Genomic DNA, 390,125 nt, shown 5'->3' on the forward strand with positions numbered 1-390,125 from the left:
TGCCACTAACTGACGCCATTCAACTCACTAAGTCTAGTTTTGGTATCTTAGAACCTGAAAATGGGACTCCAGTTGCTAAAGACCAGATTGATCTAGTGGTGGTCCCGGGACTTGGTTTTACCAATTCGGGCGAACGACTCGGCTTTGGTGGGGGCTATTACGATCGCTTCCTAGCAGATTATCAAGGTAAGACTGTGACTGTTGCATTTGATGCACAAGTCTTTAAAACACCAAAATGGCGGGTTTATGATCACGATATTTTGGTACAACACGTCATAACAAGTCACTAAGGGGGCAATGTATGCAACAAGTTAAACGGTGGTTAGCAGGGCCTTACATGACAGTTGGTTTGATCATCATCATGGTATTAGTCTATGGTGCCGAGACAGTTGCCGGTGGTGCCAGTAATTCAAACGTCCTAATTGAATTTGGTGCAAAGGTTAACGTTTTGATTCAAGATGGTCAGTGGTGGCGGTTTATTACACCGGTTTTCCTACACGCCGGCTTTGAACATCTGCTACTGAATATGGTGACGCTATACTTTTTAGGTTATCAAATCGAAGCAATCTTTGGGCACTGGCGTTTCTTGGGGATTTTCCTGCTATCAGGTATTGGCGGTAACTTTGCTAGTTTTGCCTTTAATCCCAACGCCATTTCCGCTGGTTCAAGTACGGCCATTTTTGGCCTCTTTGGTGCCTTTTTGATGCTTGGTGAATCATTTTGGGAAAACCCCTATATTCGCCAAATGACCAAGACGTTTTTACTGTTTATCGCGATGAACTTAGTCTTTGGTTTTCTGTCAACTGGTATCGACTTGGCAGGCCATATCGGTGGGCTTATCATCGGTTTTCTGGCCGGATACATTGTCGGTGTCCCGAAAATAGGTCAAATCAGTTTCATAAAACGAATTTTTTCTGTAATCGTTACCATTCTGATGATTATTGGGCTATACTATTATGGCATTACGTTGTAAAATAATAGAAGATTGTGTGAGGAATTGGAGGATGTCGAAATGAAAACGCTCTATGATGTACAACAATTGCTAAAACAGTTCGGCGTCTACGTCTACGTGGGCAAGCGATTATGGGATATTGAAGTGATGGCGTTAGAGTTGGATCATTTGCATGACGCTAACTTGATTGACCATGCGACGTTCGCACACGCAAAACTCGTTTTAACACACGAACACCGTCTCGAAGAAGCACGTGAGAACACGAAATAAGTCTGGAGGAACAAAGTTCATGGCAAAGAGTTTGATTGGTATTGATTTAGGTGGTACAACCACGAAGATCGCATTCGTATCACGCGAAGGTGAGATCATGCAAAAGTGGAGTATCCCAACCGATGTTAGCGATGAAGGTAAGCATATCGTACCTAACATCATTGCATCACTTAAAAAAACAATGACGGATTCAGGTTACACTAAGGATCAATTTATGGGTATCGGCATGGGTACACCAGGTGCCGTTGATATTGAAGCCGGTACGGTGATTGGGGCCTTCAACCTGAACTGGAAAACGACGCAACACGTTCGCGATCAGATTCAAGCTGAACTTGGTCTTCAATTAGTGCTCGAAAACGACGCTAACGTTGCTGCTCTTGGTGAATTTTGGAAGGGTGCCGGTGAAAAAGATCAGGATGTTATTTTTGTAACGTTGGGTACTGGCGTTGGCGGTGGTGTTATCGCTGGCGGTCAATTGCTCCACGGAATCAATGGCGGTGCCGGTGAACTTGGGCACATTACTGTGCAACCTAACGGATATCAATGTACTTGTGGCAAGCGCGGTTGTCTTGAACAGTACTCTTCTGCTACTGGTATCGTGCACGTTGCACGTGACATGGCCGTTGAATTTACTGGTAAGTCACGTTTGAAGGAATTATTCGATAACCACGAAGAAGTGACTTCAAAGATGGTCGTTTACCTAGCAGATAATGGTGATATCTTGGCTAACCGGATCGTTGATCGTGTTTCGTTCTACCTTGGTTTAGCATTGGCTAACAGTGCTAACATTTTGAACCCAGCCAACATCATCATTGGCGGCGGTGTATCAGCAGCCGGTAACACGCTCTTACAACCAACTACGCGTTACTTCCAAGAAAACACCTTCCCAGCCGTTCGTGATTCAACTCGGCTTAAACTTGCACAACTTGGCAACGATGCAGGGGCCATTGGTGCTTCATCATTAGCTTTAAGATTTGAAAATGCACGTGCCTAATTAATTTTCCGTTTGAAAGGACGATACACATGGCAATTGTAGCAATGTCAACTATGACACTTTACACTATCATCTTGTTGATTTTACTGGTTGTGTTTGCGCTTTGGCGTCTCTATGGCGTCTACCAACGCAATCAAGCCGCTAAATTAATTGATGAGAAAACCTTCAAGGAAGGAATGCGCAAGGCCCAAGTCATCGACGTTCGTGAAAAGCGTGATTTTGACGCTGGCCACATTCTAGGTGCCCGCAACATTCCGTATTCAACAATGCGTTCATTTTACCAACAGATTCGTAAGGACCTTCCCGTTTATCTTTATGATCAAGGTAAAGAAATGAGTGCCCGTGCCGCAATTCTATTAAAGAAAAACGGTTACGAAGATATCTACATCCTCAAAACTGGTTATGCCCGTTGGGATGGTAAGACCAAAAAAGCGAGCGTTTAATTGATACGTATCAAATTAAGAGCGTCGCATCAAAAAGCAGCTAGGACATATTAGTCCTAGCTGCTTTATTCATACCTGTTTTAATGATGTGCTGAACGACTCTTACGAGCAGCGCGCTTTCGGTTGTCTTCTAAGCGTTCTTCTTCGTCTTCGATTGGTTCAACCACTTTTTTCTTAAATGAAAGTGCTGCGCCGGCAACTGCGCCAATCGTAGCAACTGTACCAAATAAAAATCCCTTTACAAAATGCTTCATTGTACAAGGCCCCCTAACAGGTTAAAATATGATTTGTTAACTACATTATGCAGGTTTTAACGTTAAATATCCAGTAAATTAAAAAATATCATGGAGTGATGAAATTGAAAAAAGTGCTGGCGATCATCGGACCAACCGCAGTGGGCAAAACGGCACTGTCATTACAACTCGCCAAGCAGTTTAATGGTGAAATTATCTCAGGTGACTCAATGCAAGTCTACCGTGGCTTGGATATTGGCACAGCCAAGATTTTACCAGACGAACGGGCAGGTATTCCGCATTACTTGATTGACATCCGAGACGTCAATCAACGGTATTCAGTGGCTGACTTTGTTGCTGAAGCAACCCAACTAATCTCTGAGATTACCAATCGCGGTGGCTTGCCAATTATTGTTGGCGGTACCGGTTTTTATCTGAAGGCGCTACTTTACCAGATGAATTTGGGTGGTGATCATTACGATGAAACTGAAAATAATCGGCAAAAGTGGCATCAATTTGCGACTGAACAAGGGCAAACGGCATTATGGCAACGCTTAAATGAATTGGACCCAGCTGCAGCTCAAAATATTCCGGTGAGCAATGAGCGTCGCGTCGTGCGAGCATTGGAAGTCTACGAGCGCACCGGGACGCGTTTTTCAGAGCAGCAAACCGAGTTATTGCCACGGTATGACGCTTACGTCGTTGGCTTAAATACCGACCGTGCCGTTTTATATGAACGAATCAATCAGCGAGTGGATTTAATGATGCACACGGGTCTGCTTGACGAGGCTCGGCAGTTATATGCTCAAGGCGGGAGGCAGTGGCAATCTGGCAAGGGCATCGGTTACCGAGAACTATTTGAATACTTTGACGGTCAACTGACCCAGGCGGCCGCTGTCGATAAAATTAAACTGGATACCAGACACTATGCGAAACGACAACTCACTTGGTTCAGGCATCAAATTCCAGTACACTGGTACGATTTAATTGAAGATCAGCAGGCTCAAAAACAAATTGGTACAGACATTTTGACCTGGCTTAAAAATTGATGTAATAAAATATAACATGAGTCCTTGACAGCTCTTTCGATAGTGGTATGATGTAACCATGCAAGAGGGAGGTGAGTGCAATGACAGAGAAGGAACTACAACGTTCTAAGTCAGTACTACCAATTGGTACGGTAATGCGTTTGACTGAGTTAACCGCTCGACAGATTCGCTATTATGAAGAACAGGGTCTTGTAATTCCGCAGCGGACAGATGGTAATCGGCGAATGTATTCATTGAATGATATTGATCAGTTGCTTGAAATCAAGGATTATTTGAATGATGGGATTAACATGGCTGGAATTAAAGCCATCTATGCGCAAAAGGAAAAGCGGGCTGCTGAACGTAAGAGTGATTCGCTGACGGATAGTGATGTCAGGCGGATATTGCACGATGAATTTCTTAACATTAGTGGTTTCGAACGTCATTCGGCAACTTCATTGCATTCGCAACGACCACTTGAATAACCTAATTTTTGACCACTGTTGATTTCAATAATCTTTCGAGGAGCGATTTTATGCCAAAACACGATTACACCAAAGACGATATTCGTCAAATGGCGCAGGATGAAGATGTTCAGTTTTTACGATTAATGTTTACTGATTTATTTGGGACAATCAAAAACGTTGAAGTTCCAATTTCTCAACTCGAGAAATTGCTGGACAACAAGTTGATGTTTGATGGGTCTTCAATCGACGGTTTCGTTCGCATTGAAGAAAGTGACATGTATCTTTACCCAGACCTCTCAACTTGGATGATCTTTCCTTGGAGTAGCGATCGTGGCAAAATTGCACGGATTATCTGTGAAGTTTATACGCCAGACCACAAACCATTTCCTGGCGACCCTCGAAACAACTTAATTCGCGTTTTGAATGATATGCGTGAGGCTGGTTTTACCGACTTTAACATCGGACCAGAACCAGAATTCTTCCTATTTAAGATGGATGAAAACGGCAAACCAACTACGACCTTGAATGACCAAGGTTCATACTTTGATATGGCCCCAATGGACTTAGGTGAAAATTGCCGTCGTGAAATCGTCTTAACTCTTGAAGAAATGGGCTTCGATGTCGAAGCTGCTCATCACGAAGTTGCACCAGGCCAACATGAAATTGACTTTAAGTATGCTGACGCCTTACAAGCTGCTGACAACATCCAAACCTTTAAGTTAGTTGTTAAGACCGTTGCTCGTAAGTTCGGTCTGTATGCGACCTTCATGCCAAAACCACTGGCTGGCATCAACGGTTCAGGGATGCACTTGAACATGTCATTATTCCATAAGGACGGTAACGCCTTTTACGATGAGAAGGGTAAACTGCAACTTTCCCAAGATGCTTACTACTTCTTAGGCGGTTTATTGAAACACGCTCGTAGCTTTACTGCTATTTGCAACCCAACCGTTAATTCATATAAGCGCTTGGTTCCTGGCTATGAAGCACCAGTATACGTTGCTTGGTCAGGTTCAAACCGGTCACCACTCGTTCGTGTGCCTAATTCTCGTGGTCTTTCAACTCGGTTGGAAGTGAGAAGTGTTGACCCAGCAGCTAACCCATACCTGGCTATCGCTGCAGTGCTTGAAGCCGGTCTTGATGGCTTAAAGAACAAAATTGTGCCAGAGGAGAGTGTTGATCGTAACATTTACCGCATGGATGCGGAAGAACGTAACGAGAGTCACATCACCAATTTACCTGACACTTTACACAATGCTTTGAAAGATTTAGCAGCCGATGACGTCATGAAGAAGGCCTTAGGACCACACTTGTACCCAAGCTTCCTTGAAGCTAAGAACATGGAGTACGATGCATACCGTACTCAAGTATCTAAGTGGGAACGTGATCAATACCTCGAATTATACTAAATCGAATAAAATGATGATTAAATGAAATAAAAGTTGGCCCTTTCTGAGAGAGGGTCAACTTTTTTAACGATATTTTAGCTCAAAACCTTTATTATTCAGTGACTTTCATTTAAGATTAAACTAGTTACATACTGTGAGAATAAGTAAATGAGGGATAATATGCAAAGTAATAGTGAGGAACCACGCCAAGAAATTACACCGGGCCAAGCCCAGTTAGATTCATCAATCACTCAAAAAATTAATTATTTGGAAACACTTCAACGTGCGCTTCACGACCGTGACGACCGTCAAATTTATGAATTAATTGACAAAACGCGTTATGACCGTGAAGTTAAAAAATCACGCGCAACAACTCAAACGCAAGAGTTGGCAGATTTGGTCGCCAATGATCATCAGCAATTAAGTCATTATTTGAGTCAGAATTTAATTGAATATTTGGGCCAAACATACCCATTTTTCTACTATGATGAGGTTCAAGACGGCGAATTTGACATCTACTTTGGTAACTGGTGGGACCGTCGCTTGTTTGGCCAACTTGATGTGTTAAACGTGGCGTTTAACTTTGATGAAACTGAATATAATAAGTTGAAACGCACGTTTGAATTATCAGCAATGAACCAACGTTACAACACTGATCATATCGCTGAGATTACATCAAAGAGTGCCGAACTTCAGAAGTTGATCGATCAGCAAGATGAACGTGATCATCAAAAAGATCAATTACGCGACCAACTTAAAGAAGTTAGTCAAAAGAGTACGTTGCCTTGGGATTCCGGAAAAGTTAAGGAAGAACGTCAGTCGATTGTTGATCAACTTTCTAATTTAGCCGATCAAGATGAAGCTTCAATGAATGCTAACAAACAAATCAAGGAAAACGATGAACAAATCTTAGGTCTTTCAAAGGAAGACACCATTTTGAATTATGAAAAACAAAGTATCCAACAAACCTTTGAAGACTTTTCACACTTTGAATCACATAACCAAAGTTTGTACACCGATTACTTGAACAGTTTAATCGGCAGAGGGCAGGTGAGCGCTGATGATTAACGAGAATGACCCATCGACATTAAGTACCAGTGGTCGTTTATTGTCATACAATGATGCGGTTAAAGAGGGATTGGCAACTGGTCAAGCGTTTACGGCGCTTATGGACCAACTGATCAACACGAAGGATCCGGCTACATTAGTTGAAGCTGCCCAAGAGTTATCTGTATTTGTTTTAGACAGCGATTATGTGACATTCCCACATCAATATAATGCCGCTGATTACTACTTGATTTTTATGAGCCGGTTGCTTGAATTACATGATCAAGGTGCAGCGGTTACCTTACAATCACATGAAGGCGACCAACACCTAACCCAGCAACTCACTGCACTAGGTGATTTAGGGGTATTTGCCTTTCGTTCAGCTAACGACTCGACTGGTGGTGTTTACTATCAAGACCAAGTTACTGGCGAAGTTTTATTTTATCTCAACCTCAAACGTCAGTTAATGCGGATGAATAGTAGTGCCATTACCAAGTTATTTGTTGAAACTTACCTTGATAAATTAGAGGATGAACATATTTTAGCTGCGACTGATTTATTGATTGCGTTCGGTCAATCGCTTAAAGAAGACTTTGGCTTCGACGTTGATTTTAATCTACTCGATACGAGCAACAGCGAATTTTATGCCTTCACTACCAGTGATTTATCAGGTGAAATTGTCGATAAGCTCTTCGTGGCAGCTGCTTCAGAAAACTACATGCTTAAACATGCCCAGGATGGCGCAATTCTAGAATTATCGCCAGAAGTAACGATGAAAATTGTCAGTCATAACACCACTGGGGCCGCTGCATGGGGGATTCTTATCCAAGACAAGGCCCAACAAGTCTCCTGGTTTAAAGTGTTGTTGGCTTATCCATTCTTACGTCAGTGGTATCTCGATAATTTGGATGATCTCCAAATTCGCTCTGATAGTTTAGTTTTCTAGAAAATAGGAGCTTTTAAATGTCATTAAATCTCGCAAACATGTTGCAAACCTCGATTCAATTTCGCAATCAGTTTAATTACGAACATCAGGTAGCAGTCCGACCTGAAGAGGGACTGCGGATGGACTATGTCAGTTTAAACGTCGCCTTAGCTGAGTTGGCCTCGTCAATGGGTTGGTATCGACTCGGTGAGTCAGTGCCAGAAGTTGACCAAGCGACACTGCTAAAGCAGTATATTGACGTGCTGAACCATGTTTTCTGGGTTGCGGCAAGGCAAACTTGGTCACATCTTATCGTTCTTGACGATGAGAAACTGAAAGCTTTAGTTGCTAAACGGCCTGCCAAGAGTTTGAGTCAGCAATTTTTGGCAACACAGCACTTCTTGGATCAATCATTGTTTGAACGCCAACAAGCAGCTTTTGAACACGCCTGGCACCTCATTTTAAAACTAGGATTGGTTGATCTTCATTTTGATCAAGATCAAATCGAGACCACCTATCTGACGACATTTAAACCAAAAGCATAAAAAAACAACTTCTATCACTGGCCTAGTCCTGCGATGGAAGTTGTTTTTTGTTTTAACTCAAGTGAAGCAATTTCGCAAATAATTGCATATATCCCCGTTTTGGGGTGGCGACGAAGTGTTTTGAGTTAGCATGTTGACGACTAGCGCTTTGGTGCAATTCCCAAGCGCCAGCAATCAAAAATAAAACGATAATGAATGAAATAAAGTTCATCGCAATCCCTCCAAAATAAAAAGATTTCAATTACGTTACAGTTATATTATCGTTTTATGACTTACAAAATGCAAGTAAATAATTGGTAAAGTTTAATTTTTTTGACATTTTTCATGTAATGAACAACTAAATAATCATGGTAAACAAGTGATATTAAAGAATTAGTTTCTATATACAATAAGTGATTTATCAGCCTAGAGCGGCTCTGAAATCTACTTGCTGGATGCTCGAAAAAGCCGGATTTTAACTAATCTAATTTTAATGTACTAATCTAATGCTTGATAGGGTTTAAGTTTAGTTCAGAGAATAAAATCGATTTTGATCATATCGGCATAATTTCTTATTTTGAAAGCAACTGAAATATTCAATTGTTCAAGCAAATTATGAAGTCTGAACTACCAACCGAACATACAATCTTGCCAAAGAAACCAAAAGAGATTATGGATTCCTATATTTCGAAATCCATAATCTCTTGTATTTTTCTGGGACCTGAGCGATTTATGTCCCATACGTTAAAAACAATATGTAGCAAGAGGGGTTCGAACCCTCGACCTACGGTTTAGAAGACCGTTGCTCTATCCAGCTGAGCTATTGCTACAAAATACGAAATAACATGTATAATTATAAATTAAATGGGTAATCAAGTCAACGTGATTTGCTGAATCGTCACGTTTCATTTCATGAGCTGAACGGGATTCACCTCTTTACAAACTTGAATATGACAATCATTTGGCAAGCTGATGGCGTCAATTCTTTGAATTTAGTGAAATAATCACAATTATTTTAAAAGTTTGTGCGAAATTGGCTGTTTACAATTGAAATCATAAAATTTCACTGATAAAATATGTATAAGTTCGTTATAACAATTGGGTGTGCCTTACGGAGGAGTCATACCAAATTGTTGAGGTAGTTAACGAACTTGGCAATAGGCATTTTAATATCTTTAATCGTTAATGACGGGGGACGTCAACAACGATTAAAAAAGGATGGGGACGCGATGAGTAGAAAAATCGAAATGACCGGTAAACAATACGGTCGTTTAACTGTCATTCGCCAAAAAGGTCAGGACGCCAAAAACGCCGATTTACTTTGGGAGTGTCAGTGCAGTTGTGGTAATGTTGTGGTCGTTGACGGTTCTAGACTACGTGGTGGCTACGTTCGAAGTTGTGGCTGCCTGAGACGTGAACTAGCACGGCAACGTTATGTCAATAATAAGGATTTTACAAAGAACATGGGTAATGCCAAGAATCTCAGAAATGAGGACGGCATCATGGTTTCTTCGTTGAAGGAATCACCACGTAACACTTCTGGTGTCGTCGGTGTTTCTTATGATAAGGCAACCGATCGTTGGTTAGCACGTTTGATGTACCAAGGCAAGTACGTTTTACTGAAGAGTTTCGAGACGAAGTCCGAAGCTGTTGCAGCCCGGAAACAAGCTGAAACGATTTACTGGCATCGAACTAGTCAAGTTAACGAAAACGAATTACAAGTCAATTAGTTGAATCAAGATAACCATCAAAAAGCTGGTGAATGCGTTAACTGCATTCACCAGCTTTTTAGATTAATCAAGTTTTAAAATCGAAGTTCTCGTATGATGATGCGGTAAGTGCTTTTCAGGATCGGTATCTCTCAAGTAATCAATTTCTTGAACTAGAATACGAGCGATAGACCGTTTGACCGTCTCATCGTTAAGTGCGGTCGCAATGGCGGTCGCAAACTGCTTATTACTCTCTGCTGAAAAATCCTTGGTGGCTGACGCTGAGTTGAGTGCCCGCAGAACTGTACTGGTTGCAATTTGGGCTGTGTGATCATCAAACTTGTGGTCTGTCATCGTTATCACCCCATTCTTGATTTACTTTAATTATACGGCAATTTTTTGAAGAAACTGTGCATAATGCTTGAATTCAAGAGGGGTGTGCGGCTAGTCGATGAACTTTACGGCTGTGCCATAAGCAGCAACGGATTGCATGTCTTCACCAATGGAACCAGAATCAAAGCGCATCATGACCACGGCATCCGCACCGAGCTCACTGGCGTTTTGCCGCAGCCGATCGATGGCCACGTCACGCGCCTCAATCATCATTTTAGTGTAGTCTTTGATTTCGCCACCAACTAAATTTTTTAAGCCAGCGCCGATATTTCTCACGATATTTTTAGATTGAGTCGTCAAACCAAAAACTTCCCCGATAATCTCGTATTGACGGCCAGGAATATTTTCCGTGGTTGACACCAAGATTGTTGACATAATAGTTGCCCTCCTACAAGCATTTTGAATACCTTTATTTTAGCATAGATTCCAATTCTCAGTAGTAAATTTTTACCACCTCGCCGGCATTGATTCGCTGCGGTTGGCGTCCGTCTTGCTCTAGCACAATCAACTGACCAGTATCGTCGACGTCAGTGACTTCACCACTGATTGTTTGTTGGCCAAGTTTTACTTCGACCTGTCGATTCATCAATAGCATGTGTTGCCGGTAGCGGGGAAGAAATCGTCCTTGATCGAATTGACGACTCTCAATGAGTAATTCACGGATCAAACGGCATAAGAACGCCTGTCGTTCCTGCGATGAGGGCTGTTTCGCAAGTAAGTTACCGGCAATACCGGCAAGTTCAGCTGGCAAATCTTGGTGAAGGTTGATGCCAACACCAATGATGAGTGTCTGATTGGCGCCACGTTCAACCAAAATTCCGGCAATTTTTTGATAGGCCAGATTGTAGATGTCGTTGACCCACTTGATCTGCACCTCTTGGTTAAAGATTGCGCCAATTGCGTCATAAACGCCCATGGCTAAGCTGGTTGTTAAGAGGCCAATTTGCTCAGTCTCGATTTGAAAGTCTGGCATCATCAAGGTGACGTACAAGCCACCATCCTGACTTGCAAAAGGGCGTGAGTAGCGACCGACACCATTGGTTTGTTGGTCACTCACAATCACGTGAGGGGCGTTTAATTTCATTTGATTACACAGTGACTTGGCGTACTGGTTCGTTGACCCAATTGTGTCGAAGTGTTGGAGTGTTATTGGTTGTTGGACCTCTGCCGCAAGTTGGTCATTAAGTGCTGAATCCGTTTGCCAAAATACGGTATTTTTGTCCAAAAAGTTTAATTTTTCTGATAATTGACGGTGATGTGTTTCAGTCAAATTAAATAGTGGCAAGGGCGCTTGTTGTTTAAGTTTTTGCAGGAGATTATTTGAATTCATCAGCTTCATCCTTTTTATTTCTAAAATAATCATACGCGTCCATTTTATATTTTCAAGTAGATGCTTTGATAGTCGAACTACTAATTGAAAGATTAAAATTACTTGAAAAAGCAATTTATATGTCGGGGTTGACAAAAAAGGCGATTTTAGAATATGATACTGCCATCAAATACTTTGATGTTTGAAATAGTTTTGAAGGAGGTGCTTGCTGTCACATGCTATTAACTTCTCAAGAGATTCAAAAGCTAATTCCCAACCGCTTTCCGATTTTTTACATGGATGGTGTGACTGAATTAGTTGCTGGTGAATCCATCACGGCCATAAAAAACGTTACGGCTGATGAAAGTTTTGTCAACGGATATCGACCAGGAGAATATGTAATGCCATCAGCACTAATTGTCGAATCATTAGCGCAGGCTGCATCCATTTTAATCCTGAAGTCACCAGCCTTCGCACATAAAACCGCGTATTTAGGTGGTATCTCAAAAGCCGAGTTTTTAAAAGATGTTCACGCATCTGATCAACTCCAGCTGAAAGTTCAAATGAAAAAGCAACGCGATAACATGGGTGTCGTTTCCTGTGAGGCTGTGGTGAAAGACGAAACCGTTTTAACCGCTGAGCTGATGTTTATTGTGTCGCCTGAAGCGGAGGCAGATTGACGAACAGGTATGCCACTGCTATTATTTTGATATTGGAACTATTTGATAATCGAAGTAGGTGGTGAGTACATGGACTTTACAACGGCAAGACGGCTTAATCAATTATTGACATCAGTTTATGGTGATATTTTGCGGGTTGAAGAATTGGCGCTTCGTAAAAGTCAATTTAAAGATATTTCAATCAAGGAAGTTCATGCCATTGATGCAATATCAATGTATGAACATAAGACAACTTCCCAAGTGGCACGCGAATTGCGAATTACACCTGGCACGTTGACGACCATGGTGAATCATCTCGTCCGCAAAGACTATGTCATGCGTCTACGAAGTGACGATGATCGCCGTTTCGTTCGCTTAGGTCTTACTCGACGTGGCCGCCTGATTTATCGTGCACACGAATCGTTTCATCGTCACATGGTTGAAAGCTTTGCCGGCGATATGAACGATGAACAGCTTCACTTTATCGAAAAAGCCTTATTAAATTTACAAGCATTTCTTGAATTTGCTGATCCTACAGCTAAAAAGTGAGGCCCGACGAATGACGAGTATTAGAATTGTTCAAAGCGCCCACGAAGTTCCGGAAAAAATCATTCAAAATGATGATTTAACGGCTTATATGGACACTTCTGACGAATGGATTCGGACCCGGACAGGTATTTTACAGCGTCACGTGTCAACTGGACAAACCACCGCTGATTTAAGTACCTCGGTTGCCAAAAAAATATTGGCACAGTCTGATTGGCAGGCTGAAGATTTAGATTTCATCATTGTTGCCACGATGTCGCCAGATTATATGACGCCCGCTACAGCAGCAATCGTTCAGAGTCGCATCGGTGCGAAAAACGCCTTTGCCTTTGATTTGAACGCTGCTTGTTCCGGCTTTATTTATGGCTTACGAGTTGCTGGTGATTTACTTCACGGCAACTGTCGTAAGGGACTGCTGATTGGTAGTGAAGTCTTATCCAAACTGGTCGATTGGCACGAACGATCAACCGCCGTGTTGTTTGGTGATGGCGCTGGTGGTGTTTTGTTAGAACATGCGCCAGACAGCGATTCCGAATTCATTGCATCTGACTTAAAAACAATTGGCGAACTTGGTGATCGGTTAACTGCTGGTTACCAACCAGTTAATTCACCGTTTACCAATGACCCCGCTGATCCGCACAAACGTTATTTTGAAATGGACGGTCGTGCGGTCTATAAGTTTGCAACCCATGATGTTCCTGATTCAATTGAACGCGCGTTGAAGCAAGCTCGATTATTAGTTAATGACGTTGACTATTTTGTTTTGCACCAAGCTAATCAACGAATCATCAATCAAATTGCCAAACGGTTGGGACAACCCACCGATAAATTTTTATCAAACGTTGCCAACTACGGCAATACATCCGCCGCTAGCGTTCCAATGCTACTTGACGAAGCCATCCAAGCAGGTACGATCAAACGTGGTCAAACCATTGCCTTAAGTGGCTTTGGTGGCGGGTTAACGGTTGGCACACAAATTATTAAATTTTAATTCTATTATTTTAAAGGAGAAACAATATTATGACTAAAGACGAAATTTTTTCAAAGGTACAAGCAATTATCGTGGATCAAACTGGTGAAGACGCTGAAAAGGTCACTTTAACGACTAACATCAAGCAAGATTTAGACGCTGATAGTTTAGATATTTTCGAAGTGATCAACGAAATTGAAGATGAATTTGACATCAAGATTGAAACCGAAGATGGCATCGAAACGGTTGCTGACTTAGTTGGATTTGTTGAAAAGCAATTAGCTAAGGAGCAAGGATAATCACCATGCAATTAGATCCATTCATGCAGTCATTGGGACTTAAGTATCCCATTTTCCAAGGTGGAATGGCTTGGGTGGCAGATGGTCGCCTGGCTGCTGCAGTCTCGAACGCCGGTGGACTAGGTATCATTGGTGCTGGTCACGCTTCAGGTGAAGTGGTGCAACATGAAATTGAAGTGGCTAAATCTTTGACCGATCGACCATTTGGTGTCAATGTGATGCTACTTTCACCACACGTTCAAGATGTTGTCGACGTTATCTTGCGTGAGCAAAAAAACATTACCGTGGTGACGACTGGCGCTGGCGATCCATCTCGATATTTACCAGACTTCAAAGCCGCTAATATCAAGGTCATTCCAGTTGTCGGCTCCGTTGCTTTAGCCAAACGAATGGCCAGAGTTGGTGCTGATGCGGTCGTCGCAGAAGGTATGGAGTCTGGTGGTCATATTGGCAAGCTGACCACCATGGCCTTGGTGCCACAAGTAGTCGACGCTATTGATATCCCAGTTATTGCTGCTGGTGGAATTGCTGATGGTCGTGGCTTTGCTGCGGCCTTTATGCTAGGGGCGATTGGTGTTCAAATGGGCACGCGGTTCTTAGTGGCTACCGAATCAAAAATTCACCCAGATTACAAACAGGCTGTTTTAAAAGCAAAAGATATTGATACTGTCATTACCGGTGAGTATGCTGGCCATCCAGCTCGTGTGCTTAAAAATCCAATGGCCAAGCGCTTTATGCGACTTGAAAAACAAGAGGCAGCAAAGGCTGAACCTGATTTTAGTGAAGTTGAACAAATCGGTAATGGTAGCTTACGTGACGCCGTATTAACTGGTGATCCCAAAACAGGCGCATATATGGCCGGTCAAGTTGCCGGTATGGTCAAAACCAAACAACCAGCAGCCGATATCTTAGCAGATGTTTACACACAAGCAATGCAATTGATGGGTGGGAAATAATTTGAAAATTGGTTTACTTTTTAGCGGCCAAGGCGCACAAAAAACGGGGATGGGTCAAACACTTTATACTCAAAACTCAGTGTATCGATCAGTTATCGACCAAGCCAGCGAAACGTTAGAACTTGATCTACCACACTTGTATTTCGATGCTGATGCAGAATCAACACTCAATGAGACACAGTATACGCAACCAGCTATTGTGGCAATGAGCTTGGCCATTTTCGAAACCGTTAAAGCGCAGCTACCAGAAATCGCCGGTGGCATTGGCCTGAGTTTGGGAGAGTATAGTGCGCTCGCGGCCAGTGGCTATTTATCAGTTGATGAAGCGCTTCGGTTAGTTAAAACACGTGGCGCATTAATGCAACGCGCTAGTGATCTCAAACCCAGCAAGATGGTCGCGGTTATGAATACACCAGTATCGCTTATCGAAGAGGCCTGTACCGCTGGTTCTTCTGAGGGCACGGTAGCAATTGCCAACATCAACACACCCAAACAAGTTGTGATTGGTGGGGATGTTACGGCCGTTGATGCCGCCATGGCGTTTCTAACTGCGCACGACGTTTCTAGAACCGTAACGTTGAACGTGAGTGGTGCCTTTCATACACCATTGATGAAGCCCGCCCAAGCTAAACTAAATCAAGCCTTAGCAACCGTCAACTGGCAATCGGGACAGTTTCCAGTCATCAGTACGACGACGGGCCAGGCCTTTAAGCCTGAAACGCTGACCACGACTTTAACTGATCAGTTGATTTCACCGACCCGTTTCGTGACAGCAATTGAATCGCTCGGTCAACAAGTAGATGCTGTGATTGAATTAGGGCCAGGTAAAACGTTAATGAGTTTCGCTCGGAAGACGGTTAAGGGCATTGATTATTATCATATTGAAGATATTGACACATTAACCGAAACAATCTCGAAATTAAGGGGTGAATAACTTGGATCTTTCTCAAAAAACCGTTCTTGTAACTGGCAGCACCCAAGGCATTGGGTTAGCTGTTGCTCAAGCATTTGCCAAAAAGGGCGCCACAATCATTTTGAACGGTCGTCATGCAGCACCTGCTGATGCGATTGAAAGCATTAAGGCCTTTAACGTTGACTGTTATGATATCTCAGCAGATATTACTGACGAAAAAGCGGTTGCTGCGTTGATCAGTTCGATTTATGAAGTCACCGATCACTTGGACGTTGTCGTCAATAATGCTGGTATCGTGAAGGATACATTATTAAATCGAATGTCTGAGGCCGATTTTAGTGCGGTGGTCAACACAAACCTAACTGGGACTTTCAACGTTATTCACGCTTGCCTGCGACCCATGTACAAACAACGCAGTGGCGTATTTATCAACATGGCCAGTGTCATTGGGCTTACCGGCAATATCGGTCAGGCAAATTACGCAGCCAGCAAGGCCGGCATTATCGGCTTGACCAAGTCTGTGGCAAAGGAAGCCGCCATGCGGGGCATTCGTTGTAACGCCATTGCACCTGGCATGATTGATACGGCTATGACACAACAATTAGCTGATAAAGTCAAAGACGGTATTTTAACTCAAATTCCGTTGAAACGTTTTGGCTCAACCGATGAAGTCGCACAAGCGGCAGTTTTTCTTGCAGAAAATGAGTATATCACTGGTCAAACCATCACCGTTGATGGTGGCTTGACCATGCAATAAATAAGGAGCGATTTTATGACTAGAGTTGTCATCACAGGAATGGGCGCCCTCACACCAATTGGTAATAGCGTTTCTGAATTTCAAACTGGTTTAGCTGCATCAAAAGTCGGTTTTAACCAAATCAGTCACTTTGATGCGACAGAAACTGGCATTACTTTAGCTGGCGAATTAAGCGACTTTGACCCGTTAAAACGGTTAAGTAAAAAGGACTTGCGTCGAATGGACGCCTTTAGTCAATACGCCATGTATGCGACTGCTGAAGCTGTAGAACAGGCCGGAATTGACGAAACCAATACCGAACCGGAATCAATGGGTGTCATTTACGGCTCTGGTATCGGTGGGTTAACTACCATTCAAGAACAAGTGACTAAAATGGTTGAAAAGGGGCCACAGCGGGTTTCACCAATGTTCGTCCCAACTGCCATCTCTAACATGGCGTCAGGTAACATGGCCATTCGCTACCACGCCAAAAACATTTGTACAACGATCGTTACGGCGTGTGCCTCTGGTACCAACGCCATTGGTGAGGCCTTTCGTCAAATCAAAGAGGGTCGCGCACAAGTTATGCTAACCGGTGGCTCTGAAGCTTCGGTTAATGAAATCGGCATTGCCGGTTTTGCTGCCCTATCAACGTTATCAACTGCAACTGATCCAGCAAAAGCATCATTACCATTCGATGCCAATCGGCTTGGTTTTGTGATGGGTGAAGGTGCAGGTACTTTGGTCCTTGAATCATTAGAACACGCCCAAGCACGGGGCGCTAAAATTTTGGGTGAAGTTGTGGGTTACGGTGCGACTTCAGATGCTTATCATATGACCTCGCCAGATCCTGAAGGTACCCAAGCAGCCCGTGCGATGCAAAACGCCATTACCGAAGCTGACATCACACCCGCACAGGTCGGTTACGTCAACGCTCATGGTACCGCTACGATGGGCAATGACAGTGCCGAATCACTTGCAATCAATAAGGTATTTGGTGCAGACAGTGACGTCTTAGTATCCAGTACCAAATCAATGACTGGCCACTTACTCGGTGCTGCTGGTGCAATTGAAGCTGTCGCAACACTTGGTGCACTACAGACCGGTGAATTGCCTGAAAATGTCGGGGTCACTGAACAAGATCCTGCATGTCAGGTTAACCTGGTGAATGCTGAAAACCGTCATGCCGATGTTGAGTATGCCATTAGTAATTCATTTGGCTTTGGGGGTCATAACGCCGTCTTGGCATTTAGAAAGTGGGCGGACTAATGAATCTGGAAGATATTCAAGCCATTATTAAACAGATTAATCAAAGCGATATTCGCGAGATTGATCTGAATTATCAAGATATTCACTTATACCTGAATAAAAATAAAACCAGTCGTCCAACTACTGAAGTTACCAATGAAAAAGCAGTAACATCGCAAGCGACACCAGCGCCAGCTTCACCAAAACCAACTGAGAAAGTTGTTGATTTACCCGTAACAGCGCCTAAATCAGCTGAACAAGCAATCAAAGCACCGTTAGTTGGTGTCATTTATTTACAATCTGCCCCTGACAAACCCGCCTATAAAAAGGTTGGTGACCACGTCGAAGTCGGAGATGTGGTTTGTGTTATCGAGGCCATGAAAATGATGACTGAAATCAAAAGCAAGGTTGCAGGAACGATTACTGAAATTTTAGTCGAAAATGAAGAAGTGGTGGAATTTGATCAACCACTCTTTACAGTCGCACAATGAGGTGAATGAATTTGTCAGAAGAAACGACGCATCAATTAGATATTGTTGAAATTCAAAAGATTTTGCCACACCGGTACCCAATGTTACTGATTGATCGGGTTTTAGATTATGTACCCGGTGAAAAAGTGGTTGCCAAGAAAAATGTTTCAGTTAACGAGGCCTTTTTCCAAGGACATTTTCCTGGCAATCCAGTTATGCCTGGCGTCTTAATTGTAGAAGCAATGGCTCAAGCAGGGGCGATTGCACTTTTGACCGTACCAGAATTTAAGGGTAAAACTGCTTACTTTGGCGGTATGAACAAAGTGAAATTCCGTCAAATGGTTAAACCAGGGGATACCTTACGTTTAGAAGTCACACTAGATAAAATTCGCGGAAATGCCGGTTTGGGTCACGGAGTTGCTTATGTTGATGACCACAAAGTGTGCTCTGGAGACCTAACCTTCATGATTGGGTAGGTGAGAACGTGTTTAAAAAAGTTTTAATTGCAAATCGCGGTGAAATTGCGGTTCGAATTATTCGCGCGCTGCGTGAACTCAATGTAAAATCAGTTGCTATCTATTCAACAGCTGATGCTGATGCTCAGTACGTTAAACTCGCTGATGAAGCGATTTGTGTTGGCGGGCCACAACCAGCTGACTCTTATTTAAACATGCAAAATATCGTTAGTGCCGCTGTTTTAACCGGTGCGGAAGCCATTCATCCAGGCTATGGCTTTTTGTCCGAAAATGCTGATTTTGCAGAGCTTTGCGAAACCTGTCACATTACGTTTATCGGACCGAAGTTTGAAACAATTGCTTTGATGGGTAATAAGGCCAATGCCCGAATTCAGATGCAGTCCGGCAATGTGCCAGTCGTTCCAGGGAGCAACGGTTTTCTTGCAGATGAGGCGGACGCACTGTCGGTAGCTGAATCAGTTGGCTACCCGGTCATGCTTAAGGCTGCTGCCGGTGGCGGTGGCAAGGGCATTCGGCGGGTGACCTCTGCAAACGAATTAAGTGCTGCCTATCAAGCGGCCACGAAAGAAGCCCAATTATCGTTCGGTGACCAACGGATGTACCTTGAAAAAATTGTGTCGCCCGCAAAACACATCGAAGTTCAAGTTTTTGCAGATCAAGTTGGTCATGTTGTTGCCTTTCCTGAACGTGATTGTTCACTACAACGCAAACAACAAAAGGTCTTGGAATTAAGTCCGTGTCCAATTATGACAAGTGAAGAACGCGCAACTGTTGAACAAATTGCGGTTCAAGCAGCCAAGACAATTGGTTACCAAAATACAGGCACGATTGAATTCTTGATGGACGAAAACCATCAATTTTATTTCATGGAAATGAATACCCGAATTCAGGTTGAACACCCGATTACTGAGGCAGTAACTGGCATCGATTTAGTCAAAGAGCAAGTCCGGGTGGCTGCTGGTTTACCATTATCATTCGAACAAGCTGATGTTCAAATTCATGGGTTTGCCGTAGAGGCACGGGTAAACGCTGAAGATCCATCGTTGGACTTTATGCCACAAGCGGGGCGGGTGAAACAACTAAAACTACCAGGTGGGCCCGGCATCCGTGTCGATAGTGGTATTCACAGCGGCGATTTAATTTCGCCATTCTATGATTCGATGGTGGTCAAACTCATTGCGCACGCTGATACTTACGCTGAAGCACTGGCAAAACTATCGGAAGCTTTAACTGAGTTCGAGTTGGACGGGATTGCATCAAGCCAATCTTTCTTATTAGCACTATTGGCGGATGCAACGGTTCAGGCTGGTACTGCGACCACGAATTATGTGACTGATCAATTTATGCCGAACTTTATGGCACAAGTTACTCAGGAGGTGTCATAATTGTCATTCAGTGATCACGTTAAACGTTTTTCATCCCGCTCCGTTTCAATGTTAAAGCAGTACGAAGCACAGGTGCCCAATGGTATTTGGATGATTTGTCCGCGCTGTAAAGCCAGCTTTTACTACAAAAAAGCCGGTCAATATCGTGTCTGTCCTGAGTGTGGCTATGGCTTTCGGGTTTCAGCCCACCGTCGTTTGAAAATGATCACCAAGCATTTTGATGAATGGGACACCGATATTGCAACTGAAGATCCGCTGGATTTTCCCGATTACGATCGAAAAATTAAAAAGGCGCAAAGTGCGACCCATCTTAAAGATGGTGTCTTAACTGGATTAGCTCAAATTGACGGCCAATCAGTTGCACTTGGTATCATGGACCCACTTTTTATTATGGGTAGCCTCGGAACTGCGAATGGGGAACGAATCACTCGCTTATTTGAGCGAGCGACTGCTCAAGGTTTACCAGTTGTATTATTGACGGCCTCGGGTGGTGCACGGATGCAAGAGGGTATCTATTCGCTGATGCAGATGGCCAAAATCTCTCAAGCGGTCAATGATCATCGGGATGCTCATCTAGCTTACATCGCGGTTATCATGGACCCTACAACAGGCGGTGTCACGGCAAGCTTTGCTAGCCAGGCAGATATTACACTTGCAGAACCTAAGGCCTTATTAGGCTTTACTGGTAAACGAGTCATCGAACAAACCATTAATAAACAACTGCCGGATGATTTTCAAAGTGCCGAAAATAGTTTTAAGCGCGGCTTTATTGATGAAATCGTACCCAGAGATCAGCTTGGTAACCGGCTCAGTCAATTGCTCCGGATTTTAACGGCGCAGAAATGGGGGGATGACTAATGGCAACTGCTACTGATATCGTCACTGCAGCTCGAAGTGATCAAAAAGCGAATAGCTACGAACTGATTGAAACACTTTTTGAGGACTTTTTTGAAATGCACGGTGATCAAACTGATGGTGATGATGCCGCAATCATTGCTGGTTTAGCACGATTAGGTGAGCACCCAGTCGCCGTCATTGCAACTCAAAAAGGAATCACTTTGGAAGAACGAATGGCCAGTCATTTTGGCAGTCCTGAACCGGCTGGCTACCGTAAGGCGCTACGAGTCATGAAGACGGCCGATCAATTAAACTTTCCTATTATAACGTTGATCAATACACCCGGTGCCTATCCAGGTGCAGATGCCGAAGCTGCCGGTCAGGGCCAAATGATTGCCAAAAACATTGCTGAAATGCTAAAACTGAGGGTCCCGATTCTAACACTGATTATCGGCGAGGCGGGATCTGGCGGTGCTTTGGCGTTAGCTTGCTCTGACCAAATTTGGATGTTTGAAAATAGTATGTATTCAATCCTATCTCCTGAAGGGTTTGCTTCAATTATGTGGAAGGATGCTCATCTCGCTGACAAGGCAGCGGATTTGATGCGCTTAACACCTGAGTGGTTACTGAAGCAACATGCCATTCACCGCATCATTCCTGAGGTTATGTTATCGGATGGTTCACTCAAAACAGCATTAGAAACTGAACTCACAGCGCTTGCTAAACAAGACGTTAATCAACGACTTGCCCAACGAGCAGCTTTTTTCAGAAAATTTTAGTGGTTTGTTAACTTAGTGGTTGACGAATCACTTTATTTTTTGTAAAATATTATTTGTTGTATTTGTGGACTTCCACAGCTGCAACCGCACGAGCCAAGTCTTAAGTCTGGTAACAGCGCTTGTTCTCGGCGAGTCTGAGTGAAAAAACAAAAGGAGGTGCACATACATGTACGCAATTATCGTAACTGGCGGTAAGCAATACCGCGTTCAACAAGGCGAAGCCGTTTACGTTGAAAAGCTTAATGCTAAGGCTGGCGACAAGGTCACTTTTGACCAAGTTGTTTTCGTTGGTGGTGATTCAACTAAGGTTGGTACGCCATTAGTTTCAGGTGCTTCTGTAACTGGAACTGTTGAAAAGCAAGGCCAAGAAAAGAAGGTTGTTACCTTCAAGTACAAGCCTAAGAAGGGTCAACACACTAAGGTTGGTCATCGTCAACCTTATACCAAGGTTGTTATCGACGCAATCAACGCTTAATTTTTGTGGGTGACCAATCATGATTCAAGCAGCATTTGATTATGATAACGCTGATCGAATCATCGGGTTTAAGCTTACCGGCCACGCTGATAGTGCACCATACGGTAGCGATATTGTATGTTCCGCCGTCTCAGCCTTATCAATTAGTACGGTTAACGGTCTTTCGACTGTAGCCTCAATTGAACCGGTCGTAGTTTCCAAGCCCGACGAAGGTGGCTTCTTAAGTGTTAGAATGCCACCGGTTGATGACTATATTCAAGATCGAATTAGTCAAGCGTTATTACAAAGTTTCCAAAATGGACTTTTAGATGTTGAAAAACAATATTCGGAGTATCTTCGAATTAACTAATGTATGGAGGTGAAACTCATGCTAGAAATGAATTTACAATTCTTCTCTCACCATAAAGGGGGCGGTTCTACTGCCAACGGTCGTGATTCTGCCGGACGTCGTCTCGGTACGAAGGTTGCTGATGGTTCAACTGTAACCAGTGGTTCAATCCTTTATCGTCAACGCGGTACGCACATCTATCCAGGTGTTAACGTTGCTCGTGGTAACGATGATACTTTGTTCTCAAAGGTTGACGGTGTCGTTCGCTTCGAACGTAAGGGTCGCGATAAGCGTCAAGTTTCCGTTTATCCTGTGACAGAAGCCGCAGCTAGATAAGACTTTAAAAAGACCCGTCATGGGTCTTTTTTATTTGAATTGATTTAGGAGAGTGATTAAATTGGATCGGATTGAAAAATTACGCGCTCAGTTTAATGATCTTCGAATTGATGCCTTTTTAGTGACTGACCCGGTTAATCAACAGTATCTAACCGATTTTGACGGTGAGGGCGTGATTCTCGTTACAACTGATCAGACCACCATTATCACTGATGAACGTTTTAAAACGTTATTAGAACAGCAAGCCGGTCCGTATCAGGTCATCATCACCCGAGACTATCTTGGGCAAGCCGCTAAAGAGGTTGAACGCCAGGGTGTGACTGTTTTGGGTTTCGAGGACACTATTAGCTTCCATGATTACGACCAATTGGACGAGTTGATGCCTTCAGATATTGTGCCAATGTCAACGCTCATTGAACGACAACGAGAGATCAAGTCAGCCAGTGAACTCGAACAAATTCAGTTATCCGCCCAGTTAGCTTTAAAGGGGTTCGAGCAGTTGTTGCCCTTTATTCAACCAGGTATCAGCGAATTAGCCGTTGCAAATCGTTTGGATAGCATTATGCGCCAGTTAGGTGCAACTAAGGCTAGTTTTGATACCATTGTTGCCAGTGGTGCGAGAGCCGCGTTACCACACGGCGCTGCCACGTCGCGGATTCTACGGTCTGGCGAATTGGTGACGATTGATTTCGGCTATTTTGTCAATGGCTATACCTCTGACGTTACCCGAACGATTGCGCTAGGCCAACCAGACAAACGACTACGCGAAATCTACAATGTTGTGAAAGCCGCGCAAGGTTTAATTATTGATGCGATTGCGCCTGCCGTTTCTGGACAAGAACTTGATCAAATTGGGCGAGATTACATCACCCACGCTGGCTACGGCGCCTATTTTAACCACGGTACTGGGCACGGTATTGGCTTAGCCATTCATGAAGGCCCTGCTATTTCAACCCGCTCAACTGATTTGTTAGTGCCGAATCAAGTCATTACAATTGAACCCGGTATTTATTTACCCGAACTTGGTGGTGTTCGAATCGAAGACGATGTGCTTGTGACTGAGGATTCACACCAAATTTTAACTGCTTCTAACACTGACCTGATTGTGCTATAAATATTTGAGGCTTTGCTTGCAATTTAAGGTACTTAGTTGGTATCATTAAAAGGAATTATTTAGGAGGAACACGACATGGCTATTTCTACAGCAGATTTTAAAAACGGTTTAACAATTGAGGTTGACGGTGCAATTTGGCGGATCGTTGAATTCCAGCACGTTAAGCCTGGTAAGGGTGGCGCTTTCGTCCGCTCAAAATTAAAGAACTTACGGACAGGCGCTGTTCAAGAAAAGACCTTCCGTGCCGGTGCTAAGATGGAACAAGCACCAATCAATACGCGTAAGATGCAGTATTTATACGCTGATGGTGATTCACGTGTCTTCATGGATACAGATAACTTCGAACAAGTTGCTGTGCCTGACGATGCCATCAAAGATGAATTACTCTACTTACAAGAAAACATGGAAGTAAGCTTGGTTCAATATGGTAGCGAAACACTCGGTATTGAAGTGCCTAACACCGTTGTTTTAACGGTTACGGCTACTGAACCAGGAATCAAAGGCAACACTGCTTCTGGCGGTTCTAAGCCAGCCACAATGGACACTGGCTTAGTCGTACAGGTTCCATTCTTTGTCAACGAAGGCGACAAACTTTCAATCAACACGCAGGATGGTTCATACATTTCTCGTGCCTAGCAACTGACTTTTCGAAACGGAGGCTTGAAATTGGCTGAAGATACAAACATTGTTTTAAAAGCAACCGAGCCGACTTTGGGTAAGATTGAAGTTGCACCACAGGTTCTTGAGATTATTGCCGGTATTGCTGCTAGTAACGCTGAAGGGGTTGCTAGAATGCGCGGTTCATTAGCGAACAGCGTCAATGAATTATTCGGCAAAAAAGAACGTGGCAAAGGCGTTAAGCTATCTCTCAATGACGATGCGCTTAACGTTGACGTCTACGCCTACTTAAACTACGGTGTATCCGTTCCTAAGGTTGCTTTAGCAATCCAAGAGCAGGTCAAGCAACAGTTATTGTTTATGACCGATTTACAAGTAAACGAGGTCAACGTTCATATCGAAGGCGTTATTCCTGAGAAGACGACTCAAGCTGTAGATCCCGATAATTTATTCGGTGACGATGACGATGAAAGTGAAAATGGTGAGGACAAGTGACAGAAGAATTAACGAGACATCAGATCCGCACCCGAGCATTTCAGACGCTTTTTGCAATGAATGCTAACCCCGAAGCCGATCGTCAGGTAATTTATCAGCAATTGTTAAGCGATCAAGACGGCGAAACTGCTGAAGTGCCAGCGTATTTAGAGGAATTGGTAACTGGTGTCTTGGCCAACCAAGAAGCGCTGGACAATCAGATCAAGCAATATTTAACCACGGGCTGGACTTTACCCCGCATTGCTAAAACCGATTTGGTGATCTTACGAATTGCATTTTATGAATTGGATTATCAATCTGATATTCCAAAACGGGTAGCAGTTAACGAAGCCCTTGAACTTGCTAAACAGTTTAGCGATGATCGTTCAAGACGCTTTATTAACGGCGTACTCTCGCATGAAATTGAAACTGACGCTTAGGCGTCCTGAGTATTAAGCGCCAACGATTGAATTTGAGTTAGAACTCGAGTTTAATCGTTGGCGTTTTTTATGGCTGAATAACCTAATTTCTTTAACTTGGTGGTTTAAGTTCTCCAGTCAACTCACTGAACACGGTAAAATGTGATAAAATGATAGCCAGTAGTTTTTAAATAAAATCCGCAACGATGCGAATTAGATCGTGAGAGTGAAGACATGGCAGAATTAATTGATGGCAAACAACTCGCAAAAAAGCTGAACGCTGAGACTAAGGTGGCTGTGGATGAATTAAAAGCCTCAGGCATCACGCCCAAGTTAGTCGTGATCATTGTCGGTGGTGACGGCGCAAGTGAAATTTACGTGCGCAATAAGCATCGTAAGGCTGAACAATTAGGCATCATTTCAGAAGTAACCCGTCTGTCAGCCACCATCAGTCAAGCCGAACTCCTTGAAGTTATTGAAACGTACAATCAAGATGATAGTGTTCACGGGATTTTGGTGCAATCACCACTCCCGTCACATATTGACGAGCCAACCATCACCAGAGCGATAACCCCTACAAAAGACGTTGATGGCTTCAACCCGGTCAACGTTGGTAAGTTGTACACACATTCAGCACTCAATTTCCCAGTTTCTTGCACGCCTAAGGGCATTATGACGATGCTAAAGGCTTATCATGTGCCAACCGCTGGTAAAAACGCCGTGATTGTTGGCCGTTCCAACATCGTTGGTCGGCCCATGGCCGCCCTGCTGTTAAACGCCAGTGCCACCGTCACCGTTGTGCATAGTCAAACTAAGGATATGAAAGCCTATACGCGAGAAGCCGATATCTTAGTCGTCGCGACTGGTATCCCGCATTTAATCACCGGTGCTGACATTAAGCCGGGTGCCACCGTCATTGACGTCGGCATGGATCGTGATGAAGAGGGCCATCTGACTGGTGATGTCGAGTTTGAAAGTGCCAACCAGGTAGCTGGTAAATTAACCCCAGTCCCTGGTGGAGTCGGTCCAATGACAATCGCTACATTAATGCAACAAACCGTCGAATTAGCAAAATGGAGTGAGTAATGTGAAACCGAGCGATTATTTAACTGTCAGTGCGCTGACAACTTACATCAAGCGTAAATTTGACGTTGATCCTTATTTAGGAAAAGTATATTTAACTGGTGAAATTTCGAATTTTCGTTTACGAAAAAACGCTCATCAATATTTTAGTATCAAAGATGACCACGCCAAGATTAGTGCAATTATGTTTAAATCAGCCTTCGCCAAAATTAAATTTACGCCTGAAGAGGGGATGAAGGTCCTCGTTGTCGGCAGAATTTCATTGTACGAAGCAAGTGGTAGCTATCAGATTTACGTTGAACGAATGGAACCAGATGGCGTTGGCCAATTTTATCAAGCCTACGAACAACTCAAACAAAAATTGGCCGCTGAAGGTGTCTTTTCAGCGCCGAAAAAAACGTTACCGCGATTTCCTAAACGAATTGCGGTCGTGACCAGTCCGAGTGGTGCGGTTATTCGAGATATCATCACAACGACTCGAAGACGCTATCCCATCGCTCAAATTGTCTTGTTTCCGGCCTTAGTTCAAGGTAATGAGGCGGCAGGTGATATTGTCCGCCAAATTGAACGTGTGAACCGACTAGGTAACTTTGATACGTTAATTATCGGTCGGGGCGGTGGATCGATTGAGGACTTGTGGCCTTTCAATGAGGAAGCTGTTGCCCGTGCAATTTTCGATAGCCGGATTCCAATCATTTCGTCAGTTGGTCACGAAACGGATACAACAATTGCCGATCTGGTTGCCGATGTCCGGGCTGCCACTCCGACCGCCGCAGCTGAACTGGCGGTGCCGGTTCTCAGCGACGTATTGTTGCAAATCAACCAGGACCGAGTCAGACTCTTGAACGCATTTCAACACGAATTATCTTTATATGATGAACGTCTAAAAAAATTACAAAATACCTATGTCTTCCAGCAACCGGAACGCCTATATGAAGGCTATAGTCAAAAAGTCGACCAGCTCTCCAACCAACTTGAACAGACGATGACGCACCGAATTAGTCTAGTTCAGACCCAATTATCGGCAACCAGCCAACGCTTAATGAGTGCAAGTCCAGCCACTCAAATTAATCAATATCGCCAAAACCGATTAGACCTAGTTGCCCGATTAAACAGGGGGGTTCAGCAAAACTTTGTTCAACAACGGCAACGAGTAGCTGAACTTGCCCAGTCACTAGACTATCTCAGTCCCTTAAAAATTATGGGTCGTGGTTACAGTTACGTGACCGCTAACGACCAGGTCATTTCGAAGGTAACACAGGTACAACCAGGTGATAGCGTTGTGATGCACTTGACAGACGGCCAAGCGACCGCAAAAATTGATACAATTCAACCAAACAAAAAGGACTGATTGTGATGAGTGAAAAACCAACTTTTGAAGAGAACCTGAATCAATTAGAGCAAATTGTCACTGAGTTAGAGAAGGGCAACGTGCCCCTCGAACAAGCCCTGGCCCAATTCAAACAGGGTGTGGCGCTCAGTCATGACCTACAAGTTAAACTAACCGAGGCCGAAAAAACACTGGCTGAGATGATGAACGATGACGACCAGGCCGTCCCGTTTGAAGCGCCTGAGGGGCAGAAAAATGACTAACGGATCGCTCTTCGAACTACAGCAATTTGAAACTAAATATGTGCCTCAAATCAACGGCACGCTCGCCGCACTAACACAACAGTGGGTTGATCAACCAATCTTGAGAGACGCCATGGCGTACTCGGTTAACGCGGGTGGTAAACGACTTCGCCCACTTTTAACTTTGGCAGTTTTAACAACCTACCAACAAGCATTAAGCGATGGTCAGCTTATGGCGGCCAGTGCCCTCGAACTCCTCCACACGTATTCATTGATCCATGATGATTTACCAGCCATGGATAACGATGATTTAAGGCGTGGCGTTGCCACTAACCACATTAAGTTTGGGGCTGGGATGGCCACATTAGCTGGCGATGGTCTTCTCACACTTGCTTTTCAATGGCTCAGTGAGGCTGAATTGCCCGGTGCACAACGTTTGGCACTGATTCAGGGGTTGAGTCAAGCGGCCGGGCCCGCTGGTATGGTTGCTGGCCAAGCCCAAGACATTTCTAGTGAACACCAGCAGTTGACGCTACCTCAATTGGCTAAATTACACCGTCAAAAAACCGGTGCGCTGCTTCACTACGCGGTCCAAGCTGGCTGCATTATGGGTGAGGTAAGCGACGAAGAGCAGGCATTGCTACTTGAATTTGCTGACCAATTTGGCTTAGCTTATCAAATTTATGACGATTTACTTGATGTCACGGCCACGACTGAACAACTAGGTAAGAAAACCCACAAGGATGCGCAAGAAGCCAAGAATACTTATCCTGGTTTACTGGGTGTGGCGGGAACCAAGACGCGCTTACAACAAGTAATCAACGCTGCGTTATCAGCGCTATCGCAGCTTGAGCAAGTCAGCCAACGTGACGTTAGCTTACTCGCTTCATTTTGTCGTTACTTTAAAATTTAAAAAAACAGTGAGGCACTCAATATCATGGAAAAACAACGCGTTGATGTTTTACTCGTCATGCAAGGTTTGTTCGATTCGCGCGAACAAGCTAAGCGGGCCGTCATGGCCGGCGAAGTGCTAGGCGATAACGAAGAACGCCTAGACAAGCCAGGGGTTAAAATTCCCGTGGATACAGATTTGCACATTAAAGGCAAACCGTTACCATATGTCAGTCGTGGTGGGCTTAAATTAGCGAAAGCGTTAGATGTTTTCAACATTGACGTGACTGATCGAACCGTTTTAGACATCGGGTCTTCAACTGGTGGTTTTACCGACGTCATGCTTCAAAACGGCGCTAAATTGTCTTATGCGCTTGATGTCGGGAGCAATCAACTGGTTTGGCAACTGCGACAAGATCCACGAGTCGTGGTAATGGAACACACTAATTTCCGTTATAGCAAACTTGCTGATTTCACACAGGGACAACCAACCTTCTCTTCAATCGATGTGTCCTTTATTTCGCTCAGCTTGATTTTACCGCCTTTAAAGCAAATCTTGGCTGAAAATGGCGAGGTGGTAGCGCTCATCAAACCCCAATTTGAAGCGGGACGAGAACACGTTGGCAAACACGGCATCGTTAAATCGCCTGCTGTGCATGAAGCGGTCATTAATAAAATTCTAAACTTAGCCATCACAACTGGTTTTAGCCCGTTACATTTAGACTTTTCGCCGATTACAGGTGGTGAAGGCAATATTGAATTTTTAGTGCATTTAAAATCTGCTGAAGTGCCAGAAATTGCATCTAATATTGATGTTAAAGCAACCGTTGAAGCAGCTCATCGAATACTCAATGCATAAAAATCGCAAATTACTTTTAAAATCATCAGCTTAGCGGTATGATGTATTTAAACTAATTTATCGATTGGAGATGGTGACGTGAAGAAGCAAGACCGACAGCGTTTGATTCGTCAGCTATTAAGTTCACAAGATATTGAACGACAGGAGGACTTTGTCCGCCTACTGGAGGAACAAAATATTCACGTGACTCAGGCGACCATTTCTCGAGATATTAAAGAAATGCAGCTTGTTAAAGTGCCCGCCGCAACTGGTGGCTACCGCTATAACATGCCAATTCAAAAAAAACTTGATACCAAAAAGAAATTAAAACGAACGCTTCAAGATGCTTACGTTAATATCAGTGTTCAAGACAAAGCCGCCTTTTTAAAGGTTTTGCCGGGTAATGGTCCGGCAGTTTCCTCGCTGATTGACCAAATGAAGTATGACTTTGTTTTTGGGACGATTGGCGACGACCAAACTGTTCTTGCAATTTGTGTAGACGAAGCGGGTGCACAACAGCTTCAGGCCACTATCAATGACCTACTTAACTGAGACACGAGTTAGATCCAACAGCGATGTTGTATCTAGCTCGTTTTTGAATTTTCGGGTATAATTGACTGGTTAAATGATCAGACAATTTATACTGATCAGGAGAAATCTTGCCAACTGTCTGATAGGAGGAAACGCATTGCTGCAAGAACTTTCAATAAAAAATTTCGCGATTATTGCTCAGCTTGACGTTGAATTTGAGAACGGCATGACGGTCCTCACTGGTGAAACTGGTGCAGGTAAATCAATTATTATTGATGCGGTTGGCTTGTTAGCTGGCGGCCGGGGCTCACAACATTTTGTTCGAACTGGTGCAGATAAAGCGGTGATTCAAGGTGCCTTCGTATTCCCACCAGACGGACAAACTTACCACCGGTTAGATGACCTGGGTATTGATCACGATGATGGTACGGTTATTTTACAACGAGAGATTTATCGTAACGGTCGCAACATCTGTCGCGTAAACGGGATGCTGGTTAATACCAATACCCTCAAAACACTAGGTGAGACCATTGTTGATATCCACGGCCAAAACGAACATCAAGAATTAATGCAACCAGACAAGCACTTACGCTTACTCGATGAATTTGGTGGCGCCAAGCTCAAGGCTTTGAAAACCAACTACGAGAGCACCTATACGGACTACCAACACCTCCATCATGCTATGGTTTCGAGAAATACCCATCAAAAAGAATGGGCACAACGGCTTGACATGCTGCGGTTTCAAGTTAAGGAAATTGAAGATGCACAACTTGAACCAGACGAAGAGACCAACCTTAGTCAACAACGAGACCGGTTAATGAATTATCAAAAAATTAATACGGCTCTCCAAGAAGGAATGTCGGCGTTAAATGGCGATGAAGAGCTCACTGGCGCACTCGATCTCAGCGGCCAGGCCATGAACGCGCTTGCCGGTATTGCCGACTTGGACCCAGAATTCGAGCAACTTCACGAATCTCTCCAAACCGCTTATTACGCCTTACAGGATGCGGCGGGTGATTTATCCAAACAAGCTGATCTACTCGAGTGGGATGATAACCGGTTGGATGAAATTGAACAGCGGTTAAATGTCATTCATCAATTAAAACGAAAATATGGCGATTCTGAGCAACAAATCTTGAATTACTTGGATACCATCAAACAGGAACTGGCTGATATGGAAGTTACTGAAATGGACGCTGGCGACTTAGAAGGTCAATTGACCCAAAAGGTAGCCGAACTCACTAAATTGGGCACTCAGTTGACTACCGAACGTAAACGAGTTGCTCAAAAGCTTGAAACAGCAATTAAACATGAACTCAGCGACCTTTACATGGCTAAGACGGTCTTTCAAGTTCACTTTAATGCCACCAATGATCAGCAATTTTTCGCAACCGGCATGGACGACGTTGAGTTTTACATTCAACCCAATCCGGGTGAAGAGATTCGACCTTTAGCCAAAATTGCCTCAGGTGGTGAGCTATCACGCTTGATGTTGGCCCTTAAGACCATCTTTTCCAAGTCCCAAGGCGTAACCAGTATTATCTTTGACGAAGTCGACACTGGGGTTTCTGGGCGGGTCGCACAAGCCATCGCTGAAAAAATTAGCGGCATTGCCAGTGATTCGCAGGTTCTTTGTATCACGCATCTGCCACAAGTGGCTGCCATGAGTGATCACCATTACTTCATCGCCAAGCAAGTAAAAGGCGATCGAACTGAAACCCACATTAAAAAGCTGACGCAACCCGCACGCGTTAAGGAGTTAGCTCGGATGCTGGCAGGTACAACCATCACTGAATTGACGTTAGAACACGCTCAAGAGCTACTTGAAATGGCTGCCCACCAAAAAAGGCACCAAGTAACTGAGTGACAGTCGTTAACGTTTAATATTGACCAGCGTAATAAAGCGCCCAAGAATCAAAATCGATTCTTGGGCGCTTTATCCTGATATGACGTACAATCTTAAACGTTAATAATGTTAATAGGGAAGATAGTCAACCCGTTCAACGAAGTTAATCTGATTCAAATGCGCTAACTGGGTTAACTTTTGGTGAGGTGCCGAAACCAAGTAGGTGTCCTTAGGTCCCTTAGACAGGTAACCTGACATCGTTGGTGCATCCTGACCAGCCAGGTGAAGTTTAACGTGATAGTGACGAGACATTGCTTGGGTCAAAAAGTAATCTAATTGAGCTAACGGCATGTGTGACGGCAAGGTATCAAGTTCTAAGAATTGACGGTAACGGTCATTTAATTGCGACGAAATCTTTTTAATTGCGGACACTTGGTTTGACATTTTTAATCACCTCGAACATTTGTTTGCATAGCCTATTATACGAACCTATGTTTGTTTTTGCAAGCAAAAATCATCCGTTCTAGAAATTTTATCATTAAATCCCAGCTAAACCCTTGTCAAACCGCGGTTATCCGTGCAATAATGGACTTTATTATCACGCTGAAAATTAGATAAGGGGATTTCCGTAATGACAAAAAGAGGCATGTTGATTGTGTTATCTGGTCCTTCCGGTGTCGGTAAAGGAACCGTCCGTAAGGCACTTTTTGACGAACCAGATACAGACTTTCAGTACTCGATTTCGATGACCACACGCCAACCACGTGAAGGTGAAAAAGATGGCGTCGACTATTTTTTTGTTTCAAAAGAACAATTTGAAGAAAACATCAAAAATGGTGAAATGCTTGAGTACGCAAAGTACGTTGACAACTACTACGGTACGCCACTGAATTATGTGAACAAGACGCTGGACTCCGGCAAGGACGTTTTTTTGGAGATCGAAGTTAACGGCGCCATGCAAGTCAGAGCTAATTGTCCTGATGCCGTATTTGTCTTCTTGACCCCACCTGATTTAATGGAATTAAAACACCGCTTGATCAATCGCGGCACTGAAGAACTCGACGTCATTAACGCCCGAATCAAAAAGGCCGTTTCTGAGATCAAAATGATGCGCAACTATGATTATGCGGTGGTCAACGACGAAGTTGAAAACGCCGTTGCCAGCATTAGAACGATTATTCGTTCTGAACGACTACGCGTTACCCGTGTGATGCCAGATTATGAACAAATGTTAGAAGGAGACGATTAATCATGTTACTATACCCATCTGTTGATAAATTACTTGAACGTGTTGATTCTCGGTACTCACTCATTATGCTTGCTAGTAAGCGGGCTCACGAATTAGACGCTGGCGCCAAGCCACTGTTGGAGCACTATGATTCACCTAAAACCATTGGCCGCGCATTAGAAGAAATTGTGGCTGGTAAAGTCATTATTGATCCTGACGAAGACGATTTAGATTAATTAAATCAGCTAACAGACGAACACCGCTGTTTTAACACCTAGTGAGGGGTTGAAGCGGCGGTTTTTGTTTGTGCAAGCCCCATACGACTCTGTTACAATAAATAAAAAGTATCTAGGAGGTAACTCATGAGTAAAGATCAACACGTCGCACTGTATGTGACGGGCAGCATTGCTGCGTATAAGGCCTTGGCACTGACTCGGTTGCTCATTAAAAGTGGTGCTTCGGTGCGTGTTGTGATGACTAAAGCGGCTGAAGCGTTCGTAACGCCGTTAAGTTTTCAAGTCTTATCAAAGAAGCCAGTGTTAACTGATATCTTTGCGGGTGAGGATGCCAAGTCTGTGGATCACATTGAGCTAGCTGACTGGACTGATTTGGCCGTTGTGGCACCGGCGAGCGCAGATATCATCGCCAAATTGGCCAATGGACTCGCTGACGATATGGCTAGCTTGAGTCTAATGGCTACCACGGCACCAAAACTAATTGTCCCAGCTATGAATCAACACATGTTAGATAATCCGGCAACCAAACGTAACTTAGCGACTCTTCAACAAGATGGCGTGCATGTGATGGCCCCTGATGAAGGTTTTTTGGCAGAGGGCTACTCTGGACGCGGTCGGATGCCGGAACCAGAGTCCATCATGACAAGCATCAAACAACTGTTGCAGCCAACCACCCCGCTGACTGGCAAAAAGGTCCTTGTAACCGCTGGTGGCACGCGGGAACGAATTGATCCTGTACGGTTTATTACCAACGACTCCTCAGGTAAGATGGGTTATGCAATCGCACGTGAGTTGCAACAACGTGGGGCACAGGTCACGTTAATTTCCGCACCAACGAAACTGGATGTGCCAGCTGGAGTGAAACTAGTGCAAGTATTATCCACCGAAGATTTGGCGGAAGCAGTGACCTCTGCTTTTCCATCCGCTGACATTTTAGTCATGGCAGCGGCAGTCGCTGACTTCAAACCACTGGTGAGTGCTGACCAAAAAATTAAGAAAACGGCTGACAATGATGAATTGGTTTTGAAGCTCACTAAAACCACCGATATCTTAAAAACTGTGGCAAAGTTAAAGCAACCACAACAAATCACCGTTGGCTTTGCGGCTGAAACCCAGCACTTGATCGATAACGCCACCAAAAAATTGACCAATAAACAACTAGACCTGCTGGTAGCAAACGATGTTTCCAAACCAGGGGTCGGCTTTAACGGCGATACCAATCAAGTCACAATTCTACAAGCGGATCATGCACCGATTAAAACCGCTTTGGCGAACAAGGCAACAATTGCCAAACAAGTGGTGGATCAAATTAGCCAACGCATACAAAAAGAGGGATAGCATGACGCAAATTGCATTGGTGATTGTGGATGTACCAACCATGCAAACCAATACGCCATATTCGTATCTAATACCAACAACATTACAACATCAGTTACAGCCTGGGATGCGAATCACCGTGCCATTTGGTCGGGGTGATCGTCGCGTTCAGGGTTTCGTATGGGCAATTCAAGAAGCAACCGCCGATACACAACTGGATGATTTAAAAACCATTGATAGTGTGATGGACCTCACACCGGTTATTAATGCCGAATTAATGTCTTTGGCTGACTGGTTAGCTCAAACTACCTATGCGTTCACGATTACATGCTTACAAACCATGTTACCAAATGTCTTGAAAGCTAAATATGAAAAGTGGGTCACCCCGTTACCAACTTTATCGACTGAAAAACGACAAGCTGTGTTTGGAAATCAAACCCGTCTGTTATGGGACGACCATTTATCCACCGAACAACTTCACGACTTACTTCAATTAAGTCGGCAACACGATATCGAAATCAGCTATGCGGTTAAAAATCAGGCTCGCGTCAAAACTGTGACAATGGTCCAGGCTAATGAGACACCTGAAGCCTTAGCAACTGCTAAAGCCGGTCTACGCAAGACCGCAACCAAACAGGCCAGCTTACTCGATTATTTAATCAGCCACGATGCGCCCATCAAACAACGCGATTTGGAGCAGCAGCTTAACGTGTCTGCTAGCATCCTCAAAACCGCAGAGCAAAATGGTTGGGTCAAACGCACGGCCCAAGAAGTTTACCGAGATCCTTTCCAATCAGCTGTTATCAAAACCAAGCCGTTAACTCTTAACGCTGACCAAGAACGCGCTGTGTCAGCGATTACAAGTGCGACCAATCAGCAAGATGCAAAAACCTTCTTGCTTGAGGGTGTCACCGGGAGTGGCAAGACTGAAGTCTACTTACAGGCAATTGCCAACACACTAGAACATGGTAAAAACGCGTTGATGTTAGTCCCAGAAATTTCCTTAACACCACAAATCGTGGGTCGGGTTCGAGGGCGTTTTGGTAAGCAAGTTGCCGTTTTACACAGTGGCCTATCGGTTGGTGAACGATTTGATGAATGGCGCCGGATCAATCGCGGAGAGGCTCGCGTTGTTGTTGGCGCCCGCTCAGCTGTTTTTGCACCATTGAATAACCTAGGTGTTATTATCGTTGATGAGGAACACGAAGCAAGTTATAAACAAGACGACAATCCGCGTTATCATGCACGTGACGTTGCGATTTGGCGCAGTCACTATCATTCATGTCCGGTGGTGCTTGGGAGTGCTACGCCATCGTTAGAAAGTCGTGCTCGAGCCCAAAAACAGGTGTACCAATTACTGAATTTGCCGCATCGTGTCAACCATCAACAACTACCGGATGTGTCAATCATCGATATGACTGAAGAGTTACGCCATCACAAAGAAAGCAATTTTTCCAGTGAACTACTAAGTGCCATCACGACTCGACTTAACCGAGGGGAACAATCTTTATTGATGCTCAACCGGCGTGGCTATTCATCGTTTGTAATGTGTCGCGACTGCGGTTTCGTCGTACCGTGTCCCAATTGTGATATTTCGTTAACCCTTCATATGGACACCAAAACTATGAAATGTCATTACTGTGGTCATGAAGAGCCAATTCCACGGGTTTGCCCAAACTGCCGTGGTCACCATATTCGTTACTATGGCACGGGGACTCAAAAGGTAGAAGCTGAACTGCACGAACTCTTACCAGACGCGCGCATCATTCGAATGGATGTTGATACGACACGCAGAAAAGGGGCCCACGAACGGTTATTAAAGCAGTTTGGTGACCATCAAGCCGATATCTTACTTGGTACTCAGATGATTGCTAAGGGGCTTGATTTTCCTGATGTGACGCTGGTTGGTGTTTTAAACGCTGATACCTCGCTGGGTCTGCCAGACTTTCGCGCCAGTGAGCGAACCTTTCAATTACTGACCCAAGTCAGCGGACGAGCAGGTCGGGCGGACAAACCAGGACAAGTCTTTATCCAGACCTACAATCCTGATCATTACGCGATCCAACTGGCCAAACGCCAAGACTACGAACAATTCTTTGTCAAAGAAATGCGACTTCGACACCGCGGCAATTACCCACCTTATTTTTATGCCGTGAAGCTCACCGCAAGTGACCTTGATGAACGGAAGGCGGCAACAGCAATGATCAGCATCGTTCGTCAGTTGAAGGCCACTTTAAGTGCCAACGTGATTATCCTTGGCCCAACCCCGGGCGCCGTTGCTCGAATCAACAACCGTTATTATTATCAACTCGTCATCAAATATAAACACGAACCTGCGCTCAATCAGGCACTTTTTACCATTTTGGGTCAGGCTCAAAAACAAAGTCGTGGTGGTTTACAAATCGCAATCGATCGCAACCCCATGAGTTTTATGTAATTAACAAAGGAGAACAACATGACATCAATTGTATTTATGGGGACACCCGCATTTTCAGCCCCGATTTTAGAAGCTTTGATTTCACATGGTTATGATGTTAAAGCCGTAGTGACTCAGCCGGATCGCCCAGTGGGTCGTAAGCACGTCTTAACAGCGTCACCCGTCAAAGAAGTTGCGCTAGCCCACAATATCGAGGTCCTTCAACCCGAAAAAATTGGTGGCAGTGACGAAATGGCAAGAGTGATCGAACTAGCCCCAGACTTTATTGTCACGGCCGCATTTGGTCAATTTTTACCAACTAAATTGCTGGCCGCTGCAAAAACGGCCGCCATTAACGTTCACGCATCATTATTGCCTAAATATCGTGGCGGTGCACCCGTTCACTATGCAGTTATGAACGATGACGCTAAAACCGGCGTATCAATTATTTACATGATTAAAAAAATGGATGCTGGTGACATCATCAGTCAGCGTGACATCCCAATCGAAAAAACCGATGATGTGGGTTCAATGTTTGATAAACTCAGTTTACTAGGCCGGGATTTGTTAATCGACACACTACCACACTTGATCGATGGCACTGCCACCGCAACCCCACAGAACGAAGCTGACGTGACTTTTTCACCAACCATCAAGTCGGATGAAGAACGCGTTGATTTCACATTACCGGTTAACCTAGTTGACGCTAAGATTCGAGGCCTGCGTCCATTTCCAACTTCGTTTGTTGTGCTAAATGGCGTTCGCACTAAGTTGTGGGATGTGACCGTGCTGCCTGAAACAACTACGCTGTCGCCTGGAAAAGTTGCCCGTCACGGTAAACATGATCTTGTTTTATCAACAGGAGAGGGTGGCTTGTTACAAATTAACCGACTGCAACCTGCAGGCAAGCCTCAACAAAGTATTACAGACTTTCTAAACGGCACGGATGACGCCCTTGAAGTTGGCGAACAGGTGATTGAACTATGAGTAATCTTGATAATAACCCCCGCTCAATGGCGGTCACCGCACTCACGCGGGTTTCAAATGGCGCATATTCAAATTTGCAACTCAACCAACTGATTGACCAGTCTGATATCTCGCCACGTGATGCTGGCTTGTTGACGACCATCGTTTACGGTGTGATTCAACACCGCATGACCATTGACTATCAACTTAAACCGTTCATTAAGCATCCCCAAAAGGTTGCCCCTTGGGTTAACATCTTGCTTCAAACCGCTGTTTACCAAATGCAGTATTTAGAGCGGGTACCAAAGCGTGCAATTTTTAACGAAACCATCCAAATTGCAAAGCAACGAGGTCACGAAGGTATTCGTCGCTTTGTCACCGGTGTTTTACACCAGATGGATCGGGTTGGCTTACCTGATCTCGATGAGATTACTGACCCGCTTGAACGACAGGCCATCACATATTCAATGCCTAAATGGTTGATTGAAAGTTTGACGAATCAGTTAGGTGCGGCCAAAACCCAATCGATTTTAGCTAGCATCAATCAACCCGCCAATCAATCCGTTCGGGTCGCCACAGATCAAATTAGTTTATTAGAGGCACAACAGGCGTTACGAGACGAAGGTTATGATTTTGAAGCTAGTCAAGTTGCGGCTGACGGACTCGTTTTAAAGGGCAAACCAGCCAACCAAGCAACACTATTTAAAAACGGCCAACTGACCATCCAAGATGAAAGTGCCATGTTGCCTGCTGAAAGTATGGCTTTACAGCCTAATATGATGGTCCTTGATGCTTGCGCCGCGCCAGGTGGTAAAACGGTCCAGCTGGCTGGTCAACTCTCAGCAGCTTCGCGTGGTCAGGTAGTGGCGTTGGACATTCATGAACATAAGGTTAAGTTAATTAAACAAAACGCCAAACGGATGCACGTTAATGACCGGGTCGTTGCCCAGGCACTTGACGCGCGCAAAGTCGGGGACGTGTTTGAAGACGAAACCTTTGACGCAATTCTAGTTGATGCGCCTTGTTCCGGAATCGGCCTGATTCGCCGGAAACCAGAGATTCGTTACGAGAAACAATTAACAGACGTGCAGGCGTTGGCCAAAATTCAATTGTCGATTTTGGATGCAGTTGCCAAAAAAGTAAAAATAAACGGTATAATAACTTACAGCACGTGTACCATTTTGAACCAAGAAAATCGTGACGTGGTGAAGGCCTTTTTAGCGCAACATCCAGACTTTGAGTCAGTGCGCGTTAACACTAAACATGACTTAAAGGGTTCACGCACGACAGATTATTTAGAAATTTATCCCGATGACTACGATTCAGATGGTTTTTTCGTTAGTCAATTTAAGCGGGTACGTTAGTGGAGGCTAGCCATGCAAATTGCTTATCAAACAGCCATAGGAAAACGTCGCACTGATAATGAGGACAGTGCCGGCGTATTTACCAACCAATCAGGTGTCAAGTTAACCTTGATTGCTGATGGAATCGGTGGCAATCAAGGTGGCGATGTGGCCTCACAAATGGCCGTTGCACACCTTGGTCATGCGTTTGAGAGTACCTCAGCTGACGACATTGACGAAATCAAAACCTGGCTTTCTGCTCAAATTTCCGTTGAAAACCAAGATATTCGTCAACGTTCACAGCAATATGCAGATCTAAGCGGCATGGGGACGACCATTGTCTTGGCAGTTGTTTTTGAGCAAATGGCATTGATTGGCAACATTGGGGATAGTCGCGGGTATTTACTGCGTGACGGCCACTTCTCACAGATTACTGAAGATCACTCCTTGGTTAATGAATTGATCAAACGTGGTGAACTGTCGAAACAGGCCGCCAGAGTGCACCCGCAAAAAAACGTCATTACTCGCTCATTGGGCATTGAAGAAGATGTTAAGATCGACCTGCACTATTTAACGTTGGCTCAAAACGACGTATTGCTGTTGTGTTCGGATGGTTTAACCGATATGTTGAGTGACAGCCAAATTCAAAGTGTCTTGGAAGAGGCCACAACGCCTGCCAAGAAGTGTGATCGGTTGATTGAACTCGCCAACAATGCTGGCGGTTTAGACAACATTACCGTAGTTATCATCGATGGTGGATCGGAGGTGGCTGAATAATGCGACCAAATTACGTATTAGGCGGGCGTTATCGCATCACCCAATCACTTGGTGAAGGCGGTATGGCCAACGTCTATTTAGCCCACGATTTAATTTTGGATCGTGATGTTTCAGTCAAGTTGCTTCGGTTGGATCTACGTGACGACCCACACACCATCAAGCGATTCCAGCGTGAGGGATTGGCGGCCACCGAACTGGTTAACCCAAACATTGTGAGCGTTTATGATGTTGGTGAAGAAAATGGCATGCAATATTTGGTCATGGAATACGTTAAGGGGATGGACCTGAAGGCTTACATTCAACAACATTTCCCAATTCCGTACCAAGAAGTCATTAACATCATGTCACAGGTCCTATCAGCTGTCCAAGTTGCTCATGAACACAACATCATTCACCGTGACTTAAAGCCACAAAACATCTTGATCGATGAAAATGGCGTTGCCAAAATCACTGATTTTGGGATTGCTGTGGCAATGTCAGAAAATTCATTGACGCAAACTAACACCGTGTTGGGTTCGGTCCACTATCTATCACCTGAACAAGCACGTGGCGACATGGCCACTAAAAAATCCGATATTTACTCATTAGGCATCATTCTTTACGAGCTGTTAACCGGAACGGTACCATTCAAGGGTGAAACGGCCGTCTCAATCGCAATCAAACACTTTCAGTCCGAAATTCCATCGGTGCGTGAATTTGATCCGCGCATTCCACAGGCACTTGAAAACGTCGTGTTACAAGCGACTTCTAAACATCCCGAGGATCGTTACGAATCAGTTGAGGCGATGGCCACGGACCTTGAAACCGCACTTTCGCCGAGACGAGCTTCCGAACCTAAATTCGTCCCTGACAATGCAGTCGAAGAGGGCGAGACCAAGGTTCTCGATAAGCAGGCACTCCAGTCAACACTTAATCAAGCGACTACGGATCAAAAATCGACGGAGAAAACTTCGAAACCGAAACGTCGTCGCAAACATCGGTGGCTTCGGTGGCTGACAGCGATACTGATTGCATTACTGCTAGTTGGTGGTTTGGCATTTTGGCTCGGACGACCTAAAACCGTTTCGATGCCAGACGTCAGTGGCTTGACCCTGACCCAAGCTGAACAAAAACTAACTGCTCAAAATTTGGATCCAGGTACGGTCACCAAACGAAGTAGTAATCAAATCAAGAAAAATCATGTGATTGCCACCAATCCCAAGGCACTGGCCAAAGTGAAGCAAAACACTAAAGTCAAACTATACGTTAGCAGTGGTCCAAAGCTCATTACCATTGGTAACTACGTCGGTCAGTCATACACGCGGGCGGCAGCGGTCTTAAAGGCAAAAGGGGTTACCGTCAAACGTCAAAATCAATCCTCGAGTGAAGTTGCTATTGGGACCGTCATGCAACAGAGTGCGACCGTTGGCCAACGGATCAACCCGAAGAAAACGACCGTGACGTTAACGGTTTCGGCCGGTCAACGTGAACTTACGCTTGCAGATTTGGTCGGTAAGACTAAAACGCAAATTCAAAGTTATGCTAGCCGTGAATCCCTCAATGTCTCGTTCAATTACAAATACGCCGACAATAAAAAGGGGACTGCAATCAGTCAGTCGCCGGCTGCCGGTAGTATTTTAACTGAAGGTTCAACGATTTCTGTGACGCTATCACGTGGTAAAAAACCAGCTACGGATACAACGCCTAAGGTTGAGGACTTTAACGTCAGTGTTAACATTCCGTTTGATGCAACGAGTTCGTCATCGACCTCCAGCAGTGATGATACAAGTAGTGCCTCGACCAGTAGTTCGGATGTGAACACCATCCAAATCTACGTCAGGGATCAAGATCATGATTACAGTACCGTGTATAAGCAATTAACCATCGCTCAGGACACGCAAGTCACGATTCCATTCGCTGTGGAGTCCGGTAAAAGTGGTGGCTATAAGATCGTTCGAGATGGCAAAGTAATTCTGTCGGATAATAACGTCACCAAAAATTCTCACTAATAATTACTGCATTTTAAAACCAGTTCGTTTACAATGAGTAAAGGAACTGGTTTTTTGACTAAATTGTTTGAAAGGTGGCGGTGATGTGGCGGAAGGCCAAATTCGACAATCGCTAAGTGGATTTTACGATGTGATGACAACTTCGGGACGACTAGTGCGTACTCGAGCACGAGGCAACTTTCGAAGTCGCAAAATTACCCCTTTGGTGGGTGATCAAGTTGTCATTGACGCACCAAATGATCACGAAGGCTATATCTTAGAGGTGAAACCACGCCGTAATCAACTGGTTAGACCACCAGTTGCTAACGTCGACCAGGCGATCGTTGCCACAGCTGTACGTGAACCGGTTTTTTCAACTAACTTACTCGATCGCCAATTGCTGGCGCTTGAGATTGCTAAGATCGAACCCGTGGTGTATCTCACCAAGACTGACTTATTAACCGCTGAAGAACAACCAGAATTTGTCCAACTGGCGGCTGATTATCGTCAAATTGGCTACCAGGTCATTTATGACCCAGTTGCTTTTTCACAAACGGCCATCACGGCGTTAGATGAATTGTTAGAAGACAAAGTGAGTGTCATCATGGGTCAGACCGGTGCTGGTAAGTCAACGCTGTTAAACCACGTTGCCCCAGACCTTGATTTAGCAACTGGCGAGATTTCGGCGGCGTTAAACCGAGGTAAGCATACAACTAGGCGCGTTTCGCTACTCGAAGTTGCAGGTGGCTTAATTGCCGATACACCGGGATTTTCTTCTTATGATGCCTTTGATTTGGATGCCCGTTCACTTGGCCAGTACTTCCGGGAATTTCGTAGAGCGGCCGTTAATTGCCGCTTTCGTGGCTGCGTTCACGTTAACGAACCGGGTTGCGCTGTTAAAGCAATGGTCGAATCTGGTGAGATTCGTCAAAGCCGTTACGAAAATTACTTGCTACTGTATCAAGCATTAAAAAATCAAAAACCAAATTACCGAAAATGAGAGAAATGAGGGACTTTTTATGAAAATCGCACCTTCAATTTTAAGTGCAGATTATGTAAATCTTCAAAGAGATATCGAAGTTGTGGACAAGGCTGGTGCTGAATACCTTCACATTGATGTGATGGATGGTTCATTCGTTCCAGCGTTATCATACGGACCAGGTTGGGTGAAGGCTATCCGACCAATTACTAACATGACGCTCGATGTTCACTTAATGGTGCAAAACCCAGAACGTTACGTGGAATTGTTTGCCGAAAACGGTGCCGATATCATCGGTGTGCACGTTGAAGCAACAGCTCATATCCACCGCGCATTACAGTTGATCAAAAACGCTGGTGCCAAGGCTGAAGTTGTGATTAACCCAGGTACCCCCGTTGAAGCAATCAAGCCCGTATTATACATGGTTGACCAAGTGTTAGTCATGACGGTTAACCCTGGTTTTGGTGGCCAAAAGTTCCTGCCAGAAACCTTGAAAAAAATCAAACAACTTGACCAACTTAAACAAACTGAAGGTTATGACTTCGATATTGAAGTTGATGGTGGGGTCAAAGCTAACACAATCAAAGATTGCCAAGAAGCAGGCGCAACCGTTGCTGTTGCCGGTTCTTACGTCTTTGATGCTGAAGATCCAGCTGCTATGGTTCAAACCTTAAAGGATGCGACGAAATAAATGACACACCTTAACTTGCTGGTTGGTGGACCGACCAGTGAATGGCCTGATCAGTTAACCGCGGGCAAGGTTAGTGGTGATTGGATCGGCGTCGATCGTGGGACATTAAGATTACTCTCAATGGGCATCACACCCTTAGTTGCAATTGGCGACTTTGACTCGCTTTCAGCTTCAGAATTAACGCAAGTGAAGTCGTCGGTTTCAGATATTCGCCAAGCCATTCCAGAAAAAGATGAAACCGATACCGAATTGGCAATCACTGTTGCACTAAAGGAGTACCAGTACGATCGGTTAGATATCTATGGTGCTACTGGTGGCCGTTTGGATCACTTTTTAGCTAACTTATGGTTAGTCTTAAAACCACGGTATCGACAATTCGCACCGCAAATTCGGTTCATCGATCGGGCAAATACGATTACTTTTTATCTTCCAGGGGAATATGCGCTCAAAAAAGAGGCTGATAAAAAATATCTGGCATTCGTGCCACTTGAAAAAGTCGATCAACTGAACTTAATTGACGAAAAATACACGCTTAAAGATGAGGATGTGCCTTATCCCATCTCGTATGCTAGTAATGAATTTGTCGGTCAGGTCGGTCATTTTTCATTTAAATCTGGTCTACTTGCCGTGATTCAGAGTCGTGATAATTAAACGAAGACAACAAAAAACTGTTGGTGATCAAATGATCGCCAACAGTTTTTTGGTTGAAAGATATTTTAAAAATGAATCTTAGTCACAAAAAAAGCTTGGCACAGCGCCAAACTTTTTAAACTAAACTCGAGTCACTTTACCTGACTTCAAAGTCCGAGCTGACAACCAAACCTTCTTAGGCTTGCCGTCCACTAAAATCGTAACTTTTTGCAAGTTTGGCTTCCATGAACGCCGTGATGAGTTCAAGGCGTGAGAACGCTTGTTACCGAAACGGGTGCGCTTGCCGTTAATGAAATCTTTTGCCATGGTAACTACCTCCTTTTAGACTTATCTAAAAAACGTTGCTTTTTAGCTCACTAAAACAATTTATCATACCCATATCCGGAAATCAATAGTTTTCTTTCAAGTAATTTTACTTGACAGCGAAAAAGTTGATTAATATGATAACGGTACTGGCATATTTGTGGTAAGATGAATTATCGTGAAGACTAGGATGCAAGGAGGCTGTACTTGATGGCCGTAAAAATTAAAACACAACATGGCTTAATTGATATTGATAACGACGTCATCGCAACAGTTGTTGGTGGCGCTGCTACTGATTCTTATGGTGTCGTGGGAATGGCAAGTAAGAATCAAATTCGCGACAATGTGAACGATATTTTAAAACGTGATAATTACGCAAAGGGCGTCGTTGTTCGTCAAGAGGACAACGGGGTGGCCGTTGACGTAAACATCATCGTGAGCTATGGCACCAAAATTTCCGAGGTGTCACGCACTGTCCAATCAAAAGTAAAATATAATTTAGAAACGATGCTTGGGATCACCGCTAACGCTGTAAACGTTACTGTTCAAGGTGTCCAAGTACTGAGTGAGTAGAAGCGGAGGATAAAGTTGTTGCAAACGAAGAAAATAACGAATCATGAATTCATCAAGATGATTGAGGCGGCTTCGGCCTTTCTTGATCAGAATGCGGAATTCATCAATTCATTAAATGTGTTCCCAGTACCCGATGGTGATACCGGGACCAACATGAGTTTGTCGTTGGATAGCGGCTTAAAGTACGTGAATGAGTCAACCAGTACTGAAGTTGGCGATTTGGCCCAATCTTTAGCAAAGGGATTATTAATGGGCGCCCGTGGTAACTCGGGTGTTATTTTGTCGCAGATTTTTAGAGGCTTTTCAAAGGACGTTGCTGGCAAAGCTGAGCTGAGTGCGACTGACCTCGCTGATGCGTTTGCTGCCGGAGCCCAAACGGCCTATAAAGCCGTTATGAAGCCAACTGAAGGTACCATTCTAACGGTGATCCGTGAAGCTGCCAAAGCAGCGCGCAAGACCGCTGCTAGAGATGATGATATCGTCGCGGTGTTGGACGCAACTTACGAAGCGGCTGACGCTGCACTGCAAACTACACCGGATTTATTACCCGTTTTAAAGCAGGTTGGCGTGGTCGATTCCGGTGGCCAAGGGTTAACGTTTGTTCTACAAGCATTTGACGATGTTTTAAATGGTCGTGAGATTACGGCTAAGGCTGCTCATCAACCTAATTCATCTGAAATGGATGAAATGATCGACGCCGAACACCATCGAAGTGTGCAGGGTAAGTTGAATCCCGATGACATTGTGTACGGTTATTGTACCGAAATCATGGTCCGAATCGGCAAGGGTAAGCAGGTTGATCGTGAGTTTGATTACGATACTTTCTACCAATATTTAGCTGATTTGGGCGATTCACTCTTAGTTGTCAATGACGACGAAATTGTGAAAGTTCACGTGCATACTGAACATCCGGGTAAAGTCATGGCGTGGGGACAAGAATTCGGTGATTTAGCTAAAGTTAAAGTGGACAATATGCGGCTTCAACAAGAAACCATCATTGAACACGATGATGAAACCGCTCAAGCTGATACGGCAACAGAGCCCGTTGAAGCACCAGAAACTGCAATTATTACCATCGCCGCTGGCAAAGGGATGCAATCTCTGTTTGAGAGCCTAGGTGCGACGACCGTGATTGCTGGGGGACAAACTATGAACCCTAGTACGCAAGATATCGTGGATGCCATTCAGGCAAGTCACGCTAAACAGGCCATTGTTTTGCCTAACAACGGCAACATTTTCTTAGCCGCCGAACAGGCAGTTAAGGTCGTTGATATTCCGACTGTGATCGTCCACAGTCGTTCAATTTCACAAGGTATGACGGCCATGCTGGGCTTTGAACCGGATCATTCCTTAACTGAGAATCAAAGTGCTATGGAGGATAACTTGAGTACCGTAAAGGGCGGCGAAGTCACACATGCTGTCCGTGACACCCAAGTCGACGGCTTTGATATCAAAGAAGGTAACTTCATGGGTATCATTGATGGCAAAATCGCTGTTGTAACTGACGATACTGAAGAAGCTGCCATCCAGATGGTCAACAAAATGCTGACTGACGATAGTGAGATCGTCACGATTATTTACGGTGAGGATACTACGAAGGCCGTTGCTGAACGTGTTCAAGCGGCTGTTGAGGAACTGGATGACGAACTCGAAGTGGAAGTCCACGAGGGTGATCAGCCAGTATATCCGTTCATCATCAGTGTCGAATAATTTTTATTTAAGATAAGCGCACAAACAAAGTGGCGGTTCAAGTGAACCGGCACTTTGTTTATCCGTAGGGTGAAAGGGGGCAGTTTTGTGGCACTAACAGATTCAGTTACGGTTTTACCGGGTGTTGGTCCAAAACGTGAAAGCGCACTGGCCGATTTAGGCATCACAACGATTGAATCATTACTGACCCACTTTCCGTTTCGATATCAAGATTTACGGGTAAAGGCGCTCAATGAGATTGCTGACCAAGAACAGGTCACGCTCAAGGGGATTGTGGCAGCACCACCGACACTTGCGCGATTTGGTCGCAAGAAAAGCCGGTTGAATTTCCGATTGTTGATTGATCAAGACGTTATTCCCGTAACTTTTTTTAACCAGCCATGGCTGAAAGATAGTATTGAGGTAGAAGCACCAGTCATGATATATGGTCGCTTTGACGCTGCTCGTAAGCAACTCAATGGCATCAAAATCTTGGGTAACGGTAAAGCTGATCCAATGGCATCCGTTTATCCATCAAACGCCGGTATCCGTCAAAAAACTATTCAACAATTGGTAACGGCCGCTTGGGAACAATATCATGACCAAATTCAGAATCTTATCCCAGCCCCCATCATGCGGCATTATCGGCTACTTGATCGTGCGCAAATGATTCACGATATGCACTTTCCAAAGACACTTAATGCTGCACAAGCTGCAAGAAGAACAGCCAAGTTTGAAGAATTTTTTCGCTTTCAAATGCAGTTACAGCTACTCAAAAGACATGATCAAACGCAAGCGGGGACAGCCATCAACTTCGATAATTCGAAATTACAGGCGTTTATCCAAACGTTACCGTATGAGTTGACCGACGCTCAAAAGCGGGTCGTCAACGAAATTTGTGCAGATATGAAACGGCCACATCGGATGAATCGTTTGTTACAGGGTGATGTTGGGAGTGGTAAGACGGTTGTAGCAGCCATTTGTATGTACGCAGCCATTACAGCCGGCTTTCAAGCAGCTTTGATGGCGCCCACTGAAATATTAGCGGAACAACATGCCAATAACTTGCAGGCACTGTTTCAAGACTTACCAGTCAACATTGTTTTGTTAACAGGTTCCACCAAAACAGCAGCCAGAAAACAACTCCTACCACGACTGGCTGACGGTGAAGTTAATTTGATTGTTGGCACCCATGCGTTGATTCAAGATGGGGTTGATTATCATAAACTTGGCCTTGTGATTGTCGATGAACAACACCGCTTTGGTGTTGCTCAAAGACAAGCGCTGCGGCAGAAGGGGGATCAACCCGATGTCCTCGCAATGACGGCCACACCAATTCCACGAACCCTCGCCATCACCAGTTACGGCGAAATGGATATTTCCATCATCGACGAGCTACCCGCAGGTCGAAAACCGATTGCGACCAGATGGATTAAAAACGCTCAGATTGATTCCGCTGTGCAATTCGTTTTAAGCGAACTTGCGGCTGGACATCAAGCCTACGTTGTAACACCTTTGATTGAAGAATCAGAGGCGGTTGATATGAAAAACGCTCAGGCCATCTACGAGCGCTTTTCTGCCTACTTCGCACCACATTATCAGGTCGGGCTCTTACACGGCCGCATGAAAAACGACGAGAAAGACAACGTAATGTCGGCTTTCAAGGACAACCAATACCAGGTGCTAGTGGCCACCACCGTGATTGAAGTTGGGGTCGATGTCAAAAACGCGACAGTAATGATGATTTATGATGCTGACCACTTTGGCTTAGCCCAGTTACATCAACTCCGGGGCCGGGTCGGTCGATCAGATCAGCAATCCTACTGTCTTTTGATTGCTGACCCTAAGAATAAAAACGGTGTGGATCGTATGCGCGTCATGACCGAAACTAATGATGGATTTGTGGTCTCCCAAAAAGACCTTGAGTTACGTGGGGCTGGCGACGTTTTTGGGAAAAAGCAATCAGGCTTACCCGAATTCAAAGTTGGCGATCCAATCGCTGACATTACAATGTTAAGCGTGGCGCAAGATGAGGCCAAAAAATTAACCGAAACACCGCACTGGCAACAAGATCCGGATAACGCGTCACTTGTGGCGTATTTAAAACAGGCAGAATCAAACGCCTATATGTTTGACTGATTCAGACAACAGGAAGGATGAATAACTTGAAAATTGCAGTAGACGCAATGGGCGGCGATTACGCCCCAAAAGAAATCGTAGCCGGCATTGAACTTGCCCGTGACCGCTACCCCGAAATCGAATTTGATCTTTACGGTCAAATTGATCAGGTAAAACCATTTTTAAACGAAACGACTCGGATCAATCTTGTACAAGCTGATGAAGTGATTGCCATGGAAGACGAACCCGTTCGTGCAATTCGGCGAAAGAAACAATCTAGTATTGTTTTGGCCGCTCAAGCCGTCCGGGACGGTGAAGCGGACGCATTCTTCTCTGCTGGTAACACCGGCGCAATTTTAGCGGCTGGCTTATTAATTATTGGCCGAATCAAGGGCATTGATCGTCCTGGTTTAACCACGACTTTACCAGTCATTAATAACGATCACCAGGATCAATTCTTAATGATGGATGTCGGCGCCAATGCTGATACCAAGCCGTTTAATCTGTATCAATACGCTATCTTAGGGAAGTACTACGCGCAAACAGTGATGGGTGTTAAGAATCCACGAATTGGGCTGCTCAACAACGGGACTGAAGCTGACAAAGGGGACTTAACCCACAAAGCCGTGCATGAAGCCCTCGCTCAAGCAACTGACCTGAACTTTATTGGTAACGTTGAGTCACGTGAACTACTAAACGGCGTCGCTGACGTGGTGGTGACTGATGGCTTTACAGGTAATGCCGTGTTGAAAAACACTGAAGGCACCGCATTATCCATGTTGAAACTTATCAAGAACACGATTATGGCCGGTGGTATCAGTAGTAAACTTGGTGCGGCGCTATTAAAACCAACGTTTAAAGAAATTCAGACCAAAATGGACTATTCAAAGTACGGCGGTGCGGTATTATTGGGTGTGAAGGCCCCGGTCATTAAGACCCATGGTTCAACCAAAGCGATTACGGTGGCAAACACCATTGGTCAAATCAAAGCGATGCTTGAAAATCAGATTGTCGATGACGTGGTTACCTACTTCAGCGATCACAGTGATGATATGGCAGCCGCCAAAGAAGCGATGCAAAAGTAATCAACTGGAACCTGATTTCTGCTATTGCTTTAAACCAGCAGTATGCGCTACACTAACAATGAACTAAATTGAGTGAGGTAAACTATGTCAAAAGAAGAAGTTTTCAACCAAATTGCAGACATTATCGCCGATCGTTTTCAGGTTAATCGGGATACAATCACCCGCGACCTGAACTTTAAGACTGACCTTGATGCTGATTCAATCGATTTCGTAGAGTTTGTTTTAGAGCTTGAAGATACCTTCAGTGCTGAGATTTCAGACGAAGCAGCTGAAAACCTAAACACTGTTGGTGAAGCTGTTGACTACATTGTTGCTAACGGTAAATAACTAAACGTCAACAATTAATTGGCATGAAAAGGGTTGCGGTGAAACGGTTTGTTTTGTCACAACCCTTTTGCCTGTATAAAAAGGAGCGCTAGGTGTTTTGATTAAAGGATTAGACGACTTATTAAAGTCGCAATTTAACATTGTTATTTCAGATAAGAGTTTACTTGATGAGGCGTTCACGCAAGCGTCGTACGTCAACGAACACCCCCATCAAAATCTAAAGTTTTATGAGCGGATCGAATTTTTAGGCGATGCCGTCATGCAACTGGTTGTTTCAGAGTATATTTATCGCAGATATCCCAAATTACCCCAAGGCCGTTTAACACGCTTGCGAGCAGCCATGGTCAACGAAGATAGTTTTGCGAGCTTTGCACGAGAATGTCACTTTGATCAGTACATCCGACTAGGAAAGGGTGAAGAAAAAGCCCATGCTCGTGAACGAGATTCGCTGCTTTGTGATATCTTTGAGTCATTTATTGGTGCGTTGTACCTTGATCAAGGTGTGGAACCCGTGAGAGCCTTTGCCGCTCAAGTTATTTTTCCAAAACTTGATGAGGGTCGGTTTGATGAATTTTTCGACCACAAAACCGAGTTGCAAGAAGTGGCCCAACAACACGGTCCAGTTGCCATCGATTACGAACTACTTTCTGAAGATGGTCCGGAAAATGACCGAGCGTTTAAGGTGGCCGTCAAAATCGACGGTGAAACCCTTGGCGTTGGCGTCGGTCATTCCAAGAAAAATGCCGAGCAATCGGCGGCGCGACAAGCATTAGTCAAGTTAAACCAAGACCATGCTTAATTTCGAACGAATGGGGAATCAAAATGAAACTAAAATCGCTAGAGATTAGTGGTTTCAAGTCGTTTGCGGACGATACCAAAATCGAATTTGAAGATGGTGTTACTGGCATCGTCGGACCTAACGGGAGTGGCAAAAGCAACGTTAGTGAAGCAATTCGGTGGGTGCTGGGGGAGCAATCTGCCAAAAATTTGCGTGGTAGTCGCATGCCGGATGTTATTTTTGCTGGCTCTTCAGACCGCAAACCATTGAACCGGGCATTAGTCACGATGATTTTAGATAACTCAGATCATTATTTAAAATCTGATTATACTGAAATCAACGTCACTCGCAAATTATTTCGTAATGGTGAAAGTGTCTATCAGTTAAACGGTCAGGACTGTCGCCTAAAAGACATTTTGAATTTATTTATGGATTCTGGGATTGGCGATAACGCCTTTTCGATGATCTCTCAAGGGCGAGTTGAGGCCATTTTTAACAGTAAACCTGAAGATCGCCGCTTCATCGTAGAAGAGTTGATTGGTGTTTCTAAGTATCGCTTAGGCAAAGAAAAGGCGCAACGTGAATTAGACCAAACAGCTGGCTATCTGGATCGCGTTAACGATCTCATGACTGAGTTGGGTGGTCAAATTGAGCCATTAGCACAGCAAAGTGCCTTGGCACAAGAATACGTCACCCAAAAAAAACAGTTCGATGAACTCGACCAAACTCGGTTGGTACTTGAAATCGACAGTGTCCAACACAAACTTAAGCAAGAACAGTTGGCTTTAAAAACCAAACAACAACGCGTCGCTGAAACAAGGCAGCAATTAACCAAGCAGGCGCAGGCGTTGTCTGAGGCCAGACAAAAGGCAACTACCTTAACTGATCAAAAAGACGCCACCAACGCCGAACTACTCCAGATCACCTCTGCAAAACAGCAAACAGTCGGGGCCCAAGCTGTCGATTCTGAACGTCAAAAACATCAGTTAGAAACGCTGACTGAACTGAAGCAACGGCTAACCACCACGCTTGACTCGATTAAACAAATCACCAAAACGGCTGACCAATCAACAACCCAATTGAGCGATTTAAATCAGCAACTCAAAACTGCTCAAAAACAAGCCAATCAGCTTAAACAACAGTTAGCCGACCTGGATGAATCGAAGCTAGCCGCAGAACAAGATCGACTGCAGGCAGAATACATTGATCAACTTCAACAGTTAACCTCTTTGCATAACCAAAAACAATATCTGGAAAAGAATCAACAACGTGTTACGTCTGAAAGCGAACAGGCTGATCAACGGCTTCACGATTTGAAACAGCAGCTGAAAACCCAACAAACTAAACTGCGCGAAGCTGAGGAAACCTTGTCAGCAATTCAAACGAAGTACGATACGCAACAGCAAGATTACCAGACCCGGCAGACAGCGCACCAAACTCGTCAACAACAGTTAGACCAACTTAATCAACAATGGTTGTCAGCCCTCGAAGTGAGTCAACAAGCAAAGGCCCGACTCAAGAGCTTATCTGAATTAGCACAAAACTACACCGGCTTTTACCAAGGCACTCGTGCCGTTTTAAAAGCTAAAACTAAACTGAGTGGTATTATCGATCCGGTGGCAACTTTGCTACAGGTACCAGACAACTATACGAAAGCAGTCGAAGCCGCAATTGGTGGCGCACAGCAATATGTGGTCGTTGAAGATGAAGCAGCCGGAAAAGCAGCTATTCGCTATCTGACTCAAAACCGATTGGGTCGAACGACGTTTTTGCCACTCACAACGATCCGAGTGAATCGCGCCAACGCGGCAACCCTTGCTGATTGTCAGCAGCAAGCTGGTTTCCTAGGTCTCGGTGCTGATCTCGTGCAGGTAAGTCAAGCCCGAATGCGACCGCTGTTAGATCACCTTTTAGGGACTGTTTTGTTTGCCGATCAACTTGACCACGCTGTTGAGATTGCCAAACGAATTCACCACCGTTATCGCGTCATTACACTTGCGGGTGAAGTGATTGCCACCAGTGGTGCCATGAGTGGTGGCCGTGACCAACGTGAACGACGTGGCATGTTGTCACAACAACAAGAGCTCAAAAAATTACAACAATCGGTCGGGGTCATGACTGAACAATTATCAGCTAAACAAACCCAACTGACCACCTTAAAACAGCAGCAAGCTGCTGATGACCTTGACCAAGAACATCAGCAGTTACTGGCGTTAACTGAGCAACATCAACAGGCGACTAACGAGGTGACCTTTAATCAGGAGCGCGTGGCCGCCCTTGAAAAGCAAATCAAAATTCATCAGACTCAGTGGGCACTTGACCACGATGATGAAGATTTTGACACCGCGCTGGCAACTAACATCGCAGATACGTCAACTGCCAACGCTCAGCTAGAAGCACTGAAGTCCCAAATGAATACTTTAAAAAAACAACAGGCCCAGCGTTCTGAATCCACCCAACAAATCAGTGGTCAATATCAGGATCAACGCGCTAAAGTGGCCACCATGCACGTTGAAGTCAAACAACTAGAAAAAGAACTTCATGAGCAACAGACTCAAGTTGAATCGCTTTCACAACAACGAGATCAACTGACTACACGCATTGCAACCATCACTGAACAACAATCTGAGATTGGCCAATCAACGCAAACCCATGAGCAGAATTTGGCCGAGTTAAGTGCGAAAGAAAAACAATTAACTGAGCAACTCGCACAACTTAATCAAGATTTGGATCAAGCGAGTGCTCAGCAAGCGGAATTAGAACGCTCAAATTCACTTGCCCAGCAAACGCTTGCTGATGAACAGCGTGAAACTCAGCAACTGGAGCTAACTGCTGCCAAACTAAGTACCCAGCTCGAACATGCACACACGACACTATCTGAAAACTACCATGTGGGTCTCGACTACGCACGTGCTCACCAGGTCGATTTGCCGTTAACTAAGATCCAACAAAAGCTGAAGTTACTCAAACGTGGGTTAGATGATTTAGGAAAAGTCAACGTTGCCTCAATTGAGGAATATGATCGGGTTAAAACGCGGTATGATTTTTTAAGTCAACAACGTGACGATCTAAGTGCTTCGAAAACCAATTTGTTAGATACGATGAATGAGATGGATCAGCAGGTGATTACTCGTTTTGAGGGCACGTTTAAGCGCCTTAACCAGCATTTTCAAAGTACATTTGTAAAAATGTTTGGCGGTGGTCAAGCAAAATTAGTACTGACCGATCCAGAACACTTATTGACGACCGGCATCGAAATCATGGCCGAACCACCTGGCAAACGGCTTCAAAGCATGCGATTACTTTCAGGTGGTGAACGAGCACTTACCGCAATTACGCTCTTATTTGCGGTGTTACAAGTTCAACCGGCGCCATTTTGCGTGCTTGATGAAGCTGAAGCTGCCTTGGATCCAGCCAATACTGGTCGATTTGCAAGCTATCTCAATCATTTTGAAGACGACACCCAGTTTATTGTGATTACCCATCGTAAAGAAACGATGGTGCAAGCTGATCGCCTTTACGGCATTACGATGCAAGAATCTGGGGTTTCAAAACTGGTTTCAGTTGATTTAAACAAAGTGCCTGCCCAAAGTTAAACTAAAAAAGGATGTGATTTCGTGGGATTATTTGATTTTTTTAAAAAACGATCAAAAGCGGAACAACAACCGCAAGAACCAACCTCAACAACCGTCGAGTCCGAAGCTGACGTCCTCGTTTCATCGGAACAAACATCGGCCAGTGACACGGATTCAATCACCACGTCAACCTCGATGTCGACGTCATCACAATCGCAAGAATCTAGTGATACCGTTACCGAACCGACTTCGACGACAGAAAAGATGACAGTTGTAGCGTCTACTTCGTCTTCTCTGTCACAGTCAACGTCTTTGGTTGAATCGGCGCAATCATTAACTAACGCATCTGTTGCAACTGATGAAACAGATCAAACTCGTTCAACAACTGAAGCACAAGTGTCTGCTCCAGAATCTGAATCACTGGACCATAGCCTCGATGAAGACAGTTCTACAAGTACAGCCAATCATGATGCAACCGTAAATTCTGAATCGGCAACGTCAGCGACGCAGACCGACGAGGCACGTTACGATAAGGGCCTTGAAAAATCACGTCACACGTTCGGTGAACGCTTGAATCATTTACTGGCCAACTTCCGGTCTGTGGATGAAGACTTTTTCGACGAATTAGAAGAAACCCTGATTGGTGCTGATGTCGGTTACGATATGGCGATGCAAATCAGTGATCAATTACGTGAAGAAGTCAAATTGCAAAACGTTAAAAAGTCAAAAGATGTCAAAAACGTTGTTGTGCAAAAATTAATTGAACTTTATGATGCTGCCGGTGCCGATGAGCACACGGGCTTAAAAATGGCAGAACAGGGGCCGACCGTCATTTTATTCGTCGGTGTCAATGGGGTCGGTAAGACCACGACCATCGGCAAAATGGCTAATCGATTCAAGCAGGAAGGCCAAAAAGTGTTATTGGCAGCTGCGGATACTTTCCGGGCTGGTGCCATTCAACAACTGAATGTCTGGGCTGAACGAGACGGTGTCGACATCGTCAAAAAGCCTGAACAAAGTGACCCTTCTGCGGTCGTTTTTGATGCCTTAAAGAAGGCTAAGGCTGAGAACTACGACATTTTATTTGTCGACACAGCTGGCCGGCTACAAAACAAGGCCAACCTCATGAACGAATTGGCCAAAATGAAACGGGTGATTACCCGCGAGGTACCAGATGCACCACACGAAGTACTACTTGTGTTGGATGCTACTACCGGTCAAAATGCTTTAAATCAAGCCAAATTATTTAAGGATACCACCGATGTTTCTGGCATCGTCCTGACGAAACTGGATGGTACTGCGCGTGGTGGGATCGTCTTAGCGATTCGTAACGAATTACATCTACCCGTTAAGTACGTTGGGTTAGGTGAACAAGTGGATGATTTGCGACCATTTGTACCAAGTGAATTTATTTACGGTCTCTTTAAGGGACTCATTGACGTTGATTAACCGATTTTTGCATGACTAAACTGCTCGCGACGGCGGGCAGTTTTTTGCTGGTTACGAAATTTGGCATTCAATTGACGTGTAACACCGTTTCGTCACTTTTAATCTAGGTGAAGTTATTTCGTCTGCAATCGATAATGAATTTAACAATTTTTAACCCCAACCCTAGTTGTTAGCGTCAGATTTGTTATAATGATTAGGCTAGGTCTTTGAAAAACAGGAGGAATGTTGCTTGGAAATTGAAAAAAATTATCGGGTGAACTCACTATTTGCCTTTTATCAACCGTTACTCACTAAAAAGCAAAATGACTACATGCAACTGTACTACGGTGACGATTATTCACTTGGTGAGATCGCCGAAAATTTTGAAGTCAGTCGCCAAGCTGTCTATGATAATATCCGCCGAACCGAAAACATTTTAGAGACCTACGAACAAAAATTACATCTGTTACAAGAATTCACCGATCGGAACCAATTGGCCGATCAGATTCAACAGTACGTAGCAGATAACTATCCAAAAGATCAAAAACTCAACCAACTGGTCAGCCAACTTGAATCAGTCGAAGAAGAATGAAAGCTAGGTGCATATTACAATGGCATTTGAAGGATTAACAGAGCGTTTACAAAACGCCATGAAAAAACTACGCGGTAAGGGGAAAGTTTCCGAAGCTGATTTACGTGACACGATGCGCGAAATTCGCCTAGCGTTACTTGAAGCCGATGTTAACTTTACCGTCGTCAAAGATTTTGTTAAAACCGTTCGGGATCGCGCCGTTGGTGCAAAGGTGTTAGAGGGTTTGAATCCCGCTCAACAAATCGTTAAGATTGTTGATGAAGAATTAACTAAGATGATGGGTGAAACCGCGACACCACTCAACAAATCACCCAAAATTCCAACCATTATTATGATGGTCGGTCTTCAAGGTGCTGGTAAAACGACCACTGCTGGTAAGTTAGCCAACCATCTGAAAACCGAAGAGAACGCTCGACCATTAATGATTGCAGCTGACGTCTACCGACCAGCCGCCATTGATCAATTAGTAACGGTTGGTCAGCAAATCGACGTCCCTGTTTTTGAAATGGGGACTGATACGGATCCCGTTGAAATTGTGCGTCAAGGGTTGGCACAAGCCCAAGCCAACCACAACGATTACGTCTTTATTGATACTGCTGGTCGTCTTCAAATTGATGAACAGTTGATGGACGAACTTGCCCGTATCAAGGCACTGGCTAACCCAACCGAAATCATGTTGGTTGTCGATGCTATGACTGGTCAAAACGCGGTGGCCACAGCCGAAGGGTTTAACGATAAACTTGATGTCACTGGCGTTATCTTAACCAAGCTAGATGGTGATACCCGTGGTGGGGCCGCTTTATCAATTCGTGCAGTCACTGGCAAACCAATTAAGTTTGTTGGTGAAGGCGAGAAGATGTCTGATTTAGACGTTTTCCATCCGGACCGAATGGCTTCTCGAATTCTCGGTATGGGCGACATGCTTTCCTTGATTGAGAAGACTCAAAAGGACTATGATGAAAAACAAGCGCAGGAACTGGCCGATAAAATGCGCGAAAATTCATTTGATTTCAACGATTTCTTAGATCAAATGGAACAAATTCAAAAAATGGGGCCAATGGATCAATTAATGAAGATGATTCCTGGCATGGCGAATAATCCCGCAATGGCCAATGCATCTATGGATCCAAAGGATATGGCCCACATCAAAGCCGTTATCTATTCCATGACGGAACAGGAACGAACGGATCCAGACGTCTTAAATCCTTCAAGACGCCGACGGATTGCGTTAGGTTCTGGTCGTCCTTTCCAAGAAGTTAACCGGATGATCAAGCAGTTTAACCAGATGAAAAAGATGATGAATCAAGTATCCAAGGGAAACTTCTCTGGCATGGAAGGCCTGATGAATAACGCTGGCATGGGTGGTGCCCTTGGTGGTAAGATGGGCCAAATGGCAATGAAATCCATGTCACGTCGGATTAAAAAGAACAAAAAGCGCCGCAACAATTTAAAACGACGCCGTAAATAAATTAGTTGATGGAGTCGGGGGCTGAATACCCTGACTCTTTTTTGAAAGGCAGGCAACACGATGCTCTCATTTCAAAACTTGTTAACAGCCATTCCAGTGGTCATTGCAGCGGGTAACGTACCAGCAATCGTTGGTGAGGCCGGTATTGGCAAATCAGCGTTAGTTAGCCAAGTTGCTAACCAGATGGACGCCAAATTATTCACAACGGTCGTCAGCTTATCAGAGAAAGGTGACTTGGCGATTCCAGTGCCACCAATGTCGTCAGCGTCATTTATTAAAACCTCTAAATTTGGCGAATTGGCTGATATTAAGTACGGTTATACGCACACCTTAATTGAGATTATTCAGTGGGCGGAATCACACCCCAATCAAGCGATTATTTGGTTTCTAGACGAATTTAATCGTGGGACACAAGCGGTTCAAAGTGAACTCATGAACCTCGTTTTACAACGCCAAATCAATAGCCTGAGATTACCCAGCCAGGTGCACCTCGTACTTGCAGAAAATCCGGATGTTACCATGGCTGGTTTTGAACAAAGTGATTACGGGGTCACGATTGGGGACGCCGCAATTAACGATCGGACGGTTCGATTGGTCATGAAGGTCGACGCAACGGATTGGTTAAATTGGGCGGCAACTGACGGTCATATCATGCCAAGTGTTCAGCGGTTCATTGCCGAAAATCCCAGTCAGCTGTCTCCAAATGACCACGATTCAGATTTGTACCCAACGCCACGCGCTTGGGCCAGAGTGTCCGCTAATTTAAACCAGTTAGCAAAATTACCGCAGGCTCAACAACAAGCACTGCGGTTGGATTTACTGCAAGGTGACCTGGGCGTTACCGTGGCTTTAAGTTTTGAGCAATTCTTAAGACAACATCAACTGGGATTATCTGCCAGTGATATCTTTGGCCAGAAGCAATTAACACCCGAAACCCGCCAACTTTTTAAAGCTGCGTCGATTGATCAACAACAAACCATTATGGCTGAAATCATTCAGCAAGCTGACCGCTACCCGCTGACTGATCCAGCAAACGCAACTTGCTTTAACCAATTATTAGCTTTGATGCCATCAGATGCACAATACGCAGTGGCGCTCAAGTTGGCGGAAGCCCCAAAATTATTGGAACAACTCTATGAAACTGCCCAACAACTTGATGCAGTAAAACAGCTGTACGAGACGCTAACCCAGATTGGGTTGCAAAACCGGCCCTGACTGGAGGCACCCAAAATGACAACTTTAACGCAGATGCTGATTGAACTAAAACAGACTTCAAACTCAACATCAGCAGCTACCACTATGCAACGGTTGTTTCAGTCGCTCGCACAGCGATTATTAACGAGTCAACGCTTTTATGGGGAGCTTTTTCTACGACTGCCAAAGCAACTCGACGTCACACAAGCTGCTGCAATTGCCATCGACACCAAGCCCCAACTCTGCTTGAATATCAATCCACAGCAATTGGCAGTAAGCATTCAAACCGATGACCAATTATTGGCCTTAGTGACGCACGTGATCGGTCACTTAGCCTGGCAGCACCCAGCCCGCTACGAATCAAAGGGAAATCAGCGCTTAGTTCAAGTGGCAACAGATATCGTCGTTAATGCCGAATTACCTCAGCTATTCCCAGAGGCCATCACTCGGCAGCGCGTTAATTTTAACTTAGGTTTACACTTACCGGCAGGTTTGAGCTCGACTGAATACCTAAGCCGATTGGCAGTGGCTTTAAAAACTGATAAAAATGGCGAAACCAAAGCTAAACTACAACGCTTAATCTCATCATCACCTGAAAGTCACGGCGGTTGGCACGGCTTAACTGACACAGCACGAAATGAACTTTCGACCGCTTTAGCCAGTGCATGGCACCAAACGCCACGTGGCCAACGGGGGACCGTGCCAGTGCAACTGCAACGTCTATTGAATGAACAACCAACTCAGCTTTCTTTTGATTGGCGCCAGCTTGTGATGCTTGGTTTGAACGGACCCCTTAAACGCACACAACCGGCCTTTAACCGATTCAATCGACGGCAACCTTACCGACTGGAGCTACCTGGTCAAACGCACGTTACAACACGACAACTATACGTTTTTGTGGATGAGTCTGGCTCAATGACGGATACGGAAGTCGCACAGCTCCTTAATCAACTCCAACAACTCCTCAAACGCTATCAAGAATCAATCATCGTGATACCATTTGATGCCACCGTGCACACCGACCAGCGTCAACGTATACACACCGGCGCACAGCTAAACCTCAACCGCGCGGCAGGTGGTGGCACCGCGTACCAGCCGATTTTTGATTGGCTGGCTGAACAGAGGCTGCAAGACCAACAAGCGGTTGTTTTAATTTTAACGGACGGCCACGGTGAATCGAATCGCATTAATAACCATGGCTTTACTAACGTCATCTGGGGTCTCATTACTTCGCCAGCAGAACTTTCGGTCACCCAGCCAATCGGTAAAGTGACAACGGTTTACCTATGAAATAGGAGTGAGTGCCTATGTTAACACCGAGTCAACTAAGAGCTTTAATTCAACAAACTCAAACCTTTCAACGGGCGAATGCGCTAGACAATGACGACTGGTCATCCATCGATCGTGCCACACAATTTGGCCGCCAACTGATTCAAATCGAAGATCTTCAATTTATGATTGCGTTAGCGTCAAAGATGACCACCACGCCAAAGCTAGTACCCACTGAATATAGCAGTGTGATTCAGTTTATTAATTTACACGGGAACGATTTATCAGCAGGGAGTAAACAATGGCTATTGCGCCTTTTCACTGATTAAATCGGCCTAGCATAACTAGCCGCCATCAGGCAGTTGAAGTGGCCAAAATCACGCTAGTTGAGTGCGAGAGGCACCCATTTATAATTACTTTTAGGGTGTAAAGAAAAAAACCTTTACAACCCCTTTAATAACTGGTATATTATTTATCGTTGAAAGAATTACAGGAGGTGTCATACATGTCAGTAAAGATTCGTTTAAAGCGAATGGGTTCAAAGAAGCGTCCATTCTACCGTATCGTTGTTGCGGACTCACGCAGTCCTCGTGACGGTCGTTTTATCGAAAAAGTTGGGACTTACAACCCACTTGTTGAACCAGCCGAAGTTAAGCTTGAAGAAGAGAGCATCTTAAACTGGTTGAACAACGGTGCCCAACCATCAGATACTGTTCGGAACTTGCTTTCAAACGCAGGTATCATGAAGAAGTATCACGAAGCTAAGTTTTCAAAAAAGTAGTGATCAGTCATGACCGACTTTAAAAAATTAATTACCACGATTGTGACACCATTAGTCGAACATCCTGAGGCCATTGAGATTGAACGCGTTGAAACTGATCGGTTTTACGAGTATCACTTAACGGTTGCGGGTGACGATGTTGGTCGTGTGATTGGCAAACGGGGGCATGTTGCTTCTGCCATTCGGACAATCGTTTATAGCGTACGAGTTAATGACTCTAAGCGTGTTCGACTTGTCATCAATGACGAGTCAAAAGCTCCCAGGTGAGATAACTTCTCGGGAGCTTTTTTTATGAGCAAAATTCGCATTGACACGAAAGGCGGCAACGATATGTACTATAAAGTTGGTACCATTGTAAACACCCACGGCATTCGCGGTGAACTGCGCGTTGTGGCAACCACCGATTTTCCGCAAGAGCGGTTTAAAAAGGGCAGTCAACTTGCTGTGTTTAAAACTGAGGCCGACCAAACGCCAATTGAGACCATTAAAATTGCTAGTGCTCGCCAACACAAGGGTTTTATTTTAATAACCCTAGATGGCTACTCAGACATTAACGAGGTTCTGAAATTTAAAGGGCTAGTCCTGAAGGTCGATGAGTCAAACCTATCCGATAACGATCTCGACGATGGTCAGTACTATTACCACCAAATCATTGGCTTAAACGTCGTGACTGAAGATGGCGAACAGATTGGTGAGATCAAAGAAATCATGGCGCCTGGTGCTAACGATATTTGGGTGGTAAAACGACCTCACCAAGATGATTTACTGTTACCAGTGATTGACCAAGTCGTCAAACAAGTCGATTTAGAAAATAACCAAGTGATCGTGACCTTAATGGAAGGACTAGATTAATGCGAATTGATGTCTTAAGTCTGTTTCCCAGTATGTTCGGTCCCATGCACGATTCAATCGTCGGTAAGGCGCTTGAACGAGATGAGCTTGAACTTGAAGTAACCGATTTTCGTCAGTATTCGACTGATAAGCACGGTAACGTTGATGATTATCCGTTCGGTGGTGGGGCCGGTATGCTCCTACAGGCTCAGCCCATTTTTGATGCAATGGCTGCAACCCAAGCTAAGGCAACTGCATCGGGACACGAAAAGGGCCGGGTTATTTTAATGGATCCAGCAGGGGTGCCGTTTACCCAACGAGTCGCTGAAGATTTCGCCAAAGAGGATCATCTTACTTTCATTTGTGGGCATTACGAAGGTTATGATGAACGGATTCGCAGCTTGGTGACGGATGAAGTTTCAATGGGTGATTATATCCTGACCGGTGGCGAATTACCCGCAATGGTGATGATTGATGCCATTTCACGTTTATTGCCAGGCGTATTGGGCAACCAAGAATCGGCGCCTGGTGACTCATTTTCAACTGGCTTGCTGGAATATCCACAGTACACGCGACCAGCTGATTTTCGGGGAATGAAAGTGCCCGATGTATTGATTAGCGGCAATCATCAAAAAATCGATGACTGGCGAGAAATGCAGTCGTTGAAACGGACCCTCTTACGGCGTCCCGACTTACTAGACCAGTTAACACTAACCGGTGATCAAAAACGACTGCTGAGAGACATTCAGATTGAACTTGATGAGTCGGATAATCAGTAGTCACTCGTTAATCGATTAAAAAATAACTTTACTCAGCCAACATAATATGATATTGTATTAACTGGCTGTTTAAGCCAAACTAACAATATTCCGCTGTCGAGTTCGAGAATGAATGTTGATTGAAGGAGAGAATCATATGCGTCAGAATGACTTAATTGCAAAGATCAACCAAGATCAATTACGTACCGATATTCCTAACTTCCGTGCCGGTGACACCATCCGTGTTCACGCCAAGGTTGTTGAAGGTACTCGTGAACGTATCCAATTGTTTGAAGGTGTCGTTATCAAGCGTCGCGGTACTGGCATCCAAGCAATGTACACTGTTCGTAAGATTACTAACGGTGTTGGTGTTGAACGGACTTTCCCAGTTCACTCACCACGTGTTGCTAAAGTAGAAGTTATTCGCTTCGGTCGTGTCCGTCGTGCTAAGCTTTACTACTTACGTGCATTGCATGGTAAGGCAGCTCGTATTCCAGAAGCTCGTCGTCCTCGTAAGTAGGCCTCAGTTCTGGTTACTAAAAACGCTCAAGCTGGCCATTGGCTAACTTGAGCGTTTTTATGTGTCATCACAAATCGATGCAAATTATAGATTCAAATCTTGATGGTAACTTAACGGTGAGAAGGCCGTTGCCTTAGTAATGAGTTTGGCCGTCAAGTCGCGATAACGATCCAGGGCAGTTTGTGCAAGCTGATTACTCTGTTGATCAAGTAGAGTCGTCAGCTCAATACCAGATAAGTGTTGCGCCAAGCGATCGGTTTTGATGACGGCTGCACCAAATTGCTGCGTTAGTTCTTTTTGAACGGTCTTAAGGTCATCACCAAATTCAGCGTAGTGTCCATCAACCATCACGCCAGCTTGTTTGAAAGCCCAGTAGGCACTATCAGTTGAATAGGTCTGTTCACCGCGCTGATAGTCCGCAGGCGTCGTTTGGATACCAGCGTAAAATGGGACGTAGACACTCTGAGCTGCAACACCCATCGCTAACCAGTGAATCCCTGATAACTCAGGTTGATTATACTGACGCAACTGTAAAACATGAGATTCTTGCGTGGTGGCGAGACTCACCGGCCGGAATCGTTTCTTATCAGCCTCATCACCAGTACCAATTGGGTCATACGGGGTTTCTTGAAAATGAGAACTCAAAAACCGTTGGGCATCTTCTACGGCAAGTAGCTTTTCAGCACGTCTAGTGAAGGGCATCTGATGATCGTTAGTAACCTGATTCGTGCTTGGGTTAAACATTTTTTGACCGTACCAAACCCGTGGTAAATTATAATAAGCGTCCATTTGGTTATTGGTGCCAAAAATCTCACGGAAATTAAACCCAGTTCGGTTAGGATTCAATGCGTTATCGGTAACAAATTGCTGAATTTGTGGATGCCACATAAAGTGATCTGGGTCATCAAAGTCAATCTCTTGAATCGCCATCTGGTTGGCAATCACTGCATATTGGTCGTCTGGAATTCGTTGCGCAACCCAATAGTGACCAGAACCGGTCTCAAGGTACCAGGCCTCGTTCTTGTCAGCAAATAAAATGCCGTTGGATTCGGAAGTGCCGTAGTGCGCAACAATGTTACCCAAGCGTTGCACACCTTCTCGGGCAGTTTTGATATAGGGCAAAGTCACCGTAATCATGGCTTCCTCGCCGATGCCGTCTTTAACGAGCGGATCAGCGGCAAGTACACGATTATTGGCATAGGTACTCTCAGTGGCGCTCATCGCCACACCGTAACGATTGATGCCATCCTCTTCAAATAACCCAAATTTATCGGTCCATTCAGGTGTTGCCGTGTATTTGGCAGCGTTGGTCGGCAACGGCATTTTAAAACCGTTATCCTTTGATTCAAAAGTAGCATCAGGCGTCACAGCATCCGGGTGAACCACAAAGTGCTTGGGCCAAGCAGGGCGAGAGTCCTCATTGCGGCCGATCATGACAGAGCCGTCAACTGAAGCATCCTTGCCAATTAAGATACTTGTGCAGGCTGAATACGGGTTTGTTAACATTTAAATCCCTCCAATTGTTGTCGTATTGCTGTCATTCTAGCACGATTGAATGAGAAGTTGATGGTTTTGGTGTGAATTCGCTGAAATTACGGCTTCACGGCTCGTTAAACCGCTAAAAATATGATTAAATAGTGATTGAAATCAGTTTCCAAATGCTAATTTCGTCATAACAAGGTGGCAGTCAGATCACTGTAATCCATCCTTCAAAACAATGACTAAATGTCTCTATGACATCACTAAAACTCAAAAACAAATAAAGGACGTGACAGTTTGCAAACAATTATCGCCAAAAAAGATTTCGCACTCAAATGTGTCCTCATCGTGGGCTCAGCTCTAATTAGTGCCGTGGCACTTAACTTCTTCTTAATTCCAGGCAATATTTTTAGTGCTGGTATCAACGGTATTTCACAAATTTTAGCTATTTTAAGCCGCCATTGGTTTCACCTTAAAATCAACACTGGTTGGTTAATTTTACTGTTTAACGTGCCAATCGGCCTTTTGGGCTGGTGGAAAATTGGCCGTGGGTTCACCATCTACAGTTTTTTGACTTCTTTACTGACTTCACTATTAGCCATTGTGCTGCCAATTCAGTCACTATCTAATAATCCACTGCTCAGCGCATTGTTTGGCGGCATTTTAACTGGTGTTGGTGTGGCCTATCCGTTAAAATACGGTTTCTCGACCGGCGGCATGGACATTATTGCGGTGATTCTTGAAAAAACGACGGGGAAAACGATTGGAACGCTGATGATGGTCATCAACTTGATTATTGTTTTGATTGCCGGAACCTTAGTCGGGTGGGAAAATGCGATGTACACGATCATCTCGCTGTATGGCATGTCACGAGTAGTCGATGCTATCCATACCAGACATCAGAAGTTGACTGCCTTTATTGTCACCACTAAAACGGATGAAGTGGTTGCTGCATTGAATAATAGCCTCATTCGCGGTGTGACGATCATGCCAGCGGAAGGTGCCTATAAACGCCGTCCTGGCGCAGTCCTGATGGTTGTAATTTCCAGGTACGAATTATATGATCTCGAACACGTGGTCAAAACCGTTGATCCAGATTGTTTCGTCAACTTAGTCAGCACCGTTGATATTGAAGGGAATTTCTACGACGAGACGGAACAACTGAAGGTCAAACAAGGACAAAACTAAGGGGCGATTGAGTGATTGTTCATCACTACCCATAATTGGTAATTTGTCGCTCATGGTAGTCTGGACTTGCGATAACCAATCAAAACGGTTATACTTTTACCAATCTAAACAAGGGAGGCACTCACATGCCAATCGTACACATCGACCTTATTGAAGGCCGCTCACAGGAGCAACTTAAGAACTTAGTTAAGGACGTTACCGATGCCGTTTCTAAGAATACTGGTGCCCCAGAAGAACACGTTCACGTTATCTTAAGCGAAATGGCTAAGAATCGTTATAGTGTTGGTGGTATCCTTAAAAGTGACGAGAAGTAACTCGTTTCGGGTTAAACGTTTTAGACGTTGACCCTTTTTTTGAGCTAACGATTGGAAGCGGTTCCAGGGCCGATATTAATGGTTTTTTAACACTTAGTGGTTGGCTTAATGTGACTTCTTCGGTATACTGTAAAAAGAATAAATAAACTCGAGAACGAATATGATTGGGGACTTTACGATGAATGACGAGCAGTACATAATGGCGATTGACGAAGGTACGACGAGTGCACGTGCAATTCTATTTAATCAAAGTGGTCAGATTGTGGGTCAAGCACAACGCGAATTTACGCAGTTTTTCCCAAAACCTGGCTGGGTGGAGCACGACGCAAATGAAATTTGGAGTGCCGTCCAATCCGTTATCTCAGATGCAGTGATCAACGCGAAAGTACCGCCTTACAAGGTTCGTGGAATTGGCATAACTAACCAACGTGAAACCACGATTGTGTGGGACAAGGTAACTGGTGAACCAGTCTTTCACGCTGTGGTTTGGCAATCCAAACAGACCAGCGATATCGCTAACCGTTTAAAGGACGAAGGTTACGCTGACTTGATTCATCAAAAAACCGGTTTAGTGATTGATTCATATTTTTCAGCCACAAAAATTATGTGGATTTTGGAAAACGTTCCCGGTGTCCGTGAACGTGCCGAAAAGGGTGAATTACTGTTTGGCACGATTGATACCTGGATCCTTTGGAAGTTAACGGGCGGTCACGTCCATGCGACTGACTATAGTAATGCTTCTCGAACCATGTTATTTAACATTCACGACTTAAAGTGGGACCAAGAGATTTTAGATTTACTGAACATCCCGGCCAGCTTACTGCCTGAGGTTCACCCATCATCATACACATACGGCTATACCGCTGGATTTACATTCTTTGGTATCCAAGTGCCCATCGCGGGGATTGCTGGGGACCAACAATCAGCGCTATTTGGTCAAACTGCCTTTGAAAAAGGGTCTGTTAAAAACACCTATGGCACTGGCGCATTTATTATCATGAACACTGGTGATCAACCAACACTCTCTGATAAGGGACTCCTAACTACGATTGCTTATGGCATTAATGGTGAAGTGACCTATGCCTTAGAAGGCAGTATCTTCGTAGCTGGTTCAGCAGTTCAGTGGTTGCGCGATGGCATGCGACTCTTCAAACACGCTTCTGAGTCAGAACAAATGGCCGTCGATGCCAAAACCACCAATGACGTTTACGTGGTGCCAGCCTTTACTGGGCTCGGTGCACCGTATTGGGATCAAGACGTCCGTGGCGCGGTATTCGGCCTGACTCGAGGCACCACTCGTGAGCAGTTCATCCGGGCAACCCTGGAAGCTATTGCTTACCAAACTCGAGACGTGGTTGATACCATGACTTCTGATACTGGGATGGCGATTCAAACGCTGAGCGTTGATGGTGGGGCTGCTAACAACGACTTTTTGATGCAATTCCAGGCCGATATTTTAAACACGCATATCCAACGGGCTGCAATTGCTGAAACCACTGCGCTTGGTGCTGCTTACTTAGCAGGTTTGGCAGTTGGCTTCTGGAAAGATATGGCAGAAATCAAACAACTCCATCAACTTGGTGAAGGTTTTGACCCGAAGTTCGATGATGCCAAAAGAGAAACCTGCTATTCTGGGTGGCAAGCGGCCGTTAAGGCAACTCAGTTATTTAAACCTAAGCAACAACTTTAATTGCCCCAATTCGATCAAACAAGCGCAAAAAGGTCTGAATTTTCAACGTTGAAAATTCAGACCTTTTTATTTGAGTTATTCGAATAAACTTTTTTGATGATGCTTCTATCGATGATTTCGAGCCGTAGCCGGATAAAGCTCGGCGACCGATACGCGGGATGTTTTAACTGAATTGAGTCGCTTGACCGGCTGTTGATGGGAACTGAAGTGGTGTCTCAAACCAAGTATTAACAAAATACCTGCAATATCAACTAGGGTTAACAAACCGAAGCCAATCAGCAACCACTTTGTGACGGTTAGAATCAAGGTCATGATTAATCCCTACTTTCTCTCATTTGAATGTTTTCATTATCCCAAACAAAAGTTATGATTCCACTAAGCGAATGCAAATTTTTAGTAAAGATTAACTCACATTTCCGGACTTTCAATAGGTAAAATAGCCTTTGAAACCGCGCCAAGTTTGGCGAACTTGTTGACTTTGATTCTGATAGTACCGCGCATTTCCGGTCCTTGGTGCTGGTTTAAACTGCCGTTTCAATTGCTGTGATAATTCACTCAATGACAACCGCTGTGGATTTGTACCGTCACCGAATAACCGGTATCGCCAGTTAGACCGGTGACCGGATTGATCGTGCCACCCAAATCGCAATCGGATCAACTCTCGTTTTGATGGATTGATGGCTAACAAATCCCAGGCGCCAAGTTGCTTCGTATCAACTAAATTAGTCTTGCGACGATCTGCGATATCACTAGTAGTCGTAATCCAATTGATGCCATCTTGTTTCGACCAATCATCAACATGGGTGTGACCAGACATGACGGCGATAACTTGGCGGCGGTGGTCAACAATTGTGCGATAAAGGCTAGCATAATCACCTTGTTGATTATTAACAAACCAGTCATAAGTCCAAAAGGGTGTTACCGCTTGACGGGCGTTATCCGACCGAATGGTTGCATGACTAAAAATCAATACTTGTTGGTCTTCACCAAGGGCGTTAAGTGTTCTAGCCAACCACTTCACCTGAGCTTGCGCAAAGCGCGAGCGACTATGGCGAATATTTTGTAAAATACCGGTCCAATGAATACCAGTAGGTTGATCATCAAAATCACGCTTAAAATAGCCGTTTTCAGCCTCATCCGGAATATCAAAGGCATTTAACACAATGAGATGAACACGCTTGCCAGCAAGGCTTAAATGGCCGTAGAATTCATTGTGAACGTCAGATTCTGATGTGATGATGGAGTGCCGTAGGTTTTGCAGGATATGAGTCGTCATCACCTGTTCGGTACGGTAGCCATTAACGTAGCGCGCAAAGCCCGAATTATCATCGTGGTTGCCAAGGCTCACCATTAAAGGGACTTGCGAATGGGTATCCAGCGCGTTCAGGGCGTCACCCATATCCAAGATACTACGGGCTAGGGTTTGATTGCCGTCAATCAAATCGCCATTCATAATCATCGCGTCAAGCTGATTGTCAACCGCAAACTGCCGGAAATTGCGCAGATCCGTGTAAGTTTGACGGGTTGTTGAAGATTGGCTGGCATCAAAGTGAGTATCCGTCATCAGACCAATGACCACCGTCTCCGGTTGTCGAATTCGACCTAATACGGTAGCTAATTGTCTGGACTGGGCTTTTAATGCACTTTGGCGTCGATGGGCATTAACTAAACCAGTTTGATTGGTATATTGCCACGGTTCAGTAAGACGTGTCACTAATTTGGAACCCGTTATCTCTACGCCGTAATAGTGGCGATGGTGTGGATAAAGGGTCACGAACGGGACATAAACTGATTGCTGATTAAAATTGATTCGAAGCCAACCCCGGTGCCGTGTCCGGCATTTGCCAGTGTACTTCACAATCGTACCCTTATCTAGCTGACCGACCACCGGTGCGGCTAAATCTGGTGCTGTGTACGCGATCACTTCGCGTTTGGTAAATTGAAATACGCCGTTGAGCTGGTAACAACGCGTTGCTTCATCAAAACGAACAGATTGACTGGTCGGGGATAGAAGAACACCAAACCGGTGCTTTTGACGATTGTCTGCGTATGGTAAGTAACCATCCGCAGTAACTAAGTAATCAATCTGTTGATTAGAGACAATCTTGCGATAGACAATTTGTTCACCGGCTGTCAGTATTTTCGTCGGCGAAGCCAATGCTGACCAGTTAGCTGACGTTCTAAAAGAGAGGGGTTGAGCAGCCACAAATGACCGTGTTGCTGGTTGTATTGCTGGATAGTTTGGTTTGCTCGTTTCCATCAATGTCGGATGCTGATTGACGTTTGGTGACCGCCAAACTGGATTAGAATCCATCCCCCATAATTGACCAGCACGTCTAGCCACCGGTAAATAACTGATAGCCCCATTTTTGATGATGATTAACCAAAAGCGACCATCGCTTTTGAGCTTTCCCTGGTAGGAAACAAGGTGACCACGCCGATAACTTTGAATCCTTTGGGCACCCTGGTTAGCACTCTTGCGACTGACTAATAGGTGAATCGGCCAGAATTGGCCACTTTGCCAGACTGGTTGCCCGTCCAGCATTTGATCATCAAAATCGGTGGATCGAACTTTTCGAGTCATGTCATCACTTCCGTTGTCTAGATTAAGACCATATTGGCTGACTAAAACGTATGGTATAATCATGTATGGCACAACCCATACTTGTCAACCTTTGTGCATCTTTTTTTAACCAAAGTAACCAAACTTTTAAGAGGGAGTTTTTGACATGCAGCCAACTCTAGCATATACAATTCAAGGGCTTCAAACCAAGTCCCCAGTAACGGCTTTTTGTTTTGACCAACAAATTGCCTATATTGCTCAAACCGTTGATTCTGCCACAATTCTAACTAAATGCGGTCTTGATGCCCAAACTAAAACTGCACAAGCAGCTTCAAACGCACAAATCACGATTCCTAACTTAATCAACGTGAATAGTCTTGACCTGCTTCACCAGGGTCAAGCACTCATTTTCATCATGACTGGTTGGATCATCAGTGAGCAAGACGAGTCGACCCAACCCGTCACAGCGCGCGTTACGCTTAACGATGCACTTGAACAGCCAGATATTCAAATTAGCCAACTCACTGATTTAACCGCTGCCAATATTACCGGCACGCCGATGCCACAACCGGTTAGCAAGGCGATGTCCGCCTTATCAAGTAATGGCAAAGAACTCGCCATTATCACGATTGACCGCGATCTGAACTTACAAGCCAGCGTGTACAATGTCAAAAAGCTGAATACTTTATTTGATACGTTGTCAGAACATCAACACACGCAAATTAGCGCTGCAGATCTGCGTGTCATCGCAACGGTTTATCAATCATTTAAGCCCAGTCAATCACAACTTGATCGTGAGCAGATCAATCAACTCATCAGCATTGGCTTTTCAAACGGCCGCGCACTATATGCCACCCAGCAATCTGCCGATGATGCTGCGATTGGGAAAGGCTTTTGGGGATTAAAAAATGGCTTCCATCATCAAGCACTGGACGGCCAATCAGATAAGCTCACTGGCGTTCAATTAAAGGGCGATAATGTCTATTACCTGAATAATCCGGCGGGCAATGCGCCACAAATTAACCAAATTGCCAAAGCAGTTTGGGATGACTAACACTTGCCTTCATTGCAAGTGTGATTCTGGGGTGATCTCAGCATGTGCACTTATTTTATCAACGCAGGTTCATTTTAAAAGAGGTCGGTGCATCAAGTCATAACATAAAGCTATGACTGGTGCACCGACCTCTTATTCATGATGGTTTTTTAATAGTCGCTGGCAAACCAAAATCACTCTGCCGAGATGCTGCGAGTCTACTCAGCTAGCTTTAACACATGTGCCAAGTAATTCGCCATTCCATCCTGGTCATTAGTTAGAGTTGTCACATCATCAGCTAACGATTTGAGCTTAGGCGTGGCGTTTTTCATGGCGACACCAAGGCCAGCATAATCGATCATTTCATCATCATTGTGCTCATCACCAAAAGCAATAACATCTGCCCGTTTAATGTGATAATAGTGGGCTAAACGCTCCACGCCGACCGCTTTTTGAACCCCTTTGGTGCCAATTTCAAGAACACTATTTGGGCCACCCCAGGGTGCAACATCAACTTGTTGACCAAATTGTGACTCAATGTAACGCTGTAACTGCTTTTGATTGGCACGAGCTACCGCAATGGTCATACTAGTCGGGTTTTGAGTCAGGGAAGTGGGGCTTAATTGTTCATCATGGGTTAGTACCGCCGGGAAAAAACCGACCTGGGTCGGCTGAGTCTGATGCGCTAAAAATAAATGCTTACCTTCAGCGGCAATCATTTGAATATTAAACTCGCGCTGCTTGGTCAGTAGATCAAGTACGATGCCACGATCAAAGGTGTACTGATACTCTTTTGACCACTGGTGATGTGGTACATGGCCTAAACTCCCATTAAAATTGATCATTGGCGTAGTCAACCCCAATTGATCATAAAAGTTTTGGGACAGACGGTTGGGTCTCCCAGTTACAATGGTAACAATGTGGCCGGCATTGACAGCTGCCTTAATGGTTTTAATCGTTTTGTGGGTTAAAACGGCTTGATTATTAAGCGTTGTACCATCCAAATCTAACGCAATTAACTTTTGATTCAACATGTCACGTCCGTTCTTTATCAAAATTAATATCGTCTAATTTACCACATTTTCAAGTCACGGAGCAAGTTGCTTCGTTGACCGACCGACAGCAAACAGGTATACTTTTCCAGTGAATCATTTTCAAGAGAAAGGGCGTTTAGATGGGACTACCAGAAGCATTTATAACCAAATATGAACACTTGCTCGGTGATGAAGCCGATGCATTTTTTAAGAGTTTTGATCAACCCAGTACCGGTGGCTTTCGCGTCAACCCCATGCGCACAACACCTTCAGACTTAGATTTAAGTGATCCGGTGCCATACAGTCAGTGGGGGTACTATGGCAAGGTAGCAGGTCATTCACTCGATCATCAAAGTGGTGCCGTTTACAGTCAAGAACCTAGTGCCATGTTTGTGGGTGAAGTTGCTGCCCCCAAACCTGGGCAACGGGTCTTGGACTTATGTGCCTCTCCAGGTGGTAAATCAACTCATCTGGGTAGCTTTTTGCAGGGGAGCGGTTTATTAGTCAGTAACGAAATCATGGGTAAGCGGGCCAAAGTTCTCGCCGAAAATACTGAACGTTTTGGGCTAACTAATACGTTGGTCTTAAATGAAGACCCAACCAGCATTGCAAAAACTTTCCCCGTTTATTTCGACCAAGTGTTGGTTGACGCACCGTGCTCTGGCGAAGGAATGTTTCGTAAAGACCCAGATGCAATGTCTTACTGGACCCCAGATTATCCAATTGCCTGCGCCAACCGGCAAAGAGAAATCCTCTCTGAAGCGGTCAAAGTCTTAAAACCAGGCGGTGAATTAATCTATTCCACTTGCACGTTTGCACCCGAAGAAGACGAGCAGATGATTGCTTGGCTACTTGCAACTTATCCAGCCTTTGAAATCGTGCCCATTGCTAAAACTGCTGGCATTATTGACGGCAAGCCAGAGTGGGCGGATGGCAATCCTGAATTGGCCGGAACTGCCCGCTTATTTCCACACTTAATGCGCGGCGAAGGTCACTTTGTTGCCAAATTACGACTTAAGACAGCCATTGGCACGACTAAAAAAGAACGACTCCAAAAGGGAAATTTAAGCCGAGATCAGCAACAATTATTCAGTGACTTTGCTGATGAATACCTGACAATCGCACCCGATAAACGACAGTTACTCACTTTTGGTGATCAATTATACTTGATGCCGGAAAATATTCCGTCACTTCAAAAGCTAAAAGTTGTTCGACCTGGCCTGCATCTTGGAACCTTCAAAAAGAATCGGTTTGAGCCAAGTTATGCCTTGGCACTTGCATTACCAACATTCAAGTTCGAACTAACTATTTCCGAAGACGATTGGCAAAAAGTCGTCCATGGCGATACGATTACTGTTGATGAGCTGCCCATTCAAAAAGGGTGGGTGCGGTTAATTTGCAAACAACAACCGGTAGCTTTTGGTAAAGTCGTTGGTCGCACGATTAAAAATTTCTTCCCCAAAGGGCTCCGCTTTAATGTACACTAATTAATTCTTTGCACTTCACCACAATACGTAAAACAAAAAGCGTTTGACTAAACCACTGATTAAATTCAGTGTGTTAGTCAAACGCTTTTTGGTTGAATTAGTGTTAAATTGTATATAACATTCATTTTAATTGTATAACACAATAACTTATTAATCGGCTATCAACAGACTTCACGCTACGTTAAGGAAATAAAGCGTTGTTCAGCAAAGGAGGCAAGTTCAGGTGAAAAAACTAAGGATTGCTTTCGTAAATCCTGGAGCGTCTTACTACCAGTTAACAGCATCAATAGTTTAAAATCACCCAACCAATCGGTTAACCACGCCAAAGTTGCCTCATAGTCGGTACTAATCAGGTGGTGTAAAATTTCACCTGCCATGCCGACATAATCCGCACCCAGTGCCAGCGCTTTGATTGCATCTAATGGTGTTTTGATACCACCGCTCGCAAAGATTTGGGGGCGTGACGCTAACTTGCGCATTTCGAGTAAGGCTTCCACCGTGGTCAAGCCCCATTCGCTAAGATAATTCATTTCTTTTTGTGACCGCCGAAAATTCTCAATTTGAGCGAAACTCGTTCCGCCACGACCGCTTAGATCAATGTACTCAACGCCAATTGCCATTAACTTTTGGACGGTTTTAGCTGTCATGCCAAAACCGACTTCTTTAATCACAACCGGTACGTTAAGCTTCGCAACAATTTCAGCCAGCTGATCAAGCCAGTAGAAATCGCGATCACCTTCAGGCATGATGATTTCTTGGGCAACGTTGATGTGCAATTGAAGGGCATCTGCATGAATCATCTCAACAACCCGTTTTGCATCTTCAAAACTATGCCCAGCACCAACATTAGCAAAAATAAGCCCATCTGGATCAAATTGTCTTACTACTTCGAAACTAGCAGTCTGATCTGGCTCTTTAAGTGCCACACTTTGTGACCCAACCGCCATTGGTAGGTTTGTTTGGGTGGCCAGTTGGGCCAGTTGGGCGTTTAGTTGGCCGGTTCTTGGGCTACCGCCAGTCATGGCCTCAATGAGCACCGGAAAGGGCATTGATTTACCATTAAACCGGGTGGTGGCATCAACGTCACTCAAAGCCATTTCTGGCAGGCTTTGATGAAGAATACGAACTTGATCAAAACTTGAGTTTGATTCAGTCTGGTAGAATTTTTCTGCTAACGAGACGTGCTCGTCTTTTCGGTGTGATTGTTTGGAAGTCATAACTACTCCTCCACGTGATGAACGTTGAAATTAAGTGGTGTGATCTGATTTTCGGCCCATTTTTGAATCACTTCTGAGACGTGTTTGTGAGCATCAATGATTGCAATCCCACAATCACCGCCACCAGCACCTGATGTTTTCGCGACGCCACCAAAATCTTGGGCAATTTCACAAAGTTTCTTGAGTAATGGCGTTTCAATATGTGCGTGCGTAAACTGGTCGAGTTGATTTAGCAATTGGCGATTAATTGTAATCTCAGCCTGAATTGCAGCCAAGTTCTGATCCCGAAAACCTTTAATCATTCGTTTCAGACAAGCTTTACTGTTAATCAAAAAATCTTGGTAGGCCCGTTGCTGTTTGGCTTTATTAAGTGCCACGCGGTCAACGAGGTGTGAAGTGGAAGCCGGTGAACCCGTCCAACCAACCATTAATTTTAAATTGGTCGGTGGGGTGAGCAATTCCACGTCCAAACCGGGCCAATCCATTGAGAGGAGTTGAGCGAAAGTATAGTTCTTTTGCGCTAATTTTAACCATTCACGGTCAAAGGAGTGGTAGGCAATCCAACCACCATAAACGCTAGCAGCAATGTCACCTAGCGAGCCGTTACCCTGAACACTGAAATGCGCGATTGCAGCTAGTTTAAACAACTTGTCGTGGGTTACCGGTAATTCGTAAAATTTGCAGAGGGCCTTAATGGTCGCAACCGTCACGGCGGCTGATGAGCCTAAACCGTACTTGCGCCCATCTTGACTATCTAAATCACTTTCGACGGTGAGGTGATAAACGCCCAATGGTTTCTCAAGCGTTTTGGCATAATCCTCGGTTACCTTAATAGCGGATAAGATGTAGTGGAACGGGTTATCACGGTTATCGAAAACCATTTCACCATCTTCGCGACGCCAATAAATGGAATTTTCTTGATATTGGGCAGAAACAATACTCCCAATTTGATCTGCGGCCTCGATTGATACCGTTACAAACTGATCTAATGCCACAATAATCGCCGGAAATCCCGCTTCAACTACCGCATATTCACCAGCGATATAAAGTTTTCCTGGCGCCTTAACTGAAATCAAAACATCATGTCCTTTCACGAAATGACCACGTGGCCATTTTGATACCTTACTAGTTCATCTTTATTTATTAATCGTAATACCTGGTCCGGGGTGCGTAACTCGGACATTTGCCGTGCCGAACACGGCTTGTAGTGCTTTTGCGATTTGATCTGCATCGGAATTGCGACAAATCACTTTAACGTTAGGTCCAGCGTCCATTGTAAAGTAACACTGCAAGCCTTGCAATCGTAACTCACGAACAAGCTGCATGGTTTTGAGGCTGTCAGCGTTAAAATAGGTAAAACTAGGATCAGCACTTAAGGTCAGCGCATGCATCCGCATTGCATTTTGCTCTGCAGTATGGCCCAGCGTTTCAAAATCACGTTCGGTGATAGCTTTTTGCACCGTTTCAAAATCAACGCGACTCGTCTCAACCCAAGCGGGGTAAAACGGACTTGTATTAACTGAAAGCCGCATACCTTCTCGACTAGAAATCGACTTCTTTTTAGTTGTTAAGATTACAGCGACGATTGCGATATCCCAATCTGGCGTTTCATCAATCGGGTAACCATAAGAAGTTTCGTCATCATGACCTTGTTGCCAGGCCGCAAAACCACCAAAAATCGAACGAGTTGCCGATCCTGAACCCAACCGGGCCAGGCGGGAAAGTGCTCGCCGGTCAAGTTGTAACCCGGCTGCTGTACTGGCAGCACCAGCAAGGGCCGCAAAGCCCGATGCAGAGGAGGCCAGCCCAGCCGCGGTTGGCACGTGGTTCTGCGTCACAATCTGAGCATAACTTTTAATGCCCGCCATCTGGCGAACATGGTCCATAAAATGGCTGATCTTAGTGACCTGACCGGCTTTAAGCCGTTGGTCGTCAAAGGTCACTTGATCGGCATCGAGTGCATCGTCAAATAACACACTGGTGGTTGAGTAGAACTCATCTAAGGTAATGGATAAACTGGCATTTTGTGGAATGATTAATGTCTCATCAAGTTTGCCCCAGTATTTAACAAGTGCAATATTAGTATGTGCTTTTGCAGTGACAGGTTTTTTAGCTACGCCCATTAGTTATTTTCCTCGCTTATAAAGGGTTGAACCCATGATTGTGTGGCACCAGCTGCAGCTAATGCTTGCCGGATGTGAGCTGCCGAAGATTCAGTTGGTGCCAGGCAGATCATGCAACCACCCATGCCGCCACCGGTTAATTTAGCCCCTAAGGCGCCATTTTTCTTGGCAACCTGAATGAGCAGATCTAAACGTTCATGGCTCACGCCGAGCTTGACTAAATTAGCTTGTGCCTGATCAAAGATTTGGCCCAACTCACTCAGCTGATTGGTGGTAAGTGCCGTCCGTGCCGCAACCGTTAAGTTGCCAAGTGTGCGAATCGCTTGATTTGCCAGTTGCGGATCTGACTTTCTGAGTGCCGCCACTTTTTTCACAGCCTCACCGGTTTGACCATGCACGCCAGTATCAGCAATGACTAAATAACCGGTAAGATGAAATGGCATTGGCGCCGGTTGCTCTCCCTTTACCAGCCAAACTGGATTATCAGCACTGGCGGTCGCTACGTCTAATCCACTCGGGTTACCGTGAATCATCCGCTCTGAAATATTGGCATCTTCTAAAAGTTGTGCGTGGTTTAATGACCGTTCCGCAAACCCGTAAACCGCCCGAATAATGGCCACCGCGGTTGCAGCGCTGGAGCCCATGCCACGCTCGGCCGGTAAGTGACTTTCAATGACCAGCTCAAAACTTTGAGTGGCTAAATCAAAACGAGTCAGTAGGGTATCAATCAGGTAATTAATACCTTGCAGCGTGTCTGGTGCAACTTGTCTTACGCCAGTAAAGTAGCGACTCATTAATCGCTGCTGACTATCATGAGTCGGGGTGATCACGACGCGCTCTCGCACTGCCGGTAAAGGTAGCGCAATTGCTGGCTGATGATACACAACGCTATGCTCGCCGATTAGAATAATCTTAGCGTGACTTGTACCGCTGGCTTTGACAACCAAAAAAAGCACTCCCTTCATTCATTTATATATTAGTTTGAATCCTTAATTTTTTACAAACACAAGATATCATACGCCAATTAAATATTAGAAACAAGAAATTATCCGCCTTCGACCACTCAACGTACTGATTTTAAACGTTTATTAAGATAATGTCTGACTAATAACCAAAGCATGACCATTTATCGATTCAAATTTAGTCCCAGCAGATTTTTCAAAATGATTCGACTTGTAGTATGATATTGACAGAAGAATTTAGAGATTTGGTGAATTTAATGGATGCAAATACTATTTATGCTGTTGTTGATATTGAAACAACTGGTACCAACGTCGCAGAGGGCGATCGAATGATTCAGTTCGGTTGCGTGCTGGTTCAAAATGGGAAAATCGTGAATCACTTTAATACGGATGTTAATCCACAAAGTGCCATTCCCCAATCCATTCAAGCACTCACCGGTATTAGCGACAAGCAAGTTAAACGCGCACCACTTTTTGACGACGTGGCAGGAACCATTTACAGCTTACTGAGCGATACGGTTTTTGTTGCGCATAACGTCAATTTTGACTTTCCCTTCGTCAACGCTGAACTTGAGCGCGTGGGGTATCCCGCGTTATCAATTCAAGCGATTGATACGGTTACTTTAAGTCAGATCCTGTTGCCGACAGTCCCAAGCTATCGGCTGCACGACTTAACACACTACCTTAATATTACACATGATCACCCACATTCAGCTGATGACGATGCGCTAGTAACTGGTGAATTGCTAATCGTCTTATTTAAGCGGATGTTGGCACTGCCCATTATAACGTTACAGCAAATGGTGGCCGAAAATGCCGATTTACCGCAAGACACAGCAGAAGTTTTCAAGTGGGGCCTGCAAGCTGTTAGACAAAGGCCCAAGAGCTTACCAGCTGATCTGCACGTTACGAATGGTATCGCGTTACGACAGACGAACATCTTAACAACAACTGATGAGCGTAGTTACACCTTCCCACGCACCAAAAAAAATAAACTCAAACATTTCCCCAAGCACTTTGAATGGCGCGCTGATCAGGCTAAAATGATGAACCTGATCTATCGCCAATACACTGATGCAGAAACTGTTAATCAACCTCTGATTGTCGAGGCCCCAACTGGGACCGGCAAAACCTTGGGATACGTCTTACCAATGGCTTATTTGGCGCAGCGATACCGCAAACAGGTCGTAATTGCGACCGATACGGTACTCTTACAAAACCAGTTGATGGATCAAACCATGCCATTACTCAAAAAAATGCTACCGTTTGAAACGCATGCGGTGGTGGTCAAGGGGAATCACCATTACCTTGACTTGGCAAGATTTAAAGTCTCACTGACTCAACCAGATCACTCTAAACAAACGCAACTCATCAAGTTACGTTTATTAGTTTGGCTGACCCAAACGACAACTGGTGATTTGGACGAACTTCACTTTAGAAATGAACCACCATACCTGAGCGTTGTTTATCACCGTGGTCTAACTGATTTATCTAAAACTGATCCATTTTACGAAGACGACTTTTTGAGACGACTTTATCAACGATTGCCACAAGTTCAGTTTGTGGTCGTTAACCACGCCTTTTTGATTCAACACGCTGCTACCTTAGGTCAAGCACTCAAGCAACCATACTTAGTTGTAGATGAAGCGCAACACCTTGCCGATTATGCCTTAACCACTCAGCGTCAAAAATTTGATTTTCAAATTGGTTTAGCGACAAGTCGGCGGCTGCTCAATGAACTTGATCCCGAAAACTTAGAGAGCCTTACCGCAACCATCAAGGTGGCACCGTTGACGGATCGGCTTCAAACCGTTTTTCGTTGGGTCATTGAATTTGAACGTCAACTCAATGCACTGAGTGACCATTTGATTTCGCAGTTCAGAGATCAATTTGGTAAGCCATTCAGTTCTCCGTACAAAGAAATCATTATTACAGAAGCTGACTGGCAACAATTTCTGAGCCAACGCAAAGGCTTACTTGAACAACTCGATATTTTAGCGGCCAAGTTGCAGACCGAACTCACCGACTTAACGAACCTGTTTTATCAACAGTCGACTCGCTGGCTCAAAAGTGATGAAGAACGTTTCATGCGGTTTAGCCAAACTGTCAGTGCGTTACTCGATGCCTGGCAAACGCTCACCCAAATTCGCCAGGCGCCCCAAAAAGAGCAGCAGGGGGCCGGCAGTTATCTCTATTGGCTCACCGTAAGTAACGATTTGACCCACATCATGGTGGCCTCGAATTTAATGACGGTGACGGGGTACCTGTCCACTCAAGTCTATCAACATTTTCAAGCACCAACTTTTACTGGTGCCACGTTATTTTCTTCCAACCGCTCACAGTATCTTTACGACCAGCTGGACCTTGATCGAACCAAAATTAAGATGCGACGTTTAAAATCCGATTTCAATTTTGAAGAACAAGCGAAACTCTACATCAGTACAGATGCACCTGATATTAGCGACACAGGGGCATATAATCAGTACTTGGCAAACACGATTTTACAAACCATTCGCCGGGTAAACCGACCAACGCTGATTTTATTCAATTCACTGGCAGCAATTGATGCTGTGTATGCCAAGCTAACTGATGCGATCAACCCACAGCAACGGTTAATTTTAGCTCAGGGTAATTCAGGGTCAAAGGAAAAGCTCATTAAGCGGTTTATGGATGAAGACAATGCAGTACTCCTTGGTGCCGCTAGTTTCTGGGAAGGTATCGATCTGCCGCAAGAAAAACTCCAGCTGTTGATTATTGCCAGGTTACCTTTTGATTCACCAGAACAATTGGAAACCAAGGCGCAATATACCAGGATGAAAGCTGCCGGGAAAAATCCGTTTTACAACCTCTCGTTACCAAAAGCCACGTTACGGCTGCGACAGGGTGTGGGCCGCTTGATCAGAACTCGTGAAGATTACGGGGTCGTTTTAGTCCTCGACAGCCGTTTGGCCACCAAGCATTATGGCCAAACCATGGTCAAATCACTACCAGATAGTTTACCCACCATGAGTAGCGGTTTCCCAAAGTTACTCAAAGATATGACAAATTTTTTTAAAAAACACCAAACCAACCACCAAGAGTCGTAAGAGTTTGCTATAATTATTGCCAGTGACATCTGAAAAAGGAAGTGTTCAACTAATATGAGAAGGGAACATTCAAGTCACCGTCGAATGAGTCATCGTGTCTTGCTCACGATTCTTAGTTTTGTGGTGGTCTTGATCATTGCAACTTTGTGGGGTGTTCACCATGCTACTTATCCCATTACAAATGCCAAAGCGCAGTCCGTTAAAATCGCAAAGAAGTATGCCGGTCTCAAGACGACGTCCGGATTTTACTGGACTAACTTGAATACCACGTATTACACCGTTGCGGGTACGAATCAGCAGCAACAAGCAGTTTACATCATCGTGCCACAAAAGGGCGGCCACGTCCGGGTGCTACAACAAAAGGCGGGGTTGTCACGGAATGAAGCGCTTAGCCAAATTTGGTCCAAGCAAAGCCCTAAAAAAGTGCTATCGGCTGCCTTAAGCGTGTTTAACAATCAGCCTGCTTGGATCGTGAGTTATATGAATCAAAAAGGGCAACTCTGTTATGAGACGCTCAGCTTTAAGTCGGGTAAAGTACTACAGTCAATCGAGAATATTTAACCGGTCAAGGAGGCCATGGATATGAAAATCTCACAACGTAGTCAACAATTGCAACCTTCAGCAACCATGAAAATTTCAGCGCAAGCCAAGCAAATGATTGCTGAAGGCTTAGACGTGATTAACTTAGGCATCGGCGAACCAGATTTTGAAACGCCTAAAAACATCGAAGAGGCTGCCATTGCTGCCATTAATGATGGCAAAGCCAGCTTCTACACGCCGGCTGCTGGTTTGGCTGATTTAAGAACTTCAGTGGCTAAAAGAACGGCTGCTGATTATGGCTTAACCGATTTATCGGCTAAAAACGTTGCGATTACCACTGGCGCCAAAATGGCCCTTTATGCCACTTTCCAAACCATCCTTGATCCCGGTGACGAGGTTTTGTTACCTGAACCTTACTGGGTGAGTTATGCTGAACAGATTAAGTTAGCTGGTGGGGTACCAGTTCCGGTACCCGTTGGTGAAACTTTTAAGGCAACGACGAAAGATTTGGCTGCAAAATTAACCGACCGGACAGTTGCGTTCTTACTAAATAGCCCAGAGAACCCAACTGGTGTCATTTACGACCGCGAAGAACTGTCAGCCTTAAATGACTGGACTAAGGCTCATGATTTAATGGTGATCACGGATGACATTTATGGTCAACTGACTTATAACGGCGCTACCTTTACCTCAATTGCGCAACTGAGTGATCACTTGGATCCACGGATTGTGATTATCACTGGTGCAAGTAAAACTTATTCCATGACCGGCTGGCGCATGGGCTATGCGATTGCTGATGCAAGCTTAATTAGTAAAATCAGCGCGTTTCTCTCTCATGCAACCGGTAATCCAACTGCAGTTAGTCAATATGCTTTGTTGGAAGCCTTAGCTGGCGAACAAGGCCAAGTCGAATTGATGCGCGAAGCCTTCGAAGACCGCCTCAACACGATTTACCCACTACTCACAGAGATTCCAGGCTTTAGCTTACCTGTCAAACCACAGGGCGCCTTTTATTTATTCCCTGACGTGAGCGAGGCGTTAAAACTGTCTGGTATCAAAACGACGGGAGAACTTGTCAGTCGGTTGTTAAATGAAGCTCACGTCGCGTTAGTCGATGGCACTGCATTTGGGGTTCAAAATCACGTTCGAATTAGTTACGCAACTGATTTAGCATCATTAAAAACAGCTATGGCTAGAATCAAGGATTTCATGTTACAATTTAAAGACTAATCATTTAATTGGGGGTTACATTGTGCAACAGATTAACATCATCGATGCTAAAGACCACGTTGACGAAAAAGTAAAACTCGGCGTCTGGTTAACAAATAAACGGTCTAGTGGGAAGATTGCCTTCTTACAACTCCGGGACGGGACCGCTTTTTTCCAAGGCGTCGTCCTTAAAAATAACGTGTCAGAAGAAACTTTTGAACTGGCAAAGGAACTCAAACAAGAAACCAGTATGTGGGTCACTGGTGTTATTCACGAAGACAGTCGTTCAAAGTTCGGCTACGAATTAGCGATTGAATCAATCGAGGTCATTGGTGAGAGCCATGATTACCCAATCACACCTAAGGAACATGGTGTTGATTACTTGATGGATCACCGCCACCTTTGGCTTCGTTCTTCACGGCCTCACGCTACCATGGTTATCCGAAACGAGATTATTCGGGCTACCTATGAATTTTACAATCAAGAAGGTTTTGTTAAAATCGATGCACCAATCTTAACTGGTAGTGCACCCGAAGGCACGACGGACTTGTTCCATACGGAATACTTCGATCGTGATGCTTACTTGTCACAATCAGGTCAACTTTACGAAGAAGCTGGCGCAATGGCATTTGATAAGGTCTTCTCCTTTGGCCCAACTTTCCGAGCTGAAAAATCCAAAACCCGTCGTCATTTAATCGAGTTTTGGATGATTGAACCTGAAATGGCCTTTATGCATCAAGAAGAGAGTCTCGAGATTCAAGAAAAGTACATTGCCTTTCTGGTTCAAAATGTCATTGACCACTGTGCTGATGCACTTGAAACACTCGGCCGTGATATCGACACCTTGAAGCAATACACCAAATTACCTTATCCTCGAATCAGTTATGATGAAGCCATTGAACTGTTGAAAGAAAACGATTTTGACGTTGAATGGGGTGTTGACTTCGGTTCACCAGAAGAAACTTTCTTGGCCGATCATTTCAGCCAACCAGTGTTCGTCTTGAACTATCCGAAAGCCATCAAGCCATTCTACATGAAGCCACACCCAACCCGTGAGGACGTCGTGATTTGTGCCGATTTATTGGCACCTGAAGGCTACGGCGAAATTATCGGTGGTTCTGAACGGGCAACCGATTATGACTATCTATACGATCAAATTGTCAAAGCTGGCTTAGATCCAAAGGAATACAGCTGGTACTTAGACCTTCGGCGGTATGGTAGTGTACCTCATTCAGGTTTCGGCCTCGGTCTTGAACGAGCCGTCACTTGGATTACTGGTGAGGACCACGTTCGTGAGGCAATCCCATTCCCACGTCTGCTTAACCGAATTTACCCGTAAACGACAATTTAAAAACGAATCGACAAAACTTCTCCAATCCTCAACAGAGCGATGGGGAAGTTTCTTGTCTTCATTGAATTGTTTATATTTTGTTCAAGAAGGGAGACCGTGACGATGGATGAATTTGCTAAGGCCTTATTTAAATCTGGGATTACTTCCGTGCCAACCTTGTTACTCCAGCATTACCGAGAAATTGGGATGACCAACACCGAATTTTTGATTTATCTGCAAATCAAAAGCTTTAGTGACCGTGGTGTCAGCTTTCCGGCGACCGAAGTACTTGCCAAGTCGGTTGGTGTTTCAGACAACGAACTTTTTCAAACCCTGCATACCATGATTGCAAAGCATTTAATGCAGATCAATACTGTTCAGCAAAAGGGGCAGCTTGCAAAAGACGCGTATGATTTCAGTCAACTTTACGAAAAATTGTCAACTTATGTTAGCCAACGGCAACAGCAGCGAGTGGATCAGCAAATTGACACGGATCGTGACGCTATTTTTCAACAGATTGAAGAGGAATTCGGCCGACCACTTTCACCGATTGAACTTCAAAGTATCTCAAAGTGGCTAGACGAAGACCACTACTCAGCCAGTTTAATTCAATTGGCATTAAAAGAGACCGTTTTAAATCAAGTTTATAGTCTCAAATATATGGATCGCATTTTACTTAGCTGGGAGAAAAAACACATTACAACGCCTCAGCAGGTCCAACAAGAACGAGAAAATCGCCAAAAAAAACAAGCACCGCAACCAACCCGTTCGAATGGCAATGCACCGTTACCTAAAATTCCAACGTTTAAAATTGACGATAATCGATCTTAATATTGGTCAACACAAAAAAGTGTTCGAACCTCCATCAATGAATGGAAGTTCGAACACTTTTTTTATGACAGATTCATGAATCATTAAACTAAATTACTGACTGGACTTAGTGGCTGAAGAGGACGCCGTAGTGGTACTGCTACTCTTCGTTTCTGTTGAGCTAGCAGAAGTTGCATCACTGCCGCTACCGCTGCCACTGTCACCGCCAGTGGGTTTTTGTTCCGATGACACACTGGAACTTTCAGTTGAACTCGATGATTCAGATGACGAGTTGGTCGTTGCTTCGTTACTGTTTGATGAATCATTAGCATTGGTACTGTTACTGTACGAACTGCTATTGCCATTAGTTGCAGTTGTGCTATCACCAGGATAACCAGAGACATAATATTCTGTTGTCCCGTTTTTCTTGGTTGCAACAACGTCAGATGGGGCAGTCCAGTCAGTATTACTTGCTGATTGTTGAACGTAACTCATTTCAGACCGATATATTTCTTGTGCAATCTTAGTTTGCTCTTGCGTTATATAATGACCCGTCTGGAATTGTTTATCATATCCCGTCCAAATCGAGAGGGAATAGTTCTTAGTATAACCTGTAAACCAAGAATCCATCGCTGCACTAGATGGAACGGATGAAGCATAATCATCCGGATAAGCAGTGGTACCAGTCTTACCGGCTTGGTAGAGGCCGGAAATATTAGCTGCGGTACCCGAACCGTTGGTACTGGTCATCACGCCTTTGAGCATGTTGGTAATCATAAAGGCCGTTGCAGGAGACATTGCCTTCACACCATTACTGCTGTATGAATGTGACTTACCATCAGCCGTTACAACTCGATTTAACAAGTGTGGCTTGTAGTAAGTACCACCATTGGCAAATGCCGCGTAGGCCGCTGCTTCTTGCTCGGTTGAGATGTAAACGCCAATCCCATTTTGAAGGGTGAGCTTATTACTAAAACTCATCCCGAGGTTACTCATGAACTTAGTTGCCTTACTAATTCCAACTGCGTCCAGGGTCCGAACAGCTGGGATATTTCGAGATTCTACCAACGCTTTACGCATGGTGATCGTGCCTTCGTGTTGGTTATCAAAGTCATTTAACTCACGCGTGGTGCCAGGATAGTAATACGTCGTATCTTGAACCGGTTGGTAAGTTGGGTACTTCAGATACTCAATTGCAGGACCATAATCCATGATTGGCTTTGCGGTCGAACCACTTGACCGGTCAGTTTGAACAGCTCGGTTCAAACCGAAGCTGACATTACCAGTCTTTCGACCACCTAACATGGCAACGACTTTCCCATTATTGGGGTTCACCATCGTTGCACCAACTTGAAATTTATTACTTGGGTAAGCAACGTAATTGCTACTATTAGCAATGCTATATAAATGCTTTTGGGCTGACATATCAAGGTTCGTGTAAACCCGCAGACCATCCGTATTGGTATTATAGCCATCTGCGGTTAACTCTGAGTAAACCTGCTTAAGATATGAATCAATATATTTTTGATTGGTTAAGTTAATCGTGCTAACCGGATGGGTTTTAGCTAGTCCAGATTTAACGCTAGTTGCTTTAGCAGTTGCGGCTTGGGCCGAAGTGATCTGTTTGTTTTGAACCATGGCACTGAGCACTTGATCTCGCCGATATTTCGCGTACTTTGGGTGGTGAATCGGATCATAATCAGTTGGGCTCTGTGGCATTCCGGCTAACATAGCTAATTGTTGCAAGGACAAATGTGACAGCGACTTACCGTAGTAATAGTGGGCCGCCGTTTGCATGCCATACACGCCATTTCCCATGTAAACCTTGTTAATGTAAAATTCCAAAATTTGTTGTTTGCTGTACTTTTGTTCAACCTTGATGGCCAACCAAGCTTCTTGGGCTTTACGCTTCAAAGTTTGATCAGACTTGGCCGTTGAAAAGACTGAGAGTTTAACTAACTGTTGGGTCAACGTACTCCCACCTTGAAGACCAAGTGACGAACCGGTAAAGTTGGCAAACGCAGCGCCCATAATTCGAATGGGGTCCACCCCGTGATGCTTGTAGAAACGGCGGTCTTCAATGGAAACCACGGCCGATTTCAAAGTTGACGGAATATTTTTAGATTTCACATAATCGCGGTTTTGTGCACCCAAACGAGAAATCACGTTATTCTTATTGTCATAAACCTTCGTTGAGGTATCGCTTTCGAGTGAAGATTGTGTGATGTTTGGTGCCCCCTGAGCATAGTAGAAGAAGATACCAGCGCCCAGTAAAATCGCAGCGAGAAAAAGTCCTAAGAACCAAGTGAAGATGCGACGGAAATAATGATGTTGTCGTGGACTTTTTCGCCGTGCGGAACGTGTCTGAGGATCAGATTGATTGCTTGACATAGATAGACTCCTTTGATTAAGGCGTTAAATAAGTTGATCAACAGCGTCAAGATACGCGATTAATGGATTAAGTTGATACTTGACTGAAATCGCTCGTTGTTGAAAAACGGACATTGGAATGGACTTGCGACCATTCGCGGTGTTTTGTTGATCCCAATATGAAATCAAATCGCTCGCCTTTAGTAGGTAGAGTTGATCAAGGCTAACGAACTTAATTAACCCAAAACAAATTCCGCCTTGCTTTAAACATTGACGCATGTGGTCTACTTGATGCTGATGGAAATTGTCTAAGGGAAACCGGGTTGTTTCCTTAGTCTCCTTGGCATCAAAATCGATATACCGGCCACGATAAATCCCGTTATAGTCGGTTGTTGAGGCTTGACGAAAATAGGCTTCCCGAATCACGGCCGCACTACGTTTAGGGTAGTCGACTTTTACAATTTGAATTGGTGTCGGTTTCTTATGAATGACTGCTATATCATGTGCGAGATAATATTGATTGCTTTCGTTAATTTCTTGTTCAAGCGTCATACCGCGACCACCATGAGTGGTCACCCGTGATTTGATGGTTGGTCCACCAGCTATATCAGAAGGTTGATACCGCATTCCGTTGGGATAATGGATTGTCATTGGCTGGATCATCTCTTTTCTATAGTAAAGTGTTGAAAAAAAGTGTTTACCCAGTTAGTGTTATTATACCAAGTTGGCACACGAATAAAAACTGGGAATCTTCACAGAACACTCATGGTTGAAATGATACCACAAAAAGGAGGGACGTAAACATGCAACGTGTATGGATCACTGGTTATCGTGCATTTGAATTAGGTGTTTGGTCTGATAAAGAACCAAAATTTAAAGTTATTTCATACGCCTTAGAACGGCTCCTTAAACAAGCACTAGAAGAGGGGCTGACCTGGGTGATCACAGGCGGTCAAATGGGTATTGAACAGTGGGCCGCCCAAACGGCCCTTAAACTCAAGGCGGATTATCCGGAACTCAAAGTGGCCATGATGACACCTTTTACCGACTTTGGTAGCCAGTGGAAGGACGAAAACCGAACTAACTTGAGTCTCTTAACCAGCCAGGTTGATTTTACGGCAAGTGTGAGTGATCACGGTTACAGCTCACCGCAACAATTAAGAAATTACCAAGAATTCATGTTATCTCATACCGATGGTGCTATTTTAGTATACGATGTAGACAACGAAGGCAAATCGCGGTACGATTATGATGCGCTGATGAAGTGGCAAGAACAGCATGCTGATTATGCTGTTACAATTGTTGACTTTGATCAATTGCAGGAATTTTCGTATGAATTTGAAGAAAATTCAAAAAGGGGTTTCAATTCAAACTAAAATTTGGTAACATCTTAAATGTTGGTGTTCAACAAATGATGAGGTGTATTTAAATGGCAACCATTAATTTTAATCCTAAAGACATCTTACAAAAAGAATTTCGGCAAAAGATGCGGGGCTATGATCCTGCTGATGTTGATAGCTTTTTGGACAATGTTATTAAGGACTACGAAACGTTTACGAAGGAGAATCAGCACCTCCAAGACGAGAATGAACGTTTACGTGCAAAGGTCGATGAACTAACGAAACAACTTTCCGTTGGTGGTCCAACCGTCGCGCAACCTAGCCAACCGGCTAATAACGTGACCAACATGGACATTTTAAAACGACTTTCTAATCTAGAACGTCACGTCTTTGGTTCTCAATTAGACAGTGGTGCGAATGCATCTCACCGTCTTTAAACAATGTGATAGTAACTTGTAAATTTCGGGTAATCGCGGTCGGCTTATGTCGGCTGAGGAAAGTCCATGCTCGCACAAGCTGCGATGCTTGTAGTGTTCGTGCTCGGTGAAAAAATAAGCCGGGGGACTTCGCAAGAAGTTACGGCGGGAGAACGCGCTAAGGTTTCGGCTACGCGTTAATATCCCTGAAAAGTGCCACAGCGACGATGACGTATTCGGAAACGGGTGCGGTGGAACGTTGGTAAACCCCTCGAGCGGGCAACCCAAACTACGGTAGGGGCGCTTCACTTCTGGAATTGAACTAAAAGTGGGGGGAGAGTTTTACTCTCGAGATAGATGATTACCGCTTACCTGAGCTGTCCCTGACACTTAGGTAAGTACGGAACATGGCTTATAGAAATTTACAGTTCAGGATTGGTGAGAGGTGACTCTCACCTTTTTTTTGCAATTAAACTGGGGTGTCCGTTTCACGACATCTAATTTAAAACCGTTTCAGTCAATAGAAAGAGGCAAACAATGGCTAAATATCAATTATACGCTGCAACAGCAAGTGGGCTTGAAGCACTCGCTGGTCAAGAATTACGTGATTTAGGTTATGACGTTCAGGTTGAAAATGGCCGGATCTTATTTGAAGGTGACATGACGGATATTTTAAAGGCCAATTTGTGGTTACGAACCGCCGATCGAATCAAAATCATTTTAAAAACCTTTAAAGCCACCACCTTTGATGATATTTTCGACACCATCAGTGCTATGGATTGGGATCAGTGGTTACCCATGGATGCCAAATTCCCAGTCAATGGGCGCTCAAAAAACTCCAAGCTCTTTAGTGTCCCAGATATTCAGGCTGTGACCAAAAAGGCCATCGTGAGTGAAATGGCAGCAGCTTACCATCGTAAATCACGTTTTCCAGAAACTGGCGCTTTGTTCTCCCTTGAAATTGCATTGAACAAGGACGTGGCCACTTTAACGCTTGATACAACGGGCGACAGTTTATTCAAACGAGGCTATCGTCAAGAAAAAGGGGCTGCACCGCTAAAGGAAAACTTTGCAGCAGCGTTAATACAACTCACTAACTGGCACACTGATATGCCTTTCATTGACCCCATGTGTGGTTCAGGCACCTTGCCAATCGAAGCCGCTTTAATGGCTCACAACGTGGCACCAGGCATTAACCGCCACTTTTCGTGTGAAGCATGGCATCCTGATAACTTAAAACAATCCGAAGCGCTTAAAGCAGAGGCTAAGACGCACCAGATCGACGGTGAGTTTGACATTAGTGGCTTTGATATTGACGGGAGTATGATCGATATCGCTAAACTAAATGCAAATGGTGCTGGCGTACTGCATGACATTAACTTCAAACAAATTGCCGTCAAGGATTTTACAACTGATAAGCGTGACGGTGTCATCATCGTGAACCCACCTTACGGGAAACGAATGGGTGATCAAAAGAGCGTCCGTAAACTTTACGAACAGATGGGACAAGTCTTCAAGCCTTTAACCAGCTGGTCAAAGTATTTCTTAACTGCTGACCTACAATTTGAGACATTTTATGGTGAAAAGGCCACTAAGCGCAGAAAACTCTATAACGGGGCATTGAGAACCGATTATTTCCAGTACTGGGCATCAAACCGTTAATTCGTATTACCAAAAACAATTTAATGATCGATTTAAGACACGTATTTCAGTTAAATGGAAATGCGTGTTTTTTTACCAAAAATACTCAAAATAATGTGTCTAGTTCCATTTTCATGTTCTAAAACCTAACATGAAGATGATGATCATCAAAATTTATTTCAAGTTAAACGGCCGAAACCAGGCCTTGTTTACAAGTCAACACCATCTAAAAAGTCGCCTTACATCACATAAATATTGCTAGTACAGACTTTAAAGACGTGTTAGAATTCGTAACATAAATTAAAGAGAGAAGTGGATGCAATGAGTCTGGTTAACGTTTCTTTCATGGTGCTTGCAAGTATTTTAGTCTTATTCATGACGCCCGGTTTAGCTTTCTTCTATGGCGGTCTGGTTTCTAAACGTAACGTGGTCAACACAATGTTGTCGGTCTTCGTCATGACCGGTGTCGCCATCATGTTATGGGTGGTGATTGGCTATTCATTATCATTCGTGGGCGATCACGGTGGGGTCATCGGTAATCTATCTCATCCGTTCATGAGCCACCTTAATCTGAACGCCCTTACCGCCACTAAGATTCCAGTTGGCCTGTATTCACTTTTCCAAATGATGTTTGCGATTATCACGCCAGCACTCTTCGTTGGTGCAGTCGTTGGTCGAATCCGGTTTAAATTTCTACTGCTCTTTTTAGTTGCTTGGTCCATTTTAGTGTACTATCCGATGGTGCACTTAGTCTGGAGTCCGAATGGATTACTCGCCAAAATTGGCACGGTTGACTTTGCGGGTGGGACAGTTGTTCATATTAACGCCGGGGTGACCGCCTTTGTCCTGTCGGCCTTTCTCGGCAAACGAATTAAATTTGGTGACATACCACATACTCACTACAACTTACCGTGGGTGCTGTTGGGAACAACCATTTTATGGATTGGCTGGTATGGTTTTAACGCCGGTTCAGCTCTGGGTGTCAATAACGTGGCGATTCAAGCAACCATCACCACCACGGTTGCTACAGCCACCGCCATGGTGACCTGGTTATTCTTAGATATGTCTCTAAAAGGCAAGCCAACGTTGGTGGGGGTTTGTACCGGGACACTTTGCGGTCTAGTTGGCATCACCCCTGCTGCTGGTTTTGTCACCATTAGTGGTGCATTTTGGATCGGCATGATTGCCACCTTTGGGAGTTATTATTTTGTAACAGTTTTGAAAGATCGAATCGGTGTGGATGACGCACTGGATGCTTTTGGCTGTCATGGTGTGAGCGGGATTATTGGTAGCATCGCAACCGGACTCTTTGCAACCCGGTCAGTCAACAGTAGTTTATCAACTAACGGTTTATTCTACGGTGGCGGATTTCATCTATTTGGTATTCAAGTGGCCGCAACAGTTGTAACCATTTGCTTCGTAACGATCATGGGCATCGTGATCATCAAAGGCTTACAACTTATCATGCCAATGCGGGTCGACAGTGTTGAAGAAAAGTTGGGCCTAGACAAGGGTGAACATGGCGAAGAAGCCGATTACGCCATTGATTTGAGTGAAGATGTTGCTCGAACACAAAGTGATCTGAGTCTATACGCAACTGAGTTTAAAGGTCAAACGGCACATTTGCGTCACTGATCTGACTCACCATCCGGTATAATGTAAGTATTAAATCGGATGATGGAGTGATAATGATGAGCCTAAAGCGAACCGAACCAGTTGAACTTGTGAATATGTGCATGATTTACAACCCCGATACGAATGAAGTCCTCGTTGAAGACAAAACGGACGTTGCTTGGAAATTCGGTCACACCTTTCCTGGTGGTCACGTTGAAGTTAATGAGCCTTTGGCCGATGCCATGATTCGTGAAGTGTATGAAGAAACAGGCCTCAAGATTAGTCATCTTGAGGCCTGCGGTACCGTGGAATGGTTTGATAAAACTGAAGGTTACCGAAAAATCGGCTTTTTATACCGGACGTCACATTTCAGTGGGAATTTGATTCAAGGCAACGAAGGACAGCTTACTTGGCTGCCAATTACTGACTTAACCGTTGAAAATACGGCAGAGAGTTTTATGGAGATGCTCGCCATTTTCACCCAAGCAATGGCCATTTCGGCCACGTCATCAACCATGAACGGACCATTAACGTTAACTGCCAACGAACATGACGATTAGAAGGTCCCAGACTGAGTGTGCAATAATGCCCGGCCAAAGGGACCGACTTTTTAAGAATAACCAGCCAAATAGGTAACCAAGTAAGCCGACGGTAATCAGCTGACTCACGATGGTCATCAAACTGAGTGCAGGATAGGTCGTGAGATAACGGGGCAGGTGAATCAAAGCAAATAGCACGGCTTGGATAACAAGCGCCATTTGCTGATTGTCTACGAGTGGCCGAATTCGATTCAAAAAATAGCCCCGGAAAAGCGTTTCTTCGCAAATTCCCACCACCAAAAAGTCCTGGCCTAATTTTTCCGGTGTAAAAGTTGATTGAATTTGTAGTTGCTGTTTTTGAATCAAGGTCACGCCTAAAACATAGACCAACATTAACCCAAGCGTGATATAAAGTGGCGAAAAACGCCAATTAACCTTAAACGGTTGCTGCACCGCGAGCGCCTCTGGTTTAGTTCGGCGAATGAGCACGAGCCCAACCACCAACCAGCCCACTAATTTAACACTGTCTATGATGATTTCTTGCGTCCAGCCAGTTGATAAGTTGTTGACTGGCACGTTAATAAACACTTGGATGATGAACCAAAATAAAAAGAAGTAGCCATATTGATACAGTAGTTGACGGCCCTGACGTTGATGAATCATGAATTTCCTCCTTACATTTCGCTGTTATTTAGTTTAGCACGTTGCACCAATCCGATGGTTAAGTTGACAATAAATTAAAAAAAAGTCATTTTTTACTTTACTAACAAAAAGTAAGCTGATATACTATTTTTTGTAAACAAATTGAAAACAACTTTACTGGAGGATTTTTACACATGAAAGAAGAACTTTTAAACTTAGCGAAACAACGTCGCTCAATCTACGCTTTAGGCCGCAATGTAACCACCAGCGAAGAAGAATTAGCTACACTAATCAAAGAAAACATTAAGTGGGTCCCAACCCCATTTAACAACCAAACAACTCGTGCCGTTATTTTATTCGGTGACAAGCACGAACAACTCTGGGACATCGTTGGCAAGCGTTTGAAGTCAGAAGTACCAACTGAAGAAGCTTACCAAAAGACCCTTCAAAAGATCAACGGCTTTAAGTCAGCTTTTGGAACGGTGCTCTTCTACACTGATATGGACATCGTTCACCAATTTGAAAACGACTTTGCATTGTACGCTGACAACTTTGCTGATTGGGCTGAACAAGCACAAGGTAACGCACAATTTGCCGTTTGGACTAGCTTAGCTGAAAACGGCATTGGTGCTAACCTGCAACATTACAACCCACTGATCGATGACCTCGTGAAGGATGCCTTCAACATTCCAGATAGCTGGAAGTTACGTGCACAATTAGACTTTGGTTCGATTGAAGCACCAGCCGGCGAAAAGGAATTTATGGACGACAATGATCGTTTTAAAGTTCTCAAGTAATTTAAACTTAAAAGCAGTTGCCGCTTGATGGCAACTGCTTTTTTACATATTCATACAATAATCGTCCTTCAAACCTTTAAAGAAATCATCATTTCAGTTTGAAAACTGGCCAACAGCTGACCGTGATAGTATGCTAGAATTAATTGAAATCAATTTGTTTAAGGAGAGGTAATGAGATGAAGAGAAAAATCGCAATTATTGGTGGCGGTATTGTTGGTGCAAGTGCAGCCTACTATTTAAGTCAGTTACCAGGCGGTGATCAACTTAGCGTCACGTTGTACGATGATGGCGTAGGCCAAGCCACTAAGGCGGCCGCAGGGATTATTTCACCGTGGCTCTCAAAACGACGCAACCAGCAATGGTATCAGCTAGCTAAAGACGGTGCAACCACGCTGATGACACTTGCCAGAAAAGCCAATCTATCGACGGATATCTATCATCAAACCGGTACCATCGTGACCCGGACGAATGAAAAGGACCTAAAAGATCTTTATGAACTAGCTCAAACACGACGCCATGAGGCACCCGACATGGGCGAAGTCGAATTACTAACCGCTCAAGAAGTTCAAAAACGGTTACCATTGCTAACCAATCCACAACCAGGCATCTTCGTCAGTGGTGGTGCTCGGATCGACGGTGAGGCCTTCATTTCAGAATTACTCACCCAAGCGCAACGCGTTAACCTGACTGTTAAACAAGAACGCGTCACACTGGACGCCACTGGAAATATTTTAGCGTCAGCTGGCACGCAACGATTTGATAATGTAATTCTAGCTGCCGGTGCCTGGCTAAAAGATTTAATTGAACCACTTGGCTTGACTGCGGATGTCCGTCCTCAAAAAGGCCAGCTAATCGAGCTTATTGTGCCAGATTATCCAACCCAAGAAAATATGCCAGTTTTAATGCCAGAAGGCGAACGTGATTTCATTCCGTTTGGCCACGGTAAGTTAATTGTGGGCGCAACCCATGATGATGAAGGTCAATTTGACCTCAACATTACCCAAGAAGCGACCGATGACTTACTGAAGAGTGCCCAACACTTTGATCAGTCGCTGACCCGAGATCATCTGGTTCAAAGCAAAGTGGGTACTCGAGCATACACGCCGGACTTCTCACCATTCTTTGGTCGATTAACCAGTCACCCGCACTTATTAGTTGCCAGTGGCTTAGGCGCTTCTGGTTTAACAACCGGGCCACTGATTGGTCGTTTATTAGCCGGAACACTACTCTATGGTGGCACACCGGACTGGTCAAATTACGAAAAAAACCTCAGCCATTATATTCACTAACCCATGTGAAGGGCTTGTTGCGCGAGGTGATGGGCACCCTGGTTCTGTTTTTCGGGCACCCACTGTGTCACAACGATTGCGAAGCGTTGATGAAGTGCCAGCAATTCATCAACCTGGGCTTGATAGTGTTTCGCATAGTGCTTTAGCAGACTATCTGCTACGATTTTAGAATCGGTAAAGTATCGCACCGTGGTTTGAGAAGCAGTGTCACCTAACAGTGTCATTAATGCTTTAAACCCAGCCAAGGCAGCCGCAAATTCCGCTTGATGGTTATCACCATTTGGCAAAACCTGCTTCAACTGTTGTTGTTTACCGTCATGAATAATTAAAATACCGGCGGCACTTCGACCCGAATCGGTCTCAGTGGCTGCATCCGTATACAAAGTAAACATCTTATCCAACCTTTCGAAATGGGGTATTCTCATCATAAAACAAAAGCGACAATTTTTATACCAACCTGGACCACTCAGCAGTGTCATTTTATGGAGCTGGACGTTCAGTCTACTATTCTTGAGCCTCATTTTGGCGCTAGAATTGCCAACTAACTTACAGTGGATTCCGTATGTACTAGGAGCACTCTTTTTAATTTTCAGCTGGGCACAAGTTCACTTTCGACACATTTATCTGGAAAATGATACCATTCGGGTTAGCCGGGTCATTAACCATCGTTGGGTCGACATTCATTTAAAGGATGTTCAAAACGTGCATGTCTCCAAATACCGCTTGGGTTTTGTGTATGGCGGCAAAATTTATCAGTTTTTGCTACCGGTTAACTCCGTCATTGAATTGAATAACATTATTGAAGAAACACAACGTTAACTTAGGAGGGCCAAATTGAACGATATTGAAATTTCACAGGCTGCGACAACCGCGCCAATTACAGAAATTGCACAAACTTTAGGTCTAACACCAGATCAAATTGAGCCATACGGTAACAACAAGGCCAAAATTAAATTACCGGTGACTGGTGATACAAAGAATTCCAAACTTATTTTAGTGACGTCTATCAACCCCACACCAGCTGGTGAGGGTAAGTCGACGGTCACAGTTGGTCTAGGTGACGCTTTAAAACGCCAGGGTAAAAAAGTGGCGATTGCGTTACGTGAGCCTTCTCTAGGACCCGTCATGGGAATGAAGGGTGGTGCAACCGGTGGCGGATATGCACAAGTGATTCCGATGGAAGATATTAACCTGCACTTCACTGGTGACATGCACGCCCTCACTGAGGCTCATGATACATTGTCAGCTCTAATTGATAATCATATTCAGCAGGGCAACGCACTCAATATCGATCCGCGCCAAATTATCTGGAAACGCGTGCTGGACATTAACGACCGTGCGCTTCGTCAAACTGTGATTGGTTTAGGTGGCCGTACCTCAGGCGTTCCTCGACAAGACGGGTTTGATATCACAGTGGCCAGCGAATTAATGGCGATTTTATGCTTGAGTAAGGATCTAGCTGACTTGAAAGCCCGAATCAACCGCATTGTAATTGGTTACAATTATGATAAGGAACCTGTGACCGTTGCTGATTTAAAGGTCGCCGGCGCAATTACATTACTACTCAAAGACGCCATTAAACCGAATTTGGTTCAAACCTTGGAACACACGCCTGCCATTATTCATGGTGGCCCGTTTGCCAATATTGCCCATGGCTGTAACTCAGTACTAGCCACCCAAACTGCACTCAAATTGGCAGATTATGTCGTCACAGAAGGCGGCTTTGGTGCCGATCTTGGTGGTGAGAAGTTCATGGATATCAAGACCCCCGTGCTGGGCAAAACGCCAGATGCCGTGGTGGTAGTGGCAACTGTCCGGGCCTTAAAATACAATGGTGGTGTCGCTAAAACTGATTTGGAAGCTGAAAACCTCGACGCCTTAGCCAAGGGATCTGCCAACTTGAGCCGACACGTTCAAAGCATGCAACACTATGGTGTACCCGTTATCGTTGCAGTTAACCGCTTTACGTCTGATACCGATGCTGAAATCAAACAACTGTTAGACTTTATCCACGATACACTGCACGTGCCCGCTTACGATACCACGGTCTGGGCCAACGGTGGTGGGGGCGCACTTAGTCTAGCTGACGCTGTCGTATCTGCGACAGCCAAATCGCAGGCGTTCAACCCACTCTACCAGCCTGAAGATGACCTAATGACCAAAATGACAGCGATTGTGCAAAATATCTATGGTGGCAAAGACGTCGAACTAGAACCCAAAGCCAAGCGTCAACTTAAGACGTTTGCAAAATACGGCTGGGACAAGTTACCCGTCTGCATGGCAAAAACCCAGTATTCATTGTCGGATAACGCAAAATTGTTAGGTGCGCCAACTGACTTTACAATTCATGTCCGGGAATTCGTGCCAAAACTTGGTGCTGGGTTCATCGTTGCCATGACGGGAAATGTTTTGACCATGCCAGGGTTACCAAAACATCCGGCAGCCTTAGATATGGATATTACCGCTGATGGTAAAATTACTGGTTTATTTTAAAATTCAGATGATAAGCACATTGCTGACCGCTACTGGTTGGCAATGTGTTTTTATTTTCAACGAAATCATGAAAAGGTTGTGGCCCTAGCCTGCCTAACTTGCATAAATTTGCTATAATAGACTGATATTGAAACGACGTGAGTGCGAGTTGATCAGTCAGGCTAACTGAGGGTATTTCGACCCACAGATTGTTAACTCAAACCTACAAAATTAGTCGTCAACAAATGGGACCGTTACTGACTGGTATCGCCCACACCAAAGGGGTTTGTAATTTGTTAATTGGAGTATCAACAGTATTTATCATTCTTTTATTCATCCTAGATCAGTGGATCAAACATACCGTCGTTGCCACCATCGCACTAGGCGGTACACATACCGTGGTGAGTGGTTTACTGTCACTGACCTATATTCGCAATGACGGTGCTGCCTGGAGTATGCTTGCCGGACAACAATGGCTATTTATCATCATCTCGCTAGCAGCTTTGGTCGTGATGATCTGGTTTTTCATTCATTATCGCCATAATTGGCAGTACGAACTCGGCATTGCTTTCATGATTGCCGGGACGTTAGGCAACTTTTATGATCGATTGGTCAACGGCTTTGTTGTCGATATGTTCCAACTCGATTTTATCAACTTTCCCATTTTTAACTTTGCCGATAGTTGCCTCACAATTGGCGTAATTTGGATCATGATTGTGTTGTTTTTGGAAGATCAAGGTGAAAAACATGCCTGAAACGTTAACCTTTACCATCAAAACTGAAACTGGTCGCCTGGATAAGGTTTTAAGCCAGTTGATGCCTGATGAGAGTCGTTCGCAAATCAAACAGGCCATCGAAAATCAATTAGTTTTAGTCAATCAACAAACGGCTAAGCCCAAGTACCAAGTCTTGCCTGGCGATAAAATTGTCATGACGATTCCAGATCCCGTTGCATTGGATTTAGAACCCGAAAATATTCCACTAGATATTGTCTATGAAGACGATGACGTCATCGTCGTCAACAAACCAGCCGGCATGGTGGTTCATCCATCACCAGGACACCCGAATCACACATTGGTGAATGCGTTACTTTACCATTCACCACTTTCAACGATCAATGGCACCTTTCGTCCAGGCATCGTTCACCGAATTGACAAAGATACGTCCGGTTTACTCATGGTCGCTAAGAACGATCACGCCCACCAGAGCTTAGCCTTGCAACTCAAAAATAAGACAAACCTCCGAGAATACATTGCGTTGGTCCATGGCGTCATCAAGCAAGATACCGGTGTAATTGATGCACCACTAGGCCGTTCACCAAAGGACCGTAAACGCCAAGCCATTGTTGCCGATGGTCGCCACGCCGTCACACATTATCGAGTACTTGAGCGCTACTTGAATTACACGTTGATTTCGTGTTGGTTAGAGACCGGCCGCACCCACCAGATTCGAGTCCACATGAAATCCATTGGGCATCCCTTAGCAGGTGATCCACTGTATGGGCCACGTAAAACCATTGCCGGTTCGGGACAATTCTTGCATGCTAAAAAACTGGGGTTCAAACATCCCGTTAGCGGTAAGCAACTCGTCTTTGAAGCGCCGTTACCAGATGATTTTAAAAAAGTCATCAATCGACTCAGGCGGCAAACACCCGGATTTCAAGTAACCCATACGCAATCCCCAGACGAAGATTGACAAACCGGTCATTCTTGCATATTCTGAAATGAGCGTATCTGGTTTATTTATAAAATAATAATATTTCCAAAATTAAATCAATTAGGAGGCCACTCATGGCAAAAGTAGTTGTAGATGCAATGGCAATGCAGCGGGCACTCACCCGAATCACTTATGAAATTATCGAACACAATAAAGGTATCGACGGGCTTGTAATTTTGGGTATCAAAACCCGGGGGATATACTTGGCCGAACGGATTGCTAACCGTTTAAAACAGCTTGAAAATGCTACGGTGCCAGTTGGTGAATTAGACGTGACCAAATATCGAGACGATATTGAACACGATAGTACCGAAAACGACCCGAAAGTCACTGTTTCAAAAATTGATTTCCCAATTACTGATAAAAAAGTCATTTTGGTGGACGATGTGCTCTACACTGGCCGTACGATTCGAGCCGCTATGAGTGCCATTATGGACTTAGGTCGCCCACAACAAATTAATTTAGCTGTGTTAGTTGATCGGGGCCACCGCGAACTGCCAATTCGAGCTGATTTTGTGGGCAAAAACATTCCGAGTTCTCAACACGAACGCATTAAAGTATCCGTTTCAGAGATTGATGGTCAAGACAGTGTTGAAATTATCGATCGGTAAAACAACCGTTAAATTTGTAACAAAGATTGGTGGGATCCTAAGATGGCACAACGCTTTTTAATATTGGAAGATGGCTCAGCCTATCCAGGAATCGGTTTTGGCGCTGGCGCAACCACCACTGGCGAAATTGTCTTTAATACAAGTATGTTGGGTTATCAAGAAATTATCACGAATCAGATTTACCATAATCAACTGATTGTCTTTTCACAACCAATCGTTGGTAGTATTGGTATTGCTCATGATGGTTACGAATCGATTTTACCCACAACCAAGGGCGTTGTGGTCCGGGATGTGACAGCAATCTCGAAAAATCGGCAACGCTCATTGTCATTGGATAAATTTCTTAAACAACATAATATCCCGGGTATCAGTGGCATCGATACCCGTCATTTAATTCGCAAATTACAACAAACTGGTACGATCAAGGGTAGCATTGTTGATGTAGCTGATGACCATGCGTTTGATCAGTTGCACGCCACGGTTTTGACGAACCAACAAGTTGCACAAGTTGCAACACCCAGACCGTACCCGAACCCCAATCAGGGCTACAACGTGGTTGTGATTGATTTTGGCCTCAAACATGGTATTTTACGACAACTTTCCAAACGCGACTGCAATGTGACTGTCTTACCTTGGCAGGCAACCGCGCAAGACATTATTAACCTTGACCCCGATGGCGTTATTTTATCAACTGGTCCTGGTTCACCGTTAGATTTACCGCAAAGCGTTCTTGAGATGATTCAAACCATCCAACAACGCATGCCACTGTTTGCGATTGGTTTGGGGCACGAACTTTTTGCCCTCGCAAATGGTTCGGAAGTCAGCCCGTTAAAACTGGCACATCATGGTGCTAACCATCCAATTCGAAAAATTATTACCAACGAAATTATTTACGCCATGGAAGGTCAAGAATTCGTTGTAAATCCAGACTCAGTCAACCGTGATCGTTTGATTACAACCTACGTTGACTTGATCGATGGGAGTATCCAAGGGCTGCGTCACCGGGATTATCCGGCCTTTTCGGTTCAGTTTTTCCCAGATGGCGCGCCTGGTCCCAATGATTCCGTTGATCTGTTTGACGAATTCATGGAAATCATGGGAACTCGGGAGTGATTAGATGGATAATACAATTCAAAAGATTTTAATCATTGGCGGTGGACCAACGGAGGTCGGCCACGAAACCGAACTTGATGCCGCATGTTTGCAGGTAATCCAAGCCTTCAAAAAGCTAGGTATTCGGCCGCTGCTCATCGATAACAACCCATTTTCAGCTGCGTTAGAGAGCGTTCAGCCAACCAACATGTTTATTCAAGCCATAACGGTCGAAAACGTCCAACGAATTATTGAACGTGAACAACCGGACGCCATTTTACCAACGGTTGGTGGGGTATTGGCCATCAGCGTGATCCAAGAACTACAGGAAAATGGCGTTCTGGCTGATAATGGCGTTCAAACTTTGGGGATTCCAAGTGATGCGTTAATGGATATTAATAATCCAGACCGGTTAAACCGCATTTTAAGCGAAGCGGGGGCCCCGGTGATTGCGACCGAAACCGTTGGAACACTTGACGAGGCCGTCAACGTTGCCGCCCAAATTGGTTATCCAGTCATTGTAAAACCAATCGCACCACGCATTGACACGAACCGAATCCTTTGCGATAACGAGGCGGAATTAATTAGTGCCGTCACGCGCGGTTTTGCGTGGTCGCGCTTCAAACAGTGCGTGATTGAACAGAGCATTGTTGGGTACAAAGAAGTTGAATTAGTATCCATTCGCGACGTCATGGGCACCCAAGTGCTGGTGGCTGGTTTAGAAAATATCGACCCAATTGGCATTCACTCTGGTGACTCCATGGTCGTAACACCAACGTTAACTTTAAGTAACGCCGAATACCAAGAGTTACGGGATGCAGCGTTTGCGATTAACAATCAATTTAACTTTACCGGAGTTGTTCATACCCATTTCGCACTGCACGCTAGTCAAGATCGGTTTTACGTGACTAAAGTAACGCCGTATAACGATCGGGGCACTTCACTGGCTGCGGTTGCAACTGGCTATCCCATTGCGTACGTTGCGGCCAACCTTTATTTGAATCAAAAAATCACCGATGTTCGTTTACCTGAAATCTATCACTTTAAACAAACTGCGCTTTTGGAGCCTAGTTTAGATCACGTGGTGGTCCGGATTCCCATCTGGCCATTCGAAGACATTCCAAATGCCGATCAACATCTGGGAACCGTAATGAAATCGGTTGGCTCAACAATTGGTGTTGGTCGAAGTATGGAAGAAGCGATTTTAAAAGCGTTACGATCATCTCAATTCAGCCCCCAGGATGAATTGCCTTCAATGAGTGACTTAAGCGACACACAGATCATCTCTCAGCTGATTCATCCGTTATCTAGTCGCATTTTAGTTTTGATTGAAGCACTGCGCCGCGGGTACCAGGTTGATGAATTAAACGAACTGACCAAAATAGATCCGTTCTACTTCGTGAAACTCAATCACATCTTAACCATTGAAGAACAGATCCGCCAGCAACCAATGGACGTGACAGCACTTCAGCAGGGTCGTTATTACGGTTTTGGCGATGGCATGATTGCTCGAATTTGGCATACTGACATCGACACCGTTAGAGCGCTAGGACAAAGCAATCACATTCTACCGACCTACAAGGGGATTGAACCATCAGCGGGTGAGTTGTTACACTCACCAACTAGTTATTACAGTACTTTTGAATTTGAAAACGAGAGTGAGCAAATCTCGGATCAATCAGTCCTAGTCCTTGGTCGAGGAGGGAATCAGCTAGGTCCTAATGCTTCAGCAGATTACTTCACGACTGAAATGCTCAAACAACTGCGAAAATCTGGCTATAAGACCATTATCATGAACACTAATCCCAATGCTGGATCTCTGAGTGCAACTGCCTCTGACAAACAAATCATTGATCCCGTTCAATTGGGCGATATCATGAACGTGATTGAGATTGAACACCCTGTGAAGATTTTTGTACCGGGTAATCGACACTATCTTACTCGCGAACTTAGAAATCGGCACTACCCAGTTTCGGTACTGCCACCTGATCAAGAAAAACGAACACACCTCGAAACGAATCACGCAGAAATTGGGTTAGATTTATTCGTTACGCCCGGACACATCGTTCCAATCCTCGTGAGTGACCTGCAATCTGATCAGGGGTTAGCAACAACCCTTGACCAAATTACGCTAATGCGTGCTCCAGCTTCCATCGATGAAACACAACTGAATCGGTTATTAGCCCACGCTAAGGAGTATCTTGCAGAACACAAACGAACTGGTATGGTTCAATTGTTATATACAAACGATACAACTAACCAACTTCAGTTTGCGGGAATTCGGCCAACCCGGTTAACCACCATCGCCTATTTAAACAAAGTGACTGGCATTAACTGGGTTCGGATGCTGGTTCGTCAGGCACTCGGCGAAATTCGCGAAGATTTGATTGCAACCTTGCCCGTAGACATTCATTCAACGCGTCGTTCCCAGGTTCGTGGTACTTTTCCATTCAAACAATTACAACTTCCTGATCAACTTGGGCTAACAACTCAAGAAGTAGGGGCTCGTATCAGTTTTGAAAGCTTACCAGAACTGATCGATGAACCAGATAACAAATAAAATGACACAATTAAAAAGGTGATTCAGCGCTCATGACGCGCATTGAATCACCTTTTGTTGTGCCACGGTTGCACTGACACCGAATTGTTCTCAATTTACGATTAGTTGGCTAACGATTCAACAAATTGTCGGTCTGGCGTGACATACAAGGTCTTTTGGCCCTCATAAATGACGTAACCGGGTTTGGTCCCGTTAGGTTTTCGAATCTTCTTGACTTGGACATAATCGACTGGCACCGAGCTTGACTGGCGGGCTTTAGAGTAAAAAGCGGCAATGTTGGCGGCTTCCAGCAGTGTGTCATCGCTAGGCGTCGAATCATGAATAATGACGTGAGAGCCTGGCATATTTTTAACGTGTAACCAAATATCAGTTTTAGCAGCACTATGCAACGTTAACTTTTCATTCTGCAAGTTATTTTTACCTACTTCAATTTTGGTCCCATCAGTCGCAGTGAAGACTTCTGGCTTTGAGACCGGTTGGCGTTTCTTTTTGCCTGAACGTTGATTGTGTTCATGGTCGCGAAGGTAGCCGCCTTGTTGCAATTCTAGTTTGATATCGGTTAGATCCTTAGGCGCTGCCAATTCGATTTGGGCACTCACGTTGTCCAAATACGCAATTTCCGCGTTGGTCTTAGCCATTTGATCAGTCACGTAACTGACGGACGCCTTCATTTTATTATACTTTTTAAAATATTTTTGGGCGTTTTGAGAAGGGCTGATTTGGTTGGAAAGACTAATTTTAAGGGGTTGATTGTCGTCATAGAAATTGGGCAACGTGATACTGGTCATCCCACGGGTAACTTGTGACAGGTAAGTCGTCAGCAATTCACCCTTAATTCGGTACTCATCAGCACCCGCTGCGGACTTAAGCGTTGCTTCTAACTTCTTTAACTTAGTGCGATTCTTTTTGAGTTCATTGCGAACAACGTGAATTAACGTGCTGCCTTGTTGTTGAACACGATCACGTTCAGCGCGGTCTTGGTAATAAAAATCGAGCATACCACTCAACTGTTTAAAAGAACGGCTCACAGCGTCATCCACATCCTGAGGGTAAGGAATGGCACTAAACGCGGTTTTGCCAGTATCAAACGTGACTAGCGTTGGTTGAGGTGCGTCAAATTGCTTGAAAAAGTTAATAAAATTAGTGGTGGCATCACCTGGTTCGTGCAAGTATCGGGCCAAGGCCATTGCCGTATCCTGACCTAGTCCCTGATAATGCTGACGCAACGTCTGCGCCAAGACATCCTCGTTTGGATAGTCCTTCACCAAGGTTGCAACTTGCTCATCTCCATCAGTAACGGTAAACGGGTCAATTAGTTCCTGTTGCGGTGGGTTAATGTAATGACTTCCCGGTAGCAGAGTCCGATACCGATTTTGGTCAGAACCGACGTGTTTAATAGTATCCAAAATCGTCATAGTCGATAAATCAACCAAAATGACGTTACTATGGCGCGCCATAATCTCGATGATCAACCGCAAGGACACTTGATCACCAAGTTCATTGCGACTGGTAAAATCAAGGTGAACCACCCGATCATTTGCAGCCTGGTTCACACTCGTCAAAATCGCACCGCTAAGATACTTTCGCATCATCATGGTAAAATTAGTTGGTGTGACAGGATTAACGTAGGGGATCGCCGTGATTTGAATTCGGGCAAACGTTGGGTTAGCCGATAATAACAATGGCATGCTCGTCCGATTAGCTCGGATGGTTAAAACCACCTCATTATTATAGGGTTGATTAATTTTAGAGACCCGGCCGCCAACAAGCTGTTGCGTTAATTCTCCAACCATGGCGTGGGTAAAAGTGCCATCAAATGACATGGTCTCACTTCCTTCGTTCTTTTATACGCAATTTCTAGTATACCGGTGTCTCAAACCTGAGTAAAGGATTGCGTGCTAGGCATAAATCTTAAAAAGCTGTATAATACAAACAAATGCTGCAAAGGGGGCACTTGCTTTGGCCGATATTTTAGATAACTTAAGTTTGGCTGCTAAGTCACTGCAAACCCAAATCACCAAGGTCACAAAGCAAAACCACGTGACCATCGCAGAGTGGAAACTGCTGCGCCAAATCGATCAACAGGTGATCACACAGGATGCAATGGCTGAAGCGTTACAATTAGATACTTCAACACTTAGTCGACAATTAAAGAACCTGACCACTAAAGAAATGGTCACTAAAACGGCAGTCGGTCGGGATCGCCGCCAACTCGAATATGCTTTATCGCCGTTGGGACAGACGACCCTCACCCAAGTGGACGCTGGTTATGATGCCTTGGTGGATGCCGTCTTTCACTACTGGCCAGATGAAGAACAGCAAATGATGAAAATTATGCTCAATCGTTTAAACCGAAGCTTAGAGCGTGCTAATGGTCGTTTAGATGAGTAATCAGGCGTGCTTGCCTACAACGTAGTAAACCTGTTACAATGTAACTCAGACAATTTTGACAAGTAATTCAAAAAATGAAAAAAGAAACGGGTGTTAACCATGAAAATAGCTGTCGTCACTGATAGTACCAGCTATTTGTCAGCAGAAGACATTGAACGCTATCAGATTCACGTAGTTCCAATTCCAGTGATTATCGACGGTCGTTCCTATAATGAAGGTGTGGATATTACCACCGACGAATTTTGGGAAAAGTTACGGCACTCGAAGTCATTTCCAAGTACCTCTCAACCACCACTGGGGGAAATGATCGCCCTTTATCAACAACTGGGGGATGAAGGCTACGATACCATTATCAGTATTCACCTGGCCAGCACGATTTCGGGGTTCGTCAATTCATTACGTCAAGTTAACGAGCACCTGACTAATACTAAGGTGGTTGTTTACGACTCTCAGATCACAGTTAAATTAATGGGGTACTTAGCCATCGAGGCTGCCAAGCTGGCGGCTAAGGGTGAAGACATTGACACGATTATTGATCGTTTGGATGCAGTCCGGGCAACCATTGACGAAGTTTTTGTGGTGGACGATCTTCAAAACTTGGTTCGAGGCGGCCGTTTATCAAACGCCAGTGCCTTTATCGGCAGTATCTTAAAAATCAAACCACTCTTAACCTTTGACGATCAAAGTCACGAAATTGTGGCATTCGAAAAAGTCCGTTCTCGGAAAAAGGCCTTACTTCGAGTAGAAGACATATTCGCCGAAGCTGTTAAACAAGCAGACTATCCGTTGCGGGCACTCGTCATTGAAGGTAATGATCCAGAAGGTGGCGCCAATTGGGTCAAGCAAGTTGAAACCAAGTTCCCACAAATTCCAGTCGAATTAAGTTATTTTGGCCCAGTGATTGGGACCCATCTCGGCGAAAAGTCACTGGCATTAGCCTGGATGATTGATACTGATAAAGCTTAATCATTGCAATTATTTAATTCATTTGAAATGAATTCACATGTTTCCTTTTAAAAGAACACCAAACTGCCAATTTTTGACAGTTCGGTGTTCTTTTTCGTCTCTTTTTGCTATCGTTTCACCAGTTTGAATCAGGATTTTTTAGGGTTCTTGAAACCGTTCCCATACCAGTGGGCGCAACGGTTTAATTTTGGTCAAAGTTCGCTTAAATGACCATGTTGTTTTACTTACCAAGGATTATAATGAACTTAGGTAGCTGAATGTTGAATCATACTGATAGGAGGCAATATCATGGTAAAGACAAAAGCAATTATGATTGGTGCAGGGCTGGCAAACATGGCCGCTGCTGTTTATCTGATCCAAGAAGCACACTGGCAGGGTGACAAAATCACCTTTTACGCGATTGATGACCATGGTTCAAATGACGGGGACGAGGCTGTTCACGCCAAGGATGATTATTGGAATCAAAACCATCCAACTGAAAATCATCTGGGCTTCATCGCTAGAGGTGGCCGAATGCTTAATTACCGAACCTACGTTGATTTAATGGACTTGTTAGGCCGGATTCCCTCAGCTACCGAAACTGGCATGACTGCGGCCGAAGATACCCATGAATTTGATGCGAAGCACCGGACTTTCGATAAAGCGCGCTTACTAGAAGGTGGCAAAGGCATCATCAACGGTGGTAAACTCGGTCTCAACAATAAGGATCGCGCACTGTTAACCAAGTTGATCATGATGCCAGATGACCAAGAAGAGCGGTTAGACAACGTCACAATTGCCGAATACTTTAAAGATGATCCTCACATGTTCCAGACTAACTTCTGGTATATGTGGGAAACCACCTTTGCCTTTCGCATTCAAAGTTCTGGGCAAGAACTACGACGCTATATGCATCAAATGATCTATGAATTTACTCAAATTGAACACTTAGTTGGTGTTAATCGGACCCGGTATAACCAATTTGAGAGTATTATGCTACCGCTCATTAACTATCTTAAACAACAGGGGTGCACCTTTATTCTCAATCGACGAGTGACTGATTGGCACTTTAAACAAACACCACTTCAAGACGAAATTACGGTAACCGGTCTGGTCATGACCAACACTTTGACTGACGAGGAAGAAACTGTTGATGTGGATGAACAAACGGCCGTCATGTTCACTAATGGCTCCATTACTGATTCAGCAACAATTGGTGACTTGACAACACCAGCCGCTGAGAACATGGACTATGGTGCAGCTTCCAGTCTATGGAAGAAAGCCACTGAACACTTTTATAACCTAGGCAATCCAGACAAATTCTTTGCTGATCGAAATGCCAGTGAATGGGTCAGCTTTACGTTAACGACCAAAAACCATTTGTTACTCAATGAAATTACTCGAATAACGACGCAAGTACCCGGCAATGCCTTGAATTCATTTCTTTCAACGCAACCCATTACCGCTTTAGGCCAAAAAGACGTCAACATGTCGATCGTCGTTCATCATCAACCACACTTTACCACCCAAAAACCGAATGAAACGGTTATTTGGGGCTACTTCCTCTACCCACGACGGAAAGGGGAATTCGTGGAGAAACCCTACATTGAAATGAACGGTCGCGAAATGGCTGAAGAACTCATCGGTCAACTCTCAAAGGTTGATCCAGGTCCTGGAAACATTATGACTAAAAAAACAGCCATCATGGACAGTATTATTAACAATATCCCATGCTACATGCCGTATGCGTCCGCACTCTTTAACAACCGCGCAAAATCAGATCGGCCAAAGGTAATTCCGGACCACAGCACTAACTTAGCCTTTACTGGTGAGTTTGCCGAACAACCTTATCAAATGGTCTTCACTGAACAAAGTGCTGTCCGTTCAGGCGAAATTGCGGCTTATCACTTCACCGGCATACCAGCAAGTAAACTCGTTAAAAATCCGCGTTACGATAAAGACCTTAAAACGTTAGCTAAGGCAACCAAAAAGTTATTCTCTTAATCAAAGCGTTTACACTTTTTAAAAAGAGTGGCATACTGAGCCTAATCAAATGAAAAGTGGGGTATCAAAATGAAAGTCATTAACGTTGAATTAACCGTTAAACCTGGTGAGCAAGCTGCTTATGAGGCCTTTATCAACAAGTTGGTTACCGGTTCTCGGAGTGAAGCAGGTAACTTGAGTTACAATCACTTCAAAAAATTGGGCAGCGAGACCGAATACGAAATCATCGAGCACTGGCAAGATGCTGACGCAGTGTCTTTCCATAACGAAACCCCGCATTTTAAGGCCTTTCTGGATGGCGTCGGTGCCTTTTTGACCAAGGATCCGGTTATCATCCGAATGGATTATGAAGCCTAAATCCAAGTTCAATTAAAGCAAAAGTGACAAACAAATAAAGCAGCGTTAAGTTCTCAGTCCAATGGCTGAAAATTTAACGCTGCTTTGTTTTGTGACCGACAATGCTTGTCAATCGATGGTCACTCTTCATGATCGTGTAGCTGGTTCAAAGCCGAACGCTGTTGCGTATCAATAATATGAGTGTAAAGGCCAGTTGCGCTCGTCGAACTTTGCCCCAACTGAGTCGCAACCAAGTGTTCATTTTTGGTCTCAAGGTATAATTTTGAGGCTAATGTATGCCGAAGTTTATGTGGCGTAATGCGCACATGGTTGAAAGCCATCGAATATTTAGCAACCAGCAATTCAACGGTGGCAGAGGTAATACGACGTGGCTGTTGCGTGCCTTTCGTCAAAAATAAGGCTGGCGTATCACGGGTTGTCTGGTATCGACCTGCACGAATTTCCACATATTCAGCAAGGTAGGGCAAAACCCATTTAGCAATAGGAACCGCATCCCACTTACCACCTTTGCGACGGACCGTCACGCTGGCTGCCTTCAAGCTGAGTTGATCCACGTCCATGTTGACTAATTCGGATACTCGAATACCAGTACCAAGCATTAACGCGTTGATGGCCACATCCCGTTCACGATCACGCTGATAATACCGTAATTTACGCGGGTCCAATTGTTTTCCGTACTCATTTTGAATGAAGTTCAAATAACTGACATCTTGTTCACCCAACATTAATTTTTCCTTGATGTGGCTTGCACGAGTGGCGTAGGTTTCGCTATCTTGAACTAAGGCCACTTTTTTCATCACATTGCGGTAAAAATAGGGTTCACCATCCGCTGTTTCAGCTTCAGTGGTTAAAAAACGAAATAGGGCTGAGAGCGCGTTTAATGAACGATTAACGGTTCGGTGGGATAAAACACCATTGGGATGACTTGCGGTTTGTTTACCGCGGTTTAACAAGTAGGCCTTGTACAACTCCATATCCTGTTTTTTAAACGTTGCCAGGTCATCTAGGCTAATCTGCTTAACGGTCTTGGCCTGAGTCAGATTGGTATCAATCATCCAGATAAAGAAACGGTGGAATTCGTTTAAATACTGATATAGCGTTGCTGGAGAAAGGGGCACGCTTGATTTGGTTAAATAGTAATCAGCCACGTATTCAGGTAGCTGCTGGACCATTTTTTCATTATGACTCACATAATCTGCTTGATTCAAAATATTCCTCCTCAATGATTGTAGCCAGACGCCAACCGAGTTGACCTACTCAACTTGTTTAGACCAATGACCGGCAATCATTCATCGGTCAAACTGATAAACAAACGAGGCGTACGGATGCTGAGTGCCACCATAAACTAGCGGATACGGCGCTAATCGATCATTTAACGTTTGGGTCAACAGCAGTGACTGTGGTCGATTGAGTAGATTCTTAAGCTGAATTTGGTAATTGCCCACCGGCAACACGTGATTAATGACTAAAGCGCTTGGCATTCGAGTGAAGCGATAATGTCGGTGGGTCTTTAAGTTAACGAGCTGGCCACTAAACAATAGATCTGGCGCCAATGAAACACTAGCAGAACGGGCTAAATGATTCAATCGAATTTCTTGGGTGAGCGTCCCATTTGCTTCAATCGGTGTCCGTTTTGCGTCAAATTGCAATGATAATTGACTTTGTTGCGTGGCAACCGGGCTTTGTGGCATCCGTTGCAGATTTCCCGCACCAACACCAACAAATACCGCTAGCAATCCGACAACGCTCCAACCAACGCGTTTGGCAGTCATTGAACGCTTCACAAACAAGTCATTTAAATTGGCCGTTGCTAAGCTTGGTAAAGCACACAGGATGCCCAGGATAGGTAACATCACCTGACCATACCGACTTTCGGTTTCCCACAGCAAGGTATGAAAGGCGAGGTACCCAAGCGCCGTTAATATGGTCAGGGTGATTCGTGGATCAACGGTCGGAATCGTAGCTCGGTTTCGCCAAAGACGCAGGCACCGAATTAACGTCTCGGTATAAAGTAAAATGAATCCGATTCGCATGATGAGCGAGCCCAGCAACGATAGGGTCGGCCCCATTTTTTGATACCATCCCGGCGCTTGAATAAAACCACCAGTGTACGCCTGTTGCATAAAGGAAACGTTCAACAAAATACTAGCTTTTTCAACCCAGCGTCCCAAAATACCTGCTGGACCCAACGACTTCAAGCGAGCCGGGAGTGCTTTTTTAAGATAGGCCTGTTTTTGGGTCTTACCTTTGATCTGACTCAGTTTTTGAACATCTTCAAAATTGTAACGGCCAGCATATTTGGGATTATAACTCATCCAAATCCAGTGGGTGGTCGGAAAGGCTTCGGCGTTATTTGGCTGAAAATGACTTACTTGACTTAAACCGTGTGCCGATGGAACTGCTAAAGCAAAACCAACCGCAATCAAGATAAAGGGTGTCTTCAGTTGATTTAAAGCAATCCGGTTTCGAAATGCCAGCCAAATCGTCACTAACAACACCGCAACCAGTAACACAATTAAATTGGGTTTAACCACTTCACCCAACGTGATGACAACCACTAAGCCAAACGCTGCCAACCACTTTTTGAGTCGGCCAAAATGTTGCCAGCCAATCACGATGTTAAAGGTGAGTGCTAAACAAATTAAGGTTGGTAAATCGGAATAAAAAACTTGTAAGTAATAAGTGTAGGCAAATGGGCTAACTAGAAAGAACATCCCCGCTAAAATAACCGCGCCGTGTCGATGACTCAATCGGAGTAACGCGCGCAGCATAATCACAATAAAACCATCCAGCAAAATCAGTGATAGCAAATGCACACTGTTGTTGGTCGTCATGTGCAACCAGCTGGTAGCTTTAAGCCAACCTGCCAAAATAACGGTCAAAGACACATTGTTTGGAAATCGCTGGAAATAGATTGAATCATTCCAAGTCAAATTGCCGCGACTCAACTGCTCAGCTTGAACGATTGTCCGAAACGGATCGTGATAGACCGTTGCTGGGGTGACCCACAACACCGCTATCTGGATGATCACGATTAACGCCACCATTGCCACCAACAACCAGTTCACAGTTTTATCAGATAAACGTTCTGCCCAGTTCAGGTAGTATGGTTTTAACTGCCACACCACAATGCAGCCAATCACAACCACAGCTGTCATTTTAAAATTGAAGGGTACAACTAGGTTCGAAACAATCCCAATCCCCATTGCAATGGCCAAAATCAGGCCTAATATTGCCGTAATGCTACTATGTCTACTCATCCTTAACTTCATCAAAACTTCCCCTTGTTTTCATAATAATCGATTTCTTAACGCCTATTCGGTTGAGCGCTGAACTTTGGATGAGTTGAAGTAGTACGCGCCTAACTTAACACAGGCCAACCAAAACAACGCCAAACAACTGCCACCCAAAACGTCCGTTGGGTAGTGTACAAATAGATAAATCCGATCAAAGCCAATCATCCCAAACCAAATCAGACTGACTAACCCAACGACTAACTGCCATTCTTGATTTCTCAGTAGGGGTACCACGTAAAAGAGGACGATCAATACCATCATTAAGGTACTGGTTGTATGCCCGCTGGGAAAACTAAAACCACCCTGAGCCACCAATTTACCAAGTGGTCGACTTCGCTGAAAAAAGTGTTTACCCAGATAGGTCAGTAAATTAATGCCTAACTCTAGCCAAATCAGTTGTCCCACTTCCAATCGATGCCCGATAAACCAAAGACCAACACCAATCACGACACAAATCAGCAGATTGATCACCGGTGTCCCCCAGAACGCCAGGTGGGCAAACCAAGTTGTGCGGTGAACCGTTCGAACATTTTCAGCAAGTTGTTGAAGCGGCTGATCAAGCATGTGCAACCAGGCTGCATTCGTCGCAACCCCGATGCTAAGCACGAGAAAGCCAGCAAGTGATACCAAGCATAATCCCCACCAGCCAGTATATTTTTTAGACTGTTGCGCCATTCAAATCAATTCCTTTATTAGTATTATGAACCATCGTACTTTAATTTTATTAAAAATGAAGACATTAATAAAGTGACCATTCCTGAAACTAATCTTAGAATTTCTCAGAATTAAAATTGTATCCTTATTCAAATTCGGCTTTTGATAAGAACAACCCCGTTTAGCACAGGATAGGGCCGCTCAGTTCTATCAAACAAAAATCGCGTTAAATCTGAGAATTTCACAGGTATTTTTGCCATAAAATGCGTATGATATGTATAGTAGACTAAACTTTATGATGTAATTGGAGTGATCACACATGACCCATTCACTATTAATTGTTGAGGATGAAGAAGGCCTCACAGATTATTTAAAAACTGAATTACAATTTGAAGACTATCAAATTTATACGGCAAGTGACGGCCAACAAGCGCTCTCTGCTTTTGAAAATTTGCGGGGACAATTGGATGTTATTTTGCTTGATTGGATGCTGCCAAAACTCGACGGACTTGGCGTGTTGCGTCGAATTCGTAAAACTAGCGACATTCCGGTCATCATGATGACTGCCAGAGACTATGTTGGCGATAAAGTTGCCGGTTTAGATACGGGGGCGGATGATTACATCACCAAACCGTTTGAAATTGAAGAATTACTCGCCCGATTACGCGTGATATTAAGACACAAAAAAACTACCACGAATCGTGATCAGGACCATAACTATCGGATTGGCGACTTGATGTTAAACACGAAGCTTAGACAGGTCACCCGTGACAATCAAATTATTCAATTAACACAACGCGAATACGAGCTGTTACTAACCCTCATGCAGCATTCGGGAGAAACCATGTCTCGTGACGACCTCTTAAACACCGTGTGGGGGATCGACTTTGACGGTCAGTCCAACGTGGTTGACGTTTACATCCGTTATCTCCGCAATAAAATCGACCGCGATTTTGAGGCCTCTTTGATTCACACTGTCCGTGGTATCGGCTACGTTTTATCCGCGAACTACCAAAGCTAAGGGGGCATTTAAGTGAAAAACGCCCGGATTGAAACAACATCCAAAGCGATTCAGCGTCGTTTTTTTAGCCTGTTTATTGTTTTTGCGGTCCTACTTGGCATCTCAATTGTGTCAGTCGTTGGCTTTCAGCTGGTTCGTCAATCTGAACAGCAATCCATTCAACTTCTGAGCAGTTTAAAACGGTCAATTATTGATGATCGACCTGATTGGAATCAGTGGCGCAAAAACAGTACGATTAACACCGCCAACACTTACGTAAAAGTGTATAATTCAAAAATTGGCACGGCACCTGATACTTTTTATTCCAAAGGGACCAAGCGATTTTTAAGTAAACGAAGCTATCAATTACCAATTTTTTCAGCAGTCCGTTACGTCAGCGATTATGGTCTAGTTTACTATCGGTCAGGTTCTCGATTAGGCATTCAATCTCAAATTTGGTTGAGTTTGAATGGCGTTGTCACCATTTTGATTTCCGTTTTGATTGTCACGGCGATTTTAATGTTGTTTGGTATCACACTTGGTGGCTATTTTATTACCTTGAGTGCCAAACAAATTACTCAGCCACTAGCTAACCTGAGTAAAGCAGCGCAGGCTGAAAGTGCGCGCTCGGCTGATTACGCTAATCCGTTGCCAGCACCACAAACGCCCGTTGAGGTTGCACAATTAGCCAATAGCTTTAACACGTTATTGGGTGCCGTGAATGATAAAAATAAGCAAGAAAAGACCTTTGTTTCAAACGCCGCGCATGAATTGAGAACGCCCATTGCAGTCATCTTGGGTCATAGTAAGCTCATTCAGCGACGGGGACAAGACCACCCAGAAATCGTGACGAAATCGGTCAACTTTATCACGGATGAAGCGACTCGGATGCAGCAGCTGGTCAATCAGCTACTCATCTTATCTCGCGCTGATCGCGCAACCAGTGAACGAACCTACATTAACCTATCAAACTTGGTTTTTGAATCCGTTGAAGAACAACGAGCCCTGTTAATTCAAAAAATCAGTGTCACCGGTGCTTCGGCCGCAACCGTACTTGCCAACGCCGATAACGTCCAACAAATTTTGCGAACCTTACTGGACAATGCTGGCAAATACTCCCCCAAGGATAGTTTAATTCGGGTTCATTTAGAGCAAACGCCAGCCGATGTCACGGTAACCGTCGTTAATGCTGGTCCTCAAATTTCAACTGAAGATCAGGCCCACTTATTTGATCGCTTTTATCGAGGGAGTTATGCTCGCGATTCCAGAATTGAAGGCACCGGTCTCGGTTTGGCGATTGCTAAGCAGCTGGCCAACCTGAATCAGATTAAACTCACTGTTGCCAATGCAGTCCCAAGTGGCACGCAATTTAGTTTAACGTTCAAAAATCCACAACCGACATCAACTCATATTGACCGTGAAACGCCCCTAAAAGAACTTAACTGAGATTTTCTCAGAGAGTTCTTTTTTTTTACCGATTTAAGTATGATTAGGTTTCTCCTATACTGAAACCATCAATTCGCTAAGAGGGGTTCCTTAAAATGAAAACTATCTCAATTGTTGTCCCATGCTATAACGAACAAGACGCGATTCCCATTTTTTACAGTAAGGTCGAAAGCATCCTGAATCAATTTAGTACGGATGAAAGCGAAGTCTACCACTGGGAATACTGGTTTATTAACGATGGTTCAACTGATCAAACTATTGATCAACTCAAAATTTTACACGCTCAAGCACCGGATCAAGTCCACTTTGTTGATTTTTCGCGTAATTTTGGCAAAGAGGCGGCCCTTAAAGCCGGCTTGGACCAAGTGAGTGGTGACTATATCGCCGTAATGGACGTTGACTTGCAAGATCCACCTGAGTTGTTACCCAAGATGGTCCGATTACTCAACACCACTGATAACGATATCATCGCCACCAGACGCTCAGATCGAAAAGGTGAACCAGTACTGCGTTCATGGTTATCAAACCGATTTTACGGGCTGATCAACCGAATTTCACAGGTTAAAATGCAGTCTGGGGTTCGTGACTACCGTTTAATGCGTCGTTCAGTAGTTCAAGCGGTCCGCTCACTGCCAGAATATAACCGTTTTTCCAAGGGCATCTTCAGCTGGGTAGGTTTCAAAACCCAGTACTTGGAATTCGCCAACCAACCACGAGTGGCCGGCGAGACGCACTGGTCGATGAAACAACTGATCAGCTACTCCTTTGAAGGTATTCTTGATTTTTCGGAAGCACCTCTAAACTTGGCCTCATGGGGTGGGCTTGGCTCTTGCGCTTTGGCCATTATTGGACTGATTATCGTTATCTTCCGCAAACTCGTCTACGGTAACCCAACAATGGGTTGGCCATCACTGGTCTGCATTATTTTACTCGTTGGTGGCATTCAACTCTTCAGCCTTGGCATCATTGGCAAATATATTAGTAAGATTTACCTGGAAACCAAGCACCGACCACAATATCTTATCAAAGAAAAGAGGTAGCCAAATGTCCACCACGTTTAATCAGAAGCTTAAACCAGCTAACTGGCGCCGTGTGAGTTTAGATTGGGGTCTGTTCTTAATACTCGCAATTGCAATCAAACTCAATCTAACCAGCGGCCTCGATCAAAGTTTTACTCACCTAATTACTGCTTTTCAAAGCAGTAGTCGTACGACAATTTTTAATTGGCTCACTTGGAGTGGGTCACCAATCATAACACTTGCCGGCTGTTTGTTACTGGCGTTAGTTTATATTTTGAGGGAACAACTGTTACAAGCTGCCATTATCTTATTGACCATTGTCAGTGGCGATGGCTTCGCCTGGCTATTTAAGATGTTAATTCAACGGCCACGACCACTAGCAACCGAAACCATCAGTCAGGGATTTAGTTTTCCAAGTGCGCACATGGTTGGCGCAATTATTTTGGTCAGTCTACTTTGTCACTACTGGCATCCAGCTAATCACCGATACCGTGTCCTTCAAGTTTTGATTGGCTTTAGTTGGGTGGCTTTAGTCGGCTTGTCCCGCATCTATTTACAAGCCCACTTTGCGACGGATGTTTTGGGTGGCATGCTACTTGGTTGGACCTGCTGGCGAACCGTGACAGTGGTGATCCCAATGGTCATTAACCGCCACTTACAACGAATTGACAGTTGAGTTCAGGCAGTGGTAAGCTAAGCACACTTCATAATGGAGATGAGACGGATGGCACAACCACCATTAAGTGACTTTGAAAAAGATATTCCAGCAGTTAGTGAGCTTTTAGGAGACGAGCCGGCGCTCCAAACTTTTTTCAACGCGTTAACACCTGGCTATCAACGCGAATGGGCTCGCTTTATCTTTGGGGCCAAAGCAGCGACTACCAAACAGCGCCATATCGATCAAATGAAATTAATTTTTGCGGCCGGATTTAAATCAAAGCGGGCCTATGATCAACGGGCGAAGTAACACCTCATTTAAAACGCTATGGACTAAGTCGTTATTTACGGCGTCCATAGCGATTTTTTTGTTTTAAACGGTTATTTTAATTTAATCATGAAATTTTTAGGTGACTGACAGCCAATTTTCACTGATTATCAGTTATAATACGAATATTGAACGTTAAATCCAATTATTCGTTCATATCTCGCTTCATTTAACGTTTTGGCATAGGTAAGAGACACTTTGAATCCGAAAGGGTGGAGATTGATTAATGATTTTAGATGGTAAGGCACTGTCGAACCAATTAGACGTTAATATGAAGGCCGAAGTGGCCGAATTAAAGGCAACTGGTCTGTCCCCAAAACTGGTGGTCATCATTGTTGGCCATGACCCAGCCAGTCAAATCTACGTGCATAACAAACATCGCAAAGCCATTAAATTAGGCATTGAATCAATTATTGAGCGACGAGAGGCTGATTTTACAGAAGCCGAATTATTACAACTCATTGACCAATATAACTGTGATGACAGTGTACACGGCATTTTAGTTCAGCTGCCGCTACCTAAACACATTGATGAAGGTAAAATCATTCGCGCGATTGACGTCCACAAAGATGTCGATGGCTTTAGTCCGGAAAGTGTCGGCAAACTATTTAACAATAGCCACGAACACTATCCGGTCTCTTGTACGCCTAAGGGAATCATGACGATGCTTTCACACTACCACATCGATCCTAAAGGTCAGCACGCTGTGATCGTTGGTGACTCCAATATCGTAGGTCGGCCAATGGGCGCGCTACTCCTGAATGCCGGCGCAACCGTGACTTACACCCACATTTTGACCGAAAATTTGTCTGCTCACACTAAGACCGCTGACATCCTGATTGTTGCCACTGGTGTTGCACACCTCATCAAAGCCGCCGATATTAAACCTGGGGCTACGGTAATTGATGTTGGCATGGACCGTGATGAAAATGGTAAACTAGTAGGTGACGTTGATTATGATCACGCAAAAGACGTTGCTGGTGCAATTACACCCGTACCAGGTGGGGTGGGGCCGATGACAATTACGACGCTCATGCAACAAACGATCGAACTGGCTAAGGTCGCTGATCACCGGACATTACAACCAGTTCGTTAGGCTTCAAACACCCTTATTTTATGAACCATGAAAGGATGTTTTTATGCAACGAAAATTAAATGCCCGTCAGATTCATATGATTGCCATTGGTGGCACCATTGGGGTTGGCCTGTTCATGGGGTCAGCTTCAACCATCAAATGGACTGGGCCATCCGTCTTGCTAGCATACGCACTGGCAGGGATTGCCCTGTACTTCATCATGCGTGCATTTGGTGAGATGCTTTATATCGATCCAGATACTGGTTCATTCGCAAAATTTGCCAGTGAGTACATGCACCCGTTTTTTGGGTACTTCACCGCTTGGAGTAATATCTTTCAGTGGGTGGCTATCGGCATGAGTGAGATGATTGCCATTGGCAGTTATGTTCAGTTTTGGTGGCCATCACTGCCTGGGTGGATCCCTGGCCTTATCGCCATAGCCACGCTTTGTCTAGCCAATCTAGTTTCAGTCAAAACGTTTGGTAACCTAGAATTTTGGTTTGCCTTGATCAAGGTTGTGACCATCGTGTTGATGATTATTGCCGGTTTTGGGCTGATTTTATTCGGTATCGGCAATCACATGCAGCCAATTGGCTTTAGCAACCTCTGGCGGTTTGGCTTTTTCACCGGTGGGGTGAAGGGCTTTGTATTTGCGCTTTCAATTGTTTTAGCGTCATATCAAGGTATCGAATTCATCGGGATTGCCGTTGGTGAAGCTGAGAACCCACAAAAATCGCTGGTAAGTGCCATTCAGTCAACAGTTTCGCGAATCTTGATCTTTTACATTGGGGCTATTTTTGTCATTCTATGTATTTACCCTTGGAATCAACTTGGCACGATTGGCTCACCCTTCGTTCAAACCTTTGCGAAAATTGGGATTTCAGCCGCTGCGGCAATCATTAACTTTGTTGTAATTACTGCAGCACTTTCTGGTGCCAACTCTGGTATCTACAGTACCAGTCGTATGCTTTACACATTATCGAAAACCAACCAGTTACCAAAACGTTTCGGGCTCCTAAACCGACATGGTGTGCCCGTGTACGCCACTTTAACCATCGCTTTTGGTATTTTCTTAGGTGTGATTTTAAACCTGATTTTACCCATGTTCTTTAAAAACGCGAATGATATGTTTGTTCTGGTGTACAGTTCCAGTGTCTTACCCGGGATGGTACCGTGGTTCGTTATTCTGATCAGTCAATTAAAGTTTCGCAAACAGCATCCAGACCTAATGGCTACGCATCCATTTAAGATGCCATTTGCACCATTTTCAAACTACGTGACGATTGCGTTTCTACTTTTAACATTAGTCTTTATGTTTTTAAACCCCGAAACCCAGATTCCGGTTTTAATTGGGGTTGCTTTCTTGGCCTTTATTGCGTTGACTTATTGGCTCAAACAGCTCAGACACCATGCTTAACAACAAGCGCTTGATACCCCAAAAACTGGGTGATATCAAGCGCTTTATCTTTAGCGATATTGAATGAGTACGTAACGGCCAATTTCTTTGATACCAAATAGTTCAATTTGGGACTGACTAAACGCGAGGTGATCATTTTCTCGTGATAGAAAGTCCCGTGCCTGGTCCTGACTATAAAATTCACCAAGAATTTCAATTTTTTGGGTTTTCTCCAATGCGTCGCGGGCTTGGAGCCAATTTGAAACGTTGGCAATCCCGTATTGATGCGTTAATTGACGCCAAGTGAACAGGTTAGTCGTTTTGAGCTGGACTGGATTAAGTTGTTTCAGCATGGATACCACCATCATTTCATTATTGATAAGGTCATTATGCACGTTAAATCTAACGAAAAGGTCAAGGTAATGGTAAGAATCTATAAAGATTACCAAATTCGTTTCACACCTGGAAAAACTAACAATTATTTCAAATAAGTACTGTTCTGAAAACCGCTTTTGCGGTAACGTTAAAGCATGTTATTCTTTGGGGGAGATTTTCTATGAGCTGGAACATCATCAATACCGTTATTTTACTCATCTTTACATTGAACACGATTGCCGCGGTCCTTACCGTCTTTAGAGAACGACGAGACATTGCTGCAACTTGGGCTTGGTTACTTGTGCTCAATTTACTGCCAATTGTTGGGTTTTTAATTTACGCATTCTTTGGCCGTAAATTAACCCACCGTCAGTTGCATAAAGTGCGCATTCAACCTGATCCCGAACTAACTGACGCACTGAAACGCCAACAGTCAATGTTGCCACCTTATTCAGTAGACGATACCCACCAAGAATCATCGGTCAAAAACATGATTGAACTTTTTCAAAACGTTGATCACTCGTTTGTTACCATGAATAATCAAGTGGCAATCTTTACTGATGGCACCAAATTATTCGATGACCTCAAATCTGAAATTTTGAACGCCGAACATAACGTCTATATCGAATTTTATACCTTTTACAATGATCAACTTGGCCAATCGATTCTTAAATCGCTCGTTGCCAAAGCCCGTGAAGGTATCGAAGTTCGAGTCTTATACGATTCTTGGGGATCGATGGGCACCAAACGAGATTTTTTTGATCCCTTACGTGATGCTGGCGGCTTTGCAGAACCTTTCTTGGGCATCCATTCCAATTGGCGTGATTTTCGGTTGAACTTCCGAAATCACCGGAAAGTCGTCGCAATTGACGGCTGGACGGGCTACATTGGCGGGTTCAACATTGGCGATCAATACGTTGGTCGTGCTAAAAAATTTGGGTATTGGCGTGACACGCATTTAAAAGTCGAAGGTGATGGTGTGCTGGCCTTACAACAACGATTTATTCGTGATTGGAATGCCACTGTTCCCGAAAACGAATTGGATCTTAACCAGACGCACTTTCCCAAAACTAACGATGGGCTTGGTAAAACGATGATGCAAATTGTGGGGAGTGGCCCTGATTCTGATTTAGAACAGGTGAAAATGGGCTATTTACGTATGATTAACAGCGCCCGAAAGCGACTGTATATCCAAACACCTTACCTCATTCCTGACGATAGTGTCTTGAATGCGTTACGGAGTGCGATTTTGTCCGGCGTAGACGTGCGAATCATGGTCCCACACATGCCTGACCACCCATTTGTGTATCGCGCAACCCAGTACTATGCCCGCCTGTTAGCGGAAGATGGTGCTAAAATCTACTTTTATCAAAAGGGGTTCTTGCATGCCAAAGTTTTAACCATAGACGATGCAATTTCTTCAGTTGGTTCAGCGAACATGGATTTTCGCAGCTTCAAACTAAACTTTGAAGCCAATGCGTTTGTCTACGATACGACCTTGGCAAGTCAGTTACGCGAGATTTTTAAAGCTGACATGGCTAATAGTCAGCTCATCACGCCAACTGATTTTCGCCAAATGTCACTATGGTTACGATTTAAGCAGGCCTTTTCACGGTTATTATCACCGATTCTTTAAAGGTATCTCGATTTTAAATGCCTTATCCACAACAGGGTAACCAATTAAAAACCGTCCTAATCAGTTTGAAAATTCAACTGATAGGGCGGTTTTTTTCGTAAAACTATTCAATTCTGGTGACTAAACCGTCCGCCGAAACTTGATTCGTAACGATGGTTGGGTAATCCAGAGCATCAAGAAGTTGATCATTAACAAGCAGGCCGTGGAGATAAACACCACATTGTAACCAAATAGTCCGGCCAGCGAACCACCCAGTAACGAGCCAAACATGTTACCAAGTGCTTGGAAGGATTGATTCCACGAAAAAATTGCGGAAGTCGCGGTAACTGGGGCGTTTTTGGTTAATAGCGTCTGAATCGTAGGGAAGAGGGCCCCATCAGAGATACCAATCATCAGACGGAGAAAACCCAACACCCAAATACTAGTGACAAAACCTTGTGGGATGTACATAATCGTGGCAAATAAGTAGCCAGCCATCAAAACTTTACTAGAGCCGTTAGAATCACCATAAGCGCCTAAACGGGGAGCAGCCAAAATATTGGAGATACCGGGTAAAGCGGCAATAATACCCGCCACAAACGCCACCGGACCAGCATTGTGCATCAGCTCTTTAACGTACAGACTAATAATCGGTGCAATTGAAGTGTTGCCTAATTGAACAAACATCGTTGAGAACAGTAATACAATGATTAATTTAGGCTTCTCAAACTGACTCAGTAAGCCGCCCAACAGGTGCCCTTGCTGATCACCCGATTTGGTGCGCTTAACCGGGACAAAATACTCGGTCACAAAAACGGCAGATAAAATGCCCGCGATGACCAATAAGGTCGCCGTGATGAAAAACGTATCTCGAATTGAGAAAACTTCTGCTAACGCACCACCGATAATTGGCCCCATCAGCATCCCAGACGTGGAACCAGTGACTAAGGTTCCCAACGCCTTACCGCTATGGTCACGTGGCGTTTGGGAAGCAATCAATGCTTGTGCATTTGAGATATAACCGGAAAATAACCCTTGTAGGGCCCGTAATGCGAGTAATTGCCAAACGTTTGAAACTAAGCCCATCAAAAACATCGCGGTAGCCATCCCGAACGAGGCACGAATCAACATGATTTTGCGACCTTTACGATCGGCTAATGCACCCCAAATTGGCGAAACAATCGCCGTTACCAAAAATGTGGCTGCGTAAACTAACCCACTGTAAAATGATACTTGAGCCTTAGTAAAGTTGCCCAATTCGCTGACATATAATGACATAAAGGGCATAATTTCACTAAATGCAATCCCTGCAATGAAGGTACATCCCCAAAGAATCGCTAAATTTCTTTTCCAGGGACTTTTTTCCCTGTGTGCTTCATCCATATTGATATTCCTCTCCTTAACTGCCAAACAGATCTATTCACAAATAAAGACGCCCTACGAAAGCGGCGTAATAATTCGGACATTATGATTAATAATTGCTAAAATAAAGTGTAAGCCTTTTCGTAAATTAATCATTGTAAATTTAATTTACAAATGGTAATAATAGTCTTATTCCTAATAAAATGCAAGTGAGTGATAAAATGGTTCAAAAGCGAAATTTATCGGCAGCTAAAATTAAACAAACCGCGATGCAACTCATCAACGAGAATGGTGCGGAACAGCTAAGTTTTAGCCGAGTTGCAACCAATCTGGGTGTTAAACCACAAGCCATGTACCCGTACTTCAAAAGTAAAGAAGCGCTCAAGGTTAGCCTTATCGTTGACTTCTTAGACCACCTGACATCTCAAATTAGTGCACAACTGGTTGGTGTGGCTGGTCAAGAAGCCCTCATGGTGTACGGTGAGCAACTCTATCATCATCTATTAGCACAGCCCGAAATGACGCGACTGGCTTTCGGTGGTATCGATTATCAGCATCAATCAGTCGCCTATGAGCATTTTCGGGATTTAATTGCCTTATTAAAACGGTTAATTCGACCATTTACCCAAAACGAAACGGACGTGATCAATTATTCACGATTATTTCGAGCCTTCATTTTCGGATTCGTTCAAAATGAACTTTGGGGCTTATTTCACGGATCACCCGTGCCAGCAAAAAGTAGCTTTGATACGGCACTGCAGCAGGTGATTGGCTTAATCACTGTGTCGTGATGATTGATTAATTTGAAGTCTAAATGCTTGACCTAGAGTGGACTCTAAGTAATAAACTGGGCATATTCACGAGAAAGCAGGCGACATTAAATGACAACAACTTTTACATTTGATTCAGATTTAACCGTGAACCGTTTGGGTTACGGCACGATGCAATTACCTGGTAAAGGCGTTTGGGGCCCATCAACTGATCCTCAAAACGCGGTTGACGTGATTACAACCGCCATTGATCACGGCGTAAACTTCATTGATACCGCCGATTCATATGGGCCATTATTCGCTAACGAGTACTTGAAACAGGCGTTAGTAGCCCGGCCAAATCATCACGTCATGGTGGCAACTAAAGTTGGCTTTACCAGACAAGGACCAAACATCTGGACTGAACTGGGCAATCCTGCTTATTTACGGCAGCAAGTTGAAATGAACCTATTTACCTTGGGACTTGATCACATTGATTTACTGCAGTTGCACCGAATTGACCCCAACTTTACGATTGAAGAACAAGTGGGCGAATTAGCTAAATTACAACAAGAAGGCAAAATCAAGCACATTGGGCTAAGTCAAGTCTCCGTAGAACAATTGCAAGCAGCGCAACAGGTCGCTCCAATTGTGTCTGTTCAAAATCGCTATAACTTGATTGATCGTGCTGACGAAGCCGTTTTAGATTACGCACAAGCCAATCATATTGCCTTTATTCCTTGGTTCCCACTGGCCACTGGTCAATTAACTGAGGGTGACACGTTGTCTACGATTGCCACAAAATATCAAGCATCACCAGCTCAAATTGCCTTGGCATGGCTACTTAAACGGGCTGATGTAATTCTACCGATTCCGGGAACTGCTTCATCTGAACACGTCATTCAAAACATTGATGCTCAAAACATTGAACTCAGTGAGGCTGACTTTGAAGCCCTGAGTAACATCGACAGTGCATCAAAGTAACGTGATTGTCTGATTAACTAAACGTCAAACTTTAAAAAATTAGCGCGCTTCGCACGATTTACGTGTGGCGTGCTTTTTTGTAGAAAAAGCGGTCATTATGATAGCGGTTACAATTCTGGTATAATGGCTACAACACGTATTAGGAGGGACTTTGTCATGGCTTCTGCGCAACATAACGGTGAACTTTACCTACCAACTGATCCAGAAATTTTGAAAGAACAAAATTATTATTTGAATTTGCTTTACGATTTCAATCAGCTACGGCCAAGTGATAGCGATCAACGTCAACGCCTCATGGAACAGCTTTTTGGTGACCTCGGTGAAGGATGTTATATTGAATCACCGTTCCATGCAAATTGGGGTGGCCATCATGTTCATTTTGGCAATTATATTTATGCTAACTTTAATTTTACGGCGGTGGATGATACTCATATTTACGTTGGTGACCATACTATGATTGGTCCTAACGTCACCATTGCAACAGCGGGGCACCCAGTGTTACCAGCATTGCGTGAACAAGAATATCAATATAATTTACCAGTCCACATTGGGTCAAACTGCTGGCTAGGAGCAGGGGTCATCGTACTACCAGGGGTGACCATTGGTGAAAACACGGTCGTTGGGGCAGGGAGTGTCGTCACAAAAGATCTCCCGGCCAATGTAGTTGCTGTTGGCAATCCGTGCAAAGTGATGCGACCAATCTCTGAAAAAGATCAACAGTATTATTATCGGCAACGTCAAATCGAATGGTCAAAAATTCAACTGAAAAAAGGTTAGAGTTAAACTTAATAAAATATTGGTTTTATTAAGTTTATTTTTTTTAACAGATTCCTCTCAAGAAAAAGCAACCCTCTCACAGCTTTAAGTACTGAGGGGGTTGCTTTTTTCTTGAGAGGGGCCCTTCATTATCCCAGTCACATGCCGTCTTTAACAACTAAACAAGATAAATTTACAAAAATAGTGGCGAAAAACTGAAGAAATACCGGTAAATTCATACAGCATCGTGTTGGAACGATTCCCAGAAGCTCTAAACCGCACGATAGCAACGTTTTGATCAAATTCGATTGCATTGCAAAATTTGGGGTTTAATTTGCAATCCAGTAATTTAGTCGTGTGAATTTCATGGCTGATGGTTAACACTACAACTGAACTCAATAATAGCCAATCACATCAATATTAAACGGAATGAACAGCGTCGCACGTCTTGCTCATTGAAACGACCTCAGTAGCATGATTCGCACCCAATTTTGCAACATGTTTACACATGAGATTACTTGTTCAGCTGATAACGGACTGAACCTTTTTTCAATCAACGATGTCAAGTACAAAAGATTATCGACTAAACACTGATTTACCGCAGCTTTTTACATCATGATCCTCAGAAACGTATTCTGAGCTCATTTCAGATAGTGAAACGCATCAGTTATCGTTAAAATGCGACTGTCAGCAATTCAACATAAAATGGTTATCTGTATAAAATGGTTATCTGTATTGTACGAATTTACAGTTAAATTAAATATTGGGTCTAATTTGACTAACAAATGCAAAGTAGCATCAAGAATCAACAAGACAAAGGATAGTCTAGCATCATGACCCAAGATTAGTGTCACCAGTTCAGCTCAATCATTATTTGATTGGTTTTTGAACTTCATCAGATTCAATCAACTTGGCTCAAGTAATTCGGTAATAATCATGAAGGGGGTATGTGTTTGAGCGAATATTACGTTTTTTATCTCTACTTTACATAATATATATTATTCAAAGTAGTGTTTCTCGATAAAATCCAGCCCTTATTTATCTACCATATTTTATTTTGTGTCATCACACTTTGGTACGATGACACAAAAAGCCACGTCGCTTTTACCGACGTGGCTTTCAATCCAAACATTCAATTAAATTAAATTAAATTAACTTTCTGAATTGGCTTTTTTAAACTTATTATTATACCAAATGGCAAATACGGCTGCAATGACACCAATTAAACTAATCATCACCATGCTGACCATCAACAGACCATGATATTTCATCACAGCGCTGTATGCCATGCCAGCCAACAAAATCACCGCCAAGATGTTAACCAACGTTAAAATGATCTTCTCAGTTGAATTACTCTTCGACAAATACAACGAGATTGCGTACACACCTAAATAACTGATAATACTAATCAAAACTTGATACGTAACGTGATGCTGACTAATCGCGGTTATGACTGTCACTAGACACAAACAGATTGCGGTGATCCAAGATGTAATTGCCGTTTTTTTATACAAACCAAACAACTCCTCAAATAGTCTTCAAGGTCTATTATTCGATATGTGACACGTTTTTGCAACCGCTTTTCTTAAAGTTTACCTGCTTACGGCTCAAACAAAGACTTGTACTGACCATAACCGGCAGTTTCAAGGTCTGCCAACGGGATAAATTTCAAAGCAGCACTGTTAATACAGTACCGAAGTCCACCGGCAGCTTGCGGCCCGTCAGTAAAAACGTGGCCTAAATGAGACGTTGCTTCACGTGATCGAACCTCCTGACGCAACATTCCATGAGAAGTATCTAAACTCTCAGACAGCGCATCCTTTGCAATTGGCTTTGTAAAGGATGGCCAGCCACAGCCGGCATCATACTTATCAAGTGAACTAAACAACGGTTCACCGCTAACGATATCAACGTACAAACCGGGTTCATCAAACTGATCGTACTGGCCACTAAACGGCGCTTCAGTTGCTGCATGCTGCGTGACCTCATAGGCCGCCTTGGACAAGCGTTGTTTTAATTCTGCATCACTTGGTTTTTGATTAGTTGCCATTTTACCAACTCCTTGATTTATCAAATAAAAACTAGATTTATTAAATTGTACACAACTTAATAAATCTAGTATACCGCATTTGCAATTACTGACAAGTTTAAGGTTTAGCGATGACCAATCTGGTGATGTTTTCTGCTGTCCGAGTTAAGTTTTCAGCAGCTTTAGCGATAGCAACCGGTAATGTTTCAACTCCTGGTAAGATGGCAAATACCGCATCAATGCCGTCTGGTCGAATCACACCAGTTGTTGGCCCAACTGATCCAGCTAACGCAACAACTGGCGCAGTTGGCGCAGCTTGCTTGGCTGCCAGTGCAACGCCGAATGGTGTCTTGCCAAATTGAGTTTGCTCATCAATTCGCCCCTCTCCCGTAAAGACCAAATCAACGTTGGCCGCTTTTTGCCTTAATTTGGTCATTTCAAGCACCAAAGCGACGCCTGGTCTGATTTGGCCAGGCGTAAAGCTGAACAATCCCGCGCCCAGTCCACCAGCAGCGCCAGCGCCGGGGATATTGCGAACGTCAATCTGAAGTGCTTGTGCAATGATGTCTGCATAGTGAGCCAAATTTTGATCTAATTGTTGCTGCAGTTGCGCATCGGCCCCCTTTTGCTGACTAAACATATACGCTGCACCATTCGGACCAGTTAATGGATTGGTCACATCTGAAGCAATCAGCAAGTCAGCTTTTGCAATCCTTGGATCAATTGTGGTCATATCGATTGAATCAAGTTGCGCGAGTGCGATACCACCAAACCCAATTTCATCACCAGCTTGATTACGAAGGTGGACACCTAAGGCTTGGGCCATCCCTGCCCCACCATCAGTTGTGGCACTGCCACCCAACCCTAAGATAAGACGTCGCGCACCAGCATCAAGCGCAGCCAACATTAATTCACCGGTTCCAAAAGTTGTGGCCTGTCCGGCTTGGATCGAACTACCATCTACGTATTGCAACCCACTGGCTTGAGCCATTTCAATCACTGCGGTTTGGCCGTTATCAAGTAAACCATACGTTGCTTTAACTGGTTTCCCAAGCGGACCCGTCACTTCCGCGTGTCTCAATTCACCATGATTCGCCTCAACTAATGAAGAAACTGTCCCTTCACCGCCGTCCGCCATCGGAATTTTAACGCACTCAGCCTGAGGCATCGCCCGTAACACGCCTACTTCAATAGCGTCAGCAGCCTGCTTGGCCGTTAAACCACCTTTGAATGAATCCGGCGCAATCAATACTTTCATTTGTGAGTCTCCTTTTTACCGTCTGTCTTAATCTGAACCAGACTTGATGCATAAAAAAAGTACCGTAGCAAATTGCCACAGTACTCTTCCGTGTTGAAAAATTAACCTTCAAAAGCAGTTTGTAATGGTGGTACCACTTGCTTCTTACGTGATACAACGCCAGGTAAACTAGCACGATCATCTTTCAAAGTTGTATTAAAGGCTTTTTCGACAACGGCTTTAGGTTCACCCACAACGAACAGTTCTGAGTTACTATCCAAAACGTTAGTGGCCAATACTAAGAATAAGTCATAGCCTTCTTTAGCGCTCTCATCAGCCATAGCTTGCTTGATGCCCGCTTCACGGCTAATAACATCATTTAAGTCAACCGTGTTGATTTGGTCGATACGAACGTTCTTGCCAGCCATCGTAAATGACTTGGCGTCAGCAGCAACTAATTCAGCGTCACTCTTAGCAGCTAAGTTAGTGCCAGCCTTTAACATTTCGATACCATATGATTGATAATCAACATCAGCAATTTCAGCTAAAGCCTTCACTGCTTCGCGATCTTTATCAGTGGTGGTTGGTGATTGCAATAATAATGTATCTGAAATGATGGCAGATAACATTAAGCCTGCAAGTTGGGCTGGAATTTCAACTTCGTTTGCAGCGAACATGTTGGTTAAAATTGTGCTGGTACAACCAACTGGTTGAGCAGTGTAGTAAAGTGGTGCTGCAGTATTGAAACCAGCAATTCGGTGATGGTCAACCACGTGGGTAACTGTCACGTCAGCAATATCATCAGCACTTTGTTGTGGTTCGTTGTGATCAACGAGCATCACAGCATCAACTTCATTAGCCACCGTCTTAACAACCCGTGGTGTTGGTTCATTAAAGTGGTTTAAAACAAAGTTCGTTTCCATGTTAGGTTCGCCCAAGGCAACGGCCTCAACATCGTAACCTAACTTGGATTGCAGGTAGGCGTAGGCCTTAGCTGCAACAATTGCATCTGTATCAGGATTTTTGTGTCCAAAAACAAGTTCCTTTGACATAAACTTATCGCTCCTCAAATATGACTTTACCCTTTAATAATACTATTTATTTTGTTCAATTTCTTGTAAACGGGCCAAATAATCTTTGGTTTTAAGATATTGATCAAATTGTGCTAAAAAGTGGCCGATACGTGGGATTTTATCCTTACCAGACCGGAAGACGAATGCGAGTTCGAAACGAATGTTAGGTTCGAAGCGCGCAGTCCAAGTATCCGGTTGTTCGCCTTGACCCACCACAAATGAGTTTGGTAATGCGGTGTAAGCGCCTGTCTGCTTAGAAAAGCGTAACAGTTGCTCTGGCGTCGTAAATTGAGCAACGCTGGTTGGCATATCGACCATCGCATTCTTGTAAGCTTCACGCATGACGTGACTTAAGTAGTAGTTCGTCGGATACGTGGTCCATGGTCGATTAGGCGTGTCCGCAAACTTGATACGCTTCTTCTTGCTTAATTTTTCATCATGGTGAATGAATAACAAGTCATCACTGATGATTCGCTTTGATTCATATGGTTTCCAGTTTTTAATGGATTCATCAGGTAGATACATAATCGCCAAATCAATTTGGTTATTCTCTAGCTTATCCCAAATTTCTTTACGAGTCAGCATGTGCAACGTAATTTTAACGTCAGGGTTCTCGCGATATGACTGAATGGTAAAGTCCTCAAATACGCTATCTTCAACTGAAGCAAGCAAGCCAATGTTGATGTCGCCTTGGGTTGCACTCGTTGATTGTTGAATCTCATCAGCGGCTTCGTTTAAAACGTCGTAAATGCGATGCGTAGCGTCCAACATTGTGTAGCCAGCATCGGTCAACCGAAGTTTTTTACCAACCGAGTAAAATAACCGAGCGCCAACTGTCCGTTCGAGCTTTTTAATTTGTTGCGTTAATGCGGGTTGTGTGATGCCAAGAATCTGAGCAGCCTGAGTGTAATTCATCGTCTCAGATAATTGCAAAAAGTAGGTGAGTGTCTTCGAGGAGAAGATACTTTCTTGTTTACTTTTCATTGGGGAAAGCCTCCTAATGGATTTGTTCTTAAGGTTTTATTATCACAGCTATAATAACCATCTTTAAGCAATTACGCAATTATTGTAATTCGAAAATAACCAAACGCTAATAAAAATTAAGATAATGTTAAGATAATTGGTTTTTGACGAAGGCTTTCTGGGACACCCTCGGATTCTGTATCAATCACGAAGGAACCATTAGAATAACGGTTATTGAGCGGATGTTCTGCCGGTAAAATATCGTGAACTTTGCATCGGTCCGTAATGACCTCTAACGGTGCCTCAGCATCGGTTAATTTAATGAAATCAACGACTTCATGTGGTTTAGCCTTGAGGGCATGAAGAATTTGAACACCCTTTCGTGCCCGACTAGTAACTGGAATTTCACTGGCTGACATCTTCTTGAAGGCACCTCGCTGTGTAATTAAAGCAACCACATCATCGTCATTAACGAGTTGCATGTTGACAACGGTGTCACCATCGCCAAGATTCATCGAGCGGACACCAGTCGTACGTGCACCGTTGACCGATACTTCAGCAAAATCATACCGTAAGCCTTGACCCAATCGTGACATCAACAAAATCGAAGCTTGCATTGGCTTGGCAAGGTAAGTCACGTTGACAACTTGAGCGTCCGCCTGCTTTAATTTTTCAAAAACCATGGCTCGAGACTTATAAGTACGCCCTGGTAACAGACTGTCAAAACTTGTCCGTTTGATATAGCCATCGGAAGTCGTAATTAAAAACTCCCCGGCTTCTTTAAGGGTCTCAAACGCATAGGTCGCAATGATTTCTTCATTATCAGCCAGGCCAATGGTTTGCGAAATGTGTTCACCGGTATCTTTCCAGCGAGCATCAGTAATTTCATGAACTGGTCGGTAAATGAGATTACCGAGATTGGTAAACATGTACAAATGGTTCAGCGTGCTGAGCTTTTCGGTGAAGATTGGATAATCTTCTTCCTTCAGACCATTATCTTCCGGATCAGAAGCGTTATAGGAGCGAATACCACTTCGCTTCAAATAGCCATCATGGCTCACCATCACAACGACTTCTTCATCTGGCACCATGACCTCAGTTGAAATCTTCAAAGGTGTGATTTCGGCTTGAATCTCAGTTCGTCGATCATTGCGGTATAGTTTGTTAATTTCCCGCAATTCCTGACGCAAGACTTTGTTGAGTTCTTTAGGATCAGCTAAAATTTTGTTGTAAGTCGCAATGTTGTCAGCCAGTTCCGCCGCTTCCTTTTCCAGTGCGGTCACGTCAGTATTGGTTAACCGATAAAGCTGTAAGGCTACAATCGCGTCGGCCTGGGCCTCAGAAAAGCCGTAACTACTCATCAAATTATCGCGGGCGTCTTTACGATTATGACTGGCCCGAATCGTTGCGATGACCTGATCTAGAATTGACAAGGCCTTGATCAATCCTTCAACAATGTGTTGGCGTTTAAGCGCTTTGTCAAGGTCAAACTGAGTCCGACGGGCAATCACATCTTGTTGATGTTCAAGATAAGCACTCAAGATGGTTTTCAAACCAACGTGTTCTGGTCGACGGTGGTTAATGGCCACCATGTTGAAGTTATAGGTCACCTGCAAATCAGTATTTTTAAATAAATAGTTTAAAATACCGGTTGCATCCACATCTCGTTTAAGCTCAATCGCAATGGATAGTCCGTCACGGTCAGATTCATCGCGGACCTCTGAAATCCCATCCACTTTTTTGAGCAATCGCAGCTCGTCAATTCGTTTGACCAAGGCAGCTTTGTTCACTTCGTATGGAATTTCACTGACCCGAATCAATTGCTTATTGCCCCGAAGTTCTTTAATCGCTGTTCGAGATCGCACAACCACGCGACCACGGCCAGTTTGGTAGGCTTTTTTAATGCCATCAAGACCTTGCAAGATACCACCAGTTGGGAAATCTGGCCCCTTAACAAAGGTCATTAACTGTTCTAAATCGGCGTTGGGATGAGCTAATAAATAAATTAAGGCATCGATTACCTCGCCCAAATTGTGCGGTGGAATATCCGTGGCATACCCAGCGGAAATACCAGTTGCACCATTCACCAGTAAATTGGGGAATTTGGCTGGTAAAACAGTCGGTTCGTATTCGGTATCATCAAAGTTCAACACCATATCAACGGTTTCTTTATCGATGTCACGTAACATTTCGCCGGCGATTTTACTGAGTCGTGCTTCCGTGTACCGCATTGCGGCCGGCGGATCACCGTCCATTGAACCGTTATTCCCGTGCATTTCAACGAGTGGTTCCCGAACTTTCCAGTCCTGACTCATACGGTTTAAGGCTTCGTAAATCGAGCTATCACCATGGGGATGAAAATTACCCATCACGTTACCAACTGCCTTAGCTGACTTACGGAATGGCTTATCGTAGGTGTTGCCATCCTTATTCATTGCAAATAAAATTCGCCGTTGAACCGGCTTGAGCCCGTCGCGAATATCAGGGAGGGCTCGTTCTTGAATGATTGACTTCGAGTAACGACCAAATCGGTCACTCATCACTTCTTCTAACGTGAGTTCTTGTATCTTCGTTCCCGCCATTCAAAGCACCCCTTTCATCATTCGTCTTCATTTGACGCATCATGCGCCGCATTAGCTAAATTACTGTCTAAAATACTACCGTCTTCTTCAAGGGTAAAGGCCACGTTTTCTTCGATCCACTTTCGACGTGGCTCAACTTTGTCACCCATTAACGTCGTCACACGACGCTCAGCAAGGGCAGCGTCATCAATAAGAACGCGAACCAGGGTCCGCCCATCTGGGTTCATGGTGGTCTCCCAAAGTTGTTCAGCATCCATTTCACCAAGTCCTTTGAACCGTTGTAACTTATAGCCCTTTAAGCCCTTAGTCTTAGTGGCTAACTCATCATCAGTCCAAGCGTATTCATCGACTTGCTTCTTACCCGCACCCTTTTGAATCATATACAGTGGTGGTAGGGCAATGTACACGCGACCAGCATTGATCATGGGCCGCATATACTTATAAAAGAACGTTAACAACAACGTTTGAATATGGGCGCCATCATCATCGGCATCGGTCATGATGATGATTTTATCGTAGTTAGCATCTTCAATATTAAATTCCGCGCCAACACCAGCACCAATCGTATAGATCATGGTGTTAAGCTCTTCGTTTTTCATCACATCTTCGAGCTTAGCTTTTTCGGTATTCAAAACCTTCCCACGTAACGGCAGGATGGCCTGAAACTTTCGGTTTCGACCCTGTTTGGCGGAACCACCGGCAGAATCACCCTCGACTAAGAACAATTCATTTTTATCAGCGTTTTTGGACTGCGCTGGCGTTAATTTACCAGACAAAAGCCGTTCTTTGCGTTTATGTTTCTTACCTGAGCGACTTTCATCACGGGCTTTGCGGGCAGCTTCACGCGCAGAGCGTGCGCGTAATGACTTGTGAACCAGCATTTGAGCAAATTCACCGTTTTCCATTAAATAGTAACCAAGCTGCTCGCTAAGAACGGCATCCACAATCGTCCGGGCTTCTGGTGTCCCCAATTTTTCTTTGGTTTGCCCTTCAAATTGAAGGATCTCTTCTGGAATGCGCAGTGAAATCACGCCAGAAAGGCCTTCACGAACGTCAGCCCCCTCCAAATTTTTATCCTTATCCTTAAGTAGCCCAACTTTACGGGCATACTCGTTAAACGCCTTAGTCCAGGCACTTCTCATACCAGATTCGTGAGTCCCACCATCTGGCGTGCGGACGTTGTTGACGAAGGATAAGATGTTTTCTGAGTACCCATCGTTATACTGGGCCGCAACCTCAACTTCTACACCTTGTTTGCTACCATCAAAGTACATCACGTCGCCAAGCGTTTCTTTATCTTCGTTCAAATAAGCAACAAATTCCTTGATGCCGTCTTTAAAGTGATAAACGTCTTCACGTTCTTGATCATGACGTTTATCAGTCAGTGTGATTTTGACGTTTTTTAATAAGAAGGCTGATTCTCGTAACCGTTCAGCCAAGGTATTAAAGTTATAAACCGTGGTCGTAAAGATGGTACTGTCCGGTTTGAAGTGGATCTTAGTGCCAGTTGGCTTACGGGTGTTCCCCTTTTTAACCAACGTGGTGACCGGATGACCACCATCTTTAAACTGTTGTTCATATAACTTACCGTCACGAACAATTTCAACGGTGAGTTCTGAGGACAACGCGTTCACAACACTAGCCCCCACACCATGTAAACCGCCAGAGGTTTTGTAGCCGCCCTGGCCAAATTTCCCACCGGCATGGAGCACGGTTAAAATCACTTCAGGGGTTGGTTTACCGGAAGCATGCATCCCCACAGGCATTCCCCGGCCGTGGTCTGTCACTGTAATACTATTGTCAGCTTCAATGACCACGTTGATCTCATCGCCAAAACCGGCTAAGGCTTCGTCAACGGCGTTATCGACAATTTCATAAACTAAATGATGTAATCCACGGCCATCGGTAGAACCAATGTACATCCCGGGGCGCTTACGAACAGCTTCAAGCCCTTCTAGCACCTGGATCGATGAATCATCATAAGTCGGCTTTTTACTCGCCACCAAAAAGACTCCTTTCAACTATCGGATACTGATGAATCTTGTGAATTCGGTTGATCTTAAAAATTATTCGGTTATATCCCATGAAACATGCTAAAATATTAGCCGTGACACGTCATCATGCACAATGGAGGAATCGAATTTGAAACTCGCACTTTTACTATTATTTGCCTACCTATTAGGCGCAATTCCAAACGGTGTCTGGATTGGAAAACAATTCTTCCACACCGATATTCGAACCGCTGGATCCGGTAATATTGGTACGACCAATACCTTTCGGGTACTTGGCCCAGTTGCCGGTAGTGCCGTGTTAATTTTGGACCTTGCCAAGGGAACGATCGCCACGCTATTACCATTGTGGTTTCACATCACAACCGTTTCACCCTTATTGTTTGGTCTCATGGCCATCTTGGGTCATACGGTTTCCATCTTTGACCACTTTAAGGGTGGCAAGGCGGTGGCAACGAGTGCGGGAATGTTACTCGCTTACAATCCCCTCCTGTTCGTCATCGCGGCAACATTATTTGTCAGCCTTATCTATTTAACCAGTATGGTAAGCCTGGCGTCAATGGTTTCTTTTACGATTATCACGATTTTGTGCTTTGTCATTCATGACCAGTACTTATCCATTATCGCAGTTTGCCTAACCATTTTTGTTTTTTATCGGCACCGAACCAATATCAAACGAATTAAAGACGGTACCGAAAACATGGTGTCGTTTGGCTTAGGTTATAAGAGACGTCAGCAACACCAAAAATAAACCGTTGAACAATGCGGTCACATCTAACAGTGTATAGGCAAAAGCGGAGCTATGTCAAAACGAATTTTGGCATAGCTCCTTTTTTAGCGTATTTAGAAAAAGCGTAATTGGTAACTGGCATCAAAGGTTGACTGGGGTGCTAAGCGGTGAATGCCCATTTTGGTCATGAAATTACCATCGGCTTCTAAGTTGTCTGCAATCCCCCACCAGGGCTCTAAGCATACAAACGGTGCTCGCTTAGGGTAAGGTGACCAAATACCCACGTATGGTGCATTTTGAAGCGTTAAAGCCACACCATGGTCATTGACTGGGGTACTCAGCATCAAAGTCGTCTCAACATGGTCTAAATCCAAAATCAAGGCATCTTCATTGAATAAATCGTGATCTAGTGCCATTGGCGTGGTCAAATTAAGGATCTGTTCATGTTGGACATCGTTATACGGTCCCACTAGTGGCACACGTGAATAGGCTTTGCGTGGCGCAACTGTCACCGTATAATCTTCAAAACCACCTTCATCAGGTTTTAAGGGCACATTGAACGCCGGATGACCACCAATCGAGAACGGTAACACCGTATCGTCAGCGGGGTTATGAACCGCGTAATGCACGGATAACAGGTGTTCATCAAGACTAAAGGTTACCCGTAAATCAAACTCAAAGGGGTACTTTGCTTTTGATTGCTCGTCAGCCTGTAACTCAAACACCACGTGCTCATCATCGTGTTCAAGAACGTGAAAATCCATGTCGCGGGCAAAACCGTGCTGCGTCATATGGTAATTCTGACCATCGATTGTATATTGGTCATCCTTCAATCGACCGACAATCGGAAATAAGATGGGCGCGTGACGGCCCCAATAATGGCTGTCTGCTTGCCAAAGATACTCGATTCGATCATCAACACTCACGACGCTGGTTAGTTCTGCACCGTGTTCATTTATTTTTACATTTAGGACTGCGTTTTTAAGTTCAATCACCGGAAATGCTCCAATCTATGTCGTTTTAATTAGTATAGACCTTTCCGCAATCCTGGCGCAAGTTAAGTTTCCGCAAATATTCGGGTAAAAATCAAACTGAGAACAACATAAAAAAGACCTGAACGCCTCCAATAAATCAGCGATTTAGGTCAATTGTTAGTTCATCAAACATCTACGACACTACCACTAAAGAATGTACCTTGAAAGATCCTTATTCTTAACGATGTTGCCGATTTTATCATTCACATAACTCTCGGTGATTGTAATCTCACCCATCTGCATGTCAGGCCCTTCGTATAGCAGGTCTTCCAGCAGCTTTTCGAGTACTGTGTGTAATCGTCTTGCACCAATGTTTTGGTTTTCATGATTGAGTTGATAAGCCAGTTCCGCAATTCGGTTAATGGCCTCTATTGTAAAGGTAACCTTCACATTATCAGTCCCAATCAACGCAATATATTGCTTGATCAAGGCGTTATTTGGCTCCGTTAAAATTTTAACGAAGTCTTCTTGGCTCAATTCTTCGAGTTCCACGCGAATTGGGAAACGACCTTGAAGCTCAGCAATCAAATCACTTGGTTTACTCTCAGCAAACGCACCGGCGGCAATGAACAAGATGTGGTCGGTGTTAATTGGGCCATACTTGGTTTGAACCTGGGTACCTTCAACGATTGGTAAAATATCACGTTGAACCCCTTCACGGGAGACTTCACCGCTATTTTGCTTGGATTTAGAGGTGATCTTATCAATTTCATCAATAAAGATGATACCAGTATCCTGAGCCCGTTTGATGGCATCGTGATTAATATCACCATCGTTAACGAGCTTCTCAGACTCTTCTTGAATCAAAACGTCACGTGCTTCAGAAACTGGCATGTTGCGCTTAACCCGTTTTTTCGGCATCATCTGACCTAAAGTATCGCTTAAATCGATCCCCATTTGATTCATCATTGGGTTATTGCCCGCCATTGCTTGTTGTGGATCGTCCATTTCAATTTCAACTTCTTGATTTTCAAGTAGGCCGTGAGCCAACTGATCAGAAACCGACATACGCTGGTTTTTAACGTCTTCAGTGACCTCTTCTTTTGGTTCCTGGGCAGCTGGCATGTTACCCTTTTGCATTTCGGAGAACATGTTCATCAAGTTTGAAAAATCAGCCTGTTGGTTTTGCTTAGGTTTTTTACCCGGGACTAACAGTTTAACTAACCGGTTATTGGCACGCTTGGTTGCTTCGGCCCGGACGGTTTCAAACTGGGCGTCTTTTTCCATTTTAATCGAAACATCAACCAGGTTACGTACCATTGATTCAACGTCGCCACCGACGTAACCTACTTCGGTAAACTTAGTTGCTTCAACTTTAACGAATGGCGCCTTCACGATTTTAGCCAACCGTCTGGCTAATTCAGTTTTACCAACCCCAGTGGGTCCAATCATTAACATGTTTTTAGGGGTTATTTCATCTTGCATATCCTGTGAGAGTTGCATACGCCGATATCGATTTCGTAACGCAATTGATATCGATTTTTTGGCGTCATTTTGACCGATCACATATTGATCGAGCAACGATACGATTTCGCGTGGTGTTTTTGTAATTGGGTCCAAATCAATCCCTGCTTTCTATTGCTTAGAGTTCTTCGGAGATAATGTTGTGGTTGGTGAAGATATCGATGTCACCAGCGATGCCAATTGCCGTTTCCGCAATTTCTTTGGCACTCATATCTGGTGCATGATGGTGCAAGGCCATTGCAGCGGCTTGGGCAAAGTTACCACCTGAACCAATGGCTAAAATGTCATCGTCGGGTGCAATCACTTCACCAGAACCGGAAACTAACAACATGTCCTTATCGTTCATGACGATTAGAAGGGCTTCTAACTTTTGTAAGTTTTGATCAGAACGCCAATCTTGTGCCAGTTCAACTGCAGCCCGTTCAAGGTTACCGCTAAACTCGTTTAAGCGCGCTTCAAATTTTTCTTCGAGTTTAAACGCATCGGCGACACTACCGGCAAAGCCGACGACAACTTGATCGTTATAAATTCGGCGAACTTTGTGTGCCGTACCCTTCATAATCACTTTTTCGCCCATCGTTACCTGACCGTCACCGGCCATCGCATTATGACCATTGTGACGGACACCAACGATAGTCGTTGCTTCAAATTTTACTGGCATAATTACCCCTGCTTTCTTTAATCATGGGTGGCTCTTGGAAAGAAACGTCGATAATCGCGCTGCAATTGCGATTTTGTCACGTGTGTGTAGATTTGAGTGGTGGACAAACTGCTGTGACCCAGCAATTCTTGCACCGTCCTTAAATCCGCGCCGTTATTAAGCAAATGCGTGGCAAACGTATGTCGCAGCATGTGCGGATGAATGTCACCCGTTAATGTCGAGCGATCAATCATTTGGTTTAAAACGTACTCAATACCGGTTGATGTGATTGGATCGCCGTAATGGTTAATGAACACCGTTTGATGATCCTTATGATACTTGGCCATCAGCGGCTGGCGCGTCATTTGCATGTACTCAGTGAGGGCATCCTTAGCGTAATGGCCAAATGGTACGTAACGTTCCTTATTACCTTTACCATGGATCAACATTAACTGGCGGTCAAAGTCAATATCAACTAACTGCAGTTGACAACACTCGCTCACCCGGATGCCAGTGCCATAAAGAACTTCCAGAATGGCTGAATCCCGTTTGGCCAACAGGTCATCAGGATTAGCGGCTGCCGCTTGAAAAAGCGCTGTCATTTCTTTTTCGTAAAAGAAACGTGGCAGTGGTGCCGGCCGCTTCTTCAACGTAACGTACGCAAACGGATTCTTGCTCTGCAGACCTTCTCTAATCATGAAATCATAAAAACTTCGAAGGCTGGAAATCTTACGGGCAATGGTCGTTCGTGCCTTATGTTCATCATAAAGCTGACTTAAATAAACCTGGACGTCCAATTTTGTCACTTTCAAAAGATCATCCTGACTATCAGTCGTCGACAGGAATTGTTGAAACGCAGCCAGATCTTCGCGATAAGCTGTTACCGTATCCACCGAATATTGACGTTCACTTTCCAGGTAGGTGATAAACAGTTCAACTGGTGTTGCCATGAAAATCGCCTCCATGATGGTAATTTAACAAAAAACCAACCTTGATGCAATACATTTGGTCAAGGTTGGTCAAACTTAATAAGTTTATAACTATTTTTGGACGGGTTCTTCATAATCGCCGTTTGGACAAACGACCTGAACGCCACCCTTAATCTTCTTTTCAACTAAGAAGTGACCATCCTTTGGACAATCACGGCCCACTGGCTTATCCCAAGTGACAAAATCACAATCTGGATAACGTGAACAACCGTAGAATAAACGGTTTTTCTTGGACTTTCGTTCAATCACTTGGCCTTCGTGACACTTCGGACAAACGACGCCGATCTCTTTGACGATTGGCTTGGTATTACGACAATCGGGGAACCGTGAGCAAGCATAAAACTTACCGTAGCGACCCATCTTGATGACCATTGGGGCACCACAGATGTCACAGTCAAAACCAGCCGGCTCATCTTTAATCTGAATTTTTTCAATGGTGTCTTGCGCGTGACTAACTTCTTTTGAGAACGGTTGATAGAAATCATCAACGACTTTAACCCAATTTTGGTTACCCTCTTCGATGTTATCCAATTCTTTTTCCAACCCAGCAGTGAACCCAACGTTCACAATGTCTGGGAAGTAATCTTGGATAATCGAATTGACAATTTCGCCAAGTTCCGTTGGTTCAAAGCGCCGACCCACCAATTTCACGTAATAACGGCGTTGAATGGTATCCAAGGTTGGTGCATACGTTGAAGGTCGGCCAACACCGTTTTCTTCCAAAGCTTTAATTAAATTAGCTTCAGAATAACGTGCAGGTGGCTGGGTAAAGTGTTGCGCTGGGTCAGTTTTTTCAAGCGTAAGCTGATCGCCTTCAGCAAGGTCGGGTAACAAGTTATCCTTTTCCTTACCGTCCTTATAAAGTTTCAAGAAACCATCGAACTTTAGCTTTGAACCGTTGGCTTTAAACGTCACACCGTTTTGCTCAATGGTGACCGCCATGGTATCCATGACTGCATTGGTCATCTGACTGGCCATGAATCGGTTCCAGATTAACTGGTAAAGTTTGAATTGATCATTCGTCAAGTACTGCTTTAAGTCAGCCGGCGTTCGGTAAACGGATGATGGTCGAATTGCTTCATGGGCATCTTGTGCGCCTTCTGGCAATTTGCCCTTAATTGGTTTAGTGGCTGCATACTCAGCACCGTACTTCTCATGGATAAACGAAGACGCTTCGTGTTTAGCAATCGTCGAGATTCGTGTCGAATCAGTCCGCATGTAAGTGATCAGCCCTTGTGACCCTTCCTTGCCAATATTAATGCCTTCGTACAGCTGTTGGGCAGCCATCATGGTTTTACGCGTTCTGAAGTTTAATTTACGGTTAGCTTCCTGTTGCATCGCACTGGTGGTAAACGGTGGTTGTGGTGAACGACGCCGTTCCTTACGAGTCACTTTAGTAATGTCAAATGGCGCCTTTCGGTCAAGTTTAGCCAGCACTGACTGAACTTCGTCATTATCTGGTAACGCGTGCTTTTTGCCAGCCAATCCGTAAAAACTGGCGGCAAACTTAGACCGTTTGATCTTGAATTCCGAATCAATTGTCCAATACTCTTCGGGGACGAAGGCTTTGATTTCTTCTTCTCGATCAATAATTAGTTTAAGTGCAATTGATTGCACTCGGCCAGCACTTAAGCCCTTTTTAACTTTTTTCCAGAGCAGTGGCGAGATGGAATAACCCACTAAGCGGTCCAAGATTCGACGGGCTTGTTGAGCGTCAACTAAGTCCATATCAATACTACGCGGTGTTTTAAACGCGTCCTTCACCGCGTCTTTCGTAATTTCGTTGAACACTACTCGATTCTTTGCCTCTGGGTCAAGGTTAAGTAAGTGTGACAAATGCCACGCAATTGATTCACCTTCACGGTCCGGATCGGCTGCGAGATAAACTTGCTTGGCTTTTTTGGCTTCTGAGCGTAATTCCTTGATGACATCGCCCTTACCACGAATCGAAATATAGTGCGGATCGTAATCATGTTCAACGTCCACGCCCATTTTACTTTTCGGTAAATCACGAACGTGACCTAAACTGGCCATCACTTTATAAGTACGGCCTAAATATTTTTCAATTGTTTTTGCTTTAGCTGGTGATTCCACGATCACCAATTTTTTTTGAGGTTTTCTTTTTTTCGGTTTTTTCGTTGATGTTGCCATCCAATTACCCCTTTTAACGCATTATAGATATTTAGTGAACTGTTGATACTAAATCTTTCACATCATATTTCATAAAAATTGGATTGTCAACTAAAAAACTACTATATTATGTTAGTTCAGCATGTCGATTTTAAAAAAATTAGCCCTTGATTTGTGGAAAATCTTCCAAAATATCGCTGGCCTTTAAGACCGGTTTTGCGCCAGCTTGAATCAATTGATTACACCCGGTCGAAAGCTCATCATCAATTCGGCCAGGTACCGCTAAGACGTTGCGATTATTCTGAAGTGCCAAGTTGGCCGTAATTAAACTGCCACTCTTAGCTTTAGCCTGAATGACAACCACACTTTGACTCAAACCGGCAATAATTCGATTACGTTCAACAAAATGGTGCTTTCGGCCAGCTGCGTCCAATGGGTACTCGGACAACACTAATTCATGTTGTGCCATGTATTGCTGTAGTTTTTGGCTACTAGCTGGATAGCTTAAATTGAGGCCAGTACCGATAACGCCGATGGTGTGACCGCCGTTCTGCAGAGCCAATTGATGACTTAAATGATCGACACCAGTGGCTAAACCAGAAACAATGACCATAGAACGTTGAATGATTGCTGGTAAAAACTGCTCAATTGCTTGTTTCGCATACGGGCTCGCACGTCTGGTCCCCACGATTCCCAAAAAAGATGACGATCGAAGTAGATTAATATTTCCTTGATAAAACAGCACAACCGGTGGTAGCCAACTTTCATGTAGCAATAGTGGATATTCATCGTCAAAAATTGTCATGAATTGCGTAGAGTTAAGGTGACGTTCAACGGCGGTAGAGACCCTCATGCTGATGAAGTCCTGTTCAAATAACCGTTGAAACCGCGGCAAAATGCCCGCAATCTTAACGATTTGTTGCGGTAACAATTGCTTCAACTGACCGGGATGATCAGCCAACCACTGCGCGACCAAATATTCGCCACGTAGCCCAATACCGCGGGTTAAATGTAATCGGAGTAAAAAATGCCTTAAATTCACAGCGTAACCACCTTTGATCAGTAAGATAATCCTAACTACGGGTGATTATTAAAAATAGTTTGAAACTGGTTCGAAGGTTTTCCGGTGAATTGGCGAAGGCCCCAAACGTTTCAAACCTGCCAAATGTGCCTGAGTGCCATACCCAGCGTTATGGCCAAATTCGTAGCCAGGATAAAGGGTGTCATAGCTTTGCATTAAATGGTCACGGAAAACCTTCGCAACAATGCTGGCCGCACCGATTGAAACGCTCTTGGCATCGCCCTTAATCAATTTCAATTGAGGAATGTCTGTATCAATTTGCATGGCATCAATTAATAACTGATCGGGTTGTGGTGTCAATTGCTTCACCGCTTCGAGCATTGCAACTCTTGTAGCTTGATAGATATTTAACTGATCAATTTGGTCATTGGTTGCGATTCCAATTCCAACACTCACCGCTTGCTTGAGAATCTGAGGATATAGCTGTTCTCGTTTATGATCGCTCAATTGTTTGGAATCATTCACGCCAATCACATCAAAATGGTCAGGTAAAATGATTGCACAACTAACGACTGGACCAGCAAGTGGACCACGGCCAACTTCATCGATACCGGCTACCAGCATACGGCCCTGTTGATGAGCCTGTCGCTCATAAAAAAAGCGCTCAGCAAAAGCGCGTTTTTGTTCAGCTAATTTTGTTAGCCGTTTTCGAGTTGTCGCAAGTAATTTTTGAACACCTTGTCGCGAATCAGTCATATACGCTTCTAAAAGTGGGTCATCTAGCGCGGTAATCGCATGAAATTGCGCCGTTAACTCCTTAATGGATACTGGTTTAGTCATCCTGATCACCCGTTGTCCGATTCAGTGTATAGCGACCAAGTTTACCTTTGCGAATATCCAAGATCAGACGATCAGAGGCCCGTTCATAATCATCTTTCATGCCAAACAATTTGGTCAATTTTAATAATAAATCAACGTCTGATAAATCAAAATCTGATTCTTGAAGCTTATAACGCTGCGTCAGCGCAGTTGGATAATATTGCCGGAAAAATTTCAGTGCATACAATGCAACGTCATCACTTGCAAAACGTTGGTCCTTAATGGCACCGGTTAGTGCTAGCGCCTGACCAGTTTCTTCATCATCAAATTTTGGCCACAAAATTCCGGGCGTATCGAGTAATTGTAATTTAGATGACGATCGTAACCATTGTTGTCCCTTGGTGACACCTGGTCGATCACCCACTTGGGCGGCTCGCTTATTGACCAATCGGTTCAATAAGGTTGATTTACCAACGTTAGGAATGCCCACTGTAATGGCTCGGACTGGCCGTTCCTTCAACCCTTTCTGCAATTCAGCCGAAAGTTTATCGGCTAAGATTGATTGGGTAATTTTAGTAATAGCCTTCGTCGTAATGTTGGCCTTGGAATCGACCGCGATGGCGGGCAATCCCTGTGCTTTAAAAGCCTTGATCCAGCTGGTAGTCTGCTGGTCATCAGCCAGGTCATTTTTAGTCATGATCATCAAGTGCGGCTTATCCTTGATCAGTCGTTCAATCTCTGGGTTGCGTGATGCTTGCGGAATCCGTGCATCGACTAACTCAAACACAATATCAACGACGTGTAAATTTTCTTCCAACTGGCGGATGGCCTTCGCCATATGGCCTGGAAACCATTGAATTGTTGCCATAAATAAATAACTCCTTAGTTAACCAAGTACAAGCCTTTGGCTAATTTTTTTGTATGATCTGTGAGAGATTTTCATAGGTTTAACAATAATATCTAGATTTCATGAGTTTGAAATTAGAGTCTACTCACGATAAGATAACTGACTGATATCAACGCTTATAATCCTCAAATATAGTATCATTTTTGAGGATTTGCTAAATAGAAAACCTTTATTCTTGGACTCATAAAAAAATTGGTTTCATCTGAATTTAAATGAGAAGTACACACTACCAAATTGTGGTGAGAGCTTCGTTTTAGGATAAAAGAAAATCCCCAGTAGCCCAAATTAACTATTATATTTTAACATTTTTCTGCATTTTTCGATAGAGACCGGGTCTGATGGCACACAGCCAAGAATTATCATTTATAAAAATACATATTATTGTCCGTGCTTCACCACTAATCTACACTATAGCTCACAGCAAACAAAAAATCCTCAGCTATTACGCTGAGGATCTACCTAGTCGGCTTTATCAGTTTGATAGATCGGCAACTGAATAACTATTTCTATCCTTTGACGAATTATATGAAACTGCAATTCCGATGTTGGTGTACTTACTGTTTAACAAATTATCGCGATGTCCCCAGGCACTAGATGCATCGTCGTAGAGATACGTCATAAGATCTGAATGTGCAAGCTCTGCGGATGTTGGGTTTTTAGGTAACGTTGCCGCACTTGAGGTATCGTCCGTATCTTCACCCCAAGTTTCACCATTGTTACGATTGGTTGGCGCAGTCGGATAATTCTGAGTGATTACCTCACCTAAAATTGAGTAATTAATACCGTACTGTTTAGCATATTTACTAACATAAGTAACACCACTTGGATCGTAGTGCGTAAAATTAACTGATATTTCAGACGCCCTCGTCTTAGCGATTTGAGTCAGTGTAACATCGAGTTTCAACCCAGATAATCCTCTTTTCAGACGTTCTTGATTAAGCTCAGACAAGAAGGCATTAACGTATTCAGATTGATTGAGCGTAAAAGCATGGATGGCTGCATTATCACCTGCATTTGACTTGTCTACTGAACTGTTGTTGCCTGAACCTGGGATAGTCTTTGTGGTTGTCTTCGTGACCTTCTTTAACCAACCGTTCCAAACCCAACCAGTTGAACCATAAGTGGTCTTGAACTTATAGTACACAGCCCTCTTACCGTTCTTGGTAATATGAGCAGCGTAGTAGCCGGTCACCTTAGGTCCCATTTCGCCTAATCGGGCAACTTTTTTATGGTTTAGTTTCGCAGTTGTATAAACCACGGCCCGCTTATTTCGAATCGTATATGTGGCGTTTTTGATATTTTGGTAATAGCGTACTTTGGTTTTCGTTGAAGCATTAGCAGGTTTAGAGACAAGCAATGCACCTGCAAAGCTGGTACTTGCAATGATTAAGCTGCAAATTTTGAATAATTTTGACATGACAAAATCCCCCCTACAAAATCATATTTTGATCATTCAATATCATAGTTCGCAATCTTGATTGAATAACACTAAAATCAGTTGGATTATCTGACACCCAATACCGTTGCGTCATAGACATCTTCATGTGTATAGGTTGCAGTCACACCAATGATATTATATTTGGGATTCAACAAGGCATCACGGTGACCCCAATCACTGTTTCCATCGTAATAGATATATTCAATCACATCATTATCGGCAGCATCTTTCGATGTTGGAGTGTCAACATTGATGGTTGAAGGCATACTATATGCTAAAACTTCAGCACGAGCAGTTGTGATACCGAGTTGCTTGGCATATTCAGCAAAGATGGGCTTACCCGCACTATTATAGTGAGTAAAGTTTTGCGTAATATCCTTAATTCGCTTGTTGGTGATTTGAGTAAGTTGCGCGTCTACTGAAACTGGTTGTAAGTTACGTTTTGTCCGTTCTTTGTTTAGCTTAACAACAAATTCGTTCACGTAAGCTTGATTTGAAAATTTGAATGAATCGTCGTTGCTATCTGTGTTCCAGTCGCTTGACGCGTTTATGGGTGTTTTAGGTGTATTGTTTGAACCAGATTTGGCAGGTGTTTTATAAGACACTTTCTTTAACCAGCCGTTCCAAACCCAGCCAGTATGACCAGAATCCGTTTTAAACTTGTAGTAAACAGACTTTTTGCCGTTGATTGTAACGTGTGAAGCATAGTAACCAGTGACGTAAGTACCATAGGCGCCGAGTTTAGCGCCAGTTTTATGGTTGATCTTACCGTTGCTGTAAATAACGGCTTTTTTGTTCCTAACCATATAAGTTGCGTTCTTAATATTTTGATAATAGCGAACTTTAGTTTTTGCCGAGGCACTCGTTGAAGTCCTCGTGATATTATTTGGCAAAAACTCAATTACAGCGCTGAAGAGTAACCCACTAAATATTGCTAATGTAACCCCACCTAAAATTTTCTTATTCATTTATTAAAATCCCCCTTTAATCAATAAATATATTATAGCAATAATCGTCAACATTCTCGCCATGTATTTAGAAATGTGAGTTCAACTTTATTCAATGATAATTAACCATTTTAAATGGCACTAATACGCAAATGTAGTATATTTTTTTAATTACTATTAAAAACGCCCTATATTCGTCCAATTATCCTAAGAATGGACTCTATTGATAACAAGAATTTACCCGTACAATTGCACAGCGAATTCAGTGTTCACGCCACCAAAAACTAAAAACAGCCACCCTTTGCAAAGACCTCTGTCTCACGCAAAGTGCAGCTGTTAAAAGTGATGTTATCAATAAATTCAGTTAATCTTGTGCTAAGTAAAGTGCCCAGGCATCATCGAACACGGTCATCGAGGGCAGGTAAGATGCGTTTTCCTCCAGATATTTTGATAGTGCTTCGAAATGCGTCTCTTGCTTAGGAAAGCCTTGATCATAAAAGGCATTGTTCGCAAATTCAGCCACCGGTTCGAAATCTTCTGGATTGCGCTGCGTCATTAAAAACTGATAAAAACTTTGTCGCATTCAAGTACCTCCTATGAATTCGTTTTGGGTACGAGTACTTTAAATTCAAAACGCCCAGTGCCGTTCATGTTAATCTTTTCTGCCCGATATTGCACGCCATTTGTTTTAAACTGGTGCAAATTCATTGTGATGGTCTTTTGTTTAACGTCCAATTCAACCCACTTAGGTAAGTTATACTGCGCCTTAATATAGCTCATAACCGCCTTCACGGGCACACTCAGTTGACCGACAGCTAATTTCTTGGCCGTTAATTGAACATTACCATTCGGCAGTACTTTAGGGGTCAAAGACAGCCCAAAATTGACCGTCAAACCCAGTAATTTAGTTTCACCAGTAATGACCGCGTCTTGATGTACTTCAAACTGATAGGTCACTTTTTGTTTACTTTCAGTCTGATATTGATCCAAATAATAAGCAGCCATCGCATTCAGTTGTTTTTTGTTCAAGTTGACGTTGAAGTTGGCAGCCGACACCGGTGCTGTTTCCTGAGAAGTGGTGATTTTAGGTGCCGAAAAAATCTTCACCGCAAATGTCCCACAACCTAATAAAATCACCACAATCAGACCAATAAAGGCCCATTTCCAGCCATTCCACTGTTTTTTTGTCGTCTGTTGTCGACTTGGTGTTTCTTTCAAATTACCACCCCAATTTCTTTATCTTTTTTGCCAGTTTGAGTGTTGACCAATGGCTTGTGCCAGTTTGTTAGCCATGATCTGATACCCTTTTTTATTCGGGTGAAAATGGTCATGGGTCGATAAATAGGCGTTCTTTTCGCTGCTGTCTTGAGACTGCAACAATTTTTCCACCAGTACCGGATCAACATACTTCGAATCATTTTGCTTATTTTGGGTTCTTAATTTTGCTTGCGCACTGGCCGATTGATACTGACCATGTGACAGCGTTTGATTAACGTTAACAAAGTACGTGTTTTTAGCTGCCAACGCAACTTGTTGGTTCACTTGGTTCCACTGGTTGACCGCTTTGGTAATCATTGTGGCATTTGTAAAGTACACGTACACGGGGTTATAAATCCCAAACACATATACCTGTGCACTCGGATTAACCTGGTGAACGTCATTGACCAACTTTGTGAGTTTTTGTTGATAAGTCGTTCGAAGTGGTTCAAGTTTTTTTTCAAGTTTTTGATCACTTGATACCAAAATATTTTGTTCTAATCCCTGTAATAAATCATTACCACCAGCTGTGATTGCAACAATATCAGCTTTTTTCATTGCTGTACGCAATTTGGTATTTTGTTTGACACGCTTATCAATTTGGTCACTGCGTTCGCCACCAATCCCAAAATTACTGAGCTTGGTTTTGACATAGTAAGTTTGATTTAGTGATCGTTTTAAGAATGGTAAGTAACCCTGATGGTCGTTGGCATAGCCGATACCCTGTGTCAAAGAATCTCCAACAGAAACAACACGAACCCGTTGGGATTTGACGACTTTAGTGGTTTGACCAGGTTGACTAGCCTGTTGCGCGTACCACCAATACCCACCACCGCCAATAACGACAATAAGACCGATAATTGCAATCAGCCATTTAGTTTTTGAGCGCATCTGATCCTCTCCTTAGCTTATAAAATAATGCTAGTATTGTACCGAATTTAACGGTAAATAAGCGAATAATCCGTATGATCAGCGCGATCATGCGGATTATTGGCGAAACAGCACGTGAACGGATACGCCACGTCGTATTAGTTATTTTTCGTCATCGAAATAATACATGAGTGCAAACGCACCAGGACCACCATGTGACGCAATAATCGGCACGGTTTCTCGAACGACGATGTTTAAATCCGGAAACATTGGTTTAAGGTGTTCGAGTAACTTATCCACCATCGACTCAGCGTGCACATGTGAAATACCAATTGCCTTAATATTTGGCGTTTGCTTCATTTGGTCATACACTTTTTCAAAGAAACGGTCAATGGTCTTCACGCCACGTCCCTTGGTTTTGATGTTGAGTAAACCATCCCCAACCTGTAAAACGATCTTGATGTTTAATAACGATGAGATGGCGCCAGTCATACGGTTGATTCGGCCACCTTTGACCAAGTTATCAAGCGTCATCACTCCCATGTATAAGCGGGTGTTGTGCTGTAATTTTTTAGTTGCAGCCACAATTTCGCTGACGGATGCACCCTGTTGCGCAAGCTTAGCTGCCTCGATACACTGAAAGGCAAGCGCCCGATCAGTGGTTTGACTATCAACCACCGTCACATCGGACTTAGAAATGGTTGCAGCTTGCTCTGCAGTATGAACGGTGCCACTGATTGCTTCGAGCATATTTAAACACACGATGGGACTGCCATCAGCACCCAGGTCATCAAACACCTTAATGAAATCACCAAGTGGCGGTTGACTGGTCTTTGGAAAAGTCTTTGAACTTTCCATTTTGTTGATAAATTCTTCATTCGTGATGGTGTGCCGTTCAACATAAACGACATCATCGATCATAACCGTTAACGGAACGATCGTAATGTGATACTTTTCAACTTCTTCGTCAGTTAACCCGGCGGAAGAATCAGTTACTATCTTAACAGTTGCCATGATTGATTATAACCACGCTTTCTTACCCATTGTAGGTGTTTTCATGCTACAATGACAGTTGTCGCATGAAAACGATTCGGTAATAGTATAGCAGATGAACCAAGGTGTCACAAGGTTGTCTCATGCTACTGGCTACATGCAGTTAGCACTTGCAGTTAGCACTTGATATCGTACATACGACCTGAAATTCACCATCATTTTTTCGACGGAGGGATATTTTGATACAACCTAACCATCTCGCGCCAAAACCGAAGCCATCTCGGCGCTACTTAATCATTAATGAAGTATTGAATGCCGTTACACACGGCATCGGTGTGGCCTTAAGCATTGCAGGTCTGGTATTGCTCATTATTCGCGGTGTCCAACAAGGCGGTGCCATGCGCATTACGGCATATACACTTTATGGTGCCCTGCTGGTCATTTTTTACCTTGCTTCTACCCTGTTTCACAGTTTATATTTTACCAAGGCGAGTCACCTGTTCCAGATTTTTGACCATTCCGCCATTTACTTGCTCATTGCAGGAACTTACACCCCATACTGTTTGGTGGTGATCAAAGGCGCTCTTGGTTGGGTGATTTTTGGTGTCATTTGGGCAATGGCCATTTTGGGTGTTATTTATAAGGCCTTGTGGCTCGGCAAATACCAAAAATTATCAACGGTGATTTACGTCATCATGGGTTGGTTTTGTGTCCTCGGTTTCAAGCAGCTTTATCAAGGCTTGGGTATTCCCGGGTTCACACTCTTGGTACTTGGCGGCGTTGCCTTCACAGTAGGCGCGGTCATTTACAGCTTTAAGGGCATTAAATTTGGTCACGTTATCTGGCACTTGTTTGTGTTGCTTGGTACCATCTTGATGTACTTTTCAGTTTTACTATATGCATAATCCACTTATAACAATAACCAAAAAGCTATCGACTCCAGTTCTGGAGCTGATAGCTTTTTTTCGAGGTGAAATTTACGATAAATTTTAATTCCGTCTGACCATTATCTAAGTCACTTAAAGTTTAGCACTACCGACGTTGCCAGCGTTCAAACGTGAGCGCATATTGATTTTTTTCATCAGCCAGTCGATGTTGCTGTTCAACCAGTTTGAACTTTGAATAATCGATTGCCGGCATGTAAGTATCAACCTCAAACGCGTGATCGACCCGAGTGCGGATCAAAGTATCAACGTATGGTAACAAGCTGGCAAACACCTTTGCGCCACCACTAATAATGACAGTTTCATCTGGATGATCACGTTCATAAGCGATCACTGCCTGTGTCTCATGAAGTACTGTCACGTCGTCCGGATATTGCGCACTGCTATCCGTGGTGAGCACAACGTGTTTACGGTGCGGTAATGGTTTTTTGTAACTCGCAAACGTTCGCCGACCTGACACGAGGGTGTTGCCCATAGTTGTCTGTTTAAAAAATTTTAAATCTGCCGGTAAATGCCAGGGAAGGGTCCCTTTCAAGCCAATCCCGTGATTTTGATCTTCTGCCCAAATAAAAATCATACGTTCACCCCTACACTGCCACAGGCGCTTTAATTGCTGGCGCTGGGTGGTAATTGGTGACGCTAATATCTGACATATCATAATCAAAAATACTTGATTTATCAGGATTAAGGACCAGTTGTGGTGCCTGTGCCGGGGTGCGGGTCAACTGAGTCTTAACTTGTTCAATATGATTACTGTAAATATGAGCATCGCCCAACGTGTGTACAAAATCACCCGGCTGTAGGCCAACTTCCTTGGCAATCAAGCAAGTTAAGAGTGCATAGCTGGCGATGTTGAACGGTACGCCGATAAAGATATCAGCCGAGCGTTGGTAAAGTTGACAGCTCAGCTTACCATCAGCAACGTAAAACTGAAACATCGTGTGACAAGGTGGTAAAGCCATACTTGGCACGTCTTCAGGATTCCATGCCGAAACAATCATACGTCGTGAATCAGGATGCGTTTTAAGGGTCTTAATCACGTTGCTAAGCTGATCGATAGTCTCACCCTTACTAGTTCTCCAAGCACGCCATTGTGCACCGTATACGTTACCTAACGTCCCGTAATGAGCCGCAAACTGATCATCGTTGACGATTCGGTCACAAAAAGCAGCCATTTCTTTTTGATAGGCCGCATTAAAATCAGCGTCCACAAGTGACCGACGACCAAAATCAGTCATATCTGGACCATGGTAGTCGGTAGAATTCACGTAGTTTTTGAAGGCCCATTCGTCCCAGATATGGTTATGGTGTTTCAACAGATACTGAATATTAGTGTCACCATGTAAGAACCAGAGCAACTCACTCTTAATTAGCCCAAACGGGACTTTTTTAGTCGTTAATAAAGGAAAACCCTGACTTAAATCAAACCGCATCTGATACCCAAAGGTACTGATCGTCCCAGTACCAGTTCGGTCTGATTTACGATGGCCATTTTCTAATACGAATCGTTCAAGGTCTAAATAAGCATCTTCTAACATTGGCACAACCCTCTCCTATTAAAAATTGCTAGTCGGCATACTGGCTCAGGTAATCCCACCGAGCCATTTTTTCATCTAATTGCTGATCAGTCGCTTCAAAGTCTGACTGTAATGTAGCTAATTTATCATAATTATCCCCATTTTGGGTCATTTGTGCTTGTAAATCACTCTTTTTATTTTCCAATGCGTCAATTTCATCTTCAATGGTCGCCCATTCTTGCTGTTCTTTATAGGTTAACTTGGTTTTAGTCTTTTGGGTCGGTGCTACTGCCTTAGCTGCTGGCTTCGGTTCGGTCGCCTTCTTGTTGGCTGCCCGAGTTTTTTGTTGGTGCTCCGACAGATAATCCGTAAACAGACCGTTGTAGCGTTGAATGTCACCGCTCCCTTCGAAAATGAGCAATTTATCCGCAACTTTATTCAAGAAATACCGGTCATGAGAAACTGTGATCACGGTACCGTTGAAGCGGTTCACGTAGTCTTCAAGAACAGTTAGCGTCGAGATATCCAAATCATTGGTTGGTTCATCCAAAAATAACACGTTTGGTTGACCCATTAGCAACTTTAAAAGGTACAGACGGCGCTTTTCACCACCCGATAACTTACGAATCAGAGTGCCGTGCATAAATCTTGGAAATAAGAACTGTTCCAGCAACTCTGAAACTGAGATTGACTGACCGTTTTTATCGGTAACGTTGTGGCCAACCGACTCCAAGTAATTAATAATTCGCTTATCATCAGGAATTGGCTCAGTTCGTTGCGTATAATAGGCCATCTTAACCGTCTCGCCGATGGTGATCGTACCGGAATCTAACGGTAGCCGACCAGCCATCACGTTGAGCAATGACGATTTACCTGCCCCATTTTCACCCGTAATGCCGATCCGGTCGCCCGCTTGTACGAGCAGATCAAAGGCCTTTAAAATGACATGATTGTCCAATTGTAAGTTTGCATCTTTTAGTTCGATCACCTGCTTACCCAGGCGCGTTTGACCGAGATCAATCGAAACATCCTCATCAACTTGTCTTGTGCCGAGGTTATCCTTGATTTCGTTAAATCGATTGATTCGAGCCTGTTGTTTAGTGGACCGAGCTTTAGCGCCAGCGTGCATCCAAGCTAATTCTTGTTTGTAGAGCTGTTGTTGCTTATGTTCTTGAGCTGCTTCAAGTTCGACCCGTTCGGCTTTTTGCGCAACAAAATCCTGATAATTACCATCGTAATTGAAAAGCCGACCAAATGACAACTCCCAGATGTGATTAGCGACTTGGTCCAAGAAATATCGATCATGGGTCACAACCAGCAAAGCGCCCTTATAGGCAGCCAAGTAACTTTGAAGCCAATCAATTGAGTCAAAATCCAAGTGGTTGGTCGGTTCGTCAAGCAATAAGAGGTCGGGTGCTTGAATCAGCACCTGCGCCAACCCAACCCGCTTACGCTGACCACCAGAAAGTGTCCCCATCTGCTGTGACAAGTCAGTAATATGGAGCTGAGTCAAAATGGTTTTAACATCACTTTCAGCGTTCCACGCGTCAGCTTCATTCATTTGTGCTTCAGCATCCATGTACTGTTGCTGTTTCTTTTCATTTTCGGGATCAGCGCTATAGGCGGCTAAAGTATCTTCATAGCGTCTGATAATTCGAAAGACTTTTTGAGTACCTGAAAATACGGCATCCATCACTGTTTGCTCGTCATTAAACTCTGGTTCTTGTTTTAAATACGCAATTGAATAATCATTTGGTGTAATAATATCACCCGAATATTGTGCTAACCCTGCTAGCGTATTGAGTAGCGACGTTTTGCCACTCCCATTCGTACCAATTAGCCCAATCCGGTCGTTTTCATTGATAATAAAATCAACCTGTTCAAACAGCGTTTTTTCGCCATAAGTCCGGGTCAACCCTTCTGCTCTTAATGTCTGCATCTTGTCACGCTTCCTCGTTTAAATAGTGAATAGCCGCTTTAATTAATACTTCCGTTTGATTGGTCAGTAACCCATTAACCACTTGATGTTCAAGATAAGTTAACCCCCGACCCAAACCAGGTCCAGGTTGCACACCAGCTTGCATGAGGTCTTGTCCCGAAATGCTGAGCGCCCGTTTAGATTGAATTGGTAATTGATCATAACGCGCTTGCAGTTCCTTTGTTGTTATCTCAGACAGCGATAACGCGGTAGCTACTTCGTTTGCAATGGCCAAGCGTTCCCGACCGGTTTGGTATAAGCACCAAGCATTAACCTGATTAGTTGTAATTGCTTGAATTGCACGCACGACCACTTGCGTATCGGTAATCATCTGATTAGCGGATTTCCAATGTTTTAACAACGACGCAACTTGGTTCGTGTTCAATTTAAAAGTAGTTGCTAACAAAGCCCAAACCGCAGTTTCATTGCTCATCCCGACCTTTAATTGCTTGGCCAGTTCAATAAGTGGTGCCTCATAGTCAGCAAAATCTGGACAGTACTGGTATAAACCAGTCGACAAGAAGACGTCAAGACCACGACTAGGCCATTGACCAAGTAGTAACTTGACGAACTCCACGTGAATGCGCTCCACCGCAATCTTGGTTAACAGTTGGCCATGGTGTGTAATGCCGTCGATGGTTTCTGGGTCAATCGTAAAGTCTAACTGGCTAGCAAACCGCACGGCACGCATCATTCGTAAGGCATCTTCATTAAACCGAGTTTCAGGATTACCGACTGCCTTAATTCGCTTCGCTTTCAAATCGTTTAAGCCATCGAAATAGTCAATGATCGTCCCGTCAGTTTTAAGTGCTAGCGCATTAATCGTAAAATCGCGTCGGTTGAGATCTTCTTTTAACGACCGAACAAACTGGACAGAATCTGGTCGACGGTAGTCTTGGTAGCCTGACTCAGTTCGAAACGTCGTAGTTTCATACCCCTGGCCATGATCTAGTATCATCACGGTACCATGCTCGATTCCCGTATCCACCGTTCGCTTGAAGAGAGCTTTTACCTCCTCCGGGTACGCACTGGTGGCAATATCAACATCATGAATTGGTAACCCGAGTAACGTGTCACGGACCGAGCCACCAACATAGTAGGCCTCGTAACCAGCGGCCTCAATGGTATCAATAATCGGTTGTGCTTGAATAAATTCATCTGGTAATGTTTCAATTCTCATTAAAATCGGCCCTTTTTTTAGATTTCAAAGTCTTATTCAGTTTAACAGATAAAGTCACTTGAACCAACTGTCCGAAGGTGAAAGTATGCTATGATGGAAACGAATAAAAAATGAATATTACACACAATTGCACAGTGGAAGGGGGAATCAAGGTGACGACAAAAAAAGAAGAACAGGTCCGTGTTTTGGATTTATTCATGATTACAATTGGTTGTGCAACTTATGCCTTTGCGTTAGTCATGTTCAACATTGCCAATCAACTTGCTGATGGTGGTATTAGTGGGGTGACCCTAATTCTGCGTGCCCTATTTCATATTGATCCAGCCTATTCGACCATCATCATCAATATTCCTTTGATTTGGATCGGTTATCGTTTCTTGGGACGGCGGGCAATCATTTATACCCTCTATGGTACGGTGATGCTTTCTGCCTTCCTTTGGATATGGCAACGGGTTCCCATGGCCATTGATCTTCATCACGATCTCTTTTTATCAGCGATGGCTGCTGGTATTACCGGTGGCGCGGGTAGTGGGCTACTCTATCGTTTTGGTGGCACCACTGGTGGAACAGATATTATCGCCCGCATCTTTGAACGTTTCCGTGGCGTTCCGATGGGACAGACGCTACTTTGGTTAGATATCGTTGTTTTATTTGCGTCACTAATCTACATTGATATTCGTCACATGGCATATACCTTACTGTGTGCATACGTTTTCTCAAGACTGGTCAACTTCATTTTGAGTGGCACATATGCTGCCAAGGGGGTCCTGATTGTTAGTACCGAAACCCAAGCAATTGTTGATGAAGTGATGACCGAAATGCAGCGTGGTGTCAGTATTCTTCATGGCGAAGGTGGTTATTCCCATCAAGACCGGCCAGTCTTATATATCGTGGTTAGCCCAAGTGAACTGCACGACTTACAAATGATTGTGAGTGAGCTGGATCAGAGTGCTTTTATGACGATTTTTGACGTGAACGAGGCTATTGGAGAAGGGTTCACTTATGAGCGCCCCTCACGTAACTCGTTTTTTAAACACGCTCGTTGAGGCGTGTTTTTATTTTTTTATGCTTTAAGTTAAAGTAACTTTTTATTGTACTTAAGTTCAAAATCAAAAAAGTCAGCCCCTTTCTGGACTGACTCAGCTTAATTCATCCTAATAATCGTCTTCGTCTTCTGCTTCAAGCATCAACGCCATTTCCGCATCATCTGGCACCAATTTAACGTAGGCTCGTAATAGTGTCAACATTTCATCGCGCTGGCCCATTTCCCTGAAGAAGTAAATGGCCGGTTTTAAGAACGCCGTTTGATCCATGAAGTATGGCATGGCTGCCTGGTAAAAACGAGTCGCCTCGTCAAATTGCTCCAAGTGCGCGTATGCCACTGCTAAATTCCAGTATAACTGAGGGTCAACGTTATCGGCCTGCACGTATGGTGCTAAAAAGGCCACGATTTCATCATACCGTTCCTGTTTCACATATAGATTGGAGAGTTTAATGACGATATCTAAATCATCGTTATCGAGGTCATGACCACGCTTTAAGTAAGTCTCAGTCAGTTCTTCATCCTTTAATCTCGCTGCGATATCAGCCGCGTAAGACCAAAGTTTCTCATTGTACTGATCTACCCCCAACCCTTCTTGCAGGATTTTGAGGGCGTCGTCAAGCCGATTTTCCGCAACCAACGCTTGGCCTAAATAAGGATAAAGACTTGTATATTGCGGATCGGTTTCCTGAAGCTCAGTCAGTAACGCAATGGCTGATTTGTATTCTTTAAGTTGGAGATACGTAAACCCTGTTTCAAATTTAACATCTGGGGTCATATCGCCTGAGTGAATCTGTTTCAGATACCCAATGGCCTGTTCAAAACGGCCCGCGTTGGCGTAGGCCACCCCAATTCGTTCGACTAAGTTGACGCCACTGAACGCAGGGGTTCCTTCTTTAATCAGGTCAAGATAAAGCGGAATGGCCCGCTTGAATTCACGCATGGTAAAGTACAGTTCTGCCAACGCAAAACTAATGGCTGGTTCATCGGGGGCTAACCGCTGCGCCTCAAGTAATTTTTGTTCACTTACTTCAAACAGTTCTTGTGTTTGATAGAGATCTGCAGCTACCATTAATGACCGAACGTAGGCAGGAGAGTCAGGTGTAACTTGGTTCAAATAGTCTAAAGCCTGATCGTTGTGATCATCTTCAATTAAAATATCGGCTAAATTGACCCGCAGATCATCCTCTTCTGGGTAACGTTCTAGCAATTTCTCATAAATCCGACGTGCTTGGTTTAAAAAGCCTAAGGTGTATAACTCTTCAGCTAAACTGTATAATGTGTCATCATCGTCATGCCGTAATGCACTGGCATAAGTTTTTTTAAATTCATCTAGTTGACCGCGCTCTAAGTGGTCGAGGGCTTGTTTTGAATAACTCATCGAATACCTCCCGTAATGTTTGACAATCTATCATAGCACTTGTGGCCGCGTTCGCCAAGCAAGCTGGTCTAACACCTGCCACTCGTCGATCAATAAATGGCGTACAGTTCTCGCTCACGCTTATTTCTGGTACAAAAAAACGCCAGTAGAATAATCTACTGACGCTCAATGCAACTAAATAGTTGTCCTATTTAACAGCATCCTTTAAAGCTTTACCAGGCTTGAATGCTGGTACTTTGCTTGCAGGAATTTGAATTTCGTCACCCGTTTGTGGGTTACGGCCCTTACGAGCTGCACGTTCGCGCACTTCGAAGTTACCAAAGCCGATTAATTGAACCTTTTCGCCTTTAGCTAAAGTTGCTTGAACAGAGTCAAATACTGCATCAACTGCTGCAGTTGCATCCTTCTTAGTTAAGCCGGTTGCAGCAGCGACATCGTTAACGAGTTGTGCTTTGTTTGCCATGAATGATTCGCCTCCTTGGAAAAATTATGATGAGTACACGTTCATCTCATCTAGTCGATCGACAAGTCAATCTGACTATTGAAATAATAACGGGATTCCGCATCATTTCTGTATCCAAGATAGCACACAAAGCCTTTCATAGCAAGGTTTTTTGCCGTTTTGAGTCGAATATTATCGCAAAAATGGCATTTTTCACGTATAAAGCTGAAAAAATGGCGCAACGCCCGGCTTGTAGCGGGTTAACTCACTTTCGGTGACGTTCGATAATGTGGATCGGTGTCCCGGTGAAATCGAAGTGTTCACGGATTTGATTTTCCAAGTATCGCTCATATGAAAAATGCATTAAATCCGGATCATTCACAAAGAGCACAAAGGTCGGTGGTTGAATCGCAACTTGAGTGGCAAAGTAAACCCGTAACCGTTTGCCGTTGTCATTCGGTGTTGGATTCATCGCAATTGCGTCCATAATCACGTCATTTAAGGTTGAAGATTGTACCCGCTTAGCGTGATTACCTGCTACGGTCTTAATCATAGCAGGTAGTTCACCGAGTCGTTGATGGGTTTTGGCTGAGACAAAAACAATTGGCGCATAGGCTAGATATTGAAATTCTTCACGAACGTGAATTTCAAAATCGTGCAACGTTTGGTTGTTTTTCTTAAGTGTATCCCACTTATTCACTACAATGATAATGCCACGGCCCGCTTCATGGGCGTATCCAGCAACCCGCTTATCTTGTTCACGAATTCCTTCTTCGGCGTTTAACACAAACAAGACAACGTCGGAATTATCGATGGCCTTCATTGCGCGCATCACACTATATCGCTCGGTGTTTTCGTAGACCTTGCCCCGCTTTCGAATCCCAGCGGTATCCACCATAGTATACTCGGTGCCGTCAGCTACGAATTTAGTATCAATCGCATCACGAGTTGTGCCTGCAATGTCTGAGACGATCACCCGATCCTCACCAAGCATCGCGTTAACCAACGATGACTTACCAACGTTAGGCCGACCAATCAAGCTAAAGCGAATGCTATCATCGTCAACAACGCCCTCTGTGTCAGGAAACGCCTTAATAACGGCATCTAATAAATCACCTAAACCAAGACCATGTGACCCTGAAATCGGGTATGGATCGCCGAAGCCTAACGCATAAAAGTCATAGATTTGTTGCCGTAATTCTGGGTTATCAGCTTTATTAACTGCCAGCACAACTGGCTTGTTTGCTCGGTACAGAATCTGAGCGACTTTTTCATCAGCATCAGTGACGCCTTCTTTGACACTGACTACAAAAACGATCACGTCAGCCTCATCAATGGCCACTTCTGCTTGTTGGGTAATTTGTTTTAAGAAGGGTTCGTCACCCATATCGATCCCACCGGTATCAATCAAACTAAAGTTTGTCCCTAGCCATTCACCATGGGCGTATATCCGGTCTCGCGTTACACCTGGCGTATCTTCAACAATTGAGATTCGATCACCGGCAATACGATTAAAAATGGTTGATTTCCCAACGTTTGGTCGACCAACAATGGCAATACTTGGCATACTCATTTGGCATCCCTCTTTTCATAAGTTATCTTCATTAAACCTAATATCGCAATAAAAAAGTCATTTTGAACCGGCATTCCGCTCCAAAATGACTTTTTATGTTAAAGCAAATTTCGGTTGTTAGCTGTTACGTAAATTAGTCTTGATCTGAACCTTGGGCACCCTTTAATTGGTCACCAATCAGATCACCTAACGTAAAGCCGGCATCATCATCGTCAGTTGACATTTGAACTGGAGCAGATGACTTCTTAGGTGCACGAGGCTTTGGTTGATCATCACTACCAGCAGGCTTTTCCTTCAACGCTTTGATTGAAAGTGCCAAACGGTGTGCATCTGGGTGAACTTCAAGCACTTTAACTTGAACCTTTTCACCAGTTGAAAGCACGTCGTTAGGTGTCGCGATATGTTCATGGGCGATTTGTGAAATGTGAACTAACCCTTCAACACCAGGGAAGACTTCAACAAAGGCACCAAAGCTAGTCAAACGCTTAACAGTTCCTTCAAGTACGGCACCTTCTGGAGCCTTTTCTTCAATATCATCCCATGGTTCTGGCAAAGTTTGCTTAATTGAAAGTGAAATCCGATCACGTTCTGGATCAACGGAAAGGACCTTAACCTTCACATCTTGGCCAACCTTCAAAACGTCAGCTGGTTTTTCAACACGTTCGTAAGCAATTTCAGAAACGTGAACCAACCCATCAACACCACCAAGGTCAACGAAGGCACCGAAGTTAGTCAAACGAGCAACTTTACCTTCAATGGTATCGCCAGCTTGGATCGTGCTCATGATTTCTTCGCGCTTAGCAGCTTTTTCTTGTTCAACTAAAGCACGGTGTGACAAGATTAAGCGGTTTTCGCTTGGTTCAATTTCAATAATCTTAAAGGTTAAAGTTTGACCCTTGAATTGGTTCAAATCTTCAACGAAGTGATCACTGATCATCGAAGCTGGAACGAAGCCACGAACACCAGCATCAACAACTAACCCACCCTTAACCACTTGGGTAACAGGGGCTTCGATGTTTTCACCGGCTTCGAACTTCTTTTGAATCTCGTCCCAAACTTTACGGGCTTCCAGACGACGAACAGATAACAAGTAGCTGCCGCCCTCTTTATCATTACCAATCTTTGAAATAACAACTAAATCAAGGGTGTCTCCAACCTTGACAATGTCATTAATATCAGAAACTGGCTTTGTTGAAAGTTCCTTTTGTGGTACCACACCTTCGATACCAGTACCTTCGATACCAACGATTGCTTGCTTGTCGTCATCAATGGCCAAAATTTCACCTTTGACTACGTCACCAACATTAACCGTCTCAATGCTGTTTAAAGCATTTAATAAATCGTTGTTCTCACTATTGTTTTCACTCATACGAACTTTTCCTCCTTGCGACAACTCTAATATATATTTTATCCGAAAATCGCCAATATTACCAGTACCATGACGTACTTTTATTCGAATTCTTGTCGTTTTTGTTCAATTATTACACTAATCTTATCAACAACTTCGTCAATTGACAACGATGTTGTATCCAAACGGACTGCATCAGCCGCCTGAGTAAGGGGTGAGATTGCCCGAGTTGAATCCTTATGGTCCCGGGTCTCAATCTCGTCTCGCAAAACGTCAATTGGCGTGTGGATCCCCTTTTCTGCATTGTCCTTGAATCGGCGTTGCGCGCGTTCTTCAACGCTAGCCACCAAAAAAATTTTAACTTCGGCGTGTGGTAAAACAGAAGTTCCGATATCTCGGCCATCCATCACGATGCCGCCAGCGTCTGCAATCACCCGTTGACGCTCAGTTAAATCGGCTCTAACAGTGCCTTGAGCAGCCACCGTTGAGACGTTATTGGTCACATCTGGTTGCCGAATTGCCATGGTCACTTCTTGACCATCAAGAAAAACTAATTGTTCGGGATCTCCGGGTTTAAAGGTAATATCTGTTTTGGCTAACATCTTGGCCAATGCTTGGGCATCATCCAAAGCGACGCCAGTTTGCATTGCCTTTAAGGTAACCGTTCGATACATTGCCCCGGTATCACAATAAATATACGCAAATCGACGGGCAATTTTTTTGGCAACAGTACTTTTTCCTGCAGAAGCAGGACCGTCAATTGCAACTTGTAGTTCTTTTTTTGACATACTTTTCCACCTGTAACCTTATTTAACGCGTAGTTTTTGACCTGGACTGAGCGTTGCGTTGCCAGTTAATCCGTTTAACTCTTTCAGTTTTTCAACCGAAATACCATTATTGACTGCAACTCGGTATAAACCTTGTCCCTGGCCAACCGTGGCATACTTAGAACCAGTCGAGCTCTTGGTACTGCTAGAAGTCGTTGAACTTGAGCTTGCTTCACTACTAGTTTGAGCTTGACTGCTCGAATAAGTCGAGCTGGTAGTTTTTGCCGCAGTCGAACTAGCGGCCTCCTTAGAACTCGCTTTAGCTGCTGATTGACTAGCAGCTTGTGCTTTGCTTGAGGATGCCGCTGCCTTTTTTGACGACGAAGCCGCTTGTTGTGAAGCTGATTTTTCAGCCTTCTTTCGGTGAGTCGAACTCGATTGGCTAGTTTGTTCACTTGAAACTGCCATTGAGTTATCTGGTTTGTTCATCGCACTTTGACGTGCTAAGCCATAAATCAGTGATCCGACGGCGATTAAAATAATAATTGCAACTAAGATAATCGTGATTAATCGATTATTATGACTTTGGCGGTGTCGTTTTGTACGCGACAAATTTCCTTGAGAATCACGATCGTCCGCAAACGACTGATCCCAAGGTTTCGTTCCGGATGAGTGGTCATCTTTTTTTGGATCCATCGCTTAACCTCCTAAAAAACTTTCATTACGAATTGTACCATAGCTAGCAACAGTGTGGGCACTTTTTTAATAAGCTAATGCGCAAACAGCTGCGTCACGATTGATTGCCAATCTGTGGACGCCAGTTGAACACGCTCATTGTCTGACGCCTCTAGACCCAATGCCGAAATATCAAGCTGTTCGTCATTATCACAACAATGCGTTGGCTTTTCTGAATCAGTTTGGTCAAAATACGACCGGATAAATTCTCGACGACAACTGCTAATTCGGACGTACGCCAACATCTTCTGGAGTGCCCGGAACCGCTGCTCACGCCGCTTTTCAAAGCCGGCTAACACCCGCTCAAGACTAACGTGATGATTGCGGTAAAACCAAATCAAATTTGCCTTATTATCTGGCGCGGCTAATGGCGCCTTTTGGTGATAATAGTAGTCAATTTCGTTAGGCTCTGGCACCGTTGTTTCACTCAAAAACTGAGCAATTTGTTCATCGCCAGGTTGATAGAGTAAAATCGCAATACTTGGTTGTCCATCTCGACCAGCCCGACCAATTTCTTGCCAATAGCTTTCTAAATCACCGGGGAGATGATAGTGGATCACAAACCGGACGTTATTTTTGTCAATCCCCATCCCAAAGGCGCTCGTAGCACAGATAACGTCCAGTTGTCCCAACATAAACTGTTGTTGGACCTTGAAGCGGGTTTCTAAATCAAGATCGGCATGATAGGCAGCCACATGACACGTCGTTTTTTGGTTCAAATACCCCGCCATCTCATCAGCCTTTTGTTTACTTGAAAAATAAATGACGCCCGGTTTTTTGAGTTGCTGGACTAATGTTTCCAGTCGTTCATCTTTATCGGCCAACACCTCAAATTTTTCGACGTCCAAAAAAATATTTTGGCGGTCAACTGGTAAAATAATTTCTTCAGCATCTGGCAGCTGTAACTTAGCTTTAATATCAGCCTTGACGTGATCGGTCGCAGTGGCCGTGGCCATTAACGTCAGTGGGTCACCCAGTAAGTGTCGAATTTGACCTAAAAGTAAGTATTCTGGCCGAAAATCTGGTCCCCAAGTTGAAATACAGTGGGCTTCATCGACTACCAACAAGCCCAGTTGAACTCGTGAAATAGCAGTTAAAACGGCCGACTGACTTAACATCTCTGGCGAAACAAATAAAAACCGATATTGATTTAAGTGAGCTAATACGGCTTGCTTTTCGTTATAAGTCATCATTGATGTTAGTGCCGCTGCTCGCTTTTCACCACGAACGCTGAGGGTAGCGACTTGATCTTGCATCAACGAAATCAAGGGTGACACGACGACCACTAATTGATCAGCTAGAAAACCGTACAGTTCATAAATCAAAGTTTTACCGGCACCGGTCGGCAAAACGGCAAGGGTATCTTTGCCCGCACCAAGTGCTTTTAACGCCTCCAGTTGTCCCGGCCGAAATGTCTCAAAACCAAACGTCTGCTTTAAGGCCTGATAGAATTGTGAATCACTGATCATCCTGCTTACTCCTTAATATCTCGTATAACCGAAACTGCCAAAATTCTAATGATAACGGCGCAACTTGGTCAAACTGCCACTCATCAATTGATTGCTGATCGAAAATATCAGCGAGTTTAGTTTGAAGTGCTGGTGACAAAGTCCGTTCATAATCAAACGCGTTAAGTGGTTCTAAAATTGCGGCTTCCAGTAGGTGCTCTCTGACGGTACTATCCTTTAAATGTCGTCGCTGACTAATCGTTGAAAGCGACTGTCCCTGGTTATAAGCCTGTACCGTTTGTAAGGCACTTTGACTAACCGGTGAATTCACCAAACCCGCCAAAAGCGTGGTAAACACAGGTGCTTGCTCTTGTTGGATAAATTGAACAAGCTGACAGACTAAATCGGTTTGAATTAAAGTCGCTTCAGCTAAAGACATCTCAGCAGTTTGTGCTAACTGGGTGATTGTTTTTCCTGGTTGCACATGGCCCACTAAAAGGTTAGCCAAAAAGTTGGCTTGGGTTGTGGGCAAACTCGTCAAAAACGCCTCTAAGAACGTGCGAAACTGTTCGGCTAACGATGCCTCACGATACTGATGAAACCAGCGTTTGATGGTTTGTTTAACCGCCCAGGGAACCTGAAGCGGATAATACTGCCGATTCTCAAAACTAGCTTCGGAAACCACTTGAATCGCTAATAAAAAACGCTGCCAAAACGTACTGATATCAACGGTTAATCGAACTGATAAGGCCTGTGGTTGGTATAATGACGTGGCGTTTAAGGTTGTTAAACCCTCTGGCGTCAATTTCACTTTTGTATCCGCCATTACAGCCAGCTTGTCGTTAACTAACGATTGGGCGGCTTGGTCAACTTCAGTTCGAGATAACCGCTTGTCATAACCCAACCAGTCAAGTTGGGCATACCGCATCCCCCAATAAAGTGTTGAAACGGACCGCTTGCCCACTAACACATTTTCAATCACCCTAAGTCGTCTCGGGGTATTTGCTGATAAAAACCTTAATAATTGTGTCGCATCAAGCACGGTCATCCCACCTTAAAAAGTCTGCCACCATTTTCCCACACCGAAAAACGGCTGTCTAGTCCAAACTAGACGGCCGTCGCAAAATTGACTGAAATTTAAAGTAAATCAGATTGTTGCTTTAAGAAATGCTGCATGCGCATCGTCACAAGTACAAATACCGCGCCGACTAGAACACCCTTGATCAAATTGAAAGGAACAACCCCAAACAAGATCATCTGAGCCAGTGGCATCGTAATCTTCATGCCAAGTACGGCCATATAGAGCGGAATTAATACTAGCCAATTTAAGAGCGCCATGACCACTGATAAGCTCAAGGTGCCAGCAATCACACCCAATGTCAATCGAGTCACTAACTTGCGTTGCGTGAACCGCTTTAAAACCAGGTAGATTGGCAACATAAAACTAACTGAAGCAATGAAGTTGGCCACGATGCCAATCAAATTCGCTACATCCACACCGGTCAGCAACCAATACAGTAGGCCTTTGATTGCTGCAATCAACATCCCACCAACGGGGCCGAACATGATCATCCCCAGTAAAATCGGAATATCCGAAAAATCGACCTTCATATACGAAATGAATGGCAGTATCGGAAATGATACGAAATAGAGTAAAAATGAAATACCAGCGAACAACGACATGATTACGACCTGGCGAATACTAAACGGTTGACTGTGTTCCATCAGAATTTCCTCCCGAACCTGGTCATCTTCAATGAAAGCGCAAACAAAAAGCCGAATTGACTTCTCCAAGGGGAAAATCAATTCGGCACACATTAATTGCGTTACCTAATAATCTTCTTTATACCAGACTTTACTGTCGGTTTCGGAATTGCACCGAATCAGCTACCCCGAAGAGTAGGTCGCGGACTATTACCGCCGGTCGGGAATTGCACCCTGCCCTGAAGATGAACCATGTTATTTATTTTACAAAGTCATTGTACGAGAAATTACGTTAAAAAGCAAGCAAATTGTATAATTCCCGAAAACTTTGACTATCTGAATCAAACTAATCAAGTGACACTAGTTTTTTGAGTTGCTTGACTTCTTCCGGATTTAAATCACGAAATTCACCTGGTTGAACGCCCTTCAAAGTCAAAAAGGCGTAATTCTCCCGTTTTAGCTTCATCACTGGGTGGCCAATGGCCTGCAACATCTTTTTAACTTGGTGATTCTTTCCTTCATGAATGGTCAGTGATACAATGGCCGTCTTTTTCGCCTGATCACTGGAAACAAGCTTCGATTTAGCAGGTGCCGTGAGTTTGCCTTCGACCTTAACGCCCTTGCGTAACTGTTTTAACTCATCGTTGGTCGGAATCCCCTGTACTTTAGCAATATAGGTTTTTTCAACCTCATACTTAGGATGGGTCAACTGATTTGCTAGGGCACCGTCGTTAGTCAACAACAACAAGCCCGTTGTATCGTAATCCAAGCGACCAACTGGATAGACCCGTTCTCGGATTTCATTATCAAGTAAGTCAATGACCGTTTTACGGTGTTTATCGTCGTGCACAGTGGAGACGACTTGGCGTGGCTTATTCATCAAAATATAAACTGGCATTTCGGTTTGAATGGGCATCTCATCAACCATCACTGAATCATGTTTACCAACCTTTACGCCAAGCTCTGTCACCGTTTGACCGTTGACCTTCACGTGTCCGGTCGTAATCAGTTTTTCGGCACCCCGCCGTGATGCAACACCTGCGTGAGCCATTACCTTTTGTAATCGTTCCATTAATTGTCCTCCACATTAAATTGTTCGTTGAAGCGTTTTAAAAATAAATCCCCATTAGCCTGATCATCGGCAGTTGTTTTCGCCTCTGGCAATGGTGGTAATTGGTCAATATTATCCAGACCAAAGTAATCAGTAAAGTAGTCCGTTGTCTGATACAGTTTTGGCCGGCCCGGTCCCTTACGTCGACCTGCCTCGGTAATCAATTGGCGCAGCAATAGTTTGTTCAAGGTTGCTGAACTTTGGACGCCACGAATCTCATCAATTTCGATTCTCGTAATAGGTTGATTATACGCAATAATCGCCAAAACCTCTAGCGAAGCTTGAGATAACCCGGTTGAGCTGGGTGCCTCAAAATATTGACTGACTAATTGTGCCAACGTTTCTTTGGTTGCTAACCTCACCGTCTCACTACTTTTTAAAATCACTAAAGCACAATCAGGGTCAGATTGGTACTTTTCATTTAATTTAGCCAAAGTCTGATTCACGGCTGGTACAAGTGACCCCGTTAAGCTGGCCAATTCTTTAATTGTTAAACCCGTTTCGCCACTCACAAACAGTAGGGCTTCGAGTTGTTGCATTTTACTCATCATTTTCCCCCAACTTCGCTGGTTTAACCGTGATGGGCACCACCCGGTTAGGCTGATCAAGCGCAACTTCATGCTGCTTGGTCATTTCTAGCAGCGCTAAAAACGTCGTCACCAGCTCTTCTTTATTGGGCCGTTGATCAAACAATTGACCAAACGGTACGGCCACCCTCACCTGACTGAGTCTGAACCGAATTTTTTTCATCTGCATTTTAACCGTGAACTGTTCACTTTCAATTAACCGCATCGGTAATTCCGGTTGATGACGCCTTCTGGTTAACGCTAAAATAACCCGCTGCAAATCTTGCGTGGTCAACCCTGGTGCCAGTTTGCCTAGTTTAACACCTGCCGGAATCGTCATTTCAGGTCTAGTAAAAAATTTTTGTCTGGCAATGGCTTGTTGCTTAAACCAGCTCGCCACCTGCTTATATCGTTGATACTGAATAAGTTGGTTAACCAATTGATCTTGCATTTCTTCTAAGGTTGGTTCTTCATCGTCTTCGACCGGTTCATCGGTGACCGGTAAGAGCAATTTTGCCTTCATTTTCATGAGGGTTGCCGCCATCACGAAGTACTCGCCGGCAACGTCCAATTGGTGGTCCTGCATTGAACGTAACGCTGTCATGTACTGGTCAGTAATGGCAACGATTGGAATATCGTAAATATCAATTGACGATGACTTGATCAAATGAAGCAGCAAATCAAGTGGCCCTTCAAAGTTTTGAATGTGGATCACCGGCTGATCACTCATGACTAGCCTCCCACTTTGCAATCACTTTGGTCGTCTCAAGCGTCCCCATCAATCGTTGATCAGGATACATGTCCGCTAGTTCATCTAGCATCGTTGAGGTTTGGTTGGCATCCCGAACCGCTGGCGTGAGCGCAATCAAACGAACAATAGCAAAATCCGGTCGTAATTCAACCCCAATAATGCCTGAAAAATCTTGGTTGAGATCCTTCCACAAAAGTAGCTGGCGAGCCTCACTATCCTGATACCACTGCAGTTCAGCTTGCAAGCGATCGATTTTTTTAAGTGCCGGCACAAAGGAGAGCAATCCCATTGCCACTTTTTCATAATCTGTTCGGTACTTGAGTAACAACTTGTCGCCTCCTTGAAAACTTACGCGCGTGGATGTGTCCGTTGGTAAACCTCGGCTAAGCGCTTCTTTGAAATGTGCGTATAAATTTGGGTGGTCGAGATATCGGAATGTCCGAGTAATTCTTGGACAATTCGTAGATCCGCGCCGTTTTCTAATATGTGGGTTGCAAACGAATGCCGCAAAGTATGTGGCGTCACGTGTTTTTTGATACCGGCTAAACTCACATAACCCTGAATTTTTTGCCAGATGCTTTGACGACTGAGACCACTGCCATGGGCATTCAAAAACAGGTATGGTGATGTGCGTTGCTTAAGCAATAGCGGCCGACTTTGGGTTAGATAACGGTCAATCCAGCTAATCGCGACGTCGCCGATTGGGATAATTCGTTCTTTATTGCCCTTACCAACTGTTTGAATCAGGCCCATTTCGAGGTGCAATTCACCCAATTTCAGGTGAACGAGTTCGCTGACACGTAACCCAGTCGCGTACATGACCTCTAAAATGGCCCGATCCCGGATACCGTATTTGTTCGACGTATCTGGCGCTTCAAGCAGGGCGTTTACTTCATCAACCGTCAAAACTGCGGGCAGCGTGCGGGCGTGTTTTGGTGCCCGAACTTCAGCCATCGGATCAACTGTGAGTTCCTCTTGTTGAACCAAATAACGGAAAAAACGGCGCAGCGTTGAAACGGTTCGAGTAACGCTATTGCGAGCTTTACCAGCTGTTTGGAGTGACTTCAAATAATTTAAAATGGTTAATTGGTCAACTTCAGCGAAAGTGGTGACCCGTTGTTGACCTAAAAATTGCTTAAACGCCTCTAGGTCCTGTCGGTAAGCTGCAATTGTATTGGGCGCTAAACCACGCTCAATTTTTAAATTATGCAGGTAATCCTCAATTTGTTCGTCCATCATGGTCACGTCCCGCTTCGGTTAACCAGAGATAACCATCGTGCTGTTCAGCAAATCTGACCTTCATCAAATGGCCAACTGCACGTTTAAACTGCCCCTTACTAATGCCAAAGTAAGCCTTGATATCTTCTGGATCACTTTTATCGGTATAGTTAATACGCCCCTCTGGTGCGTGTTGAAGGGTCGCTAATAGCATCAAAGCGTCATCGCTGATTGCTTCGTAAGCGCGTGGCCGTAACGACAACTTCAGGGTGCCATCAGGATACTGGCTAATGACCCGGGCGTTTAACTGTTGACCTAAACGTGGCTCTTCATCTCGTTCGGACGGATGAATGAAGCCAAGTTGATAGTCGCTCGTCATCACCATGGTCCCGGCCAATTTTAATCGATAGGCAGTGGCCACAACGTCATGGTTAGTCAACTTGCCGGTCACTGGTTGCGCAATTACCCGATAGAGCATTTCGTCAGCTAAGTCGCCCCACATCCGGCCCTTCTTATCAATTTTAATCGCTAACATTAACCGATCGCCACGTTGCGGCCATAATGAGGCCATTTCAGGCAAATCATCCAGTGACACGACAATGTCCTTATTTGGCAGGCCAATGTTGACAAACACGCCCAACCCATGCTGCACGCGGACCACTTCACCAAACCCATAGTGATCAACTTGAACTTTGGGCACATCTCGGGTGATTTGTAATTGGTGTTGTTCATTTTCGTAGGCATAACCCTTAAAATGACTCCCAATTTTGAGTGGTTTTTGAATCTCTGCTTTGGCTAACCGAAACGTTAACCCATTCACTGAAACAAAGTATTCCTTGTCGTTTTCATCAGAAACCTCACCGCTGATGACTCGGCCAAGTAAAGTAAGTAATTCATCATTCATATTATTTTATTCCCCGTTCGTTTTCCACAAGTCAGTCAAAGTGACGACTTGCCGGCCATTTGCCGATACATCTGCTATTATCGCACAGATGACCTTAGCTTGGGAAGCCCAGTAGCCGACAAATATGGTGTCATTTTAGTACTACCGTCACTTATCATGATTGGGACACTAATAAGAATGCACCGCAAAATAAAAAAGCCCGACCAAAGTCGGACTTTTTGACATTCACTTAAGCTTAAAGTGCGTTTGAAGCACCGTGGTAAACAACACCACGACGAGAATCAACAGTGATCAATTCACCGTCAGAAATCTTATCAGTAGCGCCTTCAGCACCAACGATAACTGGAATCCCCATTGAGATACCAACAACGGCCGCATGTGAAGTTAAGCCACCGTTTTCAACGATGATGGCACTGGCCTTTTCGATAGCTGGCAAATAGTCTTTGTCAGTGTTCTTAGTAACCAATACGCTGCCTTCAGTCGTCTTGCTGTTAGCTTCGTCAGCATTGTTAGCTACGACAGCCTTACCGATAACAGTGTCATCGCCAACGCCTTGGCCGCGAACTAACTTTGAACCGATCAATTGAACTTTCATCAAGTTCGTCGTACCGCGTTCGCCAACGGGAACACCGGCAGTGATCAAGATCAAGTCGCCTTCCTTGGCTAAGCCAGTTTCAACGGCCTTAGCTGCAGCTAAGTCAAACATTTCGTCAGTGTTAGCTGGCTTTTCGGCAACGATTGGGTAAACACCCCAGTTAACCATCAAACCACGACGAGTACGGTCATCAAATGTAACGGCCAAAATGTCTGCGTCTGGACGGTACTTGCTGATCATCTTAGCAGTGTAACCTGATTCAGTAGCTGCAACGATGGTCTTGATGCCAAGGCTCTTGGCAACACGAGCAACGGAAGCACCAATTGATTCAGTCACGTCGCCACCGTTTAAGTCCATGTGGTCAGTACCAAAGTCTTTCAAGGCGTTTTCAGCCTTGATGTCGATCCGGTTCATAGTAGCAACGGCTTCAACAGGGTATTCACCATTAGCACTTTCACCAGAAAGCATCGTTGCGTCAGTACCATCAAAGACAGCGTTGGCAACGTCAGATGCCTCGGCACGAGTAGGACGTGGGTTTTCTTGCATTGAGTCTAACATTTGGGTAGCAGTGATCACTGGCTTGCCTAAAACGTTACACTTGCGGATCAAGCTCTTTTGAACCAAAGGCACGTTTTCAGTAGGAATTTCGACACCCATGTCACCACGAGCAACCATCAAACCATCTGAAACTTTGATGATATCATCAAAGTTGTTGATACCTTCTTGTGATTCAATCTTAGGGAAGATTTGGACGTGTTCCATGTGCTTTTCTTCCAATAATTCACGAATATCCATAACGTCTTGTGGCTTACGAACGAATGAAGCCGCAATGAAGTTAATTTCGTGATCCAAACCAAAACGAATATCTGAAGCATCCTTTTCAGTGATCCCTGGTAAGTTGATTGAAACGCCAGGTGCGTTAACACCTTTACGTGAACCAAGCAAACCATCGTTTTGCATGGTACCAACTAATTCCTTGTTGGCATCGTCTTTTTCTTCAACAACCATGTCAAGCAAACCATCATCAAATAAAACGTGGCCGCCAACGTGAACGTCGTCGAATAAGCCTGGATAAGTGACCGCGATCTTTTCCTTAGTACCTTCTAAGGATTCATCCATTGAAATGCGAAGCTTGTCGCCAGTACGGTATTGGATCTTGCCGTCCTTTTGAACAGTCGTCCGGATTTCGGCACCCTTAGTATCAAGCATGATACCAACAGTCTTGCCAGTAATCTTTTCTGCTTCATGGACGTTGTTTAAACGACCAAGGTGTTCTTCATGATCACCATGAGAGAAGTTAAACCGGAAAATGTTAGCGCCGGCCTCAATTAACTTAACAATTGTATCGACATCGGTACTTGCAGGACCAAGTGTACTTACGATCTTGGTTTTCTTCATAAGAAAAATCTCTCCTTTGAGTTTTAGACCAATTGATTGTTTCATCAGTTTGTGATGATTCACACATCAATATCAGGCCATTTTGGATTCCGATAGCTATTCTATCACTTTTCAAAATTATTGTCTGCTTGGATTTCTTAAATTCCGCTCTTTTCTGATATAAAAGCGTTTTCATGCCCTTTTATCTCGTTAATTTTTAATGAAACCAATCCCTAACTTTGTAAAACAACGTTATGCTGTCCTAAAATTTCTTCTAATGGCTGGACCAATTGCTCATCGGCTGGCAACCAATAACGTTGACTCAGCATCCGTTTACTATCATCACTCACCTGAAACAAAATGACTGGATTAGTTCCTCGATGCGCAGTCAAAAAGTCAAGCAGCTTGGGCATCAAGGTCTCCATGTCATAATCAGGGGTGACCCTTAAGAACCACTTAGCCTGATTGGTGGGTTGGTCATTGGGGGTTGTCGGTGTTGATTGTGATAACCGCTCTGCTTGTTGAATGGCTTGGGCAACTACTTGAACACTGCCACGGTTCATTTCAGTTTTACCAGAGACGACAATGACTTGTTCCGGCTGCAACCAGGTCATGATTTGCCGATAAGTATTAGGAAAAACGGTAATACTGAGTTCTCCCGTGAGATCATTAGCGGTTAAAAAGGCCATTTGATCGCCACGTTTAGTTCGAATCGTCCGAATTTTAGTGACGTAAACAACCACGGTTACCGTTTGGTCTACGACTAAATCACCAACTGACACTGCGTGACGTTGCTGAGCTAATTTCGCATACTGTTCAACTGGATGACCGGATAAGTAGGCACCTAAGTATTCGTTTTCCTTTTCAAGTCGCTGGTTTAAATCAAAATCCGGCACGTGATTAATTTTGGGCGCCAGCGTTTCAAACAAATCTAAACTACTGCCACTAAGTTCCACACTGCTGACAAATTCGGGTAAACTCGCCACCAGCTCAGCACGATTGTAGCCAAACTGGTCGAACGCCCCCGCGTAAATCAGGCCTTCAATTAAATCAACTTTTAACCATTTGGCATCAAGTCGTACCAAAAACTGATGAAGTGACTTGAACGGCCCATTGGCTTGTCGTTCATTCAAAATACTTTGTAGCAGATCGCGACGCATGCCCTTGATTGAGGCAAGGCCGAACCGAATCTGGTTGTGATCAAGTTTGAAATAGGCGCCGCTGGCATTAATATCTGGCGGAAGAATCCGAACCTGATGACGTTTGGCTTCCATTAAGTAAAGCTTCGTCTTGGTACCGTTGTTGAGTACCGAGTTTAGCAAGGCGGTAAAAAAAGCCGCCGGATAATGGGTTTTCAAATAAGCCAGCTCAAACGCCATTTTACTGTAAGCAACCGCGTGAGAACGGTTAAACCCATAGTTGGCAAACCGGTCAATATAATCAAAGGTTTTCATGGCCACCTCTTGGTTGTACCCCTTCTTTGTGGCGCCCTCAATAAACCGTTTTTGCATGGCGTCCATTGTGGCCCGCTTCTTCTTACTCATTGCCCGTCTTAGTAAGTCGGCTTGACCAAGACTAAAGCCCCCCATCACCGAGGCTACCTGCATCACTTGCTCCTGGTAAACAATAATACCGTACGTCGGTGCTAAAATCGTCTTCAGCGACGCATCTGGATAGCTGATTGGTTCCTGACCAAATCGCCGTTTAATAAAGTGATCAATATTTTCCATTGGTCCTGGCCGATACAACGCATTGACGGCCGCCACGAGTTCAAATGAATCTGGCTTTAACCGACGAAGCACGTTTTTGATACCAGCTGATTCAAACTGAAAGACCCCGTTCGTATCACCCTGTTGAAACAAAGCTAGTGTTTGAGGATCGTTTAAATCAATTTGACTAATTGCCAATGGCTGGCCGGTTTGCACCCGCACGTACTTTAATGCTGCGGCCAATAAACTGAGATTTCGAAGGCCCAAAAAATCCATCTTCAACAAACCGACCTGTTCAACGTAGTCCTTGGTGTATTGCGTCATTAACATGGCCTCTGACCCATTTTGAACTGGGACGATTTGTGTCAGTGGTTGATCACTTAAGACAATCCCAGCAGCGTGGGTAGAATAATGTCTTGGTAAACCTTCCAGCTTCGAAGCAGTTTCAAAAAGTAACTGGTTTAAAGAGGCATCCGCCACCAGATTACGCAATGGTTGTGACTGATCGTATGCCTCTTTGAGCGTAATGTGTAACACATTGGGAATGGTTTTACTCCACTCATTTAACTCGTACGGTCGCAGGCCAAACACCCGACCTACGTCTCTAAGTGCCTGCTTGGTGGCTAATGTGCCAAAAGTGATAATTTGGCCAACTCGTTCATGTCCATATGTTTGGTGAACATATTCCAGCACTTCTTCGCGTCGATTATCCGGAATATCCAAGTCGATATCTGGCATCTGGGCCCGTTCTTCGTTTAAGAATCGTTCAAACAGTAAGTTATAGCGTAAGGGATCAACGTCCGTGATACCCAGACAATATGCAACGAGTGAGCCGGCAGCCGATCCGCGTCCGGGGCCGGTTGTGATGTCAGCACGCTTCGTGAACTGCATAACGTCCCAAACGATCAGGAAATAATCATTGAACCCCATTCGGTCAATCACCTCAAGCTCATGCTGCAAGCGGTCTTGATAAGGCATAGCATCAGAGATGTGATTGTCCCGTAGCCGGGTTTGAAGACCAGCCTCACACTGTTGTTTTAAATAAACTTGGGCCGACACTTGGTTGGGCGTGGCATACTGTGGTAATTGTGGGTGTTGAAACTTCAGCTCAACTTGACACATATCTGCAATCACCTGCGTTTGTTTAGCAGCTTGTGGGAGTCCCAAATCTTCATATAATTGATTAAATTCGGCAGCTGGACGTAACCAAAACTGGCCCTGTTTTTGTCGAGCTTCTGAAAGGTTACTGATTGTCGTCCCGTCTTTAATTGCAGTTAAAACGTTAACGGCAAATTGGTCACTTGGATCCAAATAATGAACTTCTGGTAGCGCCACGACTTTAACCCGCGCGTCCGCTGCTAATTTAGTCATCATTTGGCGAAGGGTCTCTGATAGCGTCGTGGCCATACCCAGCATTAAGCTGTCCGGATCAACAGCTGATTTATATTGATCCAGTAACTGCATAACGGAGGCTCGTTGACCCTGTGTAAGCCAAAACTGAAGTTCACTGTGATTGGGCACAATGACGACTAGGTCACTTAACCACTGTTGAACTTGGGCCAGTTCAACTGGTTGATTATCTGACTGGGTTTGGGTAAATGAGCTGATAGCCATCAGATGTTGATATCCCGTTTGGTTCTTAGCCAACAGTACCAATTCGAATGATTGGTCCGTTGCAAATTGCCCTGCCAGCGTTAACGTTAGCCCAATCAACGGCTGGACATGGTACTTTTGGCAGAGCTGATAAAACGCGACTGTGCCATACATGACATTGCGATCTGTTAATGCAAGGGCCTGATACCCGCGTTGAGCGGCCGTTTTAACTAATGGCTCTAATTGGTTGGTACTTTGTAATAAGCTGTAGCTGCTCAATACTTGTAGCGGTACAAACATGCGTGTCGGCATCCTTTCTGGTTAATCATCTCATTTATTATAACAGAGTCCGTCAGCTTAGTTCAGCCAGCCACCTCTAATTTGACTTTCATTTTAACGAGCAACATGCTAAAATTGCTATTGATTGTGAGGTGTCTACTATGAAGAAATTAGAAGCAAACCTAGTCGTTATCTTTTGGGCCGTCATCTTCGGTGAAGTGATTGGCTATATTGGTGGCGCTTTGGAATTAATGACTTACAATAAACTAGAAATTGGTGTCATCGCTGCAGTAGTCGCTTTGATTCTGGTTAACGGCATTTCGTTGCTGTCCGCCTCAGATGTCAAATCCCACGATTGATCCATATTCCTAGCGTTTAAAAAAAGTTGACTGACCGAATTGCTCGGTGAGTCAACTTTTTTTGTGCTTAACTTTGATGGTTTAATCAACTGCTTTTTCAAGTTGATTGAACACGATGCCATCTCCAGTTGCATTTAAAGCAATTTCAACTTGGGACTGCGAAGTTACCGTGTTTGAAATGATCAGTTTAGCCAGTGGGGTTTCAACCAAGTTGGTAATGGTTCGTTGAAGTGGCCGGGCCCCATATGCTGGTAAGTACCCGCGTTGCGCTAACCAGTGAGTTGCTTCAGGTGTGATCGTCAACCCAATTTGTTGTTCGGTCAGACGTTTGGTTAATTTGTCGATCAACTTCGTCACAATTTGTTCAACGTCCGTCAGTGTTAACGGCTTAAACATAATCGTGTCATCGATTCGGTTTAAAAATTCCGGCTTAAAGGAACGTTGCAATAGGCTAGCGACCTGGGCCTTCGCGCTATCAGCAATCACACCGTTTTCATCCGTGCCATCAAGTAAGATATCAGAACCAAGGTTAGAAGTCATAATCAACAAGGTATTTTTAAAGTTCACGGTTCGACCCTGTCCATCCGTTAAACGCCCGTCATCTAGTACCTGTAATAGCACGTTGAATACATCTGGATGGGCTTTTTCAATTTCATCAAATAAAACAATCGTATATGGATGACGACGAACTGCCTCAGTTAACTGGCCGCCTTCCTCATAACCGATGTAACCTGGCGCCGCACCGACTAACCGGGAAACTGATTCTTTTTCCATATATTCACTCATGTCGATGCGCACCATCTCGTCCTCAGAGTCAAACAGTGACTCAGCTAAGGCTTTAGCAAGCTCAGTCTTACCAACGCCAGTCGGTCCCAAGAATAGAAACGACCCCAGTGGCTTACTTGGATCTTGTAATCCTGCACGAGACCGTAATACGGCATCAGAAACCGCCTGAACAGCTTCATCTTGACCAATGACCCGTTGATGCAAGTTATCGGCAAGATGAAGCAACTTTTCACGTTCCGTTGCCACCAGTCGGTTAATTGGAATCCCTGTCATTTTAGCAACCACTGCCGCAATTTCTTGCTCAGTAACTGACTCTTCAACGAGCCAATCACCAGAGTGATCCTTTTGCTCCATTTCGGCAAGCTCTTTTTTGAGTTGGGGGATCGTGCCGTGCTGTAAGACCGCTGCTCGATCAAGGTCGTACTTGTTCTCCGCTTCGCTTAACTCACGGGTAGCCTTGTCCAGCGCGGTCTTCTTTTCACTCAAGGCGTCAAGGGCATGTTTTTCGTCTTCCCAGCGCGCATTTAAGTTCGTCACCGTCTCCTTAACGTCCGCCAAAGTCTTTTGAACTTCCGTTAAGCGGGTTTTAGAGGCCTCATCAGTTTCCTGCTTCAAAGCAGCTTCCTCCACCTCAAGACGCATCAGCTGTCTTCTGGCCTGATCTAATTCTGTGGGTGCTGAATTCATTTCGACTCGAATCGATGCTGAAGCCTCATCAATCAGATCTAATGCTTTATCAGGTAAGAAACGATCAGTAATGTAGCGGTCCGATAGCTTAGCCGCAGCCACCAATGCGTTATCGTGAATTCGAACGCCGTGGTGAATCTCAAACCGTTCACGCAAGCCACGTAAAATCGTGATCGTATCTTCGACAGAAGGTTCTCTGACCGCCACCTTTTGGAAACGTCGTTCAAGGGCTCGGTCCTTTTCCATGTACTTGCGATATTCATCCGTTGTGGTGGCACCAATCAGATGCAATTCGCCACGCGCTAGCATCGGCTTCAGTAAATTGCCGGCGTCCATACTACCCTCTGTCTTACCTGCACCAACGATATTATGGATTTCATCAATAAACATGATAATGTCGCCATTGCTCTTTTTAACTTCATTTAAAACGGCCTTCAATCGCTCTTCAAACTCGCCACGATACTTGGCACCGGCAATGAGTGAGCCCATATCAAGCGAAAAGATTACTTTATTCTTAAGGTTTTCCGGTACGTCGCCACGGGCAATTCGTTGTGCCAATCCTTCGACGATAGCCGTTTTACCAACCCCCGGTTCCCCAATTAAAACCGGATTATTTTTGGTTTTACGGGATAGAATACGGGTCACCGACAAAATTTCATCATCACGGCCAATAATTGGATCCCGTTCACCACTTCTCATGGCCTTTACCAAGTCGATGCCGTACTTATCGAGGGCCTGAAAACCCTCTTCCTGATTCTTTGACGTCACCTTTTCACCACCACGAATCGTTTGAATTTTATTTTTGACCTGTTGTAAGGTGATGCCTTGTTGTTTCAGGTAATCGCCTAACCGGCTACCGCTCATCTGAACGACTGCTAAAATGAGTGTGTCGCTGGCGATATAGTCATCGCCAAGTTCTTTTCGAACTTCATCCGCTTTTTGAAGTAATCGATACATATCCGGCGAAAGGTTTTGACCATAAGTCACCTGTTCGCCCTCAACTGTACTGATTAAATTGATCTCACGGTCCAATTCGGCGTTTAACTGATCCATATCTAAGCCAAGTTCACTAAAAATTTGACGGTCGAGTTGACCAGGTTGAATTAAAAATTTAAAGAGGTGAGATACCCCAATTGCCTGCTGCTTACGGTTAACCGCAATCTGTTGGGCTTCCGCAATGGCATCCGAAACTGACTGCGTTAAGAGATCTGGATTCATAGACTCAATCATCTCCAATTCGTTTAATGGTTTCATTTTAGCATACTACATGTCGCAAATAAAAATTATTTGACCTTTTTTGACCAAACTTATTTAACGGTATTTACGGCGTGAATGTGACGTTGATTTTGACCGCTTAGAAAAGACATCGTCAGCCGGTTTAAACCCCCAGAACTGATGACCACGATAAACCTGTTGGGCTAGTTTACCGTGAACTTGCATCGCTTTACCACGTTTCGTCTTAATTTCAAACTGAATTTCTTCCCCCGCTAATAATGACTTGACCTCAGTTGGCGTAAACTGGTGGCCACCCCAAACTTGATTAAAGTTCACCGTCTCACCACTACTGGTTTCACCACCGAACTTCGCTTTTTTAGGGTAGTGTTTGATCATTTTTTCGGGATCACCTACCACCGCAGTTAATTTTTCCGCGTTGGCAACCATCACGGGTAAATCATGGGTGACGGTCTGAGTAGCCGTTTTTAAAAGTTCTTCTGGCGGTAGTTCAAACTGACCAACTTGCTGCATTAAGTCCATTAACCGCTTGGTTGCATTGGTGCTACTGATAATGGTACCTTCCGTGAGAACGGCCGAAATCGTGCCGGTATTGGTCATACTCAACACACCTTTACGCTCTTTTAACAGTGCCGTAGTACCGACCGTAATCTGAGATAGGGTTGATACCCGTGTTGCCCCGGTGCCAATCTGGTGTTTTTGTAAATAATTCATTAACCACTTCATCGTGGGTTTGACCGGCTTTTTGTTCGCACCTTCAAAAATAAAGGGCGTCGCCGTTTTCCCCAAACGACCATTAACTTTTCCCTCAGCTTCGTCATCGCTGATTTGACGAGAACTATCAAATATTAATTTGTAATTTAAGGCAACTGGAACGTTAAAAGCGGTTTTAAAATCCCGGTAATCGGCCAATTCTGCTGTAACGTGGTTAAAAACATAGTCTTCACCAAGCATTGCTAAGTAGTTTTTAGCCACGACTTCATAGATGGCGGGACCGGACTTACCGTACTTGGCTAAGCTACCTAGCGAACTTGGTACCTTGGTTCCCGGTCGGTTGGCCCCGTGATCCACACTCCCAGTTGTGACGTGGGTAAACCGTGGCTGCTTGTGAGTCAGCAACGCCTGGTCAACACCAGCCACACTGGCAATTGCTGGTACCAATGGTAATAGCTGTTTGAATTGTGCTAATGAAATTTTACTATCATCCGTTCTCGGATAACTCACGATTTTGGCTTCATACATTTTTTGATAAGTTGAAAGTACCTCTTTGGCGTTATAACCCCTTGGCGCTAAAATCGAAGCCAAGTTTGACAGGTCAAGCAGCTTGGGTGGTGCCGAATGGCGTTTAGCCGTCTTAACATTCGTGATGGCACTTTCATGGTACTGTGTGAGTTCTTGTTTCGCCTGTTCCTGCTGCTGGTGGCGAATTACAGCGATGGCCGATTCATCCTTAACCTGACGCGCGAAGATGTGTTGGTATTGATCCTGAAATTTAACTTCGTAATACGGTTTGCGTTGATAATTTTTAATCGCCAGTAGCTGCTCATATACATGGCGCGCCATCAAAGACTTCAATCGTCCCTCGCGGACTACTTTAACCGGATAGCCAGCTTTTTTGGTCACGGTGGTGGCAATCCGTGTGAGCTGCATTGACAAAAAATCCCACTTGCTACGCGCATCAGCCTTCAAAAAGTCACCGTCTTGAAACTGATCTGGCAACGATTTGATTTGTTCGAACCCCGATCTAATCGAAGTTGCTTCTTCGTCAGCAAAATACAGCCGTTTAACCGGTTTTTGCCAGTTGATCGCATTGATAATTTCCCAAGCCAGCAATTCCCCTTCGCCAGACGGATCAACATCGGTGGCAATGACCAGTGCGGAACAATCCTTCACTGCTTTTTTTATCGCCGTAATGTCAGAACGACTCGACTTTTGACGACCGGTTCGCGGGTTTTTGGCGACGATTGGTTGTTTCTCCCAGCTAAAATCAGAAACGTCCCAGGGTAAGTGCTCTAGTTTCCATGACCGATAACGCGAGACTTTATCTTCTGAAACCTGCGCTTTGGGATCCACAAATTCCATTAAATGGCCATGGGAATGAACGATTTGGTAACTCTTTCCGGCGAAACTGCCGCTGGTGCCACCGAGCGCACTGGCAAAGTTCTTTGCAGCACTCGCTTTTTCACACAAAATGGCGTAATCCGTCATTTTCACTGCCTCCATTTTTGAGTTTAAATCACGTACAAACAACCGCGTTTGGGTATGAACCCTGTAATCTAAGACAGCCTGTCCCCTCATCATAAGGGAGCAGGCTGTCTTCTTCACACTCACTCGTAAAAAATTTTGTGAGTTGATCCACTTAATCAGTCACGTTCAATTCAATCATTTTTAAAATCACATCGGTTGCTTGTTGCATCGTCTGTTCTGAAACGTACTCAAACCGGCCATGCATATTTTCACCGCCCGCAAAGATGTTTGGCGTTGGTAACCCCAAAAACGAAATCTTGGAGCCATCTGTCCCACCACGCACTGGCGCAATATCCGGTTTGATACCAAGTTCAAGCATCGCTTGTTTCGCCAATTCAACAACACTCATATCTTTTTCAATCACTTCACGCATATTGTAATACTGGTCATTAACCGTTACGGTGACTGTCCCTGCGCCGTATTTCAGGTTGAGCCGATCACCGATGCCTTTAAACAGGTTTTTGCGTGCTTCAAACCGGGCCCGGTCATGGTCGCGAATAATGTAACCTAAATCAGCCGTATCGACGTCTCCAGTAATCTTATACAAGTGGAAAAAGCCTTGCCGGCCCTCAGTGTTTTCTGGCCGCTCTAATTCAGGTAATGCGTTGTGAAAATCAATCGCCACTTGGTTTGCATTAACCATGGTATCCTTTGCATCGCCAGGATGGACATTGGTGCCAGTAATGTGAACCCGGCCGTCTGCAGCGTTGAAGGTTTCGTATTCCAATTGACCAAGGGGACCGCCATCGACGGTGTAAGCAAAGTCTGCACCAAAGTCGGCAACGTCGAAGTGATCGGCACCGGTACCAATTTCTTCGTCCGGTCCTAGTCCAAACTTAATCGTCCCATGTTTAATTTCTGGGTGAGCCATCAAGTATTCAGCTGCCGTCACAATTTCAGCGACGCCAGACTTATCATCCGAGCCCAGAAGTGTCGTGCCATCCGTTGTGATCAACGTGTGACCCTTATACTTACGCAAGCTCGGAAAAATAGCTGGATCCAGTCGATATTGACCTGCAGCATCAAGGTTGATCACGGACTCACCGTCATAATCCGTCACAATTTGTGGGTTGACGTTTTGGGCATTGAAATCGGCTGTATCAACGTGTGAAATAAAACCAATCGTTGGCACATCTTTATCAACATTAGATGGCAACGTCGCAAAAACGTAGCCACTCGGCTGACTAACGTGAACATCCGTCAAGCCAATGCCTTTTAATTCTGCGGCTAAATCATTCAAAAACGCAACTTGGCTTTGTGTTGAAGGTGTCGTTGAACTGGTTTCGTCAGAACGGGTCTCAACTTTTACATACTTCAAAAAACGAGGAATCAATTGATCGTAAGTCATCTTAATCTTCCTTTCAAATAAACGTAAATGGGTCAGTATTTAAAGTCGACGCAACCACTTCGATTGGCCACTGGTATTGGGTCTGCCACTGGTTAAATAACGTGGTTAATTTCGGTTTACAGATACTTTCAATATGGTGGCCGGGATCAATCACTGGTAAGCCAGCGGCAATCATGTCATGACCAGTGTGGTAGTAGACATCGCCAGTTACATACACATCCGCGCCCTTTTGCTGCGCTAGTTTAAAGAATTTACCACCGTCACCGCCTAAGACGGCCACTTTTTTAACTTGTTGGTCTAAATCTTTGGCAATCACCCGCAAACCATCAACACCAAAAACCGTTTTACAATGTTTGGCGAACGCCATCACCGACATCGACTCGGGTAATTCGCCAATCCGGCCCATAGCAAATTGATGACCTGTGTTAGCCAGTGGTGTGACTTCTAAAGCCGGGTGACCACCAGGGTAAACTTCATTTACAGCTGCAGTGACCGCACTTAATTTGCTAGCGGGTACCCAAGCTGAAACACTCAGTTCTTCAACCCGATTGCGTTCACCAACTGGTCCGAGATCAGGATCTGCGCCCTGTAGAGGTGTGTACCAGGTGGTACCGTTCCACTCAAAACTTGCACCAGAATACCGCGTCATTTCACCAGCACCAGCACCGACCATGGCTAACCGAACTGCATCAGCGTAAATTGATTGGACATGGACGCTAAGTAAATAAGTGGGCTCACGAACACCAGCCACCAACCCAGTCGTTTGGGTCAACCCAAGGGCTTCAGCCAGCCAGTCATTCATACCACCTTCGGCACTGTCCAGATTAGTGTGGGCAGCGTAAACCGTGATGTGGTGTTGTAATAAATTGGCGTACATTTGATTTTGCGGATCACTCAAATCCAAGTTGCGAGCTGGATGAAACATCATGGGGTGGTGCGCGAAAATCAAATCGGCACCAACTGAAATAGCTTCTTCAACAACTTCTGGACGAACATCCAACGTAACTAATACTTTATTGACGTCAGCATCAAGTGACCCCAGTTGCAAACCGACTGGATCTTTCGGTTCTGCAATTGACTTGGGTGCAAATTGTTCGAAACGTTCAATCAAAGTCCTAACTTTCATCTAAAATGACCTCCTGGATCAATTGCTGTTGGGCTTGAAAGTCCGCAATTTTGGTTTGTGGTGCATGCTTGGCTTGCTGCATCGTTTTAATAACTTGACCGAGCCGTTGTGATTCTCGTTGCCACTTGGCTTTCAGAACCGGACTCTTCTCAGTCAACAGAAACGGCCCAAATTTAAGTTCATTATCAGTATATACCACCGTTTGAGCCACTGGATCGGCCACAATAATTTCATAAATATGACCATCTTCGGCCAAGATTCGTTCAGCAATAATCTGATATTGATTCGCTTGTAACCAACGTCGGACGTTGTCTTCACCCACGTTGGGCTGTAAGATTAAGCGTTCATGGTGATTAAGATGAACCTTGCCCTGCTCTAAAATCGTAGCGATCAAAGTGCCACCCATGCCGGCAATAGTGACCGTATCAATCTGATCTTCTGGTTTGATTGCCGCTAGTCCATCGGCTAGTCTGGCCGTGATCACTGCCGTTAAGCCTTCTAAACTAATTTCTTGCTCAGCGTTTTCAAATGGGCCTTTGACCACTTCACCGGCTATTGCATGGGTTAATTGACCAGCCTTGGCCAAATGAACTGGTAAATACGCGTGATCAGAACCAATATCAGCTAATCGTGCACCAGTTGGCACAAAATCAGCTACCGTCTGTAATCGCGCTGAAAGGTGGGTCCCGTTCATGTGCAAATTCACTCCTCGTTTTGTCGTACTACCATTATAGGCTAGAAATGGCCCTTGAAACAAGCGTCAGTCACTTTTTAAAACGACGTGAAAAACAACTAAAAGATGCCAAAAAAATAACGCCGTGTGTCAGATTGACTTCCACGGCGTTACAATTATTTGAAAGGATAAATAAGTTGAACTTGTTAACTTCCAGCTAGGCTCTAAACTTTCAATTGAAGGATTACTCCAAGAAATCCTTCAATTGCTTAGAACGTGATGGGTGACGGAGCTTACGAAGTGCTTTGGCTTCAATTTGGCGGATCCGTTCGCGGGTTACACCAAACACCTTACCCACTTCTTCCAAGGTCCGAGTCCGACCATCATCAAGGCCAAACCGTAACCGCAGCACGTTTTCTTCACGGTCAGTTAACGTATCGAGTACGCTTTCAAGCTGCTCTTTTAACAGTTCGTAAGCAGCGTGATCAGCTGGGCTGGTGGCATCGTCATCTTCAATAAAATCGCCTAAGTGAGAGTCGTCCTCTTCACCGATTGGGGTTTCCAATGAAACGGGTTCTTGCGCAATCTTTAAGATTTCACGAACCTTTTCAGTCGGCATATCCATTTCAGCACCAATTTCTTCGGGGGTTGGTTCACGACCTAAGTCTTGCAATAATTGACGTTGAATCCGAATCAACTTATTGATGGTTTCAACCATGTGAACTGGAATCCGAATCGTTCTGGCTTGATCAGCAATGGCCCGTGTAATGGCCTGACGAATCCACCACGTTGCATAAGTTGAGAACTTGAAACCCTTTCGGTAGTCAAACTTTTCAACGGCCTTCATCAGACCCATGTTACCTTCTTGAATCAAATCCAAGAATTGCATCCCGCGACCAACGTAACGCTTAGCAATAGAAACCACTAACCGCAAGTTAGCTTCTGCTAATTCTTGCTTAGCTTCTTCGTCGCCTTCCTCAATTCTAAGGGCTAACGCAACTTCTTCGTCAGCAGTCAGTAACTTGACCCGGCCAATTTCCTTCAGATACATCCGAACTGGGTCGTTAATCTTAACGCCAGAAGGTGCAGAAGTATCCTTCAGTTCAGCCTTACTAACTTTTTTAGCCGCTTTAACGGCACGGGTATCTGGATCACCATTTTCATCAACCACGCTGATGCCGGCATCTTCCACTTTTTCAAGCAGACTGTCCATCTTCTTGGCAGTTAAACCAAATGGTGACGCAATTTTGTCCGATAATTCATCATAAGTCACTTGTCCTTGTTTCTTATAATTTTTAACAAGTTCTTTCACTGCTTTATCGTAACCTTTTTGATCGAAAGTTTTGCTATCTGTTTCTTTTGCCATTGAATTGCCCCCTAAGGTTGTTTTTGAGCCTGTTTTTGCTGCATTAATTTAACGTATTCAATTGTTAACTGTCTCACGCGATCAGCATCACCCAATCGACTTGCTTCTTGAATCTCGGCTTGTTTTTGCTTCAGTTGTTCTTCTAATGGCGCCATGTTCATGATCAGTTGCAGATAATCTTCAACCTCACCGTCAGCGGTGACCTCGTTTAGCGACAGCGTTTCAAGCTCGATGACCAGATTTTGTAACTGATTGTCCGGCACTGAATCACTAAATTGGGCTGGTGAATAGGTTTGATGGGTTTCAAAATAAGTCTGGGCCAGTAAATAGATTCGCTGGTATCCTTCATCATGAAACTTAAACTCCGGCATTGACGTCACCTGCAGCCAAATATCGTGATCGTGTAACATTCGGAAAAGCAACGCGCGTTCCGCCTTTTCAACCTGGTTGAAGGGCCGTGCTTGACTGTGTTTTTGAACCGGATCAACACTAGGTTGCCCATAATCGACGGGTGGTGGCACTTGCTGACCGCCACTTGGTACCGATTGGACTGGCCGAATCATTGACAATTGTTGTCGCAAACTCGCCTTATCAAGTTGAAACGAATCCGCTAACTGCGTCAAATACACATCTTGTTCAACTGGTGAACGAACGGTCGCTAATAGTTTTAAAACGTCATCAAGATACTGCAAGCGACCGGTATCAGTCTTAACGTCATGCTGCGTTTTCAAATAACGCATCTCAAACGCAACTGGCGTTTCTTTTGCCGTTGACAAGGCACTGGCTAACTTTGCTTCACCATACTGTTGTCGGTATTCATCAGGATCCAAGCCCTCAGGCATTTGAATCACACCTAAACTCAACTGCGTATGTTCCCGCAAAATGGTAAGTGCTCGTTGTGTCGCTTTTTGACCAGGTACATCACCGTCATAACAAACGTAAACTTGCTTGGTGATTCGTGAAATCGCATAAATCTGCTCATCCGTTAAACTGGTTCCCATTGACGCCACGCCGTTATCGACACCAGCTTGGTGGGCTGACATCACGTCCATAAACCCTTCAAACAAGATGAGCTGACCAGCTTTGCGAACGGCCGTGCGCGCCAAATCGTAATTGAACAACACCCGCCGCTTGTTGAACAGTTCGGTCTCAGGGCTGTTCAAATACTTTGGCTGATCGTCAGCCTTTTTTAGCAGACGCCCAGAAAAAGCAATTTCTTGACCAGATTGGTTGCGGATCGGATACATGATGCGGTCCGAAAACCGGTCACGGAGATCACCAGCCTGGTTTTCAATGAAGAGACCTGAGTGTCTCAGGGTTTGATAATCAACCTGTCGCTCTTCAAAAAAGGGCTTTAAAATCTCTTGATTGGGTGCATAACCCAGTCCATAATCCTTAATCGTTTGATCAGTCAGCCCACGCTGGTGCAAGTAATCTAACGCTGGCTGTCCAATCTCGGTATTAAGTAAGATATGCGAATATAGCTTGGTGGCATCTTGATGGAGCTTGATCAGTTGGTTATTCGGTGACTTTGGGTCGCCGGCTGGTCCAGTTTGACCAACTTGTTTGACGATACTGTCATCAATCGTCACATGTGAGAAGTCAGCAACTTTCATAACGGCTTCTTGAAAACTCAAATTTTCAAGTTCCATCACAAACTTAAACACGTTGCCACCACGACCACAACTAAAACAATGGAAAATTTGCTTATCCTCAGTAACTGAAAAAGACGGCGTTCGCTCTTCGTGAAAAGGACAAAGTCCAAAAAAATTCTTCCCTTGTTTTTGTAATTGAACGTACTGACTAACGAAGTCCACGATATCAGTTGCATCGCGGACCTGTTCAATCACCGTTTCGGGTATTCTCGCCACTGGCGCAACCCCCTTCAAGTTAATCATCAAAAACGGTTACCATATCAATTGAGTTACCTTAACGCGACATCGTCAAACCAACGATTACATATCAGCTATCTTTCTTGTTTACGATGTACCGCGTACGTAGTTATATAATAGCAACTTTAATATATAGATGCAACTTTAACGATTTAATAAATTTGAGATTGACAAATGCGAACATACATTCGTATACTGACATCAGATAATCAAAGGGAGTTGATTTGATGACACAATATCTTAGCCTAACGGGCACGATTGAACATGTGCCCAAAGTTTTAAGACCATACCCACTTATGCTATACGTGAGCATCCGGCTTTCATCGGCCCAAACCGTTCACTGTTTGGTCACGCAGCACAGTCTGGATTTTTTATACCGGGCTCAACATCGATCGCGGATTGCCGTTTACGGTCATTACAATCAACGCCACCAATTTGTGATCAACAAATATTTAATCCAATCTAACGTCGCTTAGTGTGATATTCTGTGAACTAAACAGATGTAATCTGATTAGAAAGCAGGTGCAATCATGCTTAATTACCAACAACAAGACCAGTGGCAACCCACAGTGGGAAAACGACAGTCGCCAATTGATCTAAAGACAACGTCAACTCAGGTCAGTGGACCGTTAAATATTCAGCTAGCTTCTCACTACCAATTAACGCAGGTCACCGATGACCAAACAACCATCAAGGTTTTCGGTCAGGGTGATGTTGAGTTATTTGATCGCCATTACCAATTGAGTCAATGTCACTTTCATCATCCAGCTGAACACACGATTGATCAGCAGACTTACCCATTTGAGATTCACTTGGTGCACCAAACTGAAATTGGTCAGCTTTGTGTGGTGGCACTCATGGTTGAATTGGGTCAATTTGATCCTGTTCTACAAGAAATCATCGACCATTATCAACCAGCCGGTAAGCAAGACGTCTCATTACCAATTCAACAATGGTTACCGTCACGCCCCACGGGGTTTCATTACTTGGGTTCCCTAACTACCCCACCACTAACTGAAGGAGTGGAATGGCTAGTAATCACCAATCCCAACGTCCACATTAGCCCAGAACAGCTTAACTGGTTTCAACACACTTTTTTGCCCAACAACCGACTGCTTCAAAACGATAATCACCGATCAATTTTCTATCATATCTAACCGGTATTTTCACGGCTCGAACTGATTAACGTGACAAGCCGTCTCCAACCTTTAAAATTATGAAAGCATCCATGGCTTCTAAGCAATTAAGAAGTCATGGATGCTTTTGCTATCTGTTCAGATTCGGGTTGATTTTGAGCTAACACTCAGGTTCAGTGCAATCAAAATTTATTCACTATCTGCCCCAACTTGGTAGATTAAAGTTGATCCTGGGGTCGCATTACTAGCAGCCGTCCGATCTAAGAAACCGTTTGTTGGCACGCTACCATCAGCGTCCTTAGCATAATCGGAAACTGTGCCAGCGGGAATGGCTTGATAGTTAAACGTAGTCAACAAGTTCATTTGGGTGATGCCAGTACCAAATGGCACGATGGTCGTACCGACCAATTGTTTGGTGCCATAGTCAACAAAATTGACGGTCACGCCTGTTTTAGCTTTCGCACTTGGCAGCTTGGTGAGTGCACTAGCCTTAATATAGCCACTCACTTTAGCGTTGTTAAGATCTTGTACCCGCAACCAGCGGTCACCCTCACGCGTTCTAGTCATCGCATAAGTTGCAATAAAGGTGTCGTTAGCGTATGGCTGGGAGGTCGTTTTGTCCGGCTGTTCAACAACGGTAGTGCCCCAAGCAGGCGAAGCTGTATTGACTGGCGCGTTATAAATCAACCCAGTTCCATCCGTCGCAGACCCTGGCGTTGCTAACTGATAATAGCTGGCCTTTTCTTCTGCAGTCAATGGACTTGAAGTCCTGGTTTCAAACGCCGTGACACCACCTGCCGGCTGAGTGTGGGCTTTATCTTTGTATACGATTTGGCCAAACTGGGTTTGCGTTGTCTTACCGTTATAAATCCACCCAGTCGTTTTGCCATCTAATGACCGTACTTTAAGGTACATACTGTGTCGATTAGTAGTGGCGCTTCTAAGTACCATGAATGAATCCAGGCTGTTGGTTGAGGCCGCCAACGTCTTCAATTGATGGGTAGACTTAACTAACTTAGCCCCCTTCAAAGTACCAGCTTTGGAGTAAAGGGCGTTTTTGCCAGTAAAGTTAACGTAGTTAGCCGATACCTTTAATGACGATGAGATTTTGCTGACCTTGGCGTAACTTTTAGCTTGGGCTTGCGTCCCAAACGCCGTGACTGCTGCGATGACAATTGCAGCGGTTAAAGTTGTTTTAGCAACTGACTTCATGAGTATTCCCCCTAATTATCTTTTAATCACGTAATCCGTTAAAACATCGCCAGGTTTAGCCGTTTTAGTCCCAGGTTGTAGCCCAAAGACGTACGTGCCTTCATCGATAATATCGTACCCGGTTGGTTGTCCTTGGTAATCGTAAAATGTGGTACTCAAGTTCATGCTATCTTGCCCCGATGTTGGGTGATATGGCACGATGACACTACCAACCACTTGCTTTGTTTTATAGTCCACGTAGTTGATTGTAACGCCAGTCTTAGCCGTGGCAGGTGCCATCTGCTTAAGACCATCCTCTTTAATGTAACCGGCAATTCGATTGTTGTTCAAATCAGTCACTGATAACCAGCGACCACCCTGACGCGTTGGAATCGTCGCCCGGTTGATCACAAAGACATCGTTGGCATAAGCAGATGAGTCAGTTTTATTCGGCATGTTCACGTTGACACCACCGAACTCTAATGGGCTAACATCAAACGGAATTGAATAAATCTTAGCCGTTCCATCCGTTGCAGTCCCGGGATTGGCCAATTGATAAAAACTGGTTTTTTCAGTCTGCGTCAACGTATCATCCTTTAGCGTCCGATACATCTCGATACCACCCGCGGGATTGGTCAAGGCTTTGTCTTTATATCGAGCATACGCCAACGAATAATCAGTCGTTTTGCCAGCGTAGATCCAGCCTGTTACCTGATTATCAAATGAACGAACCTTAACATAGACGCTGTTACGATTAGTCGTCGCCGTTCGTAACCACATAAACGAATCCAATCCCCGTGTTGAATTGGCGTAATCGAGTAGTTGGGCCTTAGTTTTGACCAACTTAGCTCCCTTCATCGTACCGGCCTTCGTGTACAGCGCGTTTTTACCCGTGAAGGTAACGTAGCTACTCGAAACCTTAAGTGAATAGGTGATTTTTTTGACCTTAGCGTAGGTCTTAGCTTGCGCAGTCACTGACGAAACTAACAAAACGCCAGTAGCTGCAACCCCCAAAACAAGACTCTTTGCGATTTTTCCCAATGTAAACGCCTCCCAGCATTATCTTGCCCTAATCATACCATGTGAGAGAGACCGAAAAAGTTAAGAAAATACCAAAAAACCAGCTAGAGCCTCCGCCGCTCGTAGCTGGTAATTGTTTACAGTTTCATTAATAGCACACTAACATTATATCACTTTGAATTTGCTTGTCGAGTTAACAACTTCGTTACTTAACAATCAACTGGTTTAAGTCACCGAGACGCAAAATCAGGTTAGCCAATTGCGTCAGCTGACTGAGCCGGTTATTTTTGATTGCGTCGTCTTTGTCCATCACCATAGTAGCTTCAAAGTAGTCATTAATAACTGGCTTCAAATCGGCCAATGCGGTGTAATAACTTGGCATATCCAAGCCGGCTGCCTCAGAGGCAACTTGATTAACTGCAGCGTAGAGTTTAGGTTCGGAGTCATTGTTAAACAGGCTTGGATCAACGTCAGATACCTGATCTGGATCGGCTTTTTGAGCGAGACGAAGCACCCGGTTTAACGCTTCGATAGTTGGCTTGAAGTCATCGTCTTGCTCATGATCAGTTAAGACCTTTGCCACAACGAAATCATCGAGTAAATCAGTATTAGGGCCTTCAATCACAGCGTCCACAATATCATGCTTAACTTTCTCACCAAGTAAAATGACTTTGACCCGGTCCTTCAAGAAAGCACCCACGGCACTGATTTGCGCGGCCTGATCCAAATCTGGTGCCACTTGAGCCTTGGTTTCCGCAGCCAATGCCGCTTCAACGAGTGGGCGATCAAAATGCCAGTTGTTAGCGCGAATAATTCTCACGATACCAGTTGCCTGACGGCGAAGGGCATAGGGATCATTTGAACCACTTGGCACCATACCAGCCGCAAAGAAGGTCAAAATACTATCTAACTTGTCTGCGAGGGCTAACACCGCACCAACAGCTGAGGCTGGCAAGTCGCCATCCGCTGAAATTGGCATGTAGTGTTCACGAACGGCTTGGGCAACCGCTGCGTTTTCACCGTTTAGCAGAGCGTATTTTTCACCCATCACGCCTTGTAACTCAGCAAATTCACCCACCATGCCGGTGACCAAATCAAACTTATAAATATGAGCGGCGCGAACCACATCGGTCACTTGAGTTTCGGTGAGGCCTAAGGTATGGCCTAATTGACCGGCAATGGCTGCCACACGTTGCATTTTTTCATACATGGTACTGATCTTGTCATGGAAACTGACATTCTTCAATCGATCAACGTAATCGTCAATGGTCTGTTTTTGATCCTCTTGGTAGAAGAACATCGCGTCAGACAACCGAGCAGCCAGCACTTTTTCGTTACCGGCAATCACGTTTTCGATGTGGTTTTCATTACCATTACGGACCGAGATAAAGTGTGGTAACAACTTCCCGTTTTCGTCGAGTACGTAGAAGAAGCGTTGGTGGTCACGCATTGAAGTAATCAGCACTTCATCTGGAATGGCAAGGTACTTTTCATCAAAGCCACCAGTAAAGGCAGTTGGCCACTCAACTAGGTTAGTGACCTCTTCAAGCAAGTCTTCGTTAATTTTGACAGTCCAGTGATGGCTTTCAGCAATCCGGTCGATTTGAGTGCGAATCTCGGCTTTACGCTTGGCGGCATCGGCAATCACAAACTCACTTGTCAAAGCGGCCTCATAATCAGTTGCATTGTTCAGCGTGATGGCCTTGCCCAAGAACCGATGGCCACGGGTTTCACGATCGGTAGCAACGTCTAGAATTTCAAATGGAATCACTTCGTCATCTAACAGGGCCACCAACCATTTAATTGGTCGAATGTATTCGAAGTGGTAACTGCCCCATTTCATCATCGTTGGGAAAGTCATCCCTGTGATGACGTCTTTAAGTCCGGCTAGCACGCTTTGAACCGGTTGACCCGCAATGTGCTTTTCAACGTAGACGTATTCGGTGCCCTTTAATTCCTTGAAGGTAATGTCGTCAACGGTAACACCTTGTCCCCGGGTGAAACCAATCGCAGCCTTTGACCAGTTACCTTCTTGATCCAAGGCAATTTTTTTGGCCGGACCCTTCACTTCTTCATCAATATCAGGCTGCTTTTCAGCCAAACCAGTGAGTTGAATGGCCAACCGTCTTGGTGTTGAAAACGCCTTGATATCATCAAAGTTAATTCGTTGTTCCTTTAAATACTTTTTGGTTTTTTGAACCAGTTGCTTAATGCTTGGCGTCACAACGTGCGCTGGCATTTCTTCCAATCCGATTTCGAGTAAAAAGGTGTGTGCCATTATTTCTCGTCCTCCCCGTCTGCTAATAATGCCTGACGTTTGGCTTCATCCTTGATCAATGGGAAACCAAACTTTTTACGTTCAGCGACAAAAGCCCGTGCAATACTACGTGCCATGTTTCGAATTCGCGACAAGTAGCCTGCACGTTCAGTAACCGAAACTGCGCCTCTGGCATCCAACAGGTTAAAGGTGTGTGAACACTTCAAGACGTAGTCGTAAGCTGGGTGAACCAGACCATTGGCAATTTGCTTCTTAGCTTCGGCTTCATAATCATCAAACATGTGGAGCAACATCTCTTGATTGCTCTTTTCAAAAGAATAAGTTGAATGCTCAATTTCGGGTTCACGGAAAATATCACCGTACAACACGCCGTCACCCCATTCAAGGTCAAACACATTGTCAACATCTTGAATGTATGATGCTAACCGTTCGAGTCCGTAGGTAATTTCTGAAGTGACAGGATCAACTTCGAGACCACCGACGATTTGGAAGTAGGTAAACTGCGTAATTTCCATACCATCTAGCCAAACTTCCCAACCAACACCAGCACAACCCATGGATGGGTTCTCCCAGTTGTCTTCAACGAACCGAATATCGTGTTCCAAAGGATCGATACCAAGTTCTTTGAGACTGTTCAAGTAGAGTTCTTGGATATTTTCTGGAGATGGTTTCATCACGACCTGAAATTGATGGTGTTGATAGAGTCGGTTAGGGTTTTCAGCGTAACGACCATCAGCAGGACGTCGTGACGGTTCCACATAGGCAGCATGCCATGGTTCTGGCCCGATTGCACGTAAGAAGGTGTATGGACTCATGGTCCCAGCACCCTTTTCCGTGTCATAAGCTTGCATTAACATGCAGCCCTGTGCGGACCAATATTGTTGCAAGGTCAAAATAATTTGTTGCATTGACAATTTCTTGGTCATAAACCAAAATCCTCCTAAAGTGTGATGCTGGCGATGGCTGGACACAAAAAACGCCCCAATGTAGTCTGGTAGACGTACATAGGGACGAAAATATTTTCGCGGTTCCACCCTACTTCTGGGTGACCCCAGCAGCTTCGTTTGATTCAGCTCCAAAAGTGCCAATTAATTGCGAGTTGCTTCGGCTCACACCAAACCCGAAGTCGCTGTTCTTCTTGCAATTAACCCTCTCTTGTCATCGCCAATCACTATTTAATTCTTAACTATTCTAAGCGTCTCGTCATTAATTGTCAAACGGCTGCGTTGCCAGATTGCCCTGTCGTAGAGACATCACAATTGCAATTAAAATTAAACCGAATGAGAATGTGAACGCAACGTGCATGCCGGTAATAAATAATTGTGGCTCGGCCGGCAGATAGGTCGTGACCTTGTGATGAGCTAAAACACTCATGACCCCAAATAGCAGCGAAGTTGACAGTGCGGTGCCAGAAACCATCCCGATATTACGCGCAAGTGCGTTGATACTACCGGCACTTCCAAGTTGGTCTCGACTAACCACTGACATAACAACATCACTATTGGGCGATTGAAAAAGACCCGTACCAACGGCCATTACAACTGTAACTACACCATATACCAAGAGTGAACTTGTGCTGGTCATCAGCCAATAGCCGAGTTGCGAGAGTGCGACCAAACTTAGCCCTAGCGTTGCAATTTTAGCCGGTTGGTACCGATCAGCTAGGACACCGCCAATTGGTCCGATAATCATCATCACGATTGGAAAAATCACTAACAAACCACCCGCTTGTCCAGCCGATAAACCGCGAACGTCCTCCAAGTAAAACGGCAGCAAAATCACCGTAAAAAAATTGGCGATAAAAATCAGGACCGCTGCGCCGATGCCATAGGAAAAGGGCTTGATCTTAAAAATGCTAAGCGGCAGTAATGGTGCTTCAAACCGTTTTTCCACGTGGATAAAATTGATCAGGGCAATGCCCGCAATCACATACCCAACACCTGGCAACGGTGCAATATAGCCCACCTCTTGACCCCAAAAAATAGCCAAAAAGAAGCTGACAATCATGGTAGCAAACGAAACGAAGCCAAACCAATCAATTGGCTGATGCATTGCTGTCGGCACTGATTTTGGTAGGACAAATTGACCTAAGATGATCGCCGCAATCCCCAATGGCACGTTGATCCAAAAAATATAGCCCCAACTCAGATGCGACAAAACCAGCCCGCCAATTCCTGGTCCAGCTACCGCACCAAACGCAACAAAGGTCCCAATCAACCCCATCGCTTTGCCACGTTGGTTAACCGCAAAAGTTGCCGTTGTAATGCCGTAAGTATTTGAAAGGGTCATCGCGGCCCCAATTGCTTGAACCACTCTGGCCACGAGTAAAAAGTTGAAGGTCCACTGCAGCCCAGCAAGAAAAGAGCCCAAAACAAACACAACGGTACCGAGCCGAAAAACGTTAATTTTACCGTATAAGTCCCCCAACTTACCAAATAATAGTAGTAACGCGCTCAGCACGATTAGGTAGGTGGAAACCACCCATTCAATCTGGTTCATCGGTAGACTCATTTGTCGCGCCATCACCGGCATTGCGATATTGACAATTGAAGCATCTAAATTCGACATAAAAGCAAAAATCCCAATTGAAATCAAAATCCACCAACGACGAGTTTGATCCCCAGTCACTGCCATTTTCACCAGCTCCTCTAAGCCTTAAATTGATGGCCTGATTATAGCTGATTAAATCTAAAAATGCTGACATGTAGTTTAGTAAATCATAAATTAGTTTCGGACAAAAAACGCATCATCTGTCAAAATTGACCGATGATGCGTTTTTTAAGCATTAATCTTGCTGATTTTGAGGTGGCTGCTTGGTTTCATCTTGACGATTGGGTTGTTCAAACCCAGTCTGCCACTGCATCATCTGGTCCAAGAATCGCTTACTGCGCGGATACACGCCAATCATATCAGCGTATATCACGTCCAGCGCCTGCCGTAAGTGTTGCTTAGTTTCTTCGCGGACACTGATGGTCTTTAACTTCGTCAAATCAACGGCAGAAAACTGGCGAAGATAAAAAATCGTGCGTTGATCCAATTTTAAGCGATTGGGATCCAAGTGCCAATGTTGCTGGCAGAGTAAGCCACCGTACGATTCTGAAAAATCAAACGCTAAGTCAGTTCGACCGCAAACCACACACTGGCGTAAATTCGGCTCAACCCCAAATAACGCCATGATTTGAACTTCAAAAATATTAGCGATGATGGCTTCATCCAATCCATCGTTAATCAACTTTAAACCGTAAAATAACCGCCGATACCAGCCACCCAATAATTGATTATCCGGGATTGCCATATCAAGTAGGGACATCATGTAGGTCGCATACGCGTTCTTGGCAATATCTTGACTGATCACAGTAAAGTTTTCAGTTTCCTTAGCCGCATTGATGAACGACAAGCCAGGTTCTCGGATATCACCCACGTATTCGCCATGGGTAAACGGCATGAGATCAGCCGTCATTTTGAAACCACGTTTTTTAGCGCCACGAATAAAAAACATCCGTTTTCCAGCCTCTGCCGTAAAAAATTTAACCAATAGATCCCGTTCCCGATACGCTTTTTGGTACATGACAATGCCATGAAAATCCATCAATTGTCCAGCCATGAGCTCACCGCATTCTAATAATCGTCCTTACGATACCCGTATGATTGCAAGGCTGACGACTTATCACGCCAACCAGGTACAACTTTCACCCAGAGTTCCAAGTAAACTTTATCGCCTAACAAGCGTTCAATGTCTTGACGGGCTAGCGTCCCGATCTTTTTGAGCATTGAGCCACCCTTACCAATCAAAATGCCCTTTTGAGTTGGTCGTTCAACAACGATGGTCGCTTGAATATGAATTTTTTGTTCATCCTGACGACTCATCTTATCAATGACAACCGCCACTGAATGTGGAATTTCTTGACGAGTCAATTGTAAAATCTTTTCACGAATCAGCTCGGAGACCACAAACCGTTCCGGATGATCAGTCACTTGATCTTCTGGATAATATTGAGGCCCCTGTGGCAATTTCTCAACGATTTCGTTAAGTAATTCGTCCACGTTATTACCTTCTAATGCCGAAATTGGAATGACCTCTTGCCATGGGAGTGCTTCTTTATATTGTTGAATGATGACCAGCAGATCATCTGGGTGGATTTGGTCAATCTTGTTAATGATCAAATACACCGGTTTTTTAACTGACTTTAACCGGTCAATGATGAAATTATCACCAGCGCCCCGCATTTGTTCAGCGTTGACCATCATTAAGACCGCATCCACCTCATTGAGAGATGAGAGTGCTGACTTAACCATAAAATCACCTAATTGACTCTTCGGTTTATGAATACCCGGTGTATCAATAAAGACAATTTGGGCTTCGTCGGTGGTGTAGATGCCTTGAATCTTGTTCCGAGTCGTTTGAGCCTTATCTGACATGATGGCTACTTTTTGGCCCACCACCCGATTTAACAGTGTCGATTTACCAACGTTTGGTCGACCGACAATAGCAACGAACCCGCTACGGTAATTTGGATTATCCAATGATTGTGCCTCCTAAAAGTTAAGCTTAAATTGTTGCAAGAGTTCCGGAATAAATATCAAACAGCCAATGATGACCGCAAATAACGCGGCAATCAAAACACCACCGGCCGCTACGTCTTTGGCTTTTTTGGCAGCGGCATCAAAGTGGCGACCAACGATTAGATCCACGATGGCTTCTACCACGGTGTTTAGTACTTCTGCGACGACCACCACAAAAATGGCCAGTGTGACCCACAGCCATTCGTTAACGTCTAAGTGAAGCCAGACACCTAACAAAACGGCAATGATCGCCATCACGATGTGTTTCCGGAAGTTTCGTTCAGTAGAAATCAAACTGTAGACACCGATAAAGGCGTGTTTGAATGATTGCCAAAACGATTTATTTTTATTGATTTGTTTATCGTGTAAGCCCATAGTCGTCCAAAATATCCCTTTGTAGTTTGAACATCACTTTTTCGTCCTCTGGCTGCATGTGATCATACCCGTTTAAGTGTAGGAATCCATGAACCACCAAAAAACCGAGTTCACGTTCATATGAATGTTCCAAGTACTCAGCCTGTTCACCAACTTTATCGACCGATACAAAAATGTCGCCGATGTTTTCTGGAATTTCGTCAGCGAGTTCATCATCGAGAACAATCGGAAATTCGTCGTCTTCGGCACTGTCTTCGATTGCAAAGCTGATTACATCGGTTGCCCGGTCAACGCCACGATATTCCCGATTAATTTCTTGAATCCGGTCGTTATTAACAAAGGTAACCGACATTTCGGTGTTTTCCTTCAATTTGATGTACTTCCCCGCGTATTCCAGTACGTTTTGAACCAGTTTGACGTGTTCTTCTGGCACGCCATTTTGAGTTTCGTCATAAATTTCTAAATCCATAATTTTCTCGATTCCTTGCTTATTTTTCGACTTTTTCGTACGCGTTAATGATTGCTGCCACAACCGGGTGTCGAACCACGTCGTCGGCAGTAAATGTCACGAAATTAATGTGATTGACATCCTTTAAGATTCCCATCGCTTGGACTAAGCCACTTTGACTGTGTCGTGGTAAATCAATCTGGGTCACGTCACCATTGACAATCATCTTTGAGCCAAAGCCCAAGCGGGTCAAAAACATCTTCATTTGCGCATTGGTGGTATTTTGGGCTTCATCCAGAATAACAAATGCACCGTCTAACGTCCGGCCACGCATATAGGCTAACGGCGCAATCTCAATCACACCACGTTCCATTAAGCGGTTAGTATGTTCCGCACCTAAAATGGCGTACAAGGCGTCATAAATTGGCCGTAAATAAGGATCAACCTTATCCTTTAAATCACCAGGTAAAAAGCCTAGGCTCTCACCAGCTTCAACTGCCGGACGAGTCAGAATAATTTTTTCGACATCGCCACGCTTTAATGCGGCGATTGCCATCACCACCGCAAGATAGGTTTTCCCAGTCCCAGCCGGGCCAACGCCAAAGGTCACATCACTGTGCTTAATCGCATCAACATACTGACGTTGACCGTAGTTTTTAACTCGAACTGCCCGACCCTTAGCATCCTTAATTAAGGTCTCAGTGTATAAGTCTAAGAAGTAATCTAGTGTACCGCGATCAGCCATCTTCATGGCGCTTACCACGTCCGCACTGTTCAATTGAATCCCTTCTTGGACAAGTTTATCCATGTTTTTTAAAATGGCCATGGCTTTTTGAACTTGAAATGGTTCACCAGACACCTTGATTGAATTGCCAAACGGTCGTACGGATACAGATAAGCCTTCTTCTAATAAGGAAACAAATTGATCCTGGACACCTAAAATGGCAACCTCTTGTTCAGGGTTAGCCAAGATATATTCTTTTTCAGTTTGTGTGTTGTCAGCCAATAATCATTGACTCCTTTACTTTAAAATAGTCTTCCATCAAATATTATACGACAAACGTTCCAGAAAAGCTTGTGCCTATCATTTGAGATCGTTGTTTATCACTTATCACTGGATAATCCAGTTCTTGCAGCAAACGCAATGAGATGCGTTATAATTATTCTAAATAGGAGGTCGACTTATTGTGAAAATACTTGGTATTCTTGGGGGACACAAGCGTGACGGTTTGACCGCACAAATGCTAACAAACGTTCTAAGTGGCGTCTCTGACCCCCATACCACCGAAACGATTTATTTAGAAGATTTTCAGTTTCATCCGGATCTTCCGGGTCACCGTGACCCAGTACTGGATCAATTAACGGTTAAGCTACTAGAAAGTGACGTCTGGGTGCTCGCTGCCCCAACTTATTGGGGAGGTTTGGCTGGCCAAATGAAGGATTTTTTAGACTGCATGCGTGGTCGCTTAGTTCGGTTTGACCATAACGGCGGTACTCACCCGGATCGATTTAAAGACAAACACTACTTAAGTATCACGAGTTGTTACGCCGGCACCGTGGAAAATTTTTTGACTGGCGTAACGGATGCCAGTTTTCGAACGATTGATAAAATCATGTCAGCTGCTGGTTTAATCAAAATTAACGAATTGGTGCTACCAGGTACGTTGAAAATGACAACGTTGCCTAAATCTAAACAACAGCTTTGCACTCACTGGGGCCAGAAGCTGACTACCAAAACGAAACGAGATGATAATACTGTGAAACGCTATATCGAACTTTTTTGTATGGTCGCCGTCATGGCATTGATTACGATGGGGGTGCAACTGCTACTTCACCTCATCCCAATTGGCCAGTTCTGGTCGATTTACGCAACTTTCGTTATCATCTTTTTTGTCTTGCTTGCAAGTATTTTGCATTTCTTTACAGTCGTCAAACATCGACGCCGTTAAAGACTATTGTATATAGCAATTAATTTTATTGTATTATACAAATCATTGCTTAATAACGCTTAAAATCTGCTGTCGCAATTGTGCGGCAGCTTTTTTGGGTTCACTCGCCTTCATAATAGCCGATACCACAGCAACGCCCGCGACCTGAGCTGGTTTAATTGCTGCCACGTTGTGCTGATTTAACCCACCAATGGCAAAAACCGGAACGTTAACGTTGTGCCGAATTGCCGTCAGTGTTTCAACACTGGTGGCCACCGTTTTAACGTGGGTCGTTGTGGGAAAGATTGCACCAACACCCAAATAGTCAGCGCCCTGCTCAACCGCACTGACAGCCTGTTGAACAGTTTTAGTCGTGGCACCAATCAACTTAGTTGGTCCCAAGAGTTTGCGGGCGGTGGTAACATCTAAGTCTTCTTCTCCGAGATGAACACCAGCTGCATCAACTGCCATGGCAATATCCAATCGGTCATCAATGATCAGCGGTACTTGGTACTGATCCGTAAGCTGTTTAACCTTTTGGGCACGACTGTAATACTGTTTTGATGTAACGGCCTTTTCTCTGAGTTGAAGTAAATCTACGCCACCAGCTAAAGCAGCCTCTATCTTGACTAAGAATTCAGCCTCCGTTAAATTAAGCGAATCAGTCACAAGGTATAAGGGATGATCAAAAAGCATCATGGTTGGCCTCCAAGTTACGATTTATTTGGTGGTCACTAGTTTAACGAAGCTGCACGGCTTTGTCCATTTTAATTTGAAAGTAATTTCGCTTGACTTACACAATGAATTCGCTTATAAATATAACGTTGAGTCACCTGACTCACTCAAAATTTAATCACGTTAGTTCGTCTGGGGTGCCCTTTTGGCTGAGATTAAACCCATCGAACCTGATGTAGTTTGTACTACCGAAGGAAGACCGACTTTAACCATGATGTATTCATCTTGCCACGTTTCAAGAACAGTGACTCAGTCATTGTTTTGATGACCACGCAAAAATGACCCATCGCCAGTCCCTTCCTCGGTTACAAACCAGAAAGGGGCTTTTTTATGGTCATTGTTAACGGAGAACCAACACAAGTCACTGACGGCCAAACCATTTTAGCATTTTTGACGGCACGACAGACGCCGGTAGAAAACATCGTTGTCGAACGGAATGGCGAAATTGTCCGTCGAGTCGATTATGACACTACTTACATTGACCCCAACGACAACTTGGAATTAATTTCCTTTGTTGGCGGCGGTCGTTAGGAGAGTATATGCAACCAACCATCCAAGGCATGCCGATCTCAACGGTTTTTGACGGCATGAAAACCCGTAACGTTCAAGATTCCACGACCAAACTTGCTTCCGCTCACGTCACGATTGCGGGCGCAGGTGGGTTGGGCTCAAACATTGCAATTGCCCTTGCCCGAATTGGGGTTGGTCACCTGACCCTGATTGATTTTGATCAAGTTGAATTAAGTAATCTCAACCGACAACAGTTTAAACTGAGTCAAGTCGGCATGGATAAAGTCACGGCACTCAAACAAAATCTGCAAGAATTTAACCCCTTCGTCACCATTGACACTGCAATTACGAAAATTGATCACGATAACGTCGCCAGTTTATTTGCGGACGCCGACATCATCTGCGAAGCGTTTGATGATCCTACAGCCAAAGCCATGCTGTTGGATGCTGCCAGTGAGTATTTTCCAAATAAACCACTAGTCATGGCAACTGGTATGGCTGGTGTTCACAGTTCCAATAGCATCGTCACGAAGCAAGTCCGCCCCAATCTCTACATTGCTGGAGACGGTACATCAACTGGTGCTGAAGGCCTTATGGCACCACGGGTTATGATTGCCGCCGGTCACGAAGCAAACATGATTGTGAGACTCATTTTAGATCACCCCACTGTTTAGGAGGTTACTATGACAACGACACCAACTGATTTATTAACCATTGCGGATCACACCTTTACTTCCCGTTTTATCCTAGGGTCTGGCAAGTACTCATACGACCTGATTGATTCCGCCATCCACCAAGCCAAAGCCCAAATCATTACCATGGCGCTGCGTCGAACTTCGGATACTGAAGAAAACATCCTGGACTTTATCCCGGAAGGTATTACCATTTTGCCGAACACCTCGGGCGCAACGAACGCTCAAGAGGCAATTCGAACTGCCCGGCTGGCTCGTGAATTGAGTGGCAGCGACTTTATTAAGCTCGAAGTTGTACCTGATAAAAAGTACCTCATGCCAGATAACGACGAAACCGTCAAAGCCACTGAAGTACTTGCCAATGAAGGTTTCATTGTGATGCCCTACGTTTTACCAGACCTCAACATCGCCAAACGGCTGGTTAATGCCGGCGCTGCCACGGTCATGCCGTTAGCCGCGCCAATTGGTACGAACAAAGGTCTCGCCGCCAAGGATCTCATTCAGATTTTAATCGACGAAATTTCTGTGCCGGTGATTATTGATGCCGGTATTGGCCGCCCTAGCCAAGCTGCTGAAGCAATGGAAATGGGCGCCGACGCGATTATGGCGAATACGTCAATGGCTACCGCAGAAAACATTCCGTTGATGGCAGAAGCCTTTCGATTAGGAGTCGAAGCCGGTCGTAAAGCGTTCTTAGCCGGTCCTGGTCGGGTCATTGAACACGGTGCAGTGGCATCTTCACCCCTCACCGGCTTGAGTCAGTCTAGCCACAAATGACCCATTTGGACGTCTCAAATCAATTCCAGTTTTGGCGCTGGCTAAACCAAATCAACGCCCGCTCAACTCAACCTGACCGGCCTGGCCAAACCCGACTGGTCTACTCACCATCGTGGTTTGCGGCTCAACAGGCACTGATTGATTTTGGCACTGCTGCCGACTTGGTTACATGTGTGGATGATATTGGTAACGTCTATCTTGATTATCCTGGTACCGACAACCAGGTGATTGCTACTGGTTCTCATATGGATACCGTGGTGAACGGCGGTCAGTTTGACGGATTATACGGTATTCTTGGTGGCCTTCAGGCAATTATGAATTTGAAACAACGCTTTGGTCGTCCCAGACACACCTTGCGGTTAATTGCCTTTAGTGAAGAGGAAGGCAGTCGGTTTAACGCCACCTTTACGGGCTCAAAGTACTACGTCAGACAAGAAATGCCACCCACCATACTCACCGATATCAATCGGATTGATTTTTCAACCGCGCGTCAGCAAGCAGTTAAACAGCTTTTAAAATTACCTGAAGTCCAGCATTTCCAGCCCAATTTACCCACAAGTTTCACAGAACTGCACATCGAACAAGGACCAAGGTTAATGACGCAACACGCTACCATTGGACTGGTATGCGGCATTGTCGGCCAAAGACGGTATTCAGTAGACGTCATTGGAGCAACCAACCATGCTGGCACTACGCCAATGCACTTGCGACACGACGCCCTTCAGTCCGCCATAACGCTGATCACCAAACTTCGTTTAGCCGCAAAGGCCCTCGATTCTGAGCTCACTTTTACAGTCGGCCAACTATCAGTTAGCCCTAACGTTGCAAATGTTATTCCTGGTCGGGTGACATTCAGTATCGATATTCGTCATGATCAGTCTTCAATTCTGACTCAGTTTGAGCAGCAACTGCACACGCTTATCACTGAACGACCTGACAAGGCAATCAAATGTCACGTCCAACAGTGGGTTAACGACTTACCGGTGAAGCTGGACGCCAGACTATTAACCATGAATCGTCAAATAACCCAAGACCTTGGGTATCCAACAACAACATTGGTATCTGGCGCAGGTCATGACAGTTATATTTTAAGCCAGGCCGTACCAACAACCATGCTGTTTGTCCCCAGTGTCGGCGGTATCAGTCACGCACCGAACGAACAGACTAATCCAGCCGATTTGGCTGCTGGCATTGACGTTTTAACAGAAAGTCTACGTCGCCAAGCTTATTAAACCCGCTTATGCAATTCAATTACCATATAAAAACGCGTACCCAGATGCTCAATCGTCATCCGGATACGCGTTTATTTTATCGAGTGCGCCAAACCACCGTTTGAACAACACATGTTTTTGATTCAAATTCGTCTTTGTGACGTCAAGATTTACTTACTAAGTAAACTCTTAACGGTTTTGTTCACAATGGCACCGTCTGCCCGACCCTTAAGTTTAGGCATCACTGCACCCATTACCTTACCAAAATCGGCCATAGAACTGGCACCTACTTGGCTAACCGTTTCAGTAACGATCTTTTGAACTTCTTCTTCACTTAACTGCTTAGGTGCGTACTTTTCAACCAATTTAATTTCAGCGTCTAGGCCGTCAACTAAGTCCTGACGGTTAGCAGCTGCGAATTCCTCGCGAGATTCCTTACGCTGCTTTAATTCTCGTGATAATACCGTTAATTCATCATCATCGGTTAAATCATGACCGAGCTTGACCCGTTCATTGGTAAGCGACGCCTTAATCATCCTAATCACGTTCAAGGCAACCTTATCATGCGCCTTCATCGCTGTTTTAAGATCTTCTGTTAATGTATCAGATAATGACATGATGAGTCCTCCATTTAAATTTATTCTCAAAAAAAAGCTCCTGCTAAAAACAGGAGCCATTATGCAACTAGAAGCGCTTCTTGTTCTTGCGTTTTCTTGCTGCTTCTGATTTTAATTTGCGTTTAACACTTGGCTTTTCGTAAAACTCACGTTTACGGTATTCTTGTAAGGTACCGCTTTTTGAAACGGTTCGTTTGAAGCGCCGAAGAGCATCGTCAAGAGACTCGTTTTTGCGAACGACTGTCTTTGTCATGTAAATTCCCTCCCTCCGAGCTCAAGTAGTAACCGACTGAAATTAAACAACAAAAATAAAGGTTCATTCCAACAGTTCTTTTTAATTATACCTATATCAGACCCCATCGTCAATCTTTTCATACAAGTTTTGATTGAGAAATTTAACGATCTTTTTTTCTACGAGCCCTTTTTAAAAAACAATTTGAAGCATCAACTGAACTTCCAAGCTGTGCTAAAATGAGGTTACTTAATTTACTTGGGAGGTTTCAACATGTCAGAAAGTCCTGAAATCGAAATCTTTTTAATCTCAGATTCTTCCGGGGAAACTGCCCTCACAGTTGCTCAAACTGCTGTCGCACAATTCCCTGATCTGCAAGTCAAATATCAACGTTTTCCTTTTATTCAAACCGAATCAATTTTAGGCGGCATCCTAAACTTAGCCGCTAAAAAAAATGCAGTGCTTTACTACACGTTAGTGACGAGCTCACTCAGTGAACAAGTCATTAACTTTACTACTGAACATCACTTACAAGCGTTTGATTGTATTCAACCGGCCATGACCGTTTTAGCCAATCGCAGTGGGCTAACCCCTGCCTCCATTCCTAGCATGAACCACAGTTTAACTGATACTTATTTCGATCGAATCGGCGCAATGGAATTCGCCGTGGCTTACGATGATGGTAAAGATCCGACCGGGCTCTTAAAAGCTGACCTTGTGATTCTTGGCGTGTCAAGAACGTCCAAAACACCCTTGTCACTATTCTTGGCTAACCGCGGCATTAAAGTGGCTAATTTGCCACTTTCACCAAAATCACAATTGCCTGACGAACTATGGCAGGTTAATCCAGGCAAAATCATTGGTCTGACTAACAGCCCTAAGGTTTTACGGCGAATTCGCCAACAACGAATGATTTCATACGGCCTACCAGCTGAAAGTGCCTACTCTGATACCGAAAAAATCAAGGCAGAGCTCAAGTATGCCGATGAAATTTATCAAAAAATTGGTTGCTTAGAAATTAACGTCGCCAATAAATCCATTGAAGAAACCGCCACCTTAATTTTGGAAAGTTTAGATTTAGAACCCGCCGAAGTTGACACAATTCGAGATTAAACATAACCACCAAGCCAGGCAGAATCACTGTTGGTTTGGTGGTTTTCTTGTATACTTGAGTTATGAGCAGCACGATTCTTTCAGACAGGATGTGATGAAATTGAACCAAATTGGCATTATTGTTGGCAGTTTACGGAAGTCTGCCTACTCAAAAAAAGTGGCCAAACAACTGGCTAACTTGTTACCCGTAACCTTTAACCCGGTTTTTATCCCGATTGATCAGTTACCGCTCTACAATACTGACGCAGACGAACCCAACACGGTGCCACAATGGGAAACTTTTCGACAACAACTCGATGCGGTCAGCGGACTAATTATTGTCACTCCTGAGTACAATCGGTCAATGTCTGGCGCGCTTAAAAACGCCTTTGATGTGGGTTCAAAGCGCCACAATCACTGGAAAAAGCGACCAGCCTTAGTGATATCAACTTCGCCAGGTGCAGCGGGTGGTTTTGGTGCCAATCAACACGTTCGTCAGGTATTGGTGACCTTAAACGTCACGCCAGTTCAGCGACCAGAAGTTTATCTTGGCCACGTTAACCAACTCTTTGACGCGAACGATCAAATCACCCAAACCGAAACGCTCTCATACCTACAAACCGCCATTGATACGTTTGTGACCTTACATCAACAACTCACACAAGCAACTAATATTGATGAATCCATACACCTGCAATTTGAACCTGGGCGTTTCTTTGCTAGGAATGACCACCAAGAGATCATTGCTGAAATTACTTGTGAGCCACACCAACAAAATGAACTTTTAGTTGATAGAACCTATGTGGCTGAATCGCTCCGAGGTCAAGGCGTTGCCTCCCAACTGATGCAACGGGTAATTCGCTACGCACAGCTTTATAACTTAAAAATTATCCCGGAGTGCACCTATGCAAAAGCCTACTTTAAACGTCATCCTGACGACCAAGGATTGTTAGCAGCCCCACTGACATAATCTAATTGATTGTGCCTAAAAGCGTGCCAATGCTAACAGAACTCAAGTCTGCAAAAAGACGCTTGCCGAATTTTGGCAAGCGTCTTTTTTGAAGCGGATTATCATCCGTTGACTCAGGTTCATTCACATTTTCAAAAACGTTTAAGTAACTAAGAATTACTCATCAAAACCAAGGGTCGCATCAAATGGCGCCTGAGCAAGCACTTTTTCCTCAATTTGCGGATCAAAGCGCTGTTGCTTCAACATCTCAACCTCATAACCATAGGGTGCCAGCTTATGTTTTTTATCAACAGCAACCCACGGTGTTTCCATCACTTTGGGTACCTTCGTCAAGGCTGGGTGGTGAGCAACAGCGTTTAGCGCTTCAAAGCCAATCGTACCCTTACCGAGCAGTTCGTGGCGGTCCTTATGACTACCCATTGGATTTTTGGAATCGTTCAAGTGAATCACACCCATTCGATCTAAGCCAATCACATCATCGAACGTTTTCAGGACACCATCAAAATCACCAGCAATATTATAGCCGGCATCGCTCGTGTGACACGTATCAAAACAGACTGATAGCTTATCATTATCGTTAACCTGATCAATGATTTGCGCCAGCTGTTCAAAAGTGATACCTACCTCAGTTCCCTTACCAGCCATAGTTTCCAGGGCAATTTTGACGGTTTGATCTGGGGTAATAATTTCGTTAAGTCCTTTTGCAATTTGAGCAATGGCTGCGTCTGGACCGGCACCCACATGTGCCCCCGGGTGCAGCACGATTTGACTTGCACCAATTGCCTGAGCTCGCTTAACTTCTTCACGTAGAAATTGAACAGCAAAGGGATAGTTTTCAGGCTTGATGGTATTGCCCAAATTGACGACGTATGGCGCGTGCACCACGATTTGTTGCAGACCATGTTCCGCCATGTACGCCTGACCGGCTTCGATATTTAACTCATCAATGGGTTTACGTCTCGTGTTTTGCGGTGCCCCAGTATAGACCATAAACACGTTTTCGCCATACCCAGCCGCTTCTTTAGCCGACCCCAACAACATGTCCTTACCCTTCATACTGACGTGTGAACCGATTAAAAACGTCATTTTGCAATTCCTCCTAAAATCAAATCAGCGACTTGTTGAGAAGCAGTACCATCTTCCCAACGACAGTACTTTTGATTAAATTGTACCAAACGTTCATGAAAATCGCCAAAGGTCCCAGTTTGCTGGAATGCTTTGAGGTTTGCGAGCAGTTGATTTTCATTAGTGGCCAGCGGTCCTGGGATTTCAGCCTGATAATCGAAGTAAAATCCCCGTAATTGGTCACGATAGTGCTCTAAGTCATACGCATAAAATAGCATTGGCCGTTTTAAATTAGCAAAATCAAACATCACCGAGGAATAGTCAGTGATGAGTAGATCGGTTATTAAATATAAATTCGAAATATCTTCATCAGCTAGTATTTTAACCCGCGATTCATATCCGGCAATGTCGATTCGGTCTTTCACCAAATAATGCGGGCGAATCACTAATATGGTCTGTTCATCTACCTGCTCAAAGAAGTGCCCCAAGTCAAACGGTAATTTGAAATGATACTGCCCTGTTTTAATCGCATCATCGTCACGCCAAGTCGGCGCGTAAGTCACCACGGTAGTAGTCGCATCACCAACCAACTGTTGTTTTAATTGGGCAATGACTTCAGGTTTATTTTGATGATATAACACGTCATTTCTAGGGTAGCCAATCTCTAAAAACTGGTTTTGAAACTGGAATGCTGATTTAAAAATCTGCTCCGAATAATCATTTGGCGCAATCAGATAACGCCAACGGGCTGCTTCCTGTGTAAATTGCCGATAATAATCCTGTGTCCGTGTTCCCGGAATGGCAACGTGCTCAATATCAACGCCAAGGTGCTTCAGTGGCGTACCATGCCAAGTCTGAATATAAACAGTCTGGCGGTTTTTACGCCACCAGTTAGGCATTCTTGAATTATTCACCCAATACTTGGCATGCGCCATTAGCCACACCCATTTGAGTGAAAAGCGTTTGACCAATTTAATGTCAGGATACTTGGCATGAAGTTGCCGATAAAGGCGTGGCTTTACACCGAAATATGCGGTGTGAGCCAGCTCCGGTTTTTGAGTGATCAACGCCCGGTAGATGGCAGCCGGATTATCATTAACGTCATTGCCGTTGAAACTCTCGAAGACGATCAGATCTTTTTTGGTCGGGAAACAAATAAACCCATCGTTTATCACGATGAGTCCATAGCGAATCACGATTTTAAGACCCTTAATGACCTGGTTTTTTAATCCAGTCATGGTCATCGTAATTCCTCCTTTAGTTTGTTTAATTACTATTATATGGTGCTGCCGCCAAAAAGCAATCAGCTAAATTAAATCCACGAATCTCGAACGGAACTTGTAGTGCAGGTGAGAGCCCACTAACAAGAAGAACAAAACGAATAGCCAAAATTCTATTGTGAGCACTGGTCGCTGCCAGAACCACCCTTGACCAAGCATTGATTCACGAAAACCGGAAACCACGTAGAAAAATGGATTCAATTGTAACAGGCGGGTCACAGTTGGTGGAAAGGCACCGGTCTCAAAGTTAAACAGGACACCAGAAATATAAAATAACATCCGCATCACTGACTGCAACAGCACGTGGTAGTCTCGAATTAGAATTGACACCGCTGAGTTAAAAATGCCAAAGGCTAACAGGAACATAATCATACAGAAAAAGTAATAAATGGATTCAAACCAATAAACGCTTGGTCGAATACCGTATAGCAGGCCAACGATTACCGAAACCACCAACATCGTCCAAAACGAACTTAAGTTGGACACAATCTTGATCGTTGGTAGCGCCGACACTGGAAACTTCATCTTAGACACCATCCCAGCACGCTGGTAAATTGATTTAGAGGCGTCCAAAGTTGCTCGATTCATGAAGAACCAGGGTGTGATCCCAATCACCATCCAAGGCAAATAATCAACACCACTGTTTTGACCGTGTTTAAGTCCAACACCAAACACCAACCAATAAATACTAATTTGAATCAGAGGATACAAGTATTCCCACACTAAACCTAAGTAATGGCTCTGATAACTTGCCCGATCTTCATAACTCGAAATTCGAAAAATAATGCCCAAACTCTCAAATTGTTCCTTAAATAAGGTTATGACCTCTTTCAAAGGTTAACACTCCTTCACACCATTACCCGTTGAGATAATGGCAGTAATATTCAACCACTCGTTTAGTAGCTTGTCCGTCGTTATAGGTATTCCAGTGACGGTTAAACTTGGTAAAGTCAGTTTTTTGATCTGCAAGAATTGCAGTCTCTAAAGCTGCGGCAGTCTGTAATGGTGGCGTTGGCAACCATTGTAGAAAATGGGGTTGAATGCCCGGATTCCGTTCGTACTCCGGCAAATCAGCCATGTAAAATAATAAACTATGTGCATTTGGTAATAAACTATAATCAAAGGCAATCGATGAGTAGTCAGTGATTAACGTTTCTGTCACCATTAACAAATCGGTCGTCGATAATTGCGGATAAAAGCGTACTTGATGTGTCGTAGTGGCACTAAATTGTTGTTCATACTTTTGCAAAAGCGGGTGTAACTTGATAACCACGATTGCATCCGGATCAGCCACCAAAGCCTGCTTTAATTCCGGGGTGAGTTCAAACGTCATCGAATCTCGGTAAGTCGGCGCATACAAAATCACACGATGGTCCGAAAGTCCAGGTGCCAAGCGATTAATTCTAGCCAGTGCAGCGGCTTGCCAAGTTTTTGAGAAGAATCGATCTGACCGCGGGTAACCGAGCAACTTCATGCGCGAACGCGGAACCCGATAACTTTCTTGAAAAACGGTCCCCATTGCATCAGAAGCAACGACATAATCATCAAAATGATCATAAACATGCTGAAAGCGACGTTGATCAGCGGCCGACCGTTGCTTCGTCTTAGGGTCACCCCAGCCAAATCGTTTAATTGCCCCATTTGCGTGCCATAACTGCACGATTCGACAATGTCTTGGGTGTTTCAAGCCACCCAAGAAGGCGTAATAATTATCACAAAAAATCAAGTGTGACCGCATTAACACCGGCACATCTTCGAAAACGAAATGTAGGTTATCTCGGAATGGTTTCACCGTAATACCATAGGCGGCAAGCTGCGTTGCAGCAACTTCAACAGCTGGTCGGTAGTAAACGACCAGTTGTTGCTGCGCTGGTAGCGATTTCGCCAACGCTAAAATAAACTTGAGGTTATTACCAAAGCTCATGAGATAAATCACTGGCCGCGTCTTGGCGAGGTCAAAATAGTGGCACCAGGACAACAAACGCACAAGCCAAATATAAATTACTTTCACAACCAACCACCAATTCTATAACATTCTCCTGCGCCACAAGGCTCATATTCAATGGGGTTTGTGGCGCACAACGTAGTATTATACCACATTCATAATCACTGGCGAGGCCTTTAAGACGAATTTAATAAGTCGTCACCCTTTCCATCCTATCAGCAATTAATCCGGCACTTGAATAACAAACAAAACGAAGTGTGCCAAATACTTCTGGCAACACTTCGTTTAAAAAGCATCATTTGACTTAAAGTTTGGGTTCATAAAAATGACCAAGAACTTTGTAAATTTCAGACACACTTACAAAAGCATGTGAGTCTGCTTCATCCATTGCTTCTTCTAAATCACTCATTTCATAGCGTGAGATGACCGTGAACAAAATCGTCTTAGTGTCGTGGTGATATGCCCCTTCGGCATCATGGACAATGGTGATACCCCGCCGAATGTGATTTTGAATCGAATCGATCACCGTTTTTGGTCGGTCAGTGATAATCATGACTTGCATCAATTGCTGGCGGGTATACGTCATGTCCATGACCCGGGCATTCACAACTAGACCAATGGCAGAATAAAACGCGTATGGCCAGCCGTATAAGAAACCAGCCGCAATAATAATTAGGGAGTTAAAGGCAATGTTAATCGTACCAATCGAACGGCCTGTCTTACGTCGAATGACAATTCCCAAAATATCAAGGCCACCCGTTGAGATGCCATTTTTTAACGCCAACCCAGTACCAAAACCATTAACGGCCCCACCAAATAGCGCACAAATAATTGGGTCCGTTGTCAAATGAACTGGATGCAATAATTTAATCATCAAACTTGCCAAAAAAACGGCAATAACGGTATAAACGGTAAAATTATGGCTGATTTGCCGCCATGCAAGAATAAATAGTGGCACGTTCAAAAGAAACAAGCCTAACGCGGTGGATACCACAAAGGGCAAATGTCGTTCAGATAACGTCGTCACAAGTTGTGCCAGGCCCGTGATGCCAGACGAATAAATATGTCCCGGCGTCCAAAAAAAGTTCATTGCGATTGAAACTAGGATGCCATAAATAAAGGCGGTCGAGATTTTACCGATTGATTGGTGGCGTTTAATCAAACGCTGTACATCGTCCATAATAGCCCTCTCTCATTCATTTAATCGGAGTTTGAAGTTAATTCGCTCAATCAAGGTGTACCCTGATCAAACATCATGGCAATTTTCGTCACAGCTCATTAAGTTGCGGCGAGTTCCAAAGTTCTGACTCGAATCGTTATCGCTCGTCAGATCTCACGAAACACCGAATAACTTCTGTTTCATATCCATCCTAGCACAACCACCATTGTGATGTTGGTAAAATAAGATTTCTCTACAAACCCTTATTTTGATACCGGTTTCTGCCAGTGTTTTTTAACAAATTCCTCTCGACCACCAGACTCTTCCAGTGCAAACCGCGCTGGATCCTTATGATAAAAGTCCTGATGTTCTTCTTCAGCCTCATAAAATGGTTTGACGTCTTCAATTTGAGTCACGATTGGCTGATCAAATTTGCCAGAATCAATTAGAGCCTGTTTCGACTTTTCTGCAATTTGGCGCTGGTTATCGTCCTTAACAAAAATCACGGGACGGTAGTTATCACCACGATCTTGAAACTGCCCCATTGCATCCGTTGGATCAGTTTGTTGCCAGTAAATCGAAACTAGCTTTTCGTAGGACATGATTTCGGGGTCGAAAATAATCTTTACAGCTTCTGTATGACCCGTTTCGTGCCGTTTTACTTGATCGTAAGTTGGATTGGCAACGTGTCCACCAGTGTATCCCGAAATCACTTGGTCGATACCTGGTTGAGTATCAAACGGTTTGACCATGCACCAAAAACACCCACCCGCAAAAATTGCTGTTTCTCGTTGTTCACTCATATATTTCACCTCTAAAATTAATGTGTTTATTATACGGCCAATAATAGTAGGCCACAAGTTATAAGTTTGACCACATAACGTGCGTTAGAAAAAATTTTTCAAAATAGGGCTTTACAAATCATGAAAATCCGATTAAGATACTTTTAAATTAAAAAATAATTAAAAGCAATGAAGAGCAAGATTAGACAATTATTTCTTTCAGAGAATTCGTGGTTGGTGTAAACGAATAAAAATGATTATCGAAAGTAGGCTCAGAGCTATGAATGCGAATTTTGAGTGTTCATTGGGTGCCCCCATTATCAAGGCCAGCGAATCCGACTATTGTCGTGCTCGCTAAGGTTGCACTCGTTGCAACATCTCAAGGTGGTACCGTGCATTGCTTTTGCGCCCTTCGATTTATTTCGAAGGGCGCTTTTCATTTTTAATATTATTTTAGGAGGTCTTTTCATTGACATTATTTGACTCGCAAGCCCAAGCAACAGGAACTATTATTCCTGCAGCCGGCGATGGCAACAGTTTTAAACTACTTAGCACTCAAGCATTCCCCGCCATCTTACTCGATGGCACTTTAACGACCCAGACACTACTAGCTGAGGACAATCAGGGATTACTTTCCTTATCAGAATATGCCAAATTCTGTCGTGACATGAGTCTAAAGAAAACGACTAGGTTGATTGCAGATTTGCAATCTGGGTTTGGGAGCCCGCTCAACACTTACTATGCCGCTCAAGAACTTGAGCGCAGTGGCGCCGATATTTTACTGCTTAATGATCAAAAATATCCGGCTCACTCCACCAAGGATCCCGCTACCACAACACCAGCTGATTTAATTGGCAAGCTCAGAGCTGCCATTGACGGTTTGGATAACCCCAACACGGAAGTTTGGCTGAAATTAGAAGGCATTACGAGTTACGGTATCGACGGATTATTAAAACGAATTCACTATGCTAGTAATGCTGGTGCCGATGCCATTGTGTTGGCCCACTGTCAACCAGAACAGCTCAACTCAATTCTTGCTCAACAGCCTGAACTGCCGATTCTAGCCACTTATCAATCATCGCAACCCGCCATTGCTGGTTTAGCTGGATGGCTGGACGATGGCTACCTTGCAATGCAAGCTCAGTCGGCACGCGAATCAGCTCTGAAAACACTTACAAAGGAAGTCTTTGAATATGCTAAAAAATGATCGAATACGACAACAATTTCAAAAAATGGTATTAAGTGGCCACATTGTTCGAATGATGGTGGCGCCCGATGCTTTAGCGGCTAAAATTGCCCAATCTTGTGGTGCTCAGGCCGTGTTTAGCGCTGGTTACGCCACCAGCGCATCCGCACTCGCGATGCCAGATCGAGGGATTAGTGATTTTGGCATGGCCATTGAGCGGTGTCGTGAAATTATTAATGCGGTTGATATTCCGGTATTTGCTGATGCTGACACCGGCTATGGTGATCTCGCAAACGTCAAACGGACCGTCGAAAGTTATGAAGCAATTGGTGCTGCGGGGATTTTCATCGAAGATCAAGTTTGGCCTAAGCGTTGCGGCCACATGGATGGTAAAAAAGTCGAACCAACCGAAGTCTTGGAAGCTAAAATTCGAGCTGCCAAGGCAGCTCGGCAGCACGATGATTTTTTGATTATGTCCCGTACTGATGCACGAGCAGTCTACGGCCTAGACGACGCGATTGAACGTAGTAAACGGTACAAAGCCGCTGGAGCAGATTTGATTTTTATCGAAGCGCCACAAAGCTCAGCCGAATTGGAAACGATTCATGAAGCCTTCCCAAACACACCAATGATGGCCAACATGATTGAAGATGGCAAAACACCGCTGACTAAAACCGAAGATTTGGAACGACTCGGCTTTAATATCGTTGTCCATCCCAACGCCATGACGTACACGCAAACCTATGCTGAAGAACAATTGGTCAAAACCCTCCAACGTGATGGGACAACCAAGGCGTACAAATCTCAGATGATTACCTTCCCCAAATTTAATGAGTTTGTAGGGTTAGACGAAGTGAATGCGCGGGATGCAACGTACGCACCCGAAAAAATGGCACAGTATCTCACTGATTAGATTCATACATACAATTAATAGATTGGAGTCCTATTTATGGCAGCAAATTCACTCGGATTAGAATCACAGCTTAACGCAGCACGCGAAACGCCCCTATTTTATAAAGTCTTCCTCTTAGCCGGCGCCGGCATCATGTTGGACGCTGCGGACGTTTACATTGCCAGTGCGATTAACGGCGCCATGGTCGCCTCCGGTTTCGCGAGTATTCAGGCCGGATCATTATTTCTTTCAAGCGGCTTCTTAGGTTTATTTTTAGGATCACTGCTTGCTGGTTACATTGGCGACTTTTACGGCCGGAAAAAAGCTTACCAATATAATCTGTTACTTTTTGGTGCATTCACGTTATTGTCAGCTATTGCACCCAACATTTTAATTCTGACCATTTTCCGCTTATTCGCAGCCACCGGTCTTGGCGCCGAAATTGTGACCAGTTACGCCATCGTCAACGAATTTGCACCAATCAAACGCCGGGGCCATTGGTCAGGCATGACCGCCATTGTGGCCAACAGCGGTGCCCCCCTTACGCTGTTAATTGCGACCTTCATGATTCCAAAGTTTGGCTGGCGCTCAATGTTTCTCTTACTCGGTGCACTAGCGATTCTACTTTGGTTTGCTCGCCGTCACTTCCCAGAATCTCCTCGTTGGTTACTTGCTAAGGGACGGACCGAGGAAGCCAACACCATTATCAAACAGTTAACCTCACGTGGCTTGTATGAAGAAACACGTTCACAAGAACAATCAGGCCAACCCACCAGTCACCTCAGCTTTGGTAAGGGTTTATTCATCGCCATTATCGCAGTCAGTGCAACACTGCTATGTCAATATACGTTTACAAGTTGGGTGCCAACGTTGCTATTGAAGCGTGGTATTAACATCGTCAGTTCCATTGGTTTCTCAGCAATCATGATGTTAGGCGCCCCAATCGGATCCGCAATTGGTGCCTTTCTCGCTGATCGAACTGGTCGTAAGAAAGTGATTTTATTCGGTTTTCTGGCAGTCGCCATTTTGGGCGTTGCATACGCATATGAGACAACCACCATTGGTATCTTGATCAACGGTTTTCTCCTGACTGTAACACTATATATCTTAGTTGCCACCGTAGTTAGTATCTATACGAATGAACTCTTCGAAACCAGTCATCGATTCAGAGGGGCTGGCATTGCAAATGGGATTTCAAAACTACTCAACGTGTTGATGCCCACAGTGGTTGCTTTCATCATTACGGCCGCTTCGCCATCGTTTTTATATTATGGCATTGCCGCCATCGCCATCATCGCGGCGATTGTGATTCAGGTCTGGGGACCAGAAACGGATCAAAAAGCCATTAAATAAAGATCGATACTAACCTGTCGCCGCGGTTTTATGGATAAACGAACGGCCGGGTAAATTAAATTATCGGACTAAAAAACGCCCAAATTTCCTTAATTAGAAATTTGGGCGTTTTTTAAATTAAGACTCAGGATTCATTTTGAAATCATTTTTCATCATCTTCTGGCTGCGTCACAAACAAATTCAAGTCAGTCAATTGTTTGTCTGAAACAGTCGTTGGTGCTGAGGTTAATGGTTCAACCGCCTTTGAGTTCTTAGGGAAGGCAATCACGTCACGAATGTTACCGCGTTTAGCGAGTAAACGGGCAAACCGATCCAAGCCGATTGCTAAACCGCCATGAGGTGGAAAACCATAGTCTAACGCATTTAGCAGGTAGCCAAACTGATCTTCGGCCCGTTCTTTGGTAAAGCCAAGCGCCTTTAACATCTTCATTTGAAGTTCGCGGGTGTGGATCCGGATTGAACCACCACCTAGTTCGAGACCATTCAAAATGATGTCGTAACTTTGTGCATAGGCTTGGTGTGGGTCTTCACCCTCATCCAAGTAGTGTTCGTCACCAGCTTTAGGCATCGTAAATGGATGGTGAGCTGGTACCCAACGCTTCAAATCTACGTCGTAGTCAAAGAGTGGCCAGTTAACGACCCAGAGGAAGGCAAACTTGGATTCATCGATCAACCCAAGTTCCTCCGCAATCGTTCGACGCAAGTAATCAAGGGTTTGGGCAACGACTCGCTTTGAATCACAAGCAAACAAGAGCATGTCGCCTGGCTTAGCACCAGTTCGTTCAGTAATTGCTTTGTATAATTCAGCATTGTCCTTGAAGAACTTCGCGATTGGTCCGGTAAAGTTATCCTCAGTCACCTTCAACCAAGGCAAACCTTTGGCACCGAAACGATCAATGTGTTCAACAAACTTATCAATGTCTTTGCGTGAATACTTATCAGCGCCTCCTGGTACGGCAATCGCCTTAACTTGACCACCATCAGCTAAAACGTTGTTAAAGACGTTAAAGCCGAGGTTATCAACTAAGTCACCCAAGTCCTTCAGTTCCATCCCAAAGCGAACGTCAGGTTGATCTGTCCCGAAGCGCGCCATTGATTCATCCCAGTCAAGCCGTTCAAATGGTAACTTAACGTCGACATCAAGGGTTTCCTTCATAACTTTAGCAATCAAGCCTTCAGTGAGGTCTTGAATTTCTTCAGCATCAAGGAATGACGTTTCCATATCGATTTGGGTAAATTCAGGTTGACGGTCCCCACGCAAATCTTCGTCACGGAAACAACGGGCAATCTGGTAGTAACGGTCGAAGCCAGCACCCATTAACAGTTGTTTAAACAGTTGTGGTGATTGTGGTAAGGCGTAAAAATGACCAGGGTAAACACGTGAAGGCACTAAGTAATCACGGGCACCTTCAGGCGTTGACTTCGTCAAATCAGGCGTTTCAATGTCAATAAAGCCTTCGGAATCAAAGTAACTGTGAACTGCTTGCGTGATGCGATTACGAATCATCAACCCACGCTGCATTTCTGGCCGACGTAAATCTAAGTAACGGTACTTCAATCGCAATTCGTCAGAAACGTTAATGTCATCTTGAATATAAAATGGTGGGTTTTTAGCCTTGTTGAGCAAGTTGATGTCAGTGACCCGCACTTCAATCTTACCAGTCCGCATTTTATCGTTAATTTCACGTTCGGCTCTGGCGACCACGTGGCCTTTAATTTCAATGACGTATTCATTACGTAACTGATCAGCAACAGCTAAGGCGTCCTTGTCAAATTCTTCACTAAATACTAATTGGACAATGCCTTCGCGGTCACGTAAATCGATGAAAATTAAGCCACCTAAATCCCGGCGCTTTTGAACCCAGCCCTTAAGGACAACATCTTGATCAAGATATTGTTCATCAACGAGGCCGGCATATGTTGTTCGCTTCATTTTGTCTTCTCCCTTAGTCAATGTTTTCGGTTACTTTTGTAAAATCATTTAACACATCTGTTATTGGTGCTGAAACTTCGTTACCAGACGCCATGTTTTTAACGTGAATCGTCTGAGCGGCTAATTCGGCTTCACCTAATGTCAACGTGTAGGCGGCATTAAGCCGATCCGCCGTCTTGAACTGAGCCTTTGGTTTCCGGGCCAAATAATCCCGATCAGCCGAGAAGTTTTGCTGTCTAAGCGCTTGAACAACTTGTAAAGTTGCGGCATCTGCTTCATCGCCGATACCAACCACGTAAGCATCCAAATGGTGCTCCTCAGGAAATGACACGCCGGTCGCTTCCATCAACAGCAATAAGCGTTCCATGCCAAGACCGAACCCAACACCGGAAACTTCCGGACCACCCAGCTCTTCGACTAGGCCGTTATAACGACCACCGGCACACACCGTGGTGTATCCATGACCCAAGGCCTTAGAGTTAACCATAACCTCAAAAATCGTGTGGTTGTAGTAATCCAAGCCACGAACCATGGTTGAATCAACGTCAAACTCGATGCCAAGCGCGGTTAAGAGTGATTTGACCTGCTCAAAATGGGCCTTGGCATCGTCAGTCAAGTAATCCAAGATTGAAGGGGCATCCGCGACAAACTTTTGATCCTGCTCATCCTTGCTATCCAATACCCGTAATGGGTTCTTATGGAGTCGAACCTGAGAATCTTCACTGAGTTCATCGAAGTGGGGTTCCAAATAATCAATTAATGCTTGGCGATAGGCATCCCGCGATGGTTTGTCGCCTAACGTATTGATGGCCAACCGCATGTCATGAATCCCAAAGTGCTTAAACAGGTCCATCCCCATTGCAATCACTTCAACATCCAATGCCGGTTCGTCTGAGCCAAACGCTTCCACCCCAATTTGATGGAATTCCCGTAGCCGACCAGACTGAGGCCGTTCATAACGGTACATCTGACCCATATAATAGGTCTTGAAGGGTTTTTGAACCTCTGGGCCATACAGTTTATTTTCTACGAATGCCCGGACAACACCAGCGGTGCCTTCAGGTCGTAAACTAATGTGGCGATCACCCTTATCTTTAAAATCATACATTTCTTTCGTGACAATATCAGAAGTGTCACCTGACGTCCGCGAAAAGACTTCAAAGTTTTCAAATAACGGGGTTCTGATTTCTTCAAAACGATACTTACTAAACACTTCACGGGCAACATTTTCGATATACTGCCAGTGTGAACTTTTACCTGGTAAAATATCGGCTGTTCCCTTTGGTCTTTGATAACGCATATAACATTCCTTTCTGATCATCGGCCGGCTTCAAAATAAAAAGCACCCTTGTTTTCACAAGGGTGCTTGGCACGGTACCACCTTAAATTTACTCATCCATAACGTCGGACACGAATAATCACTTATTCACCTCAAAAGTGTCTTCATTAAACTGCCTGCTATGGTCTTCCATTAACCGGCCACTTTCTGAAAGTCACAGCTTAATTACTTATCTTTATCATCGGTATTTTCAATATTTAACTATTTTTAAGATTACTCAGTTCTGACCTAAAAGTCAAGCCAAATTCACGGTCGGATTGTGACAGGTCTACAATTTTTTTGAAAAATAACCTATAATAATTAGAAAACCTAAGACAGAGGCAATTAATTTGAAAACTTACCTGAAACAACACTGGCCCCAACTTACCTTGGTCCTGGTTGTTGTCTTAACACTTTCAGTCACCCTTTTTTTGACTGTTCGACAAGATCGACTGACAACGCCTTTAGCCAACATCAACGTTCGCACCGGCCCTAATATTAACTATCGAACTAAAGCCACGCTTAAAAAGGGCCAGGCCGTCTACATTGTTAAAAAAACTGATAATTGGTACAAGATTCGCTACGATGATCACCAATTCGGCTGGGTGGCCAGCTGGCTGATTAATCAATCGACTTCATTGAAAGCGGCAACGAACCTTTCCGAAGCAACCATTGTTTTGGACCCCGGGCACGGCGGCTCCGACTCTGGCGCATTATCGATTGATCAAAAGCATGATGAGAAGACCTATACCCTGGCCTTAGCCAAACGTGTCGCTAACCGACTTCGTGCCCGTGGTGCACACGTCATCATGACTCGAACGGGTGATCAATCCGTTTCTTTAGGTGCTCGGCCAGAACTAGCAACTGACAATCATGCTGATGCCTTCATCAGTTTTCACTTTGATTCCAGTCCCGCTGATAATTTAGGCTCTGGGTTTACCACCTACTACTATCACAGTAATACGTCACTACAACTTGCCAAAACCATCAATGCCCACCTGACTGGATTGCCATTAACCAATCGAGGTGTAGAGGTTGGTAACTTTGAAGTCATTCGTGACAACTTACGACCAGCGTTGTTGCTTGAGATGGGCTACATCAACACATCAAAGGACTTCAAGGCGATTTCCAGTACCAGTTATCAACAACGGGTGGCGCAAGATGTGACAAATGGCCTAGCTGATTATTTTAAAACAAAGTAACTTGCAATAAGGGGAAGTGTGTTAAATGGATAAAACGTGGTTAGCAAAACTGCCAATTGATCAAATCCAAACCGCTACACCAGTCAGTGGCGGTGACATCAATCAGGCCTTTAAAATTGAAACCAACACAACAACTTATTTTTTACTGGTTCAGCCAAATCGAGCAGTAGATTTTTATACCCACGAAATTGAGGGCCTTAATCTCTTAGCTCAAGCGGCGCAAGTGCCAGACGTCATCACTTCAGGTGAAATTGATGGCGATGCTTACTTACTGCTCTCTTGGTTAGAAAGCGGGTACGGCAATCAATACGATCTGGGCGTGATGGTCGCCAATGTGCATCAGATTCACCATGACCAATTCGGTTTTGATCACGACGTTGTTGGCAAGCTGCCCAAGATCAACACCTGGCAATCAAATTGGGGTGATTTTTACGTCCATCAACGACTAGAAGTCCTAGCTCAGCGCGCGTCAGATCATGGCTTATGGAACCCAAATCGGCAGCGTCATTTATCACGACTCTGCCAAACGATTTTAACTTATTACAATGACCATCCCACAACCGCCAGTCTCTTACACGGTGATCTATGGTCAGGTAATGTCATGTTCACGGCAGACGGTCGACCAGCTTTAATTGATCCGGACGTACTGTATGGTGACAGGGAGTTTGACCTCGCCATGACAACTGTTTTCGGAGGCTTTGATGCTCAATTTTATGAAGGCTACAATGACACCTATCCGATTTCGGCTGGTTTCGAAGACCGGCTACCCTGGTATCAGCTGTACTACTTACTCGCACACCTGAACTTATTTGGTGAAAGTTACGGCGGTGCCGTTGATCGAATTTTAACGGCCTACTAATCAGCAAGTAAAGCGGCTGCGAGTCCTGAAACGTTCGTCACGTCAATTTCCGGCCGACTGAGTTGACTGTCGATCAACCGGCCTGGATCAAACAGGCCGCCTGCCATCCCGGCATGATGACCGGCTTCAACGTCAAGATTGCGATCACCAATCATAATGGCCATTTTAAGGCTGACGTGATGACGTTGAACTAAAGCATTTAAGGAAGCTGGATCTGGTTTGCGTGGAAATGGCTGTTCACTGGTAATAATATCGGTGAACAGTTTTTTTATCCCCACGTTTTCAAGTCGTTCAATTGCGCTTTTATCCCGATGGGTTAATAAAAAGTGCTGGCCACCGTTGGCTTTTAATTGGGTCAGCAAGTCGATAACCCCATCAAATGGTTGGGCATCAGTCACATGAGTCGCCTCAATTGCGCGATAATCGCGTTCCAAGCGATCAGCGTTGATGCCAAACTCGGCACTAAATTGTCGAATCGCAGTCCCTAGCGAATGGCGTCGCATGACTTCATAAATGGCAACTTCGTCCAGCTCTAGTTCAGAAACGCGTTGCTGTTGCAATGCTGCCATAAACGATGCCACCATCCCCGGATACGTGTCAAACAAAGTCCCATCAAAATCCCAGAAAAACGTTTGATACTTCATTGCCATCCTCCTAAAGTGCGTCATTATCAAAAATAATCGTCACTGGACCGTCATTAATTAAGCTAACTTGCATATCAGCACCGAATTCACCAGTCGCTACTGTGATACCGGATTCACGCAATTTATCATTAAACCGGTCGTAAATCTGCTTAGCGTGGGTCGGCTCACCCGCACCGGTAAAGCTTGGTCGATTGCCCTTCTTAGTTGACGCATACAGTGTAAATTGAGAAACGGATAAAATTTCGCCTTGAATGTCTTGAATGGACAAGTTCATTTTGCCGGCCTCATCCGAAAAGACGCGCAAGTGACTAATTTTATGGACAAAGTAATCAATTTCTTGATCACCATCCGTGTCGGCAGCCCCGACCAGTAATAAATAACCCTGCTTAATTTGACCAACGACTTGCTGGTCAATTGAAACCTGTGCTTCTGAAACACGCTGTAATACAATTCGCACGAGTAACCCCTCCGATAGTTATGATGATTTTATTCTACAAGATATTAAGCTGAACCGCTAGTTTTTGTGAATGACTCACTGTGTTCTTAAGTCGCGAAATCATCTGCAATAAAACGGGCCGCGATTTCCAAAGAAGAAATCACGGCCCGTTTTATCGTTATTAAAATGTGACCTAACTATCTAAACGGTCGTTTAACGACGTAGACATCTTGAATGTTTTTCAAATTGTCAATAATTCGTTGTAACTGTTCAGCATTACGAACCCCTAGCGATATTGAAATCGTGACCATCTTGTTGTGATCGACTCGGCCATTTACCACGTTAAGTTGCTTCGTCGTATTATTGACGATTCGTAACGCTTCGTTTAAGAGTCCGTTACGATTATAACCCTGAACCTCAAGGTCAGCGTTGTACATTGCCGTGGTGTCATTTGGATTATCCCAACGAACATCAATCAAACGTTCACCGTTAGCTTCCGCATGGGCCACGTTAGGACAATCCGAGCGGTGAACCGAGACGCCACGACCCTTGGTAATGTAACCCACAATTTTGTCACCAGGTACCGGTCCGCAACAGTGACTTAAGCGCACGAGCAAATTATCAACACCCTCGATGATAACGCCTTCAGATGGCTTTTGCTTACGCTTACGTTGCGTATCACTTTCAGTATCACTGCTGGTAATTGACTGGTGTTCTTCCAACAATTCGCGTTCTTCTTGCCGTTGACGCTGCGCTTCACGTTCGTGTCTTACATCTTCAGTCAGCCGGTTAGCAACTCCCACTGGCTGTAAATCACCAAATCCGACGGCCGCAAACAAGTCATCGATGTGTTGATAATGCAGTTTGTCGACGACCTTTTGAAGCTGTGGTTTAGTCATCAAGGCCTTAGGATCAAACTTGAACTCGCGTAATTGCTGTTCGATAATTTGACGACCCTGTTCGATGTTTTTCTCGCGATCCTTCAACCGGAAGAATTGTTTGATTTTGTTTCGCGCTCGTCTAGTTGAGACCAGTTTTAACCAATCACGATTAGGCCCGGCTGAATTCGAAGAGGTCTTAATATCAACAATGTCACCATTTTTGACTTCGTAATCCAGCGGAACAATTTTACCGTTTACGGTGGCACCAGTGGTATGATTCCCAACTTCTGTATGAATTGAGTAAGCCATATCCAATGGGCCTGCACCCTTTGGCAGTTCCAAGACGTCACCTTTCGGGGTAAACGCGTAAACGTGGTCGCCAAATAGTTCGCCTTTAACACTGTCCATAAAGTCGGCGGCATCATCGGTATCTTCTTGTAATTCAATAATTTGTTTAAACCAGTTTAACTTGTTACCAGTATTGGAGGCTTGAACCTTATCGGTCATGCCTTCCTTATACGCCCAGTGAGCCGCGACCCCAAATTCAGCGACGCGGTGCATCTCAGCCGTCCGAATCTGTACTTCAAGCGGCCGACCTTCTGGCCCAATCACCGTGGTATGAAGTGATTGATACATATTGGCTTTTGGCATCGCAATGTAGTCCTTAAAGCGACCAGGCATTGGCTTCCACTGCGTATGAATTGCACCCAAAACGGCATAACAGTCCCGAATGTTATCCACAATCACTCGAATAGCCAATAAATCGTAAATTTGGCTAAACTGTTTATGTTGATCGCGCATTTTGCGATAAATTGAATAAATGTGCTTTGGTCGACCATAAATCTCTGGTTTAATGTTTAAATCATCAATTGCGCGTTCGATATCGCCAATGGCTTCTGCGATGTAAGACTCCCGTTGGTCTCGTCTAGAATTCATTAAGTGGACGATTCGATAGTACTGCTGTGGGTTTAAATACCGCAGTGAAATATCTTCAAGTTCCCATTTAATGGTACTGATCCCCAACCGGTCAGCCAGTGGCGCGTAAATTTCCAACGTTTCGTTAGCAATCCGTCGTTGCTTATCTGGTCGCAAGTGCTGCAGCGTTCGCATGTTGTGTAAACGATCAGCCAATTTAACGATCATAACCCGGATATCTTTAGACATCGCTAAAAGTAACTTACGGTGGTTTTCAGCTAGTCGTTGTTTGTTGGACTTGTACTTAATTTTGCCAAGTTTAGTGACACCATCAACGATCATCGCCACATCGTCGCCAAATAACTCGCGGACATCGTCTAACGTGACACCCGTATCCTCAACGATATCGTGTAAAAACCCGGCCGCAATTGTGGTTGGGTCCATTTTAAGATTCGCTAAAATACCGGCAACTTGAATGGGGTGCATGATGTAAGCTTCCCCAGATTGGCGAATCTGATCTCGATGTGCCACCGCCGCAAATTGATACGCTTTTTCAACGATAGCCACATGATCTTTGTTCATATATGCTGAAACGGCGTTGATCACGTCATCGGCTGTCCATGTTTGATCTCTTGACATCAGCATTTCCCCCTTCAATTTTTACTCAGTTACACGGGTGCTACTTAATCCATAAGTTAAATAACTGACGCATAGATAAACAACCGTAAAATAAATCGCATATTTAGGTCCAGCAAACCAAGTGCCAATGGTAAAAAACACCGGCAATAAAAGCATCAGCCACCAGCCACCTTGATTACGCTTAAGCGTATAGCCGATTATCCCGGCAATAATGACGTAAAAAACGCCAAAAATAATACCATTGTGCCATAAGGGATTGATTGAAATAGCTTTTAAAATGATGGGCAGACAAACGCCGAATAGGACGCCAATGAGCCAATACCCCCATGTTTGTCGCTTAAAAATCGTCATGATGATCGTCACTCTCTTGTATTTAGATGAATGGTTATTATTTTATCATTCCGCTCAGTCTACTGCAATTCCCAAACGGTTGAAGCCGCTGCCAGCAAATATAGCGGCGCCGTTTCAGTTCTCAAAATTCGTGGGCCGAGTCCGGCCACCGTCGCACCGTGATCTTTTAAGAGGGCTAGTTCGGCTGGCGAAATTCCACCTTCCGGACCAAAAACCGCACTAATGGCTTGATGAGGTGTACTGCGTTTTAGAACCTGAATTAATTGCGCTGCTTCACCCTGTTTGGCCGCTTCTTCATAGGCCACAACTAACTGATCTGAAGTCAATTGCGTCAAAGCTTGTTGGAGCGTCGCAAAGTAGGCAATCTCAGGAACGTGTAACCGATGAGATTGTTCCGCCGCTCCCCTGGCAATTTTTTGCAATCGTTCAATTTTTTTGGCTTGTTTATTCGGTTGCCACTTGGCAATTGACCAATCGGCGGCGAAAAAAGCAATTCGATAGGCTCCCATCTCAGTAGCCTTTTGCACGATCCACTCGGCTTTATCTTGTTTAGGTAATCCAGATAAAATGGTGATATTTACTGGGAGTTCAACGTCTGCGCTCAGAGGTTGTACAATAGTGACAGTTTGAGTTGTCGTCAATTGACCTAAAAATAAATGTTCAGTATCGTCAACTAACTCTGCTTGATCACCAGCTTCACCACGCATAACTTGAAGCCAATGTTTTGCGACCGAACTTGGTAAGGTTACTGTCTCACCGACTGTGAGTGACTGATCCATAAAATATCGCTGCATTTAGTCATCTTCTCCTGGTTTTTGGGCAATCACACCATACCAATCACCCATTTTGAGCGTTTGAATAATTCGGAAACCTTGTTGGCGCTGGGCAGCTAAAATATCAGATACTTTATCACTGATGATCCCCGAAGTCACAAAATACCCGTGAACCGGTAACAGTGCCCAGGCCTGCGGAATTAACGGGATAATAACTTCGGCTAAAATGTTAGCGACAATAATATCAGCTTCGCCGCTAATACCGGTTAACAAATTATTGGCAGCCACTTTGACTGTGCTAGCAACTGGGTTTAGTGCCAAGTTCTTTTGGGCAGAATCAACCGCAACTTGATCGAGGTCATAGGCTCTCACATCGCCAACACCTAATTGCTTAGCAGCGATACTTAAGACACCTGAACCCGTACCTACGTCAATGAGTCGTTCACCACCGTGAATCACCATTTCGAGCGCCTGCATGGAAAGTTTGGTGGTTGGATGCGTCCCAGTTCCAAAAGCCATTCCGGGGTCTAAAACGATCAACCGTTCATCAGCATGTTGTGGCGTATAATCTTCCCAACTCGGTACCACCGTCAAAAAACGGGTGACTTGGACCGGGTGATAGTACTTTTGCCAAGCAGTGGCCCAATTGGTTTCATCAACTTTATCGGTAACAACTTCAGCTGGTTCAACCGCCAAACCGAATTGCGTTAGGCCTTCGACTTGCTGCTTAATTTCAGGTACGATCTCGGGGACAAACACTGTAGCCGGAAAATATGCGGTCACGTGGGCACCACTTTGAACGTGTGGAATTTCATCAACGTTTAAAATTTCGCCCTTGCTGGCCCAATCGACGTGCCGAAATTGTTCATAATCGGCCTGATCATCAATTTGAACGCCAGAAGCGCCATGCTCCATTAATAAGTTGCTAACTGCTTCAACAGCTTCATTAGTCGTCTTTACGGTTACTGCTGTCCAATCCATGAATAGTCTCCCTTATAAGTTGGTGTGCCTACTTATATTTAAAATTTAAGGGCACTTTGAGTTTTCTTACTGTTATATTTTGAAACAGAATATCTGGCAACTAGATTATATTCTGAGTCTTAAACGCCGTTTCTGACACTCTGCAAAAAGAGAACGCTACTTGGCGTCCTCTGAGTCTTCACGTTTTTCGCGCTGAGGTAGACGTGACTCTAGGTAAGCCAGTAATTCGTCTTCAGTTCTGAAAATTCGTGGATGTTTTTGTTTGTGTAAACGCAAATCAATTTCGTTAATCCGTTGCCGACCAGTCCACGTATGACTGTATCGGATGATTACCCGATTATTTAACGCCTCTCGCCCAAATTTGAACACGTAGACACTTTCCGGTGTCATCAGTGGTCGAATGTAGGACTTTTCATACCGATAATGTCGGCTCTTTAAATATTCTTTCGTTCGATTTAGCACGGTAACCACCTCCCAACGGTATCTATTTTCCGTTACGTTTCTATTAAGTACATCATATCATATTTAGCACCTAATCGACACTAAAACGGGCGCTTCGCTCTTCTAAAGAACTTATATTACTGGACTTTACTAAAAATGTCAAACTTTTAATTAAACCTTTCTCATTTGAATTTTAATGGAATTATCATGGCTGAGATAGCTTGCTTTTACTTGGGTAAATAGTATTCTAAAACTAATAAGATTACCGATGATCGGTATGCGGAGGAAATCAGTTATGATTAAACCAACGAAACATCTCAACGGGTTTGACTGGATTGAAACAACAGCCCTGACCCAAGCGGAACAGCAAACCCTGATGGCTGAACATGGTATCACAGAAGACATCATTACTTATGTTACTGATAAGGATGAAACAGCCAATTACGTTTACGATCCTGCTAACAACCAACAACTCATGATTGTTTTAGTTCCTTACCAACTCAAAAACACCCAGTCACCGCGTTACATTACTCGGCCAGTCGGCTTTTTAATTCACCGTGGCCTACTCTTCACTTTCAATGAAAGCAATCTGAACTTTGTCAGCCAAGCGTTTGAAAAAACCAGTACCGATGTGGAAACAACCAGCGTATCCACTTTTATCCTTGAATCACTTTTCGATTTGGTGGATTCATACATCCCAATCGTTAAATTTGTAACGAAGCAGCGTAACCAGTTGGATAAAATGCTCAACCGCAATGCTAAAAATTCTAACCTCATGGCGCTTTCTTACCTTGGCCAAACCTTAACTTTCTTTAACAGCGCCATTGAGTCAAACAACGAATTATTTAATCGCATCCCCCGAACCTATTTTGGCGTGAATGCCTCTAGTTATGAAACGGATCTACTCGAAGATGTCTCCATTGAATCTGACCAGGTCCAACACATGGTCGAAAATGAATCTCAGGTTGTTGACCGAATCACGAGTACCTTTGATAGTATTATTAACAATAATCTAAATGACACCATGAAATTTTTGACAATTTGGTCCCTGACTATGGCCGTGCCCACCATTGTGACCGGCTTTTATGGTATGAACGTGAAACTACCCTTCGCCAATATCAGTAACGCCTGGGTCATGGTAGTTGCCATGTCGATTGGTTTAATTGTTTGGTTACTCCTCTCCATCAAATTTCGCCATAAACTTTAATCAGTGGTTTATCGCCTTGCTGTCAGATTTTACTTGTAAGGGTTTCACTGAATTGGTATGCTCAAACCAGTCGATTTTTACGAATTTGGAGGCAGTCATTTAATGAAAAAAATCGCTGTTGTCACTGACTCAGCCAGTTATTTAACCCCACAACAGGTCAACGAGTATCAGATTCACGTTGTGCCAATCACCGTTATTTTTGGTCGCCAAACTTACCTAGACAACGTGGAGATCACCACTGAGGACTTCTACCAACGATTAAAAACTGATTCTCAGTTACCAACGACGACTCAAGTCACACTGGGGCAAATGCAGGCTATGTACGATCAATTGGCTGATGAAGGCTATGACGCTGTCATTAGCATCCACCTTTCAAGCGGTATCACGAGTTTCTACAATAACTTGGTCAACTTCCTGCCAAGTGTGAAAAACATTGCGGTTTACCCGTTTGACTCGCGAATCGCTTCAGCTGGCGAAGCTGACTTGGTGATGTTAGCCGGTAAATTAGCGGCGGCCGGCGAGTCGCCAGAAACCATCATCAAGGCATTAACCGCCTTTCGTGATACGATTGACGCCTACTTTGTCGTTGATGATTTATCGCACCTAGTTCGGACTGGCCGCTTATCAAACGCGAGCAGTATCGTCGGCGGCCTATTGCGTATCAAACCCATTCTGACGTTTAACGATCAAGCTGCCATTGTCGCAATCGAAAAAGAACGCACAATGAAGCGCGCCTACCAGGCGATTAAACAGAAATTTCAGCATGTGTACGATCAAGCTCAAATGCCGCTCCGACTGACAGTTATTGACGCCAATAATCCCGAGTTGCAGGCGCAGTGGTCTGCCGATTTAGCCGCCAGTTTTCCCGACGTCACGCTCGCCCATAGTGAAATTGGGCCAGTGCTTGGTGTTCACGTTGGTGCCGGCACAATGGCGCTACTTTGGGACTATGATTGGGAAAAGTGGCCAGTCACAGCAGTGCAATAAGCGTTCGGTGTTATCCAAAAGCGACATTCACGCTGCAAAGCTTCATTTGCAATTATTCAAATGCACGTTAAAAGGTGATGATTGGAAAAGTCCAATCATCACCTTTTTTATGTGGCAAAGGCTGAGCAAACGCCTATTTACCGCCGCTATCCTCATCATCGGATTGCAGGACGGCCATGAACGCCTCTTGAGGGACATCCACTGTCCCAACGGCTTTCATCCGTTCCTTACCCTTTTTTTGTTTATCCAATAACTTCGCCCGTCGATCTGGATCCCCGGTATGAATCTTCACGGTTACATCCTTACGGTAGGCACGGATATTGGTACGCGCAATGACTTTGGCCCCGATTGCGGCTTGAATTGGAATCTCGAAGTTTTGTCGTGGAATAATGCCCTTTAACTTAACGGCAATTTCACGACCACGTTTTTCTGCAAACTGACGGTGAGAGATAAAGCTCAACGCATCCACCTTGTCACCATTCAGCAAAATATCAATTTTAACTAAGTCACTTTGTTGATACTCGTCCAGTTCGTAGTCCAATGAACCATAGCCCTTGGTGGACGACTTTAGCTTATCAAAAAAGTCGAAGATGATTTCAGACAGTGGCATTTTGTACACCACGTTAACCCGGTAATCATCCAAGTACTCCATCGTGACAAACTGTCCCCGGCGACGCTGGCAAAGTTCCATAACTGAGCCCACGTAGTCGTTTGGTACCATCACGGTTGCTTTAACGTATGGTTCTTCAATACTCCGAATCTCAGAGGTTTCTGGCATATCAGATGGGTTTTCAACTTCTTTAACGCTACCATCCGTTAAATTAGCCCGGTAGGTTACTGACGGGGCCGTGGTAATCAAATTAAGATTGAATTCCCGCTCCAATCGTTCCTGCACCACGTCCATGTGCAACATGCCTAGGAAGCCACACCGGAAACCAAAGCCCAAAGCCTGTGAGGATTCGGGTTCGAATTCGAGCGCAGCATCATTTAACTTTAGCTTTTCAAGCGCTTCTCTCAGATCTACGTACTTCGCATTATCGGTTGGGTATAGCCCGGCATAAACCATTGGTGCCATTTCACGATAACCAGGTAATGGCTTATCTGCTGGATTAACAGCACTGGTGACGGTATCACCAACCCGGGTATCCGTAATATCTTTAATGCTGGCAGTGATATAACCAACTTCACCAGCAATCAATTCGTCTCGCTTAATAGGGTTAGGAGAGTTCACCCCGACTTCAGTCACTTCGTACTCGGCACCAGAGTTCATAAATTTGATGCGGTCTCCGCGTTTCACGGTACCTTCAAAAAGCCGAACACTCAACACGACACCACGATAATCATCGTAAACCGAATCAAAAATCAAAGCACGCAAAGGTGCTTGTAAATCACCATCCGGCGCCGGAATTTTATGGACGATCTGTTCCAATAAGTCTTCAATCCCAATGCCTTTTTTAGCGCTGGCCAAAACGGCTTCAGAGGCATCGATACCGATGACATCCTCGATCTCTTGTCGAACCCGCTCCGGATCAGCTGATGGCAAGTCAATTTTATTGATAATCGGTAAAATCTCAAGGTCATCATCCAGTGCCAAGTAAACGTTAGCCAGCGTTTGTGCCTCAACACCCTGAGCAGCATCCACCACTAAAACGGCACCTTCACAGGCTGCCAATGAACGCGAAACTTCATACGAGAAATCCACGTGACCTGGTGTATCAATTAGGTGAAATTCGTACGTATGGCCATCCTTGGCTGTGTAAGTTAATTCCACGGCGTTTAGTTTAATCGTAATTCCACGTTCCCGCTCAAGATCCATGTTATCAAGTAATTGGTCTTGCATATCGCGTTTGGCGACGGTATCCGTCAATTCCAAAATACGATCGGCCAAAGTTGACTTACCATGATCGATGTGAGCGACAATTGAAAAATTTCGGATCTCACGTTGGTGCGCCTTCATTTGTTCAAGATCCATAGTCATTCTCCTTTAAAAATCAATCTTACCATTTATTATACCAGAATCGGCTATGAAAAAAGTTCGGCAACTAAACTTCGTTCCGAACTTCCTTCATGATTGATATCAGATGTCGTTAGTTATCAAAGGCATCCTTCATTTTGTCAAAAAAATTACCTTTGCCTGACCCCACTTGTTCACCGCTGGCTTCAGCGTATGCTTTTAATGCAGTCCGTTGTGCTTTGTTAAGGTTCTTTGGTGTCACAATTTTTACGGTCACTCGTTGGTCACCGTTACCGTTACCACGCAATCTTGGTGCACCTTTACCTTTGAGTCGGAAGGTCGAACCAGTTTGGGTACCAGCCGGGATCTTCAAAGAAACATCCCCGTGGACTGTTTGAACCTTGATTTCGTCACCCAAGGCAGCTTGGGTGAAACTAATATCCTTATCGAGGTAGATATCAGCGCCGTTACGCTGGAAAACCTTGCTTGGTTGAACTGAGAAGATGATGAATAAATCCCCATAAGGGCCACCATTTTGACCAGCTTCACCTTGGTTTTGCAGCCGCATTTGTTGACCGTCATCAACGCCGGCAGGAATGTTAACTTCAACTTCATGCCGTTCTTCTTCGTGACCAGAACCGCCACAAGTTGGGCACTTTTCCTTGATTTCTTTACCAGTTCCTTGGCAAACGGGACAAACTTGTTGACTACGCATCCGACCGAGTGGCGTGTTGGTTTCGCTCATCACGTAACCAGAGCCGCCACAATTATGACACGTTTCAGGCGTTGTACCGGGTTTTGCACCACTACCATGACAGGTATGGCATTGCGCTTCACGATTGTACTTAATCTTGGTCTTTTTACCGAAAATGGCTTCTTCGAATTTAAGGGTCATTTGGTACTGTAAATCACGGCCCGGTTGCGGTGCATTTGGATTACGACGCGCACCGCCACCACCGCCGCCAAAGAATTGACTGAAAATATCTTCGAAGCCACCGCCGCCAAAACCACCAGCGTCGCCGAAGCCACCAAAACCACCAGCGCCGCCAGCTCCACCGCCAAAACCTTGTGGGCCATCAGCTGAGCCATATTGGTCGTAGTTTGCGCGCTTTTGTTCATCACCTAAAACTTCATAGGCTTCAGTAATTTCCTTGAACTTTTCTTCCGCACCAGGTGCTTTATTAATATCTGGGTGATACTGCTTGGATAATTTACGGTAGGCTTTTTTAATATCAGCCTGGGAAGCATCCTTACCTACCCCAAGCACTTCATAATAATCTTTGCCAGCCATGTTAACCTCCTAAAATTGCGTCCGGCCAAACTGAATAGACGCTCCAACAAAAATAGTTCACTCCATAGAATAGCATAGTTCCATTGAAACAAAAAGCCAAAGCCCGCGTTTGAGCCTTGACTTTCTGAAACTATTTGAGTTTACGATTACTTTTTATCGTCATCGTTTACTTCAGAGAAGTCACCGTCAAATGTTTGACCATCACTACCCTTATCATCGGAATTAGAAGCTTTACCATCGGCTGCGCCATCAGCACCAGCAGCACCTTGTTGTTCTTGGGCTTGTTGATAAAGTTTAACGGATAAATCTTGAACGATCTTGTTCAAATCATCCTTCTTAGTCTTCATTTCTTCAACGTTGTTATCTTCTTGGGCCTTCTTTAATGCGTCACGCGCATCCTTAGCCTTTTGAATTTCGTCATCAGAAACCTTGTCCTTAACTTCATCCAAAGTCTTATCAACTGTAAAGAGTAATTGATCGACTTCGTTCTTCAAGTCAGCCTCTTCCTTACGAGCTTTATCAGCCTCTTCGTTTTCTTGGGCTTCCTTCATCATCTTGTCGATTTCGTCGTCTGACAAGCCACCAGAACTCTTGATGGTGATCTTTTGTTCCTTACCAGTCCCCTTATCCTTAGCCGAAACGTTAACAATCCCGTTACGGTCAATATCAAAGGTCACTTCGATTTGAGGCACACCACGAGGCGCAGCAGGAATATCAGTTAGTTGGAAGTTACCCAACGTCTTGTTGTCAGCAGCCATTGGCCGTTCACCTTGGAGCACGTGAATATCAACAGCAGGTTGATTGTCAGCGGCAGTACTGAAGACTTGTGACTTGCTGGTTGGAATCGTGGTGTTCCGATCAATCAATTTAGTGAAGACGCCACCCATGGTTTCGATACCAAGTGACAATGGTGTGACATCAAGTAAAACAACGTCCTTAACGTCACCGGTCAAGACCCCACCTTGAACGGCGGCACCTAAAGCAACGGCTTCATCAGGGTTGATCGAGTGGTTTGGTTCCTTGCCAGTCCACTTCTTAACGGCTTCTTGAACGGCTGGAATTCGAGTTGACCCACCATTTAAGATGACAACGTCTAACTCACCAGCAGATAAGCCAGCATCTTTCAAGGCGTTTTCAACTGGAATCCGAGTCCGTTCAACTAAGTCAGAAGTCAATTCATTGAACTTGGCACGTGATAACGTTGCTTCCAAGTGCAATGGGCCGTTTTCACCAGCAGAGATGAAAGGCAAGCTAATTTGTGATTCACTTACACCTGACAAGTCCTTCTTGGCTTTTTCAGCGGCTTCCTTCAAACGTTGCATGGCCATCTTATCCTTAGATAAATCAATGCCATTTTCAGCCTTGAATTGTTCAATTAACCAATCCATGACCTTCTTATCAAAGTCGTCACCACCAAGATGCGTATCACCATTGGTTGACAATACATCAAACACGCCGTCGCCTAAATCGAGGACAGAAACGTCAAACGTCCCACCACCCAAGTCATAAACGAGGATCTTTTCGTCAGCATCTTGCTTATCCAGACCGTAAGCTAATGAAGAAGCCGTTGGTTCGTTAATGATCCGCTTAACGTCCAAGCCAGCAATCTTACCAGCATCTTTAGTCGCTTGACGTTGAGAATCATCGAAGTAAGCTGGCACTGTAATAACTGCCTGAGTGACTTCATCACCAATATAATCTTCAGCAAAGCCCTTGATGTATTGTAAGATCATCGCTGAAATTTGTTGTGGCGTGTAATCCTTACCTTCGATATTAACCTTGTAACCTGCTTCACCCATGTGACTCTTAATTGATGAAACCGTGTTAGGGTTAGTAATTGCTTGACGCTTAGCAACTTCACCAACCGATGGCTTGCCATCTTTGAACGCAACAACTGATGGTGTCGTCCGACCGCCTTCTGGGTTTGGAATAATTTTAGGTTCGTTACCTTCGAGAACCGCAACTGCTGAGTTTGTCGTACCTAAGTCAATACCAATAATTTTATTACTTGCCATGTATAATTTACCTTCTTTTTAAAGTTTGATTCGGAAATAATTGCTTATTGCGCAACCATAACCATTGCGGGACGCAACACGCGGTCCTTTAATTGATACCCTTTTTGAAGGACCTGTGTCACATGATCTTTTTGATCATCAGATTCAGCCGGAACTGACTGAACGGCTTGATGAACCGTTGGATCAAATTTTTCGCCCGCGGCCTTGATTTCGGTGACACCATTTTTAGTGAGCGCCTCAACCAGATGCTTTTGAACCATTTCAATTCCCTTTTTAAATGAATCAGCCTGTTCGCCTTCAATCGGCATACTCAAGGCCCGTTCCAAATTATCAAGTGCTGGTAAAATATCATGGGCCAATTGCTGCCCATCATACTTGATCAAAGCCGCTTGATCTTTCTTGTTGCGCGTCTGAATATTTTGAATCTCGGCTTGCGCACGTAAATTCTGGTCAGAGGCTTGCTCAAGCTGCTTTTTGAGATCCGCAACTTGTGCCAGTGCACTTGCTAAATCAGTCTGAGTCGAAGTTGCCGATTCAGAGGCTGAGTCAGTCGCCTCAGAACTGGTTTGATCAGTCACCTCTGCACTTTGTGCGTTAGTTGCTGATGTTGCTTGTTCATCAGCCGCTTCACTTGCCGGTTGATTAGTTTTATCTTCTGCCACTTTAACACCCCTTTACTACTGATCAAAATATCGATAATAATCGATGAGCCGTTGTGCTAACTCCTGTCGAAATGCACCAACTAGGCCAATCATACGCGAATATGGCATCCGTGTCGGACCCAACAGTGCAATCACACCTTTACCGTGATCACCGACCTCATAGGTTGCAGTAATTAAACTGTAGTCCTTCAAAATGTCATTGGTGATCTCACTACCGATCTTCACTTGAATGTGATCTGACGGTTGACCTAACACACTCGCCATATCATCAGTCCGATCCATCAACGTATAAAGTGACTTCAATTCATCGACGTCACTACTATCCGAAAAGTTCAACAAGTTCAACCGACCACCAACGTAAAAGCGCTCCTGAGCAGCCTTGGTTAACACATCACCAAAGATTTTCAAGAAACCATCTGGTCGTTGTAAGTACTGCCCGACTTGGAGCGGAATTTCAGTCTGAAGGGCTTGTAACACCGAGTTGAGCGGTTGACCAACCAATTGATCGTTAATCAAACGTACGACTGCTTCCAACTGATCACCACTGATATTAGGCGCAATGTTAAACGTTTGAGATTCGACATCGCCGTTATCAGTGACCAACACTGCCATCACCTGACGTTTACCAAGCGGAACCAATCGAAAACCACTTAAGCGACTCTCTTTTAATTCCGGTTTTAAAGTAAACGCTGTGTATGATGTCAGATTGGACAAGATCTTAGCCGATGTTTCAATAATCTCATCGATTTTAACGAACTGTCCATCCAATGATGACTTGATCAAATCAATATCATTGGCCTTGATCGGATCTGGTTGAACCAAGTGGTCCACGTAATAACGATATCCCTTCACCGAAGGAATTCGACCTGAACTTGAATGGGTCTTAGTAATTAAGCCCAACTCTTCAAGTGCCGCCATTTCGTTACGGACCGTTGCTGAACTAACGTGAAGCGGTAACTGCGTCGCTAACGCCTTGGAGCCAACAGGAACACCACTGCTCGTATAATCGCGAACAATCGCCTTTAAAATCATTTTCTGCCTGTCCGTTAACGTGATCATCACCTCTTTTTAGCACTCATAGTATCCAAGTGCTAAGACACATATATAATGTATCAAACGCTGATTTTTAAGTCAAGTATTCAGCCGACTTTTTTAGCATTTAATTCATTCGAGTGCTAATTTTGTTAATGAATGCGCTTCAAAGTAGGCTTTCGTGTCAAGCGCATCTTGATCAAGTTGTGCCACCAGTCCCTCAACTGAGTCAAATTTAACTTCACCTCGAAGTCGATACAGCCATTCCACGGTGACGACTTCCCCATAAATTGCCTGATGAAAATCTAAGATGTAAGCTTCCACGGTGACTGGTCTGCCGTCACCAAAGGTCACGTTGCGGCCAATTGAAGTCATCGCCTGATACCACTGATTGCCAATTTTAAGTCGGGTGACGTAAACCCCGATCCCTGGTAGCCAGTATTTTGCATCATGACTCACATTAGCAGTTGGATAGCCTAATGTTCGGCCACGAGCTTCTCCGTGCATGACCGTCCCAACAGTTCGATAACGATACCCAAGTAACTCGTTAACCGTTTGAAGATCACCCTGATCGAGATTATGACGAATTCGCGACGAACTAATCTTCTTAGTCTGCATCTCCGCCTTACCAACCGTGACAATCTCGAAACGCCCCTTCGCAAATTCTGGTAAGCGAGCCATTGTTGCCACGTCTTTTGGTCCATAGGTATGGTCAAAGCCAGCTACCACCACTTGAGCGTGAAACCCGATGAGGTATTGATCGACAAATTCTTGAGGTTTCAAAGCTGCAAATTGACTTGAAAAATTAACTTGATAAACAATTTGAACACCTAATTGCTCAAAAAGTGCCATTTTCCTTTGATTAACGGTGATATAACGATTACGTTCACGACTGAGTTTTTCGTACACCAAGGCTGGATGATGATCATAAGTCAAAACCGCTAATGCAAGGCCACGCTCATCTGCAATTGTCTTTGCACGTTGCAACACCGCTTGATGACCACGATGAACACCGTCAAAAAAACCCATTGCCAAAACAACTGGTTGCTGTAATGCATCCGTTTTAGACATCGGATGATGAATCTGAATAACCTGCATAATATCGTCTCAACTTTCTACTTAGTACTAAACATTTTTAATGGTTTGTATCGATTATTAACGCGTTGATACAAACACTTGATTTGTTTTTGAAAACTTAACGCCACAATTGGTGCCGTTGAAGCGACTTCGTCTGGTAATAACCAAACACCATTTTTAACGACAGCCCACTGTTCATCACTCATCGCAACGGTTGGATACTGGCTTAACACACGATCGATTGGAAAAATAAAGCCGGTGTCATCATCGGCCAACCGCTGGCGAATCGTCTCAAGCGATACCGTCTCATCAAGTTTGAAGCCACCGCTCTCCACCCGAGTTAAGGATGACATCACAGCTGGTAATCCGAGTTTAACACCCACTTCAACTGCTAAAGTTCGAACGTAGGTCCCCTTTGAACAAACCACTTCAAAGTCGAATCGCTGAGTTTTATCCTGTTCATCAAAGACCACGTCACTCGTTCGCTTAAATTCAGAAATAGTGACGGTCCGAACCGGTCGCTCAACGGTCTGGCCAGCCCGAGCATATTCGTAAAGCTTCCGGCCATTCACCTTAACGGCAGAGTACATCGGCGGAATCTGCTTGAGTTCGCCCACCATTGCAGCCATCACAGCGTCAATTGTCGACGCCGCAATTGGTTGATCAATTGCAACTCGATCTACTTCTTGGCCGTCCAGATCTTCCGTTTCGGTCGCAAAGCCCAAAGTCACGCTTCCTCGATAAACCTTGCGATGAGTCATTAAATAATCCACCACTTTGGTGGCACTACCAATACAAATTGGTAAGACGCCATCCACGTTGGGATCTAACGTACCAGAATGACCAACCTTCTTCATATGCAGTATTTTGCGTAGGTGATTCACGCAATCGTGACTTGTCATGCCACGTTCTTTGTAAAGTGGAATAATCCCATCCATTTATGAATGCTCCATTTCGTTTAAGGTTAACTAAATTATTATAGCACGCTTTATGGTCAATCCTGTATCAAAAAAATCTGCAAAACCCATGTTAACAGGCTTTGCAGATTTTTTGTTTGGCATAAATCCGAGTGACAAATACTCCGATTTAGCTTAGCGGTCTTCTTGATGCAATTTATTCAGTAATTCATCAATTCGACTACCATATTTAACTGATTGATCTCGTTCGAATTGGAGTTCAGGCGTCTTAAAAATGTTTAGACGTGACCCTAATTCACTTCGAATGAGCCCAGTTGCCTTCGTTAAGCCAGCAGCTGCTTTTTCACCATCAGAGGCTTTGTCAGACAAAATACTGTAATAAATGGTTGCCTGTTGTAAGTCGCCAGTGACTTCTACCCCGGTAACGGTAATCCCTTGAACGCGCGGATCCCGAACTCGTTTGAGTAAAATATCGTTAACTTCACGCTGAATTTCTTGTTCTAGACGTCCCACACGATAATGTGCCATTTTTTCACCACCTAAAATTTGTTGTCAACCTATTCGATTGGTACTTCTTTCATGACGTAGGCTTCGATCACATCGCCAACCTTGATATCGTTATAATTCTCAATGGTAAGGCCTAATTCATGACCTTGCTTAACGTCTTTAACGTCATCTTTGAACCGCTTCAAACTACCAAGCTTACCTTCATAAATCACGACTGAGTCACGGATCAAACGCACGTCAGAATCATTGGAAACGTGGCCTTCAGTGACCATCCCACCAGCAATGGTTCCAATCTTAGATGCCTTAAAGATTTCACGGACTTCAACTTGACCAATCACTTCTTCTTCATAAGTTGGTTCAAGCTTACCCTTCATGGCGTGTTCGATTTCATCAATCGCGTTATAAATCACACGGTGAAGTCGAATATCAACTTGATCTTGTTCAGCTTGCGCCTTTGCTTGTGGTGTTGGCCGGACATTAAACCCAATGATGATCGCATTACTTGCTTCTGCAAGGGTCACATCACTTTCGTTAATTGCACCAACGGCTGTATGCAAGATGTTAACCCGCACGCCCTCAACTTCAATCTTGTTCAGACTGTTAGCCAAGGCCTCTACGGAACCTTGAACATCCGCTTTAATGATAACTTCGACTTCCTTCATTTCGCCATCTTTCATGGTGTCAAATAAGTTGTCGAGCGTAACCGTGTTCTTCGAGCGACGTTCTTCCATCAAGGCGTTCTTAGCCCGTTCTTCACCAGCAGCGCGAGCCGTTTTTTCATCGTCAAAGACCACAAATCGGTCCCCGGCTTCGGGCACATCGCTTAAACCAGTGATTTCGACTGGTGTCGATGGGGTGGCTTTCTTGATAGCCTTACCCAGTTCGTTTTCCATCGTTCTAACTTTACCAAAAGTATTACCAACCACAATTGGATCACCGACGTGCATGGTCCCTTGTTGAACAAGTAATGTGGCAACTGAACCCTTACCTTGATCCAACTTAGCTTCGATAACTGAACCTGCGGCATTTTGTTGTGGGTTAGCCTTTAATTCCATCACTTCTGATTGAAGTAAGATCATATCCAGTAATTCGTCAATGTTCTTACCAAACTTAGCAGAGATTTGAACGAAAATCGTGTCACCGCCCCAGTCTTCAGGAATTAGACCGTATTCAGTCAATTGTTCCATCACATGGTTAGGGTTAGCGCCTGGCTTATCAATCTTGTTAACGGCAACAATAATTGGTGTCTCAGCAGCCTTGGCATGGTTGATGGCTTCAATGGTTTGTGGCATCACGCCGTCATCAGCAGCCACCACCAGAATGGTAATATCGGTAATGTCAGCACCACGCGCCCGCATTTCGGTGAAGGCCGCGTGTCCTGGGGTATCCAAGAAAGTAATGGTCTTACCTTGGTGCTTGAGTTGATAGGCCCCAATAGCTTGTGTGATCCCACCGGCTTCACCCGCGGTAATGTGTGAATGACGCAAGTGATCCAATAACGTCGTCTTCCCATGGTCAACGTGACCCATGATCGTCACAACTGGTGGTCGATTTTCTAAGTGATCAGTGTTGTTGGCTTCTTCTTCAAAGAACTTGTCAATATCAGTGACATCGACTTCAACCTTTTCTTCCGCACCAATACCGTATTCAGAAGCTAAGATTTCAATAGTATCCTTATCAAGTGATTGGTTTTGGTTAACCATAACACCTAACATGAATAACTTCTTCACGATTTCAGCGGGTTCACGGTGCAAGAGTTTTCCAAGATCTTGAGCATTCATGCCAACACTGTAAACCAATGTTTCTGGCAATGCCTTGTTCTTACGTTCTGGCGCACCCTTATGTTGATTAGTATCTTTGATTCGTTGGTTCTTTTTGTTGTAGCGTTGGTTATTGTTGTTACGACGGCGGTTGTTTTTGCGGTTGTTACGGTTGCCGTTTCGGCCACCACCATTACCACCACTGTTCAAACTGCCACCGAAACGACCTGAACCACTGTGATTGCGGTTATTGTTACTACTGCCTTGTGAGTGGTTGCTTGATTGATTACGGTTACCAGATTGTTGTGAATGGTTACCATTGCCGTTTTGGCTACGATTGTTTGATTGCTGTGAACGATTACTACCGTTGCTCTGGCTACGGTTGCTTGATTGTTGCGACCGGTTACCACTATTGCTCTGACTGCGATTATTCGATTGTTGTGAACGATTGCCACTGTTATTTTGTGTGTGGTTACCGTTACTTTGGCTTCGATTGCCAGACTGAGTCCGGTTTTGTGAGCCGTTACCCGTCGAATGGTTGCTGTTTGAACGATGCGTGGTTTGACTACTTTGGTGACCAGTTGCAGGCTTGGCTGCTTGAGATGCAGCAGGTTTGCTACTACCACCTTTGGTACCAAAACTCTCGCGCAATTGCCGTTCTTCGTTACTTCCTAATGATGACATGTGATTTTTCACGTCAAACCCCTTTTCTTGGGCCTTATCGATCATCGCTTTGCTTGATACGTTAAGTTCTTTAGCTAATTCGTAAATTCGCTTTTTGCCCATATCTTCACTCTCCTTTGATATTAACTAGTTCGATTAACTTCCTAGCAAATCCAGGATCTTTCACGCCGTATGCTGTCCGGTTCATCCCGGTCGCTTGGCTAAGTTGTTCTTTAGTAAATGCGGTAATTAAGTCAACGTGATAAAACGCGGCCTTATCACGAAGCTTTTTCATACTTGACGCACCAGTATCACTGGCGATAATTGCAACTGCAATTGACTGACCTTGGATGGCTTTTAAGACAAATCCTTCACCGGTCACCAGTTGATTGGCACGTCTGACCAAACCTAAAAGCTGTAAAAAAGCGCTAGTCTTGGCCATCTTCAAACAACGCCCGACGAGCTTGTTGATGGTCCACGTATGCCACCAAATCGTCATAAAACTGCGCGTCAACTTTAGTTTCGAAAACTTTGTCAAAGGTATGCTGTTTTTTGGCTTGTTGCGCTACCTTGACGTCTAATGAAATGTAAGCACCGCGACCAGACTTTTTACCAGTCGGATCAACTGAGACGTTGTTATCTTTGTCTCGAACAATTCGAACGAGGTCCTTTTTAGGTGCCATTTCACCGGTCACAATGTCTTTTCGCATTGGTACCTTGCGTTTCTTCATGTTCGCTTACCTCCTTAGTCTTCTGACGGCGTATCGTCAGTTAATTCTGATTCAGCAGCGGTATCACTCGAATCAGTTTGCGCTGATGTTGCTTCATCATCAGCAGGTGCTTGATCATCTGAAACAGCTTCATCAGCGGGTTGGTCTTGATCGTTAAAAGTCGCTTCCGCTTCTGTTTCAGACTTAATATCGATCTTATAGCCCGTCAATTTGGCGGCTAACCGAGCATTTTGACCACGCTTCCCGATTGCAAGTGATAATTGGTAATCAGGCACGATCACCGTGCAAGCACGCTCGTTGTTTTCGTCAAAAATGACATCGATCACTTCAGCTGGGTTAAGGGCGTTAGCAATGAACTTGGCCTCATCGTCCGTCCATTCAACGATATCCATGTTCTCGCCACCAAGTTCAGAAACAATGGCTTGAACCCGTTGACCACGAGGACCAACACTCGTCCCAACCGGATCAACATCCGGATTGTTCGAACGAACAGCAACCTTCGCACGATCGCCAGCTTCACGGGCAATTGACATGATTTCAACAGTACCATCGTAAATTTCCGGAATTTCTTGTTCAAATAACCGCTTTAACAAACCTGAATCCGTACGACTAACAAAGACTTGTGGGCCCTTGGCTGCATTTTCAACCCGGGTAACGTACACCTTAATGTGGTCGTGCATCCGATACATTTCGTTTGGCATCTGATCTTGACGACTCATGACGGCTTCAACGTTGCCAAGGCTCACATAAACGAACCGGTTATCTTGACGTTCAACTTCACCCGTGATGATTTCATTTTCATACTGGCTGTATTGGTCAAAAATCAATGATCGTTCTGCTTCACGGACCCGTTGCATGATGACCTGTTTAGCAGTTTGAGCGGCGATTCGACCAAAGTTCTTAGGTGTGACCTCAAATTTGATGTCATCACCTAATTCATAACCTCGACTGACCTGTAACGCATCGTCTAAGCTAACTTCAAGTCGTGAATCATAAACTTGATCAACGACCTTCTTAACTGCATAGACGTGAACATCACCCTTTTTTTGGTCAAAGGCAACTTCGACGTTTTGCGCTTGGCCGTAGTTACGCTTATAAGCTGAGGTTAAAGCAGCTTCTAAGGCTTCAATCACGATTTCCTTTTTGATGCCCTTTTCACTTTCCAGTGTGCTAAGGGCACCTAATAGTTCTTTACTCATTACTGTAATCTCCTTTTAGCTATTAAAACTTAATTGCTAATCTCGCTTTGGCAATGTTAGTACGTGGGATGACCAGGTCTTTAATACGCCCTTTTAAATTAACTTTTAACGTTAATTCGTCATCATTCAACGCAATCATTGTGCCCTCATACGCTTTTTCGCCCGCAATTTTTTGGTAGAGCGAAATGTGAACGTAGTGGTTCAAGGCACGTTCATAATCAGCCGCCTTTTTAAGTGGCCGTTCTGCGCCAGGCGAGGATACTTCTAAGAAATACGCTTGTGGAATTGGATCAGGGTCGAGGCCGTCAAGTTGTTCGCTCACCTCATCGCTGACCAGTGCGCATTCATCAATTGTAATGCCACCAGGTTTATCAATGTAAAGCCGTAAATACCAGCTTTTACCTTCACGTACGAATTCGACGTCCACCAATTCAAAGTGATGAGTCTCTACAATTGGCTGCGCTAGAGCCGTAACAATGTCTACGACGTTATCCAATCTGTTACCTCCAATACCATTTTTCCAATAAAAAGAGTGAGCATCGCTGCTCACTCCTTTCCGAAATATCTACGTCTGTAAGTATATCATAAACAACTGGTAGACGCAAGGTTAGCCAATCGTAACTGAACAAGGATGGTTTCAGTAACTACATCATGTCAAACAAGCTCAGTTGATTTTCGTCTGGCAGACCATCTAACACACCGTTATCCGTCATAAATTCGATCAAAGTTTTGGAAACCTTGCCTCGTTTAGCCAAGTCCTCCTTAGAGAGGAACGGTTTGTCTTCACGGGCGGCCACAATTTGCTTGGCAACGTTTAGCCCTAATCCTGGTGCCGCATTAAACGGCGCAATTAGAGTGTTGCCATCGATCAACCATTCGTTAGCGGCCGATTTTTCAATATCAATCATCTTAAAATCAAAACCACGTTCCAGCATTTCGTTTGCCAGCTCAAGGACCGTTAAGAGGTTCTTTTCCTTAGTCGAGGCATCCATACCCTCATCGTTAATTTCTTTCATTTTGGCTTTAACTGATTCCTTGCCGCGTGACATGGCCACAACGTCAAAATCTTCAGCACGAACAGAGAAATATGCTGCGTAATAAACTAATGGGAAATAAACCTTAAAGTAAGCAACCCGCAACGCCATCAGAATATAAGCAGCCGCATGGGCACGTGGGAACATGTACTTGATTTTCAAACATGAATCAATGTACCAGTCGGGCACTTCCGCCTCTTTCATTTTATCTTGCCATTCATCCGGAATCCCACGGCCTTTTCGAACGTGTTCCATAATTTGAAAGGCAATTTCTGAATCCATGCCCCAGTGAATCAAGTCGGTCATGATGTTATCACGACAACCAATCACGTTGGCAATCGTTGCAGTCCCATTTTTAATCAACTCTTCAGCGTTACCAAGCCACACGTCGGTACCGTGAGAGAGACCTGAAATTTGAAGTAACTCTGAATAATTACTTGGATGGGTTTCTTCTAGCATTCCGCGTACAAAGCGGGTCCCGAATTCTGGCACACCCAACGTTCCCGTTTTAGATTGAATCTGTTCCGGTGTCACACCAAGTGATTCCGTACCAGAAAAGAGGGCCATCACACCCGGATCATCCATTGGAATCGTTTGTGGGTCAACGCCACTCAAATCTTGCAGCGTCCGGATCATGGTTGGATCATCATGGCCCAGAATATCAATTTTTAAAATATTATCGTGAATTGAATGGAAATCAAAGTGGGTTGTTTGCCAAGCGGCGTTTTGATCATCGGCCGGATACTGAATTGGCGTGAAATCATAAATGTCCATATAATCCGGCACAACGATAATCCCCGCTGGATGTTGGCCGGTCGTCCGCTTAACCCCGGTGGCACCCTTGGCCAGTCGATCAATTTCAGCATTCCGGAAGTTTTGTTCGGTGTCTCGTTCGTAAGCTTTCACGTAACCATAAGCCGTTTTATCGGCCACGGTACCGATTGTGCCCGCCCGGTAAACGTTCTTCTCGCCAAACAAAACCTTCGTGTAATTATGGGCGATTGGTTGATAATCACCCGAGAAGTTCAAATCAATATCAGGCACTTTGTTACCCGTAAAGCCCAGGAACGTTTCGAACGGAATATCATGACCATCACCGATCATCAACGTCCCACAATTAGGACAGTTCTTCTCTGGTAAATCAAACCCTGAACTGTACTCACCTTGGGTATAAAAATGTGAGTATTGGCAGTTAGGACAACGGTAATGCGGTGGTAAGGGGTTCACTTCTGTGATTCCAGTCATGGTGGCAACTAGACTCGAACCGACAGACCCCCGTGAACCAACCAAATACCCGTCTTTATTACTTTTATGCACAAGTCGTTGTGCAATCAGGTAAATCACTGAGAAACCGTTACCGATAATACTCTTTAATTCACGATCTAACCGTTTTTGAACAATATCTGGTAACGGATTACCGTACCACTCGTAAGCCGTGTTCATGGTTCGCTCTCGAATTTCGTCTTCGGCGCCTTCCATTCGCGGTGTGTATAGCTTATCTTTTAGCGGATGCACGTCCTCAATCTGGTCAGCAATGGCGTTTGAATTCGTCACGACCAGCTCTTGTGCTTTGGCTTCACCTAAGAACTGATAATCATCAAGTAACTCATCAGTTGTCCTGAAATGAACATCCGGCAATTCTTGACGATTTAGTGGGTTCGCCCCACCTTGTGAATGAATCAGAATCTTACGGTAAATGGCATCCTCTGGATTCAGATAGTGCGCATCGCCCGTTACAACAACCGGCTTATCAAGTTCTTCACCCAGTTTAGCCATATTGGCCAAGATTTCTTGGAGATTCTTTTTATTTTGGATAAGTCCTGAGTCAATCAACGGTTTATAAGCAGCCAGTGGTTGAACTTCAAGATAATCATAAAATTTAGCTTTACTGCGTGCTTCAGCGTACCCTTTTTGCATCATCGCGGTGAAAACTTCACCAGAATCACAAGCGGAACCAATCAGCAGTCCTTCGCGTAACTTCTCAACTTGACTCCGTGGCATTCGGGGCACCCGATAAAAATAATTCACGTTAGACATCGAAACCAGTTTAAACATATTTTTAAGACCGGTTTGAGTCTGGGCCAAGATAATCGCATGAGACGGTCGAGCGTGCTTGTAGGCGTCATTTTCACTCATGTGGTCATTCAACTGATCGTGATATTTGATTTGGTACCGATCTTCAGCGTCTTTTAAAAACAAGTAATTCAAATGACCAGTTGATTCAGCATCATAAATAGCACGGTGATGGTGTTCCAAGGCCACGTGGAATTTTTTGGCCAAAGTATTCAGCCGGTAACCCTTCAACGTTGGGTACAAGAACCGAGCCAATGTCAGCGTATCGATGATTGGATTGGTGACCTCTGGCAAGTCATAGCGCTGATAGCCCGCATTCATGAAACCAATATCGAAGGTGACGTTATGGCCAACAATAATAGCATCGCCATAAAATTGGCGGAACAATTCAAAAACTTCTTTTTCCGACTTGGAGCCCTTCACCATGTCATCCGTGATACTTGTTAATTCGGTCGTTTGATCTGACAAATGGAAGCCGGGATCAATAAATTCTTCAAACTGGTCAATCACTTCTTTACCTTGCATCTTGACCGCTGAAAGTTCAATCACTCGATCATAAATCGCAGAAAGTCCGGTGGTTTCCACGTCAAAAATAACGTAAGTTGCGCCTTCCAATTGTCGGTGTTCACTGTTATACCCAATTGGAACACCATCATCGACTAAATTGGCTTCCACGCCGTAAATCATTTTAATGTCGTTTTTAGCAGCGGCACTAAATGCTTCTGGGAACCCTTGGACACCAGCATGATCGGTAATTGCAATTGCTTTGTGACCCCATTTTTTGGCCTGTTTAACGTAATCCGTAATTGGATTGGTTGCATCCATGGTACTCATACTTGTGTGCAAGTGTAATTCCACCCGTTTTTGACCCTCGGGTGCTAAATCCTTGCGACTGGGCACAGTGACCTGATTAATATCGTAAGCATTGAGAACCAAATCACGCATGAAGTTGTCCTCTTGAACGCTACCTCGCACCTTGATCCAATCACCTTCGTTAAGCCCTTCGAATTGGGCCTCATCGCCATCATCGCGAGAGAACTTTTTAACGACAATTGAGGACGAATAATCGGTAATTTCCAAAATCATTAATTTGCGACCAGAGCGTAGATCACGAATTTCCTTACTGAAAACATAACCTTGAACGACAACCGATTTTTCTTCATCTTCGATATTAATCAACTGCATAGGTTCGTCGTCAGACTTAATTTTACGACCAATCACAGTCGGACCGCTTGGAACATCACCGCCCTGTTGCTCACGCTTCTGATTAGCCTGCTTAATGGCCGCAACGGCCTTTTTAGCAAGTTCAGCGTCGGACTGGGCCTTCTTTTGCTTAAAATCATTGATTTTTTGTTGTGATGCCGATTCATCCACCATGGTATGAATTGAAAATTTAGGAAAGCCATAAACTGTATACTGGCTTTCAATTGGCCCTAACGCCTGATTAACCAAGAAGTTTTTTACGACTTCGTTTTCAGCCATGAAAATAACCCGATCATCTTGAACTTGTGGCACTTGATCGTGGCAAAGTTCCTGTACAAGTGGTGACGTGAGACCACTATGTTGAACGACCCAATTCCAGTAATCCCCAACCAGTCGATTATCAAGCTGCGTTTGTGGTGTTTGAATTTCAAAATCCACTGACGCAATCGATTGAAATGTCTTTTCAAGTTGGCCTTGAAAAGTTAAAAAGGTTTGAAAGGGCACGATATCTGGAAATTTAAAGTTAAAGTGCCACCGTTTTGACTGTGCATGAACGGTTAATTTATCAAGCTCAGCACCCTGAAAGGCGGGTTGCTGGGCTAATTCAGTCAGTTGAAGTTGCTCTAATAATTTTTCAAATAATTGTTGGTGATCTAAGGCCACGCCAACTGCCCCCTTTAATGTATTCACTTGAATATTTTAACGTAAAACGGGTTCGAAACAAAACGACTAGTCTTGTTTTCGAACCCGTTTATTAACCAACTCTGGTTAAGCGTTAGTCGAATCATCAGACGTAGCTGAACCGTCAATTTCTTTTAATAAAATCGAAACGGTGTTTTCAACTTCATCCGCCTTAACTTCAACTGTTTCACCAGTTTTGCGAATCTTAATCTCGACAATTCCTTCGCTAGCCTTTTTACCAACCGTAATTCGAATTGGTAACCCAATCAAATCAGAATCAGCAAACTTAACGCCGGCACGTTCCTTACGATCATCAATCAGGATTCGATAACCAGCAGCAGACAGCTTATCATTTAAGTCGTTTGCTAAGGCAACCTGAGTGTCATCCTTAGTATTCACAGGAATGATGTGCAAATCAAATGGTGCAATTGCTCGTGGCCAAACAAGGCCGTGATCGTCAGCTTGTTGTTCGGCAATTGCTGACAATAGTCGGCTGACACCAATCCCGTATGATCCCATGATAACTGGCACTGAACGACCGTTTTCATCTAACACTTTGGCGTCCAAAGCATCTGAGTACCGCGTACCAAGTTTGAAAATGTGGCCAATTTCAATCCCACGTGTAAACTTCAACTTACCAGCGCCGTCAGGTGAAATATCACCTTCTTGAACTGTCCGTAAATCCGTAAAGTGATCTACATTAAAGTCGCGTTCAACGTTAACGTTGAGGTAGTGGAACCCATCTTCGTTGGCACCGGCCACTGCGTTGACCATGTCTGACACGTAACGGTCAGCCACAATCGTCACATCACCCGAAACACCAACTGGACCAAGTGCACCAAATGAGGCACCCAAAAATTCTTGGGCTTGTTCATTGGTTGCGGGAACTAAGAAGTCAGCGTGTAAATCATTTTTAAGTTTAACCTCATTAAGCTCGTGATCACCGCGAACTAACGCCAACACAGGTTTTTCATCAGCCATGTACAATAAACTCTTAATCAACGTATCAGGTGTAATTTCAAGCTTAGCTGAAACTGCATCAATCGTTTTGGCGTCGCCGGTAGCCACTTTCTCTAAATCAAGTTGAGCGGCATGAGACTTCTTAGGCGTGTACAAGTTCGTCGCCATCTCAATGTTAGCTGCATAATCGGATTCGTCCACGTAGACGATCGTATCTTCACCAATCGGTGCAATAGCAGAAAATTCTTTGGAATCTTTACCACCCATGGCACCAGCGTCCCCAATAATGGTCCGGTAATTTAGCCCAATGCGATCAAACACTCGCTTGTAGGCGCCTTCCATCTGCCGATAAACCGTATCTAGATCATCGTAATTCGTTGAGAATGAATACGCGTCTTTCATAATAAATTCACGACCACGAAGTAACCCATAACGTGGGCGTTCTTCGTCACGATACTTGGCCTGAATTTGGTACAACGTTAATGGTAGTCGCTTATATGATTTGATGCTATCACGAATCAAAGTCGTAAAGGTTTCTTCATGGGTTGGGCCCAAGATAAAGTCAGTATCGTGGCGGTTCTTAAATTTAAAAAGAGTCGGGCCGTACGTATCATACCGACCAGAGTCTTGCCATAGAGACGCTGGTAAGACGGTTGGTACTACCATTTCAACGGCATCGATTTTAGCCATTTCTTCACGAATGACCGTTTCAATATTGGTTAAAACTTGAAATGCCAACGGCAAGTACGCGTACATACCTGCAGTCACTTGTCGAATATAGCCGGCTCTCAGCATCATTTGATGACTGAGTGCTTCAGCGTCACTCGGCACCTCTTTCAAAGTTGGAATCAGCATTTTTGACTGTTTCATTCTAAATTGAACTCCTTTATAAGTTGCGCTTATTTGATGAAATAACGTTCAATGTCGTTCCACGTCACGAGTAACATTAACACGACTAGGAAAACCACCCCAACGAGGGTAATGGCCGTCTCAACGTTTTCGGACAATGGTTTGCGACGAATGCCTTCAATCACGTTAATTAATATTTTACCACCATCCAACGCTGGAATTGGTAATAAATTAACAATTCCTAAATTCAGTGAGAGAAAAGCCAAGAAATTCAAGACTCCGGCTAACCCCTCTGAGGTAGCGGTTGAAGTGGTGGCAAAGATTGCAACCGGCCCACCCAAATCATTTAGGCTGAAATGACCAGAGACCATCGACCAAATTGCGGCGAGTAGCCGAACTGTCATTTGCCAAGTTTGTGTAAATCCAGAGAGTAACATGGCACCGATATTATGGTTCCGGTAAGCGGTAATGCCTACCGCGCCAATCGTTTTTTGATCAACTTTCTTTGCAACTGGCGTCAAGGTAATGGTCTTGATTTGGTCGCCACGTTTGATTTTGAACGTGGTTTTCTTGTCCGCTCGACTTTGAATCTGAGTCGATAACTGTGTCCAATTATCAACAGCGTGCCCGTTCACAGCGGTAATATAGTCACCATTTTTAATGCCCGCTTTTTGGGCAACTGTGACACCTGAATCAGTTGGCGTCACTTGATTACTATTAGTCGTTACACCACCAACCACAAAACTGAGAATGGTGTACACGATAATCGCCAGAATAAAGTTATTCATTGGCCCAGCAAAGTTGGTCATTAATCGATGACCTAGTGAAGCCGATTGGAACTGGACATCCCTTGGTGCAATTCGAACTTCCGTGCCATCACTTTCGATAATCGTGGCATCGTGGGCAACGGCATACCGTTTCACGGTTGATTCATCACCGTTTTCGTAGCCTTCAATCCACAACTGATCTTCCAAATCAGTTGCAGTGACTGCCATCGGAATACCGTTGAACAATGTTGATTTCTTACTGGTATTGATACGGGTCACTTGATCGTTATCACCCACGTACAGACTTACCGGCGTACCCGGCTTTAATTCATCCTCATCGTCTTCGCCACCAGCCATCCGCACATAACCACCAACTGGCAGGAGCCGAATCGTATAAGTCGTTTCAGCAGTTCGATAATTAAAAAGCTTTGGCCCCATACCAATCGAAAACTCACGTACGAGGATCCCGGCACGTTTGGCAAAGTAAAAGTGACCAAATTCGTGGATGAAAACGATCAGGCCAAACACAATGATAAAGGTAATAATGGTCGTAATCACAGACGTCGATCCTTCCGTAAATTGTCTAAGACTTCTAACAACATTAATTTAAATAAACCCAAGTAAATGTAAGGCTGGTAATACTAACAGCAAGCTGTCAAAACGGTCTAAAATACCACCGTGACCTGGCAAAATTTTGCCTGAGTCTTTCACACCATAGTAACGTTTTAAAGCCGATTCAACCAAATCGCCTAACTGTCCAAAAACTGAGAGAACAATTGTGAGAAGTACCGTCGTTAATAAGCTGTAATTGCCTTGTGGATAGAAGTAGGCAAATACACCCACGATGATTGTGGCTACGACAGTACCGCCAATTGAACCTTCCCAAGTTTTGTTTGGGCTCACGTGTGGTGCAAGTTTGTTTCGACCGAGTTTTCGACCAATCATATAAGCGCCTGAATCGGTGATCCACACGATTAACAGTGCAAAAAACAATGTGTCTAACCCTGCGGCACGCGCTACGATGAAGTAATGAAAACCAAACCCAATGTAAATTGTCCCAATCGTTAAGACGGCCGCATCATCAAACGAAAAGCGGTTTTTTGAGAAAACGGTATACATCAGTAATAAGATCACGATGAGATAGACAATAAAAGTCAAGTCTAAATGTGCCGGCAGAATTGACTGCCAAACATCCGGTAAGATGACCAACAAGATCGCAATGCCAGATAATATGGCTTCAGGTGAAATAATTAATCTCTTGCGCATAACAAGTAATTCTGATAAAGCGACAAGTCCCAACACTGCCGCTGCGATATCAACCCAAATTCCCCCAGCAATGATAATTGGAATAAAAATAATGAGTGCGACTACCGCCGTTATAACCCGCTGTTTCATAAAAGTCCTCTTCCCTAATTTATTTTGAAAGGCCGCCAAACCGACGCTTACGATGTTGATATTCGTCAATTGCTTGAACCAGTAATTCGGGTGTAAATTCTGGCCAGTGTGGTGCCATAAACACAAACTCCGAATACGCAATTTGCCAAAGTAAGAAGTTTGAGATGCGTTTTTCACCAGAAGTCCGAATGACAACGTCCGGATCGCGATATTGCCCTAACGACTGTGTCATTAAGTGCTCATCAATCAACTCGCTGGTAATTTGATCCGGTTCGAGTTGACCGTCCTTCACTTCTGTGGCAATTGTTTGCATGGCAGTGGTAATCTCAGCACGACTACCGTAATTGAGTGCAAAGTTCAACACCATGCCGGTACAGGCTTTGGTGTCTTCAATTGCCTTATTGACTGCATCCTGCGTTTTTTGTGGTAACTGGTCGGTATAGCCCATCACGTTTACCCGCACGTTATGCTTGATTAGATCTGGGACAAAGGTATCAAAAAAGTCGACCGGTAGTTTCATTAAATAATTGACCTCATCGGCAGGCCGCTTCCAGTTTTCGGTTGAAAAGGCATAAAGGGTCAATACCTTCACACCTAAGTCGCTAGCAGCTTGCGTAATCACCTTGACAGTATCCATGCCCTGTTTGTGACCAGCTACCCGTGGCAAATGCCGTTTTTGCGCCCAACGGCCGTTACCATCCATAATAATTGCGATGTGCGCTGGAATATTATCTGGATCTAACGTCATCTCATCAGGCAACGTTGCCTGGTCCTTTTTATTCAGCCAAGAAAACAAAATGGCACCTCCAAATTAGCTTTACAAAACTTTATCATACCAAAAAACAGAGTTGTCGACTATCCCAACTCTGTTTGAACGGTGATATTTAACAGAATCTAAATATGCTACTGAAGCAAGCGCCATTCACCACGATTAGCGTCAGATAACGTATTAAAATACTGAAGTAAGTTGTTTGCATCGTCTGGACTCACTTCACCTAACATATTAAGCCCTTCCCCAGTAGGAATTGGCTCGCTTAGATCCGTGATTTCAGAATCGTTTTCAATTGTTGCCTTTGAAAAGGCAATGATCCAATCTTCTTCGATGAGTTGTGTGATGACAAAAAATAAATTGAAATCGTCATTCACATACGCTGGTTGTGCAAAAACACCATCGTCAATTTGAGTTAACTCACCGCCGTTATAGTTTAAAACGGCAAGATTCTCGTCGTTAACTGCATCGTTAAGTTTGAAAACCATTTTGGCAAATTCCGGAGTACCTGGCGTGATTTCCATTGTTTCGTCGTCGTTAGCCATACAAATGTCCTTTCTTTGATACCAGTTGTTTAACCAGCGATAATTTCTTGTTCTTTTTCATCAGTCAACTGATCAATCCGCTTTACAGCGTCGTCAGTCACTTGTTGAACGTTTTTTTCGAGATTATGAACTTCATCATCAGTGAAATCACCATCTTTATGGCCCTTTTTCAAAGCATCCATGGCCTCGCGACGAACGTTTCGAACAGCTACCTTGCCAGTTTCTGCAACGCCACGAACTTGTTTGGCAAGTTCCTTACGCCGTTCTTCAGTTAACTGTGGTACTACCAAACGGATCGCCGAGCCATCGTTAGCCGGTGTAATGCCAAGGTCCGATTCCAAAATACCCTTTTCGACGTCTTGTAAAGAAGACTTATCAAATGGGGTCACTAAAATCACCCGTGGTTCTGGAACCGTAATGGCGGCCACTTGGTTGATTGGTGTCTCAACGCCGTAATATTCAACCGTCACACGGCTGAGTAAACTAGCGTTAGCGCGACCGGCACGAATCGTCCCAAATTCACGACCTAAAGCCTGTTCAGCTTTGACCATTTTGGCTTTTGCTTCTTCAATAATTGTGTTTGCCATGATTATTTACCCCTAACTGTTGTTCCGATTTCGTCACCCAGAACAACTTTTTTGATGTTACCTGGTTGGTTTAAGTTGAAGACAACTAGTGGAATATCGTTGTCCATTGAAAGTGTGCTTGCAGTTGAATCCATAACGTGCAAGCCTTTGTTAATGATATCCATATGAGTTAAGTGATCAAACTTAACTGCATTATGATCGATGTTAGGATCAGCTGAATAAACACCATCGACGCCGTTTTTAGCCATCAAAATAGCATCGGCATTAATTTCAGCAGCACGTAAAGCAGCCGTTGTATCAGTTGAGAAGTATGGGCTGCCAGTACCACCGGCGAAAATAACAACGCGTTCTTTTTCTAAGTGTCGAATCGCTTTGCGGCGAATATAAGGTTCCGCAATCGCACGCATCTCGATTGAAGTCTGTACCCGAGTAGGTACACCCAACGATTCAAGGTTATCTTGAAGCGCTAAGGCGTTCATAATTGTCGCCAGCATGCCGATATAATCAGCTTGTGCACGTTCCATACCCATCTGGGCACCTGACTCGCCACGCCACATATTGCCACCGCCAACGACGATTCCAATTTGAAGACCCAGTTCAAATACATCCTTAACTTCTTTAGCGACCGTTTTGATAACTGGTGGATGAATACCAAAACCTTGATCTCCCGCTAAGGCTTCGCCACTTAGCTTCAAAACGATGCGCTTATACTTTAAATCCGTCATTATGAGCCTCCTATTGCTTTCCTTGTGTAATTCTATCATAAACCGATACCATTCGATAGTCGTATCGCGGGCAAATTGCATAAAAAAAGATGTACCCAAGTACATCTTTTTTTAGTGACACAAATTAGCCATTGATTTGGCTGTTTACTTCGTCTTCAAAGTTTTTAACTTCAACTTCGATACCTTCGCCGACTTCATAGCGAACAAAGCTCTTAAGCTTGCCACCCTTTGAAGCAACGTATTGGCTAACGGTTTGATCAGAATCCATGACAAATTCTTGGTCAGCTAAGCTGATTTCAGACAAGAATTTACGGAGACGGCCTTCAACCATCTTTTCAACGATGTTTTCTGGCTTGCCTTCATTTAAGGCTTCCTTCTTCAAGACGTCACGTTCGTGATCCAACCGTTCGGCAGGAATATCGTCGCGTGAAACGAATTCTGGGTTAACGGCAGCAACGTGCATTGCAACGTTCTTAGCAACACTTTCGTCAGTACCTTCCAATACAACTAAGGCAGCAATTTGGCCACCGTTGTGTAAGTATGCACCAAAGACTTCGTTATCATTCTTTTCAACAACTGCAAAACGACGTAGAGAAGTGTGTTCTGAGGTCACTTGAGTTTGTTCAATAATCAAATCGTTGACAGTTTGACCAGCATCGTTCTTGAGTGCTAAGGCAGCATCTAAATCAGCTGGCTTTTGAGTAGCAATCAAATCGGTAATTGTGTTAACCAAGTTCTTGAAACGATCATTAGTCGCCACGAAGTCAGTTTCTGAGTTGATTTCAGTAATTGCAGCCGTGTTACCGTCGACTGAAATGTGAGCTAAACCGTTGGCAGCAACGTTGCCACTCTTCTTTTCAGCCTTGGCAATACCCTTTTCACGTAAGAAATCAACGGCCTTTTCCATATCACCGTCAGTGGCAACTAAAGCCTTCTTAGCGTCCATCATACCAACGCTTGTCTTGTCGCGTAGTTCTTTAACTAATTTTGCATTAATGCTTGCCATTATTATGGCCTCCTTAAATTTAAGTACTAAATATCTCTTAACATCAACACAAAAGGCTGACCTGAAAATAATCAGGCCTCGCGGGTCCACATTTTCAAGCCAGCCTAGCACTGATGGTTTTAACAAATGTTAGAAAAACTATTCAGCAGCGTTGTCGCCTTCAACTGCAGCTTTAACATCTTCCATGTTAACTTCTGCTTGGGCAGCTTCTGCGTCATCTTCGCCTTGACGACCTTCAATGACTGCATCGGCCATCTTGCTAGTGATCAAGCGTACGGCACGAATAGCATCATCGTTAGAAGGAATGATAACGTCAACATCATCTGGATCAGTGTTAGTATCAACCATCGCAACGATAGGAATGTTCAACTTTTGAGCTTCCTTAACCGCAATTTGTTCCTTACGAGGATCGACAACAAACATCACATCAGGAATCTTAGGCATGTCTTCGATACCACCCAAGAATCGTTCCAACTTGTCAGTCTGCTTCTTTAATAAAGAAACTTCCTTCTTAGGTAAACGATCAAAAGTGCCATCTTCGGCCATCTTCTTAAGATCCTTCAAACGCTTGATACGAGTTTGAATGGTGTTCCAGTTAGTCAAAGTCCCACCTAACCAACGGTGGTTCACGTAGTATTGGCCAGCACGAGTTGCTTCTTCAGCAATTGAGTCCTGAGCTTGCTTCTTAGTACCAACGAATAATACGACGGCACCCTTTGAAGCTTCGTCCTTTACAAAGTTGTAAGCAGTATCAATTAACTTAACAGTCTTTTGTAAGTCGATGATGTAAATACCGTTACGTTCCGTAAAGATATATTCCTTCATCTTTGGGTTCCAGCGACGAGTTTGGTGACCGAAGTGGACACCAGCTTCTAGTAATTGTTTCATTGTAATAACAGCCATGAAATAGCCTCCATCAAAGTTTTTTCCTCCTCCGAGGTCTTCTATGCTAAGAACTCATTAAGAGCACTACTTAGCATATTGCTCGGAGTGTGAATTATGGCGATTAGCCGGTAATTAGTATACCCGTTTTAAATGATTGTCGCAAGCATTGAATCAAAATATGTGGTTCAACCTGCCACTTTTACAGAAGAATTGTGCGCCGTGGGTTTTCAATTTAAGACATGGCGTGCAATTAAGCTGTGCAACGCGCGGTATTGAAGGAATCAGTGCCCTAGGTAAATAAAGTTATAATTAATGTTACATTTGTGTTACACTACATCTCGCAGAATTGTGAGGAGGAACGACTATGATCAAAGCCATCGTTTTTGATCTTGATGATACGCTGTATGATCAACAGCGGCCATTCCAGCAGGCTTTATTGTCCGTATGGAATGACCCAGCCGTATCAGGTTCAGTATTAAACGATCTGTTTTCAACGTTCAAACAGCTAAATGATCGCGTCACAACGTTGGAAACTTTAAACATGACACAAGTGTTCGATCAACTTAACACCGTGCTAGCCCATCACGATTTACCAGCACTTGCCGGCTCCGTTTGGCTCGCGTTTTGGGACCAATACCAAAAAGAAGCAGCGCACATTCACTTGTTTACCGAAATCAAAGACCAACTAACTTTTTTGAAAGATCATTATCAGTTGGGCATCATTACAAACGGTACCGTTGAAGCACAGTCTCAAAAAGCATTGAAACTTAATTTGCATCAGTGGATCGACCGAAAAAACATGGTTATTTCTGAAGAGGTTGGGTTAATCAAACCTGACGCCAGAATTTTCACCTACTTCAACCGTCTCTTGAATCTTCAGGCTAACGAAGTCGTTTACATCGGCGATAACTTTAATAATGATATGCTTGGTGCTAAGCAAGCTGGTTGGCACGCCTTTTGGTTTAATCATCGTGGTCTCGACTTACCTAAGTCAGACTACATTCCTGATCAAACCGTTGAATCACCAGCTGAACTGGCCGAATTGCTACAAGCCATGACAGTTACAGCATATTAATTTACTAAACGATCTCTTTGTATCGCAGGCCGTCTTACGACGGGCTGCGATTTTTTTGTCAATTACTCATAAAGGCATCAAAAAGAACCACTTAAAGCACCCAGAGCGGCTGTTTTAAGTGGTTCTTCGAGAATATGAATAAAATTAAGTCTTAACTAAGCGTTAAAATCAATTCTATTTCACAAGTTGTTATTTGTAATTTGTTGTTAGAACTTAACTTGGCTTTCGTCGCTACCCTTTTCAATCAAGTTAACGTTGCTGTTCAAGGCGAATTGCACCATGTTCTTAACAGCAGTCTTGGTGAAGAAGGCAATATGTGGTGTAACCAAAACGTTTTCACGCTTGATCAAGTTCTTAAGACGTTCGTCTGGAATAGCATCGAAGCTACCAAAGTCAGTGTTGAAGATACCAACTTCGTCTTCGTAGACGTCAAGTGCGGCTCCAGCAACCTTGCCTGAATCCAAGGCACGAATCAAAGCGTCAGTATCAACTAAGGCGCCACGGGCTGGGTTGATGATGAAGACACCATCTTTCATCTTGCCGAACGCTTCGTCGTTAAACATGTGTTCGTTTTCTTTAGTAGCTGGTGAGTGCAATGAAATCACATCAGCTTGGGCATATAATTCGTCCAAAGTATCAACGTAGATGCCTTCCTTTTCCAATTCTGGGTTGTGGAAGATATCATAAGCGATAATTTTGGCACCAAAGCCCTTGTAGATGTTGATTGCAGCACGGCCAATCCGGCCAGTAGCAATCACACCGACAGTCATTTGGTCTAATTCATCAGCAATGTCTGGGGCCCAACGAAGGTCACCATTAGCGATTTTACAATCAAATGTGTTAGTGCGACGAAGTAACCGCATCAATTGAGTTGCAGCTAATTCAGCAATTGCGTTTGGAGAGTATGCAGGAACGTTAGTCACTTTAATATCATTGCGCTTAATTGCGTCAGCATCGACGTTATCCACACCGACGTTACGTAATGAAAGTGATTTGATACCAAAGCTTGCTAACTTGTCCAAAACTTCAGCTGTGTATGGCTTTTGTTGATAGACAACAGCACCATCATAGCCTTTAGCTTGGTCCACCGTTGATTCATCCAACAATTCGGCAACTGCCTTAACTTCGATACCCTTATCCTTTGACCATTGATCGAGGTAAGGCTTTTCATCGTCACGAATACCATATGCAATAATTTTCACAATTGTTTCCTCCATTTCACGAATCTGCTTTTATTTTAGCACGTTTACCATTGAATGATAAGCGTTTCCACTAACTATTACAAAATGTTCACAAAAAACGCCAAGCTTTCAAGAAAGCTGAATACCGTGTTCAGCTAAATAACGTTCCTTTTTGGCTCTAGACTGGTGTTTGAACGCATATTCGGCCTTCAGAGCAGCCGACTTGGTTGAAAAAGTTTCGTAGTATATCAACTTGAGTGGGTGGCGTCGTTTGACCCGAGTATACTTCGCACCTTTACCAGCCTGATGGGCCTTAAACCTTCGAAAGACGTCGGTTGAATAGCCACCGTATAATGTTTGATCAGCACACAACAAGACGTAGAAAAAATACTGTTTAGTTGCCATAAAGCATCTTCTTTATCGGTTTTGAATATTCACCAGTCTCATCGTAGGTCATCAGTCCCGGCATCACCTTCATGCCGGTTCTTTGACCATCTTTAATTGCCTCGACCAAAACGATGTTTGCCTCCCGCCCAGCCTTGGGGTAGACAAATTGGACGCGCTTAATTGCCAAGCGGTGTTTGGCCATCAATGCAGCTAAATCTAAAAAACGATCTGGACGGTGGACAAAGTAAGCCTTCCCATTCATTTTCAGCAAATCACTGGAGACTTTGATCACCGTTTCCAGATTAGTTTTAATTTCATGCCTGGCAATTGCTAAATATTCGTTGGGATTTTTCTTACTTGCGGGCTGATCCGCAAAGTAAGGTGGATTACAAACCACTACATCCACAGAATCCTTAGCGATTTTTTCAGTAATGGTTGCCAGGTCTTGTTGATAAACGGTAATTTGATTGTCCAACTGGTTAAGTTGGACGGATCGTGCTGCCATGTCCGCGAGACGTTCTTGCAACTCAACCATCGCGATCGAGCCCTTAGTTTTGTGCGCCATAAACAGACTGACTGCGCCGTTTCCGGCACATAAATCAACGAGGAGCCCACTTTTTTTGGCTGGTGCCTTCGCAAAATTTGCTAGTAAAACGGCGTCCAATGAAAACGAAAACACACTGGGACTTTGAATAATTTTAATGTCTTGACTGTATAACTGATCGATCCGCTCGTCGGATCTAAGTTCAGGCGTTACCAAATAATCACCCATTTCATTGATGTTTCCCTCAATTATCTCTATAATAGCAATATTATACAACTTTATGTTAAGAGAGGTTAAAGGATGTTTTATTCGTTTATCCGTGTCGTAGTGCGTGTGCTGTTATTTATTGTGAACGGTAACGCCCACTATGAACACAAAGAACGGCTACCTGAAGGCAACTACATTTTAGTGGGGCCTCACCGAACCTGGTTTGACCCCATATACTACGCGTTGGCAGGTAGCCCGAAGAAGTTTAGTTTTATGGCTAAAATTGAATTATTTAAAAACCCAGTTTTACGCTGGATTTTAAAACACGCCAATGCGTTTGCCGTTGACCGTGATCATCCCGGTCCGTCAGCAATTAAAACGCCCGTTAGATTGCTTAAAAAAAGCGATTTATCCTTAATCATGTTTCCATCTGGGACCAGACACTCTCAGGATTTAAAGGGCGGTGTAGCCGTGATTGCTAAACTTGCCAAAGTCCCAATCGTCCCCACCGTTTATCAAGGTCCATTAACGTTTAAGCAATTATTTACCCGCAAAAAAATTACCGTCTCTTTCGGCGAACCCTTCTACGTCGACCCCAAACTCAAGCTTGATGAGGCCGGCTTCAAAGTCATTGAAAGTCAGATGCAACAGGGCTTTGACCGGTTAGATAAAGAGATTGATCCAACTTTTAAATACGTTGACCCAAAGCAACTCAAATAACAAACTTGTTTCGTCAGTTTTACTCAGCTCAACTCGTTTCGCAAACCAAAAGCTGCCCTCAATGCAATGTGAACTTTACACATGCATTGAGGGCAGTTTTTATTTAACTCATTTTCGTTGAATCGCGCAGTCAACATCGACGGCATCGTTAATCTAAGTGAGCGGTGTTCTGTAACTGAATCATGTCGTAGTAAACACCGCGCTGTGCCATTAATTCATCATTAGTTCCCCGTTCTACGATCCGACCACGCTTCAAAACCAGAATCAAATCTGCGTTTTGAATGGTGGATAACCGGTGAGCAACGGCAATCGTGGTTCGGCCGGCCTGCAGTTTTGCTAAACTGGCTTGAATGGCCTCTTCTGTTTGGGTGTCGATATTGGCCGTGGCTTCATCCAAAATTAAAATTTTCGGATTGGTCACTACCGTTCGAGCAAATGAAATCAACTGTCTTTGACCACTGGAATAACCATTCCCGCGTTCAATTACTCTGGAATCATACCCTCTTGGCAGTTGTTCGATCATGTCATCCGCGTTGACGAATTGGGCAGCGGCGCGAACCTGGCGATCGGTAATTGAGGCATCAAACATGCGAATATTTGACGCTACGGTGCCGTAAAACAAAAACGGTTCCTGTAATACGAGCCCCATGTTACGTCGCAAGGTTGCAACATCGAATTCACGAATATTTTGGTCGTCTAAAAGCACCTCACCAGATTGAAACTCATAAAAACGCATCAAGACGTTAATGATGGACGACTTTCCACTACCGGTCTCCCCTACCAGGGCAACTGTCTGCCCGGGTTGCGCCACAAACGAGATGTCATCCAAAATCGGCGTCACACCATCGTAGGAAAAATTAACGTGTTTGAATTCAATTTTACCAGCCGTAATGTCCCGGTTCGCAACAACTTGTTGTGCGGGGGCCGTCGTCTCATCTGCCAACAGCTTCATAACACGTGAACCAGAAACAACGCCATCTTGAAAATCACTAAGATTATCCATCATACTCGTCATTGGGTTGAATAAATTATCAAGGTAAGTGACGAAGGCGTAGATCATCCCTGCCGCAACGTAATGGTGTAAGCCAGAAACGCCGAACAGGCCTAAAATTAAAATCACACCAGTTGCATAAAACAAATCAATTAACGGACTCAACAGCAACGCATTAATGCGAATCATCGCGCGCCGAGTATTAAAGTAGGCGTCATTCACATTATTAAATTCTTGGCTCATCCTTTTTTCTTGTCGAAATTGTTGAATGACACTAATGCCCGTAATGGCTTCAGCCAAGCGGGCATTTAATTCACTCAAGCGTTCCCGCATCCGTCGATAAACCTTAGAACTGTAGCGTTGATAATACCAGATGGCCGCCCCCAAAAACGGGAGTAGCACCAATAACCAAAGCGCAATTTTAGCGTTAAGTAAAAACATCGCAATAATTGATGAGATGACTGAGAGTAACGCCACGATCAAACTGCTAAATAACTGCCAAAAAGTACTGAATGACATCGTATCATTGGTTAATCTTGATAAAATTGACCCGCTTGGAACTTGGTCAAAAAAACGCATACCGAGTGAATGAATTTTCTGAAAAATTAATCTGCGGACCCGTTCAAGCATGTACTCGGCACCCATGCTATATAAGTAAGTCTGACAGAATTGTAAAACTGCTTTAATCACCATAGCGAAGAAATATGCGCCAGCAAAAAACCACATGATTTTCAAATCGGCACGACCAACTTTGAGATAGTGATCCATGTACGTTTGAATAATCATCGGCAGTAAAATATTGACAGCGCTAATGAGTACGGCAAACCCAATTGCCACCCCAAAATACCGCCAAAAAGGTTGGGCATACTTCATTAATCGACCCACAACGTGGAATTGTTGCTTCACGGTCATACTTTTAGACCACGCTGATTGATGCGTCTCATTTTTCATCAGTTGCCTCCCTTACCTTCATTTCCAAAGCCTGACGATCAAACATTTGACGATACCAACCCTTTTGGGCCATCAATTCGTCATGCGTCCCGCGTTCAGTAACTTCACCATGATCAAGGACGATAATCTCATCGGCTTGCATCACCGAGCTTAATCTGTGAGCGGCGATAATCGTGGTTTTGTTCGTCCGCAGCTGATGCAAATTGCCTAGGATATGACTTTCCGTTTCTGCGTCAACAGCTGAAAGTGCATCATCTAAAATCAGTAACTCTGGCTGAATCAATAAGGCCCGTGCAATAGCCAATCGTTGACGCTGGCCACCGGAAAGTGACACCCCTTGTTCACCGACCAGTGTTTCGTAACCCTGTTCAAAGTTTGCGATTTGTTCGGTTAACCCGGCCAAATCAACTGCTTGCTCAATTTCGGCTTGGGTCGCCTCAGGTTTGGCAAACGCAATGTTGTCACGAACTGATTCAGAAAATAAAAAACTGTCCTGCGGTACGTAACCGATTGCTGGTAAATAGGCGTCAAGTTTATAATCTAAAATATTCGTTTCACCAAAATCGATTTGGCCTTGATAATGCTCGAACTGACGCAACAGTAACCGCATCACCGTCGTTTTACCGGCGCCAACCCGACCGACGATCCCGAGTGTTTGACCGGCCTTTAGGTTAAACTGCACGTTTTTAAGGGTCAAAGTGGTAGCGTCTGGATAACCGAAACCCTGTAGATTAAACCTTAAATCACCCGCTGGTCGACTAACCACACCATCAGTGAGATCGACAACCTGAGAGTGTTCATTGATCAAGCGCATGACGCGATCGTAACTGGCATTACCACGCTCCATGGTGTTGAATAACATCCCAACCGCAAAAATCGGCCAAATCATCATTGATAAGTAAGTAATAAACGTCACCAGGTTCCCAATTGAAATCACGTGATGCACCACTAAACTACCACCCATGACGATTGTTGCAACGTAGGCCAATCCGATGATCAACGTGGTAATCGGGTCAAACATAGCATCTAATCGGTTAACCCGACGATTAATCTCAATCGTTCGGTCAATTTGTTGGTTAAAGTCATCAATATCCGCTTGTTCTTGCCCTAAACTTTTAATCACCTTAACACCGGTAATACTTTCTTGGGCTTTATTATTGAGCCGTGAAAAAGCCGCTTGAGAATCACGGAAAGCTAAGTTAATTTTCTGACCCAAATAAAATGCCATGACTGCGAGTAATGGAAATGGGAGGACAGCAATTAAAGTTAGGCGCCAATTGACCAAAGTCATCATCGCAATTAGCGTCGTACCACCCGTAATAATTGAATCCGCAAACTGAAGGATTCCGCCACCAGCAACCCGTTGAATCGCCTGCAAATCATTCGTAGCTCGAGCCATTAAATCACCAGTCCGGTACTGTTGATAAAAAGTTTGGTCCATGTTCATATAATGCTTGAATAGCCGTTGCCTGAGTGTTTTCTCTAAGTTAGCGGCCGCACCCCAGATGGCCGTTCGCCACATATACCGTGACCCGTATTGACCAATTGCAGCAATTGCGAGGATTCCCAACTGAACAAGCAACGTTTTCAATGTCAGTTGATGGCCATGAATGGCATCGACGATCAAGCCAATCATTCTAGGTGGGATGATTGCTAAAATTGCCGTTAATAATAACCCCAGCAATCCAAACAAATAAGTTCGCCACTCAAGTTTGAAATACCACCCCAATTTTTTAAAGATGCTCAATAGTTAACCCCCTTCTAAATAACAAACAGATTAATATTTTAACGATAACATAATTATTAAATGATAGAAATAATAAAAAGAGCCCCAGGATTGCTCCTAAAGCCCTTTATCAGCCAATTTAGTGACTATTTTTCTGATTGTTGTTGTTTCATGCTGTTCATCATCTGACGCAGTTTCTTTTCAGAAGGACGTTGGCCCATCTGCATCATCATCATCCGCAGCTGATCTTCGTTGATAGGTGGGTTTTCACGGATATACTTCTCCATGTAACGGCGTGCTGCAAAGAACCCAATTGCTAAACCTGCCAATAATGCAACGATCACAATAAGAATCCAAATTCCAGTGCTCAAGTGGTTGTGCCTCCTTTACTCTAGCTTCCATTAAACAATATTACACAAAAACGCTTCATTTTAAAAGGACTTCTCACACATTGCTGCAAAAGCTAGTCACGTAGCCCCTTTTTCTTTTGAATATCACGAACTTTTTGTGGGGTAACTTCTTTACCCGACTTATCGAAGATCTGCATCATTTCGATTTGACTCTTAAAACTTTCACGGAATTTCTTCAGGTATTTTTGGCGTAAATCCTTACGTTCAATTTCTTCAAGTTCAGAAAGGCCTTCAGCCTTTGCTTTTTTGGCAAGCGCGTTAATTCTTTCGATCAATGCCTTCATTTCAGTATCTGCCATGCCATTCACTCCTTTACTTTACACAACTTTTCATAATACAACGATTAGACCATGGGGGCAAGTCAGAAGCTCAACAATTCTGAGTGAGTTAGCCTACATTTAGTGGATAGTTGTCACCAATACCCGAACAGGTGTTTGAAATTCGACGTAAAATGTGCTATGCTAGGCTAAATTAGACCGACTGTTAGAGGTGAACCCATGACAAAATCATCAGATTCAAAGCAACTCGCAATCTTGCGATTTATTTATGACCAGACTCAGTCACACGGTTATCCGCCAACTGTCCGAGAAATTGGCGAAAAGGTTGGCTTAAGTTCAACTTCCACCGTTCATGGCCATATTGCTCGTCTATCAAAGAAGGGCTATCTCATCAAAGATCCTACCAAACCACGGGCGCTAGAGGTAACCGATCTGGGTATCGATGCCCTTGGCATTGTCACGACACCCACTAAAATTCCGGTGCTTGGGACGGTTACTGCTGGTGAACCAATTTTAGCCGTTCAAGAAGCAACCGATTATTTCCCAATTCCCGATCAGTTAGTGGATGAGGCCGGTGAATTGTTTATGTTACAAATTCGCGGTGAGAGTATGATTAACGCTGGTATTTTAACTGGTGACAAAGTCATCGTCAAAAAGCAACACACTGCTGAGAATGGTGAAATTGTGATTGCCATGAACGAGGATGATGAAGCCACCTGCAAACGATTCTATAAAGAAGATCACTACTATCGCTTGCAGCCTGAAAACGACACGATGGCACCAATTATTTTAAATCAAGTTACAATCTTAGGTAAAGTCATTGGCTTATACCGTGACCAGATTTACTAAAGGTTATTTTTTAAGAATCTGAGACAGCGAAAAAGTCGTCGATTTCGAGCAAATTCGAAATCGACGACTTTTTATTGACGCAAAAACCTTGCCTATTTGCATCAAAGTTGTTGTCTCAAGTTACTTAGGCCTCTCGATCGACGTATTGGCGTTGATCATGCTTAATGCCCGCCAACACAAAACGAGCATCATCTTGCCGTGTATCCAGTAACACATCGTGGTTGGGTAACTGTTGCTTAAATAGTCGCTCGTAGGTTGCCACATCAACTTGGGTTCGATTAGCAAAATAATGGTCAAACCAAGCCTTTGAGGCCTCGACATCAAACTTGTCACTAATCGTACCGCTATAAAACTCCCCTTCTGCACCAGAACCATAGCTGAACAGGCCAATCCGTTGACCTGGCTTTAGCGTGGCTTGGTCAAAAAGTGACCGTAAACTCAAATAAAGTGAGCCTGTGTACAGATTACCAACTAATCGATTGTAAACTCGACTGGCTTCAAAATTCGTCATCAATTGACTTTGTTGTTGCTCACTGGCTTCTGGCAACACAGCTCGAAGTGCTTTTAGACCCATTTTAGTGAACGGTAAGTGAAACGCGAATGCTTCAAAATCACGGATGTGTCGGTTGGTCTGTGACTGATAGTTCGCCCAAACAGCCTTAAAGAAATCAATGTAAACATTCTCCGAGTACCGACCATCAACCAGCGCTTCTGTCCGATACAGTGGTCGCCAAAAATCCATAATATCTTCTGAACGAAAAGTCGATACGTCATCTAGATTCAACAAGGCTGGTTCGGCACTAATCGTCATCGCGACTGCACCACCACCCTGAGTCACTTCTCCTGGTGTCTTCAAACCATATCGCGCAATGTCAGACCCGACAACTAAAACCTGCTGTTCTGGATGTAATGCAACATAATCCCGGGCAAACTGCACCCCTGCAGTAGCGCCATAACAGGCCTGTTTCAATTCAATTGCCCGAATATTGTCTGGTAACTGCAACAGCCGTTTGAGATACATTGCTGCCGACTTTGAATGATCAATTCCCGATTCAGTGCCAAACAAAACCATCGCGATTTTATTGCGATTTTCATCATTGATCACACGACTGGCCGCATTAGCAGCCATGGTGACAACATCTTGAGTGACTGGAATCACTGCTTGCTGAGATTGTCCGATACCGATCAGATATTTATTTGGATCAACTTGTCTTGCGTCGGCAAGTTCCGTTAAGTCCAAATACGTCGATGGTGCATAAAATTCGAGTTGGTCAATTCCAATATGCATATTTTCGCCTCATTATTTTTTCGATAAAATCATTATAAACTATTTCGTCAAATTTCACTGCAAATTACATTTTTTACCCAAGCTAACCAACTGGACGATTTCGAACTTAAAAAGTAAAGAAACTAACTTCTAAGTTACTTTCTTCCTATCCGACGTTAAGGGTTAGTCATGTTCCACCAGTCTTAGCCTTCGATAAATCAACACTTTATTCATTTGCAAACAAATCATCGCCCACTCCAAATGATGCCGTAACCAACTCTGTCAGCAATTATTTATAAAGAATCTGATTGAATTAAACAACTATTATCATGTAATCAGGTCTTTTTCGCTCAAATTACGGCAGTAAGGGTTATAATTAAAGTAAGCTAAATTACAAATGAGGTGTTCGATTTGGAAAGTACAACTGTTAAAGTAATTGCCGCTGGCGGATTAACTGGCGATGCCGTTAACCAACTAACGAATGAACTGTCAAAGTATAAATTTAAAATTATGCTGAAGTACCAAGGCACAACCACGATTGCCAATAGTTCACTTGGCGTGATGAGCTTAGGCGTACCAGAAGGCGCCACTATTTCAATCAGCGTTGACGGGACGGCTGATCAACTTAACGAAGTCGTCACGAGTTTAGTTGATAATGGCTTTGTTGCTACAGATTAAACCTGAAAAACGACTGATTGTCCGATGACAATTGGTCGTTTTTTTCGCTAAAACACTCGATTTCACCTAATTAATCGGGCAATCAAAGGAGGTGCTCACCTTGACTGAAAAAAACGACCAGCCAACCACATTTAAAAAAATCCGTCGTGGCATTCCGGGTAATTGTCCCCAGTGTCGTCGTCAAATGACCATCTATTATGGGATGAACCGTTGTCCATCATGTGGGTACTTATTCAAATCCAATTTAATTGTCAAATAATCGTTCGGAGGAAACCATGATACGTTACTATCAAGAATTTTGGACAAAATTATTCGTTTTTAATGCCACTGCCACTCGGGCGCAGTACTGGACTGCCTATATCATTAATGGCATAGTTATCTGGCTCTACGCAGTTTTAACTCACCAACAAGGCTACTTGCACAATGGGCACTACGCATTATCACTCAGTGCCAACTCACTCATTTTCGGTGTTCTTTTACTCTTAGCATGGTGTGCTAATTTCACCGTTAGAGCGCGCAGACTTCACGATTCCAATCACAGTAATTGGTGGCTTTTAATTAGCATCATTCCCCTAATCGGTGGTATCTGGTTATTCATCCTCTTATTACTTCCAACGCAGAGAAATGCCCGTTGGTCGATCAATCAAAGCGAGATAAATTAAGTATAATCACAAAGCGACTTCAATGGGATCACCATTGGAGCCGCTTTTGTTAACGCGTTGATATATCGACTAATCGTTAATTTTCTTCCGCATTAACGACCAAAACCTGCACGGGCGCCCTGCGAACCACGTACGCGGTGGTTGAGCCAATTAATAATCGGTTTAAGGCGTCAGCTCCTGATTTACCGATCACAATCAAGTCAGCCTCTTCGTCTTCGGCTGCGCTCACAATTTCATTTTTGGGAATACCCTCTGTTACAAATGATTCCATGGCAACACCTGCAGTTTCAGCGGTGGATTGCCCTTCATTTAATATCTGTTGTGCGCGTTTACCAAGTTCTTGGCTCAAATCTAAAGGTAAACTACCAGAAGCTATCGACATACTGCCCTGATCGGCTACCGACATTAGAATTAAAGTGGAGCCAAAGTATCTCGCAATTTGAATCGCTGTTTTTAATGCAGATTGAGCATTTTGGCTACCATCAAGGGGGACTAAAATTCGCTGATACACGACCATCACTCCTTTACAAACTCAGACTTGTTATAACCCCAGTATGCCGGAAATCACCTTTTTGCGCAATTAATCTGCACAAGCACTAGATGAAGTGCGGATCTTTATCGACCGAAAGGCCACCCGTAAAAATGAGCTGGTGTCCATCCTTAATTTTTAGGGTATACGCCCCAGACTTCACGTGTAAAACCTCCACGGTATGACCGTGTGTCGCACGTAAGGTTTTATACAAATGTCCATTTCTGTAAAGCTGATAGGAAAAGGACTGATTGCTTGAGGTCAGCTCGGAGCTATATGCTGTGATGATCACGTGTAAACTGTGTCTCGGAAGCACAATGACCGGCTTGGTCATCGTTTGACGTTGCTTATGAACGGCCAAAGTAGCCGTAGCACGTGAAGAAGCCACAGTAACGCTCTGACTAAATTGATAACTTTGCCAGCCCACCAAAAAGATCGTACCTAACACAACACACCATTTCACGATCACTTTCATTAATTCACCCGCATTTCTGTTTAATGCTATTCAGTTTACCTATCCAAAATGTATATTGATTAACAGATTCTTTACAACTTCATAACTAAAAATAACAAAAAGTTGAAAAAATGAGATTTTTTTCTGGTAATTATTAGCGACTTAGCGTAATCTTGTAGGAGTGATTTTACGTAAAGGAGTCGATATTTTGGAATTAAAAAAAGCAACTTTAACTGATTTGGATACAATTATTGCAATTTTAAAAGACGGCAGTAACCAACTCGCAGAAAGCGGTGTTGATCAATGGCAGGGTGACTACCCTTCTCGCGACCAAATCACCTACGATATCAATCACGGTTTTGCCTATCTGGCACAATCAGACGATAACGAAACGGTGGGTGCTATTGCAGTCGTTACCCCACCAGATACCTCATACGACACAATGCAAGGCACTTGGTTAAACAACTCGGATAGCTATATCGTGATCCATCGGGTAGCGGTTCACTCAAACCACGCCGGTCACGGTTACGCAACTCAGCTTTTTGAAGCTGTGATCAACCACGTTGTTTCGGATCATCCTGAAATCAAGAGTATTCGAATCGATACGCACGCCGATAACAAACCAATGCAACATTTAATCAATAAGATGGGCTTCACTAAAGTTGGCGAAATTTTTGGTGTTTATCACCCAAACGATCAAAGTTTCGTCTACGAAAAGCTCCCTCACGAAGCTAACCACCAGGAACAAGCCAGTTAATTTTTCATACAAAAAAGCCCCATCTGCGATCCGTAACGGTCACAGATGGGGCTCTTTTGGTAGTTGAGAATGTGCTTCGAAAAGAAAGTACAAGCAATATTGTACTGAATCCCCATGAATAAGTAAAGGACTTTTATAAGTTTTTACGTACAAATTTTTAAAAAGTTGGCATCATCAAGTATTGTTATCATATTTTTGTGAATTTTTTATTTAATTATAATTATTAGATTAGTTTCATACTCATCATTAAATTAATAATATATCTTAAATGTGATTTTTCTCACATTTATCATTTGAATTTATCTATTTTTGATAATTATATTTTTATAAAATTGTTAGACCTAACGTGCTATCCGCAATTTTTCGGACTACTAAGTCCACCCTGGTTAAATTCAAATTCGTTCGGAATATTGTTGTCCAAAATATGAATGTTTATGTAAAAGCGTGGCTTTCGCCTCCGTTAGACGGGTCCAACTGGTTTAGATATTGGTTTAGATATTTTACCTATCTATCATGGACTAATCGGATTTTGGAAAATAAAAAAAACCTCAACAGCAACCATTTAGGTAGCTATTGGGGACTATGCGAATTCCACTAAGGAGAGTACAGGATTTGAACCTGCGCGCCGGTATTAGCCGGTTCGCCGGATTTCGAGTCCGGTGCATTACCACTCTGCCAACTCTCCATAACACACTAAATAATTATACCAAAAATAGGTTAATTTGCAACTCATTCTGGATAATATCTAGCCTGTCATCAACATTAATATTCCATCAAACTGAAAATATCGTAGTCTTTAATTTTTTCTCGACCATTTAGATCCTTCAATTCAATAATGAAGGCTGTACCGACGACGATGCCGCCAAGGTCTTCAACCAATTTGATGGTTGCACTGATTGTGCCCCCTGTTGCCAGTAAGTCATCGGTGACGAGTACGCGTTGACCTGGCTTAATGGCATCCTTGTGTAAGTATAAAGCAGATTGGCCATACTCTAGGTCATACGTCGCTTTAACAGTTTCTCGAGGTAACTTGCCCTCTTTACGAGCTGGCGCAAAACCGACACCTAATTCATAAGCGACTGGACAGCCAACTATGAATCCGCGAGCTTCTGGTCCAACAATCATTTCGACGTTCTTACTACGTGCGTAATCAACCAATTGATCGGTGGCGTAACGGTAAGCATCGCCATCCGCCATCAGTGGTGAAATATCTCTGAACATGACGCCAGGTTCCGGATAATCAGGCACCGTAGCAATATACTTGTGTAAATCCATAGTCATAACTCAAAAACTCCTTTAATCCTGTGTAATTAGCGATCTTAGCATGGCTTTTAATTCTGCAGTTTCGCTGTACAATAATTGTTTCTCAGTCTCAATTTGTTGTTGTCGGCGTTGATAACTTGGTGCTTCAGTAATTTGCCGGTGCGTTGGCGACGGCACTTGATTGAGTTTTCCCTGAACGATGGTGACAAAGGATAACTCTTGGAAAATCTGAAGCATCAAAACTAATTGCGCTGGCACAATCTCTAAAAATTTGGCCAATTCGTTCAATCGATGTGCGACGTCCACGTCACTGTGCGTTTTAACGAACCTAAATAGTTTAGCATACTGTGCCCGTTCTGGCATCCCCAAAAGGTAATGACTTTCTTTTAAATAAAAATAAACGACGATTTGATCGGCCGAAATATGAGTTAAGGCTAGTTTCAAATCCGCTAATTGATCAGGACAATCCACCAAATACAAAGTCTTGGCCGTTAAATGCCCCAAACGATCGGCATCCGCCAGTAACCAACTGGTAGCTGTTGGTGATAGTTGGGACTTTAGCTGTTCATAAAGTCGTTGGTTAAAGAAAACGTAGGTGCCTTGTGGATCAGTAAACATCTGCTGACGTAACTGTTGCGTTCGTTGATCCGTAATCACCATGCCGTCAACGGCAATGTCTTTGACCATAATCTGAACTGATGATCGTCCCTGCCAGACGTTGAGGTCGATTTGACCAATTAATTCAACTTGAGTTGAGGCACTTTGTAAAGCAGTCGCCAAACGACCTTGGCCAAAATCAATGGCGTTTAAAGTCGTATCTTGATCGACCATTTGAAACTTGAGATGTTTTTTATCGGCACCAATTGCTTTAACATCTTTTAAATCAGCTGGTTTAAACAAAAAGCTTGGAACAGGGTTGTCGGTTCCAAAGGGGGCCAACTGCCTGAGGGCTTGATAAAATGCTTCAGTGGCTTCGCCCAAGGGTAACTGCGCCGCAATCGGCAAGGCGACTTTTGGCTGATCTGACAATTGCTGGTCAATCGCTGCCTGATCAAAACTGGCCTGTAACGCCTCAAGCTGATTGGCCTTAGCAGTCATCCCAACGGCCGCCGCATGCCCACCAAAGTTCACAAGTAAATCACGGTGTTGATCAAACGCGTCGAATAGATTAAAGTTTGCAACGCTTCGCCCCGAACCCTTCGCAGTGCCTGCTTCAGAGTTTACGTCAAGCACCACGGTGGGTTTGCCAGTCGCTTCAACAACCTTACTGGCCACAATACCAAGAACTCCTTCATGCCAGCCACTGCCGGTAATGATCAGGGTTGAATGTTGTTGATGTTGCGCATCTGACGCCTGTTTTAAAGCAACCTCGCTAATATCTGCGACTAATTTTTGTCGGTACTTATTTTGTTTTTCGGTTAGTTCAGCAAGCTTTTCAGCCTCTTCATCATCCAGGGTCGTGAGTAACTTAACGGCCGGTGCAGCGTCGTCTAGACGTCCAAGTGCATTCAATCGTGGCGCAATCCCAAAGCCAATCGTTTGTTCGTCCAGTTGATCTGCATCGATTCCGGCTTGCTTCATAAGTGCGACCAAGCCGATTCGATCAGTTTGAGCTAGCAACTGTAACCCTGCCGCCACAATCACTCGGTTTTCGTCTACCAGCGGTACCAAATCGGCTACTGTGCCAATAGCTGCCAAATCAAGTAATTCTTGGGGAACCTCTTCAAGTAAAGCAGTTGCCACCTTAAAAGCCACCCCTGCACCAGATAGGCCACCAAAGGGATAATCGCCATCTAGATGACGTGGATGAATAATTGCGGAAGCTTCGGGTAGTTGTTCTGGCAATTCGTGGTGATCCGTCACAACCACATCACAACCTAATTCGTTGGCCCTTGCAATGGCATCATGACCAGATACACCATTATCAACTGTAACAATTAACTTGGTACCGGCTTCAATCAATCGTTCAAAAGCGGCCACGTTAGGACCATAACCATCCACAAATCGGTTTGGAATGAAGTAGTCCACATCCGCACCAAGCTGTTCCAGTGTTTCATACATAATGGCCGTACTCGTCACGCCATCCGCATCGTAATCACCATAAATCGTCACGTGCTCATCATTCATAATGGCACTTTGAATTCGGTCAATTCCCTTTTGCATATCGTGCATTTGCATTGGATCATGTAATTGGCCTAAGTCAGGATTCAAGAAAGCTTGAATTTGTGCTTCAGAATTATAGCCACGATTAAGTAAGATTTGAGTGATCATTGGTTGTAAATCAAGTGACTCAGCCAGCGTAACCGCCTCAGGTGAAGGCTGGTCTACTGCCTTAACTTGCCAATCATAATGTGCTTCAATCACGCTTATCATCCTTTGCTTTTGTCGGTGTCGTCGACGAATCAGTCTGTGAAAGATGTGTCAGTCGCCGTTCTAACGTTTGAATTTTGGTTGCTTGTGTCTTAATCACTTTTTTTGATTGATAATTACCAATCGTTGAAAATAAAAACATCAGTAAGGCGCCCACAAAAACGGCCACGAGCAAAATGAGCACTAACGGCCAAGACACGGTGGCAAAGCCAAAATGAATCGGCACACTTGTTGTATTCAATACTGAAAATACCGCAATTACAATCACCAGTATAATGGCTAAAATCACTTTACCCTGTCGTTTCATTATGTTCACCTTTCTATTCACGTTCTTTGTCAAACGGGATATCAATCAAATCGAAATCCTTCACAACTTTAGACTTTTTAAACACACTTTGGGCTTGGTTTTCAAGCTCGTGCGCTAACTTACCGTTATAACGAGCCGAAATATGGTTTAATAATAACCGCCCAACGTGCGCATCTTTGGCGATATGAGCCGCTTGAAGGTTAGTTGAATGGAAATAATTGTGCGCCATGGTGGCCTCATTCTTGGCAAACGTACTTTCATGAACTAAAACATCGGCGTTTTCAGCCAATTTGTAACTATTCGGTGTTTTCCGGGTATCACCTAAGATCGTCACGATGCGGCCTTTTTGAGCGTGACCAATGTAATCTTGACCATTTACGGTCCGGCCATCTGGCAACGTCACGGTTTTGCCAGCCTTAAGTTGACCATACACTGGTCCGGATGGAATGTTATCTGCTCTCAGCTGATCGACCATCAATTCACCCTGGTGATCATGTTCAACGACGCGATAACCAAAACACTCAATTTTATGGTCTAAGTGTTGCGCGTATACCGTAAATTTATCATCTGAATAAATTTTGCCACCCTCGCTTAATTCAACAAAGTCGATAAAGTAAGAGAGTTTGGTTTCGGATACCTTCAGACTGGTCAGTACGAAATTCCGAATGCCCTTAGGTCCATAAATCGTTAACTTTTCGTTACCACCTTGGAAAGAACGGCTGCTTAGCAGGCCTGGTAGGCCAAAAATATGGTCACCATGAAGATGGGTAATAAAAATTTTATCGATTTTTCGGGGCTTAATCGTGGTTCTTAAAATTTGGTGTTGCGTTCCTTCACCGGCATCAAATAACCAGATCGAATTTCTTTCTTCAAGTAACCGTAATGCTAGGCTACTAACGTTTCTAAACTTTCCCGGTGCACCCGCACCAGTCCCTAAAAATTCAATTTGCATGTTCGTCGTCCTTTTCTATCTCGATCATATTGATAATATTTCATCATATATGTTTTACGCCATCAAATACGTCTGAATACGACTGTATTTGACTAGCTCATTTTGTCAGCAACATCTATAATTGTAGCAGATAACTGACCAGTTTGTCTGATTAATTGAACAGTCTGCAAGCCACTTTTTTACGAATACAAGCCAATATCGTATAATAACAGACAGGAGGTAACACGTTCATGGAGTTAAATGAGCTGGTCACACTTTTTCACCATTTGGAACCATCTTTAAAGCTTGCCATTGATGGCGATCCGATTGAACCCATTACAGCCGTCAAAGTTGAACAAGGACAACTCGTCTGTCAATCAACAGACGAACAACCGCTCACCATTGAAAGATTTCGAAATCTCAATATCACCAACGGCGACTTAACAGTGGTTGACGCAGACCATACTCGATTATTTGGTTTTCGGCAATCGAACCACTGGTTATTATTCAAATAGGAGGCTTACATATGCCAAAACGGGCAATTCTTATCACGGCTATCTTTCTCAGTTTAACTTTAGCTGGTTGTCAAAGTCACAAACAATCTTCGGTGACTTCTGCGACCAGTACCACCAGTTCAACTTCGAGCACCAAAACGCCAGAAAAGGCTGCTTCTGACCAAGCCAATATGAAACCATATCAAGTCCCTAAGGCCGAAAAAGAAAAGCACCAATATCAGAAATCTGGTGTATTACGACTACCTGGTCAGTTTAGTTATGATCAGGCTGGCACTAAATTAACCTTGAAGTCAACTGACGCCCTTACGCGTAAAACCAGCCGTCAGTTATTAAGTTACCGATTAACACGAGTCAAACAAATCACCAACCACGCCAAAACCCAAAAAGCAAAGCAAATGGCTGAACAAGCCTTTAATCTTGCTAAATTACCTAACCCCTATCAGACGATTCAACTCACTTTTACAGTTAGAAACCAACGGTCAAAACCAGTTGCGATTGACGGTATCAAAAAAATCAAACTCAATCAATCACTGATCAACACTGGCAACAGCTTAAGCGACGCTAGCGCCGGTCAAGTCATTGGTGCTCATCAATCAAAGCAATTCACGGCAATGATTCTGGTTGGCCCAACCAATCTCAAAGTAAAAACGATGACCGTTCAATTTTCAGGTGCTTACAGTCAAAGTGGTCAGCAACTTTCGGCCGCACCAGCAGCAATCAGCATTACTTTATAGTCGCCCTTCTATGTTCGAAACTCATTATTGGCCCATCAGGACTAAATCAATAGTGCCGCGAATCCTTGTTGAAAGAATTCGCGGCACTATTTTTCACCTTTTGCCGAATTTGATGGCGTAAATCGGATTAAGCATTTGCCGTCAAATGACGGACAACTAATCGGGTCAAATAACGATTACCGGTCGGGTTCGGATGAACATTATCCTTATAAAACCAATTTTTATGATTTTTGCTTAAAGAATGCCAATCAACCAACGTCACGTTTGAAAAACGCTTAGCTGCTCGGGCGATGGTCCGATTAACGGAAGTTTCCCAGTTTCGAGTTGGCACATGCGTGTTGATCCAAAATATTTGACGATTAGGACCAATCATTCGAATCACCTTATCGATTTGAGCATCAGTCATTGGACTATTGGTGCCCAAATTAACCACGACATTTTGCGCTAACGCACCTTGAGCCTGTAACGCTTGAATCTGGTGCGGTGCTTGCCAAATCTGACGGCCAACTGAAGCGGAAACATAGGTATTTGGCATAACCTGTCTTAAATCAGAAGAAACATCGACCATGACCGAATCACCCACTGCGGTGACCGGTATTCTTTTGGCTAAAACAACTTGGCGTTTCGTTAAACCATAACTTTTGACCAATTGCTTTTGATGTGAATTTAATTTGACCTTCGCCCAAGCCGCATCGGCCTTCTTTTGCTTAGCCGTCTGTTTTGCAGCTTCTCGTTGTTTCTTGAGCGCGGCTTGATTGGACTTAGAGGCTTGTTTTTGATTTTTTTGAATTTTGTGCTGAAGTGCGGTCTGGTTGGCTGCTAAGTGACTTGGTGCTGTTGCCGCACCAAATAACGCAACAACCACAATGAGTGCAGCCGGTACAACCACGTATCGTTGCCATCCGACCAATGCTGGATGCTTGATGAAGGCCTTGAAACGAGCGGGCAGTTGCGAATAATCGTAGTGCCGCGCTGGCCGTTCCAAGTATCGATACGACAAGTCACTCACAATCAAAATGAGTAACGTCTCGATAAGTGCGTTGAGCACTGGATGATCAGCAATATTAGTTACTTTGGCCTCATAAAAAATCATGATGGGAAATTGATAAAGATAGATACCGTAACTTCGTTTACCCACCCAATCAAACAGTCGATTGCTCAAGACTCGGTTCATAACACCAGCGGGATGGGCAACGGTTGCCACCAATATCGCTGATAGCAACGTGAATAAAAACATGCCACCACGGTAAGTGAAGGTACTTTGACCAGACATGGTTAAAAATAACCAAATAATCAAAACCATGCTGACGATACCAGTGCCATCAAGCAGGTGTTTGGCCTTAACCGGCAACTCGGTCTTTAACTTGGTTGCCGGCCACAGAAATGCTAAAGCTACGCCGAGCAGAATGGCAAACATCCGGGTATCAGTACCGTAATAAACTCGGTTCGTACTTGCTACACCGGCGTATAAGACACCCATCCAAATCGCAGATAGCACCGCCAAGCCTAAAATCAAATAAAAAATTTGTTTTCGCTGGCGAAAAAGTGACAACAATAAAATCAAAATCACCGGCCAAAATAAGTAAAATTGACCTTCAATTGAAAGCGACCATAAATGGGTAAATGGTGATTCACCGTTAAACCGGTCAAAGTATGATTGACCATGACCAATTTCCCACCAATTATAAACGTACAGCAGGTTGGTCGTAATGATCGCCTTAAGATTCACAAATAGTGAGCGTTGAAACAGCGTAATGTAGGCCGCGGTCGTCAAAACCATGGTCACTAGCGCTGGGGAAAGCCGCTTCATCCGCCGACCGTAAAAGTTAAGCACATCGATTCGGCCGTTTTGTTCGTATTCTTGTAACAATAAATCTGTAATTAAATATCCTGAAACCACAAAGAATATCGGCACACCTAAGTAACCACCCTGTAGGCTGTAGGGTAACAGGTGATAGACAATTACACCGATTACGGCAATTGTCCGAATGCCGTCAAATCCAGAAATATAGCGACTATGTGCTAGCCGCTTACTCCCTGACTGTTGCATCAATTCTCCCCCGTTTCTCTTGAAACGTTTGTTTTTTGCGACTTATTCTACAAATTCGAAAGTGAAATCATCGATTTGCACGAGATCACCATTGTGCGCACCCTTTTCACGCAGCGCTTCATCAACACCCATGCCTCGCATTTGTCGAGCAAAACGCAGTGTGCTTTCCTCATGATCCAAATTGGTCATTTGGAACAGCCGTTCAATCTTAGCGCCACTGAGGACCCAAGTCCCGTCTTCATCACGATTGATTTCAAAATCAGCTGTTAAGTCAGGCGTCTCGTCGGAAATCAGCATCTTTTCAAGGTCATCCACACCCTTAACTGGGAAGGCCGGTGTTGCATCCAAGACTTCGACTGTTTTTTCGATGAGCGGCGTCAGCCCCTGATGCGTTGCACTGGAAATCGCCATCACGATTGGTGGCGTTGCCAACGTTTGATCAGTTGCTAATTTTGCTTTAAGTGCGGCTAAATTTTCAGCTGCATCTGGTAAATCCATTTTAGTGGCAACAATAATTTGTGGCCGTTTGAGTAAATCCGGATCGTACTTTTCAAGTTCGGCATTAATTTTAAGGAAGTCATCATATGGATCTCGTTCCTCAAAACCACTCACATCAATTAAATGTAAGAGCACTCGAGTTCGTTCGATATGACGTAAAAATTCAATCCCCAAACCAATTCCGTTGGCTGCACCCTCAATTAAACCGGGTAAGTCAGCAACTGCAAAGTCGCGGCCGTCATTTAAACGCACCATCCCAAGATTGGGTGATAAAGTCGTAAAATGATAGTCTCCAATTTTAGGCTTGGCACTTGTGATTGCCGCTAATAAGGTTGATTTACCAACTGAAGGGAAACCAATTAAGCCAACATCAGCAAGTAATTTAAGTTCCAACCGCACGCGGCGTTCTTCACCAGGTTCGCCGTTTTCGGCGAGTTCAGGTGCTGGATTCTTAGGTGTCGCAAAGTGAACGTTGCCACGTCCGCCACGACCACCATTGGCAACAACCACCTGGTCATCAGGTTCAACCAAGTCAGCAATGACCATATTGGACTCATCGTCCACAATCGTAGTTCCTTGAGGTACTAGAATAACGCGGTCTTCAGCACCACGACCAGTCATCCCCTTGATACCACCGTTTTGGCCATGATCTGCCTTAAATTTTTGGTTGTATCGAAAGTCCATCAGGGTTCTCAGTCCTTGATTGACTTTAAACACAACACTCCCGCCGCGACCGCCGTCACCACCGGCTGGGCCACCATTAGGCTCATACTTTTCCCGCCGAAATGCGACCATACCATTGCCGCCATTACCGGCCTTAACATTTATTGTTACGTGATCTACAAACATATTCTTCTCCATTATCTTCTAATTCCTGCACATGAAGCTAACCCTAGTCATTATCCAATGATTACAGGTAAATTACCACCGTTATTTGGAATATTTAGGAATTTCCCATTTAACGACCCTCAGCCGACTTTGCAAGCGTGAGGTGAATCGTATCCGCAACGGATTTTGAGATGCCCAATTCTCGTAAGTCATCGGTCGAAGCCGCCGCAATTTTTTTCATTGAGCCAAACTTGCGTAGCAGCTTATTACGGGTTTTTGGCCCGACCCCGCTGATATCATCCAGCCGTGAACTCAGTGAATTTTTAGCGTGAACCTTGCGATGAAAAGTAATTGCAAACCGGTGCACTTCATCTTGAATCCGTTGTAATAAATAAAAGCCCTGTGATTTAGGATCCAGGTGTAACGGCGTATCGTTTACTTCCGAAAGTAAATCAGCCGTTTTATGCTTATCGTTTTTGACCATGGCAGCTACTGGCACGGTCAAGCCCAATTCGTTTTCCAAAACGTCTTTAGCAGCTTCCAGTTGAATTGGACCACCATCCATTAAAATCAAATCTGGCAGTTGATCGTGTTCCTTTAACACCCGTTCATACCGCCGACGAATGACTTCTTTGGTACTGGCCGTTTCATCGGCATGATCCACCGTTTTTAATTTATACTTACGATACAAATTCTTGTTGGGTTGACCGTCCACAAAGACCACCATTGCTGATACCAAATCGGCGCCTTGAATGTGCGAGTGGTCAAACGCCTCAATTTTGTGACCGGGTGCAATTCCGAGCGCATCCGTAATTTCCTTCATTGCACCAGTAGTTTTTTGTTCATCCAATTCAAGCAAGCGGAATTTTTCCTCCAGGACTAACCGCGCATTTTTACCGGCCATCTCGAGAAGGGCTCGTTTTTCACCCCGTTGTGGTGTCCGTACTGGCATTGGCAACATCTCTTGTAAAATGTCTTTGGGTAAGCTATCAGGCACTAAAATTTCCTTGGGAAACACACTATTTTTTCGGTGATAAAATTGGATAATGAAACTGGTCATTTCTTCAATATCACTGTTCACAATTGGAAATAACCGTTTCTCACGTTTGATTAAGCGGGCTTGCCGAATAAAGAACACTTGAACTGACAACCACCCTTTGTCCAAGTAAAAGTTAAAAATATCTCGTGGTGTCTGATCGTTAGAGATAATTTTTTGCTTTTCAACCGTGACTTCGATATAGTGCATCTGGTCACGAATCTCGGCCGCACGTTCGAACTCAAGGTTTTCGGCAGCCTTGGTCATTTGACTATTCAGATGACGTTTTACGGTGGCTACGTTACCGTTTAAAAAGGACTTGATTCGTTCAATCTGCTTTTGATATGTGGCTTCTGGCACTTCTTTAAAACATGCGCCAAGACATTGCCCCATGTGATAATATAGGCACGGTCGATTCTGATAGCCATTACAGCGTCTCAATGGATAAACCTTCTGGAGAAAATGAAGCGTTTCTTCAGCAGCGTACACGTTGGGGTACGGACCAAAATAATAGGCACCATCCTTACGCACTGTACTGACAATCAACATCTGTGGATCCCGTTCGTTCGTGATTTTAATGTAGGGATAACCAGTTCCCTGTTTTAGTTTAATATTGTAATGAGGCTGATGCTTTTGAATCATCGTGATTTCAAGCAAAAAAGCCTCTTTATCGGTCGAAGTCACAATTGTCTCAAAGTCAGCAATCTCAGAAACCAACCGCGCCGTTTTACCTTCGTGACTACTCTTGAAGTAGGACCGGACCCGGTTTTTGAGATTTTTTGCTTTCCCAACATAAATAATGTGACCATTGATGTTTTTCATCATGTAGATGCCAGGCATATCTGGCAACAACGCCAATTTATGTTCTAGGTATTCAGATGCCAAGTTGACACCTCCTTAATAAGCTTTCCATCGTTCATTGAACCAGCAATCCATTATACCCCGAATGGGTGTTTGCTTCAATTAATATCATTAGCCAACTGATTAATTTCAAAATCCCACCAAATCGCAGTAAACTCAAAAAAGCACCGAACCTCCAATACCGGAAATTCGGTGCTTTTTGCTGCCAAAATCACGTCACAGTTAGTGAAATAGGTGTCGCAATTTAATTACCAATAATTTTACTAATGAAATCTTGTGCCCGTTCATTTTGGGGATGGTTAAACAGCGCATTAGGTTCGTTTTTCTCAAGAATATACCCATCCGCCATAAACCAAACTTCATCGCCAACTTCGCGCGCAAAACCCATTTCATGAGTCACGACAACCATTGTCATCCCATCTTCAGCGAGTTCTTTCATAACTGCCAAAACTTCACCAACCATTTCTGGATCAAGTGCGCTGGTAGGTTCATCAAACAAGAGCACTTCGGGATCCATTGCCAAAGCTCTAGCAATCGCCACCCGTTGTTGTTGACCACCAGAAAGGCTGCTTGGGTAAACGTCAGCTTTTTCGGCCAAGCCCACCCGTTTTAAGAGTGTCAGTGCTTTTTTGGCAGCGTCATCTTCAGCCATGTGTTTCACGCGCATCGGTGCTAACTTCAAATTCTCCAACACAGTGAGGTTGGGAAATAAGTTAAAGCTTTGGAAAACCATGCCCATTCGCTCACGCATTGTGGTTAATTCGGCTTCAGAAAACGACATTGTATCATGTCCCTCAAACAAAATTTCACCACCAGTCGGTTTTTCAAGTAGATTCAAACACCTTAAGAAGGTACTCTTACCTGATCCTGAAGGTCCGATGACACAGATAACTTGGCCTGGTTTAACAACGCCGTCAATCTGCTTCAAAACTTCATTCTCACCGTAATTTTTTTGCAATTTTTTGACTTCAATTAATGCATCACTTGGCATGTTTCATCTTCCCTTCATAATGATTTAGAATTCTTGTTAATATAAACGTGATAATAAAGTAAATAATCATGGCAACAAATACTGGCATGACACCACGGTAAGTATCCGCCCGGACAATGTTAAGTTGATAAATCAAATCAGTAACCCCAATAATCGAAACGATTGAACTTTCCTTGATCAAGGAAACAAATTCATTACCAAGTGCTGGCCAGATGTTTTTCAAAGCCTGTGGCAATACCACAAACCGCATTGTGTCCGTTTTATTAAGCCCTAAGCTAGCTGAAGCTTCTGTTTGGCCCTTTGCAACGGAATTGATCCCGCCACGAATAATTTCGGCAACGTAAGCACCACTATTAAGCGACACGGCGATGATACCTGAAAGTAAGGCCGGTAAATTCACGATGATACCGATTCCGAAATAAACGAATAACACCTGAACCATCAGCGGTGTCCCACGAACGAATTCAATATAAGCAACGGCAATCGCATGAATGATCTTACTCTTACTGAAGCGCATCAAAGCTAATAGTGTCCCAAGTAACACCCCAATCACAACTGAAATTGCGGAAATAATCAGCGTATACTCAATCCCCTTGGCGAAATATGACCAGTAATGCCACATTGAAGTGTTGACGGTATTCACCTTCATATACTTACCGGCATCTGCAAGGTAGTTGTTAACTAATCCCTTAGCTTTAATTTCATTAATACTTTTGTTAACCGCAGTCACTAAGCTATCAGAACCCTTTTTAAAGGCCATTGCTGAACCAGTCTCGTTCTTATTCAATGGATAACTTGATTTAATCATGGCTAAATCAGGATCATTTTTGACATAAGCTTCTGCTGAAGGTGTTTCAATCCCTAACGCATCGATCTTGTGGGTTTTAAGGGCGAGGACCAAGTCAGTAGACTTATCCATCCCTTTCACCGTTGCACCGGGAATCTTTTGTTTGGCTAAGTTATACTGCAACGTCCCAGTTTGGGCACCAATCGTTTTATTGGCAAGATTAGCTTGCGTTTTGTACTTAGCAGCATCCGTTTTATCAATCAGAAAACTCTGACCACCATTATAATAAATCTCGGAAAAATCAACACTTTGTCGCCGTGCTGGTGTTGGATTAATACCACTCATGGCAACGTCAGCTTTACCGGTTTCAACAGCCACCAGCACCGAATCAAACGACATGCTCTTGATCACCAATTTGACGCCTAGATCCTTGGCGACTTTTTTCATGATGTCAACATCCATGCCCACAATGTGATCTTTACCGTCATGGTTAACTTCAAATTCGTATGGTGGGTAATCAGGCGACGTCGCCATCACAATGGTCCCCTTATCCTTAATTTTTTGAAGTGATTGATCCGCTGCATAAGCGGTTTGATGAGTTGGCTGAATTGTCACGAATACGACAAGTGATAAACACAATGTCACGATAGTAAGTAAAATTTTCTTCCCCTGAACTTTCATTCATCGAACTCCCTCTCTAAATTTTAATAAATTAAACAATACACCTTTTTCATTCTTTATGCAATATAATTCCTAAAAAAGTATCATTTATACAAAATGTAAGCGTTATATGCAAAATATTCACTTTTGATATTCATTATTCAATTAATTAATGAATAACGAAAACCGTCATTACTTTCACTTTTTAATCTTTGCTGTTCACCGACACAATCATGACACAGGCCATTCCCAGTCACATTCCCGTGGCAAACAACTTGCCTAGCGTACCAAGTGCGTGTTAAACTAACTGCAAACCAAAGGAGTTGATTCATAATGGGGCTAAAGGTCAAACGACAAGATGATCTCAACGCAATGTTCGGTAAATTTGCTGAACTAGACCTCAAAGATGAGAAGCGTGACAAGTTTCTCAAACGCGAAGAACATCAAGATGACACCAAAAAAGCAAAATCATTAATTAAAGAACACCGTCAGTATCATAAATAAACCTGCATGATTTAGATGCACCACGCGTGTTCAACAAAAAGGTACCCGCCATTCTTCATGGCGGGTACCTTTTTGTTTGCTAAATTGTGTTGTTAAAATCGGCTTACTGCGCTAGATCCTGCTTAGCCTGCGCAATTTGGTGACGAACCTGATCAAAGCCAGTACCACCTTCTGAATGACGGCGAGCTACAGCCACTTCCGACTTCAGGTCTTCATAGACATCAGCTTCAATGGCTGGTGATGCCTGTTTGAGCGTTGCCAATGACATATCTTGCAGGTTTTGGTGCGTCTGAATCCCCTTTAAAACGAGTTGACCCACGATCCCATGCGCCTCTCTAAAAGGAATCCCCTTAGCTGCTAAATAATCGGCCAGTTCAGTTGCATTGGAAAAATCGTTTTCCGTTGCGTGTTTCATGTTATCAACTTTAACGTGAACCGTCGATAACATCCCATTGAACACTTTTAATGCCGGTAGAAGCGTTTTAACGGTGTCAAATACGCCCTCCTTGTCTTCTTGCAGATCCTTGTTATAGGCCAGCGGCAATGACTTCATGGTTGCTAACAGCCCCATTAGATGACCATACACCCGACCACTCTTACCACGAATTAGCTCAGCCATGTCTGGGTTCTTTTTTTGTGGCATGATCGAACTACCGGTCGTATACGCGTCCGAAAGTTCCAAGTATTGGAATTCATGACTGACCCACATACTCAGTTCCTCGCAAAAACGTGATAAATGCATCATTAAGATTGAACTATTGCTTAAAAATTCCAACGCAAAATCTCGGTCTGAAACCGCATCAAGTGAATTAGCATACACTTGCGAAAAGCCAAGTGTTTCGGCCGTCATTTGACGATCAATTGGAAAGGTTGTCCCAGCCAACGCTGCAGCCCCTAAAGGTGAGATATCAGTATGCACTTCATTAAACGCAAATCGTTCCTTGTCACGTTTAAACATCTGATAATAGCCCATGAGATAGTGACCATATGAAATCGGTTGAGCGTGTTGAAGATGGGTATAACCCGGCATGATTGTTTCGACATTTTGTTCCGCAAGCGTCACTAACGTCGTTTGAATCGTGGTGATCTCGTCAATGACTTTCGGCAGCCGTTTTTTAAGGTATAAATGAAAGTCGGTGGCAACTTGATCATTTCTTGACCGGGCCGTATGCAGTTTACCCGCTACCGGTCCGATGCGTTGCGTCAAAATGCTCTCGATATTCATATGAATATCTTCGTTGGCAACATCAAATTCAATCTGACCAGCTTCCAGATCTTTTTGAATGCCCTCCAACCCAGCAATAATCTGATCACAGTCTTCACTCGGTACGATACCCGTTTGCTGAAGCATTTTGACGTGTGCTAAGGAGCCCTCAATGTCTTCTTCAGCCATCAATTGATCAAAGGAAATCGAGGCACCAAAAGCATCAACCCATGCAGCTGCCTGTTCTTGAAACCGACCACCCCAGAGTTTTTTGGTTGCCATTATTTAGTCGCCTCCGTGTGCTGTGCCTCGCTAGACTTAACCGCGACTTTAACCTTACTCTTCTTGTTTTGCGTCACAGCCGTCACAAAAGCTGACTGCTGATTCTTCATTTTAACTTGTGAGTAAACCGTTGTTGGCAGGCCCCACAACTTGATGAAGCCCTTAGCAGCTTCTTGATCGAATGAATCTGCGGCAGTATAAGTTGCTAAATTCTTATCATAGAGTGAGCTCTCTGATTTACGTCCTAGCGTAATAACGTTGCCTTTAAATAATTGAACTTTAATCACACCACTGACCACTTCTTGGGTCGTCTTGAGGAATGCCAACAACGCATCCATCAATGGTGAGAACCAAAGTGCGTTATAAATCATTTCGCTTAACTGTTTTTCAATGACTGGCTTGAAGTGGGCCAAGTCACGTTCAAACGTCAAGTCTTCTAGTTGTTTGTGGGCCTTCATTAATACGGTGGCAGCTGGGGCTTCATAAACTTCACGAGACTTGATCCCAACAAGCCGGTTTTCAATGTGGTCAATTCGGCCAATCCCGTTTTCGCCGGCAATTTGGTTAAGTTCTTGAATTAAGTCCGCAAGCTGCATTGCTTTGCCATTTAATTGCGTTGGTACACCTTGTTCAAAAGTAATTTCAATGTCAGTTGGGACATCTGGTGTTTGGTCAATCGGCTTCGTCAAAGCATAGGCATCTTCTGGCGCACTGACCCATGGATCTTCCAATACGCCGGCTTCATTAGCCCGACCCCAAATATTGGCATCAATCGAGTATGGTGAGTCCAAATCAATTGGAATTGGAATATTGTGTTTCTTCGCATACTCAATTTCTTCTTCACGAGACCAGTGCCAATCACGAACAGGGCTTAGAACTTCAAGTGCAGGGTTCAAGGCATGAATGGCAACTTCAAAACGAACTTGGTCATTACCTTTACCGGTACAACCATGGGCCACTGCCGTCGCATTTTCTTCTTGGGCAACTTCAACCAGCTTTTTGCTGATTAAAGGCCGAGAAAGTGCCGAGATCAATGGATACTCGCCCTCGTAAAAAGTGTGCCCTTGTAAGGCAACCATCGCGTAATCTTCAGCGAATTCTTCAAGCGCATCGATTACATAGGCTTTAACTGCGCCAACATTCAATGCCTTTTGTTTAATGAAATCAAGGTCTTTGCCTTCACCCACATTGATACAACATGCGATCACATCATAGCCCTTATCCTTTAACCAAGGAATTGCAACGGATGTATCTAAACCACCTGAATATGCTAATACAACTTTTTGATTTTCTGTCATGTTAGTGACCTCTCATTTCTTCATTTCAACTTAATGATATGAGATTAACACCAGTATTCAGTAAATGCAAGGCTTTTCTATTATTTATACATATATTTAGCCGATATTCCATTTAATATACATTAATTATATTGGCAGCGCTTTCGAAATTACGCTATTAAAATGAGATTTCTCTCAATATAGGATCTGAATTTCTTATTTACATAACAAAAAAAGAGTTAATGACCTCGACAGAGGCATTAACTCTTACTTAACTAGAACGCTATCACTTATTCACTAACACTATTTTTCAAATTGCTGATGGCACCGTTATCAGATAACTGTTGGTAGGCCTGATAAGCCTGGACCCAATGTCCACCAGCCACGGCCTTTCGCAACTGCTTATACTGAGTATTATTAAAAATAACACTGGTAGCCGCTTCAGATTGCTTTTGACTGAGCCCAGTATCTGCATTCAACAACTGACTCATCTTTTGTTGATTGTCGGCTGCTGACATAATCGTGCTCATTTTAGTGGTTTTTAGTTTGCTGACCGCCTGATTAATTTTGGCATCGGTGGCCGCATTGCCGGTTTTACTAGCCTCAACCCGCTTGATTAACTGGCTTTTGACCACCGCATCAGCTGGTGTATCTGCACCAGTGGCGGAACGCATGGCATTATTCACCGGCGTAAAGAAAATCGCAATTAAAAATCCAACCGTAACAATTCCAATAATGACCCAGGCCGTCACGACTGGCCATTTTTGCTGACTAATTGGTTTTGTTGTTTCTCGCATCATTATACCCTCGCTCTCATTTGTTTCATTATAGTAATCGAAACGCACTAAGTCTAGGTGGATAGCGAAATTTTACGATATCTTGCCAATCAGTTGGCCAGCAATTTTTCGTTTAATCTGCCTGATTAGTGACAATCAATACTTTAGTCACGAGGGGTCGCACTTGGATAACGTTCATTTAACCGGTCAATGTTTTGCTTGGCAACATCGTCAAACGAAATATCGGCCCACTGGGCAACTTGTGACAAGTACCATAATACGTCACCCATTTCCTTCGTTAGTTCCGATTTGTCTAATTTTTTGCCATGAAATGTATAATTTTTAACCAAATCAACTACCTGACCCGTTTCGCTAGATAAACCAAGTGCACAATTGGTTAAGACTTGCTCACTCCCAAAAAGTGTCCGGTTAGCCGCACGTTGATAATCGTTAAACTCCATTAAGCTTTACCTCCAAACGCATGCGCTTCGATCCATTGCCAAACCTCGTCCTTACCGACCTTGGTCTGCGCAGAAAATGCCAATAAATCATCTTGGGATTTCATCTCAAGTGTTTTCTTTACCACGCTCAACTGCTTATTCCACTTTGCACCCGCAATTTTATCCATCTTAGTGGCAACCACTAAAGTTGGAATGTCATAGTAACTCAACCAAGTATACATTTGCTGGTCGTCTTGTGTTGGTGCGTGACGGCCATCAACGAGTGAAATCACCCCGCGCAGCGTTTCTCTAGAAGTCAAATAAGTTTCAATCATCTGACCCCATTTTTCTCGCTCGGCTTTAGAAACCTTTGCATAACCATAACCCGGCACGTCCACAAAATATAGTTGATCTTCGACATGATAAAAATTAAGGGTTTGGGTTTTGCCGGGTTGACTCGACGTTCTGGCGTAGCTATTTCGATTAATCAATACGTTTGTGAGGGACGACTTGCCAACGTTTGACCGTCCCACCAACGCAATTTCAGGCTGGCCGGTCGTGGGATATTGCTTAGGATCAACCGCACTCATCACGAGTTCAACATCATGTACTTCCATTTATATTCTCCTTGTTGGTGTTTGAATTAAAATCAATGCCACCCTCCTTACAAAAAAGCGTCCTGACAACAATCTCTTCAGATTGATTGGCAGGACGCTTTAATCGGTTAGACGTCGCCAGTTTATGAGGCACAAACGCTTCACACCATGGATCGGTGAAACCTGACGCCATGCGCCGATGTTAGGAAGCCTTTTGATCTTTTAAAATCAAATCGGGTTCTTTGTGATCCTTAACAGTTTTACCCGTTACGATAACTTTATCGACATCATCTCGACTTGGTAATTCAAACATGATATCTCGCATGACATCTTCAATGATTGACCGTAGACCACGTGCACCGGTATTTCGCTTCAAGGCTAATTTAGCCATCTCACGTAGCGCTTCGTCTTCAAAATCAAGCTCTACGCCATCTAAGGAAATCAGTCGTTGATACTGTTTAACCAGGGCATTCTTAGGCTCCGTTAAAATCCGAACTAAATCGTCTTCAGAGAGTTTCTCCAGCGCCGTTAAAATTGGCAAACGACCAATGAATTCTGGAATTAACCCAAATTCAAGCATGTCTTCTGGCACAACACGTTGCATCAAACTTTCTTTTTCATCAACCGGTTGATGAGTCGAATCAGTACCAAAGCCAATCGTCTTATCGCCTAATCGGTTCTTCACGATGGTTTCGATACCATCAAAGGCACCACCAACAATAAAGAGAATGTTAGTTGTATCGATTTGGATAAATTCTTGTTGTGGATGTTTACGGCCACCCTGTGGCGGAACGTTGGCAGTTGTGCCTTCAAGAATTTTAAGCAAGGCTTGTTGGACACCTTCACCTGAAACATCTCGAGTAATTGAGACATTCTCGGCCTTTTTGGCAATTTTATCAATTTCATCAATGTAGATAATACCCTTTTCTGCTCGTTCGACGTCGTAATCGGCGTTTTGAAGTAGCTTCAATAGGATATTTTCGACATCTTCACCAACGTACCCAGCTTCAGTCAACGTTGTTGCGTCAGCAATTGCAAATGGCACGTTTAAAATTTTAGCCAGTGTCTGGGCAAGATAAGTCTTCCCAGAACCGGTTGGCCCAATCATCGTAATATTACTCTTTTGTAGTTCGGGACCGTCAGTTTGGTTAGTTGCCATTTCATTAACACGTTTATAGTGGTTGTAAACGGCCACAGACAGTGTTTTTTTGGCTTCATTTTGACCAATGACGTATTGGTTTAGTGAATCCACAATTTGTTGTGGTGTTGGCACATCAAAGACAGTTTGAGCACTTTCTTCACTAAATTCCTCATCAATGATTTCTTTGCATAAATCAATACATTCATTACAAATGTAAACCCCAGGGCCAGCGACAATTTTCTTGACTTGGTCTTGCGACTTACCACAAAAAGAACAATTTACGGGGCCGTTTGTATCAGTATTTTCGAACAATTAGGAGTCACCCCTTCTATATTTACGTTTAATAGTTCTCATGACGCAATTGCTACTATACCATACAATCGTTATGGTCGAAAGGAAAACACTTCATAAGCACAATAAACAAAGAAGGACCCAGCAAGAATCAGATATCCAATTCCCTAGGGCCCTCTTTGTCGTCACATTAAAGTTGAAGTAAATTAGTCTTTATCTTCATCTTTTTTTGACTTATCTTGCTTGGCTGAATCTGTAATGATGTCAACAGCGTCTTTAACAGCGATATCATGCTTCAGCATATCGTCTGAAAGGGCTGAACGAACAGCACTTTCTTCCATACCGTATTGGCCGGCTAAGTCTTTCACTTCTGCAGCTAATTCGTCTTCAGAAGGTTCAATCTTTTCAGCTTCTACGATGGCTTCCAATACTAAGTTAGTCTTAACGCGACGTTCTGCATCCGCAGCAAATTGCTTATGCAAATCATCTTCGCTAGTACCAGTCAACTGGAAGTACATCTTAGGATCGATACCTTGTTGTTGCATGTTAGCTAAGTATTGATCCATCTGACGGTGAATGTCTTCTTCAATCATTGCTTCTGGTACTTCAGCAATTTCTGAATTATCAACAGCTTCACGAATGGCTTCGTCTTCGATGGCTTCGTGAGCAGCAGTGGTCTTTTGCTCCTTCAATTCATCTTTGATCTTGGCCTTTAATTCGTCTAAGCTATCAACTTCTTCGTCAACATCCTTGGCAAATTCATCATCAAGTTCAGGTAATTCCTTTTGCTTAACTTCGTGAATGGTCGTCTTGAACGTGGCTTCCTTACCTTGAAGATCTTCAGCTTGATAATCTTCTGGGAAAGTCACTTTAACGTCAACATCTTCACCAGCCTTGTGACCAACTAATTGGTCTTCAAAGCCAGGGATGAATGAGTTAGAACCCAATTCAAGTGAGTAGTTGTCAGCCTTACCACCATCGAATTGCTTACCATCAACGTAACCATCAAAGTCGATGACAACCGTGTCACCCTTAGCAGCAGCTTCGTCTTCTTTAAGAACGAGCTCTGCTTGTTGTTGTTGACGACGTTCGAGCTCAGCATCAATATCTTTTTGGTAAACACGGGTGTTTTGCTTTGTAACACTCAAGCCCTTGTATTCGCCAAGCTTAACTTCTGGCTTAACGGTCACAACGGCCTTCAATACCCAGGCTTGACCCTTTTCCATTGATTCAACATTAACTTCTGGTTGATCGACAGGTTCGATACCTGCTTCTTTAATTGCTTGTTCGTATGCATCTGGTAAGACGATGTTTAAAGCGTCTTGATAAAGTGCTTCTTCGCCGTACATCTGGTTAAAGATTTGACGAGGAACCTTACCCTTACGGAATCCAGGAACAGCTAAGTTCTTCTTGGTCCGTGCGAAGGCTTGGTCTAAGCCCTTTTTGATTTGGTCGGCACCAATTTCAAAGGTTAATTCGCCCTTGTTGGTGTCATTTTTTTCCCATTTTGCAGCCATTATATTCCCTCCGAATTAAATATCTCTTCGAATACGATCATATTCAAATTGCGTACAGACTTAAGTTTAACGTATGCACTTAAAAAAGTAAAACAATTTCAGTAAAAATGGCGATTAATCACGTTCATACAACCAATACGAGCCATCCTGCATCAATATTAGTCTGATTGTAGTATCACGCCACTTCATAAACCGTATCGCCTTGAAAATTTCAAATAAAAAAGCCCGAAAAGGCAACCTTCTCGGACTTTTCATGTTCATTTAGGTAGGTATTAGTCCATGATTTCTGAAACAACACCGGCACCAACAGTGTGGCCACCTTCACGAACAGTAAACTTAGTACCCTTTTCAATGGCAGCTGGAGCGATCAAGTCAACTTCGAAAGTGACGTTATCGCCAGGCATAACCATTTCTACGCCATCAGGCAATTCGATAACACCAGTGATATCAGTGGTGTGGAAGAAGAATTGTGGACGGTAGTTTGAGAAGAATGGCGTATGACGGCCACCTTCTTCTTTAGAAAGGATATAAACTTCACCCTTGAACTTAGTGTGAGTTTGGATCGAACCTGGCTTTGCAAGCACTTGGCCACGAACAACTTGATCACGGTTAACACCACGAAGAAGTACACCAACGTTATCGCCGGCTTCACCAAATTCCAAAGTCTTACGGAACATTTCAAGACCAGTAACAGTACTCTTTAATACGTCGTCGTGTAAACCAACAACTTCGACTTCGTCACCGACTTTAACAGTCCCACGATCGATACGACCTGAAGCAACAGTACCACGACCAGTGATCGTAAATACGTCTTCAACAGGCATCAAGAAAGGCTTGTCGTTGTCACGAACTGGCGTTGGGATGTATTCATCAACAACGTCCATCAAGTGTTCGATAACCTTAGTTTGTTCTGGATCGCCTTCAAGAGCTTTCAAAGCTGAACCACGGATGACAGGAATATCGTCACCAGGGAAATCGTATTCTGAAAGTAATTCACGGACTTCCATTTCAACCAAGTCAACCAACTCGTCATCGTCAACTAAGTCAGTCTTGTTTAAGAAGACCACGATGTATTCAACACCCACTTGGCGAGCCAAAAGAATGTGTTCACGAGTTTGTGGCATAGGACCATCAGTAGCAGCAACCACTAAGATAGCACCGTCCATTTGAGCGGCACCAGTGATCATGTTCTTGATGTAATCAGCATGTCCTGGGGCGTCAATATGTGCATAGTGACGCTTTTCAGTTTCGTATTCAACGTGGGCAGTGTTGATCGTGATACCACGTTCACGTTCCTCAGGTGCCTTATCGATATCAGCATAATCTTCAGCCTTAGCTAAACCTTTGTCAGCTAAAACCTTAGTAATTGCTGCAGTCAAGGTAGTCTTCCCATGGTCGATATGGCCGATAGTACCAATGTTTACATGGGGCTTAGTTCTTTCGTATGTTTCCTTTGCCATTAATGAAACCTCCTGTATTTTTCACAAAGATTATGCTAACAAGCGAATTGTTAGCAACCCTTTGATGTAAATTATACTACTTCTTCTCGAAAAGGTAAATCGAGAATCCCTCAAGAAGAATCCTTAAATATTATATAGATTAGTATCTGGTTTGTAAACCATAAAATCTAATTTCGGCTAAGTTTTTTATACTGTCGTCATGTTGGCAATGACTTGAGCCAGTTTACGGTGCCACCATTCTAGTGTATATCGTTCAGGCAATTGGGCAGATTGTACCAAATCGCCGTGTACCAATCGATTTACCCACAAATCAGGTGACTGAATCGCACGGTCAACAAACGGGTACAATAGCGTGGTCTGTAAACCCAATTCGTTTTGATACAACTGAAATGTCACTGGGTCGTCTGTGTTGATCACCTCTGCCAGACTGGCATGCAATTGACTCACAATGGGCATATCTGCTAGTGGTACTAATTGATTGGGGTTGAGTGAATAGTTTTGATCATCTAGCCACCTAAAATCATACCGTTCCGACCGTTTTAGTTTGACTAACATTTCTAAAACACTCACCCGAACAATCGGCTTTACAAATGGATCTGTTAATAACGAACGTGCGGCCGTTAACCATTCACTCAAAGGAAGCTGTTTACCCTCTTCAAACGCCCGCTGTTGCTGAAGTGTCGTTTGGGAACTCAACTGATAAAACGCTTGATAACGTGTTTGAAAGTCCGGTCGTTGACGGAATTGTTGTTCTGAAGCCGTAATCAACGTTGTCACTTCTTCAGGTACTTGTGGAAGACTGGCCATTAAAATATGAGCCATCATCAACTGATTGGTGGCCAGCATAACTTTGACCATTAAAACCAGGTGTGATTGATCCATCAAATAACTGTTGGGATCATCTAACATGACTTGGTAAGCCAATTTATATTGTTGGTCTTCATAGAGGCTTTTAACCAGCAAGTGATTGACTTTCGCGCTTTTTTCAAGTTGATATACTTGTTCATATAAAAGTGCGGCCTCATGCCATTTAGCATCCTTGAAGGCTTGATTGGCTGACTTTAATTGACGATTCAAAATAACGCCCTCCATATCTATAACTACTCATTGCTTTGCGAAATTCATTGACATCGTCGATAAATCAACGATCGGCGCCACAAACCCTAATTAAGGGATCGTAGCGCCGAATATTTCAGTAACCAATGAATGACTTATTCTTTTGTTTCTGAAGATTTAGCCTTATTGGCTGGTTTTTTGTGCTTGCTCTTTGGCTTGTGACGTCGTGGGTCAACTTCCATAATGACTGGCAAAATGACTGGATGACGTCTGGTTTGATCGAACAGATAGTGATTCAGTTTCTCTCTGACGTCTTGCTTAAGGTGTGTCCAATCAAATTCTTTGTTATCTAAATTGGCCTGAACCGTGTTCTTGATAATTTCCGCACTTTCATGCATCAAATTCTTGTTGGCTTTAACGTAAACAAACCCACGAGAAGTAATTTTAGGTTCCCCGATAATTTGTTTCTTTTTATGGTCGATTGTAATAACCGCCACAAAAATACCATCTTCGGAGAGGACTTTTCGATCTCGCAGCACAATATTACCGATATCGCCGACACCAATACCATCAATCATGGTATTACCAACCTCAACGCTACCACTGAGCACCATTTCGTGTCCATCGTAAACTAATTGGTCACCCTTGGCCGTTAAGAAAATGTGATCGGCTGGTAACCCAACCTCTTCAGCGGCCTTCTTATGTGCAGATAGTAATCGATATTCACCCTGAATCGGAATCAGGTACTTAGGGTGCAGTAAATTGATCATCAGTTGCAAATCGTTCTTGCTGGCGTGTCCAGATGAATTCAGCTCATCCGAAATGGCCTTAACTTCGGCCCCGGCACGGTAGATCATATCACGTGTTTTAGCCACTGTTGTTTCCATTGCGTGAGACGGTGTCGTCGTGATAAAGACGAGATCACCAGGTTCAATATTCAACCCTTTTTCTTGTTTGTTAGCCATCCGTTGCAGTGCCTTGATGGGCTCTCCCATTCGACCAGTTTGAACAATAATGATCTGCTCTGGTGCCAAATGTTCAAGCTGTTCTTGGGTCACTAAGAGGTCCTCTTCGGGGAGCACCAACTTGTTTAACCGCATCGCAGTATCCACAATTTTTTCAATGTCACGTCCGGTCAAGAAAACCTTGCGGCCAGTTTTAGCCGCAGCGTCAAAGACTTGTTGTAATCTCAAGATGTTTGAGCCAACACTGGCAACCACAATTCGACCATTATGATAGTTGAAAGTTTCCAAAACATCATCGGCAATATCGCGTTCACTAGCTGTTTCATTAGGGTTTTCAGCGTTAGCCGAATCACTCAAGAGCGCTAGCACCCCACTCTTACCAATTTCAGCTAATCGTGCATAATCGGTTTGGTAACCAGGTGCAGCTGTCTGATCAAACTTAAAATCACCGGTATAGACAATGCTACCGGCATCGGTTCCAATCACGATTCCCATTGATTCAGGGATTGAGTGCGTTGTTTTAAAGAATGAGACCGTCACATCACCAAAATCAATTTCAGTGCGCCCGTCAACCACGTGAAAATCATCAAAATCTTTCACGTTGGGATCAGACTGACAGTTTAGTTTTGCTAACTCAATCGTCATTTCCGAGCCAAAAACGGGTACCTGGAACTCCTTAAGAAAATAAGGTAGCGCGCCAATTGCATCCGCGTGCCCATGTGTCAAAAAGACCCCAACGATGCGGTCTTGATTTTCGCGTAAGTAATTATAATCAGGAATAACAATATCGATTCCCAGTAATTCGTTTTCTGGGTACTTCAACCCACAGTCCAATACGTAAATGCTATTATTAACATCTACAATATACATATTCTTGCCATTTTCGCGAACACCGCCCAATGGCATAATTTTTACTTGTGCTTCGTCCATAATTCACCTCAACTATGTTATTTCGCTACTCATTAATGATTAACTCGTTCAATGAACCAATCGCTCTTGAGTTCTTACTTTTATCCTAAACGCCATTGCTTTAGGTACGACTACAAACTGATTACAGTTTATCACACTTGTAGTTGAACGGCATTAAAAAAAGTGATTGCGTTCTCACGACAATCACTCATTTCAAATTCAGGCAATAAAAAAAGGCGCCTAGATAGGCGCCTTTCATAGTTGAAATTAACGACGAAGACCTAAAGCCTTGATTAATTCACGGTAACGTTGAACATCGCTCTTACGTAAGTAAGCTAACAAGTTACGACGGTGACCAATCTTCTTCATCAAACCACGTTGTGAATGGAAGTCCTTTTTGTGAGCCTTCATGTGGTTGTTCAATTCGTTGATGTCTGCGGTTAAAACAGCGATTTGAACTTCAGCTGAACCAGTGTCGCCTTCGTGACGAGCAAACTGCTTCATGATTTCGTTTTTCTTTTCTTGACTAATAGCCATGGTAAATTCCCACCTTTGATAAATTATTGTGTCCACCCACTACTGGGTTGCCGTGAGTGAGATCGCGCACAACTAAGTAGGGGCAATTTAAGAACTTAGACTATTATAGCCGTTACCACTGTAGATAACAAGTCGAGAGTTTAAATTACACCAGATTCTTGCCTAAATCCTTAAAAAAGTGATATCAAGTACTTTTACTTTACAATTAGCTGAGAACTGTTGCAATCGACCATTTATTTCTGTATAATGACATTCGTTGAATAATTTCAGAGCCATCTGGCTTGATCAGTGTGGAGGTGAATCCATTGCCAATTATCAAATCTGCAATCGAACGTGCGAAGACTAACGTTAAAGCTAACGAACGTAATTCAGCACAACTCAGCAGTATGCGTACAGCAGTTAAGAAGTTTGAAAAAGCTGTTACGAATCATGACGAAAAAGCAGCAGACCTTTTTAAGGTTGCTTCTAGCGCCGTTGATCGTGCCGCTTCAAAGGGCTTAATCAAAGCTAACAAAGCTTCCCGCGACAAGTCACGGATGGCTGCTCGCTTAGCTAAAGCTAACGCCTAACTTAAACCATGATACGAAGTGACTTCGAATTTTGAAGTCACTTTTTATTTTGGCTTAAAATCATTCTTTACTTCCGCATTCCAAATCAAAAAGCGATCCATCATTCAGGAATTGAAATGATGGGTCGCTTTTTGATATGAACATAGTGCCTACCGTTCAAATTAATCCACTATTGAGCGTGGTCATAGCATATCAGTTAAAAATTAGCACACTCGAACCAATAACTTAATTTACTATGCCACTTGATCAAGGTACTTTAACATAAACAATTCAAACAGCATCATCGGATCTTGACTCGTGGACTTCAATGAACGTTCGATCTGAATCAATCCTAGATACGCCCGTCGAAGATGTTGCAATTGTAGGTGCCGAATACTCTGCAGGGCAAGTTTAACACGATAAGGGTGCACCTTAAGTGTTGAGGCGATGGTGCCTTGGCTGTAACCATTCTTAGTTAAAATTTTGGTTTGAATCAACAACCGAAATTGACTGACCAACACCGCATTGATCTTTAGCGGTTCTTCCTTAGTCAAAATTAACTGACGGTAGAGATTCAATGCCGCGCCAATTCGCTTACCCATCACATCGTTGACTAAGTCAAAAACGTTTTGATCAAGGGACTTGGTCACTAACTCGCCAACAATCTGATCGTCAATTTGTCTCGTGTCTTCGGATGCTAACTTTAATTTTGGTAATTCGTTCATAATTAATGACAAATTAGAGCCGGTTCGTTGAATCAGTAAATTCAGGGCACTAGTTGTCATCTCAAAACCTGATTGTTTTAAATCTTGTTGTACTAATGAACGAATTTGAGGTTCAGCAACTGCTTCTAAACTAATTACTTCTGCTGCTTTTTTGATGGTCTTCACAACTTTTTTTCGACTGTCCAGCTTACCACTATTCGCAAAGAAAACAACCACACTAGTGGGTTCCGGATGGGTCAAATATGACATGAGCCCATCCATATCGTGCTCAACTTTACTGCCCTTATGTGTTTCCGTAGTTAAAAAGTATGCTCGTTCAATGAATACGAGTCGTTTTTCACCAAAAAATGGTGCTGACATTGCGTCATCTAATGCTGACGCTAACGGCGTGGTTTCCATATCGTAACTCGCATAATTCATAGTTCTTTCAGCTTCGGGAATCATTTCGATAAACGCCGCCTTTAACCGCTGCGTCAAGTAGGGCTGGTCTCCCGTGATTAAGTAGATTGATGCTGGTTGCTTTTTGGCCAACTGCGCCAGAGTTGTTTCATATGTCAAAATCATTTCTCCTTCAAAAATGTTTGCCATTGGTTTTTGCCCGACTTGGTATAACGATAGCGGATCATGCCACTCGTTTGGGTGCTTAAAAATGGAATTTGCTGTTTTGATAAAGTTGTCATGGTTTCTTGATTCGGGTGCCCGTACCGATTGTCACGACCAGCTGAAATGATGGCAAGTTGCGGCTGTAATTTTAAAAGTACTCCTGGATCTGACGATGTTTTGCTACCGTGATGACCAAGTTTTAAAACATCCGTCGTGAGACTCGGAAATTGGGTGAGGATCGCCCTTTCTCCCGCACGGTCCAAATCGCCGGTGAATAACCACTTTCGGCCGCCATATGCACCATGAAGCACCATTGAATCTTCATTGGTCCCTTCACCTGCTTGCATTGGATGGACAACAGTTAGATTTGTGCCTGACACATGATCGCCCGCCTTGACTGAAATCACCTGGGTATTTTTCAAGTCAGCTTCGATTCGCTTCACAAACCTTGGATTGTCCATCATCCCCAAGGGAACGTATAATCTTTTAACGTGCAAATTTTGCAGTACATCTGTGATATCACCTACGTGATCAGAGTCCTGATGTGACAATAATAATTGATCAATATGGTCAATCCCCTGGCTTTTAAGGTAATTCACACTGACTTTTAGTGCCTTACTACGACCGGTAACTGCTTGACCGCCAAAGTTAACTCGGCCACCAGTATCAATCATGGTAATCTCACGGTGTCTAGGTGATGTCACCAAGAAGCTATCGCCTTGTCCAATATCAAAGAAAGTAACTTCTCCGGAAGTTGGATAATGAATCAGGCCATAACAAGTAACGTACATCATCACTAGGCAAATGCCTGACCACCACTTGATTCGCTGAGCCATCAAAACAATGGTCAAGATAATTAAGCCCATCACCGCCACAATCGGCGGCTGGCCAAAAACAACCATACCGGGTAAGGCCGCTAACTGGTTTAATAGTTCGGTAAGCCAATTCAATAAACCATCTACTGCACTTGCTAATCCAGTCAAAGAGTGACCAAGAAGGCCTGCCAATAATACAATTGGAAAAACACAGACGCTAAAAATCGGTAAAATTAATAGATTCACGAATAAAGTTAAAACATGCCACTGATAGACATGGTATAAAATGATTGGCAAGCTAATCAAGTTGAGTAAGATGGCTTGCTTAATTGGCTTAAATTGGCCAACAAATAAAAGCGCAAACGCCAAACCATAACTGAGTTGCCCGCCAAACTGCGTTAAAATGGCTGGATAAACAACTAGTCCAGCAATTAAACTAAAGCTCCACAGCGAGAGCGACGAAACTCGCCATCCTAGCAGATGCACTAAAAAACCAAACATCGCGGCTGCTACCGCACGAAATAAACTTGGCGCAGCCCCAGCCAGGATAAAGTAACTTGGCAAGATCATCAACATGATCCAGGCAATGATCCATTGCGTTAACCGAAGGCGAATCAATCCCTTGGACAACACATTAACTAACCAACTCACGTGAAACCCTGAAATGCTAAATAAATGAATCAAGCCTAAGTCGGTAACGGCGTGCAGAGTTTCATAAAAGTCATCCGCACGCCAACCAAGAAACAGTCCTTGAACGTAAAGTCGTAATGTCGCTGGTAACTGCATGGTCGCGGTCACCCATTGCGCACGTAATTCATGACATTTATTCTGCCACCATTGAAAAGGATTAAGGGTCCTCACCGGTGCTTTTAACACCAACTTAGTAACCTTTATGGTATTATAAACACCATTTTTTGCCAAGTAGCGTCGATAGTCGAACTCGGCCGCGTTAGTTGCTGGCAAAGGGCGTCCAAGTTCACCAGTGACAAGCACTGAAGTTGTCTTATCAAATTTAAAACGTTGTAAATTTTCTTTTTCCTTACTAAAGTACTGACCTTGAATCACGCGACCATCGGATAAATGACCGCGGAACTGGATCTGTCCCTTTTCAATCCGAAATTCATCTGGTTGAATAACTAACAACATAGTCGCATTGGCCTGGTCTGGCAACGTTAATCGCTGTTCAGATTGACGGCAATGCCAAAACCAGCCACAAATCAGTAACGCACCAATCGCCGTTATTAACGTCAAACGACCATCTCGCAAACAAATAATTCTTACGGTCCACAGGACAGTAAGAAAAACCGAAATCCAAAAATGACCAAAAAAACATCCACTGATAAATGCTGCTAAAAATGAAAACCAAATTATGCTATGCTTGATGACCTGCCAAGTAGGCATCAACTGAAGCTTGTTGGACAGCATCTGCATCGAGTGAAACTTGATTGAGTTCGACGTTTTTCAACTCAATCAAAGACATTGCGTATGGATCATTATGATAATTGTGTAAGTAGGAGATTTTCTTGATACCCGCTTGAAGAAGCATCTTCGTGCACTGAAGGCATGGAAAATCTGTCACATAGATTTCAGCGCCATCTGTTGCTTCGCCGAACTTCGCACACTGTAAAATTGCATTCATTTCAGCGTGAATCGTGCGCAAACAGTGACCATCGACCAAGTAACACCCCTCATCCACGCAGTGAACGTCACCTGCAACTGAGCCGTTATAACCACCCGCAATAATCCGTCGATCTCTCACAATCGTTGCACCAACGGAAAGCCGATTACACGTACTTCTACTTGCTAGTAAAACTGACTGCATCATAAAGTATTGATCCCAAGGAATTCTCTTTTTCACCATTTCAGATGCCTCCATCTCATTGTCGTATGGTTTAGTATACCAAATTTAGATTCAACTTGTTAATCGTTAGACCGTAATATGCGGCTTTAAGCGTTCCAACGTTTTTTCACCAAAACCACTGACCTTTTGGAGATCTTCAACTGATTTAAACTGCCCCTGAGTTTGACGATATTCAATAATTTTTTCGGCTTTTTTCTCACCCACGCCATCCAATTGTTGTAAAGCAGTCACGTCTGCAGTGTTAATGTTTATCTGCTCACTTTGTTGTGGGTCAGCACCATTGGTTGAAGCACCTTGGTCGGCAGCAACTGCGGGCATTTTTTCACCACGTTTCGGAATATAAATGACTTGGGAGTCCGTTAACCGTTGCGCTAAATTGATCTGTTTTTCATCAGCTAGTGATGTAAAACCACCTGCTAAATGCACCGCATCAATCACCCGCATGGTTTGATCAACTTTTTTAATGCCGGGTTGTTTGACGGCACCTTTAACGTCCACATACATAACATCAGCAACCGAACTTTGACCGGCTACTGACGGATTGGCAATTGACGTTTCCTGACTAGTCATCATGGACGATGCATCATTTAACTGAGGCATAGTGTCAGGTGTGGAACGTTGGCTAAGTATCAGTAGACCCACGGCGATAACGGTTGTCAGGCCTAACCCAATCACCAACCAAGTTTGTTTGGATGTCGTCTCTAACAGCTCCTTTAACCTATCCAGCGTAATCCCTCCTTTCCGTTATACCTATACATACGCGTAGCTTTGGCACATAGTTCTACTTGACGATAAAAAAAGTCGACAAAAAAGTCACATCCGTAAACTTGATATTTTACGGATGTGACTCTAATTTCCTAAACAATTTTAGTCTTTCAAAACCAAGCCGACATTACTGATGCGTTTTAAGATACGAAAGCGCCTGTTCAAATGTTGAAACGGGTACAACTTTCATATTTGGCGCAACTTTTTTAGCGGTTTTTTTAGCAAGTTGATAATTAGTTTGGTGACCCTGCTCCAACTCTAGGATGGCCTTAGTGGGTTTGACGTAAGGAGCAAAGAAGATTGTCGCACCCGCTTTTTTAGCGGCAACGATTTTTTTATCGATGCCACCAATTTCACCAACTGAACCGTCAGGATTAATGGTACCGGTGCCCGCAATCTTTTGACCGTGGCGAATATTCTCACCAGTTAATTGGCCATAGATCTGGAGACTAAACATTAAACCGCCCGAAGGTCCGCCAATTTGACCGGGGTCCACCTTTACCTCAGGTGTCGTTTTAATCTTTACGTTGTCCGTTAAAATAATACCAATTCCAGGTTTACCACTCGATAATTTAATCAATGGCGCCGAGGCTGTTTTCAAAGCATGACCACGACGATATTGAACGTGTAGGGTGTCTCCTACGGCTTGTTTGGCAATGTACTTTTGAAAACCATACGCACTTTCAAAATGGTGGCCATTCACTTTTGTAATGGTATCCCCGACTTTAAGCTGGCCCTTAAACTTAGAATTGTGTTGAACGCTCATCACATAAATTCCTAAATAGGTTTTGGTCACCTGCTTGTGGGCTGCTTTGACAGCAACTGCCTTAGCCTCATTGATGGCACTTTGCATGTAAAAATTCTGCATTTTTAGGTAAGTTTGACTGCTTTGTCCACCAGTTACGCTTTGGGCACTCTCGATGGTGCTGTATGGTGAAACTTTCGCCATCAGATATGTAAATGGGTGGGCCTGAGCCAATCGAACAGAGGTGATCATGAACTTGCCGGCTGACTTGTCCGGATGGTTTTTGATTGACACAAAGGTCTTCAAATTATCTGCCGAACCAGGCGACTCGATATAAGACGACATTGGCCAAAAAAAGCCCACCAAAATGACAATCGCCACTGCGACACTGACAGCATATTGAACGATTCGTTTTTTTGTTTGTTTTTGCATCTAATCTGACCTTCACTTTTGATTTAAAGCATCCGCAACAGCCGGTGGTACCAGCTGCGAGATATCACCTTTGAAATGTAAGACCTCTTTGAGTAATGTCGACGAAATAAAGGCATACTTTGGCGCTGTGACCAAGAAAACTGTTTCGATTGAATCATCCAAATACCGATTCATATTAGCAATATTAGCTTCGTATTCTAGATCTTTAGCGTCACGAAGACCTCGAATAATCACATTGGCCCCGACTTGTTTTACAAATTGAACCGTGAGCCCACCTTCAGCCTGAACCACGACGTTCGGCAAGTGAGCAACGCTTTTTTTGATCAGGTCAACGCGTTCTTCAGTTGTAAACAACGCTTTTTTACTGGTATTAATGCCAACGGTGACAATCAATTGATCAAACAGCTGACTAGCCCGTTCAATAATATTCAGATGTCCCATCGTGAGGGGATCAAAACTCCCCGGGTAAACGGCAATGGTCATAATTTCACCCCTCAATAAAACGATATATCGTGATTTTAGTGATTCCATACGATTTAGTTGTGATTTGTTCGCAGTTTCCAATCTGAGTTGGTAATTCAGCCTCTTGATTCGTTTCACACATAATACGACAATCTGAATTTAACAATCCAAGTGCCATTAACTTCTCAATTTCTGAAACGATTTTTTGCTCCCGATATGGTGGATCGAAATAAACTAAGTCAAAGCTTTGACCCTGAGCTTGTAGTTGCTTCACGGCCAATTCAGCATCACGCTTGATTACCGTAAATTTGGCTGGTTCCTTTGTCACTTCAATGTTTTGTTTGATGGTTTTGATGGCCGCCCCTTGTTTATCAATAAGTACTGCATGGTCAATACCACGAGATACGCCTTCAATGCTTAAGCCACCAGAACCTGCAAATAGATCTAAACTTTGACCGCCATCAAAGTACGGCCCTAAAACGTTAAAAACAGCTTCTTTGACCTTATCAGTCGTGGGCCGTGTTTTCATCCCCGGTACGGCACGCAATCGACGCCCACCGTACTCACCTGCTACAATCCGCATTATTTTTCCTCCGAATCAAAACTAACTTGTTCAGCTTGATGTTCTGCGTTGCCGGATAGGCCTAAGAGATCCATCAACTGCGCGTGCGGTGATTCAATAATTCGTTTAACGAACCGTAACTGCTTAAGTTTATTAATCGTAGCCTTAGCAGTTTCGACATTGACGTACAAAACAGCGTAGCGCATCCGTTTAGAAACGTACACAAGATGGCCATACCGTTTTAATTGCCGAACTTGCCTTAAACTAGCAACGTAGACGACTAAACTCGTTCTTGATTGCATATCTAACATTAAAATTCCCTCTTTTCACGTTCTTGACCACTAATATTGAGTAAAGTTCCCAGACACAGCGTCAGCGAAATCATACTCGACCCACCGTAACTAATGAAGGGAAAAGTGACCCCTGTAATTGGCAAATAGCCTACCACGCCACCAACGTTAATAGTAGCTTGAACAGCAAAATAGGTTGCGATACCGTAACAAACAATCGTATTAAATGAACTTTTAGCACGGATGCCAACTTGAATTGACCGCCAGATGATAATTCCCAACAGGATTAAAATCACGGAAACACCAATCGCACCTAATTCTTCACCAGTAATCGCCATAATAAAATCGGTGTTAGGTTCTGGCAAATAACCACGTTTTTGAATCGAATTACCTAGTCCCACACCAAATAAGCCACCATTGCTGAGTGCATAGTATGAATTCACTAATTGCTGGCCAGAAGTCCGCGCATGACCAAACGGATCCACGAAGGCAACGAGTCGTGCCAACTTATAGGATTTCACCACACCACTTTCGTAAAGTTTCAAAGCTAGTGGAAAAACAATCAAAACTAATCCAGCAACGGCCCCGCCCAAAATGACAATACTTCTCCGAAAAGAAATGCCGCTACTTAAACACATAATAAAGATAATAGCTACGATAATCGTTGCGCTTCCCATATCTGGTTGTAGCAAAACCAACAGCACCAATACTAACCCGAGTCCTAAGGGCGCACCCATGACATACCACCAAGATCCACCCAGCAAGTCTTCTTGATGTCCTGGTGCAGCTAAAAATTGTGCAACCGCAATGATCAGATAGTATTTAACAAACTCTGCGGGTTGAATACTAAAACCGGGTAAAATAATCCACCCTGCTGCCCCATTAACCGTTTTACCAACGATCAACAAACCAATAAAAGTGACCAAGAAAATAATATATGCAATGGCCAAAAAGCGCTCTGTTCGTATCCGTGACAGCTTGAATGCTGTCATAAAACCAGTAATACCAATGCCAATCAACACAAAAATTAATTGCTTAAATAAGTAGATAATTGGCGATGAGCCATTTTGAACGGCAACGTTCGCACTCGCCGAGTAGACCATAATCACCCCAATTGCACATAATAGGATGTATGGTACCACCAATAAATAATCAATTTTTTTAAATCTATACATGACCTACCCCACGTTACACTCCATATTTCTTGAATAAACTCTTTTGATTATAGCATAATGACCCACACTCGGTGAGAATCAATCCAAAACCTAACCAAAAATAAACCGTGATTAGAAAAAAATATAAAAAAGAGTGTTTCTGAGGACCGAAGTCTCAGAAACACTCTTTTTTTGCGTCACGTTGGTTTAAATTCGATTGAATTTAGTTGTGACGTGCACGTTTAGCAGCTTTTTCACGTGAATTAGTGTCCAGAATCTGCTTACGTAAGCGGACGTGATCTGGGGTAATTTCACAATATTCATCATTGTTCAAGAATTCAAGTGATTCTTCAAGTGATAAGTGAGTAGGTGTTTTGATACGAGCCATGTCATCAGAACCGGCGGCACGAACGTTGGTTAAGTTCTTACCTTTAGTGATGTTGACTGTGATATCGTTCTCACGGCTGTTTTCACCGACGATCATACCTTCGTATACATCGGTACCTGGATCGATCAGAAGTGTCCCACGGCTTTCAATCCCCATCATGGCATAGGTAGTTGCCTTGCCAGAGTTCATTGAAACCAAAGTACCCTTTGAACGACCTGGGTTCCAGCCACGGATAACTGGCGCATACTTCTCAAAAGTATGGTTCATGATCCCATAGCCACGAGTCATTGACATGAATTCAGTTGAGTAACCAATTAAACCACGACTAGGTGCCAAGAAAGTCAAACGAGTTTGACCATTATCGGTACTTTCCATGTTTTGCATTTCACCCTTACGTTGTGAGAGTGAATCAATAACACTACCAGTATATTCATCAGGTGTGTCAATCAAAACCTCTTCAAATGGTTCTGACTGTTGGCCATCAATTTCGCGATAGATAACTTCTGGACGTGAAACTTGAAGTTCGAAGCCTTCACGACGCAATGTTTCAATCAAGATTGATAAATGCAATTCGCCACGGCCAGAAACGGTCCAAGCACCAGGTTCGTCAGTGTCATCAACACGCAACGAGACGTCAGTTTCCAACTCAGTCTTCAAACGATCTTCCAATTGACGACTTGTCACGAATTTGCCATCTTGACCGGCAAATGGTGAGTTGTTAGTCCGGAAAGTCATCTGAAGGGTTGGTTCATCAATCCGTAAAATTGGTAGTGCTTCTTGAGTATCTGAAGCAGTTACTGTTTCACCAACGTTAATATCATCCATACCAGAAACGGCAATTAAATCACCGGCCTTGGCTGAATCGATTTCCAAACGCTTAAGTCCAAAGAAACCAAAGAGCTTAGTCACACGGAAGTTTTTAGTGCTACCATCAAGCTTCATAACAGTAACGTTATCCCCAACTTTAACAGCACCACGGAAAATCCGGCCAATACCAACACGACCAACGAAGTCGTTATAGTCTAACATGGCAACTTGGAACTGAAGTGGTTCGTCTGAGTTGTCAATTGGAGCTGGAATGTGGTCAATAATTGTGTCAAAGATTGGCTTCATAGTATGTTCTTGCGTTGCCAAATCAGGATCAAAACTTGATGTTCCATTCATGGCTGAAGCATAGACAACTGGGAAGTCTAATTGATCTTCATCAGCGCCTAATTCGATGAACAAGTCCAAAACTTCGTCCACAACTTCTGAAGGACGCGCACCTGGACGGTCAACTTTGTTAATCACAACGATTGGTGTTAAATGTTGATCCAATGCTTTTTTCAAAACGAATCGGGTCTGAGGCATAGTCCCTTCAAAAGCATCAACAACTAGTAAGACACCGTCAACCATCCGCATGATCCGTTCAACTTCACCACCGAAGTCAGCGTGTCCTGGAGTATCCAAGATGTTGATTTGCTTATCGCCGTAACGAACCGCAGTGTTCTTTGAGAGAATCGTGATCCCACGTTCTTTTTCGATATCGTTGGAATCAAGGGCACGATCGCCAATTTCTGTATGCTCATCCAAAGTATCTGATTGTTTCAATAATTCGTTCACCAAGGTGGTCTTACCGTGGTCAACGTGGGCGATAATTGCGATGTTACGAATATCATCTCTGGTTTTCAAAATGTTGTTCTTCCTTTCATAATCGCTTGCTTCATTTATTTAACGGTCAAACTGTAGCGCAGTCTTAACACCCTATCCTTGACTTCACGCCATAAAAAAACTGTGACCAGCGTCACAGTCAGACGTTTGAACCGATGATTGGCAGAATGTCTTGTTGTGCTTTTACCGTTGCTACCATTACGAAGTCTGATGATAGCATATCAAGTGGTCGTCCGTCAACCGTTGTCACGGCAAGACCAAGACTTTCTGCCAAAATTTTGCCTGCACCAAAGTCCCAAGGTTTCAAGTAAGATATATATGAAACAATTTTTCCAGTTAAAAGGTGAATAATTTCAATTCCTGCTGAGCCGTAGTTGCGAAGTCCCGCGCTTTGTTCCACAACAGCGGGTAAGTTAAGCTTTTGATGCAAGACAAGTGGCCCGCTCACACAGATCAAACCGTCATGTAAAGCCGTGTTCTCAGGTTTAGGTAACGGTTGGTCGTTTTTAAAAACACCCAATGATGGGCCACCAGAATACAGATCATCGTGCATAATGTCATAAATGTAGCCCAAAACACTTTCGCCATCAATGTATAAAGCAATCATCGTCGCAAAATGATCCCTTTGTTTGACGAAATTCATTGTGCCATCAATGGGATCGACAACCCATACCCAGCCCTTCGTATTCTTAATTTGGTCACCGAAACCCTCTTCTCCCAATATTTGACTGTCTGGCGAAAAAGTTCGAATCTTATTAATAAGTAGCTTTTCATTTTCTTTATCAACATTCGTCACCAAATCGCGCCGACTCGTTTTTTGACTCACATTCAAGGTGGCTTGCATCTGGTTCAAAATAAACTCGCGTGATGCATGTAACCATTGCTTAACGTGACGATCAATACGAACAAGTTCTGCCTCGTTCATGCAATTACCTCCCCAAAGTCATTTTAATTGAATTTTTTGACGTGTCACGAGCCGTTTTCAACGTTTGATATAGACTATACCCCGTTAAGGCCTCAAATTGCTTACCGAGCTGTTTTTCTTGTGATTTGGAAGTCACAATTGTCTTGAATTGACGATAGGCTGCCATTAATTCAGTGACCTTAACGCCCTGTTGTAATTCATACGCATCTTCAATTTGCCGATAAAAAGCTGTGACCGTTATAATTTCATCCGTTGACCAATCAGTTGCCAATGGATAGCTAAAATTCTTCAAAGGTCTACCTCACCTTGTCTATTTTCTTTCACAAACATCATTATACTGCTATTTAAACCGGCAATCCAATAATAAAAGTCTCATAATGACCGGTTGTGAAATGCTATCACAATACAAAAAAAGACCAAGTCACAAGACTTGATCTTTTTGTAGATTACTTTAATTCGAAACGACTAGATATGAGTTGGGAATCCAATTGCAATATCAGCTGCTTCTTGAATTGGTTCACTCAATGTTGGATGTGGGTGAATGGTCAAAGCAATATCTTCGGCATTCATACCACCGTTAACTGCTAAACTCAGTTCAGCAATCAAATCAGAAGCACCGGGTCCAACAACTTGTGCACCAACAACTGCGTTACCGTCTTTGGTTGTTACCAAACGGACAAAGCCATCTGGTTGATCCAATGAAACGGCACGGGCATTACCAGCAAATGGGAATTTCGCTGTGGAAACTTCCAAGCCTTTTGCCTTGGCATCTTTTTCAGTCAAGCCAACAGTAGCTAATTCAGGATCAGCGAAGCAAACTGCAGGAACGCCAACCCAGTCGTTAGCTGTCTTGTTGCCAGCAATAGCACCGGCAGCAGTCTTAGCTTCGAAGAAGGCTTTGTGGGCCAAAGCTGGTCCAGCAACGATATCGCCAATGGCAAAGATGTTTGATACTGAAGTACGGCCTTGTTGGTCAACTTCAATCAAACCGTGATCGCCCGTCTTAACACTAGTCATTTCCAAACCAATGTCATCGGTGTTGGCACGACGACCAACAGTGACCATGCAGTAATCAGCCTTAATCGTTGATGGTTTACCGTCAACTTCGTAAGTAACTGTTACTGAATTATCATCTTGTTCAGACTTCTTAGCCATCGCATTTGTGATAACATCGATGCCCTTCTTCTTCATTTGATTAAGGACAATCTTAACCATGTCCTTGTCAAAATTAGGCAAGATTGAATCAGTACCTTCAAGAATGGTAACGTGTGAACCTAAGTTAGCGTAAGCGCCAGCTAATTCAGTCCCAACGTAGCCACCACCGATAACGATAAATTCCTTAGGAACTTCTGGTAAGTTCAAACCACCAGTTGAGTCAAGTACTCGACCACTAAACTTGAAACCAGGAATTTCAATTGGACGACTACCAGTTGCGATAATCAAATTCTTGAATTCAATGGTCAAACCATCGTCAGCACTCATGAATTGCTTTGGACCAGTTGAGACAACACGTAACTTGGTGTCAGAATCAAGGACAGCTTCACCTTGAATAACGTCAACTTTGTGCTTTTTGAGCAACATCTTAACGCCACTAGTCATCCGTGCAACCACTTTTTCATCCTTCCAAGCCTGCGTCTTAGAAAAGTCTAAGGTTGGAGCTTGAGTGGTAATGCCGAAGGTTGAGGCATCTTTAGCTTCTTGGAAACGATGACCAGCATTGATCAACGCCTTTGAAGGCACACAACCTACGTTTAGGCAAACACCGCCTAAAGTATCTGATTTTTCAATTACTGTCACGCTTTGGCCTAATTCGGCTGCGCGAATTGCGGCAACGTACCCACCAGGGCCGGCACCAATAATGACAGTATCGCGTTTTTCAACATCTGACATATGCGGGTCTCATCCTTCCATTAATAACAATTGTGGATCGTGAAGCAAGTCGTTTAACTTGTTTAAAGCACGTTGAGCTAAAGCACCATCAATCAAACGGTGATCATAACTCAATGATAACTTCAACATGTTACCAACTTCGATTTCGCCATCTTCGTTAACATATGGTTCCTTAGCAATCTTACCAACACCAAGAATAGCAACTTCTGGTTGGTTGATAACCGGTGTAAAGAAGCCACCACCGATTGAACCAACGTTACTGATAGTAATTGAACCACCAGACATTGCCTTGGCACTCAACTTGTTGTCATAAGCAGCCTGAGTGTTATCGGTAATTTCTTTAGCAATTTCAAACAAGCCTTTAGAATCAGCGTTCTTGATGTTTGGTACATACAAACCGTGAGGCGTATCAGTAGCAATACCAACGTTGAAGTAGTGCTTGTAAACAATTTCTTCGTTAGCGCTATCAATTGAAGCGTTGAATTCTGGGAATTCTTTCAAGACAGCAACCATTGCTTTAACAATGTATGGCAAGAAAGTCAAATGAATTTCTTTGTCAGCTGCAGCTTGCTTGTACTTCTTCCGGTTAGCCATCAAAGCAGACACTTCGACGTCTTGGAATGAAGTAACGTGTGGTGAAATGTCTTTTGAAGTACGCATTGCTTTAGCAATAACCTTACGAACCATTGACATTGGTTCACGTGTTTCAAGATCAGGTTCGTCTGAAACGTAAGGCTTGATTGGTGCGGCTGCAGGAGCGGCAGCGGCAGCTGGAGCGGCTGCAGCAGCTGGTGCTGCGGCACCATTAAAGTTATCAATGTCAGCCTTCAAAATCTGGCCATGATTACCAGTTGGTGTTACTGCGGTGATGTCAACACCCTTATCACGAGCATATTGACGTACCGAAGGCATAGCCAATACAAGCTTGTTAGGGTCTGATTGAGCTGGTACACCAGTTGCAGCAGCAGGTGCTGCTGGTGCTGCTGGAGCAGCTTCTTTAGGTGCTTCGGCTGCTGGGGCAGCCTCTGCTGGTGCGGCTTCTTCTGGAGCATCGGCAGACCCATCATCAATTTCAACTAATGTGTCACCGATTTCGGCAGTTTCGCCTTCTTGTTTAACAATTTTCTTAATAGTCCCAGCCACTGGTGATGGTAGTTCAGAAACGGACTTATCGTTTTGGATTTCAACTAATACGTCGTCTTCCTTAACTGTGTCCCCTTCTTTAACTAGCCATGATGCAATTTCACCTTCGGCCATCCCTTCACCAAGCTCAGGGAGTTTGAATGCAAAAGCCATGGGAAAACTTCCTTTCTATATCACAAAGTAATCGTTTCTTGATTAATAAGCTAAGATTTCGCGTGCTTTTTCTTCGATATCATCAGCATTAGGCAACCAGTCATTTTCAACTTGAGCCCAAGGATATACTGAATCTGGAGCGGCAACACGACCGATTGGTGCGTCAAGGTTCATGATAGCGTGTTCTGCGATCTCAGAAGCAACTTGTGCACCGACACCAGCCATCTTTTGAGCTTCTTGAACAACAACTACTTTATGAGTCTTTTCAACTGACTTGAAGATGGTGTCAGTATCGATTGGTGATAATGAACGAAGATCGATCACTTCAGCAGAAATGTTTTCTTCAGCTAATTTATCAGCAACCTTAAGTGATTCGTTAACTTCAGCACTGTATGCCACAATGGTGATATCAGTACCTTCGCGAACGACTTTGGCAGTATCTAGGGGAACAGTATACTTGCCTTCAGGAATTTCGTCCTTCATTGAACGATATAATTTCAAGTTTTCCATAAAGAGCACTGGGTCGTTGTTTTCAACGGCAGAAATAATCATGCCCTTTGCATCGTATGGGTTAGCAGGTGTCACAACACGTAAACCTGGTGTCCCTACGAAGTAGTTTTCAAGGTTATCGGCGTGCATTTCGGCAGTATGGGTACCACCACCAAATGGTGTCCGAACAGTAATTGGCATTGCACGTTTGCCACTGAAACGGAAACGGTTACGTGCCATTTGACCACCAATTGAGTCAACAGCTTCAAAAGTAAAGCCCATAAATTGGATTTCTGGAATTGGACGCCAGCCAGTTGCAGCTAACCCAATTGATAATCCTAAAATACCTGATTCAGCAAGTGGTGTATCAAATACCCGGTCTTCACCATACTTGTCTTGCAAGCCTTCAGTAGTCCGGAAAACACCACCGTTTTTACCAACGTCTTCACCGAAGATCAATGTTTTTGGATCTTCGCCCAAAACAACGTCTAAACCATCTGTAATCGCTTTGATATAAGTTAATTTAGCCATGGTTACTTCGACTCCTTTGCTTCGAATCTTGCAATGTCAGCTTTGATTTGTGGAGTTGGTTCTTCGAACGTCGTCTTCAACATATCAACAACTGATTGCGTAGGTGTATTTTCAGCTTCCTTCATTGATGCCTTAAAGCTGGTCTTGTATTCATCAACAAGTTTGTCTTCTTGTTCTTGTGACCATAATCCCTTGTCCGTTAAGATCTTTCTCATCCGGATCAATGGATCGGCATCGAACCAAGGCTTTTCATCTTCCTTAGTACGATAACGACTAGGATCATCACCGGCACTTGAGTGAGCACCGAAACGGTAAGTCAAAGTTTCAACTAAGACAGGGCCATTGCCGGCAGCTGCGAATTCACGTGCTTCTTGGGTTGCAATGTATACGGCCAAGACGTCCATACCATCAACTTGGATAGCTGGAACACCTGAAGCAACACCTTTTTGAGCCAAGGTTTCAGCAGCGGTTTGCTTGTAACGAGGAACAGAAATTGCCCAGCCGTTGTTTTGAACCATGAATACTGCTGGAGCTTGGAATGAAGATGCAAAGTTGACACCTTCATAGAAGTCACCTTGAGAAGTACCACCATCACCGGTATATACGAATGATACGGTATCTTTTTCACCGTTCTTCTTAATACCTAATGCGGCACCAGCTGCTTCAACATATTGGGCACCGATAATGATTTGTGGGAACCAGTTACGTTGATCGCCATAATCATCACCAACAGCGTTACCCTTTGACCATAAGAATCCTTGAGCAACAGAAGCGCCGTGTTGAATTAATTGTGGCAAGTCACGGTATGCTGGGAACAGGAAGTCTTGATCTTTAAATGCAGAAATTGACCCCATTTCACTTGCTTCCTCACCAAAAGTTGGTGCATAGAAACCTAACCGACCTTGACGAGAGAAGTTCATTGTTTGTTCGTGCAAAGTACGTTCCCAAACCATTTTTTTCATAAAATCAACTAATTGATCATCTGAAAAAGTATCGAAAAGTTCTTGATTCACGATCTTCGCATCTTTATCCACAATTTGGAATGTTTTCTTATACGGATCGCTCATCGTGGCCTTAATTGATGCAAAATCAATTACATGCCCAGTTTTCTTCGCCATAACTAACACTTTCCTTTCCGTTTGTATGCATTCAATTTCATGGCAGTGACCTGCTTATGAAATCGTTTGCTTTCTCAACTACACTCTTAAATTAACACGCTTTCACAATTCATGCAAGCCCTTTCATTACTTTTATATCGCAAAAGCGGCCAAGTTGCCTATCTTAAAGGGAATCACGTTTTCTGAAAAAAGATTGTGTTTTTATTCACATTTTTCAAATTTCATTTTTCTTTTTTTCTATGCTAAAATGAGTGGTTAAATGAATTTGTTTTTTTAATTATCGGAGGTAATTCTCGTGATTTTGATGAAAGATATCACTAGAGACGGCAACCCCGTTTTACGTCAGGAAGCCGCGCAAGTTAAATTTCCATTATCAAAAGAAGATCAGCAGTTAGCAGCCGACATGATGGAATACTTGGAAGTTAGCCAAGATCCCGAATTGTGTGAAAAGTATGGCCTCAGAGCCGGTGTTGGTTTGGCAGCACCTCAAGTTGGCGTTTCAGAAATGATGGCAGCAGTACTTGTTCCCGCTGAAGAAGAAGGTGGCGAGTCTCCTTTTAAGGATGTCATTATTAACCCTGTCATTGTTAGTCATTCCGTTCAAAACGGTGCATTGACTGAAGGCGAAGGCTGCTTGTCCGTTGACAAAGAAGTCCCAGGTTTTGTACCACGTCATGATCGAATCACCCTTCGTTATCAGGATACTTCGGGTGAGACGCATAAAGTTCGGCTCAAGCATTACCCAGCCATTGTCTGCCAACATGAAATTGACCATCTACACGGTATCTTGTTTTATGATCACATTAACCATGACGAACCGTTCACGGTAAGTGATGACACAGTGATGTTTGAATAGCAATTATAGCTATACGCGCTATAATCCAAAAAGCGACCCTCAACTGAGGATCGCTTTTTAAGTATTTTTTTCTAACCGATGTAAATCCTGAATATATTCCACAGTTGCTTCATTAACAAGATAGGCAACGCCAAGGTGAATACGTTTTGTGTGGCGCCAAACATCGGTAACTAAGAAAGCCGATTCCTGAGTGCCAACAACTGATTCAACTTGATGTGCTTCACAGAATTCAACCAGCAAATGATTAAGTCGCTGTCTTAAAATGGGTAACTGTTCATCTGAGACATCATCAATCAAAACCAGGTATTCAAACGCCATCACACCTCGGCCCCAGCCGTCAGGAATAACACTCGCCTTCAGTAACGTGGGCGTCGAGGCAATAAAGTTTTCTGCAACCAGTTGTTGTAACACTGCCTTGATTGCAACCGTTGTTTCCTTCAAAGCTTCCGACTGAGCTTTTTTTGTATTTCGCCTAACAACCGCGTGGTGCACAATTAAATATAAAGCAATCGCAATCACAAGTGCAATAATAATCGTAATTGTACGTCCCAAAACTCGCGCCCCCTTTTTTGATTTATCATACCACAACTCAATCCTGACCATCGTCTAGATTGAAAGCTAGTGGCAATCAGGCTACACAATTAACCGCATATATGATAATATGTTAACAACTGTTGTTGATTAACAACAAGACGTTCGGTACAAATAAAGTTAATTCAGTTTTTGAGACTGTACTATAGAAAGGAAGTCGACAGTTTAACTATGATTTTTAAAGTTTACTATCAAGAAGACAAAGTACGTAACCCAAAGCGTGAGGATACAAAATCACTCTATATCGAGGCTGATACAGAAGTTGATGCTCGGGCCACGGTTGCAGCGAATACCTCTCACAACATCGAATTCATCGAACCACTAGAGGGACAGTTCCTTGAATATGAACAAGAGAACCCGGACTATAAGTTGACGGAGTTTAATCAATGAAAAAATTAAACGTCAAAAATAACGAAACTGCAATTTTTGGCGTTGGTGGACTTGGCGAAATCGGTAAAAACACCTATGGCATCCAATTTCAAGATGAGATTATCCTGATTGATGCCGGTATCAAGTTTCCGGAAGATGAGTTACTTGGTATCGATTACGTGATTCCAGATTACCATTATCTGGTTGCCAACCAGCAAAAAATCAAGGCATTGGTGATCACACACGGTCATGAAGACCACATTGGTGGTGTCCCTTACCTTTTAAAGGATCTGAACGTTCCGATTTATGCTGGACCACTTGCGCTTGCACTGATCAAAAATAAGCTGGATGAACACGGCCTACTACGATCAGCTGAATTACACGAAATCAATGAAGACACGGTTTTAAAATTCCGGAAAACGAGTGTTGAGTTCTTCAGAACCACCCACTCAATTCCTGATACGCTTGGTATCGCGGTTCATACCCCTTCCGGCGTTATTGTGCAGACCGGTGACTTTAAGTTCGATCTGACACCAGTTACGAACCAGCCGCCTAACCTTCAAAAGATGGCACGACTTGGCGAAGAAGGTGTCCTCTGTTTAATGGCAGATAGCACCAACGCCGAGCGTCCCATCTGGACTAAGTCCGAAAAGTGGGTCGGTAAATCAATTCGTAAAATCTTTGATCAAGTAGAAGGTCGCATTATCTTTGCCACTTTTGCTTCCAATATTTCTCGAATTGAAACTGCTTGTGAGACTGCATTAGCTCATGGCCGTAAAATCGCGGTATTTGGTCGAAGTATGGAAGCTGCCATTGTCAATGGTCGTGAATTGGGTTATCTCAACATTCCCGACGAAGCATTGATTGATGCCAACGATCTTAGATCCTTGCCTGCGAATAAAGTCATGATCCTATGTACTGGCTCACAAGGTGAACCAATGGCTGCCCTTTCACGGATTGCCAATGGTACCCACCGTCAGATTTCAATTCAACCTGACGATACCGTTGTCTTTTCAAGTAACCCGATTCCAGGTAATACGGTGAGTGTTAACCACGTTATCAACGAGCTTGAAGAAGCCGGCGCTAACGTTATTCATGGTAAAGTAAATAACATTCACACTTCGGGCCACGGTGGTCAAGAAGAACAGAAACTGATGTTGCGTCTGATGAAACCTAAGTACTTCATGCCAATTCACGGTGAGTACCGAATGCTTAAGATCCATACTGAATTAGCTGAACAATGTGGTGTGCCATTAGACCACAGCTTCATTATGCAAAACGGCGATGTCCTCGCATTAACGAAGGACTCGGCTCGTATTGCTGGTCACTTTACTGCTGGTGATGTCTACATTGACGGCAGCGGGATTGGTGATATTGGCAACGTTGTCCTTCGCGATCGTCAATTACTTTCTGAGGAAGGTCTGGTTGTTGTCGTTGCAACGATCAACTTGCAAGATAAGATTATCCAGGCAGGTCCGGACCTACTTTCACGTGGTTTCGTATACATGCGTGAATCCGGTGAGCTACTCAACGAAGGTCGTCGGTTGGTCTTCTCAACGATTAGAAGAGCGATGCGCTCCAAAAAAGCTAACGAAGCTTCAATTAGAAACGCCATCATCGATGATTTACAAAACTTCTTATATGAAAAAACTGAACGTCATCCAATGATTTTGCCAATGCTGATCATGGATTAAATCAAAAAGGTGAACATAGCACGCTACTAGGTGTTGTGGTCACCTTTTTGATTGGTGATAATTGGTTTTATTAGCGCTTTTCAGCAATTTTTTCACAAATTTTCATCAATCGCTTCTTGCCAATGAAACACTGATCATGAAAACACTTGATTTAACATTGATTTTTAAGAAAATTTCAATACTTCAATCTAGCCGGTAACTCAAAAGTTCGCTATAATGGTTAAGTATGATTTTTAAGTGCTTTGGGAGGATGATCCGGGTGTCAGTTAGTTACTATATCATTTTGAATGAGTTTGCCGGCGGTGGTCGTGTGAAGACTCTTTGGCCAGAAATAAGGGCCGTCTTAGATGAGCGTCAAATCAATTATCAAATTGCTCGTTCAACTTATTCGGGACACAGTCGGCTATTGGCACGCCAGTTTGCAAAACAGCACGCTGACGATGCTCAGCCCCAAACCTGGGTCGTTCTCGCCATTGGGGGTGACGGTACACTTCACCAGGCACTGTCAGGGTTAGATAGCGCCCATCTGAATAACCCTATTCCCGTTGCCTACTTACCAGTGGGATCCGGCAACGATTTTGCCAAGGGCATTCACATGGCCAGCAATTGGCGTGCAGCACTTAACCAAATTCTAAACTGCACTGCTGCCAACTGGCTGACGATTGGTAGGTATTACGATACCAATAAACAAACCAGTGGCGTTTTCACCAATAATGTTGGCATCGGTTTTGACGCCGCAGTCGTCACATCCGCCAATAGTGCTAGTTCTAAGCACTGGTTGAACCGGTTAGGAATGGGCACACTAAGCTACTTGAGCGCAGTCATTGGGGTTTTCTACAACCAAATGGCGTTCCCGCTCACCGTTCACGTGGGACAACGACGTGACATTTATGCCAACGCCTACCTCGTTACCGTCACTAATATTCCCTATTTTGGCGGCGGTGTTAAAATAATGCCACCCGCCTCAGTAAATGATCCAAATTTAGATTTAATTGTCATTGAAAAACCCAATATTTTTAAACTACTCTATTTGGCCATCCTACTGTTGCTGGGCCGTCATTTAAAATCAAAATCCGTCCACCACTATCACGAAGCAAAGTTGCATTTGATTGCACCTTCCATCGAATATGGTCAAGTTGACGGGGAAGAAATGGGTGGCCGGTATTGGGACACCTACTTTGAAACCAAAAAGTATCCTTTTTGGATCGATCCAACCATTTAATAGCCAACAAAAAACCGAATCACTCAATGACGTAATGTCTTGAGGTGATTCGGTTTTTTGTTAATCTTCAGAAGCAGCCATGGCTTCCAAAATCATATTCAGATAATCGCACTTATTCGACAGTGCCTGCATCCGTTGGCCATATTTGGGCTTGATGGTAATTGTCTCTTCATGACAAGGTACCACGTGGCTCGCTTCATATTGTTTGAGTTCATTTAATTGTTCGCTTGCTTCTCGATATTCTGTGAGAATTTCAGAACGATTACTCATCAGTTACACGCCTTCTTACCAGTATAATTGTTTAAGTAATTTTAAAACATGAATGACTATACCACCAAATCGCCGCGTTGTGAACCACTAATTTAAATGAAAACGGCAACAATTATTCCCATTCAAATTGAACGCGACAAAATACTGAATCATGTTCATCAATATCGGCAACACCAACAGTTAACCCCGCAGATTCATCAAGAATCGGCGGGGTAATTTGATTGCTTTTAGGTCATGTTAAATCATTCTATTAGCTGTTCACCGTACCAGCAAAGCTGGGTGCAAAGTACTTGCTAATGGTTTGAACCTGTACGTTTTCACCAGGCTCGGGCGCCGCAACAAATTGACTGTTGCCAATATAAATTGCAACGTGATAAGTGGCACCAGCTGCACCCCAGAATAACAAGTCACCAGGAACAGCCTTGCTAACTGAATGCTTAGAAACGTGCGCTTCTTGTGCAACGGTGTTATGTGGTAACGAAATGCCCACCGTATGGGCATACACATAACTCGTTAAACCAGAGCAGTCCATTCCTTTAAGTGAAGCGCCACCCCAAACATAAGGAATGTGCTTAGCAGCGAGCTTAACCGCATAACTCGCCACTGATGTTACTGCAACACCAGCTGCATCAGCCTTAACGGTTTTAGCAGCCTTAGTCGTGGTTGCAGCCTTAGTGGTTGTTGTGCTGAATTGCGTTACTTTAGTTGTTTTAGTACTCTTAGTTGCTGCTGCAGTTGCTTTGACGGCTAATTTTTGACCAACATAAATCGTGTTACTGGTTAATTTGTTCCACGATTTAAGTTTGCTGACAGTTGTCCCGTACTTTGAACTGATTTTTGAAAGAGTGTCCCCCGACTTAACTGTGTATGTAGAAGCTGAGGTCGTTGCCTTAAGTGATGTCACTTGGTGTGCAGCAGCGTTGGCTTTAGTTGTAGACGTTTTAGCAGTAGCTTTAGTTGACTTTACCGCAGTCTTTGAAGTCCCGCCTAAAACGAGCTTTTGACCTGAATAAATCATGCCCTTGCTAATATGGTTCGTCTTTTCCAATGAACTGACTGAAACACCGTATTTGCTGGCAAGTTGCCAAAGCGTGTCACCCGATTTAACGGTAATCGTTTTAGCACTAGCTTGTAGCGTACCAGCAAACATAAAACCGGCAGCGCCAATTACGCCAGCAGTGATGATTTTGGTTGATGCATGTTGTCCCTGTTTTCCCAAATCAAATCACCTCTCCTAATTATTGTCCAATAATGAATACGCTTTATAGAATTACATGTTCATATTAACACATTTTCTAAAATTTTCGTGATAAAGTTTAAGATTTTCTTGCGAACAGCAATCATTGCTAATTCAAGTACTGCTCTAATCCTTGATTTGTCGGTGCTCATGGGCATTTGTAATATACAAAAAAACTAGTTACTAATTTGGTTAACATTAGTAACTAGTTGCTGTTTGTTTATTGATTGAAGTAACTTTAGCCAAATAAATGACTCACAAAATTGACGATTGCGTGCCAAATGCGACTAAAGAAACCCGTGATGCCACTAGTATCCGCCTTGCTAGCAAAATCCTTTAACTGTGCCATTTTGTCACCAACTGAATTACTGATATTGCTGGCAACTTGTTTGGCGTTCGAAACGTAACTGGACGTAGCAGAAACCGGTGCCTTTTGAACGGAACTTAACGCCACCACAATGTTATTGATCACTGTCGTGGACGTCTGTGACTGAATGCCTTGCTTAGCCAGGGCATCGTCTAACATCTGTTTAATTTCGGCCTTAGTGGCATACTGATTATCCTGTTGCCGTTTTTTTGCAAGATCTGATGAAACGCTCCCGACAGCAGACATCAACTTACCCGGATATTTTTTATCATTTTGATTATCATTGATAGCTGGCTGAGTTGCCTCTAACACGCCATTGGCCGCCTGCGTGTTTTGTTGATTTAAACTGATACCATCAGCAGCTAAAGCCTTGTACACACCAGTTAGCGCTGATTCACCTGATACGGCCTTATCAGCCGTCACGGTAATAATCACGTCTTTAACACCGGCCATGGTTGCTACCATCGCATACTGTTGAGAAGTGACCTGCGTAATGTTGTCTTGGCCATTATACTGTGCAATATTAACTTTTACACCAGTGCCGGGATCAGCAGGTGCCAATGAAACGGAACTGATCATACTAGCATCGCTAGTACCAGCCGAATTAATATAGGTCGCATAATCTGAACCAGTCACCGTTAGGCTTTGATAGGTCGACTGAACGCTCAGTGCTTTAGAAACGGCATCTTTATCTTCAGAAGCTAAACCAGAGCCGTATACCACATACGGTTTAGACAATGCCTTGGTTTGAACCGCAGTGCCTGATGACGCATCTGATGAGGCTGAACTCGCACTCGTTGTATCGCTGGTTGCTGTATCAGCAAACGCCCTAGTTGGCACGCTTGCACCAAGTAGTAGCAAAATTGCGCCACTTAATAACCCAATGCGAACCGCTCTTCTCATGATTAGTTTCCTCCTACAATTTAGGGTAACTTAAGTGTATCACGGTACAAAAAAAGACTGAACGCTAATTCAGTCTTTTAATCAATTCATAACGAATTAGCAATCGTTTTACCGAGTTGGCCAAACAACTGCATGACTCCCAGCCGATTATCAATTCCACTAGTCATGACTGCCAAGTCGATGTGATGCTTGGACCGTTCAAACCGAGCAACATCGTGATCAACTTTTGGTCCCTCACCCGTCTTATTATAGACAAGGATATCAGTTGGTAATTCGTCAAAAGTGACTGGTAATTTAGATCGGAACTGTTGTTTCAAAAACCATGGTCGAACTTGTGGGTAGGTATTGAGTAGATAACGCAATAAACCGATGGCCTCTTGTGCTGTCGTGAAATTATCAAGTCCCTTGGCTGCACGTTCACTATCCATAAGTTGGCGTTGTAAAATGGTTTGTGTGAAACCGTTAGTTGTCAGCCAGTCATTAATTCGCGCCATCGACAAGTGCTGGATCATTAGATTTGCAGCATAATTGTCGGAAACTGCAATCATCAACGCTAGCACGTCCCTCACTGGCAGCGTATTAGTATGCAGTAATTGCAGTGCACCTGCACCACCGACAATCGGCGTACTAGCCAATGAAATTGGTTCATTCAAATTAGTTGAAACATCTAATTGCGTCGCCAAAATTGCTAACTTGATTAATGATGCTGCTGGTTGCTGTTGATTAGCACGATGGCTAAACACCAACTGGTCTTCATCGTACAAGCAAATTGAGACATAATCTTTGTATGGTGCAATTTGCATTTTAATCGTATCTGATAGGGTCATCGCCAATACCTTCTGGCCGTCACATATTCAGGTGCATAGCGCATTTCAGTCAGTTGCGCAATATCAACTTGCTTGCCAGGCGTGCGAGATTGAATCATTTTACCATTACCGATATACATACCAACGTGGTGGACGAAACCTTGACCGTGTTCATAAGCAAAAAACAGCATATCTCCCGGCTGTAAAGCTTCCGGTGCAACTGGTTGGCCACTATTACGTTGATCATCCGCGTCCCGGGGAATATCAAACCCTAACACACGATGCAACGTGTACATCAACCCTGAACAGTCGAACCCGTATGGTGAAATACCGGCCCACAAATATCGTAACCCTAAAAATTGGCGGGCCATGGCGACCATTTTGTCACCATTCGTTTCACCGGTCACCGGCACGACAATACTCTCCCGTTTCAAGTAACTCTCACCAAGTGGCGTTGCCACTTTGATCCAATCATTTTCAACGGCTAATTCGGTAAAACGGGTGCCCATCGTCACTTCAAATATGGGCGCCTTATTTTCATCGTATAGCATCGTAAACGGTACAGCAACACCAATTCGAGCCGTAGTAGCTGGATAACTAACGGCCGTCTTTGATAGCAGATCAGTTGGTAGCCAGCCAATGTAGCCTCTCGGGTCGGCATCGTCTTGTTGTGAAGTCAAGTACACTTTGGCCCACGAACCATCAATGTGTGAAACAATCACCTCATCATTAAAAAACGCCTGTGTTTCAAGTCGCTTTGAATCACAAAGGTCCACTGTTTCAGGCGTTGAAAGTTTTTCAACCCAAGCCTTTGTGTCACCCTTTAGCGCAAGCTTATCTATTTTACGAGGTGCATCCTTACTCGTCCAAAGCGTTGCAACAGGCACAATCACCCTTCTCGTTTCCATTTACTCACCTACTTACTATTTTGAAATGTAATGCCTAATCCAGGACCAGTTGGTAAAGTAATCAACGGTCCATCATGTGTAATTCCGCCTTGTGTTGGCTGATCTTTAAACATCATAGCAGCATCCAAATCATAATATACGATATTTTGTTTAGCAGCAGCCATAGCCGCTGCGGCAGTTACAGAGACTTGAGATTCAATCATACTCCCGACCATGCACGGTACCCCATAGGCCTCAGCCAACGTATTAATTTTCAGCGCGTTATCAATGCCGCCTGCCTTCATTAACTTGAGATTAATAATATCACAACCTGACATGTTTAGGAGTCTTAACGCATCTTTAACTGAGAAAATGCTTTCATCAGCCATGATAGGTGTCTCTGTATGGGCGGTGACGTATGCCATGCCTTCAAAATCATCTGCTGGAACGGGTTGTTCAACCAACTCAATGTTCAGCCCCTCAGTCTGCATCTGGTTAATCATTTTGGCAGCTTGTTTTTTCTGCCAACCTTGATTGGCATCGAGTCTCAAATTAATATCTGGCCCAACCGCTTGTCGAATGGCGCGAACTTGTTTGAGATCTTCAAAGGGTGACTGACTTCCAACTTTAACCTTAAGCGTCGTAAAGCCTTCATCAATCAGTTGAGTGGCGTGTTTAACCATTTCAGCCGCAGTTCCAACACTCACGGTATAATCAGTTTTAACTTGTTGGCGAAAACCGCCAAGCCATTCAGTTAAACTGACCCCATAATGTTTTGCAAGCAAATCGTTTAAAGCGATGTTCAAGGCTGCCTTAGGACTATGATTACCAACTAAGGCGCCCTCAATGGTGGTTTTAAGCTGCTCTGGATTAGCCAGTGACAAGCCCTTCAATTTCGGTCCGATGACATTTTCAATGGCGTACCGAATACTGGCTGAAGTGTCGCCCGTAATTGGGCCAGTTGGTGCCGCTTCTCCTAATCCACTGACACCGTCTGAATCAGTTAGCCTGACCAAGAGGCTTTCGGCGGTTGTGACAGTCCGAAGCGCCGTTTTAAATGGTGACTTCAGAGGTACTGCGATTGGAAAAACCTCAATTTGTTTAATCGTTGCTGACATCAAATTCCCCGGCTTTCTCATTGGTTTATTATTAAAATATCATAATTATACCCTTTTCAGCCTCATCCCTTCAAGTCTACCGGATTAAAACAAAACCGTTTTTTCTGGTAACGCAATTTGCCAGCTGCCTCCAACTTCGATACCACTTGCCCAGCGGTTTCGCGAGTCGTACCACTTAAACGAGCCAGTTCAATCAACGTAATCGGATAAGGAATCGTTACTTGACCATTTTCGCCAAGCTCACCCATGTCAGTTCCAAACACGATCAAAGCCTGAACCACACGATTGGCCGCACTAGAAGTCACTAATTTCTGCAACCGGGTTTCAGTTCGATCGATTAAAAAGCTCATTTGTCGCAGTACCTGTTTAGTCACTTGTGGATTAGTTGCAATCAGCTGTTCTAAGGTTGACATTGACAGTAACGCTACCGTAATTGGTGTCAATGCTGTCGCCGTGTATGGATACTCTTGGCCAGAGTACAGGCCACGATATGGAAACCCGGTCTGTGTCTTGACATAATTAATAAACGTAAAGTTTCCTGTTTCATCCAGCCGCTCAAGTCGGATAACGCCCTTGATCACAAAGTAAAAGCGATCCCGCGAATCGCCATAATCGAATAAGACTTGTCCCTTGGGATACGTCTTAACCTGCATTTGAGTCATTAAAGTCTGAAATTCGGCATCTGTAAACTCACAAAACTCTGGCAATGGTCGTAAAAAACGTTCGTAGGTCTGCTTGGTTTGTGCCATCCGTTTACGTCTCCCTCGCTAAAAATTACTTCCATTATATACCAATCCTCATATCAGTGCGGATGTTGTTTGCCAACAAAATAAGGTCAAAGCAAGACCCCTTCGCAAAATTGGGAAGGCGTCTGCTTTGACCTTATTTTTGATTCAATTGTAATGATTAGTAGTTAATCTCAATGAAATTTCAGGATTCACTGTTTGGCAGCACAATGTCATTATTCCAGTAAATCTTGACTCACATGCGTTTTAAAGAGCGCATAGATTTGCTTAGCCTGGTCCTCAGAAGCACTGATGATGGCAATCGTATCGTGACCAGCCAAAGTGCCTGCAACCTCAGGTAAATTTAAATCATCCAAAATTGCGGCCAACATGTTCGCGTAACTCGGCAAAGTATGCACAATATTAATAAATTGAATGCGTTCAAGTTGTGTCACAGTATCACCAATGGCACGAAACAGGTGCTGTTGTTCGTTTTGATTACCAGCTTTGTAGATCATATACCGTAACGTTCCGGAGGCATCTTGTTGTTTAACAATCTGCATTTCGCGAATATCACGGGAGATGGTCGCCTGAGTCGCCTTGATTCCTGCTTGTTGAAGGGCACTCATCAGTTCTTCTTGCGTTGCAATGGGAAACTGATTAATGAGCTGTTCAATTTTTGTTTGACGCACACTCTTTTTCATTGAAAATCCCTCACTTACTCATTCAATTAAAATAACTTACCAAATTGAGTCCACTCAAGTGACGTTACACCATCAACACCAAGGTGAACAATTTCAAATAGTGTAAAGATGGCAATAATGAAGACCACAATAGCAATGATTCGTTCACCTGAAGTAAAGACTTTTTCGGCTTTGTTGTCCCGTTTTTGTAACAGCATGTAAACTGGAATCCCAGCAGCAAACAACAAACTCATGAGCAAAATGTAGCCTAAGTTGGCGGCAAATAGCAACCAAACGGCGTAAATACTTGCAATCCAACCAACCGTCAAGTTACCAGTCCGACCAGGGGTATCTGGTGTTTCGTTCATCGAAAACTTAAGTTGATAAAATGCTGAAAAGGCGTACGGAATTAAGATTGCGGCACTCGCAATTGAATAGAAAAAATTATATGCTGATGCAGTAACCAGGTATGAGAACATGAAAATCTCAACACATACGTTCGTAAATAATAGCGAGTTAATTGGTGCACCATTGGCATTTTCCTTGGCAAAAACCTTTGGGAACGTGCCTTCCTTGGCAGCTTCGTAAGGTAATTGGCCGGCAAACATCGTCCAAGATAACCAAGCACCGACAACTGAAATGATTAATCCAGCGTTAACCACGATAGCGCCCCACTTACCGACAACACTTTGCAACAAGTAAGCCATCGCTGGTTGGCCTAATTGTGACAAGCCAGCGCGCTTCATAACACCTAATGATAGAAGTGTGATCAAGGCATAAATCAAGATCACCGTTACGATTCCTAAAACAGTCGCCTTACCAACATCAGAACGCTTTTTAGCACGTCCAGAGAAGACAACGGCACCTTCGATTCCAATAAAGACCCAAACAGTGACAAGCATTGTGTTACGAACTTGTCCCATGACATTGCCAAATTCAAAGTGGCCACTTGGTGTGAACCAGAAGCCGTGGGTGAAGACACCCAACTTAAACGCAATGATCATCGTGACTAAGAAGATAAAAATTGGAATTAATTTTGCAACAGTAATAATAGCATTCACGAATGAAGCTGATTCGACACCCTTCAAAATCATGAAATGACAACCCCAAAGAATCACTGAAGCTGCAACGATAGACCAAATGTTTTGGCCATCTTTGAAAACTGGGAAAAAGTATGCCACAGCACTCATTAATAACGTTGCATAACCGACGTTACCTAACCATGCTGAAAGCCAGTAACCCCAAGCAGAGTTAAAGCCCATATACTTACCAAACCCAGCCTCCGCGTAACTATAAACACCAGCATCTAGATCTGGCCGTTTCATCGTTAAGTTTTGGAACGTCTTGGCTAATGTTAACATCCCGATCCCGGTTATAATCCAACCAATGATAATTGCACCTGCACCAGCGCCGGTAGTCATATCATGCATGAGGTTAAAGACCCCACCGCCAATAATTGAACCAACGACTAAGGCAACGAGTTCGAGTAAGTTTAATTTCCCGCTACTTGAATCATCCACAATAAACATTCCCTTCTATTTTTTAACTGCGTCATTCATTGAGTGAAGCAGGATCAAATTGGAAGGTTTTGTGTTGATAATTCACTTTACCTTCTTCAACCAGCTTTGAAACAACCTGTCCAGCCGTTTCTCGGGTTGTGCCACTGACCCAGGCTAACTCTTTCAACGTAATTGGATAAGGAATCTCAGTTAATTTTTGATCACTTTCATCACCTAAATCTTCACCAAACATCACCAGTGCCTGTTTAATCCGATGAGTAGCACTTGAAGTCACCATTTTTTGAAGACGGTCTTCAGTCTCATTGATGATTTGACCCATCTTGGTAATTAATCTGACCATCATGGCACCATTTTGTTTAACCACCGACTCAAAGCTAGCCATTGAAAACGAGGCAATCGTAATCGGTGTCATGGCCGCTGCAGAATAGGTGTAGTTTTTATCTTGAAAAAAGCCACGGTACGGAAACGCCTTATATGGGCTGACATAATTAATAAATGGAAAATTACCAGTTTCGTCGAGTCGCTCTAACCGAACAACGCCTTCTAAAACGTAGTAAAGTCGATCGCGGGTATCACCTTGATCAAATAAAACCTGTCCCTTACCGAATGACTTAATCCGTAGTGTGGTGGTCAATTGATCGAATTCTGCCGAGGACAACGCACTAAATTCCGGTTGCTGACTAATGAAGGTGCGATATTTTTCAACTTCATCGGTTCTATTCATGCTACTTCCCCTTTTCGTTCACGTTGATATTCATTCACTCAATTTTGACGATAACCGCTGCTAATTAGAAGCTACAGCAGCCTTAGAAATGATAGTTCCGGTACCATTACTCAAGAATTCACCGACATTTTCAAGCGACGTTACCACGGCCTTAGCATCTGGGCGATGTTCGACAAACGCAATTGCAGCTTCGACCTTAGGTAACATGCTACCCTTGGCAAATTGCCCTTCTTTAATGAATTGCTTTAATTCAGGTACCGTCACGTTAGTTAATTGTTTTTGATCTGGTTGGTTAAAGTTGACGTAGATGTTATCAACCGCGGTTAAAATAATCAATAAATCGGCATCCACTAATTCTGCTAATTTTTCAGAGGCAAAATCCTTGTCGATCACAGCTTCGCGACCAACTAACTGATTATTCTCGCGAACAACTGGTACACCACCGCCACCAACAGCGATTGGAATGACGTGGGCATCAACTAACTTGTTAACAACACCGGCTTCAACCACACCCGTTGGCTTTGGTGATGGCACAACTCGTCGATAGCCACGACTAGCATCTTCGACAAAGGTTTGTTCTGGATGAGCAGCAGCAATCGGCTTAACTTCATCCTTAGTATAGAATGGTCCGATAGGCTTACTTGGATCGCTAAATGCTGGGTCGTCTGCGCTCACTTCAACTTGAGTAACGACGGTCGCAACGTCTTGTTGAAGGCCTTCTTCAGCCATTACTTCACGCAATGCATTTTGCATCCAGTAACCAATACTACCTTGCGTCATGGCAACGGCAGTATCAATTGGCATTGCTGGGTTAGACTCAGTGCTACCGGCAGCTTGTTGTAATAACAAGTTACCAACCTGTGGGCCGTTACCGTGGGCAATGATCAGTTGATCACCTTGCTTAATGAATTCAACTAAATAGCGGGCTGTTGACCGCAAAGCTTGTTGTTGTGCTGATGCAGATGCATCCTTTGATAAAATGGCGTTACCACCTAGGGCCACCACAATTTTTCGATTAGTCATGTTAATTGTCCTTTCTTGAAACGAAAAGCGGACACATAGTCGAATATGACTACCTGCCCGCAATCGACTGATTAAACTCGAGGAATGAAGAGGTTACCTAAGGTTGCAGCCATCATCGCTTTAATCGAGTGCATCCGATTTTCAGCTTCTTCAAACTGGCGAGCATATTTACTACGGAAGACTTCATCAGTTACTTCCATTTCAGTAATCCCGTACTTTTCTTTGATTTCTTGACCATAAGTCGTCGTTGCATCGTGGAATGCTGGTAGACAGTGCATGAAGATCAACTGATCATCAGGTGTGCCAGTCTTCTTTAATGCAGCCATGTTAACTTGGTAAGGCTTCAACAAGTTCACACGTTCTTCCCAGTTACTTTCACCCATTGATACCCAAACGTCAGTATAAACGATGTTAGAACCCTTCATACCTTCGTCCAGATCATCGGTGATTAATAATTGGGCACCAGATTCTGCCGCAAACTTATTAGCAAGTGCTTGCGTTTCTTCAGTTGGGAACAATGCCTTAGGGGCAACAATGTGCACGTTAACGCCTAAGATTGCACCAGTCACTAAGAGTGAGTTTGCCACGTTGTTGCGGCCATCACCCATGAATGTCAAGGTCAAGCCCTTAAGGTGACCGAAGTTTTCCTTAACCGTCATGAAGTCAGCCAACATTTGAGTTGGGTGCCATTCATCGGTTAAGCCGTTCCAAACTGGAACACCACCGAATTCGGCTAATTGTTCAACTGACGATTGTTTGAAGCCCCGGAACTCGATACCGTCAAACATGCTACCAAGCACTTTGGCCGTATCTTCAACAGATTCCTTCTTACCAAGTTGAATATCGCCGGCGCCTAAGAATTCAGGATGAGCACCTAAATCAATTGCAGCTGTGGTAAATGCAGAACGAGTACGAGTTGAAGATTTTTCAAATAAGAGTGCGACGTTCTTACCTTCCAAATAATGATGTGGAATCCCGGCCTTCTTGAGTGCCTTTAAATGCAACCCAAAATCAATCAAATATTCGAGTTCAGCTGCTGAAAAGTCCTTTTCGGCCAATACTGACCGTCCCTGAAATACGCTATTCTTGAAATCTGTCATTGTTTCTAGCTCCCTTATTTAGTCAATTTATAACTTGTATCGCCGAATCGCTGGTTGACACCACATGAAATTGTGATGGTACGTTCAACTACGAGATTGGCACAATCTGATGGACCGATTATGTCCAATAATCTTTCAACTTTGTTTGCCCATTACACGTTATCTTTAACGCGTGATTGGTTTAAAAGTTTAAAGGTCTTCACGTACTAAAGGCATGCTCATGCAACGTGGACCCCCACGACCTCGTGATAATTCACTTGAAAGAACTTCCAAGACACGAAGGCCATGTTCGCGTAGAACTCGGTTAGATACGTAGTTACGGTTGTAAGTAACAACTGTTCCTGGTGCGATTGCCAAAGTGTTAGAACCATCATTCCATTGTTCACGGGCAGCAACGATTGGATCGCCAGCACCAGTTGGAATCAGGTCTAAGTCATCTAAGTGAAGTGCGTCTTTAAGAACTTGCTTCAAATCAGTCTTGTGATCGAGGTTAAGTTCGCCATCTTTACCTTGGGTAATTGTCCAAGTATCGATGTGACCACCTTCGCCTAAGATGCCTGGGTGAACTGTGAATTGATCCTTGTTGATCATGGTAAACACAGTATCCAAGTGCATCATGGCATGGTTATGAGGAATACGGATTGCAATAATCTTTTCATAACCACTATCATTCTTGAAGAGGTTACGAGCAATATCTTCGATTGCGTTGGCACTTGTACGTTGAGAAACGCCAATTGCTAAGACCGTATCGCTCAGTACTAATTCATCCCCACCTTCAATTCGGGTATCGTGGTTACGATCACGCCAAACTGAGAGGCCTTGGTTAGCAAACCGTGGATGGTATTTAATGATTGTTTCCATAAATAATGATTCACGTTGCCGAGCTGGGAAAGTCATGTGGTTGATGCTCAACCCATCTCCAATTGAAGCAGCAGGATCACGTGTAAAGTAAAGGTTAGGCATTGGATCCATGAAGAATTGGTAATCTTTTTCTTCAGCGGCACTCACTAAGTCCTTTGGGACAAAGTCGAGTTCATTCTTACGAACACCGCCCATGATCTTAATCACCATGTCTTGGGTCGACATTGATAATAGATACTCTTTTAAAACGTTGTGCAAAACGCCTGCAGCGTAGCCTGATTCGGCTAGCATCTGTTCCAAGAAAGCATCCTTGACTTGATCGCCACCAGCATCGATGGCTTCAGCCGCCAATTTTTCAAGGTATAATACTTCGACCCCGTTGTCTCTCAATGTATCCGCAAAGTTATCGTGCTCTTTTTGAGCAACTGGTAAGTATGGAATATCATCGAATAAAAGTCTAGGCATCATATCTGGTGTAAAGTTTTCAACTTCAACACCTGGCCGCTTTAACATCACAACCTTCAATTTACCGATTTCGGATGTGACGTGAATTGGTTTTGTCATCTGCGTTACCTCCTATCACTTTTGAACAACAACATCATATCGTGATTTGAAAGCGTTTTCTACGTTGAATTAACACTTTAAATGTACAATATTTCACGTTTTAATTTCAAAATGTATACTCGACGAATTTCATGCAAAAATAATGAATATTCATTTTAAATCAAGTATTTATGCGGAACATTATGTATAAAATTAAATTATTAACTTTTAGTTATTTTTATGTATAATTCGTACAATGATTGTTATAACAACTGTTTCGGTTAACGGGGTTGATTGATTTCAATAAATTTATTCATTTTACACATTGCATATTTTGAGTTAGATTGTGAATTTAAAATATACGTTCATAACTGGCTTTTGGCCCCTTAAATCCAATAATTGAACAAGATTTACATTCAACACAACTTATCTTCGTCATCATAATCTCTCGTAATTCGTTAGGATGAATTTACCAGTTTTATATATTAGTCACCTAGAAGTTTCTTGCCCACAATTTGATGCCGATTAATTTTAACCACTGCAATTCACAAAAAAACTGCAGTGTTTCCCTTCGAAAGGGTCGTACACCACAGTTTATTTCACCGTTGTTTCAACACGTTAATCGTAATCAGTCACCAGCGCCTGACTTGAAATCACGGTACCAGATCCAGTCTGAACATAATCAGCCAAGTTTTCTAATGACGTGATGACTGCCTGACCAGTTGGCCGATGTGTGACAAAGGCCATTGCCGCCTCTACTTTTGGCAACATGCTACCAGCAGCAAATTGACCATCAGTAACATATTCACGTAGCTCATCGATGGCAACCTTCGTTAATGCCCGTTGCGTCGGTTGATTGAAGTCCACATAGACGTGATCCACCGCTGTCAGAATAATCAATAAATCGGCCTCAACCAGCTCGGCAAGTTTCTCTGACGCAAAATCCTTATCGATCACTGCCTCACGGCCAATCAACTGGTTGTGACTTGAGACGACCGGAACGCCCCCACCCCCACACGCAATCGGAATAATACCTGCATTGACCATCGCTTTCACAACACCCGCCTCTTTAACATCAACGGGTCGCGGTGACGGCACTACCCGCCTAAACCCGCGCCCGGCGTCTTCAACGAACTCAAATTCTGGGTGCGTTGCGTTGATCTTTTGCATCGCCGTTAAATCATAAAATGGTCCAATTGGTTTGGTTGGGTGAGTAAAGGCCGGATCGTCATCACTTACGACCACCTGCGTCACCAGGGTGGCAACATCTGACGATAGTCCCTGCTCAGCTAAAGCTGTCGTCAACGCATTTTGTAGCCAATAACCAATGCTACCTTGCGTCATGGCCACCGCAGTATCTAACGGCATTGGTGGATTGGTTTCAGTGCTGCCAGCTGCTTGTTGCAATAATAGGTTACCAACTTGTGGCCCGTTGCCGTGAGTGATAATGAGTTGATCACCCTCTTTGACAAAGTTGACTAAGTGGCGGGCAGTCTCTTGCAGTGCACGTTGTTGTGCTTCTGCACTGGCATCTTTTGCCAAAATGGCGTTACCTCCCAGGGCAACGACAATTCTGCGACCTGTCATGTTAATCATCCTTTCTAGTGGGACTCTTGTTGTGGTACCAAACAACGAATGAACGATAAAGGGGAACTTAACAAGGCATATTGTCTTGAAAAAGTCCCCCTTTAAAATCATTTGAGATCATTGTTCAACTAAACAGTTGGAATAAATAGATTCCCCAAAGTGGCTGCCATCATGGCTTTAATCGAATGCATCCGATTCTCAGCCTCTTCAAATTGACGCGCATACTTACTCCGGAAAACTTCATCCGTAATTTCCATCTCACCAATACCGTACTTCGCCTCAATATCTTTACCATAGTCGGTTGTCGTGTCATGGAAAGCTGGTAGACAGTGCATCACAATTAACTGATCATCTGGTGTACCGGTCTTTTGAAGTGCAGCCATATTGACCTGATAGGGTTGTAATAACTTGATACGTTCTGCCCAGTTATCTTCTCCCATGGAAACCCAAACATCGGTATATACAATGTTTGACCCCTTCATACCTTCGTCTAAATCATCCGTGATCAATAAGTGAGCACCCGATTTTTCAGCAAAGCCATTGGCTAAATCTTGAATGTCCTGGGTTGGATAGAGCGCTTTTGGCGCTACGATGTGGACGTTAACGCCTAGAATTGCCCCGGTAACCAGCAGTGAATTAGCCACGTTATTCCGGCCATCACCCATAAACGTCAGGGTTAACCCTTTCAGATGTCCAAAGTTTTCCTTTACGGTCATAAAATCGGCAATCATCTGGGTTGGATGCCATTCATCCGTCAAGCCGTTCCAAACTGGGACTCCGCTAAATTCGGCAAGTTGTTCCACTGCTTGTTGACTGAAGCCACGAAATTCGATGCCATCAAACATGCTACCAAGCACCTTGGCCGTATCTTCAACAGATTCCTTTTTACCAAGTTGAATATCGTTAGCGCCCAAGAACTCTGGGTGGGCACCCAAATCAATTGCCGCTGTGGTAAATGCAGAACGCGTACGGGTCGAAGTTTTTTCAAAGAGTAAGGCAATGTTTTTGCCTTCTAGATAATGATGAGGCACACCGGCTTTTTTGAGGGCCTTTAGATGTAATCCAAAGTCTACGAGATAGTTTAATTCAGCCGCCGAAAAGTCTTTTTCTGCTAATACCGAACGGCCTTGAAAAACATTTTGCTTAAAATCAGTCATTTTAATTACCCCTTTTTTATGATAGGTCTTCACGAACGAGTGGCATGCTCATACAACGTGGGCCACCCCGTCCTCGTGATAGCTCACTTGATAGGACTTCGAGTACCTTGAGGCCGTGTTCACGTAGAACCTGATTTGAAACATAGTTCCTATTATAGGTAACAACGACGCCGGGAGCAATCGCTAACGTGTTGGACCCGTCGTTCCACTGTTCACGATCAGCGATCAGCGGATCGCCACCACCAGTTGGAATTAAGTCGAGATCATCTAAATTCAACACCTCTTTTAAAACCCGTTTCAAATCGCGGTCGTGTTTAATATCTAATTCACCGTTTTTACCGGCTGTAAGCGTCCAAGTATCAATTTGCCCACCTTCACCTAAAATACCAGGATGAACAGTGAATTGATCATGGTTGATCATGGTAAAGACGGTATCTAAGTGCATCATCGCATGGTTATGTGGAATCCGAATGGCAAGTACTTTCTCAAAACCACTTTGATTGGCGAATAAACTGCGGGCAATGTCTTCGATTGCACTCGCCGCTGTCCGTTCTGAAACGCCAATTGCAATAACAGTATCACTGAGAACGAGTTCATCGCCACCTTCGATCCGGGTGGTTTGATCACGATCACGCCATACGTGCAGGCCTTGATTAGCAAACCGTGGATGATGGGCAATAATCGTTGCCATAAAGAGTGATTCACGCTGTCTTGCAGGGAACGTCATATGGTTGATACTCAAGCCATCGCCAATCGACGCGGCTGGATCTCTCGTAAAATACAGGTTGGGCATTGGATCTAAGAAGAATGGATAGTCTTGCTCTTCTGCGGCGCTCACCAGATCCAACGGTACGTAGTCCAGTTCATTTTTTCTGACACCGGCCATTAACTTCACGACCATTTCTTCGGTGGTCATGCTGTTCAGGTAGTCCTTTAACACCGTGTGTAACACACCGGCAACGTAACCTGATTCTGCCAACATCTGGGTTAGAAAGTCCGCTTTCACCGTTTCGCCGCCAGCATCAAGTGCTTCTACCACTAATTTTTCGAGGTAGAGGACTTCTACTTGGTTTTGACGGAGCGTATCAGCAAAATTATCGTGTTCTTGCTGCGCAATGGGTAGGTAGGGAATATCATCAAACAACAGCCTAGGCATCATTTAAGGGGTGAAGTTTTCAACTTCAGCACCTGGTCGTTTCAACATCACTGCCTTCAGTTTGCCAATTTCTGATGTAACATGGATTGGTTTTGTCATGGTGTTTACCTCCTATCTCTTTTAACATATTAAGCATACCCAGAAATAGAAGCGGTTTCACCAACTACTTAACAGTTTGAATGCCAAGAATTTCGCACTTTATCGTTAAAAATTTTAACAATAAAAAAATATACAAAATCTGAAGTATTTTAAGTCAAATGACTTATTATATACACGGAATTTTGCATATTATCAGAAGATTAAAATTCAATTAAAAATCATGTTTATTGTAATAGCAGCGTCTTCATAGATTTTGTTTCAAAAATTCATATTTCATTCACATTATTAATGTATATGTGAAGGCTATGGATTACTTTTCACGCTGTCCCGAACAACTAATTCCAATGGGAGTTGCTTATCCTGGTGGGGTAAGCGTGGGTTTTGAATCCGTTCAATCAGCAACTCGGTCGCAACTTGGCCCATTTCAAAGGCAGGTTGGTGAATCGTGGTTAACTTTGGCGCCACGAAGTTTGCTAAATCAATATCATCGTAACCCATCACCGAAATATCGTCGGGCACTCGTAAGCCACGTTCTTGCAGCCCCCGATACACCCCGATGGCCATTTCATCGTTAATACAAAAAACAGCGGTTGACTGTTTGGCAATGAGTTGGTCAACGGCTTGATAGCCACCTAATTTAGTCATCGGTGTCTTAATCATCATCTCTTCTGAGAAAGCCAACCGATACTTAGTCATGACGGATTCAAAGCCTTTGATTCGCTGGCGAATGTTTTGGGTAATGTCATCTGGTACCAACAGTGTTAACTTACGATGACCAGCCGCTAATAAGTAGTTAGCAGCAATTTGACCGCCCTTATAATCATCAACCCAAACTCGATCACCAATTTGAGCATCGTTTTGGTCAAATAATAGGTACGGAATCCCATTACGAGTTAGGATTCGGTCAATATCGTTCGCGTCCAGCGTTGCACTGGCAATAATTAGCCCGTTAGCAGCACGCTTGATAAGTTCTTCCAAATACATATTTTGTAAGGCTTGATTTTGATTTGCATCAAAAATAATCGGAATAAACTTATTGTCTTGAGAAGCTAATTGGATACCTTTGATAAACATACTAAAAAATGGGTTAGCCAGGTTTGGGACCAATACGCCGATTGTTTGCGTCGAGCGCATAATCAGGTTTCGCGCGTTATAATCCGGTACGTACCCTAACTTTTCCTGAAGTTTCAGTACCCGTGCCTGCGTATCGCTACTAAACCGTTCACCCTTACCGTTTAAAATTTGGGAAACTGTGGTTACGGAAACACCAGCCGCTTCGGCTAGATCTCTGATTGTCACTTTCTGTGTCACAATGTCCTCCTCATACAATCCTGCTAGTTCATTCCTTTGAGGCAGGACTGCGTTTTGATACGACTTTGAAGGTTAGTTTCAAAGTCAATGATGCGTTGGAAGTAGCCTTGATCGACTGTGAGTCTACTCACTTAATAGGCGAATCAAAGTCTCGAAAACCTCAGCGTCACGTTCCCTAGGCCTTTAAAATCGATTCAATCTGTGCTAATTCATCCGGTGTAAAGTTGATATTTTGAACTGCCTGAAGATTATCTTCAAGGTGAGAAACCTTTGAGGCACCCGTGACAACACTCACCACGACTGGATCTTTGAGCAACCAAGCCAATGACATTTGGGCCAAGGTCTGGTTACGGTTTTGTGCCAGTGCGTTTAATTGATTGAGTTTTTGGGTTAATTTTTGTCGTCCTTGATCCATCACTTCAGTGCTACTCCAGTGGATCTGGAAATCTTCTGGAATGCCACCCAGATATTTGTTCGTCAATAATCCTTCAGCTAACGGTCCATAGGCCACCATTCCAAGATGATTATCCTTCAACGTATCTAACACACCATCTGCTTCGATACCACGGTTAAGCATGTTATATGACAGTTGATTAACCACAAATGGTGTATGAAGTTCCTTGAAAGTCTTCAATATTACTTTAGTTTGGGCGTTCGTGTAATTTGAAATACCAACGTAAAGCGCCTTGCCTGACCGAACGATACTATCAAGTGCCACTGCAGTTTCTTCGGGATCAGTATTTGGATCAAACCGGTGACTGTAAAAGATATCAACGTAGTCTAACCCCATTCGTGTCAAACTATTATCAAGGGCATTGATCAGCGTTTTACGTGAGCTCATTTCACCATATGGTCCAGGCCACATGTGAAAACCAGCCTTAGTCGTAATCACCAATTCATCGCGATGGGCCTTGAGGTTAGCCTGATAGATTTGGCCAAATAAACGTTCAGCCGCACCTGATCCGGGTCCGTAATTATAGGCCAAATCATAGCTAAAAATGCCACTATCAAAAGCCTTTAGAATGACTTCTTCGCTATCTTTATAGTTGGCTTCGTCACCAAAACTATGCCACATACCAAACGAAACGGCTGGTAACTGAAGGCCCTTATTACCAGCCCGGCGAATCGGCATCCGACCGTCATAACGATTCTCATCTGCTGTATACATTAATCAATTCCTCTTCTCTCTTTGTCTTACCCTATCAATTCTAAAAGCTCAGTGCAAAAGGGTCAAGAGCAAAAGGGTTAGAATCGCAGACGAGCGCAATCGATAGCTAACAATTGAGCTCACCGTTAGTGATTGAATGATTGGATGACTACAATTCGGATACAGTAAGCGTCTGCCGAATCGAGAAAACGCAGACTCGGCAGACGCAATGTGTACCCTTATTCAGTTAATTCACGTCCTATTTAATCGCTAATTAAGCCTTTAAACTTAGCTTAACTGCATCACTGACATGACCGCCAGACTGTTTGAGTAATGCCTTAGCCTCAGCAATCGTCCCCTTGGTTTCAATCAATAAAATAGCCAATGGTACGTTATTGTCCGCCCGTTCTAGTGCTCGTTCAGCCGCCAGGGTTGAAGTTTGAGTTGCGGCTGCAATAATTCGCTTAGCCCGCCGCTTAGTTTTCTCGTTAGTTGGCACAACGTTAATCATCAAGTTTTGATAAACCTTACCAGAACGAATCATAATGCCACTTGAAACCATATTTAAAACCATCTTTTGTGCCGTCCCGGCCTTCATGAGCGTGGCCCCAGTAATCACTTCTGGGCCCACGATTGGACAAATTGCAACCGTTGCATTTTTAGCAAGTGGACTATCCGTTACACAGGCCACCGCAATGGTTAACGCACCTTGGCGTTTGGCATAATCTAATGCAGCCACTGTATAAGCAGTGGCGCCACTGGCAGCAATCCCGATGACAATATCCTTTTGGCTTAAGTTGACTTTCTTAAGGTCCTTCTCACCTAATTCTGCAGAATCTTCCACGCCTTCAAGGGTATCAAACATCGCCTCTGGACCACCAGCAATGATGCCAAAAGTCTGACTTTTTTCAAGACCATAAGTTGGTCGTAATTCAGTCGCATCCAAAACACCCAGTCGACCAGAAGTCCCAGCGCCAATATAAATTAAGCGACCACCAGCATCAAACTGCTTAGTGGCAAGGCTGATAGCTTCAGATATTTGTGGCAATTGCTTTTGCACAGACCGGCCAACCCGCTGGTCCTCTCGATTAATAATCTCGACCATGTCATCCGTATCCACTTGATCGATGTGGGTGGAATGCCGATTTCGTTGCTCAGTAAGTAAATCTTCAAAGTTCATGCCAAATCCTCCAGTTTCAGCGATAAGGGATTGCTTCTCGAAAGAATTATATAAATTGTTATCGCTTTCATTTTCTACTATTAAGGTATAACATGTTTCAGTAAAAATTTCAAATTAATCTATAATTATATCGATATTTTCAACCAAGTTTGAAAAAATCATCAATTTTGCTGTGAACAATTTGTAAGTCGTTTTGTTTAATAAATGACTGCTAAACTTGTCCCTAACCTACCATAGCATCACCATTGCGATTGAAAACACGCTGTTAATTTCACGGCCATTCTATTTTAATTTTCATGATAGTTGAATGATCAACTTGTTAGCCATGAAATCATCCGAATCGGTTCAGTTGCATTCAAGGGTATTACGGCGACCTTGCTAACAAGAAAAAGTTTGAAGCAACTTAAGACTTGAAAAACTGACTGAAATCATCAAAAAAGTAGCGAAGTTTCCAACCTGAAAACTTCGCTACTTTTTTGATGATTGACATGGTGCATACACACCACGTTTGAACATTACTTGGTGATATAAACACTCTTATAACCACGGCTCATGCCAGCTGGATTCCAAACGTAGCCATGAACGTTAGGCCGCCACAATTCAGTCGTTGCCGGTTGATACAATGGAATAACACCCTGATTTTGCATCAACACTTTTTCGGCATCGACCAAGTTTTGGTACCGCTTTTGTGGGTTATTGGCGTTAGTCGTCTGCGAAGCCTTAATCAATTGATCATAGGTTTTATTCGACCAGCCGCCGTTATTGGTAGAATTGCCAGTTTCTTCAAGACTCAAGAAGTTAATTGGGTCGGCAAAGTCTGCTCCCCAAGATGACACAACCAAATCAAAATTACCACTCGCCGATCGTGCTAGCCGGTTTTTATTCGGCACGTTATCAATATTAACGGTCAATCCAGGTAACTTTTCAAACTGATCTTGTAGATACTGAGTGGTTGTTTTAGCTTGATCGGTATCATCACTAAGCAACGTTAACGTGACTTTCTTTTGACCAATTTGCTTTAAGCCCTGCGCCCAGAGTTTCTTGGCCTGGGTAGGATTATAAGCCACGCCTGCCTTGACATAAGCATCTGAAGCAAAGTCCGCTTTTGTCTTAGGATTTTGGACAAAGTTCGTTGACACAAATCCCTTTGGCGCAGTTGAACCATCCCGGAGAACCTTCGTGGCCAACGCGTTTTTGTTCACAATTTGTGATAGTGCCTGCCGAATTTGCAGGTTTTTAAGTGCTTTGACGTGCTTTTGGTTCAATTGCAAATACATCATTGAACCACCAACAAACTTGCTAAAGCCGGCGTTATTCGTATAGTTGGCGACTTGCGTTCCGGATAATGGCGTCACATCCAGTTTCTTTTGGTTGTACAGATTTAGACCGGTACTTGGACTCTTCACTACTTGGAAATTAATTTTGCTAAGATGAACGTGCTTTTTATCCCAATAGTTCGAGTTCTTCTTCAAAGTCCAAGTATTATTAGTGCCGTTCCAACCACTAACCGTAAACGGACCATTATTGGCCGTCTTAGCACTGGTTGTCCCGTATTGCTTGCCATACTTTGTGACAGCCGACTGTTGTTCTGGGAAGAACGTCGGGAAGGCCAAAAGTAGTTTGAAATAAGGGACCGGTTCGCTAAGCGTCACAACCAGTTTATTTTTACTTGGTGCGCTGACACCCAGTTTCGACGGACTCATTTTACCCTTTTGAATAGCATCAAAGTTTTTGATGCCCTCAAACAGATAAGCGTATCCAGCCGCCGTTTTGGGATTGGCCGTCCGACGCCATGAATAGACAAAATCTTTCGCGGTGACGGGTTGACCGTCATTCCACTTATCGTTTTGACGAAGCGTGAAAGTATACTTGAGGCCATCCTTCGAAACCGTTGTGTGAGTGGCCAAAGCGTTTTCAATCTTTGAATTATTGCCAAGTCGATATAGCCCTTCATTCGTCGAATACAAAGCCGTTAAACTGACTGACTCAGATGCTGACGAATTATCTAACGATGAAATTGTCTCAGTCGTACTTAGATTAAGTGTCTGATCTGTTGCCATTTGTTTGCTCGTGCCACTCTTGGACTGACCGCACGCAACGAGCGTCAGTGCTAGTGCGATGCTCGTAACTCCTAAAAGCAATTTTTTTATCATGTTATTGTTCCCCATCCCTAATCTTTAGTAATTGTGATTGCTCAAATAAATTGGCGATTTGTAGTAACAAACGTTCATTCCCCTTGGTTGCCATGAATTGAATTCCCATTGGCAACCCCCCTGCTGAAATGCTCGTGGGCAGACTAATGGCCGGTTGACCAGTCAAATTGGCCTGTTGTGTAAATGGTGACCGAGTTAAAGCTGGTAACCATTGATCAAAAATAAGTTGCTGTTGTTCTTTTGGTGACATCGTCTCAATCGACACTAACTGCTTGGCATGGGCTTCTGAAATGAGTGGGTCATTTGCCAATGGTGCCGTATCAGCAGTTGTTGGGGTGAGATACAGTGGATATTTTTCGTGAAATTGTGCATATCGGTAACTGGTTTGATCCCACAAGGCTAACGCCTGCGAATATTGCACAGCACTGATATGACGGCCAGTTATCCCTAATGCCCAAGTTAGCGGTTCGACATCCCTAGCAGTGATTGGCCGGTTGAACGCCGTGGCAAGGTCATCGAACATGGCGGCCGTTTCGCCTTCATTCATGACGTAATAACTATCCATTAACGCGCGACCATCAACATCAGGATGATCTTCAACGACTTCAAAGCCCTGATCACTTAAAAAGCGGACGGCGTTCAACACAGCATCAATCGCTGTTTTGGAAACCGGTGTGCCGACTGGTGATTGTAAACTGTAAGCAATTTTAAGGTGGGCTGGTAATTGGTTCAGTTGACTCAAAGCGCTAGGTGTCATCAATGGCGTTTGAAAGACTGCAGCTGGTTGAACAACTTGCATTGCATCAAGCAAGGCAGCGGTATCGGCAACCGAACGGGTTAAGGCAAAATTAATGGCTGCCCCCTGCCAAGAACGCCAATCACCCGGACCAACTGGCACCCGACCGCGAGTTGGTTTTAAACCAATCAGGCCTGAAAAGCTAGCTGGAATTCTTATCGACCCGCCACCATCACTGGCAGCTGCAATTGGCACCATGCCAGCAGCCACACTCGCAGCTGAGCCACCACTCGATCCACCAGGTGAATAATCAAGCTGCCACGGATTATGGGCGACTCCGTACAATTTTGAGTCGGTAATGTTCTTAAACCCAAATTCCGGCACGTTTGTTTCGCCAATAATAATAAAACCTGCCGCCTGCAAACGTTGAACAAAAAAATCAGTCTGCGTGGCAATTTGATCTGCCAGTAAATTCGACCCTGCCGTAGCCGGCATGCCACTTAATGATTGACCTAAGCCCTTAATCAATAACGGCACACCAAAAAACGGCTGCCCGTGATCTTCCAGCTTTTCAGCTTCACGTATTGCAGCCGCTTGGCGTACGGCCGTCACTGCATTAAGTGCTGGGTTCAGTGTTTCTACCCGTCGCAAAGCAGTCTCCACTAATTCACGTGAAGACACGTTGCCACTTCGAACTTGTTGTGCAAGTGCTAACGCCGTATCCATCATAACCAATCCCTTTCCTGCTGAAGTTCTAAACTGGACTCTTCAACGTAAAAGATTACCGAAACGACTGGGTTCCCAACCCAACCGCCAAAACACCCGTTTATGCCTGAGTGTTATCTAACTCTTCTTTAACAAACAGTTTACCAACACTCTGTTCCGTATAAATCTGTCTAATTGCTGAACCCATTAAGTGACCAACTGAAATGACTTCAACTTTATCAAACTGCTTTTCAGATGGCAACTGAATTGAATCGGTCACGATCACTTTTTTTAATGGTGAGGCTTTCATCTGCTCAACAGCGTTTTGACTGAAAACTGGGTGTGTTGCGACCGCGTAAATATCATTTGCACCAGCGTTCTTAAGCGTTTGAGCCGAGATTGAAATGCGAACGGCTGTATCAATAATATCATCCACTAAAATAGCATTTTTGCCAGCGACTGAACCAATTACAGCGTCGGCAGAAGTGGTTGATTTATTGGGGTCACGGTTATCTATAATCGCCAGTGGTGCGTGCAATAAATCAGCCATTCGCCGCGCCTTTGAGACGCCCGCATGGTCAGGTGAAACAACCACTAAATTATCGGTTAAATCATGGTCAACAAAGTAACCGGCTAACAGTGGCGTTGCTTCTAAATGATCCATTGGAATATCAAAGAAGCCTTGTAATTGAGCAGCGTGTAAATCCAAGGTAACTACCCGGTCAACACCATCATCTTCCAGCAATGACGCAATCAACTTAGCCGTAATTGGCTCGCGGGAACGGGCCTTACGGTCAGCTCTAGAGTACCCGTAATAAGGAATAACCACGGTGATTGAATGCGCACTGGCACGTCGAACGGCATCAACCATGATCAAAAGTTCCATTAACATGGTATTCACTGGATCAGAAACTGACTGAATCAAAAACACATCATCGCCACGGATACTTTCATCTACAGTAATCGCAATTTCACCATCACTAAAGTGTTTAATGGTTGCTTTACCAAGTGGGACACCAGCCGCAGCAGCAATTTTTTCTGCCAGTGGTCGATTTGAGTTTAATGCAAACATCTTTAACGGGTGTTTCGGTTCACTTTGATTTGACATGTTTACCCTCCAGGAATTCGTTTACAGTTACATACTGTCTAAATATTACACTACCGAGTTACTTATTGTAAATGACTTTGGCGTCACTTTTCCCATTCCAATCATTGGATCAATTTGACCGCTACTAATTAACTCAGCTGTCAGGATACCATCATTGAGTATTTCAGGTTGTTCAACCGTTTTCGTTGCTTTTTGGGGCGTATCTATTTCATTTGGCGTTGTCGCTGAAGATGCCAAGTTCGTTACGTCTTTGGCTGTTGCTTCACTGGTATCCGGTGACGCTAAGACGTTACTTTCAGCGACTTCTGAGATTGTAGCAGTCAGTCGATCGACTAACGCAGTTTGGCGGTTAACTGACTGTCGTTCAACGCTGACTTGAAAGGCACGTTGTTCACCAAGCAAAATCAGGGTGGATTTGGCCCTAGTGATGGCGGTGTAGAGCAAATTACGCTGAAGCATGCGTGAAAACTGCATCACCATCGGCAAAATCACCATTTTGAACTGACTCCCCTGCGCCTTATGAATCGACGTACAGTACGCCAGGGTCAACTTATCCCATTCGTTTCGTGGGTAAGTCACCTCGGTTTGATCAAAGGCAACTGTCAGTTTATCGACTTTATCCGAGTTACCCTTGTCTTTAGCAAAAGTAATCCCCACAATTTCACCAATATCACCGTTAAAAACGTTGTTTTCCGGACTGTTCACTAAATGTAAAACCTTATCGCCAATTCGAAATTTTTCATCCCGAAATTCAACTTGTTTTTTGTGGGTAGCAGTCAATGGATTCATAATATCTTGAATAATCGTATTGAGGCGCGTAATTCCAGCTGGGCCTCGGTACATTGGTGCTAAGACTTGCACGTCCTCAGCCGAAAAGCCACGGGCCTTCGCTTTACCAATGATTTGTTCAATCACCGATGGCATTTGAAACGCATTACATTGGATGAACGAACGATCCGGTTTATTTTGGGTAAAGTCAGCGGGTAGCTTGCCGGTTTTAATGTCGTGAGCGAGTGGAATAATCGAAGAATCATTACCTTGACGGTAGATCGTCGTTAATTCCATTGCGTTGACACGGTGACTGCGTAACAAATCGTAAAATACTTGTCCGGGACCGACTGAGGGCAACTGGTCCTTATCGCCCACAAAGACAATCTGCATGGTATCAGGAATTGCGCGTAGCAAGGTTCTAAATAAGAAGATATCGACCATTGACATCTCATCGATAATCAAAAGTGAGCCCTCTAAGTCCTTAGCAGCCGCTTCATCGTTACTTTCACGACCAGTTAAGCCAAGTAACCGGTGAATGGTACTGGCTGGCAAACCAGTCGTTTCACTCATCCGCTTCGCTGCCCGCCCAGTTGGTGCGGCCAATAAAATCGGAAATGGTTTGTCCTTATACTGGTTGATATCTAATGACAAATCATGTAATTTCGCATACAAATTGACAATACCGTTAATAATCGTGGTCTTCCCGGTTCCGGGACCACCAGTCAACAGAAACAGCGGTGACTGGATTGCGTTTAAAATGGCATCTTCTTGAGATTGATCATACGTAATGCCCAAGTTCCGTTCGACAATGCGCATTTTTTTAGTCAGCGTTTCGTCGTCAAATTGCTTCACTTGTTCTGAATTAGCCAGTCGATTAAGGTGCTCAGCTGCCTGCCACTCCGCATCGTATAATTGTTTCAAAAAGATGCGGTTGCCTTCACCAACCACTTTTTGTGCCTTGCCAAGCTCTAATAGCTGATCAGCAACAGCTTGTGGTGCTACTGCAACGTTTCGACTCTCTTGCAAAATATGAATCGTGCTCTTTAATAGCGGCTCTGCCGTCGTGTAGGTGTTGCCTTCAGACATTGCCAACTCGTTTAGGGCCTGCAAAAGACCGGCTTGCAACCGTTGTGGGGACAAGGCTTCAATCCCAAGTTGCTCGGCGATTTGATCTGCTCGTTTGAAGCTAACACCATTAATATCTTCAACTAACTGATAGGGATTTTCTTGGATGACTTGAAGCGTACGTTCTTTATACCTTTCAAAGATGGCACTGGCCATGCGGCTACCAAACCCATAACCATTCAAACCAATAATGATTTGTTCAACCCCATTATTACTGGCTAAATTATCAATTAAGCTTTGCTTGACCGAGGCCTTTAGTCCCAACGGATCTAGTACCGATGGATCCTGATTAATCTGATCAATTGCCGTCAAACCTAGTAAGGCAACAATCTTTTCAGCCGTCTTTTTCCCCAGCCCTGGAAAATCATCACCTGATAAGTATGCCACAATGCCTTCCTTAGTCGTCGGTGCCTCATTTTGATAATTAGCCGCCTGAAACTGTTGGCCGTACTTTGGATGATCGACTAATTGGCCGAAAAAACGATAGGGCATTTCCTCAGTGACATCCGCAAAATTACCAGTCACGACAATTTCATCACCATGCCAATCGAGATTGGTAGCCGAAACTTTCACCAACAATACTTTATAAAAACTGTCTGGACTTTCAAAAAAAGTGGCAACCACTTGACCAACCAAGTATGGTTGCTGTGGCTGCGGTTGAGCGTCAAATAAGTCAATTGTTTCACTGGCCAAGCTGGTACACCCGCTTTCTACTGGTCACTTTTCGTCGTATTTTTTGGTTTGAGTAATAGGTTTTGAATATCAGTCAACCGTGACTGACCCTTGTCGTAATAATCACGATCAAGTTTTTTAGCCGCCTCAAAATACTTGGTGGCATCCACTCCTAGCACAACCGCACAAATCCCTCGGTCAAACTGAGCACGCCCGTTTTTCGGGTCACTGGCTAACACCTTATCGTAGTAGGTGGTCGCGTCTTTAAAACTTCCAACAGCTAACAGATTATCCGCGATTAACTGATTGACCTGAGGATCTTGTTGGCGATTTTGAGCAGCCGTTAAAGCAAAAGCCAGCGCCGTTTTATGATCGTTATTCCCCATGTAACTCTGAGCTAACATCAAATAGGCATCGCTCTTAAGCTTAGTGTCCTTCACCTGATTAAATTGTTCGATGGCTTTTTGATATTCCCCAGCTTCATAGTATACATTGCCAAGACCGTACGTTAGCGTGTCCTTAGCTTGCCGACTCTTGTCAGCAAACAGACCGAGTGCTTTTACCAGCAGTTCTTCTGCTTGGGTATAACTCTTTAGATTAACTAAGAGTGCGCCTAAATCGTAGTAAGTATGATAATCATCCGGATTGTCATCGATTTCTTGCACGAGTCGGTGTAAAACCGCCTCAGATTGTTTTTGTTTCGCATCCCGTTCAGCCTTTTTAACGTCATTTCCCGCTTGCGGTTGCTGTGTCATAATTTCACCTCATTAAATTGTATCCGTTGCATCAAGTTGTCGTTTTAAATAATCGGTCTTGTTCCACGCGATTAGGTTAAAATGCTGACCCAGATCCGTGGTTTCCAAGATGGTCGTTGACGTATTGCTGAGCCCGCCACGGTCCCGTAAGTGCGCTAATGGTGTTTCAAGTAAGGCGTTAATTTCTGCGTTCAAAGCCGCACCATGACTAACAATCAAAACGTTTTGGTCTGGTGCCGGGTATTGGCGCACAATGTTTAAAATAGCGGGTGTCATGCGGTCAATCAACTCCTGAAAGCTCTCACCACCAATTTGAACTGGTCGATAATCGGCTGGTGCATTCCTAAAAGCGTCAAACTCTTTCGGAAAAGTAGCTTGGGCTTCCTTAAAAAGCATCCCTTCCATGCGACCTAAATGAAACTCTTCTAGTCGACTGAGCAGGCTAAGTGTGGGCTGTCCAGGTAAACTTTGTCGAACCGTCAATGCAGTATCGCGGGCTCGTTTAATTGGGCTCGCAAAAATGTGTGCAAATTGAATCTGGCTCAAATAGGTACCCGCCTGGCGGATTTCATCATAACTTTGCGGCAACAATGGTGAATCACCACCCGCACCTTGATACCGAGATTCTAGGTTCCATTGGGTTTTGCCGTGTCTTAAAAAATATAGTTTCAATCTAATCCCTCACTACTGACAATATGCTGACGTCTTGATAATTATTTCTCTCAAAATTTTGAAATCATTTCTATTATGACAGGTTTTCAAGTCAGTGTCACATAGTTCGTCACCAATATTCAATCAATGGGCGCACAAAATCGAACAAAAAAAGTCCCGAGATTTTAAATTAAAATCTCAGGACCCGATATATTGAATAGGTTAAAAGCAAACCCCATTCAGTTGACTACAATTTAAACGTACTGTAATTGACGACTCTTGCTGTAAGCAGCATCGATAATGGCACTACCTAAGCACTCAGCACCGTCATAAAAGACAACGGCCTGACCTGGTGTGATTGCACGCACTGGGTCATCAAACTCAACCGTTACCTTTTGACCATCATCAGACAAGTGAACCGTTACGCCAGTATCCACCTGACGGTACCGGAACTTAGCTGTACAGTGAAAATCTTGGCCACGATCAATGGTGTTGACCCAGTGAATATCAGAAGCATCAAGGTGCGTGGCGTAAAGGTGCTCATTATGATAACCCTTACCAACGTACAAAATGTTCTTCTTCAAGTCCTTACCGATCACAAACCATGGCTCATTATCCTCACCATCGCCACCGATACCAAGACCGCGACGCTGGCCAATCGTGTAATACATTAACCCAGCATGATCGCCCTTGATATCACCATCGACCGTCATCATCTTACCAGGCGTTGCTGGTAAGTATTGACCTAAGAAACTCTTAAAGTTCTTTTCGCCGATGAAGCAAATGCCAACGGAGTCCTTCTTGTGGGCGGTCGCTAAACCGGCCTCTTCAGCAATCTGACGCACCTCTGGCTTCGTAATGTCGCCAATTGGGAACATCACGCGGTCAAGCTGCTCGGTTGAAAGCTGACTCAAGAAGTAAGTCTGGTCCTTGTTAGTATCCACGGAACGCATCAAGTGCATGTGACCATCTGCGTCTCGGTTCAACTGCGCGTAGTGGCCAGTTGCAATGTAATCAGCACCAAGATCTAAAGCATAATCCAAGAAAGCCTTGAACTTGATCTCCTTATTGCAGATAACGTCTGGGTTAGGCGTCCGGCCCTTCTTGTACTCATCTAAGAAATAAGTAAAGACCCGGTCCCAATACTCCTTTTCGAAGTTAACTGAATAATAAGGAATCCCAATCTTCGCAGCAACTTTAGCGACGTCTTTGTAATCCTCGGTAGCTGTACATACGCCGTTTTCGTCAGTGTCGTCCCAGTTTTTCATGAACACACCAACAACGTCATAGCCTTGTTGCTTCAAGCGTAGTGCGACAACTGACGAGTCACCCCCGCCACTCATGCCGACAACCACTCTCGTATGGCTATTGTCTTGCATAAAATCACCATCACTTCATAACAGATTCTGGAGAATCCACGAGTTGAAGGTCGCAAAAATCCAGTATAAATGATATTACACGGGTCTAGAAGCGAATGCAAGTGATGATACTCACAGCATTACGCTTGGACCGGTTCGATAATCTCACGGTCACTTAAAGTGGCCATGATGTAGTGGAATTGTTCCAAGTAAGCTGCTGATTTTTCCATCTTAAAAATATTGACTTCGCGCATGCCATTAGCAGCTAGCGCGGCAAACTTAAAGCCGTTCAGATCCGAATTAACCGTTACTTTTAACTCGACTGCAGCATTGTATGGAGAACTTGGATCAAGTGACCGTTTTAAGATGAAATTGCCATTTTTAGTTTCCTGGAAGCCAACGTCTTTCAGTGAAAATTTTTTAATTTGCTGACTAATTGTGTAAGCTTGTTGATCACCTAAAAGTTTGGTTGTTTTATCAAATGCCATGTTAGTTCACCTCACTGCGCGCTTTTACCCGCGAGACAATTTTTGCAATGTTATCGACCAGTGCTTCAACGTCGTCTTCCGTAGTATACCGACCAAAACTAATTCGAATTGATTCAGATATCCGTGGACTATCTGAACCAAACATCGCGGTCAACACGTGGCTTGGTTCAATTGAACCAGCGGTACATGCAGAACCACCGGAAACCGCAATTCCTGCCAAATCAAGATTGGTTTGCATCACGTACGTTGAAACGCCTTTGATCCAAATGTTAAGCACGTGCTGCAGGTTATCTGCCTTTAACGACCCATTGACGGCAAACGGCACGCCCTTTTGCGTTAGACCATCAATGATCTGTTGCTTGTATTGCGCATACTTATCCTGACGATGGACTTTTTCTTCAGGCGTAATTGTCTGAACAGCTGCTGCAAAGCCGGCGATACCCGGAATGTTTTCTGTCCCGGCTCGACGTTTTTCTTCTTGGTCACCGCCCTTTAGGAAGCTTGGAAAGTTCACGCCAGTTCGCCGGTACAAAAAGCCGACCATTTTTGGCCCGTTAATTTTATGGGCAGACGTTGACAGCATATCGATATGGTCACGTTTAACATCAATATCTAATAAGCCATACGCCTGAACAGCATCCGTATGGAACCAAGCTTGATGATCCTTGAGAATTTCACCAATTTCATGAATTGGCATCCGACTCCCAACCTCATTATTGCCCATCATAATTGTCACTAAGATGGTATCATCACGCAGCGCGTCCTTAAAATCAGCCAAACTAATCTCGCCAGTTTCATCAACTGGAAGATAGGTGACTTCAAACCCCAACGTTTCGAGGTAGTGAAGTGGTTTTAGGATGGCTTCGTGTTCAATTGCCGTGGTAATAATATGTTTACCCAATGATTGTCTTGATAACGCCGTTTGAATCACTGCGGTGTTATCACTTTCGGTCCCACCACTGGTAAAAATAATCTCGTCGTCATCGGCATTTAAACTCTGCGCAATCGTGTGCCGACTATTTTCCAAGATTGTATGTGCCTCACGACCTAAGCCATACAACGTCGATGCATTACCGTAAACGTTTTGCAACTTGTCCGTCATCTCAGCCAATACTTCACTTGAGATTGGGGTTGTTGCAGCGTTGTCTAAATAGATTTCTTTCACTTTTCTAACTCCTTGTTTACAACCTTATGCAGCAAATAACGCCAATAACATTTGTGCGGAACGTTTACCTGCCTCGATAATAAAGTCGTCAAAACTGACACCGGCATTCTCATCGCCAACGTCGGACATGGCGCGAACTACCACGTATGGGGTCTTGAATTGATGCGCAACTTGTCCGACCGCGGCGCCTTCCATTTCACTTGAAAGTGCATCAGGAAAATGCGCTAAAATTGCGTCAACCGCCTCTGAGCTGGCAATGAACTGGTCACCAGACACAATCAATCCTTTTTTGACCGTCAGTCCAGTGCTTTTGGCAGCCTGCTCAATTCGGTCAACCCACTTAAGATCGGCATCAAATCGAGCTGGTTGACCAGGTAATTGACCGTAAACGTAATCAAACGCACGCGCATCCACGTCATGGTAGGCCGTTTGCGTCGACAACACAACGTCACCAACGTGTAAGCCTTCACCAATTCCACCTGCTGAACCAGAATTGATCACCACATCCACCTTGAATTGCGTGATCAATAAGGCCGTCGTTAATCCTGCTTGCACCTTACCAATACCAGAACGGACTAAAACGACTTCCGCACCGCTAATGGTGCCCTCGTAAAAAGAAACACCTGAAATATTAGTTTCTTTAGGTTGTTGCAACGCCCGATGCAGGGTTTCAATCTCTTCATCCATGGCACATAAAATACCGTACTTCATTCAATTGTCCTCACTTCATAATTCAGATTAGTTAAAATTCAACAAAAAATAAAATCAAAAAAACAATAATAATCCCAGCGCTCAGCCCAAAAATCGTCCAATTTAAACGGTACTTTAAGCGGGCTATTTTAGCTTCAGTCAGGCTGGTTTGAGTCGCCTCATCGTACGTCGGCTCACTGTGTTGTTTTGCATAACGCTTTTCAGCTCTAAGTCGCTGTTTATCGCGCTTATCAAAGTCGACCTGTTCTTGCCGTTGTTGTTGTCGATAAGCGGATCGACTTAATGGTTGATCTCGTTCATCGGTTGGTTGTTGATCATCGTGTAATGCGATATTGGTCACCTACTTTTGCAATTGTAAAATTTCGAATTGCCAAACAGCCATGATGGTCTTAGCATCCGCAATTTCGCCGGCAGCAATCATGTTTTTAAGTTCGTCTAAGGAATATGCTTTAATATCAAGGTTTTCACCCTGATCTCGTGGCAGAGCCCGATCGACCGGCGTTAAATCAGTCGCTAAATAGAGGGTCATATACTCATCTGAAAACCCAACTGAGGAATAAAAGCCGGCCAATTTGGTTAAGTGATCCGTTTTCAACCGAATTTCTTCGTTAAGTTCACGCATGGCTGCGTGTGCCGGATCATTTTGATCACGTTCGTCTAGCTTTCCCGCCGGTATTTCTAATGTAGTCGCAGCAATTGGCGCGCGCCACTGCTTAACTAAGATCATCTTTTGATCATCAGTGATTGCCAACACGGCCACCGCTCCTGAATGGTGCACAATATCCCGATGGGCCGTTTCACCGTTTGGTAACTTCACCGTTTGGCGTTCAACATTAATAATGGCGCCATCATAAATTGGTTCATGACCAATAACCTTCTCTTCTAACGTCATGATTGGCCTCCCATCTCCATTAGTCGTCAGTTGATGTTGAAGCTGTTTCATTGATTGCTCGAACACGTGCAGCTTGTGGCCCCTTTTGGCCTTCAACAATCACAAACTGCACTTTTTGACCAGGTGTTAATTTTTTAAAACCCGCCATTTCGATACCAGTATAATGGACAAACACTTTTTCACCCGCTTCAGATTTAATAAAGCCAAAGCCGTTTTGTTCATTGTATCGTTCTACCGTTCCCTTTATCACGTTCTCACCTCAGTCATTAAAAAAAGTAGGTTCAAAACCGTCGTTTCGAACCTACTTTACATTTGGTTAGTTACGACAATCAAGCACTATTATAAAAATACTCAATCATCATTTTAAACTAGCTTGGTACGTTAAATCAAGTTGCACGCAACGTGTCACCGATTTAAGACCAAAATTTAAGCTTCGTAGTCCTCAAATTCACTGTCGACCGTTTCCGGGAAGTTTTCGCGAACAATCTTCGCACAACGACCGCAGAAGTGAGGGTAAGCTGAATCTTCACCCACGTCCTCACGGGTCATCCGGCAACGATCACAAACTTCACCATCAGCTTTAGCAACGGTAACTGCAACACCATCGTTGTAGTTTTCAGCTTCAGCTGGTGCGTCATTCAACGATGCCGTGGCTAGGCCTGAAACCATCAGAACTTGACGAACATCAGTATTCAAACTGTTTAATAGTTCGTCATGTTTATCATCAAGATAAAGCCCCAACTTGGCTTCAGAAGCCTTACCAATTAGTTTTTGGTCACGCGCTTCTTCAAGTGATTTCAAGACGTCACTTCTCATGGCCATGAAAGCATCCCAGTTTGCAACCAGTTGTGCTTCACCTTCGAAGTGTTCAGCCGCTGGCATTTCAGCTAATTGAACGTAATCTTCAGTTTCCTTGAGGAATGGCCAAATTTCTTCAGTTGTATGTGGCAAAATTGGGGTTAAAAGCTTCGTTAAACCAACCGCAATCGTATACAAGACCGTTTGCATCGAGCGCCGTGAATGACTATCTTGGGCATCGATGTATAAAATATCCTTGGCAAAGTCCAAGTAGAACGCTGACAAGTCAGAAATCACAAAGTTCATTAATTCCTTGTAGATATCCAAGAAATCATATTGATCGTAGTGGCCCTTCACGCTTTCAACGAATTGGTTAAACTGAGCAAGCATGTACTTATCAGCGGATGCCAAATCGTCTACAGGCACGGCGTTAGTCTTGGGGTCAAAGTCACTTGTGTTGGCAAGCATATAACGCATCGTGTTACGAATCTTTTTGTATGAGTCTGAAATCTTGGTAAAGGCTTCGATTGAAACACGAACGTCCGCACTACTATCAACGGAAGCAACCCACAACCGGACGATTTCGGCCCCCATTTGCTTAATGACCTCTGCTGGCGCAATGGTGTTGCCCAACGACTTACTCATCTTGTGGCCCTCACCATCAAGTGTGAAGCCTTGTGAAACGACGCTCTTGTAAGGGGCGTGGCCTGAAACAGCAACACTAGTGATCAAACTAGAGTTAAACCAGCCACGATACTGGTCAGAGCCTTCAAGGTACATATCGGCTGGATACTCAAGTTCAGGACGTTCAACCAAGACCCCTTGGTGAGAAGAACCTGAATCAAACCAAACATCCATGATGTCGGTCTCTTTGGTGAATTGACCGTTTGGTGAATGTGGTGAGGTAAAACCATCTGGTAATAAATCCTTGGCTTCACGATCAAACCAAACGTCTGAACCGTACTTCTCAAACAATTGGGCAACGTGTTCGATTGTTTCTGGTGTAATAATTGCTTCACCATCTTCACCGTAGAAGATTGGCAGCGGTACACCCCAAACCCGTTGACGTGAGATCACCCAGTCGCCACGGTCACGAATCATGTTGTGGAGGCGCTTTTTGCCCCATGATGGATAGAACGTAACATCGTCAATGGCTGCTAAAATTTCATCACGCATCTTATCAACAGAAGCAAACCATTGTGGAGTGGCCCGGAAAATAACCGGTTTTTTAGTGCGCCAGTCAAATGGATAACTATGCTCGTAAGGCATGTAATCCAACAACAGGCCGGCCGCCTTCAGCTTGTCCAATGAAATTTGGTTGGCATCATCATAAAAGACGCCTTCAAAATCTGGACCGGCTTCACTGGTCATATAACCCTTATCGTCAACAGGTACTAAAATGTCCAAACCATACTTTTGACCAACGTAAAAGTCATCTTCACCAAAACCTGGCGCGGTATGAACAAGACCCGTCCCAGCATCCAAGGTCACAAAGTCACCAAGCATTGTGACTAATTGACGGTCTGGATAAAATGGATGTTGCGTCAACACGTTTTCTAATTCTTGACCCTTCACCGTCTTTAAAGTTTGGACGTCTTCCCAACCAAACTTTTCGGCACAATCAGCAACCAATTCAGTTGCTAAAACAAACTTACGATCATCACCTTTTGGTTGGACAACTGAATAGTTAAACCCGGCATCAATCGTGATCCCTTCGGAAGCTGGAATCGTCCATGGTGTGGTAGTCCAGACCACCATGTATGTAGAGCCATTTTCCAAAACACCCTTACCATCAACCACTTGTTCACCATAAAAAGCGGATGGTGAGGTCACATCATGGTATTCAACTTCGGCTTCAGCCATTGCCGATTCAGATGACCATGACCAAAAGACGGGCTTCTTACCCTTAAAAATCAAGCCGCGTTTGGCAAAAGCACCAAATACCCGTACTTCTTGGGCTTCGAATTCTGGCTTCAGGGTCAAATATGGGTTGTCCCAGTCACCTGCGACACCTAAGCGCTTGAATTCTTCACGTTGTCGGTCAACTTGTTCTAACGCATATTGACGACAAAGCTTACGGAATTCAGTGGTGGACATTTTCTTACGGTCATACCCCTGCTGTGTGAGCTTTTGTTCGATTGGTAAACCATGGGTGTCCCAACCAGGGACGTAAGGGGCGCGAAAACCGTTCATTGACTTGTATCGAACGATAAAGTCCTTTGAAATTTTGTTTAACGCGTGGCCCATATGGATGTCACCATTCGCATATGGTGGGCCATCATGTAAGATAAACGTTGGTTTACCTTCGTTCAATTTTTGTCTTAATTGATACACATCGTTATCAGCCCAAGCCTTTTGACGTTCAGCTTCTTTGACTGGTAAGTTACCGCGCATCTTAAACTTAGTTTTGCCTAAGTTTAACGTGTCTTTTACCCGCATTTGGGTCCCTCCTTGATTTTTGACTGGTACAAAAAAAGACCTCATCTCAAGGGACGAAGTCTTCGTGGTACCACCCAATTTTAAAATAAACATACTTATCATAACCGATAACGGTGTCGAACCGGCCCGCCCTACATCTCGAACGAACAGCTGAAAGATGATCTGAAATGTGACAGTGGTTACCAGCTTCTCACCAAATCGCTGGCTCTCTAAAACGTCTCACAAGTCTTTCTATTCTCTCTACGCTTAAATTATTGAGTAGCTGACTACTTTTTCTCGTCATCGGGGAAAATAACGACAGTTTCCATGGTTTGATCATGGTCCGGATCAACGGGTTGATCTGCGTCGTAAATCTCCTTAGCGGGTTGATCTTCATCAGTTACTTGTGATTCTGAGTTTACGCCATCATCATTCTCATTGTCAAGCTTGTTTTCCTCAATTGCCTTTTGAATCTCGGCATATGTGGAAGTACCGTCGTCCTTTAAGAGGTTGTTCCAATTATCACTCTTAATTTCTTCTAACTGGCTTTCAAGCATAACTTGTAAACGTTGACGAAAGACCCGCGTGCTCTTCTTAAGATCATCCGTTTCAACGGCAAGGTTTTGAGCCCGTTTAGAAGCTTCTTGAATCAGCTGGTTAGCCTTTTTGGTGGCTTCACTGATCGTGTCGTTGGCTTGCTTTTGGGCCTCACGGTTAATGATTTCAGCTTCTTTTTGAGAGTTAGCACGAACTTTATCCGCAGCCTCTTGCGCAACAATAATTGATTGGTTCAAAGAATCCTTCAGGTCGTTAAAATACTTGAGTTTTTCTTCATCAGCTGCCAATTGATCCGTCAGCGTCTTGTTTTGATCTAAGGTAATTTGATAATCCTTGATGATCTGTTCAAGAAAATCGTTAACCTCATCAACGTTGTATCCCCGTAACTTTGATGAAAACTCTTTATTATGAATATCCAGTGGGCTAAGTACCATAGCTCGTTCCTCCCCATTTACACTATTTGTGTAAGACTGACAGCGTGACTTTTAACTTATCCTTCTTGGTCACACCGTTGACACTTGTTAAACGTACCCGGCCGAAACCGCGTACGGAAATCACATCCTGAAAGGCTAATTGATAGTCCGGTCGCTCAAAAACGTTCCAGTTAAGCTGAATCCGACCAGCTTCAATTAGTTCCTTGGCGTGGTGTCTTGAAAGATGAAATCCAGTTGCCACCACGTTGTCGAGCCGCGTAGAAGAAAGTGTGGTACTCTCTTCTTCCCAGGCGTTGAGGGGAAAAAGATGTTCGTCTAAATCAATTGTCTTTAAACGCACCTTAATTTTGCCCATCCGATCCACCTGTGAAGCAATATAGCGGCTCATATCTTCAGTGGTAAAAACTTGCCACCTGATGCCATCGGTAATGATATCGCCGAGGACTTCTCGATCTATTCCCGCACCAAGCATGGACCCTAGAATTTGGCCATGTTGAAGATCCGTAAACTTCACTGGATAGTCAACTTCAAATAAATTCAGTTCAAAATCCAAGCTTGCCTCATCAAAATAAGCGGGATAAATCATGCCGCGACACATCTCAGCACCTGGATAACCGCCATTAAAAGCAATCTTCAAATCAGAATCACGGTTAACCAGTGTCGACAAGATATATTGCTGCCGTGGATTTAAAAAGTGGGTTAAAATCGGCCGATATTCATCACTGGCCTGTTGGATAAAACCCGTGGCACTTTCAACAAACGGTGCTTCTTCACCGCGAAAATGCTGCGTGATGTGATCAGCCAACGTCAACTCCTCCTACATAACACCCATGAGGTGAAAAATAATTTGTTCAAGATAAACTAAACCGCTCCGCACAATGCCGAGGACAAAAATTGCAACGACTGGTGCAAAGCCAATCATACCGATTGATGCAAAGTTAAACCAACGTTGAAACGGTTCAACGATGGCACCCAGTAGTTGGCCTAACTTGGTTTGATAGGCGCCTGGGAACCAACTCATTAAAGCGTACACGACAATTGCTAGGATATAAAGATCTAGTAATTTGCCGAGTAACCAAAACACAAAACTAATAAATGCGATCAAAGACTCACTCCTTATTTAAGCTTGTCACCCAAGCTGGCTGACAAATCACCGCTCACCTCAAAGTTTTTGGGGGTGCACAAGAAAATGGCATCGCCCACTCGTTCAATGTCACCATCAATGGCAAACACCGTTCCAGTAAGAAAATCAACAATTCGGCGACCAGTGGCGTCATCAATTCGTGCAAAGTTAACAATTACTGCTTGTTGATTCAGTAACTGACTTGCAATCTCTTGAACGTCAGCATAAAGTCGAGGCTCAAATAACGCAATTTTATTAACCGATGGCCGTGGCGCATTCAATGACACGACCTTATTTGAATCATGGTGTACCCGTCTCGTAGCCGTTTCCGGCTTTTCGGCAACTTGTTCACGTTCATGTTGGGGCGCTTCGGCGTCATTATCATATTCATCAACACCAAAAAATCTGCTCATACTAAACTTACCCATGATTAACGCTCCCTTCTGTCGGATGGCTCGTTACCATACTTGCTTAGTCGTTTTTACGACGGTGTTTGAAAAACGGTGGTGTATCAAGCCCTGAATCATCACTGGTTTGATTAGCTGAATCATCGTCGTTGTTAAAGACACTGAAATCTGGTTTTGAAACGCCGTCAAATTCTGTCCGGTCTCGTCGTTCCAGCGGCTTGGCCGGCTGCTCGCCAGTTGTGCCGAAAGTATCAGGCTGATCAATTCGGGTATCTCTGCCAGTTTCTACACTTCGACGTTCTGGTGCCTTACCATCCCTGTTTTTCTTATCGATACCAGTTGCAATAACAGTAACTCGAACCTCATCGCCCAAGTTCTCATCAATTGACGTCCCAAAAATAATGTTAACGTCGCTGGTGGCAGCCTGTGACACGATTTCTGAAGCAGCCTGTGCTTCAAATAATGATAAGTCGGGACCACCCGTAATATTAAGTAAGACTTGTTCGGCACCATCGATTGAAACCTCAAGCAATGGTGATGAGATAGCTTTCTTGGTGGCATCTTCTGTCCGGTTTTCGCCATTAGCAGAACCAATACCCATTAAAGCAGAGCCTTGATCTTGCATCACGGTCTTCACATCGGCGAAATCCAAGTTAACGTAACCAGGACTAGTGATTAAGTCTGAGATACCTTGCACACCTTGACGTAAGACGTTATCGGCTTCTTGGAATGCTTCCATCATCGGCGTCTTCTTGTCAACAATTTCCAAGAGGCGGTTGTTGGCAATGACGATCAACGTATCAACGTTTTCCTTCATTGCGGCCACACCCTCAGCCGCAAACCGTGAACGCTTTGGGCCTTCGAACGTAAATGGTCGGGTCACTACCCCAACCGTTAGTGCGCCTTGTTCCTTAGCTAACTTGGCAACAACAGGTGCAGCACCATTACCAGTACCGCCGCCCATGCCGGCCGTCACGAAAACCATATCTGCACCTGATAGTGCCTCGCTGATTTGTTCTTCGCTTTCTTGAGCAGCCTTCGAACCGATCTCAGGGTTAGACCCAGCACCTAAGCCGCGGGTCAACTTGGGTCCTAACTGAATCTTAGTCTCAGCTTTAGAAGCTTCAAGTGCTTGTACATCAGTGTTTGCAACGATAAACTCGACGCCTTTAACATCTTCTGTAATCATCCGGTTAACGGCATTACCGCCACCACCACCAACACCAATCACTTTAATGTTGGCGCCTCGGTTTTGTGTTGAATCTAACGAAAATTCCATTTCAAATCCCTCCAGTTATCTGGCTAATCAAAGAAATCGCTGAAAAATTTCTTAATCCCTTGACCGCGTTTTTTCGGTTGTTTTGTCCTTGTTTCAGTAGTTCTAGGGCGCTCAGGTGTTGGCTGACTCTCAGCCGGCTGTGGGGCAACTTGTTTGACGACGTGAGTCGCTAACTGTTGGTTACCCGTGACCGCAGACTGGACAAGTAAATCAACTTCACTCATTTTGCCACGGTAGTTGACCAGTGACAGTGCCTGTGTAAATGACGGATGACGTAATCCCATCTGATCCGGAATCGACACACGAACCGTCACGTCAAAAGCCTCTTTGACCAAATCACTAATTCCTGGTAGCGCGGCAACGCCACCTGTCAAAACAATACCACCAGGCAGTGTCAGCGCATTAGTTGCCGCGAGTTGTGCCTTCAGTTTATCAAAAATCTGTAGCAACCTTGCTTCGATAATTTCAGCCAAGTATTGCTCTGAGATATCGGTTGGCCGACTTTGACCAACCACGTCCACTGGAAAAGAATTATCCTCCGAAGCACGTGTTGAATCAGCAAACCCGTAGTTGCGTTTGAGTTTTTCGGCGTTTTCAAGTGACGTGTTTAAGACCACCGAAATATCTTTGGTGATATAGTCGCCACCCTCAGGGTCAACTTCCGCATACTTCAGTCGGTGGTCATGAATCACAGCAGCCGTCGTTTGACCACCGCCAAGATCCAACAACACCGTTCCGAAGTCTTGTTCACCATCGCTAAGGATGCTTAAACCTTGCGCAATCGGACTCACCACGGCGAGTTGCGGGTTGAGCCCCGCTTGTTCTACCGCTTTTTTGGTATTATGTACGATTGTTTTTGGACCAGTAAACAACATGCCGTTCATCTCAAGACGAACACCAACCATTGACCGCGGATCCTTGATACCATCAAAACCATCAACGATAAATTCGTCTGGAACTAAATTAATGATTTCACGCTCCGGCGGTAAGTTTTGAATGATTGCAGCGGCAGCGACGTCACGCACATCTTGATCTGTGATTTCTCTAGCCTGATCACCAATTGCAACCATGCCACTTACTGGTTCAATTTTTAATTTATTAGCCGAGATGCCAACAATCACATCATGAATCTGAATGCTAGCCTTCTCTTCAGCTGTTTTAACAGCCCGTTTAATTGCTTCACTTGCTTTATCAATATCGACGATGACACCACGACTCAAGCCAGCTGAGCGTTCGTTACCAACCCCCAACACGTTGAGTTGTCCCTCTAAATACTCTGCTACGATGACTTTGATTGAGGTTGTCCCGATATCAAGTCCTACATACATGCCTGAAGTATCCATTATTGCAGGAGCCTCCTCTGATTTCGATTTAATGAATTCCCGTAAAAAATAATCCTATTTTACTTTCCAGTTTACCACAAATTGACTGTCATAAAAAAGGCATAATTGCCGACAGATTGCGGAATTAGGCGCTTTCTTGATTTAGTTAAAAACCAACCCCGGATTGCTGGGGGTGTTGACACCGTTTAGAAAGAATATGAATAAGCCCCAACTTCTAAATTAATAATTCCCTTGTGTGTCATTTTGGCGGCGATACTTGGATAATAGGCCATTTTACTGGCAAAAGTGCTCAAACTGGCGTAGACCTCGTTGCCGTCATTCATATACAGATGGACCCGTCCAGGATTGGCTTTCGTTGGTGAAAATTGAATTTCTGAGATGCCCGTCTGGATGTTTTGTGATAGTTTGGCGTACTGGCGAATCATTTTAGCCAACTGTGTCTTGGACTTAAATTTATCGTAAACTGGATAGTTACCGGATGGTTGTTGCTGTTTTTCATTTGAGACAACGCCACTTGTGAGTGCCACCCGGTAATACCCATTAGCTGGTACAAAACCTGCTGTTGGGTATTCTTTAAGTTGGATTGTCAGATGATTCAAGTGTTTGACGCTAAAGCGAATCTGTTGAACCCGAACGTTATCCGACTTGATTTGTTTGGCTAATTTTTGCTCTCGACCTATCACTTTATAGATCGAATCGCCATGGTGCAAACCAGTCATCTTAAGCACTTGTTTTTTGGACATCGCCTGATTGCCGTTGACTGTCACCTGCCCAATATGGCTCAGCGGACTCACAAAATAACCACTGATCAACAAGATTACCACAAAAATTCCAATCAACAGCCCCATTCGTTGGGCTAGTCGGCGTTGTTTTTGCTGTTTCAACCGTGGTAATTTCGCACCGATTCGCTGCACTCGGCCCGGCTTTTTTTGTACCCGTTGTGCTTCTTGAGACTGATACTTTTCCCAAGGCGTTACGGCAACGTGGCGATTTGATTTGTCACGATTGATTTTAAATGGCATCTTGTGATCACTCCTAATTACTTAGCGCTAACTGATTTTAATAACGCCAACATCTCGGTCGCTGCGTGGGGTTTGCCAAGTTTTTTAGCAGCGGCAGCCATTGCTGCACGGGTGTTGTCGTCCGTCATCAACTGGTCAATCGCAGCGGTCAAGGTGGTTGCCGTCAAATCGCTTTCTCGAATCATTAATGCGGCGTTGGCTTTAACGAGACTCTGGGCGTTCTTGGTTTGATGATCAGCAGTCACGTATGGGCTTGGAATCAAAATTGATGGGACACCCAACGCGGTCAATTCAGCCAGTGTCGTTGCACCGGAACGACCGACTACCCCCGCCATCTTCGGCAAGACCTCTGGCATATTACTGATATAAGATTGAATCGAAATATTGTCACTTTCCTCGGTCGCCGCGACTTTGGCCATCACGCTGTCATAACGCTTGGGTCCGGTCACAAAGACCACCTGGTAAGGTCGCTTAGCCAAAGTTGTGAGTGACTCAACCATCACCTGGTTCAACTTTAGGGCGCCTTGCGAACCCCCGACAACCAACACAGTGGGTACATCATCTTTGAGGCCCAACGTCGTCAGGCTAAAATGACTTTCGATGTTGGCCACTTCTTGGGCTCGAGGATTCCCGGTCATGACCACTTTATTTTCTGGAAACTGCGATCGAGCCGCTTCGAAATTGATCGCGATTTTATCGACATAGCGACTTAAGAACTTATTGGTCATACCTACCACACTGTTTTGCTCGTGGATAACCGTTGGAACGTGTAACTTAGCCGCAGCGTATAAAACCGCCCCAGAAACATAGCCGCCAGTGCCTAACACAACGTCTGGCTTAAATTGACGAACAAGCTTCTTCGCTTCGTGAACGGCTTTCAAAAACAGGTAGACTGTTTTGAAATTCTCTAACGACAATGAACGTTTAAACCCCTGAATCGTCATGGCTTCAAATGCGATTCCCTGTTTTGGTACGATGGTACTTTCAATTCCTCGGTGTGAACCGACATATAGCACTTCGGCATCCGGATCCTGGCGCTTTAATTCATTAATCACGGCAAGAGCGGGATAGATGTGGCCACCCGTTCCACCGCCAGAAACCATTAATCGCATTAGAGTTCCTCCTTTTTACCGGTTAAATCTTCTACGGCTTTAATAAATCGGTCGCCACGATCCTCAAAATTCGGGTATTGATCCCAACTTGCATTGGCAGGCGACAGCAAAATCACATCGCCCGGGGCACTAAGTTGATACGCTTCTGCCACCCCTGACTCTGCATTTCCACTAAAATGAATCTCAGTAATTCCCGCCGCCTTGGCTGCATCGGCCAACAGGTGTTTGGTTTCACCGAATAAAACGATCCCCTTAACGTGGTCCTTGAAGAACGGCACTAGTCGCTCAAAAGTGTAACCACGATCAAGACCACCCGCAAGCAAAACAACGGGTTGCTTGAAGCCCTTTAACGCCATTTCAGTGGCTTCAATATCAGTCGCTTTTGAATCATTATAAAAAATTCGGCCTTCACTGGTTAGCACATATTGCGTCCGATGGCGAACACCACCAAAAGTCGTTAAGACGTGCTTGATTGCATCGTTAGAACGGCCCTCAATCTTGGCAACGGCAATCGCAGCCAACGCGTTTTCAACGTTGTGTTCTCCTGGCACTTTGATCTCACTGGCCTTCATGATAGCTTGGTCTTGATAATATAACGTGCCTTCAGAAACGTAGGCACCTTCCTTGGTTTTGCCCAACCGTGAAAAAGGCACAACTTTAGCCTGACTTTGTTGACTTAATTCAACCAGTTCGTCACTATCGAAGTTCACCACGAAGTAGTCATCAGCGGTTTGGTTGGCCGTGATTCGCATTTTAGCCTTGACGTAGTTTGCACGCGTCTTGTGATAATCCAAGTGGTTCGCAAAAATATTGGTTAAAACAGCAATGTGCGGGTGAAATGACGTGGTCCCTAATAGCATGAAGCTGGAAACTTCCATCACAAGTGTATCGTCTTCAGTCAGTGATTGGGCAACTGAGGACGCGGGTACACCAATATTACCTGCGTAGGCACTTTTACCACTGTGACGTTCTTGATTCATCATTTTAGTAATCATGGTTGTCGTCGTGGTTTTACCGTTACTGCCAGTAACCGCAATTAACTCGGCCTCAGAGACTTCACTCGCCAATTCAATTTCTGAGATGATTGGCAGCTGTTGATCAACTGCTGCTTTAATCAACGGCACATCATATGGGATACCAGGATTCTTAACCATTAAGTCAAACCCAGCGTCAAGCTGAGATGGTGATTGTTCACCGGTCAGCACAGTATAGCCACCTTCAGCCTCCAGGGCCTGTGCCTCTGTATTATCGGCCAATGGTTGCTGATCTGATACCGTTACAATTGCGCCTAATTTTTTTAACAGTCGTGCCGCATTCAAACCACTCTTTGCTAACCCAACTACAATGACACGTTTACCTTCATACGTCTTGATACGCTTCATTACTTTGTCGCCCGCCTATTTATATTATTGTTTAACTTATATTTACCACATGGTCCAAATGCCGGTTAAAGCCGTAATGGCACCCACACCCCAAAACGTGAGGTCGATGCGCCATTCACTCCAACCCTTCATTTCAAAATGATGATGGATAGGTGACATTAAAAAGATCCGCTTGCCCGTTAACTTAAACGACAAGACTTGCAAAATCACACTGGCCGTCTCAATCACGTAGATTAAACCGATCCACAATAGTGATACTTCATGGTGCAAAAGGATTGAAACTGCAGCCAACGCGCCGCCTAAGGCAAGTGAGCCCATGTCACCCATGAAGATTTTGGCTGGTTTATGGTTATAAACCAGAAACGCAAGTAGGCCACCAACCACCGCAAAACAGAAAACGGCCACGTCAAACTGGTGTTGATGAAGTGCAATGATACCGTATGCAACGTAAGAAATCGAACCTAACCCGGCGACTAATCCATCCAAACCATCAGTTAAATTGACGGCGTTTGAAAAACCGACAAGCCAAAATAAGATAAATAAGAAATACCCAAAACCAAGGTTAATCGGTGCCAGACCAGGGATTTTAAGGATTAATGGTAAACCCTCGTGAAGATATACAGCAAAAAAGACTGCACCACCAACAATTTGACCCAATAACTTTTGCCAAGCCTTTAAACCCTCATTTTGACGTCGGAACAGCTTGATTGAGTCGTCCCACATCCCTAGTAGACCGTACAAAATCAAAATGAACAACAGAATCATCGTTACGGGTGTCAATTGACCAAACGCCAACCCAGCCACCAAAGTCGCAATGATAATGGCGATGATAAACATTAAGCCACCCATTGTTGGCGTACCAGACTTCTTTTCGTGCCATGACGGTCCTTCCTCTCGAATCATTTGGCCTTCGTGTTTCGCCCGAAAATAGCGAATCAACGCCGGCATACATAACACCGTTATTAAACAACTCACTGCAAACGATAAAACTGAACTCATGACTTTCTCCTCTTTTGCCCTTAAAATGGCGTTACTTTAAATTGATCGATAATGTATCCGTTTCGCTAACCTGCTTGCCAGCGGCAATGCTTTGTTTAGTCACATACCCGTTACCGTTTGTCTTAACTTTAAAGCCAAGTAATTGGCTCAAACGTAACACATCACTTGAAGACCACCCAATTAAATTCGGCATCCGTGGCGTTCCACTTGAAATTAAGAAGACCCGTTGATTTTTCATGACAACTTGACCAGAAAGTGGTGACTGTTTCAGTACCCGATTACCGGAACCAATCGTCGTGACTCGGTATCCCTTGTTCGTTAAATCATTTTTGGCACTTGAAACCGACCGATTAACGTAGGATAACATCTTGGTTGATTCACCGGTCGTCGTAGTTGAACTATCTTCAGCTAAGGCGCGTTTCATCACTGGTTTAAAGACATCTGCAAGTAACTGGGTTGCCGTTTGCGTACCAGGTAGCGTTGGTTGTTTCATTGTGATGTACATGATGTACTTAGGGTTCTTAGCGGGCGCCATGGCAGCAACTGAGTACAAATAACTATCATCGCCACTCATATAGCCCGACTTACCATTGCTGACTTGAGCAGTCCCAGTCTTGGCCGCAATTCGGACACCCTTGATTTTATAATCCGACCCGATACCGTACTTCTTATACACCACGTCTTCCATGTGTTGACGAACAAGCTTAGCTGTTTTAGCCGAAACCGGTTGGCCAATCACTTTTTTGCTGTTTGATTCAATTGTTTTCCCAGTGTTTGGATCAACAACTTTACGAATCAGATACGGCTTTAACATTTTACCATTATTACCAATGGCAGATAAAGCCTGCATCATCTGCATGGCAGTGACTTGAATCCCTTGACCAAACGCCGTGTCAGCCTGTTCAATCGTATGGCTAAAGGCCATACTGCCACTTTGTTCACCTGGTAAACCGAAATGAGTTGATTGTAAAAATTTAAATTTCTTAATATATTGACGCCAAGTTTTGGCACCCATTTGTTGTTCCAAGTGGGCCATGGCAACGTTACTTGAAAGGGCAAACCCTTTGTTGTAAGTAATCGTCCCCCAACCACTGGTATTCCAATCGGGCACGATTCGACCGCCAACCTCGTAACGTCCTGATTGATAAGTGGCGTTGCCGTTATAATTGCCACTATCAATTGAGGCGGCCATCGTAAAGACCTTCATCGTTGAACCGGGTTCGTAAGCATCTTGTAACAATGTATTACGCCAGACTGAATTAAGGCCCTTACCCGTCTGTGGGTTAAAGGTGGGCCTTTGAGTAGCAGCCACAATTGCACCCGTTTTGGCATTCATTAAAACTGCATTGATCGATTTTGCGTGCGTCTTACCATATAAACTCGTCATTTGGGTTTCAAGCAATGTTTGAAGCCGATTATCGATGGTCGTATAAACGTTATCACCGTTTTTAACTTTCTTGGCCTTTTGCTTGGTCGATGGAATTTGGTAACCATTATTATCCTGACTGATTTTTTTGAAACCATTGGTCCCTTTTAACAAATCGTTAAAAGCACCTTCGATACCCATTGTACCAACCAGTTGTCCTTTTGACGTAGCAGTGACGTTACCAATCAAGTGTGATGCAAACACGCCGTTAGGATACAACCGGGCCTGCTGTTGTACGAAGTTAAGGCCAGTTAAATGAGCAGCCTCAATTTTTTTCTTGGTTGTTAATGAAATATTAGTCCCAGCATAGCCGAATTCCACTTGGAAGGCGTTTTTTGTACTAGGATTCAAATAGGCCAGTACCTTTTTACGACTAATTGGTAAATACTTGGCTAAAACGGTGGCCGTTTTTTCCTTATCTCGAACATATAATGGCTTACCCGCCAGACTCTTTTGGGTTTTATCTAACACTGCGTATAGCGAATAAGTGCTGGTATCCTCAGCAATTGGTTGATTAGAAGCGTCGTAAATCGTCCCACGCTGCGCTTTAATGGTCTGGGTTGCCGTATAAAGTTTTTTGGCCTGTGCACTCAAATTGACACTATGCACATTTTTGCCAATCGCGATATAAGAAAAACGACCAATGAATAGTACAAGCCCAATCGTAAAGATCAACAACAGTATCCGACCAAAGACCCGTTGATTACGTTGTGCTTGTTGACTAGTCACCGTTCGTTTAGGTGATTGTTTCATTTATTCACATTCCTTATTTTACTGTTCGAAAGCGTCATGCCATTTTGTTTTGCAATTTTTTCTAACCGTGAACGATTCAACAACTCACTGATTGTTTGTCGGTCACTTGTGTTACGATTTTCGAAACTCGTGATTTTAGTATTCACGTCTTGCAAGCGTTGCTGAGCCGTACTGACGCTATTGCTAGCGCTCACAACTGCCAGCATCAAACCGAGCACGATCATTCCCCCAACCGACAATAAACATTTTTCAAATTTAGAAAGCGACAATCGCTTAGAAACACTGACAGTTTGTGTTGCCTGTTTATGTAGTGGTACTGTCCGTTGCTCCGGCGCCGATTCAGGTTGAAGTTGCGTTGCTAAACTATTTTGAGCCATACGTCATCATCATCCTATCCCTTAATATTTTACTATACTTACTTCCGTTCAATCACACGAAGTTTTGCGCTGTGTGCCCGATGATTATCAACCAACTCTTCCTCATTCGGTAAAATGGGTTTTCTGGTAATCAGTTTAAAATCAGGCTGTAATTCATCTGGCACAACTGGTAACCCAGCCGGTAAATCTGGCAGGCTACTTTGTTCTTTAAACATCGTTTTGACTAACCGATCCTCCAAAGATTGGAACGTAATCACGCAAATCCTTCCCCCAGGATTTAAAAGTGTCAGCGCTTGTTCCAACGAATCCTCTAATGCTGAAAGTTCATCATTAACGGCAATTCGAATTGCCTGAAAAACTTTTTTGGCGGGGTGACCACCATGTCGTCTAGCGGCAGCTGGAATAGCGGCCTTGATGACATCAACCAGTTGACCAGTTGTTTCAATTGGTTGTGTCTGTCGAACCGCTTCAATTCGCCGAGCAATTTGTTTGGCGAACTTTTCTTCACCGTACCGGTAGAAGATTCGTACCAGCTCTTGATAAGACCACTCGTTCACAACCGTTTGTGCCGTGAGTGACTTGGACTGATCCATCCGCATATCCAGTGGTGCATCATATCGGTAACTAAACCCACGAGAAGCATCATCAAACTGGGGTGATGAAACGCCCAAGTCATACAAGATACCGTCAACGCTTGAAACGTTTTGGTCCTGCAACGCTGACTTTAATTCGCGAAAGTTGTTGTGAAGTAGCGTCAATTGGCCAGCTTCAATTTGAGTGGCAAGTCGCTCCTGATTATAAGCAATAGCTGTTTGATCTTGATCAAATGCATATAAATGACCGTTTGCTAATTCCGTCAAGATTTTAGACGTATGACCACCGCCACCTAACGTGCAGTCAACGTAAGTGCCATCAGATTGCACATTAAGTGCTTTAACGGCCTCGTTTAATAAAACTGTTGTATGATGAAACGCTGTCATAGTCTACTCCTCTACCTTACAAATCAAAGTCAATCAAGTTTTCAGCAATGTCGTCAAAGTTCTCCTCAGCTTTTTGCGCAAAGGATTGCCAACGCGCCTGACTCCAAATTTCAAATCGGTCAGATACGCCGACGATCACACACTGTTTATCAAGTTCCGCATGAGCGATCAACGGTTGGGGCAGATTAACCCGCCCCTGTTTGTCAAGTGAACACTCTGTAGCAGCTGAATAAAAGAAACGAACAAATGCCCGAGCATCCCGCTTATTCAGCGGTAAGGTGCTTAAGCGTTGTTGCATCACTTCCCATTGGGTCATTGGGTAGCCAAACAGGCAGCCATCCATTCCCCGAGTCACGACGAACGTTTCTCCAAGCTGTTCACGAAACTTGGCTGGAATAATTAGCCGCCCCTTGGTGTCGATCGAATGCTCAAATTCTCCCATGAACATCCGGTTCGCCTCCTCATTTCAGCTAATTTACCTAAAGTTTACCACACGCCCCCACTTTCTACCACAACTCCCCAAGCTTTTGTTGCATAAATTTAAAAAAAAACGTCCAAACAAAAGTTTGAACGGGGAAAGGTTGGGATAGCGCGATTAAAAACCACGCCAAATTCAGTTTTTAGTTTCGAATCAATCAAGTGATTTGAGATAAATGGGCGGTGGGGACTAAACCCAAAAATGACGTTTTTATCGGTCACTGATTGGGTTAACCTCTAACCAACCAGCTCACAATCGTCACCACGTACATCACTACCAGTATAATGGTGCTCAAGCGCCAGTAAAATAGCAAAAATCGGTTCCACAGCAATTCGCCGTTGGAGAGCCCCCACCAGAGAGTGACGCCAATTGAAGCCAACATCCATAAACAAATCAGACTGGCGAACCACGGGTCCGGCCAGTTACGTGAGAGCTGCCACATAAACCAGAGACAAAGTATGGGCATCACATCAACCGCCTGCAAATGGTGTCGGCGTTCCTTTGGAATCATTCGTCTGATGGCACTCAATAAGACTAACGCCAACAAGATTATTAAGATTTGGCTTATCAATTGGATCAACACTTACGCCCCTTTAATCAAATGAGTTGTGACAAAAATCAAACCGTCACCTCAAACTCCTGAGAAATTTTACCGCAAACGACTTGTCAAAAGCAAGAAAATTTAGAAACTCGATTGCAATTCGCTACCGTCCACGTTAAACTATTCGAAGTAAACATTTTGAAAAGTGGTGCGAAGACATGCAAAAAAAGAAAAAGTCAACTTTTGAAAAAATCACTATGGTTCTAGTTTGGATCATGATTATTGCAACCCTTGGATCATTGGTTGCCGGTGCCGTCAGTTCACTTGGGATGTTTAACTAACCCATTGATCAATCATTGACGTTGAACCTAATAAGCGCACGTACCGATTTTACTGGTACGTGCGCTTATTTTGTCTATACAAATTACTCTGTTGGCTTGGCTTTAAAAACCTGCCGTGGCTTACTACCCTCTTGCGGGCCGATAAAACCACCCTGTTCTAGATCGTCAATTAACCGAGCAGCTCGGTTGTAGCCAATTCTGAAGTGCCGTTGCAGAAGTGATGTGCTTGCCTTTTGTTGATCCACAACAAAATTAAGTGCATCATCGAATAACTCGTCTTCTGATTGTGACTCATCAGTGGCAACTTCTTCGTCAGTCACCATCATTTGTTCATCGTACTCAGCGGTTTGCTGATTTCGAATAAAATCAGTGACCCGTTCAACATCTTGATCAGGAATGAACGCACCTTGAACTCGAGTCGGTGAATTTTGGTCAATTGGCATATAAAGCATGTCCCCACGACCGAGGAGCTTTTCAGCACCATTAGCGTCTAAAATCGTGCGTGAATCCACACCACTTGAAACGGCAAACGCAATTCTTGATGGCACATTCGCCTTAATCAACCCAGTAATGACATCCACTGAGGGCCGCTGCGTCGCTAAAATCATGTGGATACCGGCTGCTCGACCCATTTGAGCCAAGCGGATAATGGCATCTTCAACTTCATTGGAGACGGTCATCATCAAGTCAGCTAATTCATCCACAATCACAACAATGTAAGGCAACGTTGGTAACGGCTTGTCCGTTTCCTGATTTTGAGTTTGAACAAACTGATTATAACCAGAAATTTTACGTTGACCAACTTTTGCAAATAAGTCGTAACGTTGTTCCATTTCATGAACAACCTTATGCAACGCCCGGGCCGCTTTTTTAGGTTCAGAAACCACCGGTGTAAGCAAATGTGGAATGCCATTATAGACACTTAATTCGACCTTTTTAGGATCTATCAGCATCAACTTAACCTGGCTCGGCTTGGCATTCATCAAAATACTGGTAATAATGCCATTGATTGCAACTGACTTACCACTACCAGTGGAACCGGCAATCAGCAAATGCGGCATTTTAGCAAGATCCATCGTAATCACTTGGCCAGTGACATCTCGACCCAATGGCACCTCCAGCAAGTGAGCTGGTCCATGAGTGACAGCCTCACTGACATCTCGGAAAGCCACCGTGGAAATTTCTTGGTTTGGAACTTCAATCCCAATTAACGATTTACCAGGAATTGGCGCTTCAATTCGGATATCCTTAGCGGCCAGTGCTAGCGCCAAATCATCAGCTAAATTAACGATGCGAGACACTTTCACACCGATTGCCGGGTGAAGTTCGTATTCCGTAACGGACGGTCCGAGGTTCACGTGTTTGATTTCAGCATCGACACCAAAACTATCCAACGTTTTTTTCAAAATTTTAGTGTTTTTTTCAATCGTATCGTAGTCATCTTGCTGATCCTTTTGCGGAATCGGTGTCAGTAATTCGGATGTAGGCAACTGGTAGTTTGGATCATCACCGACTGTTTGGATCATCATCGGTGTGTCTTCTTCCTCACTTGGCGTTGACGTTGGTTGTTCAGTTTGATGTGGTCGATTAGTTGCCACACTAATTGGAATATCAGTCGGGTTAGGCTGTGGTTGATCATCAACTTCTTGGTGTGATGGTCGTTGCGAAACCGGTGTTGGTAACTCCTTATCTGGTTCCGTTACCGATTGCTTTGGCGCCGGAGCAGTTTGCTTCGGCTTTTGACGCTGAGGTCGTTGTTGGTGTTTGGCAACCAATTTTTGCCATAATTGCTTGATCGTTCGACCAGTTGACAAAAACAGCTTGCCCAACCCTTTACCAACGCTTTGAATCACCTTTAATACTTGCTCACCACTAACGTTAAAGGCCACCATTAAACCAACGAAAACCAGTAAAACAGCGATGAACTGAGCACCAATAAAGCCAACTAAAAAATAGGTAATACTGAGCAAAACTGCCCCAATCGTGCCACCACCAATTGGTGTACTGACACTACTCGTTGCAAAATCCGAACTCAGAAGTTGCCAAGTATAGGCTAAAAAACCAGTATGCTGATTTTGATCTAAAAAAAGCGCAACGTGTAACCACAAAAGTACACCCATATATATCAGACTTGCACTCAATACCCAGCGTTTTGCCAACTTTGGTAGCTGGCCGGTTATTAATAACGCCAGTCCAATTGCCAACCCGACCAGTGCAACTAATGCGTATGTATCCCCGACCAACAGACGAATGACATTGGTAACCAAGTGTCCAATAAACCCTGCATGAAAAAATGCGAGCAAGCTAAGTACCAAGATCACTAAGCCAACAATGTTGGCTGTATAGGATTTGGTTGTTTGCGGCTTTTTGCGTCGTCTAGTTGTTTTGGTTCTTTTGCGGGTGGTTTTTGACTTCTGTGCCAAAATAGTTCCTCCCCTCACAATGTGTTTACTTTAATTTATCGTTTTCGTACTGATGCGTCAATTCAAGACCTGGAAAGGCTTGTTGTCGTAAAACTTCATAGATGACAATGGCGGCTGAATTAGAGAGGTTCAACGCCCGGATATGGGTGTCATCTTGTGGAATCCGGATGGCCTGTTTTTCGTGTTGGCGCATAAAAGGCTCTGGCAGGCCAGTGGTCTCCTTACCAAACATAAAGTAAAAATCGCCTTGATCAGCAGTTGAATAATCGCGCTGTGTATACGCAAACTCGGCAAATTTTGAAACCAAAAACAACCGATCAAGGTCCGGTACTGTGGCCATAAAGGCTTGCAGGTTTTTATGATACCGAATATCCACTTTGTCCCAATAATCTAAACCAGCACGCTTCAAATGGGCGTCATCAACTGAGAAGCCTAGTGGTTCAATGAGGTCCAAAATCGTATCGGTGCCTGCACAGGTTCTAGCGATATTGCCAGTATTAGCTGGCATCAATGGTTCGAATAATACAATATGATTTGACATTTTAATTCTCCTTACAACTTAAATGTTATAAAAGACACCGCATAAAAAAACGCAACCCCTCGGTGTCAACACGGCGAGGAACTGCGTTAATGAAGTGCAAATTCGACAGTGGCTGACGATTTCTCGACATCCGCTCCCGAACGATTTCTCAACAGATAATATAACGCGAATCACCGGATAATGCAAGCAAATTTCACAACACGTCAAATCGACACGCTTTTCGAATTATTGGTATAATAACATGATATCATGTGAATCTGCGGACTTGAAAGGAGTTTTCAATTTTGAAAATCACTGAACCACTTATCACAACTTACAATCAATTATCACAGGTAACACTCAAGCCGGCAACTGGGGTTACGCTCGCAGATAATTTGGCCGAAGGTGGCACCACCCCTAGTAAGGGCACCATTGCTGAAGCAACCCTCTACGCTCATGATCACGATGCGTCAATTAACGTCTTAGTTCGTCCTCGTGGTGGTGTAAGTCATTATACTGACCCTGAATTAAAGATCATGGAAGCTGATGTTTTGGAAGCCCAACAACTTGGTGCTGATGGCGTGACGTTTGGTGCCACCACCGACGCTGGCGACCTAGATCGTGAAGGCCTTAATAATTTAATTGCAGCGGCTGGTGGTTTAAGTATCACGTTTGGTACCGCCATCGATGACGTGTCTGACGACCAGCTCGCAAATGCGGTGAGTTGGTTAGCCGCAAACGGCGTCGAAAAAGTGTTAACTGCCAAGCTAGCAGCAAACGACTTACCACGGTTATCGCAGCTGAACAATTTATGCCAAGAAAACGGCCTGCAACTCATTGCATTGGCGAAGACTGCAGAACAACTTGCCTCGGTTGCTGATCAGCTCAAACTCGGTTATTTTTTATTGCCAGCCTAACTGAACAGCACAACACAACGATAACGTTTTGATGCTGACTGGCAACGATAACCAGTCGATTCAACTTAGAGATAAAAAATGAGCGTCAGGTACAACTCTTACGTAGAGTCATACCTAATGCTCATTTTATTATGCGTTGAGTTGAGATTCGTTGATGATCAAGTTAGCTAAATCATCAGGTAATGGTGCATAACAGGTCACCTGCCGTTGTTCAAACGGATTAAAAAAGCTTACCGAAGCACAGTGCAGGGCCTGGCGGTCGATCCATGGATTCGATTGCTGACCGTATAAGAAATCGCCCACTAATGGATGACCAATGCTTGCTAAGTGCACGCGAATTTGATGAGTTCGCCCAGTATGCAGGCGCACCCGCAATAAACTGCAAGCTGCCATTTGTTTAACCACCCAATATTCAGTTTGAGCAGTCTTGCCCGTTTTAGCGACCGTTCGTTTAATAAACGAACCGGGTTGCCGACCAATTGGTTGATCAATCAGCTCATGACGCTGTCTAAATTGACCAGTTGCCACGCACAGGTAAGTCTTACGCAAAGCGTGCTGTTTCAACTGCGTATCTAACACTGTATGAGCAAAGTGGTGCTTAGCAAAAATAACGGCACCGCTAGTTTCTCGATCCAATCGAGTCACAATGTGAGTCACTTGACTAGCAGCGTTGGTGCGTTCAAGGTACCCCTTCACTCGGTTGACCATCGTATCATCGGGATACAAGTGGGAAGGCACAGAGGCCACTTTTGCGGGTTTATTGACGACCAGAAAATGCGCATCTTCATATAGGATCTCCAGCGGCGTTGGTGACGCGACAATCGAGTCACTGCCAACTTCGGGTGGTAATGTCACCTCGAGCCATTGTCCGGTTACCATTTTATACGTCACGCGAACTGACTCACCGCCGACTTTGATATCGCCACCATTAAATTTAATTTGCTTCAGTAGCGTTCGACTGATCCCCTGTTGTCGCATGAACGTTCGCACGTATATTGGCTCGAAGCCTTGATACTGCCAGGAAAAATTAATCAAGCGGCTTCACCCCAATAAAGGACTCAGACACTCGCTTCCAAAACTGCGTGTGTCGATACTGGGCAAAGGCGATACGCTGCGTAGCAATTTTAAATGACATTGATCGAATCGCCCGGTTGCCGATCACCTTTTGATCACACGTCATCAAATTTTCTTTGGAGTGAACTGGTTCAACCCGAACCGACTCGTTTGGCGAAATAATGATTGGTGAGCCAAGTGTTCGAAAGACGCGATTATTGATTGACGCAATCTCAGAAACTTGAACCACATCTAACTCTGAGCTGATGACAGCACCACCGGTCGACTTGTTGTATGCGGTTGAACCAGTTGGCGTGGAGACACAGAGACCGTCACCACGAAATAGTTCGAATAATTGGTCTTTAATGTAGACATTGGCAAGCATGGTGCCAGTCACCTTTTTGATGGTTGATTCATTCAACGCCAGCAACTGCTCATGGACACCGTTAGTATAGTCAATTTGGATATCCAATAGTGGATAGCTAACACTTTGACCGTTATCATGTACCAAACTATCTACCAGTTGGTCAACTTCATAGTCGCGCCAATCGGTATAAAAACCCAAGTGACCCGTATGAATGCCGACAAAGCGAACACTATCCAGTTGAGATTCATAATGATGAAAGGCAGACAATAAAGTACCATCACCACCAACAGTAATGACAATATCAGGTCTGTCATCATCCAATTTCAGGCCAACTGCCTTAATTTTAGACCGCAACGCGTTGGAAACCTGCGTGGAAGCCTGTCCAGAATTACTAAAAATACCAACTTTCATTACTCATCGTCCCTCTTTTTATGTTCAGATTGCTCTGGACGTTTGCCATAGGAAAATAGGTGCTGTGCTTCTTGGATTTCTTCTCGAATCTCAGACATTTCAGTATCAAGCTTGAAGGCGGCTTCTGCGGCTCGCTGAAGCCGGGCACTTAGTTCTTCAGGAAAATCACCTTGGTATTTGTAATTCAACGAATGTTCGATGGTTGCCCAGAAGTTCATTGCTAGCGTTCGCACCTGAACCTCGGCCAAAATCTTTTTCTCTCCAGTCACCATTTGGACTGGATATTCGATGACGATATGATATGATCGATAACCGCTTGGCTTTTCATTATGAATGTAGTCTCGTTCTTCTAGAATCGTCAGGTCTGACCGTTTCCGGAGTAGATCAACGACTTGGTAAATATCTTCCACGAACTGACACATGATTCGTAGACCTGCGATATCTTGCATATCTTGCTCCAAGCGCTCCTCAGAGACGTGTCGCCGAGTCATTTTTTCTTTAATACTATCAACGGGCTTGACCCTACCCGTCACAAATTCGATTGGTGGACGCTGATTGTGATTTTGAAATTGCTTGCGCATCCCCCGTAATTTCACTTTTAATTCATCAACTGCCTGATTATAAGGCAGTAAAAAATGATCCCAGTTTTCAATCAAGCTATTCACCTCTAATGGTTTCGGTTGTTTGTTGATTGTTTTACAAACAGGTATTATTTTAGCATTGCCACTAGCCTTGAATCAAGCACACCGCTGTTAAATCAATTCGAGACTGCCAAGGACTGTGTACAACTCAAAATCCTTGCAATTCCCTCAAAATGCTATATGATTATTTTTGAACTGATGGTCGTTTACTCAGTAACGACTAAATAATGGAGGAAATTACTTTGCTAGAAGTATATCTATTTATAAACCCATTAGGCAGTCGCTGTATGAAGTCGGAAAAGTGTATTTTACGTCTCGCCGATTCTATCTTCGGCGATATTTCCTATCAATTTATTCCGCTACTTAATCCGCAAATCATTGATCAGCACTTAAAAGTGACGAATCAAGACTGCCATAATCTCGACTTACGCAACCAACAATTTAACTTACATTACCGCATTATTCTAGACTATAAGGCTGCCCTTTTTCAGGGAAAGAAAAAGGGACGTTTATTCTTATTGAATTTACAAGCCCAACTCGTTGACGATGGACGTCCTTACTCTGAAGAATTAGTCCTTGAAGTCGCACAGCAAGTTCACTTGGATATGCCGATGTTTTTGGAAGATCGTCAATCGGAATTAGCGAAACGTGCTTTTAAGGCCGATCAACGCTTAGCTTCTGAGATGAAAGTCGTCGATCCTTCCACGGCAATTTTATACAACGCTGACGTATCAGACTGTGGTCTCATGCTTAATGACGTGACGTATCAAAGTCTGTACGAGATTTGTGAAAACAATGGTTTGCTCGCCAAACGCGCCTTAGCTCACCAAAAGGACTTTCCCAATTTACACGTTTTGTAGCAGATGTCGCAGTTTTTAAAATTTGTAGCAAAAAAGCAACCTGATTTCAGGTTGCTTTTTTTGATTTAAGTCATGGTATTTTTTAGCTTCAATGACGCTAGTGGTTCTCATTGACCAGTGTGCTAAATTGATCCAGCCGTTTCTCGAAGGCTGCAAATGCTTGATCGAGGTAGGCCACTTGAGTCATATCAACACCAGCCCGCTTCATCACTTCAATAGGGTAGTCAGAACTACCTGACTTCAAGTAATTGAGATAGTCATTGCGTTTGGCTTCATCACCACTTAAAATTCGTGACGCAAGTGTATTAGCGGCTGCAAACCCCGTTGCATATTGATAAACGTAATAATTGTAGTAGAAATGTGGGATTCGTGACCATTCATCAGCGATTTCAGGATCAGAAATCACATCATCGCCATAATAAGTTTGATTTAGCTTTAAGTAATACTCACTTAGAAAATCTGCCGTCAATGGCTGACCGGCTGCGTCCTGTTGGTGAATAAAGTGCTCGAATTCAGCAAATTGCGTTTGCCGATAAACAGTCCCCTTAAAGCCATCCAGATAATGGTTTAAGATGTAAGCTTGGGTCGCCTTGTCCGGGTACTTTTTTAACAGATAATCCGTCAGCAGCGTTTCGTTAGTTGTCGAAGCAATTTCAGCGACGAAGATTGCGTAATCACCATATTGATAAGGCTGGTTGTGCGTCGTATAGTAGCTGTGCATACTGTGTCCCATTTCATGCACAAGCGTGAACAGACTCTCTAAGTTATCTTGCCAGTTCAACAAAATATACGGGGCCGTATCATACATACCTGACGAATAGGCGCCTGATCGCTTACCTTTATTTTCAACCACATCGATCCAGTGTGAATCAAAAGCTTCCTTAACGTGGCTGATATAATCCGGACCCAACACAGCTAGTGCCTTAAGTGCCTCTTCTTTAGCTTCTTCAAACGTATAAGATAATTCCGGCACACCAGCAATCGGTGTGTACAAATCATACATATGCAATTCTGGTAAATTTAAGATTTGGCGGCGTATACCCACGTATCGGTGAAGTAATGGTAAGTGCTCATGGACACTGGTCACTAAACTATCAAACACCGATTCGTCAATGTGATTACTGCTCATGGCGGCTTGACGCGCATCTTGATAATGGTGAACGTTAGCACTAAAATTATGCGTTTTAACGTTACCAGAAAGCGTTGCAGCCAACGTGTGTCTGAACTGATGGTAGACTGAGTAAAGTTGTTTAAACGCCATTTTTCGGACTTCAGGCTTGGTAGATTGAATCAACTGATCATAAACACCTTGTGATAATTGAACCGTTTGCCCATCATCGTCTTCAACGATTGGAAATTCCAAATCAGCATCGTTTAAAACACTGAAGGTATTACTTGATGCACCTAATGCATCGCCGGCCTTAGCAAGTAATTCCTCTGCTGCTGGGCTCAAGACGTGTTCACGGGCATCCGTAATGGTGTGGATATAGTGAACATACGGTTTTAATTTGGGTTCAGTGACTAACCAACGATTAAGCTCATCAGCATCAACTGCTAATAATTCCGGATCAAACCAAGCAATCTGACTTTCAAGTTGTGTCAGTAAGTGCTGTGTCCGGCCACTCAACGCCTGATTGGCAGCATCAGAAGTATCTTGATCATGCTTTAAAGAGGCATATACATAGAGTTTTTCTGCGGGCCGAATCACCGTTAAAATCGCCTCAATCACACTGACGAGTTCCTTTGGTCCTGCCTTCAGACGACCTTGCTGTTGGCTCAAAGCAGCAATCTGTGCTGAAACCTGCTCAAACAACTGATCAAAAGCAGCCTGATTTTCAAAAATGGGGGTTAAATCCCAAGTCAAATCGGGGTCAACTTCGGCACGCGTTGGTAATTGTTTTACATCTGCCAATGACAACACTTCCCTTTACTTAATGTTATTCAAATAAATGTCACGTTGTTAGCTTACCACATGGTCGTCATCGCTGGGCAAGTATTTGCAACTGATCATCTCCGATGGCTAACACATACTGATGACCAATCAGCCATTCTTGCCAATCACTCATCACCTGTTGCCAGCAAGTTGTGACCCAGCTAGGTTCACACTGAACTAACTGGGTGGCCGTCAATTGAGTCATCACTAAATCACACCACACACTTAGTTGAGACTTTGAAATCACGGTTCCAACCGGTTGCTCCAATAACAGGATTAACATGAGTCCCGCCCACAAGACTGGTGGTTCACAAATCAAAGGTGCTTTAAACGTAAATGAAAAACAACTCGTGGGTATCGTCTGTAAAAGACCACGGTGTTGATAACAAAAGGTTTGTAATTTGGTCCATTTATTTGTGCGGTAATACAAACCCATTTGAATTTGCTTTTGGAACTGCTTGACCAACCCCTCCTGAGATGGCTGTGAGGCAGTCTGCGGTCGATTTTCAAGCGTCGTTTGATAATGCAGTCGTGCCTGGACCGTAAAAACAATGTGGTGTCTAATTTCAAGTTGTTGGGTTGGGCCATGCCAAAATAATAAGTGCCACCCCCACTTAGACGAATATCGTAACCATGCTTGCGCCTGGGTGATGGTATCGATGTGCTGATAGTTTGGTCCTAACACCCACACAACGGGTATATCGACGCGACGATACCCAGCCGTCCGTGATTGTAAACGAGCCACAGAAATTGTGGCACATTGATACTCAATGGCAAGGATGCTCGAATCGCGATATAACATTAAATCTGGTCGCTGTTGAATGCTGGCAATATACGGTTCTAATTTGACCCGGTGGGTGCCAAGGTAGGTGGCTAATTGCCATTTGCCCATCAGATGTGTTTGACTCTCGGCTTCCGAAAATACTTGGCATTTGGTTTTGGTCCGGTGGGCAAAATGGGCGATCATTTTGGTGCCACGTTTTAAAATGACCGAACTGCCACAGCCGGGGCAATAATAACGGGCCTGTCGGTTTGCCTTTTTGGCAACGACTTGACGCTTTTGAGTTGAATGGGCAACTAACATCGAACTTCCCCTTTCCTGATCTAATACCAAACTACGCAAAAAAGCCACTGAGAATTGCTTCTCAGTGGCTTAAATGATTCATCATGCATTAAAGTAACGGCGGGTTAACTCAAGCGCACTTTGCGCCATGAGCTTTTTTCCGTGTTCATCAAGAACATCGGCGGTAATCTTCGTTCTTTGCGCATATTCATAAGCAACAGCCAGCTCATCTTTGATGCTTTCTGGTGATGCTTCATTAACTCTAAAAATCAGTTCCAAATAATAATCGTTTTGATAATAAAACAGGTTTGAGGCCACTTCGGATAGTTTCAATGCTTGCGCAATTGAAATCATATCCTCAAAATCATGAAGTTTCAACACCGTTGTGTGCAGTGGTGAAGCCTTAGACATGGTCTGTTCTGTCGGCTGCGTATCGGCCTCGTCAGAATTTTGACCATCATCCGTCTGCATTAACTGTTGTTTTAAGAAATCGGGCACTTCATCTTCGTTAACCATCTCAACATCAGGACCCTCATCAGTCTCGTTCTCATCAAGTGGATCATCATCCGATCCACCTTTACTGATAAACAGCTCAAGTCCGTTTCGATTCGGTAAGACCTGAAAAGTCACGGCATCCGTTTCTTGAAATTGATGATCGACGTCAACTTCCTCTAAGATACTATAGAAAAAGTTTTCAATTTGCTTGTGGTTACCAAGCAGATCAAGGACGGTTATCCCCCGTTGGGTTAAATCATCATTACCGATTAAAACGCGAATTGTGTTTTCGTTAATTCTTTCCATTTCCATGACCCAACACCTCTTTCTGCCCGCACCAAGATTTACCTACTGTTAATACTAAAGAATTTTACAGGTTTGTAAAGTATCTGGCTTAAATTTTCTCAGATTTTATTAGATATCTTATCGTAAAACCGGCCTTAGTTCAACTTTTGACATTTTTTAGTAAATGTTGCATGCAATTTATAAGATATTTGCCGCTCGTTTGGCCTTTTCTAACTCCAACGTGCGAATATGACGCGGTAAAAATCGCCTAATTTCATCTTCATTAAAACCCACTTGTAAACGCTTATTATCAAAAATAATGGGTCGCCTCAACAATCCGGGATGGGCAGTAATCAGATCAATCAACTGACTCACAGGTAGATTATCAAGGTCCATTGTTAGCTTTTGATAGTCCTTAGAGCGCTTAGAAATGATATCATCAGTGCCATTTTCAGTTAGTTGTAGAATCCACTTAAGTTGTTTGGCACTCGGCGCTTGCACAAAAATATTTTGCTCAACGAAGTCAACCTCGTGCTGTGCCAGCCATTTTTTAGCCTTTCGACAGGACGTGCAACTGGGTGAAGTATATAATGTGACCGTCATATGAATAGCCTCCAAACTTATAAATTTGAGTGTTATTAACTAGCTTTAGTATAACGAACCCAATCAAGTTTGAGCGCAGATTCATTGAAAGGTCACGAACTTCTTGACTTTCCGTCACAATTTAACGGCGATTGCCTGTCTGAGCTTAGGCAACATAACGGGTATCTGAGTCCCAGCAGCTGCTTGAGCCTGACGCAAAAGTTGGTTTAAGTCGCCAGTTTGTGGCAAATGACTCAGCATTAACTGACCCACTTTTGCCGTTTGTGCTAACCGGCCAGATTCACCAGCGGTCATGTGCCACTTGGTGCCCTGTTTATCATCAAAAAAGTTAGTGTCTGTAATCAATAAATCAGCGTTAGTGGCAAACTGAACTAATTCAGGAATATACGCTGAGTCAGCAGTAAACACCAAGGTTTCACCTGTGGCGGTTTCGACAATTTTCATTCCAAAAGCAGGCACTGGGTGTTTCATTGGCAAAAATGAAATTGTGAAAGGACCGACTGTTAATTGATCACTTGCCATGTAGCCCACGGCTTGGCTGGCATGTGGCCAAGTCAAACTGCCAAACATAAGCGGGTCGGCAGTTGGGCCATAAATTGGCAAAACTTGCTGGCCTGGTCGCGCTTCATGCAACTGCCAATAATATTGCAAGACCCCAACGTCAGCAATGTGATCGTGATGATAATGTGACAAAATCACAGCATCCAACTTAAGTGGATCAAGCACTTGCTCAAGGCTTAATAGTGCGCCACTGCCGCAATCCATTAAAAGATGAAACCCATCTGATTCAATTAAATAGCTACTGGTACCAACTCCCTTGGCCGGATACCCACCGTAATAACCAATCGTCGTTAATTTCAAATTCAAACACCCTTTCAGTTCAGATATTGTTAATTTCTTCTTATGAACGGTATAATAGTGGTGACATGTAAGGAGGAATGACTTATGATTACGCAGCTTAGTCTCACATTTGGCAGTCAACAGGTCCTCAGCGAGTTACAACACCGTTACCCAGAACGTTCAATGCTTTTATTAGATACTTCCACTGCGGGCCAGCAATTAGCGTTGCTGGATGTATCTGGACAACCTTCAGTTTTTAGCTCGCCTGTACATTATGACATCAAACTTCACCGTGGAACAACCAGCTGGCAAGGATTTGTTAATTTTATTTTTCTTGATAACTTGTCAGCCGATGACCAAAAGGTTTTTAATTCGAAAGCCAATCACTTTGTTACGACTGAAGCGATGCCTGATGGGATGCGTTCCATCTACTTTATGAAAGATGAAAAGAATCGTTCTAATAACATTATACTATCAACTTGGGATACCAGTGCTGATTACGCGCTTTGGAAACGAAGCCCAAGCTTCAAACCTTTTGAGTACTTCAAATCTACTCAAAACAATTATCACGAAGCAAGTTATCACTTTATTGAAGAAACCCAACAATCTAAATAGACATGACGCTCTTCAGCAATGATGCTATTGCAGGAAGAGCGTCTTTAATTCATCAGTAAGGAGCCAACATTGCAAAATCAAGCGACAGAAATATTGTCACCCGAAAAATCCCTTTCGTCCCAACAACAACAATTAGTAGACGAAGCCATTCACTTTATCAAGCTTCACTTACACGACACCCAACCTGCAGTTCTCGTAATATCAGGTGACGCCGGAACTGGCAAAAGTGTGGTATTGAGTCAATTATTTCGAATCATTCAACATGAACGGACACAGTCGGATTCCAAACTATTTAACACCACCAACTACTTTTTAGTAAATCACCCTGAGTTGCTAAAGGTCTATCGCGAAATTGCAGGTCAAAATACAGAACTGCGAAAAAAAGACTTTCAGCGCCCCACCACTTTGATCAATCAGCTTTCAAAAGCACAGGCAAAATTTGACGTTGGCGTCATTGATGAGGCACACCTGCTATTATCACAACCAGACCATTACAACAATTTCTATGGCCATAATCAATTGCTATCCCTTTTAAAAGTTGCACACGTTTTAATTATCGTTTTTGATGAACATCAAGTCCTCCGGTTTAAAACGTACTGGTCAAAAGCGCAACTTCAACAGCTTCTGCGTCCTTTCACCCAAAAATGGTTATCTTTAGATGAACAATTTCGAATGCAAGCCAGTTCCTCGGTTCTTAACTGGATCAATGATTTTACCCAAAAACGTATTTTATCACCAATTAAACCCAATTTTTTTGATCACAATTATGACTTTCAAATTTTTGACGACGCTGAACAAATGCGACAGGCAATCGTCAGTAGAAATAACCAAGCCGGCTTATCTCGAGTTGTGGCAACGACTGGTTATCCATCGGTACTAGACGGTGGTCAACATTATGTCCGAGAAGGTCAGTTCAAACTGCCATGGGATCAATACAATTACACAACGACACCATGGGCAGAAAAACCAGAAACAATTAATGAAGTCGGCTCAATTTACACGTGTCAGGGTTTTGATTTGAATTATGTCGGCCTGATTATTGGACCACCGGTTAAACTTGCTGGTGACCATATTCATTTAGAGGTTGATGCCAGTCTCATTACGGATCCAGAAGCTTTTAAACGGCGTCACGATATGACTGACCCTCGCTTAATCGAGCAAGCCACAACTGATCTTGTCATGAATGCGATTAACGTCTTGATGAAACGTGGTGTAAAAGGACTTTATATCTTTGCTCACGACCAAAACCTCCGAGATCAACTATACAGAGCCTATTTAAACGCTAAAACTCAATCATAAAAACAGTGGTAAGGCAGTCTAATTTGAGATGCCTTACCACTGTTTTTATTTTGGGTAATAAAAAAAGTTAATAATCAACGATTATTAACCAACGGACGGTCCGTACGAGACTCGAACTCGTGATCTCCTGCGTGACAGGCAGGCGTCCTAACCAGCTAGACCAACGGACCACTCAATTGCGGGGGCTGGATTTGAACCAACGACCTTCGGGTTATGAGCCCGACGAGCTACCAGACTGCTCCACCCCGCGATAATATAATATTAAAAAATGACCCGTACGGGATTCGAACCCATGTTACCGCCGTGAAAGGGCGGTGTCTTAACCACTTGACCAACGGGTCATACTAAATGCGATACTTAAATTAATAACGCTACGGAGAAAGAGAGATTCGAACTCTCGCGCCGCTTACGCGACCTACACCCTTAGCAGGGGCGCCTCTTCAGCCACTTGAGTATTTCTCCAATGGGCCTAAATGGACTCGAACCATCGACCTCACGCTTATCAGGCGTGCGCTCTAACCAGCTGAGCTATAGGCCCAAAAAGCGGGTAACGAGAATCGAACTCGCGACAACAGCTTGGAAGGCTGTGGTTTTACCACTAAACTATACCCGCATGGAACTTAATTTAAGAATGGCGCGGGACGGAATCGAACCGCCGACACACGGAGCTTCAATCCGTTGCTCTA

General features: G+C 43.9%; 374 protein-coding genes, 9 tRNA genes, 1 other RNA gene, 2 pseudogenes, 2 riboswitches and 2 other annotated features (2 of these 390 cut by a window edge). Of the genes and pseudogenes, 147 read left to right on the forward strand and 239 right to left on the reverse strand.

The genetic code is table 11. From position 1 onward, the window contains the following. The 5 genes in view from FD04_RS06295 to FD04_RS06315 are tightly spaced (at most 39 nt apart) and all read left to right on the forward strand, a layout consistent with a single transcriptional unit that may run on beyond the window. Positions 1 to 290: the 3' portion of a 5-formyltetrahydrofolate cyclo-ligase gene (locus FD04_RS06295; RefSeq protein WP_056947761.1), read on the forward strand. Its footprint begins 256 nt before the window's first position; only the last 290 of its 546 coding nucleotides appear in the window; its start codon lies off the left edge, out of view; its stop codon occupies positions 288 to 290. Between the two features lie 11 nt (positions 291 to 301). Next, entirely contained in the window at positions 302 to 973 is a 672-nt protein-coding gene (locus FD04_RS06300) for a rhomboid family intramembrane serine protease (protein ID WP_056947763.1), read from the forward strand. Between the two features lie 39 nt (positions 974 to 1,012). Then, positions 1,013 to 1,222, forward strand: a complete 210-nt coding sequence (locus tag FD04_RS06305) for a YqgQ family protein (RefSeq protein WP_054699999.1) — start codon at positions 1,013 to 1,015, stop codon at positions 1,220 to 1,222. 19 nt (positions 1,223 to 1,241) lie between these two features. Further along, positions 1,242 to 2,216, forward strand: a complete 975-nt coding sequence (locus FD04_RS06310; RefSeq protein WP_054700001.1) for an ROK family glucokinase — start codon at positions 1,242 to 1,244, stop codon at positions 2,214 to 2,216. A gap of 29 nt (positions 2,217 to 2,245) precedes the next feature. Then, a complete protein-coding gene (locus FD04_RS06315) occupies positions 2,246 to 2,659 on the forward strand; it encodes a rhodanese-like domain-containing protein (RefSeq protein ID WP_056947765.1) in 414 nt (137 codons plus the stop codon). Between the two features lie 80 nt (positions 2,660 to 2,739). Here FD04_RS06315 and FD04_RS12335 read toward each other — a convergent pair whose 3' ends face one another. Continuing rightward, positions 2,740 to 2,913, reverse strand: coding sequence for a DUF3042 family protein (locus FD04_RS12335; RefSeq protein ID WP_082603157.1), 174 nt, complete (start codon positions 2,911 to 2,913; stop codon positions 2,740 to 2,742). Between the two features lie 104 nt (positions 2,914 to 3,017). Here FD04_RS12335 and miaA point away from each other — a divergent pair, with 104 nt between their 5' ends. The 6 genes from miaA to FD04_RS06345 all read left to right on the forward strand — a co-directional run bounded on the left by miaA (position 3,018) and on the right by FD04_RS06345 (position 8,292). Then, the gene (gene miaA, locus FD04_RS06320) at positions 3,018 to 3,941 is read left to right on the forward strand and encodes a tRNA (adenosine(37)-N6)-dimethylallyltransferase MiaA (RefSeq protein ID WP_054700003.1); all 924 of its coding nucleotides are present in this window, start codon (positions 3,018 to 3,020) and stop codon (positions 3,939 to 3,941) included. An 80-nt stretch (positions 3,942 to 4,021) separates the two neighbouring features. Continuing rightward, positions 4,022 to 4,405 carry a MerR family transcriptional regulator gene (locus tag FD04_RS06325; RefSeq protein WP_054700005.1) on the forward strand — a complete coding sequence of 128 codons (384 nt, stop codon included), beginning with the start codon at positions 4,022 to 4,024 and terminating at the stop codon, positions 4,403 to 4,405. 50 nt (positions 4,406 to 4,455) lie between these two features. Continuing rightward, positions 4,456 to 5,796, forward strand: a complete 1,341-nt coding sequence (gene glnA, locus FD04_RS06330; protein WP_054700007.1) for a type I glutamate--ammonia ligase — start codon at positions 4,456 to 4,458, stop codon at positions 5,794 to 5,796. A gap of 159 nt (positions 5,797 to 5,955) precedes the next feature. Beyond that, positions 5,956 to 6,843 carry a hypothetical protein gene (locus FD04_RS06335; RefSeq protein WP_056947767.1) on the forward strand — a complete coding sequence of 296 codons (888 nt, stop codon included), beginning with the start codon at positions 5,956 to 5,958 and terminating at the stop codon, positions 6,841 to 6,843. Next, complete coding sequence (locus FD04_RS06340; RefSeq protein WP_054700011.1) at positions 6,836 to 7,768, forward strand: hypothetical protein; 933 nt, start codon at positions 6,836 to 6,838, stop codon at positions 7,766 to 7,768. The genes FD04_RS06335 and FD04_RS06340 overlap by 8 nt, the downstream gene beginning before the upstream one ends. A 17-nt stretch (positions 7,769 to 7,785) precedes the next feature. After that, entirely contained in the window at positions 7,786 to 8,292 is a 507-nt protein-coding gene (locus FD04_RS06345; RefSeq protein WP_054700013.1) for a dUTP diphosphatase, read from the forward strand. Between the two features lie 52 nt (positions 8,293 to 8,344). Here the strand turns inward: FD04_RS06345 and FD04_RS12460 are convergent, their stop codons facing one another. Both FD04_RS12460 and FD04_RS06350 read right to left on the reverse strand, forming a co-directional pair. After that, positions 8,345 to 8,503, reverse strand: a complete 159-nt coding sequence (locus FD04_RS12460) for a hypothetical protein (RefSeq protein WP_156660411.1) — start codon at positions 8,501 to 8,503, stop codon at positions 8,345 to 8,347. A 524-nt stretch (positions 8,504 to 9,027) separates the two neighbouring features. Continuing rightward, positions 9,028 to 9,101: transfer RNA gene (locus FD04_RS06350), tRNA-Arg, on the reverse strand. Between the two features lie 399 nt (positions 9,102 to 9,500). Between FD04_RS06350 and FD04_RS06355 the strand changes: the two genes are divergently transcribed. Next, a complete protein-coding gene (locus FD04_RS06355; RefSeq protein WP_056947768.1) occupies positions 9,501 to 10,001 on the forward strand; it encodes an AP2 domain-containing protein in 501 nt (166 codons plus the stop codon). A gap of 63 nt (positions 10,002 to 10,064) precedes the next feature. On the opposite strand, the gene FD04_RS06360 is transcribed toward FD04_RS06355, so the two are convergent. From FD04_RS06360 to FD04_RS06370, 3 genes are all read right to left on the reverse strand, one after another. Beyond that, the gene (locus FD04_RS06360) at positions 10,065 to 10,334 is read right to left on the reverse strand and encodes a hypothetical protein (protein ID WP_054700019.1); all 270 of its coding nucleotides are present in this window, start codon (positions 10,332 to 10,334) and stop codon (positions 10,065 to 10,067) included. 90 nt (positions 10,335 to 10,424) lie between these two features. Beyond that, positions 10,425 to 10,748: a heavy metal-binding domain-containing protein gene (locus FD04_RS06365; RefSeq protein WP_056947770.1), complete on the reverse strand. Its 324-nt coding sequence runs from the start codon at positions 10,746 to 10,748 to the stop codon at positions 10,425 to 10,427. 58 nt (positions 10,749 to 10,806) lie between these two features. After that, on the reverse strand, positions 10,807 to 11,703 hold the full coding sequence (locus FD04_RS06370; RefSeq protein WP_056947772.1) for a biotin--[acetyl-CoA-carboxylase] ligase: 897 nt from the start codon (positions 11,701 to 11,703) through the stop codon (positions 10,807 to 10,809). Positions 11,704 to 11,918: 215 nt separating this feature from the next. Between FD04_RS06370 and fabZ (FD04_RS06375) the strand changes: the two genes are divergently transcribed. From fabZ (FD04_RS06375) to recN, 27 genes are all read left to right on the forward strand, one after another. After that, on the forward strand, positions 11,919 to 12,362 hold the full coding sequence (fabZ, locus tag FD04_RS06375; RefSeq protein ID WP_054700025.1) for a 3-hydroxyacyl-ACP dehydratase FabZ: 444 nt from the start codon (positions 11,919 to 11,921) through the stop codon (positions 12,360 to 12,362). 69 nt (positions 12,363 to 12,431) lie between these two features. Next, positions 12,432 to 12,890 (forward strand): MarR family winged helix-turn-helix transcriptional regulator, encoded by a 459-nt coding sequence (locus FD04_RS06380; protein ID WP_054700028.1) that lies wholly within the window; start codon positions 12,432 to 12,434, stop codon positions 12,888 to 12,890. Between the two features lie 10 nt (positions 12,891 to 12,900). Beyond that, positions 12,901 to 13,878, forward strand: coding sequence for a beta-ketoacyl-ACP synthase III (locus FD04_RS06385; RefSeq protein WP_056947774.1), 978 nt, complete (start codon positions 12,901 to 12,903; stop codon positions 13,876 to 13,878). A 29-nt stretch (positions 13,879 to 13,907) separates the two neighbouring features. Further along, positions 13,908 to 14,156, forward strand: coding sequence for an acyl carrier protein (locus tag FD04_RS06390; protein WP_056947776.1), 249 nt, complete (start codon positions 13,908 to 13,910; stop codon positions 14,154 to 14,156). A gap of 5 nt (positions 14,157 to 14,161) precedes the next feature. After that, positions 14,162 to 15,112, forward strand: coding sequence for an enoyl-[acyl-carrier-protein] reductase FabK (fabK, locus tag FD04_RS06395; RefSeq protein ID WP_056947778.1), 951 nt, complete (start codon positions 14,162 to 14,164; stop codon positions 15,110 to 15,112). Between the two features lies 1 nt (position 15,113). Continuing rightward, complete coding sequence (locus FD04_RS06400; protein WP_056947780.1) at positions 15,114 to 16,046, forward strand: ACP S-malonyltransferase; 933 nt, start codon at positions 15,114 to 15,116, stop codon at positions 16,044 to 16,046. Position 16,047: 1 nt separating this feature from the next. Further along, positions 16,048 to 16,782: a 3-oxoacyl-ACP reductase family protein gene (locus tag FD04_RS06405; protein ID WP_056947782.1), complete on the forward strand. Its 735-nt coding sequence runs from the start codon at positions 16,048 to 16,050 to the stop codon at positions 16,780 to 16,782. 15 nt (positions 16,783 to 16,797) lie between these two features. After that, the gene (fabF, locus tag FD04_RS06410; protein WP_054700034.1) at positions 16,798 to 18,030 is read left to right on the forward strand and encodes a beta-ketoacyl-ACP synthase II; all 1,233 of its coding nucleotides are present in this window, start codon (positions 16,798 to 16,800) and stop codon (positions 18,028 to 18,030) included. Then, positions 18,030 to 18,500 carry an acetyl-CoA carboxylase biotin carboxyl carrier protein gene (accB, locus tag FD04_RS06415; protein ID WP_054700036.1) on the forward strand — a complete coding sequence of 157 codons (471 nt, stop codon included), beginning with the start codon at positions 18,030 to 18,032 and terminating at the stop codon, positions 18,498 to 18,500. Before fabF ends, accB begins: the two co-directional genes overlap by 1 nt. A gap of 11 nt (positions 18,501 to 18,511) precedes the next feature. Further along, complete coding sequence (fabZ, locus tag FD04_RS06420; protein WP_268873322.1) at positions 18,512 to 18,955, forward strand: 3-hydroxyacyl-ACP dehydratase FabZ; 444 nt, start codon at positions 18,512 to 18,514, stop codon at positions 18,953 to 18,955. 8 nt (positions 18,956 to 18,963) lie between these two features. Continuing rightward, positions 18,964 to 20,340 (forward strand): acetyl-CoA carboxylase biotin carboxylase subunit, encoded by a 1,377-nt coding sequence (locus FD04_RS06425; RefSeq protein WP_056947786.1) that lies wholly within the window; start codon positions 18,964 to 18,966, stop codon positions 20,338 to 20,340. Beyond that, on the forward strand, positions 20,341 to 21,198 hold the full coding sequence (locus tag FD04_RS06430) for a carboxyl transferase domain-containing protein (protein WP_056947788.1): 858 nt from the start codon (positions 20,341 to 20,343) through the stop codon (positions 21,196 to 21,198). Beyond that, the gene (locus tag FD04_RS06435; RefSeq protein ID WP_056947791.1) at positions 21,198 to 21,956 is read left to right on the forward strand and encodes an acetyl-CoA carboxylase carboxyltransferase subunit alpha; all 759 of its coding nucleotides are present in this window, start codon (positions 21,198 to 21,200) and stop codon (positions 21,954 to 21,956) included. The genes FD04_RS06430 and FD04_RS06435 overlap by 1 nt, the downstream gene beginning before the upstream one ends. A 72-nt stretch (positions 21,957 to 22,028) precedes the next feature. After that, positions 22,029 to 22,102 (forward strand) — a sequence feature (ribosomal protein L21 leader region). A 20-nt stretch (positions 22,103 to 22,122) separates the two neighbouring features. After that, positions 22,123 to 22,431 (forward strand): 50S ribosomal protein L21, encoded by a 309-nt coding sequence (gene rplU / locus FD04_RS06440; RefSeq protein WP_056947793.1) that lies wholly within the window; start codon positions 22,123 to 22,125, stop codon positions 22,429 to 22,431. Between the two features lie 19 nt (positions 22,432 to 22,450). Further along, a complete protein-coding gene (locus FD04_RS06445; protein WP_054700040.1) occupies positions 22,451 to 22,780 on the forward strand; it encodes a ribosomal-processing cysteine protease Prp in 330 nt (109 codons plus the stop codon). Positions 22,781 to 22,798: 18 nt separating this feature from the next. Further along, positions 22,799 to 23,095: a 50S ribosomal protein L27 gene (gene rpmA / locus FD04_RS06450; RefSeq protein ID WP_054700042.1), complete on the forward strand. Its 297-nt coding sequence runs from the start codon at positions 22,799 to 22,801 to the stop codon at positions 23,093 to 23,095. Positions 23,096 to 23,156: 61 nt separating this feature from the next. After that, entirely contained in the window at positions 23,157 to 24,209 is a 1,053-nt protein-coding gene (locus tag FD04_RS06455) for a M24 family metallopeptidase (protein WP_420806516.1), read from the forward strand. A 75-nt stretch (positions 24,210 to 24,284) separates the two neighbouring features. Then, positions 24,285 to 24,845 (forward strand): elongation factor P, encoded by a 561-nt coding sequence (gene efp / locus FD04_RS06460; protein WP_054700044.1) that lies wholly within the window; start codon positions 24,285 to 24,287, stop codon positions 24,843 to 24,845. 30 nt (positions 24,846 to 24,875) lie between these two features. Then, positions 24,876 to 25,322 (forward strand): Asp23/Gls24 family envelope stress response protein, encoded by a 447-nt coding sequence (locus FD04_RS06465; RefSeq protein WP_056947796.1) that lies wholly within the window; start codon positions 24,876 to 24,878, stop codon positions 25,320 to 25,322. Then, a complete protein-coding gene (nusB, locus tag FD04_RS06470) occupies positions 25,319 to 25,741 on the forward strand; it encodes a transcription antitermination factor NusB (RefSeq protein WP_082603159.1) in 423 nt (140 codons plus the stop codon). The genes FD04_RS06465 and nusB overlap by 4 nt, the downstream gene beginning before the upstream one ends. Before the next feature lie 213 nt (positions 25,742 to 25,954). Next, positions 25,955 to 26,806, forward strand: a complete 852-nt coding sequence (locus tag FD04_RS06475) for a bifunctional 5,10-methylenetetrahydrofolate dehydrogenase/5,10-methenyltetrahydrofolate cyclohydrolase (RefSeq protein ID WP_056947800.1) — start codon at positions 25,955 to 25,957, stop codon at positions 26,804 to 26,806. Position 26,807: 1 nt separating this feature from the next. Continuing rightward, positions 26,808 to 28,154, forward strand: coding sequence for an exodeoxyribonuclease VII large subunit (gene xseA, locus FD04_RS06480; RefSeq protein ID WP_056947805.1), 1,347 nt, complete (start codon positions 26,808 to 26,810; stop codon positions 28,152 to 28,154). 5 nt (positions 28,155 to 28,159) lie between these two features. Beyond that, positions 28,160 to 28,396 carry an exodeoxyribonuclease VII small subunit gene (locus FD04_RS06485; RefSeq protein WP_056948210.1) on the forward strand — a complete coding sequence of 79 codons (237 nt, stop codon included), beginning with the start codon at positions 28,160 to 28,162 and terminating at the stop codon, positions 28,394 to 28,396. After that, a complete protein-coding gene (locus tag FD04_RS06490; RefSeq protein WP_056947808.1) occupies positions 28,389 to 29,288 on the forward strand; it encodes a polyprenyl synthetase family protein in 900 nt (299 codons plus the stop codon). Before FD04_RS06485 ends, FD04_RS06490 begins: the two co-directional genes overlap by 8 nt. 24 nt (positions 29,289 to 29,312) lie before the next feature. Further along, on the forward strand, positions 29,313 to 30,125 hold the full coding sequence (locus FD04_RS06495) for a TlyA family RNA methyltransferase (RefSeq protein WP_056947809.1): 813 nt from the start codon (positions 29,313 to 29,315) through the stop codon (positions 30,123 to 30,125). Positions 30,126 to 30,203: 78 nt separating this feature from the next. Continuing rightward, positions 30,204 to 30,656: an arginine repressor gene (locus FD04_RS06500; protein ID WP_054700046.1), complete on the forward strand. Its 453-nt coding sequence runs from the start codon at positions 30,204 to 30,206 to the stop codon at positions 30,654 to 30,656. A 136-nt stretch (positions 30,657 to 30,792) separates the two neighbouring features. Then, entirely contained in the window at positions 30,793 to 32,502 is a 1,710-nt protein-coding gene (recN, locus tag FD04_RS06505; RefSeq protein WP_056947811.1) for a DNA repair protein RecN, read from the forward strand. Between the two features lie 108 nt (positions 32,503 to 32,610). Here recN and FD04_RS06510 read toward each other — a convergent pair whose 3' ends face one another. Beyond that, a complete protein-coding gene (locus FD04_RS06510; RefSeq protein ID WP_054700048.1) occupies positions 32,611 to 32,925 on the reverse strand; it encodes a hypothetical protein in 315 nt (104 codons plus the stop codon). Between the two features lie 187 nt (positions 32,926 to 33,112). Between FD04_RS06510 and gmk the strand changes: the two genes are divergently transcribed. The 11 genes from gmk (at position 33,113) to FD04_RS06565 (ending at position 45,052) form a co-directional block, all read left to right on the forward strand. Then, positions 33,113 to 33,730, forward strand: a complete 618-nt coding sequence (gmk, locus tag FD04_RS06515; protein ID WP_056947812.1) for a guanylate kinase — start codon at positions 33,113 to 33,115, stop codon at positions 33,728 to 33,730. 2 nt (positions 33,731 to 33,732) lie between these two features. Further along, complete coding sequence (rpoZ, locus tag FD04_RS06520) at positions 33,733 to 33,945, forward strand: DNA-directed RNA polymerase subunit omega (protein ID WP_054700049.1); 213 nt, start codon at positions 33,733 to 33,735, stop codon at positions 33,943 to 33,945. A gap of 126 nt (positions 33,946 to 34,071) precedes the next feature. Beyond that, complete coding sequence (coaBC, locus tag FD04_RS06525; protein ID WP_054700050.1) at positions 34,072 to 35,283, forward strand: bifunctional phosphopantothenoylcysteine decarboxylase/phosphopantothenate--cysteine ligase CoaBC; 1,212 nt, start codon at positions 34,072 to 34,074, stop codon at positions 35,281 to 35,283. A 1-nt stretch (position 35,284) separates the two neighbouring features. Then, complete coding sequence (gene priA / locus FD04_RS06530) at positions 35,285 to 37,699, forward strand: primosomal protein N' (RefSeq protein WP_054700051.1); 2,415 nt, start codon at positions 35,285 to 35,287, stop codon at positions 37,697 to 37,699. Between the two features lie 18 nt (positions 37,700 to 37,717). Beyond that, positions 37,718 to 38,665 carry a methionyl-tRNA formyltransferase gene (gene fmt, locus FD04_RS06535; RefSeq protein ID WP_056947813.1) on the forward strand — a complete coding sequence of 316 codons (948 nt, stop codon included), beginning with the start codon at positions 37,718 to 37,720 and terminating at the stop codon, positions 38,663 to 38,665. Further along, the gene (rsmB, locus tag FD04_RS06540; protein WP_056947814.1) at positions 38,662 to 40,008 is read left to right on the forward strand and encodes a 16S rRNA (cytosine(967)-C(5))-methyltransferase RsmB; all 1,347 of its coding nucleotides are present in this window, start codon (positions 38,662 to 38,664) and stop codon (positions 40,006 to 40,008) included. Before fmt ends, rsmB begins: the two co-directional genes overlap by 4 nt. Positions 40,009 to 40,020: 12 nt before the next feature. Further along, positions 40,021 to 40,764, forward strand: coding sequence for a Stp1/IreP family PP2C-type Ser/Thr phosphatase (locus FD04_RS06545; RefSeq protein ID WP_056947815.1), 744 nt, complete (start codon positions 40,021 to 40,023; stop codon positions 40,762 to 40,764). Then, positions 40,764 to 42,752, forward strand: a complete 1,989-nt coding sequence (pknB, locus tag FD04_RS06550; RefSeq protein ID WP_056947816.1) for a Stk1 family PASTA domain-containing Ser/Thr kinase — start codon at positions 40,764 to 40,766, stop codon at positions 42,750 to 42,752. The genes FD04_RS06545 and pknB overlap by 1 nt, the downstream gene beginning before the upstream one ends. 85 nt (positions 42,753 to 42,837) lie before the next feature. Continuing rightward, positions 42,838 to 43,731: a ribosome small subunit-dependent GTPase A gene (gene rsgA / locus FD04_RS06555; protein ID WP_056947818.1), complete on the forward strand. Its 894-nt coding sequence runs from the start codon at positions 42,838 to 42,840 to the stop codon at positions 43,729 to 43,731. A 19-nt stretch (positions 43,732 to 43,750) separates the two neighbouring features. After that, on the forward strand, positions 43,751 to 44,401 hold the full coding sequence (gene rpe, locus FD04_RS06560; RefSeq protein WP_056947819.1) for a ribulose-phosphate 3-epimerase: 651 nt from the start codon (positions 43,751 to 43,753) through the stop codon (positions 44,399 to 44,401). Then, complete coding sequence (locus tag FD04_RS06565) at positions 44,402 to 45,052, forward strand: thiamine diphosphokinase (protein ID WP_056947820.1); 651 nt, start codon at positions 44,402 to 44,404, stop codon at positions 45,050 to 45,052. Positions 45,053 to 45,172: 120 nt separating this feature from the next. Here the strand turns inward: FD04_RS06565 and rpmB are convergent, their stop codons facing one another. Further along, positions 45,173 to 45,358: a 50S ribosomal protein L28 gene (gene rpmB / locus FD04_RS06570; protein WP_056947821.1), complete on the reverse strand. Its 186-nt coding sequence runs from the start codon at positions 45,356 to 45,358 to the stop codon at positions 45,173 to 45,175. Between the two features lie 207 nt (positions 45,359 to 45,565). Here rpmB and FD04_RS06575 point away from each other — a divergent pair, with 207 nt between their 5' ends. The 18 genes from FD04_RS06575 to rplS all read left to right on the forward strand — a co-directional run bounded on the left by FD04_RS06575 (position 45,566) and on the right by rplS (position 64,341). Continuing rightward, positions 45,566 to 45,928: an Asp23/Gls24 family envelope stress response protein gene (locus tag FD04_RS06575; RefSeq protein WP_054700053.1), complete on the forward strand. Its 363-nt coding sequence runs from the start codon at positions 45,566 to 45,568 to the stop codon at positions 45,926 to 45,928. 18 nt (positions 45,929 to 45,946) lie between these two features. Next, positions 45,947 to 47,638 (forward strand): DAK2 domain-containing protein, encoded by a 1,692-nt coding sequence (locus FD04_RS06580; protein WP_056948212.1) that lies wholly within the window; start codon positions 45,947 to 45,949, stop codon positions 47,636 to 47,638. A gap of 87 nt (positions 47,639 to 47,725) precedes the next feature. Then, positions 47,726 to 49,756 carry an ATP-dependent DNA helicase RecG gene (gene recG / locus FD04_RS06585; protein WP_056947822.1) on the forward strand — a complete coding sequence of 677 codons (2,031 nt, stop codon included), beginning with the start codon at positions 47,726 to 47,728 and terminating at the stop codon, positions 49,754 to 49,756. A gap of 26 nt (positions 49,757 to 49,782) precedes the next feature. Further along, entirely contained in the window at positions 49,783 to 50,820 is a 1,038-nt protein-coding gene (gene plsX, locus FD04_RS06590; protein WP_054700055.1) for a phosphate acyltransferase PlsX, read from the forward strand. Positions 50,821 to 50,904: 84 nt separating this feature from the next. Then, a complete protein-coding gene (gene acpP, locus FD04_RS06595; protein WP_054700057.1) occupies positions 50,905 to 51,147 on the forward strand; it encodes an acyl carrier protein in 243 nt (80 codons plus the stop codon). A 97-nt stretch (positions 51,148 to 51,244) separates the two neighbouring features. Continuing rightward, positions 51,245 to 51,946, forward strand: coding sequence for a ribonuclease III (gene rnc / locus FD04_RS06600; RefSeq protein WP_054700059.1), 702 nt, complete (start codon positions 51,245 to 51,247; stop codon positions 51,944 to 51,946). A 23-nt stretch (positions 51,947 to 51,969) separates the two neighbouring features. Beyond that, on the forward strand, positions 51,970 to 55,521 hold the full coding sequence (gene smc, locus FD04_RS06605; protein ID WP_056947823.1) for a chromosome segregation protein SMC: 3,552 nt from the start codon (positions 51,970 to 51,972) through the stop codon (positions 55,519 to 55,521). Between the two features lie 21 nt (positions 55,522 to 55,542). After that, positions 55,543 to 56,949, forward strand: a complete 1,407-nt coding sequence (gene ftsY / locus FD04_RS06610) for a signal recognition particle-docking protein FtsY (protein ID WP_056947824.1) — start codon at positions 55,543 to 55,545, stop codon at positions 56,947 to 56,949. 229 nt (positions 56,950 to 57,178) lie between these two features. After that, on the forward strand, positions 57,179 to 57,520 hold the full coding sequence (locus tag FD04_RS06615; RefSeq protein ID WP_054700066.1) for a putative DNA-binding protein: 342 nt from the start codon (positions 57,179 to 57,181) through the stop codon (positions 57,518 to 57,520). A 19-nt stretch (positions 57,521 to 57,539) separates the two neighbouring features. Beyond that, positions 57,540 to 58,988, forward strand: a complete 1,449-nt coding sequence (gene ffh / locus FD04_RS06620; RefSeq protein ID WP_056947825.1) for a signal recognition particle protein — start codon at positions 57,540 to 57,542, stop codon at positions 58,986 to 58,988. 60 nt (positions 58,989 to 59,048) lie between these two features. After that, on the forward strand, positions 59,049 to 60,203 hold the full coding sequence (locus FD04_RS06625; RefSeq protein ID WP_054700068.1) for an ATP-binding protein: 1,155 nt from the start codon (positions 59,049 to 59,051) through the stop codon (positions 60,201 to 60,203). A gap of 15 nt (positions 60,204 to 60,218) precedes the next feature. After that, positions 60,219 to 61,472, forward strand: coding sequence for a vWA domain-containing protein (locus tag FD04_RS06630; RefSeq protein WP_056947826.1), 1,254 nt, complete (start codon positions 60,219 to 60,221; stop codon positions 61,470 to 61,472). A gap of 17 nt (positions 61,473 to 61,489) precedes the next feature. Beyond that, complete coding sequence (locus FD04_RS06635; RefSeq protein ID WP_054700073.1) at positions 61,490 to 61,780, forward strand: hypothetical protein; 291 nt, start codon at positions 61,490 to 61,492, stop codon at positions 61,778 to 61,780. A 176-nt stretch (positions 61,781 to 61,956) separates the two neighbouring features. Then, the gene (rpsP, locus tag FD04_RS06640; RefSeq protein ID WP_056947827.1) at positions 61,957 to 62,232 is read left to right on the forward strand and encodes a 30S ribosomal protein S16; all 276 of its coding nucleotides are present in this window, start codon (positions 61,957 to 61,959) and stop codon (positions 62,230 to 62,232) included. A gap of 9 nt (positions 62,233 to 62,241) precedes the next feature. After that, a complete protein-coding gene (locus FD04_RS06645; RefSeq protein WP_056947828.1) occupies positions 62,242 to 62,499 on the forward strand; it encodes a KH domain-containing protein in 258 nt (85 codons plus the stop codon). A 63-nt stretch (positions 62,500 to 62,562) separates the two neighbouring features. Then, the gene (gene rimM, locus FD04_RS06650; protein ID WP_056948214.1) at positions 62,563 to 63,084 is read left to right on the forward strand and encodes a ribosome maturation factor RimM; all 522 of its coding nucleotides are present in this window, start codon (positions 62,563 to 62,565) and stop codon (positions 63,082 to 63,084) included. Then, positions 63,084 to 63,842, forward strand: a complete 759-nt coding sequence (gene trmD, locus FD04_RS06655; protein ID WP_054700078.1) for a tRNA (guanosine(37)-N1)-methyltransferase TrmD — start codon at positions 63,084 to 63,086, stop codon at positions 63,840 to 63,842. Before rimM ends, trmD begins: the two co-directional genes overlap by 1 nt. A gap of 136 nt (positions 63,843 to 63,978) precedes the next feature. Beyond that, positions 63,979 to 64,341 (forward strand): 50S ribosomal protein L19, encoded by a 363-nt coding sequence (gene rplS, locus FD04_RS06660; RefSeq protein ID WP_054700080.1) that lies wholly within the window; start codon positions 63,979 to 63,981, stop codon positions 64,339 to 64,341. Between the two features lie 84 nt (positions 64,342 to 64,425). On the opposite strand, the gene FD04_RS06665 is transcribed toward rplS, so the two are convergent. Further along, on the reverse strand, positions 64,426 to 65,847 hold the full coding sequence (locus tag FD04_RS06665; RefSeq protein ID WP_056947830.1) for a C69 family dipeptidase: 1,422 nt from the start codon (positions 65,845 to 65,847) through the stop codon (positions 64,426 to 64,428). A gap of 270 nt (positions 65,848 to 66,117) precedes the next feature. Between FD04_RS06665 and FD04_RS06670 the strand changes: the two genes are divergently transcribed. The 3 genes from FD04_RS06670 (at position 66,118) to glpK (ending at position 69,012) form a co-directional block, all read left to right on the forward strand. Then, positions 66,118 to 67,008 carry a YitT family protein gene (locus FD04_RS06670; protein WP_082603160.1) on the forward strand — a complete coding sequence of 297 codons (891 nt, stop codon included), beginning with the start codon at positions 66,118 to 66,120 and terminating at the stop codon, positions 67,006 to 67,008. Between the two features lie 125 nt (positions 67,009 to 67,133). Next, positions 67,134 to 67,322 carry a 2-hydroxymuconate tautomerase gene (locus tag FD04_RS06675; RefSeq protein ID WP_054700082.1) on the forward strand — a complete coding sequence of 63 codons (189 nt, stop codon included), beginning with the start codon at positions 67,134 to 67,136 and terminating at the stop codon, positions 67,320 to 67,322. A 178-nt stretch (positions 67,323 to 67,500) separates the two neighbouring features. After that, positions 67,501 to 69,012: a glycerol kinase GlpK gene (gene glpK / locus FD04_RS06680; RefSeq protein WP_056947831.1), complete on the forward strand. Its 1,512-nt coding sequence runs from the start codon at positions 67,501 to 67,503 to the stop codon at positions 69,010 to 69,012. 105 nt (positions 69,013 to 69,117) lie between these two features. Here the strand turns inward: glpK and FD04_RS06685 are convergent, their stop codons facing one another. Together FD04_RS06685 and FD04_RS06690 are read right to left on the reverse strand one after the other, a co-directional pair. After that, entirely contained in the window at positions 69,118 to 69,324 is a 207-nt protein-coding gene (locus FD04_RS06685) for a hypothetical protein (protein ID WP_054702218.1), read from the reverse strand. A 112-nt stretch (positions 69,325 to 69,436) separates the two neighbouring features. Next, positions 69,437 to 71,596, reverse strand: coding sequence for a metallophosphoesterase (locus tag FD04_RS06690; protein ID WP_054702215.1), 2,160 nt, complete (start codon positions 71,594 to 71,596; stop codon positions 69,437 to 69,439). Positions 71,597 to 71,741: 145 nt separating this feature from the next. Here FD04_RS06690 and FD04_RS06695 point away from each other — a divergent pair, with 145 nt between their 5' ends. Continuing rightward, entirely contained in the window at positions 71,742 to 72,629 is an 888-nt protein-coding gene (locus FD04_RS06695) for a hypothetical protein (protein WP_056947833.1), read from the forward strand. 197 nt (positions 72,630 to 72,826) lie between these two features. On the opposite strand, the gene FD04_RS06700 is transcribed toward FD04_RS06695, so the two are convergent. Next, positions 72,827 to 73,642, reverse strand: coding sequence for a Cof-type HAD-IIB family hydrolase (locus tag FD04_RS06700; RefSeq protein ID WP_056947834.1), 816 nt, complete (start codon positions 73,640 to 73,642; stop codon positions 72,827 to 72,829). A gap of 140 nt (positions 73,643 to 73,782) precedes the next feature. Here FD04_RS06700 and FD04_RS06705 point away from each other — a divergent pair, with 140 nt between their 5' ends. Further along, positions 73,783 to 75,129: an RsmB/NOP family class I SAM-dependent RNA methyltransferase gene (locus FD04_RS06705; protein WP_056947835.1), complete on the forward strand. Its 1,347-nt coding sequence runs from the start codon at positions 73,783 to 73,785 to the stop codon at positions 75,127 to 75,129. 176 nt (positions 75,130 to 75,305) lie between these two features. Here the strand turns inward: FD04_RS06705 and fni are convergent, their stop codons facing one another. The 4 genes from fni to mvk are packed head-to-tail and all read right to left on the reverse strand — an operon-like array spanning position 75,306 to position 79,434. Next, the gene (gene fni, locus FD04_RS06710; protein WP_056947836.1) at positions 75,306 to 76,346 is read right to left on the reverse strand and encodes a type 2 isopentenyl-diphosphate Delta-isomerase; all 1,041 of its coding nucleotides are present in this window, start codon (positions 76,344 to 76,346) and stop codon (positions 75,306 to 75,308) included. A 2-nt stretch (positions 76,347 to 76,348) separates the two neighbouring features. After that, on the reverse strand, positions 76,349 to 77,422 hold the full coding sequence (locus tag FD04_RS06715; RefSeq protein ID WP_054702235.1) for a phosphomevalonate kinase: 1,074 nt from the start codon (positions 77,420 to 77,422) through the stop codon (positions 76,349 to 76,351). A 60-nt stretch (positions 77,423 to 77,482) separates the two neighbouring features. Beyond that, on the reverse strand, positions 77,483 to 78,469 hold the full coding sequence (gene mvaD, locus FD04_RS06720; RefSeq protein ID WP_056947837.1) for a diphosphomevalonate decarboxylase: 987 nt from the start codon (positions 78,467 to 78,469) through the stop codon (positions 77,483 to 77,485). Continuing rightward, positions 78,469 to 79,434 (reverse strand): mevalonate kinase, encoded by a 966-nt coding sequence (gene mvk / locus FD04_RS06725; RefSeq protein WP_056947838.1) that lies wholly within the window; start codon positions 79,432 to 79,434, stop codon positions 78,469 to 78,471. The genes mvaD and mvk overlap by 1 nt, the downstream gene beginning before the upstream one ends. A gap of 254 nt (positions 79,435 to 79,688) precedes the next feature. Here mvk and FD04_RS06730 point away from each other — a divergent pair, with 254 nt between their 5' ends. From FD04_RS06730 to FD04_RS06750, 5 genes are all read left to right on the forward strand, one after another. Beyond that, positions 79,689 to 82,517, forward strand: coding sequence for a helicase C-terminal domain-containing protein (locus FD04_RS06730; RefSeq protein ID WP_082603182.1), 2,829 nt, complete (start codon positions 79,689 to 79,691; stop codon positions 82,515 to 82,517). Between the two features lie 54 nt (positions 82,518 to 82,571). After that, a complete protein-coding gene (locus tag FD04_RS06735; RefSeq protein ID WP_056947841.1) occupies positions 82,572 to 83,078 on the forward strand; it encodes a cell wall elongation regulator TseB-like domain-containing protein in 507 nt (168 codons plus the stop codon). Between the two features lie 21 nt (positions 83,079 to 83,099). Further along, positions 83,100 to 84,287, forward strand: coding sequence for a pyridoxal phosphate-dependent aminotransferase (locus FD04_RS06740; protein WP_056947842.1), 1,188 nt, complete (start codon positions 83,100 to 83,102; stop codon positions 84,285 to 84,287). Between the two features lie 22 nt (positions 84,288 to 84,309). Further along, on the forward strand, positions 84,310 to 85,605 hold the full coding sequence (asnS, locus tag FD04_RS06745) for an asparagine--tRNA ligase (protein WP_056947843.1): 1,296 nt from the start codon (positions 84,310 to 84,312) through the stop codon (positions 85,603 to 85,605). A 114-nt stretch (positions 85,606 to 85,719) separates the two neighbouring features. Then, entirely contained in the window at positions 85,720 to 86,427 is a 708-nt protein-coding gene (locus FD04_RS06750; protein ID WP_056947844.1) for a DnaD domain protein, read from the forward strand. 93 nt (positions 86,428 to 86,520) lie between these two features. Here FD04_RS06750 and FD04_RS06755 read toward each other — a convergent pair whose 3' ends face one another. Both FD04_RS06755 and recU read right to left on the reverse strand, forming a co-directional pair. After that, entirely contained in the window at positions 86,521 to 88,797 is a 2,277-nt protein-coding gene (locus tag FD04_RS06755) for a PBP1A family penicillin-binding protein (RefSeq protein ID WP_054702195.1), read from the reverse strand. 24 nt (positions 88,798 to 88,821) lie between these two features. Then, positions 88,822 to 89,427: a Holliday junction resolvase RecU gene (recU, locus tag FD04_RS06760; protein WP_054702192.1), complete on the reverse strand. Its 606-nt coding sequence runs from the start codon at positions 89,425 to 89,427 to the stop codon at positions 88,822 to 88,824. A 152-nt stretch (positions 89,428 to 89,579) separates the two neighbouring features. Between recU and FD04_RS06765 the strand changes: the two genes are divergently transcribed. The 6 genes from FD04_RS06765 to FD04_RS06785 all read left to right on the forward strand — a co-directional run bounded on the left by FD04_RS06765 (position 89,580) and on the right by FD04_RS06785 (position 94,347). Continuing rightward, positions 89,580 to 90,152: an SLOG family protein gene (locus FD04_RS06765; RefSeq protein WP_054702189.1), complete on the forward strand. Its 573-nt coding sequence runs from the start codon at positions 89,580 to 89,582 to the stop codon at positions 90,150 to 90,152. A 53-nt stretch (positions 90,153 to 90,205) separates the two neighbouring features. Then, a complete protein-coding gene (gpsB, locus tag FD04_RS06770) occupies positions 90,206 to 90,553 on the forward strand; it encodes a cell division regulator GpsB (RefSeq protein ID WP_054702187.1) in 348 nt (115 codons plus the stop codon). 21 nt (positions 90,554 to 90,574) lie between these two features. After that, an RNA gene (gene rnpB / locus FD04_RS12340) (RNase P RNA component class B) lies at positions 90,575 to 90,952 on the forward strand. Positions 90,953 to 91,069: 117 nt separating this feature from the next. Further along, positions 91,070 to 92,194, forward strand: a complete 1,125-nt coding sequence (locus FD04_RS06775; RefSeq protein WP_056947846.1) for a THUMP domain-containing class I SAM-dependent RNA methyltransferase — start codon at positions 91,070 to 91,072, stop codon at positions 92,192 to 92,194. Positions 92,195 to 92,494: 300 nt separating this feature from the next. Further along, a complete protein-coding gene (locus FD04_RS06780; RefSeq protein WP_054702184.1) occupies positions 92,495 to 93,808 on the forward strand; it encodes an ammonium transporter in 1,314 nt (437 codons plus the stop codon). A 56-nt stretch (positions 93,809 to 93,864) separates the two neighbouring features. Further along, entirely contained in the window at positions 93,865 to 94,347 is a 483-nt protein-coding gene (locus FD04_RS06785; RefSeq protein WP_056947847.1) for an 8-oxo-dGTP diphosphatase, read from the forward strand. Here FD04_RS06785 and FD04_RS06790 read toward each other — a convergent pair. Beyond that, on the reverse strand, positions 94,321 to 94,989 hold the full coding sequence (locus tag FD04_RS06790) for a CPBP family intramembrane glutamic endopeptidase (protein WP_056947849.1): 669 nt from the start codon (positions 94,987 to 94,989) through the stop codon (positions 94,321 to 94,323). The two genes, FD04_RS06785 and FD04_RS06790, sit on opposite strands and share 27 nt — an antisense overlap. Positions 94,990 to 95,162: 173 nt before the next feature. Between FD04_RS06790 and FD04_RS06795 the strand changes: the two genes are divergently transcribed. Continuing rightward, positions 95,163 to 95,765: a nitroreductase family protein gene (locus FD04_RS06795; protein WP_054702178.1), complete on the forward strand. Its 603-nt coding sequence runs from the start codon at positions 95,163 to 95,165 to the stop codon at positions 95,763 to 95,765. A gap of 176 nt (positions 95,766 to 95,941) precedes the next feature. Next, complete coding sequence (locus FD04_RS06800; RefSeq protein WP_056947850.1) at positions 95,942 to 97,054, forward strand: NAD(P)/FAD-dependent oxidoreductase; 1,113 nt, start codon at positions 95,942 to 95,944, stop codon at positions 97,052 to 97,054. On the opposite strand, the gene FD04_RS06805 is transcribed toward FD04_RS06800, so the two are convergent. Further along, positions 97,051 to 97,446 (reverse strand): ribonuclease HI family protein, encoded by a 396-nt coding sequence (locus FD04_RS06805; RefSeq protein ID WP_054702175.1) that lies wholly within the window; start codon positions 97,444 to 97,446, stop codon positions 97,051 to 97,053. The two genes, FD04_RS06800 and FD04_RS06805, sit on opposite strands and share 4 nt — an antisense overlap. On the opposite strand from FD04_RS06805, the gene FD04_RS06810 reads away from it, so the two are divergent. The 7 genes from FD04_RS06810 (at position 97,418) to FD04_RS06840 (ending at position 105,505) form a co-directional block, all read left to right on the forward strand. Next, positions 97,418 to 97,873: an EbsA family protein gene (locus FD04_RS06810; RefSeq protein WP_235805663.1), complete on the forward strand. Its 456-nt coding sequence runs from the start codon at positions 97,418 to 97,420 to the stop codon at positions 97,871 to 97,873. The two genes, FD04_RS06805 and FD04_RS06810, sit on opposite strands and share 29 nt — an antisense overlap. A gap of 15 nt (positions 97,874 to 97,888) precedes the next feature. Then, the gene (locus tag FD04_RS06815; protein ID WP_056947853.1) at positions 97,889 to 99,547 is read left to right on the forward strand and encodes a formate--tetrahydrofolate ligase; all 1,659 of its coding nucleotides are present in this window, start codon (positions 97,889 to 97,891) and stop codon (positions 99,545 to 99,547) included. 278 nt (positions 99,548 to 99,825) lie between these two features. After that, positions 99,826 to 100,281, forward strand: a complete 456-nt coding sequence (lspA, locus tag FD04_RS06820; RefSeq protein ID WP_054702229.1) for a signal peptidase II — start codon at positions 99,826 to 99,828, stop codon at positions 100,279 to 100,281. Continuing rightward, positions 100,274 to 101,221 carry an RluA family pseudouridine synthase gene (locus FD04_RS06825; protein WP_056947855.1) on the forward strand — a complete coding sequence of 316 codons (948 nt, stop codon included), beginning with the start codon at positions 100,274 to 100,276 and terminating at the stop codon, positions 101,219 to 101,221. The genes lspA and FD04_RS06825 overlap by 8 nt, the downstream gene beginning before the upstream one ends. 95 nt (positions 101,222 to 101,316) lie before the next feature. Further along, positions 101,317 to 101,853 (forward strand): bifunctional pyr operon transcriptional regulator/uracil phosphoribosyltransferase PyrR, encoded by a 537-nt coding sequence (pyrR, locus tag FD04_RS06830; RefSeq protein ID WP_056947857.1) that lies wholly within the window; start codon positions 101,317 to 101,319, stop codon positions 101,851 to 101,853. Positions 101,854 to 101,895: 42 nt separating this feature from the next. Continuing rightward, positions 101,896 to 102,966 (forward strand): carbamoyl phosphate synthase small subunit, encoded by a 1,071-nt coding sequence (locus tag FD04_RS06835; RefSeq protein ID WP_056947859.1) that lies wholly within the window; start codon positions 101,896 to 101,898, stop codon positions 102,964 to 102,966. A 4-nt stretch (positions 102,967 to 102,970) separates the two neighbouring features. Then, the gene (locus FD04_RS06840) at positions 102,971 to 105,505 is read left to right on the forward strand and encodes a carbamoyl phosphate synthase preATP-grasp domain-containing protein (RefSeq protein WP_054702172.1); all 2,535 of its coding nucleotides are present in this window, start codon (positions 102,971 to 102,973) and stop codon (positions 105,503 to 105,505) included. Between the two features lie 101 nt (positions 105,506 to 105,606). Here the strand turns inward: FD04_RS06840 and FD04_RS06845 are convergent, their stop codons facing one another. Further along, positions 105,607 to 107,328 carry an NFACT RNA binding domain-containing protein gene (locus FD04_RS06845; protein ID WP_056947860.1) on the reverse strand — a complete coding sequence of 574 codons (1,722 nt, stop codon included), beginning with the start codon at positions 107,326 to 107,328 and terminating at the stop codon, positions 105,607 to 105,609. 136 nt (positions 107,329 to 107,464) lie between these two features. Here FD04_RS06845 and FD04_RS06850 point away from each other — a divergent pair, with 136 nt between their 5' ends. The 4 genes from FD04_RS06850 (at position 107,465) to FD04_RS06865 (ending at position 111,202) form a co-directional block, all read left to right on the forward strand. Further along, a complete protein-coding gene (locus tag FD04_RS06850) occupies positions 107,465 to 107,896 on the forward strand; it encodes a MarR family winged helix-turn-helix transcriptional regulator (RefSeq protein ID WP_054702169.1) in 432 nt (143 codons plus the stop codon). Positions 107,897 to 107,995: 99 nt separating this feature from the next. After that, a complete protein-coding gene (locus FD04_RS06855; protein ID WP_054702166.1) occupies positions 107,996 to 108,862 on the forward strand; it encodes a DegV family protein in 867 nt (288 codons plus the stop codon). Positions 108,863 to 109,150: 288 nt separating this feature from the next. Beyond that, positions 109,151 to 110,845: an oleate hydratase gene (locus tag FD04_RS06860; protein ID WP_056947863.1), complete on the forward strand. Its 1,695-nt coding sequence runs from the start codon at positions 109,151 to 109,153 to the stop codon at positions 110,843 to 110,845. Between the two features lie 69 nt (positions 110,846 to 110,914). After that, positions 110,915 to 111,202: a putative quinol monooxygenase gene (locus FD04_RS06865; protein WP_056947865.1), complete on the forward strand. Its 288-nt coding sequence runs from the start codon at positions 110,915 to 110,917 to the stop codon at positions 111,200 to 111,202. A gap of 119 nt (positions 111,203 to 111,321) precedes the next feature. Here FD04_RS06865 and xerS read toward each other — a convergent pair whose 3' ends face one another. From xerS to FD04_RS06880, 3 genes are all read right to left on the reverse strand, one after another. Next, positions 111,322 to 112,410: a tyrosine recombinase XerS gene (gene xerS, locus FD04_RS06870; protein ID WP_056947867.1), complete on the reverse strand. Its 1,089-nt coding sequence runs from the start codon at positions 112,408 to 112,410 to the stop codon at positions 111,322 to 111,324. Positions 112,411 to 112,491: 81 nt separating this feature from the next. After that, positions 112,492 to 114,474 carry a hypothetical protein gene (locus tag FD04_RS06875; RefSeq protein ID WP_056947869.1) on the reverse strand — a complete coding sequence of 661 codons (1,983 nt, stop codon included), beginning with the start codon at positions 114,472 to 114,474 and terminating at the stop codon, positions 112,492 to 112,494. Between the two features lie 42 nt (positions 114,475 to 114,516). Then, a complete protein-coding gene (locus FD04_RS06880; protein WP_082603162.1) occupies positions 114,517 to 115,173 on the reverse strand; it encodes a phosphatase PAP2 family protein in 657 nt (218 codons plus the stop codon). A 298-nt stretch (positions 115,174 to 115,471) separates the two neighbouring features. Between FD04_RS06880 and FD04_RS06885 the strand changes: the two genes are divergently transcribed. The 7 genes from FD04_RS06885 (at position 115,472) to FD04_RS06915 (ending at position 122,094) form a co-directional block, all read left to right on the forward strand. Continuing rightward, a complete protein-coding gene (locus FD04_RS06885) occupies positions 115,472 to 116,173 on the forward strand; it encodes a response regulator transcription factor (protein WP_056947873.1) in 702 nt (233 codons plus the stop codon). Positions 116,174 to 116,185: 12 nt separating this feature from the next. Then, on the forward strand, positions 116,186 to 117,598 hold the full coding sequence (locus FD04_RS06890; protein ID WP_056947875.1) for a sensor histidine kinase: 1,413 nt from the start codon (positions 116,186 to 116,188) through the stop codon (positions 117,596 to 117,598). 95 nt (positions 117,599 to 117,693) lie between these two features. Continuing rightward, entirely contained in the window at positions 117,694 to 118,638 is a 945-nt protein-coding gene (locus FD04_RS06895; protein ID WP_056947877.1) for a glycosyltransferase family 2 protein, read from the forward strand. A 4-nt stretch (positions 118,639 to 118,642) separates the two neighbouring features. After that, entirely contained in the window at positions 118,643 to 119,293 is a 651-nt protein-coding gene (locus FD04_RS06900) for a phosphatase PAP2 family protein (protein WP_056947879.1), read from the forward strand. Between the two features lie 48 nt (positions 119,294 to 119,341). Then, positions 119,342 to 119,584, forward strand: coding sequence for a YdeI/OmpD-associated family protein (locus FD04_RS06905; protein WP_054702147.1), 243 nt, complete (start codon positions 119,342 to 119,344; stop codon positions 119,582 to 119,584). A gap of 244 nt (positions 119,585 to 119,828) precedes the next feature. After that, the gene (locus tag FD04_RS06910; protein WP_054702144.1) at positions 119,829 to 120,698 is read left to right on the forward strand and encodes a bifunctional 5,10-methylenetetrahydrofolate dehydrogenase/5,10-methenyltetrahydrofolate cyclohydrolase; all 870 of its coding nucleotides are present in this window, start codon (positions 119,829 to 119,831) and stop codon (positions 120,696 to 120,698) included. A 43-nt stretch (positions 120,699 to 120,741) separates the two neighbouring features. Next, on the forward strand, positions 120,742 to 122,094 hold the full coding sequence (locus FD04_RS06915) for an amino acid permease (protein WP_054702140.1): 1,353 nt from the start codon (positions 120,742 to 120,744) through the stop codon (positions 122,092 to 122,094). Between the two features lie 50 nt (positions 122,095 to 122,144). Here FD04_RS06915 and FD04_RS06920 read toward each other — a convergent pair whose 3' ends face one another. After that, complete coding sequence (locus FD04_RS06920; RefSeq protein WP_056947881.1) at positions 122,145 to 122,426, reverse strand: hypothetical protein; 282 nt, start codon at positions 122,424 to 122,426, stop codon at positions 122,145 to 122,147. Between the two features lie 203 nt (positions 122,427 to 122,629). Here FD04_RS06920 and cls point away from each other — a divergent pair, with 203 nt between their 5' ends. Beyond that, the gene (gene cls / locus FD04_RS06925; RefSeq protein WP_056947882.1) at positions 122,630 to 124,084 is read left to right on the forward strand and encodes a cardiolipin synthase; all 1,455 of its coding nucleotides are present in this window, start codon (positions 122,630 to 122,632) and stop codon (positions 124,082 to 124,084) included. 120 nt (positions 124,085 to 124,204) lie between these two features. On the opposite strand, the gene FD04_RS06930 is transcribed toward cls, so the two are convergent. Next, positions 124,205 to 125,446, reverse strand: a complete 1,242-nt coding sequence (locus FD04_RS06930) for an MFS transporter (RefSeq protein WP_056947884.1) — start codon at positions 125,444 to 125,446, stop codon at positions 124,205 to 124,207. Positions 125,447 to 125,646: 200 nt separating this feature from the next. On the opposite strand from FD04_RS06930, the gene FD04_RS06935 reads away from it, so the two are divergent. The 3 genes from FD04_RS06935 to FD04_RS06945 all read left to right on the forward strand — a co-directional run bounded on the left by FD04_RS06935 (position 125,647) and on the right by FD04_RS06945 (position 127,935). Then, entirely contained in the window at positions 125,647 to 126,216 is a 570-nt protein-coding gene (locus tag FD04_RS06935; protein WP_054702226.1) for a TetR/AcrR family transcriptional regulator, read from the forward strand. Positions 126,217 to 126,306: 90 nt separating this feature from the next. Continuing rightward, the gene (locus FD04_RS06940) at positions 126,307 to 127,158 is read left to right on the forward strand and encodes an aldo/keto reductase (protein WP_054702135.1); all 852 of its coding nucleotides are present in this window, start codon (positions 126,307 to 126,309) and stop codon (positions 127,156 to 127,158) included. Positions 127,159 to 127,314: 156 nt separating this feature from the next. Continuing rightward, the gene (locus tag FD04_RS06945) at positions 127,315 to 127,935 is read left to right on the forward strand and encodes a sugar O-acetyltransferase (protein ID WP_056947886.1); all 621 of its coding nucleotides are present in this window, start codon (positions 127,315 to 127,317) and stop codon (positions 127,933 to 127,935) included. Positions 127,936 to 129,065: 1,130 nt separating this feature from the next. On the opposite strand, the gene FD04_RS06950 is transcribed toward FD04_RS06945, so the two are convergent. The 7 genes from FD04_RS06950 to parE form a co-directional block, all read right to left on the reverse strand. Beyond that, on the reverse strand, positions 129,066 to 129,428 hold the full coding sequence (locus tag FD04_RS06950) for a hypothetical protein (protein ID WP_056947887.1): 363 nt from the start codon (positions 129,426 to 129,428) through the stop codon (positions 129,066 to 129,068). A gap of 86 nt (positions 129,429 to 129,514) precedes the next feature. Then, positions 129,515 to 129,964 carry a peptide-methionine (R)-S-oxide reductase MsrB gene (gene msrB / locus FD04_RS06955; protein ID WP_054702126.1) on the reverse strand — a complete coding sequence of 150 codons (450 nt, stop codon included), beginning with the start codon at positions 129,962 to 129,964 and terminating at the stop codon, positions 129,515 to 129,517. 97 nt (positions 129,965 to 130,061) lie between these two features. After that, a complete protein-coding gene (locus tag FD04_RS06960; RefSeq protein ID WP_056947889.1) occupies positions 130,062 to 131,201 on the reverse strand; it encodes a glycerate kinase family protein in 1,140 nt (379 codons plus the stop codon). A 101-nt stretch (positions 131,202 to 131,302) separates the two neighbouring features. Next, positions 131,303 to 132,232: a manganese-dependent inorganic pyrophosphatase gene (locus FD04_RS06965; RefSeq protein WP_056947891.1), complete on the reverse strand. Its 930-nt coding sequence runs from the start codon at positions 132,230 to 132,232 to the stop codon at positions 131,303 to 131,305. A 42-nt stretch (positions 132,233 to 132,274) separates the two neighbouring features. Continuing rightward, the gene (locus FD04_RS06970; RefSeq protein WP_056947892.1) at positions 132,275 to 133,237 is read right to left on the reverse strand and encodes a LysR family transcriptional regulator; all 963 of its coding nucleotides are present in this window, start codon (positions 133,235 to 133,237) and stop codon (positions 132,275 to 132,277) included. A gap of 116 nt (positions 133,238 to 133,353) precedes the next feature. Beyond that, positions 133,354 to 135,798 carry a DNA topoisomerase IV subunit A gene (gene parC, locus FD04_RS06975; protein ID WP_056947894.1) on the reverse strand — a complete coding sequence of 815 codons (2,445 nt, stop codon included), beginning with the start codon at positions 135,796 to 135,798 and terminating at the stop codon, positions 133,354 to 133,356. 17 nt (positions 135,799 to 135,815) lie between these two features. Beyond that, complete coding sequence (gene parE, locus FD04_RS06980; RefSeq protein ID WP_056947896.1) at positions 135,816 to 137,801, reverse strand: DNA topoisomerase IV subunit B; 1,986 nt, start codon at positions 137,799 to 137,801, stop codon at positions 135,816 to 135,818. 124 nt (positions 137,802 to 137,925) lie between these two features. On the opposite strand from parE, the gene plsY reads away from it, so the two are divergent. Beyond that, positions 137,926 to 138,558 (forward strand): glycerol-3-phosphate 1-O-acyltransferase PlsY, encoded by a 633-nt coding sequence (gene plsY / locus FD04_RS06985; RefSeq protein ID WP_056947898.1) that lies wholly within the window; start codon positions 137,926 to 137,928, stop codon positions 138,556 to 138,558. Positions 138,559 to 138,650: 92 nt separating this feature from the next. Here plsY and FD04_RS06990 read toward each other — a convergent pair whose 3' ends face one another. From FD04_RS06990 to FD04_RS07055, 14 genes are all read right to left on the reverse strand, one after another. Further along, positions 138,651 to 139,532 carry an aldose 1-epimerase family protein gene (locus FD04_RS06990; protein ID WP_056947900.1) on the reverse strand — a complete coding sequence of 294 codons (882 nt, stop codon included), beginning with the start codon at positions 139,530 to 139,532 and terminating at the stop codon, positions 138,651 to 138,653. A 186-nt stretch (positions 139,533 to 139,718) separates the two neighbouring features. Further along, positions 139,719 to 141,131 (reverse strand): ATP-dependent protease ATPase subunit HslU, encoded by a 1,413-nt coding sequence (gene hslU, locus FD04_RS06995; RefSeq protein ID WP_056947902.1) that lies wholly within the window; start codon positions 141,129 to 141,131, stop codon positions 139,719 to 139,721. Positions 141,132 to 141,153: 22 nt separating this feature from the next. Continuing rightward, positions 141,154 to 141,696, reverse strand: coding sequence for an ATP-dependent protease subunit HslV (gene hslV, locus FD04_RS07000; protein ID WP_056947905.1), 543 nt, complete (start codon positions 141,694 to 141,696; stop codon positions 141,154 to 141,156). Between the two features lie 17 nt (positions 141,697 to 141,713). Then, entirely contained in the window at positions 141,714 to 142,625 is a 912-nt protein-coding gene (gene xerC, locus FD04_RS07005; protein WP_156660414.1) for a tyrosine recombinase XerC, read from the reverse strand. 90 nt (positions 142,626 to 142,715) lie between these two features. Further along, a complete protein-coding gene (gene topA, locus FD04_RS07010) occupies positions 142,716 to 144,815 on the reverse strand; it encodes a type I DNA topoisomerase (protein WP_056947907.1) in 2,100 nt (699 codons plus the stop codon). A 139-nt stretch (positions 144,816 to 144,954) separates the two neighbouring features. Then, the gene (gene dprA, locus FD04_RS07015; protein WP_056947909.1) at positions 144,955 to 145,836 is read right to left on the reverse strand and encodes a DNA-processing protein DprA; all 882 of its coding nucleotides are present in this window, start codon (positions 145,834 to 145,836) and stop codon (positions 144,955 to 144,957) included. 48 nt (positions 145,837 to 145,884) lie between these two features. Beyond that, positions 145,885 to 146,655, reverse strand: coding sequence for a ribonuclease HII (locus tag FD04_RS07020; RefSeq protein WP_056947911.1), 771 nt, complete (start codon positions 146,653 to 146,655; stop codon positions 145,885 to 145,887). Further along, positions 146,648 to 147,502 (reverse strand): ribosome biogenesis GTPase YlqF, encoded by an 855-nt coding sequence (gene ylqF, locus FD04_RS07025; RefSeq protein ID WP_054702115.1) that lies wholly within the window; start codon positions 147,500 to 147,502, stop codon positions 146,648 to 146,650. Before ylqF ends, FD04_RS07020 begins: the two co-directional genes overlap by 8 nt. Before the next feature lie 511 nt (positions 147,503 to 148,013). Then, positions 148,014 to 148,958: a CAP domain-containing protein gene (locus FD04_RS07030; RefSeq protein ID WP_056947913.1), complete on the reverse strand. Its 945-nt coding sequence runs from the start codon at positions 148,956 to 148,958 to the stop codon at positions 148,014 to 148,016. Between the two features lie 86 nt (positions 148,959 to 149,044). Beyond that, positions 149,045 to 149,947 (reverse strand): CAP domain-containing protein, encoded by a 903-nt coding sequence (locus FD04_RS07035; RefSeq protein WP_056947915.1) that lies wholly within the window; start codon positions 149,945 to 149,947, stop codon positions 149,045 to 149,047. Between the two features lie 343 nt (positions 149,948 to 150,290). Continuing rightward, positions 150,291 to 150,509 (reverse strand): YozE family protein, encoded by a 219-nt coding sequence (locus tag FD04_RS07040; RefSeq protein ID WP_056947917.1) that lies wholly within the window; start codon positions 150,507 to 150,509, stop codon positions 150,291 to 150,293. An 11-nt stretch (positions 150,510 to 150,520) separates the two neighbouring features. Next, a complete protein-coding gene (locus FD04_RS07045) occupies positions 150,521 to 151,144 on the reverse strand; it encodes a YpmS family protein (protein ID WP_056947919.1) in 624 nt (207 codons plus the stop codon). A gap of 18 nt (positions 151,145 to 151,162) precedes the next feature. Beyond that, positions 151,163 to 152,074 (reverse strand): DUF459 domain-containing protein, encoded by a 912-nt coding sequence (locus FD04_RS07050; RefSeq protein WP_056947922.1) that lies wholly within the window; start codon positions 152,072 to 152,074, stop codon positions 151,163 to 151,165. Positions 152,075 to 152,215: 141 nt separating this feature from the next. Continuing rightward, positions 152,216 to 153,067 (reverse strand): DegV family protein, encoded by an 852-nt coding sequence (locus tag FD04_RS07055; RefSeq protein ID WP_056947924.1) that lies wholly within the window; start codon positions 153,065 to 153,067, stop codon positions 152,216 to 152,218. 218 nt (positions 153,068 to 153,285) lie between these two features. Here FD04_RS07055 and trhA point away from each other — a divergent pair, with 218 nt between their 5' ends. Continuing rightward, entirely contained in the window at positions 153,286 to 153,951 is a 666-nt protein-coding gene (gene trhA / locus FD04_RS07060) for a PAQR family membrane homeostasis protein TrhA (protein WP_235805664.1), read from the forward strand. 127 nt (positions 153,952 to 154,078) lie between these two features. On the opposite strand, the gene FD04_RS07065 is transcribed toward trhA, so the two are convergent. Genes FD04_RS07065 through FD04_RS07080 form a run of 4 tightly spaced genes read right to left on the reverse strand, consistent with a single transcriptional unit; the run spans position 154,079 to position 158,665 of the window. Continuing rightward, positions 154,079 to 154,567 (reverse strand): dihydrofolate reductase, encoded by a 489-nt coding sequence (locus FD04_RS07065; protein WP_056947926.1) that lies wholly within the window; start codon positions 154,565 to 154,567, stop codon positions 154,079 to 154,081. Positions 154,568 to 154,577: 10 nt separating this feature from the next. Then, entirely contained in the window at positions 154,578 to 155,528 is a 951-nt protein-coding gene (locus FD04_RS07070) for a thymidylate synthase (protein WP_056947928.1), read from the reverse strand. Between the two features lie 28 nt (positions 155,529 to 155,556). Next, a complete protein-coding gene (locus tag FD04_RS07075; protein WP_056947930.1) occupies positions 155,557 to 157,446 on the reverse strand; it encodes an ABC-F family ATP-binding cassette domain-containing protein in 1,890 nt (629 codons plus the stop codon). Between the two features lie 4 nt (positions 157,447 to 157,450). Further along, a complete protein-coding gene (locus FD04_RS07080; protein WP_056947933.1) occupies positions 157,451 to 158,665 on the reverse strand; it encodes a CCA tRNA nucleotidyltransferase in 1,215 nt (404 codons plus the stop codon). Between the two features lie 152 nt (positions 158,666 to 158,817). Here FD04_RS07080 and FD04_RS07085 point away from each other — a divergent pair, with 152 nt between their 5' ends. Then, positions 158,818 to 159,711 (forward strand): YitT family protein, encoded by an 894-nt coding sequence (locus FD04_RS07085; RefSeq protein WP_235805665.1) that lies wholly within the window; start codon positions 158,818 to 158,820, stop codon positions 159,709 to 159,711. 108 nt (positions 159,712 to 159,819) lie between these two features. On the opposite strand, the gene FD04_RS07090 is transcribed toward FD04_RS07085, so the two are convergent. The 17 genes from FD04_RS07090 to dnaE form a co-directional block, all read right to left on the reverse strand. Further along, a complete protein-coding gene (locus tag FD04_RS07090) occupies positions 159,820 to 161,088 on the reverse strand; it encodes a tetratricopeptide repeat protein (RefSeq protein ID WP_056947936.1) in 1,269 nt (422 codons plus the stop codon). A 187-nt stretch (positions 161,089 to 161,275) separates the two neighbouring features. After that, complete coding sequence (locus FD04_RS07095; protein ID WP_054702092.1) at positions 161,276 to 161,551, reverse strand: HU family DNA-binding protein; 276 nt, start codon at positions 161,549 to 161,551, stop codon at positions 161,276 to 161,278. 244 nt (positions 161,552 to 161,795) lie between these two features. Beyond that, positions 161,796 to 163,103: a ribosome biogenesis GTPase Der gene (gene der / locus FD04_RS07100; RefSeq protein WP_054702089.1), complete on the reverse strand. Its 1,308-nt coding sequence runs from the start codon at positions 163,101 to 163,103 to the stop codon at positions 161,796 to 161,798. Positions 163,104 to 163,236: 133 nt separating this feature from the next. Then, on the reverse strand, positions 163,237 to 164,472 hold the full coding sequence (rpsA, locus tag FD04_RS07105; protein ID WP_054702086.1) for a 30S ribosomal protein S1: 1,236 nt from the start codon (positions 164,470 to 164,472) through the stop codon (positions 163,237 to 163,239). A gap of 80 nt (positions 164,473 to 164,552) precedes the next feature. Beyond that, positions 164,553 to 165,239: a (d)CMP kinase gene (gene cmk / locus FD04_RS07110; RefSeq protein WP_056947937.1), complete on the reverse strand. Its 687-nt coding sequence runs from the start codon at positions 165,237 to 165,239 to the stop codon at positions 164,553 to 164,555. 18 nt (positions 165,240 to 165,257) lie between these two features. Next, positions 165,258 to 165,914, reverse strand: coding sequence for a LysM peptidoglycan-binding domain-containing protein (locus FD04_RS07115; RefSeq protein WP_056947939.1), 657 nt, complete (start codon positions 165,912 to 165,914; stop codon positions 165,258 to 165,260). Positions 165,915 to 165,988: 74 nt separating this feature from the next. Further along, positions 165,989 to 167,422: a RecQ family ATP-dependent DNA helicase gene (locus FD04_RS07120; RefSeq protein WP_056947941.1), complete on the reverse strand. Its 1,434-nt coding sequence runs from the start codon at positions 167,420 to 167,422 to the stop codon at positions 165,989 to 165,991. Further along, on the reverse strand, positions 167,412 to 168,443 hold the full coding sequence (locus FD04_RS07125) for a helix-turn-helix domain-containing protein (protein WP_162255753.1): 1,032 nt from the start codon (positions 168,441 to 168,443) through the stop codon (positions 167,412 to 167,414). Before FD04_RS07125 ends, FD04_RS07120 begins: the two co-directional genes overlap by 11 nt. Before the next feature lie 95 nt (positions 168,444 to 168,538). Beyond that, positions 168,539 to 169,126: an ECF transporter S component gene (locus FD04_RS07130; protein ID WP_056947945.1), complete on the reverse strand. Its 588-nt coding sequence runs from the start codon at positions 169,124 to 169,126 to the stop codon at positions 168,539 to 168,541. A 107-nt stretch (positions 169,127 to 169,233) separates the two neighbouring features. Further along, a riboswitch (FMN riboswitch) is annotated at positions 169,234 to 169,356 on the reverse strand. Between the two features lie 95 nt (positions 169,357 to 169,451). Continuing rightward, complete coding sequence (locus tag FD04_RS07135; RefSeq protein ID WP_056947947.1) at positions 169,452 to 170,177, reverse strand: pseudouridine synthase; 726 nt, start codon at positions 170,175 to 170,177, stop codon at positions 169,452 to 169,454. Then, positions 170,177 to 170,764, reverse strand: coding sequence for an SMC-Scp complex subunit ScpB (scpB, locus tag FD04_RS07140; RefSeq protein ID WP_054700979.1), 588 nt, complete (start codon positions 170,762 to 170,764; stop codon positions 170,177 to 170,179). Before scpB ends, FD04_RS07135 begins: the two co-directional genes overlap by 1 nt. Further along, positions 170,757 to 171,512, reverse strand: coding sequence for a segregation and condensation protein A (locus FD04_RS07145; RefSeq protein ID WP_056947949.1), 756 nt, complete (start codon positions 171,510 to 171,512; stop codon positions 170,757 to 170,759). The genes scpB and FD04_RS07145 overlap by 8 nt, the downstream gene beginning before the upstream one ends. After that, complete coding sequence (locus tag FD04_RS07150) at positions 171,505 to 171,861, reverse strand: hypothetical protein (protein ID WP_054700986.1); 357 nt, start codon at positions 171,859 to 171,861, stop codon at positions 171,505 to 171,507. Before FD04_RS07150 ends, FD04_RS07145 begins: the two co-directional genes overlap by 8 nt. Positions 171,862 to 171,881: 20 nt before the next feature. Beyond that, positions 171,882 to 172,769 (reverse strand): site-specific tyrosine recombinase XerD, encoded by an 888-nt coding sequence (gene xerD, locus FD04_RS07155; RefSeq protein WP_191981752.1) that lies wholly within the window; start codon positions 172,767 to 172,769, stop codon positions 171,882 to 171,884. Beyond that, complete coding sequence (locus FD04_RS07160) at positions 172,753 to 173,655, reverse strand: CvfB family protein (protein WP_054700988.1); 903 nt, start codon at positions 173,653 to 173,655, stop codon at positions 172,753 to 172,755. Before FD04_RS07160 ends, xerD begins: the two co-directional genes overlap by 17 nt. Positions 173,656 to 173,890: 235 nt before the next feature. Further along, positions 173,891 to 175,648 (reverse strand): pyruvate kinase, encoded by a 1,758-nt coding sequence (gene pyk / locus FD04_RS07165; RefSeq protein WP_056947953.1) that lies wholly within the window; start codon positions 175,646 to 175,648, stop codon positions 173,891 to 173,893. 212 nt (positions 175,649 to 175,860) lie between these two features. Continuing rightward, positions 175,861 to 179,229 (reverse strand): DNA polymerase III subunit alpha, encoded by a 3,369-nt coding sequence (dnaE, locus tag FD04_RS07170; RefSeq protein ID WP_056947955.1) that lies wholly within the window; start codon positions 179,227 to 179,229, stop codon positions 175,861 to 175,863. A gap of 140 nt (positions 179,230 to 179,369) precedes the next feature. Here dnaE and FD04_RS07175 point away from each other — a divergent pair, with 140 nt between their 5' ends. Next, positions 179,370 to 179,567, forward strand: coding sequence for a YjzD family protein (locus FD04_RS07175; protein WP_054700990.1), 198 nt, complete (start codon positions 179,370 to 179,372; stop codon positions 179,565 to 179,567). Between the two features lie 81 nt (positions 179,568 to 179,648). Here FD04_RS07175 and clpB read toward each other — a convergent pair whose 3' ends face one another. From clpB to dnaG, 7 genes are all read right to left on the reverse strand, one after another. Next, entirely contained in the window at positions 179,649 to 182,258 is a 2,610-nt protein-coding gene (gene clpB / locus FD04_RS07180; protein ID WP_056947957.1) for an ATP-dependent chaperone ClpB, read from the reverse strand. A 93-nt stretch (positions 182,259 to 182,351) separates the two neighbouring features. Then, entirely contained in the window at positions 182,352 to 184,481 is a 2,130-nt protein-coding gene (locus FD04_RS07185; protein ID WP_056947959.1) for a DNA topoisomerase, read from the reverse strand. Positions 184,482 to 184,632: 151 nt separating this feature from the next. Continuing rightward, positions 184,633 to 185,868, reverse strand: a complete 1,236-nt coding sequence (pepT, locus tag FD04_RS07190; protein WP_056947961.1) for a peptidase T — start codon at positions 185,866 to 185,868, stop codon at positions 184,633 to 184,635. 13 nt (positions 185,869 to 185,881) lie between these two features. Next, entirely contained in the window at positions 185,882 to 186,994 is a 1,113-nt protein-coding gene (locus FD04_RS07195) for a Nif3-like dinuclear metal center hexameric protein (RefSeq protein ID WP_056947962.1), read from the reverse strand. Then, positions 186,984 to 187,688 (reverse strand): tRNA (adenine(22)-N(1))-methyltransferase, encoded by a 705-nt coding sequence (locus tag FD04_RS07200; protein WP_054700992.1) that lies wholly within the window; start codon positions 187,686 to 187,688, stop codon positions 186,984 to 186,986. Before FD04_RS07200 ends, FD04_RS07195 begins: the two co-directional genes overlap by 11 nt. Positions 187,689 to 187,911: 223 nt before the next feature. Further along, positions 187,912 to 189,033 carry an RNA polymerase sigma factor RpoD gene (rpoD, locus tag FD04_RS07205; RefSeq protein WP_056947964.1) on the reverse strand — a complete coding sequence of 374 codons (1,122 nt, stop codon included), beginning with the start codon at positions 189,031 to 189,033 and terminating at the stop codon, positions 187,912 to 187,914. Between the two features lie 11 nt (positions 189,034 to 189,044). Next, a complete protein-coding gene (gene dnaG, locus FD04_RS07210; protein ID WP_156660415.1) occupies positions 189,045 to 190,931 on the reverse strand; it encodes a DNA primase in 1,887 nt (628 codons plus the stop codon). Between the two features lie 221 nt (positions 190,932 to 191,152). On the opposite strand from dnaG, the gene FD04_RS07215 reads away from it, so the two are divergent. Beyond that, the gene (locus FD04_RS07215) at positions 191,153 to 191,401 is read left to right on the forward strand and encodes a hypothetical protein (protein WP_056947968.1); all 249 of its coding nucleotides are present in this window, start codon (positions 191,153 to 191,155) and stop codon (positions 191,399 to 191,401) included. Between the two features lie 54 nt (positions 191,402 to 191,455). Next, the gene (locus FD04_RS07220; protein WP_054700994.1) at positions 191,456 to 192,082 is read left to right on the forward strand and encodes a carbonic anhydrase family protein; all 627 of its coding nucleotides are present in this window, start codon (positions 191,456 to 191,458) and stop codon (positions 192,080 to 192,082) included. A 168-nt stretch (positions 192,083 to 192,250) separates the two neighbouring features. On the opposite strand, the gene FD04_RS07225 is transcribed toward FD04_RS07220, so the two are convergent. The 10 genes from FD04_RS07225 to FD04_RS07270 form a co-directional block, all read right to left on the reverse strand. After that, positions 192,251 to 193,273 (reverse strand): GW dipeptide domain-containing protein, encoded by a 1,023-nt coding sequence (locus FD04_RS07225; protein ID WP_054700995.1) that lies wholly within the window; start codon positions 193,271 to 193,273, stop codon positions 192,251 to 192,253. A gap of 15 nt (positions 193,274 to 193,288) precedes the next feature. Next, positions 193,289 to 194,293, reverse strand: coding sequence for a hypothetical protein (locus FD04_RS07230; protein WP_054700996.1), 1,005 nt, complete (start codon positions 194,291 to 194,293; stop codon positions 193,289 to 193,291). Positions 194,294 to 194,477: 184 nt separating this feature from the next. Further along, entirely contained in the window at positions 194,478 to 196,550 is a 2,073-nt protein-coding gene (gene glyS / locus FD04_RS07235; protein WP_056947970.1) for a glycine--tRNA ligase subunit beta, read from the reverse strand. After that, the gene (gene glyQ, locus FD04_RS07240) at positions 196,550 to 197,476 is read right to left on the reverse strand and encodes a glycine--tRNA ligase subunit alpha (RefSeq protein ID WP_056947972.1); all 927 of its coding nucleotides are present in this window, start codon (positions 197,474 to 197,476) and stop codon (positions 196,550 to 196,552) included. The genes glyS and glyQ overlap by 1 nt, the downstream gene beginning before the upstream one ends. Positions 197,477 to 197,756: 280 nt before the next feature. Then, a complete protein-coding gene (locus FD04_RS07245) occupies positions 197,757 to 199,184 on the reverse strand; it encodes an MFS transporter (RefSeq protein ID WP_056947974.1) in 1,428 nt (475 codons plus the stop codon). A 151-nt stretch (positions 199,185 to 199,335) separates the two neighbouring features. Continuing rightward, entirely contained in the window at positions 199,336 to 200,154 is an 819-nt protein-coding gene (gene recO, locus FD04_RS07250; protein ID WP_082603164.1) for a DNA repair protein RecO, read from the reverse strand. 14 nt (positions 200,155 to 200,168) lie between these two features. Next, entirely contained in the window at positions 200,169 to 201,074 is a 906-nt protein-coding gene (gene era / locus FD04_RS07255) for a GTPase Era (protein ID WP_056947976.1), read from the reverse strand. 12 nt (positions 201,075 to 201,086) lie between these two features. Beyond that, positions 201,087 to 201,488: a diacylglycerol kinase family protein gene (locus FD04_RS07260; RefSeq protein ID WP_054700999.1), complete on the reverse strand. Its 402-nt coding sequence runs from the start codon at positions 201,486 to 201,488 to the stop codon at positions 201,087 to 201,089. Next, complete coding sequence (gene ybeY, locus FD04_RS07265) at positions 201,472 to 201,957, reverse strand: rRNA maturation RNase YbeY (protein WP_054701000.1); 486 nt, start codon at positions 201,955 to 201,957, stop codon at positions 201,472 to 201,474. The genes FD04_RS07260 and ybeY overlap by 17 nt, the downstream gene beginning before the upstream one ends. Positions 201,958 to 201,976: 19 nt before the next feature. Further along, positions 201,977 to 202,942, reverse strand: a complete 966-nt coding sequence (locus FD04_RS07270) for a PhoH family protein (RefSeq protein ID WP_056947979.1) — start codon at positions 202,940 to 202,942, stop codon at positions 201,977 to 201,979. 181 nt (positions 202,943 to 203,123) lie between these two features. Here FD04_RS07270 and FD04_RS07275 point away from each other — a divergent pair, with 181 nt between their 5' ends. Next, positions 203,124 to 203,885: a flavodoxin family protein gene (locus tag FD04_RS07275; protein WP_056947981.1), complete on the forward strand. Its 762-nt coding sequence runs from the start codon at positions 203,124 to 203,126 to the stop codon at positions 203,883 to 203,885. A 42-nt stretch (positions 203,886 to 203,927) separates the two neighbouring features. Here FD04_RS07275 and thiE read toward each other — a convergent pair whose 3' ends face one another. Beyond that, positions 203,928 to 204,563 carry a thiamine phosphate synthase gene (gene thiE, locus FD04_RS07280; RefSeq protein ID WP_054701004.1) on the reverse strand — a complete coding sequence of 212 codons (636 nt, stop codon included), beginning with the start codon at positions 204,561 to 204,563 and terminating at the stop codon, positions 203,928 to 203,930. A gap of 159 nt (positions 204,564 to 204,722) precedes the next feature. Next, positions 204,723 to 204,813: riboswitch (TPP riboswitch) on the forward strand. A gap of 116 nt (positions 204,814 to 204,929) precedes the next feature. Between thiE and thiS the strand changes: the two genes are divergently transcribed. Genes thiS through FD04_RS07300 form a run of 4 tightly spaced genes read left to right on the forward strand, consistent with a single transcriptional unit; the run spans position 204,930 to position 207,810 of the window. After that, positions 204,930 to 205,130, forward strand: a complete 201-nt coding sequence (gene thiS / locus FD04_RS07285) for a sulfur carrier protein ThiS (RefSeq protein ID WP_054701006.1) — start codon at positions 204,930 to 204,932, stop codon at positions 205,128 to 205,130. An 8-nt stretch (positions 205,131 to 205,138) separates the two neighbouring features. Then, a complete protein-coding gene (gene thiF, locus FD04_RS07290) occupies positions 205,139 to 205,783 on the forward strand; it encodes a sulfur carrier protein ThiS adenylyltransferase ThiF (RefSeq protein ID WP_054701009.1) in 645 nt (214 codons plus the stop codon). A gap of 9 nt (positions 205,784 to 205,792) precedes the next feature. Further along, a complete protein-coding gene (locus FD04_RS07295; RefSeq protein WP_054701011.1) occupies positions 205,793 to 206,578 on the forward strand; it encodes a thiazole synthase in 786 nt (261 codons plus the stop codon). Next, entirely contained in the window at positions 206,575 to 207,810 is a 1,236-nt protein-coding gene (locus FD04_RS07300; protein WP_082603165.1) for a M20 family metallo-hydrolase, read from the forward strand. Before FD04_RS07295 ends, FD04_RS07300 begins: the two co-directional genes overlap by 4 nt. A gap of 149 nt (positions 207,811 to 207,959) precedes the next feature. On the opposite strand, the gene FD04_RS07305 is transcribed toward FD04_RS07300, so the two are convergent. Both FD04_RS07305 and rpsU read right to left on the reverse strand, forming a co-directional pair. After that, positions 207,960 to 208,406, reverse strand: a complete 447-nt coding sequence (locus FD04_RS07305; protein WP_054701014.1) for a GatB/YqeY domain-containing protein — start codon at positions 208,404 to 208,406, stop codon at positions 207,960 to 207,962. Between the two features lie 67 nt (positions 208,407 to 208,473). Further along, complete coding sequence (rpsU, locus tag FD04_RS07310; protein ID WP_054659587.1) at positions 208,474 to 208,659, reverse strand: 30S ribosomal protein S21; 186 nt, start codon at positions 208,657 to 208,659, stop codon at positions 208,474 to 208,476. A 252-nt stretch (positions 208,660 to 208,911) separates the two neighbouring features. On the opposite strand from rpsU, the gene FD04_RS07315 reads away from it, so the two are divergent. Then, positions 208,912 to 209,751: a pyruvate, water dikinase regulatory protein gene (locus FD04_RS07315; protein WP_056947983.1), complete on the forward strand. Its 840-nt coding sequence runs from the start codon at positions 208,912 to 208,914 to the stop codon at positions 209,749 to 209,751. Positions 209,752 to 209,851: 100 nt separating this feature from the next. After that, positions 209,852 to 210,700, forward strand: coding sequence for a GNAT family N-acetyltransferase (locus tag FD04_RS12630; RefSeq protein ID WP_235805666.1), 849 nt, complete (start codon positions 209,852 to 209,854; stop codon positions 210,698 to 210,700). Between the two features lie 156 nt (positions 210,701 to 210,856). Here FD04_RS12630 and FD04_RS07325 read toward each other — a convergent pair whose 3' ends face one another. The 6 genes from FD04_RS07325 to msrA all read right to left on the reverse strand — a co-directional run bounded on the left by FD04_RS07325 (position 210,857) and on the right by msrA (position 216,952). Then, positions 210,857 to 211,786 (reverse strand): deoxyribonuclease IV, encoded by a 930-nt coding sequence (locus tag FD04_RS07325; protein WP_054701020.1) that lies wholly within the window; start codon positions 211,784 to 211,786, stop codon positions 210,857 to 210,859. After that, on the reverse strand, positions 211,783 to 213,003 hold the full coding sequence (locus FD04_RS07330; RefSeq protein ID WP_056948217.1) for a CDP-glycerol glycerophosphotransferase family protein: 1,221 nt from the start codon (positions 213,001 to 213,003) through the stop codon (positions 211,783 to 211,785). Before FD04_RS07330 ends, FD04_RS07325 begins: the two co-directional genes overlap by 4 nt. Before the next feature lie 69 nt (positions 213,004 to 213,072). Next, on the reverse strand, positions 213,073 to 213,879 hold the full coding sequence (locus FD04_RS07335) for an ABC transporter permease (RefSeq protein ID WP_054701022.1): 807 nt from the start codon (positions 213,877 to 213,879) through the stop codon (positions 213,073 to 213,075). A 22-nt stretch (positions 213,880 to 213,901) separates the two neighbouring features. Beyond that, the gene (locus FD04_RS07340) at positions 213,902 to 215,056 is read right to left on the reverse strand and encodes a CDP-glycerol glycerophosphotransferase family protein (protein WP_056947985.1); all 1,155 of its coding nucleotides are present in this window, start codon (positions 215,054 to 215,056) and stop codon (positions 213,902 to 213,904) included. Between the two features lie 238 nt (positions 215,057 to 215,294). Further along, complete coding sequence (locus FD04_RS07345; protein ID WP_056947987.1) at positions 215,295 to 216,170, reverse strand: YitT family protein; 876 nt, start codon at positions 216,168 to 216,170, stop codon at positions 215,295 to 215,297. A gap of 242 nt (positions 216,171 to 216,412) precedes the next feature. Continuing rightward, on the reverse strand, positions 216,413 to 216,952 hold the full coding sequence (msrA, locus tag FD04_RS07350) for a peptide-methionine (S)-S-oxide reductase MsrA (protein ID WP_054701025.1): 540 nt from the start codon (positions 216,950 to 216,952) through the stop codon (positions 216,413 to 216,415). 159 nt (positions 216,953 to 217,111) lie between these two features. Beyond that, positions 217,112 to 217,347: a binding site (T-box leader), on the forward strand. Between the two features lie 53 nt (positions 217,348 to 217,400). On the opposite strand from msrA, the gene FD04_RS07355 reads away from it, so the two are divergent. The 3 genes from FD04_RS07355 to FD04_RS07365 are packed head-to-tail and all read left to right on the forward strand — an operon-like array spanning position 217,401 to position 220,362. Beyond that, positions 217,401 to 218,138 (forward strand): isocitrate lyase/phosphoenolpyruvate mutase family protein, encoded by a 738-nt coding sequence (locus FD04_RS07355; protein WP_054701031.1) that lies wholly within the window; start codon positions 217,401 to 217,403, stop codon positions 218,136 to 218,138. Further along, positions 218,125 to 219,030, forward strand: coding sequence for an isocitrate lyase/PEP mutase family protein (locus tag FD04_RS07360; protein WP_056947989.1), 906 nt, complete (start codon positions 218,125 to 218,127; stop codon positions 219,028 to 219,030). The genes FD04_RS07355 and FD04_RS07360 overlap by 14 nt, the downstream gene beginning before the upstream one ends. Before the next feature lie 36 nt (positions 219,031 to 219,066). Further along, positions 219,067 to 220,362: an MFS transporter gene (locus FD04_RS07365; protein ID WP_054701034.1), complete on the forward strand. Its 1,296-nt coding sequence runs from the start codon at positions 219,067 to 219,069 to the stop codon at positions 220,360 to 220,362. Positions 220,363 to 220,504: 142 nt separating this feature from the next. On the opposite strand, the gene aspS is transcribed toward FD04_RS07365, so the two are convergent. Together aspS and hisS are read right to left on the reverse strand one after the other, a co-directional pair. Next, complete coding sequence (aspS, locus tag FD04_RS07370) at positions 220,505 to 222,295, reverse strand: aspartate--tRNA ligase (protein ID WP_054701037.1); 1,791 nt, start codon at positions 222,293 to 222,295, stop codon at positions 220,505 to 220,507. Positions 222,296 to 222,308: 13 nt separating this feature from the next. Beyond that, complete coding sequence (gene hisS, locus FD04_RS07375) at positions 222,309 to 223,595, reverse strand: histidine--tRNA ligase (RefSeq protein ID WP_054701040.1); 1,287 nt, start codon at positions 223,593 to 223,595, stop codon at positions 222,309 to 222,311. A 368-nt stretch (positions 223,596 to 223,963) separates the two neighbouring features. Between hisS and FD04_RS07380 the strand changes: the two genes are divergently transcribed. Both FD04_RS07380 and FD04_RS07385 read left to right on the forward strand, forming a co-directional pair. Next, positions 223,964 to 224,815 (forward strand): N-acetylmuramoyl-L-alanine amidase family protein, encoded by an 852-nt coding sequence (locus tag FD04_RS07380; RefSeq protein ID WP_235805667.1) that lies wholly within the window; start codon positions 223,964 to 223,966, stop codon positions 224,813 to 224,815. Between the two features lie 25 nt (positions 224,816 to 224,840). After that, positions 224,841 to 225,674 (forward strand): fructosamine kinase family protein, encoded by an 834-nt coding sequence (locus FD04_RS07385; protein ID WP_054701043.1) that lies wholly within the window; start codon positions 224,841 to 224,843, stop codon positions 225,672 to 225,674. On the opposite strand, the gene FD04_RS07390 is transcribed toward FD04_RS07385, so the two are convergent. From FD04_RS07390 to FD04_RS07420, 7 genes are all read right to left on the reverse strand, one after another. Next, positions 225,671 to 226,318 carry an HAD-IA family hydrolase gene (locus FD04_RS07390; RefSeq protein ID WP_054701046.1) on the reverse strand — a complete coding sequence of 216 codons (648 nt, stop codon included), beginning with the start codon at positions 226,316 to 226,318 and terminating at the stop codon, positions 225,671 to 225,673. The genes FD04_RS07385 and FD04_RS07390 overlap by 4 nt on opposite strands. A gap of 10 nt (positions 226,319 to 226,328) precedes the next feature. Further along, the gene (gene dtd / locus FD04_RS07395) at positions 226,329 to 226,775 is read right to left on the reverse strand and encodes a D-aminoacyl-tRNA deacylase (RefSeq protein WP_054701049.1); all 447 of its coding nucleotides are present in this window, start codon (positions 226,773 to 226,775) and stop codon (positions 226,329 to 226,331) included. 176 nt (positions 226,776 to 226,951) lie between these two features. Further along, the gene (locus FD04_RS07400) at positions 226,952 to 229,189 is read right to left on the reverse strand and encodes a RelA/SpoT family protein (protein WP_056947991.1); all 2,238 of its coding nucleotides are present in this window, start codon (positions 229,187 to 229,189) and stop codon (positions 226,952 to 226,954) included. A gap of 21 nt (positions 229,190 to 229,210) precedes the next feature. Next, entirely contained in the window at positions 229,211 to 229,540 is a 330-nt protein-coding gene (locus tag FD04_RS07405; RefSeq protein WP_056947993.1) for a hypothetical protein, read from the reverse strand. Between the two features lie 59 nt (positions 229,541 to 229,599). Then, entirely contained in the window at positions 229,600 to 230,334 is a 735-nt protein-coding gene (locus tag FD04_RS07410) for a 16S rRNA (uracil(1498)-N(3))-methyltransferase (protein WP_056947995.1), read from the reverse strand. Further along, positions 230,335 to 231,294 carry a 50S ribosomal protein L11 methyltransferase gene (gene prmA / locus FD04_RS07415; RefSeq protein ID WP_056947997.1) on the reverse strand — a complete coding sequence of 320 codons (960 nt, stop codon included), beginning with the start codon at positions 231,292 to 231,294 and terminating at the stop codon, positions 230,335 to 230,337. It lies immediately after the preceding gene. Between the two features lie 156 nt (positions 231,295 to 231,450). Beyond that, on the reverse strand, positions 231,451 to 231,765 hold the full coding sequence (locus FD04_RS07420) for a hypothetical protein (protein WP_054701052.1): 315 nt from the start codon (positions 231,763 to 231,765) through the stop codon (positions 231,451 to 231,453). 265 nt (positions 231,766 to 232,030) lie between these two features. On the opposite strand from FD04_RS07420, the gene FD04_RS07425 reads away from it, so the two are divergent. After that, positions 232,031 to 232,942 carry a magnesium transporter CorA family protein gene (locus FD04_RS07425; protein WP_056947999.1) on the forward strand — a complete coding sequence of 304 codons (912 nt, stop codon included), beginning with the start codon at positions 232,031 to 232,033 and terminating at the stop codon, positions 232,940 to 232,942. A gap of 102 nt (positions 232,943 to 233,044) precedes the next feature. Then, entirely contained in the window at positions 233,045 to 233,929 is an 885-nt protein-coding gene (locus tag FD04_RS07430; protein WP_056948001.1) for a DegV family protein, read from the forward strand. 133 nt (positions 233,930 to 234,062) lie between these two features. Here the strand turns inward: FD04_RS07430 and lepA are convergent, their stop codons facing one another. From lepA to rpsB, 23 genes are all read right to left on the reverse strand, one after another. Continuing rightward, entirely contained in the window at positions 234,063 to 235,901 is a 1,839-nt protein-coding gene (gene lepA / locus FD04_RS07435) for a translation elongation factor 4 (RefSeq protein ID WP_056948003.1), read from the reverse strand. A 115-nt stretch (positions 235,902 to 236,016) separates the two neighbouring features. Then, positions 236,017 to 237,174, reverse strand: coding sequence for a molecular chaperone DnaJ (dnaJ, locus tag FD04_RS07440; RefSeq protein WP_056948005.1), 1,158 nt, complete (start codon positions 237,172 to 237,174; stop codon positions 236,017 to 236,019). A 146-nt stretch (positions 237,175 to 237,320) separates the two neighbouring features. Next, positions 237,321 to 239,189, reverse strand: coding sequence for a molecular chaperone DnaK (gene dnaK, locus FD04_RS07445; protein ID WP_054701054.1), 1,869 nt, complete (start codon positions 239,187 to 239,189; stop codon positions 237,321 to 237,323). Positions 239,190 to 239,233: 44 nt separating this feature from the next. After that, positions 239,234 to 239,851: a nucleotide exchange factor GrpE gene (gene grpE / locus FD04_RS07450; RefSeq protein ID WP_054701057.1), complete on the reverse strand. Its 618-nt coding sequence runs from the start codon at positions 239,849 to 239,851 to the stop codon at positions 239,234 to 239,236. Positions 239,852 to 239,866: 15 nt separating this feature from the next. After that, positions 239,867 to 240,910 (reverse strand): heat-inducible transcriptional repressor HrcA, encoded by a 1,044-nt coding sequence (gene hrcA, locus FD04_RS07455; protein ID WP_054701061.1) that lies wholly within the window; start codon positions 240,908 to 240,910, stop codon positions 239,867 to 239,869. Between the two features lie 105 nt (positions 240,911 to 241,015). Beyond that, positions 241,016 to 241,981 (reverse strand): riboflavin biosynthesis protein RibF, encoded by a 966-nt coding sequence (ribF, locus tag FD04_RS07460; RefSeq protein WP_056948007.1) that lies wholly within the window; start codon positions 241,979 to 241,981, stop codon positions 241,016 to 241,018. Positions 241,982 to 241,998: 17 nt separating this feature from the next. Further along, the gene (gene truB / locus FD04_RS07465; protein ID WP_054701064.1) at positions 241,999 to 242,898 is read right to left on the reverse strand and encodes a tRNA pseudouridine(55) synthase TruB; all 900 of its coding nucleotides are present in this window, start codon (positions 242,896 to 242,898) and stop codon (positions 241,999 to 242,001) included. Positions 242,899 to 243,051: 153 nt separating this feature from the next. Then, the gene (rbfA, locus tag FD04_RS07470) at positions 243,052 to 243,405 is read right to left on the reverse strand and encodes a 30S ribosome-binding factor RbfA (RefSeq protein ID WP_054701067.1); all 354 of its coding nucleotides are present in this window, start codon (positions 243,403 to 243,405) and stop codon (positions 243,052 to 243,054) included. 29 nt (positions 243,406 to 243,434) lie between these two features. After that, a complete protein-coding gene (gene infB, locus FD04_RS07475; protein ID WP_056948009.1) occupies positions 243,435 to 245,930 on the reverse strand; it encodes a translation initiation factor IF-2 in 2,496 nt (831 codons plus the stop codon). A gap of 4 nt (positions 245,931 to 245,934) precedes the next feature. Then, on the reverse strand, positions 245,935 to 246,249 hold the full coding sequence (locus tag FD04_RS07480; protein ID WP_056948010.1) for a L7Ae/L30e/S12e/Gadd45 family ribosomal protein: 315 nt from the start codon (positions 246,247 to 246,249) through the stop codon (positions 245,935 to 245,937). Further along, the gene (gene rnpM, locus FD04_RS07485; RefSeq protein WP_054701070.1) at positions 246,236 to 246,538 is read right to left on the reverse strand and encodes an RNase P modulator RnpM; all 303 of its coding nucleotides are present in this window, start codon (positions 246,536 to 246,538) and stop codon (positions 246,236 to 246,238) included. Before rnpM ends, FD04_RS07480 begins: the two co-directional genes overlap by 14 nt. A gap of 14 nt (positions 246,539 to 246,552) precedes the next feature. Continuing rightward, positions 246,553 to 247,737, reverse strand: a complete 1,185-nt coding sequence (gene nusA, locus FD04_RS07490; protein ID WP_056948012.1) for a transcription termination factor NusA — start codon at positions 247,735 to 247,737, stop codon at positions 246,553 to 246,555. A gap of 22 nt (positions 247,738 to 247,759) precedes the next feature. Further along, on the reverse strand, positions 247,760 to 248,233 hold the full coding sequence (gene rimP, locus FD04_RS07495; protein WP_054701073.1) for a ribosome maturation factor RimP: 474 nt from the start codon (positions 248,231 to 248,233) through the stop codon (positions 247,760 to 247,762). A 148-nt stretch (positions 248,234 to 248,381) separates the two neighbouring features. Beyond that, the gene (locus FD04_RS07500; protein WP_056948014.1) at positions 248,382 to 252,710 is read right to left on the reverse strand and encodes a PolC-type DNA polymerase III; all 4,329 of its coding nucleotides are present in this window, start codon (positions 252,708 to 252,710) and stop codon (positions 248,382 to 248,384) included. A gap of 105 nt (positions 252,711 to 252,815) precedes the next feature. Beyond that, positions 252,816 to 254,558, reverse strand: a complete 1,743-nt coding sequence (locus FD04_RS07505; protein ID WP_056948016.1) for a proline--tRNA ligase — start codon at positions 254,556 to 254,558, stop codon at positions 252,816 to 252,818. 29 nt (positions 254,559 to 254,587) lie between these two features. Then, on the reverse strand, positions 254,588 to 255,862 hold the full coding sequence (rseP, locus tag FD04_RS07510) for an RIP metalloprotease RseP (RefSeq protein WP_054701076.1): 1,275 nt from the start codon (positions 255,860 to 255,862) through the stop codon (positions 254,588 to 254,590). Positions 255,863 to 255,910: 48 nt separating this feature from the next. Further along, the gene (locus FD04_RS07515) at positions 255,911 to 256,699 is read right to left on the reverse strand and encodes a phosphatidate cytidylyltransferase (RefSeq protein WP_056948018.1); all 789 of its coding nucleotides are present in this window, start codon (positions 256,697 to 256,699) and stop codon (positions 255,911 to 255,913) included. Between the two features lie 19 nt (positions 256,700 to 256,718). Further along, positions 256,719 to 257,495 (reverse strand): isoprenyl transferase, encoded by a 777-nt coding sequence (locus FD04_RS07520; RefSeq protein ID WP_056948020.1) that lies wholly within the window; start codon positions 257,493 to 257,495, stop codon positions 256,719 to 256,721. Positions 257,496 to 257,602: 107 nt separating this feature from the next. Continuing rightward, positions 257,603 to 258,013, reverse strand: a complete 411-nt coding sequence (locus tag FD04_RS07525; RefSeq protein WP_056948022.1) for a hypothetical protein — start codon at positions 258,011 to 258,013, stop codon at positions 257,603 to 257,605. Between the two features lie 29 nt (positions 258,014 to 258,042). After that, positions 258,043 to 258,606: a ribosome recycling factor gene (gene frr, locus FD04_RS07530; RefSeq protein ID WP_420806520.1), complete on the reverse strand. Its 564-nt coding sequence runs from the start codon at positions 258,604 to 258,606 to the stop codon at positions 258,043 to 258,045. After that, complete coding sequence (gene pyrH / locus FD04_RS07535; RefSeq protein WP_056948026.1) at positions 258,603 to 259,325, reverse strand: UMP kinase; 723 nt, start codon at positions 259,323 to 259,325, stop codon at positions 258,603 to 258,605. The genes frr and pyrH overlap by 4 nt, the downstream gene beginning before the upstream one ends. 124 nt (positions 259,326 to 259,449) lie before the next feature. Then, positions 259,450 to 260,331, reverse strand: coding sequence for a translation elongation factor Ts (gene tsf, locus FD04_RS07540; protein ID WP_056948028.1), 882 nt, complete (start codon positions 260,329 to 260,331; stop codon positions 259,450 to 259,452). Between the two features lie 138 nt (positions 260,332 to 260,469). Further along, entirely contained in the window at positions 260,470 to 261,234 is a 765-nt protein-coding gene (gene rpsB, locus FD04_RS07545) for a 30S ribosomal protein S2 (RefSeq protein ID WP_054701079.1), read from the reverse strand. A 346-nt stretch (positions 261,235 to 261,580) separates the two neighbouring features. Between rpsB and FD04_RS07550 the strand changes: the two genes are divergently transcribed. Further along, positions 261,581 to 262,291 (forward strand): HAD family hydrolase, encoded by a 711-nt coding sequence (locus FD04_RS07550; RefSeq protein ID WP_056948031.1) that lies wholly within the window; start codon positions 261,581 to 261,583, stop codon positions 262,289 to 262,291. 206 nt (positions 262,292 to 262,497) lie between these two features. Here the strand turns inward: FD04_RS07550 and FD04_RS07555 are convergent, their stop codons facing one another. The 3 genes from FD04_RS07555 to FD04_RS07565 all read right to left on the reverse strand — a co-directional run bounded on the left by FD04_RS07555 (position 262,498) and on the right by FD04_RS07565 (position 264,631). Beyond that, positions 262,498 to 263,493: a D-2-hydroxyacid dehydrogenase gene (locus tag FD04_RS07555; RefSeq protein WP_056948033.1), complete on the reverse strand. Its 996-nt coding sequence runs from the start codon at positions 263,491 to 263,493 to the stop codon at positions 262,498 to 262,500. A 108-nt stretch (positions 263,494 to 263,601) separates the two neighbouring features. Then, positions 263,602 to 263,877, reverse strand: coding sequence for a GIY-YIG nuclease family protein (locus FD04_RS07560; protein ID WP_056948035.1), 276 nt, complete (start codon positions 263,875 to 263,877; stop codon positions 263,602 to 263,604). Further along, a complete protein-coding gene (locus tag FD04_RS07565) occupies positions 263,867 to 264,631 on the reverse strand; it encodes a tRNA1(Val) (adenine(37)-N6)-methyltransferase (protein WP_056948038.1) in 765 nt (254 codons plus the stop codon). Before FD04_RS07565 ends, FD04_RS07560 begins: the two co-directional genes overlap by 11 nt. Before the next feature lie 72 nt (positions 264,632 to 264,703). On the opposite strand from FD04_RS07565, the gene FD04_RS07570 reads away from it, so the two are divergent. Continuing rightward, on the forward strand, positions 264,704 to 265,330 hold the full coding sequence (locus FD04_RS07570) for a lysophospholipid acyltransferase family protein (protein ID WP_056948040.1): 627 nt from the start codon (positions 264,704 to 264,706) through the stop codon (positions 265,328 to 265,330). Positions 265,331 to 265,478: 148 nt separating this feature from the next. Here FD04_RS07570 and FD04_RS07575 read toward each other — a convergent pair whose 3' ends face one another. From FD04_RS07575 to FD04_RS07590, 4 genes are all read right to left on the reverse strand, one after another. After that, positions 265,479 to 267,272: an ABC transporter ATP-binding protein gene (locus FD04_RS07575; RefSeq protein WP_056948042.1), complete on the reverse strand. Its 1,794-nt coding sequence runs from the start codon at positions 267,270 to 267,272 to the stop codon at positions 265,479 to 265,481. Continuing rightward, a complete protein-coding gene (locus tag FD04_RS07580) occupies positions 267,262 to 269,019 on the reverse strand; it encodes an ABC transporter ATP-binding protein (RefSeq protein ID WP_056948044.1) in 1,758 nt (585 codons plus the stop codon). Before FD04_RS07580 ends, FD04_RS07575 begins: the two co-directional genes overlap by 11 nt. A gap of 125 nt (positions 269,020 to 269,144) precedes the next feature. Then, entirely contained in the window at positions 269,145 to 269,369 is a 225-nt protein-coding gene (locus tag FD04_RS07585) for a YneF family protein (RefSeq protein WP_054701091.1), read from the reverse strand. 92 nt (positions 269,370 to 269,461) lie between these two features. Then, positions 269,462 to 269,707, reverse strand: a complete 246-nt coding sequence (locus FD04_RS07590; protein ID WP_056948047.1) for a DUF896 domain-containing protein — start codon at positions 269,705 to 269,707, stop codon at positions 269,462 to 269,464. Positions 269,708 to 269,905: 198 nt separating this feature from the next. Here FD04_RS07590 and lexA point away from each other — a divergent pair, with 198 nt between their 5' ends. Continuing rightward, positions 269,906 to 270,535 carry a transcriptional repressor LexA gene (lexA, locus tag FD04_RS07595; RefSeq protein ID WP_054701096.1) on the forward strand — a complete coding sequence of 210 codons (630 nt, stop codon included), beginning with the start codon at positions 269,906 to 269,908 and terminating at the stop codon, positions 270,533 to 270,535. 124 nt (positions 270,536 to 270,659) lie between these two features. Here the strand turns inward: lexA and FD04_RS07600 are convergent, their stop codons facing one another. After that, positions 270,660 to 271,823, reverse strand: coding sequence for a hydroxymethylglutaryl-CoA synthase (locus FD04_RS07600; protein WP_054701099.1), 1,164 nt, complete (start codon positions 271,821 to 271,823; stop codon positions 270,660 to 270,662). 390 nt (positions 271,824 to 272,213) lie between these two features. Here FD04_RS07600 and FD04_RS07605 point away from each other — a divergent pair, with 390 nt between their 5' ends. Next, the gene (locus tag FD04_RS07605) at positions 272,214 to 272,480 is read left to right on the forward strand and encodes an HPr family phosphocarrier protein (RefSeq protein WP_056948048.1); all 267 of its coding nucleotides are present in this window, start codon (positions 272,214 to 272,216) and stop codon (positions 272,478 to 272,480) included. Positions 272,481 to 272,755: 275 nt separating this feature from the next. Next, positions 272,756 to 273,142: a DUF805 domain-containing protein gene (locus tag FD04_RS07615; protein WP_054701102.1), complete on the forward strand. Its 387-nt coding sequence runs from the start codon at positions 272,756 to 272,758 to the stop codon at positions 273,140 to 273,142. A gap of 76 nt (positions 273,143 to 273,218) precedes the next feature. On the opposite strand, the gene FD04_RS07620 is transcribed toward FD04_RS07615, so the two are convergent. After that, positions 273,219 to 273,653 (reverse strand): universal stress protein, encoded by a 435-nt coding sequence (locus tag FD04_RS07620; RefSeq protein ID WP_056948052.1) that lies wholly within the window; start codon positions 273,651 to 273,653, stop codon positions 273,219 to 273,221. Between the two features lie 85 nt (positions 273,654 to 273,738). Next, positions 273,739 to 274,146: a hypothetical protein gene (locus FD04_RS07625; protein WP_054701108.1), complete on the reverse strand. Its 408-nt coding sequence runs from the start codon at positions 274,144 to 274,146 to the stop codon at positions 273,739 to 273,741. 187 nt (positions 274,147 to 274,333) lie between these two features. Between FD04_RS07625 and FD04_RS07630 the strand changes: the two genes are divergently transcribed. After that, on the forward strand, positions 274,334 to 274,882 hold the full coding sequence (locus FD04_RS07630; protein WP_056948054.1) for a GNAT family N-acetyltransferase: 549 nt from the start codon (positions 274,334 to 274,336) through the stop codon (positions 274,880 to 274,882). A 597-nt stretch (positions 274,883 to 275,479) separates the two neighbouring features. Here the strand turns inward: FD04_RS07630 and FD04_RS07635 are convergent. The 5 genes from FD04_RS07635 to rnz all read right to left on the reverse strand — a co-directional run bounded on the left by FD04_RS07635 (position 275,480) and on the right by rnz (position 279,774). Then, positions 275,480 to 275,567: transfer RNA gene (locus FD04_RS07635), tRNA-Ser, on the reverse strand. A gap of 77 nt (positions 275,568 to 275,644) precedes the next feature. Continuing rightward, positions 275,645 to 276,163 (reverse strand): adenine phosphoribosyltransferase, encoded by a 519-nt coding sequence (locus tag FD04_RS07640; RefSeq protein ID WP_056948056.1) that lies wholly within the window; start codon positions 276,161 to 276,163, stop codon positions 275,645 to 275,647. A 15-nt stretch (positions 276,164 to 276,178) separates the two neighbouring features. Then, a complete protein-coding gene (recJ, locus tag FD04_RS07645; RefSeq protein WP_054701115.1) occupies positions 276,179 to 278,509 on the reverse strand; it encodes a single-stranded-DNA-specific exonuclease RecJ in 2,331 nt (776 codons plus the stop codon). Continuing rightward, positions 278,502 to 278,822, reverse strand: a complete 321-nt coding sequence (locus FD04_RS07650) for a LapA family protein (protein WP_056948059.1) — start codon at positions 278,820 to 278,822, stop codon at positions 278,502 to 278,504. Before FD04_RS07650 ends, recJ begins: the two co-directional genes overlap by 8 nt. Positions 278,823 to 278,835: 13 nt before the next feature. Next, on the reverse strand, positions 278,836 to 279,774 hold the full coding sequence (rnz, locus tag FD04_RS07655; protein ID WP_056948061.1) for a ribonuclease Z: 939 nt from the start codon (positions 279,772 to 279,774) through the stop codon (positions 278,836 to 278,838). 230 nt (positions 279,775 to 280,004) lie between these two features. On the opposite strand from rnz, the gene FD04_RS07660 reads away from it, so the two are divergent. Next, complete coding sequence (locus FD04_RS07660) at positions 280,005 to 280,268, forward strand: hypothetical protein (protein WP_054701120.1); 264 nt, start codon at positions 280,005 to 280,007, stop codon at positions 280,266 to 280,268. A gap of 11 nt (positions 280,269 to 280,279) precedes the next feature. Further along, on the forward strand, positions 280,280 to 281,002 hold the full coding sequence (locus tag FD04_RS07665) for a hypothetical protein (protein WP_056948063.1): 723 nt from the start codon (positions 280,280 to 280,282) through the stop codon (positions 281,000 to 281,002). Positions 281,003 to 281,129: 127 nt separating this feature from the next. Here the strand turns inward: FD04_RS07665 and FD04_RS07670 are convergent, their stop codons facing one another. From FD04_RS07670 to FD04_RS07690, 5 genes are all read right to left on the reverse strand, one after another. After that, entirely contained in the window at positions 281,130 to 283,052 is a 1,923-nt protein-coding gene (locus FD04_RS07670; RefSeq protein WP_056948065.1) for an acyltransferase family protein, read from the reverse strand. 42 nt (positions 283,053 to 283,094) lie between these two features. Beyond that, the gene (obgE, locus tag FD04_RS07675; protein WP_056948067.1) at positions 283,095 to 284,399 is read right to left on the reverse strand and encodes a GTPase ObgE; all 1,305 of its coding nucleotides are present in this window, start codon (positions 284,397 to 284,399) and stop codon (positions 283,095 to 283,097) included. Positions 284,400 to 284,508: 109 nt separating this feature from the next. Further along, entirely contained in the window at positions 284,509 to 286,299 is a 1,791-nt protein-coding gene (gene uvrC / locus FD04_RS07680) for an excinuclease ABC subunit UvrC (protein WP_056948069.1), read from the reverse strand. 220 nt (positions 286,300 to 286,519) lie between these two features. After that, positions 286,520 to 287,266 carry an amino acid ABC transporter ATP-binding protein gene (locus tag FD04_RS07685; RefSeq protein WP_056948071.1) on the reverse strand — a complete coding sequence of 249 codons (747 nt, stop codon included), beginning with the start codon at positions 287,264 to 287,266 and terminating at the stop codon, positions 286,520 to 286,522. Next, a complete protein-coding gene (locus FD04_RS07690; protein ID WP_082603168.1) occupies positions 287,256 to 288,734 on the reverse strand; it encodes an ABC transporter substrate-binding protein/permease in 1,479 nt (492 codons plus the stop codon). The genes FD04_RS07685 and FD04_RS07690 overlap by 11 nt, the downstream gene beginning before the upstream one ends. Positions 288,735 to 289,046: 312 nt before the next feature. On the opposite strand from FD04_RS07690, the gene FD04_RS12695 reads away from it, so the two are divergent. Next, positions 289,047 to 289,217 (forward strand): SPJ_0845 family protein, encoded by a 171-nt coding sequence (locus tag FD04_RS12695; protein WP_169790169.1) that lies wholly within the window; start codon positions 289,047 to 289,049, stop codon positions 289,215 to 289,217. Positions 289,218 to 289,320: 103 nt separating this feature from the next. Here the strand turns inward: FD04_RS12695 and argH are convergent, their stop codons facing one another. The 11 genes from argH to rpsO form a co-directional block, all read right to left on the reverse strand. Then, a complete protein-coding gene (argH, locus tag FD04_RS07695) occupies positions 289,321 to 290,703 on the reverse strand; it encodes an argininosuccinate lyase (RefSeq protein WP_056948073.1) in 1,383 nt (460 codons plus the stop codon). Continuing rightward, positions 290,703 to 292,001, reverse strand: coding sequence for an argininosuccinate synthase (locus tag FD04_RS07700; protein ID WP_054701126.1), 1,299 nt, complete (start codon positions 291,999 to 292,001; stop codon positions 290,703 to 290,705). The genes argH and FD04_RS07700 overlap by 1 nt, the downstream gene beginning before the upstream one ends. Before the next feature lie 269 nt (positions 292,002 to 292,270). Then, a complete protein-coding gene (locus FD04_RS07705; RefSeq protein ID WP_054701128.1) occupies positions 292,271 to 292,777 on the reverse strand; it encodes a hypothetical protein in 507 nt (168 codons plus the stop codon). 143 nt (positions 292,778 to 292,920) lie between these two features. After that, on the reverse strand, positions 292,921 to 293,217 hold the full coding sequence (locus FD04_RS07710) for a nucleoside triphosphate pyrophosphohydrolase family protein (protein WP_056948075.1): 297 nt from the start codon (positions 293,215 to 293,217) through the stop codon (positions 292,921 to 292,923). Beyond that, positions 293,217 to 293,813 carry a ribosome biogenesis GTP-binding protein YihA/YsxC gene (gene yihA / locus FD04_RS07715; protein ID WP_054701132.1) on the reverse strand — a complete coding sequence of 199 codons (597 nt, stop codon included), beginning with the start codon at positions 293,811 to 293,813 and terminating at the stop codon, positions 293,217 to 293,219. The genes FD04_RS07710 and yihA overlap by 1 nt, the downstream gene beginning before the upstream one ends. A 181-nt stretch (positions 293,814 to 293,994) precedes the next feature. Further along, positions 293,995 to 295,245, reverse strand: coding sequence for an ATP-dependent Clp protease ATP-binding subunit ClpX (clpX, locus tag FD04_RS07720; protein ID WP_056948077.1), 1,251 nt, complete (start codon positions 295,243 to 295,245; stop codon positions 293,995 to 293,997). Between the two features lie 185 nt (positions 295,246 to 295,430). Then, entirely contained in the window at positions 295,431 to 296,741 is a 1,311-nt protein-coding gene (gene tig / locus FD04_RS07725; RefSeq protein WP_056948079.1) for a trigger factor, read from the reverse strand. Between the two features lie 272 nt (positions 296,742 to 297,013). Next, entirely contained in the window at positions 297,014 to 298,201 is a 1,188-nt protein-coding gene (gene tuf, locus FD04_RS07730) for an elongation factor Tu (protein ID WP_054701135.1), read from the reverse strand. Between the two features lie 186 nt (positions 298,202 to 298,387). Further along, on the reverse strand, positions 298,388 to 299,278 hold the full coding sequence (locus FD04_RS07735) for a hypothetical protein (RefSeq protein ID WP_056948081.1): 891 nt from the start codon (positions 299,276 to 299,278) through the stop codon (positions 298,388 to 298,390). Positions 299,279 to 299,412: 134 nt separating this feature from the next. Beyond that, entirely contained in the window at positions 299,413 to 301,152 is a 1,740-nt protein-coding gene (locus FD04_RS07740) for a ribonuclease J (RefSeq protein WP_056948083.1), read from the reverse strand. A gap of 246 nt (positions 301,153 to 301,398) precedes the next feature. Further along, positions 301,399 to 301,668 (reverse strand): 30S ribosomal protein S15, encoded by a 270-nt coding sequence (gene rpsO, locus FD04_RS07745; RefSeq protein ID WP_054701144.1) that lies wholly within the window; start codon positions 301,666 to 301,668, stop codon positions 301,399 to 301,401. A gap of 305 nt (positions 301,669 to 301,973) precedes the next feature. Between rpsO and rpsT the strand changes: the two genes are divergently transcribed. Next, positions 301,974 to 302,237, forward strand: coding sequence for a 30S ribosomal protein S20 (rpsT, locus tag FD04_RS07750; protein WP_054701146.1), 264 nt, complete (start codon positions 301,974 to 301,976; stop codon positions 302,235 to 302,237). Between the two features lie 233 nt (positions 302,238 to 302,470). On the opposite strand, the gene holA is transcribed toward rpsT, so the two are convergent. The 16 genes from holA to pdhA form a co-directional block, all read right to left on the reverse strand. Then, positions 302,471 to 303,499: a DNA polymerase III subunit delta gene (gene holA, locus FD04_RS07755; RefSeq protein WP_338055713.1), complete on the reverse strand. Its 1,029-nt coding sequence runs from the start codon at positions 303,497 to 303,499 to the stop codon at positions 302,471 to 302,473. Between the two features lie 2 nt (positions 303,500 to 303,501). Next, positions 303,502 to 305,790: a DNA internalization-related competence protein ComEC/Rec2 gene (locus FD04_RS07760; RefSeq protein ID WP_082603169.1), complete on the reverse strand. Its 2,289-nt coding sequence runs from the start codon at positions 305,788 to 305,790 to the stop codon at positions 303,502 to 303,504. Then, positions 305,732 to 306,220, reverse strand: a complete 489-nt coding sequence (locus FD04_RS07765; RefSeq protein ID WP_156660417.1) for a ComE operon protein 2 — start codon at positions 306,218 to 306,220, stop codon at positions 305,732 to 305,734. Before FD04_RS07765 ends, FD04_RS07760 begins: the two co-directional genes overlap by 59 nt. Before the next feature lie 66 nt (positions 306,221 to 306,286). After that, positions 306,287 to 306,820 carry a helix-hairpin-helix domain-containing protein gene (locus FD04_RS07770; RefSeq protein WP_156660418.1) on the reverse strand — a complete coding sequence of 178 codons (534 nt, stop codon included), beginning with the start codon at positions 306,818 to 306,820 and terminating at the stop codon, positions 306,287 to 306,289. Positions 306,821 to 307,112: 292 nt separating this feature from the next. Next, positions 307,113 to 308,162 carry a SepM family pheromone-processing serine protease gene (locus FD04_RS07775; protein ID WP_056948091.1) on the reverse strand — a complete coding sequence of 350 codons (1,050 nt, stop codon included), beginning with the start codon at positions 308,160 to 308,162 and terminating at the stop codon, positions 307,113 to 307,115. 12 nt (positions 308,163 to 308,174) lie between these two features. Continuing rightward, a complete protein-coding gene (coaD, locus tag FD04_RS07780) occupies positions 308,175 to 308,645 on the reverse strand; it encodes a pantetheine-phosphate adenylyltransferase (RefSeq protein WP_056948093.1) in 471 nt (156 codons plus the stop codon). Between the two features lie 4 nt (positions 308,646 to 308,649). Continuing rightward, positions 308,650 to 309,207, reverse strand: a complete 558-nt coding sequence (gene rsmD, locus FD04_RS07785) for a 16S rRNA (guanine(966)-N(2))-methyltransferase RsmD (protein WP_056948094.1) — start codon at positions 309,205 to 309,207, stop codon at positions 308,650 to 308,652. Then, positions 309,207 to 309,497 carry a YlbG family protein gene (locus tag FD04_RS07790; RefSeq protein WP_054701157.1) on the reverse strand — a complete coding sequence of 97 codons (291 nt, stop codon included), beginning with the start codon at positions 309,495 to 309,497 and terminating at the stop codon, positions 309,207 to 309,209. The genes rsmD and FD04_RS07790 overlap by 1 nt, the downstream gene beginning before the upstream one ends. Further along, complete coding sequence (locus FD04_RS07795; protein WP_056948096.1) at positions 309,497 to 310,651, reverse strand: FtsW/RodA/SpoVE family cell cycle protein; 1,155 nt, start codon at positions 310,649 to 310,651, stop codon at positions 309,497 to 309,499. Before FD04_RS07795 ends, FD04_RS07790 begins: the two co-directional genes overlap by 1 nt. Positions 310,652 to 310,853: 202 nt before the next feature. Continuing rightward, positions 310,854 to 312,689 carry a translational GTPase TypA gene (gene typA, locus FD04_RS07800; RefSeq protein ID WP_056948098.1) on the reverse strand — a complete coding sequence of 612 codons (1,836 nt, stop codon included), beginning with the start codon at positions 312,687 to 312,689 and terminating at the stop codon, positions 310,854 to 310,856. Between the two features lie 118 nt (positions 312,690 to 312,807). Then, complete coding sequence (locus FD04_RS07805; RefSeq protein ID WP_056948100.1) at positions 312,808 to 313,593, reverse strand: inositol monophosphatase family protein; 786 nt, start codon at positions 313,591 to 313,593, stop codon at positions 312,808 to 312,810. A 4-nt stretch (positions 313,594 to 313,597) separates the two neighbouring features. Beyond that, positions 313,598 to 313,885, reverse strand: coding sequence for a UPF0223 family protein (locus tag FD04_RS07810; protein WP_056948102.1), 288 nt, complete (start codon positions 313,883 to 313,885; stop codon positions 313,598 to 313,600). 173 nt (positions 313,886 to 314,058) lie between these two features. Further along, positions 314,059 to 315,483 (reverse strand): dihydrolipoyl dehydrogenase, encoded by a 1,425-nt coding sequence (lpdA, locus tag FD04_RS07815; RefSeq protein WP_056948104.1) that lies wholly within the window; start codon positions 315,481 to 315,483, stop codon positions 314,059 to 314,061. A gap of 9 nt (positions 315,484 to 315,492) precedes the next feature. Next, positions 315,493 to 316,779 (reverse strand): 2-oxo acid dehydrogenase subunit E2, encoded by a 1,287-nt coding sequence (locus FD04_RS07820; RefSeq protein WP_056948106.1) that lies wholly within the window; start codon positions 316,777 to 316,779, stop codon positions 315,493 to 315,495. A gap of 42 nt (positions 316,780 to 316,821) precedes the next feature. Continuing rightward, the gene (locus FD04_RS07825; RefSeq protein WP_056948109.1) at positions 316,822 to 317,799 is read right to left on the reverse strand and encodes an alpha-ketoacid dehydrogenase subunit beta; all 978 of its coding nucleotides are present in this window, start codon (positions 317,797 to 317,799) and stop codon (positions 316,822 to 316,824) included. Positions 317,800 to 317,801: 2 nt separating this feature from the next. Further along, entirely contained in the window at positions 317,802 to 318,917 is a 1,116-nt protein-coding gene (gene pdhA / locus FD04_RS07830) for a pyruvate dehydrogenase (acetyl-transferring) E1 component subunit alpha (protein ID WP_056948111.1), read from the reverse strand. A gap of 295 nt (positions 318,918 to 319,212) precedes the next feature. Here pdhA and def point away from each other — a divergent pair, with 295 nt between their 5' ends. Continuing rightward, positions 319,213 to 319,773: a peptide deformylase gene (gene def, locus FD04_RS07835; protein ID WP_056948113.1), complete on the forward strand. Its 561-nt coding sequence runs from the start codon at positions 319,213 to 319,215 to the stop codon at positions 319,771 to 319,773. Positions 319,774 to 319,830: 57 nt separating this feature from the next. On the opposite strand, the gene FD04_RS07840 is transcribed toward def, so the two are convergent. Beyond that, positions 319,831 to 320,325, reverse strand: coding sequence for a hypothetical protein (locus tag FD04_RS07840; protein WP_054701163.1), 495 nt, complete (start codon positions 320,323 to 320,325; stop codon positions 319,831 to 319,833). Between the two features lie 210 nt (positions 320,326 to 320,535). Here FD04_RS07840 and FD04_RS07845 point away from each other — a divergent pair, with 210 nt between their 5' ends. The 3 genes from FD04_RS07845 to FD04_RS07855 all read left to right on the forward strand — a co-directional run bounded on the left by FD04_RS07845 (position 320,536) and on the right by FD04_RS07855 (position 323,649). Beyond that, positions 320,536 to 320,754 carry a DNA-directed RNA polymerase subunit epsilon gene (locus FD04_RS07845; protein ID WP_054701166.1) on the forward strand — a complete coding sequence of 73 codons (219 nt, stop codon included), beginning with the start codon at positions 320,536 to 320,538 and terminating at the stop codon, positions 320,752 to 320,754. Continuing rightward, complete coding sequence (gene rnjA, locus FD04_RS07850; protein ID WP_056948115.1) at positions 320,751 to 322,427, forward strand: ribonuclease J1; 1,677 nt, start codon at positions 320,751 to 320,753, stop codon at positions 322,425 to 322,427. The genes FD04_RS07845 and rnjA overlap by 4 nt, the downstream gene beginning before the upstream one ends. Positions 322,428 to 322,677: 250 nt before the next feature. After that, on the forward strand, positions 322,678 to 323,649 hold the full coding sequence (locus FD04_RS07855) for a diacylglycerol/lipid kinase family protein (RefSeq protein ID WP_235805669.1): 972 nt from the start codon (positions 322,678 to 322,680) through the stop codon (positions 323,647 to 323,649). A 60-nt stretch (positions 323,650 to 323,709) separates the two neighbouring features. On the opposite strand, the gene FD04_RS07860 is transcribed toward FD04_RS07855, so the two are convergent. From FD04_RS07860 to FD04_RS08095, 48 genes and pseudogenes are all read right to left on the reverse strand, one after another. After that, positions 323,710 to 323,919: a hypothetical protein gene (locus tag FD04_RS07860; RefSeq protein ID WP_054701171.1), complete on the reverse strand. Its 210-nt coding sequence runs from the start codon at positions 323,917 to 323,919 to the stop codon at positions 323,710 to 323,712. 250 nt (positions 323,920 to 324,169) lie between these two features. After that, positions 324,170 to 324,493 (reverse strand): annotated as a pseudogene (locus FD04_RS12940) (C40 family peptidase); the annotation flags it as partial. Between the two features lie 901 nt (positions 324,494 to 325,394). Beyond that, positions 325,395 to 326,426 carry a DUF1002 domain-containing protein gene (locus FD04_RS07870; protein WP_082603170.1) on the reverse strand — a complete coding sequence of 344 codons (1,032 nt, stop codon included), beginning with the start codon at positions 326,424 to 326,426 and terminating at the stop codon, positions 325,395 to 325,397. A gap of 86 nt (positions 326,427 to 326,512) precedes the next feature. After that, the gene (locus FD04_RS07875; RefSeq protein ID WP_054701176.1) at positions 326,513 to 327,253 is read right to left on the reverse strand and encodes a serine hydrolase; all 741 of its coding nucleotides are present in this window, start codon (positions 327,251 to 327,253) and stop codon (positions 326,513 to 326,515) included. Further along, positions 327,250 to 328,140 (reverse strand): C40 family peptidase, encoded by an 891-nt coding sequence (locus FD04_RS07880; protein WP_056948117.1) that lies wholly within the window; start codon positions 328,138 to 328,140, stop codon positions 327,250 to 327,252. The genes FD04_RS07875 and FD04_RS07880 overlap by 4 nt, the downstream gene beginning before the upstream one ends. Before the next feature lie 8 nt (positions 328,141 to 328,148). Then, the gene (locus FD04_RS07885; protein ID WP_056948119.1) at positions 328,149 to 329,237 is read right to left on the reverse strand and encodes a mandelate racemase/muconate lactonizing enzyme family protein; all 1,089 of its coding nucleotides are present in this window, start codon (positions 329,235 to 329,237) and stop codon (positions 328,149 to 328,151) included. A 62-nt stretch (positions 329,238 to 329,299) separates the two neighbouring features. Next, on the reverse strand, positions 329,300 to 329,986 hold the full coding sequence (locus FD04_RS07890) for a Crp/Fnr family transcriptional regulator (RefSeq protein WP_056948121.1): 687 nt from the start codon (positions 329,984 to 329,986) through the stop codon (positions 329,300 to 329,302). 212 nt (positions 329,987 to 330,198) lie between these two features. Continuing rightward, positions 330,199 to 330,666, reverse strand: a complete 468-nt coding sequence (locus FD04_RS07895; RefSeq protein WP_054701182.1) for an arginine repressor — start codon at positions 330,664 to 330,666, stop codon at positions 330,199 to 330,201. A gap of 26 nt (positions 330,667 to 330,692) precedes the next feature. Next, positions 330,693 to 332,174, reverse strand: coding sequence for an arginine-ornithine antiporter (gene arcD / locus FD04_RS07900; RefSeq protein WP_054701185.1), 1,482 nt, complete (start codon positions 332,172 to 332,174; stop codon positions 330,693 to 330,695). Between the two features lie 22 nt (positions 332,175 to 332,196). After that, positions 332,197 to 332,889 (reverse strand): Crp/Fnr family transcriptional regulator, encoded by a 693-nt coding sequence (locus tag FD04_RS07905; protein WP_056948123.1) that lies wholly within the window; start codon positions 332,887 to 332,889, stop codon positions 332,197 to 332,199. 60 nt (positions 332,890 to 332,949) lie between these two features. Beyond that, positions 332,950 to 333,912 carry a carbamate kinase gene (arcC, locus tag FD04_RS07910; protein WP_054701194.1) on the reverse strand — a complete coding sequence of 321 codons (963 nt, stop codon included), beginning with the start codon at positions 333,910 to 333,912 and terminating at the stop codon, positions 332,950 to 332,952. Positions 333,913 to 333,983: 71 nt separating this feature from the next. Next, the gene (gene argF, locus FD04_RS07915; protein WP_056948125.1) at positions 333,984 to 335,012 is read right to left on the reverse strand and encodes an ornithine carbamoyltransferase; all 1,029 of its coding nucleotides are present in this window, start codon (positions 335,010 to 335,012) and stop codon (positions 333,984 to 333,986) included. A 189-nt stretch (positions 335,013 to 335,201) separates the two neighbouring features. Then, positions 335,202 to 336,437 carry an arginine deiminase gene (gene arcA / locus FD04_RS07920; protein WP_054701197.1) on the reverse strand — a complete coding sequence of 412 codons (1,236 nt, stop codon included), beginning with the start codon at positions 336,435 to 336,437 and terminating at the stop codon, positions 335,202 to 335,204. Between the two features lie 597 nt (positions 336,438 to 337,034). Next, complete coding sequence (arcC, locus tag FD04_RS07925) at positions 337,035 to 338,003, reverse strand: carbamate kinase (RefSeq protein ID WP_056948127.1); 969 nt, start codon at positions 338,001 to 338,003, stop codon at positions 337,035 to 337,037. Between the two features lie 128 nt (positions 338,004 to 338,131). After that, a complete protein-coding gene (gene argF, locus FD04_RS07930; RefSeq protein ID WP_056948129.1) occupies positions 338,132 to 339,160 on the reverse strand; it encodes an ornithine carbamoyltransferase in 1,029 nt (342 codons plus the stop codon). A gap of 16 nt (positions 339,161 to 339,176) precedes the next feature. Next, positions 339,177 to 340,415, reverse strand: a pseudogene (arcA, locus tag FD04_RS07935) (arginine deiminase). Positions 340,416 to 340,718: 303 nt separating this feature from the next. Beyond that, positions 340,719 to 341,726, reverse strand: a complete 1,008-nt coding sequence (gene rbsR, locus FD04_RS07940; RefSeq protein ID WP_056948131.1) for a ribose utilization transcriptional repressor RbsR — start codon at positions 341,724 to 341,726, stop codon at positions 340,719 to 340,721. Between the two features lie 175 nt (positions 341,727 to 341,901). Continuing rightward, on the reverse strand, positions 341,902 to 342,894 hold the full coding sequence (locus FD04_RS07945; RefSeq protein WP_056948133.1) for an aldo/keto reductase: 993 nt from the start codon (positions 342,892 to 342,894) through the stop codon (positions 341,902 to 341,904). A gap of 253 nt (positions 342,895 to 343,147) precedes the next feature. Then, positions 343,148 to 344,053, reverse strand: coding sequence for an N-acetylmuramic acid 6-phosphate etherase (gene murQ / locus FD04_RS07950; RefSeq protein WP_056948135.1), 906 nt, complete (start codon positions 344,051 to 344,053; stop codon positions 343,148 to 343,150). A 515-nt stretch (positions 344,054 to 344,568) separates the two neighbouring features. Beyond that, on the reverse strand, positions 344,569 to 346,206 hold the full coding sequence (locus FD04_RS07955; RefSeq protein ID WP_056948137.1) for a peptide ABC transporter substrate-binding protein: 1,638 nt from the start codon (positions 346,204 to 346,206) through the stop codon (positions 344,569 to 344,571). 1 nt (position 346,207) lies between these two features. Then, the gene (locus FD04_RS07960; RefSeq protein WP_056948223.1) at positions 346,208 to 347,668 is read right to left on the reverse strand and encodes an amidase; all 1,461 of its coding nucleotides are present in this window, start codon (positions 347,666 to 347,668) and stop codon (positions 346,208 to 346,210) included. A 100-nt stretch (positions 347,669 to 347,768) separates the two neighbouring features. Next, positions 347,769 to 348,755 carry a ribose-phosphate diphosphokinase gene (locus FD04_RS07965; RefSeq protein ID WP_056948139.1) on the reverse strand — a complete coding sequence of 329 codons (987 nt, stop codon included), beginning with the start codon at positions 348,753 to 348,755 and terminating at the stop codon, positions 347,769 to 347,771. A 45-nt stretch (positions 348,756 to 348,800) separates the two neighbouring features. Next, the gene (gene recD2 / locus FD04_RS07970; RefSeq protein ID WP_056948141.1) at positions 348,801 to 351,344 is read right to left on the reverse strand and encodes an SF1B family DNA helicase RecD2; all 2,544 of its coding nucleotides are present in this window, start codon (positions 351,342 to 351,344) and stop codon (positions 348,801 to 348,803) included. A gap of 17 nt (positions 351,345 to 351,361) precedes the next feature. Continuing rightward, a complete protein-coding gene (locus FD04_RS07975; protein WP_056948143.1) occupies positions 351,362 to 352,078 on the reverse strand; it encodes a tetratricopeptide repeat protein in 717 nt (238 codons plus the stop codon). 12 nt (positions 352,079 to 352,090) lie between these two features. Further along, the gene (locus FD04_RS07980; protein ID WP_056948145.1) at positions 352,091 to 352,750 is read right to left on the reverse strand and encodes a histidine phosphatase family protein; all 660 of its coding nucleotides are present in this window, start codon (positions 352,748 to 352,750) and stop codon (positions 352,091 to 352,093) included. Positions 352,751 to 352,983: 233 nt separating this feature from the next. Beyond that, positions 352,984 to 354,108: a tRNA 2-thiouridine(34) synthase MnmA gene (mnmA, locus tag FD04_RS07985; protein ID WP_056948147.1), complete on the reverse strand. Its 1,125-nt coding sequence runs from the start codon at positions 354,106 to 354,108 to the stop codon at positions 352,984 to 352,986. Positions 354,109 to 354,227: 119 nt separating this feature from the next. Continuing rightward, positions 354,228 to 354,575, reverse strand: a complete 348-nt coding sequence (locus FD04_RS07990) for a DUF1831 domain-containing protein (protein ID WP_056948149.1) — start codon at positions 354,573 to 354,575, stop codon at positions 354,228 to 354,230. A 1-nt stretch (position 354,576) separates the two neighbouring features. Further along, positions 354,577 to 355,740: a cysteine desulfurase family protein gene (locus FD04_RS07995; protein ID WP_054701209.1), complete on the reverse strand. Its 1,164-nt coding sequence runs from the start codon at positions 355,738 to 355,740 to the stop codon at positions 354,577 to 354,579. A gap of 24 nt (positions 355,741 to 355,764) precedes the next feature. Next, the gene (locus FD04_RS08000; RefSeq protein ID WP_054701212.1) at positions 355,765 to 356,451 is read right to left on the reverse strand and encodes a 5'-methylthioadenosine/adenosylhomocysteine nucleosidase; all 687 of its coding nucleotides are present in this window, start codon (positions 356,449 to 356,451) and stop codon (positions 355,765 to 355,767) included. A gap of 31 nt (positions 356,452 to 356,482) precedes the next feature. After that, a complete protein-coding gene (locus FD04_RS08005) occupies positions 356,483 to 356,791 on the reverse strand; it encodes a hypothetical protein (RefSeq protein WP_056948151.1) in 309 nt (102 codons plus the stop codon). Continuing rightward, positions 356,792 to 357,343 (reverse strand): NUDIX hydrolase, encoded by a 552-nt coding sequence (locus FD04_RS08010; RefSeq protein WP_054701218.1) that lies wholly within the window; start codon positions 357,341 to 357,343, stop codon positions 356,792 to 356,794. A 19-nt stretch (positions 357,344 to 357,362) separates the two neighbouring features. After that, the gene (locus tag FD04_RS08015; RefSeq protein ID WP_476707410.1) at positions 357,363 to 357,590 is read right to left on the reverse strand and encodes a cold-shock protein; all 228 of its coding nucleotides are present in this window, start codon (positions 357,588 to 357,590) and stop codon (positions 357,363 to 357,365) included. Between the two features lie 179 nt (positions 357,591 to 357,769). Beyond that, on the reverse strand, positions 357,770 to 360,580 hold the full coding sequence (ileS, locus tag FD04_RS08020) for an isoleucine--tRNA ligase (RefSeq protein ID WP_056948156.1): 2,811 nt from the start codon (positions 360,578 to 360,580) through the stop codon (positions 357,770 to 357,772). A 266-nt stretch (positions 360,581 to 360,846) separates the two neighbouring features. Beyond that, the gene (locus FD04_RS08025; RefSeq protein WP_054701221.1) at positions 360,847 to 361,551 is read right to left on the reverse strand and encodes a DivIVA domain-containing protein; all 705 of its coding nucleotides are present in this window, start codon (positions 361,549 to 361,551) and stop codon (positions 360,847 to 360,849) included. Positions 361,552 to 361,573: 22 nt separating this feature from the next. After that, on the reverse strand, positions 361,574 to 362,356 hold the full coding sequence (locus tag FD04_RS08030; RefSeq protein ID WP_054701223.1) for a YlmH family RNA-binding protein: 783 nt from the start codon (positions 362,354 to 362,356) through the stop codon (positions 361,574 to 361,576). 12 nt (positions 362,357 to 362,368) lie between these two features. Next, positions 362,369 to 362,656, reverse strand: a complete 288-nt coding sequence (locus tag FD04_RS08035; protein ID WP_268873324.1) for a YggT family protein — start codon at positions 362,654 to 362,656, stop codon at positions 362,369 to 362,371. An 11-nt stretch (positions 362,657 to 362,667) separates the two neighbouring features. Then, positions 362,668 to 363,105 carry a cell division protein SepF gene (locus FD04_RS08040; protein WP_420806521.1) on the reverse strand — a complete coding sequence of 146 codons (438 nt, stop codon included), beginning with the start codon at positions 363,103 to 363,105 and terminating at the stop codon, positions 362,668 to 362,670. Between the two features lie 40 nt (positions 363,106 to 363,145). Next, positions 363,146 to 364,360: a cell division protein FtsZ gene (ftsZ, locus tag FD04_RS08045; RefSeq protein ID WP_056948160.1), complete on the reverse strand. Its 1,215-nt coding sequence runs from the start codon at positions 364,358 to 364,360 to the stop codon at positions 363,146 to 363,148. A 23-nt stretch (positions 364,361 to 364,383) separates the two neighbouring features. After that, on the reverse strand, positions 364,384 to 365,703 hold the full coding sequence (gene ftsA, locus FD04_RS08050) for a cell division protein FtsA (protein WP_056948162.1): 1,320 nt from the start codon (positions 365,701 to 365,703) through the stop codon (positions 364,384 to 364,386). Between the two features lie 185 nt (positions 365,704 to 365,888). Continuing rightward, entirely contained in the window at positions 365,889 to 366,725 is an 837-nt protein-coding gene (locus FD04_RS08055) for a cell division protein FtsQ/DivIB (RefSeq protein WP_056948164.1), read from the reverse strand. Between the two features lie 17 nt (positions 366,726 to 366,742). Next, positions 366,743 to 367,837, reverse strand: a complete 1,095-nt coding sequence (murG, locus tag FD04_RS08060) for an undecaprenyldiphospho-muramoylpentapeptide beta-N-acetylglucosaminyltransferase (RefSeq protein ID WP_056948166.1) — start codon at positions 367,835 to 367,837, stop codon at positions 366,743 to 366,745. Next, positions 367,837 to 369,219, reverse strand: a complete 1,383-nt coding sequence (gene murD / locus FD04_RS08065) for a UDP-N-acetylmuramoyl-L-alanine--D-glutamate ligase (protein WP_056948168.1) — start codon at positions 369,217 to 369,219, stop codon at positions 367,837 to 367,839. The genes murG and murD overlap by 1 nt, the downstream gene beginning before the upstream one ends. A 42-nt stretch (positions 369,220 to 369,261) precedes the next feature. Further along, entirely contained in the window at positions 369,262 to 370,218 is a 957-nt protein-coding gene (gene mraY / locus FD04_RS08070; RefSeq protein WP_056948170.1) for a phospho-N-acetylmuramoyl-pentapeptide-transferase, read from the reverse strand. A gap of 31 nt (positions 370,219 to 370,249) precedes the next feature. Then, positions 370,250 to 372,397 (reverse strand): penicillin-binding transpeptidase domain-containing protein, encoded by a 2,148-nt coding sequence (locus FD04_RS08075; protein WP_056948171.1) that lies wholly within the window; start codon positions 372,395 to 372,397, stop codon positions 370,250 to 370,252. Next, complete coding sequence (ftsL, locus tag FD04_RS08080; RefSeq protein WP_056948172.1) at positions 372,394 to 372,774, reverse strand: cell division protein FtsL; 381 nt, start codon at positions 372,772 to 372,774, stop codon at positions 372,394 to 372,396. The genes FD04_RS08075 and ftsL overlap by 4 nt, the downstream gene beginning before the upstream one ends. A 38-nt stretch (positions 372,775 to 372,812) precedes the next feature. Further along, positions 372,813 to 373,754 carry a 16S rRNA (cytosine(1402)-N(4))-methyltransferase RsmH gene (gene rsmH / locus FD04_RS08085; protein WP_056948173.1) on the reverse strand — a complete coding sequence of 314 codons (942 nt, stop codon included), beginning with the start codon at positions 373,752 to 373,754 and terminating at the stop codon, positions 372,813 to 372,815. Between the two features lie 16 nt (positions 373,755 to 373,770). Further along, positions 373,771 to 374,202 carry a division/cell wall cluster transcriptional repressor MraZ gene (gene mraZ / locus FD04_RS08090; protein WP_054701244.1) on the reverse strand — a complete coding sequence of 144 codons (432 nt, stop codon included), beginning with the start codon at positions 374,200 to 374,202 and terminating at the stop codon, positions 373,771 to 373,773. 259 nt (positions 374,203 to 374,461) lie between these two features. Continuing rightward, positions 374,462 to 374,815 carry a DUF3397 family protein gene (locus FD04_RS08095; RefSeq protein WP_082603171.1) on the reverse strand — a complete coding sequence of 118 codons (354 nt, stop codon included), beginning with the start codon at positions 374,813 to 374,815 and terminating at the stop codon, positions 374,462 to 374,464. A 176-nt stretch (positions 374,816 to 374,991) separates the two neighbouring features. Between FD04_RS08095 and FD04_RS12345 the strand changes: the two genes are divergently transcribed. Next, entirely contained in the window at positions 374,992 to 375,114 is a 123-nt protein-coding gene (locus FD04_RS12345; RefSeq protein WP_082603172.1) for a DUF4044 domain-containing protein, read from the forward strand. A gap of 83 nt (positions 375,115 to 375,197) precedes the next feature. On the opposite strand, the gene FD04_RS08100 is transcribed toward FD04_RS12345, so the two are convergent. Beyond that, entirely contained in the window at positions 375,198 to 377,537 is a 2,340-nt protein-coding gene (locus tag FD04_RS08100) for a DNA translocase FtsK (protein WP_056948178.1), read from the reverse strand. A 25-nt stretch (positions 377,538 to 377,562) separates the two neighbouring features. Continuing rightward, positions 377,563 to 378,078, reverse strand: a complete 516-nt coding sequence (locus FD04_RS08105; protein WP_056948179.1) for a tRNA (cytidine(34)-2'-O)-methyltransferase — start codon at positions 378,076 to 378,078, stop codon at positions 377,563 to 377,565. Between the two features lie 284 nt (positions 378,079 to 378,362). Between FD04_RS08105 and FD04_RS08110 the strand changes: the two genes are divergently transcribed. Next, on the forward strand, positions 378,363 to 378,974 hold the full coding sequence (locus FD04_RS08110) for a copper homeostasis protein CutC (protein ID WP_054701247.1): 612 nt from the start codon (positions 378,363 to 378,365) through the stop codon (positions 378,972 to 378,974). A gap of 129 nt (positions 378,975 to 379,103) precedes the next feature. Here the strand turns inward: FD04_RS08110 and FD04_RS08115 are convergent, their stop codons facing one another. From FD04_RS08115 to yjbM, 3 genes are read right to left on the reverse strand one after another with little or no spacing between them, the layout of a single operon-like run. Then, complete coding sequence (locus tag FD04_RS08115) at positions 379,104 to 380,006, reverse strand: RluA family pseudouridine synthase (RefSeq protein ID WP_420806522.1); 903 nt, start codon at positions 380,004 to 380,006, stop codon at positions 379,104 to 379,106. Continuing rightward, positions 380,002 to 380,805 carry an NAD kinase gene (locus FD04_RS08120; RefSeq protein ID WP_054701250.1) on the reverse strand — a complete coding sequence of 268 codons (804 nt, stop codon included), beginning with the start codon at positions 380,803 to 380,805 and terminating at the stop codon, positions 380,002 to 380,004. The genes FD04_RS08115 and FD04_RS08120 overlap by 5 nt, the downstream gene beginning before the upstream one ends. Continuing rightward, positions 380,805 to 381,461 carry a GTP diphosphokinase gene (gene yjbM / locus FD04_RS08125; RefSeq protein WP_056948182.1) on the reverse strand — a complete coding sequence of 219 codons (657 nt, stop codon included), beginning with the start codon at positions 381,459 to 381,461 and terminating at the stop codon, positions 380,805 to 380,807. The genes FD04_RS08120 and yjbM overlap by 1 nt, the downstream gene beginning before the upstream one ends. A 212-nt stretch (positions 381,462 to 381,673) precedes the next feature. Between yjbM and FD04_RS08130 the strand changes: the two genes are divergently transcribed. After that, positions 381,674 to 382,306: a DsbA family protein gene (locus tag FD04_RS08130; RefSeq protein WP_156660420.1), complete on the forward strand. Its 633-nt coding sequence runs from the start codon at positions 381,674 to 381,676 to the stop codon at positions 382,304 to 382,306. A gap of 97 nt (positions 382,307 to 382,403) precedes the next feature. On the opposite strand, the gene pepF is transcribed toward FD04_RS08130, so the two are convergent. The 5 genes from pepF to FD04_RS08155 form a co-directional block, all read right to left on the reverse strand. Next, on the reverse strand, positions 382,404 to 384,218 hold the full coding sequence (gene pepF / locus FD04_RS08135) for an oligoendopeptidase F (RefSeq protein ID WP_056948186.1): 1,815 nt from the start codon (positions 384,216 to 384,218) through the stop codon (positions 382,404 to 382,406). 67 nt (positions 384,219 to 384,285) lie between these two features. After that, entirely contained in the window at positions 384,286 to 385,323 is a 1,038-nt protein-coding gene (locus FD04_RS08140; protein ID WP_054701256.1) for a competence protein CoiA, read from the reverse strand. A gap of 81 nt (positions 385,324 to 385,404) precedes the next feature. After that, positions 385,405 to 386,109 carry an adaptor protein MecA gene (locus FD04_RS08145; RefSeq protein WP_056948188.1) on the reverse strand — a complete coding sequence of 235 codons (705 nt, stop codon included), beginning with the start codon at positions 386,107 to 386,109 and terminating at the stop codon, positions 385,405 to 385,407. A 171-nt stretch (positions 386,110 to 386,280) separates the two neighbouring features. Beyond that, on the reverse strand, positions 386,281 to 386,685 hold the full coding sequence (gene spx, locus FD04_RS08150; RefSeq protein WP_056948190.1) for a transcriptional regulator Spx: 405 nt from the start codon (positions 386,683 to 386,685) through the stop codon (positions 386,281 to 386,283). A 114-nt stretch (positions 386,686 to 386,799) separates the two neighbouring features. After that, positions 386,800 to 387,546, reverse strand: a complete 747-nt coding sequence (locus FD04_RS08155; protein ID WP_054701259.1) for an MBL fold metallo-hydrolase — start codon at positions 387,544 to 387,546, stop codon at positions 386,800 to 386,802. Between the two features lie 84 nt (positions 387,547 to 387,630). Between FD04_RS08155 and FD04_RS08160 the strand changes: the two genes are divergently transcribed. Then, complete coding sequence (locus tag FD04_RS08160; protein WP_054701262.1) at positions 387,631 to 388,140, forward strand: hypothetical protein; 510 nt, start codon at positions 387,631 to 387,633, stop codon at positions 388,138 to 388,140. A 69-nt stretch (positions 388,141 to 388,209) separates the two neighbouring features. Continuing rightward, entirely contained in the window at positions 388,210 to 389,439 is a 1,230-nt protein-coding gene (locus tag FD04_RS08165) for a DUF2075 domain-containing protein (protein WP_056948192.1), read from the forward strand. A 96-nt stretch (positions 389,440 to 389,535) separates the two neighbouring features. On the opposite strand, the gene FD04_RS08170 is transcribed toward FD04_RS08165, so the two are convergent. The 7 genes from FD04_RS08170 to FD04_RS08200 all read right to left on the reverse strand — a co-directional run. Then, positions 389,536 to 389,609, reverse strand: a tRNA-Asp gene (locus FD04_RS08170). A gap of 6 nt (positions 389,610 to 389,615) precedes the next feature. Then, a tRNA-Met gene (locus FD04_RS08175) sits at positions 389,616 to 389,689 on the reverse strand. A gap of 19 nt (positions 389,690 to 389,708) precedes the next feature. Next, positions 389,709 to 389,780 (reverse strand) — tRNA-Glu (locus tag FD04_RS08180). Between the two features lie 33 nt (positions 389,781 to 389,813). Beyond that, a tRNA-Ser gene (locus FD04_RS08185) sits at positions 389,814 to 389,901 on the reverse strand. A 2-nt stretch (positions 389,902 to 389,903) separates the two neighbouring features. Beyond that, positions 389,904 to 389,977, reverse strand: a tRNA-Ile gene (locus FD04_RS08190). Between the two features lie 4 nt (positions 389,978 to 389,981). Beyond that, a tRNA-Gly gene (locus tag FD04_RS08195) sits at positions 389,982 to 390,052 on the reverse strand. A 19-nt stretch (positions 390,053 to 390,071) separates the two neighbouring features. Continuing rightward, positions 390,072 to 390,125 (reverse strand) — tRNA-Phe (locus FD04_RS08200); it runs 27 nt beyond the window's last position.

It is taken from the genome of Secundilactobacillus odoratitofui DSM 19909 = JCM 15043 (assembly GCF_001434895.1).
Taxonomy (GTDB): Bacteria; Bacillota; Bacilli; order Lactobacillales; family Lactobacillaceae; genus Secundilactobacillus; species Secundilactobacillus odoratitofui.

What these genes read in the sequence shown, in the direction of transcription:
- priA (WP_054700051.1), top strand. Translation starts at nt 35,285, where the DNA reads ATGACGCAAATTGCATTGGTGATTGTGGATGTACCAACCATGCAAACC.
- FD04_RS12345 (WP_082603172.1), top strand. Translation starts at nt 374,992, where the DNA reads ATGCAAAAAAAGAAAAAGTCAACTTTTGAAAAAATCACTATGGTTCTA.
- lepA (WP_056948003.1), bottom strand. Translation starts at nt 235,901, where the DNA reads ATGGATCTTGAACAAATGAAGGCGCACCAACGTGAGATCCGAAATTTT.
- FD04_RS06315 (WP_056947765.1), top strand. Translation starts at nt 2,246, where the DNA reads ATGGCAATTGTAGCAATGTCAACTATGACACTTTACACTATCATCTTG.
- FD04_RS07215 (WP_056947968.1), top strand. Translation starts at nt 191,153, where the DNA reads ATGACACAATATCTTAGCCTAACGGGCACGATTGAACATGTGCCCAAA.
- FD04_RS07225 (WP_054700995.1), bottom strand. Translation starts at nt 193,273, where the DNA reads ATGAAGTCAGTTGCTAAAACAACTTTAACCGCTGCAATTGTCATCGCA.
- FD04_RS06970 (WP_056947892.1), bottom strand. Translation starts at nt 133,237, where the DNA reads ATGAAAAGTAAACAAGAAAGTATCTTCTCCTCGAAGACACTCACCTAC.
- ylqF (WP_054702115.1), bottom strand. Translation starts at nt 147,502, where the DNA reads ATGGCAACAATTCAATGGTTTCCAGGCCATATGGCGAAGGCCATCCGC.
- FD04_RS07615 (WP_054701102.1), top strand. Translation starts at nt 272,756, where the DNA reads ATGATACGTTACTATCAAGAATTTTGGACAAAATTATTCGTTTTTAAT.
- rpsB (WP_054701079.1), bottom strand. Translation starts at nt 261,234, where the DNA reads ATGGCTGTTATTACAATGAAACAATTACTAGAAGCTGGTGTCCACTTC.
- FD04_RS06325 (WP_054700005.1), top strand. Translation starts at nt 4,022, where the DNA reads ATGACAGAGAAGGAACTACAACGTTCTAAGTCAGTACTACCAATTGGT.
- lpdA (WP_056948104.1), bottom strand. Translation starts at nt 315,483, where the DNA reads ATGTCAGATGTTGAAAAACGCGATACTGTCATTATTGGTGCCGGCCCT.
- FD04_RS06435 (WP_056947791.1), top strand. Translation starts at nt 21,198, where the DNA reads ATGGCAACTGCTACTGATATCGTCACTGCAGCTCGAAGTGATCAAAAA.
- topA (WP_056947907.1), bottom strand. Translation starts at nt 144,815, where the DNA reads ATGGCAACATCAACGAAAAAACCGAAAAAAAGAAAACCTCAAAAAAAA.
- FD04_RS07670 (WP_056948065.1), bottom strand. Translation starts at nt 283,052, where the DNA reads ATGCAACAGTCAGGGAGTAAGCGGCTAGCACATAGTCGCTATATTTCT.
- FD04_RS07020 (WP_056947911.1), bottom strand. Translation starts at nt 146,655, where the DNA reads ATGACTAAACCAGTATCCATTAAGGAGTTAACGGCGCAATTTCATGCG.
- FD04_RS12335 (WP_082603157.1), bottom strand. Translation starts at nt 2,913, where the DNA reads ATGAAGCATTTTGTAAAGGGATTTTTATTTGGTACAGTTGCTACGATT.
- tig (WP_056948079.1), bottom strand. Translation starts at nt 296,741, where the DNA reads ATGGCTGCAAAATGGGAAAAAAATGACACCAACAAGGGCGAATTAACC.
- FD04_RS07705 (WP_054701128.1), bottom strand. Translation starts at nt 292,777, where the DNA reads ATGCGAGAAACAACAAAACCAATTAGTCAGCAAAAATGGCCAGTCGTG.
- murQ (WP_056948135.1), bottom strand. Translation starts at nt 344,053, where the DNA reads ATGAACTTTGAAGATTTACTTACTGAGCAACGAAATCGGCATTCCACC.
- yihA (WP_054701132.1), bottom strand. Translation starts at nt 293,813, where the DNA reads ATGGAAGTACATGATGTTGAACTCGTGATGAGTGCGGTTGATCCTAAG.
- fni (WP_056947836.1), bottom strand. Translation starts at nt 76,346, where the DNA reads ATGACTTCCAAACAATCACACCGAAAAGACGAGCACGTCTCGTTAGCA.
- FD04_RS06385 (WP_056947774.1), top strand. Translation starts at nt 12,901, where the DNA reads ATGACGAGTATTAGAATTGTTCAAAGCGCCCACGAAGTTCCGGAAAAA.
- FD04_RS07245 (WP_056947974.1), bottom strand. Translation starts at nt 199,184, where the DNA reads ATGGCAGTGACTGGGGATCAAACTCGTCGTTGGTGGATTTTGATTTCA.
- FD04_RS07875 (WP_054701176.1), bottom strand. Translation starts at nt 327,253, where the DNA reads ATGACCCTATCAGATACGATTAAAATGCAAATTGCACCATACAAAGAT.
- FD04_RS07870 (WP_082603170.1), bottom strand. Translation starts at nt 326,426, where the DNA reads ATGAGAAGAGCGGTTCGCATTGGGTTATTAAGTGGCGCAATTTTGCTA.
- FD04_RS07330 (WP_056948217.1), bottom strand. Translation starts at nt 213,003, where the DNA reads ATGACTGGATTAAAAAACCAGGTCATTAAGGGTCTTAAAATCGTGATT.
- thiE (WP_054701004.1), bottom strand. Translation starts at nt 204,563, where the DNA reads ATGATGCTTTTTGATCATCCCTTATACCTTGTGACTGATTCGCTTAAT.
- FD04_RS06910 (WP_054702144.1), top strand. Translation starts at nt 119,829, where the DNA reads ATGATTTTAGATGGTAAGGCACTGTCGAACCAATTAGACGTTAATATG.
- arcD (WP_054701185.1), bottom strand. Translation starts at nt 332,174, where the DNA reads ATGTTTATTGTGGATGATTCAAGTAGCGGGAAATTAAACTTACTCGAA.
- FD04_RS08000 (WP_054701212.1), bottom strand. Translation starts at nt 356,451, where the DNA reads ATGAAGTACGGTATTTTATGTGCCATGGATGAAGAGATTGAAACCCTG.
- mvk (WP_056947838.1), bottom strand. Translation starts at nt 79,434, where the DNA reads ATGAAGGGAGTGCTTTTTTTGGTTGTCAAAGCCAGCGGTACAAGTCAC.
- glyQ (WP_056947972.1), bottom strand. Translation starts at nt 197,476, where the DNA reads ATGACCAAGAAATTGTCAATGCAACAAATTATTTTGACCTTGCAACAA.
- rpmB (WP_056947821.1), bottom strand. Translation starts at nt 45,358, where the DNA reads ATGGCAAAAGATTTCATTAACGGCAAGCGCACCCGTTTCGGTAACAAG.
- rpsP (WP_056947827.1), top strand. Translation starts at nt 61,957, where the DNA reads ATGTCAGTAAAGATTCGTTTAAAGCGAATGGGTTCAAAGAAGCGTCCA.
- murD (WP_056948168.1), bottom strand. Translation starts at nt 369,219, where the DNA reads ATGAAGCGTATCAAGACGTATGAAGGTAAACGTGTCATTGTAGTTGGG.
- FD04_RS08105 (WP_056948179.1), bottom strand. Translation starts at nt 378,078, where the DNA reads ATGTCAAATCATATTGTATTATTCGAACCATTGATGCCAGCTAATACT.
- pdhA (WP_056948111.1), bottom strand. Translation starts at nt 318,917, where the DNA reads ATGGCGAAGAAAACTGGGCATGTAATTGATTTTGCATCAATTAAGGCC.
- msrB (WP_054702126.1), bottom strand. Translation starts at nt 129,964, where the DNA reads ATGGCAACTAATCAAAAACCAAGTGATGCAGAATTAAAACAACGCTTG.
- FD04_RS06345 (WP_054700013.1), top strand. Translation starts at nt 7,786, where the DNA reads ATGTCATTAAATCTCGCAAACATGTTGCAAACCTCGATTCAATTTCGC.
- rpoZ (WP_054700049.1), top strand. Translation starts at nt 33,733, where the DNA reads ATGTTACTATACCCATCTGTTGATAAATTACTTGAACGTGTTGATTCT.
- infB (WP_056948009.1), bottom strand. Translation starts at nt 245,930, where the DNA reads ATGGGCAAAAAGCGAATTTACGAATTAGCTAAAGAACTTAACGTATCA.
- FD04_RS06885 (WP_056947873.1), top strand. Translation starts at nt 115,472, where the DNA reads ATGACCCATTCACTATTAATTGTTGAGGATGAAGAAGGCCTCACAGAT.
- rsmD (WP_056948094.1), bottom strand. Translation starts at nt 309,207, where the DNA reads ATGCGGATTGTAGCAGGTGAGTACGGTGGGCGTCGATTGCGTGCCGTA.
- FD04_RS07765 (WP_156660417.1), bottom strand. Translation starts at nt 306,220, where the DNA reads ATGGTGAAAAAGAGAATTCCTTGGGATCAATACTTTATGATGCAGTCA.
- FD04_RS06475 (WP_056947800.1), top strand. Translation starts at nt 25,955, where the DNA reads ATGGCAGAATTAATTGATGGCAAACAACTCGCAAAAAAGCTGAACGCT.
- thiF (WP_054701009.1), top strand. Translation starts at nt 205,139, where the DNA reads ATGCAACCAACCATCCAAGGCATGCCGATCTCAACGGTTTTTGACGGC.
- smc (WP_056947823.1), top strand. Translation starts at nt 51,970, where the DNA reads ATGAAACTAAAATCGCTAGAGATTAGTGGTTTCAAGTCGTTTGCGGAC.
- gmk (WP_056947812.1), top strand. Translation starts at nt 33,113, where the DNA reads ATGACAAAAAGAGGCATGTTGATTGTGTTATCTGGTCCTTCCGGTGTC.
- FD04_RS07890 (WP_056948121.1), bottom strand. Translation starts at nt 329,986, where the DNA reads ATGGCACAAACCAAGCAGACCTACGAACGTTTTTTACGACCATTGCCA.
- FD04_RS07665 (WP_056948063.1), top strand. Translation starts at nt 280,280, where the DNA reads ATGCCAAAACGGGCAATTCTTATCACGGCTATCTTTCTCAGTTTAACT.
- FD04_RS06705 (WP_056947835.1), top strand. Translation starts at nt 73,783, where the DNA reads ATGGGACTACCAGAAGCATTTATAACCAAATATGAACACTTGCTCGGT.
- FD04_RS06735 (WP_056947841.1), top strand. Translation starts at nt 82,572, where the DNA reads ATGAGAAGGGAACATTCAAGTCACCGTCGAATGAGTCATCGTGTCTTG.
- FD04_RS06805 (WP_054702175.1), bottom strand. Translation starts at nt 97,446, where the DNA reads ATGTTTACTTTGTATACGGATGCAGCCACTGAGACCGATTCGGGTCGA.
- argH (WP_056948073.1), bottom strand. Translation starts at nt 290,703, where the DNA reads ATGGCAACCAAAAAACTCTGGGGTGGTCGGTTTCAAGAACAGGCAGCT.
- FD04_RS07660 (WP_054701120.1), top strand. Translation starts at nt 280,005, where the DNA reads ATGGAGTTAAATGAGCTGGTCACACTTTTTCACCATTTGGAACCATCT.
- FD04_RS06445 (WP_054700040.1), top strand. Translation starts at nt 22,451, where the DNA reads ATGATTCAAGCAGCATTTGATTATGATAACGCTGATCGAATCATCGGG.
- FD04_RS12460 (WP_156660411.1), bottom strand. Translation starts at nt 8,503, where the DNA reads ATGAACTTTATTTCATTCATTATCGTTTTATTTTTGATTGCTGGCGCT.
- mraZ (WP_054701244.1), bottom strand. Translation starts at nt 374,202, where the DNA reads ATGTTCATGGGAGAATTTGAGCATTCGATCGACACCAAGGGGCGGCTA.
- pyk (WP_056947953.1), bottom strand. Translation starts at nt 175,648, where the DNA reads ATGAAGAAAACCAAGATCGTAAGTACACTTGGTCCTGCAAGTACCGAT.
- FD04_RS06795 (WP_054702178.1), top strand. Translation starts at nt 95,163, where the DNA reads ATGAAAGAAGAACTTTTAAACTTAGCGAAACAACGTCGCTCAATCTAC.
- FD04_RS07365 (WP_054701034.1), top strand. Translation starts at nt 219,067, where the DNA reads ATGGCAGCAAATTCACTCGGATTAGAATCACAGCTTAACGCAGCACGC.
- FD04_RS06740 (WP_056947842.1), top strand. Translation starts at nt 83,100, where the DNA reads ATGAAAATCTCACAACGTAGTCAACAATTGCAACCTTCAGCAACCATG.
- FD04_RS07525 (WP_056948022.1), bottom strand. Translation starts at nt 258,013, where the DNA reads ATGGCTAACGACGACGAAACAATGGAAATCACGCCAGGTACTCCGGAA.
- FD04_RS06960 (WP_056947889.1), bottom strand. Translation starts at nt 131,201, where the DNA reads ATGAAAGTATTGATTGCGCCGGATTCATTCAAAGGTGGTTTAACGGCC.
- FD04_RS07860 (WP_054701171.1), bottom strand. Translation starts at nt 323,919, where the DNA reads ATGAGTAATCGTTCTGAAATTCTCACAGAATATCGAGAAGCAAGCGAA.
- FD04_RS12695 (WP_169790169.1), top strand. Translation starts at nt 289,047, where the DNA reads ATGGGGCTAAAGGTCAAACGACAAGATGATCTCAACGCAATGTTCGGT.
- FD04_RS07385 (WP_054701043.1), top strand. Translation starts at nt 224,841, where the DNA reads ATGGATAAAACGTGGTTAGCAAAACTGCCAATTGATCAAATCCAAACC.
- gpsB (WP_054702187.1), top strand. Translation starts at nt 90,206, where the DNA reads ATGGCAACCATTAATTTTAATCCTAAAGACATCTTACAAAAAGAATTT.
- FD04_RS07425 (WP_056947999.1), top strand. Translation starts at nt 232,031, where the DNA reads ATGATTAAACCAACGAAACATCTCAACGGGTTTGACTGGATTGAAACA.
- FD04_RS06700 (WP_056947834.1), bottom strand. Translation starts at nt 73,642, where the DNA reads ATGTTGAATCAAAAGTTAATTGCGTTAGATTTGGATGGTACAACGCTT.
- FD04_RS06800 (WP_056947850.1), top strand. Translation starts at nt 95,942, where the DNA reads ATGAAGAGAAAAATCGCAATTATTGGTGGCGGTATTGTTGGTGCAAGT.
- recU (WP_054702192.1), bottom strand. Translation starts at nt 89,427, where the DNA reads ATGACAATCCATTATCCCAACGGAATGCGGTATCAACCTTCTGATATA.
- fabZ (WP_054700025.1), top strand. Translation starts at nt 11,919, where the DNA reads ATGCTATTAACTTCTCAAGAGATTCAAAAGCTAATTCCCAACCGCTTT.
- FD04_RS07220 (WP_054700994.1), top strand. Translation starts at nt 191,456, where the DNA reads ATGCTTAATTACCAACAACAAGACCAGTGGCAACCCACAGTGGGAAAA.
- FD04_RS07055 (WP_056947924.1), bottom strand. Translation starts at nt 153,067, where the DNA reads ATGGCAACTGTTAAGATAGTAACTGATTCTTCCGCCGGGTTAACTGAC.
- ftsZ (WP_056948160.1), bottom strand. Translation starts at nt 364,360, where the DNA reads ATGGAATTTTCGTTAGATTCAACACAAAACCGAGGCGCCAACATTAAA.
- FD04_RS06630 (WP_056947826.1), top strand. Translation starts at nt 60,219, where the DNA reads ATGACAACTTTAACGCAGATGCTGATTGAACTAAAACAGACTTCAAAC.
- ffh (WP_056947825.1), top strand. Translation starts at nt 57,540, where the DNA reads ATGGCATTTGAAGGATTAACAGAGCGTTTACAAAACGCCATGAAAAAA.
- FD04_RS07050 (WP_056947922.1), bottom strand. Translation starts at nt 152,074, where the DNA reads ATGCGCTCAAAAACTAAATGGCTGATTGCAATTATCGGTCTTATTGTC.
- parC (WP_056947894.1), bottom strand. Translation starts at nt 135,798, where the DNA reads ATGGCGGGAACGAAGATACAAGAACTCACGTTAGAAGAAGTGATGAGT.
- FD04_RS07115 (WP_056947939.1), bottom strand. Translation starts at nt 165,914, where the DNA reads ATGGATCCAAAAAAAGATGACCACTCATCCGGAACGAAACCTTGGGAT.
- hslV (WP_056947905.1), bottom strand. Translation starts at nt 141,696, where the DNA reads ATGCCAGTAAAATTTGAAGCAACGACTATCGTTGGTGTCCGTCACAAT.
- FD04_RS07560 (WP_056948035.1), bottom strand. Translation starts at nt 263,877, where the DNA reads ATGGCAACTAAACAGTATTTTTTCTACGTCTTGTTGTGTGCTGATCAA.
- pyrR (WP_056947857.1), top strand. Translation starts at nt 101,317, where the DNA reads ATGGCAAAAGTAGTTGTAGATGCAATGGCAATGCAGCGGGCACTCACC.
- FD04_RS07195 (WP_056947962.1), bottom strand. Translation starts at nt 186,994, where the DNA reads ATGAAAGTTAGGACTTTGATTGAACGTTTCGAACAATTTGCACCCAAG.
- rsmB (WP_056947814.1), top strand. Translation starts at nt 38,662, where the DNA reads ATGAGTAATCTTGATAATAACCCCCGCTCAATGGCGGTCACCGCACTC.
- FD04_RS06635 (WP_054700073.1), top strand. Translation starts at nt 61,490, where the DNA reads ATGTTAACACCGAGTCAACTAAGAGCTTTAATTCAACAAACTCAAACC.
- FD04_RS07700 (WP_054701126.1), bottom strand. Translation starts at nt 292,001, where the DNA reads ATGACAGAAAATCAAAAAGTTGTATTAGCATATTCAGGTGGTTTAGAT.
- FD04_RS06775 (WP_056947846.1), top strand. Translation starts at nt 91,070, where the DNA reads ATGGCTAAATATCAATTATACGCTGCAACAGCAAGTGGGCTTGAAGCA.
- mvaD (WP_056947837.1), bottom strand. Translation starts at nt 78,469, where the DNA reads ATGGGCGTAGCTAAAAAACCTGTCACTGCAAAAGCACATACTAATATT.
- glyS (WP_056947970.1), bottom strand. Translation starts at nt 196,550, where the DNA reads ATGGCACACACCTTTTTACTCGAAATCGGATTGGAAGAAATGCCAGCG.
- FD04_RS07905 (WP_056948123.1), bottom strand. Translation starts at nt 332,889, where the DNA reads ATGAATAGAACCGATGAAGTTGAAAAATATCGCACCTTCATTAGTCAG.
- FD04_RS07090 (WP_056947936.1), bottom strand. Translation starts at nt 161,088, where the DNA reads ATGAGTTATTCAAAACAAGCCCTCGACCACTTAGAGCGCGGTCAACTA.
- rpsA (WP_054702086.1), bottom strand. Translation starts at nt 164,472, where the DNA reads ATGAGTGAAAACAATAGTGAGAACAACGATTTATTAAATGCTTTAAAC.
- acpP (WP_054700057.1), top strand. Translation starts at nt 50,905, where the DNA reads ATGTCAAAAGAAGAAGTTTTCAACCAAATTGCAGACATTATCGCCGAT.
- FD04_RS07200 (WP_054700992.1), bottom strand. Translation starts at nt 187,688, where the DNA reads ATGAACGGGACCCACCTTTCAGCGCGATTACAGACGGTAGCTGATTTT.
- der (WP_054702089.1), bottom strand. Translation starts at nt 163,103, where the DNA reads ATGAGTATGCCAAGTATTGCCATTGTTGGTCGACCAAACGTTGGGAAA.
- FD04_RS07325 (WP_054701020.1), bottom strand. Translation starts at nt 211,786, where the DNA reads ATGACGTTTTTAATCGGTTCACACGTCAGTATGAAGGGTAAGGACATG.
- thiS (WP_054701006.1), top strand. Translation starts at nt 204,930, where the DNA reads ATGGTCATTGTTAACGGAGAACCAACACAAGTCACTGACGGCCAAACC.
- FD04_RS07515 (WP_056948018.1), bottom strand. Translation starts at nt 256,699, where the DNA reads ATGAAACAGCGGGTTATAACGGCGGTAGTCGCACTCATTATTTTTATT.
- FD04_RS07825 (WP_056948109.1), bottom strand. Translation starts at nt 317,799, where the DNA reads ATGGCTAAATTAACTTATATCAAAGCGATTACAGATGGTTTAGACGTT.
- FD04_RS07160 (WP_054700988.1), bottom strand. Translation starts at nt 173,655, where the DNA reads ATGAATGATGAATTACTTACTTTACTTGGCCGAGTCATCAGCGGTGAG.
- trmD (WP_054700078.1), top strand. Translation starts at nt 63,084, where the DNA reads ATGCGAATTGATGTCTTAAGTCTGTTTCCCAGTATGTTCGGTCCCATG.
- ftsL (WP_056948172.1), bottom strand. Translation starts at nt 372,774, where the DNA reads ATGGCTCAAAATAGTTTAGCAACGCAACTTCAACCTGAATCGGCGCCG.
- FD04_RS06780 (WP_054702184.1), top strand. Translation starts at nt 92,495, where the DNA reads ATGAGTCTGGTTAACGTTTCTTTCATGGTGCTTGCAAGTATTTTAGTC.
- FD04_RS06945 (WP_056947886.1), top strand. Translation starts at nt 127,315, where the DNA reads ATGGCTTCTGCGCAACATAACGGTGAACTTTACCTACCAACTGATCCA.
- aspS (WP_054701037.1), bottom strand. Translation starts at nt 222,295, where the DNA reads ATGAAGCGAACAACATATGCCGGCCTCGTTGATGAACAATATCTTGAT.
- msrA (WP_054701025.1), bottom strand. Translation starts at nt 216,952, where the DNA reads ATGAGTGAACAACGAGAAACAGCAATTTTTGCGGGTGGGTGTTTTTGG.
- FD04_RS07885 (WP_056948119.1), bottom strand. Translation starts at nt 329,237, where the DNA reads ATGTCAGCAACGATTAAACAAATTGAGGTTTTTCCAATCGCAGTACCT.
- mnmA (WP_056948147.1), bottom strand. Translation starts at nt 354,108, where the DNA reads ATGCAAGACAATAGCCATACGAGAGTGGTTGTCGGCATGAGTGGCGGG.
- FD04_RS07600 (WP_054701099.1), bottom strand. Translation starts at nt 271,823, where the DNA reads ATGCATATTGGAATTGACCAACTCGAATTTTATGCACCATCGACGTAT.
- FD04_RS07505 (WP_056948016.1), bottom strand. Translation starts at nt 254,558, where the DNA reads ATGAAACAGTCAAAAATGCTGATTCCAACTTTGAAAGAGGTGCCGAGT.
- argF (WP_056948125.1), bottom strand. Translation starts at nt 335,012, where the DNA reads ATGACAGATTTCAAGAATAGCGTATTTCAGGGACGGTCAGTATTGGCC.
- FD04_RS06565 (WP_056947820.1), top strand. Translation starts at nt 44,402, where the DNA reads ATGACACACCTTAACTTGCTGGTTGGTGGACCGACCAGTGAATGGCCT.
- FD04_RS08010 (WP_054701218.1), bottom strand. Translation starts at nt 357,343, where the DNA reads ATGACGTTAGAAGAGAAGGTTATTGGTCATGAACCAATTTATGATGGC.
- FD04_RS07710 (WP_056948075.1), bottom strand. Translation starts at nt 293,217, where the DNA reads ATGGAGTTTAACGATTATCAACGTGCGGCTAACCGGACACTTTTTGGG.
- FD04_RS06370 (WP_056947772.1), bottom strand. Translation starts at nt 11,703, where the DNA reads ATGAATTCAAATAATCTCCTGCAAAAACTTAAACAACAAGCGCCCTTG.
- FD04_RS06365 (WP_056947770.1), bottom strand. Translation starts at nt 10,748, where the DNA reads ATGTCAACAATCTTGGTGTCAACCACGGAAAATATTCCTGGCCGTCAA.
- coaBC (WP_054700050.1), top strand. Translation starts at nt 34,072, where the DNA reads ATGAGTAAAGATCAACACGTCGCACTGTATGTGACGGGCAGCATTGCT.
- cls (WP_056947882.1), top strand. Translation starts at nt 122,630, where the DNA reads ATGAGCTGGAACATCATCAATACCGTTATTTTACTCATCTTTACATTG.
- FD04_RS07120 (WP_056947941.1), bottom strand. Translation starts at nt 167,422, where the DNA reads ATGATCAGTGATTCACAATTCTATCAGGCCTTAAAGCAGACGTTTGGT.
- rnz (WP_056948061.1), bottom strand. Translation starts at nt 279,774, where the DNA reads ATGCAAATTGAATTTTTAGGGACTGGTGCGGGTGCACCGGGAAAGTTT.
- FD04_RS07955 (WP_056948137.1), bottom strand. Translation starts at nt 346,206, where the DNA reads ATGATAAAAAAATTGCTTTTAGGAGTTACGAGCATCGCACTAGCACTG.
- FD04_RS07040 (WP_056947917.1), bottom strand. Translation starts at nt 150,509, where the DNA reads ATGCGACAAAGTTTTTATCAGTTTTTAATGACGCAGCGCAATCCAGAA.
- FD04_RS08130 (WP_156660420.1), top strand. Translation starts at nt 381,674, where the DNA reads ATGGAGGAAATTACTTTGCTAGAAGTATATCTATTTATAAACCCATTA.
- FD04_RS06355 (WP_056947768.1), top strand. Translation starts at nt 9,501, where the DNA reads ATGAGTAGAAAAATCGAAATGACCGGTAAACAATACGGTCGTTTAACT.
- FD04_RS06895 (WP_056947877.1), top strand. Translation starts at nt 117,694, where the DNA reads ATGAAAACTATCTCAATTGTTGTCCCATGCTATAACGAACAAGACGCG.
- FD04_RS07960 (WP_056948223.1), bottom strand. Translation starts at nt 347,668, where the DNA reads ATGGATACGGCGTTAGCACTTGCACAACAAGTTCGAAGTGGCAACGTG.
- FD04_RS06685 (WP_054702218.1), bottom strand. Translation starts at nt 69,324, where the DNA reads ATGACCTTGATTCTAACCGTCACAAAGTGGTTGCTGATTGGCTTCGGT.
- tsf (WP_056948028.1), bottom strand. Translation starts at nt 260,331, where the DNA reads ATGGCAAGCATTAATGCAAAATTAGTTAAAGAACTACGCGACAAGACA.
- FD04_RS07790 (WP_054701157.1), bottom strand. Translation starts at nt 309,497, where the DNA reads ATGTTAGATATGCAATCAAGAACGAGTTTAGTCGTCTACGTTGCTAGT.
- FD04_RS07400 (WP_056947991.1), bottom strand. Translation starts at nt 229,189, where the DNA reads ATGTCAAGAGATCAAACATGGACAGCCGATGACGTGATCAACGCCGTT.
- FD04_RS07895 (WP_054701182.1), bottom strand. Translation starts at nt 330,666, where the DNA reads ATGAAAAAGAGTGTGCGTCAAACAAAAATTGAACAGCTCATTAATCAG.
- FD04_RS07740 (WP_056948083.1), bottom strand. Translation starts at nt 301,152, where the DNA reads ATGGACGAAGCACAAGTAAAAATTATGCCATTGGGCGGTGTTCGCGAA.
- FD04_RS08055 (WP_056948164.1), bottom strand. Translation starts at nt 366,725, where the DNA reads ATGCCATTTAAAATCAATCGTGACAAATCAAATCGCCACGTTGCCGTA.
- FD04_RS06390 (WP_056947776.1), top strand. Translation starts at nt 13,908, where the DNA reads ATGACTAAAGACGAAATTTTTTCAAAGGTACAAGCAATTATCGTGGAT.
- hrcA (WP_054701061.1), bottom strand. Translation starts at nt 240,910, where the DNA reads ATGATCACGTTAACGGACAGGCAGAAAATGATTTTAAAGGCGATTGTT.
- FD04_RS06875 (WP_056947869.1), bottom strand. Translation starts at nt 114,474, where the DNA reads ATGAAGTTAAGGATGAGTAGACATAGTAGCATTACGGCAATATTAGGC.
- FD04_RS07315 (WP_056947983.1), top strand. Translation starts at nt 208,912, where the DNA reads ATGTCAGAAAGTCCTGAAATCGAAATCTTTTTAATCTCAGATTCTTCC.
- murG (WP_056948166.1), bottom strand. Translation starts at nt 367,837, where the DNA reads ATGCGATTAATGGTTTCTGGCGGTGGAACGGGTGGCCACATCTATCCC.
- FD04_RS07410 (WP_056947995.1), bottom strand. Translation starts at nt 230,334, where the DNA reads ATGCAGCGATATTTTATGGATCAGTCACTCACAGTCGGTGAGACAGTA.
- rnjA (WP_056948115.1), top strand. Translation starts at nt 320,751, where the DNA reads ATGAAAAAATTAAACGTCAAAAATAACGAAACTGCAATTTTTGGCGTT.
- FD04_RS07640 (WP_056948056.1), bottom strand. Translation starts at nt 276,163, where the DNA reads ATGACTATGGATTTACACAAGTATATTGCTACGGTGCCTGATTATCCG.
- spx (WP_056948190.1), bottom strand. Translation starts at nt 386,685, where the DNA reads ATGACGGTCACATTATATACTTCACCCAGTTGCACGTCCTGTCGAAAG.
- FD04_RS06835 (WP_056947859.1), top strand. Translation starts at nt 101,896, where the DNA reads ATGGCACAACGCTTTTTAATATTGGAAGATGGCTCAGCCTATCCAGGA.
- FD04_RS07430 (WP_056948001.1), top strand. Translation starts at nt 233,045, where the DNA reads ATGAAAAAAATCGCTGTTGTCACTGACTCAGCCAGTTATTTAACCCCA.
- rplS (WP_054700080.1), top strand. Translation starts at nt 63,979, where the DNA reads ATGCGTCAGAATGACTTAATTGCAAAGATCAACCAAGATCAATTACGT.
- fabF (WP_054700034.1), top strand. Translation starts at nt 16,798, where the DNA reads ATGACTAGAGTTGTCATCACAGGAATGGGCGCCCTCACACCAATTGGT.
- FD04_RS06905 (WP_054702147.1), top strand. Translation starts at nt 119,342, where the DNA reads ATGGCACAACCACCATTAAGTGACTTTGAAAAAGATATTCCAGCAGTT.
- FD04_RS06790 (WP_056947849.1), bottom strand. Translation starts at nt 94,989, where the DNA reads ATGATTCATCAACGTCAGGGCCGTCAACTACTGTATCAATATGGCTAC.
- rpsO (WP_054701144.1), bottom strand. Translation starts at nt 301,668, where the DNA reads ATGGCTATTAGTCAAGAAAAGAAAAACGAAATCATGAAGCAGTTTGCT.
- FD04_RS06730 (WP_082603182.1), top strand. Translation starts at nt 79,689, where the DNA reads ATGGATGCAAATACTATTTATGCTGTTGTTGATATTGAAACAACTGGT.
- argF (WP_056948129.1), bottom strand. Translation starts at nt 339,160, where the DNA reads ATGACTGATTTTAAGCAAAATGTTTTTCAAGGCCGTTCGGTATTAGCA.
- tuf (WP_054701135.1), bottom strand. Translation starts at nt 298,201, where the DNA reads ATGGCAAAGGAAACATACGAAAGAACTAAGCCCCATGTAAACATTGGT.
- FD04_RS06335 (WP_056947767.1), top strand. Translation starts at nt 5,956, where the DNA reads ATGCAAAGTAATAGTGAGGAACCACGCCAAGAAATTACACCGGGCCAA.
- FD04_RS08145 (WP_056948188.1), bottom strand. Translation starts at nt 386,109, where the DNA reads ATGGAAATGGAAAGAATTAACGAAAACACAATTCGCGTTTTAATCGGT.
- pknB (WP_056947816.1), top strand. Translation starts at nt 40,764, where the DNA reads ATGCGACCAAATTACGTATTAGGCGGGCGTTATCGCATCACCCAATCA.
- obgE (WP_056948067.1), bottom strand. Translation starts at nt 284,399, where the DNA reads ATGTTTGTAGATCACGTAACAATAAATGTTAAGGCCGGTAATGGCGGC.
- glpK (WP_056947831.1), top strand. Translation starts at nt 67,501, where the DNA reads ATGAATGACGAGCAGTACATAATGGCGATTGACGAAGGTACGACGAGT.
- FD04_RS08025 (WP_054701221.1), bottom strand. Translation starts at nt 361,551, where the DNA reads ATGGTACTTAGCCCACTGGATATTCATAATAAAGAGTTTTCATCAAAG.
- FD04_RS06765 (WP_054702189.1), top strand. Translation starts at nt 89,580, where the DNA reads ATGCAACGTGTATGGATCACTGGTTATCGTGCATTTGAATTAGGTGTT.
- FD04_RS07300 (WP_082603165.1), top strand. Translation starts at nt 206,575, where the DNA reads ATGACCCATTTGGACGTCTCAAATCAATTCCAGTTTTGGCGCTGGCTA.
- FD04_RS07990 (WP_056948149.1), bottom strand. Translation starts at nt 354,575, where the DNA reads ATGGCATTTGATAAAACAACCAAACTTTTAGGTGATCAACAAGCTTAC.
- FD04_RS06840 (WP_054702172.1), top strand. Translation starts at nt 102,971, where the DNA reads ATGGATAATACAATTCAAAAGATTTTAATCATTGGCGGTGGACCAACG.
- dnaE (WP_056947955.1), bottom strand. Translation starts at nt 179,229, where the DNA reads ATGTTTGTACCGCTACAAGTATTGAGCAGCTACAGCTTATTACAAAGT.
- FD04_RS07820 (WP_056948106.1), bottom strand. Translation starts at nt 316,779, where the DNA reads ATGGCTTTTGCATTCAAACTCCCTGAGCTTGGTGAAGGGATGGCCGAA.
- ileS (WP_056948156.1), bottom strand. Translation starts at nt 360,580, where the DNA reads ATGCGGGTAAAAGACACGTTAAACTTAGGCAAAACTAAGTTTAAGATG.
- FD04_RS06825 (WP_056947855.1), top strand. Translation starts at nt 100,274, where the DNA reads ATGCCTGAAACGTTAACCTTTACCATCAAAACTGAAACTGGTCGCCTG.
- FD04_RS06690 (WP_054702215.1), bottom strand. Translation starts at nt 71,596, where the DNA reads ATGACTCGAAAAGTTCGATCCACCGATTTTGATGATCAAATGCTGGAC.
- FD04_RS06380 (WP_054700028.1), top strand. Translation starts at nt 12,432, where the DNA reads ATGGACTTTACAACGGCAAGACGGCTTAATCAATTATTGACATCAGTT.
- glnA (WP_054700007.1), top strand. Translation starts at nt 4,456, where the DNA reads ATGCCAAAACACGATTACACCAAAGACGATATTCGTCAAATGGCGCAG.
- FD04_RS07795 (WP_056948096.1), bottom strand. Translation starts at nt 310,651, where the DNA reads ATGTATAGATTTAAAAAAATTGATTATTTATTGGTGGTACCATACATC.
- pepT (WP_056947961.1), bottom strand. Translation starts at nt 185,868, where the DNA reads ATGACTTACGATCAATTGATTCCTCGTTTTTTGAAGTATGTAAAAGTT.
- truB (WP_054701064.1), bottom strand. Translation starts at nt 242,898, where the DNA reads ATGGATGGGATTATTCCACTTTACAAAGAACGTGGCATGACAAGTCAC.
- arcA (WP_054701197.1), bottom strand. Translation starts at nt 336,437, where the DNA reads ATGACAAAACCAATTCACGTCACATCCGAAATCGGTAAATTGAAGGTT.
- FD04_RS06855 (WP_054702166.1), top strand. Translation starts at nt 107,996, where the DNA reads ATGAAAATAGCTGTCGTCACTGATAGTACCAGCTATTTGTCAGCAGAA.
- FD04_RS07065 (WP_056947926.1), bottom strand. Translation starts at nt 154,567, where the DNA reads ATGATTTTTATTTGGGCAGAAGATCAAAATCACGGGATTGGCTTGAAA.
- FD04_RS07975 (WP_056948143.1), bottom strand. Translation starts at nt 352,078, where the DNA reads ATGACACAGCAACCGCAAGCGGGAAATGACGTTAAAAAGGCTGAACGG.
- rpe (WP_056947819.1), top strand. Translation starts at nt 43,751, where the DNA reads ATGAAAATCGCACCTTCAATTTTAAGTGCAGATTATGTAAATCTTCAA.
- FD04_RS06340 (WP_054700011.1), top strand. Translation starts at nt 6,836, where the DNA reads ATGATTAACGAGAATGACCCATCGACATTAAGTACCAGTGGTCGTTTA.
- FD04_RS07145 (WP_056947949.1), bottom strand. Translation starts at nt 171,512, where the DNA reads ATGAGTGATCAGCCGGTGATCCACATTCAAAACTTTGAAGGGCCACTT.
- FD04_RS06490 (WP_056947808.1), top strand. Translation starts at nt 28,389, where the DNA reads ATGACTAACGGATCGCTCTTCGAACTACAGCAATTTGAAACTAAATAT.
- FD04_RS07360 (WP_056947989.1), top strand. Translation starts at nt 218,125, where the DNA reads ATGCTAAAAAATGATCGAATACGACAACAATTTCAAAAAATGGTATTA.
- FD04_RS07030 (WP_056947913.1), bottom strand. Translation starts at nt 148,958, where the DNA reads ATGTCAAAATTATTCAAAATTTGCAGCTTAATCATTGCAAGTACCAGC.
- FD04_RS07965 (WP_056948139.1), bottom strand. Translation starts at nt 348,755, where the DNA reads ATGTCAAATCAAAGTGAACCGAAACACCCGTTAAAGATGTTTGCATTA.
- dnaK (WP_054701054.1), bottom strand. Translation starts at nt 239,189, where the DNA reads ATGGCAAGTAATAAAATTATTGGTATTGACTTAGGTACGACAAACTCA.
- rnpM (WP_054701070.1), bottom strand. Translation starts at nt 246,538, where the DNA reads ATGAAGAAACGCAAGGTACCAATGCGAAAAGACATTGTGACCGGTGAA.
- FD04_RS07760 (WP_082603169.1), bottom strand. Translation starts at nt 305,790, where the DNA reads ATGCAGATGCTGTCCAACAAGCTTCAGTTGATGCCTACTTGGCAGGTC.
- FD04_RS08120 (WP_054701250.1), bottom strand. Translation starts at nt 380,805, where the DNA reads ATGAAAGTTGGTATTTTTAGTAATTCTGGACAGGCTTCCACGCAGGTT.
- FD04_RS06785 (WP_056947847.1), top strand. Translation starts at nt 93,865, where the DNA reads ATGAGCCTAAAGCGAACCGAACCAGTTGAACTTGTGAATATGTGCATG.
- FD04_RS07685 (WP_056948071.1), bottom strand. Translation starts at nt 287,266, where the DNA reads ATGCCAAGTGATGCATTAATTGAAGTCAAAAAATTGCAAAAAAATTAC.
- xerD (WP_191981752.1), bottom strand. Translation starts at nt 172,769, where the DNA reads ATGGACGAACAAATTGAGGATTACCTGCATAATTTAAAAATTGAGCGT.
- FD04_RS07260 (WP_054700999.1), bottom strand. Translation starts at nt 201,488, where the DNA reads ATGGGCTTACACGATAAACAAATCAATAAAAATAAATCGTTTTGGCAA.
- FD04_RS06755 (WP_054702195.1), bottom strand. Translation starts at nt 88,797, where the DNA reads ATGTCAAGCAATCAATCTGATCCTCAGACACGTTCCGCACGGCGAAAA.
- ybeY (WP_054701000.1), bottom strand. Translation starts at nt 201,957, where the DNA reads ATGGATTTAGAAATTTATGACGAAACTCAAAATGGCGTGCCAGAAGAA.
- clpB (WP_056947957.1), bottom strand. Translation starts at nt 182,258, where the DNA reads ATGAATCCAGATCTCTTAACGCAGTCAGTTTCGGATGCCATTGCGGAA.
- FD04_RS06750 (WP_056947844.1), top strand. Translation starts at nt 85,720, where the DNA reads ATGGATGAATTTGCTAAGGCCTTATTTAAATCTGGGATTACTTCCGTG.
- FD04_RS06695 (WP_056947833.1), top strand. Translation starts at nt 71,742, where the DNA reads ATGCAGCCAACTCTAGCATATACAATTCAAGGGCTTCAAACCAAGTCC.
- FD04_RS08075 (WP_056948171.1), bottom strand. Translation starts at nt 372,397, where the DNA reads ATGAAACAATCACCTAAACGAACGGTGACTAGTCAACAAGCACAACGT.
- efp (WP_054700044.1), top strand. Translation starts at nt 24,285, where the DNA reads ATGGCTATTTCTACAGCAGATTTTAAAAACGGTTTAACAATTGAGGTT.
- dnaG (WP_156660415.1), bottom strand. Translation starts at nt 190,931, where the DNA reads ATGATTAACTTGAAGGGGGTTGCGCCAGTGGCGAGAATACCCGAAACG.
- recO (WP_082603164.1), bottom strand. Translation starts at nt 200,154, where the DNA reads ATGGCTGGACAATTGATGGATTTTCATGGCATTGTCATGTACCAAAAA.
- hisS (WP_054701040.1), bottom strand. Translation starts at nt 223,595, where the DNA reads ATGCGTTATCAAAGACCAAAGGGAACAGCCGATATTTTACCAGGTAAA.
- ftsA (WP_056948162.1), bottom strand. Translation starts at nt 365,703, where the DNA reads ATGGATACTTCAGGCATGTATGTAGGACTTGATATCGGGACAACCTCA.
- FD04_RS06310 (WP_054700001.1), top strand. Translation starts at nt 1,242, where the DNA reads ATGGCAAAGAGTTTGATTGGTATTGATTTAGGTGGTACAACCACGAAG.
- FD04_RS07080 (WP_056947933.1), bottom strand. Translation starts at nt 158,665, where the DNA reads ATGAGAATTGAAACATTACCAGATGAATTTATTCAAGCACAACCGATT.
- pyrH (WP_056948026.1), bottom strand. Translation starts at nt 259,325, where the DNA reads ATGACGGATTTAAAGTATAAGCGCATCGTTTTGAAGCTAAGTGGCGAA.
- FD04_RS07775 (WP_056948091.1), bottom strand. Translation starts at nt 308,162, where the DNA reads ATGCAAAAACAAACAAAAAAACGAATCGTTCAATATGCTGTCAGTGTC.
- lexA (WP_054701096.1), top strand. Translation starts at nt 269,906, where the DNA reads ATGACAAAATCATCAGATTCAAAGCAACTCGCAATCTTGCGATTTATT.
- FD04_RS06645 (WP_056947828.1), top strand. Translation starts at nt 62,242, where the DNA reads ATGACCGACTTTAAAAAATTAATTACCACGATTGTGACACCATTAGTC.
- plsY (WP_056947898.1), top strand. Translation starts at nt 137,926, where the DNA reads ATGGAGGAATCGAATTTGAAACTCGCACTTTTACTATTATTTGCCTAC.
- FD04_RS07590 (WP_056948047.1), bottom strand. Translation starts at nt 269,707, where the DNA reads ATGGCAGATACTGAAATGAAGGCATTGATCGAAAGAATTAACGCGCTT.
- FD04_RS06495 (WP_056947809.1), top strand. Translation starts at nt 29,313, where the DNA reads ATGGAAAAACAACGCGTTGATGTTTTACTCGTCATGCAAGGTTTGTTC.
- FD04_RS06915 (WP_054702140.1), top strand. Translation starts at nt 120,742, where the DNA reads ATGCAACGAAAATTAAATGCCCGTCAGATTCATATGATTGCCATTGGT.
- fabK (WP_056947778.1), top strand. Translation starts at nt 14,162, where the DNA reads ATGCAATTAGATCCATTCATGCAGTCATTGGGACTTAAGTATCCCATT.
- FD04_RS06360 (WP_054700019.1), bottom strand. Translation starts at nt 10,334, where the DNA reads ATGACAGACCACAAGTTTGATGATCACACAGCCCAAATTGCAACCAGT.
- fmt (WP_056947813.1), top strand. Translation starts at nt 37,718, where the DNA reads ATGACATCAATTGTATTTATGGGGACACCCGCATTTTCAGCCCCGATT.
- FD04_RS06860 (WP_056947863.1), top strand. Translation starts at nt 109,151, where the DNA reads ATGGTAAAGACAAAAGCAATTATGATTGGTGCAGGGCTGGCAAACATG.
- FD04_RS07095 (WP_054702092.1), bottom strand. Translation starts at nt 161,551, where the DNA reads ATGGCAAACAAAGCACAACTCGTTAACGATGTCGCTGCTGCAACCGGC.
- accB (WP_054700036.1), top strand. Translation starts at nt 18,030, where the DNA reads ATGAATCTGGAAGATATTCAAGCCATTATTAAACAGATTAATCAAAGC.
- FD04_RS07550 (WP_056948031.1), top strand. Translation starts at nt 261,581, where the DNA reads ATGATCAAAGCCATCGTTTTTGATCTTGATGATACGCTGTATGATCAA.
- FD04_RS06920 (WP_056947881.1), bottom strand. Translation starts at nt 122,426, where the DNA reads ATGCTGAAACAACTTAATCCAGTCCAGCTCAAAACGACTAACCTGTTC.
- FD04_RS07135 (WP_056947947.1), bottom strand. Translation starts at nt 170,177, where the DNA reads ATGGAACGATTACAAAAGGTAATGGCTCACGCAGGTGTTGCATCACGG.
- ribF (WP_056948007.1), bottom strand. Translation starts at nt 241,981, where the DNA reads ATGCAGGTTATTCAGATTCATCATCCGATGTCTAAAACGGATGCATTA.
- rimM (WP_056948214.1), top strand. Translation starts at nt 62,563, where the DNA reads ATGTACTATAAAGTTGGTACCATTGTAAACACCCACGGCATTCGCGGT.
- arcC (WP_054701194.1), bottom strand. Translation starts at nt 333,912, where the DNA reads ATGACTAATCGAAAAATTGTGGTGGCCCTAGGTGGTAACGCCATTTTA.
- FD04_RS06305 (WP_054699999.1), top strand. Translation starts at nt 1,013, where the DNA reads ATGAAAACGCTCTATGATGTACAACAATTGCTAAAACAGTTCGGCGTC.
- FD04_RS07305 (WP_054701014.1), bottom strand. Translation starts at nt 208,406, where the DNA reads ATGTCATTATCTGATACATTAACAGAAGATCTTAAAACAGCGATGAAG.
- rplU (WP_056947793.1), top strand. Translation starts at nt 22,123, where the DNA reads ATGTACGCAATTATCGTAACTGGCGGTAAGCAATACCGCGTTCAACAA.
- FD04_RS07575 (WP_056948042.1), bottom strand. Translation starts at nt 267,272, where the DNA reads ATGAAAAATGAGACGCATCAATCAGCGTGGTCTAAAAGTATGACCGTG.
- FD04_RS07075 (WP_056947930.1), bottom strand. Translation starts at nt 157,446, where the DNA reads ATGCAGACATTAAGAGCAGAAGGGTTGACCCGGACTTATGGCGAAAAA.
- FD04_RS07880 (WP_056948117.1), bottom strand. Translation starts at nt 328,140, where the DNA reads ATGGAAACGAGAAGGGTGATTGTGCCTGTTGCAACGCTTTGGACGAGT.
- cmk (WP_056947937.1), bottom strand. Translation starts at nt 165,239, where the DNA reads ATGTCAAAAAAAGAACTACAAGTTGCAATTGACGGTCCTGCTTCTGCA.
- FD04_RS07480 (WP_056948010.1), bottom strand. Translation starts at nt 246,249, where the DNA reads ATGGCCAAGACTAGCGCTTTTTTACAGCTTTTAGGTTTGGTCAGACGT.
- arcC (WP_056948127.1), bottom strand. Translation starts at nt 338,003, where the DNA reads ATGACAGGTCGCAGAATTGTCGTTGCCCTGGGAGGTAACGCCATTTTG.
- FD04_RS08140 (WP_054701256.1), bottom strand. Translation starts at nt 385,323, where the DNA reads ATGTTAGTTGCCCATTCAACTCAAAAGCGTCAAGTCGTTGCCAAAAAG.
- FD04_RS06300 (WP_056947763.1), top strand. Translation starts at nt 302, where the DNA reads ATGCAACAAGTTAAACGGTGGTTAGCAGGGCCTTACATGACAGTTGGT.
- FD04_RS07175 (WP_054700990.1), top strand. Translation starts at nt 179,370, where the DNA reads ATGAAGAAATTAGAAGCAAACCTAGTCGTTATCTTTTGGGCCGTCATC.
- FD04_RS06485 (WP_056948210.1), top strand. Translation starts at nt 28,160, where the DNA reads ATGAGTGAAAAACCAACTTTTGAAGAGAACCTGAATCAATTAGAGCAA.
- rpsU (WP_054659587.1), bottom strand. Translation starts at nt 208,659, where the DNA reads ATGACAAAGACAGTCGTTCGCAAAAACGAGTCTCTTGACGATGCTCTT.
- FD04_RS07625 (WP_054701108.1), bottom strand. Translation starts at nt 274,146, where the DNA reads ATGAAAGTGATCGTGAAATGGTGTGTTGTGTTAGGTACGATCTTTTTG.
- FD04_RS07565 (WP_056948038.1), bottom strand. Translation starts at nt 264,631, where the DNA reads ATGGGTGATTATTTGGTAACGCCTGAACTTAGATCCGACGAGCGGATC.
- FD04_RS08160 (WP_054701262.1), top strand. Translation starts at nt 387,631, where the DNA reads ATGATTACGCAGCTTAGTCTCACATTTGGCAGTCAACAGGTCCTCAGC.
- FD04_RS07295 (WP_054701011.1), top strand. Translation starts at nt 205,793, where the DNA reads ATGACAACGACACCAACTGATTTATTAACCATTGCGGATCACACCTTT.
- FD04_RS06880 (WP_082603162.1), bottom strand. Translation starts at nt 115,173, where the DNA reads ATGGCGCAACAGTCTAAAAAATATACTGGCTGGTGGGGATTATGCTTG.
- prmA (WP_056947997.1), bottom strand. Translation starts at nt 231,294, where the DNA reads ATGGATTGGACAGCAGTAACCGTAAAGACGACTAATGAAGCTGTTGAA.
- FD04_RS07805 (WP_056948100.1), bottom strand. Translation starts at nt 313,593, where the DNA reads ATGAACGAGGCAGAACTTGTTCGTATTGATCGTCACGTTAAGCAATGG.
- FD04_RS07345 (WP_056947987.1), bottom strand. Translation starts at nt 216,170, where the DNA reads ATGGACGATGTACAGCGTTTGATTAAACGCCACCAATCAATCGGTAAA.
- nusA (WP_056948012.1), bottom strand. Translation starts at nt 247,737, where the DNA reads ATGAGTAAAGAACTATTAGGTGCCCTTAGCACACTGGAAAGTGAAAAG.
- xerC (WP_156660414.1), bottom strand. Translation starts at nt 142,625, where the DNA reads ATGGCAACACCAGTTGAACTGTTTATCACCTACCTGGAAAGTGAACGT.
- FD04_RS06675 (WP_054700082.1), top strand. Translation starts at nt 67,134, where the DNA reads ATGCCAATCGTACACATCGACCTTATTGAAGGCCGCTCACAGGAGCAA.
- rbfA (WP_054701067.1), bottom strand. Translation starts at nt 243,405, where the DNA reads ATGGCACATTATCGTGTGGGACGTCTAGAACAAGAAATTCAGCGTGAA.
- FD04_RS07185 (WP_056947959.1), bottom strand. Translation starts at nt 184,481, where the DNA reads ATGACGGATTACGCCATTTTGTGTGAAAAAGCGAGTGCTGCAAAGAAC.
- mraY (WP_056948170.1), bottom strand. Translation starts at nt 370,218, where the DNA reads ATGAGTTCAGTTTTATCGTTTGCAGTGAGTTGTTTAATAACGGTGTTA.
- FD04_RS07945 (WP_056948133.1), bottom strand. Translation starts at nt 342,894, where the DNA reads ATGTATACAGCAGATGAGAATCGTTATGACGGTCGGATGCCGATTCGC.
- FD04_RS07770 (WP_156660418.1), bottom strand. Translation starts at nt 306,820, where the DNA reads ATGCCTCAGTTAAATGATGCATCGTCCATGATGACTAGTCAGGAAACG.
- FD04_RS07690 (WP_082603168.1), bottom strand. Translation starts at nt 288,734, where the DNA reads ATGAAAGTTCAGGGGAAGAAAATTTTACTTACTATCGTGACATTGTGT.
- FD04_RS07035 (WP_056947915.1), bottom strand. Translation starts at nt 149,947, where the DNA reads ATGAATAAGAAAATTTTAGGTGGGGTTACATTAGCAATATTTAGTGGG.
- FD04_RS07855 (WP_235805669.1), top strand. Translation starts at nt 322,678, where the DNA reads ATGATCCGGGTGTCAGTTAGTTACTATATCATTTTGAATGAGTTTGCC.
- FD04_RS06940 (WP_054702135.1), top strand. Translation starts at nt 126,307, where the DNA reads ATGACAACAACTTTTACATTTGATTCAGATTTAACCGTGAACCGTTTG.
- FD04_RS07070 (WP_056947928.1), bottom strand. Translation starts at nt 155,528, where the DNA reads ATGTTAGAAGATGCTTATTTAGACCTTGAACGATTCGTATTAGAAAAT.
- rsmH (WP_056948173.1), bottom strand. Translation starts at nt 373,754, where the DNA reads ATGACAGCGTTTCATCATACAACAGTTTTATTAAACGAGGCCGTTAAA.
- FD04_RS07390 (WP_054701046.1), bottom strand. Translation starts at nt 226,318, where the DNA reads ATGAAGTATCAAACGTTTTTCTGGGATTTTGATGGGACTTTGTTTGAC.
- FD04_RS06510 (WP_054700048.1), bottom strand. Translation starts at nt 32,925, where the DNA reads ATGTCAAACCAAGTGTCCGCAATTAAAAAGATTTCGTCGCAATTAAAT.
- rpmA (WP_054700042.1), top strand. Translation starts at nt 22,799, where the DNA reads ATGCTAGAAATGAATTTACAATTCTTCTCTCACCATAAAGGGGGCGGT.
- FD04_RS06625 (WP_054700068.1), top strand. Translation starts at nt 59,049, where the DNA reads ATGCTCTCATTTCAAAACTTGTTAACAGCCATTCCAGTGGTCATTGCA.
- FD04_RS06930 (WP_056947884.1), bottom strand. Translation starts at nt 125,446, where the DNA reads ATGGATGAAGCACACAGGGAAAAAAGTCCCTGGAAAAGAAATTTAGCG.
- FD04_RS07570 (WP_056948040.1), top strand. Translation starts at nt 264,704, where the DNA reads ATGTTTTATTCGTTTATCCGTGTCGTAGTGCGTGTGCTGTTATTTATT.
- FD04_RS07405 (WP_056947993.1), bottom strand. Translation starts at nt 229,540, where the DNA reads ATGACGATTTTTAAGCGACAAACATGGGGGTATTGGCTCATTGGCGTC.
- FD04_RS06865 (WP_056947865.1), top strand. Translation starts at nt 110,915, where the DNA reads ATGAAAGTCATTAACGTTGAATTAACCGTTAAACCTGGTGAGCAAGCT.
- coaD (WP_056948093.1), bottom strand. Translation starts at nt 308,645, where the DNA reads ATGACCATTGCCGTTTACCCGGGGAGTTTTGATCCCCTCACGATGGGA.
- FD04_RS06845 (WP_056947860.1), bottom strand. Translation starts at nt 107,328, where the DNA reads ATGTCATTTGATGGCACTTTTACCCACGCCATGGTTGGAGAATTAACG.
- FD04_RS07650 (WP_056948059.1), bottom strand. Translation starts at nt 278,822, where the DNA reads ATGAAACGACAGGGTAAAGTGATTTTAGCCATTATACTGGTGATTGTA.
- FD04_RS06900 (WP_056947879.1), top strand. Translation starts at nt 118,643, where the DNA reads ATGTCCACCACGTTTAATCAGAAGCTTAAACCAGCTAACTGGCGCCGT.
- FD04_RS06935 (WP_054702226.1), top strand. Translation starts at nt 125,647, where the DNA reads ATGGTTCAAAAGCGAAATTTATCGGCAGCTAAAATTAAACAAACCGCG.
- FD04_RS07845 (WP_054701166.1), top strand. Translation starts at nt 320,536, where the DNA reads ATGATTTTTAAAGTTTACTATCAAGAAGACAAAGTACGTAACCCAAAG.
- rpoD (WP_056947964.1), bottom strand. Translation starts at nt 189,033, where the DNA reads ATGGCAAAAGAAACAGATAGCAAAACTTTCGATCAAAAAGGTTACGAT.
- FD04_RS06665 (WP_056947830.1), bottom strand. Translation starts at nt 65,847, where the DNA reads ATGTTAACAAACCCGTATTCAGCCTGCACAAGTATCTTAATTGGCAAG.
- scpB (WP_054700979.1), bottom strand. Translation starts at nt 170,764, where the DNA reads ATGAGTAAAATGCAACAACTCGAAGCCCTACTGTTTGTGAGTGGCGAA.
- FD04_RS07130 (WP_056947945.1), bottom strand. Translation starts at nt 169,126, where the DNA reads ATGGAACACAGTCAACCGTTTAGTATTCGCCAGGTCGTAATCATGTCG.
- FD04_RS06545 (WP_056947815.1), top strand. Translation starts at nt 40,021, where the DNA reads ATGCAAATTGCTTATCAAACAGCCATAGGAAAACGTCGCACTGATAAT.
- FD04_RS06575 (WP_054700053.1), top strand. Translation starts at nt 45,566, where the DNA reads ATGGCCGTAAAAATTAAAACACAACATGGCTTAATTGATATTGATAAC.
- FD04_RS06965 (WP_056947891.1), bottom strand. Translation starts at nt 132,232, where the DNA reads ATGTCAAAGGAACTTGTTTTTGGACACAAAAATCCTGATACAGATGCA.
- dnaJ (WP_056948005.1), bottom strand. Translation starts at nt 237,174, where the DNA reads ATGGCTGGCAAAGATTATTATGAAGTGCTTGGGGTAGGTAAGGATGCT.